General features: G+C 55.0%; 383 protein-coding genes, 1 tRNA gene and 1 other RNA gene (1 of these 385 only partly in view). 212 read left to right on the top strand and 173 right to left on the bottom strand.

Annotation, left to right across the window (positions count from 1 at the left end):
• Positions 1–543: the 5' portion of a 4-hydroxy-3-polyprenylbenzoate decarboxylase gene (gene ubiD / locus HBA55_RS07370; protein WP_166988926.1), read on the bottom strand. It extends 927 nt beyond the left edge of the window; 543 of the gene's 1,470 nt are visible here — the first part of the coding sequence; it begins with the start codon at positions 541–543; the stop codon falls past the left edge of the window.
• A 72-nt stretch (positions 544–615) separates the two neighbouring features.
• Between ubiD and HBA55_RS07365 the strand changes: the two genes are divergently transcribed.
• Positions 616–1,635 carry a mechanosensitive ion channel domain-containing protein gene (locus HBA55_RS07365; RefSeq protein WP_166988925.1) on the top strand — a complete coding sequence of 340 codons (1,020 nt, stop codon included), beginning with the start codon at positions 616–618 and terminating at the stop codon, positions 1,633–1,635.
• A 15-nt stretch (positions 1,636–1,650) separates the two neighbouring features.
• Here HBA55_RS07365 and HBA55_RS07360 read toward each other — a convergent pair whose 3' ends face one another.
• From HBA55_RS07360 to trxA, 4 genes are all read right to left on the bottom strand, one after another.
• Entirely contained in the window at positions 1,651–2,592 is a 942-nt protein-coding gene (locus HBA55_RS07360; RefSeq protein WP_206019659.1) for a sensor domain-containing diguanylate cyclase, read from the bottom strand.
• A gap of 8 nt (positions 2,593–2,600) precedes the next feature.
• The gene (locus tag HBA55_RS07355) at positions 2,601–3,623 is read right to left on the bottom strand and encodes a response regulator (protein WP_166988921.1); all 1,023 of its coding nucleotides are present in this window, start codon (positions 3,621–3,623) and stop codon (positions 2,601–2,603) included.
• Between the two features lie 177 nt (positions 3,624–3,800).
• Complete coding sequence (gene rho, locus HBA55_RS07350; RefSeq protein ID WP_166988919.1) at positions 3,801–5,060, bottom strand: transcription termination factor Rho; 1,260 nt, start codon at positions 5,058–5,060, stop codon at positions 3,801–3,803.
• A 486-nt stretch (positions 5,061–5,546) separates the two neighbouring features.
• Positions 5,547–5,873 carry a thioredoxin TrxA gene (gene trxA, locus HBA55_RS07345; RefSeq protein WP_166988917.1) on the bottom strand — a complete coding sequence of 109 codons (327 nt, stop codon included), beginning with the start codon at positions 5,871–5,873 and terminating at the stop codon, positions 5,547–5,549.
• Positions 5,874–6,169: 296 nt separating this feature from the next.
• On the opposite strand from trxA, the gene HBA55_RS07340 reads away from it, so the two are divergent.
• On the top strand, positions 6,170–7,288 hold the full coding sequence (locus HBA55_RS07340) for a methyltransferase domain-containing protein (RefSeq protein ID WP_166988915.1): 1,119 nt from the start codon (positions 6,170–6,172) through the stop codon (positions 7,286–7,288).
• 16 nt (positions 7,289–7,304) lie between these two features.
• Here the strand turns inward: HBA55_RS07340 and HBA55_RS07335 are convergent, their stop codons facing one another.
• From HBA55_RS07335 to HBA55_RS07295, 9 genes are all read right to left on the bottom strand, one after another.
• Entirely contained in the window at positions 7,305–9,722 is a 2,418-nt protein-coding gene (locus HBA55_RS07335; protein WP_166988913.1) for a hybrid sensor histidine kinase/response regulator, read from the bottom strand.
• Between the two features lie 279 nt (positions 9,723–10,001).
• Complete coding sequence (gene hemW / locus HBA55_RS07330; RefSeq protein WP_166988911.1) at positions 10,002–11,162, bottom strand: radical SAM family heme chaperone HemW; 1,161 nt, start codon at positions 11,160–11,162, stop codon at positions 10,002–10,004.
• Between the two features lie 5 nt (positions 11,163–11,167).
• Complete coding sequence (gene rdgB, locus HBA55_RS07325; protein WP_166988909.1) at positions 11,168–11,800, bottom strand: RdgB/HAM1 family non-canonical purine NTP pyrophosphatase; 633 nt, start codon at positions 11,798–11,800, stop codon at positions 11,168–11,170.
• On the bottom strand, positions 11,790–12,245 hold the full coding sequence (locus HBA55_RS07320) for a DUF4426 domain-containing protein (RefSeq protein ID WP_166988907.1): 456 nt from the start codon (positions 12,243–12,245) through the stop codon (positions 11,790–11,792). The genes rdgB and HBA55_RS07320 overlap by 11 nt, the downstream gene beginning before the upstream one ends.
• 62 nt (positions 12,246–12,307) lie before the next feature.
• On the bottom strand, positions 12,308–12,916 hold the full coding sequence (gene metW / locus HBA55_RS07315) for a methionine biosynthesis protein MetW (protein WP_166988905.1): 609 nt from the start codon (positions 12,914–12,916) through the stop codon (positions 12,308–12,310).
• Entirely contained in the window at positions 12,916–14,079 is a 1,164-nt protein-coding gene (metX, locus tag HBA55_RS07310) for a homoserine O-succinyltransferase MetX (RefSeq protein ID WP_277345534.1), read from the bottom strand. The genes metW and metX overlap by 1 nt, the downstream gene beginning before the upstream one ends.
• A gap of 45 nt (positions 14,080–14,124) precedes the next feature.
• Positions 14,125–14,721, bottom strand: coding sequence for a YggT family protein (locus tag HBA55_RS07305; protein WP_166988903.1), 597 nt, complete (start codon positions 14,719–14,721; stop codon positions 14,125–14,127).
• A gap of 86 nt (positions 14,722–14,807) precedes the next feature.
• On the bottom strand, positions 14,808–15,632 hold the full coding sequence (gene proC / locus HBA55_RS07300; RefSeq protein WP_166988901.1) for a pyrroline-5-carboxylate reductase: 825 nt from the start codon (positions 15,630–15,632) through the stop codon (positions 14,808–14,810).
• Positions 15,633–15,653: 21 nt separating this feature from the next.
• Positions 15,654–16,352, bottom strand: coding sequence for a YggS family pyridoxal phosphate-dependent enzyme (locus tag HBA55_RS07295; protein WP_166988899.1), 699 nt, complete (start codon positions 16,350–16,352; stop codon positions 15,654–15,656).
• Between the two features lie 87 nt (positions 16,353–16,439).
• Between HBA55_RS07295 and HBA55_RS07290 the strand changes: the two genes are divergently transcribed.
• The 7 genes from HBA55_RS07290 (at position 16,440) to HBA55_RS07260 (ending at position 25,446) form a co-directional block, all read left to right on the top strand.
• On the top strand, positions 16,440–17,474 hold the full coding sequence (locus HBA55_RS07290) for a type IV pilus twitching motility protein PilT (protein ID WP_166988897.1): 1,035 nt from the start codon (positions 16,440–16,442) through the stop codon (positions 17,472–17,474).
• A gap of 54 nt (positions 17,475–17,528) precedes the next feature.
• A complete protein-coding gene (locus HBA55_RS07285; protein ID WP_166988895.1) occupies positions 17,529–18,671 on the top strand; it encodes a PilT/PilU family type 4a pilus ATPase in 1,143 nt (380 codons plus the stop codon).
• A 351-nt stretch (positions 18,672–19,022) separates the two neighbouring features.
• The gene (gene tkt / locus HBA55_RS07280) at positions 19,023–21,023 is read left to right on the top strand and encodes a transketolase (RefSeq protein ID WP_166988893.1); all 2,001 of its coding nucleotides are present in this window, start codon (positions 19,023–19,025) and stop codon (positions 21,021–21,023) included.
• Positions 21,024–22,064 carry a type I glyceraldehyde-3-phosphate dehydrogenase gene (gene gap / locus HBA55_RS07275; RefSeq protein WP_338109371.1) on the top strand — a complete coding sequence of 347 codons (1,041 nt, stop codon included), beginning with the start codon at positions 21,024–21,026 and terminating at the stop codon, positions 22,062–22,064.
• A 35-nt stretch (positions 22,065–22,099) separates the two neighbouring features.
• A complete protein-coding gene (locus HBA55_RS07270; RefSeq protein ID WP_166988891.1) occupies positions 22,100–23,263 on the top strand; it encodes a phosphoglycerate kinase in 1,164 nt (387 codons plus the stop codon).
• A 43-nt stretch (positions 23,264–23,306) separates the two neighbouring features.
• A complete protein-coding gene (gene fba, locus HBA55_RS07265; protein WP_166988889.1) occupies positions 23,307–24,371 on the top strand; it encodes a class II fructose-bisphosphate aldolase in 1,065 nt (354 codons plus the stop codon).
• Positions 24,372–24,477: 106 nt separating this feature from the next.
• Positions 24,478–25,446 (top strand): alpha/beta hydrolase, encoded by a 969-nt coding sequence (locus HBA55_RS07260; protein ID WP_166988887.1) that lies wholly within the window; start codon positions 24,478–24,480, stop codon positions 25,444–25,446.
• A 9-nt stretch (positions 25,447–25,455) separates the two neighbouring features.
• Here the strand turns inward: HBA55_RS07260 and HBA55_RS07255 are convergent, their stop codons facing one another.
• Positions 25,456–26,490 (bottom strand): GGDEF domain-containing protein, encoded by a 1,035-nt coding sequence (locus HBA55_RS07255; protein WP_166988885.1) that lies wholly within the window; start codon positions 26,488–26,490, stop codon positions 25,456–25,458.
• A gap of 131 nt (positions 26,491–26,621) precedes the next feature.
• Positions 26,622–27,473, bottom strand: coding sequence for a cyclic di-GMP-binding domain-containing protein, MshE-related (locus HBA55_RS07250; RefSeq protein WP_166988883.1), 852 nt, complete (start codon positions 27,471–27,473; stop codon positions 26,622–26,624).
• Positions 27,474–27,693: 220 nt separating this feature from the next.
• On the opposite strand from HBA55_RS07250, the gene HBA55_RS07245 reads away from it, so the two are divergent.
• From HBA55_RS07245 to HBA55_RS07205, 9 genes are all read left to right on the top strand, one after another.
• The gene (locus HBA55_RS07245; protein WP_166988881.1) at positions 27,694–28,686 is read left to right on the top strand and encodes a response regulator; all 993 of its coding nucleotides are present in this window, start codon (positions 27,694–27,696) and stop codon (positions 28,684–28,686) included.
• Positions 28,687–28,962: 276 nt separating this feature from the next.
• Positions 28,963–30,000 carry a coiled-coil domain-containing protein gene (locus HBA55_RS07240; RefSeq protein ID WP_166988879.1) on the top strand — a complete coding sequence of 346 codons (1,038 nt, stop codon included), beginning with the start codon at positions 28,963–28,965 and terminating at the stop codon, positions 29,998–30,000.
• A 100-nt stretch (positions 30,001–30,100) separates the two neighbouring features.
• Positions 30,101–32,116, top strand: a complete 2,016-nt coding sequence (locus tag HBA55_RS07235; protein WP_166988878.1) for a DNA topoisomerase III — start codon at positions 30,101–30,103, stop codon at positions 32,114–32,116.
• A 161-nt stretch (positions 32,117–32,277) separates the two neighbouring features.
• On the top strand, positions 32,278–33,588 hold the full coding sequence (locus HBA55_RS07230; protein ID WP_166988876.1) for an NAD(P)/FAD-dependent oxidoreductase: 1,311 nt from the start codon (positions 32,278–32,280) through the stop codon (positions 33,586–33,588).
• A gap of 235 nt (positions 33,589–33,823) precedes the next feature.
• Positions 33,824–35,095 carry an O-acetylhomoserine aminocarboxypropyltransferase/cysteine synthase family protein gene (locus HBA55_RS07225; protein ID WP_166988873.1) on the top strand — a complete coding sequence of 424 codons (1,272 nt, stop codon included), beginning with the start codon at positions 33,824–33,826 and terminating at the stop codon, positions 35,093–35,095.
• Between the two features lie 329 nt (positions 35,096–35,424).
• Complete coding sequence (pip, locus tag HBA55_RS07220; RefSeq protein ID WP_166988871.1) at positions 35,425–36,387, top strand: prolyl aminopeptidase; 963 nt, start codon at positions 35,425–35,427, stop codon at positions 36,385–36,387.
• Positions 36,388–36,476: 89 nt separating this feature from the next.
• Positions 36,477–36,914 carry a D-aminoacyl-tRNA deacylase gene (dtd, locus tag HBA55_RS07215; protein ID WP_166989535.1) on the top strand — a complete coding sequence of 146 codons (438 nt, stop codon included), beginning with the start codon at positions 36,477–36,479 and terminating at the stop codon, positions 36,912–36,914.
• 98 nt (positions 36,915–37,012) lie between these two features.
• The gene (locus HBA55_RS07210) at positions 37,013–38,149 is read left to right on the top strand and encodes an HD domain-containing phosphohydrolase (RefSeq protein ID WP_166988869.1); all 1,137 of its coding nucleotides are present in this window, start codon (positions 37,013–37,015) and stop codon (positions 38,147–38,149) included.
• A 10-nt stretch (positions 38,150–38,159) separates the two neighbouring features.
• Positions 38,160–38,387 carry a hypothetical protein gene (locus HBA55_RS07205; RefSeq protein WP_166988867.1) on the top strand — a complete coding sequence of 76 codons (228 nt, stop codon included), beginning with the start codon at positions 38,160–38,162 and terminating at the stop codon, positions 38,385–38,387.
• 13 nt (positions 38,388–38,400) lie between these two features.
• On the opposite strand, the gene tatC is transcribed toward HBA55_RS07205, so the two are convergent.
• From tatC to HBA55_RS07130, 15 genes are all read right to left on the bottom strand, one after another.
• Positions 38,401–39,135, bottom strand: a complete 735-nt coding sequence (gene tatC, locus HBA55_RS07200) for a twin-arginine translocase subunit TatC (protein ID WP_166988865.1) — start codon at positions 39,133–39,135, stop codon at positions 38,401–38,403.
• Between the two features lie 6 nt (positions 39,136–39,141).
• On the bottom strand, positions 39,142–39,495 hold the full coding sequence (gene tatB, locus HBA55_RS07195) for a Sec-independent protein translocase protein TatB (RefSeq protein ID WP_166988863.1): 354 nt from the start codon (positions 39,493–39,495) through the stop codon (positions 39,142–39,144).
• A gap of 6 nt (positions 39,496–39,501) precedes the next feature.
• Positions 39,502–39,747, bottom strand: a complete 246-nt coding sequence (tatA, locus tag HBA55_RS07190; protein ID WP_166988861.1) for a Sec-independent protein translocase subunit TatA — start codon at positions 39,745–39,747, stop codon at positions 39,502–39,504.
• Positions 39,748–39,804: 57 nt separating this feature from the next.
• On the bottom strand, positions 39,805–40,152 hold the full coding sequence (locus HBA55_RS07185; RefSeq protein WP_166988859.1) for a phosphoribosyl-ATP diphosphatase: 348 nt from the start codon (positions 40,150–40,152) through the stop codon (positions 39,805–39,807).
• A complete protein-coding gene (hisI, locus tag HBA55_RS07180; protein WP_166988857.1) occupies positions 40,149–40,538 on the bottom strand; it encodes a phosphoribosyl-AMP cyclohydrolase in 390 nt (129 codons plus the stop codon). Before hisI ends, HBA55_RS07185 begins: the two co-directional genes overlap by 4 nt.
• Before the next feature lie 123 nt (positions 40,539–40,661).
• Entirely contained in the window at positions 40,662–42,302 is a 1,641-nt protein-coding gene (gene ubiB, locus HBA55_RS07175) for a ubiquinone biosynthesis regulatory protein kinase UbiB (RefSeq protein WP_166988855.1), read from the bottom strand.
• Between the two features lie 36 nt (positions 42,303–42,338).
• Complete coding sequence (locus HBA55_RS07170; RefSeq protein WP_166988853.1) at positions 42,339–42,965, bottom strand: ubiquinone biosynthesis accessory factor UbiJ; 627 nt, start codon at positions 42,963–42,965, stop codon at positions 42,339–42,341.
• A 13-nt stretch (positions 42,966–42,978) separates the two neighbouring features.
• Entirely contained in the window at positions 42,979–43,728 is a 750-nt protein-coding gene (ubiE, locus tag HBA55_RS07165; RefSeq protein WP_166988851.1) for a bifunctional demethylmenaquinone methyltransferase/2-methoxy-6-polyprenyl-1,4-benzoquinol methylase UbiE, read from the bottom strand.
• A gap of 93 nt (positions 43,729–43,821) precedes the next feature.
• A complete protein-coding gene (locus HBA55_RS07160) occupies positions 43,822–46,929 on the bottom strand; it encodes an efflux RND transporter permease subunit (RefSeq protein ID WP_166988849.1) in 3,108 nt (1,035 codons plus the stop codon).
• 52 nt (positions 46,930–46,981) lie between these two features.
• Positions 46,982–48,172 (bottom strand): efflux RND transporter periplasmic adaptor subunit, encoded by a 1,191-nt coding sequence (locus HBA55_RS07155; protein ID WP_166988847.1) that lies wholly within the window; start codon positions 48,170–48,172, stop codon positions 46,982–46,984.
• 157 nt (positions 48,173–48,329) lie between these two features.
• Entirely contained in the window at positions 48,330–48,701 is a 372-nt protein-coding gene (locus tag HBA55_RS07150) for a gamma-butyrobetaine hydroxylase family protein (protein WP_166988845.1), read from the bottom strand.
• A gap of 26 nt (positions 48,702–48,727) precedes the next feature.
• A complete protein-coding gene (hslU, locus tag HBA55_RS07145) occupies positions 48,728–50,047 on the bottom strand; it encodes an ATP-dependent protease ATPase subunit HslU (protein ID WP_166988842.1) in 1,320 nt (439 codons plus the stop codon).
• A gap of 11 nt (positions 50,048–50,058) precedes the next feature.
• Positions 50,059–50,601: an ATP-dependent protease subunit HslV gene (gene hslV / locus HBA55_RS07140; protein ID WP_166988840.1), complete on the bottom strand. Its 543-nt coding sequence runs from the start codon at positions 50,599–50,601 to the stop codon at positions 50,059–50,061.
• 71 nt (positions 50,602–50,672) lie between these two features.
• Positions 50,673–51,287: an SPOR domain-containing protein gene (locus HBA55_RS07135; RefSeq protein WP_166988838.1), complete on the bottom strand. Its 615-nt coding sequence runs from the start codon at positions 51,285–51,287 to the stop codon at positions 50,673–50,675.
• 88 nt (positions 51,288–51,375) lie between these two features.
• On the bottom strand, positions 51,376–53,619 hold the full coding sequence (locus HBA55_RS07130) for a primosomal protein N' (protein WP_240945944.1): 2,244 nt from the start codon (positions 53,617–53,619) through the stop codon (positions 51,376–51,378).
• Positions 53,620–53,809: 190 nt separating this feature from the next.
• Between HBA55_RS07130 and rpmE the strand changes: the two genes are divergently transcribed.
• Both rpmE and HBA55_RS07120 read left to right on the top strand, forming a co-directional pair.
• Positions 53,810–54,025, top strand: a complete 216-nt coding sequence (gene rpmE, locus HBA55_RS07125; protein ID WP_166988836.1) for a 50S ribosomal protein L31 — start codon at positions 53,810–53,812, stop codon at positions 54,023–54,025.
• Positions 54,026–54,367: 342 nt separating this feature from the next.
• On the top strand, positions 54,368–55,630 hold the full coding sequence (locus HBA55_RS07120; protein ID WP_166988834.1) for a malic enzyme-like NAD(P)-binding protein: 1,263 nt from the start codon (positions 54,368–54,370) through the stop codon (positions 55,628–55,630).
• Between the two features lie 104 nt (positions 55,631–55,734).
• Here HBA55_RS07120 and HBA55_RS07115 read toward each other — a convergent pair whose 3' ends face one another.
• A complete protein-coding gene (locus tag HBA55_RS07115; protein ID WP_166988832.1) occupies positions 55,735–58,395 on the bottom strand; it encodes a penicillin-binding protein 1A in 2,661 nt (886 codons plus the stop codon).
• Positions 58,396–58,550: 155 nt separating this feature from the next.
• Here HBA55_RS07115 and HBA55_RS07110 point away from each other — a divergent pair, with 155 nt between their 5' ends.
• From HBA55_RS07110 to HBA55_RS07055, 12 genes are all read left to right on the top strand, one after another.
• Complete coding sequence (locus tag HBA55_RS07110; protein WP_166988830.1) at positions 58,551–59,618, top strand: pilus assembly protein PilM; 1,068 nt, start codon at positions 58,551–58,553, stop codon at positions 59,616–59,618.
• On the top strand, positions 59,618–60,208 hold the full coding sequence (locus HBA55_RS07105) for a PilN domain-containing protein (protein WP_166988828.1): 591 nt from the start codon (positions 59,618–59,620) through the stop codon (positions 60,206–60,208). The genes HBA55_RS07110 and HBA55_RS07105 overlap by 1 nt, the downstream gene beginning before the upstream one ends.
• Before the next feature lie 6 nt (positions 60,209–60,214).
• The gene (locus tag HBA55_RS07100; RefSeq protein ID WP_166988826.1) at positions 60,215–60,829 is read left to right on the top strand and encodes a type IV pilus inner membrane component PilO; all 615 of its coding nucleotides are present in this window, start codon (positions 60,215–60,217) and stop codon (positions 60,827–60,829) included.
• The gene (locus HBA55_RS07095) at positions 60,829–61,380 is read left to right on the top strand and encodes a pilus assembly protein PilP (RefSeq protein WP_338109370.1); all 552 of its coding nucleotides are present in this window, start codon (positions 60,829–60,831) and stop codon (positions 61,378–61,380) included. The genes HBA55_RS07100 and HBA55_RS07095 overlap by 1 nt, the downstream gene beginning before the upstream one ends.
• 5 nt (positions 61,381–61,385) lie before the next feature.
• Positions 61,386–63,557 carry a type IV pilus secretin PilQ gene (locus HBA55_RS07090; RefSeq protein ID WP_240945943.1) on the top strand — a complete coding sequence of 724 codons (2,172 nt, stop codon included), beginning with the start codon at positions 61,386–61,388 and terminating at the stop codon, positions 63,555–63,557.
• Between the two features lie 3 nt (positions 63,558–63,560).
• Positions 63,561–64,076: a shikimate kinase AroK gene (gene aroK, locus HBA55_RS07085; protein WP_166988824.1), complete on the top strand. Its 516-nt coding sequence runs from the start codon at positions 63,561–63,563 to the stop codon at positions 64,074–64,076.
• A gap of 61 nt (positions 64,077–64,137) precedes the next feature.
• A complete protein-coding gene (gene aroB / locus HBA55_RS07080) occupies positions 64,138–65,211 on the top strand; it encodes a 3-dehydroquinate synthase (RefSeq protein WP_166988822.1) in 1,074 nt (357 codons plus the stop codon).
• A gap of 30 nt (positions 65,212–65,241) precedes the next feature.
• Positions 65,242–66,948: an AAA family ATPase gene (locus HBA55_RS07075; RefSeq protein ID WP_166988820.1), complete on the top strand. Its 1,707-nt coding sequence runs from the start codon at positions 65,242–65,244 to the stop codon at positions 66,946–66,948.
• Between the two features lie 198 nt (positions 66,949–67,146).
• Positions 67,147–71,598 carry a glutamate synthase large subunit gene (gene gltB / locus HBA55_RS07070; RefSeq protein WP_166988818.1) on the top strand — a complete coding sequence of 1,484 codons (4,452 nt, stop codon included), beginning with the start codon at positions 67,147–67,149 and terminating at the stop codon, positions 71,596–71,598.
• Between the two features lie 64 nt (positions 71,599–71,662).
• Positions 71,663–73,081, top strand: coding sequence for an FAD-dependent oxidoreductase (locus HBA55_RS07065; RefSeq protein WP_166988816.1), 1,419 nt, complete (start codon positions 71,663–71,665; stop codon positions 73,079–73,081).
• 139 nt (positions 73,082–73,220) lie between these two features.
• Positions 73,221–74,291 (top strand): uroporphyrinogen decarboxylase, encoded by a 1,071-nt coding sequence (gene hemE / locus HBA55_RS07060; RefSeq protein WP_166988813.1) that lies wholly within the window; start codon positions 73,221–73,223, stop codon positions 74,289–74,291.
• A 253-nt stretch (positions 74,292–74,544) separates the two neighbouring features.
• Complete coding sequence (locus HBA55_RS07055) at positions 74,545–75,903, top strand: DUF3391 domain-containing protein (protein WP_166988811.1); 1,359 nt, start codon at positions 74,545–74,547, stop codon at positions 75,901–75,903.
• A gap of 19 nt (positions 75,904–75,922) precedes the next feature.
• On the opposite strand, the gene asd is transcribed toward HBA55_RS07055, so the two are convergent.
• The 4 genes from asd to rsgA form a co-directional block, all read right to left on the bottom strand.
• Positions 75,923–76,792 carry an archaetidylserine decarboxylase gene (gene asd / locus HBA55_RS07050; protein WP_166988809.1) on the bottom strand — a complete coding sequence of 290 codons (870 nt, stop codon included), beginning with the start codon at positions 76,790–76,792 and terminating at the stop codon, positions 75,923–75,925.
• 25 nt (positions 76,793–76,817) lie between these two features.
• Complete coding sequence (locus HBA55_RS07045) at positions 76,818–77,627, bottom strand: rhodanese-like domain-containing protein (RefSeq protein ID WP_166988807.1); 810 nt, start codon at positions 77,625–77,627, stop codon at positions 76,818–76,820.
• Between the two features lie 120 nt (positions 77,628–77,747).
• Entirely contained in the window at positions 77,748–79,499 is a 1,752-nt protein-coding gene (locus tag HBA55_RS07040) for an HDOD domain-containing protein (protein ID WP_166988805.1), read from the bottom strand.
• Complete coding sequence (gene rsgA, locus HBA55_RS07035) at positions 79,496–80,521, bottom strand: small ribosomal subunit biogenesis GTPase RsgA (RefSeq protein ID WP_166988803.1); 1,026 nt, start codon at positions 80,519–80,521, stop codon at positions 79,496–79,498. Before rsgA ends, HBA55_RS07040 begins: the two co-directional genes overlap by 4 nt.
• A 112-nt stretch (positions 80,522–80,633) precedes the next feature.
• Here rsgA and orn point away from each other — a divergent pair, with 112 nt between their 5' ends.
• Positions 80,634–81,173 (top strand): oligoribonuclease, encoded by a 540-nt coding sequence (gene orn / locus HBA55_RS07030; protein ID WP_166988801.1) that lies wholly within the window; start codon positions 80,634–80,636, stop codon positions 81,171–81,173.
• A gap of 16 nt (positions 81,174–81,189) precedes the next feature.
• On the opposite strand, the gene HBA55_RS07025 is transcribed toward orn, so the two are convergent.
• The gene (locus HBA55_RS07025; protein ID WP_166988799.1) at positions 81,190–81,804 is read right to left on the bottom strand and encodes a class I SAM-dependent methyltransferase; all 615 of its coding nucleotides are present in this window, start codon (positions 81,802–81,804) and stop codon (positions 81,190–81,192) included.
• Positions 81,805–81,808: 4 nt separating this feature from the next.
• Positions 81,809–82,966, bottom strand: coding sequence for a tRNA epoxyqueuosine(34) reductase QueG (queG, locus tag HBA55_RS07020; protein ID WP_166988797.1), 1,158 nt, complete (start codon positions 82,964–82,966; stop codon positions 81,809–81,811).
• A gap of 82 nt (positions 82,967–83,048) precedes the next feature.
• On the opposite strand from queG, the gene HBA55_RS07015 reads away from it, so the two are divergent.
• From HBA55_RS07015 to mutL, 4 genes are all read left to right on the top strand, one after another.
• A complete protein-coding gene (locus HBA55_RS07015) occupies positions 83,049–84,623 on the top strand; it encodes an NAD(P)H-hydrate dehydratase (RefSeq protein ID WP_166988795.1) in 1,575 nt (524 codons plus the stop codon).
• The gene (tsaE, locus tag HBA55_RS07010; RefSeq protein WP_166988793.1) at positions 84,623–85,078 is read left to right on the top strand and encodes a tRNA (adenosine(37)-N6)-threonylcarbamoyltransferase complex ATPase subunit type 1 TsaE; all 456 of its coding nucleotides are present in this window, start codon (positions 84,623–84,625) and stop codon (positions 85,076–85,078) included. The genes HBA55_RS07015 and tsaE overlap by 1 nt, the downstream gene beginning before the upstream one ends.
• Positions 85,079–85,273: 195 nt before the next feature.
• Positions 85,274–86,584, top strand: coding sequence for an N-acetylmuramoyl-L-alanine amidase (locus HBA55_RS07005; RefSeq protein ID WP_166989527.1), 1,311 nt, complete (start codon positions 85,274–85,276; stop codon positions 86,582–86,584).
• Between the two features lie 37 nt (positions 86,585–86,621).
• On the top strand, positions 86,622–88,502 hold the full coding sequence (gene mutL / locus HBA55_RS07000) for a DNA mismatch repair endonuclease MutL (protein WP_166988791.1): 1,881 nt from the start codon (positions 86,622–86,624) through the stop codon (positions 88,500–88,502).
• Here the strand turns inward: mutL and HBA55_RS06995 are convergent.
• The 3 genes from HBA55_RS06995 to HBA55_RS06985 all read right to left on the bottom strand — a co-directional run bounded on the left by HBA55_RS06995 (position 88,482) and on the right by HBA55_RS06985 (position 92,645).
• A complete protein-coding gene (locus HBA55_RS06995; protein ID WP_166988789.1) occupies positions 88,482–90,851 on the bottom strand; it encodes a putative bifunctional diguanylate cyclase/phosphodiesterase in 2,370 nt (789 codons plus the stop codon). The genes mutL and HBA55_RS06995 overlap by 21 nt on opposite strands.
• A gap of 116 nt (positions 90,852–90,967) precedes the next feature.
• Positions 90,968–92,239 (bottom strand): hypothetical protein, encoded by a 1,272-nt coding sequence (locus tag HBA55_RS06990; RefSeq protein WP_166988787.1) that lies wholly within the window; start codon positions 92,237–92,239, stop codon positions 90,968–90,970.
• Entirely contained in the window at positions 92,208–92,645 is a 438-nt protein-coding gene (locus HBA55_RS06985; RefSeq protein WP_206019596.1) for a substrate-binding domain-containing protein, read from the bottom strand. The genes HBA55_RS06990 and HBA55_RS06985 overlap by 32 nt, the downstream gene beginning before the upstream one ends.
• Positions 92,646–92,960: 315 nt before the next feature.
• Here HBA55_RS06985 and miaA point away from each other — a divergent pair, with 315 nt between their 5' ends.
• From miaA to HBA55_RS06940, 9 genes are all read left to right on the top strand, one after another.
• Entirely contained in the window at positions 92,961–93,902 is a 942-nt protein-coding gene (gene miaA, locus HBA55_RS06980) for a tRNA (adenosine(37)-N6)-dimethylallyltransferase MiaA (protein WP_240945942.1), read from the top strand.
• Between the two features lie 157 nt (positions 93,903–94,059).
• The gene (hfq, locus tag HBA55_RS06975) at positions 94,060–94,317 is read left to right on the top strand and encodes an RNA chaperone Hfq (protein WP_166988785.1); all 258 of its coding nucleotides are present in this window, start codon (positions 94,060–94,062) and stop codon (positions 94,315–94,317) included.
• Positions 94,318–94,334: 17 nt separating this feature from the next.
• On the top strand, positions 94,335–95,627 hold the full coding sequence (gene hflX / locus HBA55_RS06970; RefSeq protein ID WP_166988783.1) for a ribosome rescue GTPase HflX: 1,293 nt from the start codon (positions 94,335–94,337) through the stop codon (positions 95,625–95,627).
• Between the two features lie 182 nt (positions 95,628–95,809).
• Complete coding sequence (gene hflK, locus HBA55_RS06965) at positions 95,810–96,958, top strand: FtsH protease activity modulator HflK (protein ID WP_166988781.1); 1,149 nt, start codon at positions 95,810–95,812, stop codon at positions 96,956–96,958.
• 2 nt (positions 96,959–96,960) lie between these two features.
• Positions 96,961–97,833 (top strand): protease modulator HflC, encoded by an 873-nt coding sequence (hflC, locus tag HBA55_RS06960; RefSeq protein WP_166988779.1) that lies wholly within the window; start codon positions 96,961–96,963, stop codon positions 97,831–97,833.
• Between the two features lie 115 nt (positions 97,834–97,948).
• Entirely contained in the window at positions 97,949–98,194 is a 246-nt protein-coding gene (locus tag HBA55_RS06955; protein ID WP_240945941.1) for a DUF2065 domain-containing protein, read from the top strand.
• Between the two features lie 19 nt (positions 98,195–98,213).
• A complete protein-coding gene (locus tag HBA55_RS06950; RefSeq protein ID WP_166988777.1) occupies positions 98,214–99,395 on the top strand; it encodes an ATP phosphoribosyltransferase regulatory subunit in 1,182 nt (393 codons plus the stop codon).
• Positions 99,396–99,424: 29 nt separating this feature from the next.
• A complete protein-coding gene (locus tag HBA55_RS06945; protein ID WP_166988775.1) occupies positions 99,425–100,717 on the top strand; it encodes an adenylosuccinate synthase in 1,293 nt (430 codons plus the stop codon).
• 455 nt (positions 100,718–101,172) lie between these two features.
• The gene (locus tag HBA55_RS06940; protein ID WP_166988773.1) at positions 101,173–102,159 is read left to right on the top strand and encodes a LysR family transcriptional regulator; all 987 of its coding nucleotides are present in this window, start codon (positions 101,173–101,175) and stop codon (positions 102,157–102,159) included.
• Positions 102,160–102,181: 22 nt separating this feature from the next.
• On the opposite strand, the gene hisA is transcribed toward HBA55_RS06940, so the two are convergent.
• Together hisA and HBA55_RS06930 are read right to left on the bottom strand one after the other, a co-directional pair.
• On the bottom strand, positions 102,182–102,946 hold the full coding sequence (gene hisA, locus HBA55_RS06935; protein WP_166988771.1) for a phosphoribosylformimino-5-aminoimidazole carboxamide ribotide isomerase: 765 nt from the start codon (positions 102,944–102,946) through the stop codon (positions 102,182–102,184).
• Positions 102,947–103,029: 83 nt separating this feature from the next.
• Entirely contained in the window at positions 103,030–103,716 is a 687-nt protein-coding gene (locus tag HBA55_RS06930) for a helix-turn-helix domain-containing protein (RefSeq protein WP_166988769.1), read from the bottom strand.
• Between the two features lie 378 nt (positions 103,717–104,094).
• Between HBA55_RS06930 and HBA55_RS06925 the strand changes: the two genes are divergently transcribed.
• From HBA55_RS06925 to HBA55_RS06910, 4 genes are all read left to right on the top strand, one after another.
• Positions 104,095–105,840, top strand: a complete 1,746-nt coding sequence (locus HBA55_RS06925; RefSeq protein WP_166988767.1) for a methyl-accepting chemotaxis protein — start codon at positions 104,095–104,097, stop codon at positions 105,838–105,840.
• A 23-nt stretch (positions 105,841–105,863) separates the two neighbouring features.
• Complete coding sequence (locus tag HBA55_RS06920) at positions 105,864–107,564, top strand: EAL domain-containing protein (RefSeq protein ID WP_166988765.1); 1,701 nt, start codon at positions 105,864–105,866, stop codon at positions 107,562–107,564.
• A 149-nt stretch (positions 107,565–107,713) separates the two neighbouring features.
• Complete coding sequence (locus HBA55_RS06915) at positions 107,714–110,200, top strand: cation:proton antiporter (protein ID WP_166988763.1); 2,487 nt, start codon at positions 107,714–107,716, stop codon at positions 110,198–110,200.
• A 339-nt stretch (positions 110,201–110,539) separates the two neighbouring features.
• Complete coding sequence (locus HBA55_RS06910; protein WP_166988761.1) at positions 110,540–112,267, top strand: hypothetical protein; 1,728 nt, start codon at positions 110,540–110,542, stop codon at positions 112,265–112,267.
• Between the two features lie 101 nt (positions 112,268–112,368).
• Here the strand turns inward: HBA55_RS06910 and HBA55_RS06905 are convergent, their stop codons facing one another.
• Positions 112,369–112,851 (bottom strand): SixA phosphatase family protein, encoded by a 483-nt coding sequence (locus HBA55_RS06905; protein ID WP_206019595.1) that lies wholly within the window; start codon positions 112,849–112,851, stop codon positions 112,369–112,371.
• A gap of 235 nt (positions 112,852–113,086) precedes the next feature.
• Here HBA55_RS06905 and HBA55_RS06900 point away from each other — a divergent pair, with 235 nt between their 5' ends.
• The 3 genes from HBA55_RS06900 to HBA55_RS06890 are packed head-to-tail and all read left to right on the top strand — an operon-like array spanning position 113,087 to position 116,285.
• A complete protein-coding gene (locus HBA55_RS06900; protein ID WP_166988757.1) occupies positions 113,087–114,286 on the top strand; it encodes an acetyl-CoA C-acyltransferase in 1,200 nt (399 codons plus the stop codon).
• A gap of 10 nt (positions 114,287–114,296) precedes the next feature.
• The gene (locus HBA55_RS06895) at positions 114,297–115,466 is read left to right on the top strand and encodes an acyl-CoA dehydrogenase family protein (RefSeq protein WP_166988754.1); all 1,170 of its coding nucleotides are present in this window, start codon (positions 114,297–114,299) and stop codon (positions 115,464–115,466) included.
• Positions 115,467–115,514: 48 nt separating this feature from the next.
• On the top strand, positions 115,515–116,285 hold the full coding sequence (locus HBA55_RS06890) for a 3-hydroxyacyl-CoA dehydrogenase (RefSeq protein ID WP_166988752.1): 771 nt from the start codon (positions 115,515–115,517) through the stop codon (positions 116,283–116,285).
• Here HBA55_RS06890 and HBA55_RS06885 read toward each other — a convergent pair.
• Entirely contained in the window at positions 116,282–118,654 is a 2,373-nt protein-coding gene (locus tag HBA55_RS06885; protein ID WP_166988750.1) for a Lon protease family protein, read from the bottom strand. The two genes, HBA55_RS06890 and HBA55_RS06885, sit on opposite strands and share 4 nt — an antisense overlap.
• Before the next feature lie 292 nt (positions 118,655–118,946).
• On the opposite strand from HBA55_RS06885, the gene HBA55_RS06880 reads away from it, so the two are divergent.
• Positions 118,947–120,086, top strand: a complete 1,140-nt coding sequence (locus HBA55_RS06880) for a saccharopine dehydrogenase family protein (protein WP_166988748.1) — start codon at positions 118,947–118,949, stop codon at positions 120,084–120,086.
• 17 nt (positions 120,087–120,103) lie between these two features.
• Positions 120,104–120,577, top strand: coding sequence for a DUF2269 family protein (locus tag HBA55_RS06875; RefSeq protein ID WP_166988746.1), 474 nt, complete (start codon positions 120,104–120,106; stop codon positions 120,575–120,577).
• 68 nt (positions 120,578–120,645) lie between these two features.
• On the opposite strand, the gene HBA55_RS06870 is transcribed toward HBA55_RS06875, so the two are convergent.
• Positions 120,646–120,732, bottom strand: a tRNA-Leu gene (locus HBA55_RS06870).
• Between the two features lie 238 nt (positions 120,733–120,970).
• Here HBA55_RS06870 and rnr point away from each other — a divergent pair.
• The 3 genes from rnr to HBA55_RS06855 all read left to right on the top strand — a co-directional run bounded on the left by rnr (position 120,971) and on the right by HBA55_RS06855 (position 124,939).
• Complete coding sequence (gene rnr, locus HBA55_RS06865; RefSeq protein WP_166988745.1) at positions 120,971–123,589, top strand: ribonuclease R; 2,619 nt, start codon at positions 120,971–120,973, stop codon at positions 123,587–123,589.
• A 141-nt stretch (positions 123,590–123,730) separates the two neighbouring features.
• Complete coding sequence (rlmB, locus tag HBA55_RS06860; RefSeq protein ID WP_166988743.1) at positions 123,731–124,471, top strand: 23S rRNA (guanosine(2251)-2'-O)-methyltransferase RlmB; 741 nt, start codon at positions 123,731–123,733, stop codon at positions 124,469–124,471.
• Between the two features lie 63 nt (positions 124,472–124,534).
• Complete coding sequence (locus HBA55_RS06855) at positions 124,535–124,939, top strand: group II truncated hemoglobin (protein WP_338109369.1); 405 nt, start codon at positions 124,535–124,537, stop codon at positions 124,937–124,939.
• Here HBA55_RS06855 and HBA55_RS06850 read toward each other — a convergent pair.
• Positions 124,930–126,462, bottom strand: a complete 1,533-nt coding sequence (locus HBA55_RS06850) for a sigma-54 interaction domain-containing protein (RefSeq protein ID WP_166988739.1) — start codon at positions 126,460–126,462, stop codon at positions 124,930–124,932. The two genes, HBA55_RS06855 and HBA55_RS06850, sit on opposite strands and share 10 nt — an antisense overlap.
• 240 nt (positions 126,463–126,702) lie before the next feature.
• Between HBA55_RS06850 and HBA55_RS06845 the strand changes: the two genes are divergently transcribed.
• Entirely contained in the window at positions 126,703–127,326 is a 624-nt protein-coding gene (locus HBA55_RS06845; protein WP_166988737.1) for a glutathione S-transferase family protein, read from the top strand.
• 57 nt (positions 127,327–127,383) lie between these two features.
• Positions 127,384–128,013: a cupin domain-containing protein gene (locus HBA55_RS06840; RefSeq protein WP_206019593.1), complete on the top strand. Its 630-nt coding sequence runs from the start codon at positions 127,384–127,386 to the stop codon at positions 128,011–128,013.
• 66 nt (positions 128,014–128,079) lie between these two features.
• Here the strand turns inward: HBA55_RS06840 and HBA55_RS06835 are convergent, their stop codons facing one another.
• Both HBA55_RS06835 and HBA55_RS06830 read right to left on the bottom strand, forming a co-directional pair.
• Positions 128,080–129,882: a DEAD/DEAH box helicase gene (locus tag HBA55_RS06835; protein WP_166988732.1), complete on the bottom strand. Its 1,803-nt coding sequence runs from the start codon at positions 129,880–129,882 to the stop codon at positions 128,080–128,082.
• 284 nt (positions 129,883–130,166) lie between these two features.
• On the bottom strand, positions 130,167–131,039 hold the full coding sequence (locus tag HBA55_RS06830; RefSeq protein ID WP_166988730.1) for an RluA family pseudouridine synthase: 873 nt from the start codon (positions 131,037–131,039) through the stop codon (positions 130,167–130,169).
• Positions 131,040–131,095: 56 nt separating this feature from the next.
• Between HBA55_RS06830 and HBA55_RS06825 the strand changes: the two genes are divergently transcribed.
• The 3 genes from HBA55_RS06825 to arsJ all read left to right on the top strand — a co-directional run bounded on the left by HBA55_RS06825 (position 131,096) and on the right by arsJ (position 133,773).
• The gene (locus HBA55_RS06825; RefSeq protein WP_206019591.1) at positions 131,096–131,437 is read left to right on the top strand and encodes an ArsR/SmtB family transcription factor; all 342 of its coding nucleotides are present in this window, start codon (positions 131,096–131,098) and stop codon (positions 131,435–131,437) included.
• 97 nt (positions 131,438–131,534) lie between these two features.
• Positions 131,535–132,533, top strand: a complete 999-nt coding sequence (locus tag HBA55_RS06820) for an ArsJ-associated glyceraldehyde-3-phosphate dehydrogenase (protein ID WP_166988728.1) — start codon at positions 131,535–131,537, stop codon at positions 132,531–132,533.
• Positions 132,534–132,555: 22 nt separating this feature from the next.
• Positions 132,556–133,773 carry an organoarsenical effux MFS transporter ArsJ gene (arsJ, locus tag HBA55_RS06815; RefSeq protein ID WP_166988726.1) on the top strand — a complete coding sequence of 406 codons (1,218 nt, stop codon included), beginning with the start codon at positions 132,556–132,558 and terminating at the stop codon, positions 133,771–133,773.
• A gap of 54 nt (positions 133,774–133,827) precedes the next feature.
• On the opposite strand, the gene HBA55_RS06810 is transcribed toward arsJ, so the two are convergent.
• Both HBA55_RS06810 and HBA55_RS06805 read right to left on the bottom strand, forming a co-directional pair.
• Positions 133,828–134,292: a YaiI/YqxD family protein gene (locus HBA55_RS06810; protein WP_166988724.1), complete on the bottom strand. Its 465-nt coding sequence runs from the start codon at positions 134,290–134,292 to the stop codon at positions 133,828–133,830.
• Positions 134,293–134,341: 49 nt separating this feature from the next.
• Complete coding sequence (locus HBA55_RS06805) at positions 134,342–134,890, bottom strand: Pycsar system effector family protein (RefSeq protein ID WP_166988722.1); 549 nt, start codon at positions 134,888–134,890, stop codon at positions 134,342–134,344.
• Positions 134,891–135,087: 197 nt separating this feature from the next.
• On the opposite strand from HBA55_RS06805, the gene rpsF reads away from it, so the two are divergent.
• From rpsF to HBA55_RS06765, 8 genes are all read left to right on the top strand, one after another.
• Entirely contained in the window at positions 135,088–135,531 is a 444-nt protein-coding gene (rpsF, locus tag HBA55_RS06800; protein ID WP_166988720.1) for a 30S ribosomal protein S6, read from the top strand.
• A gap of 12 nt (positions 135,532–135,543) precedes the next feature.
• A complete protein-coding gene (gene rpsR, locus HBA55_RS06795; protein ID WP_166988718.1) occupies positions 135,544–135,771 on the top strand; it encodes a 30S ribosomal protein S18 in 228 nt (75 codons plus the stop codon).
• 36 nt (positions 135,772–135,807) lie between these two features.
• The gene (locus HBA55_RS06790; protein ID WP_166988716.1) at positions 135,808–136,671 is read left to right on the top strand and encodes a hypothetical protein; all 864 of its coding nucleotides are present in this window, start codon (positions 135,808–135,810) and stop codon (positions 136,669–136,671) included.
• Between the two features lie 44 nt (positions 136,672–136,715).
• Positions 136,716–137,162 carry a 50S ribosomal protein L9 gene (gene rplI / locus HBA55_RS06785; protein ID WP_166988714.1) on the top strand — a complete coding sequence of 149 codons (447 nt, stop codon included), beginning with the start codon at positions 136,716–136,718 and terminating at the stop codon, positions 137,160–137,162.
• A gap of 325 nt (positions 137,163–137,487) precedes the next feature.
• Positions 137,488–138,882, top strand: coding sequence for a replicative DNA helicase (gene dnaB, locus HBA55_RS06780; protein WP_166989519.1), 1,395 nt, complete (start codon positions 137,488–137,490; stop codon positions 138,880–138,882).
• 85 nt (positions 138,883–138,967) lie between these two features.
• A complete protein-coding gene (gene panC, locus HBA55_RS06775; protein WP_166988712.1) occupies positions 138,968–139,819 on the top strand; it encodes a pantoate--beta-alanine ligase in 852 nt (283 codons plus the stop codon).
• 130 nt (positions 139,820–139,949) lie between these two features.
• Positions 139,950–141,887: an acetate--CoA ligase gene (acs, locus tag HBA55_RS06770; RefSeq protein WP_166988710.1), complete on the top strand. Its 1,938-nt coding sequence runs from the start codon at positions 139,950–139,952 to the stop codon at positions 141,885–141,887.
• Between the two features lie 206 nt (positions 141,888–142,093).
• Positions 142,094–142,489, top strand: a complete 396-nt coding sequence (locus HBA55_RS06765) for an acyl-CoA thioesterase (protein ID WP_338109368.1) — start codon at positions 142,094–142,096, stop codon at positions 142,487–142,489.
• Between the two features lie 6 nt (positions 142,490–142,495).
• Here HBA55_RS06765 and HBA55_RS06760 read toward each other — a convergent pair whose 3' ends face one another.
• Positions 142,496–143,119, bottom strand: a complete 624-nt coding sequence (locus HBA55_RS06760; protein ID WP_166988706.1) for a TetR/AcrR family transcriptional regulator — start codon at positions 143,117–143,119, stop codon at positions 142,496–142,498.
• A gap of 158 nt (positions 143,120–143,277) precedes the next feature.
• On the opposite strand from HBA55_RS06760, the gene smrA reads away from it, so the two are divergent.
• Complete coding sequence (smrA, locus tag HBA55_RS06755) at positions 143,278–143,868, top strand: DNA endonuclease SmrA (protein WP_166988704.1); 591 nt, start codon at positions 143,278–143,280, stop codon at positions 143,866–143,868.
• Positions 143,869–144,029: 161 nt separating this feature from the next.
• Complete coding sequence (locus HBA55_RS06750; RefSeq protein ID WP_166988702.1) at positions 144,030–144,839, top strand: mechanosensitive ion channel family protein; 810 nt, start codon at positions 144,030–144,032, stop codon at positions 144,837–144,839.
• A 431-nt stretch (positions 144,840–145,270) separates the two neighbouring features.
• Here the strand turns inward: HBA55_RS06750 and HBA55_RS06745 are convergent, their stop codons facing one another.
• Positions 145,271–145,411: a hypothetical protein gene (locus tag HBA55_RS06745; RefSeq protein ID WP_166988700.1), complete on the bottom strand. Its 141-nt coding sequence runs from the start codon at positions 145,409–145,411 to the stop codon at positions 145,271–145,273.
• Positions 145,412–145,567: 156 nt separating this feature from the next.
• On the opposite strand from HBA55_RS06745, the gene HBA55_RS06740 reads away from it, so the two are divergent.
• Positions 145,568–145,909 (top strand): DUF4124 domain-containing protein, encoded by a 342-nt coding sequence (locus HBA55_RS06740; protein WP_166988698.1) that lies wholly within the window; start codon positions 145,568–145,570, stop codon positions 145,907–145,909.
• A 21-nt stretch (positions 145,910–145,930) separates the two neighbouring features.
• Here the strand turns inward: HBA55_RS06740 and HBA55_RS06735 are convergent, their stop codons facing one another.
• Positions 145,931–146,245 carry a DUF3301 domain-containing protein gene (locus HBA55_RS06735; RefSeq protein ID WP_206019589.1) on the bottom strand — a complete coding sequence of 105 codons (315 nt, stop codon included), beginning with the start codon at positions 146,243–146,245 and terminating at the stop codon, positions 145,931–145,933.
• Positions 146,246–146,357: 112 nt separating this feature from the next.
• On the bottom strand, positions 146,358–147,293 hold the full coding sequence (locus HBA55_RS06730; RefSeq protein ID WP_166988696.1) for a LysR family transcriptional regulator: 936 nt from the start codon (positions 147,291–147,293) through the stop codon (positions 146,358–146,360).
• A gap of 150 nt (positions 147,294–147,443) precedes the next feature.
• Between HBA55_RS06730 and HBA55_RS06725 the strand changes: the two genes are divergently transcribed.
• From HBA55_RS06725 to HBA55_RS06715, 3 genes are all read left to right on the top strand, one after another.
• Positions 147,444–148,145, top strand: a complete 702-nt coding sequence (locus HBA55_RS06725; RefSeq protein ID WP_166988694.1) for a CoA transferase subunit A — start codon at positions 147,444–147,446, stop codon at positions 148,143–148,145.
• 11 nt (positions 148,146–148,156) lie between these two features.
• Complete coding sequence (locus tag HBA55_RS06720; RefSeq protein ID WP_166988692.1) at positions 148,157–148,813, top strand: CoA transferase subunit B; 657 nt, start codon at positions 148,157–148,159, stop codon at positions 148,811–148,813.
• 560 nt (positions 148,814–149,373) lie between these two features.
• Positions 149,374–149,769, top strand: a complete 396-nt coding sequence (locus HBA55_RS06715; RefSeq protein WP_166988690.1) for a DUF1761 family protein — start codon at positions 149,374–149,376, stop codon at positions 149,767–149,769.
• Positions 149,770–149,796: 27 nt separating this feature from the next.
• On the opposite strand, the gene HBA55_RS06710 is transcribed toward HBA55_RS06715, so the two are convergent.
• From HBA55_RS06710 to HBA55_RS06680, 7 genes are all read right to left on the bottom strand, one after another.
• Positions 149,797–151,257, bottom strand: coding sequence for a sensor domain-containing diguanylate cyclase (locus tag HBA55_RS06710; protein ID WP_166988688.1), 1,461 nt, complete (start codon positions 151,255–151,257; stop codon positions 149,797–149,799).
• A 163-nt stretch (positions 151,258–151,420) separates the two neighbouring features.
• A complete protein-coding gene (locus HBA55_RS06705; RefSeq protein WP_166988686.1) occupies positions 151,421–152,329 on the bottom strand; it encodes a hydroxymethylglutaryl-CoA lyase in 909 nt (302 codons plus the stop codon).
• Positions 152,330–152,360: 31 nt separating this feature from the next.
• Complete coding sequence (locus HBA55_RS06700) at positions 152,361–154,379, bottom strand: acetyl-CoA carboxylase biotin carboxylase subunit (RefSeq protein ID WP_166988684.1); 2,019 nt, start codon at positions 154,377–154,379, stop codon at positions 152,361–152,363.
• Between the two features lie 20 nt (positions 154,380–154,399).
• On the bottom strand, positions 154,400–155,185 hold the full coding sequence (locus tag HBA55_RS06695) for an enoyl-CoA hydratase/isomerase family protein (RefSeq protein ID WP_166988682.1): 786 nt from the start codon (positions 155,183–155,185) through the stop codon (positions 154,400–154,402).
• A gap of 13 nt (positions 155,186–155,198) precedes the next feature.
• Positions 155,199–156,806 (bottom strand): carboxyl transferase domain-containing protein, encoded by a 1,608-nt coding sequence (locus tag HBA55_RS06690; protein ID WP_166988680.1) that lies wholly within the window; start codon positions 156,804–156,806, stop codon positions 155,199–155,201.
• 45 nt (positions 156,807–156,851) lie between these two features.
• Positions 156,852–158,021, bottom strand: coding sequence for an isovaleryl-CoA dehydrogenase (locus tag HBA55_RS06685; RefSeq protein WP_166988678.1), 1,170 nt, complete (start codon positions 158,019–158,021; stop codon positions 156,852–156,854).
• A gap of 95 nt (positions 158,022–158,116) precedes the next feature.
• A complete protein-coding gene (locus HBA55_RS06680; RefSeq protein ID WP_166988676.1) occupies positions 158,117–158,557 on the bottom strand; it encodes a MerR family transcriptional regulator in 441 nt (146 codons plus the stop codon).
• A 120-nt stretch (positions 158,558–158,677) separates the two neighbouring features.
• Between HBA55_RS06680 and olsF the strand changes: the two genes are divergently transcribed.
• A complete protein-coding gene (gene olsF, locus HBA55_RS06675) occupies positions 158,678–160,516 on the top strand; it encodes a bifunctional ornithine lipid synthase OlsF (RefSeq protein WP_338109367.1) in 1,839 nt (612 codons plus the stop codon).
• 14 nt (positions 160,517–160,530) lie between these two features.
• On the opposite strand, the gene HBA55_RS06670 is transcribed toward olsF, so the two are convergent.
• Positions 160,531–161,700: a hypothetical protein gene (locus HBA55_RS06670; protein ID WP_166988674.1), complete on the bottom strand. Its 1,170-nt coding sequence runs from the start codon at positions 161,698–161,700 to the stop codon at positions 160,531–160,533.
• Between the two features lie 135 nt (positions 161,701–161,835).
• Between HBA55_RS06670 and serB the strand changes: the two genes are divergently transcribed.
• A complete protein-coding gene (gene serB, locus HBA55_RS06665) occupies positions 161,836–163,047 on the top strand; it encodes a phosphoserine phosphatase SerB (protein ID WP_166988672.1) in 1,212 nt (403 codons plus the stop codon).
• A gap of 10 nt (positions 163,048–163,057) precedes the next feature.
• On the opposite strand, the gene HBA55_RS06660 is transcribed toward serB, so the two are convergent.
• From HBA55_RS06660 to epmB, 3 genes are all read right to left on the bottom strand, one after another.
• Positions 163,058–165,154, bottom strand: coding sequence for an EAL domain-containing response regulator (locus HBA55_RS06660; RefSeq protein WP_166988670.1), 2,097 nt, complete (start codon positions 165,152–165,154; stop codon positions 163,058–163,060).
• A gap of 159 nt (positions 165,155–165,313) precedes the next feature.
• Positions 165,314–167,095: a hypothetical protein gene (locus HBA55_RS06655; RefSeq protein WP_166988668.1), complete on the bottom strand. Its 1,782-nt coding sequence runs from the start codon at positions 167,093–167,095 to the stop codon at positions 165,314–165,316.
• 209 nt (positions 167,096–167,304) lie between these two features.
• Entirely contained in the window at positions 167,305–168,312 is a 1,008-nt protein-coding gene (gene epmB, locus HBA55_RS06650) for an EF-P beta-lysylation protein EpmB (RefSeq protein ID WP_166988666.1), read from the bottom strand.
• A gap of 132 nt (positions 168,313–168,444) precedes the next feature.
• Here epmB and efp point away from each other — a divergent pair, with 132 nt between their 5' ends.
• A complete protein-coding gene (gene efp / locus HBA55_RS06645) occupies positions 168,445–169,014 on the top strand; it encodes an elongation factor P (RefSeq protein WP_166988664.1) in 570 nt (189 codons plus the stop codon).
• A 115-nt stretch (positions 169,015–169,129) separates the two neighbouring features.
• Complete coding sequence (gene epmA / locus HBA55_RS06640) at positions 169,130–170,086, top strand: EF-P lysine aminoacylase EpmA (RefSeq protein ID WP_166988662.1); 957 nt, start codon at positions 169,130–169,132, stop codon at positions 170,084–170,086.
• Between the two features lie 20 nt (positions 170,087–170,106).
• Here epmA and cysE read toward each other — a convergent pair whose 3' ends face one another.
• The 4 genes from cysE to HBA55_RS06620 form a co-directional block, all read right to left on the bottom strand.
• A complete protein-coding gene (gene cysE / locus HBA55_RS06635) occupies positions 170,107–170,895 on the bottom strand; it encodes a serine O-acetyltransferase (RefSeq protein WP_166988660.1) in 789 nt (262 codons plus the stop codon).
• 17 nt (positions 170,896–170,912) lie between these two features.
• Positions 170,913–171,902, bottom strand: coding sequence for a serine/threonine protein kinase (locus HBA55_RS06630; RefSeq protein ID WP_206019588.1), 990 nt, complete (start codon positions 171,900–171,902; stop codon positions 170,913–170,915).
• Positions 171,902–173,029: a beta-ketoacyl-ACP synthase III gene (locus HBA55_RS06625; RefSeq protein ID WP_166988658.1), complete on the bottom strand. Its 1,128-nt coding sequence runs from the start codon at positions 173,027–173,029 to the stop codon at positions 171,902–171,904. The genes HBA55_RS06630 and HBA55_RS06625 overlap by 1 nt, the downstream gene beginning before the upstream one ends.
• A gap of 182 nt (positions 173,030–173,211) precedes the next feature.
• Complete coding sequence (locus HBA55_RS06620) at positions 173,212–173,955, bottom strand: ComF family protein (RefSeq protein WP_166988656.1); 744 nt, start codon at positions 173,953–173,955, stop codon at positions 173,212–173,214.
• A 215-nt stretch (positions 173,956–174,170) separates the two neighbouring features.
• Here HBA55_RS06620 and bioB point away from each other — a divergent pair, with 215 nt between their 5' ends.
• The 4 genes from bioB to bioD are packed head-to-tail and all read left to right on the top strand — an operon-like array spanning position 174,171 to position 178,738.
• Positions 174,171–175,229 carry a biotin synthase BioB gene (bioB, locus tag HBA55_RS06615; RefSeq protein WP_166988654.1) on the top strand — a complete coding sequence of 353 codons (1,059 nt, stop codon included), beginning with the start codon at positions 174,171–174,173 and terminating at the stop codon, positions 175,227–175,229.
• A 16-nt stretch (positions 175,230–175,245) separates the two neighbouring features.
• On the top strand, positions 175,246–176,436 hold the full coding sequence (gene bioF, locus HBA55_RS06610) for an 8-amino-7-oxononanoate synthase (RefSeq protein ID WP_166988652.1): 1,191 nt from the start codon (positions 175,246–175,248) through the stop codon (positions 176,434–176,436).
• A 26-nt stretch (positions 176,437–176,462) separates the two neighbouring features.
• Positions 176,463–178,046: a malonyl-ACP O-methyltransferase BioC gene (bioC, locus tag HBA55_RS37200; RefSeq protein WP_206019582.1), complete on the top strand. Its 1,584-nt coding sequence runs from the start codon at positions 176,463–176,465 to the stop codon at positions 178,044–178,046.
• A gap of 11 nt (positions 178,047–178,057) precedes the next feature.
• The gene (bioD, locus tag HBA55_RS06600) at positions 178,058–178,738 is read left to right on the top strand and encodes a dethiobiotin synthase (protein WP_166988650.1); all 681 of its coding nucleotides are present in this window, start codon (positions 178,058–178,060) and stop codon (positions 178,736–178,738) included.
• Here the strand turns inward: bioD and HBA55_RS06595 are convergent.
• The gene (locus HBA55_RS06595) at positions 178,735–179,757 is read right to left on the bottom strand and encodes an AraC family transcriptional regulator ligand-binding domain-containing protein (RefSeq protein ID WP_166988648.1); all 1,023 of its coding nucleotides are present in this window, start codon (positions 179,755–179,757) and stop codon (positions 178,735–178,737) included. The two genes, bioD and HBA55_RS06595, sit on opposite strands and share 4 nt — an antisense overlap.
• A gap of 117 nt (positions 179,758–179,874) precedes the next feature.
• Between HBA55_RS06595 and HBA55_RS06590 the strand changes: the two genes are divergently transcribed.
• The 7 genes from HBA55_RS06590 (at position 179,875) to HBA55_RS06560 (ending at position 188,338) form a co-directional block, all read left to right on the top strand.
• Positions 179,875–181,416, top strand: a complete 1,542-nt coding sequence (locus HBA55_RS06590) for a DUF1254 domain-containing protein (RefSeq protein ID WP_166988646.1) — start codon at positions 179,875–179,877, stop codon at positions 181,414–181,416.
• Between the two features lie 154 nt (positions 181,417–181,570).
• Positions 181,571–183,949 carry a TonB-dependent receptor gene (locus HBA55_RS06585; RefSeq protein WP_166988644.1) on the top strand — a complete coding sequence of 793 codons (2,379 nt, stop codon included), beginning with the start codon at positions 181,571–181,573 and terminating at the stop codon, positions 183,947–183,949.
• 219 nt (positions 183,950–184,168) lie between these two features.
• Positions 184,169–184,621 (top strand): hypothetical protein, encoded by a 453-nt coding sequence (locus tag HBA55_RS06580; RefSeq protein ID WP_166988642.1) that lies wholly within the window; start codon positions 184,169–184,171, stop codon positions 184,619–184,621.
• 185 nt (positions 184,622–184,806) lie between these two features.
• A complete protein-coding gene (locus HBA55_RS06575) occupies positions 184,807–185,127 on the top strand; it encodes a hypothetical protein (protein WP_166988640.1) in 321 nt (106 codons plus the stop codon).
• A 34-nt stretch (positions 185,128–185,161) separates the two neighbouring features.
• Positions 185,162–186,031, top strand: a complete 870-nt coding sequence (locus HBA55_RS06570; protein ID WP_166988639.1) for a putative metalloprotease CJM1_0395 family protein — start codon at positions 185,162–185,164, stop codon at positions 186,029–186,031.
• A 247-nt stretch (positions 186,032–186,278) separates the two neighbouring features.
• The gene (locus HBA55_RS06565; protein WP_166988637.1) at positions 186,279–188,063 is read left to right on the top strand and encodes an acyl-CoA dehydrogenase C-terminal domain-containing protein; all 1,785 of its coding nucleotides are present in this window, start codon (positions 186,279–186,281) and stop codon (positions 188,061–188,063) included.
• Positions 188,064–188,149: 86 nt separating this feature from the next.
• On the top strand, positions 188,150–188,338 hold the full coding sequence (locus HBA55_RS06560) for a DUF3094 family protein (RefSeq protein WP_166988635.1): 189 nt from the start codon (positions 188,150–188,152) through the stop codon (positions 188,336–188,338).
• Positions 188,339–188,345: 7 nt separating this feature from the next.
• On the opposite strand, the gene HBA55_RS06555 is transcribed toward HBA55_RS06560, so the two are convergent.
• On the bottom strand, positions 188,346–188,660 hold the full coding sequence (locus HBA55_RS06555; RefSeq protein ID WP_166988633.1) for a hypothetical protein: 315 nt from the start codon (positions 188,658–188,660) through the stop codon (positions 188,346–188,348).
• A 173-nt stretch (positions 188,661–188,833) separates the two neighbouring features.
• Here HBA55_RS06555 and HBA55_RS06550 point away from each other — a divergent pair, with 173 nt between their 5' ends.
• On the top strand, positions 188,834–190,531 hold the full coding sequence (locus tag HBA55_RS06550; RefSeq protein ID WP_166988631.1) for an alanine/glycine:cation symporter family protein: 1,698 nt from the start codon (positions 188,834–188,836) through the stop codon (positions 190,529–190,531).
• A 98-nt stretch (positions 190,532–190,629) separates the two neighbouring features.
• Here HBA55_RS06550 and minE read toward each other — a convergent pair whose 3' ends face one another.
• The 10 genes from minE to HBA55_RS06500 form a co-directional block, all read right to left on the bottom strand.
• Positions 190,630–190,884, bottom strand: coding sequence for a cell division topological specificity factor MinE (gene minE / locus HBA55_RS06545; protein WP_166988629.1), 255 nt, complete (start codon positions 190,882–190,884; stop codon positions 190,630–190,632).
• Entirely contained in the window at positions 190,881–191,702 is an 822-nt protein-coding gene (minD, locus tag HBA55_RS06540; RefSeq protein WP_476704289.1) for a septum site-determining protein MinD, read from the bottom strand. The genes minE and minD overlap by 4 nt, the downstream gene beginning before the upstream one ends.
• Positions 191,703–191,752: 50 nt before the next feature.
• The gene (gene minC, locus HBA55_RS06535) at positions 191,753–192,700 is read right to left on the bottom strand and encodes a septum site-determining protein MinC (RefSeq protein WP_166988625.1); all 948 of its coding nucleotides are present in this window, start codon (positions 192,698–192,700) and stop codon (positions 191,753–191,755) included.
• Positions 192,701–192,939: 239 nt separating this feature from the next.
• On the bottom strand, positions 192,940–195,099 hold the full coding sequence (locus tag HBA55_RS06530) for a TonB-dependent receptor plug domain-containing protein (protein ID WP_166988624.1): 2,160 nt from the start codon (positions 195,097–195,099) through the stop codon (positions 192,940–192,942).
• Positions 195,100–195,301: 202 nt separating this feature from the next.
• Positions 195,302–196,321: a 4-hydroxy-2-oxovalerate aldolase gene (dmpG, locus tag HBA55_RS06525; RefSeq protein ID WP_166988622.1), complete on the bottom strand. Its 1,020-nt coding sequence runs from the start codon at positions 196,319–196,321 to the stop codon at positions 195,302–195,304.
• A gap of 16 nt (positions 196,322–196,337) precedes the next feature.
• The gene (locus HBA55_RS06520) at positions 196,338–197,234 is read right to left on the bottom strand and encodes an acetaldehyde dehydrogenase (acetylating) (RefSeq protein WP_166988620.1); all 897 of its coding nucleotides are present in this window, start codon (positions 197,232–197,234) and stop codon (positions 196,338–196,340) included.
• Positions 197,235–197,315: 81 nt separating this feature from the next.
• Complete coding sequence (locus HBA55_RS06515) at positions 197,316–198,110, bottom strand: fumarylacetoacetate hydrolase family protein (protein WP_206019580.1); 795 nt, start codon at positions 198,108–198,110, stop codon at positions 197,316–197,318.
• Positions 198,107–198,937, bottom strand: a complete 831-nt coding sequence (locus HBA55_RS06510; RefSeq protein WP_166988618.1) for an alpha/beta fold hydrolase — start codon at positions 198,935–198,937, stop codon at positions 198,107–198,109. Before HBA55_RS06510 ends, HBA55_RS06515 begins: the two co-directional genes overlap by 4 nt.
• A gap of 33 nt (positions 198,938–198,970) precedes the next feature.
• The gene (locus HBA55_RS06505; protein WP_206019578.1) at positions 198,971–200,206 is read right to left on the bottom strand and encodes a flavin-dependent monooxygenase; all 1,236 of its coding nucleotides are present in this window, start codon (positions 200,204–200,206) and stop codon (positions 198,971–198,973) included.
• Entirely contained in the window at positions 200,203–200,700 is a 498-nt protein-coding gene (locus HBA55_RS06500; protein WP_166988616.1) for a flavin reductase family protein, read from the bottom strand. The genes HBA55_RS06505 and HBA55_RS06500 overlap by 4 nt, the downstream gene beginning before the upstream one ends.
• A gap of 261 nt (positions 200,701–200,961) precedes the next feature.
• Here HBA55_RS06500 and HBA55_RS06495 point away from each other — a divergent pair, with 261 nt between their 5' ends.
• From HBA55_RS06495 to HBA55_RS06430, 14 genes are all read left to right on the top strand, one after another.
• Positions 200,962–201,837, top strand: coding sequence for a CoA transferase subunit A (locus HBA55_RS06495; protein WP_166988614.1), 876 nt, complete (start codon positions 200,962–200,964; stop codon positions 201,835–201,837).
• Positions 201,838–201,869: 32 nt separating this feature from the next.
• Positions 201,870–202,673: a CoA-transferase subunit beta gene (locus tag HBA55_RS06490; protein ID WP_166988612.1), complete on the top strand. Its 804-nt coding sequence runs from the start codon at positions 201,870–201,872 to the stop codon at positions 202,671–202,673.
• A 49-nt stretch (positions 202,674–202,722) separates the two neighbouring features.
• Complete coding sequence (locus tag HBA55_RS06485) at positions 202,723–203,610, top strand: enoyl-CoA hydratase (protein ID WP_166988610.1); 888 nt, start codon at positions 202,723–202,725, stop codon at positions 203,608–203,610.
• 20 nt (positions 203,611–203,630) lie between these two features.
• Positions 203,631–204,764, top strand: a complete 1,134-nt coding sequence (locus tag HBA55_RS06480) for an NAD(P)H-dependent flavin oxidoreductase (protein ID WP_420821493.1) — start codon at positions 203,631–203,633, stop codon at positions 204,762–204,764.
• Between the two features lie 16 nt (positions 204,765–204,780).
• A complete protein-coding gene (locus HBA55_RS06475; protein ID WP_166988607.1) occupies positions 204,781–205,536 on the top strand; it encodes an enoyl-CoA hydratase family protein in 756 nt (251 codons plus the stop codon).
• 12 nt (positions 205,537–205,548) lie between these two features.
• On the top strand, positions 205,549–206,712 hold the full coding sequence (locus HBA55_RS06470) for an acyl-CoA dehydrogenase (RefSeq protein WP_166988605.1): 1,164 nt from the start codon (positions 205,549–205,551) through the stop codon (positions 206,710–206,712).
• A 9-nt stretch (positions 206,713–206,721) separates the two neighbouring features.
• Positions 206,722–207,786, top strand: coding sequence for an acyl-CoA dehydrogenase family protein (locus HBA55_RS06465; protein ID WP_166988603.1), 1,065 nt, complete (start codon positions 206,722–206,724; stop codon positions 207,784–207,786).
• Between the two features lie 149 nt (positions 207,787–207,935).
• Positions 207,936–209,084: an acetyl-CoA C-acetyltransferase gene (locus HBA55_RS06460; RefSeq protein ID WP_166988601.1), complete on the top strand. Its 1,149-nt coding sequence runs from the start codon at positions 207,936–207,938 to the stop codon at positions 209,082–209,084.
• 16 nt (positions 209,085–209,100) lie between these two features.
• Positions 209,101–209,985 carry an SDR family oxidoreductase gene (locus tag HBA55_RS06455; RefSeq protein WP_166988599.1) on the top strand — a complete coding sequence of 295 codons (885 nt, stop codon included), beginning with the start codon at positions 209,101–209,103 and terminating at the stop codon, positions 209,983–209,985.
• A 2-nt stretch (positions 209,986–209,987) separates the two neighbouring features.
• On the top strand, positions 209,988–211,169 hold the full coding sequence (locus HBA55_RS06450; protein WP_166988597.1) for an acyl-CoA dehydrogenase family protein: 1,182 nt from the start codon (positions 209,988–209,990) through the stop codon (positions 211,167–211,169).
• A 17-nt stretch (positions 211,170–211,186) separates the two neighbouring features.
• Complete coding sequence (locus HBA55_RS06445; RefSeq protein WP_166988595.1) at positions 211,187–212,389, top strand: acyl-CoA dehydrogenase family protein; 1,203 nt, start codon at positions 211,187–211,189, stop codon at positions 212,387–212,389.
• Positions 212,390–212,402: 13 nt separating this feature from the next.
• Positions 212,403–213,206 carry an SDR family oxidoreductase gene (locus HBA55_RS06440; RefSeq protein ID WP_206019576.1) on the top strand — a complete coding sequence of 268 codons (804 nt, stop codon included), beginning with the start codon at positions 212,403–212,405 and terminating at the stop codon, positions 213,204–213,206.
• Positions 213,207–213,226: 20 nt separating this feature from the next.
• Complete coding sequence (locus HBA55_RS06435; RefSeq protein ID WP_166988593.1) at positions 213,227–213,679, top strand: MaoC family dehydratase; 453 nt, start codon at positions 213,227–213,229, stop codon at positions 213,677–213,679.
• 30 nt (positions 213,680–213,709) lie between these two features.
• Positions 213,710–214,912: an acetyl-CoA C-acyltransferase gene (locus tag HBA55_RS06430; protein WP_166988591.1), complete on the top strand. Its 1,203-nt coding sequence runs from the start codon at positions 213,710–213,712 to the stop codon at positions 214,910–214,912.
• A gap of 153 nt (positions 214,913–215,065) precedes the next feature.
• On the opposite strand, the gene HBA55_RS06425 is transcribed toward HBA55_RS06430, so the two are convergent.
• From HBA55_RS06425 to HBA55_RS06405, 5 genes are all read right to left on the bottom strand, one after another.
• Positions 215,066–218,344, bottom strand: coding sequence for an acetyl-CoA carboxylase family protein (locus tag HBA55_RS06425; RefSeq protein ID WP_166988589.1), 3,279 nt, complete (start codon positions 218,342–218,344; stop codon positions 215,066–215,068).
• Positions 218,345–218,562: 218 nt separating this feature from the next.
• Positions 218,563–221,721: an efflux RND transporter permease subunit gene (locus HBA55_RS06420; RefSeq protein ID WP_166988587.1), complete on the bottom strand. Its 3,159-nt coding sequence runs from the start codon at positions 221,719–221,721 to the stop codon at positions 218,563–218,565.
• Between the two features lie 10 nt (positions 221,722–221,731).
• Entirely contained in the window at positions 221,732–222,988 is a 1,257-nt protein-coding gene (locus HBA55_RS06415; RefSeq protein WP_166988585.1) for an efflux RND transporter periplasmic adaptor subunit, read from the bottom strand.
• Positions 222,985–224,268, bottom strand: coding sequence for a TolC family protein (locus tag HBA55_RS06410; RefSeq protein WP_166988583.1), 1,284 nt, complete (start codon positions 224,266–224,268; stop codon positions 222,985–222,987). The genes HBA55_RS06415 and HBA55_RS06410 overlap by 4 nt, the downstream gene beginning before the upstream one ends.
• 115 nt (positions 224,269–224,383) lie before the next feature.
• Complete coding sequence (locus HBA55_RS06405) at positions 224,384–224,746, bottom strand: hypothetical protein (RefSeq protein WP_166988581.1); 363 nt, start codon at positions 224,744–224,746, stop codon at positions 224,384–224,386.
• Positions 224,747–224,910: 164 nt separating this feature from the next.
• Between HBA55_RS06405 and HBA55_RS06400 the strand changes: the two genes are divergently transcribed.
• Positions 224,911–225,333: a hypothetical protein gene (locus HBA55_RS06400; RefSeq protein ID WP_166988579.1), complete on the top strand. Its 423-nt coding sequence runs from the start codon at positions 224,911–224,913 to the stop codon at positions 225,331–225,333.
• On the opposite strand, the gene HBA55_RS06395 is transcribed toward HBA55_RS06400, so the two are convergent.
• The 5 genes from HBA55_RS06395 to HBA55_RS06375 form a co-directional block, all read right to left on the bottom strand.
• Positions 225,330–226,481 carry an ABC transporter permease gene (locus HBA55_RS06395; RefSeq protein WP_166988577.1) on the bottom strand — a complete coding sequence of 384 codons (1,152 nt, stop codon included), beginning with the start codon at positions 226,479–226,481 and terminating at the stop codon, positions 225,330–225,332. The two genes, HBA55_RS06400 and HBA55_RS06395, sit on opposite strands and share 4 nt — an antisense overlap.
• A complete protein-coding gene (locus tag HBA55_RS06390; RefSeq protein WP_166988575.1) occupies positions 226,465–227,415 on the bottom strand; it encodes an ABC transporter ATP-binding protein in 951 nt (316 codons plus the stop codon). The genes HBA55_RS06395 and HBA55_RS06390 overlap by 17 nt, the downstream gene beginning before the upstream one ends.
• Positions 227,412–228,338 (bottom strand): HlyD family secretion protein, encoded by a 927-nt coding sequence (locus HBA55_RS06385; RefSeq protein ID WP_240945939.1) that lies wholly within the window; start codon positions 228,336–228,338, stop codon positions 227,412–227,414. The genes HBA55_RS06390 and HBA55_RS06385 overlap by 4 nt, the downstream gene beginning before the upstream one ends.
• Before the next feature lie 35 nt (positions 228,339–228,373).
• Positions 228,374–229,036 carry a TetR/AcrR family transcriptional regulator gene (locus tag HBA55_RS06380; RefSeq protein WP_166988571.1) on the bottom strand — a complete coding sequence of 221 codons (663 nt, stop codon included), beginning with the start codon at positions 229,034–229,036 and terminating at the stop codon, positions 228,374–228,376.
• A gap of 94 nt (positions 229,037–229,130) precedes the next feature.
• Positions 229,131–230,447 carry a DUF2252 family protein gene (locus HBA55_RS06375; RefSeq protein WP_166988569.1) on the bottom strand — a complete coding sequence of 439 codons (1,317 nt, stop codon included), beginning with the start codon at positions 230,445–230,447 and terminating at the stop codon, positions 229,131–229,133.
• 161 nt (positions 230,448–230,608) lie between these two features.
• Between HBA55_RS06375 and HBA55_RS06370 the strand changes: the two genes are divergently transcribed.
• Complete coding sequence (locus HBA55_RS06370; RefSeq protein ID WP_166988567.1) at positions 230,609–231,433, top strand: mechanosensitive ion channel family protein; 825 nt, start codon at positions 230,609–230,611, stop codon at positions 231,431–231,433.
• 10 nt (positions 231,434–231,443) lie between these two features.
• Here HBA55_RS06370 and norR read toward each other — a convergent pair whose 3' ends face one another.
• Entirely contained in the window at positions 231,444–232,988 is a 1,545-nt protein-coding gene (norR, locus tag HBA55_RS06365) for a nitric oxide reductase transcriptional regulator NorR (protein WP_166988565.1), read from the bottom strand.
• Between the two features lie 318 nt (positions 232,989–233,306).
• On the opposite strand from norR, the gene hmpA reads away from it, so the two are divergent.
• The 4 genes from hmpA to HBA55_RS06345 all read left to right on the top strand — a co-directional run bounded on the left by hmpA (position 233,307) and on the right by HBA55_RS06345 (position 241,362).
• Entirely contained in the window at positions 233,307–234,500 is a 1,194-nt protein-coding gene (hmpA, locus tag HBA55_RS06360) for an NO-inducible flavohemoprotein (RefSeq protein WP_166988563.1), read from the top strand.
• Positions 234,501–234,598: 98 nt separating this feature from the next.
• The gene (locus HBA55_RS06355; RefSeq protein WP_166988561.1) at positions 234,599–236,128 is read left to right on the top strand and encodes a YHYH protein; all 1,530 of its coding nucleotides are present in this window, start codon (positions 234,599–234,601) and stop codon (positions 236,126–236,128) included.
• Between the two features lie 284 nt (positions 236,129–236,412).
• Positions 236,413–239,208: a flagellar basal body FlgE domain-containing protein gene (locus HBA55_RS06350; RefSeq protein WP_166988559.1), complete on the top strand. Its 2,796-nt coding sequence runs from the start codon at positions 236,413–236,415 to the stop codon at positions 239,206–239,208.
• Positions 239,209–239,313: 105 nt separating this feature from the next.
• Positions 239,314–241,362: a flagellar basal body FlgE domain-containing protein gene (locus tag HBA55_RS06345; RefSeq protein WP_166988557.1), complete on the top strand. Its 2,049-nt coding sequence runs from the start codon at positions 239,314–239,316 to the stop codon at positions 241,360–241,362.
• Positions 241,363–241,368: 6 nt separating this feature from the next.
• Here HBA55_RS06345 and HBA55_RS06340 read toward each other — a convergent pair whose 3' ends face one another.
• The 4 genes from HBA55_RS06340 to HBA55_RS38000 form a co-directional block, all read right to left on the bottom strand.
• Positions 241,369–242,166, bottom strand: a complete 798-nt coding sequence (locus tag HBA55_RS06340; RefSeq protein WP_166988556.1) for a substrate-binding periplasmic protein — start codon at positions 242,164–242,166, stop codon at positions 241,369–241,371.
• Between the two features lie 266 nt (positions 242,167–242,432).
• The gene (locus tag HBA55_RS06335; protein WP_166988554.1) at positions 242,433–243,485 is read right to left on the bottom strand and encodes a 2-oxoacid:ferredoxin oxidoreductase subunit beta; all 1,053 of its coding nucleotides are present in this window, start codon (positions 243,483–243,485) and stop codon (positions 242,433–242,435) included.
• A gap of 14 nt (positions 243,486–243,499) precedes the next feature.
• Entirely contained in the window at positions 243,500–245,362 is a 1,863-nt protein-coding gene (locus HBA55_RS06330) for a 2-oxoacid:acceptor oxidoreductase subunit alpha (RefSeq protein ID WP_166988552.1), read from the bottom strand.
• 1 nt (position 245,363) lies between these two features.
• Positions 245,364–247,142 carry an FAD-dependent oxidoreductase gene (locus HBA55_RS38000; RefSeq protein ID WP_166988550.1) on the bottom strand — a complete coding sequence of 593 codons (1,779 nt, stop codon included), beginning with the start codon at positions 247,140–247,142 and terminating at the stop codon, positions 245,364–245,366.
• Positions 247,143–247,642: 500 nt separating this feature from the next.
• Here HBA55_RS38000 and HBA55_RS06320 point away from each other — a divergent pair, with 500 nt between their 5' ends.
• Positions 247,643–248,338, top strand: a complete 696-nt coding sequence (locus HBA55_RS06320) for an NAD(P)H-binding protein (RefSeq protein WP_166988548.1) — start codon at positions 247,643–247,645, stop codon at positions 248,336–248,338.
• Here HBA55_RS06320 and HBA55_RS06315 read toward each other — a convergent pair.
• From HBA55_RS06315 to HBA55_RS06285, 7 genes are all read right to left on the bottom strand, one after another.
• A complete protein-coding gene (locus HBA55_RS06315; protein ID WP_166988546.1) occupies positions 248,313–249,152 on the bottom strand; it encodes a trypsin-like serine peptidase in 840 nt (279 codons plus the stop codon). The two genes, HBA55_RS06320 and HBA55_RS06315, sit on opposite strands and share 26 nt — an antisense overlap.
• Positions 249,124–249,930 carry a symmetrical bis(5'-nucleosyl)-tetraphosphatase gene (locus tag HBA55_RS06310; protein WP_166988544.1) on the bottom strand — a complete coding sequence of 269 codons (807 nt, stop codon included), beginning with the start codon at positions 249,928–249,930 and terminating at the stop codon, positions 249,124–249,126. The genes HBA55_RS06315 and HBA55_RS06310 overlap by 29 nt, the downstream gene beginning before the upstream one ends.
• A gap of 14 nt (positions 249,931–249,944) precedes the next feature.
• Positions 249,945–250,340, bottom strand: coding sequence for a Co2+/Mg2+ efflux protein ApaG (gene apaG / locus HBA55_RS06305; RefSeq protein ID WP_166988542.1), 396 nt, complete (start codon positions 250,338–250,340; stop codon positions 249,945–249,947).
• Between the two features lie 4 nt (positions 250,341–250,344).
• Positions 250,345–251,193: a 16S rRNA (adenine(1518)-N(6)/adenine(1519)-N(6))-dimethyltransferase RsmA gene (gene rsmA / locus HBA55_RS06300; protein ID WP_166988540.1), complete on the bottom strand. Its 849-nt coding sequence runs from the start codon at positions 251,191–251,193 to the stop codon at positions 250,345–250,347.
• A gap of 78 nt (positions 251,194–251,271) precedes the next feature.
• Entirely contained in the window at positions 251,272–252,270 is a 999-nt protein-coding gene (pdxA, locus tag HBA55_RS06295; RefSeq protein ID WP_166988538.1) for a 4-hydroxythreonine-4-phosphate dehydrogenase PdxA, read from the bottom strand.
• Entirely contained in the window at positions 252,267–253,562 is a 1,296-nt protein-coding gene (locus HBA55_RS06290) for a peptidylprolyl isomerase (RefSeq protein WP_166988536.1), read from the bottom strand. The genes pdxA and HBA55_RS06290 overlap by 4 nt, the downstream gene beginning before the upstream one ends.
• Before the next feature lie 6 nt (positions 253,563–253,568).
• A complete protein-coding gene (locus tag HBA55_RS06285; protein ID WP_166988534.1) occupies positions 253,569–256,274 on the bottom strand; it encodes an LPS-assembly protein LptD in 2,706 nt (901 codons plus the stop codon).
• Positions 256,275–256,466: 192 nt separating this feature from the next.
• On the opposite strand from HBA55_RS06285, the gene HBA55_RS06280 reads away from it, so the two are divergent.
• Entirely contained in the window at positions 256,467–257,573 is a 1,107-nt protein-coding gene (locus tag HBA55_RS06280; RefSeq protein ID WP_166988532.1) for a phosphotransferase, read from the top strand.
• A complete protein-coding gene (gene murU / locus HBA55_RS06275; protein ID WP_166988530.1) occupies positions 257,573–258,250 on the top strand; it encodes an N-acetylmuramate alpha-1-phosphate uridylyltransferase MurU in 678 nt (225 codons plus the stop codon). Before HBA55_RS06280 ends, murU begins: the two co-directional genes overlap by 1 nt.
• A 12-nt stretch (positions 258,251–258,262) precedes the next feature.
• Here the strand turns inward: murU and HBA55_RS06270 are convergent, their stop codons facing one another.
• Positions 258,263–259,483: a DUF3530 family protein gene (locus HBA55_RS06270; RefSeq protein ID WP_166988528.1), complete on the bottom strand. Its 1,221-nt coding sequence runs from the start codon at positions 259,481–259,483 to the stop codon at positions 258,263–258,265.
• A 41-nt stretch (positions 259,484–259,524) separates the two neighbouring features.
• Between HBA55_RS06270 and rpe the strand changes: the two genes are divergently transcribed.
• Both rpe and HBA55_RS06260 read left to right on the top strand, forming a co-directional pair.
• Entirely contained in the window at positions 259,525–260,196 is a 672-nt protein-coding gene (gene rpe, locus HBA55_RS06265) for a ribulose-phosphate 3-epimerase (RefSeq protein WP_166988526.1), read from the top strand.
• A gap of 25 nt (positions 260,197–260,221) precedes the next feature.
• Positions 260,222–260,950 (top strand): phosphoglycolate phosphatase, encoded by a 729-nt coding sequence (locus HBA55_RS06260; protein WP_240945938.1) that lies wholly within the window; start codon positions 260,222–260,224, stop codon positions 260,948–260,950.
• Positions 260,951–260,955: 5 nt separating this feature from the next.
• On the opposite strand, the gene HBA55_RS06255 is transcribed toward HBA55_RS06260, so the two are convergent.
• Entirely contained in the window at positions 260,956–261,327 is a 372-nt protein-coding gene (locus HBA55_RS06255) for a Dabb family protein (protein ID WP_166988525.1), read from the bottom strand.
• Between the two features lie 381 nt (positions 261,328–261,708).
• Here HBA55_RS06255 and trpE point away from each other — a divergent pair, with 381 nt between their 5' ends.
• From trpE to trpC, 4 genes are all read left to right on the top strand, one after another.
• Positions 261,709–263,175 (top strand): anthranilate synthase component I, encoded by a 1,467-nt coding sequence (gene trpE, locus HBA55_RS06250; RefSeq protein ID WP_166989500.1) that lies wholly within the window; start codon positions 261,709–261,711, stop codon positions 263,173–263,175.
• Between the two features lie 12 nt (positions 263,176–263,187).
• Positions 263,188–263,766, top strand: a complete 579-nt coding sequence (locus HBA55_RS06245) for an anthranilate synthase component II (RefSeq protein WP_166988523.1) — start codon at positions 263,188–263,190, stop codon at positions 263,764–263,766.
• A gap of 59 nt (positions 263,767–263,825) precedes the next feature.
• Positions 263,826–264,866, top strand: a complete 1,041-nt coding sequence (gene trpD, locus HBA55_RS06240) for an anthranilate phosphoribosyltransferase (protein ID WP_166988521.1) — start codon at positions 263,826–263,828, stop codon at positions 264,864–264,866.
• Between the two features lie 84 nt (positions 264,867–264,950).
• Complete coding sequence (gene trpC / locus HBA55_RS06235) at positions 264,951–265,748, top strand: indole-3-glycerol phosphate synthase TrpC (RefSeq protein ID WP_166989498.1); 798 nt, start codon at positions 264,951–264,953, stop codon at positions 265,746–265,748.
• A 201-nt stretch (positions 265,749–265,949) separates the two neighbouring features.
• On the opposite strand, the gene crp is transcribed toward trpC, so the two are convergent.
• Positions 265,950–266,585: a cAMP-activated global transcriptional regulator CRP gene (gene crp, locus HBA55_RS06230; protein ID WP_166988519.1), complete on the bottom strand. Its 636-nt coding sequence runs from the start codon at positions 266,583–266,585 to the stop codon at positions 265,950–265,952.
• A 241-nt stretch (positions 266,586–266,826) separates the two neighbouring features.
• On the opposite strand from crp, the gene HBA55_RS06225 reads away from it, so the two are divergent.
• Together HBA55_RS06225 and HBA55_RS06220 are read left to right on the top strand one after the other, a co-directional pair.
• On the top strand, positions 266,827–267,246 hold the full coding sequence (locus HBA55_RS06225) for an OsmC family protein (RefSeq protein ID WP_166989496.1): 420 nt from the start codon (positions 266,827–266,829) through the stop codon (positions 267,244–267,246).
• Positions 267,247–267,402: 156 nt separating this feature from the next.
• Positions 267,403–268,767, top strand: coding sequence for a DUF3422 family protein (locus tag HBA55_RS06220; RefSeq protein ID WP_166988517.1), 1,365 nt, complete (start codon positions 267,403–267,405; stop codon positions 268,765–268,767).
• Positions 268,768–268,780: 13 nt separating this feature from the next.
• Here the strand turns inward: HBA55_RS06220 and HBA55_RS06215 are convergent, their stop codons facing one another.
• On the bottom strand, positions 268,781–271,186 hold the full coding sequence (locus HBA55_RS06215; protein ID WP_166988515.1) for an ATP-binding protein: 2,406 nt from the start codon (positions 271,184–271,186) through the stop codon (positions 268,781–268,783).
• A 256-nt stretch (positions 271,187–271,442) separates the two neighbouring features.
• Here HBA55_RS06215 and HBA55_RS06210 point away from each other — a divergent pair, with 256 nt between their 5' ends.
• From HBA55_RS06210 to HBA55_RS06175, 8 genes are all read left to right on the top strand, one after another.
• Positions 271,443–273,260, top strand: a complete 1,818-nt coding sequence (locus HBA55_RS06210; protein ID WP_206019574.1) for an LVIVD repeat-containing protein — start codon at positions 271,443–271,445, stop codon at positions 273,258–273,260.
• A gap of 53 nt (positions 273,261–273,313) precedes the next feature.
• Positions 273,314–274,570 carry a kynureninase gene (gene kynU / locus HBA55_RS06205; RefSeq protein WP_166988513.1) on the top strand — a complete coding sequence of 419 codons (1,257 nt, stop codon included), beginning with the start codon at positions 273,314–273,316 and terminating at the stop codon, positions 274,568–274,570.
• Between the two features lie 130 nt (positions 274,571–274,700).
• Positions 274,701–276,065 (top strand): sodium-dependent transporter, encoded by a 1,365-nt coding sequence (locus HBA55_RS06200; protein WP_166988511.1) that lies wholly within the window; start codon positions 274,701–274,703, stop codon positions 276,063–276,065.
• 98 nt (positions 276,066–276,163) lie between these two features.
• Positions 276,164–276,577 carry a hypothetical protein gene (locus HBA55_RS06195; RefSeq protein WP_166988509.1) on the top strand — a complete coding sequence of 138 codons (414 nt, stop codon included), beginning with the start codon at positions 276,164–276,166 and terminating at the stop codon, positions 276,575–276,577.
• A gap of 172 nt (positions 276,578–276,749) precedes the next feature.
• Entirely contained in the window at positions 276,750–279,008 is a 2,259-nt protein-coding gene (locus tag HBA55_RS06190; RefSeq protein WP_166988507.1) for a TonB-dependent receptor, read from the top strand.
• Between the two features lie 266 nt (positions 279,009–279,274).
• Positions 279,275–279,577: a helix-turn-helix domain-containing protein gene (locus HBA55_RS06185; protein ID WP_166988505.1), complete on the top strand. Its 303-nt coding sequence runs from the start codon at positions 279,275–279,277 to the stop codon at positions 279,575–279,577.
• Positions 279,570–280,796 (top strand): type II toxin-antitoxin system HipA family toxin, encoded by a 1,227-nt coding sequence (locus HBA55_RS06180; RefSeq protein WP_166988503.1) that lies wholly within the window; start codon positions 279,570–279,572, stop codon positions 280,794–280,796. Before HBA55_RS06185 ends, HBA55_RS06180 begins: the two co-directional genes overlap by 8 nt.
• A gap of 1,062 nt (positions 280,797–281,858) precedes the next feature.
• The gene (locus tag HBA55_RS06175) at positions 281,859–282,698 is read left to right on the top strand and encodes an SDR family NAD(P)-dependent oxidoreductase (protein ID WP_166988501.1); all 840 of its coding nucleotides are present in this window, start codon (positions 281,859–281,861) and stop codon (positions 282,696–282,698) included.
• A 15-nt stretch (positions 282,699–282,713) separates the two neighbouring features.
• Here HBA55_RS06175 and HBA55_RS06170 read toward each other — a convergent pair whose 3' ends face one another.
• Positions 282,714–283,661 (bottom strand): LysR substrate-binding domain-containing protein, encoded by a 948-nt coding sequence (locus HBA55_RS06170; RefSeq protein WP_166988499.1) that lies wholly within the window; start codon positions 283,659–283,661, stop codon positions 282,714–282,716.
• A 211-nt stretch (positions 283,662–283,872) separates the two neighbouring features.
• On the opposite strand from HBA55_RS06170, the gene HBA55_RS06165 reads away from it, so the two are divergent.
• From HBA55_RS06165 to HBA55_RS06135, 7 genes are all read left to right on the top strand, one after another.
• On the top strand, positions 283,873–285,123 hold the full coding sequence (locus HBA55_RS06165; protein WP_166988497.1) for an alginate export family protein: 1,251 nt from the start codon (positions 283,873–283,875) through the stop codon (positions 285,121–285,123).
• 231 nt (positions 285,124–285,354) lie between these two features.
• Positions 285,355–286,833, top strand: coding sequence for a 2-hydroxymuconic semialdehyde dehydrogenase (locus HBA55_RS06160; protein ID WP_166988495.1), 1,479 nt, complete (start codon positions 285,355–285,357; stop codon positions 286,831–286,833).
• 10 nt (positions 286,834–286,843) lie between these two features.
• Complete coding sequence (mhpD, locus tag HBA55_RS06155) at positions 286,844–287,644, top strand: 2-keto-4-pentenoate hydratase (RefSeq protein ID WP_240945937.1); 801 nt, start codon at positions 286,844–286,846, stop codon at positions 287,642–287,644.
• Positions 287,645–288,436: a 2-keto-4-pentenoate hydratase gene (locus tag HBA55_RS06150; protein WP_338109365.1), complete on the top strand. Its 792-nt coding sequence runs from the start codon at positions 287,645–287,647 to the stop codon at positions 288,434–288,436.
• A complete protein-coding gene (locus HBA55_RS06145; RefSeq protein WP_166988493.1) occupies positions 288,433–288,873 on the top strand; it encodes a RidA family protein in 441 nt (146 codons plus the stop codon). Before HBA55_RS06150 ends, HBA55_RS06145 begins: the two co-directional genes overlap by 4 nt.
• A gap of 10 nt (positions 288,874–288,883) precedes the next feature.
• Positions 288,884–289,420: a 3-hydroxyanthranilate 3,4-dioxygenase gene (locus HBA55_RS06140; RefSeq protein ID WP_166988491.1), complete on the top strand. Its 537-nt coding sequence runs from the start codon at positions 288,884–288,886 to the stop codon at positions 289,418–289,420.
• A 32-nt stretch (positions 289,421–289,452) separates the two neighbouring features.
• The gene (locus HBA55_RS06135) at positions 289,453–290,511 is read left to right on the top strand and encodes an amidohydrolase family protein (protein ID WP_206019573.1); all 1,059 of its coding nucleotides are present in this window, start codon (positions 289,453–289,455) and stop codon (positions 290,509–290,511) included.
• A 148-nt stretch (positions 290,512–290,659) separates the two neighbouring features.
• On the opposite strand, the gene coq7 is transcribed toward HBA55_RS06135, so the two are convergent.
• Complete coding sequence (gene coq7 / locus HBA55_RS06130; RefSeq protein ID WP_166988489.1) at positions 290,660–291,304, bottom strand: 2-polyprenyl-3-methyl-6-methoxy-1,4-benzoquinone monooxygenase; 645 nt, start codon at positions 291,302–291,304, stop codon at positions 290,660–290,662.
• Positions 291,305–291,427: 123 nt separating this feature from the next.
• On the opposite strand from coq7, the gene HBA55_RS06125 reads away from it, so the two are divergent.
• Complete coding sequence (locus HBA55_RS06125) at positions 291,428–292,912, top strand: AAA family ATPase (RefSeq protein WP_166988487.1); 1,485 nt, start codon at positions 291,428–291,430, stop codon at positions 292,910–292,912.
• A gap of 107 nt (positions 292,913–293,019) precedes the next feature.
• Here the strand turns inward: HBA55_RS06125 and HBA55_RS06120 are convergent, their stop codons facing one another.
• The 4 genes from HBA55_RS06120 to gltS are packed head-to-tail and all read right to left on the bottom strand — an operon-like array spanning position 293,020 to position 295,871.
• Complete coding sequence (locus HBA55_RS06120; RefSeq protein ID WP_166988485.1) at positions 293,020–293,229, bottom strand: type II toxin-antitoxin system antitoxin; 210 nt, start codon at positions 293,227–293,229, stop codon at positions 293,020–293,022.
• Positions 293,230–293,245: 16 nt separating this feature from the next.
• Positions 293,246–294,109, bottom strand: a complete 864-nt coding sequence (locus HBA55_RS06115; protein WP_166988483.1) for an SPFH domain-containing protein — start codon at positions 294,107–294,109, stop codon at positions 293,246–293,248.
• A 54-nt stretch (positions 294,110–294,163) separates the two neighbouring features.
• Positions 294,164–294,652 (bottom strand): hypothetical protein, encoded by a 489-nt coding sequence (locus tag HBA55_RS06110; RefSeq protein ID WP_166988481.1) that lies wholly within the window; start codon positions 294,650–294,652, stop codon positions 294,164–294,166.
• 13 nt (positions 294,653–294,665) lie between these two features.
• The gene (gene gltS, locus HBA55_RS06105; protein ID WP_166988479.1) at positions 294,666–295,871 is read right to left on the bottom strand and encodes a sodium/glutamate symporter; all 1,206 of its coding nucleotides are present in this window, start codon (positions 295,869–295,871) and stop codon (positions 294,666–294,668) included.
• A gap of 247 nt (positions 295,872–296,118) precedes the next feature.
• Here gltS and HBA55_RS06100 point away from each other — a divergent pair, with 247 nt between their 5' ends.
• Together HBA55_RS06100 and HBA55_RS06095 are read left to right on the top strand one after the other, a co-directional pair.
• Positions 296,119–296,319: a hypothetical protein gene (locus tag HBA55_RS06100; protein WP_166988476.1), complete on the top strand. Its 201-nt coding sequence runs from the start codon at positions 296,119–296,121 to the stop codon at positions 296,317–296,319.
• Positions 296,319–301,166, top strand: coding sequence for an NAD-glutamate dehydrogenase (locus HBA55_RS06095; RefSeq protein ID WP_166988473.1), 4,848 nt, complete (start codon positions 296,319–296,321; stop codon positions 301,164–301,166). Before HBA55_RS06100 ends, HBA55_RS06095 begins: the two co-directional genes overlap by 1 nt.
• Positions 301,167–301,201: 35 nt before the next feature.
• Here HBA55_RS06095 and HBA55_RS06090 read toward each other — a convergent pair whose 3' ends face one another.
• Positions 301,202–301,936 (bottom strand): response regulator, encoded by a 735-nt coding sequence (locus HBA55_RS06090; protein WP_166988470.1) that lies wholly within the window; start codon positions 301,934–301,936, stop codon positions 301,202–301,204.
• A gap of 270 nt (positions 301,937–302,206) precedes the next feature.
• Here HBA55_RS06090 and ggt (HBA55_RS06085) point away from each other — a divergent pair, with 270 nt between their 5' ends.
• The 4 genes from ggt (HBA55_RS06085) (at position 302,207) to HBA55_RS06070 (ending at position 309,157) form a co-directional block, all read left to right on the top strand.
• Complete coding sequence (gene ggt, locus HBA55_RS06085; protein WP_166988467.1) at positions 302,207–303,991, top strand: gamma-glutamyltransferase; 1,785 nt, start codon at positions 302,207–302,209, stop codon at positions 303,989–303,991.
• 26 nt (positions 303,992–304,017) lie between these two features.
• Positions 304,018–304,206: a hypothetical protein gene (locus HBA55_RS06080; protein ID WP_166988465.1), complete on the top strand. Its 189-nt coding sequence runs from the start codon at positions 304,018–304,020 to the stop codon at positions 304,204–304,206.
• A 412-nt stretch (positions 304,207–304,618) separates the two neighbouring features.
• A complete protein-coding gene (locus HBA55_RS06075; RefSeq protein WP_166988462.1) occupies positions 304,619–307,675 on the top strand; it encodes a TonB-dependent receptor domain-containing protein in 3,057 nt (1,018 codons plus the stop codon).
• A gap of 246 nt (positions 307,676–307,921) precedes the next feature.
• Entirely contained in the window at positions 307,922–309,157 is a 1,236-nt protein-coding gene (locus HBA55_RS06070; protein WP_166988459.1) for a M14-type cytosolic carboxypeptidase, read from the top strand.
• Here HBA55_RS06070 and HBA55_RS06065 read toward each other — a convergent pair.
• On the bottom strand, positions 309,137–309,934 hold the full coding sequence (locus HBA55_RS06065) for a substrate-binding periplasmic protein (RefSeq protein WP_166988457.1): 798 nt from the start codon (positions 309,932–309,934) through the stop codon (positions 309,137–309,139). The genes HBA55_RS06070 and HBA55_RS06065 overlap by 21 nt on opposite strands.
• Positions 309,934–312,264, bottom strand: a complete 2,331-nt coding sequence (locus HBA55_RS37345; RefSeq protein ID WP_166988455.1) for an ATP-binding protein — start codon at positions 312,262–312,264, stop codon at positions 309,934–309,936. Before HBA55_RS37345 ends, HBA55_RS06065 begins: the two co-directional genes overlap by 1 nt.
• A gap of 183 nt (positions 312,265–312,447) precedes the next feature.
• On the opposite strand from HBA55_RS37345, the gene ggt (HBA55_RS06055) reads away from it, so the two are divergent.
• Positions 312,448–314,163 carry a gamma-glutamyltransferase gene (gene ggt, locus HBA55_RS06055; RefSeq protein WP_166988453.1) on the top strand — a complete coding sequence of 572 codons (1,716 nt, stop codon included), beginning with the start codon at positions 312,448–312,450 and terminating at the stop codon, positions 314,161–314,163.
• Here the strand turns inward: ggt (HBA55_RS06055) and HBA55_RS06050 are convergent.
• The 10 genes from HBA55_RS06050 to HBA55_RS06005 all read right to left on the bottom strand — a co-directional run bounded on the left by HBA55_RS06050 (position 314,082) and on the right by HBA55_RS06005 (position 326,709).
• The gene (locus tag HBA55_RS06050; protein WP_166988451.1) at positions 314,082–316,115 is read right to left on the bottom strand and encodes a response regulator; all 2,034 of its coding nucleotides are present in this window, start codon (positions 316,113–316,115) and stop codon (positions 314,082–314,084) included. The two genes, ggt (HBA55_RS06055) and HBA55_RS06050, sit on opposite strands and share 82 nt — an antisense overlap.
• A gap of 157 nt (positions 316,116–316,272) precedes the next feature.
• Positions 316,273–317,562, bottom strand: coding sequence for a phosphoribosylamine--glycine ligase (gene purD / locus HBA55_RS06045; RefSeq protein WP_166988449.1), 1,290 nt, complete (start codon positions 317,560–317,562; stop codon positions 316,273–316,275).
• Positions 317,563–317,590: 28 nt separating this feature from the next.
• Positions 317,591–319,165 (bottom strand): bifunctional phosphoribosylaminoimidazolecarboxamide formyltransferase/IMP cyclohydrolase, encoded by a 1,575-nt coding sequence (gene purH / locus HBA55_RS06040; protein WP_166988447.1) that lies wholly within the window; start codon positions 319,163–319,165, stop codon positions 317,591–317,593.
• Positions 319,166–319,311: 146 nt separating this feature from the next.
• Positions 319,312–319,623: a DNA-binding transcriptional regulator Fis gene (gene fis, locus HBA55_RS06035; protein WP_166988445.1), complete on the bottom strand. Its 312-nt coding sequence runs from the start codon at positions 319,621–319,623 to the stop codon at positions 319,312–319,314.
• Positions 319,620–320,609, bottom strand: a complete 990-nt coding sequence (gene dusB, locus HBA55_RS06030; protein ID WP_166989487.1) for a tRNA dihydrouridine synthase DusB — start codon at positions 320,607–320,609, stop codon at positions 319,620–319,622. Before dusB ends, fis begins: the two co-directional genes overlap by 4 nt.
• A 212-nt stretch (positions 320,610–320,821) precedes the next feature.
• Positions 320,822–322,471 (bottom strand): DUF3426 domain-containing protein, encoded by a 1,650-nt coding sequence (locus tag HBA55_RS06025; RefSeq protein WP_166989485.1) that lies wholly within the window; start codon positions 322,469–322,471, stop codon positions 320,822–320,824.
• A gap of 152 nt (positions 322,472–322,623) precedes the next feature.
• Positions 322,624–323,514 (bottom strand): 50S ribosomal protein L11 methyltransferase, encoded by an 891-nt coding sequence (prmA, locus tag HBA55_RS06020; protein ID WP_166988443.1) that lies wholly within the window; start codon positions 323,512–323,514, stop codon positions 322,624–322,626.
• Positions 323,515–323,552: 38 nt separating this feature from the next.
• On the bottom strand, positions 323,553–325,487 hold the full coding sequence (dxs, locus tag HBA55_RS06015; RefSeq protein WP_166988441.1) for a 1-deoxy-D-xylulose-5-phosphate synthase: 1,935 nt from the start codon (positions 325,485–325,487) through the stop codon (positions 323,553–323,555).
• 58 nt (positions 325,488–325,545) lie between these two features.
• A complete protein-coding gene (locus HBA55_RS06010) occupies positions 325,546–326,442 on the bottom strand; it encodes a polyprenyl synthetase family protein (RefSeq protein WP_166988439.1) in 897 nt (298 codons plus the stop codon).
• Positions 326,443–326,460: 18 nt separating this feature from the next.
• A complete protein-coding gene (locus HBA55_RS06005; protein WP_166988437.1) occupies positions 326,461–326,709 on the bottom strand; it encodes an exodeoxyribonuclease VII small subunit in 249 nt (82 codons plus the stop codon).
• 243 nt (positions 326,710–326,952) lie between these two features.
• Here HBA55_RS06005 and pomA point away from each other — a divergent pair, with 243 nt between their 5' ends.
• From pomA to HBA55_RS05970, 7 genes are all read left to right on the top strand, one after another.
• Positions 326,953–327,714 (top strand): flagellar motor protein PomA, encoded by a 762-nt coding sequence (gene pomA / locus HBA55_RS06000; protein ID WP_166988435.1) that lies wholly within the window; start codon positions 326,953–326,955, stop codon positions 327,712–327,714.
• Positions 327,715–327,719: 5 nt separating this feature from the next.
• The gene (locus HBA55_RS05995) at positions 327,720–328,712 is read left to right on the top strand and encodes a flagellar motor protein MotB (protein WP_166988433.1); all 993 of its coding nucleotides are present in this window, start codon (positions 327,720–327,722) and stop codon (positions 328,710–328,712) included.
• Between the two features lie 15 nt (positions 328,713–328,727).
• Positions 328,728–329,321, top strand: coding sequence for a hypothetical protein (locus HBA55_RS05990; protein ID WP_166988431.1), 594 nt, complete (start codon positions 328,728–328,730; stop codon positions 329,319–329,321).
• An 888-nt stretch (positions 329,322–330,209) separates the two neighbouring features.
• Positions 330,210–330,767 (top strand): HNH endonuclease, encoded by a 558-nt coding sequence (locus HBA55_RS05985; protein ID WP_166988429.1) that lies wholly within the window; start codon positions 330,210–330,212, stop codon positions 330,765–330,767.
• Between the two features lie 77 nt (positions 330,768–330,844).
• Positions 330,845–331,534 carry a TetR/AcrR family transcriptional regulator gene (locus HBA55_RS05980; RefSeq protein WP_166988427.1) on the top strand — a complete coding sequence of 230 codons (690 nt, stop codon included), beginning with the start codon at positions 330,845–330,847 and terminating at the stop codon, positions 331,532–331,534.
• The gene (locus HBA55_RS05975) at positions 331,531–332,370 is read left to right on the top strand and encodes a hypothetical protein (RefSeq protein ID WP_166988425.1); all 840 of its coding nucleotides are present in this window, start codon (positions 331,531–331,533) and stop codon (positions 332,368–332,370) included. Before HBA55_RS05980 ends, HBA55_RS05975 begins: the two co-directional genes overlap by 4 nt.
• A gap of 249 nt (positions 332,371–332,619) precedes the next feature.
• Positions 332,620–332,931, top strand: coding sequence for a c-type cytochrome (locus HBA55_RS05970; protein WP_166988423.1), 312 nt, complete (start codon positions 332,620–332,622; stop codon positions 332,929–332,931).
• Between the two features lie 26 nt (positions 332,932–332,957).
• Here the strand turns inward: HBA55_RS05970 and HBA55_RS05965 are convergent, their stop codons facing one another.
• Complete coding sequence (locus tag HBA55_RS05965; protein ID WP_166988421.1) at positions 332,958–335,186, bottom strand: TonB-dependent receptor; 2,229 nt, start codon at positions 335,184–335,186, stop codon at positions 332,958–332,960.
• Positions 335,187–335,660: 474 nt separating this feature from the next.
• Here HBA55_RS05965 and HBA55_RS05960 point away from each other — a divergent pair, with 474 nt between their 5' ends.
• From HBA55_RS05960 to HBA55_RS05950, 3 genes are read left to right on the top strand one after another with little or no spacing between them, the layout of a single operon-like run.
• The gene (locus tag HBA55_RS05960) at positions 335,661–337,457 is read left to right on the top strand and encodes a thiamine pyrophosphate-binding protein (RefSeq protein WP_206019572.1); all 1,797 of its coding nucleotides are present in this window, start codon (positions 335,661–335,663) and stop codon (positions 337,455–337,457) included.
• A gap of 30 nt (positions 337,458–337,487) precedes the next feature.
• A complete protein-coding gene (locus tag HBA55_RS05955) occupies positions 337,488–338,306 on the top strand; it encodes a citrate synthase family protein (protein WP_166988419.1) in 819 nt (272 codons plus the stop codon).
• Complete coding sequence (locus HBA55_RS05950; RefSeq protein WP_166988417.1) at positions 338,293–339,111, top strand: citrate synthase family protein; 819 nt, start codon at positions 338,293–338,295, stop codon at positions 339,109–339,111. Before HBA55_RS05955 ends, HBA55_RS05950 begins: the two co-directional genes overlap by 14 nt.
• A gap of 12 nt (positions 339,112–339,123) precedes the next feature.
• Here HBA55_RS05950 and HBA55_RS05945 read toward each other — a convergent pair whose 3' ends face one another.
• Positions 339,124–339,882 (bottom strand): transporter substrate-binding domain-containing protein, encoded by a 759-nt coding sequence (locus HBA55_RS05945; protein ID WP_166988415.1) that lies wholly within the window; start codon positions 339,880–339,882, stop codon positions 339,124–339,126.
• Between the two features lie 38 nt (positions 339,883–339,920).
• Positions 339,921–340,703: a type 2 periplasmic-binding domain-containing protein gene (locus HBA55_RS05940; protein WP_166988413.1), complete on the bottom strand. Its 783-nt coding sequence runs from the start codon at positions 340,701–340,703 to the stop codon at positions 339,921–339,923.
• Positions 340,704–341,182: 479 nt separating this feature from the next.
• Between HBA55_RS05940 and HBA55_RS05935 the strand changes: the two genes are divergently transcribed.
• The 3 genes from HBA55_RS05935 (at position 341,183) to HBA55_RS05925 (ending at position 345,564) form a co-directional block, all read left to right on the top strand.
• Positions 341,183–343,615: a putative bifunctional diguanylate cyclase/phosphodiesterase gene (locus tag HBA55_RS05935; protein WP_166988411.1), complete on the top strand. Its 2,433-nt coding sequence runs from the start codon at positions 341,183–341,185 to the stop codon at positions 343,613–343,615.
• An 80-nt stretch (positions 343,616–343,695) separates the two neighbouring features.
• Positions 343,696–344,445 carry a competence/damage-inducible protein A gene (locus HBA55_RS05930; protein ID WP_206019571.1) on the top strand — a complete coding sequence of 250 codons (750 nt, stop codon included), beginning with the start codon at positions 343,696–343,698 and terminating at the stop codon, positions 344,443–344,445.
• 291 nt (positions 344,446–344,736) lie between these two features.
• Positions 344,737–345,564: a ParA family protein gene (locus tag HBA55_RS05925; protein ID WP_166988409.1), complete on the top strand. Its 828-nt coding sequence runs from the start codon at positions 344,737–344,739 to the stop codon at positions 345,562–345,564.
• Here HBA55_RS05925 and HBA55_RS05920 read toward each other — a convergent pair.
• Both HBA55_RS05920 and HBA55_RS05915 read right to left on the bottom strand, forming a co-directional pair.
• On the bottom strand, positions 345,561–345,941 hold the full coding sequence (locus HBA55_RS05920; protein ID WP_166988407.1) for a hypothetical protein: 381 nt from the start codon (positions 345,939–345,941) through the stop codon (positions 345,561–345,563). The two genes, HBA55_RS05925 and HBA55_RS05920, sit on opposite strands and share 4 nt — an antisense overlap.
• Positions 345,942–345,950: 9 nt before the next feature.
• Entirely contained in the window at positions 345,951–346,559 is a 609-nt protein-coding gene (locus HBA55_RS05915; protein ID WP_166988405.1) for a hypothetical protein, read from the bottom strand.
• Between the two features lie 125 nt (positions 346,560–346,684).
• On the opposite strand from HBA55_RS05915, the gene HBA55_RS05910 reads away from it, so the two are divergent.
• The 11 genes from HBA55_RS05910 (at position 346,685) to HBA55_RS05860 (ending at position 363,167) form a co-directional block, all read left to right on the top strand.
• Positions 346,685–348,307, top strand: coding sequence for a Na/Pi cotransporter family protein (locus HBA55_RS05910; RefSeq protein ID WP_166988403.1), 1,623 nt, complete (start codon positions 346,685–346,687; stop codon positions 348,305–348,307).
• A gap of 26 nt (positions 348,308–348,333) precedes the next feature.
• Positions 348,334–349,695: an MBL fold metallo-hydrolase RNA specificity domain-containing protein gene (locus HBA55_RS05905; RefSeq protein WP_166988401.1), complete on the top strand. Its 1,362-nt coding sequence runs from the start codon at positions 348,334–348,336 to the stop codon at positions 349,693–349,695.
• A gap of 21 nt (positions 349,696–349,716) precedes the next feature.
• Complete coding sequence (ftsH, locus tag HBA55_RS05900) at positions 349,717–351,573, top strand: ATP-dependent zinc metalloprotease FtsH (protein WP_166988399.1); 1,857 nt, start codon at positions 349,717–349,719, stop codon at positions 351,571–351,573.
• Between the two features lie 70 nt (positions 351,574–351,643).
• The gene (locus HBA55_RS05895; protein WP_166988397.1) at positions 351,644–351,910 is read left to right on the top strand and encodes a hypothetical protein; all 267 of its coding nucleotides are present in this window, start codon (positions 351,644–351,646) and stop codon (positions 351,908–351,910) included.
• A 133-nt stretch (positions 351,911–352,043) separates the two neighbouring features.
• Positions 352,044–352,673 (top strand): biofilm formation regulator BacA, encoded by a 630-nt coding sequence (bacA, locus tag HBA55_RS05890; RefSeq protein WP_166988395.1) that lies wholly within the window; start codon positions 352,044–352,046, stop codon positions 352,671–352,673.
• A gap of 47 nt (positions 352,674–352,720) precedes the next feature.
• Complete coding sequence (locus HBA55_RS05885) at positions 352,721–353,413, top strand: PspA/IM30 family protein (protein WP_240945935.1); 693 nt, start codon at positions 352,721–352,723, stop codon at positions 353,411–353,413.
• 48 nt (positions 353,414–353,461) lie between these two features.
• Entirely contained in the window at positions 353,462–354,154 is a 693-nt protein-coding gene (locus HBA55_RS05880; RefSeq protein WP_206019570.1) for a DUF1449 domain-containing protein, read from the top strand.
• 89 nt (positions 354,155–354,243) lie between these two features.
• Positions 354,244–356,190: a flotillin family protein gene (locus tag HBA55_RS05875; RefSeq protein ID WP_166988393.1), complete on the top strand. Its 1,947-nt coding sequence runs from the start codon at positions 354,244–354,246 to the stop codon at positions 356,188–356,190.
• Positions 356,191–356,273: 83 nt separating this feature from the next.
• The gene (locus HBA55_RS05870; protein WP_166988391.1) at positions 356,274–361,571 is read left to right on the top strand and encodes a DNA repair ATPase; all 5,298 of its coding nucleotides are present in this window, start codon (positions 356,274–356,276) and stop codon (positions 361,569–361,571) included.
• 73 nt (positions 361,572–361,644) lie between these two features.
• Positions 361,645–362,193 carry a TFIIB-type zinc ribbon-containing protein gene (locus HBA55_RS37195; RefSeq protein ID WP_206019569.1) on the top strand — a complete coding sequence of 183 codons (549 nt, stop codon included), beginning with the start codon at positions 361,645–361,647 and terminating at the stop codon, positions 362,191–362,193.
• Between the two features lie 32 nt (positions 362,194–362,225).
• Complete coding sequence (locus HBA55_RS05860; protein WP_166988389.1) at positions 362,226–363,167, top strand: DUF808 domain-containing protein; 942 nt, start codon at positions 362,226–362,228, stop codon at positions 363,165–363,167.
• A gap of 79 nt (positions 363,168–363,246) precedes the next feature.
• Here HBA55_RS05860 and HBA55_RS05855 read toward each other — a convergent pair whose 3' ends face one another.
• Both HBA55_RS05855 and HBA55_RS05850 read right to left on the bottom strand, forming a co-directional pair.
• Entirely contained in the window at positions 363,247–364,509 is a 1,263-nt protein-coding gene (locus HBA55_RS05855; RefSeq protein WP_166988387.1) for an ABC1 kinase family protein, read from the bottom strand.
• Between the two features lie 15 nt (positions 364,510–364,524).
• Positions 364,525–365,886, bottom strand: a complete 1,362-nt coding sequence (locus HBA55_RS05850; protein ID WP_166988385.1) for an ABC1 kinase family protein — start codon at positions 365,884–365,886, stop codon at positions 364,525–364,527.
• A 247-nt stretch (positions 365,887–366,133) separates the two neighbouring features.
• Between HBA55_RS05850 and HBA55_RS05845 the strand changes: the two genes are divergently transcribed.
• Positions 366,134–366,904 carry an HAD family hydrolase gene (locus HBA55_RS05845; protein WP_240945934.1) on the top strand — a complete coding sequence of 257 codons (771 nt, stop codon included), beginning with the start codon at positions 366,134–366,136 and terminating at the stop codon, positions 366,902–366,904.
• 6 nt (positions 366,905–366,910) lie between these two features.
• On the opposite strand, the gene HBA55_RS05840 is transcribed toward HBA55_RS05845, so the two are convergent.
• A complete protein-coding gene (locus tag HBA55_RS05840) occupies positions 366,911–367,927 on the bottom strand; it encodes a GGDEF domain-containing protein (protein WP_166988383.1) in 1,017 nt (338 codons plus the stop codon).
• A gap of 291 nt (positions 367,928–368,218) precedes the next feature.
• On the opposite strand from HBA55_RS05840, the gene ppdK reads away from it, so the two are divergent.
• Both ppdK and HBA55_RS05830 read left to right on the top strand, forming a co-directional pair.
• On the top strand, positions 368,219–370,822 hold the full coding sequence (gene ppdK / locus HBA55_RS05835) for a pyruvate, phosphate dikinase (RefSeq protein ID WP_166988381.1): 2,604 nt from the start codon (positions 368,219–368,221) through the stop codon (positions 370,820–370,822).
• A 334-nt stretch (positions 370,823–371,156) separates the two neighbouring features.
• A complete protein-coding gene (locus HBA55_RS05830) occupies positions 371,157–372,287 on the top strand; it encodes an NAD(P)H-dependent flavin oxidoreductase (RefSeq protein ID WP_166988379.1) in 1,131 nt (376 codons plus the stop codon).
• A gap of 13 nt (positions 372,288–372,300) precedes the next feature.
• On the opposite strand, the gene HBA55_RS05825 is transcribed toward HBA55_RS05830, so the two are convergent.
• From HBA55_RS05825 to HBA55_RS05780, 10 genes are all read right to left on the bottom strand, one after another.
• Positions 372,301–373,479, bottom strand: coding sequence for a mechanosensitive ion channel family protein (locus HBA55_RS05825; protein WP_166988377.1), 1,179 nt, complete (start codon positions 373,477–373,479; stop codon positions 372,301–372,303).
• 328 nt (positions 373,480–373,807) lie between these two features.
• The gene (locus HBA55_RS05820) at positions 373,808–375,046 is read right to left on the bottom strand and encodes a type II toxin-antitoxin system HipA family toxin (RefSeq protein WP_166988375.1); all 1,239 of its coding nucleotides are present in this window, start codon (positions 375,044–375,046) and stop codon (positions 373,808–373,810) included.
• 16 nt (positions 375,047–375,062) lie between these two features.
• A complete protein-coding gene (locus HBA55_RS05815; RefSeq protein ID WP_338109364.1) occupies positions 375,063–375,356 on the bottom strand; it encodes a helix-turn-helix domain-containing protein in 294 nt (97 codons plus the stop codon).
• A gap of 1,285 nt (positions 375,357–376,641) precedes the next feature.
• Positions 376,642–377,481 (bottom strand): hypothetical protein, encoded by an 840-nt coding sequence (locus HBA55_RS05810; RefSeq protein ID WP_166988373.1) that lies wholly within the window; start codon positions 377,479–377,481, stop codon positions 376,642–376,644.
• Between the two features lie 154 nt (positions 377,482–377,635).
• Complete coding sequence (locus HBA55_RS05805; RefSeq protein ID WP_166988371.1) at positions 377,636–380,785, bottom strand: type I restriction endonuclease subunit R; 3,150 nt, start codon at positions 380,783–380,785, stop codon at positions 377,636–377,638.
• Between the two features lie 121 nt (positions 380,786–380,906).
• Positions 380,907–381,878, bottom strand: a complete 972-nt coding sequence (locus HBA55_RS05800) for an Abi family protein (protein ID WP_166988369.1) — start codon at positions 381,876–381,878, stop codon at positions 380,907–380,909.
• Positions 381,875–383,035: a DUF4268 domain-containing protein gene (locus HBA55_RS05795; RefSeq protein WP_166988367.1), complete on the bottom strand. Its 1,161-nt coding sequence runs from the start codon at positions 383,033–383,035 to the stop codon at positions 381,875–381,877. Before HBA55_RS05795 ends, HBA55_RS05800 begins: the two co-directional genes overlap by 4 nt.
• Positions 383,028–384,428 (bottom strand): restriction endonuclease subunit S, encoded by a 1,401-nt coding sequence (locus HBA55_RS05790; protein WP_166988365.1) that lies wholly within the window; start codon positions 384,426–384,428, stop codon positions 383,028–383,030. The genes HBA55_RS05795 and HBA55_RS05790 overlap by 8 nt, the downstream gene beginning before the upstream one ends.
• Positions 384,418–386,124 carry a class I SAM-dependent DNA methyltransferase gene (locus HBA55_RS05785; RefSeq protein WP_166988363.1) on the bottom strand — a complete coding sequence of 569 codons (1,707 nt, stop codon included), beginning with the start codon at positions 386,122–386,124 and terminating at the stop codon, positions 384,418–384,420. Before HBA55_RS05785 ends, HBA55_RS05790 begins: the two co-directional genes overlap by 11 nt.
• 15 nt (positions 386,125–386,139) lie before the next feature.
• Positions 386,140–387,045: a BrxR family transcriptional regulator gene (locus HBA55_RS05780; RefSeq protein ID WP_166988361.1), complete on the bottom strand. Its 906-nt coding sequence runs from the start codon at positions 387,043–387,045 to the stop codon at positions 386,140–386,142.
• A gap of 275 nt (positions 387,046–387,320) precedes the next feature.
• Here HBA55_RS05780 and HBA55_RS05775 point away from each other — a divergent pair, with 275 nt between their 5' ends.
• Both HBA55_RS05775 and HBA55_RS05770 read left to right on the top strand, forming a co-directional pair.
• Positions 387,321–388,334, top strand: coding sequence for a peptidoglycan DD-metalloendopeptidase family protein (locus HBA55_RS05775; protein ID WP_166988359.1), 1,014 nt, complete (start codon positions 387,321–387,323; stop codon positions 388,332–388,334).
• The gene (locus HBA55_RS05770) at positions 388,327–388,623 is read left to right on the top strand and encodes a hypothetical protein (protein WP_166988357.1); all 297 of its coding nucleotides are present in this window, start codon (positions 388,327–388,329) and stop codon (positions 388,621–388,623) included. The genes HBA55_RS05775 and HBA55_RS05770 overlap by 8 nt, the downstream gene beginning before the upstream one ends.
• A gap of 15 nt (positions 388,624–388,638) precedes the next feature.
• Here HBA55_RS05770 and HBA55_RS05765 read toward each other — a convergent pair whose 3' ends face one another.
• On the bottom strand, positions 388,639–390,357 hold the full coding sequence (locus HBA55_RS05765; protein WP_166988354.1) for a GIY-YIG nuclease family protein: 1,719 nt from the start codon (positions 390,355–390,357) through the stop codon (positions 388,639–388,641).
• A 300-nt stretch (positions 390,358–390,657) separates the two neighbouring features.
• Between HBA55_RS05765 and HBA55_RS05760 the strand changes: the two genes are divergently transcribed.
• Entirely contained in the window at positions 390,658–390,903 is a 246-nt protein-coding gene (locus HBA55_RS05760; protein ID WP_166988352.1) for a hypothetical protein, read from the top strand.
• A 104-nt stretch (positions 390,904–391,007) separates the two neighbouring features.
• Here HBA55_RS05760 and HBA55_RS05755 read toward each other — a convergent pair whose 3' ends face one another.
• The 8 genes from HBA55_RS05755 to HBA55_RS05720 all read right to left on the bottom strand — a co-directional run bounded on the left by HBA55_RS05755 (position 391,008) and on the right by HBA55_RS05720 (position 397,240).
• Entirely contained in the window at positions 391,008–391,823 is an 816-nt protein-coding gene (locus tag HBA55_RS05755; RefSeq protein WP_166988350.1) for a YagK/YfjJ domain-containing protein, read from the bottom strand.
• Between the two features lie 4 nt (positions 391,824–391,827).
• Positions 391,828–392,076, bottom strand: coding sequence for a hypothetical protein (locus tag HBA55_RS05750; protein WP_166988349.1), 249 nt, complete (start codon positions 392,074–392,076; stop codon positions 391,828–391,830).
• A 2-nt stretch (positions 392,077–392,078) separates the two neighbouring features.
• The gene (locus HBA55_RS05745; protein ID WP_166988347.1) at positions 392,079–392,396 is read right to left on the bottom strand and encodes a helix-turn-helix transcriptional regulator; all 318 of its coding nucleotides are present in this window, start codon (positions 392,394–392,396) and stop codon (positions 392,079–392,081) included.
• A gap of 93 nt (positions 392,397–392,489) precedes the next feature.
• Positions 392,490–393,509 carry a hypothetical protein gene (locus HBA55_RS05740; protein ID WP_166988344.1) on the bottom strand — a complete coding sequence of 340 codons (1,020 nt, stop codon included), beginning with the start codon at positions 393,507–393,509 and terminating at the stop codon, positions 392,490–392,492.
• 13 nt (positions 393,510–393,522) lie between these two features.
• Positions 393,523–394,767, bottom strand: coding sequence for an integrase domain-containing protein (locus HBA55_RS05735; protein ID WP_166988342.1), 1,245 nt, complete (start codon positions 394,765–394,767; stop codon positions 393,523–393,525).
• A 189-nt stretch (positions 394,768–394,956) separates the two neighbouring features.
• Positions 394,957–395,345, bottom strand: a transfer-messenger RNA (tmRNA) gene (ssrA, locus tag HBA55_RS05730).
• Between the two features lie 153 nt (positions 395,346–395,498).
• The gene (locus tag HBA55_RS05725; protein WP_166988340.1) at positions 395,499–395,825 is read right to left on the bottom strand and encodes a DUF6482 family protein; all 327 of its coding nucleotides are present in this window, start codon (positions 395,823–395,825) and stop codon (positions 395,499–395,501) included.
• Between the two features lie 68 nt (positions 395,826–395,893).
• On the bottom strand, positions 395,894–397,240 hold the full coding sequence (locus HBA55_RS05720) for a sodium-dependent transporter (RefSeq protein WP_166988338.1): 1,347 nt from the start codon (positions 397,238–397,240) through the stop codon (positions 395,894–395,896).
• A gap of 383 nt (positions 397,241–397,623) precedes the next feature.
• Between HBA55_RS05720 and HBA55_RS05715 the strand changes: the two genes are divergently transcribed.
• Together HBA55_RS05715 and HBA55_RS05710 are read left to right on the top strand one after the other, a co-directional pair.
• A complete protein-coding gene (locus HBA55_RS05715; protein WP_240945933.1) occupies positions 397,624–399,918 on the top strand; it encodes a TonB-dependent receptor in 2,295 nt (764 codons plus the stop codon).
• Between the two features lie 142 nt (positions 399,919–400,060).
• Positions 400,061–400,669, top strand: a complete 609-nt coding sequence (locus HBA55_RS05710; protein ID WP_166988336.1) for a LysE family transporter — start codon at positions 400,061–400,063, stop codon at positions 400,667–400,669.
• A 91-nt stretch (positions 400,670–400,760) separates the two neighbouring features.
• On the opposite strand, the gene smpB is transcribed toward HBA55_RS05710, so the two are convergent.
• Both smpB and HBA55_RS05700 read right to left on the bottom strand, forming a co-directional pair.
• Positions 400,761–401,234, bottom strand: coding sequence for an SsrA-binding protein SmpB (gene smpB / locus HBA55_RS05705; RefSeq protein WP_166988334.1), 474 nt, complete (start codon positions 401,232–401,234; stop codon positions 400,761–400,763).
• 25 nt (positions 401,235–401,259) lie between these two features.
• A complete protein-coding gene (locus tag HBA55_RS05700) occupies positions 401,260–402,417 on the bottom strand; it encodes an aromatic ring-hydroxylating oxygenase subunit alpha (protein WP_166988332.1) in 1,158 nt (385 codons plus the stop codon).
• A gap of 243 nt (positions 402,418–402,660) precedes the next feature.
• On the opposite strand from HBA55_RS05700, the gene glyA reads away from it, so the two are divergent.
• From glyA to HBA55_RS05685, 3 genes are all read left to right on the top strand, one after another.
• Positions 402,661–403,923: a serine hydroxymethyltransferase gene (gene glyA / locus HBA55_RS05695; RefSeq protein WP_166988330.1), complete on the top strand. Its 1,263-nt coding sequence runs from the start codon at positions 402,661–402,663 to the stop codon at positions 403,921–403,923.
• Between the two features lie 269 nt (positions 403,924–404,192).
• Positions 404,193–405,704, top strand: coding sequence for a winged helix-turn-helix domain-containing protein (locus HBA55_RS05690; RefSeq protein WP_166988328.1), 1,512 nt, complete (start codon positions 404,193–404,195; stop codon positions 405,702–405,704).
• Between the two features lie 171 nt (positions 405,705–405,875).
• Positions 405,876–407,501, top strand: a complete 1,626-nt coding sequence (locus HBA55_RS05685) for an electron transfer flavoprotein-ubiquinone oxidoreductase (RefSeq protein ID WP_206019620.1) — start codon at positions 405,876–405,878, stop codon at positions 407,499–407,501.
• A 151-nt stretch (positions 407,502–407,652) separates the two neighbouring features.
• Here the strand turns inward: HBA55_RS05685 and HBA55_RS05680 are convergent, their stop codons facing one another.
• Positions 407,653–408,030, bottom strand: coding sequence for a group II truncated hemoglobin (locus HBA55_RS05680; protein WP_166988324.1), 378 nt, complete (start codon positions 408,028–408,030; stop codon positions 407,653–407,655).
• Positions 408,031–408,189: 159 nt separating this feature from the next.
• On the opposite strand from HBA55_RS05680, the gene HBA55_RS05675 reads away from it, so the two are divergent.
• Positions 408,190–409,158: a D-2-hydroxyacid dehydrogenase gene (locus HBA55_RS05675; protein WP_166988322.1), complete on the top strand. Its 969-nt coding sequence runs from the start codon at positions 408,190–408,192 to the stop codon at positions 409,156–409,158.
• A 19-nt stretch (positions 409,159–409,177) separates the two neighbouring features.
• Here HBA55_RS05675 and HBA55_RS05670 read toward each other — a convergent pair whose 3' ends face one another.
• Positions 409,178–412,345, bottom strand: a complete 3,168-nt coding sequence (locus HBA55_RS05670) for an MFS transporter (RefSeq protein ID WP_166988320.1) — start codon at positions 412,343–412,345, stop codon at positions 409,178–409,180.
• 154 nt (positions 412,346–412,499) lie between these two features.
• Here HBA55_RS05670 and HBA55_RS05665 point away from each other — a divergent pair, with 154 nt between their 5' ends.
• Positions 412,500–413,231, top strand: coding sequence for a helix-turn-helix domain-containing protein (locus HBA55_RS05665; RefSeq protein WP_166988318.1), 732 nt, complete (start codon positions 412,500–412,502; stop codon positions 413,229–413,231).
• Between the two features lie 232 nt (positions 413,232–413,463).
• On the opposite strand, the gene HBA55_RS05660 is transcribed toward HBA55_RS05665, so the two are convergent.
• Positions 413,464–414,966, bottom strand: coding sequence for a response regulator (locus HBA55_RS05660; protein ID WP_166988316.1), 1,503 nt, complete (start codon positions 414,964–414,966; stop codon positions 413,464–413,466).
• A 111-nt stretch (positions 414,967–415,077) separates the two neighbouring features.
• Here HBA55_RS05660 and HBA55_RS05655 point away from each other — a divergent pair, with 111 nt between their 5' ends.
• Entirely contained in the window at positions 415,078–416,061 is a 984-nt protein-coding gene (locus tag HBA55_RS05655; protein WP_166988314.1) for an SGNH/GDSL hydrolase family protein, read from the top strand.
• 16 nt (positions 416,062–416,077) lie between these two features.
• On the opposite strand, the gene HBA55_RS05650 is transcribed toward HBA55_RS05655, so the two are convergent.
• From HBA55_RS05650 to ppk1, 3 genes are all read right to left on the bottom strand, one after another.
• A complete protein-coding gene (locus tag HBA55_RS05650) occupies positions 416,078–417,658 on the bottom strand; it encodes a cation:proton antiporter family protein (RefSeq protein ID WP_166988312.1) in 1,581 nt (526 codons plus the stop codon).
• Between the two features lie 171 nt (positions 417,659–417,829).
• The gene (locus tag HBA55_RS05645; protein WP_166988310.1) at positions 417,830–419,338 is read right to left on the bottom strand and encodes a Ppx/GppA phosphatase family protein; all 1,509 of its coding nucleotides are present in this window, start codon (positions 419,336–419,338) and stop codon (positions 417,830–417,832) included.
• Between the two features lie 63 nt (positions 419,339–419,401).
• Positions 419,402–421,600 (bottom strand): polyphosphate kinase 1, encoded by a 2,199-nt coding sequence (gene ppk1, locus HBA55_RS05640; RefSeq protein ID WP_206019568.1) that lies wholly within the window; start codon positions 421,598–421,600, stop codon positions 419,402–419,404.
• A gap of 149 nt (positions 421,601–421,749) precedes the next feature.
• Between ppk1 and HBA55_RS05635 the strand changes: the two genes are divergently transcribed.
• From HBA55_RS05635 to ribA, 12 genes are all read left to right on the top strand, one after another.
• Positions 421,750–422,649: a Dyp-type peroxidase gene (locus HBA55_RS05635; RefSeq protein ID WP_166988308.1), complete on the top strand. Its 900-nt coding sequence runs from the start codon at positions 421,750–421,752 to the stop codon at positions 422,647–422,649.
• Between the two features lie 12 nt (positions 422,650–422,661).
• The gene (locus HBA55_RS05630) at positions 422,662–423,711 is read left to right on the top strand and encodes a GlxA family transcriptional regulator (RefSeq protein ID WP_166988306.1); all 1,050 of its coding nucleotides are present in this window, start codon (positions 422,662–422,664) and stop codon (positions 423,709–423,711) included.
• An 89-nt stretch (positions 423,712–423,800) separates the two neighbouring features.
• Complete coding sequence (gene nrdR, locus HBA55_RS05625) at positions 423,801–424,262, top strand: transcriptional regulator NrdR (RefSeq protein ID WP_166988304.1); 462 nt, start codon at positions 423,801–423,803, stop codon at positions 424,260–424,262.
• 89 nt (positions 424,263–424,351) lie between these two features.
• On the top strand, positions 424,352–425,467 hold the full coding sequence (gene ribD, locus HBA55_RS05620) for a bifunctional diaminohydroxyphosphoribosylaminopyrimidine deaminase/5-amino-6-(5-phosphoribosylamino)uracil reductase RibD (RefSeq protein ID WP_240945931.1): 1,116 nt from the start codon (positions 424,352–424,354) through the stop codon (positions 425,465–425,467).
• 18 nt (positions 425,468–425,485) lie between these two features.
• Complete coding sequence (locus HBA55_RS05615) at positions 425,486–426,154, top strand: riboflavin synthase (RefSeq protein WP_166988301.1); 669 nt, start codon at positions 425,486–425,488, stop codon at positions 426,152–426,154.
• Positions 426,155–426,183: 29 nt separating this feature from the next.
• Positions 426,184–427,308, top strand: coding sequence for a bifunctional 3,4-dihydroxy-2-butanone-4-phosphate synthase/GTP cyclohydrolase II (gene ribBA, locus HBA55_RS05610; RefSeq protein WP_166988299.1), 1,125 nt, complete (start codon positions 426,184–426,186; stop codon positions 427,306–427,308).
• 57 nt (positions 427,309–427,365) lie between these two features.
• Positions 427,366–427,836, top strand: coding sequence for a 6,7-dimethyl-8-ribityllumazine synthase (gene ribH / locus HBA55_RS05605; RefSeq protein WP_166988297.1), 471 nt, complete (start codon positions 427,366–427,368; stop codon positions 427,834–427,836).
• Between the two features lie 31 nt (positions 427,837–427,867).
• On the top strand, positions 427,868–428,320 hold the full coding sequence (gene nusB / locus HBA55_RS05600) for a transcription antitermination factor NusB (RefSeq protein WP_166988295.1): 453 nt from the start codon (positions 427,868–427,870) through the stop codon (positions 428,318–428,320).
• Positions 428,321–428,341: 21 nt separating this feature from the next.
• A complete protein-coding gene (thiL, locus tag HBA55_RS05595; RefSeq protein ID WP_166988293.1) occupies positions 428,342–429,316 on the top strand; it encodes a thiamine-phosphate kinase in 975 nt (324 codons plus the stop codon).
• Positions 429,313–429,819 carry a phosphatidylglycerophosphatase A family protein gene (locus tag HBA55_RS05590; RefSeq protein WP_166988291.1) on the top strand — a complete coding sequence of 169 codons (507 nt, stop codon included), beginning with the start codon at positions 429,313–429,315 and terminating at the stop codon, positions 429,817–429,819. Before thiL ends, HBA55_RS05590 begins: the two co-directional genes overlap by 4 nt.
• A complete protein-coding gene (locus tag HBA55_RS05585) occupies positions 429,816–430,457 on the top strand; it encodes a retropepsin-like aspartic protease family protein (protein ID WP_338109363.1) in 642 nt (213 codons plus the stop codon). Before HBA55_RS05590 ends, HBA55_RS05585 begins: the two co-directional genes overlap by 4 nt.
• Positions 430,458–430,514: 57 nt before the next feature.
• The gene (gene ribA, locus HBA55_RS05580) at positions 430,515–431,144 is read left to right on the top strand and encodes a GTP cyclohydrolase II (protein WP_166988289.1); all 630 of its coding nucleotides are present in this window, start codon (positions 430,515–430,517) and stop codon (positions 431,142–431,144) included.
• Here the strand turns inward: ribA and HBA55_RS05575 are convergent, their stop codons facing one another.
• The 5 genes from HBA55_RS05575 to HBA55_RS05555 form a co-directional block, all read right to left on the bottom strand.
• Positions 431,145–431,996 (bottom strand): LysR substrate-binding domain-containing protein, encoded by an 852-nt coding sequence (locus tag HBA55_RS05575; RefSeq protein WP_166988287.1) that lies wholly within the window; start codon positions 431,994–431,996, stop codon positions 431,145–431,147.
• 143 nt (positions 431,997–432,139) lie between these two features.
• Positions 432,140–433,480, bottom strand: a complete 1,341-nt coding sequence (gene accC / locus HBA55_RS05570) for an acetyl-CoA carboxylase biotin carboxylase subunit (RefSeq protein ID WP_166988285.1) — start codon at positions 433,478–433,480, stop codon at positions 432,140–432,142.
• A 27-nt stretch (positions 433,481–433,507) separates the two neighbouring features.
• Positions 433,508–433,969 carry an acetyl-CoA carboxylase biotin carboxyl carrier protein gene (gene accB / locus HBA55_RS05565; RefSeq protein ID WP_166988283.1) on the bottom strand — a complete coding sequence of 154 codons (462 nt, stop codon included), beginning with the start codon at positions 433,967–433,969 and terminating at the stop codon, positions 433,508–433,510.
• Positions 433,970–434,039: 70 nt separating this feature from the next.
• Positions 434,040–434,489, bottom strand: a complete 450-nt coding sequence (aroQ, locus tag HBA55_RS05560) for a type II 3-dehydroquinate dehydratase (protein ID WP_166988281.1) — start codon at positions 434,487–434,489, stop codon at positions 434,040–434,042.
• Positions 434,490–434,770: 281 nt separating this feature from the next.
• A complete protein-coding gene (locus tag HBA55_RS05555; RefSeq protein WP_206019566.1) occupies positions 434,771–436,582 on the bottom strand; it encodes a protein-disulfide reductase DsbD family protein in 1,812 nt (603 codons plus the stop codon).
• A gap of 117 nt (positions 436,583–436,699) precedes the next feature.
• Here HBA55_RS05555 and HBA55_RS05550 point away from each other — a divergent pair, with 117 nt between their 5' ends.
• The 9 genes from HBA55_RS05550 (at position 436,700) to HBA55_RS05510 (ending at position 449,005) form a co-directional block, all read left to right on the top strand.
• Positions 436,700–437,413 (top strand): N-acetylglucosaminyltransferase, encoded by a 714-nt coding sequence (locus HBA55_RS05550; RefSeq protein ID WP_166988279.1) that lies wholly within the window; start codon positions 436,700–436,702, stop codon positions 437,411–437,413.
• A 31-nt stretch (positions 437,414–437,444) separates the two neighbouring features.
• Positions 437,445–439,388 carry an EAL domain-containing protein gene (locus HBA55_RS05545; RefSeq protein WP_166988277.1) on the top strand — a complete coding sequence of 648 codons (1,944 nt, stop codon included), beginning with the start codon at positions 437,445–437,447 and terminating at the stop codon, positions 439,386–439,388.
• Positions 439,389–439,392: 4 nt separating this feature from the next.
• The gene (locus tag HBA55_RS05540) at positions 439,393–439,818 is read left to right on the top strand and encodes a copper chaperone PCu(A)C (RefSeq protein WP_166988275.1); all 426 of its coding nucleotides are present in this window, start codon (positions 439,393–439,395) and stop codon (positions 439,816–439,818) included.
• A 41-nt stretch (positions 439,819–439,859) separates the two neighbouring features.
• A complete protein-coding gene (locus tag HBA55_RS05535) occupies positions 439,860–440,933 on the top strand; it encodes a DUF2333 family protein (RefSeq protein WP_166988273.1) in 1,074 nt (357 codons plus the stop codon).
• Positions 440,934–441,010: 77 nt separating this feature from the next.
• Positions 441,011–443,047, top strand: a complete 2,037-nt coding sequence (locus HBA55_RS05530; protein WP_166988271.1) for an EAL domain-containing protein — start codon at positions 441,011–441,013, stop codon at positions 443,045–443,047.
• 60 nt (positions 443,048–443,107) lie between these two features.
• Positions 443,108–445,426 carry a penicillin-binding protein 1B gene (gene mrcB / locus HBA55_RS05525; protein WP_166988269.1) on the top strand — a complete coding sequence of 773 codons (2,319 nt, stop codon included), beginning with the start codon at positions 443,108–443,110 and terminating at the stop codon, positions 445,424–445,426.
• A 39-nt stretch (positions 445,427–445,465) separates the two neighbouring features.
• Positions 445,466–445,888, top strand: coding sequence for a tetratricopeptide repeat protein (locus HBA55_RS05520; RefSeq protein ID WP_166988267.1), 423 nt, complete (start codon positions 445,466–445,468; stop codon positions 445,886–445,888).
• 278 nt (positions 445,889–446,166) lie between these two features.
• Entirely contained in the window at positions 446,167–448,671 is a 2,505-nt protein-coding gene (locus HBA55_RS05515) for a DUF1631 domain-containing protein (protein ID WP_166988265.1), read from the top strand.
• Positions 448,664–449,005, top strand: coding sequence for a PilZ domain-containing protein (locus HBA55_RS05510; RefSeq protein WP_166988263.1), 342 nt, complete (start codon positions 448,664–448,666; stop codon positions 449,003–449,005). Before HBA55_RS05515 ends, HBA55_RS05510 begins: the two co-directional genes overlap by 8 nt.
• A 20-nt stretch (positions 449,006–449,025) precedes the next feature.
• On the opposite strand, the gene hemL is transcribed toward HBA55_RS05510, so the two are convergent.
• The 4 genes from hemL to HBA55_RS05490 all read right to left on the bottom strand — a co-directional run bounded on the left by hemL (position 449,026) and on the right by HBA55_RS05490 (position 453,470).
• Positions 449,026–450,306 (bottom strand): glutamate-1-semialdehyde 2,1-aminomutase, encoded by a 1,281-nt coding sequence (gene hemL / locus HBA55_RS05505; RefSeq protein ID WP_166988261.1) that lies wholly within the window; start codon positions 450,304–450,306, stop codon positions 449,026–449,028.
• Positions 450,307–450,391: 85 nt separating this feature from the next.
• Positions 450,392–451,198, bottom strand: coding sequence for a bifunctional hydroxymethylpyrimidine kinase/phosphomethylpyrimidine kinase (gene thiD / locus HBA55_RS05500; protein WP_166988259.1), 807 nt, complete (start codon positions 451,196–451,198; stop codon positions 450,392–450,394).
• A gap of 70 nt (positions 451,199–451,268) precedes the next feature.
• Entirely contained in the window at positions 451,269–451,688 is a 420-nt protein-coding gene (hemJ, locus tag HBA55_RS05495; protein WP_166988257.1) for a protoporphyrinogen oxidase HemJ, read from the bottom strand.
• Between the two features lie 12 nt (positions 451,689–451,700).
• A complete protein-coding gene (locus tag HBA55_RS05490) occupies positions 451,701–453,470 on the bottom strand; it encodes a chloride channel protein (protein ID WP_166988255.1) in 1,770 nt (589 codons plus the stop codon).
• 116 nt (positions 453,471–453,586) lie between these two features.
• Here HBA55_RS05490 and argC point away from each other — a divergent pair, with 116 nt between their 5' ends.
• From argC to HBA55_RS05465, 5 genes are all read left to right on the top strand, one after another.
• The gene (argC, locus tag HBA55_RS05485; RefSeq protein WP_166988254.1) at positions 453,587–454,627 is read left to right on the top strand and encodes an N-acetyl-gamma-glutamyl-phosphate reductase; all 1,041 of its coding nucleotides are present in this window, start codon (positions 453,587–453,589) and stop codon (positions 454,625–454,627) included.
• A gap of 30 nt (positions 454,628–454,657) precedes the next feature.
• Positions 454,658–455,398: a DUF6776 family protein gene (locus HBA55_RS05480; RefSeq protein ID WP_166988252.1), complete on the top strand. Its 741-nt coding sequence runs from the start codon at positions 454,658–454,660 to the stop codon at positions 455,396–455,398.
• Between the two features lie 5 nt (positions 455,399–455,403).
• Positions 455,404–455,844, top strand: coding sequence for a bactofilin family protein (locus HBA55_RS05475; protein ID WP_338109362.1), 441 nt, complete (start codon positions 455,404–455,406; stop codon positions 455,842–455,844).
• 73 nt (positions 455,845–455,917) lie between these two features.
• A complete protein-coding gene (erpA, locus tag HBA55_RS05470; RefSeq protein ID WP_166988250.1) occupies positions 455,918–456,271 on the top strand; it encodes an iron-sulfur cluster insertion protein ErpA in 354 nt (117 codons plus the stop codon).
• Between the two features lie 75 nt (positions 456,272–456,346).
• Positions 456,347–456,802, top strand: coding sequence for an acyl-CoA transferase (locus tag HBA55_RS05465; RefSeq protein WP_166988248.1), 456 nt, complete (start codon positions 456,347–456,349; stop codon positions 456,800–456,802).
• Between the two features lie 27 nt (positions 456,803–456,829).
• On the opposite strand, the gene HBA55_RS05460 is transcribed toward HBA55_RS05465, so the two are convergent.
• Both HBA55_RS05460 and HBA55_RS05455 read right to left on the bottom strand, forming a co-directional pair.
• Positions 456,830–457,936 carry an anhydro-N-acetylmuramic acid kinase gene (locus HBA55_RS05460; protein ID WP_338109361.1) on the bottom strand — a complete coding sequence of 369 codons (1,107 nt, stop codon included), beginning with the start codon at positions 457,934–457,936 and terminating at the stop codon, positions 456,830–456,832.
• A gap of 7 nt (positions 457,937–457,943) precedes the next feature.
• Complete coding sequence (locus HBA55_RS05455; protein WP_240945930.1) at positions 457,944–459,299, bottom strand: peptidoglycan DD-metalloendopeptidase family protein; 1,356 nt, start codon at positions 459,297–459,299, stop codon at positions 457,944–457,946.
• A gap of 207 nt (positions 459,300–459,506) precedes the next feature.
• On the opposite strand from HBA55_RS05455, the gene tyrS reads away from it, so the two are divergent.
• Positions 459,507–460,814 (top strand): tyrosine--tRNA ligase, encoded by a 1,308-nt coding sequence (gene tyrS, locus HBA55_RS05450; RefSeq protein ID WP_166988246.1) that lies wholly within the window; start codon positions 459,507–459,509, stop codon positions 460,812–460,814.
• Positions 460,815–461,373: the final 559 nt, after the last annotated feature.

The raw sequence follows: 461,373 nt of genomic DNA, 5'->3' as shown, positions 1-461,373 counted from the left end.
GATCAATTGCATGCGATAGATACCCAGGTTTTGCCGCTCTTTATTGGGGCCACGGGTGATCACCAGAGGCCAGGTAACCAGTGGAGCGGCGTCGCCGGGCCAGCAGGTTTGGATCGGGAGGCGGTACAGGTCCACATCGGCGGCGTCAATCTCCACCTGTTGGCACGGGGCCTTGTTCACAACCTTGGGCCCCATGTTCAATACCTGTTTGAAGATGGGCATCTTCTGCCAGGCGTCACGCAAACCTTTTGGCGGTTCCGGTTCCTTGAGGAACGCCAATAGCTGACCCACTTCACGCAGGGCGGCAACCGATTCCTGGCCCATACCCAATGCCACTCGCTCCGGTGTCCCAAACAGGTTGGCGAGCACTGGGGTATCGTGGCCCACCGGATTTTCGAACAGCAGTGCGGGGCCCCCTGCTCGCAGCGTACGATCGCAAATTTCGGTCATTTCCAGATTCGGATCCACCGCCGCTTTGACACGCTTGAGTTGACCGCGTTTTTCCAGCAGCTTGATAAAGTCCCGCAGGTCGGAGTATTTCATAGGGTGTTGCCTTGGTGTTCGAGCCATTAGGCGTTATGGTTGTCAGACAGGCGGTTATTGTAGGGAATCGGCGTGTTGGAATCCATGTGGCAGGGGGTGGTGCAGGTGATGCCGGCACTGGTGCCAAGTCTGGCGCTGTTAACGGCAGCGGTGTTGGCCTTACATTGGTTGGGAAGGCGATCAAAAGCCTCGGTACACGGTCAACGATTTCGGGATCAGTTGGTGGTGGCTGCCGTCATTCTGGCGACTCTGGTGGGGCTTCCCTTAACCCTTCCACTCGAAAATTCCGTGCGCGGGCAATTGCTGACGGTACTGGGTCTGTTGTTGACGGCGATTGTAACGCTGTCTTCTCCCACGATTGCCGCCAATGCCATGGCTGGATTCATGTTGCGTTCCTTGAAGAACTTCTCTCCCGGCGACTTTATACGTGTCGGTGATCACTTTGGGCGTGTTACCGAGCAGGACCTGTTTCACACCGAAATCCAAATGGAAGATCGCAACTTACTGACCCTGCCCAACCTCTATTTGGCGACGAACCCGGTCAAGGTGGTTCACGCCGATGGGACCATTGTTTCGGCTGAGATCAGTCTCGGTTATGACGTCGATCACCAACTGGTGGAGGCGTTATTATTGCAGGCAGCGACAGACGCGGAATTGCAAGAACCGTTTGTACACGTGATGGCATTGGGAGACTTCGCGATCAGCTATCGCGTATCGGGGTTTCTGCAGCAGGTGCGACAGATCCTGTCGAGCCGCTCGCTATTGCACAAAAAGATGATGGACCGACTGCACGAACAAGGGGTGGAAATTGTGTCGCCTTCGTTTATGAACCAACGTCAGGTCAGCACGGCCATGATTCCTGAACGCTCCTTTATGATTGCCGGAAGAAGTTCCGGGGTTGACCCTGAAGAGCTGATCTTTGATAAAGCAGAGAGGGCACAGCAAATACAGGAATTGCAGAGCAACTACGAAGAGCTCAAGCAGGAGGTGGCGGCTCTGGATGAGGAAGACCCGCAGATGGCGCGCAAAAAGCGTCGGTTAAAAGCCATCAAGCGTGCGTTGCAGATGTTGCAAAGTAATGGTGAGCCATGATGATTTGTGTCAGGGCTACCCCTTATGCACCACTACCTGATTGCGACCCTGCTCCTTGGCCTGGTAGAGGGCTTCGTCAGCCGCCTGCAACCACTTGTCTTCGTCCAGCATACTTGAATTGAGCGAGGCGATTCCGAGACTGATTGTCACCGTCAGCTGTTCCCTTTCAAAGGGAATCTGCAGCGTCTCAACCTCCTGGCGCAAACGTTCGCCGAGAACCCGAGCACCTTCGGCATCAGTTTCCGGCAGGATAATGCCAAACTCTTCACCACCGTAGCGACCGACGACATCCATAACCCTTGCGCTTTGGGCCGCGCTGTCAGCTACCTGCCGAATGACCTCGTCGCCGGCCTGGTGCCCATAGCTGTCGTTGACGCGCTTGAAGTGGTCGATATCAAACAAAATCAGGCTGTGAGCGGTTTCATAGCGGGCGTGCAGCTGCACGGCTTCAGAGAGCTTTTCCTGCCAGTACCCGCGATTAAACAATCCAGTGAGCTTGTCGGTGCGACTGCTCAGCTCCAGCTCGCGGTTGATTTTTTCGAGAGCCTGCTTATTGACCGCAACGTCGCTGACATCGTACACCATCATCGAAATATAAGAAGCTTCGCCACTGGCGTCCTTGAGGGCATTGACGGTGATGTTCTGGTACATCTTGGTGGCTGAACCGGTAACGGGGCGATAGGCGGCAAAGTCAAAAAGATGAGGCACCTGTTCCCAGCTGACAAACATCTCGCAGTCCAATAACAAGGCGGAGTCTATCTTGTTCTGCAGCCAGCGCTCCTTAAAGATGGGGTACACATCGAACAGTGATCCCTGTTCCTTGATTTCAGTGGAACTTATGCCGGAGTGGTTTTCCATAAAGTGGTTCCACACTATGACTTGGCCCTGGCGATCGAACACAACAATACCCACATCCATATTGGTGAGCATGTTCATCAGCCAGTGGATTTCGCGCATATCCACGATCAGAATTCCCCCTCAGACAAATAGCTGGCCCGATTCAGCAAGTAATCCCCAGCCTTGCCCGGGAAGAGCAGCAGCAAGTCGCAGACAAAGTCCCCTTCCTCAAAATGGTAGGGGATTTCAATGGTCAGTGTGTCTTCCGTATTGGCTACGCGCTCGCGCCATTCCTGGTTAGAGACATTGGCTGCAGAGAGAATCACGGACTGGCTGCGGCTGAAATCCAGGTCCAGAATTTCACCGATACCCGTCAGGAAGGCGCCTGTCAGCACGGCGGCGGCATCGAGAATTGACCCGACTCCGCTGTCGCCTGTATTGGCATTGTGTTCGGACATCAATTTCTGAAGACCGGCAACCCCTTTAAGATCCGTGCTGAGCAAGGCTTCCGCGGCCAGGCCACGCCCGACAAAACCCTGTGAAACTGCCAAATGCTGGCCGCCTGCCAGTGATTCCAAAGTCATGGCAAGCTCACCGGCACTGAGAATATCTACACGGGGAATTGGCAGGTTGATAAAGGCATTCAGCAGTCTCGCCAATTTGTCGGCTGCCTGTCCCATGGCCACGTTTGACACCTCACGCAGACACTCTTTGGGGCTGATGGTCTGGCTGACTGCTTCTGTAACAGCGGGCGGTGGAGGTTCGATTTCGGCAACTTGTGCTTCAGCGGGCTGCAATAAACCGTAATCGGTCAGCAGTTTTTCCAGCTGGTCGCCGTCCACCGGCTTCTTGTGGAAGGCCAGCGCTCCCAGAGAGAGAACCCGTTGCTGGGCCTCGGGTTGTATGTCTCCCGACACCACAATGGTGATGCATTCGATAGCCCTGTCCCTGATCTGGGCAAGGGTTTCGTAGCCATCCATGACCGGCATGGTCAGGTCCAGCAGCAAGAGATCAATACTGCTGGCTTCCAGAATGTCCAGTGCCTGCTGTCCGTGCTCGGCAAATTGAACGTTGGAGCTCAGTTGGGGTGGCAGCGCCCGCATCATTTGTTTGCGCGCCATCCCGGAGTCATCACAGATCAATATGTTCATGGCAGTTCGGCCGATTTCCGGAATTAGTCGTCGCAATCACTCTCACGTGCCTGCGACGAAAATCGAAACTTTGCACCGCTCCGGTTACAGGTGCGTTTCTGTTATTAGCTTTTTCAGGATAGTCCATCCTGGTCTGATTTACTTGCGCCGCGCTCCCTGCTGTCGTTTTTATTGCCGTTACTTGCGCTTCATCGACAGGAAGAACTCGTCGTTGGTCTTGTGATCTTTGAGTTTGTCTACCAAAAACTCGGTTGCGCCGATATCTTCCATATCGTGCAACAGCTTGCGCAGAATCCAGACGCGTTGCAGCTCGTCTTCACGCATCAACAGATCTTCGCGACGGGTGCCGGAGCGACGGATATTAATGGCCGGGTAGACCCGCTTCTCTGAAATCTTGCGATCCAGGTGCAATTCCTGGTTACCTGTACCTTTAAATTCTTCAAAAATCACCTCGTCCATCTTGGAGCCGGTTTCCACCAGTGCGGTGGCGACGATGGAGAGGCTGCCGCCTTCTTCAATGTTACGGGCGGCACCAAAGAAACGTTTTGGACGCTCGAGGGCGTGAGCGTCCACACCACCGGTCAATACCTTGCCGGAGGACGGTACAATGGTGTTGTAGGCACGGGCAAGACGGTTAATGGAGTCCAGCAGGATAACCACATCTTTCTTGTGCTCCACCAATCGCTTGGCTTTCTCGATCACCATTTCGGCCACCTGTACGTGGCGTGCCGGTGGTTCATCGAAGGTGGAGGCCACAACTTCGCCGCGCACAGAGCGCTGCATTTCCGTCACTTCTTCAGGGCGTTCGTCAATCAACAGTACGATCAGGTGACACTCCGGGTTGTTGCGGGTAATCGCCTGGGCAATGTTCTGCATCATAATGGTCTTACCGGCCTTTGGCGGTGCCACAATCAGACCGCGCTGGCCTTTGCCAATCGGAGCGATCAGGTCGATGATTCGACCCGTCAAGTCCTCAGTGGAACCGTTACCGGCTTCCAACACCAGACGATCATTGGGGAACAGCGGCGTCAGGTTTTCGAACAGAATCTTGTTCTTGGAATTTTCGGGCTTATCAAAGTTGATCTGGTTGACCTTGAGCATAGCGAAGTAGCGTTCGCCATCCTTAGGTGGGCGGATCTTGCCCTCTATGGTGTCGCCGGTGCGAAGGTTGAAGCGGCGAATCTGGCTTGGTGAGACGTAGATGTCATCGGGGCCGGCCAGATAAGAACTGTCCGCCGAACGCAGAAAGCCAAACCCGTCCTGAAGAATTTCCAACACCCCGTCGCCGTAGATATCTTCACCGCTCTTGGCGTGGCGTTTCAGGATGTTAAATATGATGTCCTGTTTGCGTGAACGGGCGAGGTTCTCCATGCCCATTTCTTTGGCAATGGCAATCAGTTCTTCAATGGGTTTGGTTTTCAGATCGGTCAGGTTCATAGGAATTCGTTGCAACTGTGATAGTCAGTTTTGAATTAATGGATCAACCACCGCTAGATGGCTGTGTGATGTTTCGGCATAATCACCCGGGCTTCTGTCGATCAATGTGAAATTATCCATTGAATCCGGCAGGATGAATAAGGGTAATGAGCGCTTGAAAATTGTGGGGGTTGGCTGGTCAGAAGCTTACGTTAGTTAACCGGGGATACTCCACACGGCGTCCTTTTTATCTTGCAAATTCTCGTTCTGGCTTTGCAAATATCTAGCAATCTCGCATTTGTAACGCTTGCTTGTCATTGTAGCGCGAGCCGGTCTGTCCAGGCGACCTGTATAGATGGAGGACAGTATAGCGGCAAAAATTACCCTGTGCAAAATTAAAAGAGCAAAATTTGGCCAGCGGGATGGCGAGAATGGCCGATTTGATGTGTCGGTCAACCGGAACCGGCCGCCTGTACTCGCCATTGAGCACAGGCAGCGTCAATCGAATTACAGACAGCCGTCAATAAATTCGACCAATTGCGCTTTCGACAGGGCACCAACCTTGGTTCCTTCGGCGTTACCGCCCTTGAAGATAATCAGGGTGGGAATACCACGAATATTGAACTTGCCCGGGGTCTCCTGATTGGCATCAACATCCATTTTACAGATCTTGATTTTACCGGCGTACTCGCCAGACAGCTCATCGAGAACGGGGGCAATCATCTTACAGGGACCACACCATTCTGCCCAAAAATCGACCAGTACGGGGCCCTCAGCGTTGAGTACCTCGGTCTCAAAGCTGGCATCGGTTACATGCACGATGCTGTTACTCATAATCTTTCTCCTGCGAGTGACGGTGCGCGACATCAGGTCATTGACCTCTCCGTCGCTCTCTAAAGACCTGGGATGATAATAAGAGCAGGGGCAACACTCAAGGGGAAACCCCTTATCTTATGCCACTTCTACCGCCAGATGCGGGAACCAACGCGGCGGCTTGCTTTCCAAGACGGCGGCTGCCAGCCCCTCCATCATCTGCCATGAACGTAATAAGTGCGATAGATGAGGCTGCGCCAGTGGGCTATTATGCCCCCAAATCCAAAATCTGATTGCCGCCTATAGAAGGATTACCTATGAACGTCGAAACACTTGTGAGTGAGCGCTACGCCGAAGGCGCCAAAGCGGTGCAGGAAGCACTCTGTTGTCCGGTGGACTACGACACCTCGCTGCTGAAGATGCTGCCCACTGAAATCATCGAACGTGACTATGGATGCGGAGACCCCTCCCGCTATGTGCGTGAAGGGGATGTGGTACTCGATCTGGGCAGCGGCGGCGGCAAGATCTGCTACATGGCGGCTCAAATTGTCGGTGAGCAGGGAGCCGTGATTGGTGTTGATATGACCGATGATATGCTCGAGTTGGCGCGGAGCTATCAGGATGAAATGGCCAGCAAACTGGGCTCCGATCGAGTGGATTTCCGCAAAGGCTACATTCAGGACCTGGCACTGGATGTCAGTGCGCTGGAGCAATGGCTGGCACAAAACCCGGTCAAAGATCTGGCCGGTATGCAGGCATTGGAGCAGTGGAAGCAACGTCAAAGGGCGGACAGTCCGTTGGTTGAGGATGACAGCGTCAGCCTGGTGGTATCCAACTGCGTCCTCAATCTCGTGGCCCAGAATGACCGGGCGCAGATGCTGAGAGAGGTGTTTCGTGTTCTCAAGCCCGGTGGTCGTGTGGCGATCTCGGATATTGTCTGTGACGAGCCTGTGCCCCAACACCTGCAGGACGACGCTCAACTCTGGAGTGGTTGTATTTCCGGTGCCTTCCAGGAAAAAGAGTTTGTGCAGGCCTTTCTCGACGCCGGATTTGTCGGGGTGGCCTACGATAAGTGGGAGTCTGAACCCTGGCAGGTGGTTGAAGGTATCGAATTTCGCTCAGTCACCCTGGTAGCGACTAAACCAAGCCGCCAAGATCTTTATGACGGTGGTGACGCGGTCCTGTATCGCGGACCTTTCAGCAAAGTGGAGGACGACCTGGGCAACGTTTATTGCCGCGGTGATCGCACGGCGGTATCCCGGCGTACCTTCGAGCTGCTTACCAGTGGAGATTATCAGGAGCATTTCGTGGGTATGAGCCCGGCTGAAGAGATCAATAATGGCTGCTTCTGCAAACCCGCCGGCACTCTGCGACCGGCGGCAGAAACCAAGGGAGCCAGCCACGCCGGTGGCAACGATTCCGGTGGATGTTGCTAGGCTGAGGGCTGCAGGCTCAAGAAATAACGCTTTCCACGGACTTGGATAAGCCCAATTTGTCGAAGGCGCTGCGCAGTTCCTGCAGGGTAACAGGCTTGCACAGGAAGTGATTCATGCCACAGGCGTACACCATTTCCCGGTGTTCCTGCATGGCATGAGCGGTCAGGGCGACGATTGGGGTCGCCTCCACCTGGTGCTCTTTTTCATATTGGCGGATGCGCCGGGTGGCTTCAAACCCGTCCATTTCAGGCATTTCACAGTCCATCAGAATCAAATCGTAGGGTTTCTCAGCGTGCACGCTCTGTTCCCAGGCCTGGAGTCCATTCTCCACCAGAGTAGGTGTGATCTGCAGCTTTCCCAGCAATCCCTTGATGACCATGCGGTTCACTGAGTTGTCTTCCGCCACCAAAATCCGCAAATTGGCAAAGTTGGACTGGCTTTCGGTGCTCTCCGCAGGCACCACACGAGTATCCAGGGTTTGCCCCTGCAGTTGACCCAGCTCTATTCGTAACTTCTTCGGAGACATTGGCTTGCGCAGCACGGCCAATATCTGTTTCTGCGCCAGGACGTCATGGCTAAAGGGGTCGTCGGAGGCGGTGAGCATAAACATTTTGCTGCTGCACTTGGGGTTATCCTTGAGGATATCGCCAGCCAGGCTGATGCCATCGCCATCGGTCAGGTAGTAGTCCAGAGAGATGAAATCGTACTCGGGCTCCTCCCGTTGGCGTCGCTCTGCGAGCATCGTCAGGCATTGATCGGCACTGCGGACAGAGTCTACCAGCATGCCCCAACTGCGCGCGTGGTGGCAGAGGGTATCGGCCAACTGTCGATTATCTTCCACAATTAACAGGTGTTTTCCGGCCAAGCTGGGAAGAATGCGCCCCAGGGATTCCGGTGGGGCATCGGCGCGGGTGAATTGGGCGGTAAACCAGAAGGTAGAGCCCTGCCCTTCCACACTCTCGCAACCGATACTTCCCCCCATCAGCTCAACCAGGCGTTTGCAGATGGCCAGCCCCAGGCCGGTGCCCCCGTATTTTCGGGTTGTCGAACTGTCCGCCTGGCTGAATGATTGAAACAGTCCGCGCTGGGCGTCATCGGAGATGCCGATTCCGCTGTCGATGACAGCGAATCGCACAGCGGGATTGTCCACATCTGTGTCAGGTTGCCGTTGAGCATTGATAGAGATACAGCCTTCCGAGGTGAACTTAAAAGCATTCCCGATCAGATTAATGAGAATCTGACGCAGACGGGTGGGATCACCGTAGACGTAGATGGGGGTGGTGGGACTGACACTGCCCACCAGCTCAATGTGGCGTTTGTTGGCGGTGGCACCAAATAGCTGGACACAATCCTCAATCAACTCTTCCAGATTGAACACCACCGACTCCAACTCCATTTTGCCGGCTTCGATCTTGGAGTAGTCGAGAATGTCATTGATGATGGTTAACAGGGTCTCACCAGAACGGTGGATGACATCCAGATAATGTTGCTGGTTGTCGTTGAGGGGCGTATCGCGCAGCAGTTCCACCATGCCGATAACGCCATTCATTGGGGTACGGATCTCATGGCTCATGGTGGCGAGGAATTGACTTTTGGCCTTATTGGCTTCCTCGGCGGCTGCTTTCTGACGATGGCTTTCGAGTTTTTCCTCTTTTTCGGCCAGCAGCGCACTTTCCATCGCCTGCCGCTGGTCGATATCCTCGATCAGCGACTCCCTCATTTGATTGATGGCCTCCACCACATTATCCAGCTCATCCGGCGCGCTGTGCGGTGATTTGGAACGGTTCAGACGCAGGCCAATCTTCAGTTTGTCCAGATTCAACTGTCGGGTATAGCGGGCGATGGTGTCCATATGTTTGGTCAGCAGGGAGCGCACCAGCCACAGAATAAACAGGGACACGATCAGGGTTTTTGTGCCCTGCAGGGTACCGATAAACCAGGCCCGCTCCCAGAGCTTCTGGTAAACACTGTCTAGACTCGCGGTCACAATCAGTTTGCCCAGCGTCTGGTCCGGGGCATTTTCCGCGGTATAAACAAGGGGATATTCCTTGATCAGGACCTTTTCTGTGGCTTGTTCGACCTGCTCGAGTCCCAGCCTGGAATCCAGAGAGCTGGCCATCATGGCTTGCTCCTGGTTGTTCCAGTCGCGCCAGACCACGGTTACCTGGACCACGTCTTCCACCTCCAACACCGATCGGATTTGGACGTTCAGCTGCTCCTCGTCAAAGCCCCAAAGGCTCTTGGTAATACTGGGCAGGGTACTGATACGCACCTGGTCGAGGCGCTTTTCCAGTTCAGAAATATCGTCTCGAAAGCTGGTATACAGCTGCAGCAGGATGGCGATCAGGGCGATCATCGAGCTGGTCAGCAGAATCAGCGCCATCAGTTTGGTGGCGATCGGGTTGCGTCGGCGGTATTCGCTGAGGTTGAGCATGCAGGTGGCGGATGGCCAGTTCCTTTTACTGTCGACTGGAGGTAAATACTTTGCCGGATAACCTCTCAGGCAGTCTTACGCTTGTCCCTATTTTATTGAATCTCCGGGATTTCCCAACTATCGCGCAACTCATCCTCCTGAACAAGGCTGGCCCTTCGGAGCAAGGCTGAATGCCTTTTGGTGGCGCGCCATAGCAATTGTAGCAGCCAGCTGTCGCTTTTTCCCCGTTTTAGGGCGTTCTAATTGGCCAGGGGCCTTGATAACTGTGGGTTTCGTTGACTACAGGTTGACAAAGGATTCCAGCACTTGATTCAAATACCGCTGCCCGGTCTCTGTGGTGCGCAGCATGTCACCCTCTGTGCTGATCAATCCCTGATTCTGCAGAATCTTCAGTGGCGACGCTATTCTGGCGAGTTTTAGTCCTGTGCGGGGTTCAAACAGCTTCAGATCCGTACCCTCCACCAAACGCAGGCAATTCATCATATATTCAAGCGGCAGATCGTCCTGTTTGATGGTTTTGGCTCCACCATCAGCGCCGCCATCCTGGGCGGCCATATGCTCCAGATAGTGTCGGGGCAGTCGGGTTTTATTGAATCGCAGGATATGGCCCTGATCGGGCAGTGTAATTTTGCCGTGGGCGCCGGCTCCCAGCCCCAGGTAATCGCCAAACGTCCAGTAGTTGAGGTTATGGCGAGAGCGGCGCTGAGGCCGGCTGGCATAAGCCGACACTTCATACTGGCGATAGCCCCCATTGCGCAGCAAACGTTCGCCATGCTGCTGGATGTCAGCCAGTGCATCGTCCTCGGGCAGAACCGGAGGGCGGCTGTAAAATTCGGTATTGGGCTCAATGGTAAGCTGGTACCAGGAAAGGTGCTCCGGATCCAGGTCCATGGCAGTCATCAGGTCCTGTGAAGCATCCATCGGGGTTTGGCCCGGTAGTCCGTGCATCAGATCGAGATTGATGTTGTCAAAGCCGGCCTGGCGCGCCATGGCTACGGCACACAGGGCTTCCTCACGGCCATGGATCCGGCCCAGCTGTTGCAGATGAAGGTCAGAAAAACTCTGGATACCGATGGACAGGCGATTGATGCCGGCACTGCGATATCCGAGAAAGCGCCTTTGTTCAAAGGTGCCCGGGTTGGCCTCCATGGTGATTTCGATGTCGGGCTCAAAGCCAATCTGTTTTTCGAAAGCTCTGAGAAGGGTGTCAAAGGCGCCGGGCTGGAACAGGCTGGGAGTGCCCCCGCCAATAAAAATACTTTGCAGGCGACGGCCTTGTACCAGGGGCAGGCTGCGGCGCAAGTCTTCCAGGATCGCTTTCACATAGTCAGCCTCTGGAAGCTCAGCGCCTGACTGATGGGAGTTGAAGTCACAATAGGGGCACTTACGCACACACCAGGGGATGTGAAGATAGAGCGACAGCGGCGGTAGTTCCAGCATGGGGGTTACGGAGCCAATATGCCCTGTTGCTGGAGTCTGGCCAGCAGCAGGTCCATAGCTTTACCGCGATGGCTGATGGCGTTTTTCTGTTCCTTGCTCAGTTCGGCGGCGCTGCACTGATGCTGCTCCACGTAAAACAGAGGGTCGTAACCAAAGCCGCCTTCGCCGCTGGGCTGGTGCAGGATCTTGCCCTCCCAGCTGGCCTGGCACACCAGCGGCGTGGGGTCTTCCGCATGGCGCATATAGACCAGCACACATTGGAAGCGCGCCCCGCGCTCTTCCTGGGACAATCCGGCCAGACTGTTCAGTAACTTGGCATTGTTGGCAGCGTCTTTGCCGGCGCCATCCACGCCGGCGAAGCGGGCCGAATGGATGCCGGGTTGCCCTTGCAGGGCATCCACCTCCAGGCCGGAATCGTCGGCGATGGCGGGCAATCCGGTAAACTGGCAGGCGTGGCGGGCTTTCAGAATCGCGTTTTCCACAAAGCTGAGGCCGGTCTCCTCGGCACTGTCCAGATCAAAGTCCGACTGCGGCAGGATATCGAATCCCTGCAACAGGGTTCGGAATTCATTCAGCTTGCCGGCATTTCCACTGGCCAGCACAATTCGGGGGCGTTCGCCCTTAGCATCAGTCGACATAGAGTTTCTTACTGAATTTAACGGTATAGGATTTGCCCTGGCCCTTGGGGGTGACTTCCAGATTAAAGTGCAGCACTTCTTCATTGGTAAAGCGCAGTGGCGCCAGGTAGTACACGGCATTCTGCTCGTGGATTTCAATAAACTCCAGGCTGCGTTGCTGCTGCATCAGATTGGCAACGGTTCCGGTGACCTTGGCGGGCAGGCCATTGCTGTTACCGGATTCTGTACTGCGGATCAGGGCAACATTTATCAGTGCACGATCTTTACCCCGCGTGAGGTTATAGGCGCTGGCAATATTGGGCTGAATAAAGCTGCTGTTAAACACCGTATGCAGCACTTTGTGGTCACCAAAGGTGGTGTATGGCTTGTTGCTTGCCTGCAGCAGGCTGCTCGCCAACAACAGCAACAGGGCCAGCCCTGCTCGGTATATTGTTAGGCTATTCATGTTCTTCTCCTTGAAAAAGCGAAGTGGCTCTCCCTAAGTGTAGTTGCTTTCGAGCAAGCGCTTCACTGGCGTTTTCGCAGGTGATAGATGGCGGTTTCCCCGAACAGGTTGGGTCGCAGATCCTTGAGCAGTTTGCTGATCGGCCGTTCAGCCACCACCTGCCGCTGCAGAATGTTAATGTCCAGAGAGCGACACAGGACCTCAAAATCCTTAAAGGTGCAGAAATGGATATTAGGCGTGTCGTACCACTGATAGGGGAGTAGATCGGACACCGGCATGCGGCCGTTGTAAAGCAGGTGCCAACGGGCTTTCCAGTGCCCGAAATTGGGGAAGGTGACAATACACTCTTTGCCCACCCGCAACATTTCCAGCAGTACTTCGTGTGGGGCGTGCATGGTCTGCAGCGCTTGAGTCATCACCACACTGTCGAAGCTGTTGTCAGCAAAGTTGGCGAGGCCGTCATTAAGGTTTTGATCAATGACATTCAGGCCTTTGCCAATACAGGTAGTGATGTGGTCCGGATCGATTTCCAGCCCGTATCCGGTGACGCGCTTATGATCGCGCAGATTCTGCATCAAAGTGCCGTCACCGCAACCCAGGTCGAGAACCCGACTGCCATCCCGAATCCAGGCCTGGATGACATCCAGATCAGTACGTAGTGAGAGTGACATCAGGTCTCGACCCCTTTCATGTATTCGCTGAACAGGCGGTAATAACGGTCGATGGGAATCAGGAAGGCATCGTGGCCATAGGCGGACTCCACCTCGGCGTAGCTGACGGGTTTGTCGGCACCAACCAGTGCGTCGACGATCTCTCGAGAGCGCTCCGGCGCAAAACGCCAGTCCGTGGTAAACGAAACCACCAGGTAACGGCACTGGGCACGGCTGAATGCCTTTACCGGATCGTCGTCGTACTCGCGCGCCAGATCAAAGTAGTCCAGTGCCCGTGTCATCAGTATGTAGGTATTGGCGTCGAAGCTGTCGGAAAACACATCGCCCTGATACCGCAGATAGCTTTCAATCTGGAACTCAACGGGTTCATCTGAACCCTGTGCAAAGCTTCCTGAGCGGATTTCCCGGCCAAACTTCTGTCCCATGCCATCGTCAGACAAGTAAGTGATGTGGCCGATCATGCGTGCCACCGACAGGCCCCCCTTTGGATAGGTATCGTGGTCCTGATAGTTGCCGTGGTGGTAACTGGGGTCAGAGGTAATAGCCGCACGGGCGGTTTCGTTAAAGGCGATGTTCTGAGCGGTGAGTTTCATGGCCGAGGCGATGACCACACAGTGGCGCAGGCGCTGCGGATACTCCAGGGACCAGCGCATGGCCTGCATACCGCCAAGGCTGCCGCCAATCACAGCGGCCCATTGCTCAATACCCAGGCGATCTGCCAGCCGCGCCTGGGAATGCACCCAGTCGCGAGCCCGCAGATTGGGAAAATCCGCACCCCAGGGCTTGCCGGTTTCCGGATTGATGGAACGCGGTCCGGTGGAACCATGGCAGCCGCCCAGATTATTGAGGGAGACAATAAAAAAGCGGTTGGTATCTATGGGCTTGCCTGGACCGATATAGGCATCCCACCAGCCCGGCTTGCGATCATCCTCGCTGTGATAACCGGCGGCGTGATGGTGCCCGGACAGGGCGTGGCAAATCAGTATGGCGTTGCTGCGTTCGGCATTCAGTTTGCCATAGGTCTCCACCACCAGGTCGTAGGTTTCCAGTGTGCGGCCACAGGCCAGCTTCAACGGCGTGTCGAAGTGGAAAACTTCAGGCATTACCAGGCCTACATTGTCACTGGCGTGGCAAGGGTGTTGGGTAGTGTCGGCTTGGGACAAGGGAGAAAACTCCAGCTAAAAATCGGGTCGCTAGGGGTAATTCGGTTAAATACCGAGAATCATCTGTTGCACGGCCGGTCCCATGCCTGTCGCCGCCGCTAGATGCCGGATCAGAATCTGGACCACATTCAGCGCCAGGAACGCAAAGATCGGCGAAATATCGATGCCGCCCATATCGGGGATCAACTTGCGGAACGGCGCCATCACCGGCTCGACCAGCTGTCGCACCAGCAGCAGTGCCGGGTTTTGGCTGTGAGGGGCCACCCAGCTGGCGATCACCATGATCAACAGCCCCCAAAAGAATATATTGGCCACCAGGGAAAGCAGTCCAACCAGGGACCAGACCAGGACATTGACCGGATTTGCGCCGCCGACCTGAAAAATGAAAGCACTGAGGTAGAACACCAGGATCTGGATGATCAGACCCAGCACCAGCGACGACATGTCGATACCGAAAATGCCCGGAACTACCCTTCGGATGGGTATCAGCAGCGGGTTAGTTGCCTTAACCGCAAACTGGGAAATGGGATTGTAGAAGTCCGCCCGCGCCAGCTGCAGCAAAAATCGCAGCATAACGATCAGCAGATAAAGCGATCCGAGCGTTTGTACGATCAAGTGGCCGATTTCCTGTAATGGCCCCATCTGAAATCTCCTGGTCTTGAATGGTGTTATCCGGCTTCTGCGAGATCCGGTTATTGCCAAATTATCCGAATGTGAAGTTGCCTGAACTACTGAGCGCCTAACTCAGTCGCCATTTCCACGGAGCGCTGGGCGCACTTTTCCATGGCGGTGGCAACAACAGTGCGCAGGTTATCATTTTCGAATGACAGAATCGCCTGTTCTGTGGTGCCATTGGGAGATGTCACCCGACGGCGAAGTTCGGCCACGTCCACATCACTGTCCTGTGCCAGGCGGGCTGCCCCCAGCGCGGTCTGTAAGGTCAGTGCGGTGGCGGTATCTCGCTCAAGCCCCTGGGCGACACCCGCCTCTATCATGGCCTCCATCAACAGGAAAAAGTAGGCCGGACCGCTACCGGACACGGCAGTGACCGGATCAAGCTGTGTTTCAGTCTCAAGCCATTCAACAATGCCCACCGCCTTCAGGATTTCCTCGGCCAGACGACGTTGCTCGTCGTTGGTCTGTGCATTGGCAAAGAGGCCGCTGGCTCCGGTTTGTACCAGGGCCGGGGTATTGGGCATGCAGCGGACAATGGCCAGATCATTGCCGAGCCACTGGTCCAGCGAGCGAATGTCGATCCCGGCGGCGATGGAGATGACCATGGGTTTGTGGTTGAGATGTGGTTGTAAGTCTTCACATACCTGCTGCATCACCTGTGGCTTAACGGCCAACACAATAATGTCTGCAGAAACTGCCGCCGCGGCGTTGTCGGTGTTGGTTTGCACCGGGAAGGTATCGGCGAGCTTTTCCAGACTGGGCGGGTAGGGATCAGTGGCGGTAATACTGTCGGCTGCGAAACCGCGTTTGACCAAGCCACCAATGATGCTGCTGGCCATATTTCCAGCACCGATAAACGTCAAATTTACATCACTCACGGGAAATTCCTTATGGTTTTTTCAAATTGCCTGAGGCTTTTCACGGCTGCCGAAAATGTCGGTTCCGATTCGAACGATGGTGGCGCCGGCGGCAATGGCGGCCTCCAGATCGCCGGACATACCCATCGACAGGGTGTCGAGCTGCGGGTACCGGTCTTGCAGTTCTGTACACTTTTCCGCCAGACGTGCAAATGCCGCCCGCTGGGCATCTTCATCGCTGCGCCGGGCGGGAATGGCCATCAGTCCCCGCACACAAATATTGGGCAGTTTTGCCAGGCTTTCAAGCACATCAGCCACTTCGTCCAGGGTAACACCTGACTTGCTCTGTTCTTCATCCAGATTGACTTGTACGCATATATTCAGCGGAGGTAAACCGCAGGGGCGCTGCTGGCTCAGCCGCTGGCCGATCTTTTCCCGGTCAACGCTGTGAACCCAGTCGAAGTTTTCGGCGATGGCGCGTGTTTTATTAGATTGTATCGGGCCGATAAAATGCCATTGCAGGTCGAGATCCGCCAGCTGTTGCTGTTTCTCCAGCGCTTCCTGCAGGTAGTTCTCGCCAAAGGCGCGCTGACCGGCTGCGTGGGCCTCGCGCAGCATGGCCGCCGGTTTGGTCTTGCTGACGGCGAGCAACTGCACGGTCTCGGGCCGACGCCCAGCTGCTTCAGTGGCGCATTGGATTCGAGTGCGAACTTGGATTAGGTTGTCATCAATGTTGGGCATATACTTGATACATTGGCATGGGCCACTGCTTGTCCGGACGGATGGGCAGCGGCAGCGGTTTCATCAAATCTTCAGTAAGGTCGTACTATGGATATTACGGAACTCTTGGCTTTTAGCGCCAAGCAAGGCGCTTCGGATCTGCACTTGTCGGCGGGATTGCCGCCCATGATCCGGGTGGATGGCGACGTCAGACGCATCAACCTGCCGGCCATGGAGCACAAGCAGGTGCATAGTCTGATCTACGAGATTATGAATGACAAGCAACGCAAGGATTATGAGGAATTCCTGGAGACGGATTTCTCGTTTGAGGTTCCCGGTGTTGCCCGTTTCCGTGTCAACGCTTTTAATCACAACCGCGGTGCCGGCGCCGTATTCCGTACCATTCCCTCCAAGGTGCTGACCATGGAAGAGCTGGGTATGGGACAGGTCTTCCGGGACATCTGCGCGGTGCCCAGGGGGCTGGTATTGGTGACCGGGCCCACTGGTTCCGGTAAGTCCACGACTCTGGCGGCGATGATGGACTTCATCAACGACAACAAATACGAACACATTTTGACCATCGAGGACCCGATCGAATTCGTGCATGAGTCCAAGAAATGCCTGGTGAACCAGCGGGAAGTGCACCGCGATACCCACGGCTTTGCCGAAGCGTTGCGCTCGGCGCTGCGTGAAGACCCCGACATCATTCTGGTGGGTGAGATGCGGGACCTGGAAACCATCCGCCTGGCTCTGACCGCCGCGGAAACCGGCCACTTGGTGTTTGGCACCCTGCACACCACCTCCGCCGCCAAAACCATCGACCGTGTCGTGGATGTATTTCCGGCCAACGAGAAGGCCATGGTCCGCTCGATGTTGTCGGAATCCCTGCAGGCGGTAATTTCCCAAACCCTGATGAAGAAAAACGGCGGTGGCCGGGTAGCAGCCCACGAGATCATGCGTGGAACACCGGCTATCCGTAACCTGATCCGAGAAGACAAGGTGGCTCAGATGTACTCCGCCATCCAGACCGGGGGGGCCGTGGGTATGCAGACCATGGACCAATGCCTCTCTGACCTGGTGGCCAGGCGCATTATCAGCCGTGAGGTGGCTCGCGAAAAAGCGAAAATGCCAGAAAATTTTTAGTGCTTTCAATACCGTTGGTTATAGTTAGTTGTTAGCCGCACAGGAGTTGTAGTCATGGATTTTGAACGTTTACTTACCCTGATGGTGGAAAAAGGAGCCTCCGACCTGTTTATTACGGCGGGCGTCCCGCCGTCAATGAAGCTCCATGGCCGAATCGTGCCGGTCACCACCACCCCGCTGTCACCAGAGAAAGTACGTGAGACCGTACTCAGTGTGATGAACGAGAAGCAGCGGCAGGAATTTCTCGATACCAAGGAACTCAACTTCGCGATAAGCGCCCGTGGTATTGGTCGCTTCCGGGCCAGTGCTTTCTATCAGCGCAACCTGGCAGGTATGGTGCTGCGTCGTATTGAAACCACTATCCCCAAGATTGATGATCTGGGGTTGCCGGAAATTGTGAAAGAACTTGCCATGACCAAGCGTGGGTTGATTATCTTTGCCGGCGCCACCGGCACCGGTAAGTCCACCTCTCTGGCCGCTATGCTGGGGCACCGCAACCGCAACTCCAAAGGCCACATCATATCCATCGAGGATCCGATTGAATTTATCCACCAGCACCAGGGTTGCATCATTACTCAGCGCGAGGTGGGAATTGACACCGACTCCTTCGAAGTCGCCCTCAAGAACACCCTGCGTCAGGCACCGGATGTGATTCTGATTGGTGAGGTTCGCACCCGGGAAACCATGGAGCAGGCCATTGCTTTTGCCGAAACCGGCCACCTGTGTCTGTGCACGCTGCACGCCAACAACGCTAACCAGACGCTGGATCGCATCATTCACTTCTTCCCTGCCGACCGCCATGGTCAGCTATGGATGGACCTGTCGCTCAACCTTAAGGCGATTGTGGCTCAGCAGCTGATTCCCACTCCTGACGGTAATGGTCGCCGGGCGTGTCTGGAAGTGATGCTCAATACGCCCCTGGCGGCGGATATGATCCGCAAGGGCGAAGTGGCGGATCTGAAAGAACTGATGAAGAAGTCCACGGAAGTGGGCATGCAGACTTTCGACCAGGCGCTGTTCGAGCTCTACGACCAGGGAGAGATTACCTACGAGGATGCGCTGGCGCATGCCGATTCGGCCAATGACCTGCGTCTGCTGATCAAGCTGGCCTCCGAAACCGATGCCGAATACCTGTCTCATGCCGCCGATGAGCTGAGCATGCAGGAGGACGAGAACGATCGCAGTCGGTTGTTTTAGTCTTACCCCGTGCTTTTGGATAATTGCGGCGTAGCCCACCGGCGCTGACCCCGGCATGCTGGAGTCCTCGTCATCAGTGGGCTGGGTGTTACCTGCCGGTTTGAGTGACTCCTCAGCCGAAATCGTCCTCCCGACAAGGTCTAGCGTCAGATCGGGTGGGCTAAATCGGCCAAAAGTCTGGCGCGCGTAGGTCAAAATGTCCTGAGCCCCATATTTTTCCGGTTTCCCGCTTTACGCCGGCCCCACTGGTGCGAGAAAATACCGCCCTTTTTTAACGGCGCCCCTGCCTGCCCCTCTTTAACGAACTGAGGCCGCGCGGCGCCAATGCACATCAACAGGAGCCCTGAGCCCATGCCATCTCGTGCCGAATTAGCCAACGCCATCCGCGCCCTCAGTATGGACGCCGTCCAGCAAGCCAATAGTGGTCACCCCGGTGCCCCTATGGGTATGGCAGACATTGCTGAAGTGCTGTGGAACGACTATCTCAAGCACAATCCCAGTAACCCCGACTGGTCAGACCGCGATCGCTTTGTGCTGTCCAATGGTCACGGCTCCATGTTGATCTATTCCCTGTTGCATTTGTCCGGTTATGATCTGCCCATTGAAGAGCTGAAAAACTTCCGCCAGCTGCACTCCAAGACGCCAGGACATCCTGAATACGGCTATGCCCCGGGTATCGAAACCACTACCGGTCCTCTGGGTCAGGGAATTACCAATGCCGTGGGTATGGCACTGGCGGAAAAAGTCCTTGCTGCTCAGTTCAACCGCGATGGCCACGATATTGTCGATCACCACACCTACGCCTTCCTGGGCGATGGTTGTTTGATGGAGGGGATCTCCCACGAGGCGTGCTCCCTGGCCGGTACTCTGGGTTTGGGCAAGTTGATTGCGTTTTACGATGACAACGGTATTTCCATCGATGGAGAAGTCGAAGGCTGGTTTACCGATGATACCCCCAAGCGCTTTGAGTCTTACGGTTGGCATGTGATTCCCGCTGTAGATGGCCACGACAGCGCCGCCATCAAAGCCGCGATTGAAGCCGCCCGCGCTGAGACCGACAAGCCCACCATTATTTGCTGCAAGACCGTTATCGGATTTGGCTCGCCCAACAAGCAGGGTAAGGAAGAGTGCCACGGCGCCCCGCTTGGCGCCGAAGAAATCGCCCTGGTGCGCAAAACCCTCAATTGGGAGCATGGCCCATTCGAGATTCCAGCCGATATCGCCGCCGAGTGGAATGCCAGCGAAGCCGGCGCTGCTGCTGAAAGTGAGTGGCAGGCGCGCTTTGAAGCCTACCAGGCCGCCCATCCTGAGCTGGCCGCCGAGTATGAGCGCCGTGTGATCAAGGGCGAACTGCCCGCTGACTTCTCTGAAAAAGCCGACGCGTACATCCGCGAGTGCCAGGAGAAAGCCGAGAAAGTGGCTTCTCGCAAGGCTTCTCAGAATACCCTCAATGCTTTCGGACCATTGCTGCCCGAACTGCTGGGTGGCTCCGCCGACCTGGCCGGCTCCAATCTGACACTCTGGAAGGGCTGCAAGGGTGTGGAAGCCAAAGATGCCGCCGGCAACTATATCTACTACGGTGTGCGTGAATTCGGCATGAGCGCCATTATGAATGGTATTGCCTTACACGGCGGCTTCGTTACCTATGGCGCCACCTTCCTGATGTTTATGGAATATGCCCGTAACGCCGTGCGCATGGCCGCTCTGATGAAGCAGCAGAGCATCTTCGTGTACACCCATGATTCCATTGGTCTGGGTGAAGACGGTCCGACGCACCAGCCGGTCGAGCAAATTGCCAGCCTGCGCACCACGCCCAACATGCACGCCTGGCGCCCCTGCGACACGGTTGAATCCGCAGTGGCCTGGAAAGCAGCCGTAGAGCGCAAGGACGGCCCCTCCTCGTTGATCTTCTCACGCCAGGGGCTGACGCCTCAGCCTCGTTCTGAGCAGCAGCTGAACGACGTTGCCCGCGGTGGTTATATATTGAAAGACAGTGATGGCACCCCAGAGGCGATCCTGATCGCCACCGGTTCTGAAGTGGAGCTGGCGGTAGCCGCCGCTGACCGCCTCGGCAGCGAAGGTAAAAAGGTTCGCGTTGTCTCCATGCCTTGCGCCGAGATCTTCTGCGCCCAGGATGCCGAGTATCGCCAGCAGGTTCTGCCCATCGAAGTCAGCGCTCGAGTTGCCGTGGAAGCGGCCCATGAAGACTACTGGTATAAATTCGTCGGTCTGGACGGTCGTGTTGTGGGTATGAGCACCTTTGGTGAGTCTGCTCCCGGTGGTCAGTTGATGGAGTACTTTGGTTTCACCGTGGACAATGTTGTTGCCGCGGTAGAAGAAGTTATCGGCTAAGTGATTACCCCTTCTGTCGGCCAACCCTTGCGGTTGGCCATCAACGGTTATGGCCGTATTGGCCGCTGTGTGTTGCGGGCTCTGTTTGAAGCGGGCCTGCAGGACCGGTTGCAGGTAGTGGCCATCAATGAACTGGCCGACTGCAAGACCATTGCTCATCTGACCAAATACGATTCCACCCACGGACGTTTTCCCGGTGAGGTGGGCGTGACCGAAGATGTCCTGAGCATCAACGACACGGACATTCGTGTACTCCATTGTGAAAACATCCGAGAGCTGCCCTGGGCAGAACTCGATGTGGATCTGGTATTGGAATGCACCGGTGCATTCAGTGACAGGGCGACAGCCCAGCTGCATCTCGATCAGGGCGCCAAACGGGTTTTGTTTTCTCAGCCCGGTCAATCGGATGTCGATGCCACCATTGTCTATGGCATCAATGAGCAAGAGCTGTCGCCCGAACATCGCATAGTGTCAAACGCATCCTGCACCACTAACTGCAGCATCCCGGTAATTACCGCGCTTAACGACACCTTTGGTGTGCAGAGCGGCGTGATCACCACCTTGCACTCGGCCATGAATGACCAGCCGGTGATTGATGCCTACCATCATACCGACCTGCGCAAGACCCGCTCCGCGATCAATTCCATGATTCCGGTGGATACGGGTCTGGCAAGGGGCATTGAGCGATTTCTACCGCAGCTGGGAGGGCGTTTTGAGGCCCAGGCCATGCGCGTACCCACGGCCAATGTCTCGGCTATTGACCTGTCGGTAGTCCTTGCCAGAGATGTATCCACCGAAGAAGTGAACAACGCACTTTGTCACGCGGCGGCAACACAATTCCATGGTGTGCTGGGCTACACTGAGGAACTGTTGGCCTCCTGTGATTTTAATCACGACAGTCGCTCGGGCATTGTGGATGCCGGACAGACCCGGGTGGCCGGCAAGCGCCTGGCTAAAATCCTGGTGTGGTTTGACAATGAGTGGGGTTACGCCAACCGCATGCTCGATGTCGTCCGTGTATGGCAACATATTCAAAGCTAACCTTTATTAAGCTACTAAAGTGAGGAATCGCAGCCATGGCTGTAAAACTGATGACGGAACTGGATCTGTCTGGCAAGCGAGTATTGATCCGCGAAGACCTGAACGTGCCGGTAAAAGGTGGTGTGGTTACCAGCGACGCCCGTATTCGTGCTTCGCTGCCCACCATTGAACACGCCCTCAAGGCCGGCGCCAGCGTTATTGTCATGTCTCACCTGGGGCGACCCACTGAAGGCGAGTTCGCTGAGGAGTTTTCCATGCAGCCTGTAGCGGATCATCTCGGCAAGCTGCTGGGGCGTGACGTTGCCGTTGTCAAGGAATGGCAGTCTGGTGTAGAGGTGTCCGAGGGAGAGTTGGTGCTGCTGGAAAACGTTCGCTTTAACCCCGGCGAAAAGAAGGACGACGAGGGTCTGTCCAAGGCCTATGCCGCTCTCTGTGACGTGTTTGTTATGGACGCCTTTGGCACTGCGCACCGTGCCCAGGCTTCCACCCATGGTGTGGCCAGGTTCGCACCGGTAGCTTGCGCCGGCCCATTGCTGGCGGCTGAACTGGATGCGCTGGAACAGGCTCTGGCCAATCCAGCCCGCCCCATGGTAGCCATCGTTGGTGGCTCCAAGGTATCCACCAAACTGACCGTGCTGGAAACCCTCTCCGACAAGGTTGATCAGCTGATCGTCGGTGGCGGCATCGCCAATACCTTCCTGGCTGCCAGCGGCAAGCCAGTGGGCAAGTCTCTGTATGAGCAAGACCTCATCCCCAATGCCAAGGCGCTGATGGACAAGTGCGATATTCCCGTGCCCACTGATGTGGTTACCGGTAAGGAATTCTCCGAGTCCGCTGAGGCAACCTTGAAAGACGCGGCCGAAGTGACTGAAGACGATATGATTTTTGACATTGGTCCGGATTCCTCCGCTCAGCTGGCCGCGATTCTGGCGGAGGCCAAAACCATCATCTGGAACGGACCGGTTGGTGTGTTTGAATTTGATCAGTTTGGCGCTGGCACAGAGGTTTTGTCCCGCGCGATTGCCGATAGCGACGGTTTCTCCATTGCCGGTGGGGGTGACACTCTCGCGGCTGTGGATAAGTACGGTATTGCTGATAAAGTATCTTACATTTCCACCGGTGGTGGCGCCTTCCTCGAATACGTGGAGGGCAAGGTCCTGCCCGCCGTTGCCATGCTAGAAGCACGTGCCGACGGCTGATTACCCGATACCTAAAAACGATAGCTACAGGAAGACAAGAACCATGGCCCTTATTAGTATGCGCCAAATGCTGGACCACGCCGCCGAGCACGGTTACGGTGTGCCGGCGTTTAACGTTAATAACCTGGAACAGATGCGTGCCATTATGGAAGCGGCTGACCAGACCGATTCTCCGGTCATTGTGCAGGCCTCTGCCGGTGCCCGTAAATACGCGGGTGCTCCTTTCCTGCGTCACTTGATCCTCGCAGCCATTGAGGAATTTCCTCATATTCCGGTCTGTATGCATCAGGATCACGGCACCTCACCTTCTGTGTGCCAGCGCTCTATCCAGCTGGGTTTCAGCTCAGTCATGATGGATGGCTCACTGGGTGAAGATGGCAAAACCCCGACTTCTTACGAGTACAATGTGGACGTGACTCGCCGCACGGTAGACATGGCTCATGCCTGCGGTGTTTCTGTGGAAGGCGAGTTGGGTTGCCTGGGCTCTTTGGAAACCGGCGAAGCCGGTGAGGAAGACGGTATTGGCGCTGTGGGCAAACTGTCCCACGACCAGCTACTGACAGATCCTGAAGAAGCCGCTGACTTTGTACAAAAAACCGAGGTTGATGCCCTGGCCATTGCCTGTGGTACATCCCACGGTGCCTACAAATTCACCCGCCCACCCACGGGTGACATCCTGGCGATTGACCGCATTAAGGAAATTCATGCCCGTATCCCCAACACTCATCTGGTGATGCACGGTTCTTCCTCCGTGCCCCAGGAGTGGTTGGCGGTTATCAACCAGTACGGTGGTGAAATTCCGGAAACCTACGGTGTACCTGTTGAGCAGATCGTCGAAGGTATCAAGCACGGTGTTCGCAAGGTGAACATCGACACTGATCTTCGTCTGGCATCTACCGGTGCGGTACGTCGTTTCCTAGATGGCAACAAGTCAGAGTTTGACCCCCGCAAGTTCCTCAAGGAAACCGTGACGGCGATGAAGGACATCTGTGTGGCCCGCTACGAAGCGTTTGGTACTGCGGGCAATGCCAGTAAGATCAGTCCAATCAGCCTGGAGAATATGTTCCAGCGCTATGAGAGCGGTGAACTGAAGGCCAAGGTCAAGTAATCGCTTGATACACTAGCAGGGGGCTGGCCGAAAGGATTGGCCCCCATTTCCCCCCCCTCTCCTTGCTTGCTCTATACTTGAGGCTATCTCCCGTTGAGCAACACGTATGACCCCTACTCTGGAATCGCTGGAGGCACTGGCCGCGAGACTGCCCTCGCTGGAATCGCCCGAGGCGTCTGATAAGCACTGGCTCGGCAGCGAAAGCGTTCAAGCCTACCTCAACCACTACAACATCAACTTTTTGCAGGAAGGCCTCTGCCAGCACCACAGCTTTGGTCGTTTTCGAGCATCGGGATTTGATGTGGCCGCCCATATATGGCGACCAGCGGCACCGGCAGGTACCGTGTTTTTTATTCACGGCTTCACCGACAACGTGGGTCTGATGCAGCACGCCCTGCGTTTTTTGCTGCAACAAAAGTTCGCGGTGGTGGCTTTTGATTTGCCCGGCCACGGGCTCAGCTCCGGCGACCAGGCCAGTATCGATTCCTTCGACCAATATCGCGATGTGTTTATGGTCTGCATGCGAAAGGTGGTGGGCCTGCCCCACCCGTGGCACGCGGTGGGTCAGAGCACTGGTGGTGCCGTATTGTTGAATTTTCTCGGCAGTTTGCCGCAGCAACAATCCATTGAAAAAGTCATGCTGTTGGCCCCCCTGATACGCCCTCAGGGGTGGGCCCTGGCCCGTTGGGTATTTCCCATCTACAAGATGTTGGTGCGGCAGCTGCCGCGTAAATTCAATCAATCCTCTCACGATGCTGACTTTCTGCGGTTTGTGGAGAACGAAGACCCACTACAGACTCGCATCACACCGATGCGCTGGGCGGTGGCCATGGAGGAGTGGATCGACAATTTCTGGGTCTTTGACGTGCAGAAGCGCCCGCTGACGATTATCCAGGGAGACAGCGATCAAACCGTGGATTTTGAGTACAACCTCGAAGCCATCCGGGAAAAATTTCCCCACACACGGGTGGTCAATATCGTCGGCGGTCGCCACCAGCTGGTGAATGAATCCGAACAGTATCGGGAAAAGGTGATGTCGGCATTGAAAGACTGGCTGTGGGCTTCCTCAGCTTGAAGCAGGGCTTCAGGCTGAAGCGGTTTCGAGGTTGCTGACGACGCGATTGCGGCCTTTTGCTTTGGCTTCGTACAAATATTTGTCGACTCGATTGATCAGATCGTTGCGTGTCTCTTCGGTACTCAAATGAGCGACACCGATAGAAAGTGTCACATGTCCCACCGGAGTGCGCTCCTTACCTTTGGTTAAATGAGCACTGCCAATCGTCTGACGAATCTTTTCGGCGATATTGACAGCGTCGTCCAGGGGGCAGTCCTCGAGGATTAACTGAAACTCTTCACCACCAGTCCTGGCAAGAAAATCATCGCCTTTGATGACTTTCTTGATCATTTGGGCAACAAAGCGCAGTACCTTGTCACCCATCAAATGTCCGTGGGTATCATTAAAACGCTTAAAGTGATCGATATCGATCATCAGTAAGCTGGTTTGACTTTGAGGCTTAAGACGCATCAGCACATCGTCCAGCTTCTTGTCATAGGCGCGCCGATTGGCAATACCGGTCAGCTTGTCCGTCAGGGCTTCGGTGCTGGCGCGTTCCAGATTAACTTCCAGGGAAGACATCTTGGATTGCATCGACTTGACGATTTGCCCCATCTGATTGTTTTGTTCCACCACTTTTCGGCTTTCAGCAATCAATTGTTGGGTGATGGTTTTCAGGGCATCCAGCTCACATCCGTCCGCAAGTGCCTTCTCGGCGATGGCCAGAGCGCTTTCACACTCGCCTGAATCAGGGTTTAAACCAGTGAGTTCCAGTCCCAGTTCAGTGGTAATGCTACGCAGCTGAGCCCGAAACTTTTCCAGCTGCTCATTGGGCAGTTCTCCGTAGAAGCGGTTATACAGCTCGTAATTGAGATCAGGGTCGAAGCTGATGCTGGCGCTTCTGAGCTCATCAATGGCGAGGTTCAGATCTTCATTTTCGCCTTCACTGTAGTCATACCAGACTCGGATATTGGCGGGAGAGGTGGGAATCCCCAGGCTTTGCATATGCGCAATGGCGGCGTTAAGGTGAGTTTCGGAAAGGTGAATGTCCTGCTGATTTGCCATGCGCTAACTGTTATCTTAATCGCCGATTTTTTGGGGAACAAATACTAGCATAGTATTGATCCGTTACCGGTAGTTGTTCAGAGCTAAGATTCATTCGGTCTACATCTGTCTTTTTCTTATTCTTAATTGATCTATGCTCCCAATTCGTCAGGCTCACCCTCAACGATAATGATGATCCCGTCGCCAAATTCACAACTAAAGGCGACAAACACCGCCTGCTGTAATTCCTCATGATAGCTCTTGATGGTATTGGGTACTCCGGGAGGGGTCGGTGCGTAATTGAGTTCTTGTGGCAGGGAATCGCTGATAATGTAACCGGCCAGGGTATTAAGAAACTCTCCGCAGGCATCTATAGCCAGTTCCCTATCGCACTCTTCTTCATCAACATCCATAAATCTTGCCGCCAGAGGGCGCAGGCAATCTGAGTCAGCATAGAGGCCGAGGCGTAACTCCCTGTCCGGCGCAGCTTCCGAAAACAGGCGCAACCCCACGCAATGGTTTTGCCATCCCTCAGGCAGCGACGAATCCCCCAGAGGGGTGTGGCGACAGTGACTGTGCAGCAACCGCAGAAACAGGGCTTGCATATGCTGCAGAATGTCACGGCTCAAAGGAGAGAGGTTCTGGAGACTGGGGAGCTGGTTGTTCAGCATGAACGAGTCCAGCTGCTCTTGCGTGAGAGCGTCCTGCTGCACCAGTATTTCGCCGAGCCTGCGGCGCCGACTCTGTTGCTCACAGAGCAGAATGTCTATCTGCAGAGGCGTCAGCAGTTCTCTCTGCAGGGCGATATCACCAAAGCGTCGGTTGATTCGACGTTGGTATCGGTTTATCTCGCTTACCTGCTGCTGGTTGAGATATCCATACTCAATGGCGAGCTGACCCAGCAAGATATTATTCTTGCGCTGGACCTTGAGTGCATTTTGTAACTGCTCGCTGGTGATCAGTCCCGCGTTTAACAGCTGTTGGCCAATCAGGGTTGGCTTCATAAACGTGTTGTCATCTTATTTGCCCTGCTTACCACAGACCTTATAATGGCCTGCTTGTCAGCACCGTTAATCACCGACAGACGCGCTGGCACCCAGTCTCTCGAAAACGCCCTAACGTTTATAGAGGGAAACTGTTTTGATTACAAATCGTCGCAGCGGAAAGCGATGAGCAGTCACGGTAGATCTGTGTCAATTATCAGGGAGCTTGAGGAGCTTGAGCGTGCGTATTTTGATCGTGGATGACAGTCGGGCCATGCAGAGCATTGTCCGTCGGGGCCTGGAAAAAGCCGGATATACCGATCTGCAGACCAGAACGGCAGGCAGCGCCGTGGAAGCGCTTGATATTGCCCGTCATTGGGAGCCGGATCTGATCCTGTCCGACTGGCACATGCCCGAAATGTCAGGCCTGGAATTGCTCAAAGCCCTCAATCGGGAGATGCTGGGTATCAAGGTCGGCTTTGTGACTACTGAAACCTCTGCAGCCAGGATTCAGGAAGCCCGCGAAGCTGGCGCCAAGTTTGTCGTTAATAAACCTTTTGATATGGAAACCCTGCACAGTGCAGTGTTACCGGTGCTCAACAGCTCGGATGACCAAATTTCCAGCTATCGTGAAGGCCTGGATATCATCGAGGCTGAAGCCGATGCAGGCACCGTATCAGCAGTCGTCCCGCCATCAGGGGCGGAAACCAAGTCGACAGATGAACCCAAAGAATTGAATGAGCGAGTGATTCTGCCTCTTGTGAGCGAGGTGGAATACGCTCTAAACAAGGTGGCCAGCGCTGAATTGTTGATGGAGCCCATTGAACCGCTGAGATTTGGGGAGCAGCAATTTCCCTGTGTACTCGGACTGCTCTCTGACAGTGATGATGGTAAGGTGCGAGCGGTTTGTATTCTCGATCTTAAAGCGGCCTGTGTTCTGGGCGGGGCACTTGGTGCACTGAGGGAAGACATTGTTCACCAGGGCATTGCCGACCGTGAGGTCTCCAGCACCTTATTGGAAGATTGTGAACGACTGCTGAAGGTGATCACGGACACTATTAATGGCAAAAAAGGCAATGAACACCGCCAGTTGCAGCTTAATCGAGCCAGCCTGGTACATCAGTCATTTGCCCGCCTGGAAAGCCTGTTGGAAACGCCCGCAGATGAACGGCTGGATGCTGAACTTGCCGTTATTGGGTACGGTCAAGGCACCTTGACAATCGTCGCCTCATAAAAACAGCAAATAAACAAAAACCTTTGCGCTGAATGGGGTTCTTGTGCCAAGGCATGTTGCATGAAGATCTTGTCTGTAGGTATAGGTCCTAATATAAGAAAAATAAAGCAGGCTTTATCCTGGCAAAAATTCTCCAACGGCATCAAAAATGCCGATTCGTTCACAATCAAGTAGTGGTTTTTCTAACCAAAAAGGTCGTAAACTTGTGAGTTGGCGTCTCATTCACCTGAGATGAAACCACTGCCATAAAAACGATAAATAACAATAAATAGTGACATGTCTCTCAACCTAGCAATCGCACTGTTGTTTAACACAGTGCTCATACTGTTGGTGTCCTGGGGTTTCTTTCTCTATGCCCTGAGGCAGCATGGTAAAAACAATCAGCGGCTCGAAAGCCAGGTGCGTGCTTTACAAAAGAAGTTGAAGCAAAGTCGCACCGAGCTGGAACAGGAGCGCCAGATCCCCGCACCCCAATCCTCTGACCAGGCTATTGCCGGATTCGCCCGGGGATTGCAGGCCACGGCATCCACCTTAAATACCATCGAAGGTGTTGCTCGGCAGCAATCCGGAAGTCTGGACTGTATTGAGCAGGCCAGCGCGGCACTGAAACCAGACGACCACAGCCGCGAGTTGATGGTGCAGTTGTCGACACTCAAGGCCCAGTTTGCAGAGAGCGAGCAGTTGATTGCACGAATGAAAACCCAGGCGAGCAATAATCGCCATCAGTTGAAAGTGCTGGAAGAAAAGCTGGAGAGACAGAGTGATCAATCCAGGCGTATCAAAGGGCTGGAGGACCAGGAGCGGCGTCTGAGGCGTGAGATCAAACTGCTGACCCAAGGGGCGGAAGAAAGAGACGAGAAGCTGCGACGAATGGGTAGGACCCAGAAGGAAAACACTCAGTTGCGGGCCAAAATCAGCGAATATTTTGCCAAGAACAAACGCAGCGAAGAACTGGTCAAAGAATTGCAGCAACGTTTGAATGCGGCGCAGCGCACCGCCGAAGAGACCCGTCAGGCGTTGGAGCAGCTACAGACTCAGCCTCCCATCAATCCCAGCGACTTTGAGCTCGGGGAGCTGAAAGAAGCGCTGGAACGGACACTGAGAGAAAAACAGTTTATCGAAGAGCAATACCTGGAGTTGCTCGACCAGGTGGAGACTGCCGACGATGTGGCAGAACAGCTGCAACGCAGCCAGAAAGAATGCGCCATGCTGGAACAGTCCTACCTGCAGCTCATAGAGGAGCTGGAAAAAGACGATCAGGCGCAAGGCTCCAACGAAGACTTTAAACTCGAAGAAATCAGCATGGACGAGTAACCCTTGCAAACGCCATCCATTTGACTGAAACCCCCAGAATGCCTGGCAATTAGCCGCCCACCTGCTTAATATACCTGTACAAAAACACAGGTATCTGCGGATGAAGCTCTACATCGCCGAAAAACCGAGTCTCGGGCGGGCCATCGCCACGGCCTTATCCTCCAGCCCAAAAAAAGAAGAGGGTTGTATCTGGCTTGATAATGGCGACTGCGTCAGCTGGTGCATCGGTCACCTGCTGGAACAGGCCGAGCCGGATGCCTACCAACCGGAGTACAAACGTTGGGCTCTGGAACATCTGCCCATCATTCCTGAAGACTGGCAGCTGTCGGCCAAACCAAAAACCCGAAAACAGCTGAGTTTGTTGCGTAAACTTGTCGCCAAAGCTGACGACTTGGTGCATGCCGGAGATCCGGATCGGGAAGGACAGCTGCTGGTGGATCAACTGCTGCACCACCTGAAGGTCTCCGCAGCCAAATTGAAAGCCACTCAACGACTTCTGGTCAGCGACCTTAACCCGGCAGCGATACGCCAGGCACTGAAGAACCAGCGACCCAACCGGGAATTTCAGGCGCTTTCCGTCTCTGCATTGGCCCGCTCACGCGCGGACTGGCTCTATGGTATCAATCTCACCCGGGCGTACACCCTGCAAGGCCGCAAGGTGGGTTACAACGGTGTCTTGTCGGTGGGAAGAGTGCAAACTCCGGTGCTCGGGCTGGTGGTGCGCCGTGATCGGGAAATTAACCACTTTGTCAGCAAACCCTTTTTCGAAGTATTGGCGAAGCTCACTACAGATATCCATGGTGAGCACAAGCAGCAACCTCAATTGATGGCCAAATGGATTCCAAGCGAGGCTTGCCAACCCTATATGGATGACGAAGGGCGAGTGCTTTCCGAAGCGCTGGCGGACAATGTGGTCAGCCGCGTTAGCGGCCAAACGGGTCAGGTGGAAAAGCGCCAATGCAAGCAGAAGCGACAGAGCCCGCCCCTGCCCTATAGCCTATCAGCCCTACAGATTGATGCCGCCAAACGCTTCGGCATGAGCGCCCAGCAAACATTGGAAACAGCACAGACTCTCTATGAACGACATCAGCTGATTACCTATCCTCGCTCAGATTGCCGTTATCTGCCGATGGATCACCATCAGCAGGCGACCGACGTCCTGCGCGCCATTGCGTCCAGCAGTGGTCCCGATTTGAGCAAGATTGTTGATGGTGCCGATGTAACCCTAAAAACCAAGGCCTGGAACGACAGCCGTGTCGGGGCTCACCATGCTATTGTGCCGACCTCCAGATCTGTGCATGTTGGGCGTTTGTCGGACAGAGAGAAACAGCTCTACCAGTTGATTGCCCGACAGTATCTGCTGCAGTTTTACCCGGACCATCGTTTCGAAGAGATAGACGTGCACCTGCGGCTTGCTGGGGGGCATTTTAAGGCGAAAGCAAAACGTATTCTGGAATCGGGTTGGACGTCTGTTCTGGTCGACTCGAACAACAGCAAAGGCGAAGCTTCGGCGGAGAGCCGAAACGATCCGAAAGTGCTGGCAAACCTGAAGGAAGGGCAATCTGTCCTCTGTCTGGAGGCTGAGAAGCTCCAAAAACAGACCGCGCCTCCGAAGGCATTTACTGATGCCACGCTCCTGGCAGCGATGACTGGCATATCCCGTTATGTGAGTGACTCCGAGGTGCGGCAGATTCTTCGAGAGACGGATGGTCTGGGCACTGAGGCGACCCGCGCAGGCATTATCGAGCTGTTGTTCAAACGAGGTTTCTTAAGACGAGAAGGCAAGACGATTCGGGCCACTGAAGCCGGTGCGGGGTTTGTGGATGCACTGCCGGGCAGTGTGACGCTTCCGGACATGACGGCACGCTGGGAGTCCATGCTCACCGATATTGTCGAGCAGCGCAGTGGTTATCAGGCGTTTATGGAGGTTCTGTTGCCGGGATTACAGGCTCTCGTCCAACAAAGCCAGGCCTCTTTACCGGTTTCACTTCAGGGCGTAAAGGTTGAGAAAACCAAGGGCTCACGGCGAAGAGGGCAAAGCCGGAAAAGAGCGCAACATCAGGGTGGCGCAGGCAAAACCACAGGTAACAGGAAGTCGCGCCGTAACACCGGCTGATGCCCTGCTTTCTCAATGAGAGTATTTAGCTGAAGCGATAAATACTTCTCATCAGTTTTTTGTTTCAAAATCTGCTTAAATGGACTTTCACCACAGGTGATATGCCCCTGTCTCCAATTTCCGGTGCCAGAGGCATATTTCTTGATCTATAGGTGAATGTAATGAAAATCGTCATTATTGGAGGAGGTGCTGGTGGTCTAGAACTGGCAACCAAATTGGGAAAAAAACTGGGGCGTAACGGCCGCGCGGATGTGCTGCTGATTGACCGTAATCCCGTACATATCTGGAAGCCCCTGCTGCACGAGGTTGCGTCAGGCTCACTGAATGCCGACATAGACTCTGTCAGCTATCGCGCGCATGCACATAACTACGGATTTCGCTTTAAGCTAGGCTGCCTGGTCGGTGTTGATCATCAACGCAAGGTTGTCGAGCTGGAAGCTTTGCACGATGAAGACGGTGAGGAAATCCTCCCTCGCCGTAGCGAGTCATACGACCTGCTGGTGTTGGCCATCGGCAGTGTTTCCAACGATTTTGGCGTAGAGGGCGCGGCAGAGAACTGTATCTTCCTCGACAGTCCACAACAGGCTGAGCGCTTTCACAAACGCCTGGTCAATCGCTTTATTCGTCTCAATCGTGATCTGCGGCAAGGTCATTCCGAACGGCGTCTGAGAGTGGCTATCGTTGGCGCCGGTGCAACCGGTGTGGAGCTTTCTGCAGAACTGTTCAAAGCGCGAGAATGGTTTGCCACCTACGGTCTCAATCACATTCGATCCGATCATTTGCAGGTGTCTCTGGTGGAAGCGGGGCCTCGGGTGTTACCGGCCCTTAGTGAGCGTATCTCCAATGCTGCCCGTGAGGAATTGACCAAACTCGGTGTCGAGGTGCGAACCTCCACCGCTGTGGCACGGGTCGAAGCTGACGCCTTGGTGACCAAAGAGGATGAGTCCATTGAGGCGGATCTGATTGTTTGGGCTGCGGGAGTCAAAGCACCTGATTTTCTGGCCAGGCTTGAAGGGTTGGAGGTGAATCGAGCCAACCAGCTGTTGGTTGATGACTGTTTGCGGGTTAAGGGTGCCGAAGGCATCTACGCATTGGGAGATTGCGCAGGTTGTCAAATCACAGGTGACGATGGACAAGAGCGCTGGGTACCGCCCAGGGCGCAGTCGGCCCATCAGATGGCCAGCCGGGTAGCGGATAATATCATTCGCCAACATCAAGGCTTACAGCCTCAGGCGTTTGTCTACCGGGATAGAGGATCGCTGGTATCTCTGAGCCACTACACGGCTTTTGGCCGCTTGATGGGCGGATTAAATCAGGGCAGTCTGAATGTCGAAGGCCGCATAGCACGCATGGCCTATGTATCGCTTTACAGGATGCATCAGCTGGCCTTACACGGCTGGTTGCGCACCTTACTCGTGACGCTTTCAGATCGCATCAACCACTTTATCCGACCGCGCCTCAAACTGCATTGAGAGGTTCTCAGCAACCCTTCTCTCCCAAGAGGGCCTGCCGGCCCTCTTGGGTTCATCTTGGCTGTTTGGTTATTTCGCAAATTTGATGTTTGGAAGGCTATTGACGTCTATCCTCGTCTATCTTGGTGACAACTTCTCAAAACTTGCTTTTCTATACGTCGATTTCTTGCGTTAAAACACCTATGCTGCCAGTCACCAACAAACACAACAAAACGGAACTCAAGAGAACATTCTTATGAAACTGGAATCCATGGCTCTGCATCACGGATACGAATCAGAGGCCACCACCAAGGCGGCCGCCGTTCCCGTTTACCAGACAACCTCTTTCACCTTTGACGACACCCAGCACGGTGCCGACCTGTTTGATCTTAAGGTACCCGGCAACATCTACAGCCGTATTATGAATCCCACCAACGATGTGCTTGAGCAACGTCTGGCAGCTATGGAGGGGGGCGTTGGCGCTTTGGCCGTAGCTTCGGGGATGGCCGCCATTACCTATACCATCCAATGTCTGTGTGAGGTGGGAACCAATATTGTCAGTACCAGTCAGCTTTACGGAGGCACCTATAACCTGTTTGCCCACTCCCTGCCGCGTCAGGGCATTGAGGTCAGAATGGTGTCTCATGACGACTTTAAAGGCTTTGAAGACGCTATCGATGAAAACACTCGGGGTATTTTCTGTGAGTCGATCGGCAATCCCGCAGGCAATGTGGTGGAATTGACCCGTCTCGCCGAAATCGCTGATCGCCATGGTGTACCGTTGATTGTGGATAATACGGTGGCCTCGCCTTTCATCTGCCGGCCATTTGAGCTGGGCGCGCATATTGTTGTGCATTCTCTCACCAAATACATTGGGGGCCACGGTACCTCAATCGGTGGTGTTATCGTGGATTCCGGCAAGTTCGACTGGGCGGCTCATCCAGAGCGTTTCGCCTTTATGAATCAACCGGATCCTTCCTATCATGGAGTGGTATATACCGAAGCTTTTGGAGAAGCAGCCTTTATCGGTCGTTGTCGGGTGGTGCCTTTGCGCAATACCGGGGCGGCACTCTCTCCTACCAACGCTTTTCAGATCATGCAGGGGCTTGAAACACTGGGCTTGAGAATGGAGCGGCATTGTGATAATGCCTTGCAGCTTGCGAAATTCCTGCAGAATCACCCCAAAGTTTCCTGGGTGAATTACGCGGCTTTGTCTAATAGCCCGTACCGGGATAATTGCGAGAAAATCTGTGGGGGTAGGGCCTCAGGTATTCTCAGCTTTGGGATTAACGGGGGCCGGGAGGCCGGAGGCCGGTTTATCGATGCCCTGCAGATGATACTGCGCCTGGTTAATATTGGAGATGCCAAGTCTCTGGCTTGTCACCCTGCCACAACCACGCACCGGCAGCTCAATGATCAGGAACTAAAGGAAGCCGGAGTAAGTGCGGATCTGGTGCGAATTTCGGTTGGCATCGAACATATCGATGACATCATCGCTGACGTCAGCCAGGCTCTGGATCAGGTTTAACCTCAATACACCACAATTCAGGGGGCATAACATGAGTTTTACTGTTGAGTTTCTCTCCCTGTATTGACAGGCGATCAGACTGGCAGGACCGGTGCTGATGTTCTTGAGCTGCATCATTGTTGCCTGTGGCCAGTTGGTGGGACGATTAGAGGGCCGGAACTGATCTGATGCTTTCGGCGCCGTCTATACAGCCTCCCTCGCCCTGACAAACTTTGTCCATACTCAGGGCCTGGAGGCGGAGGTGCAACAGTTCCGGCGCTAAACCAGCTCTCGGTCTACACTGAAGGGTAATCCGAGGGTTCGCCAGAGGCATAGCACGAGGGACGGATATGCATATTCTCTACCCCGATATTAAACCCTATCGCTCACAGATGTTGGCTGTAACCGACAGCCACAGCCTGTATTTGGAAGAATCGGGAAATCCGGAAGGGATTCCCGTGCTGTTTGTGCATGGAGGCCCCGGTGGCGGCTGTGGCAAGCAGGATCGATGTTTCTTCGATCCCGAACGCTATCGCATTATCCTGTTTGATCAACGCGGCGCCGGCCGTTCCACACCCCACGCCAGCCTTGAAGACAATAGTACGGACAAACTGCTCTCAGATATGGAGGCTATTCGCGAAGCCTTGGGTGTGGAGCGTTGGTTGTTGTTTGGTGGATCCTGGGGAGCCACTTTGAGTCTGGCTTACGCCCAGCAACATGCCAAACGCGTTATGGGCATGATATTGCGGGGTATCTTTCTGTGCCGCCAGCAGGACATTGACTGGTTTTACCGGCATGGTGCCAGTCTGGTGTTTCCCGACTATTGGGAGGACTTTATCCACCCGATACCGGAATCCGAGCGCAGCAACTTGGTCGAAGCCTATTATCAGCGGCTGACCGGCTCCAATGAGTTGGCAAAAATGGCCTGTGCCAAAGCCTGGTCTCTGTGGGAGGCCCACTGTGCGACTCTGCGTCCGAGCGTTGACGTTGTTGAATCCTATACGGACCCCCATTCAGCGCTCGCTATGGCCCGAATCGAAGCTCATTACTTCATGCATCGTGGGTTTATCGAGGAAAACCAAATCCTCGCCAATGCCGATGCCTTGGAGGGCATTCCCGGCATTATCGTCCATGGACGCTACGACATGATCTGCCCGCTGGATAATGCCCAGGCACTGCATCAGGTGTGGCATGACTCACAACTGCACATTATCCGTGATGCCGGTCATTCCTCACGGGAACCCAGTATCATCGATGCTTTGGTCAGGGCGACCCGCTCCATGGCCAGACGTTTTGCCGACGACTGCGCCTGAAGGGATTCCACAGGCGCTGGAGTCCGGCGTTCGAAGCCCCTACAATGCCTGGTTTTTTGATGGCGAAGCTTCGCCTGGGAGAGCCGGACTTGAAAGGGTTGATACAGCGCGTGAGTCGCGCCAGTGTCTCTGTCGACGGAAAAGTGGTGGGAGAAATCTCTCGCGGATTACTGCTGTTGCTGGGTATAGAGCGCAACGACGACGACGAGAGCATGGACAAGTTACTGCACAAATTGCTCAATTACCGCATCTTCCCCGACCATGAAGGAAAAATGAACCTGAGTGTGTCCGATGTAGAAGGTGGCATTCTGGCGGTATCTCAGTTCACCCTGGCAGCGGATACCCGCAAGGGTCTCCGCCCGGGATTTTCCAGCGCCGCCGCCCCGGTGGTGGCCGAAGATATGTATAACCGCTTTGTTGCCAAGCTGCGTGCCCGGCACCTGGACGTGGCTACCGGCATTTTCGCTGCCGACATGCAAGTTGAACTGATTAACGATGGCCCCGTCACCTTTATGTTGGAGACCTGATCCCGGGGCTCTCTGTGGCTTTTGGCCGCTCGCAGTAACATTCCGGGCGCTGTAACATTGTCTATACTCATTGTCACAGAATAAGAGAGACAATGCGTATGACTGAGCCCACCAACGTCCATCTGGGCCGCATTCTGGTAGTGGACGACAACCCGGTGAATATCGCTATCGTAGAGAAAATTCTCTGTCACGATGGTTATACGCGGGTTGATTCCACCACCAACCCTCTCGAAGTGACCGAGCGCTACCGCCGTGATGACTATGATCTGATCCTGCTGGACGTTCATATGCCCGAAATGAGTGGGATTGAGGTGCTCGCCGAGTTGCGGCAACAACACCCGGGGGACTATCTGCCGGTGTTGATTCTCACCGCTGATCACACTGAAGAAACTCGCAACCAGTGCCTGGCCGGAGGCGCCAAGGACTTCATCGGAAAACCCTTCGACCGTACCGAAGTGTGTTTGCGAGTGCGTAATATTCTTGAAGTGCGCTTGCTCCACAAGGCGGTATTGCGCCAGAACGAAGAGCTTGAGGACAAAGTTCGCGAGCGAACCCGTCAGTTGCACGAGGCACAGGTCAAATTGATCCAGTGTCTAGGCAAAGCCGCCGAATACCGGGATAACGAAACCGGAATGCATGTCATCAGAATGAGTCAAAGCTGCGCGATTCTGGCAAAGGAAATGGGGCTAAGCGACGAAGAGTGTGAGCTGATTCAGCGGGCCAGCCCCATGCACGATATCGGCAAGATCGCGATACCTGACGATGTGCTGCTCAAACCTGGCGACCTGGAGGGGCGAGAGTGGGAAACCATGAAGACCCACGCGGAGGTGGGCGCTGAAATTCTCGGCGGATACGACACGGAACTGATGCAGGTTGCAGCCAAGATAGCCCTAACTCACCACGAACGCTGGGATGGTCGGGGTTATCCCGACGGGTTGCGGGGCCGGGAAATCCCTCTCTATACCAGAATTGTCAGCGTCTGCGATGTATTTGATGCGCTGACGTCAAAACGCCCCTACAAACCAGCCTGGAGTCACGAAGAGGCGATGGAATATTTGTGGAAGCAAAGCGGTCACTATTTCGATCCCGAGGTCGTCAGTGCCTTCGCTCGGGTTCTGGATAAGGTTGTAGCGTTGCGTCAGAGCTATCCCGATAACCCTGTGGCGCCTTTACCGGATCATCGCAATTACTTCGGCGAGGCTGACCATTCTCTGGGTTCACACCCCAACCTTTAGGAGAAAAATCATGGATCCGATGTCGGCAATGTTTATGGTGGCGGGACTGATTCTGCTGATAGGCAGTTGGTTGATCATGATCAACGTGTCGTTTCAAACTGATTACAGTTGGGGGCTGTGTGCTTTATTTGTGCCGCCGATTGCCTACCTGTATGGACTGTTTCGATGGCCGTTGGCTGGAGAATCGATCCTGATGTCCATTCTGGGTTGGGTGATGTTGTTTTTGGCGTGGGGCTGAATCAATTCCTGTCTCATCTCGTACGTGACAGCAAGCGACCAAAAAACAGCCCGACTTCAAACAGCATCCACATGGGAAGGGCGAGCAGTGACTGGGAGATAACGTCCGGTGGTGTCAGTAGCATGCCCAAGACAAAGCAGCCGACAATTATGTATGGGCGCTTTTTGGCCAGGCCGTCAGGGCTGATGACACCGGCCACAATCAAAATAATCGCAGCGATCGGGATCTCAAAAGCCAGACCGAAAGCAAAAAACAGCTTGAGTACAAAGTCCAGGTAACTGCTGATGTCGGTCATGACGGTGACCTCTGTGGGCCCCACGCTGGTAAAAAAACCAAAAATAATGGGGAATACCACAAAGTAAGCGAACGCCATGCCGGCATAAAACAACAGCACACTGGAAATCAGCAGCGGAATTGCCAGACGCTTTTCCCGCTGATACAGCGCCGGAGAAATAAATGACCAGACCTGGAACAGCACAAAGGGCATCGCCAGGAACAGGGCCAGAAAGAAGGTTAACTTGAAGGGCGTCAGGAACGGTGAGGCCACTTCCGTGGCGATCATGGTGCTGTTTTCGGGCAGAAACTTCTGCAGCGGTGCCGAAACGAACGTGTAAATCTCGTTGGCGAAGTAAAACAGGCCGCAAAATACCACCAACACAAACAGGACCACCCGCAGCAGGCGATCCCGCAGCTCCACCAGATGATGGACCAGGGGCATTTCTTGATCGTCAGGGGCGGAATCGCTCATGGGATATTATTCAGAGGTGGACTTGGTTTCGGTCTGATTGTTCGAAGCAGAGGTTTCTGTTGTCGGTTTCTCGATGTTGACGCTGTTTTCAATGTCGCTGACGTTCTCAGAAACGGTGCGCTCAATTTCTTCGCGGGTGGCATTCAAGCGCTGCATGACTTCTTCATTGTGAAGTTGCCGACGGATGTCGTCCGCCCCGATTTGCTCTTCAAATTCCGCCCGGGTGGACTGGATCCCGCGCTTTAACCTCCCCCACCACAAGGCGAGAGTCCGCAGGGTTTCCGGCAGGCGCTCGGGGCCGATTACCAGCAGCCCAACGACGCCAATCACCAACAGTTCAAAGAATCCGATATCAAACACGGCGGTTTACTTTTTGCTGTCGACTTTTTCGGATTCGCCTTCGATAACCTTCTCAGCGTCTTTAGCGCTCTTGTCTTCTACTTTCTCAGGGCTGCTGTCGGCTGTTTTGTCATCGTCCATGGCTTTCTTGAAGCCCTTGATGGCGCCACCCAAATCTCCGCCCAGGTTACGCAGGCGCTTGGTGCCAAACAACATGACGACAATGGCCAGGATGATCAGCAATTGCCAGATACTAATGCCACCAATACCCATAGTGTTTCTCCATCGATTTCAAAATTCGAGTGATTCTAATGTGTGATTATGAATCTTTTATTTTGGCGCACCTGCCGCCTTTCTTCCCGCCTTTTCTTCCAGGCCAGACATATCAAAACGGCGAGCCAGTTCATTCAGCACCGAGCTGGCATCCTCGCCGAGGTGGGACAGCATAACCAATGAATGGAACCAGAGATCAGCGGTTTCGTAAATGACCTCTTTGTTGTCCCCGCTAACGGCGGCATCTTTGGCTGCGATCACGGTTTCCACCGCCTCTTCGCCGACTTTTTCCAGTATCTTGTTCAGACCCTTTTGATGAAGGCTGGCGACGTAGGATTTTTCGCTGTTGCCGGCCTTTTTGCGTTCCGCCAGGATACGGTCCAGTTCGGTTAATACATCGCTCATGCGTAGATCTCTTTCGGGTCCTTCAGCACCGGGTCCACGGTGACCCACTGCCCGTCTTGCAAGACTCGGTAAAAACAGGATTCACGGCCGGTATGACAGGCCATGCCGCCCAGTTGTTCCACCATTAATACGATCACGTCCTCGTCGCAATCAAGGCGAATTTCCTTCACCTGTTGTACGTGACCTGAGGATTCGCCCTTTCGCCACAGCGATTGGCGGGAACGTGACCAGTAAACGGCACGCCCCTCAGCGGCGGTCAGCTGGAGCGATTCACGATTCATCCAGGCCATCATCAGTATGCGGCCACTCTCAGCGTCCTGGGCGATAGCCGGGACCAGACCGTCGTCGGTCCAGCGGATGGCATCGAGAAAGTCAGTGGATTGCACGTATTACCTCGGTTAAGCAAGCCAAAAAAGTGATTTTAACCCATTGCCGGGGCCATGAATAATAACTGAGGGTTTATTTACGTAAACCAGACGAAAGATGGGTCCTATTTGTCTCTATCCTGATTAACGGGTCAGCCACGCCCATACCGCAATGGCTGCCAGCAACCAGCTCTGAGAAGGAATCTGGTCGAGTTCGATGCCCGCGGCCGGCAAGGCAGTGATCAGTGCTCCGCCGCCGGCCAGCAGCCCCACCAGCCAGCGCCGCCTGGCCCGTCCCGAACGCTGGCGGCTCTCGTTCAGGGTTTCCGCCGCACTGTGCAGGTCCGGTGCCATATCGCTGATCTGCTTGATCTGATCCAGTGCGTCGGAGAGCTTGTGAGGCATTTGAGGGGCCTGTTCCAACAATTCCGGCCCATAGCGGCGCAATTGCTGCATCAGGCTGCGGGGGTGGAAGCGTTCCTTGAGCCAGCGTTCCAGAAACGGGTGTGCGGTTTGCCACAGATCCAGGTCCGGGTACAGCTGCCGTCCCAGGCCTTCGATGTTGAGCAGGGTTTTCTGCAACAGCACCAGCTGGGGTTGCACCTCCATATTGAAGCGCCTGGCGGTCTGAAACAGGGTGATAACGATCTGTCCGAAGGAGATCTCCTTCAAGGGCTTTTCAAAAATGGGCTCACAAACTGTGCGGATCGCTCCTTCAAACTCGCTGACAGGGGTTTCCGGGGCGATCCAGCCGCTTTGAATGTGGAGCTCCGCCACCAGGCGGTAATCGCGGCGGAAGATCGCAATCAGGTTGCGGGCCATATAGTACTGGTCAGCCTGGGTCAGGGAGCCGACGATGGCCATGTCCACGGCGATATACTGAGGTTGTTGGGGATGTTGATGCGAGACAAAGATGTTGCCGGGGTGCATATCGGCATGGAAAAAGTTGTGGTCGAAGACCTGGGTAAAGAAAATCTCCACTCCGCGTTCGGCCAGCGCCTTCATATTGGTGTCCTGGGCTGCCAGGGCCTCCATATCCGTTACCGGCACACCGTAGATGCGTTCCATCACCATAACGTTGCGGCGGGTATAGTCCCAGTACACCTCCGGAACGTACAACAGTGGTGAGCCGGCGAAGTTGCGGCGTAACTGCGAGGCATTGGCCGCTTCGCGCTGCAGGTTCAGCTCGTCAAAGATGGTATGTTCGTATTCCTGTACCACCTCGACCGGTTTCAGACGCTGGCCATCACTGGTAAAGCGTCTAACGAGCCGCGCCAGCAGGTACATCAGGGCAATATCCTGCTCGATTGTGCCTTCAATACCCGGTCTGACCACTTTGACCACCACCTCTTTTTCCCCCTGGGGGAGATTCAAGCGGGCGGCATGAACCTGGGCTACCGAAGCAGAGGCCAGGGGTTCACTTTCAAAGTGAGTAAAGACTTGCTCTATGGATTGTCCCAGAGAACTCTCGATAATCTGACGGCACTCTTGATTGTCAAAGGGGGTGACATTGTCTTGTAAGTGGTCCAGCTCCGAGACAATATCGGCGGGAACCAGATCCGGGCGCGTCGACAGCAGCTGGCCGAATTTCACAAATACCGGCCCCAGCTCTTCCAGGCATCGACGCAGGCGTTCGCCCCGGCTCAATGGGGTGTCCGGCAGCAGGTTCAACAGCCGCAATAACAGACGTGCCCCCCAGGGCAACTGGCGTTCTGGCAGCAAACCATGGAGGCGGTAACGCAGAACGATGGTAATGATTTGAATCAGGCGGAACAGGGCGGTCACGGAGACGGCAATCCTTTAGAGTAGGCCAGGGGTTGGCTAGCGTTGGGTTATTTTCTGTTTGAGCCGCTCGAAGCGGGCTCCCAGGCGATCGGCTGCCAGGCGCAGTTGATCCACCTGTTCGTTGAAGTGCTTGATTTCTGGCCCGCTGGGCACCGCGCGAAACTCTTCCGTAAGGAATTCACTCAACAGTCGGCGTCCGGTTTCGCCCCGCCGGCGCAGCCAGCCCAACTGACCTCGCAGACGCTGGGCCAATGAGTGACCGGCAATGTCACCCAGCCAGTCATTGATGGCCTCTTCCCAGTCCAGCTCGAGCTCCTTGGCGATCGACTTGATGTCGGCCAGCAGTGCGGTATTTCCCCAGGCCTCCACATTGCTGTCGGCGAGATTCACCTTTTCGCTGGTCGCCAGCATCACCAGGCCGGGCAGACTGCCGCACAGCCGGGTACTGGGTTCAAAATCGTCGTCCTCAAGGTGGCTGATGCGCACGCCCTCAGTATCGAAGTGAAAGCACAGGCTCAGGCCCAATTCACGAATATCGACACCCAGGCTCTTACCTGCCAGCGCTCTCAGGCGCGAGCGGGTGGCGGGGTCATACTCCAGCGCTTTGTTAACGACGGTTTCAAGCGAGGCGCCGGCGGCGGCTTTGAGTGTTGGGTCAATCATGGTCGTCCGCCGCTTAAGGTTTAATTCCCTTGTGAAGGGCGACAATGCCGCCGGTCATGTCGTGGTAGTCGACATTGGCAAAGCCGGCATTTTCCATCATCTGCTTGAGCGTGTGCTGGTCGGGATGCATGCGAATGGACTCTGCCAGATAGCTGTAGCTGTCGGCATCGTTGGTGACCAGTTTGCCCATAAAGGGCAGCACCCGGAAGGAATAAGTATCGTAGGCTTTGCTCAACAATTCGTTACGGGGTTTGGAGAACTCCAGCACCAGCAGGCGGCCACCGGGTTTGAGTACCCGCAGCATGGAGCGTAAGGCCAGATCCTTATCGGTAACATTGCGCAAGCCAAAGGCGATGGTAATACAGTCGAAGGTGTTATCCGGGAAGGGCAGATACTGGGCATCCGCCTGGCTCACCACCAGATTGCCACTGACTCCGCGATCGGTCAGGCGATCCCGGCCGACCCGCAGCATGGACTCATTGATATCCGCCAGCACCACCAATCCCTCGGGGCCCACGATGCGGGAAAACTTGTAGCTCAAGTCACCAGTGCCGCCGGCAATATCCAGTACCTTATGCCCACGACGGACTCCCGACAACTCTATGGTAAAGCGCTTCCAGAGGCGGTGAATACCGCCCGACATCAAGTCATTCATGATGTCGTATTTGGCTGCCACGGAGTGAAAGACTTCCGCCACCTTGCCGGCTTTTTCCTCAACAGGCACCTGCTGGTAGCCAAAATGGGTGGTTTTCTTGTCGTTCATAGGAGAATCCGGTTACTGCAGCCAAGGGTGGCGTATTGTACCCGCCGCCTCAGCCCCAGTGCAAAGAAGTGCCCGCTTAAATTGTAGAGACGATCAGCGCTTATCGGGGTTCAGATTTTCACGCAACTGTTGAACGCTCTGGTAAAACAGCGGAACCAGAAGCGTCGCGAGCACCGTGGCTGCAGTCATACCCCCCAGAACGGTAAAACCAATGGAAATCCGGCTGGCGGCACCGGGCCCGGTGGAGAACACCAGCGGCAGTACGCCCAATACAAACGACAGGGCCGTCATCAACACCGCCCGGAAGCGCAGTCGGGCTGCCGTGAAGGCCGCTTCGGTGATGCTGTTGCCTAGCCGGCGTTGTGTCATGGCAAATTCCACAATCAGGATCGCCGTCTTGGTGGATAGGCCAATCAGCAGAATCAGTCCTACCTGGGCATAGAGGTTGTTGTCGAGACCCACCAGATTGAGGCTGAAAAAGGCACCCAGCAAGGCCAGTGGAACGGTCCCCAACACCGCCAGGGGAATACTCCAGCTCTCGTATTGCGCGACCAAAAACAGATAGACAAACACGATGGCAAGACTGAATAGGAGGGGTGCCAGATTGCCGGCTTCCACCTCTTGGGCTGTTTGACCTGCCCATTCAAACACATAGCCTTCCGGCAGACTCTCGGCCAATTCAGTAATCGCTGCAATGGCATCACCAGAGCTGTAGCCTGGGGCTGGCTGTCCGGTGACTGTCGTGGAGCGGTAGAGATTAAAGTGGTTGAGGCTGGTGGCACCCAGGATGGGGCGCAGCTGGCCCAGAGTGGCCAGGGGCACCATTTCATCGCGACTATTGCGCACGTAGAAATGAGCCAGATCGGTGGGTTTGGAGCGAAAATCTCCATCGGCCTGCAAAATCACCTGATAAGTGCGGCCAAAGCGATTGAAATCATTGATATAGAGCGACCCCAACTGGGCCTGCAAGGTCAGGAACACCTCATTGAGGGAGACCCCTATAGCTTTGGCCTTATCGCGATCCACCTCCAGGTAATACTGGGGCACATTGGCCCGGTAGGTACTGAATACTCGGTCCAGACGAGGGTCGTTATTGGCTTCAAAAATCAGACCATTGGTGACCTGAGCCAGTTCCTCCGGAGCGCGTCCCAGGGAATCCTGCACCCGTAAATCGAAACCGGAGCTGGTACCGAGACCCGGAATCGGTGGCATGGGGAAGATCATGGCCTGGGCATCGGGCAGGCTCCATAACTTACCCAGCAGACGATTGTAGATGCGGCGCATGTTGGTTTCGGGTGTGGTGCGCACATCCCAATCCTTGAGTACGACAATGCCCAAGCCTCGATTGGAGCCCGCACCGGCCAACAGAGAAAAGCCGGAAACGCCGACTACGTCGCTGACACCGGGGTCTTCCAGGATAATGTCGGTGATTTTGTTCATGACCTCTTCAGTGCGATTGATCGAGGCGGCATCAGGCAGTTGAACATCCATCATCAGGATGCCCTGGTCCTCATTGGGGATAAAACCGGTGGGTGTGGTGGCTGCAAAGTAGACCGTCGCGCCCACCAGGCCTGCGGTCAATGCCAGCATCAACGCCCCACGCCCAAGAATACGTCGCACCTGGGTGCTGTAGCCATTGGTGAGTCTTTCCAGCCCCGCTTCCAGGGGGCGGAATAGACGGATTTTCTCGGTTTTGTCGGCTCTTAACAGCGTTGCACATAGAGCCGGGCTCAGAGTCAGGGCGTTAAGGGAGGAGATACACACCGCCACGGAGATGGTGACGGCAAACTGTTTATAGATCTCACCGGTAATGCCCGGCATAAAGGCAACCGGCACAAATACCGCCAGCAGTACCAAGGTGGTGGCGACAATCGGAGCGGATACCTCGGCCATGGCACGTTTGGTGGCCTCAATGGATCCAAGTCCTTCCTCTACCATCAGCCGTTCCACATTCTCGATCACCACGATGGCGTCGTCCACGACGATGCCGATCGCCAGCACCAGGGCAAATAAAGTGATGGTGTTAATGGTAAAGCCGAACACCAGGAGAAAGGCAAAAGTCGCCACTAGCGACACTGGAATGGCAATGGCGGGAATGAGCGTGGCCCGAAAGTTTTGCAAAAACACAAAGACCACCAGGATCACCAGTATCACGGCCTGATACAGGGTCACCTTCACTTCGTCGATCGAGCGATTAATAAAGCGGGTGGTGTCGTAGATGATATTAAAGGACATCCCTTCCGGCATGCGCTCACTGAGTTTCTCCATCTCCGCGTAAACATTGCGGGCGACCTCGGTGGCGTTGGCGTCCGAGAGTTGGTAGATAACAATAAAAGCGGTGTCCTGATTATTCAGTTTCGCCACAGATGCGTAGGATTGGGAACCCATTTCCACCCGCGCCACATCTCTCAGACGCACAAACGAGCCGTCCGCCTGGGCACGAATGATGGTATTGCCGAATTCCTGTTCGTCGATCAGACGCCCTCTGGTCTGAATGGTGTATTCGAATTGTTGTGCCTGTGAGGTTGGGGCAGCGCCGATTTTACCGGCTGCGACGATCAGGTTCTGTTCCTGCAGGCTTTGCTGTAAGTCGGATACCGTCACGTTCAGTGCGGACATGCGCACCGGGTCCATCCACACGCGCATGGAGTAACTCATCTCCCCCATCACTGCCACGCTGCCGACGCCTTCGAGTCGGGCCAGAGGTTCGGTGAGGAAATTGGTGGCGTAATTGGACAGATAGATACGGTCCAGGCTGGGGTCATCTGCCACCAGATTAATCCCCATCAGCATATTGCTTGATTGCTTGGAGACCCTGACTCCCTGACGGGTGACTTCACTTGGCAGGCTTGGTTCTGCAATTGCCACTCGGTTCTGGACGTTAATCTGGGCCAGATCGGGATCAGTACCCTGTTTGAAGGTGACAGTAATTTCCGCAGCGCCGTCATTGCTGGCACTGGATTCGATATACAGCATGTCTTCCACCCCATTGATCTGTTCTTCAATGGGGCGCAATAGCGCCTCTTCCACCACCTGCGCGCTGGCCCCCGGATAAACAGCGTTAATCTTGACTTGGGGTGGTGTGATTTCGGGATAGAGGTTAACCGGCAGTTGACCCAGGCCGATCAGTCCGGCCAGCGTCAGAACAATCGAAATGACAAAGGCAAACTTCGGTCGAGAGATGAAAAAGTGGCTGAACATGGCTCTGTCCCTTGAGTGGATGGCGGTTGGTAATTACCGTCGTTGACCTTGCTCAGGCCTCATCATTGGGAGTCTCTGCAGACGCTTTGAGTGTGCCGGTCTTGGGATCCAGTTGCTTCATTACGGGTTGCACGATAACGCCCGAGCGCACTTTCTGCAGGCCGTCCACAATCAGGCGGTCCCCTTCTTTAAGGCCGCTGGTAACGACCCAAAGCGATTCAATACGACGACCCACTTGAATGGCCCGGGACTTGACGCGGTTGGAGTCGTCGACCACCAACACAAACCTGCCCTGCTGGCCTTGTTGCACGGCATACTGGGGGATAACGGGCAAACGGGCGCTTTCGGTGCTTTCAATCACCAGTGTTGCGTAGAGGCCAGGACGTACAATGCGGTCGGGGTTGGGAAATTCCGCGCGCAGTTCAACACTGCCTGTGGTGGGGTTTACCTCAATGCCCGCGTAGTTGATTCTGCCCTTGTGGGTGTGGGAAGTGCCGTTAGGCAGCATCAACGTGATACTGGTCAGATCTTGGGGCGGTGTTGTATCACCATACTCCTTGATAAATTCCTGGATATAGGTGATGTAGGACTTTTCATCAATCTGAAAGTTGGCGTAGATGGGATTATCCTGAATCAATGTCGCCAGCGGATCGCTATTGGGGCCAACCAGGTTACCAACGTTGTAGCGCACGGTGCCAATGGTGCCCTCAAACGGTGCGCGAATGTGGGTGTAATCCAGGTTGACCTGAGCATTATGCAGGGCAGCTTCTGCGGCTTTTTCAGAGGCACTGGCTTTGGCAGCATTGCTGGCCAGGGTGTCGAGATCGGATTGACTGATATAACCCTTGGGCCGAAGATCCTTGCCCCGTTCATAGTCTCGTGCCGTGCGTTTTCTCTCTGCCTGGGCGCTCTTGAGATTGGCTTCGGCTTCCTCCAGCTTGGCTTCGTAATTGGCTCTGTCGATCTCAAACAGCAATTGATCTTTATCGATGTCCTGCCCTTCAATGAACAAGCGTTTGGTAATAACTCCCTCTACCCGAGCTTTAAGGTCTACGGATTTATAAGCTTCGGTTCGGGCGACGGCTTCCCAGTACTCGCCGACTTCCTGACTGCCCACTTCAATGACACTGACGGCTGGTGGAGGCGGTGCTTGCGGAGGCGCCTCCGAAGTGCAGGCATTGAGCAGCAGAAGTGAAACCAATGCAGTGGAAAGCGATGCGAAAGAGCGCAGAGGGGACGGCATACCGGAGTCCTTGTGACAACAGGAGGGGGATAAACAGACTACTTATAACACAATAGCAGGCCCGTCGTGTTTGCGGAGCGCACTAAAAACGGGCGCATAATAGCGACGCGGGCGGTAAAGGCGGGTTAAGCTTTGTTGTGTGGGATTGAAGAATCGTCTACAACAAGCGAACAACCTGAGTATCGGGGTCGCGACTGAGCTGCTTGTCGTGCAATTTTTGCAGATAGTCATCCCAGAGAGTGTCCTTCTCTCTACCCAACTCCAGCAGGTATTCCCAGCTGTAAAAGCCTGAATCATGGCCGTCGTCAAAGACGATCTTAATCGCGTAGTTGCCCGCCGGTTCGATGGCGGAAATGGCCACATTTTTCTTGCCGTGTTGAAGGACTTCTTGCCCGGGGCCATGGCCCCGGACTTCCGCAGAGGGCGACAGTACCCGCAGCAACTCGGCACTGAGTACGAACTGTTCAGTGCCGAAGTGCACTTCCAGGGTGCGGCTCTGTTTATGCAATTTGATTTTGCTGGGTACCATGGCCAATATCGTTTACCGAATCGTGCTTACAGTATAAATCGGCTGAGGTCTTCGTCCTGTGCCAATTCACCGAGGTGACTGTCAACGTAGGCTCCATCGATGGTCAGCTGGTTGGTGCCATCGCCGGCTTCAAAGGAGATATCTTCCAGCAGGCGCTCCATAATAGTGTGCAGGCGGCGGGCGCCTATGTTTTCAGTGCGTTCATTTACCTCGTAGGCGGTTTCCGCGATACGTCGAATACCATCCTCGGTAAATGCCAGCTGTGTCCCCTCGGTCTGCAACAGCGCTACCTGCTGTTCGGTCAAGGAGGCATCGGGTTCGGTCAGAATACGTTCAAAGTCGTCCGGCGTGAGGGCTTCCAGCTCTACGCGAATGGGTAAACGCCCCTGCAGTTCAGGAATCAGGTCAGAGGGTCTGGCCAGGTGGAAAGCGCCGGAGGCAATAAACAGTATGTGATCGGTTTTGATCATGCCGTGCTTGGTACTGACCGTGCAGCCTTCGATTAATGGCAACAGATCCCGTTGCACCCCTTCCCGAGACACATCGGCGCCGGCTCCTTCGCTGCGCTTGGCGACTTTGTCGATCTCATCGATAAAGACAATGCCGTTTTGTTCGGCAGCGCTGATAGCGCGGCTTTTCATTTCTTCCTCGTTGACCAGTTTGGCGGCTTCTTCGTCACGCAGTTGCTTAAACGCCTGCTTTACCGTCAACTTGGTCGCTTTGGTCTTGCCGGAGGACATGGATGAGAACATGTTTTGCAGTTGGCTGGTCATGTCTTCCATGCCTGGGGGCGCCATAATTTCAACGCCGACGGGTGTGGTGGCGACCTCGATTTCAATTTCCTTTTCATCCAGCTCTCCCTCGCGCAGCTTTTTACGGAAAATCTGGCGAGTGGCCGATTCGGTGGTTTCCTTCAGGTCTTCGCCGCGGGCCGGCGGCAACAGAGCGTCGAGAATACGTTCCTCGGCCGCATCGCTGGCACGATGTTCTACCTTCTTCATTTCTTGCTCGCGGTGCAGCTTGATGGAGCGATCCACCAGATCCCGAACGATCGATTCAACATCGCGTCCCACATAGCCCACTTCGGTGAACTTGGTAGCTTCTACCTTGATAAACGGGGCGTTGGCCAGCTTGGCCAGACGACGCGCGATTTCTGTTTTGCCCACGCCGGTGGGACCGATCATGAGGATGTTTTTGGGGGTGATTTCGTTGCGCAGCCCTTCTTCCAGCTGCATCCGGCGCCAGCGGTTGCGCAGTGCGATGGCAACGGCACGCTTGGCATTGGCTTGGCCAACGATGTGTTTGTCCAGTTCGTGAACAATTTCCCGGGGAGTCATGTCAGACATAGTAATTCTTCTTAACCGTAAGCCAGTTCTTCGATCGTGTGGTTGTGATTGGTATAGACGCAAATGTCGCCGGCGATACCGAGCCCTTTGGAGACAATATCGCGCGCCTCCATTTCGGTGTTTTCAAACAGGGCGCGTGCGGCAGATTGGGCAAAAGGACCGCCGGAACCGATGGCAATGATGTCCTGCTCCGGTTGAATCACATCGCCATTGCCGGTGATGATCAATGAGGCGTCCTTATCGGCCACCGCCAGCAGAGCCTCTAACCGCCGCAGAGCCCGGTCTGTGCGCCAGTCTTTAGCCAGTTCAACGGCGGCCCGCACCAGTTGGCCATTGTGGGCCTCAAGCTTGGCCTCGAAGCGTTCAAACAGGGTGAAAGCATCAGCGGTACCCCCTGCAAAGCCGGCCAGTACCTGATCCTTATAAAGTCTGCGAACCTTGCGGGCGTTGCCCTTCATCACGGTATTGCCCATGGAGACCTGCCCGTCGCCGCCGATGACAACTTTGCCGTTGCGGCGCACGGAGAGAATAGTGGTGCCTCGATATTGTTCCACTGGGGATCCTTTGTGTCGATTGCGTTTGATGTCTCTTTATTTGAGGGTGCAGGGCAGAAATTCAAGCCTGTTCAAGACTTCTTGCGCTTCAGCAGCAGTGGATTAATGTCGTTGGACACCAAAGTGCTGCGAGCCTTGGCCAGTCGTGACTGTGACTGGAAGGGACCCACCAGTACCCGGTGCCAGGTCTCGCCGTTGCGGACGGTCACTGTTTCCACCCGGGCCTGGAGGTTCATCAGAATCAGTTCTGCTCGCAGGCGATCAGCGTCTTTACTGCGCTTAAAAGAGCCCACTTGCAAGATGTATTCTTGCTGCTGTTGGTCGGGCTGGGTTTTGGGCTCGGTATTTGGTGTCTGTTGGACAACCACCTCCGACTCTTTGAGCAGCTGGTAAAAGTCAAACCTCGGTTTGGGAACAGCGGTTTGCGGCTGTGTTTGGTCCGCGACCGGATTCTTGATTTCGCTGGTTGAGCTGGGGGCGATACCCGACAGATAGACGAGAAACATGATAAATGCACCCAAAACCGCTCCTGTGAACAGCCATACCCAAGCGGGTACCTGGGAGCGTCTGGGCGCTGGAGGCGCCTCTTGCTGGCGAGCGGTTTTCCGCGCGGGCTTGCGCTCTGGGTTGCGATCGGCTTTGGGGCCTCCGCCGTTGCGGGGTTTCTTGGCAAAATCTCGGGTCATAGTTTCTGGGGTCTTTCTGTCTTGAATTCCGGCCGGGATGCGGTGAATCTGTGGAATTGTACTTGAAGGCGCCGACATTAACACAGAGTCAGGTCATGTCCTGTGGATCAACATCAACAGACCAACGGCATCGTCTCGCCAGCGGCGCCTGGTCCAGTTGCTCCAGAAGCGGTTTGAGCAAGTGGTGCAGCCTGCCTCGCTGATTGGCGCTGATCTGTAGCTGGTAGCGATAGCGCTGATTGCGTTTCTCCATCGGTGCAGGCAGTGGCCCCAGGTACTGAAGCTCCGGACTGGAGGGATGCAGTTGCTCGGCGGCTCTGCGAGCCCAGTCCAAAAACTGAAAGGCGTTCTCCGCGCGTTTCGATTCGGCCCGGAGCAATACCATCGGCCGCAAGGGCGGCAATTGTGCAACTTGCCGCTCCTGCAGTAACAAATTTGCATAGGCGCTGTATCCCTGGCGAAGCAATGTCTGCAGCAGTGGATGGTCACAGAGGTGGCTCTGGATCAGCACCTTGCCCGGCTTATGGGCCCGTCCCGCTCTTCCGGATACCTGCAACAACAACTGCCCCATTTTTTCCGGTCCGCGAAAATCCGTGCTGAATAAGCCGCCATCGGCGTCAAGAATTGCCACCAGAGTCACATTGGGGAAGTGATGCCCCTTGGCCAACATCTGCGTGCCCACCAGGATACAGGGTTCTCCTTCGTTCACCTTATCCACGATGTTCTGCATCGCATCTTTACGGCGGGTGGTATCCCGATCGACCCTTATGACCGCATAGTCCTCAAAAGTCTGCTGCAGAGTCATTTCTGTGCGCTCGGTGCCTTGTCCCACACAGTGCAGTTCCAGACTTTGGCAGTTGGGGCATTGACTGATCAGCGGGCGTTGGTAGTCACAGTGGTGACAGTGCAGGTGGCTGGGTGTCTGGTGCACCGTCAGTCGCGCATCACAAGCAGGGCATTGGCTGATCCAGCCACAATCATGGCACATCAAGGTAGGGGCAAAACCGCGGCGGTTTAGGAATACCAGTACCTGATTGCCGCTTTGCAGGTGCAGTTGCACCTGATCCAGCAATGCTTGGGTCATGCCGTCCTGCAAGGGCTGACGTTTGAGATCAATCAGTTCGATTTCGGGCGCTTTGGCCTCTCCCGCCCGAGTGGTCAGAGTGAGTAAGCGATATCGCTGTTGGTGTGCGTTGTAATAGCTCTCCAGCGATGGAGTGGCACTGCCGAGTACCAACGGGATGCCCAGACGGTGACAGCGTACAGCGGCGAGGTCACGGGCTGAATAGCGAAAACCATCCTGTTGCTTAAACGAACTGTCGTGTTCTTCATCGAGAATGACGATGCCTGCTTTGGGCAAAGGGGTAAAAATCGCAGAGCGGGTACCGATAATGATATCGGCCTGTCCGTTAGCGGCCAGCAACCAGGCTTGTTTTCGTTCGCTGTCGCTCAAACCTGAATGCATGACTGCCATGGGCCTGTGGAAGCGTCGGCGAAATCTCGACAGAGTTTGTGGCGTCAGCCCTATCTCCGGGATTAACACCAGTGCCTGTTTGCCTTGTTCCAGAGCCTTGGCAATCGCCTGCAGATAGACTTCGGTTTTGCCACTGCCGGTGGTTCCATATAGCAGATAGGTTGCAAATTGGGTGGACGCAATATTCTCCAGAGCGTCGGCCTGCTCGCAATTGAGCTGCAGCGGTGGCTCCGCCAGAAGTTTCGGTGATGCCAGTGGCACGGGATCAACCTCTACCGCTTCTGTCAGGCCCTTGTCTTCGAGCCCTTTGAGGGCGCTGCGGCTGATTTCTTGTAGCAACAAGTCTTTGTGCAGCAAATGTTGGTCAGGTCCAAGAACCGATAGCTGGCGCCACAGGGCAAGCTGTTTGGGGGCTCGCTTCAGCTTGTCCGGAGCACATTCACGCCCTTGCGGAGTCAGACGCCAGGCTTTTTCCCGTTGCAGGTGAGCGGCTTCTCCTTGTCGCAACGCCGTGGGTATAGCTGTGGCCAGGACTTCACCCAGGGGATGGTGATAATAGTCCGAAGACCATTTGCACAGTTGAAGTAACTCTTGGGGGAGCAGCGGCGTCTTGTCCAGTACAGAATCCAAAGGCCGCAGTTTCTCTATAGGGAGCTCCGAATCAGAACGGGTTTCGATGACAATACCCAGCAGCTGCTGATTGCCGAATTTGACTGCGACACGGGTGCCGGGTTCCGGGACTGCGACACCATCGGGCAACAGGTAGTCGAAGGTGCGACGCAGGGGAGTGGGCAGTGCCACAGCGACGACCCCCGCTGTACTCATGGGGAAGAACGAATCTGTCAGGGGGGGAGGCATGTTTTTGTGGTAGGTCCTAATGGTGGGTCGACGGTATGACCAGCATGTCGAAAAAGTACACAAAGTGTTGCACTGGCGAATGGTTCTGGTAGTATGCGCCGTCTTATTTTTAGCCCGCTAAGATTAACCGGTGTGCGGTGCTCGGCACAAGATCGAGTGGCGGCACACAAACGACACTAAGGCGAAAACCATGAAAGCTGATATCCATCCTAACTACGGCGAAATGACCGCAACCTGCAGCTGCGGCAATGTCATCAAGACTGGCTCTACAAAGGCCACAGAGATGCACCTGGACGTATGCTCCAACTGCCATCCTTTTTATACCGGTAAGCAGAAGCAAGCGAGCACTGGTGGCCGCGTCGACAAATTCAAGAAGCGTTTTGGCAGCCGTATCGGCGGCAAGTAAAACGCGCTCGGATTCAGCAGTAAAGGCTGATCAACAAAAGCGCCCCCTGGGCGCTTTTGTCGTTTATGCAGATGTAAAAATACCCACACTGGCCTTTGATGACCTAAAACCACTCAAAAATAAGGGCTATTGAGACTGGACATAAAGGCAGGGAAATTGGCCGTATGGTGAAAAATTGTCATCTTTAACTGCTTGAATGGGCCTTAAAGAGGCGGTTTTGAACTGCGAATTGGCCAATTTAAGCACAATGTTGGGCCCGAACGGCACTTGAGTCGCACTGGGCCCTTCGGTATTCTTCACGCCCCCTAAAATTATGACGCCTCAGAGCGGACGGACAAGAACATGTCAGATACATTAAAGAAGGCGGCTTTGGATTATCACGCCTTTCCAAAGCCGGGCAAACTCAGTGTGGAGTTAACCACTCCTGCTGAAACCCAGGAAGACCTTTCGCTGGCTTATAGCCCAGGTGTGGCTGAGCCGGTGCGGGAAATTGCCAAGGACGCCGAGAACGCGTTCAAGTACACCGCGAAAGGTAATCTGGTCGCCGTGATTACCGACGGCAGTGCCATCCTTGGCCTGGGTAACCTGGGTCCGCTCGCCAGTAAGCCGGTCATGGAGGGCAAGAGCCTGCTGTTCAAGCGCTTTGCCGGTATCGACTCCGTGGATGTTGAGGTAGAAAGTGAAAGCCCCGAGGCCTTCATTGAAACTGTTGCGTCAATTGCCAACACCTGGGGTGGTATTAATCTCGAAGATATCAAGGCACCAGAGTGCTTCCAAATTGAAAAGGCACTGATTGAGCGTTGCCAGGTGCCTATCTTCCACGACGATCAACACGGAACTGCCATTGTCACTGTCGCCGGTATGCTCAACGCACTGGAAATTCAGGGCAAGCGTATCGATGAAGCGAAAATTGTCTGTCTTGGCGCGGGCGCTGCTGCCCACGCCTGCTGCACCTTGATGGTCAGTGCGGGCGCCAAACGCGAAAATATCACTATGCTCGATAGCAAGGGGGTCATTTACGCTGGCCGTGACAACCTGAACGAGTACAAATCGCAGTTTGCCAATGAAACCGATGCACGTACTCTGGATGATGCTATTGAGGGGGCGGATGCCTTCCTGGGTGTGTCCGGTCCTGATCTGCTGTCGGCGGAAAATCTGAGCAAAATGGCAGAAAGACCCGTGGTTTTTGCCTGCTCCAATCCCGATCCTGAAATCAGCCCGGCCCTGGCCAACGAGACCCGCGATGATTTGATCATGGCGACTGGCCGCTCTGACTATCCCAATCAGGTTAACAATGTACTGTGCTTCCCATTCCTGTTCCGTGGCACCCTGGATGTACGTGCGACAGCGATCAATGAGCAAATGAAGCTGGCGGCGGTGGAAGCCATCCGCGGATTGGCCAAACAGGACGTACCCGCCGAGGTTGAAGCCGGTTATGGTGGGGTGACTCTGAGTTTTGGCCGCGAATACATTCTTCCTAAGCCAACGGATCCTCGCTTGCTGGGTGAAGTGGCTGCAGCGGTAGCCAAAGCTGCGGTGGATACCGGCGTGGCGCGCCTGCCCTACCCCAGCCATTATCCTCTGGAGTCAGTTGAAGATTGCTAAGCGTTGATGTCCGCCACATAAAAAAACCGCCGTTCGGCGGTTTTTTTATGGATTTTTTCTGTCTCTGGGGCAATGTCACTTCGCTCAGAGCAGCACCTTGTGGTTCAGAACAATTCCTCAGGCAAGGTTTCGCCACGGTGATCACGTCCGCTGGTTTCCAGGTTCGGCGCCGGCTCCTGGCCTAAGGCCGGTACCTGACTGGTTTCAAATGTTTCGAAAATCGCATCCTTCTGATTGGGGCGGGCACGTTTGCCGGTGGCGGGATCGATTCGCACTGACACCAGACCATCGGGTAACGAGCGCGCGGTTTCAGGCACCCCGTCCAACGCCATTCGCATGTAATCTATCCAAATTGGCAGTGCCGAGGTGCCGCCATATTCTCGCTTTCCGAGCGGCAGGTTCTGATCAAATCCAAGCCAGGTCGTCGCCACGATGTGAGAATTGTAGCCGGAGAACCAAGCGTCTTTGGGGCCGTTGGTGGTACCGGTCTTCCCTGCCAGATCGTTTCTTTCCAGTACCTTGGCCCGACGACCAGTTCCTTTTTTGATCACATCCCGCAGCATATCATCGACCAGCCAGGCTACCTGGCGACTCATAACCCGTTCGGCAACCGGGTAAGGCGATTCTTTTTCAGTTAGTTGTGTCCGAGTGCTGCCAGAACTGGCTTGATCCCTGCCCAGTTGTTGCGCCATGGCAGATTCCAGCGCTGCCAAATCCCCGCCATTGAGTTGTTCTTCTGAAAGCTCAATAGCGGGTTCGGTATTGACGGCGACGCCCAATTCCTCACAGCTTTGACAAACGGTATCCGGCTGCGCCTGGTAAACCACCTGGTTATCTACGTTTTCAATCCGTTCGATCAGGAAGGGGGCGACTTTGTAACCACCGTTGGCAAACACTGTGTAACCGGTGGCCACCTGCAGGGGCGTCATCGCATAGCTGCCAAGGGCCAGAGATAAATCCTTGGGCAAAAGTTCGGGATCAAATCCATAGCGATCCATGCCGGCAATGGCGTTTTCCACGCCAATACTTCTCAGTACCCGAATAGATACCAGATTGCGCGATTTGTAGAGGGCACGTCTCAAACGGGTGGGACCAAAAAACTTGCCGCTGGCATTTTCAGGCCGCCAGGTGCCCTCCAGGGAGGCGTCGTCAAACACAATAGGTGCATCGTTGATGACAGTGGCCGGTGTCAGGCCGTTTTCCAATGCTGCCGTGTAGATGAAGGGCTTAAAGTTGGACCCTGGCTGACGCTCAGCTTGTATCGCGCGATTAAAATGACTTTGATAAAAGTCGAATCCACCTACCAGGGAAATGATGGCGCCATTTTGAGGGTTGAGAGCCACCAGTGCTGCTTGCGCCGCTGGAATCTGTGACAGATGCCAGCTCTGGCCCTTTTGACGCACTCTAATCACATCGCCAATGGTAAAAAGATCTGTTGTGCTCTTAGGCTTGGGGCCACGACGATTTTCGCTGATATAGGCCCGCGCGGAAGACAATCCGTTGTCCCACTCTATGACACCTTCGTCTCCATCGGCCAACACAAACTCAACCTGTTTTTCGTGCAAGGCGGTTACCGCAACGGCGTGAAGACCACCGATTTTCCTATAGTCCTTAAGGGCTTTTTGCCATTCGAGTAATGGCAGTGGCAGTATTTCCTTGGCTTCCTGTTCTTCTTCCAGCGGGACATCGGTAAGCTCTTCGCCTTCCGGTACGATGGGCTCTTTGCTCTCATCGGGCTCTTTTACGTGGATATAGTCCTCGGGACTGACCCCTTCCGGCAACGGCAGTCGGGCCTGTGGGCCTCTGTAACCATGCCGTTGGTCGTAGTTGAGCAATCCATCTACTACGGCACTTTGTGCTCTCTCCTGAAGGCGGGAATTCACCGTTGTATAAAGGCGAAAACCATCGGTATAGGCAGAGGGGCCCAACAGATCGAGAGCTTCCTTTCGCGCCATTTCGGCAATATAGGGAGCATGTACTTCGAGTTTAGAGCCGTGGTATACCGCTGTTACCGGTGCCTCAACCGCCTGGTTGTATTGACCTGCATCGATATAGTCGAGCGATAACATGCGACCAAGGATCCAGTTACGTCTCAACAGCGCGCGTTCAGGGTTCACAATCGGGTTGTACGCAGAGGGCGCTTTAGGCAGGCCAGCCACCATAGCCAATTGAGCCAGGTTGAGTTCGCCAATTGACTTGCCATAGTAGACCTGGGCGGCGGCCTCGATTCCGTACGCCCGGTTACCGAGGTAGATTTTGTTGATATAGAGCTCAAGAATCTCTGGTTTGGTGAGCTCTTTTTCTATCTGCAATGCCAGCAAAATCTCATTGAATTTACGGGTAAACGTCTGTTTGCGAGTCAGGAAAAAGTTTCTCGCCACCTGCATGGTGATGGTGCTTCCTCCCGTCTGAATCTGTCCCGATTGCAATAATTGTGAAGCTGCTCGCAAAAGACCTTTAATATCAACACCGGGATGGGAGTAAAATCGGTCATCTTCAGCGGCTAAAATGGCGTCGATAAATTGCTGAGGCGCCTCTTCGATGCTGATAGGAGTGCGACGTTTTTCGCCAAATTCACCGATCAGCTGACCATCGGTGGAAAATACCCGCAAAGGGGTCTGTAATTTAACTTGGCGAAGAGTCTCCACTTCCGGCAATTTGGGACTAAGGTATAGATATATCCCTGAAAACAGGGCGAGTGTGCCGCTGCCGGCAGTAAGAAGCAGCCAAAAAGCCAGTTTTAGGTACTTTTGTTTAACAGTCATTTTTTCTAAGGGAATTAATGGCTTAGCTGGCCGATGAAGTCATGTCCGGCATTATAAGCTGTTTTTAAGGGTTTACATACGGTCTGCATTGTTGCAGGCTTAAGTTAAAGTGCTATAACATAAAGTGCACCTAAGTTACGGAAATTGATAGAAAAATGGGGATTTTGGGTTTCTTGGAGCGGAATACGAAGCCCCTTTTAGGGCTCGATATCAGCTCAACGTCTGTGAAATTACTGGAACTGAGTCGCCAGGGGGACCGTTATCGCGTAGAAAGTTATGCGGTAAAAGCGCTTCCCCCCAACGCCGTGGTGGAAAAAAACATCAACGAAGTAGAGGCGGTTGGTGAAGCACTCAGGAGTGTCGTCAAACAGTCCAGCTCTCGAGCCAAGGACGCCGCTGTGGCAGTGGCCGGCTCAGCTGTGATTACCAAAATGATTGAGATGCCGGGTGGTATGAGCGAAGAGGTACTGGAAACCCAGATTACCCTTGAGGCTGATCAATATATCCCCTACCCCCTCGAAGAGGTGGCTCTTGATTTCGAAGTTCAGGGAATCTCCGAGAGCAATCCCGAGCAGGTTGATGTATTGCTGGCGGCTTGTCGAAGAGAGAACGTCGATCTGCGCGTGACAGCGTTGGAGCTGGCGAATCTCAATCCCAAGGTAGTGGATGTTGAAGCTTATACGATGGAGCGTGCCTTTGGTCTTATCTCCGAGCAGTTCGAAGATCAGGAAGACCAAGTGGTGGCGATTCTCGATATAGGCTCCACAATGACGACCCTCAGTGTGCTGGTAGGAGGCAAAACGGTCTATACCCGCGAGCAGCTGTTTGGTGGCAAGCAGTTAACGGAGGAGATTCAACGTCGTTATGGCCTGTCGGTGGAAGAAGCGGGCCTGGCCAAAAAACAGGGTGGCCTTCCGGATGACTACGAAACCGAGGTGCTCGATCCCTTCAAGGATGCGGTTGTTCAACAAGTAACCCGTTCTCTGCAGTTCTTCTTTTCCTCAAGCCAGTACAACGATGTGGACCATATTGTGCTCGCGGGTGGCGTCGCTTCTCTGGAGGGGCTGGGCGGTTTGATCAGTGAGAAACTGGGCACTCCGGTCAGCGTGGCCAACCCGTTTGCCAACATGAGTGTGTCACCCAAAGTCAATGCGACGGCACTGGCGAGTGACGCCCCGGCTTTGATGATCGCCGCCGGATTGGCGATGAGGAGCTTTGACTGATGGCCAAGATTAATTTACTCCCCTGGCGGGACGAATTCAGGCGGCAAAAACAGCAGGAATTCCTCACTATTCTCGGTTCTGTGGCGGTGGTCGCAGCCGTGGGTTGTTATATCTGGATCAGCATTATTAATGGCGCCATTGATGACCAAAAACAGCGTAACGCCATGTTGGAGACCGAGATTGCTGCGCTCAATGCCAAGGTTGAGGAAATTCGCAAGCTCAAGCAACGCCGTGAGGAGCTGTTGGCCCGAATGAAAGTGATCCAGGGGTTACAAGGTGAGCGCCCCGTTATCGTTCGCTACTTTGATGATCTGGTTAGGGCCGTGCCAGAGGGCATCTTCCTGCACTCGGTGGATCGCAAAGGTAACAACATCAGCATTAAAGGTGTCACCGAGTCCAACGTTCGGGTTTCAGCGTTTATGCGCAACCTGGATGAGTCGGAGTGGTTTAGTGATCCTAACCTGAAATCCGTCAAAGCGGCTCCCAGCTTTGGAGAGCAGGCCAGCGAGTTTATTCTGAGCTTTCAGGCCAGCAAGCCCAAAGAATCCGAGGACGGCTCGGATGCCAAGTCGGCAGCGAAACGGGGGTAGGCAATCATGGCTTTGCAAGACGTAATTGACCAGCTTAATGACTTCGATATCAACGATATCGACTGGACTCGAATGGGGGTTTGGCCCGTTGCAGCCAAGGTTGTCACTTGTGCTCTCGTGGTGATTGCACTGGCGGCAGGTACCTACTTTATGTTCATCAAAGAGCTCAATATGCAGCTCAAGCGAGAGCAGGCTCAGGAAGAGCAACTGCGAACGTCATTCAAGGCGAAAGCCTTTCAGGCGGCTAACCTGGAGGCCTATCGCGAGCAGATGAAGGAAATGGAGAAGTCCTTTGGAGTGCTGGTCGCGCAGCTTCCCAGTGACACAGAGGTACCTGGTCTGCTCGAAGATATCGATGAAAAAGGGGCTGACAGCGGTCTCACGATCAACAGTATTGATCTCAGAGCGGAGCAGACAGCCGAATTCTATATTGAGTTGCCGATTTCGGTGAGAGTGACCGGGCCCTATCACGATTTTGGTACCTTTGTCAGCGGCGTGGCTGGTATGCCCCGTATCGTCACATTGCACGATTATAAAATCACCAAAAGTACCCAAAGGTCGGGGATGCTGGACATGACCATTCTGGCGAAAACGTATCGCTATAAGAGCAAGGATGAGTGATGATGTTGCTGCAGAGACAATTTCGTCGCCTGTTTAAGGGGTTGTTATTACTATCTCCCCTGGTGCTGGTGGCCTGTGGTGGTTCCGGCAAGCACCAGGACCTGCGCGATTTTATTGAGGAGACAAAACGTCGCCCGGCCGGCCAGATTGAGCCTTTGCCGCCGTTTGTGCCCTACGAGAGCTTTTCTTACAGCGCGATGACACTGCGCAGCCCCTTTGATCCGCCTGTGGATGATGTCCAACATATGGTGGTGGGAAAGTCCTCCAATGTTAAACCGGATGTGACTCGGGAGCGTGAGTTCCTGGAAGGCTTTAATATTGCCGGCCTGAAGATGGTCGGAACTCTGCGAGGTTCCGATACCCTCTGGGCTTTAATCGATGATGGCGAAGGTGGGATTCACCGGGTAACTGACGGTAACTACCTGGGTAAAAATCACGGTCGCATCATCAATACAAGTGAACGTCAGATAGACTTGATCGAAATCGTACCAAATGGTGTTGACGGTTGGGTGGAGCGCCCACAAGTCCTACAAATTGAAGAGAAGGAATAGCCACCATGTTGAGACTGCAGCTAAGACAGGGCCAGCGCAGAGGGCTGATGGCCATGGGAATGGTGATGCTTGCCGCACTTCTGATGCCCGGGTTGATCCATGCGGGCACGCTACAGGACATTCGCTTCGCCGAGTTGCCGGGTGATCGCTTCGAGGTGAGGCTTGACTTCGACAGCCTGCCGGGAGAACCGACAGGTTACACCATTGAGCAACCGGCTCGTATTGTGCTCGATTTTGCCGAAGTGGAAAGTGCCTTACAGCAACGCAAGTTCCCGCTGTCGTTTGAAAACGCCAAGTCCGTAGTTGTGCTCAGCAGCAATAATCGAACCCGTCTTATCCTCAATCTAAATGAGCTCACAGCCTATTCCACCCGCTTGGATGGCGAGTCCTTTGTTGTTGAGGTGGGAACTCGTCAGGTGGCGGAGTATCTGCAAAAGTCTCCAAGTTATACGGAATCCATCACCTCCAAGGTCAGTGAGCACAGTCAATCCATCAAATCGATCGATTTTCGTCGCGGCGAGTCTGGTGAGGGTAAAGTCATCGTGGATCTGAGTGATCCCGCGGTGAATATCGATGTAGAGCAGAAAGGCGGCAGTATTTTTGTTTCTTTCCTGCAGACACAGCTGCCACAGGAGTTGCGTCGCAGTCTGGATGTGTTGGACTTTGCCACACCGGTCAGCCATATCATTGCCAATTATGATGGCAGCAGCTCGACATTGGAGGTCAAAGCAGGCGGAGATTACGATTACCTGGCTTACCAGACCGACAATACCTACGTTATCAGCGTTAAGCCTCTTTCTGAAACCGAGCTCGAAGAGAAGAAATCCCGCTTTATGTTTGTTGGCGAAAAACTCTCGCTCAACTTTCAGGATATTCAGGTGCGTTCGGTGCTTCAGTTGATCGCGGACTTCACCGAACTGAACCTGGTTGCCAGTGATACCGTCAGCGGCAGCATCACTCTGCGCCTTGATAATGTGCCCTGGGATCAGGCGCTGGATCTTGTGCTGAAGACCAAAGGCCTGGACAAGCGTCAGGTCGGCAATGTGATGATGGTGGCGCCGGCTGCGGAAATCGCCGAACGCGAACGTCAAGAGCTGGAAACCAAACGCCAGCTGCAGGAGCTCGCGCCCCTTTATACCGAATATATCCGGGTTCGATACGCCAGCGCGGAAGAGCTGTTTAAGCTCTTTACCAGCGATGAAGATGGCGGCGGCGGAGGCGGAGGTGGTGGCCGCGGTGGTTCTGGCGGTGATGGTACCAGTACTGCCAGCATTCTCTCGGAGCGTGGTAGTGCCATTGTAGATGAACGCACCAACTCGATTATCCTGACGGATACCGCCGAAAAGATTGCGGAATTCCGTAAACTGATTGAACAGGTGGATATTCCCATTCGCCAGGTCATGATCGAAGCTCGGATCGTGATTGCCAACTCAGATTTTCGCAAGGAAATGGGTGTCAAGTGGGGGGGCATTGCGGCAGACACCCCAGGCGGTTCTTTCGTCAATGTGGGCGGTTCGCACGAGTCACTGGACAGTGAACCGGGCTCTCCGGGTGAGTTCTTCTTTGATGGAGGGACTACAGACATCGATGAAAACCTTGCCGTTGACCTTGGCGTTGCCAATCCCGCAGGAAGCCTGGCAATGAGCTTTATCAACGACAATGTCTTGTTGACCATGGAGATTTCTGCACTGCAAGATGCCGGTCACGCTGAAATCGTGTCTCAGCCCAAAGTTATCACGGGTGACAAGCAAAAAGCGCATATTGAATCCGGAACGGAAATCCCCTTCCAGGAGGCTTCCTCTAGTGGTGCGACTTCAACTTCTTTTAAAGAGGCTGTACTCAAGTTGGATGTGACCCCTCAGATCACGCCTGATGATCACATTATTATGGATCTGAAGATCAACCAGGATTCCGTGGGTGAAATTGTCCCGGGCAGCAATATCCCTACTATCGACGTTACTGAACTGCAGACGCAGGTACTGGTAGCCAATGGTCAGACGGTTGTACTTGGCGGTATCTTCCAGACCAACGAGGTCGAAAGTGAAGTAAAAGTACCTTTCCTTGGTGATCTGCCTTATATGGGACGGCTGTTTCGCCAGGATATACGCAGCGAAAACAAGCGTGAACTGCTGATCTTTATTACCCCCAAAATCCTAGCAGACGATCTGGTTAAATGATGTATGACTAGACGCAGTCTTGTCCTTGTCGGCCCCATGGGGGCCGGCAAGTCCACCATTGGCAAGCTGGTTGCCGCACAATTAAGTCTCCCTTTCGTTGATACTGACCGAGTGATAGAAGAGCGCACAGGCGCGGATATCCCCTGGATTTTTGATGTTGAAGGTGAAGAGGGATTTCGCCAGCGTGAAACTTCAGTTCTGGGAGATTTACTGGTTGGAGAAGCCATTGTGTTAGCAACGGGTGGCGGTATTGTCACCCGCGAGCAGAACCGCAAGCTGTTGGAAGACGACAGTCTGGTGGTTTATCTCACGGCTTCTATCGATCAGTTGGTAGAGCGGACCTACAAGGATAAAAAGCGCCCCTTGTTACAGGTGGCGGATCCCGAAGCCAAAATCCGGTCTCTGATTGCGGAGCGTCATCCTCTGTATGAGCAGGTCGCCGACGTGGTGGTTCAAACCGACCGGCGCAGCCCCAAGGCTGTTGCCAACGAGATAGCCCAGTTCTACCACCGTTCCTGAATCTGCCTGCGCTCTGTGATAACATCCCGTCATTTAGAAGACGGGCTGGGAATACAACGCCATGGGCACTTTGACGGTCGATCTCGGTGATCGAAGCTATCCAATTTATGTCGGTCAGAACCTGCTGGGTGACGAACAGTGGATACGTCCACACATCAAAGGCAATCAAGTCTGCGTGGTAACCAACGAGACCATAGCGCCGCTGTATCTGGACAAGGTTGTTCAGTCTTTACAGGGGCTGCAGGTCTCTACTGTTGTGCTGCCCGACGGTGAGAGCCACAAAAATCTCGAAGTCCTGTCCCGGATCTTTGACCAGCTGCTCAGTGAGCGCCACAACCGCACCACAACTCTGATTGCGTTGGGTGGAGGCGTTGTGGGCGATATGACGGGTTTTGCCGCCGCCAGTTACCAGCGCGGTGTGGACTTTGTACAAATTCCGACCACGCTGCTGGCGCAAGTGGATTCCTCCGTAGGGGGCAAGACCGGTGTTAATCATCCACTTGGGAAAAACATGATTGGGGCCTTTCACCAGCCCAATGCCGTGATTATCGATACAGACGTACTTGGCAGTCTGCCTCAAAGGGAGTTGTCGGCAGGTATCGCAGAAGTGATCAAATACGGTTTAATTGCGGATGCCCCCTTTTTCGAGTGGCTGGAATCCAATATCGCCCGTTTGATGGCCTGTGATGCCGAGGCCCTAGCCTATTCGATTGAGCGCTCCTGTCAGAATAAAGCCGACGTTGTTGCCAAGGACGAGCGAGAAGGCGGCATTCGCGCCATTCTCAATCTCGGGCATACTTTTGGCCATGCCATTGAAACAGCCCAGGGTTACGGGGAGTGGCTGCATGGAGAGGCAGTGGCGGCTGGCATGGTGATGGCGGTTGACTTGTCGATTCGCGAGGGATGGCTCCCGCAAAGCGTGCAAACGCGTTTGGTTGAACTTCTTAACCTGTCCAAGCTGCCGACCAAATCACCCGATGATATGGACGAGGAACAGTTTCTGTCGCTGATGTCTGTGGATAAAAAAGTGCTTGATGGTCAACTGCGTTTGGTGTTGTTGAAGGCCCTGGGAGAGGCCGTTGTCAGTCAGGACTTTTCAGTGGACAATCTGCGCCAGACATTGCTTCACTGCTGAACTACACCAGTCACATGGAGTTGAGTGTCTATGACCTCAGAGAAAGGTGATCGTGAACCCTTGAGGGAGCTTGCCCAAGCGCCCCATCTGGAACATTTTCATTTATTCGCTGACCCTTTTTCTGAAGGGGCTATCGACACCTATTATGAGGGCGCTGAGCGAGGTGAGTTACTGGACCAGGTGGTCCATCTGTGCCAGTTCAGTAGCAGTGTGGTTGTGGTTGCAGGTGCCAACGGCTGTGGTCGCAGCCGCTTTAGATTGCAATTGGCATCCTCGCTCGAGCCCCACTTTCGTGTTTGTACCCTGGACGCTCAATTGCTCTTTGGGCCGGAGCAGTTTCTGATTCAGTTGGCGACAGCACTGGGGTGTGAAGTCAGTGCTCAAGCCAGCGTGGCTGATATGCAGACAGCCATCCGCGATGCCCTGCAGACTTCCCAGCCCAAATTATTGCTACTCGATGATGCCCACCTGCTGGAAGATGCAGTCTTGAGTGCACTGCTGGGTATTATCGAGCCTGAAGAACAAATCCCACCTCTGCCCATGGTCTTGTTTGGTGACGAGCAACTGGTGGTCAGGTTAGATGCCTGCAACCGACAAGGCACTTTGCTGCACGATCTCTATCTTGCCCCCATGGATCGTGCTCAGCTCGGAGAATACTTGCTGGCGAGGCTGACCGCCTGTGGTTGGAAACGTGAGCTGCCTTTTACCGCTGAACAGCTGACCGCCCTGTGGCAAGCGTCCCGGGGGCTGCCCGGCGCTGTCCATCAATTGGCCGACGAGCAACTCAAAAAACTGGCGCTGTTGCCTGAGCCAACTGGCAACAAAGGACTACCTGTCGGCCATCTGGTGGCGGTAGTGGTCTTGGTAGCTGCTCTCATCATGGCCTTCTTCTATAAGGATGCTTGGCAAGAGGGGGATCCACCTAATCGGCTTATCAGCCACAGCGATTCAGCCAAAGCAGCAGTCTCCTCTGCGGAGAATGCCTCCGATCTGGTTGGGGCTGAGCCCTCAGCGAATAAAGAGCCTTCAGCGGATAAAGAGCCTTCAGTGGATAAAGAGCCTTCAGCGAATAAAGAGCCTTCAGCGGATAAAGGGCCTTCAGCGGATAAAGGGCCTTCAGCGGATAAAGAGCCCTCAGTGGATAAAGAGCCCTCTGCCAATATAGAGCCCTCAACCAGAGCAGTGCCTTCAGCCAGTGAACAGCAGCCATCACGGGATAACGAACCCTCAACCGGCCAATCCGCCAAACCTCTGTTGGCCGACAATAAGCCCGCACAGCCGTTGGAGGCCGCAAGCTCAACCGAGCAAGTTATCACCAACAATCTCAATCCATTCGAAACACCTCAAAAGGTGCCGGTTCGTCCTCCTGGGCCCGCGATCGAGGAAAATCCCCAGCTTTCACCTCCGGAGCAGTCTTCCCTATCCGAATACAGTCCAGATGAGCGCCAATTGCTCTCCTTGCCTGAGGATCACTATCTATTGCAAATCATGGCAGCTTCTTCACGGGATTCTGTGATCGCTTATATGGGTCGACAACCAAACCGTGACCAGTTAAGGATGTTTCGGTCAATTCGCAGTGGTCGTCCCTGGTTTGTGGTGGTGACGGGAAACTTCGCCAATCTGCCTGTGGCCAGACAAGCCATCCAAAATCTGCCCACGCAACAGCAAAATGCCGGTCCCTGGCCCAGAAAAGTCAGTGCTGTGCAGGACAAGATTAGGTCAGTTCGACGCAATTAGCATACTTTTCGCCGCATATCCCCTTTTTGTCTGGGATATGGCAGGCATTCATTCTTGCCAAGTGCCATTCAAGCGGGTAATATTCTGCGCCCATTTGCCAAAGAGCCCCTCACAGACAGGGGCTTTTTTGTCTGAGGCCTGATTATAGAAGGCTTCCGACGGTGATAAAGATTCTTTAGTTATCATGAGAGACAGCGTATGACCACTGGCCTCTACCAGCTTGACGAGTTCAAAGACAACTGCGGATTCGGTCTTATTGCCCACCTTGAAGGCGAGACGAGTCACCGGTTGCTGACAACCGCCATTGAATCACTGACCTGCATGACGCATCGCGGTGGCATTGCCGCCGATGGTAAGACCGGCGACGGCTGTGGCCTGTTGATGCAAAAGCCCGACAGTTTCCTCCGTGGCGTGGCCAAACAGGAGCTGGGCGTGGAGCTGGGCGACGCCTATGGTGTGGGCTCGATCATGCTTTCCCGCGACGAGTCAGTGGCTGCCGCCGCTCGCACTATTGTTGAGGAAGAGCTCCAGGCCCAGGGCCTCAAGGCCATCGGCTGGCGCACGGTGCCGACGGATTCCTCCTGCCTGGGCCCTATTGCCCTGGACAGCCTGCCGCAGTTCAGCCATCTCTTTATCGAGTCGACTGAGTCTGCCACTGAGCAGGAATTGACCGCCAAGCTGTTTATGGCACGCCGCCTGGCAGAGAAAAGACTGCAGGACGACAAGAGTTTCTATATCGCCAGTTTGAGCGCCAGTGTTATCTCCTATAAAGGGTTGATGATGCCGGTGGACATTCCCAAGTTCTTCCTGGATCTGGCCAACCCTGAGCTGGAAACCGCCATTTGTGTGTTCCACCAGCGTTTCTCCACCAACACCATGCCGCAGTGGCCGTTGGCCCAACCGTTTCGTATGTTGGCCCACAACGGTGAAATCAATACCGTTATGGGTAACCGTAACTGGTCTGTCGCCCGTACTCCCAAGTTCACCAGCGAGTTGCTGCCGAACCTGGAACAGGTGACTCCTTTGGTAAACCGCACTGGTTCCGACTCCTCCAGCCTCGACAACATGTTGGAGATTCTGCTGACCGGCGGTATGGAGCTTCACAGAGCCGTACGCATGCTGGTGCCACCCGCCTGGCAGAATGTGGAGCACATGGACCCGGATCTGCGAGCCTTTTACGAATATAATTCAATGCACGTCGAGCCCTGGGATGGCCCGGCGGGTCTGGTGATTACTGATGGCCGTTATGCGGTATGTACCCTCGACCGCAATGGGCTGCGTCCTTCCCGCTGGGTGATTACCAAAGATGGCTTCATTACCGTCGCATCGGAAGTGGGCACCTATGACTACAAGCCGGAAGATGTGGTTGCCAAAGGTCGTCTGGGCCCCGGTCAGATCCTGTCTGTGGACACCCAGACCGGCAAACTCTTCCACACCGAAGATGTGGATAAGCTGCTAAAAGACAGCCAGCCCTACAAAAAGTGGCTTAACGAAAAAGCCACTCGCATCGAATCAACGCTGGAATCGGACGTTGCCGACGAGGCTCTGAGTCGCGAAGAACTCAAGACCTACATGAAAATGTTCCAGGTGTCTTTCGAGGAGCGCGACCAGGTATTGCGTCCGCTGGCCGAAGGTGGTCAGGAAGCTGTGGGTTCAATGGGAGACGATACCCCCATGGCGGTTCTTTCTGCCAAGGAACGCAGCGTTTACGATTACTTCCGACAGCAATTTGCCCAAGTGACCAACCCGCCTATCGATCCGCTGCGTGAAGCGATTGTGATGTCGCTGGAAACCTGTATCGGTCGCGAGTTGTCTGTCTATGAAGAGACACCCAATCACGCCGATCGCATCATTCTGACTTCGCCGGTGCTGTCTCCGGCCAAGTACCAGGCACTGCTGCATGTGGATCGAGAGGGCTATGCGGCACAGCAGTTTGAACTAAGTTACGATCCCGAGCAGCTGAATCTGGAGCAGGCCATCCGCAACCTCACCGACGCCGTTGTCGCCGCTGTGCGTGCCGGTAAGGTGCTGATTGTGCTGTCTGACAAGAAGCTGGAGCAGGGGCTGCTGCCCGTTCACGGCTTGCTGGCCACCGGAGCGGTTCATCACCGTCTGACCGAAGAAGGCCTGCGCTGCGACGCCAATATCATTGTAGAGACCGCCACCGCCCGTGATTCTCACCATGTAGCGACGCTGATTGGCTATGGTGCCACGGCAGTGTACCCGTACCTGAGCTACCAGGTGCTCAACGAGCTGATTGAAACCGGCGAACTGGTGCTGGATACCAATACGGCCTATACCAACTACCGCAAGGGGTTGAACAAAGGTCTGCTGAAGATTCTGTCGAAGATGGGTATCTCCACGATTGCGTCCTATCGTGGTGCCCAGTTGTTCGAGGCCATCGGCCTGGACGAAGACGTTATTGACCTGTGCTTTGCGGGCACTGCCAGTCGCATCAAAGGTGCCGGATTCACTGATCTGGAAGCCGACCAGGCGGCACTGGCCAAGACCGCCTGGGTAGGTCGCAAGCCCATTAATCAGGGTGGCTTGCTGAAGTATGTTCACGGAGAGGAGTATCACGCCTTTAACCCGGACGTTGTCCAGGCGCTGCAGAAGGCAGTAAAGAGTGGCGACTATTCCGCCTGGCGTGATTATTCGGAGCTGGTTAACAACCGTCCGACCGCAACCCTTCGCGATCTGTTGAAAGTGAAAGAAGGTACCGAGGCTATTTCCCTGGACGATGTCGAGCCCATGGAAGCCATTGTGCGTCGCTTCGATTCCGCGGCCATGTCTCTCGGCGCCCTGTCGCCCGAGGCGCATGAGGCTCTGGCTCAGGCCATGAACACGCTTGGCGGTCGCTCCAATTCCGGGGAAGGTGGTGAAGATCCCGCCCGTTTTGGCACCAATAAAGTCTCCAAGATCAAGCAGATTGCCTCTGGCCGCTTCGGTGTGACACCTCACTACCTGGCTAATGCTGAAGTCCTGCAAATCAAGGTGGCTCAAGGGGCCAAGCCTGGTGAAGGCGGGCAGCTGCCCGGCGGCAAGGTCAATAATCTGATTGCACGCTTGCGTTACTCCGTGCCTGGCGTAACCTTGATTTCGCCGCCTCCGCACCACGATATCTACTCGATTGAAGATCTGGCGCAACTGATTTACGACCTCAAGCAGGTCAATCCAAATGCTCTGGTGTCGGTGAAACTGGTGTCCCGTCCGGGTGTTGGCACGATTGCCGCTGGGGTTGCCAAGGCCTATGCCGATCTGATTACCATTTCCGGTTACGACGGTGGTACCGCTGCGAGCCCGCTGACGTCTATCCGTTACGCTGGCTCTCCCTGGGAACTGGGCCTCAGCGAGACTCATCAAACCCTGCGTGCCAATGATCTTCGTGACAAGGTTCGGGTACAGACCGATGGTGGTCTCAAATCTGGCCTGGACGTTATTAAGGCGGCCATACTCGGCGCGGAAAGCTTCGGCTTTGGTACCGCTCCAATGGTGGCGCTGGGTTGTAAGTATCTGCGTATCTGCCACCTTAATAACTGTGCCACCGGTGTCGCCACCCAGAACGACAAGCTGCGTGACGATCACTACATCGGCACCGTTGACATGGCCATGAACTTCTTCAAGTTTGTTGCCGAGGAAGCTCGCGAGTGGATGGCCCGTTTGGGTGTACGCACTCTCGATGAGCTGGTGGGTCGTGTGGATCTGCTGGAAAGCATCGAGGGCGCAACCGACAAACAGTCCAAACTGGACCTCAGCCCCATTGTCTATACCGATGAGCTGCTCGACAGCAAGCCGCAGATCTGTGCGGTGGACAAAAATGAGCCTTACGACAAGGGTGAATGTGCTGAGAGGATGGTGGCCGAAGTATTGCCGGCTATTGAAGCCAAAACCGGCGGCGAGTTCTCATTCAAGATCACTAACTGTGACCGTTCCATCGGAGCTCGCGTCAGCGGCGAGATTGCCAAGCGTTATGGTAATCAGGGCATGAGTGAAGCCCCCATCAAGCTCAATCTCACCGGTATCGCCGGCCAGAGTTTTGGGGTATGGAATGCCGGCGGCCTGGAGTTGTACCTCGAGGGTGATGCCAACGACTACGTCGGTAAAGGCATGGCGGGCGGCAAGATTGTATTGCGCCCACCTCAGGGCTCCGAGTTCAAGACCAACGAAACCAGCATCATGGGTAACACCTGCCTGTACGGTGCAACCGGCGGCAAACTGTTTGCAGCGGGTAGCGCTGGCGAGCGCTGCGGTGTTCGTAATTCTGGCGCCCACGTTGTTGTCGAAGGCGCTGGTGATCACTGCTGTGAATATATGACTGGCGGTGTCGTTACTGTGCTGGGTGATACCGGCGTGAACTTCGGTGCAGGGATGACGGGTGGTTTTGCCTACGTACTTGATCAGAGCAACACCTTTGTCGACAAGTACAACCACGAGTTGATTGAAATTCATCGTATTAACCGTGAAGCACTGGAAGCCCACCGCAATCATCTGCGCGGCATCATTGAAGAGTTTGTGACAGAAACCGGAAGTGCCTGGGGACAGGAGTTGTTGAGTAACTTCGACGACTACATTGGCAAATTCTGGTTGGTTAAACCTAAAGCGGCAGGCCTCGGGCAGCTGCTGGATAACGTCAAGCAGCGTGGCGAGTGATTCGCCACGTCAGATAGAAAAGGCACCGGTTTAACGGCAACAAACGAAACTAGAGATAGAAGCTATGGCTGACCGTTTAAGTAATAACTTTCAGTTTCTGGATGTGGGTCGACAGGACCCCGACAAGAAGGCAATTGAAACCCGCAAAGCTGAATTTGTGGAAATCTACCAGCCTTTTAAAGAAGAGCAGGTTGCCAACCAGGCCCACCGTTGTCTTGAGTGTGGCAACCCCTACTGCGAATGGAAGTGTCCGGTACACAACTTTATTCCCAATTGGCTGAAGCTGATTTCTGAAGGCAACATATTCGAAGCCGCCAACCTCAGCCATCAGACCAACACTCTGCCAGAGGTCTGTGGACGGGTTTGCCCGCAGGATCGTTTGTGCGAGGGTGCCTGTACCTTGAATGATGGCTTTGGCGCAGTGACCATTGGTAACGCAGAAAAGTACATTACCGATACTGCATTTGCCATGGGCTGGAAGCCGGACATGTCCCAGGTGGTATGGACAGACAAGAAAGTCGCCATTATCGGTGCCGGCCCCGCAGGTCTGGGTTGTGCCGATATTCTGGTCCGCAACGGCGTTAAACCGGTTGTGTTTGACCGCTATCCCGAGATCGGTGGTCTGCTGACGTTCGGTATCCCCGAATTCAAACTTGAAAAGTCTGTCATGGTGCGTCGGCGTGAGGTATTTACCGAAATGGGTGTTGAGTTCCGCCTTAACACCGAGATCGGTACGGACGTCACCATGGAAGAATTGCTGCGTGATTACGACGCCGTATTTATGGGCATGGGTACTTATAACTATATGAAGGGTGGCTTCCCGGGCGAAGATCTGCCTGGTGTACACGATGCTCTCCCATTCCTGGTCTCGAACGTCAATCGCAATCTGGGTTTCGAAAAGGATCCGTCCGAGTTCATCAGTGTCGCTGGCCAAAAAGTTGTGGTTCTGGGTGGTGGAGATACCGCAATGGATTGTAACCGCACCTCGATTCGCCAGCAGGCCGAGAGTGTGAAGTGTGCCTACCGTCGTGACGAGGAGAATATGCCGGGCTCCAAGCGAGAGGTGACTAACGCTCGTGAGGAAGGGGTTGAGTTCCTGTTCAATCGCCAACCGATTGCTATAGTTGGTGATGGCAAGGTCGAAGGTGTTAAGGTGGTCACCACTCAGCTGGGCGAACCCGATGAAAACGGTCGTCGCCGCCCCGAACCCATTGAGGGCAGTGAAGAGATTCTGCCCGCTGATGTGGTGCTGATCGCCTTTGGTTTCCGTCCCAGCCCGGAACCCTGGTTTGAAGAACATCAGATCAAGGTCAATGATTGGGGTGGCGTGGAAGCACCAGAGGCTCAGGAATTCAAGTTCCAGACCAGCAACCCGAAAGTCTTTGCTGGTGGTGATATGGTGCGCGGCTCGGATCTGGTGGTTACCGCCATATGGGAAGGCCGAGAGGCCGCCGAGGGTATTCTGGATTATCTTCAAGTCTGATCAGTCTTGAAACCATAGAAAAACCCGCATTAGCGGGTTTTTTCGTTTCTGGGGGAAATATTCCCCTCGGGACTTGATCCCGGGCTTCACGTACAATGTGCGACAGTTGAATGTAGCCAGTTTGAATCCCTGAGGTCCCATGTCAGAACTGAAGAATGATCGATTTCTCCGCGCACTGCTCAAGCAGCCCGTGGATATCACCCCTGTCTGGATGATGCGCCAGGCCGGCCGCTATCTGCCGGAATACCGTGCCACCCGTGCCAAGGCCGGTGATTTTATGAGCCTGTGCATGAATCCGGAAATGGCTTGCGAAGTGACCCTGCAGCCGCTGGATCGTTACCCGCAGCTCGATGCGGCGATTCTGTTTTCAGACATCCTGACGATTCCCGATGCCATGGGGCTGGGGCTTTACTTTGAAACCGGCGAAGGGCCGCGATTCAAAAAGTCTGTCACCACTGCCGCCGATATCGAGGCACTGCCCGTAGTCGATACGCTCAAGGACCTCAGTTATGTGACCGATGCCGTTGCCACTATTCGCCGAGAGTTGAACGGGCGTGTGCCCCTGATTGGCTTTACCGGCAGCCCTTGGACGCTGGCAACCTATATGGTAGAGGGGGGCTCCTCCAAAGATTATCGTCGCACCAAGGCGATGCTGTATGACCAGCCGGCAGTACTGCACCTGTTACTGGATAAACTGGTGTTATCCATCACCGATTACTTGAATGAGCAGATTAGAGCCGGCGCCCAGGCAGTTCAGATTTTCGATTCCTGGGGGGGAGCACTGAGCTATGCGGCGTATCAGGAGTTTTCGCTAAATCCCATGAAACGGATTATCGAAGGGTTGATCAAAGAACATGACGGCCGTCAGATCCCTGTCATTCTGTTTACCAAGGGCGGCGGCCAGTGGTTGGAGCTGATGGTTGATAGCGGTGCCACAGCACTTGGGCTCGACTGGACCTGTGATATCGGTCACGCCCGCCGCCGGGTGGGGGATAAAGTCGCCCTGCAGGGCAATATGGACCCAGCGGTACTCTATGCCAAACCAGAGCGTATACGTGAGGAAGTGGCCAGCATCCTCAAGGCCTATGGCAATGGCAGTGGCCATGTATTCAATCTTGGTCATGGGGTGACCCCGGAAGTGGATCCGGCCCATGCCGGCGCTTTCTTTGAGGCGGTGCATGAACTCTCCGGCGCCTATCACCAGGCCTAATAACTGATCGTCATATGCTCACTTGTAGAACCTCAACCCATCGCACAGAATAGAGAGAGAACGACTCAGACACTGGCTGAAATGTGAACGGCAGCAAAAGGGAATTAACACGCAAAGTTATACTGTGAGTCATCAAAAGGGATCTCCGATCGCCGCAGAGAGTACCCAGAGTACGGATCCGGGCGGAGATTTCAGTGGTCATGACTTAGAATGAGTATAGCGGGGTGTTCCTGTGAATGGTGGAGCGGTTGCAGTGGGCATTAAACAAATCAAGGTGAATGTCAGCGAGCTGACGATCGGGATGTTTGTCTCAAGCCTGGATCGTCCCTGGGCGCAAACGCCCTTCCCTCTCCAGGGCTTTTATATCCGCAACGTGGATGATATCCGCGACCTGAAAGCCCATTGCCAGCATGTTTATATTGACGTGGTTAAAGGTTCAGGGCCAGTTGCCACCAACCTCAAAACTCTGGCGCGGGAGCCCAAAAGTCGTGGTACGCGACCTTTGCGTAGCAGTAAGGTCAGTATGGATGTGGCCCCACTCAAAATAAGGCACAACTCCTATCCGCAGATTAGCGAACCGGTTCAAAAGGAGGCCAGGCAGGCCCGCCAACTGCATCAGTCTGTTTTCAAAAGCCTGGGCGATGTGATGGGTAACCTCGAACAAGGCAATACGGTCCATGTTCAGGAAACGAAACGCGTTGCCAGCGAGATGGTGGACAGCGTACTGCGAAATCCCGATGCATTTAGCTGGTTGTCACGGGTTAAGGAGATAGACGAGCACACCTACAGCCACTCCTTGAGATCGGCAGTCTGGGCGATTATCTTCGGGCGCCATATCGGCATGAGCAAACGGGATCTGGACACACTGGCCATGGGTGTTCTTCTTAAAGATGTGGGTAAGACAAAAATTGATCCACACTTGTTGGAAAACACAGATCGTACCGAGGAAGAAGAGCGTCAATACGAACGTTTTGTTGAATTAGGGGCTGATATCTTGCGAGAAACCCCTAACGTAGAACCCCGCGTGGTGGCGGTGGTAAAAAACCATTGTGAACGGGTAAATGGCAGCGGATTCCCCCAGCAGCTGCGCGGTGACAAGATTCCGTTGTTGGGTAAAGTCGCCGGTATTGTCACCTTTTATGATGAGAATACCAATCCTCGCGGACAGGCCTATCCTCTGTCGCCATCAAAAGCCGTGGCCAAACTCTACGAATGCCGGGATCGGGAGTTTCAGGAAGAACTGGTAGTGGAGTTTATCCGGGCCATTGGTCTCTATCCTACCGGTACACTGGTGGAATTGAATACCGGCGAAGTCGCCGTTGTGGTGGAGCAAAATTTTAAGCGTCGGCTCAAGCCCAAAGTGATGGTGGTGACGGATGCCTGCAAGCGGCCGATTGCCAAACACAGCCTGGTGGATCTGGCGGAAGATGAAAGCAAGAAGCAGGCTTTGGTGGATAGCGGCAAAAAGCGCTTTGACGAGGTCGATAAGGTCGAGATTGTACGGGATCTCGAACCCAGTGCTTTCGACGTTGATATTGCCGCCGTGCGCGATAGTTATCTGTTCAGCCCCGAAAAAAAGAAAGGCCTGTTTTCTTTTCTTCGAGGCAAGTAACGGTCCGTGAGCAGACCGATTAGCTGTTGTCACCGGAAGGCGTCAGGGTGGCCAGCTTTTCACCCATTCTGGTTGGCGTTCCCGCCTCATAGTTTTCGCACCAGTCAATGGCGTTTTCGCCAAAGAGTACGATGGCGGTGGAGCCCAACTTAAAGCGACCAATTTCATCACCAGTGTCGAATTCAAAACTGTCGTGGCCATCGTAACGGGTGGTTTTGATCGTTCGTGGTACCGGGGCAACCTGACCCGCCCAAACGGTTTCGATGCTGGCGACAATCATTGCTCCCACCAAAATCAAGGCCATGGGGCCGGCCTCAGTGTCAAACAGGCACACCACGCGCTCGTTGCGGGCAAACAGACGCGGTACATTTTCCGCAGTAGTGTCATTGACGGAAAACAGATCACCGGGCACGTGAATCATTCGGGTTAATTTACCCGCCAAAGGCAGGTGCACCCGGTGGTAATCTCTGGGTGACAGATAGACCACGGCAAACTTGCCGCCATCAAAACCGTTGGCATCCTCCTGTCGCCCACCGACCAGTTCCAACAAGCTGTAGTCCTGCCCTTTCGCCTGAAAGATACGGCCATGGCGAATATCACCAATCTGGCTAATGGCACCATCGGCAGGACAGACAACGGCATTTTTCTCTGCGCATATCGGACGAGCACCGTCTTTCAGCGCGCGCGTAAAAAAGTCGTTGAAGCTGGCGTAAGCGCAAGGGTCGGTCTGCGCTGCCTCGGCCATGTTAATGTTGTAACGTTTTACAAACCAACGGGTAAACGGGTTCTTGATCCAACTGATCGGGGTGTTGGCCAGCCAACCGGCCGCCCGGGACAGCAAGTGTTGTGGGACCAGATACTGGAAAGTGATAAACAGCTTGTCTTTCATAAATCGTTATTTCTCTGCCGAGGCGTTATTTTTCTACTGGCGTATGGGGGTGATTGCCCCACTCCGACCAGGAGCCGTGATAGCCACGAATATCAAATCCCAGGATTTTACCCAGTAAATAGGTAAAGCCTGAGCGATGATGGCTCTGGCAGTGGGTGACGATATGCTGCTGTTCGTTAAGCCCCAGGGCGTGGAGTCGCTCCAGAGCATCCGTGCGAATACGAAGCTGCCGGCTTGGGTCCATCATACTGGTCCATTCGCAATTGATGGCACCGGGGATATGGCCACCTTTTTGGGCCAGCACTTTTTCGCCACGGTATTCATCCGGGCCGCGTGCGTCCCAAACGGCAAAGTCATCCTGCCCCAATTGAGCCAGAATATCGTCGACCTCAACAACCACGTCCGCATCGATCGTCAGTTGCTGAGGCACGGCCTGGCGTTGGCCGGGGTCTGTACTGAGCGGCAAAGCGTCATGGCGCCAGGCGTGTATTCCGCCGTTGAGGTAGGAATAGTGCTGGTGGCCAATAGCATCCAGAGTCCAGATAAAACGACCTGCCCAACCGCCGCCTTCATCATCGTAGGCTACGACATGGGTGTCTGGTTCAAGTCCCAGTCGCTCGAACAGTTGTTCAAGTTGCGTTGTGTTGGCGATTCGGCCCGGTGCGGGAGGCTGACCACACACCAGTTCCTGGGGGCTGACATGAGCAGCTCCGGGCAGGTGTCCTGCCAGATAGGAATCCATACTGCACAAATCGACCAGCAGAATCTTAGGGTTGTTGAGATGAGGCTGCAGATCTTGCCCCTCGATCAAAAGTGGCAACAGGGAATCGGTCATGGGAAGGTCCTGTCTGACAGAGTTTATGAGACGCCTTGTGGTTGAGACGTGGTAGCACCGGACGGCATTTTACTGGAAAAGCGCCTCGACTGGAAAAGCTCTGCAAGCCGTAGTGGCAGGTTATCCGTTGCGGGGGGCTTTTTGCTGGCGACGCTTTCGTGCAAACGCCGTAATCGCCTGACTGGCAGCCCGACAAACCTGCTTGAATTGGTCCAATTGCCTGGCTTCAACCCCCTTGTGGGTGACCATGACCAGAGCCACGGCCTTGCTCCCATTGAATAAACCCATAACCAGCGTTTGATCAGGACAGATAAATGGCAGCAGTGCCTGCGGTAGCTTCTCCCTGACCGATCCAATGTTTGAGGGGTTGATCTGCAAACTGGCGGGGCGTTGCAGCAATTGACCAATCAGTCCCTGGCGAGTCGTTTCGTTGAGCGGTAACTGCAGGTGTTTAATGGGCGAATCTTCATCAACGCCGTGGCAGTAATGGCTGCGCAGGCAGTTTTGGCGGTCATTTCTGACAAAGATCACCACCTGCTGCCAACCGGCACCCTCACCCAGCGCACTCACAACGGTCAGCAGCAATTGATTAAGGTTATTGAATTGGGCACCTCGTTGTTGCAGTTTAAGCAACAGGCTTTTAAGCAGCGGTTGATTGGCATAAACCAGCGACGTGTTGCCATTTTCTGCTTGATCTGAAGAGGGATCCGGCAAGGACTCCATGGCGGGCATGGGTCTTAACACCGGTAACTCATCCTCTACACCGTCCGGGACTGTTTTCGGGCGTAGATCAGTTTGTGGCGACCCTATCAGGGGAGGCGTGATGTATCGGTAATCCCAATCCTGCAGTAAACGGTGTGCAAGGTGAGGCCAAACCTCGTAAGGCATGCGAGTATTGACAGCAGCCCGACGGCAAGCCAGTAATACGCGATCCTGGTCGATCCGACTGATACGGGAGAGCAATCGCTGGGCGCGAAGGCTATGGCGATGGGACCAGTGTAATGCACCCTGAGCGGCGACTTCATTGGCTGCAATTACCGCGGAGCTGGGGTGATAAAAGCGATGCTCAATTTGAGCAGGCAGGGTGCTGCTTTCGTCAGCGAATACAGTTCCCTGATCAGACAGCCATTGTGAAAAACGTGATCCCAGGGTCAGGCAGCGGCCACAGCTTGTCAGGAACTGTTTGGGCTGGTGTTGCCACGCCTGCTGTGCCAGGGTCGGCAGTGGCCAGTGCGGAAACAACGCGTTGCTCAGTTGCCACAGGGTAACACCGAATACCTTGGTTTCCAGTACACTGCGGAGTTGTCGGCCATTGGCCTGCAAACCCTGCAAAGTCTGCATATGTTCGGGGTAGTGGTGCCATAATGCCCACTCAGGTACCCGCAAAAACAGTGTCGCCAGCACTTGTGCCTCAGTTCCTGAGGCATTGGGTTGGGTCAGCCCTGCCATGATCCCGGCTGCCAGATCGCTTTGAGTTAATACTTCGAGATAGCCGGCGTGGGTCTGTTGCTGCTGTCGCGACAGCCTGGGGGCACTTCGCAGTATTTTTTCGACCTGTGGCAAGCCCATCAGACTGACGGCATGAGCCAGGTGTCGGACTTCATTATTGTTTTTTTTCAGAACCCTGTTGGCCTGAGTAATCAGGCGAAGTTGCAGCACCCCATCAGACTGGCTGGCTGCGGCGACATTGTCAGCTGTTGCGTTGGGGTGATGCAGGGCAGCCAGCACGGTATCAAAGGTCTCGGCCAGAATAGGCAACTGATCCAGATCGGCCAGCTGCTGCTTCAACTTTGCAAGTCCGGGAGGCTCTGGTAAATCAACAACCCTGGGTTCAATACCGCTCAGATTGTTTTGTAATACCGGTTCTCTCACTGCTGGCTATCCAGAGTAGAGAGAATATGCCGGAAGCTGGCCATGCGTACCTCGCTGATATCACCGTCTTCCAGGGCCTGTCGAATGGCGCAGCCAGGTTCTTTTTTATGGGCACAGTCGCGAAATTTGCAATGGCCCAAAAACGGGCGGAATTCTACGAAGCCCTCTAACAGACTCTGTTCATCCATATGCCACAAACCAAACTCGCGAATGCCCGGAGAATCGATCAAATGCCCGCCACGGGGGAAATGAAACAGCTGCGCCGTGGTCGTGGTATGCGTGCCTTTCTGGGTTATTTCTGACAATGCCCCCACCTTGAGGTCTTCGTGTGGCAGCAGCATATTGATCAGGGATGATTTGCCCACCCCGGATTGCCCCACAAAAACGCTGGTGTAATTGGCCAGGTAGTCCGTCAACTGGGCCAGCCCCTCCTGGGTTTTGGTGGACATATCCAGCCACTCGTAGCCTAACTGCGTGTAACGCTGTTTCATTTCCTCCAGGCGTTGGCGGTTGCTGTCATCCAGGCGGTCGATTTTGTTGAGCAGAATAATGGGCTGGATTTCCAGTGTCTCGGCTGCCACCAGGTAGCGATCGATCAAGTTCCCATGAGGCTCTGGATAGGGAGCGATGACAATCACAATACGATCGATATTGGCAGCGACCGTCTTCATATCGCCATAGGGATCGGGTCGGCTCAATTGGGAATGACGAGGCAAGACCGCCACGATCACTCCGAGCGGGTCTCCACTGCGCCAAACCACCCGGTCACCGGTGACAAGAGAACCCAGATTGGCCCTCATGTGGCAGCGATAGACTTCTCCGCAATTGTCCCCGTCTGTGGCTTCCACCGAGACCTGAGTACCGTAATGGGCGATCACAAGGCCGTGCTGTTCAGGGCCAAGGTCTCCTTCCGTCAGTTGCTTTTGAGTCTGGGCTTCTTTTTTCGCCGCCCTGGCGGCCCGCTCTTCCTGGACTTTTTGGATGCGCCAGGCTTGGCGGCGGGAGAGTTTGCGTTTGCTCATGTATCAGCGCCGATAGGTTTCTGTGACGCGGGAGGCTATAGTTACCCACATAACGGCGGTTTTCCGCCCACACGCCCTTCGAAAGAACAGCATTGTAGTGGATTTGAACAACATGAAGAAAGAAGACAATCTCATTTGGATTGATTTGGAAATGACCGGACTGGTGCCAGAGCAAGATGTCATCATCGAGATCGCCACCATTGTGACCGATTCCGAGCTTAATATTCTGGCCGAAGGCCCGGTCTATGCGATTGCCCAAAGTGAAGAGATCATGAATGGCATGGACGAATGGAACACTCGCCAGCATGGCCGCTCGGGCCTGACCAAGCGGGTGTTGGAGAGTGCAATCTCCAGCGCCAAAGCAGAGGACGACACGATTGAGTTCCTGCGGCAGTGGGTTCCCGAAGGAAAGTCGCCTATCTGTGGCAACTCAATCTGCCAGGATAGACGTTTCCTGGCCCGTTATATGCCAAAACTGGAGGCCTACTTCCATTATCGCAATCTGGATGTCAGTACGCTGAAGGAGTTGGCGCGGCGCTGGAACCCGGAAGCTCTGGCCGGGGTTAAAAAGTCCGGTGCGCACCTGGCGCTTGACGATATCAAAGACTCCATCGAAGAGCTGCGTCACTACCGCAAGACATTTATCAGGTAACTATTGATTCAGTGTCCTAGGAATTGTAGAGATCCAGTACCAGTCCCCAGGCATTGTGGGGCTCGGGCACATCCCAGTCGGTGTATACAGCGTCATAATTTTGCTGAAACTCTTCCCCCACTTGTCGAAAAGTGGGGCGGCCGGGGTCTGTGAGCAGGGCTCGCTCGACTCCAGCCTCCATCGCCCGCTCCAGCAGCTCACGGAGTGGATCCACCATACTGTCCCAGAAGCAGATATCGGCGCCGATAATCATGTCGAACTGAGTCAAATCTTCGGTGGTCACCTCTTCAAAACGCATTTGAATGGTGTCGACGTTGACTCCGTTGATTCTTGCATGATGCTCAAGATAGGGAAAAACACTGTCATCGGCGTCCAGCGCGATCACCTCGGCACCAAACTGTCTGGCACAGTAGATTCCTCCGAGGCCCCATCCACAGCCCAGCTCCAGAATGCGGCTGCCTGGGTCTGGTGGGCACTCATTCAAGTAATCCATTAACACAAAGGTGGACTTCCAGAATTTGTTGCCATGAAGTGAGGCTTCACCGCTCTCTTTCTTCAGACGACGGATATCCGGATGGCTGTTTTTCAATATCTCCAGGCCAAAAGCCTGCCGGGAATGCACGGTGCTCATAGAATTAAACTGCTTTATGGGGATTTTTGATCTTGCGCTGGCGTCGCCGTCGCGGTTGTTGGTGTTTTCGCAGTGCCCATTGCACATGTTCGCGCACCAGTGCTGAAGGATAATCGAGTTTCTGTTGCAAACTGTTGACGGCCGATTCACTGTCATCGGCATTACCCAGGCCCACCGCCAGATTGCGCAGCCAGCGCTCATAGCCGATACGGCGGATCGCGGAGCCTTCGGTGTTGGTAAGAAAGGTGGTCTCGTCCCAGTCAAACAGCGTGGTCAATTCCGCCTGATCAAGTTTGTGCCTGGGGGAGAAATCGGACTCAGTGGTAAAGCTCGCGTATTTGTTCCAGGGGCAAATGGCCTGGCAGTCGTCACAGCCGAATACCCGATTGCCCATCGGTTCACGGAATTCCACAGGGATGGCTCCCTTGTGTTCAATGGTCAGATAGGAAATACAGCGACGGGCATCCAGTTCATAAGGGCGTGGAAAAGCATCAGTCGGGCACACTTTCAGGCAGGCCTGGCAATCCCCGCATTGGTCGCGTTCCAGCTCAGTGTCTATTGGCAACGGCAAGTTGGTGTACACCTCTCCGAGGAAAAACCAGCTACCAGCCTGGCTGTTGAGCAGCAGCGTGTGCTTGCCCACCCAACCGAGTCCGGCCTTGGCGGCCAGGGGGCGTTCCAATACCGGGGCGCTGTCGACAAATGCCCTCTGCTGTACAGTTTCGCCAGTGTCATCGGCGCTTTGCTGCTGGAGATAGTCGCCGGCGGCGAGCTCTATTTTTCTGGCCAGTTGACTCAGTCGCTTGCGAATCAACTTATGGTAGTCGCGGCCCAGGGCGTAGCGCGACACATAGGCTTTATCTGGTTGCTTGAGTATACGGATCTGCTCCGTATCGGCGGGCAGGTAGTCCAGGCGTGCACAGATAACTCTCTGGGTTCCGGGCAGTAGCTTTTCCGGTCGGCTGCGCTTGTCGCCGTGTTCACCCAGCCATTGCATATCCCCCTGGTAGCCTTTGTGCAACCACTGGCGCAGCCGTTGTTGCTCCTGACTCAGCTCGATGTCGGCGATTCCCACCTGTTGAAAACCCAGCTCCCTGCCCCAGGTCTTGGTTTGATCCGCCAGTTGTTGCAGAAAGTGCTCTGAATAGGGTGAGGGTGGCATGGACAGTGTTGCTAACTCGATGAGGTTAAAGACAAATTTACGTATAATTGTGCCAGATTTCCTCCAGATTCGAGAGCACTACATGGCTACCAGCCCCTCCGATGAGTTTTCCATCACCCCTTCATCTGCATATTCCAATGGAGTTGCCCGTTACACCACCCGGCTTCCCACCCAGCTGTACCTGGCCGAACAGGTCCGGGAGCTGGATCGGATCGCGATTGAAGAGCACCAGGTTGCCGGTATCCGACTCATGAAACGTGCCGGTCGTGCTGCTTTTGGGGCACTGTTGGATCGCTGGCCGGAGACTGAACAAATCACAGTGTTCTGCGGTGCCGGCAACAATGGCGGTGATGGTTATATTGTGGCAGCCCTGGCGGCTCAACGCCGTATTCCGGTGACAGTTGTGCATGTTGCCGCGCCAGAAAAGCTTAAGGGAGACGCCCTGAGGGCCTATGAATTTGCCCTGCGAGAAGGGGTGTTGATGCAGCCGTTTGACGAACAGCAACCTGTACCCGCCTCCGTGCTGGTGGATGCCCTGCTTGGCACCGGCTTAAAGGGCGACGTCCGTAGCGAGTACCGCCAAGCCATCGAAAAAATCAATGCCAGTGGTCTGCCCGTGTTGTCGGTGGATCTGCCCTCCGGTTTGTGTGCGGATACCGGCGTCGAATTGGGATTGGCCGTAAAGGCCGAGGTCACGATCAGCTTCATCGGACTGAAACAGGGGTTGCTCAGCGGCAGAGGTCCGGCCCTGTGCGGCCAACTGCTCTATTCCGATCTGGAATTGGCTGAGGAAATTACCGCCGCCTTGCCACCGGCCTCCCACAGGCTGGATCTGGCGACTTTGCTGGAGCGGCTGCCTGCCCGCGATGCCGACAGCCACAAGGGACACTTTGGTCATGTGATGGTCGTAGGCGGTGACCATGGATTTGCCGGCGCCGCACTGATGGCGGGTGAAGCCGCCGCCCGGTGCGGATCGGGGCTGACCAGTGTGGTCACCAGAGCTGAACATCTGGCGGCAATCATTGCCAGATGTCCGGAGTTGATGGCAACCGCTGTCGCGAGTGGACAGGAACTCAAACCACTGTTGCAGCGTCCCAGCGTTCTGGTGATTGGCCCCGGGCTGGGGCGCTCGCCCTGGTCCGAGCAATTGCTCCTTCAGGCGGCGCAGAGCGATTTGCCCCAAGTGCTGGATGCCGATGCCCTTAATATTCTGGCAGAAGGGAAGGTTGTTGAATCGACGCCTCGTGCCAACCGAGTGTTGACACCACATCCCGGCGAGGCGGCACGCCTATTGGGCTGCAGTGTTGCTGAAGTGCAGGCGGACCGCTTCAAGGCAGTGCAGACACTGCAGCGCAAATACGGCGGTGTGGTTTTATTGAAGGGAGCCGGGACGCTGATTGCCGATGAGCAACAAGTGTATGTTGCTAATGTGGGCAATCCCGGCATGGCCAGCGGAGGCATGGGCGATGTATTGAGCGGGATGATCGGTGCGCTGCTGGCACAGGGACTGTCGCCACTGGATGCGACTTGCCTGGCGGTGTGTCTGCATGGCAGCGCTGCGGACCTGGCGGCGGAAGAGTCGGGCCAAAGGGGGTTGCTGGCAACCGATCTGTTGCTTTATGCCCGCCAACTGCTCAATAGCGAGGTGGCTGTGTGATGGTCAAGTATCTGACTGATGAGGATGCCACCGTGGCCTGGGGACAGCGTCTTGGCAACAGTCTGGATGCCGGAGCCGTGATTTTTCTGCAAGGAGATCTCGGGGCCGGAAAAACCACCTTTAGTCGCGGTGTGCTGCAATCATTCGGTCATTCAGGAGCGGTTAAGAGCCCCACTTATACCCTCGTGGAACCTTATGAGCTTTCGGATTGCACGCTTTATCACTTTGACCTTTACCGATTGGGGGATCCTGAGGAACTTGAATACATGGGCATTCGGGATTACTTCGAGGATGACAATGTGTGCCTGGTTGAATGGCCCGAACGCGGTGCAGGCATATTGCCCCTGGCGGATATCGAGGTAACACTGGGTTCAAAGCCTCCCGGACGAGAAATGATCTTGCGTGCGGGCACAGCGCGTGGTGAAGACATTCTGGCGCGACTGGTGTCAGAGTAACCAGGGGGGATGTTGGCGTTTTGTGCGGAAGTTTGACATATTATCCTGGCTATCAATTGATCAATCAATGAGAGATCTTTTTTCCTGTGTCTATGTTCCTGCATTTATTTGCCAGAGTTTAGGGCCGCTACATTGAAACTGCCGCTTTGGATTGCCGTTATTCTGGCCCTGTGCACAGTCCCGATTGCCCGGGCGATGACCGATGTGGACAGCGTTCGTATCTGGCGGGCACCGGACCACACGCGTTTGGTATTTGATCTCAGTGCACCGGCACAGCACAAGTTGTTTACGCTCGATAACCCATCCCGGATTGTGATTGATCTCAAAGACACGCGTTTGAAAGCGAGCTTATCGAACCTGCAGATCGATAAAACTCCGATCAAAAAAGTCCGCAGCGCACCTCGCAATGGCAAAGACCTTCGTGTGGTATTGGATCTGACGGCGCAAATCCAGCCCAAGAGCTTTCTGCTGAAAAAACACGGAGACAAGAATGACCGCCTGGTGGTGGACTTGTTTGATCGCAGAAAGGTCAAGGAAAAGACAGTACCCAAGGCGGTTTCCCAGGCACAAAAGCAGCGGGATATCATTATCGCTATTGATGCGGGGCATGGCGGCGAAGACCCGGGGGCCCTGGGGCCCAAAATAGGCAAGCGGCGGCTGCGTGAAAAAGATGTTGTACTCGCCATCAGCAAACAGCTGGCGACGCTGATCAATGCCGAAAAAGGTTATCGGGCGGAGCTGATCCGAACCGGAGACTACTACATTGGCTTGCGCAAGCGCCGCAATCTGGCCAGAGAAAAAAGGGCTGATCTGTTTGTTTCCATTCATGCCGATGCCTTCAAAAATCCCAAAGCTCGTGGAGCCTCGGTTTTCGCGCTTTCCCGTCGGGGGGCGACCAGTGAGACGGCACGCTTTCTGGCACAAAAGGAAAATGAGGCTGATCTGATCGGAGGTGTCGGCAGCGTCAGTCTGGATGACAAGGATGCCGTATTGCGCGGCGTTCTGGTGGACCTTTCGATGACCGCCACTCTGGGTTCCAGTCTGCAGGTGGGCAGCAAGGTACTGTCCAATATGGATTCGGTAGCTCGCCTGCACAAGCAACAGGTGGAGCAGGCCGGCTTTGCGGTACTGAAGTCGCCGGATGTACCCAGTATCTTGGTTGAAACGGGTTTTATTTCCAACCCGGACGAAGCCAAGAAACTGAACAGTCAGTATTACCGCAGAAATCTCTCGAAGGCGATCTTTAAGGGGATCAAGGAGCACTTCAGTGCATTTCCGCCAGCGGGAACCTATGTAGCTGCTGTACAAAACGGTAGCGTTCAGGTCGCCGCTGTGAACGGCGGTAAGACAGGGCGTCAAGCACGAGAGCATATTATTGCCCGCGGTGACACCCTCAGCGCCATCGCCCGCCGCTATGATGTCAGCGTCAGAGACCTGCAGAAGGCCAATCGACTTAACGGCAGTTCCATTAAAGTTGGCCAACGCCTCAAAATACCTGCCTCCTGAACCCAATCGGCAGTCAAACACAATTCACGGTTTATCCATGTCAAAAATACAACTACTCAGTCCCCGTCTTGCCAACCAGATCGCTGCCGGTGAGGTGGTGGAACGCCCGGCTTCGGTGATCAAGGAGGTTCTGGAAAACAGTCTGGACGCAGGCGCGACCCGACTGGATGTTGACATAGAGAATGGTGGCATCAAACTGATGCGGGTGAGGGACAACGGCGGCGGCATTGCCAAAGACGACCTGCCGTTGGCTCTGAGTCGCCATGCCACCAGCAAAATCTATCACCTCGATGACCTGGAGGCGGTCGCCACGTTGGGGTTTCGGGGAGAGGCTCTGGCCAGTATCAGTTCTGTTTCGCGTCTGACCATTACCAGCAATACCGGGGAGGCCAGCAATGGTTGGTGCGCTCAGGCCGAAGGGCGGGATATGCACACTGAAGTATCTCCCGCTGCCCATCCTCAGGGGACCACGGTGGAGGTACGCGATCTGTTTTTTAACACCCCCGCCAGGCGCAAGTTCTTACGCACCGAAAAGACAGAGTACAACCGCATTGAGGATGTGGTAAAACGTCTGGCGCTGTCGCAATTTCAGGTTTCCTTTAACTTACGACACAATGGCCGGGTGATTCACAGTTGGCGGGCGGCTTCGTCGCAACTCGAACGCGAGCGCCGCGTGGCGCAGGTGTGCGGTCCGGCGTTTATGGAAAACGCCGTACATATCGATGTTGAGCGCAGTGGTTTGCGGCTTTGGGGGTGGGTGGCGCTGCCCACGTTTTCCCGCAGCCAGGCAGACCTGCAGCATTTTTACGTCAATGGCCGCGCCATCAGAGACAAACTGGTCACTCATGCCGTCAGGCAGGCCTATCAGGATGTGCTGTTTCATGGTCGTCATCCCGCTTTTGTTTTGTATCTTGAGTTGGACCCGTCGACGGTGGATGTCAACGTACATCCAACCAAGCATGAGGTCCGGTTTCGCGACAGTCGCATGGTGCACGACTTTCTGTTCCGAAGTCTGCATCATGCCCTGGCTGAGGTGAGGCCCCAGGATCAGCTCACTTCACCTACGGAAGACTCACTGGTTCCCTCGCCCAATGCAGCGGCGAGCGGAATTGCGGCCGGAGAGTTCAAACAGCAAGAAGCCATGAGTTTTCGGCCAACGAGTCACTCACCCAATTCCGTGCGTGAGCAAATGCCAGCTTATCAGCAGCTATATTCCGTGGAGCCTCAGGCAGGCCAATACCAGGCGCCCATTAGCAACAGTATACCGACAGCACAACATACATCGACTGCCCCGGTGCCGAGCATGCAGGATATTGAGGCGGCCAATGGTGAAGTGCCACCGCTGGGCTATGCGATTGCTCAACTCAAGGGTATTTATATTCTTGCGGAGAACGCCCAGGGATTGGTGGTTGTCGATATGCATGCGGCCCACGAGCGCATTACCTACGAGCGAATGAAGCAGGCAGTGACCGCCGAAGGGCTTCAGGCGCAACCGCTGCTGGTTCCAGAGACGATCGCCGTCAGTCAGAAGGAGGCCGATCTGGCTGAACAGCACCCGGAAACGTTCCGCTCCTTGGGGTTTGAATTACAGCGGGCGGGACCTGAAAGTTTGCTGATTCGACAGATACCGGTATTGCTCAATCGTGCAAACGTGGAGCAATTGGTGCGAGATGTGTTGTCGGATCTGGTGGAATACGGTTCCAGTAAACGAATCAGTCACCATATCAATGAGATTCTGGCGACCATGGCTTGTCACGGTTCGGTGCGGGCCAATCGCAAGTTGAGCATAGCCGAAATGAATGCACTGCTGAGGGACATGGAGGCCACCGAACGCAGTGGTCAGTGCAACCATGGCCGGCCCACCTGGACGCTGCAGACACTGGACGAATTGGACAAACTATTTCTGCGAGGCCAGTAGTGCCGAGTCCTGCACCACATTGGCGAGTGTCTCGATTTGTGTCTGTTGCATGCAGACGAACTCCAGGGCTTGTTCGGCCGTGAGTGGTTTTGAATACAAGTAGCCCTGGCCAAAATCGCATTGGTGATGGTTCAGAATACTCTGGTGAGCTTCGGTCTCTATGCCCTCCGCGACTACCAGTAAATTCAGTTTGTGGGCCATGGCAATAATGGCACTGACGATTTCTTCATCGTCCTTTTCTTGCGTCAAATCCTTAATAAAAGATCGATCGATTTTAAGGATGTCGAGTGGCAGTGATTTCAGATAGCTTAATGAGGAATGACCGGTGCCAAAATCATCAATGGCCACGGTAACCCCCAATACCTGCAGACTTCTCAACTGGCGGCTGGTCAGTTCAATGTTATCCATCAACATAGATTCTGTGATTTCCAGTTCAAGGCAATCGGGACTGAGCTCGTGACGTCGCAATGCCTGCTCTACCTGATTGGCGAGATCGCAGTTCTGCAGCTGTCGGGGCGAGATGTTTATGGCCAGTCGTATATCTCCGGCCCCTCTCAACTGCCACTCGTGCAATTGCCGACAGGATTCGTCGATAATCCAACTGCCCAGGGGCACAATCAGTCCCGTTTCTTCCAATAGACCGATAAAGCGGTCGGGATACAGCAGCCCCCTGTCGGGATGCTGCCATCGAACCAACGCCTCGAAACCGATAATGGTGCCTTTGGCAAGGTCCACCTGAGGCTGGTAATGCAGAACAAATTCCTGCGCGCGGATAGCCCGCCTCAGCTCACTCTCCATGGCCAGCTGTTCAACGGCTTGATCTGTCATGATGCGATCAAAGCGCTGGAATTTATTGCGACCCAGGGCTTTTGCTTTGTACATCGCCAGATCGGCATTTTGCAAAAGATCTTCACTGGTGCGACCATCCTTGGGAGCGGTGACGATGCCAATACTGGCGGAGATAATCAACTCTGTGGAACGGAGTCTGATGGGTACCCGCAGTCGCTTGAGTAAATGGTCAGCGACAATTTCATGATCACTTTCGTCATTGAGGCCGTTGATAATAATACAGAATTCATCCCCGCCAAGCCGGGCAATAATATCTGTGTTGCGCACACAACTGCGCAGCCGCTGCGCGACGATTTTCAACAGTTCGTCGCCGGCGTTATGACCCATCGAGTCATTAATGCGCTTAAAATTGTCCAAATCAATAAACAACAGTGCAAATGGATGTGATTCAATATCTTCGTTTTGCAAGGCTTCTGAAATGTACTCCATAAAGGCGCGGCGGTTGGCCAGATCCGTCAGGCTGTCGTACATGGCCATGGCGTGCAGCGTGTCGGCTTTGCGGTTGATGTCCTGGCGCATGTCAGTGAGTTTTCGACACACCTCTTCCTCGGTTTCATTGAGGATATCGATTTCGTCTCTAAACCAATGGGTTGTCCGGTTTTTCTTTAGTCGGTCGAGCGCCGTGGAGAATTCTCCGGTTATCAATAATGGCAGTAACTGCGCCTGCTGATGCAACCGGCTGATGGGTTGCCAAAGCAAAGACAGTAACAGGAGACAAGACAGGGTAATGCCGCCTATGGCAACCACGATGTGGAAATTCTGCGCGGACTCCATCCACTGAGAGCGTTTGGAGACGTCCACCACAATAACAAAATGGACGGAATCAGGTACGTTAGGTAGCGATGTCAGCGACACTTCATAGGTGTTTTCATCCACCTGTATGGATTGTATGTTGTTGACAGCATTACTAAAGTTGACAGACCGTTGCAACTTTTGCAGCAGTGGCAGTGACTGACTGGGATTGGTCATTAACTTAATGGTCTGTTGCCAATTCTTCAGATCTTTAACAGATACTCCCCGGTTATCGACCGAGGGGATGAGAATGCCAATGCTGGTGTTGGCGATCAGACTGAAGTCAATGAGCAGATCCGCCAGGGAAACCTCCAGCTGGATGTGATAAGCGTTGCCGTGATCGTCGATGACGGGTGAATTGATGACTTGTCTGCAGGTGGTATGGCAGTCTATTTGCCAGATCGGGGCTGGCGCCATTTCGCCGGACAGGTTGTTACCAAGGTCAGTTTGCCAGATTCGTTTACCATGTTCATCAAAGAGTGTTGCAGATTCAATGCCCCAGTTCAGCTGAAGCGTGGGCCAATTTCGATTCAAATTATCGATCAGAGAATGCGAGTCTCCACGATTTTCTGCATCGCCACTACCCAGAGATGGTATCAGGTCGATCAGTTGCAGACTCTGGCGATAGGATTGCAATAATAATCCGGATAGCTCATTTTGTAAGTCGTGAAAATTGCTTTGTTGTTGCTGGGACGCGAGGGAACTCATCTGGTAGGAATTCAGGAAAACCAAGAAGCCACACAGTGTCAACAGCACGGCTAGTATCAGGCTGATGGCCTTCCATTTGAGGCTGAAAAAAAGATTGGATTTATCTCTTGAAGCATTCAAAACTGATAACTCACTTTGGCCACAAAAAGAGACCAGTTCTTTTCCGATTGCGCCAGGTTATTCTCATTGTGAGACAGCCAGGCGGTTCCCTTGATTCGGTGTGCTTCGACGCCTATATGCCAGCGCTTGCCCGCGTTATAACGTAACCCCAGCGTCGTGTCGTAGGCATATTGTGTGTACGAGGGGATTGCGGTAGCGGATTCGAACTCGCGACCATGCTTGTCGTCCTTGTGCGCGTAATAGATATCCCTGCGGATGAATACCTGCCAGCTGCCGCTTATACGGTAAGCGGCGCTGATGTAAAAGCTGCGTGTCGGTTGATTCACTCGCCCTCTTGGTGAGCTGTCGCGGCGATGAAAGGTGAGGTTTTGGAACTCGGACGTCAATTGCCAGTCTTCGTAGTTCAGTTCGGCGGACCAGAGTTTGACTCTGGTCACTGTGCGCCCGGGATATCCATGGAGAGGTATAGTAACGAAAACCCCAGGTTCCACTTCCACCTGACGGGTCCCGGGATCCGGTTCCAGATCCGACTGAACGCGTACTTGAGTGTAAGCAAATCTGAGTAAACCGCCATAGCTTTCCAACAACACTCTGCCGAGTTCAATCTCCTCGTCCACCAGGTCGCCTTGCATGCCTATAGGGATCAGAAATTCGTTTTCGACCAGATCCGTCATCTGCGGCGTTCCCTTGAGCAAGTCGAGCTGGAAGAGGTGTTCACCCAGATAATAGTTCCCGTAAAAGGAAACCGAGTCCGAGGTGTGATAGACATCTCTGATGGGATCTCGATAGATTGACTCAGCCAAGAGCACCGAGGGGCGATTGGCGGCGACATCCCGGGTGTCGTTGTAAAAGCCATAAGGGTTCTTGATTCTCCCCGCTCTGAAGCCTGCCTGCCCCGACAGTTCCTGCATCAGGGTCAGATCCATCAGTGCATAATCCGTATAGACATCATCACGGGAGGTGTCGCCCGCTCGCCGGTACAGCGCCTGTCCTGCAATCTGAAGTTTTGTGTAGGGGCGCCAAGTGAAACCAACCGCGACATCGGTGAATTCCCAGCTGAGCTCTTCGCTATCGCCAAAGAACCGATTATCACTGGTCAGCGTCAATCCCTGGCTGACGTACCCGTGTAGCTTGGGTTGAGTCAATTCAGTCGCTGCGGTGGCGGCGGCGTAACTGAGGCTGAATAACAATGCCAACAGGTTTAACAAGCGCGAGTTTCGCGCGCCGACCCTGTCACTAACGCAGCGAGACAACAACAAGGCGTCCATGGGCGTTTCCTTTATGTTCATTGGCATCAGTGTTCAAGTAGCCGATGCTTCCCGGGGTTGCAGCGAGACGACGGCGCATTTCCGTTTCGCTGGCAACCTCAACGGGGGCCTGGCCGATACCTGTGTAGACCAAGCGGTTCCAGTTTCGGCGCAATTGATGTGGAAGCAGCGTCAGAACTTGACGGACGAATGTTTGATGCTGAGGGTCGTCATCCGGCAGCACAAACACGGTGATGGGGCTGCCGTCGGGCCAGGCCCTTACCCGCATACTGAAAATAGCCCTCACTTCATTGAGACTCAACGATTCGACGTGGGGAGGCGGATTCAAGGTCAACCTGGCATCCGCCATAGAGGGGCCTGCCAGACACAGCCACAGAATCAGGCAGCGGGACAAATATCTGCGCATCGTGGGCACACCAGAACCGCGTTGTGAGGACCGCGCTACAGATCCTCTTGCAACATCAGGAAGTGCAATGAGTGGTTGAATCACTTGGCCTCCGCATCCTTGTTTGAGGGTTGCCCAAATGCTTGACGCGCCATTCCAGGGAGGTTTCTCCCAGAGTGTAGTTCAGATTCTTGACTTTTGGGTTGCCGCCCAAACTCAAATTTTCGATCCCGGGGCAAAGACTGGTAATATGCACAGGTTTTTCTCAATGCCATGTTGATGATGTCTAACGCACCTTCTCGCTCCCGCACCGGCAAACCCTTGGTGATATTCCTGATGGGCCCAACAGCCTCGGGTAAAACGGATCTGGCTATTGCGCTGCGCCAGCAATTGCCGGTTGAACTGATCAGTGTGGATTCCGCCCTGGTTTATCAGGGCTTGGATGTGGGCTCGGCCAAACCGAGTGAGGAAGAGCAGCGAGCGGCCCCCCATCGGTTACTGGATATCCGGGATCCGGCAGAGCCTTATTCGGCCGCTGATTTTAGAACCGATGCCCTGCGAGAGATCGATGATATCCATCAAAGCGGGCGAATACCCTTGCTGGTCGGTGGCACCATGCTGTATTTCAAGGCCTTGCTGGAAGGGCTTGCCGACATGCCGGCGGCCGCCCCTGAAATCCGGGAGCAGATAGAGAAAGAAGCAGAAGAGAAAGGCTGGCCATTTATTCACCAACAATTGGCAGCGGTGGATCCCCATGCGGCGGCAGAGATTCATCCCAATCACTCACAGCGCTTGAGCCGTGCTCTGGAGGTTTATCGCAGCAGCGGACGCACCATGACTGAGCTGCGCGCGGAGCAAGACCGCCAGGCACAGGATCTGCACCAACGATATGACGTGGCACAGTTTGCCATTGCACCCAGAGACCGCTCTGTCCTGCATCGGCGCATTGAAACCCGATTTGAAAAAATGTTGGAACATGGGCTGCTTGAGGAGGTCAAAGGGCTGATGCAACGGGGGGACTTGCATCCCGATCTGCCGGCTATACGAGCGGTTGGGTATCGTCAGGTATGGGAATACCTGACGGGGGAATCTTCGCAGCAGGAAATGATCGAGCGTGCCACCGCTGCGACCCGCCAGCTGGCGAAAAGACAGCTGACCTGGCTCAGGGGCTGGGAGGGCCTCAATTGGGTCTATACAGACACCCCTGAGGGGCAAAGTCGCAAAAAAAGTGTGCTCGTCAACGAAATTTTAAACTTTTTACCCGAACAGGCCCTATAATAGGGCTGTGTTGAATCCTTTGGATTCAGCTACAGTCAGTTTATTGCAGTTATGTTTCATAACGTTTATTGCCGCCTCCGGTAACCCGTTGATTTACCGGTCTTTTTTGGCGGTGTGCGATTACGCTTTTGTATATTCGAAGAGAAGGAGAATAATTATGTCAAAAGGGCATAGCCTACAAGACCCTTACCTAAACGTCTTGCGCAAAGAGCGCATTCCCGTTTCCATCTATTTGGTGAACGGCATTAAATTACAGGGGCAGGTCGAATCCTTCGACCAATTCGTAGTTCTGCTGAAGAACACAGTCAGTCAAATGGTATATAAACACGCCATCTCCACGGTTGTTCCGTCGCGGGCTGTGCGTGTGCCGATGCTCAACCCTCAAGCCTCAGAAGGCGAAGAGAGTGACAGCTAACACTTTGAGGTACGTCGTTGTTTTTTGAACGTCCCGATTCCGGTGAACTGGCGGTGCTGGTTCACCTGGAATTTCCCCAACACACCGATCCCGATGATCCCCGCGAATTCGAAGAACTGGTCCTTTCTGCTGGTGGCGACCCGGTAGATTTTGTCACCGGTCAACGCTCCACGCCTCACGCCCGCTATTTCGTGGGAACCGGCAAGTTGGAACAGCTCAAGCAGTGCGTGCAATTGCACCAGGCAGAGTTGGTGATCTTCAATCACAATCTGTCTCCCAGTCAGGAGCGGAACCTCGAACATGAGCTGAAATGCCGCGTGTTGGACAGAACCGGATTGATTCTGGACATATTTGCCCAGCGTGCGCGAACCCACGAAGGTAAGCTTCAGGTTGAGTTGGCGCAACTGCGCCACATGTCGACACGCCTGATTCGCGGATGGACCCACCTTGAACGCCAGAAGGGCGGTATCGGTCTGCGAGGCCCGGGTGAAACCCAGCTGGAAACGGACCGCCGCTTGCTCAGGGTGCGCATCAAGTCCATCGAAAAGCGCCTGGAGAAGGTTCGTCGGCAGCGTGACCAGGGCCGGCGCTCACGCCGGCGCGCGGAAGTCCCAACCCTGTCGCTGGTGGGTTACACCAACGCTGGCAAGTCGACGCTGTTCAATTACATTACCGCAGCAAATGTTTACGCCCAGGACCAACTGTTTGCAACCTTGGACCCGACCATGCGTCGAATCCAGCTGCCCAGCATTGGTGCGGCGGTGCTGGCGGATACGGTAGGGTTTATCAGCCATCTGCCTCACCGCTTGGTCGAAGCCTTCCGGGCCACCCTGGAAGAGGCCGCCAGCGCTGACGTTCTGTTACATGTTATCGATGCGGCAGCGGAGGAGCGCAGCCGCAATATTGAACAGGTGGAGCAGGTGCTCAAAGAGATTGGCGCCTCTGAGCTTCCGCAGCTCAGGGTATATAACAAGATAGACCTGCTCGACGAACCCAACCCCCGGATTGACCGGGATGACCAGGGCATGCCGGTCGCGGTCTGGTTGTCCGCCCACAGTGGTGAGGGTGTAGAGCTGCTGTTTGACGCAGTGGCGGAATTGCTGGGGCAGGAGTGGGTCCAAAAGACGTTGTACCTGCAGCCAGATCAGGCGCGGCTGCGCGCCAAGCTCTATGCCAGTAACGCGGTTAACGGTGAACAGTATGCCGACAACGGCACTATCGAGCTGGATATCAACATCCAAAAAACGGATTTGCTGCGTATTCTCAGTCAGGAGCAGCTGGAATTTGATGCTTTGAGCTGGCAGGCCTAGCGAGCGATGTCGGCCGGCATGGCCTCGGAAAAACAAATCGACTATTTATTGATCGATGCCGATAAGATTACTGCACAGAAAGGTAATTTGCGGTTAATAATTCAGTCGGCTTTGCTAGAATCCACCTAATTCCACGTGCCTTCCGTGCCGAATGGAGTGAACAGACATTATGGAGACAAACTATGGCCTGGAATGAACCGGGTGGTAATAATCAGGATCCCTGGGGGGGCAATAACCGCGGTAATGACGGTCCCCCGGATCTGGACGAAGCGTTGAAGAAGTTCCAGGACAAACTCAGCGGAATTCTAGGCAGCGGCTCCGGCGGTGGTGGCACCGGCGGTGGTATGAGCGGGGCATCGATGGGCCTGTTGTTTGTGATAGTGGCCATCCTTTACGGGCTGTTTGGTTTCTATCAGGTTAACGAACAGGAGCGGGCGGTAGTGTTGCGCTTTGGGGTTTACCTGGAGACCAAGGATGCGGGTCTGCGCTGGAATGCGCCACTGGTCGATGACGTCACCCGGCTCAACGTGACCAAAGTTCGAACACACAGTTCCCGTGGTGAGATGTTGACCCAGGATCTCAACATTGTGGAGGTTAATCTCTCCATTCAATACCGCGTTGACGATGCCCAGAGCTTTGTCCTCAATGTCCGCGATCCCGAACGCAGTCTTGCCCAGGCCACAGACAGTGCCCTGCGTCATGTTGTCGGTTCCACTGAGATGCACGAAGTGCTGACCGAAGGGCGTGAAAAAATCGCCATCGATGTGGAAACCCGACTGCAGCAGTACCTGGATTCCTATGAAACCGGGATTCGAGTGGACAAGGTCAACGTTCAGGAAACCAATCCTCCCCGGGAAGTACAGGCTGCATTTGACGACGTGAACAAGGCCCGTGAAGACGAAGAGCGTCTCAAGAATGAAGCCGAAGCCTACGCCAACGGCATCATCCCTGAGGCTCGTGGTAAGGCACAGCGTATGATCGAAGAGGCCACCGCCTACCGTGAGCAGGTGGTTGCGAAGGCCGAAGGTGAAGCCAAGCGCTTTGAACAGCTGCTGGCCGAATATCAAAAGGCGCCCAAGGTGACCCGTGAGCGACTCTATCTGGATGCCGTGCAGGAAGTAATGGCCAACAGCTCTAAAGTGATGATCGACGTCGAAGGGGGCAACAACATGCTCTACCTGCCCTTGGACAAGATCGTCAATTCCTCCGCCTCCGGGACCATACGCAACATGGAAATCTCCCCACAGGTGGTGCGTGAAATCACAGACCGGGTGACCGACCAGCTGCGCCGAGAGGCAATCACCAACACCCGCCGCAGGGAGGTTCGTTAAGCATGAACAACAAAATGATGGTCCTCTTGGCCAGCTTTTTTATCGCTGTCATTGTTGCCTCCAACACCCTCTATATCATCAAAGAGACCGAACGTGGGGTTAAGTTGCGATTTGGCAAGGTGGTGGATAACGATCTGCAGCCGGGTCTGGGGGTTAAATTCCCCATGGCCGATGAGGTGCGCAAGTTTGACAGCCGTGTGCTGACGCTGGACGCCCGTCCCGAGCGTTTCCTGACGGTTGAAAAGAAGGGCATGATTGTTGATTCCTTTGCCAAATGGCGCATCCAGGATGTGGGCAAGTACTACACCGCCACTAACGGTGAAGAGGCCCGCGCCGAACGCCTGCTTGCCCAGCGCATCAATGAAGGCCTTCGTAATGGCTTTGGCGATCGCTCGTTGCAAGAGGTGGTCAGTGGTGAACGTGACCAGTTGATGAACAACCTCACAGACAGTCTCAACAAACTGACCAACGAAGAGTACGGTGTAGAGCTGGTGGATGTGCGTATCAAGCGTATCGACCTGCCCGAGCAGGTCAGTGACTCCGTGTTCAACCGTATGACCACCGAGCGTGAGCGGGAAGCCCGTGAGCACCGCTCCAAGGGTAAAGAGCAGGCTGAAGTCATTCGCGCCGATGCCGATCGCCAGCGTACAATTCTGGAGGCTGAAGCCTACCGGGATTCAGAACTGCTGCGCGGTGAAGGCGACGCTAAGGCGGCGGCTATATACGCCGGCGCCTACAATCGCGATCCCGAATTCTACAGCTTTGTCCGCAGTCTCAACGCCTATAAGGAAACCTTTAGGAACAAAGACGACGTCATGCTGGTTGATCCGGACAGCGACTTCTTCCGGTACCTCAAGAACAGCAAGGGTAAATAACCCCCACGGGCCGTGTGACATTGTTCCCGGCCCACCAACGGTGGTAGAATGCCGCAACCGGGTCCAATGGGCCCGGTTTTTTTGTGCCATTTGCCAGAGCTCCTAGCTGGAATTAATGGGGCAGGTCATTGAAAAACGCCCTGCGGGCGAGCAAATCTGGGCAAATTGGCCAATTATGTGGGAAGAACTGGGCAGAGCGCTGTGTCTGATGCTGGTGCTGGAAGGCATAGTCCCGTTTCTTTATCCCCAGCGTTGGCGTCGACTGGTTACCCAGCTGGCCAATATCAATGACCACCAACTGCGCTATATGGGCCTGTTCAGCATGCTGCTGGGTGCCGGCCTGTTATATCTGATGAATTAAATGAGGCAGACAAGCGACCATGACCTACGCTGACCGTTGGTTATTGCCTGATGGTGTCGAAGATATTCTTCCTGAAAAGGCCGCTCGCATTGAGTCCCTGCGCCGCCGCCTAGTGGACCTCTACCGACGCTGGGGCTACGAGCTGGTGATTCCACCGCTGATCGAGTACACGGAGTCCCTGCTGATTGGCCTGGGCCGAGATATCGATCTGATGACCTTTAAAGTCACTGACCAGCTCTCGGGCCGCTCTATGGGCATCCGGGCTGACATTACGCCCCAGACTGCGAGAATCGACGCGCACAGCCTCAAGCGCACAGGCCCTTCTCGCCTTTGTTATGCCGGTCATGTGTTGCATGCCAAACCCAAATCTCCCCTGGCAACCCGCTTGCCCATTCAAGCGGGTGTTGAACTCTACGGAGAAGCCGGGCTGAGCGCCGATATCGAAGTTATATCACTTTTGCTGGCTTCTCTGCAGGAATGCGGCCTGCAACAACTGAATATGGATCTGGGTCACGTCGGCATTTTCAGAGCCCTGGCGTCAGCGGCCAATCTGGATGCCACTCAGGAGCAGGATCTGTTTGATTTGTTGCAAGGTAAGGCCGTCACCGATATCGATAGCTGGGTCAGTGACAATATCGGGAATCCCGAACTGGCCGCAATGCTGCGTGCTCTGCCTGAATTGGCCGGTGGACGTGAAGTCCTGGCCCGGGCACGCAAGCAACTGGCGGCTGCACCAGAGGCTGTGGCCACAGCTATCGATGCGTTGGAAGCGGTATCCGCCGCTGTGATCGAACGCTACCCCCAGGCAAACCTTTATTTTGATCTTAGCGAGCTACGCGGCTACAACTACCATACGGGTATTGTGTTTGCAGCGTTTGCACCCGGCTATGGTGAAGCTGTGGCGAATGGTGGTCGCTATGATCACGTCGGCGAAGTATTTGGTAATGCCCGGCCGGCAACCGGATTCAATGTGGATATTACGGCCATTGACGGCCTGTTAAAGAACCGTGTCGACAGCCAGGGTGCGATATTTGCGCCGGCTAGCGATGACAACGCCCAGTGGCAAGCCATCAGTGCATTGCGAGCCAAGGGCGAAGTGGTGGTGTGTGGCTTCGAAGGACAGGGAGTCGCTGACATTAATGTGGACTGTGACCGTCAATTGGTATTGGCAGCGGGCGAGTACCGCGTCAAATCCCTGTAATTTTTATCGATCTGAGAGTTATTTGAGCAATGGGTAAGAACGTCGTTGTTTTGGGCACCCAGTGGGGTGATGAGGGTAAAGGCAAGATCGTTGATCTGCTGACCGACCAGGTATCCCTGGTGGCACGCTTCCAGGGCGGCCACAACGCGGGCCACACTCTGGTGATTGACGGTAAAAAAACCGTACTTCACCTGATCCCTTCGGGCATTCTGCGCGAAGGCGTGACCTGCATGATTGGCAACGGTGTGGTGCTGGCCCCTGATGCCCTGATCAAAGAAATGGCCGGCTTGGAGGAGAACGGTGTGCCTGTGCGCGAGCGCCTGCGCCTGTCTCCCGCCTGTCCGTTGATCCTCCCTTACCACGTTGCGCTCGACCAGGCACGCGAAGCCGCTCGCGGCAATGCCAAAATCGGCACAACAGGTCGCGGTATCGGTCCGGCCTATGAAGACAAGGTTGCCCGTCGCGGTCTGCGCCTGGGTGACCTGATGAATCCTGAGCGCTTTGCCACCAAGCTCAAGGAAGTCATGGAATACCACAACTTTGCTCTGACCCAATACTACAAGGCTGATGCCGTTGACTATGATGTGGTGCTGAAGGATGCACTGGCCTGGGGTGAGGAACTGCGTCCGTTGGTAGCCGATGTGACTGACCTGTTGCACAGTGCCCGCGAAAACGACGAAAGCATCCTGTTTGAAGGGGCTCAAGGTTCACTGCTGGATATCGACCATGGTACCTATCCGTTTGTGACCTCCTCAAATACCACGGCGGGAGGCACGGCAACGGGTTCCGGATTTGGGCCCCTGTATCTGGACTATGTTCTGGGAATTACCAAGGCCTATACTACCCGCGTTGGCAGCGGCCCCTTCCCCACCGAATTGTCCTGTGATGTAGGTCAGCATCTGGGTGAAAAGGGTCACGAGTTTGGTGCTACCACAGGTCGTCAGCGCCGCACCGGTTGGTTTGATGCGGTTGCGGTTCGCCATGCCATTCGCATCAACAGTATTTCCGGTCTGTGCCTGACCAAGCTGGACGTACTGGATGGTCTGGAAACGGTTAAAATCTGTATCGGTTATCAGGATGCCGATGGCAACAGCATCAACGTACCTTTCGACGCCGAAGGCTGGGAAGATGTGACGCCTGTATATGAGGAAATGCCCGGCTGGACCGAATCGACCTTTGGTGCCCAGAACTGGGATGACCTGCCGGCTAACGCCCAGGCCTATATCAAACGTCTCGAAGAACTGGTGGGCGCACCTGCGGACATCGTCTCCACAGGCCCAGATCGCGTTGAGACCATCGTATTGCGTCATCCGTTCGAATAATGGATTGATCGCCTGCGAAAAAGCCGCTCTCCGGAGCGGTTTTTTTATGCCCGCCGGAAATACCCTGTCAATAAAAAAGCCCGCAACGCGGGCTAAAGAGAGATTGTACGTAGGAAACCGACTGTCAATAAACGCAACTGGCAGGGCTGCCTAGAGCACGTCCTGCAAGTCCTCGTATGCGACAGCAGCCAGCAAAGACACATAAATTCCAACGGTAATCAACATGACTAATACCTCCGAGAGAAAAGAATTGGGTTAGCCGTTAGGCTTGTTGCACAGTGTAAAAAGTGCACTAATATTCTTCCAATGGTACATTTTCAACTATCTCATGAATTTAAGTCATATTGGGTCTGGGCACTTAAAACATCTGTACATTATCTTATGTATGTTTTTGTATTGAGTGTTATTTCTTGCATGCCAGTGTGAGTCCAGTACGGCTGATAACTGGTGTGTGAATGGATATTAAAAACCTTGACCGAATCGACCTGAACCTGCTGGTCGCGTTGCAGGTCATGCTGGAAGAGCAAAGCGTATCGCGTGCTGCTGAGCGGCTCTACCTAACCCAGTCTGCGATGAGCAAAACCCTGGGCCGTCTGCGCGACCTGTTTGATGACCGCCTGTTTACCCGTACTTCTGCTGGCATGGTACCCACACCGCGTGCGTTGGAACTGTCGGAAAAACTGCCGCGACTGCTTTGCGGTGTTCAGGACCTGGTTTCCAGCAAAGAATTTGAGCCTGAAACCCACAGTGCGGAATTTCAGCTTGTCATCCCGGACTTCGTGGGGTTTTGGGCGATTCCCGATTTAATGAAACGTCTGGCCAGCCAAGCTCCCGGACTACGGTTAAAAACCTTCAGCCGCGCAGATAACCAATTAGATCAATTGGCCGAGGGAAATCTCGATCTGATGATTGAGGTGGAACGTCAGCATTATCCCACGGACTACAAAATCATGACTGTAGGCTTTGCACCTCCAGTCATGCTGGCACGTAAAGGTCACCCCTTGGAAGGCAAGACCCTGACATGGGAGATGATAGCCCGTTACCCGCAAGTCAGGGTCTATATTCCGGATCTGGGAGAAACGCAATTCGTGACCCAAGGCGATAGTCAGTTCGTTCGCTATGAATCACAGGTTCAGCCGCATCTCCAAACCGGGCATCTGTTTACCGCATTGCAAGTGATCAAGAGTACGGATTACCTTTTACCCGGTCCTCCGATTTTTATCGAGGAATCGGATCTCAGCAATAACGTGATTGCACTACCCTTGCCGGACGATGAAGTGGTGATGCTTAAGTACGTGATGGTCTGGCATGAGCGCACGCAACACTCACGGGCGCATCAATTTCTGCGTGCTCGAATGACGGATACCGTTGATTACTATCGACAACAGCGAGGCATGGACAGCCTGGATCAAATGCGGCGTAATCGCAATCTACCCTATTGATCGGGGTTGCCTTCTACCGGGATTATAGACCGACTTGCCGGTTCCATTGAATGCACTCATCCAGGGTGACACCGCGGCCGCCGAAAATGTCCAGGGCACTGCCGATGGTCAAATCCACTTTGCCGGCGGACAGTTTACTGACCAGCTTCAGATCATCCAGATGACGAGCACCGCCAGCATAGGTTACCGGAATGGGGCAGCAATCTCCCAATAATTGCACCAGGTCCTGGTCGATGCCCCCCTGCAAGCCTTCCACATCGGCGGCGTGAATCAGAAATTCGGCGCAATGGTGGCCTAGCTCCCTAAGGGATTCGGTGTTGACCGGCATTGAGGTTATTGTCTGCCAACGGTTGGTGGCGATATTCCAACCGCCGTCTGTGCGACGGCAACTGAGGTCCAGCACCAACCTCTCGGCTCCGGTCTCTGCTTTGACCTTTTCCAGTCGATCCCAGGAGAATTCATTGTCTTCGAACAGGTAGGAGGTAACGATGACGTGAGACGCCCCCGCTTCCAGATAGCCGCTTGCGTTTTCAGCGGTTACGCCTCCGCCAAACTGCAGACCGCCGGGCCAGGCGGACAACGCTTTCAGCGCTTGTTCCTGATTGCCGGGGCCCAGAGCAATGACATGACCGCCGGTCAGTCCGTGTTGATGGTATAGGTCGGCATAGTAACCGGCATCATGAGGGCTGATGTAGTTGGTGTCTGCACCCTGATCGTTCAGGCTGCCTCCCACAATCTGTTTGACCTGGCCTTGGTGCAGATCGATACAGGGGCGGAAAAGGGTCACGGTCTGGCTCCGGTTTACTTCTTAAATCTCAAGCCTGCGATTATACCTGATATCCAGCTCAATTGGACTTGTGTTAGGGAGGCTCAGGCGTCAGCACAGTCACGTTCCAAACGGGGGCTGCGGCGCATTTCCGTGGCGCTGAAGCTGCCGACGATCATCTTGCCGGCACAGTTTGCGTGGAGCGTACAATTCAGCCAGCGAGAAGGGTTTCCGTCACGATCGCAAATGGGCACCAATACGGTGGCCAGTTCTGAAGACAATATGGCCTGGCGTAACGGGCGCAAAAATATATCTCGGTAATCCTCGCCAATCAGGCTGACCAACCTGGCCAAATCTGCAGGTAATGAATCGGCATCAATGCCAAATACGCCGTGGCTGTCGCCATACCAAATCAGCGATTTTCGCTCCAGACACAGCTCCCAGATCAGCTCACTTTGCTGATGTTGCACAATAAAATTCTGCTTGAGTGCACAGTTGCTGAGACAGGCCTCCACGTCACATTGAGAGGTGGCGCGGTAAAGGTCGGCAACGCCGAACTTGATCCATTCTGGAGATACTTCAAAAAAGTCGGCCAGACGATGCAAATTGCTATCGGAAATTGCGCTGTGCCGCAGCCACTTATAGCAGGATTGACGGGAAATATTCAGCTCACGAGCCAAGTCGGTGACGCTCAAGTCACGGCAGTTCAGCAAATGGCGGAGTCGATCTCCCAATGACCCCAATAACTCGATTTCCGATCCCTGCGGAATCGCTTTCTCATCTTTTTGCACTCTGATGACTTCCGGTCCATGCCAGCGTCCTAAGTGCAACAGACGCCAGGCGGTTCGAATTGAGCGGCTTTTCTCTACAACGCCACTTCTGATTTTCTGTGACCGTGAACATTCTATGAGATGCGCTTTGGCAACACAATCAACTGAAAGTTTACAGCTGTCACAGGTAAGGACGTTTCTATTGCTCCGCCCGCACCTATACCTATATAACCTTGCAAGCCGGTTGTCGTTGATGCTCGTCAACGGTTAGCCCGAATCCAGTGGCATATATGACGAGACTGCATTTTTAGGGGTTATGTTTTCAACCGCCAGGTTCTGAACAACAGGGAAAAGCAGAATGCTTCTGTTCGTAGTTTCGATAACAACAAGGGACACATTATGAGAGTGCCGGGTTTCAATTCTCTGGGAGCAAGACTCAGTATCACCATAGCTTTCGTAGTGATTCTCACTCAAACTGCGATTCTCCTTCTGAATGCCGGGCAGCGCCGCCAGGAGTTTATCAACGCCGAGATTCACGCGGCCAGAAATCTGGTGTTAATGGCTGAATCCGTTAGGGAAAATATGGAATCGAAGTGGGAGATGGGGATCTTTTCTCCTCAAGTGTTACGGCAACTCAACTACGCGAGCACCGCCGAGCGTAAGCAAAAAATCCTAGCCACAATTCCCGTAGTGGCTGCCTGGGAATCCGCAAAAGCCAAGGCAAAAGAGGGAGGTTTTGAATTTCGAACGCCGCGTGCAAACGCCCGAGACATACGTAACGAACCGGATGATCTGGAACATATCGCTCTGGAATTCTTCGCCAATAACCCAAGTGCCAATGAACACGTTATTATCGACAAGGAGATGGACGCGGTAAGGTACTTCCGACCGGTCAGATTGGGAAAAAGCTGTATGAATTGTCATGGAGATCCAGCGCAGTCCATACCGCTTTGGGGCACGTTGGATGGTAAGGACATTACCGGATTCAAAATGGATGGCAAACAAGAGGGTGATCTGCATGGGGCTTTCGAAATTATTCGCCCCTTGGCAGTTGCGAACGCCGACATTCAGCAAGGATTGATCCAAGGCATTCAATGGACCCTGATTACGGTTATCAGCACGATTGTTGTGTTAGTTTTCTTGGTCCGTTGGATTGTGACCCGGCCGCTGGCCGCTTCCGTAGCGAGATTGGAACAGGCTCAAAGCGACAACGATCTGACAGTCACGCTAGAGGTACATGGGGCGCAAGAAGTCTCTGCCATTGCGCTGGCGTTTAATCGTTTCAGTGAACAGGTGCGGGATATTGTCAGTAAGGTCAAAGCAGTTTCTGACCAGTTATCCGCAGCGGCCGGAGAAGTTTCGGCGGTTACGACGCAAACCAGCAGCGGCATGCGCCATCAGCATCAACAAACGCGTCGAGCCGCCACCGCGATGAACCAAATGGCGGTGTCGATCCAGGAAGTTGCGGAAAATTGTGCGACAACTGCTGAAGCCGCCAGCGGCAGCCGTGAGCGCAGTCAACAGGGACAAAGCGCTGCGGAGAACGCCCGCGAAAGCATCGATACCTTGAATCGTCGTCTGCACCAAACCAGTGATATTGTGGAACGACTGGCACAAAGCAGTGATCGGATCGGTGTGGTGCTGGAGGTGATTCGCGAAATTGCCGAGCAGACTAATCTGTTGGCTTTAAATGCCGCGATTGAAGCCGCCCGCGCGGGTGACCAGGGCCGCGGCTTTGCCGTTGTGGCTGATGAAGTTCGCAATCTGGCGCAGCGTACCCAAGAGTCCACTTTGGAAATTCATACGATGATCGAGCAGCTGCAAGATGGTACTCGTGAAGCGGTAGAGGCAATGATTGAGGGGCGTGAGGTTGCGGCCCGCAATGAACAGCAAAGCAAACAGCTATCGCTGGCCTTGGGCAGCATTTCAGAGGCCATTCAATCCATCGACCAAATGACGGATCAAATAGCCACCGCCGCGGAACAACAAGGCGTTGTAGCAACAGACATTAACCGCTCTTTCGACGAAATCAGTCAGATAACGGAAGAAACCTCCGCGGCGGCGCAACAGACGGCTAATGCCAGTTCCCAATTAGCAGAGCTGGCCACCAGCCTGCAACTGATGACCAGCAGCTTTAAAGTCTAGAGCGCTCGACAGGGAGAATGACCATGAAGGATCTCAGCATTGATGAATTTCTGCTCAAGCAAGTGATCAATGCCGCGGGTAGCGCCATTATTCTCACTGATGTTCACGGCACAATTAAATACGTCAACCCTCGCTTCTGCGAAATTACCGGTTATCGAGCCAATGAAGTACTGGGAAAGACACCCCGGTTACTTAACTCGGGAAGAATGCCGCCAAAATTTTATCGCGACCTTTGGCACACCATTTCAGGAGGGCGCCGCTGGAGGGGGCGTGTCCTCAACAAGCGTAAGGATGGTTCCGGTTATTGGTCGCAGCAATCCATCGCGCCTATCAGAGATGAAGGCGGAAAGGTGACCCTCTACCTGTCACTCAGTGAGGATGTTACAGAAAATGAATCCTTGAAACAGCAGTATCGGCAGCTGGCTTTTTTTGACGAGCTCACCGGTCTTGGCAATCGTCGAATGTTTCGGCGGGATTTGGACATGCGGATTGATTTTGCCAACCGGGCTGACGACATTCATATGCTGTTATTGGCGAATGTTGATGATTTTAAGTCCGTCAACGAACGAATCGGGCATCAGGGGGCGAACCAACTTCTCAAAAAAATATCTCAAACACTGCGCGCCAACGTTGACAGTCCAGGAGATGTCTATCGTCTCGGCAGCGATGAGTTTGCTTTTCTGGCCGGTCCTTTCCGACAACTGGAGCAAGCTCATGAGGTGGCGGAGAGGCTCTGTCAATCACTACGCTCAATCGAACAACCCGAACCGGGCGCAACTGCTGCCACGCTGAGTCTTGGGGCCGCGCTTTTTCCCGGAGACGCTTTTGACTCTGCGGAACTATTACGTCAGGCGGAAATCGCACTGCGGCAATCCCGATCCAAACGAAAAACCAGCTTGACCTTTTATCGCGACCAGCTCGCTGCCACCAATGAAGTGGAATTCCAGCTTCTGCAGGATCTTATAGCGGCGATTGAAGACAAACAGATATATCTGGTGGGGCAACCCATCATTGCTCTGCAAAGTGGGTGCTGGGAGGTTTTGGAGCTGTTACTGCGCTGGAGGCACCCGAAACTCGGCTTCGTTTCTCCACAGCAGATTATCAGACTGGCGGAGACCTTTGCTTGCCTGCACAAGCTCAGTCTGCTGATCGTGGATCGTTTGATCGAAGCCGTATTGGCCCTGGAAACCCATGACAATAACATCATCTTCTCGCTCAACCTCAATGTGGCTCAAGCGCTGGATGAGGGATTGATAGATTACCTGTGCGAGAGTCTTGATGAGTGTGGCATCGCCAGAAGGCGAATCCTGCTGGAGCTGGTTGAGACAGATCATTTCAACTTCGCGGATGCGCAAGTACGACGACGTATACAATATCTGAAGCAATGCGGTTTTCTGCTTGCCCTCGACGACTTCGGCGCAGGTTATGCCACCTTCGAATTTCTGAACGAAGTGGACCCGGACTACATCAAGATCGATCGTGGCATCACCACAGATATTGAAAATACTGACAAGAAACGCATCACCCTGGAGGCGATTCTTGCCCTCACCAGCAAGCTTGGGGTTGTCACCGTGGTCGAGGGTGTGGAGAACGCCCAACAGGATCGATTGCTACAGAATGTCGGACATCGAGACTTGAAAGTGCAAGGCTATTTCTACGCCAAACCCCAGTCGTTGGATCAGTTGAATTCCTCTCAGCCGCAGGTGCTTCAGACGTTGGCTTGAGGTGTACGGATCAGAGCCCAATTCTTAGGCGTTCCCAAGTCAATGAAATATTGAGACCTATGGTACCCAGGTCAATTTTCGGCGAATCCCTTAAACGCCTGCCATACTCATAACTTGGAACAAGTGGTACTAGCGCGGGAATTGCCCCTATGGACACGGCAACCACAACAGAGGTGTCTGCCCTGCCGGATCTGGTCGCCGGCATTATGCTGCTGATGCTGGCTGCCTCTTTGACGGCCATGATGGGTAACAAGCTGCCCAAGCTGCCCTTTACCATAGCTCTGGTGTTGGCAGGCATGATGATCAGCGCTCTGGCTCCGGTAGCGCCCTTTTTCGATCTGTTGGCCGGGTTTGAATTGACGCCGGAGCTGGTACTTTTTGTATTCTTGCCCACATTGATTTTCGAATCGGCTCACAATCTGCAGGTTCGGCAACTGCAGGCGAATATCCTGCCGGTGCTGACCTTGGCCGTACCGGGGCTGTTAATATCCACATCCATCATTGCCTCGCTCTTTTACGCCCTGTCGGATTTTCCCTTTATCATCTGCATGCTGCTGGGGGCTATTCTCAGCGCCACCGATCCGGTATCCGTCATTGCCCTATTCAAGCAGCTGGGGGTGCCTGAGCGTCTCACGGTCCTGGTTGAGGGGGAAAGCCTGTTTAATGATGCTACCTCTCTAGTGCTGGCAACGCTTCTCACTGGCATCGCTTTAACCGGCGAATTTGATCTCGCTACTGTGGGCAGTGGTCTGATCGAATTTCTCAAGGTGTTTTTTGGTGGCATCCTGGTTGGCTGGTTGCTGGCATTCTTGGTCTGCCAGATTCTCGGTACTATTGACGCGCAGCCCGCAGTAGAGATTAGCTTTACGACGGTTCTGGCCTATCTCGCCTTCTTGATTGCTGAACATGGCCTGCACGTCAGCGGTATTATGGCCGTGGTCGCCGCCGGCCTCATAATGGGCAGCTATGGTCGCAGCAAAATCTCACCCTCTACCGAACACTACCTGCACGACTTTTGGGACTATGCCGCCTGGCTGGCAAACGCCATGATCTTTCTGCTGGTCGGCATGAAAATTGATCTATTGGCCTATTGGGATTCCCTGGGGCTAATTGCGCTGGTGGCTGTGGCCATGTTGCTGTCGCGGGCGCTAGTTATTTTTGGCCTGGTGCCACAGCTGGCTCGATTACCCGACAGCGAGCCGGTTTCTCGCAGCTACCAACTGGTTATGTACTGGGGAGGTCTGCGCGGAGCCATCGCTGTCGCCATTGTGCTCTCGCTGCCGGAGTTCAGTCAGCGAGACACGCTGATTGCGGTGGTCATGGGCGCGGTGTTGTTTTCTCTGTTGGTGCAGGGTTTGTCCATCGAGACACTGGTTCGAAGGTTGGGCCTGGATAAACCCGAGTTTGCCGACCAGCTGGCGGAAAAGGAAGGCGGGTTGCATGCCAAGCAAATGAGCCTGGCCAGCGTAGACCGGCTGGAACAGGGCGGATTTTTTTCCCGGCGGGTTGCGGAGCGGTTACGTTCGGATGGGGAAAAGTCTATTGAGCAACTACAGCGGGAAATTAAAACCCTCAGCGTTGGTATGACCAAGGAGGAAGCGAGACGAATTCTGTCTTTGCGAACGCTGGCCCGAGAAAAAAAACGCTACGAAGAGTTTTTCCGGCGCGGTTTGATAGGAGACTGGGCTTATCGCGAACTCTTCTTCAATGTGGAGCAGCAAAGCGACGACGCCAAACACTATGGCCATCTGCCTGGTTCAGATTACCGGCACTCTCCGACGCACAATGCGTTTGTGGCGTTATTGCGTTCACTGCAGAATTTTCCCCTGGTTTCGACACCGATTCAAAACCGGTTAACCCGACAAATGATGCGAGACTATGATGTCAGTTGGGCCCGTTACCGTACCGCTAACAGTGTACTCAAGAGTTTGGAGGAATTGGCGGAAGAAAGCGGCGTGAGTGGCGACACCGTTGAGCAGCTCAGGCAAATTTACGAAAACGTGCTGACCGATATGGAAACGGAAATTACGCTGGTCAGTGAAAGTTATCCCGAGTTTGTTGAAGCCGCCCAAGAGCGTCTGGGACAGCGCCTGCTGATTATCAGCGAACAGGAGGCGCTGGCGCGCGCAGGCAATATCGGTATCCTGCCGGAAGGGGTGATTGCAGCTCTCAAAAAACAACAGCAGACACAATTGCGCAACATCGCACGTCGGGATCTGACCCGTTACCTGGAGGTCAGCGTGACGGAGTTACTGAACAAGGTGCCTCTGTTTAGCGGCCTGGCTGACGACCAATTCCAGGCGATCATCAAACACCTTAACCGTCGCAGTGTGCCTAAGGGCGAAAAAATTATTCGTCAGGGTGATCGCGGCGACTCGTTGTTTATGATCGCCCGTGGATTAGTAGCCATTGTTGATGAGCGTCAAAACGCGCCAACAGAATTAAAACGACTCTACGCTGGAGACTTCTTCGGCGAGGCGGCGCTGCTGCACGGTACACCTCGCAACGCCACGGTAGAGGCCATCACTCCTTGTACAGTATATGAGTTGCATCGCGAACGCTGGCGGCTGATTTGTAATGATCATCCGGAAATCGAAGAGGCTGTGCAAAGGGTAGATCGGCAGCGTTCACAGTGAACCGAATCACATTTTTCTCAACAGAAACGGCGTTTCCCTTTTTCACAACCCCATTCCTATCCAGACCGTGAAAACCGCCTGTCCCGGGCTGGCAACCGCTTATCCTCTGCCGCCCGATTTGACAGAGGTATTGCTTGAACTCTGTCGCATTTTTCATCTTTCTGCGTTGTTCTCAAAACGCGCATGGCTATTATGAGTGGCGTGTTAATCATCTTTATGGGCGACACACAAAGGCTTCACATCTCACGAAGACAGCAACCTGGGCGCTGTGGACGTGCGTAGAACGAGGGTTGGAGAGCCAACCCAAGAACTATCAATATTCTTATTGGACGGTGTGTTATGAACGCAATCAACGAACAAGTACAAACCTCAGAAAACCCTGACATGGAAGTTATTTATCACGAAGATGGCAGTGTCGAAACCATTAACGCTGACGGCACCAATCACTGGGAATACCCCGATGGCAGTTCGGCAACTTACTATGCCGACGGCTCCGGTCATGCCACTTACGCCGACGGCAGCAGCTACTACTGGGCCGCCGACGGATCCGGTGGCTACCAGGACAGCCTTGGTAACTCCGCGCACTGGAACGCCGACGGCTCCGGTAACTGGAGCAATGGCAATGGTGACTATGGCAGCTACGAGGCAGACGGCTCCTGGACGGCCACCTACGCCGACGGCAGCAGCGAAAGCATGAGTGCCGATGGGATCTATACCTTCACCGACGTCGACGGCAACATCAGTGAAGTCAATGAACACGACCCCTACTACGGCTCTGCCGAGGTCCTGGAGGATGAAGACGGCACTATCACCATTCTCTATGCCGATGGCTCTATCGAAGTCCAGAATCCGGATGGCTCTGGCAGCTACACCGATGCCGAAGGTTACGAATCCACCTGGAATGCAGATGGTTCAGGCAGTTGGAGCAGCCCGGACGGTACAGTAGAGGTGTACAACGCCGATGGTTCCTGGTCTGTCACTTACCCCGACGGTAGCAGTGAATCCATGACCGCAGACGGTCAATACACTTACACCGATGCGGATGGCAACAGCTTTGAGGAAGAACTGCCGGATTCCCCTGAAGACGACCCTGCCATTGGTGAGGCGCCTGACCAGGATGAGGAGGCCAGTGTCGGGGAGGCCCCAGATGAGGAACCTCAGTACAACGAAGTTCCTAACGACGACGCTTCAAACGATGAAGCTCCCGACGATGAAGAGGCGATGGTCTTCGAGGAGGAAGACGGTTCACTGACGACCGTTTATCCGGATGGTTCCATAGAGGTCTATCACCCCGATGGCTGGGGCAGCTACACCTCGGCAACTGGAGAGGTCTCCACTTGGAACGCCGATGGTTCCGGCTCCTGGACCGACGCCGAAGGCAATGTCAGCGAATGGCACGCTGACGGTTCCAGCAGTTGGTCCTATACCGATGGCAGTTACGGCCACAGCGACTCTGAGGGCAATGGCGAAGCTCACTATGCCGATGGCAGTGTGAGTACCTGGAGTGCAGACGGATCAGGTTCCTGGAGTGATGCAGACGGCAATGTCTGTGAATGGCACGCTGATGGTTCCAGCAGCTGGTCATACTCCGATGGCAGCTACGGCTATAGCGACGCCGAAGGCAATGGTGAAGCCCACTATGCCGACGGCAGCATGAGTACCTGGAACTCTGACGGATCCGGTTCCTGGAGTGATGGGCAGGGTAATGGCAGCCAATGGCATGCGGACGGCTCCAGCAGTTGGAGCAGCAGCGATGGCTCCTATGGCGCCACCTTCGCAGATGGTTCCGGCTATCAGGTCGACGCCGATGGCAACCAGTACACCTACGGCCCTGACGGAGAACCAGTGGATGACGCGCTGGCTTTCGAGTTCGAGAACTCCGAGGGAGAAGAGCAGGCCGGTGGTGATGACAGTGCTACGGCAATGGACGACACCGGTGTGCTGATGTTCGCGGAAGAAAATTACGATGAACAGCCTCTGGAGGAATGCACCGGCGAAGAATGCTATGAGGAAATGGGGCTGCTGGGCGGCAGTGCAATGGCCGACAGCACTGACATGTTTGTCTGAGGTCTCTCAAAACCCCAGCGGTGTGGGGATCACCGGAAAACTCCCCACCGCCGACAGAGATCAACTAGGCGATCTCTGTCGGCATCTTCTGTAAACCAGGTTCAGCGCAGCATCTTGGGCGTTAACAGCAACTCCAGGCTTGCCGCGTTATCCTCAAGCTCTGACCAGACACTCTCAATCTGCAGTCTCACATATCCACAGGTGGGAACATTTGCCACAAAATCACCATTTCGGTTGAGCCGATTACAAAAGTCGGTGATGGCGGGATTGTGACCTACCAACATCACCTGATCCAAATCGTCATCCAGCTGGTGGCACCAGTGCAGGAGATCCTGATCACTAAAGGTGTATAGATCCCGGTCGATCTGCCAACGAATATCGCTGCCGGTCAATTGCGCGGCGATGTTCTCAATGGTTGAGCGGGCACGCTTGGCCGGGCTGCAAAAAATATTGTGAAATTCGCAGCCGGACTCCACCATGGCCCCTGCCATGGTACTGCAGGCTTTGAGCCCACGGCCGTTAAGGGGGCGGTCCACATCCGCCAGCGTCGGATCATCCCAGCTGGATTTTGCGTGCCGAAGCATATGCAAAGTCTTCATAGCCTGATTTGAGTGACATTGTTGCACCAGACCTCTTGATTATAGCGAAACTGTGCCAATCCAACTGCCTTTGTGAGCGAAGTGTCACTCTGTCAGAGCGGTGACCTTACGGACGGCAAAAATTGTGAGTTTTTGTGAGGTCCCGCGCCCTGTTGATCAATCGGTGATCGACCTATGATGGTGCGATTGTCTTTCCCATCTTCACAAAGGAGTCGAATCTATGACGAGCGAAACCCAATTGAGCGACCAGGACGTCGTTATCGTCGCTGCGGCGAGAACCCCAATGGGCGGTTTTCAGGGCGCATTCGCCTCTCAATCTGCACCAGAGCTGGGGGCTGCGGCCATCAAAAGCCTGCTTGAGCGGACCGGCCTGCAGCCGGACCAGGTGGAAGAAGTGTTGATGGGCAACGTCCTCAATGCCGGGGTTGGCCAGGCGCCGGCCCGTCAGGCCGCGCTGGGAGCAGGACTGGATCTGCCCACTCGATGCACCACCGTCAGCAAGGTCTGTGGTTCCGGGATGAAGGCGGCAATGCTGGCCCACGATCAAATTCGCGCGGGCAGCTGTGATATCGCCATCGCCGGCGGTATGGAAAGTATGACGAAAGCCCCCTATTTTATCGCTAAGGCGCGCGATGGCTTGCGTCTCGGGCATGGCGAAATCAAGGATCACATGTTTGTTGATGGACTCGAGGATGCCTACACTGGCCGCGCCATGGGCACCTTTGCCCAGGAAAAAGCCGATGCTGAAGGCATCACCCGTGAGCAGATGGATGAATACGCTCTGCAGTCATTGAGCCGCGCTAACCAAGCCATCGAAGAAGGCTGGTTCGAGGAGGAAACGGTCCCGGTCACCTTCAGCAGTCGTCGCGGTGAGGTCACCGTGACTACCGACGAACAACCGGGCAATGCCCGCCCTGACAAGATTCCCGGTTTAAAACCCGCTTTTGCCAAAGACGGCACCATTACCGCCGCCAATTCCAGCTCCATTTCTGATGGGGCCGCGGCACTGTTGTTGATGAGTGCCGCCAGGGCAAGACAGCTGAACCTGCAACCGCTGGCAAAAATCTGCGGTCACACAGGCCACGCCCAGCACCCCAGCGAATTTACCATCACGCCCATCGCTGCCATTCGCAAGCTGTTGAACGAGCTGCATTGGCATAAAGACGATGTGGATCTGTTTGAAATCAATGAGGCGTTTGCCATGGTCGCCATGTTGGCCATTCGCGGGCTGGACCTGGATATCGACAAGGTGAACATTAACGGCGGTGCTTGTGCGCTGGGTCATCCCATCGGCGCTTCGGGTGCTCGTATTCTCGTGACCCTGATCTATGCTCTTAAGCGCCTGGGCAAAAAACGAGGCGTTGCCAGCCTTTGTATTGGTGGCGGCGAAGCCACCGCCATCGCTATTGAAATGTTGTGAGGTAACACCCATGGATATGTCTTTGACCGAAGAACAGGCCCTGATTCAAGACATGGCCCGCAAGTTCGCAGAAGCCGAACTGCAGCCGGTTGCCGCCAAACTGGACCGCGGTGAAGAGCCCGAAGCGGAGCGCCAAATCTTTCTTGCCAACCTGAAAAAACTGGCCGAACTGGGCTTTATGGGGCTTAACATCAGTGCTGAATACGGCGGTAGCGAAGCGGGGGTTGTTTCCTTCAGTGTGGCGATTACTGAAGTCGCCAGAGCTTGTGCCTCCACCGCGGTTACCATGTCGGTTACCAATATGGTGGGCGAAGTCATTCAGACCATTGCCAGCGAAGAGCAAAAACAGAAATACCTGCCCAAGCTGTGTTCGGGCGAGTACCCGGCGGGAGGCTTCTGCCTGTCCGAATCGGGCGCTGGTTCCGACCCTGCCGGTATGAGAACCCGAGCGGTACGCGATGGCGACGACTGGGTGTTGAACGGCACCAAAATGTGGATCAGCAGCGCGGAGTACGCAGGTGTGTTTGTGGTGTGGGCGGTCACAGACTCGGACGCCCCCAAAGGCAAGGGCATTTCCTGCTTTCTGGTGGAAGCGGGTACACCGGGTATGACCATCGGCAAAGCCGAAGAAAAAATGGGACAGCACGCCTCCGCTACCAATATGGTGATCTTTGAAGACTGCCGCATCCCCGGCTCCGCGCTGATGGGCAAGCTGAACGACGGCTTCCGCATCGCCGTGGCCGAATTAGCCGGCGGACGCATAGGCATTGGTTCTCTTGCTCTGGGTGTTGGTCAGGCAGCGATGGATTATGCGCGTCAGTACACCACCGAACGCGAGCAATTCGGTTCCGCCATCGCCAAGATGCAGGGTCCACAATGGATGATGGCGGATGCCTATACCCAACTTGAAGCTGCCCGTTTGTTGGTGATGAATGCCGCCTGGCAAAAACAGCAGGGCAAAGCGTTTGGCAAGGCGGCCTCCATGGCCAAACTGCATGCGACGGAAACCGCCAACCAAGTGTGCTATACCGCTCTGCAATTGATGGGCGGCGTTGGTTACACCCAGGAGGTTCCGCTCGAACGTTTTGCTCGCGATGCACGGGTTACCGCTATTTACGAAGGTACCAGCGAAGTGCAGCGTGTCATTATTGCCCGTGAACTGCTGCGGGAAATACAGTAAACAATACAGAAAAAGCTCAGTAAGTCAGATGATTGTTGGAGATTTATCATGGACATTAACCACAAAGTTGCTGTTATTACCGGCGGTGCATCCGGTCTCGGTGAGGCAACCGTACGCCGCTTCGTCGCCAATGGAGCAAAGGTCGCGATCTTTGATATGAACGAAGAGCGCGGTCAGGCCATCGCCGCCGAGCTGGGTGATGCCGTTATCTATCAGAACGTCAACGTTACCGACGAAGCCTCGGTGAAAGCTGGCATCGATGCGACCCTTGCCGCCTTTGGTGCCATTCACATCTGCTCCAACTACGCCGGTGTTGCCGATGCCGCCAAAACCATTGGCAAAAAAGGGGCGTTTCCCCTCGACCTGTTCAACAAGGTTATTGGTATTAATCTGGTGGGCAGCTTCAACGTATTGCGTCTGGTGGCCGAGGTTATGAGCCAGCAGGAGCCCATCAACGAGGACGGTGGCCGGGGTGTGATCATCAATACTGCTTCAGTTGCTGCGTTTGAGGGGCAAATGGGGCAGGCGGCCTACAGCGCCTCAAAGGGCGGTATTGTCGGCATGACCCTGCCTGTCGCCCGTGACCTCGCCGCTTACGGTATTCGCGTCAATACCATTGCGCCGGGACTGATCCATACACCGATGTGCGACTCGCTGCCCGAAGAAACCGTGGCCGCGCTGTCTGCGAATGTGCCCTACCCGTCGCGTCTGGGTAAGCCGGATGAAATCGCCAAACTGGCTCAGAGCATCGTCGAAAATGACTACCTCAACGGCGAAACCATTCGCTGCGATGGCGCTATTCGGATGCAGCCGCGTTAACCGCCGGTCTCTGACAATGACCGAGTGAGCCGGGCAAAGTGGGCCAGGCGTTTGAGGATGCGATCATTGAGCGTACCCTTGGGAAACTGGCCCTTACTGTTAGCCTTGCCTGGCTCCTTGCCGGTCAGAATGCCGAGCGCTTCGTTGACGGTGGCTACGGCATACACGTTGAACTGTCGTTTCGCCACGGCTTCGATGACCCGATCACTCAGCATCAGATTGAGTTGATTGCTGGCCGGTAAAATGACCCCCTGATTACCGGTAAGCCCGCGGGCCTGGCAGAGATCGTAAAAGCATTCCACCTTCTCATTGACGCCGCCGACGGCCTGAATTTCTCCTCGCTGATTGATAGAACCCGTCACCGCCAAATCCTGCCGTAGAGGCTGGCCTACCAGCGCAGAAAGCAGCGCGCAGAGTTCGGCCAGCGAAGCACTGTCACCGTCGATGTAACTGTAGGATTGTTCCATGGCAATGTGGGCCGATACCCCCAGTGGAAATTCCTGAGCGTAGCAACTGCACAGGTAGCCTGTCAGAATCATCACGCCTTTCGAATGCACCGGTTGCCCGAGTTCCACCTCCCGCTCAATATCCACCACTCCCCGTGAGCCAGGGTGTACGGTTGCGGTAATTCGTGTCGGGCAACCAAACGCCATATCCCCTACCTGCAAAAGAGACAGGCCATTCACCTGACCCTTGGCGTTACCTTCTGTGCTGATCACCACCGTGCCGTCGAGAATGTCTTCCAGTAATCGGTCTCGCAGCCTTGCGTTGCGTCGGCTGCGGGCTTCGATGGCGCGGTTGATGTGTTCAACCTCGATCAAGGACGCACGGTCCTGGCGACAGGCAAAGTCGGCCTCGCTGACAATCTCCACAATGGCATCGATACGGGCGGTGAGTCGCAGTTGGTGTTCGGCCAGCCGGTGAGCGTGTTCCGCCAATCGCGCCACGGCTGCAGCAGATAATTCCGACAGGCCGGACTCCCGGGCCCGGGAATGCACCAGATGAGCAAACTGGTTAAGTGTGGAGCCATTGCTGGCAAACACGCTCTCAAAGTCCACCAGTACCCGAAACAGTTCGTTAAAATCCGGGTCCAACTGGTCCAGAGTGTAATAAATTTCCCGGGGACCAATCAGAATGACTTTGATGTCCAGCGGAATGGGTTCCGGTCTCAATGGAATCACCCCGCCCAGCTGGATTTCGCCGGGAGGCGGTTCCAGATTAATGCAGCCGTCCCGCAGCATACGCTTAAGCGCCGACCAGGTATTGTCGCCGGCAAGTAGCTTCTCCACGTTGAGAATCAGATAGCCGCCGTTGGCGCGGTGCAAGGCGCCCGGAGTGATGTGCTGGCAGGCACCGGCGCTTTCATCATTACTGAAGCTGACCCGGCCAAACAGATTCTGGTAATTGGGGTTGCTTTCCTGAATCACCGGCATACCACTGTCCATGGCTGAGGTCAGCAGATTCGGTCGATAAATCCCTTCCAGCAGCTTTCGCTGCTGCGATGGGGATTCCGCGGGCGCTTTGCCCTGGCCGCCAAAGTGTTCCTCAATCACCCTGGGCAAGTGATTGAGCATTTGCGCCAGGTAGATACTCACAGAAGCGTAACCGGTATAGCGTTGGCGCAATGATTGGAACAGGGGTTTAAGTGCCTGGGCAATGGTGGCCTCACGCAGCTGCCTCATGCCATCGTTAAGATCACGCTGCCACTGCGGCAACTCCAGCAACACCTCGCTCAGCAGCTGTTCCAGTTGGTCCACTTGCTGCTGGAAGTAGTCCATCTCTTTTTCGTCGAGGCTGGCAAACTGAGCATCATCGGCGACCTTGCCGTCAATCAGCGGCGAAAAGCTGACCGATCCCTCCTCGTAGAACATAGCCACCTGGCGACTGACCGCGGCGCGGCGCACTTGAGAAATCGCGTCGTCGTAGGTTTCATCAAAGCGTGCCTGAAGGGCATTGCGACGCTGTATGTAGCTGGGGTTCTCGAAGGCAGCCGGAAAGGTATCCAGCAGGGCGTCAATCAGGTGGTCGATGTCCCGCAGCAGTTGGCTGCCCTGCTTGTTGGGCATACTGATGGCGCGGGGTTCCAGCGGCGTATCGAAGTTGTTGACATAGAGCCAGTCGGAAGGAGTCTGGTGCTGACCGATACGTGGTTGCAGATAACTGAGCAAATAGCGGATGCGTCCGGTACCCGCATCCCCGGCGATATATAGATTGTAGCCGGGCTGTTCCATACCCAGGCCGAACTCCAATGCTTCGGTGGCCCGGGGTTGACCCAGGATACCTTCAAAATCCGCCAGCTCCCTTGTAGTGGCGAAATCCAGGATATCGGGCGGGACGCGCCGCCCCAATTGGTCCTTGGTGAGCTTCAAGAGGCCATCCTTACCAGTGGTTATAAACACAAGCGTTATTTATGAGTATAAGACGTGATTGACCAAGCGCACGTTCAATCTCCGAAGGGGAATCCATATGTGCGGTGCCGAGCGTCGAAGCCCGGCTAAATTTGACTGGTCATGGTCGCTCAGTCAGAAGCTTGGATCCGGGTTTTGGGGAGATACAAGCCACTACAAAACAGCATATGATGGTCCCTCAGATAACGGTCAATATCCTCGCGTTTGGCAATTTCGGAGAATAGGGCATCGACCTCTGAGCAATAGGGATAGCATGGCAGTAAATAGGATTTTGATTCTTGGAGGTTATGGAAATTTCGGCAAACGCATTGCTGAGATCTTGGTGATGATTCCAGGGCTTACCCTTGTCATCGCTGGCCGTGATCACTCCAAAGCCAGCGATCAGTGTCTTCAGCTTGTCTCAATGGGTGCGAAAGCACGAACAGAACCAGCCCTGATCGACACAACATCGCTGTGCTTCCGAGACGAACTGGCGGCATTGAAACCAGATCTGGTGATACATACCGGTGGCCCTTTTCAGGGGCAGGACTATAGGGTTCCCACAGCATGCATAGCTGCTGGCAGTCACTATATTGACCTGGCGGATGATCGAAGGTTTGTTTGTGATATCCGTGCGCTCAATGACGAGGCGATTAAAAATAAGGTTTTGCTGGTCTCGGGTGCCAGTTCTGTTCCGGGCCTTTCCTCGGCGGTTATTGACAGTTTTGTTGAGCAGTTCACACAACTTGAAGCCATCGATTTTGCCATTGCGCCTGGCAATAGAGCGGAGCGTGGTGAGGCCACCGTCAAAGGCATTCTCTCCTACACCGGTCATCCCTTTTCGGTCTTTTCCAGGGGGCAGTGGGTGAATCAATATGGCTGGATGTCTCCCAGAAAGTTGTTCTTTAACAAAGTAATTGGCAAGCGCTGGTTGGCGAATGTTGACGTTCCTGATTTGGAGCTGTTCCCGCAGCGCTACGATTCAGTGCATACGGTTAACTTCCAGGCGGGGCTGGAGTTGCCATTTCTGCATTTCGGTATGGTGTTTATGGCTCTATTGGCGAAAATGGGGTTGGTCAAAAACTGGTCTGTATTGAGCCGATGGATTTTTCAATCCAGCGAAATCTTCAGGGGGCTGGGCACGGACATTGGTGGTATGCAGATAAATCTCACCGGTTTGGGGGCAAACCGTGAGCCCAAGCGCATCAAGTGGACGCTTTGCGCCGAGCGTGGGGTCGGTCCCTATATCCCAACGCTCTCTGCAATTATTCTGGCAAAGAAGTTGATTAATGACAGCCTGGAGGACAGAGGTGCGATGCCGTGTTTAGGGCTGTATTCACTGCGAGAGTTTGACTGTGAAGCTTCAAAATTCGGTATCTATCATCACTCGGAGATATCACCACATGGACAGTAAAGTAACGGAGAGTGGTATTGGATAACTATCTGCTGTTAAAACTGATTCATATTCTGAGCGCGGTGGTTGTGGCCGGTACAGGAGCAGGTATAGCTTTTTTTATGTTGATGGCAAGTCGTTCCAGCAATCCTGCGGCCATTGCGGTGACAGCTCGTCATGTTGTATTGGCCGATTGGATTTTCACAGCCCCCGCTGTATTGCTTCAATTTGTGACGGGCATACTTCTGATGTTGAAGCTCGGATATTCCTTTACCTCCACCTGGTTTTTCTGGGTGATTACGCTGTTCGTTTTTATCGGTGTTTGTTGGGCGCCGGTCATCGTTATTCAGTACAAGCTAAAAGCGCTTGCGGATCGATCGTTGGATGCCGGTGAGCTGGATCCCGACTTTAAAAACATGATGCGGCTATGGGTGGCCTTGGGAGTGCCGGCCTTTGCAGCTATATTGGTGATTTTCTGGTTAATGGTGTTTAAGCCGTTTCCTGTTTTATAGAAGCGGTGTCCACCTTACCGGCTCAGAACGAAAAAAGGCCGACCCTTTCGGATCAGCCTTTTTGAATTTGGTGCCCAGGAGAGGACTTGAACCTCCACGCCCGTAAGAGCACTAGCACCTGAAGCTAGCGTGTCTACCAATTTCACCACCTGGGCTCTAACAGGGCTTGCCCTGTTGAGGTCGCGCATATTAGTGGGCAGCCTGGATCTTGTCAATCACTTCCACACAAATTTCTGTAACTTTTTTACGCCACTCTGTCAGAAGCCCCGAAATCCGGGAACCTGGGCCATAATTCGGGTATAGTCGCCCCAATCCGGGCGCTTCAGCCGCCCCATTGAGGGTGTGAATGCCCTACCGCAGCCACAACGCCGTGGCGCCACACAGGAAATGACTTTGACTAAACGGAAAGCGGTCGACAGCGACCCCCACCAGGCCAGAGAGGCCCAAAAGTACGACAACCCCATTCCCAGTCGGGAATACATTCTTGAGGTACTGGAACAAGCGCCAGGTCCCCTGACCCATGAAGCCCTGTGCGATGTACTGGGACTCGCGGATGAGGACTCCGTTGAGGCCCTGCGCCGGCGCCTGATCGCCATGAGCCGGGATGGGCAGCTGCTCAGCAATCGCAAGCATGGTTATGGCGTGCTGAATAAGATGGACCTGATTCGCGCTCGGGTGCAGGGGCATAAGGATGGCTTTGGTTTTGCCATTCCCGCAGAAGGTGGTGACGACCTGTATCTCTCTTATAAGCAAATGCGGCGGGTGTTTGATGGCGATGAAGTCCTGGTTCGCGAGACCGGATATGACTTTAAGGGTCGCCGCGAGGGCGCCATTGTTGAGGTGATCGCCCACAATACTCATCAGGTGGTGGGGCGATTTTTCAGTGAGAGCGGTATTTTCTTTGTGCGCCCAGACAATCCACGTTTGTCCCATGATGTGCTGATCGCTCCGGAAGATAAGGGCAAGGCCAAGCGTGGTCAGTTTGTGGTGGTGGAGGTGACTCATCAGCCGGGTCGTCGCAATCCGCCCTCTGGCCAGATTCTTGAAGTGCTGGGGGATCATATGGCCCCGGGCATGGAGATTGATGTTGCCATTCGTTCTCACGGCATTCCTCACCTCTGGCCCAGCGATGTCCAGGCAGACGCCGGTCGTTTGCCTGCTGAGGTTGAGGAGAACGACAAACACAACCGCGTGGATCTGCGCAAATTGCCGTTTGTCACCATTGATGGTGAGGATGCGCGGGATTTTGATGATGCCGTGTATTGCGAAACCAAGAAATCCGGCGGTTGGCGGCTGTATGTGGCCATCGCCGATGTCTCTCACTATGTGAGCCTGGGCAGTGCCCTGGATCGTGAAGCCCAGGTGCGGGGCAATTCGGTTTATTTTCCGGATTATGTGGTGCCTATGCTTCCGGAAGCCTTGTCCAATGGCCTGTGTTCCCTGAACCCAAAAGTGGACCGCCTGGCGATGGTGTGCGAAATGACCGTCTCCGCCAGTGGTCGGGTCAGTGGTTATAAGTTCTATGAGGCAGTGATACATTCCCATGCCCGCCTGACCTATACCCAGGTGGGTGAAGCGCTGGATATTTGCCGCTCCGGTGAAAAGCGCAGCCTGGGTCGAAAGATTCTGGATGTGGTCGGCTTTAAGGGCAAAAAAAGTCCACTTCCGGCCGAGCATCCGGTGGCGCCGGTACTGCCGCATATTCTACAGCTTCACAACCTTTACCTGACATTGAGGCAAGCGCGCAGTCAGCGGGGGGCGATTGACTTTGAAACGGTCGAGACGCGAATCCTGTTTGACGAGAACCGCAAGATTGAACAAATCGTGCCTGTGGTGCGCAATGATGCCCACAAGCTGATCGAGGAATGCATGCTGGCGGCCAATGTCTCTGCGGCCCGCTTTTTGGAGAAGCATGAATTACCCGGGCTCTATCGCGTTCACGAAGGACCGCGGGCAGAGAAGCTGGAAAACCTGCGGGAGTTTCTCGGTGAGCTGGGGCTGAGCCTGCCCGGCAAGGGGCAACCCAAACCCGAAAACTACCAATCTCTACTGCAATCCATCGAGGGCCGCAATGATGGCCATTTGATTCAGACGGTGATGCTGCGCAGCCTTAGTCAGGCCATGTACCAGCCGGATAACAAAGGCCACTTTGGTCTGGCTTACACCGCCTATGCTCACTTTACCTCACCCATTCGACGCTATCCGGACCTGCTGGTGCATCGGGCGATTCGCCACATTGTCCGCTCCCCAATGGCCAGTAAGCTGGTGAAGCGGGTGGAAGGTGCACCTCAGCTGCCCAAAGCCAGTATCTACCCTTACGATACCGGCGATATGTTTACCCTGGGGGAGCAGAGTTCGCTGACTGAACGTCGTGCAGACGATGCCACGCGGGACGTGGTCAGCTGGCTTAAGTGTGAATATCTCCAGGACCATGTGGGTGACGTATTTGAGGGCGTGGTCTCCGCCGTTACCAGTTTTGGATTGTTCGTTGAGCTGAGGGATCTGTATGTTGAAGGCTTGATCCACATCACCAATCTTCCCCACGATTATTACCATTTTGAGGCGGCCCAGCATCGACTGATCGGTGAGCGTACCCGCCAGGTGTTCCGGTTGGGGGATGAACTGACCGTGCGAGTGGCACGGGTGAATCTGGATGACCGCAAGGTGGATCTGGATATGGTGGGTTTTAAACGCAGCTCCCGCCGCAAAGGCAAGTCGGGTGATGAGGTTAGCAACTCGCCGCGTAAAGCCGCGGACCCTGCCGCGATCGGTGCCCGTGCCAAACAAATGGCCGATGAGTATAAGCAGGAGCAGGAAAAGAAGAGGGGCAAGAAGACATCGTCTCGCAGATCTTCCGGACGCGCTAAAGTGGGCACCGATGGTGACGGTCGGTCTCGCTCAGAGCCCGGCAAAAAAAGCGCTAAAAAAGCACCCAAAAAAACCAGTAAAGGCAATCAGGTGCGCAAGGCCAAATCCGCCAAAAAAGCGCCCCCGAAACGCAAAAAGAAATAGTGTAATAATGAGTTCAGCTCGGTCACCTTGGGCTTGAGTGGATTCCGTAGCAGCCCGCTGCTACGGAATTGGTAAGATCCGAAGTGGTAATGTAGAACTGGCTAGTTTTACTCCCCGGAAAATAACAGATAGAGAGAATTTGTGGCAAAACTGGAATCCGTATTTGGTCTGCACGCGGTGCAGGCCTTGTTGAAAAGTGCTCCCCATCGCGTTAACGAAGTGCTGGTGTTACAGGGGCGCCAGGATCAACGCCTGCAGAAAATTCTGGCGGCCGCGCAAAAGTCGGACATCAAAGTTCGTCAGGTCAGCCGCAAAGAATTGGACAAAATGGTAGAGGGCAATCACCAGGGTGTGGTTGCCATGAGTTTTCCCGGCGAGCTGCACGATGAAAAGTTTTTGTACCAGTTGATTGAGGGCCTCCGGGACAATCCGTTTTTGCTGGTGCTCGATGGGGTTACCGATCCTCACAACTTGGGGGCCTGCCTGCGTACGGCCGAAGCCGCAGGTGTTCATGCCGTCATTGCTCCAAAAGATAACTCCGCCAGCCTGACGGCCACCGCCCGCAAGGTGTCCTGCGGTGCTGCTGAGGTTTTGCCCTATATTCCGGTGACCAACCTGGCGCGTTGCCTGCGCAAACTGCAGGATTTGGGGGTGTGGATCATCGGTACGGCGGGTGAAGCTCAGCAGTCCGTCTACGAACAGGACCTGAAGGGGCCAATGGCGATTGTGATGGGGGCCGAGGGGCCGGGAATGCGCCGCCTGACCCGTGAGTGCTGCGACGGTCTGATCAATATTCCCATGGCGGGTGAGGTCAGCAGTCTGAATGTCTCCGTTGCCACCGGTGTGTGTCTGTTTGAGGCTGTGCGGCAGCGTCAGAGTTGATGGACATCAAGCCGGCTTACGCAGGCGTTTGGTTGTATTTGAATGTATTACGAGGTAACACCAGTGAGTGAATCAAGAGCTTATGGTGATGGCGACGCTTCCTATCAGGCAGCGGGTCAGTACGAAGGTCTGCAGCGTTTGTCAGAGCGCTTCTATCACTATATGGACACGCTTCCGGAAGCCACCACCATCCGTGCAATGCACAAAGATGACCTGACCGAGTCAAAGGATAAGCTGGCCCGTTTTCTCAGCGGCTGGCTGGGTGGCCCTCGTCTGTATCGTGAAAAATATGGACCCATCGCCATTCCCAAAGCGCACAGCCATTTGCCTATTGGTGTTGCAGAGCGGGACGCCTGGTTACTGTGTATGGAAAAAGCATTGGCAGAGCAGCCCTATGCGGAGGATTTCAAGCGCTACATGATCGAGCAACTTTTTGTTCCTGCAGAGCGCAGTCGCACTCAGGACTGATTGGTTTTTTTCGCGTCGATACCCAGGTTGGATAAGCGGTAACTCAGGGTCGAGGGTTTGATGCCCAATAGCTGTGCCGCGCCCCCTGCGCCTGAGACCTTGCCGCCTGCGGCCCGCAGGACTCGCTCCAGATTGGATTTCTCCAATTGACGAAATTCCGCGTCAGTCAGAAACTCTTCTTCTGAAAGGGCGTCTTGCACCATCGGTGGTGAATGCGCTGATGAGGTTGAATTGGCCAGTTTCAATTCCATAATATCGGGCAGTGCCAGGTCCAGTCTCAGATGTTTGCCAGTGCTGAGAATGACAGCCCGTTCCATCACGTTCTTGAGTTCGCGGATATTACCAGGCCAGGCGTGATCCTGAAGTTGTCGCAGCTGTTGTTGCGTCAACCGCAGTGGAGGACGGCCCAATTGTTCGCAGCTTTGTTGCAAAAAGTGTTGGGCAATGGGGCCGATATCTTCGATTCGTTCTCGCAGCGCGGGTACCTCAATCGGGAATACACTCAGGCGGTAAAAAAGGTCTTCACGAAAGCGCCCGGCTCTGACCTCTTTTAACAGACAGCGGTTGGTCGCCGAGACGATGCGCACGTCTACCCTTTGCGTGCGTTCATCTCCGACTCGCTCAAATTCACCCTCCTGCAATGCCCGCAGCAGTTTGCCTTGCAGGTCCAGTGGAATCTCCCCCACTTCGTCCAGGAAGAGTGTTCCGCCATTTGCCAATTGCATGCGGCCCACCCGGTCGCGATGGGCTCCGGTAAAGGCTCCCTTGAGGTGACCAAAAAACTCGCTTTCGAACAGCTCGGCGGGAATGGAGGCGCAGTTCACTTTGACCAGTGGATGTTCGCTTCGGTTGCTGCTGGCGTGAATCGCTCGTGCGATCATTTCCTTGCCGACTCCGGATTCTCCCAAAATCAGCACGCTGGCGGGAGTCGTGGCGACCGCGCTGATCTGGGCCACTGTGCGTTTGATATTCTGGCTTTTTCCAATAATTTCGCCAAAGCTGACGCTGATATTGAGTTCGTCCCGCAGATAATCCCTCTCCTGTTGCAGCTGGTCTTTCAGTTCGCGGATTTCCTTAAAAGTGCGCTCCTGTTCTTTTTGGTGTTGCAGACGCTCGGAAATGTCCCGGAATACCACCACGGCGCCCACCAGTTTGCCGTTTTCCCGGATGGGGGTGCTGGTGTATTCCACTGGAATGCAGTGACCGTCCTTGTGCCAGAAGACCTCGTTGGAAACCGTGTGTACCTCTCCATCTCTCAGGGCGGCGTAAATTGGGCACTGCTCGCGAGGATAGGGGCTGCCGTCCGCGTGGGAGTGGTGATGGATATCGTGCAGGGGCTTGCCTATCAGCGCCTTGTCACACCAGCCCAGGATGTCCGTTGCCGCTTTGTTGACGAAAGTGGTTCGTCCCTGGCAGTCCAACCCGTAGATGCCTTCCCCGGCGGCGTCCAGGATCCGTTGGTGGCGGTCCTTCAGACTCTGCAGGTTTACGGGAAGTTCATTGGAGTGGGCAGGCTTGTTCATTTTTCGCACTACCTTGGGTCCGGGCCCAGCACGTGGTATCAGTTCCTCAATTTACAAAATTTTGTAAATTGAGTCACAGAAAATTGTGAATTTCAAAATACTGAAAATTCGAAATCTGTTAACTTATTGATTTTTAAGGTGAAAATAATTGGCACGGCTTTTGGAATTAAGCAGAGGTGAACTGAAGATGAGTTAAACAAGATCACAAGTCCAAATTTGTTCAAAAAGGAGAAATCCAATATGTCGACCATTACTTTGTATCGCCACCCTCTGTCCGGCAACGCCCATCGAGTGCAGCTCTTGATATCTCTGCTGGGACTCAATGCGGAGATCGTGGATGTGGACCTTATGCAGGGTGAGCAAAAGTCCGAGGCCTTCCTCAGCAAAAATCCGTTTGGGCAGGTGCCCGTATTGGAAGATGGCGAAGCGACCCTCTACGAGTCCAACGCGATTTTGGTGTATCTCGCCAGCAAGTATGATCCGCTCAGGCAGTGGTTGCCGACGGAGCCGGGCAATGCCGCCGAAGTACAGAGCTGGCTTTCCGTGGCGGCCAGTCGCGTGGCCAATGGACCAGCAGCGGCGCGTTTGATTACATTGTTCGGCGCCGATCTGGATGCCGAGCGCTGTGCCACCATCAGTTTGGATCTATTTACAGTCATGGAGACCCATCTCTCCAGCCGTGATTGGTTGGTAGGCGATCACGCTACCCTGGCGGATGTGTCAAACTACGCTTATATCGCGCACGCGCCGGAGGGTAATGTATCGCTGGCGGACTACCCGAATATTCGCCGCTGGCTGGCTCGGGTTGAGGGGCTGGAGGGCTTTGTGTCCATGCAGAAAAGTGCGGTGGGTCTGGCGGTCTGATCCGCGGAGACCAGAGATTCAGGTGCAACTATTACTTCAGGTGCCAAGATGTTGAATATGGACTTTTCTCAAACGCTGACCATTAACACAGCTGAGCAACCCTGGCAGGCCAGCCCCCGTGAAGGCGTCTGGCGCAAACCGCTGGCTCGAGAAGAACAGGAGCGTGGCCACGCCACTAGTGTGGTCCGCTACGACCCGGGCGCTTCCTTTCACTCCCACAACCATCCCGGGGGTGAAGAGATCCTGGTGCTGGAAGGGACCTTTTCAGACGAAACCGGCGACTTTGGCAAAGGGACTTACTTTCGCAACCCCGCCGGTTTTGTGCACGCGCCGTTTAGTCGGGAAGGTTGTCTGATTCTGGTGAAACTGCACCAGTTTCAGGAGGAGGATTCCGCTCGCATCAGTATCGATCTGAATTCATCCGAGTGGTTGGTTGAAGCTGAAGGGATTCAACGATTGCGCCTGCATCGGGCCGCTTCTGAGTCGGTTGAGATGTTGCGCCTGGAGGAAGGTACGCAGCTGGATCTCAGCGATATCTGCAGTGTGGAGTGGTATCTGTTGGACGGCAGGCTGGAAGCAGCCGGGCAGAGCCATCTGGAAGCCGGCACCTGGCATCGTTCTCCCAGAGGAACCGTACTATGGGTGAGTAAACCCGCAACCCTGTGGCTAAAGAGCGGTCATTTCTGAGTTGATCAGTCCGGGCAAATGGTCGAGCGCCGGGGTCGGCGCTCTTTGTCTGCCGCGACGGATTGATCAGTCGCGCTGGCGACTGCGGTTCCCATTACCCCGGTTGCCGTCCCTGCGGTTGCCATCTCCGCGGTTACCTTCATAGCGCTTGCCACGGTGACCGTGCTTTTTGGGTGGACGTTTTTTGTAGCCACCCTGATCATCTTCGAGCTTGCCTTCAAAGCGCGTCAGCTGCATCTGCTGGCCCCGCACTCGAACTTTCTTCATGTGGGCGAGTAAATCGCTGGGCATGCCCTTGGGCAGATCCACCAGCGAGAAATCCTCGCGAATGCGAATATGGCCAATAAAGCTGCTGTCGATATCGGCTTCGTTGGCAATGGCGCCGACAATGTCACCGGGTTTCACCTGGTGGTTGTGGCCCACCTCCAGACGGAAGGTTTCCAGATCCGCATCATTGGGGCGCTCGCGACGTTTGCGATCGCGACGCTCACCGCGGTGATCGTCGCGATCATAGTCACGCTCACGACGGGGCGGTTTGTCTTCCACAATATCCTTTGGTTGCAGTAGCGGCTTTTCCAGCTGTGCCATATAAGCCAGCGCTGCAGCGATATCCAAAGGTTCGGCCTGGGTTTCTTCAGCGTAGTTCATCAGCACTTCGCGGAAGAAGGTCAGGTCCTGCTCATCGATGGCGGAGCTGATCTGCTGTTTGAACTGAGTAATACGTTTATCAGCCACTTGCGCCTTACTGGGCAGTGTCAGCTCAGTAATAGGTTGTGAGGTGGTGCGTTCGATGGTGCGCAGCATGCGTTTTTCCCGCGGCGCAACAAACAGAATCGCCTTACCGCTGCGGCCGGCGCGGCCGGTACGGCCAATACGGTGGACGTAGGCCTCGGTATCGTAGGGAATGTCGTAGTTGATAACGTGACTGACCCGGGCTACGTCGATACCGCGCGCGGCCACGTCGGTTGCAATGATAATGTCGAGCTTGCCGTTCTTGAGGCGCTCGATAGCGCGCTCACGCAGTTGCTGACTCATGTCGCCGTTGAGGGCTGCTGCGGAATAACCGCGGGCTTCCAGTTTTTCCGCCAGTTCGGCGGTGGCGTTCTTGGTGCGCACAAACATGATGATGGCATCGAATTCTTCCACTTCCAGAATTCGGGTCAGTGCATCGAGTTTGTTGACGCCGCGAACCAGCCAGTAAAGCTGTTCGATGCGCTCAACGGTCTGGGTTTGCGCCTCGATCTTGATAACTTCGGGGTTATCCAGATAGGTGTCGGCGACCTTGCGGATTTCCCGCGGCATGGTGGCGGAAAACAGGGCGACCTGACGCTCGCTGGGGGTTTGGTCCAAAATCCAGGTCACATCGTCGATAAAGCCCATACGCAGCATTTCGTCGGCTTCATCCAGTACCACACTTTGCAGATAGTCCAGCTTGAGGGTACCGCGACGAAGGTGATCCATAACCCGGCCTGGTGTCCCCACCACAACCTGGGCTCCGCGCTGCAGGCCCCGGATCTGGCTGCGGTAGTCAGAGCCACCGTAAATCGGCAGTACGTGAAAGCCCTTGATTTGAGCGGCGTAGCTCTGGAAGGCTTCGGCCACCTGAATGGCCAGTTCGCGGGTTGGTGCCAGTACTAGAACCTGAGTGTTGTTGTTGCGTGCATCGATGCGCGTCAACAGGGGCAGTGCGAAGGCCGCGGTCTTACCGGTACCGGTCTGGGCCATCCCCAGAATGTCTTTGCCATCCAGCAGGTGGGGGATGGATTGCGCCTGAATCGGAGAGGGGGTTTCGTAACCCACTGCTTCGATGGCTTTTAATACGGGTTCCGCCAGGCCGAGATCGGCAAAGCGTACGGAATCATTGGACATGAAGTCGCCTTTTCTATGGGCGTAACAATAGCGGGCAGCCGGAGATTTCGGCAGAGTCTGTTACGCAATTACAGTCACGTGGAGGGGGGCATTGGCGGCTCGCCTCCCCTATTCCATAGTATGGGGCTTATCTGGGGCAAGGTGGTGGCTGCCATCGTGGCAGGGTTCGCGTACCCCCCCTTTTCTATTGATAGAACGCAAGGAAGGTCGTGAACGGCCCGGAGCAAGGCGTCTGGCCAGTGATCCCGAATCACAAGAGGGCGCGGATTATACGCGTGTTTGCCTCAAAATGGCAGCCTCAATTTGGGTTCCAGTACATATGACCTGATCTCACCGCTGCGAGGGCAGGGAAACTCCAGTCGCCAGGCACAGAGTTGCAGGTCTGGGTCCCCCGCCTGTGCACTGCCGTGCAGCCGGTCTCCAACAATGGGGAAGTCCAATGCGGTCAAATGTCGTCGAATCTGGTGTTTGCGGCCGGTCTCAATAATGACATTTAGCAGTGAGCGTTGGGTTTGAGGATCATAGGCGAGGCGCTCGAAATGACTGCAGGCGCTGCGTCCGTCGATTTCTCTTTTACAGCTCAGAGGCTGATCCGGAAATTGACCGACCACAATCGCCTGGTAGTGCTTCCGGGTTTTCCGCTCTTCGAAGGCTAGCGTGAGCGCCCGAGCCGCCTTCTTACTGTGAGCAAGGACCATCAATCCTCTGGTTGCCCGGTCCAGTCGATGTACCAGAAAAACCGCGCGTTCGCTGCTCAGGTGCCGTTGCACCCAGCGGCCGATACTGCCGTGATCGCTCCATTTGGAGCCCTGGGAAAACATGCCGGGCGGTTTATACCAGACGGAGTATTGCTGTTGGTCGTCAATCAGGATGGCAGCAGGAGGTTCGCTGGAGAGTATGTCGGCATCGTAGTACAGATGCAGGGTGTCTCCCTTTTGCAGTGTGCGTTTGGCGCGACGCAAACGCTGGGTGTGGCGATTGTGGCGTCGAGGCTGGTCGATGGCGCCGTCACCAGGCGTCATCCAAAGTGCGCCTTTTTGCATTACCTGCTTTAGCTGCTGGCGAGACAGCCCTGTTTGAGATGGAAGTATATCCAGCGGGGTCAGGCCGGATTCCTCCACGGGCAGGTGCAGTTCAAGGTGCTGAGGTGTTTCCATGGCCGGCAGCTTATCACAGGTGTTGCTATATATGGCTAGGCAAATATAATGGCGCCATGACTGTGAATGAATATGCCAGCCTGTTTAAGGCGTTGTCGGAACCGGTACGGTTGCGGGTGATTTACCTGTTGGCCGAACGCGGCGAGCTTTGCGTATGTGATCTGGTGGAAGCGCTGGAACTGTCCCAGAGTGTTGTTTCCCGCCACCTGGCCTATTTGCGTAATAATGGTTTGGTCACCACCCGCCGTGATGGGGTCTGGGTGCACTACCAGCTCCAGGGTAACCCGGCGTTTATGGGGGAACTGCTGTCTTCGTTCAAACACGAAGCAGCACAGAGCGTCGATTTTAAAGCCGATCTGGAAAAGCTGATCGCCGTCGAAGGTGCTGGCTGCTGCTAGTACGGGTCATATTTTTGCAATCGATTTTATTTAATATATTTGCTTATACGCATATGCATTTTCTTGGTTGAAGCAGTTTGAATAGAGGTGACGAATAATGGCGGTTCGCATAGGAATCAATGGCTTTGGACGCATGGGCAGGCTGGCGCTGCGAGCCGCTTGGGGGTGGGAAGACATCGAAATCGTGCACATCAATGAAAAAGCCGGTGATGCTGCCACCGCGGCACACCTTCTGCAGTTCGATTCCGTCCATGGTCAGTGGAATCGTGAGGTCAGAGCCGACGACGACGCATTGATTATTGATGGCAAGCGGGTGAGTTATTCCAGTCGCACGGCGCTTGAAGACGGACCCTGGCAGCAGGTGGACCTGGTGGTCGAGTGCACTGGTAAGTTCAAGTCCAAGGAAGCTTTGCAGCCCTATCTGGACGCAGGTGTTCGCAAGGTCGTGGTATCAGCACCGGTCAAAGATGGAACACTCAATGTGGTCATGGGCGTGAATGATGATCGTTATGACGGCTCACAGGACATTATCACCGCAGCGTCCTGCACCACCAATTGCCTGGCGCCGGTGGTGGATGTGATTCACAAAGAATTTGGCATTCGCCACGGCTCAATCACCACCATCCACGATATTACCAATACCCAGAGTATTCTCGATGAATACCACAAGGATTTACGTCGGGCCCGCGCCAGCAGCATGTCTCTGATTCCCACCTCCACAGGATCGGCGACAGCCATCACTGAGATTTTTCCGGAACTGAAAGGGCGGTTGAATGGGGTCGCGGTACGGGTGCCCCTGGCCAATGCCTCGCTTACTGATTGCGTGTTCGAGATAGAGCGTAGAGTGACCGTTGAGCAAGTGAATGAGGCGTTGAAGGCGGCTTCACAGGATCGTTTGAGCGGTGTGTTGGGCTATGAGGAGCGCCCGCTGGTATCGGTGGATTATACCAACGACACCCGCTCCAGTGTTGTCGACGCGCCATCAACCATGGTGATCAATGGCACACAGGTAAAGATTCTGGCCTGGTATGACAATGAAGTGGGCTATGTCAATCGCATGATGGAGCTGGCTGCGAAAGTGGCGCGTTCACTTTAACAGCGGTGTCGGTAATCAGAGCATGTTTTCCCAGCTGCCCCGAAGTGTTGCTCAGTATTTGGTTGTGACCGCCAGCTATTGGGCTTTCACCCTGACCGATGGCGCCCTGCGGATGCTGGTGGTGCTCTACTTTCACGGTTTGGGCTACAGCCCGTTGCAAGTGGCAACCCTGTTCCTGTTGTACGAGTTTTTCGGGGTGGTTACCAATCTGGTGGGAGGTTGGCTGGCGGCCAGGATAGGGCTCAACCTCACCATGCATATGGGGTTGGGACTGCAGATCGTCGCGTTGGGGATGCTGGCTGTGGAGCCCTCCCTGCTTGGTGTGGCCTACGTCATGGTGGCTCAGGCGTTGTCGGGTATCGCTAAAGACCTGAACAAAATGAGTGCCAAGAGCAGTATCAAAACGCTGATCCCTGATGATCAGCAAGGTCAGCTGTATCGCTGGGTGGCGCTATTGACCGGGTCCAAAAACACGCTGAAGGGAGTGGGTTTTTTTCTGGGAGCGGTGTTAATGACCTGGCTGGGGTTTCGTGGCGCGGTTGCAGTTATGGCCGCTGCTCTGGCGATTGTCTTGGTTACCAGCTTTCTATTGCTTGATCGCAATTTGGGCAAGACCTCCTTCAAGCCGAAATTCCAGGATCTATTGTCCAAGAGCGGCTCCATCAATCGATTGTCTGCCGCGCGGTTGTTTCTGTTTGGAGCTCGGGATGTATGGTTTGTGGTGGCTTTGCCGGTATTTCTCCAATCCCGGTTGGGATGGAGCCATACAGCGGTTGGCAGTCTGTTGGCAGTTTGGGTGATCGGTTATGGCATAGTGCAGGCCCAGGCGCCGCGCTTGACCGGACAGGCTGCAGGAAGAGTTCCGGACGGCCATGCGGCACTGTGGTGGGCAATGGTGTTAAGTGGGTTGCCGGCTCTGATTGCGGTGGGCTGCTGGCTGGGCTGGCCTGCTGAGTGGGTAGTGGTTTCCGGATTGCTGGCCTTTGGCGGTGTGTTTGCGATTAACTCCGCTGTGCACTCGTATTTAATTGTGTCCTACGCCAAGGCAGATGGCGTGTCGCTGGATGTAGGCTTCTATTATATGGCTAATGCTGCCGGACGCCTGTTGGGTACGGTGTTGTCCGGAAGCATCTACCAGTTCTTTGGTCTTGAGGCTTGCTTGCTGGCCTCTTCGCTGATGGTGTTGCTGGCGGCGTTGGCATCGACCGGCCTGCCGCGAGCTGCCCGGGTGACCCAATAAGGCATTGTCTCCAAGCGCCTGCACCTGCGTTATTAAGATCTGTGTTATTAGGGCCTATGGTTTAAGCTGCATGCGCCTGGCCTGAGCCAGCAGCCGATCCAGGCTGTTGGCAAACGCCTGCCGGTCCTGCTGGTTATAGGCCTTGGGACCACCCGTCACTTCGCCCGCTGAGCGCATCTGTTCCATAAAATCCCGCATGGCCAGACGCTGGCGGATATTCTCACGGGTGTACTTTTCACCTCGAGGGTTGATGGCCAGGGCCCCTTTCTCGACAACCTCTGCGGCCAGTGGGATGTCCGCTGTGATCACGATGTCACCTGCCTCGCACTCTTGCACAATATAGTTGTCGGCCACATCGAAACCACTGCTGACCTGGACCGCCTTCAAATAAGGAGAGTTGGGAGTGCTGAGCCCCTGGTTGGCCACCAGGGTGGTGGTCACTTTCTCACGTTGAGCTGCCCTGAACAGGATTTCCTTGACGGGTTTGGGGGTGGCATCGGCGTCAACCCAGATCTTCATGTGCGCTCCGGACAGTGTGTGCAGGGCCGCCAGTGTACTTGAGGGAGCACTAAATGGGCAGGCTCTGGGACAGTATGGCGCCGAACGACAGAATACCGGCCAGCAGCAGCGCTGCGTAGCTGATTTGCAACATAAGGTACTTACGACCCAAAACGGCTCCGGCAAAGTAAATGTCTGTCACCAGCATACGCCTTGCGGTTTCATTGTTGGTCAGCGTAGTGGTCATATAATCGCGATAGTCGTCCAGGCTGATATTGGCAAAGCTGCCAAAGAACAGTGGGTCAGGCATGTCACGGGCGGCATCCAGGTGCAGGGTCTTTGTCCGTGGCATGACCACCAGAATTGCGGTTACAAAAGCCACGCCGATGGCACAGGAAACCAGCAGCAAGGGTGTGGGCGGCAGGGCGGCGTTAACCAGCAGGCGGCTGTGCATAATGGACATCAGAATCAGGCAAATACCGATAACGATGTTGGCCTTTTGATCCGCCACAATGCTGAGCTGAATCTGGCTTTGCTGGGCGGTGCGCAGTGCGTATATGACGTCTTTATCCGGCTCAGCGACGCCGGCAGGGGGTTTTGTGGTCGTGCTCTGATCCATGTATTGGCTCTATTGTTCCAAACAATCCATGTATAAGAGTAGTCAATATCCGCTGGGATGTTGCACCTGCCTTGCATTTGGTAGGTAAAAGCCCTATTATCCGCGGCCCGAAATATAGCCGGGGGTTTAACTTCCCGGTTCTCCTTGCCTCACTGAGCGATTTTCGCCCGGGAGGCTTTAACCCGTAAGGAGCTAAAATGCGTCATTACGAAATTGTGTTCCTGGTTCACCCGGACCAGAGCGAGCAAGTATCAGGCATGATCGAGCGTTACACTGCGTCCATCAAGGATGCGGGTGGTGCTGTTCACCGTCTGGAAGACTGGGGTCGCCGCCAGTTGGCCTACTCCATCAACAAAATCCACAAGGCTCACTACATTCTGATGAATGTTGAGTGTACTGAAGAAGTACTGGACGAGTTGACTACCAACTTCCGTTACAACGATGCCGTGCTGCGTAATCTGGTGATTCGCACCGACGAGGCTGTAACTGAAGAGTCTCCCATCATGAAAGCGGAAAAAGAGAGCCGCGAGCGCAAGGCGAACCGTCAGGAACGTCAAGAGCGCCGTGAAGAGTCTGCCGAGAAGCCAGCTGCCGCTGCTCCCGCAGAAGCCCCTGCCGCTGACAACGCTGGCGAAGAGTAAGGAGTCAACACCATGGCACGTTTTTTCCGTCGTCGTAAGTTCTGCCGTTTTACCGCCGAAGGCGTTAAGCAGATCGACTACAAAGACCTGGATACTCTGAAAGCCTACGTTTCAGAGACCGGCAAGATTGTACCCAGCCGTATCACCGGTACCAAAGCCAAGTATCAGCGTCAGCTGGCTACCGCTGTCAAGCGCGCTCGCTACCTGGCTCTGCTGCCATACACGGACAGTCACGACTAAGACAAGATTATTGTGCGCGCTCTGGCAGAATTTATTATGCGTGGCCGCGCACAGGCCATTGTGATTGCTCTGATTGGAAGCTGGTTTCCACTCATCAGTCCGGCCACAGCGGCGCTGGTTAGCTTGCGTCGCGGCCCATTGGACGGATCACTGATCCTGCTGTGGGCGCTGTTACCCGCACTGGCCGCGTTCTGGCTCAGTGATATGGGGCCCTTGATGCCCTCGGTAACCCTGCTGGGTTTGTTGCTGACCTTTGTGATGGCGCTGGTTCTGCGGAACAGCTCCAACTGGTCAGTCTGCCTGATGGGGCTGGTCACCCTGAGTTGCCTTGGCAGCCTGGTATTAGCCAGCTCTATCCCTGACCCGGTGGCGGATGTTACCGAAGCGCTGGGCGATATGCTCAAGCAGATGCAAGAGCAAGCCCAGCAGACCGGTGAACCATCACCGTTATCGCTGCCCAGCGAGACATTTGTGGTGGGACTGGTTGGCTATGTGATGGCGGTAAACGCCCTGTTGAGTCTGCTGCTGGCGCGCTGGTGGCAGGCGATGCTCTACAACCCGGGCGGGTTACAGACGGAGTTCCACCAAGTGCGGTTGGGGCCCGTGCCGGCGCTGGTTTGCTTCGCGGCAACCCTGTACTGCTGGCGCCAGGGGCTGGACTATCAGCATTGGGCGAGCTTGTTTGCTCTGCCGCTGATGGTCACCGGGGCAGCCATTGCCCATCGGTTGGTTAAGGCCAGGGGTATGGGTGCACAGTGGCTGATCTTGTTTTATTTGGTACTTCTGTTCGCAGGCCCACTGATTATTGTGCTTGCGTTACTGGATACTTGGACAGACTTTCGTTCGCGTCTGGCGCCGGCGACATCGGAGATCGACAAAACCGATGATCGCGACCAATAAGCGCTGTCGCAGAACACTACAATTTGACTTAGAGGATTAACGAAATGAACGTTATTCTGCTCGAAAAAGTGGGTAAGCTGGGTAACATCGGCGACCAGGTAACTGTTAAGGCCGGTTTCGGTCGTAACTTCCTGATCCCACAGGGGAAGGCTATCCCCGCTACCGCCGCTAATGTGGCTGACTTTGAAGCCCGCCGCGCCGAGCTGGAAGCTGCCGCTGCCGAGAAGAAGGCTTCTGCTGAAGCCCGCGCCGCTCAGCTGGCTGAGCTGGAAGTGACCATCACTGCCAACGCCGGTGATGAAGGCAAGCTGTTCGGCTCCCTGGGTACTCGTGACCTGGCCGCTGCCATCTCCCAGGGCGGTGTTGAGATCAGCAAGTCTGAAGTTAAGCTGCCTGCAGGAACTCTGCGTGAAGTTGGCGAGTACGAGATTGACGTACAGCTGCACGCTGAAGTCATTCAGGCAGTTAAGGTTATCGTTGTTGCTGAGTAAGTAGTTGCTGCCAAGCTGCTACAGAAAAGCCATGCGCTGATCTACAAGCATTGATTCCCTGCCGGGGCTGTCCCCAGTTCCGGCAGAAATCACGCGCGCGGGGCACTATCCTATCCAGCCGATCAACGCTGGAATACGGGTAGTGCCCCGTTTGCGTATAAAGCACTTCTCTTGTGTGCCCGGGTGTTGCAAACTACCCCCTTTGTTTTTCTGCCACTGACACACGGCCCATTCCACTATGACTGATTCACCTGCCTACGAGTCTGACTACGAACCGGACTTTTTCCCAGACGGCGCCGGCCCCGTGGATCAGGTAGAAGACCCTATGCCTCACTCGATTGAGGCCGAACAGGCGGTGTTGGGCGGTCTGATGCTGGACAACCAGCGCTTCGATGCCGTGGCCGAAGTCATGGGCGAGGAGGACTTCTACCGGGAAAGTCACCGCCTGATCTACCAGATGATGGCCAAGCTCAGTGATGCAGGTCAGCCTCTTGATGTGATTACTCTTTCCGAAGAGCTCAATCGACACGACTTGTTAGAGCGTGTCGGTGGTCTGGCTTATCTGTCAGAGATGGCGACTCACACACCCAGTGCCGCCAATATTGCCGCCTATGGACGTATCGTTCGCGAACGGGCCACCCTGCGGCAGCTCATCAATGCGGCCAACGAGATCAGTCGTTCCAGCCTCAATCCTGCGGGCCTCGACTCTGACGATCTGCTGCAAATGGCGGAGAAAAAGGTTGCCGAGATTGCCGAGGATCGCCCCAAGGAGGGCGGCTTTCTCGACGTAAATACCCTGCTCAAGGTATCGGTGGAAAAAATCGATGCCCGCTTTCGCTCCGATTCTGAAATCACCGGATTATCCACTGGACTGACGGATCTCGATCAGCGTACCTCCGGCTGGCAGCCTGGCGAGATGATTATTCTGGCTGCGCGGCCCTCGATGGGGAAGACCGCGTTGGCCCTGAATTTCGTCGAAGCGGCGCTGATGACCCAAAACAAGCCTTCCCTGGTATTCAGCATGGAAATGCCGGCGGACTCTCTGGTGATGCGGATGTTGTCATCCATTGGTCGAATCGATGCGGGTAAATTACGCGACGGCTCGCTGACAGAAGAAGATTGGCCGAAGCTTTCGGCTGCGGTGGCCAAAATGAAGGACAAGCCGCTGTTTATTGACGACACGCCGGGGCTGACGCCTCAGGAAGTGAGAGCGCGTGTCAAACGGGTCACGCGCAGCTATCAGATCGAGCTGCAACAAAAGCACCCGCAGATGCCACTGGAGGAGCTGGAGGAGAACAGCCGCCCCGGGGTGATAATGCTGGATTACCTGCAGCTGATGCAGGTGGCTGGCCGCAGCGAAGGCCGGACCCAGGAAATTTCAGAAATTTCGCGCTCGCTCAAGGCTCTGGCGAAGGAATACAGCTGCCCGGTGATCGCCTTATCACAGTTGAATCGGGGTGTTGAGCAACGACCCAACAAGCGCCCGATGAACTCCGACCTGCGGGAATCGGGAGCCATCGAGCAGGATGCCGATGTCATTCTGTTTATCTATCGCGACGAATATTACAACGAAGACAGCCCGGACAAGGGCATCGCCGAGCTGATTGTGGGTAAACAGCGTAACGGTGAGGTGGGTACCAGTAAAGCGGCCTTTGTCGGCAAGTTCACACGCTTCGAAAATCTTGCTCCCGAATATTTCAATCAGGCGGACGATTTCTGAGTAACAGATCAATACTGAATTAGAGCGATCCATCCAATCCAAGCCGCGCAGACGGTAATCAATGGTTCTTCGAGAGACAAACAGTATGCAAATATTCCATCATATTGCCTCACTGCGTGATGCCCTCAAACAGGAGCGCCTGGCCGGCAAACGCATTGGTTTTGTTCCGACCATGGGCAATCTTCATGACGCTCACATCGAGCTGGTCAAAAAAGCCCAGCAGACCAACGACATTGTGGTCTGTTCGATCTTTGTCAATGGACTCCAGTTTGGTCTGAATGAAGATTGGGATAAGTATCCCCGCACCTTTCAGACCGATTGCCAGCGCCTGCGCGACGCCAATTGTGATTACCTGTTCCATCCCGATGACCGCGAGATGTACCCCAATGGCATGGATACTCAGACGCGGGTGATCTGCCCGACCATGACGGATGTGCTCTGTGGTGCCAGCCGTCCGGGACACTTCGAAGGGGTAACCACCGTTGTCACCAAACTGTTTAACATCGTGCAACCGGATGAAGCCGTATTCGGCCTAAAGGACTACCAGCAGCTGGCTGTGATCCGACGGATGGCAGAAGACCTGTGTATGCCTGTTCAAATTACCGCGGGTGAGATTCACCGGGAAACCGACGGCCTGGCGATGAGTTCCCGCAATGGTTATATCACCGAAGAAGAGCGTCCGCGGGTGAATCAGCTGAACCAAAGCCTCAACTGGGTGGCAGAAGAAATCAAAGGCGGCCGCAAGGATTTTGAGGTGCTGGAGGCCGAGGCCAAACAGCAGATCGAGGAGGCCGGTTTTCGGGTGGATTACTTCACCATTTCAGACAGCAAAACCCTGGACCCCGCCGCTGTGGACGACACGGAAATTACCGTGCTGGGCGCCATGTATACCAGTGCCGCGCGTCTGATAGACAATGTTTCTCTCTCCCTAAGCTAAATTCTTAGACTAAAGTCTAATGTGAAAAAAATGAGTTCTCGCTTCCTACTAAAGTGGGGGTTCAGGATTAACTTTTGCTGGTCTATGATGGATTCAACTAAAAGAATTTTCACATTATTAGGGAGTCAACATGTCCGAAGTTCACGTCTACCCGGTACCCACAGAGGTTGCCAGCAACGCCTGGATCGACAAACAAAAGTACGATGCCATGTACCGCCAATCGGTGGAAAACCCGGACCAGTTCTGGGCCGAACAGGCCAACGAATTCCTGACTTGGAGCAAGCCGTTCGGCAAGGTTCAGGAGTTCGATTTTCACCAGGGTACGGCTAACTGGTTTGATGGCGGTGAGCTCAATGTCAGCGTTAACTGTATCGATCGCCACCTGAGCAGCCGCGCGGACCAGACTGCCATCATCTGGGAGGGCGACGAGCCCACCGACGACAAAAAGATTACCTACCAACAGCTGCACGACGAGGTGTGCAAGCTGGCCAATGTACTGAAAGAACGTGGCGTTAAAAAGGGTGATCGCGTTTGCATCTACATGCCCATGATTGTCGAGGCGGCTTACGCCATGCTGGCTTGTGCCCGCATCGGCGCAGTGCATTCGGTGGTGTTTGGCGGCTTCTCTCCCGACGCTCTGCAGGGCCGTATTCTCGACTCCGATTGCCAGGTAGTGATCACCGCCGACGAAGGTGTTCGCGGTGGCCGTTCCGTCCCGCTCAAGGTCAATGCGGACAAAGCCCTTGAAGGCTGCCCGGATGTTCACACCTGCGTAGTGGTCCAGCGGACCGGCAATGACGTTGCATGGACTGAAGGACGCGACATCTGGTATGGCGAGGCAACCGCCAATGCTTCGGCCGTATGTGAACCTGAAGCCATGGCAGCGGAAGACCCCCTGTTTATCCTCTACACCTCTGGCTCCACCGGCAAGCCCAAGGGTGTTTTGCACACCACAGCCGGCTATCTGCTGCAGTCCGCAATGACTCACAAATACACCTTTGACTACCACGAAGGTGACGTTTACTGGTGCACCGCGGATGTGGGTTGGGTTACCGGCCACAGCTATATCGTCTATGGTCCTCTGGCCAATGGCGCCATTACGCTCATGTTTGAAGGTGTGCCCACATACCCCGACGCTTCGCGCTTCTGGCAGGTAGTGGATAAACACCAAGTTAACATCTTCTACACCGCACCTACCGCCATTCGCGCATTGATGGGCGCCGGTGATGAGTTAGTGACCCAGACCTCCCGCTCCTCGTTGCGTCTATTGGGTACTGTGGGCGAGCCAATCAACCCGGAAGCCTGGGAGTGGTATCACAATGTCGTTGGCGAAACCCGCTGCCCCATCGTTGACACCTGGTGGCAGACCGAAACCGGCGCGCACATGTTAACTCCGCTGCCGGGGGCCACCGATCTTAAGCCAGGTTCTGCAACCTTGCCTTTCTTCGGTGTGCAACCGGTCATTCTGGATGCCGAAGGCAAAGAAATCGAAGGGCCCTGTGAAGGCAGCCTGGCTATCAAAGCCTCTTGGCCCAGCCAAATCCGCAGCGTGTTCGGGGATCACCAGCGCTGTGTGGATACTTATTACAGCACTTACCCCGGTTATTACTTTACCGGTGACGGCGCCCGCCGTGATGAAGATGGCTTTTACTGGATCACCGGCCGTGTCGATGATGTGTTGAATGTCTCCGGCCATCGTATGGGTACTGCGGAAATCGAAAGTGCGCTGGTCCTGCATCCTCAGATTTCTGAAGCCGCTGTCGTGGGTGCACCTCATGACATTAAGGGCCAGGGTATCTATTGCTACGTGACACCCATGGTGGGTGTTGAAGGCACTGATGAGCTGAAGAAAGAGCTGATTAACCTGTGTGTTCAGGAAATCGGCCCCATTGCCAAACCGGACTGGATTCAGTGGGCGCCGGGCCTGCCGAAAACCCGTTCCGGCAAGATCATGCGCCGGATTCTGCGGAAAGTTGCCGCCAATGAGCTGGAGAACCTGGGAGATACCTCCACCCTTGCGGATCCTTCAGTAGTGGATCAGCTGATCGACAATCGTCTGAATCGCTAATTCCAGCGAGCGCTGAGAGGTGGGGCCCACCCTGGTCCCGTCTCTTTCTTGTTCCTTTCTTTGTGCGTGGTTTATCATTGTTAAAGCTGGCAAAATACGCGTTTACCCCGATATGACGTTTTGCCAACTCCATGAGTCACCACGAGTCCTTCAGTAGCCGTCCCGCCTCTTGGGACCATCCCTCTCCTTATCTCCACGAAGTCCGCGTGGGCCCAGACCATATTGACGGCTTGCAGCATGTTAACAACGCCGTGTTTGTCAGCTGGTGCCAGGATGCCGGCTGGGCCCATTCCCAACAGCTGGGTTTGGGTTTGGACGATTATCAGCGACTGGATCGCGCCATGGCCATTCGCCACGGAGAATACGACTATATTCAGTCCGCTTACCTGGATCAGGCGTTGCTGGTGGGGACCTGGCTCACCGCCAATGATGGCCGCTTGTCCATGGAACGGCGTTTTCAGGTAATCCGTGCCTGTGATGGTGTGACGGTTCTCAGGGCGCGCTGGCAGCTGGTCTGTATCGAAATCAGCAGCGGTCGACCGAAGCGCATGCCGGCGGAGTTCAAGGACATCTACGGATCAGCCGTGATGGCGATAGACTGAACTCAATTAAGTCCCGGTCTTAACTGGGCTCTGTTGCACCAACGGTAATGCAAGACGCAGCAGATGCTCACACTCCTGATCGGCGTCTTGCATCTGTAATTCCGTCAACTTGCGCATGATATAACGACTGAATGCCCCCGCCATCAGGTCAACCAGCTCTTTCGCGGAGGCGTCTGCGCGCACGCTGCCCTGGCTCTGCCCGAGCTCCAGTACCTGTTCCAACAGATTCATCATTCCATCCTGGGTAAATTCCGGGTTGGCAACCCACTGCCGGGCAGGGATGGTGAAGTATACGATCTCTGCAATCCGTCGGTTGCGCAGGTAATAACCGACAAAAGCAAACAGAAAAGCTCGAAACTGGTCCAGCGCCTGCGTGCCGGCGTCCTCCACCGCCCTTTGCAGCTCTTCGGTTAACGCCTCAAGATCGGGTTTGATACAGGCAAAAATCAGTTCGTCTTTATTGCCAAAGTACTTGTAGATGGTTTGGGGGCCGACTTCCGCCTGTTTGGCGATATCACGGATGCCCACCTTGTGGAACAGTCCCTGGGAGAACAACTGAATAACCGTCGCTCGCAATTTTTCCAGTGTCTGGGGACTGATATTGCGGCGATCAAGGGCCTGTGCGGACATACTCACTCCTCTGCAGTTACTGTTCACTATAGCTCGTGAGATGACCTGGATACAAACTTCAGTCAGAAACGAATACAACTGCAGAGAGACATTCAGACTCTGGGCAGATGCAGGTTATAATTGGCCGTTTACCGCAGTACTTCAGGAATCAGGGCAGCATGTCCGACGAGCAGTCTTCCGACTTTGATGATTTTCGCCAGGCCATGGGCGATGTTAAGCCTCTCAAGCACAAGGCCCGGGTTGGGCTGAAGTCATCCAAGGAGTCTGAGAGCGCCATTCGGGCTCGTCGCGAGTCGGCAACCGAGGAGCCGGAATCCAATTTCAACGAGCTCTCCGGCGAGTTTATTGACGCTGTAGACCCTCATGCCCTGTTGTCCTTCCAGAGGCCCGGTGTCCAGCACGGTGTGTTTCGCAATCTGCGGCTGGGTAAATACCATATCGACGCTCGACTCGATCTGCACCGTCACAGCGTTGAACAGGCGCGCACCGCTGTGTTTACCTTTATTCGCGATTGTCTGGAATACGATATCCGCTGCGCCCTGATCACCCATGGCAAGGGTGAGGGGCGGCAACAACCCGCATTGATGAAGAGTTGCATCGCTCACTGGCTGCCTCAACTGGATGCGGTTCTGGCTTTCCACTCTGCCCAGAAACAGCACGGTTCTACGGGAGCCACCTACGTGCTGCTGCGCAAGAGTGAGCGCAAACGCCACGAAAACCTGGAGCGACACCAAAAGCGGCGTCCCTGAGTTTTTTACGATTCCTTTACAGGACGATATTTTTTCAGTCCTGTCTTCCATCTATGCTATACAGTAATTACGAAATCACGGCGTTTCGCGGCGCTTTATTCCTTCTTGTTTGATTTTTAAACAATTTCTTTCGAAAAAATAAACCTTTCCTAGGAGATATTATGGATACCAATGTCGATGGAATCATGGATCTGGTGACGTCATACGCCATCAAAATCGCCCTTGCGGTGGTGGTCTACATCGTTGGTAAGTGGTTGGCGAATTTAATCGCCGATACCATGGAAAAGACCATGTCGGCCAAAAATGTTGATGCCACGGTAGCCCGTTTTACACGCAATATCAGTTATTACGCGCTGCTTACCATGGTGATTATTGCAGCGATGGGGCAGTTGGGTGTTCAAACCGCCTCTTTTGTGGCCGTCATTGGTGCTGCAGGCTTGGCAATTGGTTTTGCGCTGCAAGGCTCTCTGGCCAATTTTGCTGCCGGTGTGCTGTTGATCCTATTCCGTCCTTTCAAAGCGGGTGACTTTATTGAGGCCGGTGGGGCATCAGGAGTTGTAAAGGAGATCTCCATTTTCTCCACCATTTTGACCACCGGTGACAACAAGCTCATCGTTATAGCCAACAATGCTGTGATGGGTGGCAATATTGTCAACTATTCTGCGTTGCCAACCCGCCGTGTGGATATGGTCGTGGGTGTGGGCTACAGCGCTGATTTGGCGCTGGTTAAGAAAACCCTTCAGGAGCTGGTGGAGGCGGACGAGCGCATACTCAAGGATCCCGCTGCGACCATCGCGGTGTCCGAGCTGGCGGATTCTTCCGTTAACTTTGTGCTGCGTCCCTGGGTAAATACGCCGGATTATTGGGGTGTTTTCTTTGATCTTAATGAAAAGATCAAGATTCGCTTCGATGAGCTGGGTATTGAAATACCATTCCCGCAAATGGATGTTCACATCGAAAAACAGGCATAAAGGGCACAATCGGCAGGGGCAAAAAATCACTATTGAGAGCTTACCCGGACAGGGAGCAAGTGCGAGAAGTTTAGATTTGTGGGGAGAGTAGTAAAGAGGTTGGGAGAGGGAGGAATTAATTTCCTGAAGGCCTTTTAAGGGGCAGGCCTTCAGGATTTGCTAAGCAGCATCAGGCGGATCACTTCTTCAGCAGCGGACGCAGGTCGTCGGCGGCGATCAGACCCAGCAGAGAAAGGCTGGTGGTGAAGGTCAGTGCAATAATAGCCATGGTCAATTTCCTTTATTAATCAATGAGTTCGGTTGTTAACGGGTCTTAGTGAACTGCAGCTGCCAGGTCGTCAGCGGCGATCAGGCCAAGCAGGGCGAAAGCGGTTACAAAAGTCAGTGCGATAGCAGTCATTTCAATATCTCCTTTGGTCTTCGTTAATGGCTTACTTGATGGCTGCGGCCAGGTCGTCAGCAGCGATCATGCCCAGCAGGGCGAAGGTGGTGGTGTAAGTCAGTGCGATGATAGCCATGTTGTATATCCTCTTTGGTGGTGTGTGTCGGTGATTGCTTAACCGTTGAAACACAGTCTACGGATTTGAATCCTAAGTAGGCTTAGCAACTGTAAAGATCTGTCCAGGTTTGTCGGAGAGGGTTAACTCTGTGCAAGGCGAGTGTTAATTCCGGTTTCAAACCCGCAGGTCCACTGAAACTGGCCGCTTTGGAGGTGTGGGGTTAAACTTATGGAACACCCCACAAGCGAACGGGAGGTAAAGGCGATGCTCAGAGTCTTTACACTACTCTTTACTCTGTTATGGCTTGCAATGGCTTCGGCGAAAACCTCAGTGACCAAAGAGGAGATGGTCTACTACTGGGTTGATGAAAATGGTCAGTTGCATATTTCTGATATGAAGCCCCCGGGGGCAGGAGCAGAGTCAAAATCGGTCAAAGTGCCGCAGAACATCGGCACCGTTAAGCCAAAGGGATCCTGTGATCCCAGTATCGGTTACAAAAGTGAAGCCAAGAGCTGGAACAAGAAGCGCAATCACAGGCGTAACGAGCGCAAGATCTACAGCTGTCGCTGATAGGAAAGAATCGGCCGTGAACTACTGGAGCCGGTGGGGCTCGAGTTCAAATTCCGCCAGGCGCGTGCCCATTAGCAGCAGCTCTCCCCGGTGGCGGCGCTCTCCCGTAGAGGTAAATTCAAATTCGTAGCGTCTGGCCAGGCAGGGGTTGCCGCGGGCATCTCTTCGAACCCGCAGAGCCTTAAGTGATACGGTGTCATCCAGCAATTGCACATCCAGGCGTTCACAATTTTGCCTGGCCAGTCCCATGGCGCGGTCCCTGAAGCCGGCGTTCTGCCAGATAACAATGCCCACCAGGACAACGATACTCGCGATGATTAGGTCATATATGGTCATGGTTAAATCCGGCCAGACTTCAGAGCTGACACTATAAAGTAATTTGCACAGCTAGCTAGTGCCCGTCTGCAAACCAGACCTAAGTGGGTACAGACCTGTGCACAGTCACTGGCTAATCCGAAGCCTGGGTTTCTAGATCGGCAAAGGTTTCCACCAGAATATCAAGCAGTGCGTCTGAAGCGGCGGACAGGGGGTAACGCCTTCTCGACAATACGCCGACCTGACGCCTTAACACATTGTTCTTCAAGGGCCGACAAATGGCCCCGAGTTCACACATTTGTTGTTGGCAGAGTGCCGGTACCAGGCTGATGCCCATACCCTTGGCCACCATACGCCCGATGGTTACCAACTGATGGGCTTCGAGCGCCGGACTGAATCTGAGCTGATTCTGTTGCAGGGTTGTCGCGATCAACTCCCTGACCTGGGAGGGGGCCTGCAGGGTGATCAAATCCCATTCGCCGAGAGCCTGAATATCCACTTCTGCCTTCGGTTCCAGGGGGTGACCGACCGGTAATACCACCACAAAGGCGTCTTCAAACAGTGGCGTGAACAGCAGGTCCTCTTGCTGTCCAGGGTCGAAGCTGATGCCGATCTCCGCACGACCTGTACGCACCATCCGGACCACTTCTTCAGCAATGACATCGTGTAATGCCACCCTGATATTGGGGTGCTGCTGGCGAAACCGGAACAAGGCCTGGGGCATCAGATTGGCTGCAAAAGACGGCATGGCGGCGAGGGTGATACGACCGGTCTTAAGGGCAAAACGGTTGCCCAGATCCACCAGGGCGTGATCCCACTCCAACAACAGGCGTTGGGCGGTGGGGTAAAAGCTCTCGCCCTCGGGCGTCAGGGCAAAGGTACGGGTGGTGCGGGACAGAAGTTTACCGCCTAGCGTGTCCTCAAGGGTCTTGATAGCAATACTCAAGGCCGGCTGCGACAGGTGTATCTGGGCCGCTGCTTCCGCAAAGCTGCGGCTGCGAGCCACGGCGACAAAGGCACGGACCTGCTTCAGTGTAATGTTGTTGGGATTGAAGGAGCCATTGGGCATGGGATAGATCCGATGGATTGGTTGGAGTCTTATTATTTTAAAACATTTATTAATTAATGAAATATTTCGATTTGATAAATATAAGAGGCTGGCTCATTCTAAACATCATTGAACGAACACAAGCCGATTTAATCATTCTGGGAGGACGCCATGTCCGGTTTTGACAAAGTGGTGGGCAGTTACGAAGAGGCGATGGCCGGTCTGGAAGATGGCATGACCATCATTGCCGGCGGATTCGGTCTCTGCGGCATACCTGAGAATCTGATCAATGAAATCAAGCACAAGGGTACCCGTGAGCTGACCATTGTTTCCAACAATTGTGGCGTGGATGGCTTTGGCCTCGGTGTACTGCTGGAAGATCGCCAGATTAAGAAAATGGTGTCTTCCTACGTAGGCGAGAACAAGCTGTTTGAAGAGCAGCTGCTGGCTGGTGACCTCGAAGTGGAGCTGACCCCTCAGGGCACTCTGGCGGAGAAGATGCGTGCCGGCGGCGCGGGCATCCCGGCGTTTTACACCGCTACCGGTTATGGCACCGAAGTGGGTAAAGGCAAGGATGTTAAGGAATTCAATGGTCGCAAGTATATCCTCGAAGAGTCCATTACCGGCGACTTTGCCATTGTCAAAGCCTGGAAGGCCGATCGCTACGGCAACCTGGTTTTCCGTCACACTGCGCAGAACTTCAACCCCATGGCTGCGACTGCTGGCAAGATCACCGTGGTGGAAGTGGAAGAGATCGTCGAGCCCGGCGAACTGGAGCCCACTCAGATCCACACCCCCGGCATCTATGTGAATCGCCTGATCAAGGGCACCTTTGAAAAACGTATTGAACAGCGCACCGTGCGTGAGGCCTGAGGAGAAACGATATGTCTTTATCCCGCGAACAATTGGCCATGCGTGTGGCCCGTGAACTTCAGGACGGATACTACGTTAACCTGGGGATTGGTATCCCCACATTGGTCGCCAACTATGTGCCTGAGGGCATGGAAGTAATGTTGCAGTCCGAGAACGGGCTGTTGGGTATGGGGCCCTTTCCCACCGACGACCAAGTGGATGCCGACATGATCAATGCCGGTAAGCAGACTGTCACAGCGATCACCGGCGCTTCCATATTCTCTTCCGCTGAGTCCTTTGCCATGATCCGTGGTGGTCACGTTGATCTGACCGTGCTCGGTGCGTTTGAAGTGGATGTACAGGGCAATATTGCTTCGTACATGATTCCGGGCAAGCTTATCAAAGGTATGGGCGGCGCGATGGATCTTGTGGCCGGTGCTGACAACATCATCGTTACCATGACCCATGCGTCCAAGCACGGAGAGTCCAAGCTGCTACCCCAGTGTACCCTGCCCCTGACCGGCGCCGGCTGTATCAAAAAGGTGGTAACTGACCTGGCTTACGTCGAGATCGCTGACGGTAAGTTCTGGCTGAAGGAACGTGCACCAGGCATCTCGGTTGACGAAATTGTTCAGAAAACTGCCGGTGAACTGGTGGTACCGGAAGTGGTTCCGGAAATGGAGTTCTAAAAGAATTTGTAACAGTTTGTGGCTCGATTGAGCCGCGAATATCGGAGGCAGTGCCGATACTCATGCTTGTGCACAGGGGGATTTATCCCCCTTTTTTTGTTTGGGGTCGATTTAAGCTACAGGGGCGGGGTTCTCCGATAGACCGCAAAGTGCCATAACCGGTCATAGAAATTCGCAGGATTGGTACTCTGACGGCGTTGTTTATGCGTAGGGCGGATTAGGCGCTTGCGCCGTAATCCGCCGGTTCTGCCGGAGATGTTCGTTGGCTTCGGCCCGGTTTTTAACACCCTTGAATGTGCCTGCAACAGGTGATTTGTACACGGCCGCCGCCAATTTAAACCTTCGGCGGATCGGTGGATTACGAAGCGCAAAGCGCTTCTAATCCACCCTACGTCGTGCGGCCGTTGCGGACATTATCGAACGCCCATGGTGCCCTGAACCAGGATTATGAACTTCCGGTTATGGCACTAAGACGCCCTTTTCCGGAATGACACTTGCCCCATTGACTATTCCCTCTCTGCCCCTAGACTGGGCCAAACTTAGACACAAGGAGAACACACGTGGTCAGCATTTCCGCCATTATCGCGGCAACCGTCAGTGGCATGCTGTTGGGAGCACTCTGGTATTCACCCCTGCTGTTTGGTCGTCAATGGATGGCGGCTATCGGTAAGACAGAGGCCGATATCGGTTCTCCAACAGGACCCATGATCGGCAGTGTGTTGGCCTGCCTGGTCAGCGCCATTGCGGTGGCGTTGGTGGTGGCTATGACCGGAGTCAGTGGTGTCGGGCAGGGATTTGGCCTGGGTTTGATTCTTGGTGTGGGAGTGGTGGCGCCGGCGCTGCTCTCAGATAATTTGTTTTGCGGCTGGGGGTTGCCGCTGTTTTGGATTCAGGCTGGTTACCGAGTCAGCTATATCACCATCATGACAATGCTACAGGCGGCCTGGCCTTGGTAGACAATATCGCCTTGACGGAGTAACCGTTCAGGTCGCCTCCGTCGTGGACGCCAGTGGCCGGGCACAGACGACATTATTGCGACCGGCCTCCTTGGCCCGATAAAGCGCGCTGTCAGCCCGGGCAAACAGGTTGTCAGCCGACTCTTGCAGGTTAAACTGTGCGGCGCCAAAGCTCGCGGTGATATTCAATATCTTTCCATCCACCACCTGCAGCGACTCGGAAATATTGTGCCGCATGCGCTCAGCCAGGGTACTGGCGGACTCGATGTCACATTCCGGCAGTGCAATCAGGAATTCCTCACCTCCCCAACGGCAAATCGCGTCCGAGCGCCGTAATTGCTCGTTAAGTAACCTGGCTACTTCTTTCAGTACTCGATCGCCCATCAGATGCCCGTGAATATCATTGACCTGTTTAAACAGATCCACGTCGACCATCAGTACCGACAATGGCAGGTTGCGCCTCACTGAAAGCTGTAGCATTTGCTCCAGGACAGGATCAAAAGCGTGCCGGCTGGTCGTGCCGGTGAGGGCATCGGTGGTGGCCATGCGCTCCAGCTTTTGCTGGTAGCCACGTATCGAAAAATAGACCAATACAATAACCACAACGGTGATCACAAGACTCAGCCCCAGATTTAACCATAGCGCCTGAATCACATTCGAGTCCCCATGGCGCTCTTCTTCAACTAACAAATACCAATCGAGTTGCGGCACGTAACGGCTCTGCAAAAACACCTCACGTCCTTTGCGACGATACTCAAAGGAGCCACTTGGGTTGGTGAGGATATTGGTGGCCAGATCGCGCAGTCCGGGGATTTGGCGAATGTTGTCGCGGGTGTCGTACTCGGCGCCATGCAGCACAATATTGCCCTGCCGGTCGGCGAAATAGACATCTCGACCATAGCGCATACGATACGCCTCGATGCGGTCACTGATGGCACTGGAGGCCAAGCCGACACCGATCGCCCCCAGGTAGTCGCCTTTATAATCGTAAACTTTGTGGTTAACAAACAGCGTGGTTCGGGAGCTATCGGCCGTGTCGACATCCAGATTGATCTCGAACTCCGATTGCATGGCTGAGACGCGGAAATACCACTGGTCCAGCGGATTATCGCGATCAACCTGTTTCAGTACCCCGCTGGAATGATAATACTGGCGGGTTACATCCGAGATAAAAAAAGCAGTAATGGTATCGTACCGATTCTGAATAGATTGAAGGTAGCGCACCATGGCTTCGGCACCCTGTTCGCCTTCTATTACCCAGTCGCGGACAAAGGTGTCCTGGGCCATCAATGAGGACACCAGAATCGGTTGCAGCAGATCCCGTTGAATCTCTGAATAGATGTTGTCGCTGGTGATGGGCAGGCTATTGGTTTGTATGTGGCGACTCAGGGCGCTATTGGCCACAAAGTAACTTACCAGACTGGTGGTACCAAAACCCACGACCAGAACGGCGCAGACGGCGATGATAAAAAATGTTTTACGGGGCATCACACTACGACTTCCCTATCCGGACCCTGAATGGGCGCTCAAGATTGAAGTCAGCAGGTTACAACGGTGTGAAATGCGGGTAAAGGAAATAAGCCAGGGGCATAAAAAAACCGCCGGCGAGCGGCGGTAAACATTAAAGAAGACGAGGATACAAAAAGTGGGGCTAACCCCTTTTTGCCAACAACGCTCTGGCAACTTTGGAGCCGTTGTCCCGTTGCAGCTGCTGGCAAATTCGGTCGCCGGCATTGATCAGCTTGTCGAGATCAATACCGTGTTCAATACCCAGGCCGTCGAGCATATAGACCACATCTTCGGTGGCGACATTACCCGAGGCGCCTTTGGCGTAGGGGCAGCCACCGAGTCCGGCGACGGAGCTGTCGACAACGTTGATGCCCATTTGCAGGGCAGCCAGAATATTGGCGAGGGCCTGACCGTAGGTATCGTGCAGGTGAACGGCTAGCTTTTCGGCCGGTATATCCACCAGGCAGGCTTCCAGCATTCGCGCTACCGAGCCGGGGGTGCCCACGCCAATGGTGTCGCCCATGGAAACTTCATAGCAGCCCATGTCCAACAGTTGTTTCGCCACATCGGCCGCCTTTTCGGGGCTGACATCACCTTCATAGGGGCAGCCCACTACGCAGGAAACATAGCCGCGTACAGTGACGTTCTGCTCCCTGGCGGCACTCATGATAGGGGCGAAGCGATCCAGACTTTCTTCTATTGAACAATTTATGTTCTTTTGGCTGAAAGCTTCAGAAGCGGCCGCGAATATGGCAACTTCGCCTGCTCCCACGGCAACGGCTCTCTCATAGCCCTTGAGGTTTGGCGTGAGGGCTGCATAGGTGACCCCTTGCCTGCGGGACATCTGCTCAAAAATGGTATCGCTGCCGGCCATCTGAGGCACCCACTTCGGGTTGACGAAGCTGCCGGCTTCAATATAGCTGACACCTGCGTCAGCCAGTTGTTCGATCAATGCAATTTTGGTGGAAGCGTCGATGGGCTGTTTTTCATTCTGCAGCCCGTCTCTGGGACCCACCTCAACGATGCGAACCTTTGCGGGTAAATCTGTCACGGTTGTGTTCCTTCCTGTTCAGTCTGGTAGCTTAGGCCGGTTCAAAGTCTAACAGCTCGGCACCACCATCGACCAAATCGCCCGGGGCGAAATAGAATTCCTTGACCACACCGTCAGCTGGGGCACGTATCGTGTGCTCCATTTTCATGGCTTCCATCACCAGCAAGGCATCGTCTTTGGTCACGGCCGCACCCTTGTCGACCAAAAGTGTCACCATGGTGCCGTTCATCGGCGCGGTCAGCCCACCGGCACTACCATCGGTATCAGCATCGCCCAGGTCGGGTTGTACCAGGCTAAAGCTGAGGGCGCTGTCCTGGGTATAGAGGCTGTAACTGCCATCGTGTTCGGCGACACTGGCTTTGAGTTGATAGCCATCAAGGTCGGCGTGCAGCACATTGCCATCCATGCTGCCTTGCGCCGTGATGGTTTTACCATCGAGGGTGATAGAGTAACGAGTGGCGTTGGCAACATTGTGCTGAGTAACAGCGACCGGGTATTCCTGTTCATGAAACTGCAAACCAAACCGGTGCACATGCGGCTCGTTGAGACGCCAGGCACTGGTGGCGTGCCAGGGTGAGCTGGCATCGCTGGAACGGGCGGCATTGTCATCGGCCTGCTGGGCCTGCTTGAGTACCAGGTACAGAGCCGCCAGAGGCAAGTCTTTTTCCACTTCCTGCTGTGAGTCGTGGAAGATCACCGAGTGGTGTTTTTCAATAAAGCCGGTATCCAGCTGCGCATCGCGGAAGGGTGCGCAGCTGGCCAGATTGTAGAGAAAATCAATATTGGTGGTCATGCCGCTGATGCGGTATTCACTCAGTGCCTTAGTCAGGCGTTGCAGCGCTTTGTCCCGGTTTTCATCCCAGACAATCAGCTTGGCGATCATGGGGTCGTAGTAGACGCTGACCTCATCGCCCTGACGGACGCCCGTATCCACACGGACATTGTCGCTGCTTTCCGGCGGTTGCAGGAACGACAGGGTGCCGGTTACCGGCAGGAAATCATTCTCCGGGTCCTCGGCATAAATTCGGGCTTCAAACGCGTGGCCATTGATCTGCAATTGATCCTGTCGCAGTGGCAGGGGTTCCCCGGCCGCAACGCGCAGCTGCCATTCCACCAGATCCTGACCGGAGATCATTTCTGTCACTGGGTGCTCCACCTGCAGGCGGGTGTTCATTTCCATAAAGTAGAACGAACCATCTTCGTCCAACAGGAATTCAACGGTACCGGCGCCCACATAGTCGATCGCTTGGGCAGCTCGCAAAGCGGCGTCTCCCATCGCTGCCCGCAGTTCTTCGGTCATGCCCGGGGCAGGAGCTTCTTCAATGACTTTCTGGTGGCGGCGCTGAACGGAGCAGTCACGCTCGAACAGATAAACGCCGTTGCCCTGCTGGTCGCAGAAAACCTGGATCTCAACGTGCCGTGGCTGGGTGAGGTATTTCTCCACCAGCATGGTGTCGTCGCCAAAGCCGTTCATGGCTTCGCGTTTGGCGGCGTCCAGAGCCTCGTCAAACTCTTCGGGGCTCCATACCTGACGCATGCCCTTGCCGCCACCGCCAGCAGCGGCTTTCAGCAGAACCGGGTAGCCCATATCGTCAGAAGCCTGTTTAAGCAAATCGCGACTTTGGTCTTCGCCATGGTAGCCGGGAACCAGTGGCACCTGTGCTTTTTCCATAATCTGTTTGGCGGCGGATTTCGAGCCCATGGCCTCAATGGCGCCCACAGGAGGACCGATAAATACAATATCGTTTTGTTCGCAGGCCCGGCAGAAATCGGCATTTTCCGACAGGAAGCCATAGCCCGGATGAATGGCCTGTGCGCCAGTTTTCTTAGCCGCTTCGATTACCCGTTCAAACACCAGATAAGATTCGCGTGAGGGTGCGGAGCCAATGTGGATGGCTTCGTCAGCCATGGCGACATGCAAGGCATCCCGGTCGGCATCACTGTAGACGGCAACGGTGCGCACACCCATTTTGCGAGCGCTTCGTATCACTCGGCAGGCGATTTCGCCGCGGTTGGCGATAAGGATCTTTGTGAACTGTTTAATGCTCATAGTGCGTAACCTTTATTCTCTTAATCCCTTACCCAAGCGGCTTTGCGCTTATCCAGAAAGGCACCCAGGCCCTCCTGCCCTTCTTGTGAAACACGGATGTCGGCGATGCGATGACAGGTGTCCTCAATCAACTCGGCGGTGATTTCCCGTTCAGCGACATCGAACACCAGCTGTTTGGCGGCTGTCAGAGCTGCCGGGCTGTTGCCAAGAAGCTGCTCTACCCACTGGTCGATCACCGCGTCGAGCTCTTCATTGACTTCACTCACCAGACCGTTTTCCAAAGCGCTGATGGCGCTGAAGCGTTCGGCGGTTAGAAAGTAGCGCCGGGCAGCGCGCTGGCCCATCGCAGCAACCACATAGGGACTGATGGTGGCGGGAATCAAACCGATCTTGACTTCACTCAGGCTAAAGCTGGCGCGTGGTGCGGCAACCGCCAGATCGCAACAGCTCACTAACCCCACGGCACCGCCAAAGGCGGCTCCCTGAACTCGGGCGATGGTGGGCTGGGGCATAAAATTCAAAACCCGCAGCATTTCCGCCAATGCCTGGGAGTCGCGCAGGTTTTCCTCGCGGGTGTAGGTGGCCATGCGTTTCATCCAACCGAGATCGGCGCCGGCCGAGAAGCTCTTGCCCTCGGAAGCCAGTACCAGAATGCGTACTTCCGGGTTGTTGGCCACCGACTGAAAGGTCTCGGTCAGTTGCGCGATAATGGCATCATCAAAAGCGTTGTGTTTGTCGGGGTTGTTCATAGTGACGGTAGCGACGCCGCGAGCGTCGATATTGGTCACTACCATTGGTTCAGTCATGATCTCGCCCCCGTCACATACGGAACACGCCAAAGCGCGTTTCCTCGATGTCTTTGTTCAAACTGGCTGACAGAGACAGCCCCAGCACCATGCGGGTTTCGGCGGGATCTATGACACCATCGTCCCAGAGACGGGCGGAGGCGTAATAGGGATGACCCTGCTCTTCATAAGTATCGATAATGGGCTGCTTGAATTCGGTCTCTGCCTGTTCTGACCATTCCTGTCCGGCTTTTGCCAGCTGTTCGCGTTTGACCTGAGCCAGTACGCCGGCAGCCTGCTCGCCGCCCATCACGGAGATACGGGCATTGGGCCACATAAACAGGAAGCGGGGGTCATAGGCGCGGCCACACATACCGTAGTTGCCTGCACCAAACGAACCGCCGATCAGCACGGTAAATTTGGGCACCTGCGCGGTGGCTACTGCCGTTACCATCTTGGCACCGTGCTTGGCGATGCCACCGTGTTCGTACTGCTTGCCCACCATAAAGCCGGTGATGTTCTGCAGGAATACCAGTGGAATCTTGCGCTGTGCACAGAGTTCAATAAAGTGTGCGCCTTTCTGAGCGGACTCACCGAACAGAATGCCGTTGTTGGCGACAATCCCCACGGGGTAGCCAAAGATGCGGGCAAAACCGCAGACCAGGGTATTGCCATAGAGGGCCTTAAATTCATCGAACTCTGAGCCGTCGACAATGCGGGCGATGATCTCGCGAACGTCGTAGGGCTTGCGGGTGTCTTTGGGAATAATGCCGTAAATTTCCCGCGCGTCGTAGAGAGGCTCTTTGGGGTCGGCGACATCCAGTCCCAGTGGTTTGGTGCGATTCAGACGGGACACGGCTTGTCGGGCCAATTGCAGCGCGTGGTGATCATTCTGAGCAAAGTGATCTGCGACGCCGGAGGTGCGGCAGTGCACATCGGCACCGCCCAACTCTTCGGCAGTGACCACCTCACCGGTTGCGGCCTTTACCAGAGGAGGCCCACCCAAAAAGATAGTGCCCTGCTCCTTCACAATAATCGACTCGTCTGCCATCGCCGGCACATAAGCGCCACCGGCCGTACATGAGCCCATGACCACTGCAATCTGCGGAATGTTGCGGGCGGACATATTGGCCTGGTTAAAGAAGATGTGACCGAAGTGATCCCGATCCGGGAAAACATCATCCTGGCGCGGCAGGTTGGCGCCACCGGAATCCACCAGGTAAATACAGGGCAGGTTGTTTTCCTGGGCGATGGTTTGCGCGCGAAGATGTTTTTTGACGGTTAATGGGTAGTAAGTCCCCCCCTTCACCGTGGCATCATTGGCGACAATCATGCACTCCTGGCCGCTGACACGCCCGATGCCGGTGATGATGCCGGCGGCAGCAACATCTTCGCCATACACATCGTGTGCTGCCAGTTGCGACAGCTCCAAAAACGGCGAACCCGGGTCGAGCAGGCCATTGACACGGTCTCTGGGCAGCAATTTGCCGCGGCTGGTGTGGCGGTCCCGGGCACGCTCGCCACCGCCCAGCTTAATGGTTTCCAGTTTGGACTGCAGGTCATCCACCTGCGTCTGCATGTGCTCGGCGTTGTCGGCAAATTCCGCCGAGCGGGTGTTGATTTTGGAATGGATGCTAGCCATCGATAATCCTCAAGATCTCTGCACGGTGGGTCTGGCGGTAATTCGTTACTTGGTTTCGTTAAACAGTTCGCGACCGATCAGCATGCGGCGAACTTCAGAGGTACCGGCACCGATTTCATAGAGCTTGGCATCGCGCAACAGTCGGCCTGTTGGGAATTCATTGATGTAGCCGTTACCGCCCAGTGTCTGAATCGCCTGCAGAGCCATTTGGGTGGCTTTTTCGGCGGTATAGAGAATGACGGCGGCGGCGTCCTTACGGCTTTCCTCGCCACGGTCGCAGCCTTTGGCCACGGCGTAGAGGTAGGCGCGGCAGGCGTTGAGGTCGGCGTACATGTCGGCCACCTTGCCCTGCATCAGCTGGAACTCACCAATTGATTGACCGAACTGCTTGCGATCGTGAATGTAGGGTACAACCACATCCATGCACGCCTGCATGATGCCCACCGGACCGCCGGACAGGACGGTGCGCTCGTAATCGAGGCCGCTCATCAATACGGCGACACCCTTGCCTTCTTCACCCAGAATGTTCTCGGCGGGTACTTCACAATCTTCAAACACCAGCTCACAGGTGTTGGAGCCACGCATACCCAGTTTGTCGAGTTTCTGGTGGCGGGAGAAACCGGGGAAGTCGCGTTCCACGACGAAGGCAGTGATACCGCGAGAGTGAGCCTGTACGTCAGTCTTGGCGTAGATCACATAGGTGTTGGCATCGGGCCCATTGGTAATCCACATCTTGTTGCCATTGAGGATATATTTATCACCCTGCTTTTCTGCACGCAGCTTCATGCTCACTACATCACTACCGGCATTGGGCTCAGACATGGCCAGGGCACCGATATGCTCGCCGGAGCACAGCTTGGGCAGATACTTCAACTTCTGCTCATGGGTGCCGTTCTTGTGAATCTGGTTAACGCACAGATTGGAGTGAGCACCATAGGACAAACCCACAGAGGCGGAGGCACGAGAGATCTCTTCCATGGCGACCACGTGCGCCAGGTATCCCATATTGGTGCCGCCGTACTCTTCTGCAACGGTCATGCCCAGCAGACCCATGTCACCGAACTTGCGCCACATGTCCATGGGGAACTCGTTACTGCGGTCGATCTCTTCCGCGCGCGGTGCCAGTTCGGCCTGAGCAAACTGGTATACGGCGTCGCGCAGCATGTCGATGTCGGTACCCAGGTCAAAGTTGAGGGTGGGGTAGCTGGTGTTCATCGCGGTTCTCTCCTAATAAAGAAGTTGGCCTGTAAATTCAGATAGTCTGAAAAGTGGCTCTTAAAGGGTTTCGTTAATCGGTGCTAGGTGTCTGTTCAGTCTTGGGGTTCGAGCTTGGCTTCGGCTTCGGGTGCCACCTCGCGCAGAGTCTCCAGGCAACGCCGCTCGCTCTCCTGCAAATCCACCATCATGACCTCCAGGTCGTGCATCTGTTGGGTGAGGTAGTCGCGGCGTTCGCGGATTTTGCGGATCAGCTTCAGGAGCTGTTCGGCATTGCTTTCGCCGGGACTGTACATCTCGATAATGTCCCGGCTTTCGTCCAGGGTCAGTCCCAGGCGTTTACCGCGAAGAATCAGCTTTAACTTAGTGCGGTCAGCGGGGGTGTAGATACGGGTCTGGCCGCGGCGTTCGGGCGAGATCATGCCCTTGTCTTCGTAAAAACGGATGGCCCGGGTGGTGACGTCAAATTCCCGCGCCAGATCGGAAATGCTGTAGGTCCTGGATTCAGCGGAGGCCTCGCCGGTGATGTCACTCATGTGCGGTCAGTCCTGTGGATGATCAGTCAACGGTTGTCAGATTAACCCAGGTTTACGTTAACGTAAAGGTAAACTTTGTTCTAAGTCAGCCGCTGGTTATTCCGATTGCGGATTTACGGCTTGCCGACACCGTGTCTGTCACATTTTTGCCACGGCACCATCACCCTTCTGTCACAGGATCGCAGTAATTTGGTCGCATTCAGCGTCTATCCGAATCGTCCACGTCAACGGTTGTATTCCCCCATGATCAATATCGAACAAAGCGTCTGTGACAAGTTTCCCGCATTTGAACAGCAACCGGAGATGATCAAGCGCTCCACATTTTCCTTCTTGCGAAAGCTCACACACGAGCAGGAGATCAACGCCTTTCTGGAAGAAAATCACGGGCTGGACCCGATCGCCTTTATCGAGAGCGTGTTCGACTATTTCAACTTCAGTTACACCGTGCCCAACCGCGATAAGGCCAATATTCCCGCCCAAGGGCGCGTCGTGATTATTGCCAACCATCCCATTGGCTCTCTGGATGGCCTTGCCATCCTGCGATTGGTCTGTGAGGTTCGCCCGGACGTGAAGATTCTGGCCAATGACATGCTGATGAATTTTGAGGCCTTGCACCCGTTGCTGATTCCACTGGACAACATGACCGGCAACAGTGCGCTCAAGAGCTTCCGAGCGGCTCTGGATGAACTGAATAATGACCACGCGGTGATCGTCTTCCCCGCCGGTGAAGTGTCCAGAGCCAGACCATCGGGAGTGCGCGACACCCGCTGGCGTCCCGGATTCCTGAAGTTGGCCCGTCGCAGCGGTGCTTCCATATTGCCGGTTCATATCGGAGCCAAGAATTCGCTACTGTTTTACAGCGCCTCCATGCTGTTCAAACCCCTGGGAACGGCCTTGTTAGCCAAGGAAATGTTCAACAAAAAATCGGCGACCATTCACTTTCGTGTGGGTGAACCTATTACCGCCGATGCCCTGACTAGCGATCAACTCAACGACAAAGCTCTGCTAAAGCGTCTCAAGAAGCATCTGTACAAGGTGGGGCGCAAGAAGAAACATGCTTTGTTTGTGACGGAGAAAACGATCGCCCATCCGGAGGATCGGACATTATTGCTGGAGGAAACCCGCCAAATGACCAGTCTTGGGGAAACTCGGGACGGCAACCGTATTCTGATGACCCGCTATTGCGACAGCCCGGTGATGATGCGCGAAATCGGTCGTCTGCGTGAATTGACCTTTCGCAAGGTGGGTGAAGGCACTGGCGGCAAGCGCGATCTGGACCAGTTTGACCGCAATTATCAACACCTTGTGCTCTGGGACAGGGAAGATATGGTGGTGGCAGGGGCTTACCGCATCGGAGACATGGCAAGGCTGCTTCGCGAAAATGGTGAAAAGGGGCTCTATACCCGCTCGCTGTTCGACTTTCAGCCAGGCTTTCACGCTTATCTAAAACAAGGGCTGGAGCTGGGGCGCAGCTTCGTCAATCCCGCCTACTGGGGTAAAAACAGCCTGGATTATCTGTGGCAGGGAATCGGCGCCTACGTTAATCATCACAGCGATATCCGCTACCTGGTGGGGCCAGTGACCATCAGCGCCCGCTTTTCGAAGACCTTGATTGACCACATGGTGTTTTACTATCAGCGTTACTATGCCTGCCCCAAGGCACTGGCCAGCGCCAGGCATCCGCATTTTATCGATCCGCCGCAACGCTGCGGCCTGGAGCAGGAGTATCGCGATCTTGACCGCGACGCCGGTTTTGCTCATCTGCAGGCGGTTTTTCGGGCGCAGGGCGAGAAGGTTCCTGTGCTCTTCAAGCAGTATGCAGCCCTGTTCGAGGAGGGTGGCTTTCAGTTGCTGGCGTTCAGTGTGGATCCGGACTTTGCCGATTGTATTGACGGCCTGTTCCTTGCTGATTTGTCAAAGCTCAAAGCCGCCAAGCGCAAGCGTTACCTGGGAGACTGATTCTTGCCAAAGGCCTAACTGGCGTCTCTGAGTTTACCCAGCTGCTCGGCCTGCTTGTGCAGCAGGTCCTGATAGCTGGGCTGCAATCCCTCAATCGCAAGCCACTCCTCCTCTTGAGGGTGCTCGTCCAGGTTCAGGCGCTGCAGCAGTGCATCTGCCGCGCAGTTCGAACGGTGTAGCCATAATTGTTCTGCGCGGCCCCGGGCCAGCAAGCGTTGGCAGTTATTGCGAAAACGGCTTTGTTCCAATCGTGCCTGTAGGGTTGAGTCGTTTTCGACCCGATAGACAGCACCGGCGTACTGCAGGCTGATGCCCGCCTCGCCCTTGCCTAACAGCGAGTAGAGCAGTTGGGCGGCGCAAATCGCGCGAAAACCGGTGCTGTCGAGATCATCGCCGTTGAATAGCAGGCGCAGGTAATAGCTGTCGGCATTCTCGATACGGCATTGGTACAGAGCATTAATGCCATCCAGGGTGCGTTCGAGTTCCCGATAGAGTTGTTGGCGCAGGGTGCTGCTGAGTTGCTGTTGCAGCTGCTCCACATTGAGGCATACGAGCTCCAGCGCAATATTGATAGAGCCGCTGTGGGTGGGTGGCCTGGCGGGCAGATTGGGGGGTGACTGCTCGCTCTCCTCCTCCTCATCCGCTGCAGGCGATAGAGTCGCTGGACCGGTCTCTGTATTTCGAAGATTCAGTAAACTCATTACCAGCAGTACCGCGGCCATGGCCACCAACCCCAGCAGCCAGGCATCGTCCTGTTGTTCCAGCAAGCGCTGGGTATCAACGGTTACGGTCACATAACCGGCCACGCTGTCGTGCAGCGTGATGGCCGCCGTATAGGAGCGAGTCTGGCGGTGCAGAAAATCGCCGGTATTCGGTGAGGCCCCGGCCTGCACCAGTAAGCGGTTTTCCACATCGTGAATGGTGGCATTGAGCACGTCGGGGTTATGAGCCACGTCGCTGACGGTCACCTGCAGGCTGACCAAATCATGATTGAGGGTGGCGTCAGTGGCCTGACCGGCAGCCATGCTCGCCAGAGCCTTGCCGTAGTGGTCTGTGCGCTGGTCCAGCAGTGAGCGGTTTTGGTTTCCGAATAAGGTGGCGCTGAGAAGCAGGATCCCCAGGGCGGTGGCGCTCATCATAAACAGGGGGCTTCGCAGCAGGGTTTGCACTGTTTTGGGCAGCATAGGGGTGCCGTTTATCTCTTCTTTTGACGGAGAGAGCCGCCGATGGGCAGAGAGATTATTTTAGTCTGGCGGCAGAGTAAAGTTATAATGCCGCCCCAATGCCATAACCCACCCAGCTGACAGCAGAGCCTCTCCGTGAAAGAAATCCTGTTAATCAATTTGTCCGGCGCCGATCGACCCGGGGTCACCTCGGCCATCACTGCCATTCTGACCCAGTATCATGCCAATGTCCTCGATATTGGCCAAGCGGTCATCCACGATAATCTGACTCTGGGACTGTTGGTGGAGATTCCCACCGAGTTTGAATCCTCACCGGTTCTCAAAGATGTGCTGTTCAAGGCCCATGAGCTGGATATGCAGGTCAAGTTCCAGCCCATCAGTGAGGACAGTTATCACCAGTGGGTCACACAGCAGGGTAAGGACCGCCACATTGTCACTCTGCTGGCCCGGCGCATTACCGCTGAGCAAATTGCCGAGGTGACGGCAATTGCCACCCGCCACGGGCTGAATATCGACAATATCAGCCGCCTCTCGGGGCGGGTGGAGCTGGACAGCCAGGATGATCGCACCAAGGCCTGCGTGGAATTCTCAGTGCGTGGCAGTTCGTCGGATCTGGCCGCACTGCGTTCAGACTTTATGGAGCTGTCGATGCGTCTGGATATCGATATCGCCTTCCAGGAAGATAACGTCTATCGCCGTAACCGCCGCCTGGTGTGCTTTGATATGGACTCCACCCTGATCGAGGCGGAGGTCATTGATGAGCTGGCCAAGGCGGCTGGTGTCGGTGACCAGGTAGCGGCGATTACCGAAGCAGCAATGGCAGGAGAGCTGGATTTCAAAGAGAGCTTTTCCCGCCGTATGGCCCTGTTGAAGGGGCTTGACGAGTCGGTATTGGCTGAGATCGCAGAGAATCTGCCCATTACCGAAGGGGCGGAGCACCTGATCAGCACGTTAAAGAAGCTCGGTTACAAGACCGCGATCTTGTCCGGGGGCTTTAACTATTTCGGGCGCTATCTGCAGCGGCGTCTCGGCATTGACTATGTCTACGCCAATGAGCTGGAGATTGAAGACGGTCAAGTGACCGGCAATGTCTCCGGTGTAGTGGTCGACGGGGCTCGCAAGGCTGAATTGTTACGGGAGCTGGCGGATCGAGAGAACTTGTCTCTGGAGCAGGTAATTGCGGTGGGGGATGGTGCCAATGATCTGCCCATGCTCAGCATTGCCGGCCTCGGTATTGCCTTTAGGGCCAAGCCCTTGGTTAAGGCCTCCGCCAAGCAGTCCATCTCCAATCTGGGGCTCGATGGCATTCTCTATTTGATTGGTTTCCGCGATAGAGACAGCCTCTAGAGGCTGTATTCTACCCCTCCATGGTGAAATCGTAGTCCATGGAGGCGGTAGGGGCCTGGAGATAGTGCCCCTGAATATAGTGCACGCCAGTCTGCCATAGCACAGACAGTACGCTGGCGTTTTCCACGAAGGGCACGATGGAAATCTTATTGGCTTCCAGCAGCTGCTTGATCAGATTGCTAAGGGTTTCGGGGCTCTCGTTGTTGTTCTGGATGTCCAACGTAAAAGAACCATGCACTTTAACGTAATCCGCCGGAGCGTGCTGCAGAGTGTTAAAGGGGTTTAGCGAGCAGCCAAAGTTACTGATGGAGGAGAAGCTGCGGATTTCCTTGAGAGACTCGAAAAAGCTCTTGGCAGAGGTCAAATGGTTGGTGACATCCACCTCGTCCACCTGGAAAACAATGGCGTCGGTGGGTAATTTGGCAGCCTTAAAGGCGACGCTGAGCCAGGGTACCAGGGTCTCATCGCAGAGGGACTGGCGACTCAGGTTGATAATTGCGCGCGTTTTATGGCCATTGCCACGGTGTTCCGCCAGCATCTTGATGGCTTCCAATACCACCCAGCGGTCTATCTTGGTGGTGGCACCGATCTGATTGGCCATATCCATAAATTCAGCCGGTGAGATCAGTTCATTCTCTTCGTCCTGCATCCGCAGGAGAATCTCATAGAGCTCGTCTTCGGCCCCGCGCAAGCTGATTATGGGCTGGAACAGCAGCTGGAAGCGGTTGTTGTCCAGTGCGTGCTGTAACAACCGATGCATTTCGCTTTCGTCAACGGCACCCTCTGGCAGCTCGGGTTCAAACAGTTGAACGCCACTGCCGGCCCCTTCGTTGTTTTCGCGATAAATCTCCACGGCTCGCAGAGCGTGGTCTATGGCGGTTTCTGTGTTACTGGAGGTCTCGTTGATCAGGGCAATACCGATGGTGACCGTCAGCTGTACGGTCTTGCCTTCGACATCAACAATGTGCTGCTCAAGGTCGCCAACCAGCTGTTGAGCCCGTTCCAGGCTATCGTCAGCACTCTGCTGGGGAGCCAATAGCATAAAGGCGTCATCGCCAAAACGGGCCAGGGTTTCGTGGGACTGGGTTCGCTGCTTAACAAAAGCCGCTACATCCCCAAGAACCACATCGGAGCCGGCGATGCCCATTTGCGGCTGAACATTCTCCGCGAAGTTGTCGATTTCAATATAAAGCAGGCAGCTGGTGGTTTCATTGTCGACCGCATTATTGGCCTCGATCTCCAGTTGTTCCACCAGATATTGCCGATTGTAGAGACCGGTGACCAGGTCCTGGTCCTTGATCTTCTGCAGTTCAGCCTGCAGTTCCTCGTTATCGGCCGACTGCGCCGGGATCAGGAACTGGACACAGGATTCTTCGTCGTATATCGCATTAGCTACATCGACGTTGAGTTTGCAGGGGGAACCGTCTTCACGCAAACCGTGGAAGCTGAGCTGGCAACTTTCCGCTTCATCGCCTTTGAGGGTGAAGTCCTTGAGAAACTGTTTGACCTCTTCCTGGCTGTTGTCGGCAATCATGTCGATAACCGGCATGCACTCGATATCGTCGCGTTCCGCATAACCGAATCGTTCGGCAAAGGACTGGTTGGCATAGAGGTACATACCATCCTGCACGTAGGCAATGGCGTCACGGGAGCTGTCGAGCAACTGCTGGTTGCGGCGCTCCACTTCTTTGAGGCGGCGGTCCGCCTGGCGTTTCTGGTGTCTCTGTTCGCGATTGTGTAATTCGCGCTGGATTACCAGTAACAGGTGTTGGTCCTGGTCCAGCTGGACGACATCGGTGGCGCCCATTTTCAGGCCCTCAACCACTTGCTGACGGTCTTCGTCTTCCGTAACCAGAATCAGGGGAACATCTTTATTGAGACGTTTGATCTGGCGCGCGGCGGTACCGGGTGGCGGTTCCGAACTGGCCATATCGGCAATCATGAGCTCCCAGGGTTGCTCCTGCAGCAGCTTGGTGAGCGCCTCTTCGCTTTCGACATGCTGGGCGCGGGTGGGGTGCCCGGCATTGTTGAGCATACTGATCAGGCGCTCGACCTCGGCGCGAGAGTCGTTGAGGATCAGGAGACGAATGGTTTCGTTAGCACTCATACCGCAATTGCTATTCCCTGTTTGCCCTGGTGTCGTTTATGGCCAGGAGATGTTCCGGTTCGATGCACAGGATACGCGAAAAATTAATTGCCACAACCACAAGCATAGGCTATTGGCACGGCCTGTGGCGTGCTTTTCTTCTACTGGTTACAGATTGCCCTACCACTGCGAGTCAAAACCCTGATCCGGTGATGGCTCATCACTCTCTGCGATACTCTGTGGCGACTCCAGGCGGCGGAAGCTGAACAGGCTCATGCATCCTGTGGCGTAGCGCAACTCAGTCAAAAACGCGTTGGAAACGGAACCATATTCGTTCAATTTGACCTTGTTGTTGGCCCGGAAGGGGTGTGCAGCCGTAACAATCCCTGCCAGCTGGTTAGCATCCGTACTGCTTGGGGGAATAAGCAACGCCCGCATGTAGACGTTGTCATTGCCCACCTTCTGCAGTTGCTTGGCCGCCACGGCTCTGGCCTGGGGAGCCAACACCTGTATCCCCAGCTGGGATGCCCCTTTGCTTTGCTTGAGCCAGCGGATGACGCCGATATTCCAATATCGGCGACCAGGCTCGCGAAGGCCGACCAGCTCTCCGGCCTTGGCTTGGGGCGGCACTTCATCGCGCCAGTCCAGGCAATAACCGCCGCTGCTGGCGTCAATAGTATGGACCGGGTAAATCGGCAGAGAAGCGTGTTGTTTGGTGGCGGGGGCTGGCACCCCTTCATAGTTGAGTTCCTTGCCGATACCCGCCTTGGTATTCATACCGGCATCGGTGGCTTCCGACCAGGGATCGTACTCGGAAGACAGTTGCATGCTTTCAAATTGGCTGCCGCTGCCTCTGCGCCCCCCCAATTTCAGAAACTCCTGAAACTCGACCTGCCCCGCCAAATGGTAATGAATGCTGGTCAGGCCCACAGCCACTTCCAGTTGTGCCTGAGCGGCGCGGCGAGGATGTTGACGCTGGTGCAGCTCACCCCAGGAGGTGGTGAGGTGGTTGATCAGGTGATCGGCGATAGCCAAGGGGATAGCGATGATCTGGCTTTGATCTCCGTGCTCCTGCTGCTTGTGAATGGATTCCAGCAGTGGCTGAACATCCATTTCACGCAGGTTTCTGTCGGGATCGGCAGTATTCTTGTAGATCGGTGCACTGGCGCTGTCCAAATCCACAACGAACAGATTGCGTTCGTTGCCATTCAAATCGGTGAAGTGCACCATCCGTGCCCAATCCTCCAGGGTGTCGTACAAAATGCCTACTTCATTCTGGCGCAATTGGTTGGGGCGGGAGCAGGCGAGCAGGAGAATTCTGAAATAGGCCTGTTCGATGGTACAGGCGCGATTGAGTTTCAACAGTGGATCGACGCACGATTTCTTCAACAATTGCAGGTGTTCAGCCAAGCCATAGAGGGCGTGGACTTCCTGCCACAGCTGATTCGATACCGGGGTATAGATCTGGGCGTTACGCAATAACTGCAATCCCATACCTGTAATAGCCCTGTGTATGGCGAGGCTCAATATCTCCAATTGATCCGCCTTGAATTTGCCATCGGTGTGCTGCTGTACCAATGTCTTTGCCACCAGACAGTAGCCATTGCTCATGTGCTTCTGCAGCGCTTGCGCAATCACCGCCGTCTTGCGCGCGGCCTGGGGCAATATCAGCGGTTTATTGAGGAAATTCTTGGCCAGCCCCTGAATGCATTGCTGTACATAGGGCCGCAGGTGCTCCAGCATCTGTAAGCGATTTGACGCGGAGGTGTCCAGACGCGAGATTTCAGGCAGCGCCTGGTAAAGAAGCACACTGGTGTGGCTGATCCGGGTGGCCGGCAGCTGATGCGCCCAATCCGCGACTTTGGCGGCGCGCGCACTGTCGCAAAAAGCGAGTTTGGCTTGGTCTTGTGGCGGTAAGCGCAACCGATTGACCAACGTCAGCAGCGCAGTATCCTGATTCATTGCAGTAATGTAGCTCTATCTTCCATGATCTCAAATATCGAGAACAGTAAAATTAATAGTAACTTTGTACACCTTCCGGGCGCCAGTGGCCAGATATCCTCCTCAATCATTGCGATTGTCGCAAGCAGGTTTGCTCTGATTCTAGGCGGATATTGGTGTCAGATGCTCCCTGGAATGTCGGTATTCCGACTATTACAGGATAAAGGGTATTACAGGATCAAGGTTTTTGCCGCAGCTCCAGGCTCTTCTCTGGCCAGTTTGGGGACTAAGAACCCGGGCAATCGAGTCTGTAGGGTTTGGTAAAGCGCTCTTGCATCGGTGTCATCTACGGCGAAGTGAGCAGCACCCTGAACCCGGTCCAGCAGGTGCAGATAGTAGGGTTGAACGCCACAGTCAAACAGCCGTTCACTGAGTCTTGCCAGTGTTTCAGCGCAATCGTTGACGCCTTTGAGGAGAACCGACTGATTGAGGACCCAAACGCCGGCGTCTCTGAGGCGTTCAATGGTCTGGCGCAGCTGCTCATCGATTTCGTTGGGATGGTTGATGTGCAGGACCATCACCGAGGGCAAAGCGGTGAGCCAGTTCAGGCTGTCGTCAGTTATTCGCTGTGGAATCACCACCGGCAGGCGGGAATGCACCCGCAACCGTTTGATGTGGGGGATATTGGTCAGTTCATTGACCAATTCGGCCAGCTGGCGGTCTCCACACATCAGAGGGTCTCCGCCGCTGAAAATCACTTCGCGGATACTCTTGTCCCTGCGAATGGTATCCAGCACCGTTTGCCATTGGTGTCTGCCGGGGTTGTTGTCTGCGTAGGGGAAATGGCGACGGAAACAATAGCGGCAGTTAACGGCGCAGCTCGGGGCGATAACCAATAGCACCCGGCCATGGTACTTATGGATCAGACCGCTTTGGGGATTACTGTCTTGTTCCGCCAGGGGGTCAGCGCTATAGCCCGGGGTGAGCACATGTTCTTCGGTAACCGGCAGGACCTGCTTTAGCAACGGATCATTGATATTGCCCTTTTCCATCCGTGCCGCGAATGGTCGGGGCACCCGCAGGTCAAACAATTCCGCGGCCGCCTGTGCCCCAGGCAGCCAGCGCTTGGGTAACTCCAGCAGGTGAAGCAATTCGGCAGGGTCGCGAATCATATCGGCAAGCTCTTGTTGCCAGCTGGCGGGCGTATGCACAGCGATGGGTTGCAGGTTCGCGGTCATAGGGGTGGGCTATCCAAAGCGGGGTAAAAAGAGTTTATTGTATCAGTCTCCACAGGCATGGAGTTATCTTCGTGCAATGGCTGCTGTATAATGCCGCGCTTTACGATTACGGTTAAACAAGCGAGAGATACAATGGGTAGCTACTCCACCAATGAATTTCGCAGCGGCATGAAGGTCATGCTCGACGGCGAACCCTGTGCCATTCTGGACAACGAATTTGTAAAGCCAGGCAAGGGCCAGGCCTTCAACCGCGTCAAGCTGCGCAACCTCACCACGGGTCGTGTGTGGGAGCGCACCTTCAAGTCCGGTGAGTCTCTGGAGGCAGCGGATGTCATGGATCATGACATGGAGTACCTCTACACCGACGGTGAATTCTGGCACTTTATGGAGCCCAACACTTTTGAGCAGCACCAGGCAGACGCCAAAGCGGTAGGAGATTCTGCCAAGTGGCTGAAGGAACAGGACACCGTTGTTGTGACTTTGTATAACGGTTCTCCACTGGCGGTGACCCCTCCCAACCACGTGGAGCTGGAGATCGTTCAGACCGATCCGGGTCTCAAAGGTGATACCGCCCAGGGCGGTACCAAGCCGGCGACTCTCTCTACCGGCGCCGTGGTCAAGGTTCCCCTGTTTCTGTCCGAGGGTGAAGTGGTTCGTGTGGACACTCGTACTGGCGAATACCTCGGTCGCGCCAAAGACTGAATTCTGTCGGGGCTGAGCGGCATCCGACCGCCTCGGCCCTGCGGCCACGGCACACAATCGCCACGGCAGTCATTCAAAGTCCTTATCAATACCCCTTTTTACAAAGCTCTCTACCATGATGACTACGCCTGACTGGCAGCCGTCCGCGGATATGCCTCTACTGCGCGCACGTGCGCAGCTATATGCCCAGCTACGCACTTTTTTTGCCGAGCGACGGGTTCTGGAAGTTGAAGTGCCCCTGTTGGCGCGGGCTGCCGCCACCGATCCACATATTGACAGTATCTCTGCCAGTGTTTGCGGTGAGTTGTTGTACCTGCAATCTTCGCCGGAATTTTTCCTCAAGCGGCTACTTGCTGCCGGTAGTGGCGATATATACAGTCTCGGCAAAGCCTTTCGTAATGGGGAGGCGGGGCGACGTCACAACCCCGAATTCACGATGCTGGAGTGGTATCGGCTTGGGTGGGACGATCAACAGCTGATGGATGAGGTGGAAGCGCTTATCGTGCGGTTTTGTGCGCCCTCCGGTATCAGCCGCTGCAGCTATCGGGATCTGTTCGAACGACACCTGGGCATCGATCCTCATAAAGCTGACGCTGAGCAGCTGAGTATGTTAGCCAGGCAACACATCGATGCAGATTGGCAAGATAATGACCGGGATGTATGGCTTGATCTTCTTATGACCCACGTCATCGAACCGGCCATGGGCGAGGGATTGGTTTTCGTCTATGACTTTCCGGAAACCCAGGCCGCTCTGGCTCGGGTGCAGCCCGACGAGCAGGGACAGTCTGTGGCAAAACGGTTTGAGGCCTATGTTCGAGGTGTGGAGTTGGCCAATGGCTACTTTGAGCTCACAGACGCAGAGGAACAGGCGAGCCGCTTCTGCCGCGACATCGAGCAGCGCAAGCGTCTGGGGTTACCGCTTTATCGCAGCGATGAAAAACTGGTGCAGGCCCTCAATTCCGGCCTGCCAGACTGCGCCGGGGTTGCGTTGGGCGTGGATCGATTGCTAATGCTCAGCAGCGACTGCGACGATATTCGTCGCTCGCTGGCGTTTGCTTTCGAGCGGATTTAAGCTCGCTCGGAGAGCTCCGATCAACTGAGCCCCTGATCCATTTCCAGCGCCGGCTGGCCACTGCTGGTATGTCCCAACACCTTGGCCGGAACTCCAGCCACCACGGCATGGGCTGAAACGGGCTTCAGGACCACGCTGCCCGCGCACACCTTGGCCCCCTCGCCGACTTCGATATTGCCGAGGATCTTGGAGCCGGGGCCGATCATAACTCCGGCCCGAATCTTGGGGTGGCGGTCTCCGGATTCCTTGCCCGTGCCGCCCAGTGTAATCGATTGCATCAGAGAAACATTGTCTTCGACCACGGCGGTCTCACCAATCACAATGCCGGTGGCATGGTCAAACATAATCCCCTGACCAATTCGCGCGGCCGGGTGAATATCCACCCCGAATTCCACCGAGATACGATTTTGCAGAAACAGCGCCAGTTCCCGGCGCTGGTGATTCCATAGCCAGTGGGCGACGCGATAGGCCTGCAAGGCGTGAAAGCCCTTGAAGAACAGCAACGGTGTAGAGAGGTTGTCACAGGCAGAATCCCGATCCTTGATGGCCAGCAGGTCCGCGCGCATAGCCGCACCAAGGTCGCAGTCACTGTCGAAGGCCTGCTGTACCACTTCACGGATCTGCATGGCCGAGGCCGCAGGGCTGTCGAGTTTATTGGCCAGATGGAAGCTGAGCGCATCCTCCAGGCGGCTGTGATTCAGCACGGTGGCATGAAAAAAACTGGCCAGAATCGGTTCTTCCGCTGCCTGCTGCCGGGATTCCTCGCGAATGGTCTGCCAGATGGTATCGCTGTCTGGTGCGTAGGACATGAGGCTTTGGCTCCTATCTACATAAACGGCATTTGTAAGGGGGGTTCCTGCAGCGCAGCCAGCTGTTCCCGCAGTGTCAAAATATGATCTGACCAATAGCGCTGGGTATTAAACCACGGGAAATTGTGAGGAAACGCAGGATCCTCCCAGCGCCTGGCCAGCCAGGCGCTGTAGTTCATTATGCGCAGTGTGCGCAAACTTTCCACCAGATTCAGCTCTGCGCCGTTGAAGGGGCAAAACTGACGGTAACCCTTCAGGATCTTGTCCAGCTGCCCCTGTTGCTGATCTCTTTCGCCAGACAACAGCATCCACAGATCCTGTACCGCCGGTCCAGTACGGGTATCGTCAAAGTCTACAAAATTGGGGGCATCATTCCGCCACAGGATATTGCCCGGGTGACAATCGCCGTGCAGACGCAGGCCCTCATACCGCGTTTCGGCGAAACGCTGCTGCAGAATTGCGATTAAATCATCACACAGAGTCCGATAAGGGGTCTCCAGCTCTACAGGAATGAAGTGCTCATCCAGCAGGAAGCGCATACTATCGATGCCATAGCTTTGCACATCAATGGCAGGTCGATGCGTAAACGGGCGTTCGTAGCCCATGTTATGCATACGCCCCAGGAAACGTCCCATTACTTCCAGATTGTGGAGGTTGTCCAGCTCTGGCGCGTGCCCGCCACGCCGCTCAAACAGCGCAAACATAAAGTCCTTGTGGAAACGGATGGTGTTGCCGTCGCTGTCTTCCATCGGCGGAACCACTGGCAGGTCGGCTTCAACCAGTTCCCGGCAAAAGTCGTGCTCCTCCTGGATTTGTTCAAGGCTCCAGCGCTTGGGACGGTAAAATTTGACGATCAGGGGTTGGGCATCCTCTATGCCCACTTGATAGACACGGTTCTCATAGCTGTTCAGGGCCAGAGTACGTCCATCACAGAAGTAGCCTTCGGCCTCGACCGCATCGAGGATGCAGTCGGGGGTTAAATCATCGTAAGGGTGAGTCTCATGCATCAGCGTTTACGTACCACCAGACTGCCGATGGAGTAACCGGCACCAAAGGAACAGATGACGCCCAGATCGCCGCTCACCAAGTCCTCGTGATGGAGGTTGAAGGCAATCAGTGAACCTGCTGATGCGGTATTGGCATAGCGGTCGAGCACAATCGGCGCTTCTTCCGCGGTGGCTTCGCGGCCCAGCAGGCGTTTGCCGATCAACACATTCATGTTGATATTAGCCTGGTGTAACCACCAGCGACGTACATCCGTAACGGCAATACCCAGGGCATCCAGCTGGCTGGAAATATGTTCCGCCGCCATGGGGCACACCTCTTTAAACACCTTGCGTCCATTCTGGATAAAGAACTTATCGAGTCCGTAGGGCTCGCTGTCATCGGCGTAAGAAGAGTAACCATAGTTGGAGCGAATGTTATTGGAAAAGGATGTCACCGCCTTGGTGCTGAGGACATCGTAACAGTGCTCAGAGTTTGCCGTCGCCTCCGTTTCCACGACTGTGGCGGTGGCAACATCGCCAAAAATAAAGTGGCTGTCCCGGTCGCGCCAATTGTTCTGTGGCGAGGTCAACTCGGGGTTGATGGCCAATACGCAGCGTGCGGTGCCTGCCTTGACCATCTCATAGGCCCTCTGCAGGGCAAAAGTTGCCGCTGAACAGGCCACCAGCATATCAAAGCCAAATCCCTGGATTCCCAGTTGGTTCTGCACCTCAATGGCGATGGCCGGGTAGGAGCGCTGGGTATAGGCGCAGGAAACGATAACCGCATCAATATCTTCCGGTTTCTTGTTGGCGGCAGCCAGGGCCTTGCGCGCCGCCAGCAGGGCTACCTCAGCTTGATGTGACAACTCTTCATTGCCCCGCTCTTCCCACTTGGGGCGCATGCGGTCTATATCCAGAATACCGTCTTTCCGATAGACAAATCGGCTGTTGATGCCAGAGGCTTTGTTGATAAATTCGACACTTGATAAGGGCTTGGCGCTGAGATCACCAGCCTCAATAGCGCTGGCATTGTCGGCATTATACTTCTCGGCGTAGCCGTTATAGGCCGTTACCAGTTCTTCGTTGCTGATACTGTGCTCGGGAGTCCACAGACCAACACCACTGATTACTACATTTGTTTCTGTCATGTTCCATCCAGACTGTCGGGCAGGCCTCGACGTCGCTTGAATAATTGCATCAGAGTCGCTTTTTCGGGAAATATCACCTTGAAGGAGTAGTTGAACGTCGCCGAAAGAGGGTGATTTCGTGCACGATTGTGCCGCAAATACGGCGATAGGTCTAATGGCAAACTCCTCCCGGCCGTGACCGGTCAGCCACTTTTCTCTGTGCGCGCTAGGCACCATATCTGGACGGAACGGCAGCCGCCTGACAGCAGCACACTGGAGGCGCTGCGTGCGGTCGCGGTGGTGGTGACGACGTCGTCGATAAGGGCGACATCTGCCCCTGCCAGCAGTGCCACCTTGCCCTGTCTGAGCCGAAATGCAGAGCGCAAAGCAACGAGCCTTTGCTCTCGGTTGAGCTCCTTCTGGCTGTATCTGCCATGACTGCGTCGAAGGCAATCCAGGACCGGTATCTGCAGGCGCTGATGCAGGTGACGGCTGATCCATTGTGATTGATTGAAGCCCCGCTGCAGTAGCTTGCGCCAGTGCAAGGGGACGGGAATCAACCACTGGGGTAGTGTCTCAGCGGTTTGCTCAATGCGGTGCGCCAATTGTTCGCCCAGCAGTTGCCCGTCCCGCAGGTCTCCCCGATATTTGAATTGCCGGAGCCATTGACTAATGGGGGCATGGTAGTGGTGGGCACAAATACAGCGCTTAAAGGGAGGTGGGGCGGCCAGACATTCTGCGCACAAAGGTTGCGCCGACTCGGATTCGGTGCCGGGCAATGGCAAGGCACAGCGATAACAGCGCCGAAGCCGTTGCTCAGACGCCTCCAGCTCTTGGCGGCAGCTTGAACACAGGCAGTGATCTTCAGCGGGGCCGAGGCAATTTCGGCAGTTCTGCGCGGGCAACAAGCCCTTAAAAAGACGGTTTGCTTTCAGTGGCAAATCCATTGCCTTTAATATCCTTGATTGAGTCCTACCTGTTAACCTTGGGGTGGCGCGCAGGTTGACAAGTCGGCGGAAGCGGTTATTATTTGATCTTTCGATTCACAATTCCGCTGGCATTGTTTGAGATCTACATTGCTTGAGATCTAAAAAGACCAAAGTCAGCGGGGGATTGGCCTCACCAGTGGGGCAGACCAAACATTAACAGGGTATTAAAGATTATGGGCGCCACTACAGACACCATCCGCCACGACTGGACCCGCGCAGAAATCGCGGCGTTGTTTGACCTGCCTTTCAACGATCTGATGTTTCAGGCTCAAGTGGTGCATCGCCAGTACTTCAATCCCAATGAAGTCCAGATCAGCACCCTATGTTCCATCAAGACCGGTGCCTGCCCCGAAGACTGCAAATACTGCCCCCAGAGCGCCCGCTACGATACCGGTCTGGAAAAAGAGAAATTGATGAAGGTGGAAAAGGTACTGGAAGAAGCCCGTGCCGCCAAAGCCAGTGGTGCCACCCGCTTTTGCATGGGCGCAGCCTGGCGTTCACCCAAGAAGAAAGACATGCCCTATGTGACCAAAATGGTACAGCAGGTCAAAGCGCTGGGCATGGAAACCTGCATGACCCTGGGTATGGTAAGCGAAGACCAGGCACAGGAACTGGCCGATGCCGGTCTGGATTATTACAACCACAACCTTGACACCTCCCCTGAATTCTACGGTGACATCATTACCACCCGCACTTACCAGGATCGTCTCAATACCCTCGGCAATGTCCGTGCGGCGGGCATGAAAGTGTGTAGCGGTGGCATTGTGGGCATGGGTGAAGGGCAGGAAGATCGCGTAGGCCTGTTACATCAGCTGGCGACCATGCCCCAGCACCCGGAATCCGTACCGGTCAATATGCTGGTGCGGGTTGAAGGTACCCCACTGGCCGATCAGGCTGATCTGGATCCGTTCGACTTTATCCGCACCATTGCGGTGGCCCGTATTGTGATGCCGAAATCTCACGTGCGCTTGTCTGCCGGCCGTGAAGAGATGAATGAGCAAATGCAGTCCATGGCCTTTATGGCCGGCGCCAATTCGATTTTCTACGGCGAAAAACTGTTGACCACGCCGAACCCCGAAGCCAACAAAGACATGCAGCTGCTCAAGCGGCTGGGCATTAACACCGAAAAGTACGAGGTCACTGAGGACGAGTCTGAACAGGAAGCTGCGGTACGTGACTCTCTGCAGGCGGCGCAGAACGACAAATTCTTCTACGACGCAGCGACCAAGTAAGTCCGCTTGATTCGCCATGCCGGATTCTCTCTTAGACAAGGCGTTGGCTCCTGGCCTGCAGGCTCGCCAGCAGCAGCACCTGTACCGACGCCGCCGTACTCTGGCGTCCGCCCAGGGCAGTCAGGTACAGGTCGATGGCCGACAACTGACAGGCTTTTGCAGCAACGACTACCTGGGTCTGGCCAATCACCCTCGCATAGTGGAGGCCATGCGATCGGCTGCCGAACACTACGGTGTCGGCAGCGGAGCCTCTCATCTGGTTTGCGGCCACACTAGCGAACACCACGCTCTGGAAGAAGAACTGGCTGAATTTACCGGTCGCGACAGAGCACTGCTGTTTTCCACCGGTTATATGGCCAATGTTGGCACCATCAACGCTTTGGTGGGAAAAGGTGACGCGGTTTTTGAGGACAAGCTGAACCACGCCTCATTGCTCGACGGAGGCCTGCTATCCGGTGCGCGTTTTCAGCGCTTCCTGCACAACCGGGTCGCGGATCTGGAAAAAAAGCTGCAGCGCAGTGAAGCCGAGCGCAAGCTGATAGTGGTAGATGGCGTGTTCAGCATGGATGGGGATTTGGCACCTATGCCGGAACTGGCCGAGCTGGCCGAGCGACACGGCGCCTGGCTGATGATGGACGATGCTCATGGCTTTGGTTGTCTGGGTGACACCGGTGCGGGCACGGCAGAGCATTTTGGCCTGGACCAAAACAAGCTGCCTGTCTTGATGGGGACGCTGGGCAAAGGCGCGGGCACATACGGCGCTTTTGTAGCCGGCAGCGAAGTTTTGATCGAAACCCTGATTCAACAGGCTCGTCCCTATATCTACACCACTGCCATGCCGGCCGCTGTAGCGGCAGCAACCCGAGCCAGTCTCAAAGTCATTCAGGAAGAAGGCTGGCGACGACAACAACTCAAGGGATTAATCAGACACTTTCGTCAGGGAGCCGGCGAGCTTGGGCTGACACTGATGGACTCCGATACAGCCATTCAGCCCATCGTATTTGGCGACGCTCGAACCACCCTGGAAGTGGCCGAGGGCCTGGAACAAAAAGGCTACTGGGTGGGAGCCATTCGCCCGCCTACGGTTCCGCAGGGCAGTGCCCGGCTTCGCGTGACCTTGTCGGCCGCCCATACGCAAGAGCAGGTCGATGGTTTGTTGCAGGCGCTGGACGACGTTGTCACCGCCCTGCCAAAAACACCGCTGTGAACGAGCAAAACGAGAGAGGTAATCTCATGAGCGCATTGCCCCTGATATCGACGCCCCCGGTTGAGCCTATTGCTGTGCGACACCTGCCCGCACGCCAAGCCTGTCGTTACCCCGAGCCTCTCGTACTGCTACACGGTTGGGGCAGTGACAGCCGCAGTTGGGAAGCACTGCTGCCCCGGTTGCATGAAAACTGCGATTTGCTCTTGGTGGATCTTCCCGGCTTTGGGGATTCGAGTGTATTCGAATCTGTCGACGCCTTTATCGAACAATTGCTGGTGCAACTGCCGCAGCGTTTTATGTTGCTTGGCTGGTCGTTGGGAGGAATGCTTGCCACGCGCCTGGCTGCCTTACAGCCACAGAGGGTCAGTGCGCTGATAACCCTGGCCGCCAACTTGAGTTTTGTGCAGCGGGACAATTGGACGGCTGCCATGGCTGCCGATACCTTCTCTGAGTTCTGTGGCAGTTTTTCTTCCGCACCGGAAATGACGCTCAAGCGCTTTTCCGGTCTGATGAGCCAAGGCGACAAAAATGCGCGGCCACTGCTCAAGTCGCTGCGAGAGGCAACACAAAGCTCCTGGCAACACAGCTCTAACCAGTGGCAACTTCCTCTGCAGTGGTTAGGAGAACTGGATAACATTAAGAGTTTCTCTACCTTGGCAATGGCCGGCCTGCACTTATTGGGACGTGAAGATGCTCTGGTTCCCTGCGGCGCAGCTGAGGGCATGCAATCTCTTAACCTGCGTCAACAGGTGTCGGTGCTTGCTGGGTCAGGGCACGCACCACACTGTTCTGATGCCGAACAAGTTTGGCAGCGCATCGAAGACTTTTTGCAATCCGTTCATTACGCCGTCGATAAACAAAAAGTCGCGGACTCGTTTGGCAAGGCCGCACACAACTACGACAGTGTCGCCGCCGTTCAGCGCCAAATCGGCCATCGTATGATGGAGCAGGTTCAGAGTTGCGATGGTCTGGCCCTGGATCTCGGTTGTGGCACTGGCTATTTCACTCCTCTGTTGGGTGAAAAGTTTTCGTGTGTGGCGGGATTGGATCTTGCGCAGGGCATGTTGTCTTACGCGAGGGAGACGCGCTCCGGAGACTACTTGTGGCTGTGCGGTGATGCGGAAAATCTTCCCCTGGCCGATCATTCGGTATCCGCCGTTTTTTCGTCGCTGGCGATTCAGTGGTGCGCTGATCTGCCCGCCTTGTTCAGCGAACTCAAACGCGTGATCAGACCGGGCGGAAAGCTCTATCTGGCGACTTTGGGTCCCGATACGCTAAAAGAGTTACGTCAGGCATGGAGCAATGTGGACAACTATACCCACGTCAATACTTTTGCCAGTAAAGAGAAGTTGCGTGAGGCGATATCGGCCAGCGGACTCACTTTGGATCGTTTTCATGGCGAAGATATCGTGCTGCAATACGATGAGGTTCGACAGCTCACTTATGAGCTCAAAACTCTCGGCGCTCACAATATGAACCATGGGCAAAGCGCCGGTCTGACCGGTCGCCAGCGTGTGATCAAATTCAAGCAGGCCTATGAACAGTTTCGCAACGAGCGACAAAAACTGCCGGCCACTTACCAGGCTTATTACCTCGAACTCAGCTGTTGATAAATCCTACTATGGCCAAGAAAAAATTTTTTATCGCTGGCACCGACACCGATGCCGGAAAAACCCGGGTCGCCTGTGGCCTTTTGGAAAAAGCACGTCAGTCCGGATTACAGACCGCAGCCATCAAACCTGTAGCGGCTGGCTGTGAAAAAACGGATGCCGGGCTTCGCAACGACGATGCTCTGGCGCTGCAGGATGCTATGACACTTCAGCTTCCCTACGCCCAGGTCAATCCAGTGGCATTGGAAGAAGCCATAGCGCCGCATATTGCCGCCATGCATGAAAACAAATCGCTGTCGGTCAATCGTCTTGCAGGATTCTGCAACGGTATACTGATGCAGTCTTGCGATTGGGTGGTCATCGAGGGCGCTGGTGGCTGGCGAGTGCCGCTAAACCCCCGCGAGACCCTGGCCAACCTCGCCGTGGAACTCAATCTGCCGGTAATTCTGGTGGTGGGTATGAAACTCGGTTGTATTAATCATGCCCTGTTAAGCGTTGAGGCCATCGAGCGTGATGGACTTAAAGTCGCTGGTTGGGTGGCGAATCGGATCGACCCGGCCATGAGTTGTTACGAAGAAAACATCATGACCCTGCGGACACTGATTGGTGCTCCTTGCCTGGGGGAAGTTCCATTTCTTGAAGTGCCCTCCAAGGAAAATATTGCAAAGTATCTCGATCTGGAAAGTCTTTAATCCTCTTTGGTTTGTTCCAGCTGCAGCTGACGCCAATGTAATGGAGCCATGCCCTCGCAACGGCTGAAGAATCGACTGAAAGAACTCTGGTCGTTATAACTGAGTAACTCGGCTATTTCGATCAGGGAGAGGCTGGAGTGCTGCAGGTAATGTTTGGCACGATGCAGACGTACCTGATCCAGCAGTTGCTTAAAATTGAGATCCCACTTTTCCAGTCGTCGTTGCAGCGTGCGTTTATTGCACGCAAGATACGTTGAAACCCGATCGATGGAGGGATCACCAATATCCAATGTACGTCCAATCAGGGTTCTCAAGCGCTGTGCGAAGTCATGTCGTGATTCCGTCAGGCTATCGCTGATTTCCTGTTCGAGCCGTTGGTGCAGTTGCGTATTTGCGCGCGGCAGCGGGCGCGTCAAGTCGGCTGTATTAAACTCCAGACCGTTCCAGCTGGAGTTAAAGAATATGGGTAAACGTATCGCTTTACGCAGCCTGCTGCTGTGTGCGGGCTCTTTGAACATCAGGTGTATGGCAACAGGCTTGATACTGTCTTCACTCAGTACCCGAAGGATATTAATACCCAATCCAATGGCGTGAAGATACACCTGGTAAACCGATTCTTTTCCCGGATACAGAATCGCATTCTGCAAACAGGACTTTCCGGCATCATGCCTTAACTCCACCACCCCGGTCTTGGTATGAATCTTCAGGTAGCGTGCGAAACTGCTGATCGCCTCCGCGCCGGTGGCGGATGTGGCGGTGATCATACTGAGGATACCGTATTGATGGCGTGGGTCTTTTTTCAACGCGACCAAATAGCCGAACTGCGGACAGTCTAAAGTGGCCGCTGCGGCATTCCACAACCGGATCACTATTTCATAGTCGATAAATTCCTTTCGTTGCAATTCAGCAGCGCAGGGTAATTCAAGCTGGTCGTACAAAACACGGGGGTCGCCGCCCAGTTCGACAACTGTTTCCTCAAAGCCATTCAATGCCTGGCTGCGAATCACGAAATCACTCACCGCGCCACCCTTCCCTCTAAACCGGTCTATGGATGATATGTCGTCAAATGCTAAGAAGCAAAGGAGTCAGGAGGTTAATTTGTAATCAACTCAATCACGCAGCTAGGAGGAGAGAATATGTTGAAGTTCAAACGCTGGTCACGGCATCTGTTGGTGATTGCGGTCGGCGCGGCCGTACATACCGGGGTTCACGCAGAACGCAATTCACTGCAGCGCTACACCTCAGAAAACGAAGTGGTAGACCTGAGTCCGGACAAATCCCTGCGTGCCAGTACCGACCCACGGCGCGATGAGCGGGCCAAAGAAGAACTGGGCTACAGCCTGGGTATGCAAGCCTATACCTACGGATTGCCCTCTCTGCGCTTTGAGGAGTTTCGCTATGGTCTCAATCGCATGGCCGATGCCTACGCCAAACGTGGCATGAATTCCTTTAGCGAGTCTTCCCTGGATGGCGCCCAGTTTAATGAAATTGTGCATGTCCGCATGTTGTCCACCCCGAGTCTGAAGCTGGGCATTACGCCCAACAACGACACCATGTACAGCTCCTGCTTTTATCAGCTGAAAGACGAGCCTCTGGTGCTGACGGTACCGGACATCCAGGACCGCTATTATTCCGTGCAGGTGGTGGACGGAAACCTCAGCAACGCCGCCTATATCGGTACTCGCGCCACCCACGCCCGCCCGGGTAAGTACGCCCTGGTAGGACCCGATTGGCAGGGAGAATTGCCGAAGGGCATGACCCGTATTGATGTGCCCACCAATGAAGGTTTTTTTGCGCTGCGTATTTTGGTCGATGGCGCTGAAGATACCGGGACGGTGATGGCCCTTCAGGACCAATTCTACGTCAAACCCCTGTCTGCCGAAGAGGGGCAGAAGGTGGTAACCACCAGAGAGGAGTTTCCCCAACCTGTGACCAGCGGCGAATTGCCAGACTTTGCTCGCATCGTCGACTTCGCCCACAGAAATCCACCCCAGGATGCAGCCGGCAAAGCCATTTGGGACAGTTTCAAGCACATTGGATTGTCACTTGAACAGGAATTTGACCCGGCCAGTCTGGATCCTGCCATCAAACGTGGCATGAAGCGTGCCATCGCGGCCACCAAGGACCTGATTGCCTGGAAGGTCAAATACCGTGGCCACAAATCACAGTCGATGTGGAATGTGGACCTGGTGGGCGGACGCTATGGGCAGGATTATCTGGCCCGGGCAGAAGGTGCTATTCAGGGGCTGGTGGTACACAGCGCCGCTGAAGGCATGTATTTTCACACTTATCATGACGGCGCCGGCGAAACCCTTAACGGAAGCAACAATTACACCTTGACGTTTAGTGCCGATCATCTGCCCCCCGTTAATGCATTTTGGTCACTGACGGGCTATACCGATGACTATAATCTGGTGGAGAACGATTTTCGCCGTTATAGCATTGGCGACCGCACGCAAGGTTTGACTTACAACGCCGACGGTTCACTGACGCTCTATATCCAATCTGCCGAACCGAAACAGGGAACCAGCAATTGGCTGCCGATACCTGAGGGTGAAATGTTCCGCCTCAATTTGCGGATGTATATGCCTAAACCGGGTGTGCTGGATGAAGCATCCATTGAGCATTATGTGCCTCCAGTGATCAGAACCGAAGGTGCGCTGGCCTCAACCCCTTAGTGAATTGACAACCATTAATCAGTGTTCAGACAAGTGTCGTTTAAAGCTAAGTATCCAGGGATGGATTTGAATAAGCTGATCATTCACAAACGATAAAAACACTACGGGTGTTTGAAGTACTGGCAAGCATCCGGAAAATCCGAGAGGAAGAGTTATGATTTTTCATACAAAAAAAGCACCTATTGCAGCCGCAGTTGCATTGACCACCGGTATCTTCGCGACACCGACGCTGGCTCAGGAATATGCACTGGAAGAAATAGTTATTACTGCACAAAAGCGCGTGGAAAGTTTACAGGACGTTCCGATTTCGGTGAGTGCGGTTGGTGGCGAAAAACTGGCGGAAGCGGGTATTGAAAATCTGCAGGATTTATCCGCCTATGTGCCCAATTTGAAGATTGTTGAAGGCGGGCTGGTGCCACAAATGTTTATCCGGGGCATCGGCTCCAGCGCCAACCAGGGATTCGAGCAATCCGTAGGTACCTATTCCGATGGTGTTTATATGGGGCGCAGTCTACAGTCGCGTTCCTCATTTATGGACCTTGAACGGGTCGAAGTGCTGCGTGGTCCGCAGAGTATTCTGTTTGGGCAAAGTTCCATTGCCGGTGCGATCAGCCTTGTCAGCGCAAAGCCGACGCACGAGTTTGAGGCGCTGTTGAGCGCAAGTTATGCGCCGGAACATAATGAACATGAAATCAATGGCGTCATCTCCGGACCGCTGACGGACACCCTTTCCGCTCGACTCGCTCTGCGTAACCGACAGGAAGACGGCTACGTGGAAAACAAATTGCTCGACGAAGATATGCCCGCAGTTGAAGAGCAGGCCGCCAGGGTGACATTGGCATGGGAACCGACAGACAATCTATCCGCTACGCTCAAGCTGGAAGCGTCAGAAATCGATCGACGTGGTCGCCAAACGCAGACCATTGACCTTGGAATCTATCCACTGATTGTCCCCGGACTGCAGGATGATGCTGAACTCGATTACGACACCTACCTTAACGAAGATATCCGCATGTCCTTCGAAAGCGACAACCTGGTGTTAAAGCTGGACTACGCTTTGGGCGAACACACTTTGACATCTGTCACCGGCTATTCGCAATTCGACTATCGCGAAGATAACTACGATGGCGATAATTCGGAAGTGCCGTTGATTTCGATGGATCTGTCAGAGGAGTTTGAACAGTTTAGCCAGGAAATTCGATTAACCTCACCCGGTGGTGAAACGGTTGACTATATCCTGGGGGCATTCTTTCAGTCTTCGGAGCAGCGTTACAACGAAGATGCCAGTCTGCAGGTATCCAGCCTGGGTATGCAACCGGCGCCGGGTTTTCCTGCATTCGATTCGCTGGTGAAGCGACCCTTTTCACAGGACTCTGACACGCTGGCATTATTTGGGCAATTCACCTGGAACATGACGGAGGCATTGCGCCTGACGTTGGGATTACGTTACACAAAGGATGAAAAAGATGGCCTGCGTCAACAGCAAACCTACTCCCTGAACGTAGCACCTGGCGTTCTTCAGAGTGACATTATGGTTCCGGGAACGTCATTTACTGTCGCCGATTTACTGGCCCTGAATAACGATGGCAATGCCACGCCACTACCCGATGGTTTTCAGCTGGTCGATCACGAGTTGAAAGCAACGCTGGAGAAAGAAAACTGGACTCCATCACTCAATCTGCAATATGACCTCAACGCCGACACCATGGTTTATGTGACTTACTCGGAGGGTTATAAAGCCGGCGGTTTCGATGCACGTGGCGTTAACGGGTTAAGTGCAGGAGCAGCGGACGCATTTGGCCGCCCCTACAATATTTTTGCTCTGGGTGCCGACAATTTTGTGTTTGACCAGGAGGAAGCCAGCACGCTGGAGTTGGGCGCAAAGATGACGTTACTTGACGGATCAGCCGAACTGAATATGGCGCTCTACCAGACGGATTACACTGATATGCAAACCAGTGTCTTCGATGGCACATTCGGGTTTACCGTGCTCAACGCCGGTGAGGCGACCGTTCGCGGTCTGGAGCTCGATGGTCGTTGGCGACCCACCGAAAACCTGCTCTTGACTGCCGGGCTTGCGTACCTGGACTTTGAATGGACCGACTATGAGGAGGGGCCGTGTCCCGGGCAGGGGCACAACACCGCGAGTCCCAGCAACAGTGGTAACTGCGTCTATAACGGGCTTGAAAATAATCACACTCCGGAGTGGACACTGAATCTGTCGGCCAATCACGTTTACCCGATCAGTAACAACCTGGAATTACGTTCCACACTGGACACCAATTTTAAAGACAATCACTACGTGGCCAACACCTTGGATGCGCGTTCAGAACAGCCAGGAACCACCATGGTGAACGCCAGGCTGGCGCTGGCCTCCAATGACGACCGTTGGCAGGTGGCACTTACAGGTAAAAACCTGACTGATAGAGAGGTTATTAATTACGCAACGAATCTTTCTCAGAGCCGTGGGGGCCTCACGGCCCAAATTGGGCGGCCTCGCACCATTGGTATCGAGGGAATCTATCGCTTTTAATTCCCCTGCCTGATCTGCTCTCTCGAGTCATTTTTTCGAAATGACTACTCCGGCACCTGCCAGCAATGGAGGTGCCTTTTTTTTCAAATGATTTGGGACTTGTCGAAGCGAGTGATTTTTAGTAATTTCCTGCGTTCAGTTTCTGGGGGGAACTGAACCGTTTAATCTTGTGTTTCATCTCTCACTGTTTGAAGAATTGTGCGTTGAGTATTGCTTTCCGTGGCTAACAAAAAAAATAACAACAAAGTCTCCATGGGTATCACCCTGTTTTATTTTTCCCTGGTCAGTGTCGCTGTTCTTGCAACGCTGCAATTTATGCGACCAGATTGGTTTGCAGTCTCTATGTTTGAAAAGGCCAAGGCTACCGCCAAGAATTCTCGTTCTCCAATGGATATCTGGGATGCCGAGCACCTGTGTCTGACCCGTGTTAAAGCCACCGCCCCCAGATTATCCGTGGTGGCGGTGGATAGTCGCTCCAGCCGGGAGACCTCACCGGCCAATTACCAGATCATGGTGGACGTCGATAAGCCGGGGCATTATTCCAGTGGTGTGACCCGCATGGTCTGCAAAGCTGACATGCGCTCCCGAGAGGTGCTGATTCGTCCCCTTGAGGTAGAACGCAAAGGTCCCAAGCCCAACTTCAAGGGTTTTTCCATCAAAAACCTGTTTTGATGCCCGTCCGCTCTTATTTTGGCAATTCTTAATCGTTATTGATCTTAAAGAACTGCTTTATCCGGCCGAGTCGGTCTGATTTCCAATTTTCGATGGGGTAAAATTTCCCTATCAGCGCTCGTGATTTTCGGGGCGTATTTACGCGCCAAAAAGGTGCAAACAGGAATCAGGATGACAGAGGTAGTATGGCCATTAATTCGGTATTGAATGTCGGTGTGCAGGGATTGGTGCAAAGTCAGTCAAATATCAATCGAGCTGCAGGAGACGTGGCCGATGCGGCCAGGACATTTGTCCAGGACAACTCCCAGGCAACCAAGCCGGTGGAGACCGAGCTGGCGACCGGCACGGTTGAGGAGACGCCGTTTACGGGTGAGGCCAACCTGCCCCAGGATCTGGTAGAACCCCTGGTAGAGATCAAGTCAGAACAGTTGGTATTTGAGGCCTCTGCCAAGCTGGTTGAGGTTGGAGACAAAACACTGGGAAGCCTTTTGGACGTTACGGCCTAAAGGCAGATTACAAGGGTATTTACGGGCAAACATCATGATCACACCCTCATTGCCATCCAATCTGGCAAACGTGATCACCCCCTTCAGTCCGGTGGGTAAGTTGCCCGTGGGCGAAGAAAGCCCGGAATCCCGTGACACGCCTTTCAAGCCGGTCGAGGAAAGCTCAGAAACCTCGCGCCAGGACAATCGCGCATCAACCGCGGAGCGTGCCGCTGAAGCGGATCAGCGAATTGACTTTAATGAGCCGCAACAGCAGGAGCGGGATCAGCAACAGCAAGACCTCGAACGCGAGGAGCTCGAAAACCGGGCGCGGCAAGAGGTTGAGCAGCAGCAACAGCGCCAGGATCAGGACGAAATCCAACGCCTGGCCCAGCGCGATCGCGAGGTGCGGGCCCACGAGCAGGCCCACGCAGCGGTGGGAGGCGCGCTGGCCGGTTCTCCCAGTTATACCTATACCCGGGGCCCCGATGGCGTCAGCTACGCCATTGCCGGTGAAGTTCCCATCAGTACCGGCGCCGTTCCGGGCGACCCCCAGGCCACCCTCGAAAATGCCCGTCGTGTGCAGCAGGCCGCTCTGGCTCCGGCCGAACCTTCGCCCCAGGATCGTCAGGTAGCCGCAGAAGCGGCCCGGTTGCAGCAGCAGGCACTGGCAGAGATTGCTGCCCAGGCCCGGCAGGAGCAGCGTGAGGTCACGGAACAGGCAGAAGCTGACAGGCTGGAAAGGCAAGAGGAAGAGGAACGGCTGGCGGCTCAGGCAGAGCAACAAGAGCAGCGCACTGCCGAGCGGGCTGAGATTGAGGACACTACTGCCCAAACCAATATTGACCTCAACCGCCGCCTGATCGAAATCGGCGTCAGCGAACCCATAGCGCCGATTGGTGGCTTGTTCGACCAAATCGCCTGATCCCTGGGGTTCCTGCCCCCTTCGCAATCTCATATCTACTGATCTCGCTGGCAATCTACCGGTTTACTGGCGTCACTTCCCCAAGGTATTAATGCCCGGCGCAATCGAATCCACGGCATTTCAGTACTAGGCTGTTACATAGAGCTGTTTAACTTTCGATCAAAATAAACTTGTGTTTCAAACACTTGTTTGTTTTAATTTGGGCCTTTCAATAACACTGCCCAACTGACACTCCGAGGTGATGGTAATGGCTGAATACAAGGCTCCCCTGCGCGACATGCGCTTTGTTCTAAATGAAGTATTTGAGGCGGGCAAGCTCTGGGCCTCCCTGCCCGGTGTCAGCGAAGTGGTTGATCCCGAAACCGCCGACGCCATCCTCGAGGAAGCTGCCAAGCTGATTGAGCAGGAAATTGCTCCCCTCAATCGCGAGGCCGACGAGCAGGGTTCCACCTGGGACAACGGCAATGTGACCGCGCCCGAGGGCTTTAAGGCGGCCTACCAGGCCTTTTGTGAAGGCGGCTGGAACGGCCTCGGCGGCAACCCCGAGTACGGCGGTATGGGGATGCCCAAGACCCTGACCGCGCAGGTGGAAGAAATGCTGCAGGCCGGCTCCATGGCCTTTGGCCTGGCGCCGATGTTGACCGCAGGTGCCTGCCTGTCGATCAATGCGCATGGATCAGACGAGCTCAAGCAAAAGTACCTGCCTAACATGTACTCCGGTATCTGGTCGGGGGCTATGGATCTGACCGAACCTCACGCCGGGACGGATCTGGGCATTATTCGCACCAAGGCGATTGACAACGGCGACGGCTCCTACGACATCACCGGGACCAAGATCTTTATCACCTGGGGCGAGCATGACATGGCAGAGAACATCATCCATCTGGTGTTGGCAAAGCTGCCGGACGCTCCCGCGGGGCCCAAGGGGATTTCCCTGTTCCTGGTACCCAAGTTTATGGTCAATGAAGATGGCTCCCTGGGTGAAAGCAATAGCCTCGGTTGCGGCTCCATCGAGAAGAAGATGGGCATCAAGGGATCTGCCACCTGTGTCATGAACTTCGATAACGCCAAAGGCTGGCTGGTGGGTGAACTCAATCAGGGGCTCGCCTGCATGTTTACGATGATGAATTATGAGCGCCTGGTGGTGGGAATCCAGGCCCTGGGTGCCGCGGAGGCCTCTTATCAGAACGCAGTGGAATACGCCCGTGAACGTATTCAGAGCCGCAGCCCCGAAGGCCCCAAGAATCCGGACAAGGCGGCTGACCCGATTATTGTGCACCCGGATGTTCGCCGTATGCTGTTGACGATGCGTGCGCAGACCGAAGGTGCACGCGCCTTCTCAACCTACGTGGCCCAGTGGCTGGACATTGCCAAGTTCAGTGAGGACGAAACCACGCGCAAAGAGGCCAACGCCATGGTGGCCCTGCTTACTCCGGTGGCCAAGGCTTTCGTTTCCGATAAAGCGTTGGAAACCACCATTGCGGGCCAGCAAGTGTTTGGTGGTCATGGTTATATTCGCGAATGGGGCCAGGAGCAGCTGGTGCGCGATGTGCGCATTACCCAGATCTATGAAGGCGCCAACGGTATTCAGGCGATGGATCTGATGGGCCGTAAGGTGGTTGCCAATGGTGGCCAGTTCCTGGAAGTGTTTGCCGCCGACGTGCAGAGCTTTATTAACGGTTGTGGCGATGATATGGCGGAATTTATCGCTCCCCTGCAGACCCAATTGCAGTTGCTGAAAGAGGCCACGGCTGCGGTTATCGAACAATCCAAGACCGATGCCAATGCCATAGGCGCGGCCGCCAATGATTATCTGCACCTGTTTGGGTACACTGCCATGGCCTACATGTGGGCGCGTATGGCCAAGGTGGCTGAGGCTAACAAAGATGGCGGCGAGGCGGACTTCTACCAGTCCAAACTCAAACTGGCGCGTTTCTTTTTCCAGCGCGAGCTGCCCAAAGTCCAGTCCTTCGTGAACTCCATCCAGGCGGGCAGTGAAACGCTTATGGCTCTGGATGCAGACCTGTTCTGATTGCCTTCCCATCCGGCTGTCACCCTGTGGCAGCCGGGCATCAATGTGGTACAGTCAGGCATCCCTTGAAACCAGGATGCCCGTCCATGGATGATCCTCAAAAGCGTCTCTATCCCGAAGATCAAGCCCGGCTTGAGAAAGTCTTGCACTCCGGGGTGAATCAGACCGAACGTAAACCCTTTCGAATCTGGCGTCTGCTGGGTTTTATCTGGCTGGTTTTGGGGGGATTGAGTGCTGCCAGCTATTGGATTGCTCTCCAGCACGGTGTGATTTAAAACACCGTTAATCGTTTATCCAGCGCAGCGGTTCGCCGAAATCGTCGGTTACCAGCTTTTTGCGTTCTTCATAACGTCGGCGTTTTGGCTTGTGCGTTTTGACCGGGTGTCGCCGTGCTTCGATGGCTTTGATCTCGGCCAGTACCGGGGTGCGTGACTGGGCATTACGCTCGATCAGTGGTGCGGAGGGCAATGGCGCATTGAGACTGCGACCGCTTTCACCGGGCTCACGGGTATCCACCCGCCCCCCTTTGGCGAGATAGGAATTCACCTGGGCGTCGATTTCGGCGCGAATCTGCGCTTTGGTCTTTACCGGTTTCATACAGCGATCTGGTTAATTCGGCAGCACAACCCTCCTATTATGTATCATCGATTACGAAATGCCCGCTTTTTTTGGGGATTTTATGTTTTCACACGTCAATTATGTTAATGCGCCCTGCGCAGAGACCGATATAATGGCCTCGGTCACAGAATTACAATAACTGGGGGACATCTTTGGATACTCTTAACTCGTTCTTACTCTGGATCGACGGTTTTCTTGGCTCTGCCGCGTACTTTCCGTTTCTGCTACTGGGTGTTGGTGCGTTCTTCACCATCTATCTCGGTTTTCCCCAAGTGCGCTATTTTGGGCACGCCTGGCGGGTAGTGACCGGCAAATACGACCGCGACTCTGACCCCGGTGATACCACTCACTTTCAGGCGCTTTCCACGGCGCTGTCCGGTACCGTGGGCACGGGCAACATCGGTGGTGTCGCTTTTGCCATATTCCTCGGTGGTCCCGCCGCGCTGTTCTGGATGTGGATGACCGCATTTCTGGGCATGACCACCAAGTTCGTGGAAGTAACCCTGTCTCATAAATATCGCGAAAAAACCGCAGACGGCACCATGGCTGGTGGCCCCATGTATTACATGGACAAACGCCTCAACATGAAATGGTTGGGTATCCTGTTTGCCATTGCGACTGTGATTTCTTCTTTCGGTACCGGAAACCTGCCTCAGATCAACAATATCGCGCAGGGGATGGAGGCGACCTTTGGCATCGATCCCATGGTCACCGGCGGTGTACTCGCCTTTCTGTTGGCCCTGGTGATTCTCGGTGGCATTAAACGTATTGCCGCGGTGACCTCACGAATCGTACCGGTGATGTCGGTGCTCTATGTCGTGGGCGCGCTCGGTGTGATCTTCTACAACGCCGACAATATTTTGCCATCGCTCGGTGCCGTGTTCGCCGATGCTTTTACCGGCTCCGCGGCGGCGGGTGGTTTTCTCGGTGCAACCTTTGCGTACGCGTTCAACCGTGGTGTCAACCGGGGTTTGTTTTCCAACGAAGCCGGTCAGGGTTCAGCCCCCATCGCCCACGCTTCGGCAAAAGCTCATGAGCCGGTGTCAGAAGGTATGGTGTCCATCCTGGAGCCCTTCATTGATACCATTCTGATTTGTACGCTCACAGGCTTGGCTATTCTCTCCTCCGGTGTCTGGACCGAAAAGCATGAGAATCAGTTCCAGCGTACGGATACGGTATTTCTGGCGGGACACTATACGGATACCAATGAAGCTGATCGTCAGCAGCTGTTTGCTTATATCAACAAGACCGGTGAACATCAGCTGAAGTTTTACAGCGGTACTGTCCAGGTTGTCGAAGGCGTTTCCACCTCACCGGGCTACACGGTTCTTAGTGCCCGGTCTGTCGCTGAAGACGTTCGTTTCAGCGTTGGTAGTGAGGAACACCTTTATACGGGCCCTATGCTGGTGAAGGATGGTCGTATTGAGGACGATTCCATCATTGTGACCGGCAAATCCCTGATTCACTCTGCGGAGTTGACGACCCTGGCATTCACCAAGGGCTTTATGGGGGAATTTGGGCAGTACATTGTGTCTATCGGACTGTTACTGTTCGCATTTTCCACGGCGATTGCCTGGTCCTACTACGGCGACCGGGCCATGATTTATCTGGTGGGGTACCGGGCCATAATGCCGTATCGGGTGTGTTACGTGTTTGGCTTCTTTTGGGCGTCGTTTTCCGATACTACGCTGATCTGGAATTTGTCCGCGGTCACCATCGTATTGATGACGATTCCCAACCTTCTGGGTATTCTCATGTTGAGGAAAGAAATGAAGCAGACGGTGAATCAGTACTGGGTGGACTTTGAAAAAGAACAGGCCGGTGAAACTGTAGAGAGTTCTGGCAAGTAATTGCGCAATAACCGGTAGCTGTCAAAAGCAACAATCGTAAAAAAGGGGCCTCGCGCCCCTTTTTGGTTCATTAGCCAATGATCCAGGTGAAATAGGTTTTAACGAGCCTCTGGCAGCGTAATGTTCAGCTCCAAAACAGAACAGTTACCGTTTTGGTCCAGCTGCACTTCCACCTGATCCTGATCCACTTCAACATAGCGCCGAATCACTTCCAGCAATTCCTGTTGCATTTTGGGCAGATAGTCAGGCTTGTTGCGCTGTGAGCGCTCATGAGCCACGATAATCTGCAGTCGCTCTTTGGCAATGGCAGCGCTGTTTTTCTTGTTGTTGCGAAAATAGTCAAAAATACTCATGCACTTCTCCTGAACAGGCGTTGCAGCAAGCCTTTTTGTTCAACAGACAGGAAGCGGTGGTCCACTTCCTCACCGAGCAGGCGGGAGACTGCGTCACCGTACGCCTGGCCGGCGTTGCTGTCGGCGTCGTGAATTACCGGCACACCCTGATTTGACGCTTTCAGCACCGATTCCGATTCGGGAATCACACCCAGCAATTTGGTCGCCAGGATTTCCTCCACATCTTCCACGCCCAGCATTTCACCCTTGGCGACCCGGGCTGGATTGTAGCGGGTCAGCAACAGGCGTTCTTCCACCTGGCCACCGTTCTCGGCGCGGCGTGACTTGCTCTGCAGAATGCCGAGAATACGGTCGGAATCGCGCACCGAGGAGACCTCGGGGTTGGCAACCACAATGGCCATGTCGGCAAAGTAGAGAGCCATAAAGGCGCCGTGCTCGATGCCCGCGGGGGAGTCGCAGATGATAAATTCGAAACCCTCCTCGTCCAGCTCTTTGAGGACCCGCTCAACACCTTCCTGAGAAAGGGCATCTTTGTCGCGGGTCTGGGATGCCGGCAGGATGTAAAGGTTTTCACAGCGCTTGTCTTTGATCAGCGCCTGCCTCAGGTTGGCTTCACCGTTGATCACGTTGACGAAGTCATAGACCACCCGGCGTTCGCAATCCATCACGATGTCGAGATTGCGCAGACCGATGTCAAAGTCGATGACCGCTGTCTTGTGTCCGCGCAGGGCCAGGCCGCTGCTGATGGCTGCACTGGTGGTGGTCTTGCCAACACCGCCCTTTCCTGAGGTCACTACAATTATCTTGGCCAAGGTCATATTCCTTTGGAAGTTTTGTTCGTTAATGTTTCCGTTTTGTGTGAGGCCGGTTACAGGCCGGTAATGTTCAGAGCCTCATCGCTGAGACTGGCCTGTGCCGGTTTTTTCCACAGTTCACCACGCAAATCTTCATCCAGCTTGAAGCTGCCGGCGATGGAAATCAATTCGGCCTCCAGGCTCTGACAAAAAATTCGAGCCTTGCTGTCGCCCCTTACGCCCGCCAGTGCTCTTCCACGAAGTGCACCATAGACGTGAATGTTGCCATCAGCCAAAATCTCCGCGCCCGCCGATACCGACGACATCACGATCAAATCACCTCCGGCGGCATACACCTGCTGCCCAGAGCGCACGGGAGTGGTGATGATCTTGCTCTGCATGGGAGCTGGAGGAGGTGTTTCGATTGCAGTGCTGCCAACGCCGTCGTTGCTCTGATCCACACATTCGTTTGCTTCTCTGTCAGCAGCATCCACTTCTAATTGGGACGCTTCGCTTTCGTCCAGAGGCAACAGCTGTTGTTGTTCAGGAACCGGTGGTTCATCGGTTGGCGCTGAAGGCTCTTGTTGCAGAGCTGAGGGCTCTTGTTGTAGAGCTGAGGGCTCTTGTTGCATAGCTGAGGGCTCCTCACCCCCGGAATTGGTTGCAACGCGGGAGCCGCGCTGGCGGCTTTCCGCCATCTGCGCCAGATTCAACTCGCGTGCGAGGGCCTGCAGAGATTCACTGCCGCCCCGAAGTGCGACAGGAATTAAACCGTATTGCCGACACAGGGACAGGCACGAGTCCAAATCAAAGGATTCTGTTTGCAGTTGCTCGGCGCTGATGACGACTGGGGCCTGTTGAAAGAAGGCGGGTGCTTCAGACACCTTGTTCTGCAGGTCAGCCTCAAAGTCAGCGGCATCGAAATGCTTCAACTCCAGCAGGGTCATAGGGAACAGCCCGCCTTTTAGGCGAAAGCTGGAGGAGGGGGCGACGCTGGCCGCGCTGGCTTGTGTTGAATCCATTAAGAGTGAATATCCACTTACTTCGCACATCAATTATGACGGCGTTTATAGCCCTTTAGAGAGCATTAGGCAAGCAGGGAAAAGCGACAGCTCAAGTGCTGTGCAATTTGTATAAAAACAAGTCTGCGGTAAGCGTGTTGTAGGCAGGTTACGTTGCTTCAGAGGCGTTATTTGAATTGGCGGCAGAGCAAAAGCATTAGGTTTCTGCTCCGCAGCCGATTCAATTTCATCGAGTCAGGTTATAACCAGCTCAGACTAAACGAAATGTAGGCACGACGGCCAAATTCGTTGTGCCTTTGGTATTCGTTGTAGGTATCGTTAAAGATATTTTGGCCAACCAGTGCTACCTTGGCCTGGTAGGCATTGAATTGCCACTCGCGGCTCAGGCTCATGTCCACACGCGAATGTGCCCAAACGCTGGTGCCATTGCGCCAGTCAATCAGTTCCACATACTGAGCGAATCCACTGACGGTCCACTCTGGGGTGAGCTTGTGACTGAATAGCGCACTGAACGTATGCTCTGGCGCTCCATCTCTAAGTTGACTGATGGAGCTGAAACTGCGTACCTTTCTGGTGCGCTGGCCGCCGGCGTTGAGGTAGGCGTAGCTGAGGTTTAGCAAAGTGTCGGCACTGGGCTTCCAGCTCATTTCGGCTTCCAGTCCCTCGACCGTCCAGAGTGCGGTATTGCCAACTACGCGGACCTTGTCATCGAGGACCACGCCACTTTCACCGTCAACGCTAAAGGGCAGGCAGTAGCGTTGGCCCAGCTCTATGACCCAATCAGGCTCTGCTTCGAGATTGCCGCAAATACCCGTGTAGGTGTCAATAAGATCGATAGCGCCTCGAATTTCCTCACGGAACACACGGGCATCGAGGCTCAGAGTTTGATCGAACCAATAGCCCAGGTAACCGATTTCGTAGGTATCCACTTCTTCGGGCTTGATGTTCGGATGGGAACGCTCGATCAGCTGTGCCAGGTCGCCATTGGAAAAACGAATGGCGCGCAGGCGATCGGTCTCCATCAGCGCCGGTTGTCGATATGCCTTCGTGGCCCCGACGCGTAAGTGGTGGTTGCTGTTGAAGTGATAATTCAGTGCAAGCCGGGGGGAGGCTTCTGTATCCAAACTGTCCTTGTCTTCCAGCATCAAGCCCAGGTTAAGGGCCAGCTTGGAGCTAAGCTTCCACTCGACATTCCCAAAGGCATAGTAAACGGGCGTATCCACATATCCATCGCCCGCGAGCCAGTCGCTCTTGGCGCGGTCGACGCGGGCCCCCAGACCCCAGACGGTTTTCCAGTGATTGTTGATGATCCAATGATGCTCCAGTTCGGCCATCCAGACCGACATGTCCCGGGCACCTTCTTCCAATTCCACCAATTCATCCACATGGCCAGGAAACAATTCGCCGACTTCCAGCGGATCAATTCCAGCTTGCTCCGACAAGAGTACCTGGCGACTGATGTCATACTCGTGTTTGGCGTATGACAAATGCGCTTTCCAAAGCTGGTTGTCGACTCGGTAGTCGCCGTTGATGTTGAGCCAGCTGGAATCCCGTTCGTCATCCGTGATCCTGTGCAGGTGGTCAGTGTCACCGATGCCAAAGGAGCCGCGACTGGTGCCCACTTCAAAACTGTAGGAAGTGGCCATGGTCGGAGTGTAAACACCGGACAACACCACATGGCCTACGTGGGATTGGTCGTTAATACCATCAAAGCCTTCGGTCTCTTTGTATGCGGCTCGCAGCGACAGGAACATTTCGTCGGTGGCGAATTGTTGGTTGCTGTTGATCACCCGCTCGGACTGGCTTCCTACCGATACCGAGATATTGCCGCCGGATGCTTCCACCGGGCTTTTGGTCTTGATATTGATCGCGCCCAGAATGGCGTTGGAGCCGTAGGCTGAGACATTGGAGCCTCGAGCCACCTCAATATGGCTAATATCGCTTGGTAGCACGCCCAGAGACTCCCAGGATACGGAGTTCAATTGTGGCATATACACGGAACGACCGTTTACGCGAACTTCCAGTCGGCGCGGGTCTCTATCCGTAAATCCATGGGCAGTAACACCGAAAGTCATGCCATTGGAATAAAAAGATTGGAACCCGGGTACCAATTTGAACACTTCGGCGATGTGCTGCGCGCCCAACGCGTCGATCATTTCGCGGGAAATAATGGTTACCGAAGAGGGGGCTTCAGTAATCGGTTGTTCCATACGTGTAGAAGACGCAACGCTGGGAATTCGGCTCAAAAGGTCTTCTTCGGTCAGCCCCTGTCCTTGTACAGACAGTGAGCACATGGCGGCGGTTACAACCGCCAGGGGTGTAAGTGATGATGGCGTTCCTGCCTTCGAAGTGGTCCGTCCTGATTGCTTGTGACTGCGTGGCAACTGAATGGGACTCATAGTTTTGTATTGCTTGGCTATCATGTGGCGCCCATATTAGCTTAATCGGGAGTTTGAACCCAGTGCCAAATTCCGACAAAACCTCGGGCATATCAGACACTCTAGTTGGTGTCTGATAAGAGTGCCAACTGATCCAGTAGCCTTTGTGCTACAAAACAGTGTGTCCCGTTTGTATCAAATGAGGAAACTTTGCTTCCTGTTCTTATCGGCTGCCCGCCATTTCCATTGCCACATCTTCGATCAGGTCTTCCTGGCCACCAATTGCCTTGCGTTTGGCCATTTCCAACAGAATATCCTGCGAGGGTACACCGTATTTTTCGCCAGCCCGTTTCGCAAACAGCAAGAAGGAGGAATAAACACCGGCATAGCCCAGTGTCAGAGAATCACGATCAACGCGCACCAGTTCGTCCATCAGGGGAACGACTTTTTCCTCGGCTACCGCCATCAGTTTAAATATATCGACGCCGGTATCGGCCTCGAGGCGATCCAGTACGGCAGCGAAGACTTCCAGTGGTGTATTGCCGGCTCCCGCACCCAGGCCGGCGGCGGAACCATCAATACGATTGGCTCCAGCTTCCACCGCAGCCATGGAGTTGGCCACACCCAGCCCCAGGTTGTGATGCCCATGGAAACCCAATTCGGTTTCAGGCTTTAACCGGCTGCGCAGCAGTTGAATGCGCTCGGTCACCTGATGGGGCAACATGTAGCCGGCGGAATCTGTACAGTAGATACAGTTGGCACCGTATGACTCCATTAGCAGCGCCTGCTGCAACAATTGCTCTGCCGAAATCATGTGGGCCATCATCAAGAAGCCGACGGTATCCAGCCCCATGTCGCTGGCCATACCAATGTGCTGTTCGGAGACGTCCGCTTCGGTACAGTGAGTGGCGACACGGATGGTATTGACACCAAGGTCGGCAGCCATTTTTAAATGATCCACGGTACCTATGCCAGGTAACAGCAAAGCCGACACCTTGGCTCGTTTCATTCTTGGGATCACCGTGCTCAGGTATTCCTTATCAGTGTGAGCGGGAAATCCATAGTTAACCGAAGTGCCGCCAAGGCCATCCCCGTGGGTGACCTCGATCAGGGGCACGCCGGCATCATCGAGACCGGTGGCGATGTCGACCATTTCATCCAGAGAAATCTGGTGCCGTTTGGGGTGCATGCCGTCGCGCAGACACATGTCATGCAAGGTGATTTTCTTGCCTTGATAATTCATGTTGTTTCTCCCGGGCTCAGGCGATATCGCCGTTGTGAATCGACTCGGCATACATTTCGGCAGTACGCAGTGCGGCGGCGGTCATAATGTCCAGATTGCCGGAGTATTTCGGCAGAAAATCCCCGAGACCTTCGACTTCCATAAAAATGGTGACTCGATTCCCATCAAAAACCGGCCCGTTCTTAAGGGTATACCCAGGTACGTATTTCTGGACTTGCTTGACCATTTCCAGCACGGATTCTGTGATCCGCTCCTGATTGGGTTCGTCTTTGGTCAGGCAGTGGATGGTGTCACGCATGATCAAAGGTGGCTCAGCAGGGTTAACAATAATGATCGCTTTGCCTTTGTCGGCACCGCCGATCTGCTCGATTGCACCAGCGGTGGTGCGGGTGAATTCATCGATGTTCTTGCGCGTGCCGGGACCGACGGACTTTGAGGAAACGGTCGCGACGATTTCGCCGTATTCCACGGCCTGCACGCGACTAACGGCGTTTACCATCGGAATTGTTGCCTGGCCACCACAGGTCACCATATTGACGTTGGGGGTGCGGCCTTCTTTCAATAAGTCCTGAAGATTTACCGGGGGGATGCAATAGGGGCCGATGGCGGCGGGCGTCAAGTCAATCATGATTGCGCCCTGCTCATTAACTTTGCGGGAATTTTCCGCGTGAACATAGGCAGAGGTGGCATCGAAGACGAAATCAATCTCATCTTCCTTCATGTGAGGCACCATGCCATCCACTCCATTGGTGGACACCTTCATACCGAAGTCACGAGCGCGTTTGATACCCTCGGATTCTTCAATCCCCACCATCCATACGGGTTCAATCCAGTCGGAGCGCATGGCTTTCATCAGCAGGTCAGTGCCGATGTTGCCGGGGCCGATAATGGCGGCCTTGAATTTCTTAGACATTACCTTTGTCCTGTCTTGAGTTCAGTTGTTCAGGGGCTTCTAAAAATTGCCCTTCAATCACAGTCGATCAATCATCGTTGATTAAGCAAAATCAATGCTGGCGCTACCCAGCCCCACCAGCTCCATATGCATGCGGTCTCCCGCAACCACGGGTTCGAGAGGAACCAGCGATCCGGAAAGAATCACCTCTCCGGCATTAAATGGAATGCCAAATTCGCCCAGGGTGTTGGCCAGCCAGGCGACAGCAGTCAACGGGTTACCTTGAACGGCCGAACCTTTTCCGCTGCTGATGTGATTGCCGTTTTTAAAGACTTTGACTTCAAGTTCCGGCAGATTGAGTTGGCGGGGGTTCAGACGTTCTTCTCCGATCACATAGACACCGCAGGAGGCGTTATCGGCAACGGTATCCTGAATGCGGATCTTCCAATCCCGAATACGGGAATCGACAATTTCGAAACAGGGCATAATGCACTCTGTCGCTTCCAGTACATCGGCTTCAGTAACGCCCGGTCCCTGCAAATCCTGCTTTAGTAAAAAGGCGATCTCCGCTTCTGCGCGGGGCGCAATCAGATTGCCGGCAATGGTGACGCTGTCGCGATTGGTCACTTCCATGGCATCAGTCAAAAAGCCAAAGTCAGGTTGAAAAACACCGAGCATTTCCTGTACCGCTGCGGATGTCACGCCAATTTTTTTGCCAACCACCTTCTCTCCGTCCAGTTCCAGGCGAAGTGCCAGCATCTGTTCGGAAATACGGTAAGCATCTTCAATTTCGATGCTCTCAAAGCGATCGCTGAATGGCGTCAGGGTTTCGCCGCCACGCAGGGCGTCGTATAGCTCCCGACCCAGTTGCCGGTGCTGCTGTTCTGTCAGGCTCATGAATTTTCTCTGAGGAAGTTTGTGCACTCGCGATTAAACAGTTCGGCGTATTCAATCATCACCCAGTGACCACACTGGCTCAGTGTGATCATTTTGGCGTTATCGCAACTGCGGACAATTTTCTCCGCGCCACTGATAGGACAGAAGCGATCTTGAGCCCCCCAAAAGCCGAGCACGGGTACTTTGATTTCGTTTAAGCGCGAAGAAATATTGGGAATACGCATGCGCCCGAAGACGCTCGCATTCTGTGTTTTGAGAATTCGGTAACGCTCTTCAATCAATTCGTCGGTAATGTGTTTTGGATCAAACACGATCAGTTTCAGCACTTCCTTCAGGTATTCAGGCGTAAACTCGGGAGATCCGAGCGGAATCTTGGTCATTGCCTGAATACCTTCCATAGTCTGGAAGTAAACCTCCACATCTTCAAGGCCGCCGCAACCCATCAGAATCAATTTTTCCACTCGCTGTGGGTGCGCGAGTGCGACGCCGAGGCTGACCGCGCCGCCCAGAGAGTTGCCCACCAATGAGACGCTGTTGAGATCCAACTGATCGAGAAAACCTACGACCGACTCCACAAAAAAGTCCAGTGTGTAGTCGGTATCGGGTTTGTCGCTGTCGCCGAAGCCCGGCAGATCAGGGATAATGACCTCAAACCCCTGGTCGACAAAATGCTGGGCGTTGTAGCGGAAGTTCATCCAACCGCTGGCGCCGGGACCACTGCCTTGCAGAAAGACGACAGGCTCGCCTTTGCCCATACGCGTAAAGTCGATCTGTAGTCCATCGGCGAGTTCGATTTTTTGGCTTACAGGTTTTGTTGGAACGCTCATAGTTGGCACTCTGCTGTGTTTTGCTGGTTGGCTTTAAAGGAAGGTGTCGGTGCTTTCCAGACCCAGCTGAACACCGCCATAGTTCTGTCCAAACTTATATGGGTTGTTGGCCACATGTGCCCGCCCGGCGAGTATATCCAATACGAAGCGTTGCAGTGGGCTGTCGGTAAAAATGGCACGACCGCCACACATTTTCTGCAGCTCAAGCACTTCGTTCAGACAGGCTTCCGGAACGGCCGCGGATTCGTAACGATACTGAATGCGGGTTTGCATCTCAGTGTCTTTGCCTTCAACGGCATCACTCATCAGCTGGTCCATATTGCTGTACAGCTTCATCTTCAACTGATCCACCAGAGCCTGTGCACGGGCGACGGCCATCTGAGCATAGGGATCCTCTGCTGTTTTGGATCCATCGTTGGTGCCAACGCGCTTGGACGCAACTTTCAGGTAAGCGTTGATTGCTCCCTGAGTGGCGCCAATGGTGGAGCCGGAAACCGCACGAGGGAAAAGCTGACCAAACGGAATCTTGTACAGTGGAATGTTGTGCGAATCGATGCCTGGATTGGTACCGTTAAACCCATCCAGCGAACTGTGGGTCCGATGATCGGGAACAAAAGCGTCTTCTACAACGATGTCGTTACTGCCGGTACCCTGCAGACCAAAGGTATGCCAGGTATCCAATACTTCAAAGTCAGAGCGAGGCACCAGGAAGGTTCGATAGTCAGGATTGGGGTTGTCCGCTGTTGGAGGCACCACGCCACCCAGGAATACCCAATCACAGTGATCACAGCCACTGGAAAAGGCCCAGCGGCCACTGAACTTAAAGCCGCCTTCTACCGGGGTTACTTTGCCCACAGGCATATACGAAGAGGCAATCAAGACACTGGTGTTATCCTTCCAGACGTCTTCCTGCGCCTTCAGGTCAAACAGCGCAATTTGCCAGTTGTGGACAGCGATAACCCCGTAAATCCAGGCGGTGGACATGCAGCCTTCGGCCAGTGTCATTTGAATGTCGAAAAATACCTGCGGGTCCATTTCATAGCCGCCCCAACGCTTGGGTTGCAAGACACGAAAGAAGCCGGCCTCGTGCATTTTGGCCACGGTTTCTTCGGGGACTTTGCGTTCGGCCTGAGCGCGTGGCGCCTGTTCGGCCAGATAGGGGACCATATCGCGAGCACGTTGTACCAGTACTTCACGGTTGATTTCCTGAGGGATACTTGTTTCCTGCACGGTCATGGTGATCTCACTCTTGGTTGTCTGAAAATTCAAGCGGTTTCCAATTTGGCCAGTTCTGCGTATCGACCGGCATGGAATACCAACGGTGCTTTGTCTTGTTGATCGAACGCCTGCACGCGCCCGACCAGGATGATGTGATCGCCGCCTTCGTAGCGGTGTTCAATATCGCATTCAAAGCGGGCACAGTAGTCGTCCAATACGGGAACACCACCATGGCCGAGACTGTGTCCGACTCCTGCAAATCGATCTACGCCTTTGCTGGCAAACTGGCTTGATAGCGCCTGCTGAGATTCGCTGAGGATGTGTATGGCGAAGTGTTCGGCGGAGTTAAAGGCATCGAATGCGTTAGCGCTTTTAGCGACACTCCAAAGCACCAGCATGGGGTCCAGGGAAACGGAGTTAAAACTGTTGGCAGTCATACCCACTTTGTTGCCATCGCGATCCAGGGTGGTCACTACCGTGACACCGGTTGGAAATGCCCCAAGGGCGTTGCGAAACTGTTTCGGGTCGATTACGGGCATGTCCATGGTGTCTCCCACTGTATAAGCCATGCAGGCACTTTCTGAGTGAGGGATATAGTGTCAAAGCCGCCTGCCGCTGACATACTGCAAATGCATTAGTCGTCAAGGGGCTTTTGCAACCGTCTTTTCGCTCCTCATCCTTAGTCCCGATGGACGATTCGCTGTTCTGACCTGCTCGCCATAATAGGCTTCAATCTGACCCAAGCCTGCGCCGGCGCCAGAGCAGCCGTGGCCTGGGTCCAATTTACCGGTTAACAGAGGTATGGCATGAGTAAACTGCAGACGGCCGCCCAGGCTATCGCCCGAATCGAAGATGGCATGACCATCGGTATCGGGGGTTGGGGTCCCCGCCGCAAGCCGATGGCGCTGGTGCGTGAGTTGTTGCGCTCGGATGTTAAAGATCTGACCGTGGTTGCCTACGGTGGTGCGGATGTGGGGATGTTGTGTGCGTCCGGTAAGGTCAAGAAGGTGGTTTTCGCGTTTGTTTCGCTGGACTTTATTCCTTTGGAACCCTATTTCCGCCAGGCCCGTCAAAGCGGCGTCATCGAGACGATGGAGATTGATGAGGGGATGATGCTGTTGGGGTTGCGCGCCGCCGCCTGGCGAATTCCCTATATCCCCACCAGCCTCGGGCTGGGTACGGATGTGGTTAAGGTCAATCCGGGCCTTAAGGTGATCGATAGCCCTTACGATGACAAGGAGTGGGTGGCGATGCCGGCACTGAAGCTGGATGTGGCTTTGATCCATGCCGATCGTGCCGATGAGCGCGGGGTTTGCCAGATCAAAGGCCCGGATTTGTATATGGATGATTGGTTTGCCCGTGCCGCGGAAACCACGATTGTCAGCTGCGATGAATTGGTGGCTACCGAAACCTTTGCCCAGGGCGATGAAGCCCGTTCTGTGCATTGGGAGCGCAGCCAGACTCAGTCGGTGGTGCATGTTCCCGGTGGTGCTCACCCCACTTCTTGTACGCCGCTCTACGGATTTGATGTAGCGCACTTCAAGGCTTACAACGCCTCCGCCAAAGACGGCGGTTTCGAAGGTTATTTTAACCAGTTTATTGCCGGTAAGACGGAAGAGGAATATCAGCAGGCCGTGGGTGGTCTGGACGCTATTCGTCAGCTGTCGCTGCCGGTTTATTGATTCTGCCAACCAAGTTTGAAGGACTGAGAGTTATGACAACGCCTGCAACCGATTACAGCCTGGCAGAATTGATGATTGTCGCCGGAGCCGAAGCGTTCCGAAACGACGGTGAAGTGTTGGCCACGGGTATCGGACTGATTCCCCGCCTGGCCGCCAGCCTGGCCATGAAGACTTTTAATGCCGAGTTGATGATGACGGACTCGGAGGCCTGGATGTTGAGTGAGCCCAACCCCGTTAGTGGCCGCTCCAGCCACGAAGGCCAGAAGCAGGAAACCTGGATGGGTTTCTCGCGCATTTTTGACAATGTGTGGAGTGGCAAGCGCCACGCGATGGTAGGGCCGACCCAGATTGACCGCTACGGTCAGGCCAATATCTCCGCTCTGGGTGGTACTTATGAGCAACCAAAAGTGCAGATGCTTGGTGTTCGCGGTTTTCCTGGCAACTCCATCAACCACGCCAACTCGTTTTTTGTTCCCGCCCACAATATCCGTGTGTTTGTGGATGGCGAGTGCGACATGGTCGGTTCCATTGGCTACAACCCGGAGCGTTTGCCGAAGGGTTATTCGCTGGAGGATATCGATATTCGCCTGGTGGTCACCGATTTGTGCGTGATGGACTGGAACGGTCCCAACCACATGTTGCAACTGCGCAGTCTGCATCCGGGTATCGATGTGGAGCAGGTACTCGCCAATACCGGTTTTGAAATTCATGTACCGAATGAGGTACCTGTGACCCCGGCGCCAACCGCGCAGCAGTTGGAAATTATTCGTCAGCTGGATCCGGAAAACTGGCGAGCGAAACAACTGAAAGATAATCCTCCTGGCGATCGACGCTGATCGCCATTAACAACATACACTTAACAAACACATTTTTAGCGGTGACGACATGAGTGAAGAAACTAACGCGGCAGCTGAAATGGAAAAAGATATTGTTCTCTACTCGGCAGAGAATGGTATCGCGACGATTACCATGAATCGTCCCAAGTACAATAACGCGCAGAACGGTCGCATGACCTATGAGTTGGACGACGCTTTTAAGCGTGCAGTCGCCGACGACGAAGTCAAGGTCATTGTACTCAAGGGAGAAGGCAAGCATTTTTCTGCCGGTCACGATATCGGTACACCCGGGCGCGATATTCACCTAAGCCAGGAACGTACCTCAATGTGGTACGACCACGCCAACAAAGAAGGCGGTGAATTTCTCTACGTGCGCGAGGCGGAGGCGTATCTGGGCATGTGCCGACGCTGGCGGGATATTCCCAAGCCTACCATCGCAGCCGTGCAGGGCGCCTGTATCGCCGGCGGTCTGATGTTGGCGTGGGTGTGCGACCTGATTGTCGCCACTGACGATGCCTTCTTTTCCGATCCCGTGGTGCGCATGGGCATTCCGGGTGTCGAGTACTTTGCTCACCCGTTCGAATTAAATCCTCGCATTGCCAAAGAGTTCCTCTTTACCGGCGACCGCATGTCCGCCGACCGAGCTTATCAAATGGGCATGGTAAATCAGGTGTCCAGTCGTGAAACCCTGGCTGCTGATGTGCAAAAGCTGGCTGAGAAAGTTGCCGCCATGCCTCGCATGGGATTGGCGTTGACCAAGCAGGCAATCAATCATGTTGAAGATCTGCAGGGCAAACGTACCGGTATGGAAGCGGCCTTTGCCTGGCACCACTTTGCTCACACTCACAACGACATTATGTCCGGGGATAAGTTGGGTGGCTACGATGCCAAGGCCATGGCGCGGGAAAACAAGGCGCAGGCCTCCGAAGAAGCGTAACGCTTTTTTCCAACGACCGGATTGTTCCGGTCGCTCTCGTTAACGATTTTCTAATAGAAAGCCGCACCATTGCGGTTGAGATTGAGTGCGCATTGATGTCCGTTTTACAAACACCTTTAACTCAACTATTGGGCTGTGAATACCCGGTTATTCAAACGGCAATGGGCTGGGTGGCTGATCCCAATTTGGTCGCCGCCACCTGTAATGCAGGTGGCTTTGGTTTTCTTGCCGGTGCTGTGATGACTCCGCAGGAAGTCGAGCAGGGTATTATCGCCATTAAGGAAAAGACCAATAAGCCCTTTGGTGTGAACTTTCATATGTATACACCGGGTGCCAACGATATTATCGATACCTGTATCTTTCACGGTGTCAAAGCGGTGAGCTATAGCCGATCGCCATCAAAAGCCATGATTCAGAAGCTCAAAGATGCCGGCATTGTTTGTATCCCCACCGTGGGGGCGCTCAAACATGCCGTCAAGGCCGTCGAAATGGGAGCCGATGCTGTTGTGGTCCAAGGCGGAGAGGGCGGTGGTCACACGGGTTCTGTGTCCAGCAGCATTTTGTTGCCTCAGGTTGTCGATGCCTTGGAGGTACCCGTGGTTGCGGCGGGAGGCTTCAAGGACGGACGCGGTTTGGTGGCGGCCTTGTCCTATGGGGCCGCCGGTATCGCCATGGGCACCCGTTTTCTGATGACCCAGGAAAGCCCCGTGCCGACACAGACCAAACAGCACTATGTCAAGGCTCCGACTGAGCAAATCATTGTCAGCAAAAAACTCGACGGCATGCCCCAGCGAATGATCAATAACCCCTGCCTGCGAGAACTGCAACAGACCTCGGCATTGGGAATGTTGTTGTTGGCTGTCAAAAACGGTTTGGCGTTTACCAAAATCACCGGCGGTTCTCTGGTGGATATGCTGCGTTCCGGATGGCAAATGAAGCAGTCCAATGGCCTCAGCTTCGGGCAAACGCTAATGGCAGCCAACGCACCCATGATGATTCAGGAAGCAATGGTGAAGGGGCACCCTGACAAAGGGATACTGCCAAGCGGACAGGTGGCCGGTGCGATTACCGACCTGCCGACCGGTGCTGAATTGATGCAGTCTATCATCGACGAAGCACAAGCGACTTTAAACAACTTATCCACATTGATGTAAATGCCAGGAGTTTTTCATGGTTTACGAAACAGATATTCAAAATGGCATTGCCGAAGTGGTGTTTAACAATCCACCGGTCAATGCGTTTGACAGTAAGGGTTGGTTCTCTATCGCTGAACATCTTACAACTCTGGGTAAAGACGACAGTGTCAAAGTGATCGTCATCCGTGCAGAGGGAAAAGGCTTCTGCGCCGGCGTGGACATCAAAGAGCTGGCAGCAGACAGTACCAGAATCGTTGCCGTTAACAAGGGCAACTATGACACCTTTGCCGCTATTCACTTAAATCCCAAACCCGTCATTGTTGCCCTGCACGGGTTTGTGCTGGGCGGCGGCATCGGCATTTCCGGTGCGGCGGATATTATCGTCGCCTCCGAATGCGCCCGCTTCGGTGTACCGGAAGTAGACCGCGGTGCTATGGGTGGCGGCGCGCACCTGCAGCGTATGTTCCCGGTACAGAAAGTCCGCTACATGTATTACACCGGCGAATTTATCGATGCTCAGGAAGCTTATCGTCTGGGCGCGGTGGAACGAGTGGTGGCCAAAGATGAACTGCGATCCACAGCATTGGCAATGGCTGCAAAGATTGCCGAAAAAAGCTCGCCAATGATTCAGCTGGCCAAAGAGGCACTGACCGGTATTGAGGATGGCAACCTCGAAGACAAATACCGCTGGGAGCAGGGCTTTACCCTGCAGGCCTACACCGAAGGCGACTCTCAGGAAGCCCGTGATGCGTTTGTCGAAAAACGCGATGCCAACTTCTCCGAACAATAGAGGTGCAGACCCATGGATCTGAACTATACACCTGAACAGCTGGCGTTTCGCCAAGAGGTTCGCCAGTGGTTGGCTGAGCATGTACCTGCGGAACCACTGAAATCGTTTGACACCGCCGAAGGCTTCGAGCAACACCGCCAGTGGGAGAAAACCCTGGCGGAGGGCAACTGGGGTATGGTGACCTGGCCCAAGGAATACGGTGGCCGCGGTTGCAACCTGATCGAATGGTTGATTTTTGAAGAAGAATATTATCGCGCAAAGGCGCCGCTGCGGGTCAATCAGAACGGGATTTTCTTGTTGGGGCCTACCCTGATGGAGTATGGCACTGACGAGCAAAAGCAGCGTTTTATCACCAAGATGGCCAGCGGTGAGGAAATGTGGGCCCAGGGTTGGTCCGAGCCCGGTGCGGGCAGTGATATGGCCGCAATTCGCTCCAAGGCCATTCGCGATGGTGATGAGTACGTGATCAATGGCCAAAAAGTCTGGTCAACCCGAGCGGTGTTTGCCGATTGGGTATTCTGTATTTTCCGTACCGATCCCGAATCCGAAAGACATCACGGCTTGTCCTTTATTTTTGTGCCACTGGATGCACCGGGGGTGACGGTAAGGCCGATTCCGCAACTGGACGGTCTGCCAGGCTTTGCTGAAATCTTTTTCGATGATGTTCGTGTTCCGGTGCAAAACCGCCTTGGCGATGAAGGACAAGGCTGGCACATCGCCATGGCCACGGCGGGTTTCGAGCGCGGTTTGATGCTTCGCAGCCCGGCCCGTTTCCAACAGACGGCAAAGCGACTGGTGGAACTCTATCGCGATCACCAGAACGATATTCTGGATCTGTCCATCGAAGACGCGGTGGTGAAATCATTCCTGGATGCCGAGGCCTACGCGCTGAGCACTTACCAAACCGCCTCCCGCTTGATCAAGGGAGGCAAGATTGGCGCAGAGGCGTCGTTAAACAAAATTTTCTGGTCCGAGCTGGATCAGAAGATGCACGAAACCGCTATGGGTATTCTCGGTGCGAGAGCCGAACTCTTGCCGCATTCCGCTGCCGCCGGTGATGTAGGTAACTGGCTGGATGGTTTCCTGTTCGCTCAGTCCGGTCCCATCTATGCGGGTACCAACGAGATTCAACGCAATATTATCGCCGAGCGTTTGCTGGGCATGCCGCGGAAGTAGGAGATCGCCATGGACTTTACCTTTACCGAAGATCAACTGTTATTCCGTGACAGCGTTAAGGACTTTTTGCAGGGCGAGGTGACGGCAGAGACCGTACGCAACCTGTGGGACACCGAGAGCGGCCGCAGCGACGCCTTGTGGCAGCAGATGGTTGAGCTGGGGCTCACAGCCATGTTGGTGCCTGAAGCCTATGGTGGCCTCGGCATGAACGAATTGGACTTTGTCCTGCTGGCGGTTGAGTCCGGTCGCGTGGCGTTGCCTGAGCCATTGGTGGAAACCGCTATGGTGGCGACACCATTGTTGGCGAGTCTGGCGCAGAAGGACCCACGCTGCGCGAGTCTGCTGGAAAAAATCGCTACCGGTGAGGCCCGGGTGGCGGTACAACACTCGGTGAACGCGCTGGTCGCAGACGCCCATATTGCGGATTGGCTGCTGCTGCCACAGGGAGATCAGATCCATCTGCTGGCGCGAGATCAGGTTAGCCTGATTGCCCAGGACAGTGTTGATCCCTCCCGCAAGCTGTTCGATGTAGAGTGGCAGGGCAGCGACGAAACCTGTCTGGCACGCGGCGCAGAAGGCGTGGCGCTGCTGGCGGCAACGCTGAACCGCGGTGCCCTGGGAGCCGCGGCACAGCTGGTGGGACTGGCAGAGGCAATGGTTCAAATATCCGTGCAATACACCACGGACCGCCAGCAGTTTGGCAAGGCCATCGGTACCAATCAGGCCCTCAAACACCACATGGCTGATTGCGCGGTGAAATCCGAATTCGCCAAAGCGCCTCTCTACCGGGCCGCTTACACCTTGGCCACGCGACCCGAGCATGCCGATTTTGCTGTCTCCCACGCCAAGGTGGTGGCCGGTGAAGCCGCTCTGTTGGCAGCCAAAAACAGTATTCAGTCCCATGGGGCCATGGGCTACACCTGGGAATGTGACCTGCACATCTGGATGAAACGGGCCTGGGCATTGGATAAGTTCTGGGGGCATGCCGGATTCCATAAGAACCGATTGCACCACTGGCTGCTGAAGCCAACCGCCAAGATCGGCGCGGACAAGACATTTGGAGAGCAGGGGTAACACTGCCTGAGCACCCGGTAGCGGTACGGTTATTTTCGCCACCGGGCGCAGCCTTTTGGCTCAGTCACCCTAGTTCAATCGGCCGATGCCGCTGAGCCTCAATTTCTCCATAGTAAATACTATCGAATTCTCTTAGCAGGAGCTCAATCATGGCGGAAGCCTATATTGTTGATGCCATTCGTACCCCCACCGGCCGCCGTAAAGGCGGACTTGCCGGTATCCATGCCGCCGACCTGGGAGGGCATGTCCTCAAGGCACTGGTAGAGCGCAATGGCGTTCCCGATGCGGATTATGACGACGTGATCTTCGGCTGTGTCGACACCATCGGTCCCCTGGCCGGCGATATCGCCCGCACCTGTTGGCTGGCGGCGGGTCTGGATCAGGCGGTGCCCGGCACCACGGTAGACCGCCAGTGTGGCTCTTCCCAGCAGGCAGTGCACTTTGCCGCCCAGGCCATCATGTCGGGTACTCAGGATGTCGTAGTGGCCGGTGGTGTTCAGACCATGACCCAGATCCCGATTTCTTCGGCCATGATCGCCGCCGAACCCATGGGATTCACCAATCCGTTCACCGGTTCTGAGGGTTGGGTCAAACGCTATGGTGACGTACCGCCGACGCAATTTAACTCGGCGCAAATGATTGCCGACAAGTGGGGGCTCGAACGCCAAGAGTTGGAAGTCTACTCCCTGGAGTCACACAACCGCGCCCTCAAGGCCATTGAAGAAGGCCGCTTTGATCGTGAGATTGTGCCGATCGCCGGTGTTTCCATGGATGAAACTCCGCGCCAGTCCAGCCTGGAAAAAATGGCAGAACTGGAAGGTATTTTCGGTTGTGACAAGGTGACCGCAGGGGTGGCTTCGCAAACCTGCGACGCGGCTTCTGCCCTGTTGCTGGTGTCCGAGGCGGCGCTAAAACGCTACCAGCTGACACCGCGTGCGCGCATACATCATATGAGTGTACGCGCAGATGATCCTATCTGGATGCTGACCGCGCCCATCCCCGCTACTGAGCACGCGTTAAAGAAATCCGGTATGAGCCTGGCGGATATCGATTTGGTGGAAATTAACGAGGCCTTTGCCTCGGTCGCCATGGCCTGGCTTAAAGAAACCGGTTATGACCACGCCAAAACCAACGTTAACGGTGGTGCTATTGCCTTGGGTCACCCACTGGGGGCAACCGGCACAAAACTGATGACGACTCTGTTGCACGAGCTTGAAAGAAGCAACGGTCGCTTTGGTTTGCAAACCATGTGCGAAGGTGGTGGTCAGGCCAACGTCACCATTATCGAAAGACTGTAAAAAGGCAGAACATATTATGGGAATTCTGAATAACCGAGTTGTCATCATCACCGGGGCCGGCGGTGGTCTGGGTGCTGCTCATGCGAAAGTTTTTGCTGCCGAAGGTGCTTGCGTTGTTGTCAATGACATCAACGAAGCGGCCGCCAGCGCTGTCGTTGACGAAATCACACAGGCCGGTGGCAAAGCGGTGGTAAATACCTCTGACATCACCAACTACGACGACAGTGCCAATGCCGTCAAGCAGGCTATTGACGCCTTCGGTGATCTGCACGCTGTGTTGAACAACGCAGGCATCAATCGCGATCGCATGTTTGCGTCTATGAGCGAAGCCGATTGGGATGCGATTATGAGTGTGCATCTGAAGGGCCACTTCTGCATCACCTCTCACGCCGTGCATTACTGGCGCGGTTTGTCGAAAGAAGGGCGCGAGGTGGATGCACGAATCATCAATACCACTTCGGGTGCAGGTTTGCAGGGTTCGGTCGGACAGTCTAACTACGCAGCTGCCAAAGCCGGTATTGCTGCCTTGACCTTGAACCAGGCGGTGGAGCTGGCGCGTTACGGTGTTACCGCAAATGCCATCGCTCCCGCTGCTCGTACCGGAATGACCACGGCCGTGGAAGAAATGGCCACCCGCATGGCCAAACCCGAAGACGGCAGTTTTGATTACTGGGCACCGGAAAATGTGTCTTCCCTGTTGGCCTGGTTGGCAGCAGAAGATTCCAAAGCCATCACCGGTCGAATTTTTGAAGCCGAAGGTGGCAGGATTTCCATCGCCGACGGTTGGCGCACCACCGAAGGGGTGGATAAGGGCGCCCGCTGGGAGCCCGCTGAAGTTGGCTCTGCTATTGACCAACTGCTGGCCAAAGAAGTCCCCGCCCAAAAAGTCTACGGTAGCTGACGATGGACTTCGCGTTTACCGATGAGCAGTTGATGATACGCGACACCGCGCAAGCATTTCTGGCCGAAGTATCGGACAGCGCCGCGGTGCGGGCGGCCATGGTCAGTGAACATGGCTTCGATGCGGAGCTGTGGCAACGGATCTGTGCCGACATGTACTGGCAGGCGATTCATATTCCCGAACAATACGGGGGTATGGGATTGGGCTACGTGGAATTGGTCGCCATGGTGGAGCAGATGGGGCGGTTTCTGTTGTGCTCGCCTTTCTTTTCCACCGTGTGTCTGGCAACCAATGCGTTGCTGGTTGCCGGGACTGAAGAACAGAAAACCCGTTACCTGCCCCGTATCTGCGAAGGCATGACGGCAACCCTGGCCCACACGGGTGCAGCCGCCGGTCAGTTTGGTGGGCAGTGGCACGCGGAGGCGGTAGAAGCCACCGTTACCCGTGATGGCGATGACTATATGCTCAGCGGTGAATTGCGCTACGTGGTCGATGGTGGCAGTGCAGAGTTGCTGATTGTTGCTGCGAGGGAACCCGGCAGCTGCGGCACAGATGGTATCAGTTTGTTTGTCGTTCCGGCAGATACTCTCGGAATCAATCGTCAAATTTTGCCGACCATGGACCAAACGCGCAAGCTGGCCAATATTTCTCTGGATCGGGTTCGAGTGCCGCCCACCGCTTTGATGGGTGAGCCGGGACAAGCCTGGCCGCAACTGCAGACCATCATTAACCTGGCCACAGTCGCGTTGGCGGCGGAGCAAATGGGCGGTGCCCAACAGGTGATGGATATCACGGTTGAATATACCAAGGAACGCACCCAGTTTAATCGCCCCATCGCCAGTTTTCAGGCGATCAAACACAAGGCTGCCGACATGATGACCCAGGTCGAAGTGGCTCGCTCCGGTGTCTACTACGCGGCTTGTGTCGCTCAGGAAGCTCTGACTGGCGGTGAACTGGCCGGCGAATTGAACGAGGCCGCCAGCGTCGCCAAGTCCTACTGCTCCGATGTGTATTTCAGCAATGCCGGAGAAGCCATCCAGATGCATGGTGGTGTCGGCTTTACCTGGGAATACGACGTACATCTGTACTTCAAGCGCGCCAAGGCCAGTGAGCATCTGCTGGGTAACGGTGACTATCATCGTGAACGTCTGGCAGCGATGCTGCTCGACGGCGAAGTGGCGTAACGGCAGAGGTAAATGACATGAAACTCAGTTTTAGTGCCGAAGACGAACAGTTTCGCCAGGAAGTTGCCACCTGGTTGCAGCAAAACCTGACCGGGGAATTCGCCAAGCTCAGGTTTCGCGGCGGCCCCGGCGACGAGCACATGTATCCCGAGGAGCGCAAACGCTGGGAGCAAAAGCTGGCTGAAGGTGGCTGGACCTGTATCGGCTGGCCAACCGAATACGGTGGTCGCGGCTGCAGTATTGAGCAGCAGGTGATCTTTAACGAGGAGTATGCACGCGCAGGTGCTCCGGGCCATGTCGGTCATATTGGTGAGGGCCTGGCCGGTCCCACCATTATTGCCTTTGGTTCCGAGGAGCAAAAACAGAAGTACCTGCCCGGCATTGTTGCCGGTACCGAGCTCTGGTGCCAGGGTTACTCCGAACCCGGCGCCGGTTCCGATTTGGCCAACGTGAAAACCCGTGCCCGCTTCGACGAAGAAAAGGGCAAATGGATTATCAATGGCCAGAAAGTGTGGACTTCTTTAGCCCATGAGTCTGACTATATTTTTGTGATTGCTCGTACCGATCCTGATTCGGTGGCACACAAAGGTCTGGGTTTTTTCCTGATGAAAATGGATCAGCCCGGCATTGACGTTCGTGGTATCGAGCAAATCACAGGCACCTGTGAATTCAACGAAGTGTTCTTTGACGATGCCGAGTGCGACGCCGGTGACATCGTTGGGGCACCGGGTGACGGCTGGAAGGTCGCCATGGGGTTGCTGGGCTTTGAGCGTGGTGTGTCGACGCTGGGCCAGCAGATGCAGTTCCAAAATGAGCTCAATCAGGTGATTGAAATCGCCAGGCGTAATGGGGCCGCCAAGAACCCCGCTATTCGCCAACGTCTGGCAAAGGCGCACACGGAACTGAAGATCATGCGCTACAACTCCATGCGCATGTTATCCGGCCAGGGGGGCAGCGATGGCAGCCTGCAGAAAGAAGCGCTGATCTATAAGCTGTTCTGGGCGACCTGGCACCGCACCATGGGCGAGTTGGCGATGGATGTGCTCGGACCGGAAAGTCAGGTTCTTGAGGGTGGCCCCTACGAACTCAGTCGTCTGCAAGCCATGTATCTGTTTGTCAGATCCGACACGATTTACGGCGGCACCAACGAAATACAAAAGAACATTATTGCCGAGCGGGGTTTGGGTATGCCCAAGGAACCTCGCGTAGCAGCAAAATAACGCGGAGTTCCCTATGGATATTCACAATCCCACATACGTGTCCGGTCACGGTTTACTCAAACACCGCTCCGTCCTGATCACTGCGGCAGCAGGTGCGGGCATTGGTTTTGCGGCAGCGAAAAAGTGCGTGGAAGAAGGCTGTCGCGCTATTGTGATCAGCGATATTCACGATGGTCGTCTGCAGGAATCGGTAAAAAAACTGCAGGAAGAAACCGGTCTGGAGCAGGTCTATGGCAAAGTCTGCAATGTGGCGGATGAAGAGCAGGTTCAGGCCTTGATCGCATTTGCCGAAGACAAGCTCGCCGGCACCGATGTACTCATCAACAACGCCGGTTTGGGTACAACCAAAGCTCTGATCGAAATGGAAGATCCGGAGTGGATGAAGGTCATCGACGTAACCCTGAATGGCACCATGCGCATGACCCGTCACATGATGAAAGTGATGAAGACTCGTTATGAATCCGGCAAGGGGGGCGGAGTGATCGTCAACAATGCTTCTGTGCTGGGCTGGCGGGCGCAAAAAGAGCAGTCCCACTACGCTGCGGCAAAAGCCGGTGTCATGGCGCTAACGCGCTGCGCTGCGCTGGAAGCAGCGGAGTTTGGTGTACGTATCAACGCGGTTTCGCCGTCTCTGGCGGTTCATCCCATGTTGAAGAAGTCCGCTCCGCCTGAGCTGTTGGCGGAGCTGGAAGGCAAAGAAGCCTATGGTCGGGGCGCCGAAGTCTGGGAAGTGGCCAATATTATGGTATTCCTCGCTTCCGATTATTCCAGCTACCTCACCGGTGAAATCATTTCCTGTTCCAGTCAGCGCAGCTGAAGTAACGACGGAGAAGTTCTATGACAACGGTTTTTAAAACACCCTCTGAATTAAGCAATGCCGTGGGTAATCGCCTGGGTGAAAGCGACTGGCTTGAGATTGATCAGGAGCGTATCAATTTGTTTGCCGAGGCCACAGGGGATCACCAGTGGATTCATGTGGACCCTGAACGCGCTAAAGACGGCCCTTTCAAGGCGACCATTGCCCACGGCTATTTGACGCTGTCTTTGGTAAATCTGTTCTTGCCACAGATTGTTGATGTGCAGGGAATTTCCATGGGCGTGAACTACGGTTGCGAAAAAATCCGTTTCCCATCGCCGGTTACCGTCAATTCCCGTGTGCGGGGTGTCGGTGAGTTAATCAAGGTGGAAGAGGTCAAGGGGGGCGTGCAGGCCACCATACGGGTAACGGTTGAGATTGAGGGCAATGATCGCCCCGCTTGTGTAGTAGATACCATCTCTCGTTATTACTGATTTTCAGACAGATTTCTTAAGGTAATTATTATGCGCGAAGCCGTAATTGTAGCAACCGCCCGTACAGCACTGGGCAAGTCTTTTCGTGGTGCATTCAATGATACCGAAGCGCCGGCCATGGGTGGACATGCCGTTCGTGCGGCGGTAGCGCGGGCGGGTATCGATCCCAATCTGGTGGATGACTGTGTTATGGGCGCGGCGGCACAGCAGGGCACCCAGGCTTATAATCTGGGCCGCTTGTGTGCGCTGGCGGGTGGATTGCCGGAGTCGACTTCCGGGATGGCGATGGAGCGTCAGTGTTCCTCCGGTCTGATGACCATAGCCACGGCTGCCAAGAGCATCATGTGTAATGAGTATGATGTGGCGGTGGCCGGTGGTGTTGAGTCGATTTCTTTGACTCAGAATAAGCACAAAAATACGTATCGAAATGTGTCCAAAGCCGTGTTGGAGGTGGATCCCACGGCTTATATTCCGATGATTGAAACGGCGGAGATTGTGGCTGAGCGCTACGGTATTTCCCGTGATGCACAGGATGAGTACGCGCTGCAGAGCCAGATGCGTACGGCGGCGGCGCAAGAGGCGGGTCTGTTTGAGAATGAGATTGTGCCGATGTCGACGACCAAGGCCTTGTTCAATCGCGAGACTAAGGAGACCACTTACGAGGAGGTGACCATAGCTCGGGATGAGTGTAATCGTCCGTCAACAACGCTGCAGAGTCTGCAGGGACTTGAGCCGGTCTGGAAGGACGGTAAGTGGGTTCCAGAGGGTAAATTCATTACGGCGGGTAATGCCTCGCAGTTGTCCGATGGTGCGTCCGCTTGCGTGTTAATGGATTCTAAATTGGCGGAGCAACAGGGGCTAAAGCCACTGGGGGCTTATCGTGGTTTGGCGGTTGCCGGCTGTAAGGCCGATGAGATGGGTATTGGGCCGGTGTTCGCCATTCCGAAGTTGCTGGATCGTCATGGGTTGTCGGTTGGGGATATCGGTCTTTGGGAGTTGAATGAGGCGTTTGCGTCTCAGGTGATTTATTGTCGCGACAAGCTCGATATTGATAATGAGCTGATGAATGTTAACGGTGGTGCAATTTCCATTGGTCATCCCTTTGGTATGAGCGGTGCCCGCATGGTGGGCCATGCGTTGCTGGAAGGGCAGCGCCGTGGTGTTAAGTATGTGGTGGTGACTATGTGTATCGGCGGTGGTATGGGTGCTGCCGGATTATTTGAAGTTTATTGATTCCTCAATTTTTTGCTACAAGCGGCAATCAGGCTTTTTGGAACTGTCGGTTGGTCCTACGGACCGCCCTCAGTCCCGAAAAGCCCGGCACAAGCGCCGCTCCCGTGGTGACTGCAGATTCAAACGACTGACAACTCCCGATTCCAAACGCCCTTACCAAGTGTCAACAAATCGCAACTTCTTACCATCACGCTGAGACGCGGGCGCACTCGTTTTTAAACCACGCATTATCCACAGACGTGTATCAGCAGGATCAATCACTTCATCAATTTCCAAGGTGCTGGCCATATTAATAGCCTTGCCACGCTCATAGGACTTCGCCACCAGTTTGTCGAACAGAGCCTGTTTTTCCGCAGGATCTTCAACTGCTTCAAGTTCTTTCCTAAAGCCCAATCGAACAGCACCTTCCAGCCCCATCGCGCCAAATTCACCGGTCGGCCAGGCAACCGTGAATACCCCGCGATGGAAGCTGCCACCCGTCATCGCCATGGCACCCAGTCCGTAACCTTTGCGCAGTACGATACTGAACAGCGGCGTGGTCATGTTGGCCGCCGCGACAAATAAGCGCGAGAAGCGGCGAACCTGCGCCGACTTCTCCGCCTCCGGCCCAACCATAAAACCAGGCGTGTCACACAGACTGATCAATGGCAGATCGAAAGCGTCACATAGCTTGATAAAACGACTGGCTTTGTCCGCCGCCGGAGCGTCAATGGCGCCACCCAAATGCCGGGAATTATTGGCAATCAACCCGAATGGTCGACCTTCGATACGGAGGAAACTGGTGACAATGCCTGTCCCGAAATACGGGCGCAATTCGAGCACTGAGTTTTCGTCTGCCACAGATTCAATGACTTGGTGAATATCGTAACTGCGCAGACGGTTTTCTGGAATAGCGTGCCTTAAGTGCCGCTTATCCGGTGCTTGCCACTGTTCGACTGGGCCCTGAAAATAAGACAGGTATTTTTTTGCTGCGGCAACGGCTTCAGTTTCGTTTTCAACCAGAATATCGATGACTCCATTATGAGATTGAATCTCGCTGGGGCCGACCTCGCTGGCATCAAACACTCCCAGCCCGCCGCCTTCGATCATGGCAGGACCAGCCATGCCAATGTTGGCGTCTCTGGTAGCAATGATAACGTCGCTACAACCCAGCAGAGCGGCGTTGCCTGCAAAACAGCGACCGGCGGTGATGCCCACAATCGGCACTTGACCGGACAGGGTGGCTATGGAAGTCCAGGTATCAATATCCAAGCCAGCAACAACCGGATAGTCCGTGTCCCCGGGACGTCCGCCGCCGCCTTCGGTAAAAAACACCAGCGGTATCTTCTGTTCATTGGCCAGGCGCAACATACGGTCGGTTTTTTTGTGGTTCATGGCCCCCTGGGTTCCGGCAAACACCGTGTAGTCGTATGACATCACCATACAGCGGGATTGTTCCTCGCCAAACAAATGACCGTTGACGCTGCCGGTACCGGCGACCAGGCCGTCGGCGGGGCTGATGTCGATCAGTTCTTCCACGCTGCGGCGACGCCGTTGTGCGGCGATAGTCAGAGAGCCATATTCCTGGAAGCTGCCTTCGTCGAGCAGGTCTGCTATGTTTTCCCGTGCCATGCGCAAGCCATTGGCGTGGCGTTTTGCGACTGCGTCGGGTCGCGCTTGGTCCAGGGTTTTTTGCTGTCGCTGTTGAAGTTCTGTTAAATCGGCGCGAATGCAATCGAGGTCAAAGTGTGCTTCGTCGGTGGCTTGGGCATTAGCACCGACCGCCGGTTCCAAAAAGATCAGAGCGGTATCGGGTGCGACGCCGTCGCCGCTGTTCACCAGCACCTCGCGTACGGTGCCGGCTTTCGGAGCGCAGATCTGGTGTTCCATTTTCATGGCTTCAATGACCACCAGCTCCTGACCCGCAAGCACTTGTTGGCCGACCATAACAGCAATATCAGACACCACCGCTTGCATGGACGCCTTGATACTGATGCAGTCCCGAGGCGCTGCTTTTTTCGTCGAGGAAGCTGCAGTGGGATTGGCGCTATCGCTCGTTGGAGATGCCCATTGCGATGCCGCTTCCAACAGCTCCGGTAAATGATCGTCGATAAACCGGGTATTGATATGGTTGCTCACCAGTTCCTGACGTTGCAGCAAAGCGCAATGTAACCATTGGTTGGTAGCGATGCCTTCTATTCGAAGCTGCTTGATGGTACGAGAGGTTTTTGCCACTGCCTGGGCAAAGGTTGGTTGCGGAGAGTGCACAATTAATTTGGCCAGCAGCGAGTCGTAATAGGGGCTGGATTGAAAGCCCTGGTAGCCACAGCTATCAATCCGTACCCCGGGACCGGTGGGTAAATCATAGCGCTGGATGGTTCCTGCGGCGCTGACAACATCGCCATTTTCGCTCAGGGTTTCGGTATTGATACGTGTCTGAATCGCAAACCCTCTGGGAGAGCCGATGCATTCTTGTTGGAGTCCCAAATCGGCGAGCGAGCAACCCGCCGCCACTTGTATTTGGGCCAGCACCAAGTCGACACCATAGACCATTTCAGTCACCGTATGTTCGACCTGAACTCGCGGATTGGCTTCCATAAAATAAAAACGGTCGCCATCGAGCAAAAACTCAAAAGTGCCCAGACCACGGTAGCGAGTCGCTTCTGCCATGCGCAGGGCGGCGTCGCACATTTGCTGTCGCAGCTCTGCACTGAGTGACGGGCTGGGCGCGATCTCCAACAGCTTCTGATGACGGCGCTGCAAGCTGCAGTCGCGTTCGCCAAAGTGCACTGCGGCTTTGCCGTCGCCCAGTACCTGGATTTCAATATGGCGGGCATTGACGACCTGTTGTTCAACGTAGACGTCTCTGCGCCCAAAGGCCGCTTGCGCCTCTGAGCGGCAACGTTCAAACGCGTCGGCAATATCTTCAGCCTTGTTGACCGCCCGCATTCCGCGTCCACCGCCGCCGGCTATGGCTTTTATCATCATACCGCTGCCTGGTGGCAGGGATGCGAAAAAGGCTTGAGCCTGTTCCAGTGTGGTGGACTCCCGGGTGCCGTCGAGAAGTGGCACCTGTTGTTGCCGGGCCAGCTCACGAGCGGCGGCCTTATCGCCAAAGCGTCTCAGACAGCCGGAGTCAGGCCCGACAAATGCGATTCCCGATGACTCACAGGCGCTGGCGAAGCCGCTGTTCTCGCTGAGGAATCCGTATCCGGGGTGCACAGCATCGCAGTTGTGTTTGCGGGCCAGAGTCAGCAGTTGGTCACCGTCCAGATACGCAGTGGTACCCCGGCCGTCCAGATCAAGACATTGGTCGGCGCGCTGCGTGTGCAGACTGTGGCAGTCATCTTGCGGAGCGACCGCGACGCTGGTGATGCCCAGCTCGGCGGCCGCCTGGGCAATGCGAATGGCGATCTCGCCCCGGTTGGCGATCAGCAGGCGTTTGAAACTCATAATAGGGGTATGTCCTGATGTTTGGCAATGTCAGGCATGGTGGCATGAAGCTTAGATGGGCTCAAGATGAAGGAGGGGTGACCGGTTGGTCTGACCCTGAAGTTGTCGCTTTTGGACTATAACGTTGGGTCTCGCGCGGAATTGACCAGACCAGGTCGACCAGGTATACCGAAAGGCTTGCCCGTGGTGATACCGGGCAAGCCTGGGCTAGAGGTTGGTTACATTGGTGCAGCGGGTGCGGAATCCATGGAGATTGCCCGCCGGCCTCCCAGTCGATACACCAGCTGATACAGGGCGGGCAGCACCACCAGTGTTAACAGCGTCGATGAGACGATACCGCCAATCACGACGGTTGCCAGCGGTCGTTGTACTTCCGCGCCGGTACCGGTATTCAGGGCCATGGGGATAAAGCCCAGGCTCGCCACCAGGGCAGTCATTAACACCGGGCGCAGACGTTGGCTGGCGCCATCACCAATGGCCTCAAGCAAGGGCATACCCCGGTCACGCAACTGTCGAATAAACGACAGCATCACCACGCCGTTTAATACGGCGACTCCAGAGAGCGCAATAAAGCCAACTGCCGCAGAAATGGACAATGGCATATCGCGCACAAGCAGAGCAATCACGCCGCCGCTGAGGGCCAGAGGTACACCGGTGAAAATCACCAGGCTGTCACGCAGGGAGCCGAAGCTGCTGTACAGCAGGCCCAGTATCAGTAATAAGGTGAGCGGTACGACGATCTGCAATCGGGCGCTGGCGGACTGCAATTGTTCGAAGGTGCCGCCATATTCCAGCCAATACCCCGCCGGCAGCACCAGTTGGGTCTGCATCAGGGTTTGGGTTTCGGCAATAAAAGAGCCCAGGTCCCGCCCCTGCACGTTGGCGGTGACCACAGTGTAGCGCTTACCGTCGCGACGATTAATTTGGTTGGGGCCTTCCGCCAGACGGATTGTGGCCACCTCGCCCAGGGGCACGTAATTCAGATCCGGATTGCTGCCGGAGGGCAGGGCAATGGGCAGTCGTGCCAGAGCCTCGGGATCGCGGCGCTGGCTTTCGTCCATACGCACCACCAGGCGGAAGCGTCGGTCACCTTCGTAAATCAATCCCGTGTCGACACCGCTGACCGCGGCTCGCAGGGCCTGTTGCACATCAGCGATGGACAATCCCAACAGTGCCAAGTGATCCCGCTCCGGTTCTACCGACATCATCGGCAGCCCTTTGGCCTGCTCCATACGTACATCCCGGGCGCCTGCCACCTTCGCCAGCAACTCACGGGCACGCTTGCCGGCGGTGGCAAGGCTGTCGAGGTCGTCGCCATAGATGCGCAGGGCTACATCCGAGCGCACACCGGCAATGAGTTCGTTAAAGCGCATCTCAATGGGCTGAGTGACCTCATACTTGTTGCCAGGTACAGCCAACACAGTGCCGCGCAACTCGTTCAGCAATTGCGCTTTGCTCTTGTTGGGATCGGGCCATTGCTCTCGCGGTTTGAGCATCACAAAGGTATCCGCGACATTGGGTGGCATGGGATCGGTGGCGATTTCCGGGGTACCGATTTTGGCGAAAACCTGTCGTACTTCCGCAAGTTCGGCAATACTGGCCTCCAGCTGGCGTTGCATTTGTACCGACTGCTGCAAACCCGTGCCGGGAATGCGCAGCGCGTGCAGGGCAACATCGTGTTCATCCAGTTGTGGCAGGAACTCGCTGCCCAGACGGCTGGCGGTTATGCCACTGATTGCCACGATCAGCAATGCGCCGCTGACCATCAATACGGGGTGTTGCAGCGAAGTTTGAAGCAGCGGCTGGTAACAGCGCCGTGCTGCCAGCATCAGTCGGTTTTCCTTTTCGCTCACATCGCGCAGCAGGATCGCCAGCAACGCGGGCACAAAGGTAACGGAAAATACCAAAGCCCCAACCAGGGCCGCCACCACCGTAAACGCCATCGGGTGGAACATCTTGCCCTCGACGCCACTGAGAGCAAAAATGGGCAGGTATACCAACATAATAACCAGCACACCGAACACGGCGGGTTTGAACACTTCGGCACTGGCGAGTTTCACGGATTCCAAGCGCTCAACCAGGGTCAGCAGACGCTGCTTCTGTTGCTGCGCTATTGCCAATCGCCGCAGGGTGTTTTCCACCACAATTACGGCGCCGTCGACAATCAGACCAAAATCGATGGCGCCCAGGCTCATCAGGTTGCCGGAGACACGACCGGCAGCCATACCGGTCAGAGCGAACAGCATGCTCAATGGGATCACCAGGGCTGCAATAAATGCCGCACGGAGGTTGCCCAGCAAGGCAAACAAAACCGCAATCACCAGTACGGCGCCTTCGAACAGATTGGTTTGCACGGTGCGAATGGTTTTATCCACCAGGGTGGTGCGATCGTAGAGTGGCTCCGCGACCACGCCTCTGGGTAAACTGGCGTTGATGGCGACGAGCTTTTCGGCGACCAGGGAAGAGACTGTGCGACTGTTTTCTCCCAATAACATAAAGGCGGTGCCGAGCACGGTTTCTTCGCCGTTGAGAGTGGCGGCACCGGTACGCAGCTCGCGACCGTATCGCACCTTGGCAATATCGCGAATACGGACGGGAGCATCGTCGCGTTTGGCGACCACCAGCTGTTCTATTTCTTCCAGGCTGGCCACCTGGCCGGGGGAACGAATCAACCACTGCTCGCCATTGCGTTCAATGTAGCCGGCGCCGCTGTTGCGGTTATTGTTTTCCAGTGTGCGCACCACATCGGCCAGTGTCAGCTTGAATGCCAACAGCTTGCCGGGATCCGGTGCCACCTGATATTCACGGGCGAAGCCGCCAACGCTATTGATTTCGGTAACACCGGGCACCTTGACCAATTGCGGCCGAATGATCCAGTCCTGAACGGTGCGCAGGTCTTCGAGACTGTAGGGCAAACCATTGGCGGTTCGAGCATCGGGTTGCGCCTTAACCGCATAGGTAAAGATTTCGCCCAGACCACTGGCGATGGGACCCAGCGTGGGCTCCAAACCATTGGGCAGTTGGCTGCGGATGGTTTGCAGGCGCTCGGTTACCTGCTGGCGCGCCCAATAGATGTCGGTGCCTTCCTCAAAGATCACCGTGACCTGTGAAAGACCATAACGGGACAGCGATCGGGTATAGTCCAGCCGGGGCAGACCGGCCATGGCGTTCTCCACCGCAAAGGTCACCCGTTGTTCAGACTCCAGCGGCGAATAGCCTTCGGCTTCGGTATTGATCTGAACCTGAATGTTGGTGATATCCGGCACGGCATCGATGGGCAGCTTAAGGGCGTTGTACACACCCAGCGCCGCCACCAGCGACACCAACGTCAGCACCAGCCAGCGCCGATCAACGGCAAAGGCAATAATGGTTTTCATGGGATCATCCTCAGTGGTCGTGGCTGGCGCCGTCTTTCAGTACATCGGCCTTGAGTAGAAAGCTGTTTTCGGTCACATATTCGGTGCCCGGTAAGATGCCGCCCAGCACCTCGACTCGGTCACCGGCTTTTGCTCCCAGCTCCAACATGCGTACTTCAAACGTATCGCCGTAGCGGGCAAATACCACGGGCATATCGCGAAAGCTCTGAATGGCAGTAGTTTTTACCGCCATGGGTACTTGGCGTTGTCCCAGCTCGATTTCCGCTCGCACGTGCATGCCCGGACGCCAGTGACCATCGGGGTTATTGATTAATGCGCGGGCGCGGGCGATATGGCCACCGGTCATTTGAGGTGAGATATAGGTTACCTCGCCCCGAGCCAGATCATGACCGTGCATATCGCGAACACTAACCCCCTGGCCCAGCTGAAGTTTTTCGATGCTCTCCGGGAAGGCGGACATTTCCACCCACACCCGGGACAGATCTGTGATTTCCAGCAGCCCATCCTTCTCCGTCCGGTCCCCCTGGTTCACCGCGCGGGCCGTGATTTCACCGTCAGCGGGGCTATTGATGGAATACGTTTGCAAGGTGCGACTGTTGCGAATGGTCAGTAGCTTTTGGCCGCGCTTGACGTGATCGCCGGTGGCCACATGGATGCGCTCGACAATGCCGGGGTAGGGGGCGTTGATGTGAAAGACGCTGTTTTCCGGCGCCGCGATAACGCCAAACAGTTGATCGGTAAACGTCAGGGTTCCGCTACCCAAGGGTTCCACTACGATACCGGCGGCCTGCTGTTGCCGGCGACTGATTTGCGTTCGGCCTTCAAAGTTGTCGTAGTGCCAGCTGGCCTTCCGATTGTTCACGACGGCTTGAACCTCGACTTCATAGGAGTGAGGTTCGCGTACTATTTGTTGACTGACGCGATAATTTTTTTCGGCCCGGAAGCTCAGTTGGTCACGTTCACCACCCAGACGATTGAGCCTGACTGCGGCCTGCCATTGTTCTGGAGCGATCAGCTCACCAGCCAGATAAGCGAAAAGGCGCATTTCCGGGTCAATGCCCTGTTCGAAGATGGTGACCTCGATGGTGAGATCGTCTTTCTTGAGCAGCTTACCGCCGTTAGGCCCTTTGAGCTCTTCCTGCTCGACGGCCTCGCGCGGATGACTATGACCGCCCCCCGCCAGCACTTTGGCTGGCAGTAGGCCCGAAGCGAGTGCGATGTACATCATGGCGGTGATTAATGGATGGGTTGTGCGTAAAAAATTCATGGGTTGTCTCCCTGGCCAGCGGTATTCATCGGCTGGCCCGTCAGGCGTTCAAGTTCGAGAAATTGCTGAAATACGGCGTGCTGGGTGTCGATCTGTTCCCGCTTCAGGCTGAACAGCTGTTGTTGGGCGTCGGCCCATTGCAAGACGCTGTAACGGCCCTGGCGATAGCCCTGTTCCGTTGCGCTCAGGAGCTTGCTTGCAGCGGGCAACAGTCGCCGCTGCAGCACCTGGTTTCTCTGCCAGTGGGCGTCCAGTTGTGCCCTAAGTTCCAGCAAGTTGAGGCGCAGCTGCTGTCGTTGCAGCTGACTGACGGCTTCGGTTTTATCACGTTCCGCGTAGGCGGCTGCGATCCGGCCACGATTGGGGTTGGATAGCGCCAAGGGCATGGAAACATTCACTACCAATGCCTGGTCTTGCGGGCCATTGTGCTGACGCAGGCCGACGCCCAGTCTAATATCGGATTGACCGTTGGCGTTGGCCAGTGCCACCCGAGCGTCCGCCTGTCGCAGATTGGCCGTCAATTGCATCCACATGGGTGCCCGTTCAAGTTTTTCCAGTAGCTGTTGGGCTTTGGGTGGTTGCGGCAAGGCGGTGAGATCGCCCGCAACCCTGGTAAAGTTTGCGGACTGCAACCACATGGCGCTGAGTCTGTTGCGGGCAAGGCCCAGCTCCGCATCAAGCTGTTGATGACGAGCTTCGACCTGTGCCAATCCCAGCTGCAATCTGGCCACGTCGGCTTCTGTGCCGGCACCGGCACGGCTGCGCTGCTCGATAACCACTTGGGCTTGTTGCAGCATTTCGATCCGCTCCTGATTCAGGGTAATCAAGGACTGCAGACGCAGGACCCGATAATAGCGGTCACCCGTTCGGGCAAGTATGTCGAGTCGGACCAACTCATATTCTGCCTGTTGCTGTTGCCAGCGGGCGTCCTGTAGCTGAATCCGACGCCGGCGTTTATCACCCAACTCAATCAACTGGCTTAGAGTCAGTGTGATTTCGGATTGCTCGTTACCCGTGAATTCGCCACTGCCGGCGAGGTTTGCCAGGTTGACACTCACTGTTGGGGTGGGGCGTAAACCGGCCTGCAGGCGCAATGCCTCGGCAGCACGCTGTTGAAAGGGGTAGGCTTGCAACAGCGGGTGGTGCTGCAGCGTCTGCTGGAGGGCACGTTCCAGAGTCAGCGTGCCGGGCTCTTTGCCCGTGGTATCGCTGAATACCGCTCCAAAAGGTGCGCTGCCCAGGGTCACCAGGAGCAGCAATAGTAACTTGTTTGTATGCATAACAACTCCATAGGCATCCGCCGTCGGCTGACGCCACGGTTGTTTTCAATACGGGCGGGCGCAGACGTGCCGACAGGTGATACCGGTCAATCAAAAAAGGGATTGTGAGGAGTGGTCAGGCGGTGGGTGGCGGAACCGGGGGCCGCAGGCGACGGCCCTGGTAGTCTTCACGCAGGGCAGGATGCTGCGGGTTCAGCGGCGCAATCGCATCAAATATACTCAACTGCAGTGGCAGCAAGTGGAAGCACAGGTGCACATGGGTTTCTTCATGTTCCTGTTGGTGCTCGGTATCGAAAGCACCCATGTGCTCCCCATCGTGATCAACCTTATGAACGTGATCCAGGGGCAGATGTACATGAGGGGAATCGTTACCGTGAGAGCCATCCTGCAAATGTGCGTCCGCCACCACAGCGTTACTCAACTGGCACAGCAAAAACAGTGTCAGTATCAGCAGCGGTTTAAGAGCGGTTGTCGGCATGGCCAAAGCAATCAAATCTAACAGGATGCCGGATGATAAGTGTCTGGCAGCTCAATGTGAAGTGATTTAACCCTAATTGACGGCCGGATTGCGCCGGAGGTACTACACTTTCCAATGTCACCCCTCTTAATGTCACTCCGTTTCGCTTTACCGAGGAGGTTTCCATGTTGCAGGTAAAACTCGACGACATTGTGGACGCATTCGACTTTGTCAGTTTTGGCGACGCTTATACCCATGAAGCCTACTTTTGCCGTAAAACCGGCAAATTCTTCCTACATTCCGAGTTTGACGATGATCTGGAGCCTCTGCCAGACGATATCGACGACGCCGATGCCTATGTGTGTATCCCTCATCCCCATGAGCTTGACCTGGGCCAGCGTCTGGCGATCCGATTTGTCCGCTATTATCTGCCCGAAGAGGAGGAGAACGTCGCTCGCATGTTCAGCTGGCGGGGTGGTTACGGGCGCTTCAAACAGCTACTGCAGCAACGCAGGATGATCGATCAGTGGTATAGCTTCGAAAAAGATGCCCAGCTCGAAGCCTTAAAGCACTGGTGTGTGGACAATGAGATCGAGTTGGGGAACTAATCCAGGCGTTTGTTGAATCGCAGCGCTGCCAACAAGAGTCCCAACAGAGCAAAGGCGATTAACCAGCTGATATCCGGCATCAAATCTCCAAGGTCCGCATCTCTCAGCACCACGCCGCGAATGGTGCGGACAAAGTGGGTGGCCGGCAGTACTTCCGCGATCCACTGTGCGGCGACCGGCATGGCCTCGTAGGGAAACATAAAGCCCGATAGCAGGATCGACGGCAGCAAAATAAAGAAGGTCATTTGCATGGCCTGTAGCTGGGTCTGCGCACGAATGCTGATTAACAGCCCCAGTACCAGGCTGGCCATGATAAACAGCAGGGTGGCGATACCAATGGTCAGCAGGCTGCCGTTAATGGGCACGCGAAACACCCAGTGACTCAGCGCCAGGACGATACCCGCCTGAACCAGGCCGACAAACACAAATGGAATGATCTTGCCGATCATCAACTCCAGCGGACGCACCGGGGTGGTGATCAAAAATTCCATATTGCCCTGTTCACGCTCCCGCACCAGGGATGCGGAGGTGAACATAATCATCGTCATCGACAGTATCACCGCCACCAGCCCCGGTGCAATGTTGACCACGTTGCGCTGCTCCGGGTTGAAGTAAGGCACCATCTCGAAGCTCGGCACTGGTTGATAGACTTCGCGATCCACCAGTTCGTCCAGGGGCATATTGCGTAACCCGCGAATTGCCGCTGTAATCATGGTGTCTGACCCATCCACCAGCCATTGCGCTGCCGGGCGCTGTTCCGGCCGATCCATCGCATTAACGGGTGGCTGTTCCCGCCCCAGGGTTTTGCCTTGTGCCAGGCGTTCAGTAAAGTCTTGGGGCAGAATCAAGACGGCGCGTACCTCGCCGCGGGTAATTGCCTGTTCCGCGGCCTTGACCGAGGTATAGTGGTGGTGAAACTGTACCACCTGAGTGGCTTCCACGGAGTTGGCCAGCAGGCGGGCATAGGCACTGTGACTTTGGTTGACCAGTCCTGCGGGCAGGTGTCTTACGTCGGTATTAATGGCGTAACCAAACAGCAGCAACTGCACCAGGGGGATCATGACAATCATGGCAAATGTCATTTGGTCCCGCGCCAGTTGATGCAGCTCCTTGCTGACAATGGCGGCGATTCTATGGTGAAAATTCATTGCGGTTACCGGTGCAGGTGACAAACACATCTTCGAGGCTTGGGCGTACCTGTTGCAGCCGCCGCTGCGCTTTCTGCTCATCCCTTCCCAACTGTTTGGACAAATAGATCAGAGGCTGTGGCACCTCCGAACTTACCAGTACGCGAAGACGCGTGCCCAGCTGTGCGGCGGAGATTATTTCGGGTCGTGCGATCAACTGATTTTTGAGTTGTCTCAACTGGTTGTTGCCGCCATCGATTTCGATAACGTTGGCTCCCATTCGTTGCATCAATGCCTGTGGTGAACCATCTGCGCGTTTAATGCCGTTTTCCAAAATGGCCAACCCGTGGCATCGTTCCGCTTCATCCATGTAATGGGTAGAGACCAGAATGGTTTTGCCCTCGCCACATAAGTCAAATAATCGTTCCCAAAACTCGCGTCGGTTTTCGGGGTCAACCGCAGAGGTGGGCTCGTCGAGAAACAACAGGTCGGGGTCGTGAATGGTGGCTGCGGCCAAGGCCAGGCGTTGTTTCTGACCACCGCTCAGGCTGCCCGCCAGTTGCTTGTCGATGGCTTCAAGATGATAAAGCACCATAAGCTCGTCGACGCGCGCGCGAAGTACCTTGCCGGATAAATTGTAGATGCGGCCGACAAAGTAGAGGTTTTCTCTCACTGTAAGGTCCGCGTAGAGTGAAAATTTCTGGGTCATATAGCCAATGCGAACACGCAGTGCTTCGGCTTGGTGCGGCAATTCATAGCCCAGTACTTTTACACTGCCGCGGGTCGGCGTCAGCAGCCCCGTCAGCATACGAATAGAAGTTGATTTGCCACAGCCGTTGGGGCCCAGAAAACCATAAATGCTGCCGCTGGGAATATTCAGATCCACGCCATCAACGGCTTTGTGGTCGCCGAAATACCGGCTCATACCCTTGGTAACAATCGCAGGCGATGTCATTTCAGGTGCACCTGCGCCGGTACGCCGCTGGGTAGGTGGCGGGCGTCGTCGCCAAGTTGAATTTCGGCCAGGTACATCAATCTTGAGCGGTCTTCCTCCGTCAAGGCGTAGTAGGGTGTGAAGGCCGGTTGCTGATGAATGCGCTTGAGCTGTCCTTGAAACTCCTGATCTATGCCGTCGACGGAAACTCTCAGAGTTTGGCCTGTTTGCAACAGGGCACGTTTGGATTCGGGCACATAGGCTCGTATGTGGGGATTGCCCTCCGCCAGCAGAATCACCAGACTGGCTCCGATGTTGACCCGTTCCCCCAGTTTCCAGGGCAAGCTGTCAATGCGGCCATCACGGGTGGCAGTCAGTGTCAGATCTTGTAGCTGTTCTTGCGCAAGAGCAAGAGTGGCGTTGGCGGCCTGCAATTGGGCGTCAGCCTGGGCGAGCTGTTCCGGTCGTGTGCCTTTGACCAACAGCGTGAGCTGCTCGCGGGCGTCCTCCAGAGTAGCCCGAGCCGCGTCCCTTTGTGCCAGGGCACGGTCAAGATCTGCCTGCCCCAGGACCTTTTTCGCTTCCAGGGTAACGGTGCGACGGTAGGCTTTTTCGCTCTCTTCCAGACGGGCTTCGGCGTTATCCACCCGTGCACGGGCAGAGGCCAGTTCTTCGGCGCGAGCACCATTTTGCAACTGCAGCAGATAGGCCTGGGCTCTGGCCACTTCCGCCTTGGCTTGTTGAACCCTAGCCCGCTGCAGGCGATCATCCAGTTGCAACAGGGGGGTGCCTGCGGAGACCTGCTGGCCCTCGCTGACATGGATGGCGGTGATGACTTCAGCCGCCGTGGCCGACAGGCGAATCCGATCCCGTTCGACCGTGCCAAGGGCTTGCTGTTGTTGATCCTGGTTACAAGCTGCCAGCAACAGCAGACAGATTGCCATCCCTATTAGGACTTTTATCCGAGCTAATGTTGGCATTATTCAGTCGCCTCGTCGGTTGCGTCATCTTTTTTCAACAGGCCGTTTTTCAGCACATCAATATTGTGTTCCACCAATTGCAGGACTTTTTCCGCATTCAACTCTATGCCATGAATCTTCAGAGCTGCTGCCGGCGCAATAAACGGGAACAGCAGCAGGCTGAAGATGGTCAGGCGGGCCATTTGAGGGGAAACACCGGGGCGCATCTGCGCGAGGGTGACCGGGTTGTTGAAAAGCTGATCGCTCAAATTGGTGGCCACTTCCCCCATCACCTTTTCGATGATGGGGCGCTGGTCATCATCCTGTTCCGACATAATCCGCATCGCCAATTTGGGTACATCCGGGTTGGGGGCCATGGTTTGGGCAAAGCTGCGCATAAAGTCTTCAAGGCTCTGGTGGGGCTCGCCGGGCGAACGCTGAAAAAAAGTCGCCACCGGCGCCAGGGTTTCGCGCAGCATATGCTCAAACAAACCGGCTTTGTCACCAAAGTAGTAATGGATCAGCGCCGCATTAACACCAGCGGATTCAGCCACCATACGGGTGGAGACCTTTTTGAACGGCAGTGTGGTAAACAGCCTGCGGGCCGCATCGATCAACTGTTGGCGCGCGCCGGAGTCACCCCTGGGGCGCCCGGCCCGACCGCGCGGATGTTGGCTAGGCATACCGAATTTCCCGATAATTAATCACTTTGATTAAAAAATAGGGTATTGGGGCCGCAGTCGCAAGCTCAACAATTCATCAATATCGCTGCTCTGATTAATCGGCGACCAGCAGCTCCCGCAGCAGACCAGTGTCCGCCTGTACTTGCCGGGCGTAGTCATCACTCAGTTGCCGCAGCGCGTCGAACCCGTCGGGAAGCACCTCTACGACGGCCTGTTCGAACAAGGTCGAACGACGATCACCACGGCAGTGGGCGATGGCCAGAGCCCGACCACAGAGGGCGGCGTAGTCTTCAAAGCCACCCTTGCGGGCTTTTTTGCCGATGGCGATATGCTCCGGATCGATACCCACCTTGGCGTGATGACGGGAGCGCACCAACCAGTGCTTACCCTGCCATTCCACCTCGTCCAGGACGAGATCCGGCCGACGCTGCATTCGCCGCTGACACATGACGGTCAAATGGGCGGGATTGAGTCGGTTGTTAGGCGACAGATCATCAAAGAAGTACAGGGGGGCGGCCGCTCTTTGTTGTTTTACCTCCACAACATGGTAGAGCTGCGGGGAGCGGGGCAGAGGAACCGCAGGCCCAACCAGCAGATAGTAGCGTTCCAGATTTACCGAGCCGGTACCGGCGTTCAGGCGCGCCACCAGATCAAGGATTTGGTCGTCCACATAGGGAGCGAAGGTGCTCCGAAACTGCTCACGCAGTTGCCCGTTGACGGCTTCAAAGCGATCTTTCCGATCTCGAAAACGCAGGGGCAGACTGCTGAGATCCACGGCTTTTGCCAGCGAGCTGCCGGTGTCAAATTCCGCACCACCGGCAGCGCGCCGCAGAGCTTTTTGGTAGCGCTTGGAGACGATATGGGTGTCTGGCAGTGATTGAATCGCCCGCAGGTAAAATTCGTCGGCGGTCAGGCTCTCTGTGCAGGTGGCGAGGTAAGCCTGTAAAAAGGCGGTAATAGCGGTGTCTGCTTGCGCCGTTTCGACCGCAGGCTTACCGGCAACCTCTTTGTCACCGGCGATGCGCCCTTCAACCCGCCCGCGACAGTGGGATACGCACAGGCGCAAACTGGTGCAGTAACGCAGAAGATCCCATACGGCATGACCGATGCAAGCGTCGTCATAGTCATTGGGGCTGAAAATCACAGAGTCGCCGTGGGAGCCTTCTTCGGTCAGGAACCCAAAGTTGGAAGTGTGGCAGTCACCGATGATGGTGGTTTTGGGAATATCACAGAGCGACTGCGGAATATCGATCAGGCCGGAGTGGATGTCCTTGTAAAACAGCTGCGAGGATCCGCGGAAGAACACGAACGGGCTGGTCGCCATTTTGACGTGCTTGGGAAGGCGCTTGGGGGGCGAGACTCCATCCACCCGGGCAAGAAATTCGGCCAGAAACGTTTTGCGCGCTTGCATCGCTGCTCTCACTCCGTGTCTGAGAATGCGGTAAATATGGTATAGCGCCGTCCTGGCGGTTTCAATGTCACGAAAATGAACTTGCCGGGGGACGCTAACTCACTATCATTGATAGTGAATACCTGTGCTGTACAGAACCGGACGCTGTCGAGGAAAACAATATGAACTCACTGGAACAACAATACTTCCAACTCAAGGATCTGATTGCCGTGTACGGTACCCAAGTGCTAGTGGCGCTGGTGGTGCTGATCATCGGCCTGAAACTGATCAAAAAGGTGACCCCGCTGATCAGCGGTTCGCTGCTGAAACATACCCCGGATGAAACCTTGGCGCAGTTTATCGGCGGCGCCATCGATGTTCTGCTCAAGGTGCTGCTGATCATCACCGTTGCCTCAATGGTCGGTATCGAAACCACCTCCTTTGTCGCCGTTTTGGGTGCAGCGAGTTTGGCGGTGGGGCTGGCGCTGCAGGGCAGTTTGTCCAACTTTGCCGGCGGCGTCATGATTCTGATCTTCCGGCCCATCAAAGTCGGCGACTATGTGGAGGCTCAAGGCCTTGAGGGCATCGTCAAGGATATTGGTATTTTTGTGACGACTTTGGAAACCTTCGACAAGCGGACCTTGATTTTGCCCAATGGCCCGCTTGCCAATGGCAGCATCATAAATCACACCCGTAGCGAAATCCGCGCGGTGGAGGTGGCGATTGGCGTTTCCTACAGTGACGATTTGGGCAATGCCAAAGTGGCGATGGAAAAGGTGTTGGCAGACGACCCGCGTATCCTCGATGACCAGGATAATGTGGTGGCGGTTGTGGATCTGGGCTCCAGCTCTGTGGATTTCCTGGTGCGGGGGTTTGTCAAAACTGAAGATTACTGGAGCTTCTTCTTTGATGCCCGCCCCGCGCTTAAGGCGGCGGTGGAAGCCGCCGGCTGCACTATCCCGTTCCCGCAACGGGATGTGCATATGATTGCTGTGGATGCGGACTGAGCTCTAAACTTCAGTCTCTGAGCCCGAGCCGCTTCAACAGACGATAAAAGTTGCTGCGATCAACGCCCAGCGCCCTGGCGGCCTGGGCCTGATTGCCATCGTGCCGCTCCAGAGTCTGGTTGATGATTCGGCGTTGAAAATCATCCGTGGCGGATTTTAAATCCACTTCGACGGTCGATGGGTTGTCACGTTCTGAATCCTGCAATATCACGATGGGCGCCGTTTCTGCAGGTGTAATATCCAGGTGCTGACAGCCAATAGTGGTGATTCTGCCATGGTTGTCGCGACGCGCCTTGAGCAGAGCCCGGTTGATACTGTGTTCCAATTCACGAATGTTGCCCGGCCAGCCGTAGGCCTGCAGAGCTTTTTTCGCGGCCTGGTCCAGGCGCACGCTCTGCAGGCCCAGTCGGCGACGGTTAGCCTCCATAAAGTGGCCCGCCAACAGCAGTACATCCTTGCCTCGCTGGCGCAAAGGCGGCACATCAATGGGGTAAACACTGAGTCGGTGGTAGAGGTCTGCCCGGAATCGGCCGGCCGAGACTTCCTGCTGTAAATCCCGATTGGTGGCGGCGACAATACGTACATCCACCTGAAGGTAGCGGTCGCTGCCCACCCGCTGAATTTCACCACTCTGCAGCGCCCGCAGCAATTTCGCCTGTAACACCAGCGGAATTTCTCCGACTTCGTCCAGAAACAAGGTACCGCCATCGGCCAGTTCGAATTTGCCCGCGCGGGCCTGGTGGGCTCCGGAAAAGGCCCCTTTAACGTGGCCAAACATCTCGCTTTCCACCAGATTTTCCGGCAGTGCAGCGCAATTTACATAGATCAGCGGCGCTTCGTTTCGAGCGGAGAGATGGTGGATCTGCCGCGCCACCAGTTCTTTACCGACACCGGTTTCACCGCAAACCAGTACCGACAAATCCGATTGTGCAACGGTTTCTATCTCCTGCTGCAACTGCCTGAGGCTGGCACTGTTGCCCACCATGGATTGCTGCTGATCACTGAGCACCGCTCTGGTGATCTGGTGTTCCTGTTGAATTCTAGATTCCAGCTGCTCGATCTGGCCGGCGACTTTTACACTCGCCTCCGCGACATGAATAAACGCGCGCAGCTCCAGGGGGTCGATGCGGTCGAAGGTCCCGGGCTCCATAGCGTCCAAGGTGATTACCCCCCAGGGTTGTTCATCGATATATAGCGCCGCACCCATGCAGTCGTGTACAGGCAGAGTGCCGGGGGCATCTTCCACCAGCCCATCATAAGGATCCGGCAAATCGCAATCGGTGGCGAAGCGCACAGGCTCGCGGCTGTGCAGAATTTTGGCCAAACGGGGGTGTTGGGTCACATCGAAGCAGCGCCCGAGGGTATCGTCGCTGAGGCCCTCAACCGCGAGCGGAGTCAGACCCTGACCCTGAAGTTGTAACAGTCCGGTGGCATCGCAGGGAAAAGTGCTTTTAAACGCCTGCAGCAGGCGCTGGTAGCGTTGGCTTGCCGTCAGCGGGCGGGACAGATCGGCCACGATCTCTACCATGGCCCGGGTAAAAGCAGTGGTTGTCATAATAACCTCTTTGTTGTCATTGAGACATTATCACGATTGTTGTTATTAAGACACTTGTGATTTTAACCCTAATAAAATCAATGGGTTACAGGTTGGCATAAGGTTTGATATGAGAGTGGAGCCGGTGTCCTCACCGGACTAACCCACTCGATAAGCCAAAGGGGAAAATGATGAAAAAACTGAGTGTCGGTTTGATGGGAGTTCTTCTGTTGTATGCAATCCCGGTGATCAAGTGAAGGTGGTGGAAGGCTACCTCGTTGCTGCTGATCAGAAATAGCCAACAGACTCATTAAGCACGAAACAAGTAAAGGAAGTTGTATGTTACCCAATGAAGTAAAAGACGTTATCAAGCAAACCCTGCCGGTGGTCAAAGCCAATGCTGAGGACATCACCGCTGTATTTTACCCGCTGATGTTTGAGGCCTATCCGCAAGTCAAAGCCTACTTTAACGAGGCCCACCAACTGGAGGGGACTCAGCGCCGGGCGCTGGCCAATGCCGTGGTCGCCTACGCGGAAAACCTGGACAGGCTTGAAGTGCTGGGGGATGCCCTGGCGGTCATTATCCACAAGCACGCCTCACTCAATATTCTGCCCGAACACTACCCCATTGTCGGGGAATGTCTGCTCAAGGCGATTCGCGAAGTACTCGGCGTGGGAGACGAGGTGATTAATGCCTGGGGGGCAGCCTACCAGCAGTTGGCTGATATCCTTATCGGGGCTGAGGAGGAGGTCTATCGGGCCAACGAGTCCCAGTCCGGTGGCTGGCGCGGAGAGCGGGAATTTGTTTTGGTTAAAAAGGAGCGGGAAAGTGAGGTGATCACCTCGTTTTATTTTGAACCTGCCGACGGAGCACAGTTGCCTCTGTTCAAACCCGGCCAGTACACGGCGATCACGCTGTCGATCGACGGCAAGGAGGTTCGCCGTAACTATTCGCTGTCGAACTCCCCGGGGGAACCTTACTTTCGACTCAGTGTTAAGCGCGAGGCAAATGGCCTGGTGTCCAACCATATGCACGATCAGTTACAGGCCGGCGACCGGGTTCAACTGACCCAGCCTTGTGGTGAGTTTATACTCAACGAGCATCAGCGCCCGTTGGTGTTGCTCACGGGCGGGGTTGGTATCACACCGGCCATCAGCATGTTGCAGCCGGCACTGGACTCCGGTCGACCTGTGCATTTTATCCACGGTGCTCTGAACTCAGCGACCCATGCATTTAGAGGCTGGGTGGATGAGTTGAGTGATCGACACGAGAATCTTCAGGTGACTTACTGCTATAGCGAGCCTGACGATGGCGACGAGAGCCACCTCACCGGATTCTTTGATCAGCACATCTTGGAGCAGTTGTTGCCGGAGCATCGGGATGTGGATCTGTATTTTCTGGGTCCCAAGCCATTTATGCAGTCGATCAACCGCTCCCTGAAAGTACTGAAACTTCCGCCTGAGCAAGTGCGTTATGAGTTCTTCGGGCCATTGCAGGAACTGGAGTCGGCGGAAGACGTCGTGGCGGCCTGATTGCCATTTGTTTGCACATTTTGTGCAAATTGTTTGTCAGGGATCTTGTTAGTATCGACCCTGACAAACCCCAATGGCACCCGCAGGAGCTTTCTACAATGACGTCCAATGTACCCGGTATCTTCAAACGATCAGTCCGTTATATCCTTTTGGGTGCAGTGGCGCTGGCGAGTTCAATGAGCTTTGGCCAAGAGCAAGCCACCCGCGATCAAGTGGAACGGCAGATTCAAGAACTCTATATCGGCATTCTGGGGCGTGCAGCAGCTCAAACGGGATTGGACTATTGGACCGATCAAATCCTTGAGGGCACCTTTACACTGGAAAACACTCGAGCATCCTTCACGGAGCAGGTGGAATACGTCAGCATCTATGGTTCACTCAGCAACACCGAACTGGTTACAACGCTATACCGAAATCTTCTTGAGCGGGAACCGGCAGCTGCCGGTTTGGCCTACTGGGTCCAGGAGCTGGATGAGGGGCGTATCAATGCCGACCAAATGGTTAATGCGATTATCAATGCTGTGCAAGATGAAGATGCGTCAGGATCACAGGTATCGGAAGATCGACTGGTGCTGAGCAACAAGGTGGATGTTGCCGAGTACTTTACGTCTTTGGCTGCGGACTATGTGAGCGAAGGCGATTTTATAAGCGTGGCTCAAACCGTTGTTGCCGATGTAACAGCCAGCGCCGACAGTGTGCTGGCAGCAACTGAGTTTATCGATGAGGTGCTGGCAGAATGGGAATTGCCGGATGGGCCTGTGGACGTCTACGATGTGATACTCACCGATACCAATGCTGATTGTGCCAGCTACAGCAACGACTACCAGGCATCGGTACTCGATATTCAGCGCAGTCTGGGCTTCGAAATGAGTGTCAGTATCAGTGTCGATGATGATAGCTGCGAGTTGCTGTCCAACTCTATTCCCAATCATGACTTTAACGATGCCAGCGCCCGCTTTGCCACCGACGTTGCGGAGATTCAACGCACCTTTCGACTGCCCCGGGATCCGGTCTTTGCCAACACCGCTACTGAAATCAGCCAACAATATTACGATGCCGTGATGCTTAATGGTGTGGTGCTGGATCTGCTTTCAGCCGGTTGTTATAACCCCAATGATCCCATGGCTGATCAGGATGGTAATACCCCCATTGGCTGTAATGCCAATCTTGACGACTGGCTCCTGGATCCATTGGCTGAGGGCAATGGCTTTGGTACTGACAGTCACAACGCGCACACCCAACCGGACGGTACTTATCACTATCACGGAAACCCCATGGCGTTATTTGACGAGCATCCTGGGCCCGAAGGATCGCCCGTGATTGGTTTCGCTGCGGACGGTTTTCCAATCTTTGGCAGTTACTTTCTCGATCCGGATACCGGCATGGTGCGCAAAGCGGAATCCGGTTATACCCTGCGTGCGGGCAGTCGCGGCACCAGAACTAACACTAATCCAGGCGGAGACTTTGACGGTACTTATGTCGACGACTGGATCTTTACTGACGCCGGCGATCTGGACGAGTGCAACGGCATGACGGTTAACGGTCAGTATGGTTACTTCGTAACCGACACCTATCCCTGGGTGCTCAAGTGCCTGAAGGGGGAGGTGGATACGTCTTTCCGCAAGTAAGCATCATTCCGGGGCATGGCAATCCTGCCCCGGACTTGATACAGTGCCGGTTCTACTGACGAATCGGTACTCAACGTTATACACGTGGTATCGCAGGCACAAGGAGTGGCCCGCATGTTTTTTGCGCTTTCCCCATGGACGGTTTCCAGTTTTAACTCAATCCTCCCTTTAATTGTTTCTTTTCGGACTTCAAGTTCCGTGTGCTGTAGCGGATAAACCCTCTGCGGGTGTCCTACTGTCACAAAATGCTCCGTAGCCAATCATCTTTCACAAGGACGTTACCTATGGTTTCTATTTCTGATCAGATCCAGGAAATTTATATCGGACTGCTGGGCCGTGCGGCAGCTATTTCGGGGCTGCAATATTGGGAGGCCGAGATCAATCAAGGGATAATGACGCTGGAGCAACTGCGGGCCAATATTGTTAACGAGCAACCGGAATATATCAATGGTTTGGGGCAGCTGGACCGAGCGCAACTGGTTGAGGCGCTTTATGTTCAGTTGTTTTCCCGGCACCCGGAAGCCAGCGGTCTGGATTATTGGGTGTCGGGCGGTGGTGCCACTGTCAATGCTGATCAACTGGTATTGGCTTTGATTGCCGGAGCTTCACCGGCAGATCGCGAAACGCTGGACGGCAAGGTGGCGGCTGCGCAGGAGTACACCCAGACCAGTGGTGACGGATACCAACCACAGCAAGCTGCAGACGCGGTGGCCAGCATTGGTGCAGCGCCCACGTTGGTATTGGTAGAGGATGAGACTCCCGATGCTTACTTGCTTCTGCACGAAAATCAAATGGGGTCCGTGCTGGGAACCGTATCGGTTCAGGATATTGACAGTTCGGAACATGTTCTTTCCGTCGACGATGAACGTTTTGAAATCGTTGACGGACAACTAAAACTGAAAGACGACCAGTTTATAGACGCCGATCAGGAATACCTTATCGAACTAACGTTGACCGCAATAGACGAGGACGGCTTGAGCGTTGAGACAGAGGTCCCTGTCCTGGTGGAAAATGAGGAAGACCATTTCGACTTTCTGCACGGTGAGCAGGGTAGTGGATTGAGCTTTGAGGTGGAGCATCCCTGGCAGTTGGATTCGCAGCCCGTCAATATTGGGGATATCAATGGTGATGGTAAGACCGATACCGCTGTGGTTGCCAATTTGGATGTGTTGAGGACAACCCAAACCGAGCGGGTTCAGTTGACGGTTAATCTTGATGCGAGTCAGGCGCCGCCCATAAATCTGGTGTTTGCCAACACCTATAGTGTGGATGCCTTAGAAGTGACAGTAGGTACGGTTGCGGCCAGGCCGGCACTGGTGGACCGAATTAACGGGGTAACGGTGCCGGGAGACTTGAATATCGTCTCGGTGATATCGACAGATAGGTTGACCTTCGATGCCAGTTTTAACAATGCGCCAGCGGCCCAAGTCGTAGAGCACATCAATCAGGAATCACAGAACAATAACTACGGGCTGTTAGCGGCTGGCCATACTGCGGTTCGATTAAGCGCTCTCACCACGGCAGATGGAGAAACCTACGATATATCTGTGCGGGAGCAAGCCGCAGCCATTCCAAATAACGTTCAAGTTACGCTGCAATCCCCTGGGGGAAGTGTTCCGAGCCATCTACAGCAAATAGTCGATGCCATCAATTATGCGGGCTTGTCCAATTTATCCGCTGAACTCGATAGTGTAACGAATGAAATCACGATCGTTTCCGATACTGGAGCGGATATTCTTCTCGCGGGTATGGTGGGTGATGTGCAGCCCTTAACCCTGGGAGTCGATTTTCTACTGAGGCCTCTGGCTCCCGCTGCCACGCAAGTTATGGTGAATACAGATTACTATGTGTATTCCGGTGAATTGAGAATAGAAGTAGAGGATGGCGTTACCGTCTCTGATATCGCCGCTGGTGATGACTACTGGGGAGGGCTGACACCGGTAGCTGGCATTGATTTTAATCCAGATGATCCCGATACCTATCATTGGGCAACGTCCACCACAATTTTCGACAGCTTGGGCGAAGCCCATCAGCTGTCATTCTACTTTGCAAAAAATAGAACAGACCCCTTTTCCCCTCAAGCGTCCGCTAATACATGGAACCTCTACGTACTGATCGATGGGGAGGATGTCGGAAACCCCGCGCAAGGCGGTACCCATCCAACACATGCGGTTTTCGAAATTCAATTTGGAAGTGACGGGCATCTACTATCAGCGTCTGATCATGATCTGGCTATCACCAACTGGACTCCACTGGACGAAAACGGCAACTCCAACGGTGCGCTGGGTCCCGACAGCCAGAGCACTCCACCCTTCGGTCCAATACCAACGTCTTCGAATTTCGTGATAGAAATCTCAGACTCCACACAATTCAGCGGTCAGTTTATTGAGTATTCAGTCGAACAGAATGGCTTTCCCGCAGGGGATGCTCTTCAGTCCAACACCAGCGAAGTCTACGTTCTGTTTGGTTCGGAGGGAACTGAAGTCACCAGTCTTTCTCCAGAAGATCTGGACGGAAGCAACGGGTTTACCATCCGACAGTTCGAAGAAGACAGCAACGATACTCCACTTTCCCCAAGCAATTTATTCATCGCCAATGCCGGTGACGTCAATGGAGACGGCTTCAGCGATCTGCTGATCGCTCCCATAGAGAGTTTCAATCCATTTCAACCGTCTGCGACATACGACAACCAGTTCTATCTGATTTACGGGCAGGATGACGGCTGGCATCCCGCCTTGTCGCTAGACGATATTTCAGATTTGGGGACCGAATTTTCATTGAGTTGGTTAAGCGATGAACTCTGGCAGTTAAACGCCATGGGCGATGTCAACGGGGACGGCTACGATGATATTGCGGCGTCGGTGGATCAGCAAAGTTATCTGATCTTCGGACAGGAAAATGGTCTTGGCGAGCATATGGAACTCAGTCAGCTTCATCCCAGCGAAGGAGTTCTGTTCGAACATGTTTCCGAACCCCTGCGCCCAGCAGGTGACATAAATAATGATGGTTATGATGATATTGTAGCCATCGACGTGCTCGGAGTGGCTCATATCATTTATGGGTCAGAACAGTTCTTTTGAAGGTAAATAATCTGTTATCTGGTACTTGATCTGACATAAAGTATCAGAGGGAACCCGCTAAGTTGCGGGGGCTGGTTAGCGACAACAGTAAGGGAGTCATCGATCGTGTCGGACATCAGAAATTCTATCCAGGAAATTTACATCGGCCTTCTCGGCCGCGCAGCGGACTACGAGGGGCTGTCATATTGGGAAAGTGAAATCCAGCAAGGTTTGCTTACGCTCGAACAGCTGCGTGCCAATATTGTCAACCAACAACCCGAATACACCAATGGATTGGGTCAATTGGACCGACTGCATTTAGTAGCGGAGCTCTACGCGCGTCTGTTCTCACGATATCCGCTGAGTGAAGGTTTGGATTATTGGGTATCAGGTGGTGGCTCCGGTGTGAATGCGGATCAGTTGGTGTTGGCGTTAATCGATGGCGCATCCAGCGAGGATCGTGAAGTTCTGGATGCCAAGGTGGCTGCTGCCCAAGACTATACTTACTTGGCTTTCAATGATTACGACCGCGATCAGGCAACCGCAACCGTGGAAACCGTTGGTGGTACCGCGGAGATGATTTTTGTCGAAGATGATACTCCCGATGATGGGCTGAGTATTCCAGAAAATCTGGTGAAGGCGCTGGTTGGTGACGTGACGGTAATAGAGCTGGATAGCAGCGTTCAGGAAATCAACGTTGACGACGAGCGCTTTGAGGTGGTTGAAGGTCAACTTAAGTTAAAAGACGGCCATTTTCTGAATGCCGAGAGCGAAGAATCCGTCAGCCTAAATTTAACGGTTATCTACGAAAATGAGGAAACTGCGCAGCGACAAATCGAGGTGGTTGTAGAGGACTTAGATGATACCGTCGATGTGGGCAATATCTCGTTTAATCCTGATCCACCCTGGCAGGTGGTCACAGCGACATCAGTGGGAGACATAAATGGGGACGGTGTCGATGATACCGGTTTGATTGCCCGTTCCCACTTGAGTCCATATCCGACGACAATTTCCCGAGTGTCCTTAAACCTGGATGCCGGGGAATCTGCACCAACGGATTCCGATGGGTTTAACTTTCAAATTGATCAGAATATCTTCGACAGTCTTGGGAACAAGCACACGATGTCTCTGTACTTTACAAGAGCTCAGGAAGATTCTTCTGCACCCGAGGCCGCACTGAATATCTGGAATCTGGTTGTAAGAATTGACGGCTATGACGTAGGCAATCCGAAGGGGCCTGGTGAGGATGCTTCAGAGGCAAGTTTTACCCTGCAGTTTGATGAGCACGGCGAACTCACCACGGAAACCGATGCCACTTTACTGATTACCAATTGGGCTCCCCGGGATTCATCGGGTCAGTACAATGGCTCCTTGATGGGAGACATCGATGCTACTTCACCTCCGGTGGTGTTCCCCTACCTTACCAGTTCCAACTTCGTGATCGATCTCGCCGGAACGACTCAGTATGATGAGTTCTTTTCGATTAAAGACACTTACCAAAATGGTGGTCTTGGCAGCCTCTCGAACGGTAACCATCTCTATCTGTTGTTTGGTGATGTCGAGATTGAAGATGGGGCCTTCGTACTTCCGCAACTGGATGGCGAACAGGGAACTCTTTTGAAGCAGCATACCCTGGATTCACAGGAAGAGCTGTTTTATGGAGACAGGTTTGAATATGCTCCCTCGGGAGATCCTAACGGGGATGGAATTCAGGATCTGTTTATCGTGCCTGAAACGATACCCTATGATGTTGGGGTTCCAGACCCCAGCGATTATCAGTTTTACCTGATTTACGGCCGTACCGGCACCTGGGAACCGGAAATCGCCCTGGACAGTCTGGGCGAACGAGGCAGTGTCTTTTTCGATAGCGGCAACCCCGATGCCAATTGGTCGGTCACGACGGTCGGCGACGTCAACGGTGACGGCCTTGACGACTTCTCCGCCACTGATCGTGCCGGTGGCAGCAACGCCTACCTGATCTTTGGGAAATCTGACGGCTTTGAGGAGCAGGTCGACCTGGCCTATTTCTCTCAGGAAGAGGCCGTCCAATTCACGGATGTTGAAGCATTGATCCAATCTGCCGGTGATGTCAACAACGACGGCTTTGATGACATGTTGATGATCGATATCACCGGGGCAGCGCATCTGGTGTATGGGGCCGAGGACTTTTTCTAACAGCCACTATCGGCGTAACCAGGGGGAGTGTCTGTGGATAATCCTGTTCACTTCCCCGCGCGCTTTCAGAGCAATGAGAGCCTGATCAAAACGCTTTACCAATGCCTTGGCATCAATATTTGAAGAACGTCTGGAAAATCCCAGATGTGAGTCGACATCGTTGAGAGGGTGTACGGTTTTGGGGCGGGCGGCAATTCCCATGGAAGGAAGCAGGGTTTCAATAATCACAGGATTGATGGTGATTAAGTCAACCCTCTCGCTGTAGAGTGCTTTGATCACCTGCTGAAAATCACTGTAATAGTGCCTGTCGGCCATTTCCAGCCCCATCAGCGCCCATTGCTCGGGACCAAACTGCGGGGTGCGGATAATACCCATACGGTGGTTACCGAGTTGTTGTCGGTTTAGCGAACCTATGTCGCTGTTCGGTCTCGCAAACACCTGCAGCTGGGTGGTGAACAACGGCTCGGAGGAAATTTCAAATGTGTTTACATTACGAGTCAGGGGCTGCCCCTTGATCACATACTGCATCACGCAGTCCAGCTCACCCAGGGTGATGTTCAGGGCGAGCCTTCCGGTGGGAACAAACCGGAAATCGACCTCGTAGCCCAATTCGTCAAAGGCGCTTTTCAGTATATCGACGGTAATGCCAGTGAGTTGGCCATTGCGTTGGTAGAAGTAGGGTGGATAGTGTTCCTGCCAGCCATAGAAGGCGATGCGCTGAGGTTCCTTGGCGATGACGCCAAAGGCAGTACCCAGAAGTCCAAACAGAGCCAGCACTGGCAGCAGGAAAAGTGGCTTCGTCATTGTGCGGGTACCTCAATGCCGAGAGAAGATTGCACAATAGGGATCTTAAACCAAATTGCCGAACAAAGCTCTTGTGTGGGCGCCATCTTGAATGAGAATAATACTGGAAACCGGTCGCCCTCGGAGCGGGCTGCTACAAAGTCAACCCGACCGAGATCACTATAGCAATGCTTGCAGGCCCGGTAGCAGCGGGCTCTGACCGCGACCGATCGGGCACAAAGTGCCGACCGCTGTCGCCCACAGAGCGGGGCGACAATGTTTCTCGATTAACGCAAACTCTCGTTAATATTATCAAGTACCTTGGAGCCGGGGCACAAATCGGATTCGGTCAATCCCCGCAATGGCTTCTTTGCAGAATCAATATTCTCATGTAGCTCCTGAGAATCCGGATCCATATACAACAGCCCGGTCAGGATACGACCATCGTCCTTGTATTCCTGCATCATGTTCAACGCGGACTGGCGGCTGTGCACATTGAGCTTGTCGTCCATCTTGCAAAGGTGAACCACCGAGCCATCGTGCAAGGTCACTTCCTCGCTGGTCTGGTTCGGGTAGCAGGCGGTGATCTCTTCGCGCATGGGCACAAAGTCAACCGTGTTGGTAGCCGCCAGATGGTCGCGCACATACTCGTAACCTTTGGTGGAACCCGGATTATTGTTAAAGGTCACACAAGGTGAAAGCACATCGATAAAGGCAAAACCACGGTGAGCGATAGCGGCTTTGATCAGCGGTACCAGCTGCTTTTTGTCGCCGGAGAAGCTGCGGGCCACAAAGGTGGCGCCAAGTTGCAGGGCCACCGCCGCCAGGTCGATGGCTTCGAACGGGTTGGGGATACCCTTTTTGCTCTTGGAGCCCACATCGGCGGTGGCGGAATCCTGGCCTTTGGTGAGACCATAGCAACCGTTGTTCATAACGATATACATCATGTTGAGGTTGCGACGCACGGCGTGGGCAAACTGCCCCATGCCGATGGAGGCGCTGTCACCGTCGCCGGAAACACCCACGTATATCAGGTCGCGGTTGGCCATATTGGCGCCCGTGGCAACCGATGGCATACGGCCGTGCACGGAGTTAAATCCGTGAGAGTTGCCCAGGAAGTAAGTGGGCGTCTTTGAGGAGCAGCCAATACCGGACATCTTGGCGATATTGTGCGGAGGAATGGACATCTCAAAGATGGCCTGCACAATGGCGCCGCTGATGGAGTCGTGGCCGCAACCGGCGCAGAGGGTGGAAATGGAACCCTCGTAGTTTTGTTTGGTGTAACCCAGATCGTTGGTGGGCAGTTCCGGGTGACGGAATTCAGGGCGTATATAAGTCATCGCGAGAGTCTCCCTTAGTTGCCCGCAGTCTTACGACGCAAAGGTTTAACATTGCTGGTAACAGCGGTTTTTTGTTTGACCTTGTTGACGATAAACTGCGCGGTCAATGGCATACCGTCGTAACCGAGGATTTTATTAAGGCGTTTGGGATCGATTTCACACTCATTGACCAGCAGCGAACGCATCTGCGCATCGCGGTTTTGCTCCACCATAAAGACGGTGTCGTGCTGTTCGATAAATTCCTCGATCTCTTTGGCAAACGGGAAGGCGCGAATACGGCAGGTATCCACCGCCAGGCCTTCGTCGGCGAGTAGATCGGCCGCTTCCAATGTGGCGTGCATGCTGGTGCCGTAATGCAGGATACCGACGCTGCTGCCGTGTTCCGCATTGATAATCTCTGGTGCGGGCACATACTGCTTGGCAGTCTCGAATTTCTTCAGCAGTCGCTCCATATTGTCCACATAGGCGCTGCCGTCCTCGGTGTAAACCGCGTATTCATCGCGAGAGGTGCCACGGGTAAAGAACGAACCCTTGGTCGGATGGGTACCGGGGTAGGTGCGGAATGGAATGCCGTCACCATCCACATCCAGGTAGCGGCCGAAGCGTTCGGTCATATTTTCCAGCGCATCGGCATCCAGTACTTTACCGCGCTGGTATTGGCGCTCATCGTCCCACTCGAAAGGTTCGGACATATTGTCGTTCATGCCCAGATCCAGATCGGTGAGCATGATGATTGGAGTTTGCAACTGTTCCGCCAGATCAAACGATTGCGCGGTCATATCGAAGCATTCCTTCGGTGTGGAAGGAATCACCAATACATGTTTGGTATCACCGTGGGAGGCGTAGGCACAGGCCAGCACGTCGGACTGCTGGGTACGCGTAGGCATCCCGGTGGAGGGGCCGGCGCGTTGCACGTCGATCAGCACCGCGGGAATCTCGGCAAAGTATGCCAGCCCCAAAAATTCGCTCATCAGCGATACGCCGGGACCACTGGTGGCGGTAAAGGCGCGGGCGCCGTTCCAGCTGGCGCCGATGACCATACCTATGGCCGCCAGTTCGTCTTCGGCCTGCACAATGGCAAAGTTCTTCTTGCCGGTGCCGGGATCGATGCGCATGCGGTTACAGTACTTTTCGAAGGCTTCCACCACCGAGGTGGAGGGCGTGATCGGGTACCAGCCCGCCATGGTGGCACCGCCGTAGACCGCCCCCAAACCACAGGCTGCGTTGCCGTCGATCAGAATCTTGTCGCCATTGCTTTCGCGACGCTCGAGGGTCAGATGCAGTGGGCAATTGAAGTTGTTCTTGGCGTACTGGAAACCCAGTTCCAGTGCGTGCACGTTCGGGGCAATCAGTTTTTCCTTGCCCTTGAACTGGTCAGCAACCAACCCGGTCAGCACATCAAACTCGATGTTAATCAATGCCGCCAAAGCGCCCACGTAGATGATGTTCTTAAACAGCTGGCGCTGGCGGGCGTCCTTGTATTCATCGAGGCAGATCTGGGTTAACGGCAGGCCGATAAACTCGATGTCATCACGCATCAGGCGCGGATCCAGAGGCTTGGTGTTGTCATAGACGAAGTAGCCGCCGGGCACCACTTCCTGGATGTCTTTGGCCATACTCTGCGGGTTGACCGACACCATAATGTCGATGCCATCGCGGCGCCCCAGATACCCTTTGTCGTTGACTCTCACCTCATACCAGGTGGGTAGCCCCTGAATGTTGGACGGAAAGATGTTCTTGGGGCTGACGGACAAACCCATCCGGAACAGCGCCTTGGCGAACATATTGTTGGCACTGGCTGAACCGGTGCCGTTGACGTTGGCAAACTTCACCACCAGGTCATTAACCAGGGGCGTGCGATTGAATTTCTTGCTCATGTTACTGCCCCGCTTTGGTTACATGGTAGGTGAACTTCTGCATGTCCCACGCGGCGGTGGGGCAGCGCTCGGCACACAGGCCGCAGTGCAGGCAGACGTTCTCATCTTTTACCATCACCCGCTGGGTGGGCAGTTTGTCGGACACCAAAATGGCCTGGTCAGCGTTGTTGGCCGGGGCGCTGAGGCGCTGGCGCAACTCTTCTTCCTTACCGTTTTCGGTAAAGGTCAGGCAGTCGGTGGGGCAGATATCCACACAGGCATCGCATTCGATGCACTTGACCTCTTCAAATACCGTTTGGGCGTCGCAGTTCAGGCAGCGGCGGGCTTCGTTCAGGGCCGTGGCCACATCAAAACCCAGCTCCACTTCCAGCTTACGGTCCTTGATGGACTTGCCGACGTCTTCGTGGGGTACCACGTAGCGCACATCGTTCACCACGGGACTGTCGTAGCTCCACTCGTGGATGCCCATTTTCTGGCTCACCAGATTGGTACCCGGGGCGGGGCGCTCGGCCACCTTTTTGCCGCGCACAAACAGGTCGATAGAGATGGCGGCCTGGTGGCCGTGGGCAACGGCGGTGATCACGTTTTCCGGGCCAAAGGCGGCGTCACCACCAAAGAAGACTTTCGGCAAAGTGGACTGGAAGGTGACGTCGTCCACCACCGGCATATCCCACTTGCCAAACTCCATACCCAGATCCCGTTCAATCCAGGGGAAGGCGTTGTCCTGACCCACGGCAATGCAGACGTCGTCACAGTCCATGATCACATCGGGCTCACCGGTGGGGATCAGGGAGCGTTTGCCGTTTTCGTCGTACTCGGCGCGTACCAGTTCAAAACGCATGCCCACCAGTTTGCCGTTTTCGACAATAAACTCTTTCGGCGTGTGGTTCTCGTACATCTCCACACCTTCGCGCTCGGAGTCTTCGATCTCCCAGGGCGAGGCTTTCATATCCTTGCGGGGGCTGCGGACAACCACTTTAACGTCATCCGCGCCCAGGCGCAGCGAGGTCCGGCAGCAGTCCATGGCGGTATTACCACCACCCAGGACGATCACTTTCTTACCGATGCGGCTGGTGTGCTCAAACGCCACGGAACTGAGCCAGTTGATGCCGAGATGAATGTTGGCATCAGCCTCTTCACGGCCGGGAATCTTCAAATCCCGACCCCGCGGCGCTCCGGTGCCTACAAACACGGCATCATAACCGTCGTCCAGCACTCGTTTGAGACTGTCCACATAGTGGTTGTAATGGGTGGTGACGCCCATATCGGTGATGTAGTTCACCTCCTGGTCCAGTACCTCGTGGGGCAGGCGGAAGGAGGGAATCTGGCTGCGCATAAAGCCACCGCCGGCGGGCTGATCGTCGTACAGGTCGATCTCATAACCCAGCGGCATCAGGTCGCGGGCCACGGTCAGGGAGGCGGGGCCACCACCGATCAGGGCGATACGTTTGCCGTTTTTCTTTTTGGGTATTTTGGGCATGGCCGCAGCGACAGCGGTGTCATCCTTATTGTCGGCAGCGGCGCGCTTGAGGCGGCAAATGGCAACGGGTTCATCTTCCACACGTCCGCGGCGGCAAGCCGGTTCGCAGGGGCGGTCACAGGTGCGGCCCAGTACCCCCGGGAAGACATTGGACTCCCAGTTGAGCATATAGGCATCGTCGTAACGACCGGCTGCAATTAAACGGATATATTCAGGGACGGGTGTGTGTGCGGGACAGGCATATTGGCAATCCACTACCTTATGGTAGTACTCCGGATTGGCGGTATCAGTGGGTTTCACTGTTCCTCCGAGCTTTCTTCTCTACAGGCTTCACGGCATGAACTCGCAGCTTGTGGCCGCTCGTTCTCTAATCAATTGTTGTAGTTTTGCTACACTTTACGGATTGTCTGATAAAAAACAATAACGAAACTGATAAATCTATGCTCATTCGGCATGTTTCGACGCATTTGCACATAAAGTGTCGCGATTGGCCATGCTCCATCAAGCCTGTCCGATTGCTGCCTCCCAATAGTCAGGGTTGGCCTCAATCAGGAATTCGATCAAGTGTAAGTGCTAACTCTTGCTCGTAGCGGATTTGTGGAAATCTAGGCGTTCAGTTGGAATTGTACGGCTGTGCAGCTTTTGTAGTGCTTTTTCAGAATGACTGCCAGGTCATCAACTGTGTGAGATTGTGTGGATTTGGTGAATATAATTTCCAGCGGATCACGTCGATTCATGGCTGGACTCTCAATCGTTCACCCATGATACTTGGCGCCTCACAACGGTCCTAAAGGTGCCCAATGTCAGAAACCAGCACAGCGCAATCCCCACCCGAGCCTGACAGCGAGTCTGTTCCAGTCACCGCAATCGTGATCGGTGCCACCGGCGTCGTGGGGCGTGCTTTGGTTGATCAGTTGGCTGCCGCTGATCACATCGGCAAGGTTGTTAGCCTGACTCGACGGGCTGTCTCCCACGACAATGTTAAAGTCGACAATCATGTTTTGGACTTTGAACAGCTGCACAAACATCGCGAACTTTTTCAGGGCGACTGCCTTTTCTCCTGCCTGGGTACTACCCGCAAGCAGGCAGGCTCAATAGCTGCCCAGCGGCTAGTGGATCTGGACTACCAGCTAAGCGCGGCACAACTGGCCGCCGAACAAGGTGTGAAACACTACCTGCTGGTTTCTTCCAGCGGCGCCAACGCCCGCAGTTTCAGTCCATACCTGAAGATGAAAGGCGAGCTGGAGCAGGCGGTGTTGGGTTTATCCTTTGAGCGAATCAGCTTGTTCCGTCCCTCTCTGTTGCTAGGCGAACGCAGTGATTCACGTGTTGGAGAAAAGCTGGCCAGTCAGGTCTTGCCGGGCTTGTGCAAGTTGCCCGGATTATCTTCCTATCGTCCCATCCGCGGGGACCAGGTGGCTGCCAAGATGGTGGAAGTCAGTGCCGAAGAAGGGCCCGTGCACCAGTGTTTTAATCTGGACGAGGTGTTTCCGTAAGGCGCTGCAGAGCGTCAGCCAGTATTGCTGCCGGGACCGCCAGTGACAGGGTTTGGTTAGCACCGGTATTTACCCGGCCTACGTGTAATCCCAGTAGCTCGAAGTTTTCTGGCCCGAGCTGGCGCAACAGCGCACCGCCCGAATCGCCGTGAAAACCATCGCAGCTAGAACTGAGTAGACCCTGCAGTTGCAATTCTGACTGGGGGAGCAATCCGCACCTGTTGTCCAGTGTCAGTAATTCGCGGCTGTCGCCTCGGTAACCCGCGAGAAGTATATTGCCTCGATCTGTTTCTGAACGGCGATCGGTTTGTGCAAGCACCAGACTTTCCAATTCCAATGGTTCCCTAAGCTGCACCAGGGCCCAGTCATTGGCCAGGGTTTCCAGGTTTGGATCTTCTCTAAAACGATAACGGGGGTTCGGAATCAATCGCCGGGCGCGGCGGTGGGCAACAAAATCTCCAGCCCGATAGCCTGCGAGAAAGTTCACATACTCTGGCGGGTACCAGTCGTTTGAAATGGGGTTGTGCAGGCAATGGGCGGCAGTAGCGACGACATCATCTGCGATCAATAGAGCGGTACAGAAGCGTCGGCCGTTAATACTGATGTTGCCAATAGATACCCAGGGTGGACGATGATTATTGATGACCTGACGTTGATGGGGTAGCGCCATGCCCTCGGGTAACGGGGTGGTGTCCAGTGCCTGCAACGGCTTGGAGTGGATAAGTGTTGCGGCAAGCAGGTAAATTATTGCCTGCCCTTTTATTCGCAGACCTTCGATCAGGGATTTAGCAATCGCAGTGAAAATAACGTTCATCTTCCAACCGCATCATGGTTAACTTTCCACCCCAAACACAGCCGGAATCGAGCGCGTAGATATTGGGTGTGGCGGTAAAACCTTCGAGTGCGGCCCAGTGACCAAAGATGATTTTATCATTACGGGTCTTGCGGTCCGGGTGGCAAAACCAGGGGGCATATCCCTCTGGGGCCTGGTCGATGCCGCTCTTGGTGCTGAGTTCCAACAGGCCGGCGGCGCTGCAAAAACGCATACGGGTAAAGTAGTTGGTGATGACCCGCCAACGGTCGGTCCCTTCCAGGCGCTTATCCCAAAAGGCCGGTTCATTCCCATACATATTGCCAAGAAATTCGTCGAACAGGTGCCCGCGAATGACTTCTTCCAGTTCGCTTGCACGTTTGCGGGCTTTTTTCAGGCTCCAATTGGGCGGAATACCCGCATGTACCATGGTAAATCCCAGTCGCTCGTCGTGATGCAACAGAGGTTGTTGCCGCAGCCATTGCAGCAGCACTTCGCTATCGTCGGCGATCAGAATCTCGTCGAGAGTATCGCCCTTGGAAGGTTGGCGATGACCATAAGCCACGGCCAGCAAATGCAAATCGTGATTACCCAGAACAGCTACCACGCTGCCACGCATTTCATAGAGAAATCGCAATGTCTCCAGCGACTGCGGGCCTCGATTGATCAGGTCGCCCACCAGCCAGAGTTTGTCCTCGCCAGGGTTAAAGCTAACCTCTTTGAGCAGGCATTTGAGTGGCTTGAGGCAACCCTGCAGGTCGCCGACGGCATAGGTGGCCATAGCGTAGGAATTCTCTAGTGCAATTTGGCGGGAGTTACCAGGGCAAACACCGGGATCTCAACCTGGAAGGAGGCGGCGTCATCGCGCTGCATAATGTAATGGCCTTCCATGGTGCCGGTATCGGTTTCAAGTATGGCGCCGCTGGTGTAGGTGTAGCTTTGGCCCGGTATCAGGTGGGGTTGTTCCCCCACTACGCCCACTCCCTGGACTTCCTGCACCTTGCCGTTGCCGTCAACAATGTGCCAGTAACGGCTGATTAACTTCGCGTTTTCCGAACCCTGATTGGTGATGGTAATCGTATAGCTGAAGACGTAGCGATTGTTTCCCGGGTGCGACTGATCCGCAAGGTAGGCCGGCTTAACACTGATTTCAATGCCGTGGTTTTCTGGGTTGTTGTGAGATTCAGTCATGATGTCAGCTATTCGCTCCACCGTCTTTGCCTAACGTGTCGGCAAGCTTATCGCTAAGGGCAACGTACTCGGCCAGCGTGATATTTTCAGGACGAATGGAGGTGTCGATATTCAGGGACTCAATGGCCTCTGCCGGTAGCAACTGCTTCAGCGAATTGCGCAGTGTCTTACGTCGCTGTTGGAAGGCGGTATTTACCAGCCGTTCCAGTAGCTTTACGTTACGGGCCGGATGCGGCAACTCTGTGTACGGAACCAGGCGAACGATGGCCGAGTCCACCTTGGGTCTGGGGTTAAAGCTCTCGGGTGGTACATCAAACAGGTTTTCCACTTTACAGTAGTACTGCACCATCACGCTTAAACGTCCGTAAGCCTTTGCGCCGGGTTGTGCGGCCATGCGATCCACCACTTCCTTTTGCAGCATAAAGTGCATGTCGGTCACCTGACTGTGGTAACTCAACAAATGAAAAATCAGTGGCGTGGAAATATTGTAGGGCAGGTTGCCGACAATTCTCAGCGGGCCGCGATTGTTGCCGTCACTGTCTTGCAGCAGCGTGGCAAAATCAAACTTCAGGGCATCGGTCTGGTGGATCTTAAAATCGGGATAGCGGGCAATAAACTGCGCCAGTAACACGGGAATCAGGTCGCGATCCAGTTCCACTACGTTTAGGGTTGGGCAGGTGGACAGCAACTGCTCGGTAATGGCGCCTTTGCCCGGGCCAATCTCCACCAGATTGTCTGCTGCCTTCGGGCGGATGGATTTTACGATGCGACGAATGATGTTGTCGTCTTCCAGAAAATTCTGGCCAAAGCGCTTGCGGGCGCGATGTTCCATGCCTGGCTTGGCGTTGTTCATTGGGGTTCCTTCAACAGCTGCTTATCGGATTCACTCAAGGCAGCTTGTGTATAACGTGAAAAGTCTGCGGAGCTAGCCTCAGTCTCTTTTAGCGGCATGGCGGGCTTTGACCATGCCCTGGGCATAACTGATGGCGGTCTGCAGGCTGCCGGGGTTGGCGTTACCGCTACCGGCAAGATCCAGCGCCGTGCCGTGATCAACCGAGGTGCGGATCATGGGCAGCCCCAGCGTGATATTGACCGCCTGGCCAAAGCCCTTGAATTTTAACACGGGCAGCCCCTGATCGTGATACATCGCCAATACGGCGTCGGCGTCGTCCAGCAGCTTTGGAGTAAACAGGGTGTCGGCGGGCAAAGGGCCGACCAGATCCATGCCGCCAGCGCACAGTTGTTTTAGTACGGGCCCTATAACGTCGATTTCTTCGCGGCCCATGTGGCCGCCTTCGCCGGCGTGCGGATTAAGCCCGCATACCAGTATTCGTGGTTGCTTAATACCAAACTGCTGCACAAGATCCTGATGCAACACCTCGATCACTTTGTTCAGACTGGTCTGAGTAATCGCTGAAGGTACCTCTTTGAGAGGCAGGTGGGTGGTGGCAAGAGCAACCCTGAGCCCTTCTGTCGCCAGCATCATAACCACCTGCTCACTGCGAGTGCGTTCGGCGAGAAATTCAGTATGGCCGCTGAACGCAATGCCGGCTTCATTGATGACGCCTTTATGTACGGGGCCCGTCACATAGGCATCGAAGAGACCATCCAGGCAACCATCAATGGCACGGCGCAGGCTCTCCAGCACATAGTCCGCGTTGGCGGGATTCAGCTGGCCGGTCTCGCAGGCAGTGGCCAGAGGCAGTGGATAAACGCACAGTTCACCTTTTGCCAGGGGTTGCGGAGCGGCGCTGATATTCAGCTCTCGCAATTGCAGCGGCTGGCCCAATTGTTGCGCGCGCTGGCGCAACAGGTCCGGGTCGGCAATAACAACAATTTCGTCTTCGCAGCCCTCCTGGGCCAGTGCAATGGCCAGGTCCGGGCCAATGCCGGCGGGTTCGCCGGGAGTCAGTGCGAGGCGTTGCGTCATTTGATCTCTACGTAGGCTTCGTCGCGGATTTCACGCAGCCAGTTAAGGCGTTCTTCGTCAAAGCGGCGGCTGCGCAACAGGCGAGTAGCCTGGTTGGTGCGAACCGTATCACTCATGTCCTGCTGGCGGCGCTCCTGCACCTGCAGAATATGCCAGCCGAACTGGCTGCGGAAAGGTTCGCTGATATCGCCTACAGACGTGCTATTAATGGTCCGTTCGAACTCGGGGACAAACTTGCCGGGCAGAGACCAGCCCAAGTCTCCACCAGAGAGCATGGAACCGACATCCTCAGAGTGTTCCTTGGCCAGGGCTGCAAAGTCACCACCATCGACAATCTGCTGGCGAATGCCGGCCAGCTTTGCCTCGGCCTCTTGATCGGTAAGAATCGTGGAGGGCTTGACCAGGATGTGACGGACCTTGGATTGTTCAATCAGTTGCTCCTGGGCACCGCGTTTGCCATAGAGCTTGAGCAGGTGGAAACCGGCGCCGCTGCGCAGTGGGGGCGTCACATCGCCTTCTGCCAGATTTTCGATAGCGTTGGCAAACAGATCGGGCATTTGTGCGGACTTACGCCAGCCCATGTCGCCACCTTTAAGCGCGTTTTGCCCCTGGGACTCGGCCACGGCCAGTTGACGGAAGTCGGCACCGTCTTTCAGGCGGCGGTGCAGATCTTCGGCCTTGGATTCAGCGGTGCGGGCTTCTTCGGCAGAGGCAGTGGAGGGCAGCGAGACCAGAATATGACCCAGGTTGTAATCCGGTGATGCCCAGAATTTACCCTGCTTGGACTTGAGGAAGTTTTCCACTTCCTGGTCAGTGATCTTGATGCGGCGGTTTACGCTGCCACGCTGGACCTGTTCGATGATCATATCGCGGCGAATCTGCTCACGCAGGCCATTGATGCTGACCCCATCCTGGGCCAATTGCTGCTCGAACTGTTCGTCGGTCAGGTTATTGGCCTGCTTCATGCGACCAATGGCTGCGTCCAGTTCGGCTTCGCTGATATCGATGCCAACGCGGCGGCCTATCTGCAGCTGCAGCGATTCGGTCACCAGCTGCTCCAGAATTTGCGACCGCAGCACTTCCTCCGGAGGCATCTGTGTCTGGTTGGCCTGCAGTTGAGCGGTCACCATGCTCATGCGCTGGGTGAGTTCGCTTGCCATGACCACGTCGTTGTCGACAATGGCGACGACCTTATCCAGCGCCACGGTGCGCGCCATAGTGATGTTGCTGCACACCAGAGCGGCGGCAATGCCCAGGGCCTTGGCGCCCTTGAAGAAAGTTTTTTTATTCATGGGTTATTACTTTATGTTTTGTTCGCGCTCTCGGTACCCGTAGATACTGTCGGCGAGGATACCGGTTACTTTATTGCCGATGCCACCGAGCCCCTTGAGCTGGAATTCAAAGAATATGCCCTGGTCTTTCTCCAGGTCCAGGCTGTCGATGACATCGACCAGATCATTATCCAGCCATTGGCGTGCCACCAGGCGCCAGCGATAACAGCAGCTGTTGTATTCGACGCCAAACAGTGTCTCAAGTTCACGGTTGTGGGTGAAGTCATAATTGGCTCGCGCCACCATGCTCCAGTTGCCCGCGATCGGCCAGGACAGGGACATATCCCCCTGTTCGATATTGCGGTCCAGCAGTTCGCTGATGTTTCCATCGCCGTCGGCATCGCCGCTGTCGATCACAGGGTCTTTGCGCACATAGCGATAGCTCAGGTTAAACAGACGCCATTGGTCGTCCCGGTAACGCAGACTGGCGCTGCCGCGGGTCACCTTGTTGCTGTTGTTCTCGTCCCAGATCACGTCAGAGCTGAGGCGCCAGTTCTGGCCAATACGGGCCGATACCTGGGCGGCAAATTCGGAGCTGTCGAGCTGATCATTGGCCAGCACGTCCTCGCTGCGCAGATGCAGGTCCACGGCACGGTCGTCAAAATAGATAATCTGACCGAGGCTGGCGCTGAACATCTCGCGGCCGCTGGCCGGTTCCAGGAAGCGGGTGGTCAGACCCACGGACAGGCGATCATCATCGTCGATGCGATCGCCGCCGGCGTAGCGGCTGTCGCGGAACAGCTGGCTGTAGGTGAAGGTCAGATCCGAGCTGTCGAAGTTGATGTCGCCGCCGGTGCTGGTGGCGTCGATCAGTTCGTCCTGATTTTCAAACTCGCTGTAGAAGTAGTACAAGCGCGGCTCAAAGGTCTGCACGTAGTGGTCGCCAAAAAGTGCGCCTTCACGTTCAAAGAAGAGGCCCATATCCACACTGGCCTGGGGCACAGTGAAAGAGGGGGAATCGTTGGCTCCTGCAGCGAGGTGCTCATCGTCCAGCTCGTAACTGAGGCTCTTGACCATCACACCCGGTTTGAAGAAGCCCCAGGCCCATTGCTTGTCCCAATGCAGGCCATATTCCAGGCGTGCCCGCTCACCGGTGACAATCTGGTCCGAGTCTTTGTCGCGGTGGTCAAACGAAGTGTATTCGTGACCCAGACTCAACTGCAGGCTGCCGAACTGGTAGAGGCCATCCACATTCACGCGCGGCAGCTGCTTGTAGGGAGTGGACGCGGTGCTGGAGAGCGTCTGGTATTCCTCCGCCCTTAGCTGGCCGTGCCAGTGATCGGAGCGATAACCGAGGGTGCCCTGCTGGCGCAGATGAGTCTGGCTGTTGACCTCCAGGCTGGCGGTATCCAAATCGCGGAAATAGTCCTCGTCGCTGACCCGGGTGTAATCAACACGGGAATACCAGGGCTGGTCCCAGCCACCACGGTGATCAACGGCGACCAGCCAACGGTCTTCATCCAGGTAAGGACGGGCTTCCTCTTCGCTGATCAGGCCTTCGTCGATCAGGTCCTGCAGATCCTCATCGTCACCGCCTTCGTCTTTGGCCAGGTAGGCGCCGCTGAGTTTGGTCTCAAACCAGCGCGACAGATGGCGGGTTTCCACCTCCAGCATTTCGCCGCGGTCACTGATAAAGCGGGGTGTTAACGTCAGGTCGTAGTCAGGAGCCAGGTTGAAATAGTAGGGTGTGGCGATATCGATACCGCCGCTGTCCGAGGAGCTGATGGACGGAAACAGAAATCCGGAGGTACGCCGGTCACCGGTGGCGAAACTGATCCAGGGCGTGTAGAGCACAGGCACCCCTTTAACCTCAAGGCGCACGTGGCGACCGGTGCCCACCTCATTGACCGGGTCGAGCGTCAGCTCGGCACCGCGCAAGTACCAGGTGTCGCTGTCAGGTTCACAGCGGGTAAAGGTTCCGCCTTCCAGTACCAGAGTTTCATCGTTGCGGCGGGACAGGCGGGAGGCATCCCCGCGAATTTCCTGCTCGTGCACCAGGTAGCTGGCGTTGTCGATATGGGCATAGCCCTGGTCCACATTCAGCTCAGCTCGTGAGCCGGTAAGCAACAGGCCGGGTTCACGCAGCCGAATGTCACCCTCCAGCGTGGCAATATCGGTTTCCTGGTTGAGCTCAATGCGGTCGGCCTGGAGTTTCCTGTGCCCCTGGGTCAGGAGCACATCCCCTTCCAGCACGGCAGTGATCTCCTGCAGTAGCTCGGATCGATCTGCTGAGGCTCGCAGCGGCGCCTTGGCCGGGTCCAGCTCGGCGTCTTCGTGGGTCAAAGGCGGTTCAATGTAGCGGCCGCAGCAGCCCGGTGTCATGGATTTGACCTGCTCTTTGCTGAGCTGCTCCTGGGCTACCCAGTCCACCTGCGCTGCCGGCAGATGGCGGGGTTTATTGGTGGCGACGGGGGCGCTGGTGACAGTGGCACTGCGCCCACGGGCGTGTTGCGGGCGTTTGTATGCGGGTCCTTCGACCTGAACAGTGTTACAGCTCCAGGCCTGGCCATCGGCACTGGGCTGGCAGTTCCACTGGGCGTGAGTATCGTTGGCGTGCAGGGGCTGGGCCGATGCCAGGGTGCCGAGCAGGGCAATCCAGGGGGCTCGGGGGGCAAGACCAGACGCCATCACCTGGCGAATTTGCTGCCGCAACAGCGTTTTCCTTGGGGCCATTAAGGGAACATTCCTGTACAGAAAGTTGTTTTTGTAGATAAAGAGGCCGCTGATTCTACTTGGGATGCCGCCATTAGGCTACCGCGCAGGGTATTTCCGGGAGATTGGCAAAATTGATTGCCCTCCCGCAGCGGCGTTCGGGTAGAATCCCCACCTGCAACGACAGGCTTAGCACAAAATAAGGAAACCTGAGTGTCATCGGTACCAGATCCCCGCACGATCCAGGCATTGGCCGCCTGGGTGGAGCAGCAATACCAGGCTCACCAGTGGGCTTGCCCCTCTCCTCTTGAGCTCAACCCCCTCAGTGGTGATGCCGGTTTCCGTCGTTATTTTCGGGTACCAACGGCCCCTTCGCTGATGGCGGTTTACGCCCCGGTGGAGACCGAAGACAGTCGGGCCTTTGTCGCCATTGCACGCTATTTGCGTGATGAGGGGGTGCATACCCCCGATGTGATTGCCGCCGACTTTGAGCGGGGCTTCCTGCTGATTGAAGACTTTGGTGATTGCCTGTACAGCGATGTGCTTAACAATGACAGTGCCGGTGAGCTGTATGGCGAAGCCATGATGACCCTGCTGCGTCTGCAACAGTGCCCGGTGGTGACCATGCCAGCAGCGCAGGGCGATGGCATGCTCACACTGCCTAACTACGACCAACCGCGGCTGCGTGAGGAAATGTCGCTGTTGCATGAGTGGTTCATTCCCAAGCTGCTGGGTTATCAGCTCAGTGACGATGAGTATGGTCTGTTGGACAATGTGTACCTGCAGCTGGAGGCGGCGGCTCTGCAGCAACCCCAGGTCTGGGTGCACCGGGACTACCACAGTCGCAACTTGATTCACCGCGATGGTCAGGCGCCGGGTGTGATTGATTTTCAGGATGCGGTTCGTGGCCCCATTACCTATGACCTGGTGTCGCTGCTTAAGGATTGCTATGTGCGCTGGCCCCGTGAAAAGATCAAGCAGTGGGCACTTACTTACGGTGATATGGCCGTAGAGGTGGGGCTGATGGCACCGGTGACTCAGCGGGGGTTCCTGCGTTGGTTCGACTGGATGGGGCTGCAGCGCCATATCAAGGTGTTGGGGATTTTCGCCCGTTTATGGCTGCGCGACGGTAAACCCGGTTATCTGCGTGACCTGCCCCTGGTGATGCGCTACACGCTGGAAGCCGCCGATGAGTACCCGGAGTTTGCGGATTTCAGCTACTGGTTCAAGGAGCGTTTACTGCCCTTGTGCGAAGAGCAGGACTGGTACAGCGACTACAGCGTTGCCGGTGAAGCGGTAGCCGAAGAGGACGCAGGTTGATGAAAGCGATGATATTGGCGGCGGGCCTGGGCAAACGCATGCGTCCACTCACGGATCGATTGCCAAAGCCGCTGTTAACGGTGGGTGGCAAACCGCTGATTGTTTATCACATTGAGCGACTGGCGCAGCTCGGAGTGACGGAGTTGATCATCAATGTGTCCCATCTTGGACACCTGCTCGAAGAGGCGCTGGGGGATGGCTCCGATTATGACGTCAACATCACCTGGTCTCGGGAAGAAGAGCCTCTGGAAACCGGCGGTGCACTGTTGCAGGCCATGGATTTACTGGGTGCGGAGCCCTTCCTGCTGATCAACGGCGATATCTGGACGGATTATCCGTTGCAGCAATTGCTCGATCGCCAGCTGCCAGAGCAATGTCTTGGGCACCTGGTACTGGTGCCGAACCCCGAACACAATCTCAGTGGTGATTTCACCCTGCATGGTGATCATCTGCTGCTGAATACCGAATTGGATGCGGGATTTACCTTCAGTGGCATCAGCCTGCTGCGCCCGCAGCTGATCAGCACCTATACGGAGCGCAGACAGAGCTTTCCTCTGCGCGAGGCCTTTGAAGAGGCGATCGCTCACGATCAGCTCGCCGGTGAGGTATTTCGCGGTCAATGGTGGGATATCGGTACCCCGGAGCGGCTTGCCGAACTGGACAATTTATTACGCTAGGACGCTAGGACGCTATGGCGGTTGTCGAATAATGGCGTTATCGATCTTGATGCCCTTGGCGTTGTGCTCCAGAAAGCCGCGGACCCGACGCGCCAGGCGGTTCTCTCCCAGCATGGTATTGCTGGCCATTTGCGGCAGTCGCAGCTGCTGGTAGTTTCTCATTTTCAGGCGCCGGCTGTGCTTGAGTCGGCGATTCGCCTCCAGTTGATCGCGCCGGGTATCTCCCAGGTACACATCCAGCACGGGCAATTCCGGGTCCTGCAGGCAATCGGTCAGATTCATGTCCGTGCCCTCAATTTGATTGCGGGCATTGATAAACACCATGGCCCGAATCAAGCGCGGTTGTCCCGCCACGCGCTGGGGCAAATCCCGTGAATAACAGGCGGCTCTAACAGCACCGACACCGGCTCCGATGACGGCAACATTAAACTGACCCCGCTCGTGCAGGTATTCAAAGGCACTGCGAATGCGCAGATGCGCCATCTCCTCCGCGGTAATCTTTGGTGGCTCAGGCGCTTCTGTGTCAGCGGGTGCAGCTGGTGCCACTGCCCCAGCTGCACCCGTATCGGCATCGCTGGCATCCACGCTTTGGGGCTCTTGCTTATCGGCTTCCTGGGCCTTATCTGCTGGATCGGCCTGTTCGTCAGCACCCTCGGTTGTCGTGGCGGGTGACAGAGGGCGCACGGGCAGGGTGCGTTCGGGGATGGACAACCCATCCGGGGCTGGCAACTCACTGGATAGAGTGTTCCAGCCATATTCCGGCAGGCTGGAGCGAATGCGTTCTACTGTGGTTGGCCAGCTGCTGTGCTGGCCCTCAGCATTCAGAATCAGAACCGCCCCCACCGCATCACCGGTGAGCTCTTGTTCGTAGAGGGAAAGAAATTGGCGCCCTTCAACCTCCTGCCAAACCAGGCTGCTGGGATCCAGGCGCTTGGACAACAGGGTCATGTCGCGCTGTTCGCGAGACTGATACAGAGGTGGTTCTTCCGGTTCCTTGGGTTCAGCAACGGCTTCCTTGGCGGATTCTGCCTGCGATGTGTCCTCGGGGGATGGCTCCTGTGCCTGGGCGCCATATCCCAGGGCAAGCACCCACCACAGGGCAACATGGCTGATTCGGGGCAGATTGGCCCACAGACCGCCAAATGCCTGTGGGAGCAGGGCAAATAATTCAGTACAATGCGCCAGCCACCGCCACGGGTGGCTTTCAGTGAGTTCAGATTGAGTTTTTGACATAACCGGTTATTTTCACCGCGTTTCCAGACCACAGGTGTTCTATGCAACAGGATTTTAAAATCGCTCCCTCTATATTAGCGGCAGACTTCGCCAGATTGGGAGAAGAAGTTGAGGCCGTGCTCAATGCCGGCGCTGATATCGTGCACTTCGATGTGATGGACAACCACTATGTCCCCAATCTGACCATTGGTCCCATGGTCTGTAAAGCGCTGCGCAATTACGGTATTACCGCCCCGATTGATGTACACCTGATGGTAGAACCCGTCGACGACCTGATTGGTCAGTTTGCCGACGCCGGCGCCAGCATTATCACCTTTCACCCAGAGGCTTCCCGCCATGTGGATCGCTCCCTGCAGCTGATCAAGCAGGCTGGCTGTGAGGCCGGGCTGGTACTGAATCCGGCCACACCGCTTGAAACCGTCAAACACGTATTGCCGCAACTGGATATGTTGCTGTTGATGTCTGTGAACCCCGGCTTTGGCGGCCAGAAGTTCATTCCCTATACCCTTGAAAAGCTGCGTGAGGCGCGCGCGGCGATTGACGCTTTGGAAAAGCCTATCCGTCTGGAGATTGACGGCGGCGTCACTGCGGACAATATTCTGGAAATTGCGCGTGCGGGGGCTGATACCTTTGTTGCGGGATCAGCTATCTACGGCAAGGAAGACTATGCCGCGGCCGTTGCAGCCATGCGTGAGCAGCTGGCTCTAGTCTGAATTCTCAATACGCGGGGCCGACGATTTGCCGTTGAACAACCCACAGTTACGTCCATTACCCCAGTCTCTGCCTGAGCTGGTGATATTTGATCTCGATGGCACGCTGGTTGACAGTGTGCCTGACCTGGCAGCCGCCATTGATGAGTTACTGACCGAGCTGGATTGTCCACCGGCGGGCATTGAACGGGTCAGGCTCTGGGTGGGTAATGGCGCTTCGGTTTTGGTGCGGCGGGCATTGGCCTGGAGTGGGGGTGCCGATGAGCTTGGTGTGGATGACGTTGAGGTGGATTCAGCGCGGCACCAGACGGCATTGCAAAGCTTTTTGCGTCATTACGGTGCGCTCAGCGGTCAGAAAACGGCACTCTATGCGGGAGTCATAGAGGCTTTACAGCGCCTGACCCGGTCCGGGGTTGCCATGGGCGTTGCCACCAACAAGCCGAGCCAGTTTGTTCCCTACGTGTTGCAGCACTCCGGTATTGGTGAGTTTTTCCACAACTGGCTGGGCGGGGACTGTCTGCCCGAGAAGAAGCCGGATCCGGCGCCACTGCTGAAGTTGATCGAGCAGGCCGGAGTATCGCCTGAGCGCACGCTGATGGTGGGTGACTCCAGCAGTGATATTCGCGCGGCTCGCGCGGCCGGGGTGCCCTGCCTGGCGGTAACCTATGGCTACAACCACGGTCGTCCTGTTGAGGAGGAGCAACCCGACTGGGTCTGCGACAACCTCGATACCTGGTTTGCCCAGCTAAAGTCATAGCCCTGCTAGAAATCGTAAATCAGGATCCTGGCCGCCTTGCCCTTGATGTACTTGTCCAGGTACTCCACGTGGACCGGGTGCTTCAGGTAGTCATCCATCATTTCCGGCCCGGTAAAGTCCATGGTGATGCCAAAGCTGAAGCTGTCGTCCACCACGGCACGTTCACTGGGCACGGCCTTGCCCACCCGCAGACCACTGACCCCGGGGATCTGCCCCAGCATCTTTGTAGCCTCCATGATCTCGCGAGCCTGGGCCTCGGTCACTTCCGGCTTCAACCACACCATCACAATATGAGAAATGGTGCCGGCCTGTAGTCCGAAGCTGGCTATTACGAGGCTCAGGGCCAGCAAATACCGGTTTAAGCGCAAAAGGGACATGGTCGATCTCCTTGTACTAAAATGGCGGTCGGAATGGCGCTACACCACGATTGCCGGGGATTGTGACATGATCTGCCCGGCACTCCCAAGCTCGTTTGATATCTCGTCGCTGTACACTCAACCGGCGAGCGGATAAACTAGCGCCTGTTTTTAATCCTGATTCATAGCGTGAACGGCAACGATTAGGTAATTTCGTGAACATTTGTCTCTCAGTCACCCCGGTGGTGCCCTCAACAATCTCAGGGCGATGGCGTCCTTGAGTTCTCCGTGAGCCCGGCTCACTTATCTGCCAGCCAACGCCTGCACAAAAGCGTTGCACCTAACACTCGGTACAGACTTTAAGACGCAATCACGCAAGGACCTTTCATGTCTTCAGAACAACTGTCGTCAAAGCAATTTGACCAGCTGGCCCGTGAGGGCTATAACCGCATCCCGCTGGTGCGGGAAGTATTGGCGGACCTGGATACGCCACTTTCCAGCTACCTGAAACTGGCCCAGGGCCGCTATTCCTACCTGTTTGAATCCGTCCAGGGTGGCGAGAAGTGGGGGCGTTACTCCATGCTCGGTCTGCCCGCCCGCACCGTACTCAAGGCCAATGGTGATCATGTGGTGATCGAAACCGACGGTGCCATCGTTGAGGAGTTGACCTGCGAGGACCCGCTGACCTTTGTGGAGCAATTCCAGCAGCGCTTCAAGGTGCCAGAGCTGGAGGGTCTGCCCGGCTTTAATGGCGGCCTGGTGGGGTATTTTGGCTACGACTGCGTGCGCTATGTGGAGCCCAAGCTCAAGGCCACTCAAAACCAGGATACCATCGGCACACCGGACATACTGTTAATGGTCTCGGATGAGGTGTTGGTGTTTGACAATCTCGCCGGTCGACTGGTGCTGCTGGTGCACGCTGACCCGACAGAGGAAAACGCCTATCAGGCGGCCTGCGATCGCCTCGATCAGCTGGAAGCGCGCCTGCGGGGGCAAACGCCCGCCACCGCCGAGATGAAGCTCAGTGGCGAAAGCGCCCGTGAGGAGCAGTTCAACTCCAGTTTTGGCGAAGACAACTTTAAAGACACCGTAGACCGTATTAAGGACTATGTACTGGCCGGAGACACCATGCAGGTGGTGATTTCCCAGCGTCTCTCCATTCCCTTTGAAGCCGAACCGCTGAATCTCTACCGTGCACTGCGCAGTCTTAACCCCTCGCCCTATATGTACTTCCTGGATCTCGGCGACCACCATGTGGTGGGTTCCAGCCCCGAGATTCTGGCCCGCCTGGAGGATGGTCAGGTGACGGTCAGGCCGATTGCCGGTACCCGCCGTCGCGGCCACACTGAGGCAGAAGACCTGGCCCTGGAACAGGATCTGGTGAACGATCCGAAAGAAATTGCCGAACACTTGATGCTGATCGATCTGGGTCGTAATGACTGCGGCCGGGTGGCGGAGGTGGGCAGCGTCAGGCTGACGGATAAGATGGTGGTCGAGCGCTATTCCCACGTTATGCATATCACCTCCAATGTCACCGGCCAGGTGCGGCCGGAACTCACTGCCATGGACGTGCTGCGTGCGGCACTGCCTGCCGGCACCTTATCCGGCGCCCCAAAAATCCGGGCCATGGAAATCATTGACGAGCTGGAGAGCGAAAAACGCGGAATCTACGGAGGCGCGGTCGGTTACCTGTCCTGGAACGGCAACATGGATACCGCCATTGCCATTCGCACCGCAGTGATCAAGGACAATCGGCTCTATGTGCAGGCGGGCGCCGGGGTGGTCGCCGACTCGGTGCCGGCGCTGGAGTGGAAAGAAACCATGAACAAAGCCCGCGCGATATTCCGCGCAGTGGATATGGTGTTGTAAGGGGATACGGCAATGATTCTGATGATTGATAACTACGACTCCTTCACTTACAACGTTGTTCAGTATCTGGGCGAACTTAAGGCCGACGTTAAGGTTGTGCGCAATGACCAAATCACCATTGCCGATATTGAAGCCATGGCGCCTGAAAAAATCGTGATTTCCCCTGGCCCCTGTACGCCCAATGAGGCAGGTATTTCGGTCTCTGCCATTGAGACCTTTTCCGGCCGTATCCCGCTGCTGGGTATTTGCCTGGGGCATCAGAGTATCGGTCAGGCTTTTGGTGGCAAGGTGGTGCGTGCCAGGCAGGTAATGCACGGTAAGACCTCTCCGATCTTTCACGCGGATACCGGCGTCTTCAAAGGGTTAACCAATCCCTATCGAGCCACCCGCTACCACTCCTTGGTAATTGAAAAAGAGAGCCTGCCCGACTGCCTGGAGATTACGGCCTGGACTCAGACCGAAGACGGCGAAATGGATGAAATTATGGGTGTGCGTCATCGCGAACTGGCGGTGGAAGGGGTGCAGTTTCACCCGGAGTCGATTTTGACCGAGCATGGTCACGATCTGCTGCGTAACTTCCTGGAAGCCTGAGACAGTTCACTGATCTGAGATAACGGCATAGCTAAGACAACGAGAGCAGAGCAGACACTATGGACATAAAACAAGCACTGGAAACCCTGGTGGAACGCCAGAACCTGACCCAGGAGCAAATGGTAGATGTCATGCGCCAGGTGATGACGGGTGTTGCCAGCCCGGAACAAATCGCCGGTTTCCTGGTGGCCCTGCGAATGAAGGGCGAGACCATCGAAGAAATTGCCGGTGCCGCCCGGGTTATGCGAGAGCTGGCAACGCCGGTGGAGGTTGAGGCGGAGAATCTGATCGATCTGGTGGGTACCGGCGGTGACGGTGCCAACCTTTTCAACGTCTCCACCGCCTCTACCTTTGTGGCCGCCGCTGCCGGGGTAAAAGTGGCGAAGCACGGCAACCGTTCCGTATCGAGCTCAACCGGCGCCGCCGACGTATTGGAAGCCGCTGGTGTGCAGCTGGATATTACGCCCGAGCAAGTCGCCCGCTGCGTCGAGGAGTTGGGGGTGGGCTTTATGTTTGCCCCGGCCCATCACAGCGCTATGAAGCATGCCGTCGGGCCTCGCAAGGCGCTGGCCATGCGTACCATATTTAATGTGCTGGGGCCGTTGACCAATCCCGCGGGAGTTAAGCGCCAGGTGATAGGCGTTTACTCTGCCCACCTTTGTGAACCCCTGGCCAAGGTGTTGGGGTTGCTGGGCAGTGACCATGTACTGGTGGTCAGCTCTGAGGATGGTCTGGATGAGATCAGCCTGGCCGCACCCACCCAGGTGGCGGAGTTGAAAAACGGCTCGGTGAGCGTTTATTCCATTACGCCCGATGACTTTGGTATCGAGACCAGAAGTATTGAAGGCCTGGTTGTTGAGAGTGCCGAGCAATCGCTGCAATTGATTCAAAATGCGCTGGGCAAACGTGACAACGAGGCAGCGGTTAAGGCCGCGGACATTATTGCCATGAATGCTGGCGCGGCGATTTACGTCAGTGGTATTGCCGATGACCTCAAGCAGGGTGTCGATATGGCGCAGGACGCGATTGGCAGCGGTTTGGCCAAAGAAAAAATTACGGAGTTGGCTGCTTTTACCCTGTGCCAGAAAGAGACCGGCTAAGCATCGGCACTCAACACAGGGGTAACCAACTCTCCGAGTTTACAGACAGGTTTAGACATTGAGGCCGGCATGGCCGGTAACATTATGAACAAAATTCCCACGGTCCTGGAAAAAATCATTGATCGCAAGCGCGAGGAAATTGCCGAGCGCAGTGCAGAGCGTTCACTGGAACAGTTGAAAGCACTGGCCGCCGAGCAACCGCCCGCCCGCGGATTCGTGAACTCCCTGGAAAGCAAAATCAAGGCAGGCCAGGCGGCTGTGATTGCCGAAATCAAAAAAGCGTCACCCAGCAAAGGTGTGATTCGCAAGGATTTTTACCCCGCTGAGATTGCCATCAGCTATGAGAAGGGTGGTGCCGCCTGTTTGTCGGTACTGACGGATGTGGACTTTTTCCAAGGCAGCGACAGCTACCTGCAAGAGGCGCGCAGTGCCTCGTCGCTGCCAGTGATTCGTAAGGATTTTATCGTTGATGAGTACCAGATCTATGAGGCCCGCGCCATTGGTGCTGACTGCATTCTGTTGATTGTCGCGGTACTTGAGTTCGAGCAGTTGGAGTCACTGAACAGCCTTGCTCATGAGCTGGGTATGGATGTGCTGGTGGAGGTGCATAACGCCGAAGAGCTGGAAATGGCCCTGCGCTTGCCCAATCGACTGATCGGCATCAATAACCGTAATTTGCACACGTTCGAAGTGTCGCTGGATCACACCTTTGCGCTGCTGGATAAAATTGACGACGATCGTATCGTGGTCACAGAGAGCGGCATACTCACGTTTGACGATGTGCTGGCCATGCGCGGTCATAACGTCAATGCGTTTTTGGTGGGTGAAACCTTTATGCGGGCGGAAGATCCCGGTGTGAAGCTGCTGGAGATGTTTAACTGACAGTGATCGCGGTCGGAGCCCGCTGCTACATTTATCGCGGTCGGAGCCCGCTGCTACGGAATTGTGGTCTGAACTCGCTGCTACGGAATCGCCTTGATTTTGTAGCAGCCCGCTCCGAGGGCGACCGCTCGCGGTACCCGACAAAGCGGGGCAGGCTCTCAGAGCGCGCTGCTACGGTGAACAATTACTCAATGAGCGACCTTAACGGGTCCCGAAGACCACCATGGTCTTGCCCTTGACGGACACCAATCCCTGCTCTTCCAGGGTTTTCAAAACCCGGCCAACCATTTCTCTTGAACAGCCGACAATACGTCCAATCTCCTGACGGGTGATTTTAATCTGCATACCGTCCGGGTGTGTCATGGCATCGGGTTCTTTGCACAGGTCCAGCAAGGTGCGAGCCACACGACCTGTTACGTCCAGGAATGCCAGATCGCCCACCTTGCGAGTAGTGTTGCGCAGGCGCTTGGCCATTTGGCCGCTGAGCGCATGCATAAATTCGGGGTGCTTATCCGCCAGCTCCTGGAACTTGGTGTAGCTGATTTCACCCACCTCACATTCGGTTTTGGCCCGGACCCAGGCGCTGCGGCAATCGCCCTCTTCAAACAATCCCATTTCACCAAAGAAGTCGCCATCGTTCAGGTAGGCCACGATCATTTCCCGGCCTTCGTCGTCTTCGATGATGACGGTCACTGATCCCTTGATGATGTAATACAAAGAGTCGCTCTTGTCTCCGGCGTAAATCAGAGTGCTCTTGGCAGGGTAGCGGCGGCGATGACAATGACTCAAAAATTCGTCAACGTTCTTGATGTGGGGGGTCAAAGACACGGCAACCAATGATCTTTCCTCGTAGTTCTTATTGGATATCCAGGGTTATCCGATGATTATGTCGTCTATTGTTCGTTCTGGCCAGTAATGTGACCGATTCTTCATCCCGCGAGTGAATCGCTCGTCACTGGTGTCGCCTATGATAGTGACTAAGTGGTTGATTTTGGTGACATTCACCCTGACCACACACATTGTGGTAACCTTGGCCCCCCAAAATTTCAGTGACCCAGAGAAAAAACGAGGTTTCAGCATGCAGGCAACAGTGAAATGGGTAGATGGCGCAATGTTCCTGGGCGAGTCCGGCAGTGGCCATTCCGTGGTTATGGACGGTCCTGAAGATCACGGTGGCCGCAACATGGGCGTACGCCCAATGGAAATGCTGCTGCTGGGTCTGGGGGGCTGCTCCACCTTTGATGTCATGAGCATTCTGCAAAAATCCCGTCAGCAGGTCAGTGACTGCAAGGTGGAAATCGAGGCAGAACGAGCCGATGCAGTACCAGCGGTGTATACCAAAATCCACCTAAAGTTTGTTGTTTCAGGTACCGCACTCAAGGAAAATCAGGTCAAACGCGCTGTGGAACTGTCGGCCACCAAATACTGCTCCGCCTCTATCATGATGGAAGCTGCCGGTGTGGAAGTGACCCACAGCTATGAAATTGTTGAAGATTAAGATTGTTGGGGCCTGATGAAGGTTGCTTGTCCAACTGATCAGCTTAATTGATTGGTATTGTTAAGCCCCTTTTCGTATGGTGCCTGATCGCGCCGTACCCTGATTTCCAGGGTGGGTAAATTGTTTTGTGAAGTCACTACGGGAATCGGGGGCGACGTGGAAGATGTTATAGACGCGAAGACCGCGGACGTGGAAGAAGCGGTTACGGCACCGGCGGTGGATACCGGGGTCTCCCTGCGGGTGGACCCGCGCCGGGCGGAGCTCTACGACGAGCTGCACAATCGCCCCTCGCCACTGGTCGACAGCCCCTGCCTGGTGACTCATATGGCGGTGGTGGTCAACGAGAAGGAGCGTGAGCAGGAAGGTCAATTTCTGGCTGAGCTGTGCCAGCGCTTCAGCATCAATCCGCCATCCCCCGGTGTGTCCTGCTTTTATCAGAACTTCGGCGGCTTTGAGCTGCGCTGGGAAAGGCACCTGGAGTTTTCCACTTACACCTTAATCCGCGCCCGCAAGGAAGACTGCCTGTTTGAGGATTCAGCCCTCAAGGTGGTCCCCAGGGACTGGCTGGAGCGTATTCCCGGCCAGCTGATTACCGCCATTCACGTCAGCATGATCGGTGCCCCCCAGGCTCTGAATGAGGAACAACTCTGCGACGCCTTTGAAGGGCAAAGGGTGTGCGGCAGCCAGGTCGCCCACGGTCGCGCCGAGATTCTCACCAGCTTCCGTATTCACAGCGACGGCTTCAGCCGCTGTGTGATTCGCGACCGCGGGCTCAGTGCCTATCAGGCCGGACGCCTGCTGCAGCGGGTACTGGAGATTGAAACCTACCGCCTGATGGCATTATTGGGATTGCCCACAGCTCGCGAGTTGGCACCGCGCCTGCGGCAGTTGGAAGAGTTTCTGGCCAAATTGAACCAGCGTATCGCCGCCAAGGGCTCTGTCAAAGATGATGGCGAAATGTTGTCGGCACTCACCAATCTGGCGGCCCAGGCGGAAAAGATCCGCTCTGATACCAACTATCGCTTTGGCGCCACCAACGCCTACTACGACCTGGTGACCTCGCGGCTGGAGCAACTCAACGAACAGCAATTGCCCGGGCTGCAAACCTGGCAGGAGTTTGTTCAGCGCCGCCTGGGGCCAGGTATCAAAACCTGCAATGCCATTCAGCAACGACTGGAAGATCTGTCCCGCCGGGTAGCGCATACCAGCGGCCTGTTGCGGACCCGTGTTGACCTCAGCATCGCCTCGCAGAACAGCAATCTGTTGTCTTCGCTGGATCGTCGATCCAGCCTGCAGCTGCGTTTACAGCAAACGGTCGAAGGCCTTTCCGTGGCGGCGATAGCCTACTACGTGATGGGATTGCTGAACTACATCTTTGTGGCGGCGATTGACCTGGGCCTGCCCATCAATAAGACCATTGCCATGGGTGCCTCGGTCCCCATAGTGGTGCTTCTGATCTGGGCATCGGTACATGGCTTGGTGCGCACGATTCTCAAGGGCAAAGAAGAGCCGAAAGAATAGCCGCGGCACTGTTCTATACACACCGGCCGGGCAGCCACGCGGTAAAACGGCTGCCCTCTCCGGGTTTGGAAATTACCTCCACGCTGCCGCCGTGCAGCTCGGCCAAATCCTTGATCAAAGCGAGCCCGAGCCCCGTGCCCTGGACGGCATTGGTCTGGGCGTGCTCCAGTCGCGTAAACTTATCGAACAAGGTGGCCAATTGCTCTTTGGGGATACCAATACCCGTATCAATCACATGAAAACCGACGCCCTGTGTATCCCCCTTGCGCATGGGTTCAATACTGAGGGTCACGGAACCCTCGAGGGTGTACTTGATGGCGTTGGACAACATATTCAGCAGTATCTGCACCACCCGCTTTTTGTCGGCTTCCAGGATCAACTGATCGTGTCGAAAGTCCCGGATCAAGTGCAGTTGTTTTTCTTCCGCCAAAGGGGAGACCTGATCCAGGCACTGATCCGCCAGGTGGATACAGTTGAAGCGCTCGCGATAGAGGCTTAGCTTTCCGGTTTCAATCTTGGCGGTGTCCAGCAAATCGTTAATCAGGTTGAGCAGCAACTGGCCATTGGCTTCAACGGTGCGCAACGCGTCGAGGTTGCGGGGCTCCAACTCATCCTCAAGCTTGCGAATGAGGCGGTTGGTAAAGCCGATGATGGAATTCAGAGGCGTGCGCAATTCGTGAGACATATTGGCCAGGAACATGCTCTTGGCTTGATTGGCGGTTTCCGCTTTCTGCTGCAGCGCCAGCGCCTCGGCTCTCGCCGCTTCCAGTTCCCGGGTGCGAACCTTAACCCGACTGTCCAGCTCTTGATTGCTGCGTTCGATACGTTGTTGTTGCAAGTATTGATCGGTGATGTCCACGTGGGTGCCCACCAGGCGACGGGGTTCGCCACTGGTGTCATCGCAAACCAGATAGGCTCGCGAGAGAATGCGCCGATCGCTGCCGTCTTTATGTTGCATCCGGAACTCAACACGGTAGTGAGGTTCACGTTTGCTGATGCATTGGTTGACAGCAGACTGTGCCACCGGAACGTCATCGGGGTGCAGAAGCTGGAAAAAGGTTTCCACACAAAACTCAATCTCCTGTTCTTCATATCCCAGCATTTCATACCAGCGGGGCGAGAAGTAGACCTTATCCGTTGTTAAATCCCAATCCCAGACACCGTCATTGCTGCCGCGCATGGCCAGCGCAAATCGTTCTTCGCTTTTTACCAGCGCTTGCTGTTGTTCTATGGCGCTGCGGGAAAGATGGTTCAGAGCATTGGTAATGCGCAGTAAGGTTGGGTACTCCTCTAACTCGGGCACCTCGGTTTCGTGGCCATCGGCCAACCGTGCAGCGAACTCTGCCGTTTCATCGACCGGCATGGCCAGCTGACGAGCAACCCACAGGGCGAGCATCAGCCCCACCACCAAGGCAAGCCCAAGCTCCGGCAGGCGATTGAGGAGAAGAGACAAAAAGCTGGTTCTGACTTCCCCGGCGGGAAGCATCAGCCCAAGACTCAAGTCACTGCCCTCAACGGGCGCAAACATCACCAGGGTCTCGTCTGTGTCCGCGGATTCGCGCAACAGAAAATGGCCACTGTCGAGCCCCATGATGGAGGCTGCCGCCAATTGCCACTCGGTGGCAGTTTCATCCAAAAGGGAGCGAGTGACGGAAATCGTCTGATGGTCCTGATTGGTGACTGCTTGCCCCCGAGCATCTCGCAGCAGGTTTACGGCTCTCTCCGGGTCCCAGTGATACCAATAGCTACCGCCGCGGGTGGTGACAAAAAAGCGCGGAGGCCAATCGACAAACAGATTTTCACCCACGCGGCCGATTCGGTCTTCAACTCTCTGCCAGTCGACAATGCCGGCAACGAGACCAACGGCCTGATTGTCCGGTGTGACGATCGAGCTCGCGATCGCGAATTGCTTTTGGCCGGTAGTGTAAGAAATGTGGGGATCAGAGATCACCGTTTCGGGGCTCGCCGGGAACAGGTTCTTGCCCAGCGTGGTCTGCCAAAAATCGCGTCGAATCAGTGTTCTTGGTCGGCTGGTGGGCAGATGGTTGTCAAAAGTTTCCAGACCCGCTCGGCTGGGGTTACCGCCCAGAGTGCTGTAATAATGCCCTTCCGGCGTGGCCACCAGAAAGTGATGGATATGGGGCAGGCGTTGCTGTTCCGATTGTAAATACGGCAGAAAGGTTTCCGGATCCATCCGGCGCAGGGCTTCGGTGTGGGCGAATTGCGAGATTTGCTGCCTGACTCGGGTAATGTCCTGTGCCAACAAGGCCGCCGCCTGGTGTAACCGGCCCTGCAGCTGCTCCATGGCCTCCTGATTGCTCCGCTGCAAGGTGCGAGACAAGTCGACCGCCAGCAGGATACACAGGGGCAAAAGAGCAATACCGACCAACAGCTGAGAGAGTTTGGGGTTTATCCGCATGGGGAGGGAGAATGATCCTTTCCTCTGGAGCAATTAGAGTCTTTGCTGATTAGTATAGCCTGCCCCAGTAGGTCCGCGATTCCATTTTAAAATCTGAAGCTATAACAAATAAGTGATAGCTTGGCGCTTTTTGATTATTTTTCAGATATGTCTGGGCGCCATAGAATGCCTTCAAGATGTCCGATAGCCCCTCCGGCCACACAATCCGGAGCCGGCTTTGATCGGGTTGAGGGGTCTACAGTATAGAGGTGACAGCGTGAAAACCAAGGCAATCGAGATGAGACAATCCAATCGGCAGAGCAAGAAACCGCCTGTGCGGGTCAGGCTGGCCGGCGCGATCACGCTGGCTTTGCTGGCCAGTGCCTGCAGCCACACTCCAATGACGTTTGAAAACGCCAAGCAAAGCCTGGTGGCGCACCCTGAGACGGCCGCCGTGATCCAGGACAAATGGGTGGCCCGGTCTGACAGCCTCAGCCCGGATCTGACGCCCCCGGACCCCACACCGGGCAGCTACGGTCTGGACCCCGCCTCCGGCGAATTTACCCACCCGATTGCCACCCGCGACTCCCATGACCGCAAGCCCTTCGACGGCATCCTGGATTACTGGGACACCGAACAGTACATTAAAAATATGAAGGTTGAGGCTTACTACCCCATCACGGTGGAGCCCTTTCACACCTGGCAGAACATTGTTGATTTCGACGGTCGTCGCTACCTCTATCAGTATGTTCGTCGCGACCTGAAAATCTTTGATATCACTGACCCCAAGAATGTCGAGTTGCTGTTAACCCGTGGCCACACCTGGGGTGCCAATGGCCCCGATGAGGTGGACCAAAACCCCATGGAAGACGGAGAGATGTTTGGGGCGGCCTCCATTCAGTGGAATCAGGCGCTGCAAAAATACATCATGGTGCAGGCCTACGAGGTGCGTCGCTTTGGATTGCTAAAAAACAAGCGCACCCAGCCCGACAAGGTGGAGGCCATCCGCAAATCCAAGCACCTCAAAGGCTTCAAGGTCTTTGAAATGAACGGCCCCATGCCAGAGGATTGGAGGCTGCTGGCCGAACGTACCACCGACTACAAAAATCCCGATGCGCCTATTGGCGAGCAACAGGGCTCCGGCGTTCGTGACCTGCCCGCCTACTTTGGGGGCGACACCATGTTTGTGGCCGCTGCGCCCGATGCCAGCTACTCACTGACGGAGTACCCCAACGACCTTTATTCAGCCGGCTACCAGTCCTGGGATATGTCCGACCCGTCAAATCCCACATTCCTGCAACAGCTGACGGTACCGGGGCAAATCGCTTTTGATCCCGATCACGAAGCGGCATTCAAGGCAAACCCGCGGGCGGGCAATCGTACCTCCTGGATGGGCGCGCGCATGTCACTGTTTATCCCCAAACCGGTTGAAGAGGGCGGCAAATACGGTTATGCCGCCATGGGCGGATTGGGCTTCTACGTGGTGGATATTACCGATCCTGCCGATATGAAGGTGGTCAGCCACCTCAACTTTGAACCCAGCGTCGCCGGTACCGAAGGTGACTTTATCGATGTCTCCCAGGTGGAGAAGACCGGCATCGTTTACTTCAGCGGTTATCCGCTCAATGAAGATTGCTGGGAGCCCTACAAAGATGTCCATATGATTGATGTCAGCAATCCCGAGAAGCCATTTAAGATTGGTGTACTCCCTCGGCCCAAGCCTCCGGCCGATGCTGCCTTTAGCGATTTCTGCCAGCGTCGCGGCAGCTTTGGTCCCAAACGCACGGGTTACTATACCCAACCGGGCGAGCCCCGCGATGGCATACTGCCGTTTAACTTTTACAACGCCGGTTTGCAGGTCTTCGACGTTAAGGATGTCAACAACCCGGAAATCGTCGCCTACTTTGTACCGCCGTTTAACACCGAACGAGTGGCCAGTTATGCCCGCGGTAATCTGTCCCACAGTGTCTATGTCGAATACGACCGCAACCTGTTCTGGCTGTTTACCAATCACGGTTTCTATGCGCTGTCGAGCCCGGTGTTGGGTGAGCCCAACTTCGGCATGCCACAGCAACCCTGGCCGCCGCGGCAATAAAGATAGAACCTAGAGTACTAGAGTATTTGCAACCGAATTTCTGGAAGTAACTTATGAATAGCATTACCCGACAAGACTGCGAACGACTGGATCAGGACGACGCCCTGGCCAGCTTTCGCCATGAGTTTGAACTGCCGGCCAATACCATTTACCTCAACGGCAATTCCCTGGGAGCCATGCCCAAAAAAGCCATGGCCCAGGCTCAGCAAACGGTTGTGAATGAATGGGGTTCCGATCTGATCAAAAGCTGGAACAAGCACGACTGGTTTACGTTGGCCCAGCGCCTGGGAGACCGGTTGGCACCACTGATCGGGGCCGGCGAAGGAGAAGTGGTGGTTACCGACTCCACCGGCATTAATCTTTTTAAAGTTTTGGCGGCGGCACTGATGTTGAGCGCTGATTTGCATCAACAAGAGCGCACAAAAATTGTCATGGAAGGCAGTAACTTTCCCACCGACAATTACACCGCTCAGGGGCTGTTAAAACTATTGGGCGATCGGCACGAAATTGTGTTTGCGGAAGAAGAAGGCATTCTCGAAGCCATCGACGAAACCGTAGCGGTAGTCTGCCTGACCCAGGTGCACTACAAAACCGGTCGCGTACTGGATATGCAGGCGATCACCCAAAAGACCCAGGCCTGCGGAGCAGTTTCCGTTTGGGATTTGTGCCACAGTGCTGGTGCCATCCCCGTGGATCTGAATGGCTGCAACGTTGACTTCGCCGTCGGCTGCACCTACAAATATCTTAACGGTGGCCCCGGCAGCCCGGCGTTTATTTTTACCGCCAAACGCCATCAGGGTAAGGCACTGCAGCCATTAACCGGCTGGTGGGGACACGCTGCTCCCTTCGCCTTTGATCGCGATTACACTCCCGCCGGCAATATTAATCAGATGCTCAGCGGCACCCAACCCATCGTCAGTCTGGCGGTTACCGAGGTGGGGTTGGATATTTCATGCCGCGCCGACATAGAACTGGTACGCCGTAAATCCCAGCAGTTGGGCGATCTGTTTATACAACTGTTGGCTCAGGAATGCGGGCAGTGGCAGTTCGATATCGTCAGCCCGCGGGACGCAGAGCGTCGCGGCAGTCAGGTGTCGATTGCCCACGACAACGGTTACGCCATTATGCAAGCGTTGATCGACCGCGGCGTGATTGGGGATTTTCGTGCACCGGACATCATGCGTTTTGGTTTCTCTGCACTCTATGTCAGCTTCGCGGATGTATTCGATACCGTGGCAACCTTGAAGGATATTATGACAACGGGCTGCTGGCAGGACGAACAGTACAATCGTCGCAACGCCGTGACCTGATTCCTCAAACAAACCAAGCCAATTAGGCACCATTCCCGTAGCAGCCCGCTCTGAGGGCGACTGGCATCGGTTGCTTTTTGGGGCTATTTCACTCAAGCCCGTAATTCGACGTACCCCAGAGGTTTAATCAATGCAGCAATCTCACGAACAATGGTCCTCAAGATTGGGGTTTATCCTGGCTGCAGTGGGCTCGGCAGTCGGACTCGCCAATATCTGGCGCTTCCCCTACGCTGCCGGCAGCAATGGCGGCGGTGCCTTTGTGTTTATTTATATCGCTGCGATTCTGGCCGTGGTACTGCCTATTTTGATGGCGGAGTTACTGGTGGGACGCCGTGGCCAACTCAGCCCACCCAACGCCATTGCCAAGGTGGCGAAAGAAGCCGGGGCCAGCGACAACTGGCGCTGGATGGGGCTGGTGGGTGTGGTTGCCGCCGTACTGATTTTCTCGTTCTACTCGGTGGTGGGCGGCTGGACATTGTCTTATGTCGTTAAGGCGGCCTCCGGCGAATTGGCCGGTGCCGATGCCGAGACAATTCAGGCTTCCTTTGATGGTCTTAACGCCAACGCCTTTGAACTGTTTTTGTGGGCCAGCAGCTTTTTATTGCTCACGGTGTTTGTTTCTGCACGCGGCGTAAAGGCCGGCATCGAGAAAGCGGTAAAAGTCATGATGCCACTGCTGTTTATCATGTTGGTGGGCCTCGTCATCTATTCCGCAGTGACGGCGGATTTTGCCGCCGCCTGGCGCTTCCTTTTTACACCGGATTTTTCCAAGGTCGACAGCGGCGTGGTACTGGATGCAATTGGTCAGGCATTCTTTTCGATCGGAGTGGGTATTACCAACCTGATGGCCTATGGCTCCTATTTGGATCGTCAGGCTTCTATTCCTCGTTCATCTCTCACCATTATCGGCGCGGACACCCTGGTGGCGCTGATGGCCGGGCTGGCGATCTTTCCGATTATTTTTGCTTACAACATGGACCCCAGCGGCGGCCCGGGTCTGGTATTTATGGCGCTGCCCTACGCCTTCGGGCAGATGCCCGGTGGCGGTATTATCGGCGCATTGTTTTTTGTCTTGCTGTTTTGTGCAGCGCTCACGTCAGCAATTTCCATGATGGAATGTTCGGTGGCGTGGATTCGCGAAAAGTTCAACCTGACTCGTCGCCGTGCCGCAATTATCTCCGGTGCCATCAGTTGGGCGCTGGGCATTCTGTCGGTGCTGTCCTTCAACTTACTGGCGGACGTACACCCGCTGTCGATGTTCAGCTTGTTTGAAGGTAAAACATTTTTCGACATCTTTGACTACGTCACCTCAACCCTGGTGATGCCCCTGTGCAGTATTTTTGTGGCGGTGTTCGTGGGTTGGGTATTGCCACGCTCGATTACCGTCGACGAGCTGGATGGTGAGTCCGTACTTTATCGAAGTTGGCGATTCCTGGTGCGCTTCGTTGCACCGGTTGGTCTGGCGGCGGTTTTTGTTTCTCTGCTGGCGGGCTAATCAATTCTCTCCAGGCTCTATAGCTTTCGTTTTACATTTTCTTTCTCTCTCCCTTGGCCGCCCTTATGGGCGGCTCCTTTTTTGACGAGCATTTTCCTATGACATTGAAAAAAGCGATGGGCAGCCTCTGCCTCTGCATAGCGTTCTGGTCACCGTCGGTTTTTGCCGGCGTTAAAACCATTGGCATTTACAAAATCGAAGCGGGCAAGCAATTGCAGTTTATGCAGTGGATGGCGGCCTGGGACAAAGTCTACGCCGAAATCGGCCTGGCTCAGCCCCAATGGTACCGCAGCGTACGGGGTGCCGATTGGGACTTTGTGGTGATCTATCCCCCTTTTGATCGCGCCAAGGAGGCGGAGATGGAGCGGGTAGGCAAACGTCACGGTCTCGATATCGGCTTTCGCTGGAAGCTCAAATACTGGGAGTTCGTCAGTTCGCAAAGCGAAAGCCTGGCTCAAGGCCCCACCAGCCCGGCAGTTTTGATCCGGTCTCTGGCGCCCGATAGCCAATAATCGCCACCACTGGACTGCTATCTCCTAAATGTTATAGCAAGGCGCCAAAACATTATTTTTATAGTATAGGGCGGCGGCGTAAGGTGAAGGCTAACAGGAACAATACTGTTGATCAGCCACAGACCAAATGTGAAATAATATAAATACCCCGCGCAGTGGGGAGGAGCATGTTATGAACCTGAACAAGACCCCCATCACCCTGGCGGTCGCCGCCGCTCTGACCGGCGCCCTGCCGGCGATAGCCGACGACTTCGCTATCGAAGAGGTGGTGGTGACCGCACGGCACAAAGCCGAAAGTCTCCAGTCTACCCCCATTGCGGTCTCGGCCTTTGGCGCCGAGCAGATGAAAGAGGCCAAAATTGACGGTTTGGGCGATATCGCCGGTCGGGTACCCGGCTTTCAGATGAACGCCTATAACGCCGCAGAACCAGAACTGTTTATGCGCGGTATCGGCAGCGACATCGAAAGTGCCGGCGCGGCGGCGGCCATCGGCGTCTATATCGACGGTGTTTATATCTCCCGTGGCACAGGCGCCACCGGTGATCTGTTTGATCTCGAACGGGTGGAAGTACTGCGCGGCCCCCAGGGCACCCTGTACGGCAAAAACGTGGTGGGCGGCGCTGTTAACTTTATTACCCGCAAGCCCAACACTGAAGAAGCCGAGGGCAGCCTGGAGCTGACGGTGGGTGACTACAACCTGCTGGAAACCAAGGCCTATTACACCGCGCCGCTGAGCGACACCCTGGCTGGTAAAGTGGCGGTAACCGCCCTCAACCGCGACGGCTATGGCAAGAATACCTACACCGGCAATGACGCCGCCGATGCCGAGCGCTATTCCGCCCGTGGCCAGTTGTTATTCTCCCCATCCTCCGATCTGGAAATTCTGCTCAGTGCCGACACCTCAGTGTCTCACGGCACGCCTCGGGTAAAACACATCGGCTATGCCGAGTGGCGCAACCAGGCCTTTATCAGCAGCAACCCCCGTGAAGATCTCAACAGCGAAGACGGCTTTGAAGACAGCGAAACCGGGGGCATCAGTCTTAAAGTGGACTGGGAATCCGATTTCGGTACCCTGACTTCCATCACGGCTTACCGCAAGAACGATTACTCCATCTACGAAAACGCGGCCGCAGGCCTGGTCGATGCCACCCAGGTATTCGACCCCTGGGGCGACCCGGCCAACAACACCGTAGCCGATCACGATGCCCTGGTAGCGTTGCAACCGGATGACGAGTGGCTGTCACTGAAGGAAGAAGACTCCACCCAATTCTCCCAGGAGTTTCGACTGCAGGGTGGCGAGGGTGACCTGAGCTGGTTGCTGGGCCTCTACTATATGGTCGAGGAGATCGATCGTAATGAGGAAGTGGACTACTGGTTTGATACCCCCTGGGGCACCACCGCCGGTAACCAGGGTAATCAAACCAACAACGAAACCACCAGCACCGCCGTTTTTGCCCAGGCCACCTACGATCTCACAGAAAAACTGGCAGTCACCGCCGGTATTCGCTGGAGCGAAGACAAAAAAGACTTTGGCGGCTTGGCCTATGGTCGTCGCTTTGACAACTGGGACAACCTGCACGAAGACCTCGACGGCAATCGCGTCGAAAGCTACACCTTTGAAACCAGCGATTCCTGGGATGCCGTCACGCCCAGTCTGACCATCGATTATCAGGCCACCGACGATGTGTTCCTCTACTTCTCCATGGCCAAGGGCTACAAGGCCGGTGGTTATAACGGCGAGGGAATGGAGAAAGCGGTGGAAGCCATCACCCCGTTTGAACCGGAGTTTGCGCTCAATCACGAGGTGGGTTTCAAAACTCAGTGGTACGAAAACCGTTTGCGGGTTAACGGCGCGGTGTTCTACACGGAATACACAGATATCCAAAGCCAGGTATGGGTGGAGACCGGCCCCAACACGCCGGACAACCTGCAGGTGCTCAACGGCAGCGGTGAAGCCACCGGCCTGGAGCTGGAAGTCACGGCGCTGGTGACTGAAAACCTGACCATTACCGGCAGCTATGGCCAACTGCGCTCGGTGTTTACCGATGATCTGATCGTCGACGATGAAAACCTCAAAGACAATGAAATGCGTCGCACGCCGGAGAATTCACTCAACCTGGCGGCCACCTACGAGTGGGCACTGGCGGATATCGGTGATGCCTCGCTGCGGTTGGATTACCAGTTCCAGGATAAATATTACTTCGATAACTCCAATGACCCGATCACCGAAGTGGGTACCGAGTTTTCCATTGATGCCAGTTTTACTTTGCGCAGCTTTGATGACGCCTGGTCGCTTAAGTTGTGGGGTAAAAACCTCACTGACGAACTCAACCTTGCTTCCACTACCGTCTATGCAGCCTATGACGACACGGCATTCAATGCGTATCAGCCGCCTCGTACCTTTGGTCTGACGGGTATCTACAACTTCTGATATGGCCTAACGTTTAGAGTCTTGAAAAAAGCACTGCCTGGGCGGTGCTTTTTTTTGGCCTGACTGAACTCTGAGTTCTGAATATCTTAAGGAGAAAGCGCAGATGCAGGTCACTTCCGGCCAGAAAGAGGCATGATGATCTATTAAAGAATATCGACGGCCTTTAGTGATATATAATTATGTATCAAATGTTTGAGGCGTTAGTGTTGATGTGATACGTTAAAGCATATCAAAACACATTTATTGATATGTAATTATAGATCAGCATGAGCTACTTAAACGAGCAAATACTCAATAGCCTAAAAGAGGCTCGTCAAAAAAAAGGGTTTAGCCAAAGAGAGCTAAGCACCAGATCCGGCGTGCCCCAGAGCCATATCTCGAAGATTGAAAGCGGGGCTGTTGATCTCAGGGTTTCCAGTCTAATTGCACTTGCTCGTGTGCTTGATTTGGAGCTGGAGCTCATTCCGAAAAAAACAGTTCCGGCGGTTCAGTCTCTCGTGCGTAGCAGCACCAACACCGTGGCGACCTCAGTACCCGCTTATCGCCTGGATGGAGACGACGATGAGTAGTGTGTCTACCCTTAATGTTTATCTCCATGGCGAGTTGGTGGCAACAATTACCCATGTGGGGAATGACCGTAGCTTGTTCGCGTTTACCGAGCACTATATCCAAGACAGTAAACGCTCGGTGCTGAGTCTTGGTTTTAAAGATGCGATTGGCCAACTGATTGTCGATTTTAAGCCCACGCAAACCAAGCTGACTCCTTTTTTCTCCAACCTCTTACCCGAAGAAACCATGCGCAATTACCTGGCGGCGAGAGCCGGAGTGGACCCCGCTCGCGAGTTCTTTCTACTCTGGGTCTTAGGCCAGGATTTGCCGGGCGCGATCACCGTAAAACCTGCAGAGGATGAAGCGCTTCCTGCCGGCATAAATGACCCATCGGATGACGATGGGCGGAAAAAAGAAGTGCCCATGCGCTTTTCTTTGGCGGGTGTTCAGTTGAAATTCTCCGCCGTTCAACAGGCCAGTGGCGGGTTGACCATACCTGCGAGCGGTACGGGCGGCTCGTGGATTGTAAAACTGCCCTCAAGTCAGTTTGAGGGAGTTCCGGAAAATGAATACTCCATGATGACGCTGGCGCGGGAAATGGGTATGGACGTACCCGAGACGCAATTGCTGAGTATTGACGATATTGACAACATCCCGGCCGGAATTGGGCAATTTGGCCACAGTGCCTTTGCGATAAAACGCTTCGATCGCATCGCAGGTGGTCAAGCAGTACACATAGAAGACTTTGCGCAGGTCTTTGGCGTCTACCCACACGATAAATACAAAAAGGCGAGCATGCGCAATATCGCTGAGGTTATCGGTGTGGAGGGGCAGGAAAAAGACATTACTGAATTTATCCGCAGGCTCGTATTTAACACACTGATCGGCAATGCCGACATGCATCTCAAAAACTGGTCGCTGATTCATGGCGAGCGTCAGGCGGTATCCATTTCACCGGCCTATGACTTTGTCTCGACAATACCCTATATCCCGGATGAAACTGCGGCATTAAAGGTGAGCAGGAGCAAGAAATTCAGAGAGTTCACAATGGATGAGCTGTCACACTTGGCTGCCAAAGCCAGACTGCCAGAAAAACTTGTGCTTGATACGGCAAGGGAGACAGTCGAGCTGTTTCATCAAAAGTGGCAGAGTGAGAATAATCACTTGCCACTTACCCGTCAGGTTATCAAGACAATTGAGCAACATACGAAGGAAATTCCGCTGGCAAACACCGCATAAATGACACCGTCTTCGTCAAAGGGGTAATCCCTTCTTGCTCGGGAAATGGTTTTCTGATCAATAATCTGTCGCCAAAAATCTGATAATAAAACTGGCTTTGTTCTCATACGGATTCATTTCGTTATCCATCGAATGAACAGCGACTCAATCAGTAGAGTTTTAAAAGCAGGTTCCACCGAAGAATTCGTGGGTATAAATTGCCCTGAAAGATGGCCAACTTATTGATAGTCGAGCCTTTCATGTCGAAGATCGAACTTTTCTATTTGAGCATTATTTACAAACAAGTGTTAGGCGGGATTGGATAGACAGCAAAGTGCCAGAAGCTGCCGTTCGAAACGGTAGAATTTTCTTCCCGTGTAGGTTGGATTAGCTCCGCTTCGCGGAGCGTAATCCGACGGTTCCGCAGGAGCTGTTCGTTGACCGGGGCTCGGTTTTTTACTCCCTGGGATGTGGCCGCAACAGGCGGTTTATAGGCGGCCGCTGCCAATTTAAACCTTCGGCGGATCGTCGGATTCCAACAGTAGGCGTTTTAGGCGACGAAGCGCAAAGCACTTCTAATCCAACCTACGTTCGTGCGGCTGTTGCAGACATTATCGAATGCCCATGGTGCCCTGAACCCTGAAAATGAAAGACCGGTTATGGCAGAGGCTGTGTGAAAACTCAATTCGATCAGATCGGATCGTGTGGTGAGAGTCCTTATGGCACAACCGCGCCTCAGGTGTAGATTGGGATGTTTCAAACGGAACGATAAGGTAAGTTGGGAGAAAGGCACTTAATCATGCAGTCGATGGACTACGAACAAGGACCAGACCTGAACCTGAAATGGCCAATATTGTTCATAACCTCAATGGCAATTTTCGGTGGATTATATTTGTGGATCTCGGGTCGGTTGAGTATATAAATGGCAGCTCTTGGCGTATTAAGGAAGTATAAGACTAAAACGCGGTTACCCAATATGAAAATCGTAGGTTTATTCTTGTTACTTAAAGTTGTTTACAGTACTGCTCGTTCGTGCTCAATTGATCCTTGGTGTCGTGTGGCAAACAACTATGGGAAGTCCGAATGAAACCTCTGCAAGGTAAAGTAGCACTTGTTACCGGAGCGAGCCGTGGTATAGGAAAAGGGATTGCGCTCAGTCTGGGTGAAGCAGGTGCTACTGTCTACGTTACAGGCAGAACCGTCAAGGAAGGTAAATCCGCTGCCTGCCTACCAGGAACGATCTATCAAACGGCGCAGGAAGTCACTGAATTGGGTGGTGTGGGTATCGCTATTCAATGCGATCATTGTAACGATTCTGAAGTGGAGACCCTGTTTCAACGAATCAGTACAGGTAGCGAAAAACTGAACATTCTGGTGAACAATGTTTGGGGCGGTTACCAGCATTTTACTGATGGCACTGAGTTCTGGAATGAGCGAGGATTTTGGACGCAGCCAATTTCGAGATGGGATTCCATGTTTCAGGCTGGAGTTAGAGCACACTATGTCTCCAGCCTGTTCGCAGTCCCCCTGTTAAGGCAGGCAGACAACCCCCTGATGATCACTACTTCGTTTTTTGCATCTCAACGCAATGACAAAGGCGTAGCCTACGGAGTTGCCAAAGCAGCCTCTGACCGTATGGTGGCTTGTATGGCAGAAGAGTTGCGAGAACATGGTGTAGCGGTGGTTTCTCTGTATCCCGGTATTGTACGCACTGAATCCGTCATGAAGGCGGCAGAACACTTGGACTTATCCAATTCGGAATCTCCGCAGTTTGTTGGGCGAGCAGTGGTTGCGCTTGCCACGGACGATAAAGTATTGGAGAAAAGCGGGCGTGTTCTTATTGCCGCTGAGCTGGCTCAAGAATATGGCTTCACAGACATAGACGGAAGCCAGCCTCAGGCACTAAAACCAGAAGATATTTAATGGTTTGATACAGGCTCAACCCTGATTAATTTCATCTGCCACCAGTCGAAGTTTTTGCAGCAGATACTGCGCTGCCGGCGACAGCTCACGCCCCTCCCGTAAACTGACACCCACCGGCCCAGGTTCAATACCCGGATCAACCGGCAACCGTGTCAGCGTATCAAGCCGTTCAAACGTACGGGCGACCTGATTGGGCAGTGCCGCGATCATATCCGTTTGTTCCAGCAGCGTTCGGTTGGCGAGCATGGAGACAGATTCCACCGCCTTGGCCGGTGGTTCCAGCCCGGCGTTGCTGAAAGCGCGGTTAATTTCCTGGCGTAGGTTGGTGGTCTGTGGCGGCAGTATCCATTCGCAGTCCATCAAATCTGCCAGGTTCAGGTTTTTCTGATTGGCCAGTGGGTGATGGTGTCTGGCAACCAATACCACCGGTTCGTAGTAGAGCACTTCGCTGGTAATACCATCATCCTGTGGGGACTTTGGCAATCGCCCCAGTACCATGTCGATGTCACCGATACGTAAGCCGCCGAGCAGGGTATCGACGGTACCTTCCACCAGATTGATGGACACATTGGGGCGTTCGTTTTTGAGTTGGGCAATGGCGTTGGGCAGCAGCGCGGCACTGGCGGCGAGCAGGGTTCCTACGGTAACACGCCCGGCAAGGCCGCCCTTAAGTGTGGCCAGCTCCTCACTGGCGTGCTTGACTTGCGACAGGATCAGTTTGGCGTGTTTGATCACGATATCGCCATAGAGGGTGGGAGATACGCCACGGGAGCTGCGCTCGAACAGTTCCACTTCGAGATCGTTTTCCAGGTCGCGAATAATTTTGGTGGCGGCCGGCTGGGCCATATTCAGCAGTTGAGCGGCTTTGAAGATGTTGCGCTGTTCGTTGACGGTGACCAGCAATTTCAGATGTTTGAATTTGAGCCGTGCGATCAGTGTGCGTTCAAACTTGTCTGGGGTCATGACGGTTATTCTCTGTTATAGGCTTTCTTGATAGCTGCCTGGTCTGAGTCATGTATTTCTGTATAGCACAGCTTTGGAGGGTTTGTCATGGTTTGTGATAGCAGTGGATTTTGTTATAGCAAATCTATGATAACAATGCCCCAAACCGTTATTTTTCCCGTTCCAGTCGCTGTTCTAGTCTGGGCCTTTTTCCATCTAAAGAGGCCTCAATATGCTCAGCGTATGGTCCGTTTTTTTGACCCGCTTCGCGCTGCTGTTAACGCTGTTTTCCATTGTCACTCTGGCCGAGGGTGCCTACAATCTACCGTGGGATGCGCCCAATCCGTTAGGTGAGCGATTCAGTTGGGGCGGAGAATCCGTGACTCTGCCCGGCATCAAAACCGGGCCGAGTGGAGTGTCTCACCGTTATCTTGCTCAGGAAATAAAACTGGGGTTGGCCGCCAGGCCTCTGGATCGAATCGCCGCGCTGGCGACTCTGAAGTGGCAGAAGTCCTATACCGTTGGATCTCCCGACGGTGATGACTCCCTGGGGCTCGAAAGCGCCTATATGTCTTGGTTGGGGGAGGACGGCGATCCAAATCTGAGCCTGGGGCGATATTACTATGAAGATCGTCGGGGTTTTCTGTTTCATCAGACGGTAGATGGGTGGCATGGGCAGTGGCAGTGGCAACAGGGTGACTGGCGTTGGCGCGGGCGATTGTTCAGCGGCCATCAGGGCAAGTGGCGCGAAGATCTGCTGGGCGCGGGTCAGAGCGATAGCCGTTTTCACTTTGCTGAGCTTCAGGCACAAAAGCACGACCGATTTTTGTCGGTCTACGCTTTCTCTCGCCGCACGGAGGATGAGGATAATCCAACCCTGTTGGGCGTTCGCAGTCGCGGCCAGTTGCATCAACGGGTCGATCATTGGCTGGAGTTGATCCTGGCCAGGGGAACATCCGGTGAGCAGAAACTCCGTGGCTATGGATTGGATGTGGGCGGTATTTGGCAGTGGCACCCCTCGCTGAGCTTTATTGGTGGTTACGCCTATGGCTCGGGCGGTGAGAGCGGGGCTGTCGACCGGCGTTTTCGACAGACCGGCCTGCATCTCAATAACGGTTGGATTGGTAAAGGTGGCTCCAAACTCAAGTATTACGGTGAGTTGGTGAAACCCGAGTTGAGCAATATCGCTATCTCGACGTTGGGGGTACGTTGGCTGCCCTCCGAGTTTGCCTCCGTGGAGCTGTTGCACCACCACTATCGCCAGCCTTCACCCAGCGATAGGTTTTATGGCTATGGTCTAAAGGTTGCGCCCAATGGCGTCAACGGTGATCTGGGTCAGGAGCTGGATCTGGTGATCGGATATCGACGCATCAAAGGCTTGAAGCTGGAGCTCAATCTGGCCCACTTTCGCCCCGGAGGCGCCTTTAGCGGCCGCCTTAAGCCTCAGAACCTGGTGTACCTGGAGTTTCGCTATCGGCTATAGCCAGTCGCCCTCGGAGATTCCAGGGCAATCTTCAATGGCTCAATGCTCACCGTAGCAGCGCGCTCTGAGCGCGACCAGTCGCCCTAGGGCCGCTACAGGGATGAGCGGCAAATTGGTTTGAACTACAGCTATACATAATTTGATATAGCTGATCCACAAAACATTATTTTTCCATTATGTCTCGCTGGCGTACATTGATTACCTGTAAAGACGCACACAAGGTGGTAACCCATGTACGAATCTGTGCCTCACGCGGGCGGTGTCCTGCACAACTATGTTAACGGACAGTTTGTCTCCAGCGACACAACCTTTGCCAATATCAACCCGGTGGACGGCTCTGAGATTAATCAGGTGGCTGAAGCCAATGCTGACACCGTGGATGCAGCGGTCACGGCCGCTCGCCAGGCGCTTGAGGGCGATTGGGGCAAGATGACGCTGGAAGCCCGTTGCGCGCTGCTGCACCGGGTGGCGGACGGCATTGAGGCGCGCTTTGATGAATTTGTGGCGGCGGAAATGGCCGATACCGGCAAGTCGTTTGAACAGGCGCGCACTATCGATATTCCCCGCGGTGCCGCCAATTTCCGTATATTTGCCGACCTGGTTAAATCCCAGTCCAGCGAGTGCTTTCAAACGCCCACACCCGATGGTCGCGGAGCGCTTAACTACGCGGTGAATAAACCCTTGGGGGTAGTGGCGGTGATCGCGCCCTGGAATCTGCCCCTGTTACTGCTGACCTGGAAGTTGGCTCCAGCCCTGGCGGCGGGCAACACCGTGATTGCCAAACCTTCTGAAGAGACTCCGGCCACGGCCACGCTCCTGGCGGAGGTCATGCATGAGGTGGGTATGCCGGTGGGGGTTTTTAATCTGGTGCACGGTTTTGGGCCCGGCAGCGCCGGTGAGTTTCTGACCGCTCACGCGGGTGTGGATGCCGTGACCTTTACCGGAGAATCCAAAACCGGTTCAGCCATTATGAAGGCGGCGGCTGATGGTGTGAAAGGGCTGTCGTTTGAATTGGGCGGTAAAAACGCCGGTATTATTTTTGACGATTGCGATTTTGATGAAGCGGTAAACGGCACTGCGCGTTCTGTATTTACCAACGGCGGGCAAGTGTGTTTATGCACCGAGCGACTCTATGTTCAGCGCTCTATCTTTGATCGTTTTGTCGAGGCGTTGAAGCAAAAAGCCGAGGCCATCAATATCGGCTGGCCTCTCGACGAAAACACCGACATGGGGCCGCTGATTTCCCACAAGCACCGCGACAAAGTGTTGTCCTACTTTGATGGCGCCAAAGCCGATGGCGCCAAGGTGATTACCGGTGGCGGTGTGCCCGTATTTGGCGATGCACGTGACGGGGGTGCTTTCGTGCAACCCACCATTTTTACCGGCCTTGCAGAAAATGCCCGCATTGTTCGCGAAGAGGTGTTTGGTCCGGTTTGCCACATCACACCGTTTGATACGGAAGAAGAAGCCGTGGCCCTGGCCAACAACAGCAACTACGGTTTGGCCGCCACAGTGTGGACAAGTAATTTACAGCGCGCTCACCGTGTCGCCCAGCAAATGGAAGTGGGTATTGCCTGGGTTAACACCTGGTATCTGCGTGATTTGCGTACCCCCTTTGGCGGTGTAAAGCTTTCCGGCGTGGGCCGCGAAGGCGGTGTCCATTCGCTGAATTTCTATTCCGAACCCACCAATATCTGCATCAAGCTCTAGGCCAAAGACGATGAGTAATATGATCAATGAAACCATTCTGGAAGCAGCGCAGATGCTGCGACAGGCGCACGAGACTGGTATCGCCTGTGAGCCGGTGCGAGACATACTGCCGGCCCTGAGCCTGGAAGCCGCCTACGCGGTGCAGCAGGTCAACACCCGTCACTGGGTGGAGCAGGGGCGCCGGGTCGTGGGCTGCAAAGCCGGATTGACGTCCAAAACTGTGCAGCAGCAACTGGGCGTGGATCAGCCGGACTTTGGTGTACTGTTTGCCGATATGTTTGTGGGTGACGGAGCAGACGTGGCGGTCACCGATGTTATGCAGCCGAAAGTGGAAGCCGAAGTCGCTCTGGTGCTGGAGCGGGATCTGGACATGCCTCAGCCCACCGTGGCGGACGTAATCAGTGCCACCGCTTACGCGTTACCCGCCATCGAAATTGTCGGCAGTCGGATTCACAACTGGGATATCAATATTGTCGATACCATCGCCGACAATGCCTCATCGGGTTTGTACGTGCTTGGTAATAGCCCGCAAAAGCTGGAGCAGCTGGATCTGCGTTTGTGCGGAATGGTGATGGAGTGTCGCGGTGAACAGATTTCCTATGGTGCCGGTCAGGCGTGTCTCGGTCACCCGTTGAATGCCGCCGTGTGGCTGGCACGCACCTTTGCCGAGGGCGGAACGCCCTTGAAGGCCGGCGATACCATTTTGACAGGTGCCCTGGGCCCCATGGCAGCGGTAACACCGGGCGACAGGATCGAGGCTCGCATCAATGGATTGGGTTCTGTCCGTGTCAGTTTTTCGGAGGAGAAGTAAGTGGTGATTTTAAAAAACGGTACGCTGGCGGATCTGGCCGCTATCGTGGACGCTGCCGCTGAAAACGCCAGCGCCATCGAGCAACTCTCCAGCCAGGGACATGAACTGTCTCTGGCCGACGCCTACACGGTACAGCAACAGTCGGTGGCTCGTCGGCTGCAGCGGGGCGAACAACAGGTGGGCATCAAAATGGGTTTTACCTCCCGCGCCAAGATGATTCAAATGGGCGTGAGTGACATGATCTGGGGCCCGTTGACCGATGCCATGGCCATTGAGGATGGCGCTGAATTGGACGCTTCGCGCTTTATCCACCCCAGGGTGGAACCGGAGATCGCCTTTCTGTTGAAAAAGCCCCTCACTGGTAAAGTCAGTCTTGCCGAGGCCATGAGTGCGGTGGAAGCCGTGGCACCGGCGCTGGAGGTGATTGATTCGCGCTACCGCAATTTTAAATTTTCACTGCAGGATGTGATTGCCGACAACTGTTCGTCCTCGGGGTTTACGGTGGGCGCCTGGCAAAAGTCTAACGTTGATATTGGCAACCTCGGCATGGTGATGGAGTTTGACGGCGCACCGGTACAGATTGGCTCCAGTGCGGCCATCCTCGGTAATCCTTGGCGTTCATTGACGGCGGCTGCACGTTTGGCCGCAGAAGCGGAAACTGAACTGCAGGCAGGCTGGATTGTATTGGCCGGTGCCTCCACCGCCGCAGAAGCGCTGTTACCCGGCGTACACGTCAAGCTCCATACCCAACAGCTGGGCAGTGCAGAATTCAATGTGGGAGAACAGGTATGACAGCCTCTGCTAAAGCAACCACTGCTAGAGTCATTGAAGGTAAAGCCAAGCCGCGGGGGACTTTTCCCCACTACAAGCGCGCCGGAGATTTTATTTTTGTATCGGGCACCAGCTCACGTCGTCCGGACAATAGCTTTGTCGGCGTGGAGGTGGATGCGATGGGCGCCACCAATCTCGATATCGCCGCCCAAACCCGCGCGGTGATTGACAATATTGGCGATATTCTTAAAGAGGCGGGTGCCGATCTCAGTGACGTTGTGGAGGTGAGTAGTTATCTGGTCAATATGAATGACTTTGGTGGCTACAACCGGGTCTATAGCGAATACTTCAATGAAGACGGCCCAGCACGTACCACGGTGGCGGTACACCAATTGCCCCACCCGCACCTGTTAATTGAAATCAAAGCCGTGGCTTATAAGCCGCTGGGCGACCACTAGGGAGAAGATCATGAGCACCCCGTTGATCAGCAACATCAGCAAGCTGTCCACTTTTAATTTCCAGCAGTGGATTGCCGAACATGAACACCTGCTCAAGCCCCCGGTTAATAACAAATTGATCTGGGAGGATGCCGACATGATGGTCACCGTCGTGGGCGGCCCCAACGAGCGTTACGACTATCACGACGATCCGGTGGAAGAGTTTTTCTACCAAATGAAAGGCAACTGCTTTCTGCGCATCATGACGGAAAACGGCCCCGAGGAATTTCATATCAAGGAGGGCGAGATATTTCTGCTACCCGCCCATGTGCGTCACTCACCACAGCGCCCGGAAGAGGGCAGCATTTGTCTGGTGATCGAGCCCAAGCGTCAGACGGGCGAGCTGGATGCCTTCGAATGGTATTGCCAATCCTGCAACCACCTGGTGCACCGTGCGGAGATGCAGTTGGTCAATATTTCCACCGACCTGGCTCCAGTGTTTAAAGCGTTTAAGGAAGATATTGAACTGCGTACCTGCGGCAACTGCGGCGACGTTCATCCGGCCTGAAGCGGTCTTGATTGATAGTAGAGAAGTAACTTATGACTGTGATTGAAAAGGCCAGAGAGCAGGCATCAAAGTCGACGCTCGATAACTCCGCCGACACCACCGTCGTGGATATGCACACGCATTTTCTGCCGAGTCAGTGGCCAGATCTGGAGCAACGTTTTGGCACGCCTGACTGGCCCTGGCTGAAGCACACCGAACCCGGCAAGGCCATGATTATGGTGGGGCAAAAGGAATTCCGCCCGGTGTACGAAGCACTTTGGAACCCGGCTCTGCGCATCGAGGAAATGGACCGCGACGGTGTGGATATTCAGGTGATGTGTGCCACCCCGATTCTGTTCAGCTACGAGCGGCCCGCTGCACAGGCAGCCGAAGTGGCGCAAATCATGAACGACCTGGCGCTGGAGATGTGTAGTCACAATGCCGGTCGCCTAAAAGCTCTGTGTCAGGTGCCGCTGCAGGATATCGATGCCTCCTGCCGGGAAGTCAGCCGCGCCAAAGCCAGCGGTCATATCGGAGTCCAGATTGGCAACCATGTGGGTCCGAAGGATATGGACGACGAAGGGCTGATTACTTTTTTGCAGCACTGTGCCAGCGAAAATATTCCGGTGCTGGTGCACCCCTGGGATATGCTCGGTCGTGAGCGCATGTCCAAGTACATGTTGCAGTGGCTGGTGGCCATGCCGGCCGAAACCCAGCTGTCGGTATTGTCGCTGATTCTGTCCGGTGCGTTTGAGCGAGTGTCTCGGGATTTGAAGTTATGTTTTGCCCATGGCGGCGGCAGTTTTGCTTTTACTCTGGGACGTGTGGATAACGCCTGGCACCATCGCGATATTGTGCGTGAGGATTGCCCCCATCCGCCGTCTCACTACACCGACCGTTTTTATGTGGACTCGGCGGTATTCAGTGAGGACGCTCTGGATTTGCTGGTGCGGGTGATGGGCGAAGACAGGGTGTTGTTGGGCTCTGATTCACCTTTCCCTCTGGGCGAGCAGCAGGTGGGCAAGCTGGTGCGGGAACACAGTAGTTTTTCGCCCGGGCGCAAAAGCCGGATTCTCGGTGCCAATGCCCAGGCGTTTTTTGATCTCGAATAACAGCAGTAAGGGCGCTTCTAAAAGGTGAATTTTTTCGTGAGGACAAGGAAGCACCGCGCGGAGGACCGCAGTGTATAGGGCATACATGAGGATCCGAGCACGGAGCTGACGCAGTAATCGCGTAAAAAGTCGCCTTTTAGAAGCGCCCTTAAACTTTATAGCTGCTCTTGGTCATTGCCTTGGAAACCAGCGTCATGGCCGCTTTGATGGGAGTGGGGAAGCGCATACCGCCGGCGTCCAGCGCCGCGTGGGCGTGTTTGGCTTCGTCCTCCAGCATGGTTTCCACCACGGCGCGGCTCTTGGCGTCCTGGGTGGGCAGTTCATGCAGATGATTCTCCAGATGCTTGCAGACCTGGTCTTCGGTGGCGGCCACAAAACCCAGGCTGACCTTATCACTGACAAGACCGGCAGCGGCGCCAATGCCAAAGGACAACCCATACCATAGCGGGTTAAGCACACTGGTGTGACTGCCCAGACTCTCGATACGCTCCTGGCACCAGGCCAGGTGATCCACCTCTTCCTCTGCCGCCTGTTCCATTTCCCGGCGCACGTGCGGCAGCTTGGCCGTCAGGGCCTGCCCTTGATATAGCGCCTGGGCACAGACTTCCCCGGCGTGGTTAACCCGCATCAGGCCGGCGGCGTGGCGGCGTTCGGCATCACTCATCTCCGACTCATTCTCGCTCTGGGCAGGAGAGGGGCGGGTGTGGGTCACCTTGCCTGGCGCCAGGGTGCGAAGGGCGCGGTCCATTTGGGTGAGAAGTTGGTCGGGCAGTGAGAGATGGCGGCTGGACATGGGGTTACCTCGTTGTATTGGCCCCATTTTACGGTACTTTCAGGCTGCATCGCCAGTCGTGGGGTTGGCAGCCATGCTGTGATTGACTGACAATAGGCTCAACACCAGAAGGAATATGGGCCTATGCAAGTTAATGTCAGTGAGGATATTGCCAGTCTTCTGCGCCAGCGGGTGCCTCTTATCGCGCTCGAAACCGAGCAGGAAAACCACGCTCTGGAGTTGCTTAAGCGCCAGTGTCAGCTGTTGGGGCATACCCTCTATCGCTGGAGCCTGACCGATGGGCTGGACACCCTGGGCTATGGGCCCATGGTCGCCAAGCCCGGGGCGGAGCTGGAGCCGGAAGCACTGCTGCAGGCCATTAAAGATCGTAACCATGACGGCATTTATGTGCTATGTGACTTTCATCCCCATTGGGAGGGCGAGCCGAAGATTGTGCGCCTGCTGAAGGACATCGCACTTAACTTTGAAGTGCTGCAAAAGCGCATCGTACTGTTGAGTCATGCCCTGAAGATCCCGCCGGAATTGCAGGTGTTTACCGCTCAGGCAAGCCTATCTTTACCGTCACAGGATGAAATCCTCGCGATTGTCAGGCAGGAGGCCAAACGCTACGCCGAAAGCCGCGGCCAACAGCGCATCCGCACCGACAGCGCCGCTCTTAGGCAACTGGTGTCCAGCCTCGGGGGATTAACCCATAAAGACGTGGCTCGGTTGGCGTGGCACGCCATCGCCGACGATGGCGCCATTACCCGGGAAGACCTGCCGGAGGTGAACAGCGCAAAATTTGCCCTGCTCAACCGCCAGGGGTTGCTGAGCTACGAATACGACACGGAAGAATTTGCCAATGTGGGCGGCCTGCCCAATTTCAAGCACTGGTTGCAGCAGCGCAAAGAGGCATTCAGTGGCGCTGACAAACGTGGCTTGCAGCCCCCTCGGGGTGTTTTGCTGTTAGGTGTGCAAGGGGGTGGCAAGAGTCTGGCGGCCAAGGCCGTTGCCGGTATGTGGCAGCTGCCGTTGTTGCGCCTGGATATGGGCTCGCTCTATAACAAGTTTATCGGTGAGACCGAGAAAAACCTGCGTGAATCATTGCAACAGGCCGAGTCCATGTCTCCCTGTGTATTGTGGTTGGACGAATTGGAAAAAGCCCTGGCCCAGGGTGGCGGCGACGATGGCTTGAACAAGCGTCTGCTGGGGTATTTTTTAACCTGGATGGCCGAGCGCAAGAGTCAGGTGTTTCTGGTGGCCACCAGCAACGACATTCAACAATTACCGGCGGAACTGGTTCGCAAGGGGCGTTTTGACGAGATCTTTTTTGTCGATCTGCCCGATACCGACGTGCGTCGACAAATCTTTGAAATTCATTTGCGCAAGCGCGACGCCTACTCGGAATCGTTGCACCTTGCACGTCTGGCCGAGGCAGCCGAAGGTTTTTCCGGGGCGGAAATCGAGCAGGCGGTGGTGTCTGCGCTCTATATGCTGGCGGAGGGGGAACAGCTGGGTAGCGACCATTTGCTGCGGGCCATCCTGCAGACCACGCCTCTGTCGGTGGTGATGGCGGAGCAGCTACATGCACTCAGAAGCTGGGCGGAAGGGCGTACAGTAGCCGCGTAGGGGGGATTAGCCGAAGGCGTAATCCACCGGTTGCCAGTCCTATTGGCATCCACTAATGTGCCACATCCAAGGTGGATTACGCTCCGCTAATCCCCCCTACGCGGAGTTCAGCTGCCTGAATCTGGTTTGGAGTTGGTCGTGTCTTCAATCTCCGTCATCACCCGCTGCACCAGCTTGATTCGGCCTTCCTTGACCAGGGCATCGCGGAGAACATATTCAATCTGCTGGTTAAGGCTGCGCAGGTCATCATCCGCCCAGCGCTGCAGGGCGGCGAGAATGTCCTTGTTGATTCTGAGCGGGTAGGCTTTTTTCGACATTGTTATTTAGGCATTCTTAATAGAGCGATCCGGTGTTAACAACAGGTTGCGCTTGTTGCTCCGAACAGATCACAACCAGCAGGTTGCTTACCATACTGGCTTTTCGCTCGTCGTCCAGCTCAAAATTGTGTTTGTCGGTGAGGGTTGAGAGCGCATCCGATACCATTTCCACCGCCCCTTGTACGATCAGGCGTCGGGCTGCGAGTACGGCTCCGGCCTGTTGTTTGCGCAGCATGGATTGAGCGATTTCCGGTGAATAAGCCAGGTGGCTGATACGCGCTTCGATGACCAATACGCCCGCTTTCTCCAAACGCTCCTGCACCTCGCGCTTGATCATGTCGGCAATCTGCACGGGATCGGCCCGCAGCGACAGCTCATTGGGTTTGTGGTTCTCATAGGGGATTTTGCTGGCCAGATTACGCAAGGCGGCCTCACTCTGGATGGTGACAAAGCTCTCGTAATCATCCACCTCGAAGAAGGCTTCAGCGGAGTCCACCACCTTCCAGACAATAACCGCGGCGATCTCAATGGGGTTGCCGCGGGCATCATTGACCTTGAGCTTACCGCTCTCAAAGTTGCGCACCCTGAGAGAGATACCGGTTTTCTTGTAAAGCGGATTGGCCCAGCGCAGGCCCGTTTTGTGCTCGGTGCCGACATAGTTGCCGAACAGCTGCAGAATCTTGCCTTCGTTGGGGGCGACCATAAAGAAGCCCACCCACAGGAAGGTGACCAGTAGCGTCAGCAGAACAAAACCGACAATGGCCAGAGAGGGGGTGGTAATGGCATTGATGGTGGCAGCAATGGCGGCAATTTCCAGTATTGCCAGCACTAGCAGCGCCACGTAACCGTCAAAGGTGGCGGCTTCTTTTTCTCTAATCATCGGTGCATCCTCACGTTGATGTTGTGAGGATGTTAATGTGATATCAAAAAGATATCAAGTATTCCCGGTTTGAGAGTCCGATTGGGTCACTTGGGGTACACAGGCCGGATTCACGTTTTCGATGGGTACAGAGCTGAGGGTCTGATCGGTTTCTGCGGTGGGTTCCAGGCTCTGCATCTGCCAGTGGTCACTGTTCCAGACATTCCAGCTTAAACCGTTGGCGATAATATCTTGGCCCTCGATCTCCAGCCCCTCTACGCCGGCACTTAGGATCCGGCTCAGGGTCTGCTGCTCCTGTGGATTCAGGCCGGTGGGGTTGCTGAGACGCAGGGCCGCCTTGAAGTAGACAATGTGGCCGTCCTGGGCGCTGATACTGGCCGGTTGGCTGCCCCGACGCTCCAGCCTTAACAAAGTGATGCGTTCTTTGCCGAACTGTTGCACCAACTGTTGTTGGATATGCTGGCGCAAGGTTTGACTGTCGGGACCGGCGCCACAGGCGCTCAGCAGCAAACAGAAAAACGGGATAAACAGTGTGCGTGACATGACGGTATTCCTTTTACTTGATCAGCGGCAGGGCCAGGTAAGACTGAATAACAATGGCGTTGGTGATATCGATAAAAAACGCACCCACCATAGGTACGACCAAAAACGCCTGCGGTGAGGGCCCAAAACGCGACACCAGGGATTCCATATTGGCAACCGCCGTGGGGGTGGCACCGAGACCAAAACCGCAATGCCCACCGGCCATGATGGCGGCGTCATAGTTCTTGCCCATCAGCCGGAAGGTGACAAAGTAGGCGAAGCCCGCCAGCACCAGCGTCTGTGTGAGGATAATAAACAGCATCGGACCGGCGAGGTTCAGCAATTCCCAGATGCGCAGCGACATTAACGCCAGCGCCAGGAAGATCGACAGCGCCATGGTGCCCCACAGATCCACACAGGCCTTGCTGATGCGGTAGGTGCCGGACAGCTCCAGCACATTGGTAATGATGATGCCGATGATCAGCGGCACAATAAACGAGGGCACGGGGACCGAATGTGCCTTCAGCCATTCAAACACATAACTGCCACTGCCCATGCAAAACGCCAGAATCAACAGGGTCTCCATCATGCGTTTCGGGGTCACCAGATCACGGTCTTCCGGATCATAGGTGATCATATCGTGATGGCGGGTCGGGCGTTCACTGGGTTGCAGCTGATGGCGACTGATCAAGCGACGGGCAACGGGTCCGCCCAGTAAGCCTCCCAGCACCAACCCGAAGGTGGCCGCCGCCATCGCGACTTCCAGCACGCCCTGTAAATTGTGGCTGTCCTGGATCAATTGCGCGTAGGTGGCACCGGTGCCATGGCCTCCGGATAAGGTCACAGAGCCCGCAAACAAACCGAACATGGGGTGCAGATCGGTGGCCAGCGCCAGTGATACACCCACGGCGTTTTGTACCACCAGGTACAGTGACGCCACCCCGAGAAACAACAGCACCTTGGGGCCGCCTTTAACCAGCAGCTTGAGGCTTGCCCCCAAACCGACGGAGGTGAAAAACAGAATCATCAAAGGGGTTTTCATGCTCATGTCAAAGTTGATCGTCAACCCCAGCTGCCCGTAAAGCAGAGCACTGACCAGCGAAAACGCGATCCCGCCCACAACCGGTTCCGGAATATTATTGTTTTTGAGAAAGGTGACTTTGCCATTGATCAGGTACCCACTGAATAAAATCAGCAGCGCCGCCACCAGGGTTTCGAAAAAGCCGATATCGATATTCATAGCGCTCCCCTGCAGAGAAAACGCCAACTTAGCAGACGCCTGTAGCTCAGGTATTGGCGAGATGTGGGGTGAGGTAATCAAGTGTTAACAGGTCGTTAATCGGGTCCCGATGCCGGCTTCGTTAACATCAGGTTAACATCTTGAGCCAACTGGTTAGCTCCGCCAAAAATCGGGTTAAAGCCACGGTGTTACTGTTTGATGCTTTCAACCAACCACCGACAATAAACCGATTTTTGAGAGACAAGACATGAATTACAGCGGCCGCTTTGCACTGATGTTCCTGGATGCGGATATCCAGCAACGGGTTTACGAAATGGAGTTTCACGTAGATCTGCAGGGTTGCGAGTCACCGGGTGGGCGACTACGCCAGATCGCTTATCAACGCTTTCAGCAGGAAAACGCCGATGGTTTGAGCATCGAAGGTTGTCAGCCGGTGGCTGCTGCCTGATGGGCATGTACGAAGATAGCCTGGCCTGTGTCGGTGAAGATCCGCACCAATTCACTGAGCTGGTACGGGCCGGGCAGGCGCTGATTGCGACTAAGTACTCGGGCGACCCGGATTTCTCCGAGTTTTTCCGGGCCTACATCAACAGCTTTGCCTGGGAAGATCTGCAATCGCGAAAAATTGAAGACATCTGTGGGCTGGCGTTCAGCTGGTGGAACTGGATCCAGCGCTACGGGCCCGATGACGTCAAGCTCAAACTGTATAACCCCGAGCTTGACGGCGACGGCTGGCTTAGCCCCCATACCGTGGTGACGGTGTTACAGGCGGATACGCCCTTTTTGGTGGAATCCTTGAGTCTGGAGTTTGAACGACGCGGCATCACCATTCATACGGCCCGCAGTACGTTAATCCGCACCCATCGCAAGCGGGGGCGCCTGCAGCAGTGGCGATTTGACCAGCTGGGGTGTAGCGATGGTACAGAGGTAGAAGCCCTGATTTACTTCGAGATCGATCGCTTGTCGGATACCGAAGAGCTGCGTTCGCTCAACGCTGCTCTGAAAGCGGTGCTGGAGCGGGTTCAGTTGGTTGCTGAAGATCGTCATCAGGGTTTTGCCCGCCTGGCCGAGGTGGCCGCCGAATACCAAATGCTGGCCATCGAGCATAGCGGGGATAATGACAAACAAGATGGTTTGTGCAAGGCACTGGAAGAAAGCGCGGCTTTGCTGCAGTGGCTGGCCGCGGGCAATTTTATCCTGCTGGGCAGTTGCGATTATCGACTGGTCCGCGATGACGGCAATGCCAGCCTGCAGGAACAGGCAGAGCAACGTTTGGGGTTATTGCGCAAGGTCAACCAACAGGCGCCTTACCGTGAACACCATTGGAATGATGGGGTCACGCAATTCTATGGCAGTGAGGCTCCGCTGGCCTTCGCCAAATCCGGTCGTCGGGCCGGTGTCAAGGAGGATCGGTTTTCTCATTACGTGGTGGCCAAGCGTTTTGACGCTCAGGGTGTTGTGGTGGGCGAGAGTCGATTCCTCGGCCTCTACCACTCCAGTGTGAATCACTCCGATCCCGAAGTCATTCCGGTGATTCGTCAAAAGATTCAGGCGGTGATTCAGCATCGCGGGGCACTGCAGGACAGCTACGAACACCGACGCTTTCGCCAGCTGGCCAACACCTTTCCGCGCTCCGAACTGTTCCAGGCATCGGTGGTGGAGCTGTTTCAGGCATTGAACCTGGTGTCCCGTTTAAACGAGCGCCGGCAGGTGCGTTTTCTGCATCGGTTCGATCCGTTTGGAAAATACCTGAGCTGTCTGGTTTACACCCCCCGCGATCTGTATTCGACGGATCTGCGACAAACTATACAGCGCTTTCTACAACGAGATCTGGATCTGCAAGAGTCTGATTTTAATGCCTATTTTTCAGACTCTAACTTTACCCGTTTGCAGTTTATCTTTCCGCTGTCTGGTGGGGTGCGCCCGACGATTGATACCCGCAAACTGGAGCAGAGTCTGACCGAACTCACGCGACGCTGGTCTGATGTGCTTCAGGATTTACTGAGGGAATCGAAAGGGGAAGAGCAGGGCAGTCGTCTGTTTCGCCGCTACGCCGAAGGCTTTTCAGCCAGCTACCGCGATCACTTTCCGCCGCGGGTGGCGGTGGCGGATCTGAATCTTCTGCAAAGCCTTAGCGACGACTGTCCCTTACAGATGCAAGTCTATCGCCCACCGGGTGCGCAGGAGGGGCAGCTTCGATTCAAAGTGTTCAGCCTCGGCGAAGCGCTGGAGCTGTCAGCGGTGGTTCCCATTCTGGAAAATCTGGGCCTGCGGGTGATGGGAGAACACCCCTACTGCATAGGCGCTGAACAAAAGGCGTGGCTACACGATTTCAGCCTGTTGATTAACAATGGGGCGGAGGTGGACATTCCCTCCGTACGGCAACCGTTTCAGGAGGCGTTTAATGCGATTGTCAGTGGCTCCGCCGATAACGACGGTTTCAACCGCCTGGTACTGGGGGCGAGACTGAGTTGGCGGGAGGTCACGCTGCTGCGCGCGTATGCCCGCTACATGAAGCAGCTGCTGATGCCGTTTGGTATCAACTATATTGCGGATACTCTCGTTCGCCACCCCGACATTACGCGGCACCTGGTGGCGTTGTTCAAGGCACGATTGGACCCCAGGGTTAACAAGACCGGGGTGCACGAGCCGGAGCGAGCCCTGCGTATCCGCGAGAACATACTGCAGGCCGTCGAGGCGGTCACCAGTCTCGACCAGGATCGCGTGATTCTCCGTTACCTGGCACTGATCGATGCAACGGTTCGCACCAACTTCTTCCAACGGGACCAACAGGGGGAGGCAAAAGGCTATCTGTCGCTGAAACTCTGTCCCTCAGAGTTGGATGATATCCCCGAACCCAAGCCGCAGTTTGAAATCTTTGTGCATTCCCCCCGGGTGGAAGGGGTTCATATGCGCGGCGGCAAGGTGGCCCGAGGAGGGTTGCGCTGGTCTGATCGATCCCAGGACTATCGCACGGAGTTACTCGGCTTGCTCAAAGCCCAACAGGTGAAAAATGCGGTTATCGTGCCCACGGGTGCCAAGGGTGTCTTTGTAACACGACGGCAGGCTGCTCTGCAGGATAGACACAGCATTCAGGCAGAAGGGGTCGACTGCTACAAACTGTTTATATCGGGTTTGTTGGATGTGACCGACAACTATGAGGGCGGCGAGGTGGTACCTCCCACGGATGTTGTTCGCCGGGATGGAGATGATCCCTACCTGGTGGTAGCGGCGGACAAGGGCACGGCCAGCTTCTCTGATATCGCCAACGACATTGCGGTTGCCCGGGGATTTTGGCTCGGCGACGCCTTCGCTTCCGGCGGCCGTTGGGGGTACGATCACAAAGGCATGGGGATTACCGCTCGCGGCGCCTGGGTGGCTGTGCGCAGGCACTTTCTGGAACTGGGGCAGGATATTCAGCAACAGCCCTTCACGGTGGTTGGTATCGGCGATATGTCCGGTGACGTCTTTGGTAACGGCATGCTGCTGTCACCGTGTATCCGGCTCCAGGCCGCCTTCAATCACCAGCACATATTTATTGATCCCTCACCGGACCCAGCCCGCAGTTTTGCGGAGCGTCGGCGGATGTTTGAATTGCCCCATTCCACCTGGTCCGACTACGACACACAGTTGATCTCGAAGGGGGGCGGGGTATTTTCCCGGCAAAGCAAATCCATTGCGATCACTGCGGAGATGCGTGAGCAGCTTGGCATCAGTGGCGTTCGTCTGAGTCCCCACGAGTTGATTCATCAATTGCTAATGGCTCCTGTGGATTTGATTTGGAACGGCGGTGTGGGCACATACGTAAAAGCCAGTTACCAAAACCATGAGAGCGCGGGTGATAAAGCCAATGATGCCGTGCGAGTCAACGGTGATCAATTGCGCTGTCGGGTGTTCGGGGAGGGGGGTAATTTGGGGCTTACCCAGCTTGGGCGCATCGAATTCAATCGCCAGGGTGGCTTCTGTAATACCGACTTTATCGACAACGCCGCAGGGGTGGATTGTTCCGATCACGAAGTGAATATCAAAATTGTGTTGGACGGACTGGTCGATTCGGGAGATCTTACGCTTAAGCAGCGAAATCAAATGCTGGTGGATATGACCGATTCCGTGAGTGAACTGGTATTGAGAAATAACCATCAGCAGGCACAGGCGATCAGTCTGGAGCGGGCGCGTTGCGAGCGCAACAGTGAGGATTTCTTAACGCTGATTGAAAGTCTTGAACAAAAAGGCGTGCTTAATCGAGTCATCGAACATATCGGTACTGACAATGCACTCAGAGACCGATTCAATAATGGAGAGCCGCTCACCCGCCCGGAGCTCTCCACCTTGATTTCCCTTGCCAAAGTGGATCTCAAGCGTCAATTGATCAGCGCGGATTTTGTCGATCAGGAGTCTCTGTTTCCGATACTGGAATCCGCTTTTCCTCAAAGCCTCGTCGAATCTTTCCCCGGTGCAGTACACCAACATCAGTTACGTCGGGAGATTATCGTTAATCAATTGGTGAACGACATTGTCAATTGCATGGGGGCCACCTTGTTTGAACGTCTGGAGCAAACCAGCCCGGTCCCACTGGGCCGCAAGGTACAAGCCTACCGTGACGCCGAACGGTTATTGGGTTTCAGGCAGGTGTGGGCGAAGACAGAGCGATTGGACAATGGCATCAGCGAAGCCAACCGACTCAATTTGCTGGAAGCTTTATCGCAACGGCAAATGCAGGCAACGCAATGGATATTGGCTAACCCCATGGTCAATCCCGAGGACGGTGGATTTGTTGAGGCGATCGGCAGACTCGAAGCCTTTATCGAACCGGCCGAGCAGGAGCTTCAACGGCTACAAGACAGCGGATGCCCCGCCGAGCTGGTATCGGTCCTGTCTCACTCGATTCCTGTGCCTATGGTTTTAGGTTTGGCTTACTGGACGCGGGACCACCAGGATCAAATCCGACTGCAGCTGGCCTTAACGCTGGGGCGATCACTGGGAATACCAGAGCTGCTGGAGCGGTTGATCAGTATGGAGATCGCCAATCACTGGCAGGCAATGGCAAGAGATACGTTTGTGCATCAACTGGAATCGAATTTCAGACAGCTGCTGAACGTCGTGATCGAGCGGCCGGCAAAAGCGTCTGAGGCACGAAAGTCGCCATTGTTGCAACGGGTGGAATCGATGACCGGGGACTGGCAAGAGATGCTGGAGGATATCGGTAACGCGGCCAGCTTGGATTTTGCGTTATTGAGTGTCGCCTGTCAGCGCTTCGCAGAGCTGGCCCTGCGACTGCAATCGGAAGCCGCCTAGCGGCTTCGCTTTCGGGTTGTTTTCGCGGGTTGTCATCAGCCGTTGCGGGTGATTTCCGCCACAAATACATAACCGGTGCCGTGGGCAGTATTGATATATCGGGGAGAATCCCTGTCATCGCCCAGCTTTTTTCGTATACGGGCAATCAATACGTCAATGGTGCGGTCGGTCGGGAACCAGTCTCGGCGTTCCATACGGTTCATAATCTGATCGCGGCTGAGCACGGTACCGGCGTTGTTAATCAGTGCGGAGAGCAATTTGAATTCACCTTCGGTCAGCTGAATTTTCTCGCCGTCATCCGATGTCAGCAAGCGGCGGCCCAGGTTCAGCGTCCAGCCTTCAAATTGCACTTCCTTGCCGCCTGAGCCGGTGCCTGTACCGGCAATGGCGCTGGTTTTTACCCGGTGCACCAGGTTTTTGACCCGCACAAACAGTTCTCGGGGGTTATAGGGTTTGGTGACATAGTCATCAGCCCCCAGTTCCAGTCCGACAATTCGGTCAATATCGTCTTTTTTCTGGGTGACGAGAATAATGCCGATATCGGACTTGTTGCGAATTTCCCGGGTCAGAGAAAGGCCGTCCTTGCCGGGAATATTGATGTCCAGCAACACCACATCTACGGACTTCTGCTTTAAGACCTGTTCGGCGGTGTCGCTGTTTTCAGCCTTGTAAACCTGGTAATTCTCGGCCTCGAAATAGCTGGCGAGCAGGTTGAGACTGGCCACCTCATCTTCTACGATTAAAACGCTGGGGGTTTGTTTGTCAGCCATAGGCGAGAAGACTCTTTGCTAGTACGTTTGCTAGTGCGGTTTACAGCCTGTTAACAGTTTGCAGCCAAAAATTACAAACAGCGAGCACCCTGTAATAGCCGGTTGGACAACGCTTGTTATAGTGATGTCGTCTTTCATATAGAAAGTGTAAAGGACGTCGGTGGGCTTCACAAGCCGATCTGTAACGGCCAGAGCTTCAGGTCAGTGAAGAGTCGATTGGCACAAATGAGCCTTGGGACGGAATCTTGAGGGCAAACAAAGGGTCACTTAATGCGTACTGATGGCAAAAAAATAATACGGGACTACTCCAAAGATGCTTCCTTGCTTGCTCTTTTACTGAGCCTGTTTACGGCTCTGAGTCTTTCCGTACAGGCTGCCGCACCGACAAAGAACAGCTACATTCTGCGATACGATCAATTGCATCACCCGGTGGTCGCGGACAAAGGCATGGTGGTGAGCCAAAACGAATTATCCTCTGATATTGGAGCCCAGATCCTCGCTCAGGGGGGCAATGCGATTGATGCTGCTGTTGCCGTGGGGTTTTCTCTGGCCGTTACGTTGCCGAGGGCGGGTAACCTGGGCGGTGGTGGCTTTATGCTGGTTCACATCGCAGAAGAGAATAAAACAGTGGCGATCGATTATCGCGGCGAGGCACCTTCGAAGGCGACTGCCGCGCTGTTTCTGAGCGCCGACGGCAAGGTGGATCGCAGCCTGTCCAAGCTTGGTCATACCGCCTCTACGGTGCCGGGTACGGTTGCGGGTCTGTTTGAGGCACACCGCCGCTGGGGGCGTTTACCCTGGAAGAAGCTGATTGCACCGGCCATAGAGCAGGCGAGTAAAGGTATCACGGTTTCCCGCGACCTGGCCTGGGCGATTCAGGCCAAGCGGGAGGTGCTGCAGGCCAATGCAGAGTCGGCTCGCAATTATTTTGCCAAAGGGGGGGAGGCGTTAAAACCCGGTGATCGCTGGCGCCAGCCGGATTTGGCCCAAACGCTTAAACATATCGCCCGCAAGGGAAAAGAGGGCTTTTATCGCGGCAAGGTCGCAGCGGCTATTGTTGATGATATGAAGGCCAACGGCGGGCTGATGACGCTGGCGGATTTGCGGGCCTATGAGGCGGTGGTTCGCGAGCCTCTTCGCACCGGGTATCGGGGCTATGAAGTCGTCACCATGCCACCGCCTGCCGGTGGTGTACACCTGTTGCAGATGCTGCGGATGATGGAAGCGTTTCCGGTGGCTGAGTATGGCCATAACTCTGCCGATGCGATCACGGTGTTATCGGAATCCATGAAACGAGCCTACGCCTACCGCGCGGTTTATCTGGGTGATCCCCGTTTTACCAAGGTACCTGTCAATACATTGCTGAGCGATTCTTTGAATCAAACCTTGGTTGCCGGGATCGTCCTGAAGCGGGCGACACCGGTAAAAGAGATCGCTCCGCAATTGGGGGCCGAACTGGATGAGGGGCCGGATACGACTCACTATTCTGTGATGGACGAGGATGGCAATGCGGTGGCCAATACTTATACGTTGAGTGCCTCGTTTGGGTCCGGTGTGACGATAGCGGGTACGGGTATTCTGATGAATAACCAGATTAATAATTTTGCCTTGCGTTATGGCATCAAGGGCGCCTCGGTTTTCTCTTCGAGTCTGGCGAATTCACTACAGGGCGGCAAACGTCCCAAGAGCACGCAAACGCCGTTAATGGTGTTTGATCAGGGCCGCCCTTACCTGGTTTCCGGTACACCGGGTGGTCGACGCATCATTACCACTATGGTGCAGATGGTATCGAATGTGGTCGATCACAAAATGAGTGTTGCAGAAGCGACTCATGCGCCTCGGATTTATCATGGCTGGCGTGAAGAGGGGTTGGAATTGGAGCCGGGCGTCAGCCGTGATACTGAACGGTTGCTGCAGCAGAGGGGTTATCAGATTAAGCGCGGGGCGAGTATGGGCAGTGTGCAGTCCATACTGTTTGACGGGCAGCAGTTTTTTGGCGCCGCTGACCCACGTCGCCCTGGCGCCAAAGCCACTGGTATTGATCATATAAAGTAAGATTCATCGTAATCGGGAGAGAAGTCATGACACCAGAACTGCAAGGGGTGCAACCTGCCCTCAAATTTAATCCTCAGTTGATCGCCGCCCCCAAGAAGCAGGCGCCAAAACGGGAATCCGAACCGGAAAAGGCGAGCAAAGAGGATTTTTCAGCTATGCGTTATCCACTGGAGAAGGACGCTATCGAGTATTCGGTGGAGTTAGGGTACAACTGACAGCCAGGCTTTCCTCGATCTGTTTCTGCACGGAAGTACCTGCGGTTGCCGGTGCTTTTTTTGAACCCCGCCATATGCGGGGTTTTTTTATGCACAGGATGTGCTGTTAACAACTCATTAACAACCTCGAACAAGCTGCAACGGCTGTCTTGTCACGGGTTAACTTGCCACCAGTAGACTTATTTCCAGGCTCTGATAACAGGCTCTGGTTAAGAGTCACGGGTGCCGCCAAGCTTCTATAATTAATACAGAAGTGAATAAAGGCCTGACCCGCAGTTTTGGAGTATGACAGGTGACCCCGACAGGGGATCAGTGATTAAGCATATCTTGTGCTATCGACTGAGCTGCAAATAAACAAAGCGTATAAGCCATACCAGCGCAGCCCAAGGTCGGCACATTAGAGGAGAGCAGCATGTTTCAACCCAATAAACTCGCTCTGGCCATCTGTGGAGCGCTCGCGTTCAATAGTGGTCTGGTGCAGGCCCAGGCAGAAAAGTCCGGCGAAAATCTGGATGTTCTGCTGGAAGAAATCGTAGTCACAGGTACCCATATTAAAGGCCTGGATATGGGCGGTGCCTTGCCCGTCAGCCAGCTCGATAAAGAGGACATGGCGGTGATCGGTGCGGCCAGTACGGAGGAACTGCTGGCGGCAATTCCTCAAGTGGGCTCGGTACAGTTCAACAGCGATAATGAGGGGACTTCCTCTAACAATGTCCGCGGCGATGTGGCGTCTATGAATCTGCGCGGTCTCGGTGCGGACAGTACGCTGATTCTCGTCAATGGCCGCCGCATGGTACTTAATCCTTCTTCTTCCACCATCAACGGTGTGCCGGTGCAGTTTGTGAATACGGCGATGTTGCCGGCAATGGGTATTGATCGCGTTGAGGTACTGCGCGATGGTGCCGCAGCGATTTACGGTACCGATGCGGTCGCCGGTGTGGCCAACTATGTATTGGATACGGATTACGAAGGTTTTGAGATGCGCGTGCGCCAGGGGGGCGCCGAGGGTGAGAGTCTGGAAGAGACGTCTATCCAGCTTCATGGCGGTTTTGAGTTTAATGATGGCGCCACTAACGCAACCTTTTATCTGAGTGATTTTAATCGCTCCGGTATTACCGCTGCCGAGGTTGATTGGGCGGAGCACAGTGACTACCGCGATACCAGCCGCACGCCCAGCGCATTTATCGGTGATACCTCCCTGCGTAATCTCTCTACCTTCACCCCTTGGGGGCAGTTTAATCTGGGTAATTTCGACAGTGCCACCGGACAGTTCTCCCCCGTGGGTGTTTCCGGCATGGCTCGCTCCAGCGATGGCCGTTTTCATATTCAGCCAGAGAGTTTCAGCGGCGGTCAACCCATTGGCAACGGCTTGGATATTGACGATTCCACCCTCGACAGCAGCCTGCGTTACAACATTAACGATTTGCGCATGCTGACGGGCGATCTGGAACGCCAGCAGTTGTTTACTACGCTGACCCATGAATTGGGCGACGGTTTGGAGTTGTTCGGTGAGGCTTCTTATTACCAGTCCGATTACTCCACTTACTTCGGTCCGAACGTGATTTCCGACGTAAACCAGATGTATATTCCAAAGGATGCCTACTATAACCCCTTTGGGCCTGTGGGTAGCGTTAATCGTCTGGCCGGCCTGCCGGATACCGTGCCCGATGAAGGCTTGAATGTGAAAATTGACCGCCTGCGTCTCTACGACACAGGGCCTCGCGAAATTGAAGTGGAATCGGAATCTTACCGTTTCCTTGGTGGTATTCGTGGCGAGTTCAACGGTTGGGACTGGGAGGCAGCCAGCTTCTATTCCGAGGCGGAAGCCGAAGACAGCCAGCTGAGCGTCAGCCGCAGCCGCTTCTATGAGGCGGTATCGCGCACCACCCCCGATGCATACAATCCTTTTACCGGGGGTAATCTCGCCGATGTTGCCAATGGCGACCCCACCTCTGGTGGCGATGCCTCAGAATTTGTGGTTCACGTAAAGCGCAAAAACGAGACCCGTATCAGCGGTGTGGATTTCAAGTTCTCGCGCCCCGATCTCTTTAGTCTGAAGTCCGGTGATGTGGGTGCCGCCTTTGGTGTTGAGCAGCGTCGTGAAACCTACCTCGACGATCGCGATGATCTGCTGGATGGTACGGTGACCTTTACCAACCCACTGTCTGGCCAGTTCTTTGACAGCGATATTATGGGTGTCAGTGCCACCCCCGATAGCGAAGGCAAGCGCGAGGTTTACTCTGCCTACGGTGAGCTGGCGGTGCCACTGATCGGCGAGCATCAGAATATTCCTCTGGTTCAGCGTTTGGACGCCCAGATTGCTCTGCGCGCAGAGAACTACTCCGATGTGGATGAGGATGTGCTCAAGCCCAAGGTAGCCGTCTCCTGGCGTCCGACCGACTGGTTGCAGGTTCGCAGTGCCTGGTCCAAGGGATTCCGTGCGCCTAACCTGGAAACTCTGAATCTCTCTGTACAAGAACGTTTCAACAATAACCAGGAGGACTTCCTGCGCTGTGCCACTGGCCAGGCTGCAGGCACTTCGGAAGCGGATGTGGATGCCTGTTCCACCTCGATTATTACCCGCCGTCTGGGTAACCCCGATCTGGAGCCGGAAGATTCCGAGAACCTGACCATTGGTGTGGTGATTGAGCCCACCATGATTGAAGGCCTGACGCTGACTCTGGACTGGTGGCAGATCGAGCAGGAAGGTGTGGTCGGTCTGTTCGGCCGCGACAACCACCTGTTGCTCGACCAGGTAATGCGCTTTAACGGCAGCAGCAACCCCGATGTGGTTCGCGCCGACGTGACCGCTCAGGATCAGGCTGAGATGGACGCCTACAACGCCGCCAATGGTACCAACCTGGCCGCCGTGGGTGAGCTGCTGTATATCAACGACACCTTCACCAACTTGCAGCCACGTACCATGCAAGGTGCGGATTTAGGTGTGGTTTACCGCATCCCCGAAAACGATCTGGGTGATTTCACGGTTAAGTTTAACGCCGCCTATTTGATCAAGTGGGATCAGGAGGCCTCCTCCGAGGTTGAGTCTCTGATGCAGGCGCTGGACGCCAATCCTCTGATTACCGGCAGCGTCACCGAAGAAAGCGTTGGCAGCCAACTGCAGGATGAGTCCAAACCCCGCTGGCGCGCCAATGCCAGCCTCAACTGGCGTTTGGATCAGTGGTCCGCCGGTCTGAGCGCCCGTTACGTGGGTAAGGTGTTTGATCCGGATGTGAGAGCCGACGCAGATCCCGATAAGTTCCTGAAAATTCCGGGCTGGTTGACCTTCAATACCTATGCGGACTACAGCTTTGAAGGCGGTGCGTTGGACGAGACCCGGGTGCGTTTCGGTATCAAGAACCTGACCGACGAAGAGCCACCTCTGTTTGATAACTCCAGAGGCTACAGCTCTGAGCTGCACTCCAATCGAGGACGTTACTTCTATCTCGATGTGAAGAAAAAGTTCTAAGAGTGAAAAAAGGCGGGGGGAGACCCCCGCCTTTTTTTCACCGTTCAGGCAGGTCATCAATGCCTCTTTGTCACTCGACAATATGACCTAACGTAGGGTGGATTAGCCGAAGGCGTAATCCACCATTTATTGTATCGTCAAACAAGATTAACGGTGGATTACGCCTTCGGCTAATCCACCCTACGCAGACAACGCAGACAACGCAGACATTACAGGCAACGCCGACTACTGATGAAGGTAATCACAGTGAATCGCTCTATTTTTCTGGTTATGATGTTAACGGGAGCCCTGTTTTCCATGATGGTTCCCATGCCTGTGATCGGCGCAGTATTGCCTCCGGAATACAAAGAGTTCGTGTTTGACGACGGCGCGATAGAATTCAGCAACCGTTTCGAATCCGGTCGCCTGAACCAAGTGACCCAAACCGGGCGCAACCACTTTCTGATCACCATTGAACCGGAAAATCACCCTATCAACGACAGTCCCTGGTACGCGTTTTCAGTGGTGGCCAAAACTGAGCGTGAGATCGTACTGCGATTTCGCTACCGCCATGGCAAACACCGTTACCATCCCAAGATCAGTAACGATGGTATTCGCTGGCAAGCGGCCGATCTGCGCCACTACCAGGTTGATAAAGAGGGCGAAGCCAGACTGGCGTTAACGGTTGGTCCGGACAAACAGTGGGTAGCGGCGCAGGAGTTGACCTACTCAATGTTCGGCCTCAAACAGCTCATTGATGGCTTCAGTCAACATCAGGACATCACTCATGCCGTTTTCGGCGAAAGTGTGGAAGGGCGGCCGCTGTCGATGCTTAAGGTAGGGAGCAATAATGCTCGCCACTTTGTGTTGGTGCTGGGCAGACAACATCCGCCGGAGGTCACCGGCTCCATCGCGCAGATGGCGTTCTTACGAACACTGTCTGGCGATTCACCCCTGGCGAAACGCTTCAGACAGTCATTTACCACCTTGGCGTTTCCTCTTTTAAACCCCGATGGCGTCATGAATGGCCACTGGCGCCATAATGCCAATGGGGTGGACCTCAACCGTGACTGGTATCAGCAGTCGCAGCCGGAAATCCAGGCTGTGGCTGGAATTGTCGATCGTATCGCCGCCAATCCCGCCAACAAGATCTGGTTTGCCCTGGATTTTCACTCCACCCATCATGATATTTTCTATACCGTGGAGCGGGATCTGGCCAATGATCAATACCAAATCGTGGATCGCTGGTTAGCCCGGCTCTGGAATCAGGATATTGCGATCAAAGACCGGCCCGGGAACCTGCGACGCGGTGTTTCCAAGAGTTGGCTGCAAAAGCAATGGGGGATTCCTGCCTTGACCTATGAGGTGGGGGATGAAACCGACAGAACAACCATTGCCACTATTGGCGATCGTGCCGCCGTGGCCATGATGGAGGAATTGTTGAAGTCTATCGGAAGCGAAAAAGAGACCGCCAGGGAATCATCACTGGTGCGTTCGAACTGAGTGTACTTGCGGCCAGGTGCGGTTAAAAAGCTCAATAGAGTTTAGTCGCGATTGGAAGATTTCTCTATGACGACCATTCGCGACCAGAGCCTGATAACTCTCGCGGGCTTTTGACACAATATCGTCGGGGGTATTCAGGCTGAAAGCCATATACAATCCGCCCGATATATCATCCAGTCTCAGTACTGGCTCAATTTGATTGCAGTCGATGCCAGTGCTTTTGCACAGCGCCAATGCACCACCACCGCTGATGGGAAACAGATCGATACGATCAAGCAAGAGTTTCTTCAGATTCTGCGCATTACTGTTAACCGCTTGCAACTGTTCAAAATGGTTGTTGAGAAGAAGTTCATGGTGCGCATGATAGTTGACGACCCCGATCCGGTAGGCTCTGGCGTCTTCCAGTGTGGAAACCTGGATGTCGTCTCGGCTTTTTAATTTGAAAAAGTAGTAATTGATGGGGATCAATTGCCCCACCCAGTGAAAGTCCTTTTCTCTTCCGCGGGTTCGAGCCAGCGGATAAATCATCACGTTCTTGTCTGCACGGGCGTGATGGTAACCTCTTCGCCAGGGCATAAACTCAAGCCTGTACGGCAGTTGTGTGTCGTGCAAAACACGGTCGACAAAGCGTGTCGCCGCACCGCCTCTTGGATCACGTTCCGACTGTTCAGTAATCGGAGACTTCTCTGTGACCGCTCGAATGGTACTGCTGTTGCCAAGAGCTTGAGTCGAACCGAAGGCAATCACCAGTGATAGCAATGTTGCGCGTTTATTCATTAGCCGGATGAGTCGCTGTGACGAGTTGAGATTCTTCTATTTAACTCTGCAAAAGTCTCCTGTGCAAGCTCTACAATAGTGGCAACGTTTTTCTGCAAATGATCCAGTTCACCACGATCACAGGCATTCTCGATAAGTTCTGATCGCTCACCCAGAAGAGGAAAACCAAAGTTTGCACACAATCCCGCCAGCGCGTGAGCGTTATCTCGAATACGATTAACGTCCTTAATATCTGCGGAGGTAATTTGATCCAATCGTTGCTCGGCAGAATTTTGTGCTTCCCGATACAGGTCGGCGACTTTCTCAAGGCCCAAGGCGTCTTCGTGCTGAGACATAAGGTCAAAGTTCAGCAGTTGATTACTCGGCGTTCTTGCGGCCAGCGTCGATTGGTTTTGTTTCAACCCCAGGGTTTGTCTGAGCGCAGCCTGCAAGGTGTTATAGTTAACCGGTTTGGTGACCACCAGGTTCATGCCGGCATCCAGGCACTCTCGAATTTTTTCTTCGGAGACGTTGGCGGTAACGCCGATCACCGGCAATTCAGAGGCAGTTTCATCCCGCTGGGAGCGAAGCCGCCGGGTGGTTTCCAGTCCGTCCATCACCGGCATATGCAGATCCATCAATATGGCATCGAACTGTTGGTTCGACAAAATATCCAGCGCCTGTTGACCATCAGAGGCGAGCGCAACGCGATGACCTTCGCTTTCCAGTTGCCCCTTGGTGAGTTTCTGATTGATAGCAACATCATCGACCACGAGTAGGGACAGGGAGGGAAGTTCCGTTACTATCTCATCGGCTGATTCCTTATCCGCAGAGGATTGCGCAATACCGAAATTGAGCTCAAACCAAAAGTGGGAGCCTTGTTGCTCCTCACTATCAAAGCCGATGGTGCCCTGCTGCTGTTCCACAATCTGTTTGCAGATGGCCAGCCCCATACCGGTGCCGCCATAGCGGCGGCTAATGCTGCCATCCGCCTGGGTGAAGGGCTCGAACAGAGATGACTGAGCCTCGGGAGCCACTCCAATTCCGGTGTCCGCCACATGAAAACGCAATTGAACTGCGTCGGTATCCTGCTGCAGTACCTCCACGCGAACCTGAATTTGTCCCTGATTGGTAAATTTGATGGCATTGGAGATCAGATTCAACAACACCTGTCGAAGTTTGTCCGGATCTCCTTCAAGCAAATTGGGTACATCCGGGGAAATGTCGGCGCTGAGCAGCAGGTGTTTTTTTTCGGCGGATGGGGTCAGCAAAAAAATAATCCCGTTGATCAAGCGAGTGGGATCAAAGGCGATATTCTCGAATTCCAAATGGGTCTGTTCGTACTTGGAGTAATCCAGCACATTGTTCATCAGGGCCAGCAGAGAATTGCCCGAGTCGAGAATGGCGTGCACATATTCCCGCTGATTGGCTTTGTCACAGCTTTTTCCCAACAATTCAGCCATCCCCAAAATGCCGTTCATGGGGGTGCGTATTTCGTGGCTCATCATGGCGAGAAAGTCCGACTTTGCCTGACTGGCTTCAAGGGCCGCCTGGCGCTCCAGTTCCAGCTCTTTGTTTTTCTCGTCCAATTGGTGGGTACGAACCTCCACCAGATTCTCCAGATTGGCATTGGTCTCGACAATCTGCTGGTGCTGATCTTCGATGGTGGCGAGGTGCGAGTTAAATTCGCTGATCAGGACGCCAATTTCATCGTTACTGTGATTGGAGGGCAGGGGAATTCGTTTCTGTGAATCGCCGCTGCGGATGGTGGAGCTGGCTAACAAGATGGAACGGGTAATGGTGAAGTAAAAAACCGTGATGATGGAAATAGCGAGGATGAAGTTGCGGATAATTCCGGATAGAAACACTACCGCAGAGCGCCGGATAAAGGTCTCCGCCGTCAGTGATGGATCGATGGTGACAATCAGTTTGCCAACGCTCTGCTCGTATTCCGCGTTATTGCGGAGATCCTGTTCAATCAACTGTGGCCGACCGAACAACCAGTGGCTATCGAACGGAGTGCTTTGTTCGTCGTGACTTTCTGCACTGCCCAGCGGATTGCCAAAGTTGTCTTCAATGGTGGCTGCGATAATCGGCTGATTGCTGACCAGGCCCTGGGTGATTTGCAGCGCCGCGCTCTCGTCCAGATTGTACGCGGCATGAAACGCGGCTCGGTTGGCGGTGCTCAAAGTGTTGCGGACGGTTTCCCTGACTTCGTTCTGCTGGGAGAAGTAATCCAGATAAATCTGCGCGCTACTGAGGATCAGGCCAATGCAAAAGGCCACAATTACCGTGTTTTTCGCCTGGCGGTAGGACAGACTGTTACGCAGGGGGATTTTGATATTGGGCACGAACTCACTCCGCCGCTATTGTTAACTATAGGATAAGTCATATATGGCAGCTTGCCATCCGTGTCCAACCACTGTTAACAAGCCATTAACAAACTGCCGCAATTCCTGCCGGCTTCTTCAATTTCGATTGACCCCTCATTGCTATAGTGACGACTATCCAATCTTGTCCGAGAGTGTGAGGCCATGAAATTATCCAGCTACTGTTTAGCGCTTGTGTGTTGTCTGGCACAGGTGGTCAGCGCCAACAGCAATCCCATTATTGATCACCAGAGCATTTTTCATCCGGTGGTGGGGCGCCAGGGTATGGTGTCCTCGCAGGAGGCGCTGGCCAGCGAGGTGGGGCTGCAGATGTTGCAACAGGGCGGCAACGCCGTGGACGCAGCGGTGGCAGTGGGCTTCGCTCTGGCGGTCACACTGCCCAAGGCCGGTAATATCGGGGGTGGCGGATTTATGCTGGTGCACCTGGCCAAAGAGAACAAAACGCTGGCCATTGACTACCGTGAAATGGCACCGGCGCGCGCTCACCGCGACATGTTCCTCGATGCCGATGGCAATGTGGATAAGCATCTGGCCCGCAACAGTTTTCTATCAGCCGGTGTGCCCGGCACGGTGGCGGGTTTAATTCATGCCTTGGATAACTACGGCAGTCTGCCCCTGAAAACCGTGATCGCTCCGGCCATCAAGCTGGCGGATGAAGGCTTTGACATCAGTCATGCTCTGGCCGAGGAGCTAAAGTCCCGTCGCAAGCAGCTGTCCCGTTCTGAGGCGGGTAAGGCAATTTTTTACAAGGCCAATGGCGATGCCTATGAGGCGGGTGAGCGGTTTGTACAGAAGGACCTGGCCTGGTCCCTCAAGCAAATTGCCCGTCATGGTCGCGAGGCGTTCTACGAAGGGGAAATTGCCAAACGTTTTGTGGCCGATGCCAAGCGCCACAAGGGGCTGATCGATGCCAAGGACATGAAGGCCTATCGCATCGCGCAACGCAAACCGGTTGTGGGTAACTATCGTGGGTACAAGGTGGTGTCCATGCCTCCGCCCAGTTCCGGCGGAGTGCATGTGCTGCAGATGCTCAATATTCTGGAAGGCTATGATCTCGCCGCCATGGGCCACAACAGCGCGGATTATCTGCACGTGCTCTCTGAGGCGATGAAATACGCTTATGCCGATCGCAGTGAATATCTGGGTGATCCGGACTTTACCCCGGTGCCGGTGAAGCAGCTGTTATCGAAAGGCTATGCCGAACGCCTATTGGGCCACATTGATCTGGCCCAGGCGCGTGCCTCGGACGACATCAAGCCGGGACGGGATCTGCCCTTTGAAAGCCATGACACCACCCACTATTCGGTGGTGGATGACGAGGGCAACCTGGTGTCCAACACCTATACGCTCAATTTCAGTTATGGCTCCGGTATTGTGGTGGCGGGCACTGGTATTCTCTTGAACAACGAAATGAACGACTTTTCGGCCAAGCCGGGAACCCCCAATGCTTTTGGACTCCTCGGGGGCAAGGCCAATGCAATCCACCCGCTCAAGCGTCCCCTGAGTTCCATGACTCCGACCATTGTCTTTAAGGAAGACAAACCCTTCCTGGCCGTAGGCAGCCCGGGCGGCAGCAAGATCATCAATACCGTGTTGCAGGTGATTCTCAACGTGATTGATCACAATATGAATATCGCCGAAGCGTCTTCAGTACCGCGTATCCATCACCAGTGGTATCCCGATGTGCTTAATATCGAGCGGGGGATCAGTGCCGACACCGTCAAGCTGCTGGAGGCCAAGGGTCATAAGACACAGGTCAGCCGGGTTCTGGGCAGCACTCAATCGGTGTTGATTGACTCCGGGTTGATGTACGGTGCCTCCGACCCCAGACGCCCCGGCGCCGCCACGGTGGCCTTCTGAGCAACTCTGTCAACGGCCTCACCCAGCTCCTCGCGCTTGCGTTTGAGGCCACATAACGTCAGTTCTTCGGCGAGGGTAATTTTCAGGGTCTTTGCGCCAATGGGTTTGGTCAGTACCCGGCAGATGCCCACGTCGCGGGCTTGCTCCTGGGAGGGCGGCAGACTGGCGCCGCTTAACATAATCAGTACCGGCGAATGTCTTAACAGAGGGTGGCTGGTAATATGGGTTGCCAGCTCCAACCCGGTCATGCCCGGCATATCATGGTCCAGGATCATGGCGTCAAACTCGCTGCCCAGTTTTACCAGAGTATCGATCATGGCGAGTGCGTCCGCTCCCGAGGGCACGCAACTTACTTTCATGCCCCAGCTTTCGGCGCGCTTGGCCACCAACTTGCGGCTGGAGCTGCTGTCATCCACCACCAGCAGACGTTTATCCGCCAACAGTTGATCGTACTGGTGTTCGTGGTGTTGCAACAGGGAGTGGCGGGGCAGCACCAGATCACAGGCGAACAGCGCTTCTCCGTCGTTGAGGGTAACCGTCAGTGATCCGCCGATGTGTTCCGCCAGGGCCTTGGCAATCAGCCAATTGCGTTGCACCAGGGTGTAACTCTCCGACTCCAGGTTGGCCTGCAAGCTGATTTCGATATCCTCCGAGTGCAGGCCGCTTTGATCGTCGCGAATTTCCAGTCGCCAGCGGTTGCGTTCGCCGAGGGGGCGCAGATCCAGTCGAATGTGCCCCTGCTCGCTGTAAAACAGGGCCATTTCCAGGGTTCCTGAAAGAATCTGTTTGATTCGGGCCGGGTCACCTTTGATCAGCGTAGGCGTATGCTCTCGGGCCACATAGGTCAGGTCCACCTTGCGGTCTTCGGCTTTTACTCGCACATCCTCCAGCAAGGTGTTGAGCACATGGGAGAAATCAAAGGGCACGGTATCGAAGGCCAGACGCCCGATTTGCAGGGCGCGCCAGTCATTGAGTCGGTTGAGCCACTTCAACAGTGATTCTGCCGCCCGTCGCATGGTACGTATCTGGTCCCGTTGGGTGCGGTTAAGCGTAGTGTCCAGCAACAATTCAGCAATGCCGACAATGCCACTCAACGGCGTGCGCAGCTCGTTGTCTACCCGCTTGAGGGTGGCGTTGTACTGGCGCTTGAGCTTGATTTGCTGAGAGCGGTGGTAATGGCGACGCAATCGAACCGAGGCGCTGTCAATGTTATCGATGATTAAGGCGTAGGTGATAATCATGCCTTCGGCGATGAGACTGGCCAGCAATCCCCAGAACAGGGGCGAGGCAGATTTGGAATGACTGGACAGGCTCAACCACATGATCGACACCAATCCCATCACCACCAGCTTGGCCGTCAGCAGGTAACTGGCTTTGGGCACCTGCAGGCGGGTGAGCAATATAAGGTGGGCGATCATTAACAGCGTCCAGCCAAAGAACAGCGTGCGGGTGGCGTCGTAGGTATCGAGGGCAAACTGTTGATGTGCCACGGTAATGCCGACACTGAAACACAGAAACACCAGATTGGTGCCAGTCATCAGCCGACGCCACAACACTATGCCGGCGGGAATTGGGGCAAAGCGGTAAATAAAATAGAACTGGGCGATCAGGCTCAGCATGATCAAGGTGGTGCGGCAGGTGCCGTCAAACAGGGAGGGTGGAGAGGGCAGCGATTCTCCCCAGATCACCAGACAGGCAGCGCTGAACAGCAGCAGGTACAAGCTGTACCAAAGGTGGCGGATGTCTTTGCGAATGGCCAGTTGGCCCACGTTAATCACGATCAACATCAGCGTCGCGCCCGCCAGAGCAGCCGTGGTGACATAATCGGTAGTGGTGCCGGATACCTGATGCAGCCAGTCGTGTTCACCCAAAACACTGGGATGCGCCATAGCCGCCGGCGCCAGGGCCGCCAGCAGGGCAGTGAAAAACAGGGATGTTAACGCACGCTCCATAGTCGTACCGCCTGTTGTTAGATTTATCGGCAGAACATCAGCATTAAAGGGTCAGTGATGCTAACCCGAGCAGGCGAGGTTGTGAAGTGTATCGCGAGAATTAGAGAGGGAGGCAAACGGGACCGATGACTGGCATCGGTCCCTGCGCGATCAGCGTTTACTTTTGCTGCTCGCGAGCAATGGCGCGGAAGGCGATGTCGTTACGGAAGTAGACATCCTGCCACTGGATCTGGCGGGTCAGCTCATAAGCCTTTTGCTGGGCTTCAGTGACACTATTGCCAAGGGCGGTGGCACAGAGCACGCGGCCACCGTTGGTGACGATATTACCATCTTTGAGGGCGGTACCGGCGTGGAAGACCTTTTCGCCTTCGGTTTCCGCCTGAGGCAGACCGGAGATCACGTCACCTTTGTTGTAGCTGGCGGGGTAGCCACCGGCGGCCAGGACCACACCCACAGAGCAACGCTCATCCCATTCAGTGCTCTTGCCGGCCAGCTGGCCGTCCAGGGCCGCTTCGCACAGGTCCACCAGATCGGACTTCATGCGCAGCATAATCGGCTGGGTCTCAGGGTCGCCAAAGCGGCAGTTATACTCGATCACCTTGGGGGTGCCGTCGGCCATGATCATCAGGCCCGCATAGAGGAAGCCGGTGTAGTCATTACCCTCGGAGGCCATACCATCCACGGTGGGGGTAATCACTTCGTCCATAATGCGCTGGTGAATCTCAGCGGTTACCACCGGGGCCGGTGAGTAGGCGCCCATACCACCGGTATTGGGGCCGGAGTCGCCGTCACCCATACGTTTGTGGTCCTGGCTGGTGGCCATGGCGACCACGTTCTTGCCGTCCACCATCACAATAAAACTGGCTTCTTCACCGTCGAGGAATTCCTCGATCACCACGCGGCAACCGGCATCGCCAAAGGCATTGCCAGAGAGCATGTCGGTAACCGCCTCTTCGGCCTGCTCCAGTGTTTCCGCGACAATCACGCCCTTACCTGCAGCCAGACCGTCGGCCTTAACCACGATAGGAGCGCCTTTTTCACGCAGGTAGGCCAGGGCCGGCTCCACCTCGGTGAAGTTCTGGTACTCGGCGGTGGGGATTTTGTGGCGGGCCAGAAAATCCTTGGTGAAGGCCTTGGAGCCTTCCAGCTGGGCGGCTCCCTTGCTGGGACCAAACGCGCGCAGGCCCTGCTCGGCAAAGTAGTCCACAACGCCGTCAACCAGTGGAGCCTCAGGGCCCACAATGGTCAAACCACAGTTGTTGTCTCTTGCAAACGCGGCAAGCTTTTCAAAATCCATCACATCGATGGCAACATTTTCCAGACCCGCTTCGGTGGCGGTGCCGGCATTACCCGGTGCCACATAAACGGTCTCGACGCTGGGGTTCTGGGCAGCCTTCCAGGCCAGGGCGTGCTCGCGCCCGCCGCTGCCAATTACCAATACATTCATTTCTTTTCTCCTTATCCGCACCGACGGATCAGTGGCGGAAATGTCTCATTCCCGTAAACACCATAGTCATACCGTGTTCGTCAGCAGCGGCAATCACTTCGTCATCACGCATGGAGCCACCGGGTTGGATCACAGCGCTGATGCCGACTTTGGCGGCGTTATCGATACCGTCACGGAACGGGAAGAAAGCATCAGAAGCCATCACGGCACCCTTAACTTCCAGACCAGCATGTTCGGCTTTGATGGCGGCAATACGGGCAGAGTTAACGCGGCTCATCTGGCCGGCACCCACACCAATGGTGCGGCCGTCTTTGGCGTAGATGATGGCGTTGGACTTGACCATCTTGGCAACTTTCCAGGCAAACAGCAGTTCGTCCATTTGCTCGTCGGAAGGGGCCACCTTGGTCACCACTTTCAAGTCATCTTTGGCGACCATACCGTTGTCCTTCTCCTGGATCAGCAGGCCACCGTTAACGCGCTTGTAGTCGTAGGCGGCAGGACGCTCAGCACCCCACTCGCCACACTCCAGCAGGCGCACGTTTTTCTTGGCGGACACGGCCTCGGCCGCTTCGGCAGATACCTTGGGAGCGATAATGACTTCGGAGAACTGCTTGTCGACGATCAGCTGCGCGGTTGCGGCGTCCAGCTCACGGTTGAAGGCGATGATGCCCCCAAACGCGGATTCAGGATCGGTGGCAAAGGCCAGCTCGTAGGCGGTTTTGATGTCGGCGGCGACGGCAACACCACAGGGGTTGGCGTGCTTGACGATGACACAGGCGGGCTCGTCAAACAGCTTAACGGTTTCCAAAGCGGCGTCGGTATCGGCAACGTTGTTGAAGGACAGCTCTTTGCCCTGCAGCTGGTTGGCGGTGGAGACAGATGCCTCAGCGGCATCGGCCTCGACATAGAAGGCGGCCTTCTGATGCGGGTTTTCACCGTAGCGCATATCCTGTGCTTTAACGTACTGCACGTTGTAGGTATTGGAGAAGTCGCGGGCCTCGTTGGCGGTGTTACGTTTGCCAAAGTGGTTGGCAATCATGCCGTCGTACTGAGCGGTGTGCTCGAACGCCTGGACCATAAGGTCGTAGCGGGTTTCGTAGCTGGTGGCAGCATCGTTGGCCTGCATCTCGGCAATCACTTGATCGTAGCTGGAGGCGTTGACCACAATCGCCACATCTTTGTGATTCTTGGCCGCTGAGCGCACCATGGTGGGGCCACCGATGTCGATATTCTCGATGGCTGTGGGCAGATCACAGTTGGGATCTGCCACGGTGGCTTTAAAGGGATACAGGTTAACGACAACCATATCGATAGGTGTAATACCGTGTTCCGCCATCACTGCATCGTCGGTACCGCGACGGCCCAGAATGCCGCCGTGCACCTTGGGGTGCAGGGTCTTGACGCGGCCGTCCATCATTTCCGGGAAACCGGTGTAGTCAGAGACTTCAATGGCGGCGATACCGTTTTCCTTAAGCAGGCGGAAGGTGCCGCCTGTGGAAAGAATCTCTACGCCCTGGGCGGCCAGGGCCTGGGCAAATTCAACGATACCGGTCTTGTCAGACACGCTGATGAGTGCGCGCTGAACCTTAACGAGTTGGGTCATTACTGTGTCCGTTTTAGCTGGTTGGCTGGTGGAGGTCTAAACGACAGTGGCAGACACCGGGATTTGAAGCCAATTGCTTCACCGGGGTCTGCCACGGGTCAAAATTTCTATGGGTGCGCGCAGCTGGCGCACGCGCCTGGGTTGCTTTACAGCAGGCCGTACTGCTTGAGCTTCTTGCGTAAAGTACCGCGATTCAGTCCCAATACCTGGGCGGCTTTGGTCTGGTTGTGACGGGTGTACTTCATCACCACCTCCAGCATGGGGGCCTCAACCTCAGCCATGACCAGATCGTAGACGTCGCTTACTGACTGACCGTCCAGGTGCTTAAAGTAGTTGTCCATAGCCTGTTCAACGCAGTCGCGCAGTGACTGGTTCTGAGTTGCCGCCGGTACGGGCTCGGTGACAGGGCTGGTAAGTTCAATTGGCGCGTCGGCCATCAGCGTGTCTGCTGTGTTCATGCCGCTTTTTCCTCTTTCGTTATCAGTCGTTCGAAAAACCCCCGAACGCTGGCATGTTGCTCTGATGCTTCTTCAATCTGGTTAAAGGTCTTGCGAAATGGCTCGCTTCCGGCGAGCGTTTTCATGTACCACCCAACGTGTTTGCGGGCGATACGCACACCCATAAAATCGCCGTAAAAGCGATGCAGCTCCCCTAGGTGAGAGCTGAGGATGTGCAGGATCTCTTGGGGCGAGGGCGCCGGTAGCAGCGTCCCTGTGCGCAGAAAATGGTCAATTTCCCGAAAGATCCAAGGGCGTCCCTGGGCCGCACGACCGATCATGACTGCACTGGCGCCGGTATGCTCCAGTACTGCCCTGGCCTTGTGCGGATTGTCTATATCGCCATTGGCCAGAACCGGTATCGAGACCGCTTCGACAATGGCCGCAATGGTGTCGTATTCCGCCTCGCCCCGATAGCCACAGGCCCGGGTGCGACCGTGTACGGCCAGGGCGGCAATGCCCGCATCCTCGGCCATACGTGCAATAGTTACGCCATTGCGATGATCCGTGCTCCAGCCGGTGCGAATCTTCAGGGTGACGGGGACGTTTACCGCCGCCGTAACCGCTTGCAGAATCTCACCCACCAGAGGTTCATCCTTCAGCAGCGCTGACCCAGCTGCCTTCTTGCAGACCTTTTTCGCCGGGCAACCCATGTTGATGTCGATGATCTGGGCTCCCCTGTCAACGTTCATACGGGCGGCATCGGCCATCATCTGTGGATCGCCCCCAGCGATCTGCACGGACCTCGGCTCGGTTTCACCGGTATGGTTGAGGCGGGTTTGGGATTTGCGGCTGTTCCACAGGCGAGTATCGGACGTGACCATCTCAGAAACTACCAGCCCTGCACCCTGCTGCCGGCAAAGCTGCCGGAAGGGTCGATCAGTAACTCCCGCCATGGGAGCCAACACCACCTGATTCCCCACGTGGTATGGACCGATAGAAAACAATGTTTGCACCCCAAGTATTCGCAAGCAGAGACTGTTGCAGCCCCCGGTCTGTCATCCCTTTCTGACGCTCTGGCTTCCGTCGGAGGCGCCGAAAAAGGGGGGGCTATAATACCTGTGAAAGGCCCCAGAGTAAAAGCACAAATTGCACAGATTGCCGAAAAAATAGGCGTTGACAGCGCCGCCAAAATGGCATTGGGGCCAGGCGATGAAATTTAGCGGACGGGAATCGAGGCCGTGTAGTTCACCGCGTCACTACCCGGGTCGACGATTTCCAGCGAAATATGGATCGGGCTGCCGCTGGGCATAACGCTCGCACCGGCCATCTCTCCACCGAGGTATTCGTTGGGCGAAAAGCGTCGATTGGCAACCAGTTCTCCCTTGATGTCACTGAATTTTAAAAGAAAATCCGGAAATGGTTGCTCAAAGCGAGCGCTGTTGAGCAGGATGCAATCGATCACCAGTGCATTTTGAACTTCGGGATGACTGCGGATGACGAGATTATAGGCTTTAACCAGGTCCGGGCGAGCAACGGAGGGAAGCTTGCAGTCCAGCAGGGAGCATGCGGCGGCGTACCAATCGCGGTAAGGCTGTTGGCGACTGAGGTCGTCAAACTTTAACCACGCCAGCTGTGCTACCAATAATAAGCCCGCAACCAGACTGAGCCCGCCCCAAAGTGCCCTGGCCGGCCAGGGGTTGGGTTGCTGATGCCATTCCATTTCCACAGGAGCCGCTTCGATGGAGTTCAACAGCTCCTTGGCGCTCGGTTCTGTTGTTTCAGTTTCGGGGATTTCTTCTGCCAAATCCTCCGGGTGCGTATCCAGCTCTTCATCAAAATCGTTGGAATCCAGTGCATCCAGATCTTCGAAATCTTCAAGATTATCGAGATCCTCCAGCGGACCAATCTCTTGCGGATGGTCGGATGTTTCCGGGCTTTGCGCAGGTTGATCCGGTGGATTGTCGAGCTCGTCCAGATCCTCAAGTCGGAAGGTCGGCTCCTGACGCTCAAAGGGTTCCGCATCCAGCGATTCAACAATATCCGTATCAGACAGGGTTGAAAAAGTGCCTGTGGTGGCGCGGTTAAACTCGTATTCTTCCTCCTGAGGGGGCTCGTCTTCTTCGAGAACCTCAAGATCGTCGAGCGTAAAGGGCTTCTCGGATTCCTCTAGATCCTCTGGAACGTCTGAATCCTCAGTGATCTCGGCCTCAAACAGATCTTTGGGTTCAAACGTTTCCCCGGATTCAGCGCTGTCCTTAGATTCAACTCTGCCCTCAGATTTAACTTTGTCTTCGGCTTCAAGCGCTTGCCGAATTCTTAAATCATCGGCGGCTTCCAGCTCCTCTTCGTTGCTGAAGTCATCAAGGTTGTTATCGTCGTCACTGAATACATCCCGCTCAAGCTCCCGGATCTCTTCCTCCAGGCTCTTGAGCACCGGCTGGGTCGTATCTTGCTCGGCTTCATCCAGTAAATCCATGGCCCAGGATTCGTCGGCGTCGTCCGGTTCTTCGGGTTCACGCAGTTTCAATTCCCGATCGAACAGGGAGCCGCGCTGCTCTCCCAGAGACGTTCCTTCCTGCAGAAATTCATCGCTCAGATCGCCGAGGCCACGAAACCCCTGGGTGTCTTCGATCTGGTCCATATCGTCGGAGATCATCAGGTCGTCATCATCGTCCTGTTGATCTGCAGCATTGGCCGGGGAATGCTCGGTAAGATGGGAAGAGGGTTCTTCCACCAGGTGGTCAAGCGCCCTGAAGATCTGCAGGCACGAGCCGCACCTGACTGCTCCCTTGGCGGTCTGCAGCTGGGCGTCGGTAATGCGAAATGAAGTGCTGCAATGTGGGCAGCAGGTCACCCGGTCGGCCATGCGCTTCTATCCTTGGCGGTTATGTCGCTGCGAGTTTAGTTCGTCCACGCTTTGCGGACAATAATAGCCCTAAGAGGCAAGAGTCAAATCGTGATCACCGTCACTTGATTTCAGAGCTGTTATTAACCCGCTCAGGGCTGTATTTAACCCGCTCAGGGCTGTCTCTTGGTGGCCGTCAGGCACACCCATTCTTCCTGTTGTCGGATAGGATCAAAATCAAACCAGGCCTGGTAAGCATCCATAACAGCCTGCGCCTGGGTATTAAGGATGCCGGACAGGCACAGGCGCCCACCGGGGCGAGTCAGTCGATTCAGTTCCGGTGCCAGCTCTGCCAAGGGGCCGGCGAGGATATTGGCCAGCGTGACGTCGACGGTTTGTGCCGGGCAATCCTTGGGCAGGTAAACCGGGAAGCGGTCCCTTGCCAGGCCATTGCGCTCGGCGTTATCGGCGGTGGCCGTTAATGCCTGGGGGTCGATGTCGGTGCCCACCACAGTCTGAGCACCAAACAGTAGCGCGGCGATACCGAGGATGCCGGAGCCGCAGCCATAGTCCACCAGAGACAGTCCCTTGAGGTTGTCACCTTGCTCCGCCAGCCATTGCAGGCACATAAAGGTGGTGGGGTGGGTTCCGGTACCGAAGGCGAGACCGGGGTCGAGCATCAGATTGGTCGCCTCCGGGTCCGGGGCCGGCAGCCAGCTGGGGCAAATCCAGAGTTCGCCACCACAGTGAATGGGCTGGTAGTTTTTCATCCACTCCCGTTCCCAGTCTTTATCCTCCAGCAGTTCCCAGCGATGCTGAGGCATAGGCTTGCGGTAGGAGGCGGCAATCTGTGCGGTCTTGGATTCCGTCTCGATGTCAGCATCGAACAGACCGGTCAGCAACGTCTTGTCCCAGAGCGGGGTTTCGCCCAGGGCAGGCTCTAAAATGGGTTGGTCGGCATTGTCCTGCAGCGTCACAGAAACCGCGCCGGATTCCAGCAGCGCGTCTTCCAGGCCGGCAGCCTGGTCTCGATCAGTATGAATACGAAGCTGTAACCAGGGCATCGGTCAACCTTTGGGTGTCTGCAAAATGGGGGTACGGCCTAGCTGGCGGTATTGGCGCTGGCTTCTGGCGGTAGCAGTCGTTCAATGCGCTCGCAGATGCCGTCGGCGTTCAAACCAGCCTGGCTGAGTAGTTCGGAATGATTGCCATGTTCGATATAGTGGTCGGGCAGACCCAGTGGTAATACCGGGACTCGAATACCCTGGTGCGCGAGCCATTCCAATACGGCACTGCCGGCGCCACCGGCAATGGTATTTTCCTCAACGGTCACTAACAGGTCGTGGCACTCTGCCATGGATTCAATCAATTCTGTATCCAGAGGTTTCACAAAACGCATGTCACAGAGGCTGGCATTGAGCCGAGCGGCCGCTTCCCTGGCGGCGGGCAGCAATGTGCCGAAGCTCAAAATGGCGACCCGGCGACCGTTGTTGATGCTGTGGCCCTTCTGCAGTTGAACCCCCTTGCCCAGGGGAACCGGTTGCAACGGTTGCTGGATTTCCGCGCCCGGGCCTTTGCCGCGTGGATAGCGAACGGCTGCAGGGCCGCAGTGCAGGTAGGCCGTGCTCAGCAGTCGGCAGCACTCGTTTTCGTCACTGGGTGCGGCGATCACCATATCGGGTACACAGCGCAGATAACTCAGGTCAAAAGAGCCGGCATGGGTGGGGCCGTCTTCACCGACCAGCCCGGCGCGGTCGATAGCAAAGGTGACATCCAGGTTCTGGATGGCAACATCGTGAATCAGTTGATCGTAGGCGCGCTGCAAAAAGGTGGAATAAATGGCAACGACCGGCTTTTTACCTTCACAGGCGAGACCGGCGGCTAAAGTCACCGCGTGTTGCTCAGCAATGGCAACATCGTGAAAGCGGGATTCAAAGCGGCGCGCAAATTCCACCATGCCCGAACCTTCACACATGGCCGGGGTAATACCGATCAAACGGCTGTCAGTGGCGGCCATGGCACACAGCCAATCGCCAAATACGGCCTGATACTTCTGTTTCTTGCTGGGGGTTTGATCCTGCTCCACCACCATCGGAGCTTTTGGCTTAGGTTCGATCTTATTGAGAGCGTGATAGCCCACAGGATCTTCTTCAGCCGGAGCAAAGCCCTTACCCTTCTGGGTAATGATGTGTAACAGCTTGGGGCCGGGCAGGCTGCGCAGGTTGCGCAGGTCATGAGTGAGGCGCTCCAGATCGTGCCCGTCAATGGGGCCGATATAGTAGAAACCCAACTCCTCAAACAGGGTGCCCGGTGACACCATGCCTTTCATGTGTTCTTCAGTCTTGCGCGCCAGCTCCCAGGCCTGGGGCATGTTGGCAAGCACTTTTTTGCCGCCTTCGCGCAGGTTGGTGTAGAACTTACTTGCCCAGATTTTGGAGAAGTAGTCAGACAGCCCGCCCACATTGCGGGAGATGGACATATTGTTGTCGTTCAGCACAACCAGCATATCGGTGCCGGTATGGGCGCCGTGGTTGAGTGCCTCGAAGGCCATGCCAGCGGTCATGGCGCCATCGCCAATCACGGCAACGGTTTTGCTGTCCCGCTCGTCCATTTCAGCCGCCAGCGCCATACCCAGGGCCGCGCTGATGGAGGTGCTGGAATGACCGACGCCAAAGGTGTCGAACTCGCTTTCACTGCGCTTGGGGAAGCCCGACAACCCACCGGCCTGGCGCATGGTCAGCATTTGCTCGCGGCGACCGGTCAGGATCTTATGGGGGTAGGTCTGGTGGCCCACATCCCATACCAGCTTGTCATCCGGTGTGTTGTAGCAATAGTGGAGGGCGATGGTGAGCTCCACCACCCCCAGCCCCGCGCCAAAGTGACCGCCGGTCTGCCCAACGCTGTAGAGCATAAATTCCCGCAGCTCTTTTGCCAGCTGCGGCAGCTGTTCTTCTTCCAGCTGGCGCAAGTCGGCAGGCGTCACCACCTGATCGAGCAGGGGGGTGACGGGGCGGCTTAGAGGTATTTCTTCAAACATGTACGCGGGCTACGGCCAAAAGGGCAATTTTAGGGGGATGCAGAGGCCTTGCATAGGGCTAATGGCCTCGTTCGATAATATAAGCGGACAATTGCCTTAAGGTATCGGCGTTGGAATCAAAGGATTCCAGTGCTGTCAGGGCCTGCTGGTGCAGCTCGCGGGCTTTGGTGGTGGCGCCTTCCAGCCCCAGCAGGGAAACATAAGTGGGCTTGTTTAAGGCGGCATCGGCGCCCTGGGGTTTGCCCAGCGTTTCGGTGTCTACGGTCACATCCAGAATATCGTCCTGCACCTGGAAGGCCAGGCCAATAGCGGCGGCATAGTCACTGAGGGCCGCCAGCTGCTGCTCGCTGACGCTTTCGGTCGCAGCGGCGCCCATCAAGACGCTGGCGCGAATCAGGGCGCCGGTCTTGAGGCGGTGCATGTGCTGCAATTGCGCCAGATCCAACTGTGTATCCACAGCGCCCAGGTCGATCGCCTGTCCGGCAACCATGCCGCGGTGGCCGGAGGCTTCCGCCAGTAACTGCAGCAGCCGTACCTGGGTATGGGCCTGGAGACCCGGCAAAGTCGCCAGAGTTTCAAAGGCCAGCGCCTGCAGTCCATCTCCCGCCAGGATGGCCGAGGCCTCGTCATAGGCGATATGGCAGGTGGGTTTGCCCCGACGCAGGTCGTCGTCGTCCATGGCGGGCAGGTCATCATGAATAAGGCTGTAGGCGTGAATGCACTCTACCGAGCAAGCCACCCGTTCAATGATTGTTTCATCAACCTGGCTGCCAAGCGCATCCGCGGCGGCAAACACCAGGGTTGGACGCACGCGTTTGCCTCCGTCAAGCAGGCTGTAGCGCATGGCATCAACCAGCCGTCGTTCGGCTTTTTGCGTGGGGGGGAGTAAGTCGTCAAGCGCTCGATTGACGCGCTCCTGAGAGCGTACCAGATAGTGTTTGATGCCCTGGCTCATGGCGGTCTCAGTCCGGGTTCAGGGCTGTTCGGCGTCGCCGTCGTCAAAGTCGACGGCTTGCAATTGGCCTTGTTCTTCCAGCAGCAGTTGTACTTTTTGCTCGGCGTCGGCCAATCGGGTCTGACATTCCCGGGTCAGTTTGATGCCTTGTTCGAAGGCTTTGAGGGCATCCTCCAGACTCAATTCGCCCTTTTCCATCTCGGTTACCAGCGCCTCGAGCTGTTGGAGGGATTGCTCAAAATCGATGGCTTTCTTGCGCGCGGCCACGGCGGAGGATCTCTTGCTGCTTGTCTGGAAGGCGCCACCCTACCTAAGGGGGGCTACAAGGTCAATTACCCATTATTGAGCCCTCGGCGGGAATTGGCGAAGATGGGTGCTGATGGTTTTTGCCAAATGGCCGATAACCTGACAGTCCCTTGATGCGCCTTGCCACGATTAAGGGTGTTTTCAGGCTCGCCTTGCCATTAGACTAGGCCAAAAAGCGTATAGGTATAACTAAGGAGTTAGGGAGTGGATTTAGCAACGGTCGTTGGACTGCTCGGGGCCATGGGTCTCATTGTCGTTACCATGCTGATGAGTGGCGACCTGACGATGTTCATCAACGCACCTTCGCTGGTGATTGTATTCGGGGGCAGCCTGTTTGCGGTCATGGCCAAGTTTGGCCTGGGGCAGTTTCTCGGCGCCGGCAAGGTGGCGGGGAAGAGCTTCATGAACAAAATTGCCGATCCCACTGAGCTGATCGATGAGATTGTGGAACTGGCTGATACTGCCCGTAAAGGCGGCCTGCTGTCATTGGAAGGCAAGGAGGTCGGCCACGAATTTCTGCAAAAGGGCATTCAGCTGTTGGTCGACGGCCACGATCCCGAAGTGGTTAAAACGCTGTTGTCCAAAGATCGAACCCTGGCGGAAGAGCGCCACTCTACCGCTTCCACCATCTTTTCATCCCTGGCCAGTATGGCGCCGGCGATGGGAATGATCGGGACACTGATTGGTCTGGTAGCGATGCTCGCCAACATGGACGATCCCAAATCCATTGGGCCCGCGATGGCGGTGGCATTGTTGACGACACTCTACGGGGCGGTGCTGGCAAACGCCTTCTGTGAGCCTGTTGCGGACAAGCTGAAGCTGAGGGCGGCGGAAGAGGCCATGGTCAAGAATCTGATCATTGACGCGTTGCTGGCCATTCAGGGTGGGCAGAACCCCAGAGTGATCGACACTATGTTGCGCACCTACCTGCCAGAAAGTAAACGCATCGCTGCTGAAGCAGAGTAATCGCCATGAGTGATGAAGAACAGAAGTGTGATTGTCCCCCGGAGGGGTTAGCTCCGTGGATGGGCACATTTGCGGACCTGATGTCGCTTTTGATGTGCTTTTTCGTATTGCTGTTGTCGTTCTCGGAAATGGACGCCATGAAGTTCAAGCGCCTGGCGGGTTCTATGGCGCAGGCTTTCGGTGTTCAAAACAAGCTTAATGTTACGGACGTTCCGAAAGGGACCAGTATCATCGCTCAGGAATTCAGCCCGGCGATTCCGGAGCCCACGCCTATTAACGAAATCTGGCAAAAGACCGAAAATATCACCGAAAGCTCCCTGGATTTTGAATGTGCGCAAGAGTTTGATGTAGAGCAGGGGCAGATCGATCAGGAGGCCGGCGCCAAGCAGCGCATCAAACAAAAGCTGGAAGAAATGATCGCCCAGGCGGAGCAGAGAACCGAGCAGGACGCCTATGATCTTGCCGAAGCGCTTGAGCAGCAAATCAATTCCGGCGAGATCGAGATCGAAACCGAAGGCCTGAAAATCATTATCCGGATTCGGGAGAAGGGCTCGTTTAAGACGGCCTCTGCGGAGTTAAATGACGACTATTTCGATGTGCTGGATGAAATCCGGGAAGTACTGCGCAACAAAGCGGGTCGCATTAACGTGGAGGGACACACCGACAATATACCCATTCGCACGCCGAGATTCCGCTCCAACTGGGACTTGTCTTCAGCGCGGGCGGTGTCAGTGGCCCATGAATTGATGAAGGATGACGTTAATCCCCGTCGTTTTTCAGTGTCGGGCTTTTCAGATACCCGCCCATTGGTAGCCAATGATTCCCGGGAAAATCGTGCCCGCAACCGAAGGGTGGAGATCGTCATCGCGCAGGGGCTGGATGAGACTCTGGACGAAAGCGATAAGCAGCTGTTGCAGGAAGAAGGTCAGGATATTCTCAGGGACCTGGATCTCGATCCTGAATACCTGTTCGATCTCAATCCCGATGAAATCTTCTGACAGCGGAGCCGTTGGATGACCAATACTGCTGATCGCCGCCGCTTTTTCCGTATCCACGATAACGTCGGTGTCACCTTTTCAGTGCTTGAGGCAGATGAAATACCTGCGGCGCAAGAGCCCGAGGCCAAACCGGTGGACGCGCTTATGCAGCTGGCGGATTTCAATAAGAAAATCGACCTGTTGCTGGGACAGTTTAAGGTGCGGGATCCGTTGGCCGCTGAATTATTGGAAGTGTTGGATCAAAAGATCAATTGTGTGGTGTCACAACTGGAACTCGATTCGCAGCTTACCCGAGATCTGGCCCACCGGGTGCAGGAAGTGAACATCAGCGCCTGTGGTATGGGGCTGTATACCGACGAACAGCTGCCGGCAGAGACCTTGCTCAAGCTGGAGTTGCTGTTGTTACCGGGGCGTTTCTTTATCTATGGTTATGGTGTCGTGGTGTCTTCAGAGCCCCAAACGGGTAATGATGAGGCGTCTCAACCCTATTACACGCGGATAGACTTCCGCGGCCTCAGCAGCGCTGATCAGGAAACGCTGATCCAGCATATCGTCAAACGCCAAAGCGCGCAGATCAAAGCCAGCAAGGATCTGGCCTCGCTATCCTGATCGCCCCTGCCCACAGCGCCCTTGGCCAAAGAAAGGTGGCGCCAGATCCTCTCTAGCCATACCGGGCGCAGCTTTCGCGCCACTTTGTGAGATATATCTCACAAGCGATGTGGCAAATGTCCTCTGTAGAAATCTGTGCCAAGGAGTATTATTACTCCTGCAGGACGCAGCGAATGGAACCCGTGCAGGAAGCACGCGAAGGAAACTGTTGAAGGACTCAGCAGAGAGAACGGAAGCGGCTTGGATGCAGACAGGAATCCCCGGCAAGAGGCCAGATGGGGAGCAGGGACCGCTAAAGGACAGGAAGGAAAGGATTCTGGCATAGGAAGTGCCACAGGAACATTCGCATAAGGCTGTGCACGGGACCCCCAAGGACACAAGGGATAGAAAGGACGCCACCAGGGAACAAACGAAAAGAAGAAGCAAGGATTAGGGACATCGCCATACGCCTACGGACTTAGGGTAGGAAAATCCTGTGAAATATACGGCCGTGATAGCGGGAAGCTGTCGCGGTTTTTTCGTTTTAGAGGACAAGGTTTTCTTAGCGACCAAGACTGTCAAAAGGCCTGTGTTATTGAACATCCCCTGTTATTGATTTGCCGCTTGACTTCAGGCCAATTATGACCGGATACTGAACTAAGCGTTTAATTTGTGGTTAGTTCAAAGACCCGATAAAACCAATGGTCGAATAGCAGGAGGTGGCGCCTTCTCTAGTATCCAGTACCAAATTTCTCCGCTCGACCCCGTGAGCGGTCCCGAAAGTTACCGACTGGTGGCTTTGCAGACCGGCTTGCTCTCAAAATCACACCTCTCTCACTTCACTCACAACTCGTTCATAAAAAAGGCCCGCTCTGTACTACCTTTGTCTGTTGCTGGAGGAATACTGCTATGGAAGCTCGTGTCCTGCGTTTGAACCTGGCCGGTCAGCCCCTGGAGTGGATTGATTGGCAATCCGTTGTCTGCCTCTACGCTCGGGAGCTGGTGCGATGGAGTCTGGGAGGAGTGGTTCGAAATATTTACGGCGGTTATTCCCGTCTCAACGGTTGTCGCAGTCACATCAAAGTACCCGCCATTGTCGCTTGTGGAGGTGGTCGGCTGGCGCCGGTACGCAATATTCCCGCGCTTTCCAATACCGCGCTCTTTTGCCGTGACAATTACCAGTGCCTCTACTGTGGTCGTTACTTTTCGCGCCCGGACTTGTCCAGAGATCACGTCATACCTCGCAGTCGCGGCGGCCAAGACCGTTGGGAGAACGTTGTGGCAGCTTGCAAGCGCTGCAATCAGCACAAGGGTAACTGGCTGCTGGAGGAAATTGACATGGAGTTGATTGCTCTGCCTTACCGGCCTAACGCCGCTGAATACCTTGCCATGATTAACGGCAGTCGTATTCGTCCGGATCAGGCTGAGTATCTGAGGCCCTTGTTCGCCAATTTGAATCATATGTGACAGGTTAAATTGCGGTATCATTTATACACAGGGCAAGAGCGATAACAAAACGATAAGAATAAACACAGGGAGGCCCCATGGCGCATGGTCGATTCGATGAGCTTCTTCAGTATCGCGGTCGCGCGGCGAAACGCTCCGACAGTCGGATCCGACGCAAGGCCATCCTGGAAGCGGCGTTAAGGGTCATCGAACGAGAGGGCGTACGTGGCGTCAAACACCGGGCGGTCGCTCAAGAGGCTGAGGTTCCTCTCGCTGCCACGACTTACTATTTTGTCGATATCCAGGCCTTGCTTCACGATGCCTTCGTGCACTATGTCGAAACCCGATTGAGTGCCGACTCCTCTCGCTTACAGGCACAAAGTATGGCGCTGCTTGAGCCAATGACGGATTCGGACTTGCAGCAACCACTGGTCCGCCGCCAGATCGCTGATCGTATCTCGTCAGTGTTACTGCAGCACGTGCGTTCCCAGGTGGAGCGTGCCAACGAGCGTCGGGTGGAGGTGGCTTTCCGGCAGGAAGCCATGCGCAATCCGGATTTAGCGCGAGTGATTGCAGTGCCCCACCAGGCTCAATTGCAAGCCATCGAGGAGTTTTTACAGCGCGTGGGCTCTTCCGATTGCACGGGCGACGCCCAGGTGGTTATGGGCACCTTGCTTTACATGGAATACCAGTTGATTCTCGAAGCTGTTGACTGGCAGGTGGCCGCTCAGACGTTAAAGCGCTTGGCCGAAGGGCTGTTGCGACTGCCCGAGGAGTCCTCCAATTGAAGAGCGCGTTTCTGCTTCCTCTGTTGTTTGTGTTTTGGGCAGTGCCGGCCGTCAGCTGTGAGCCACGTACAGAGATGGAAAAGGTCTATTGCCGCCTGAAGAGTGACGGTGTTCGATTGCCGGCACTGGAGGATTTCCGCAAAAATCCGGCGAAAATTCAGCGCCTGCTGCTTAAACGACCAGCGGCAGCTGCGGGTATTCGGCTTCCGGGTGCCGGTTCAGGGCGCGAGTCCGCCGTGGTTGCAAAGGGAGCATCATCCGACAAAAATACCTTGCTCAGGGCTTCTTCTCCCGCTTCTGTCACGCCTGCTTCCGAGATCAGGTCGGCAACCTCAGCAACACCAAGGCCGTCTGTCAGCAGCAGCTCGTCAGTGGCGCAAGACTGCCGGTTAAATGGTGCCCGTATTGACTGTGGCGGTGATCAATTCCGGCTGGTACTCAACCGAAAAAATCGGGAATTAACCCCTGGCAGTTTGTCGCCGGATAATCGCATGGCATTGCCGGCGTATCAGCAGGGCGGACCGTCCGAGGCTCAGCACCTGGCTGAAAGCTACGAGCAATATATCGAAAAAATGCTGCAGATCGGACTGGGCGGTGTGACCATGAGCTATACCAAGTTTGTGTATACCCGACAAGAAATGTTGCGCCAGGGTCAGGATATTCAAGCCCGTTTCGAGACCATGTACAGCTATCTGAAGCGAGACAAGCAGCAAATGGCCATCAAACCCAGCTATGATGACAGCTTACCTCCGGGGATGGACAGCTGCAGCCGCTTGAATTCTCGTCTTTGGGTGTGCGATGTCGGAAATAGGAATTGGGTCTACGAAAAGCAATGACGATGGATGCGGTATCTCTCTAGAATCAAGAAAAAGCTGCAATGGGCCTGATCAGGGCTTCCCATAGTCCATTCTTGCCGAAACAGCGGATTAGACTTTAGTTTGGTGCTCCCCGCCGGGCTTTTTTGATATGCTGCTCTCCAACTAAATGATGGCCTTTTGGCTCTGGCCGTTCAGGCTGTATTCAAATAGCATTAACCATACTCAAAACAACAGCCCGGATTATTCGACCTGTCTAGGAGAAGCACCATGAAACTGACCACACTGATTTCCATCGCGGCCCTGTCCGCAATGCCCCTGGTTGCCAGCGCCGCTGGCGATGCCGCCGCCGGCAAGGCTAAGGCCGCGGTCTGCACCTCTTGCCACGGCGCCAATGGCAAGGCCATGATTCCCACCTACCCGAATCTCGCCGGCCAGAACGCCCAGTATCTGGTACTGGCCATGAAAGCCTACAAGAATGGCGAGCGCAAAGGTGGCCAGGCCGCGATTATGGCGGGCATGGCGGCGCCGTTGAGCGATGCGGATATTGCCAATCTGGCGGCTTATTACGCTGCTATGTAAGGCTGATCAAGTCCGTGCCTGAGCCATCAGTACTGATAGCTCAGGCGCACGCCCCACTCGCGTCCTCGCGCATAATTGACTTCAGAATACCCCAGTCCTGCCAGTTCAGTTCCACCGCTCACCCAGTAGTCTTTGTCGGTCAAATTGGTGACAAAGGCCTCTGCTTCCCAGTCGTTACTGGTGCTGCTCCAGCTCAGCGATGCATTGGCCAGTGTGAGTCCATCCTGAGCTATGGATTCTACGTTGTGAGGGTCATGGTAGACCTTGCTTTTGTAGCTGACGTCTGTGTTCAGTGTCACTTTTCCGATACCACTGAGCGACCAGCTGCGCGACAGCGACAGGTGTGCATTCCACCGGGGTACACGTACTAGGTCCATATCTTCAGTAATCGTCACCCCCTGATCCAGGGAGTGGTAACGGGCGTCCAGATACCCCAAACCGGCCTGCAGGTTCAGGCCGTAGAGATCCTGGAGTGTCAGCTCCATATCAGCGCCTTTGATGCGCGCCTCCGCCGCGTTGTTGATACGGGGAATCCCACCGGCGTCCAGTTGCGTAAATTGAAGATCTTCATAGGCGGTATGGAAGAGGGCGCCGGTCAGAATTCCGCGCTGTTGCCAGAAGCTGGCTTTAAAACCCACTTCAAAGGTCTCCGCAAACTCCGGGTCGTAGGCCTCTACCGGCCCCGGCATAATTTGTCGACCATCAAAACCACCGCTCTTGAAGCCGCGGCTTGCGCTTAAGTAGGTCATAAACTCAGGTGACCAGCGATAATCCACGCTGGCCATGGGAGAAATATTGGTCCACTGGTCATCGACCTCCGTCGGCCCCACCACTTGAGTGCCGGAAACGGCCCGGCGATTATCCACCAGGAATTCCTTCTCTTCGTGAGTCATGCGTATACCGCCGGTCACGCTCAAAGCATCACTCAGTTGATAAGACGCCTGTGAAAACAGCGCGGTACTGGTGGTGGTCAGGTCATTATTAACATCAAACACCCACTCCAATCCTGGAGCCCCGGTGGCTTCATAGAGGCCTGACCACAGAATTGCATCCGTGTGGTTTTTGCCGTGTTCGCGCAGGTGATAGATTCCTGCCACCCAGTTAAGTTTATCGTTCAAGCTAATGCCCTGAAGGCGCACTTCCTGACTGAACTGGTGATGAGTATCCCGGTTAACACTGTGTGCATAATCCAGAGGGCTGCCGTCGGGGTCGCGGCTATAAACCGCGCTGTAGCGCCGGTAACCGGTAATTGAAATCAGCTCCCCCCAGCCCATGTCATACTCCCCCGACAGTGATACGCCAGTGACATTCAAGTCGTCTCTGCTTGGGCCGGATTGATAGTTTTTACTAACGTCTTGCGATACCCAGCGAGAATCAAACGGGCCGTCTGCCGGCGCAACCAACCCGTTAAACAGATCCATCAAGGGAGTCGAGTCAACCACCTCCACCAAATGTTGGGCGATCGCTTCCTGGCGTTGCTTGGTGTGGTCCAGAGACAGCCGCCATTGGGAATTGTCAGTGGGCTGGTAGGTGATCAACAGCTTGGCCGCCTGTCGATCTATGTCGCCAAGCTCTTTGTTGTCCAGAATCCGGGTTGAATGGCCGTCGCGATGTTCGCTTGCCAGTGTCAGGCGGGCTTGGATATTTGAGGCAAGGCTCCCCTCCAGAGAGGCGCTAAAATCCCGACGATTATCTTCCCCGGCGATCACAGAAATCTTTCCCTGCAGTTCATCGGACGGGGTCTTCGATAACACCTGGATGGCGCCGCCGATACTGTTCTTGCCAAACAGGGTTCCCTGCGGGCCTCTCAAGATCTCCACTCTTTCGATATCCGTCAATTCCAGCACAGAGCCAATTGATCGGGCGATATACACGCCATCCAAGTAGATACCAACACCCGGGTCAGTGGTGAGGATAAAGTCGTTTTGCCCAACGCCTCGAATAAAAACGCTGGCCGCATTGCTCGATCCGGAAAACGGTGACGTCCAGTTGATGTCCACGTTGGGGGTGAAGTCGGCAAGCGACGAAAGGTCCTGAAGTAGAGGCGATGACAGGCGCTGCTGTCCGAATGTGGTCATCGAAATGGGCACTTGCAGCAGGTTCTCTTCCCGCTTTCTCGCGGTAACGACTATTTCCTCGACGTGTGAGTCGGATGAGGTCTCGGCGATGGTCTGCACACTATGGGTGGCAGCAACCAATGGCAGCAGAGCAAATGCACATGATGCGAGAGGTAGGTTCGACGGGAGGAATTTCATGGTTTTGGGCCCCAAGGTCTATTTGTTGTAGCTATCTTCCCTGTAATGATTTTGTTCCTCCCTGTTGCTGCACCGATTAAACCCTGTCGCCTGAATATACACAAGTGAAGATTGGATCGTTATGAAGGAGACAACACGCTGGCCCGATTAAGTGCCAATCTCGGATTATTGGGAAAAATCAAAAGCTATCGGCAGATTTCAGAAGAAATTAACAAATTTTTCATAATTTTTTTGTGTCGCAAATAAGTAAACACTTACAACTGACTGCAGCCCTATCGCAAAGGGATTGAAAGAGTTTAACCCGTTCTGTGGAAGGATCAGCCAAGGGACGTTTTGTTTCGCTATCGACAAAATTGGGCAAAACGGGGGTGGCGCGCAGATCTTCATTTGTATATATTTCGCGCGCTTCAAATGCGGCGGAGGGACCCCCGGCAAATTAATCCGTTCCCTCACAACCTACAGGTAGACGCTGATATGTTGCAGGCCGTCCCCAAACATATGGCTGCCCCGCAGTCTGATATCGCCAGTGAAGTACTCTATTCCACATGCGCTGACATCATTGTCGACTATTTGAAACAACTCGACGTCGATACGGTATTTGGTGTACCCGGCGGAGCCATTGAGCCGTTCTTTAATGCCCTGGCTCGCAGTGAACGCAACGGCGGCCCCAGGCTGGTGGTCGCCCGGCACGAGGCTGGAGCCGCCTTTATGGCCGATGGTTACTACCGCGAAACCGGAAAAATTGGCGTGGTCTGCAGTACAACGGGTCCAGGAGCCACCAACCTGCTCACCGGTGTCAGTTCGGCGCTCGCCGATGAAGTTCCCATGCTGGTGATTACCGCACAAACTCCCCTGCCGAAGTTTGGCAAACGCGCGCTGCAGGAGTCCAGTTGCACGGCGATTGATACCGTGGGCATGTTTCGCCATTGCACTCAGTTCAACACGCTGGTTTCCCATCACGAACAGCTGGAAAGCAAACTGGTATCGGCATTTATGGCGGCGCACCGAGTGCCCAATGGACCTGTTCACATCAGTATCCCGTCCGATATTTTGCGTGCACCGGCGAAGGCGCGCACAAGAATACATGCCGACTTGCTGGTGCATGATTTTTCCATGTCCGACGAGAGCGCCATTCAAAAGCTGAACGAGAAACTTGCCAGAGTTGACACTATTGCCATGTTCATCGGTAACGGCGCTGGCGGCGCCAGTCGACAGATCATGGAATTCGCGGAGTTGACCAACGCTGCATTCGTTACCGGTCCCATGGGCAAAAGCTGGGTAGACGAAACTCACCCACAATATCGCGGAGTCTACGGGTTTGCCGGTCACGACAGTGCCCGCCAACTGTTTCAGTCAGACGATGTGGATCTGATCATTGCTGTGGGTGCCGCTCTCAGTGAACTGGGCACGGGTGGTTGGAAGAATGAGCTGCTGAATACCAAGTTGGTTCATATTGATTCGTCTGTTGAACACTTTACCCGCTCGCCCATGGCAAACCTGCATGTGTTCGGCAATATCGACACCATCTTTGAACGTCTGATTGAAAACGTGAAAACCGCTCGATCCTGGGGACGTAAATGGATGACCATTCCCGGGCGCAATCACGAGAAAAATTTGCTGGGGACCTATGCCACGCTCAACGACCCGAAAAAATGCGTGTCTGATGCCGTACCGGTAAAGCCCCAGCGATTGATGACTTATCTGTCTCAAAACCTGCCAGCAGATACCCGTGTTTTTGTCGATGCGGGTAATGGTTGGGCCTGGGCCACACATTATCTGGCCTTGTCCAATAACACGGGCAATTATCGTCTGGCCATGGGATACGGCTCCATGGCCTGGGCCATAGGAGCTGCTATTGGCTCCGGGTTAGGTAATCGTGAAGCGCCGACCCTCTGTATTGTGGGCGACGGTTCTTACCTGATGAGTGCCCAGGAAATCACGGTGGCGGCGCAGCAGTTGCTACCGGTTGTTTTTCTGGTGTTGAACGATGCCGCTATGGGTATGGTGATGCATGGCCAGAAGCTGGGTGATCAGGAGTCCATTGGCTGGGAATTGAATCAGGTGAATTATGCCGCCATGGCCGAGAGCATGGGAATCGATGGTGTGGTGATTGAGCACCCCCGGCAACTGCACACTCTCGATTTCGAGGAACTGTTTCGCAAGCAGGGGCCGACACTGATTGATGTCAGGATCGATCGCGATGAGGTTCCGCCGATGGCGGACCGGGTTAAAGGGCTCGCAGAGAATGGTTCTGCCACCCCGGGCGGTTGATACAACACCAAGTTTCAGGAGTAAGTGACGATGACGTCTCCTTCAGCAGAAGTACGTAGCCGCGGCGATGAATTTACGCCACGCCTGGCAACCAAAATCACACAGGAAGTTCCGAACCCGGAAAACCCCTACCAGGCACAGAGCGTTCGCATTCATGGTTATGACCACACAGCGCTGATGCAAGGCTGCGAAGTGTCGGATGTAATTTACCTGCTGTTTCGCGGTGAGCTGCCCAACCCGCAAGAGCGGGAGTTGTTCAGGGAACTCTCTATCGCAATGATAAACCCGGGGCCACGGCACCCGGCATCCCAGGCCAGCATTACTGCCGGTGTGGGCAAGACCATAAGTGTCAATGTGCTTCCGATCGCCTTGACGGTTTACGGCGGCGAGTTTGACGGGGTGGCCAATGTCGAGGATGCGATGAGGTTATATCGCAGGAATGCCTGCAAGCCGGCCGCGATCTTTGCCAGCACAATCCCGCAGCCACAGAAGGGTGATCTCGCCGGCTTCGGTACCTTGTACGGTGACCCGGATCTCTACGCCGAGCAGTTGCTTCAGCAGTTGCTCGAACGCCATGGCGGACAGGTACTCACCTGGGTATGGGATCTGCACAGTCGCCTTAAACCTTTAGGTATCGGCATTCAAAAGAGCGGTATCTGCGCGGCCGTGCTTTGTGATCTGGGTTTTCAACCCCGGCAGGGGAGCGGATTGATGCAGCTTTTTGCTGCACCGGGTTTGTTAGCCCAGGGATTGGAGTTTGCCAATAAACCACTGACCAGTATGTTGTTCGAGCCCGACGAAAATTACCACATAGAAAAGATTGAGGAAGATGCCGATGAATCATGCTGAGTGGGATGACTATCATGGCGTCATCCGGAGCCGCAAAGGGGGTTGGCTGATCGGGCGGGGAGTTAACAGCCACGGCCTTGACCTGATGAACGAGGTTGTGGGGCACTGTTCCTATATGCAGGTTGTCATGCTTAACGCAACCGGCAGATTGCCATCACCGCAGTTGGGGCAGTGGATGGATGCCATCCATATTTGTCTCAGCTGGCCGGACCCCCGTATCTGGTGCAACCGTATCGGGGCGCTTGCGGGTGCTGCGAGAACGTCCCCGGTGGCAGCCACCTGTGCGGGTGTTATGGCAGCGGATTCTCGCTCTTATGGTATTCGCCCCTTACAGGAAGGTGTGGAATTCATACAGAGGGCGTTTGCAGAAATCGACACCCGTGGTATAGACGTGACTGAATTTGTTGAGCAGGAGGTGCGCAAGCACGGCGGCAAACCCTATCTAATGGGATATGCGCGACCCATTGCTAAAGGTGACGAACGCATTGGGGCGATGCAACGGGTGGCTCACCAGCTGGGGTTTGAGGACGGTCCCCACCTGCGACTGGCCTACGCAATCGAGAGCTGCCTAAGCAATAGGTTTGATGAAACGATGAATATTAATGGCTATATGTCCGGTTTCTTGTCGGACCAGGGGTACAGCCCTGAAGAAGTCCATCGAATCTTTTCCGCGCTGGTATTCAGTGGTGTCACGGCTTGTTACGTTGACACAGTTGATCGTCCGGAAGGCGCATTTGCGCCATTAAAAGTTGAGGATATTGAATACTCCGGAGCCGACAGCAGGGCGCTGCCGCCTCGGGAGTAGGCAGCATTCTGTTTAGCGAGTGAGCTCCGCATGCTCGCCTAATATCTGTCGCAGTTCACCGCTGGTCTTAAGCTCACTCAATATTTGATTAAACTGATCCAGAAACTGTCGATTTGGCGGAGTGTCGTGACAAACGACTGAAGCACCCTCGTCATGGAAAAGCGCGAGGGTCTCATCATAATGCGGGGGCCGAATTCCAAGCTTTTCTGCGGCGAGGCTGACATCTGGGGTAAACCCCAGAATGGCGTCAATACGGCCCTTATCCAGCATCCTTAAACGAATAAGCTCGTCCGGAGTGGTTTCGATTTTTGCGTCGATATCCCCCAAAAAGATATCTTCGCTGAGGCCACCCCAGAGAGCGATTCTCTTGCCATTTAATTCGGAGAGATCGCTAATCTTTGGGCTGTCTCTGCGGGTGAATACTCGAAGGCTGATATGGTCAACCGGGTCCGAGGCAATCAATGCCAGGTCCCGATAGACGGGTTTGGCGGTCTTAATGGCATTGAGGGAGGCTGGAAAGATGCAGTGCTGATGTGATTGCACGTCGCGGAGAATTCGAGTGAACGGCATAACGGCCAGCTCAAACGTTAAACCTCTCTCGCGCAGGCTCGAAAACAACAGGTTATATTGGGTATTGCCTTCTTTAACCAGCCGGAACTCCAACTCGTAACCAAATATTTTCACCGGTTGTGGAGGCGACACGTTGGCGTACAGCAATGCGGGGAGTAACAGAGGCAACATGAGTGCCAGAGTTGTGCTGCGATACTTCACTGAATTCCTGATTTGATCCTTCAAACATTTATCCATAGTCAGAGTGACACGCTGGCATGGCTGCCAAGTAGCTGGTGCAATTTACCGCTTTTCTTCATTTTGGTAATAAGTCGGTCGAATTCTCTTGTCAGCTTTCGGTTTGCTTCTGTGTCGTGACAAACCAGAGTCGCCCCCTCTCTATCGAGCAAACTGAGCTCTGGACTGTATACCGGCCGGGGTAATTTTAAACTGGTCGCTGCGATGTTCACATCCGGAGCAAACCCGATAATGGCATCCAGTCGGCCCGCATAGAGCATTTGCAGCTGGCTGCTTTCATTGCGGCTTTCATCGGGAGAGAGGTTGTAGTCCCGCGTAAAAGGCTCGGAATCATGACTTTTCCAGGTCGCGACCCTTTTGCCCCGCAATTGATCCATCGTGTTGATGACAGGCCGGTTGGGGGCAGTGAATACTCGCAGGCTGACCCAGTCCACCGGTTGGGAGCTGACCAGACTGATGTCGTTGTAGCTGGCGTCGTAGGTCTGCAGGGCATTGACACTGACGGGAAACAAGCAGCTTTCCCTGTCAGACCTGGTACGGTTGTGCCACCTCTTTAGCGGCAAAATGGACAGATCAAACTGCAACCCCTGCGTACGTAATTCGTCAAGCAGACGATTGTAACCACCTTCGCCCATTTCGTTGAGTCGATAGGGGAGATTGATTCCGTAGATTCGAGAGATGTTCTCTGACAGCGCCTCTGAGCTGATGCAAAGCAGGGCCAACAACCACAGGCTCAATTTTGAAGTCAGCGCTCTGCAGCTAACGATTGTTGCGTTTTTGGCCATGTATGACGTATCCATGGAGGCCCTTAACCATCTGTTTTCGTCCTGAAGTCTACTTCAAGTTCAACCTGTCGCAAAACGATCCTTAAACTCTGGTTCTCAAAGTACGATCCCCTGGGTTGACGCAGACCGATGCTTTTGCGATAACAGCACATTCGACAAAAATAATAGTAAATGGGCACCGCCTCCACCAATGAGAACAAGAATTCTTCGGGGGTAGGGCTCAAGTTTAGATAAAACGTACACTTTCGGAGAGAAGATGTTCACTTCCTGCCGGACTGCTGTGTGCCTATGTCCACGGAAAGCTCCCGGCCGGGACCGTCCGTGATTAAGGTAATTGTAGCAGCAAACCTGTATAGTGCAGCGCTTTCACTTAGGTGAATGATGGGTGGTATCTGGAGCTGCGGAATCGAGCCCCGTAGCGAGAGAGCGATGCAAACGGTGCTTCTTGGAGCACTGGCAAGGATGTGGCATAAGCCAGAATGAGCATAGAGTTTTTCAAACGCCTGGCCTTTAAGCTGATGCGCTCCAGCCTCACTCTGGTGTTGGTGCTGGGTGTGCTGGTGGCCCTGCTACAGGTCTACATGGACTTTCGCCATCAGAAAACGGCGATTGAGACCAATGTCAATGAAATCTTCCGGGTAATGCACAATGCGGCTGGGCGTGCCGTTCATTTGCTGGATAATCGGCTCGCCGACGAGGTGATTCGAGGGCTGGAATATTACGATTTCCTGCACAGTGCAACGATTTTCGATGATGCCGACAATGTCATGGCCGAACTTAATGTCGAGCAGCAGCCCTCCAACACCTATTGGTTGACCAGCATTCTCACTCAGCCCCGTCGCGAGTTCAGCAAGTCTCTCATATACTCCGATGGCACCTATGAGGGCAAGATCACGCTGGTGGTCAACCAGGACCGCGCCCTTTCCCATTTCTACGAACGCGCCATCACCATTTTTGTCTCGGGGATCGCCCGCAACTTCAGTCTCGCTCTGGTACTGATGCTGCTCTACCACTATGTGCTGACCAAACCGCTGGTAAAAATCGCCCACCGTTTTTCCCATATCAACCCCAGCCGTACCCGGGGCGCGCGTATTGAGCATATTGCCGGGCACGAAAACGACGAACTGGGGTTTATCGTTAACTCGGCCAACGAATTTATTGAGGAGCTGGAAACCCAGCGCTTGGGGCTCGAGCAGAGTGAGCAGCAGTTACGCATTATTCTGGACTCCAGCCCCAACCACATCTTTGCCCTGGATGCAGAGGGGCGTTTCGTGTTTGTAAATGCTGTCTTGTTGCAGTTTTACGGCATCGAAAGCCAGGACATGATCGGACAAACGTTTGCAGACGTTCATGCCGATATCTCGCCGTCGGAAACGGACAAGGTCTGGAGCGATATCATTATGGCGGAGCGTTTGCGCGAGCGCCGCCTCAATCACGAGCAACCACTGACCAACATTCATGGAGAAACCCGCCGTCTGGAAATCTCCTATGTACCGTTTGAATTCTTCGAGCAACCCTGTGTGCTGGTGATCGGCAGCGATATTACCGACCGGGTGGTGGCCGAGGAGCGGGTGGAAAATCTGGCCTACTTTGACACGCTGACCGGCCTGCCCAACCGCAATATGCTCTACGATCACCTCAATATGGATATCTCCAGATCCCAGCGCAACAACACCTTCGGCGCGCTGTTCTTTATCGACCTGGACGATTTCAAGCGCATCAACGATACCATGGGGCACTCGACCGGTGACGAAGTGCTGCTTCAGGTTGCCAGGGTGATGCAGGCCCAGATTCGCCAGACCGATACCCTGGCCAGATTGGGTGGCGATGAATTTACGTTGAGCCTGCCGGATCTCTCGGGGGACGTGGATATTGCCCAGTCACAGGCTGCCGACTTTGCTGAGCGGTTGCTGACAAAAATCAGCCAGCCCATCCGGGTTGATAATCAGGAATTTATCGTTGGAGCCAGTATCGGCATTGTGATCTATCCCGATTGTGCAGACGACACCGAAGCGCTGTTGAGGTTTGCCGACACGGCCATGTATCAGGCCAAAAAGTCGGGGCGCAATTGCTACCGGTTGTTTGAAGTGTCTATGGCTGCTGAGGTGGATCGGGCTGTTAAGCTGGAAAACGAGCTGCGCATAGCCGTCAAAGAGCAGCAGTTTACCTTCTTCCTGCAGCCCATCGTCGACAGCGCCACAGGCAACCTGGTTTGTGCAGAGGCATTAATGCGCTGGCAACATCCGGAGCGAGGCATGGTTCCGCCGGTGCAGTTTATCGACTTTCTTGAAAACTCCGGCAATATTCACGGGGTGGACCAGTTTATCCTTGGCCAGGTTTGTTCCTATATCAGCCATCAGCGCCATCTGGGACAGCTACCTGAGGGTTTCCGGATCGCGGTCAATATCAGCGCCAAGGAATTGCACCGTCGGGATTTTGTCGAGCAGGTAGAGGCCATATTGGCGCTTCACGATGTGCCGGGCAGCTGCATTGAGCTGGAGATTACAGAGGGTGCGGCTCTGCGGCGACTCGACGAAGTGGTGCACAAGATGCGCTTACTGCAGGCCAGAGGCATCACTTTTGCGTTGGATGACTTTGGCACGGGATACTCATCGCTCAGCTACCTCAAGCGCTTGCCTGTCGATAAAATCAAGATTGATAAATCATTCATCAAAGATCTGACCATCGATCCGCAGGATGAGGCCCTGGTCGCCTCCGTGATCGCCATTGCCAAGACGATGGGTCTGCGGGTGGTGGCTGAAGGGGTTGAGACATCAGAGCAGGCCGAATGGCTCAAACGCCACGGCGACCTTTGGTATCAGGGGTACTTGTTTGATCGACCCCTGCCCAAAAGCGAATTCCAGGATCAATATCTGGTGCAAGAACAACTTCAGGAAGCCTGTCAGGACTAGACAGGGCACTGTTCTTCCACGAACCACCCCAAAAACTGCCATAATAGCCGCTGGCTTTGATACTGGGACAGCGGAAAAACATGGGAATGGATATTGGGCTGATCATCGTTGGCGATGAAATACTCTCTGGTCGTCGTACGGACCGGCATCTGGGTGAGGTGGCCAAAATGCTGGCTAACCGTGGCCTGAGCCTGAGCTGGGCAAAGGTGCTCGGCGATGAGCCTGCAGCACTGGAGCAGTGCTATCGTGACAGTTTCGCCAGTGGTGATCTGGTGCTCAGTACCGGGGGTATTGGTGCGACTCCCGATGACTTGACCCGCGAAGCGGTCGCGGCGGCACTGGACACCGTCACGGAGCGTCATCCTGAAGGTACAGCGCTATTGGAAAAGTACGCCCGCGAGAAAGGGCGCGAGTTGACACCAGAGCGCTACAGGCTGGTGGAATTTCCCCGTGGCGCAGAGCTGATCCCCAACCCCTACAATGGCATTCCCGGTTTTCGAATCCAGCATCATCACTTCGTACCCGGCTTTCCTCAGATGGCCTGGCCCATGATTGAGTGGGTACTCGATACGCTCTACCCGGATCTGGGTGATAGCAACTACCGCGAATACTCGGTCATGCTCGAAAGCGCCAATGAAAGCCGCATTATTCCGATGATGGAGCAGATACTGAAGGACTTTCCGGATGTAAAAGTATTCAGTCTGCCGATTATCGATGAGCCGCCCCGCATTGAGTTGGGTGTCAAAGGATTGCAAGCCGAGGCCCGCGCCGCCATGGACTCCCTCAAAAGCCAATTGAACGCGGCTCAAGTTTCCTGGAAACGCCACTGACTGGTGCTCCTTCAGGGTGATATTGCCCAATGCAGCGCCAATCCGTCCATCAGTTGGCCTGATTGGCTCTATTATTGCGTCGTCTTTTCCCGTTAAATAGCGCCCCGTTTAGGTTGGGGGCTTGCTCGTCAATTCGTCACGCGGCTGTCACAAAGATGACGCATTTTTGCGGTCGGAGCACCGTTTCGGGGCCAGGAAGCGAGGATATTCCGCAGCCAATTTAGGTCCATGGTCGAATCAGGACAGCCGAGCTAGAAGCGGCAATGAGAAGAAGGGAAAGAGGAGAGAATCATGAAAAGAGTCGTATTTAATCAAAAGGGCGGTGTCGGAAAATCCAGTATCACCTGCAACCTTGCAGCCATCAGTGCCGCCCGTGGGGCGAAAACTCTGGTGGTGGATCTGGATGTTCAAGGCAATAGCAGCCATTATCTGGGCTATGAGCCCGACCAGCCGGGCAATGGCAGCGTCGCAGACTTTCTCGATCAGCGCTCCGGCTTCTTCTCGGTAGAAAAGGCGCCGGCGGAATTTGTGCATGCAACTCCGTTCGAAAACCTGTACCTGCTGCCGGCCAGCCCCAAACTGGCTCATATCGAAAAGGACCTTGAGAGCCGTTATAAAATTTACAAGCTGCGCGACGCACTGGTGGAGCTGGCCAAAGACTACGAAGAAATCTACATCGACACACCCCCCAACCTGAATTTTTACAGCAAATCGGCATTAATCGCGGCTGAAGAGCTGCTGATTCCCTTCGATTGTGACAGCTTCTCGCTACAGGCCTTGCACCTGCTGTTGGAAAACGTGTTTGAGCTTAAATCGGATCACAATCAGGCACTGGAAGTCGGGGGCATTGTGGTGAATCAGTACCAGGGCCAGGCCAGGTTGCCGCGTCAGCTGATTGAGGCGATGCAAGGCGAACAGTTACCCATCTACAATACCTTCCTGCCCGCATCCGTGAAAATGAAGGAGTCCCACAGCCTGCGTAAACCTCTGCCTCATATGGCGGCGCGGCACAAGCTCACTTTGCAATTTGAGCTGCTGCACGACGATGTTATGGAGGGGCGCCATCTGAGGGTGGAAGATGAGCCGGTGGAACAAGAGCCGGCGGAGCAATCAGCTTAATCGATTTTTACCTCCACTGAGACTTCGCCGCCATCGATACTGTCCACGCTCAGGGCCTCGGGGCTGGCATCCAATCCCTTCTTCGGCTTGATGGTCGCGTCAAAGGTGACGCGGCCCTGGTCTTTCGAGTCACCGAACATCGATCGCAGCTTGTCGGGTTCATCCGCAAAGCGAGGGTCGTCCATTTCCTGGTACGCACCCTGCTGGTATAACGCCGGGTCAATGTTCTCTGCAGGTTTCGTTGGAGCCGCCTTTTCGGGGGCTGCCTTTTCAGCAACAGGTGGTGCCGCCACCGTTGGCTCCTCGGTTTCGGAACAGGCGCCCAGCATCACCATCGCGGTCAGCGCAGCCAGCATTCGGCAGTTTGTCAATGTCATAAATAGGCCTCAGTGGCGGTTTTCTTTGTTGTCGTCCAATTCTTGAGCGCGCCCTCGCAGGGCGTGGAACTTCTCACGATAGCTTTCTCCATCACCAAAGTCGACAAATCCCGCGTATCGACTGTGGGGGTCATGCACCCTTTGTGCGTGCTTGATTGGGCACCAGTACTGCTCGGTGCGTGCGGCAACTTCGCGTACATAGGAAATGACCCCATTAAAGTAACCGCAATAAACACAATTCACTTTCTCAATAATATTCAGGTATTGGAGGTAGTGACGGTCGATCACCACATGTTCACTGCGCTTGACCCGTGGGATCCCATAGATAGGAAAACAGGTCCATTGGTAAACACTAACCACGAGGTCCAGCAGCAGGGCAGGGAACAGGTTCATCCAGATAATGGGAGCTGTGATAATATGGCGCCACTTTGCACGCCGCAAGTACTCTCGAACATGAGTCACCTGGCGACGATGCTGTTCTATGACTTCTTCCCGAAAATGCACGCTGCGGGCAATGATCTCATAGGACCACTGTTCGCGCTTTTGCTCCAGTTCTTCGAGCACTTCCTTTTCCAGCTGGCGAATCTCTTCCAGCAGGCTCTCCAGCCGATTATTCATGTGTGATACCCATAGTCAGGCGGCAGCTTAATTGGCGACCATTGGATCGAAGTCAAATCCCATGGCGTCTGTGATGACTATAGTAGAGGAAACACAAGTAGAAGAAACAGAACGGAGTCGCGACTTTGAATGGCTGGAACCTGATATTTGGGCTGGGTATTTTCCTGTACGGCATGGCCGGGCTGGAGTCTGGGTTGCGCCAGCTCGGCAGTCAGCGGCTGCGGCAGTTTTTCCGCCAGAGTACTGGCAACCGCTGGCTGGCGGTGCTGGTAGGCACGCTGGTCACCGCGTTTTTGCAGAGCAGCTCGATGGTCAGCCTGATGATGCAGGCCCTGGCGGCAGCGGGTCTGGTGCCTCTGACCAACGCCATCGGTGTCATTCTCGGTGCCAATCTGGGGACCACGTTCACCGGTTGGCTGGTGACCCTGCTCGGATTCAAACTCGATCTGGATGCCTTGTCTTTACCCCTGATTGGGTTGGGCAGCCTGGGATTGGTGTTCGGCGAGCGGCGTCAATTGCTGCGGGCGTCGTCACAACTCTTGCTGGGTCTGGGGCTGCTGCTATTCGGTCTGAACCTGATGAAGGGTGCGGTAGAACATCTGCCCGAGTTATTGCCCATCGACAGCCTCAGTGGCCATTCTCCCTGGCTGTATTTGCTGCTAGGGGTGCTGATGACGGCGGTAATTCAATCCAGCTCCGCCAGCATGATGATTGCGCTCACCGCACTTAACTCCGGACTGATTGAACTTCAGGCCGCCGCCGCCCTGATTATAGGCGCAGATCTGGGCACCACCAGCACCAGCGCGCTGGGTAGCTTGAGGGGGTCAGTGGTCAAAAAACAGCTGGCCCTGGCGCACTTTACCTTTAATCTCTGTGTGGACTTACTGGCGTTTCTGCTGCTCTTGCCCTTGTTGCCATGGCTGCTCAATTGGATTGGAGTCAGCGATCCTCTCTATAGCCTGGTTACCTTCCACAGCTTGTTTAACCTGATTGGCTTGCTGCTGTTTATGCCGGTTCTGGGCAGCTTCAGTCGCTGGATCGAAAGCTGCCTACAAAGCTCAGAATCGGACGATTACCCCAATCTCAGAGAAGTCGCCGCACTGCCCGATGCCGCTCTAGTGGCCATTGAGCGCAGCGTGGCGCTATTGCTGCGTGATGTGCTCGACCTCAACGGTCGGGCATTGCCGATTCATCATGAACAGAATGAACTCTCAGAAGAGGCCTTCGAGCAGCGTTATGAGGCACTAAAAAACATCGAGGGAGAAGTGCTGTTGCTTTCGCGCAGAATGCAGACACACAGCCTCACACCGGAACAAAGTGAGAGGTTGGGCAATCTGGTCAGCGCGGCCCGAGAGGGCGTCTTTAGCGCCAAGAGCATCAAGGACATTCGGGAAAATCTGCTGCGCCTCACGCCGGGGGAGCTCGGAAACTTCCCTTCGCCGCAAGGGCGCACCCAGGCTGCCATGTATCGTCAGTTTAACCACCTGCTGGGACAGCAGCACTCCTCAAGCTATGCCCGCGAAACTCTGGAGAATATCGCAGCGGAAAATAACCGCTTACATGAAGCGATTCACGAGCAGATTCTGCAGCGCGAAGGCCATCATCTGCTCAACAGTGCCGATCTCTCCACGCTGCTGAATATTAACCGGGAGCTCTGGCAGGCGGCAGATCGATTGCGTTGTGCCCTGGAACAGTTCTATGATCTGGAAGACCGCCAGAGCCTGCTGACCGATCCGGCGCGGGTCTGAAACTTCCAAGGGGTGGAGGGGCGTATATGAGTCACAACCAATTGCAGTTTCTCGGAGCCGCAGGCTGTGTCACAGGATCGCGCACATTGCTCGGATGTAATGGCAGGCGCGTTCTGATTGATGCCGGGCTTTTTCAGGGCTATAAGAACCTGCGCCGTCGCAACTGGGAGCGATTTTCGCCGCCGCCAGATTCTATCGAGGCCGTCTTCCTCACCCACGCCCATCTGGACCACAGTGGTTATCTGCCTGTACTGGCAGCAGCCGGGTTTAAGGGACCCATCTACTGTACGGAGGCAACCCGCGATCTTTGCGAAATACTGCTTTTGGACGCAGCCCATATTCAGGAGGAGGAGGCGGCATTTGCCAACCGCCATAGATTCAGTCGCCATCACCCCGCGCGCCCGTTGTTCGACCAGCACCAGGCCCGCCGCGCCATCAGTCAAATGGAAACGGTAGCCTTTGGGCATACGCTGGCATTGGGGGAAATCAAAGCGCAGTGGTATCCCAACGGTCATATCCTGGGCTCGGGTTCGCTGCTGGTGCAAGCGGCGGGTCAACAGATACTGTTTTCGGGAGATCTGGGCCGACCGGCGGACTCCTTGATGCGGGCACCGGAGCCGCCACCGGGTTGCGATGTCCTGGTGCTCGAATCCACCTATGGCGATAGACGACATCTGACCATTGACGCCAAGCAACAACTGGCTGACGTTGTTAGAGAAACGGTTCACCGCGGTGGCGATTTATTGATACCGGCATTTGCTGTGGGCAGAGCGCAGTTAGTGATGTTGCTGCTGCACCGATTGCAACAGTCCGGCGAGATCCCCTCGCTGCCGGTATATCTTGATAGCCCCATGGCCATCGACACCAGCCAGTTGATGATGCGCTACCCTGATCAGCACCGATTGAATGTCGGGCAATGCCAAACGCTCTTCAGGCATATTCATTACACACGCACACCTGAACAGTCAAAAGCCCTGGCGGCAATCTCCGCCCCCAAAATCATTATCTCGGCCAGCGGCATGGCCACCGGCGGGCGAGTGCTGCATCACCTTAAGCGCATGTTGGGCGACTCGCGCAATACCATCCTGTTCGCCGGCTACCAGGCTGGTGGCACTCGAGGGGCCAGACTGGTAAATGGTGAGGAATCGATCAAAATCCACGGACACTATTATCCTGTTGAGGCCGAGATACAACAGCTGGACAGTTTGTCGGCACATGCGGACAACGATGAAATTCTACAATGGTTGCGCAAGATGCCGGTGGCCCCCAAGCGGATTTTGATTAACCACGGAGAGCCTTCAGCGGCGGACCACCTGCGAGTGCGATTGCAGGAAGAACTGGGTTGGTCGGCCACGGTGCCGGCTTATCGCGACAGTTTTGATCTCTAACCAGGGTGCGATCTGACGACTATGAGCGAGCAAAAAAAACCGGAAGACAATCCTTTGAACAGTGGCCAGTGGCTGAGCTGGCTGGTCATGTTGTTTGCCCTTTACTATCTGTTCTCCGTGCTCAGTGCCGAATCCCCTCGAAGTCTGAGTTATTCTGAATTCCTGGCGCGCATAGAAAGCGGCGACATCAAGCGGGTGCAAATGCAGGGGCACCAGATTAAAGGTTACAGCGACCGTAATCCCAAAGACGCCAAACCCGGCTCCAGTCAATTTCGAGCGGTGATTCCGGTGGTGGAAGATCGTCGTCTGCTGCAACAGTTACTGGAAAAGGATATCGAGGTTCAGGTGCTGGCGGCAGAAGCGCCCGGCTGGATGAAGCTGCTGGCGGGGTTTATTCCCTGGCTGCTGATCTTTGCGCTGCTGGTTTACAGCGCCCGTGCCATGCAGGGGCGACTCGGCGGACGCCTGGATTTTACCCGGGGGACGCTCAAATCCAAGGCTCGACGCCACGACAGTGACCCGGACGGCCCCGGCTTTGATCAGGTGGCGGGTCTGGAGCTGGCCAAGCGAGACCTGCAGGAGGTGATCGAGTATCTGCGGCAACCGCAAAAATTCCAGCGGCTGGGTGCGCATATGCCCAGAGGTATGCTGATGATGGGACCGCCCGGCACCGGTAAAACCCTGCTGGCCAGAGCGGCCGCAAACGAAGCCGGCGTGCCTTTCTTTTCCATTAGTGGTTCGGAATTTATCGAGCTGTTTGTGGGGGTTGGTGCCGCTCGCGTGCGCGAGATGTTCAGCGAAGCGCGAGCCAGCGCTCCATCGCTGATTTTTATCGACGAAATTGACTCTGTCGGCCGAGCCCGCGGTACCGGTCTGGGCGGTGGGCACGACGAGCGGGAACAAACGCTCAATCAAATCCTGGCGGAAATGGATGGTTTCGATGCCCACGAAGCGGTGGTGGTGCTGGCGGCCACCAATCGGCCGGATGTGTTGGATGCGGCGTTGCTCAGGCCGGGGCGATTCGATCGCAAAGTTGTTTTGGAGCTGCCGGAACGACCAGCCCGGCTGAAGATTTTGGAGGTGCACACCCGCAAGACGCCCCTGGCCGGCGATATCGACCTCGAACAGGTTGCTGCGCTGACCACGGGTTTTTCCGGGGCGGATCTTGCCAACCTGGTTAACGAGGCCGCGCTTAGAGCCGCCCGTTATGATCGCGAACAATTGACTATGGAAGATTTTATCAGTGCCCGGGATAAAGTGATGTTGGGCGAGCGCCGTGACGGTATTCTTACCGAAAGCGAACGCCGCCGCGTTGCGGTGCACGAAGCCGGACACGCACTGGTGGCTTACTTTTCCGAGCACAGTGATCCCGTACAGAAAGTCTCCATTATTCCTCGCGGTCGAGCCATGGGGGTGACGGAGCAGAGACCTGAACAAGATCGCCACAGCGCGGAATCCCCTTATCTTCATGATCGCCTGCGTATCCTTATGGCGGGGCGCTGTGCGGAGCATTTGGTGTTCAATGACATAAGCTCGGGGCCGGCCGACGACCTCAAGCAGGCAACCCGTCTCGCCCGACAAATGGTAGGGCAATGGGGCATGAGCCGCGACCTGGGACCCGCCAGTTTTAACGTTGCCGAAGAGCACGCCTTTCTTGGTCGGGAGCTGGCGCAGACCCGGGAGTTCAGCGAAGCCACGGCCGATCGGATGGATCGGGAAGTGATTGCGATCCTGCAACAGGCGGAGCAGGAAAGTACGGCGGTGTTGGAGCAGCACCGATCACAGTTGGACCGCTTGGTGAGTGAATTGCTTCAGCGAGAAAGCTTGGATCGCGACCAACTGGAAAATCTGTTAACAGGGTCTGATTCCGACGATTGAATGTCGTCACCGGCAGTGCTAGATTGAACCGCGTTTAACGGATTAACACGGAATTCACGAAATTAGAGTCATGGAAGAATCCTCTTTGAAGCGGGACAATCTCGCCCGCGTTCCACAACCGCCGAGCACTGGAGTTTTTCAGGGCAAGCGCTGGCTAAAACGAAACCACAAGTCGCTCGCGTTCTCTTCGATCAATCGCTTTGGCACTGCTGACTCGGCTCGCGTCACGGCTCATTCTGGAATTTGCCAGTTCAGTATCTCCGCGGCTTCGGCTTTAGCCGACAGCCTCGGTCATTCGGCCGGTATTGGTCGCATTTGGCCAAGCTCATCACTGTAAATACAGGTTTCCAAAGTTTGGAGCCCTCTATAAGGTATTGTTTTTAAAGGAATTTCTATCTAATTCGAAAACGATATATGCATCACATGTAATTTTGTTTGATTTATTACATGTGAGAGTTTACGGTTATTCCATGAAAGCGAAATCATCAGCACATTATCAACGGGAATACCGGCGCAGGCTTCGCGAACAGGGCTTGGTGAAGAAGGAGGTTTGGATTCTTCCGGATAACGCCAAGCACCTGGCTGAAATGGAAAAGCAGCTGCGGTTGCCGGCCGGAGACATTAACGCAACAGGAGTGATTGCCATGACGGAACCCATGAACGCCTGGACGACCAACAGTTTGTTTGCTGCCCTGAAAGATGTAGAGCTGTTTACCTCCGGGCAGGCCAGTGTCGAGCTTATCGACGGAATCGAGCCGGCGCTGCACGTTGTGATGAAGGAGTTTGGCGACCTGCCGATTTTCCTGACCGTGGCCGGTGAGCAGATTATTGCCGAGGCCGTACTCTGGTCGGTGGACGAAGTCACTGACCAGGCCGGATTCAACGAAGCGGTGCTGCGCACCCACAAGTACTTTCCCCTATCAACCATCAGCCTTGACACCCTTGGCGCGGACGGCGACTACTACCATATGTTCGGCGCGCTCAGCTCGACTTCGATTCTGGCCAATGTGGTTTTTGAGATCGAAGTGCTGGCTAACAATGTGATCCAGGCTACGGAAGCCTACAGCGAATTCCTTGCCATCCCGGTCGCTGCCAGTTGATAAGCATAGGCCACCTGAACCAAGGCTAATTGAATTTTTGGAGTTTGATGATGAATATTTGGGCGAAAATGATGACCGCCTTGCGCGGTGGAGTAAACGAAGCCGGAGAGGCCATTGTTGACAGCCAGGCGCTGCGCATTCTGGACCAGGAGGTGCGCGATGCCTCCGAGGAATTGCAGAAGTCGAAAGACAGCCTGACCGAAATTATGGCCAGGCAAAAGCTGGCCGAAGAGAAGTGCTCGACACTCAAGAAGCAGATCGAAGAACACGAAGGTTATGCCATCAAGGCACTGGAGAAAGGCGACGAAACTCTGGCCCACGAAGTGGCACAGAAAATCGCCGATCTGGAAAACCAGCTGACTCAGGAGCAGGAGTCCGGCACAGGTTATGCGGCCAGCGCCAAGCAGCTGCGCACCGCCATCAAGCAGACGGAAGGCAATTTAAAACGCTTGAAACAACAGGTTGATACCGTGAAGGCCACTGAAAATGTACAGCGCGCTCAGGCCGCTGTGGCGGAGCGACATAGCGGCTCGAACTCGAAGATGCGCACCGCCATGGACAGCCTGGAGCAGATCAAGGAAAAGCAGGCGCTGAGGGCTGCGCAGATGACTGCAGCGAGCGAGGTCGCGGAGGAAAACTCCGATAGCTCCCTGCAAACGAAACTGGAGGAAGCCGGTATTGCGCCTCACGGTAACAGCGCTGATGACATTCTTGAGCGCATTAAAAATAAAAAATCTTAACGGGTGGATTAGGCGAATCCGTAATCCACCCCACGCAGGAGCCCGGGAATGCTTGCCATTTTTCTACACGAGAATATGGATCCGTTCTACCAAAATATCACCTCATTCCCAACCGCCTTTTTTAGTTTTTTTCTGGCGTTATCCGTTCTCTACTGGCTAGTGGCGGTGTTGGGATTTGTTGATCTGGAGGTGTTGGACTTTGATCTGCCCGAAGGCGATAGTGGTCCTGCGGGTCAGGGCAGCGAAGGCGTAAGCAATCCTGATGTGTTGGCGGGTTTGATGTTGCGTTTCGGGTTGGTGGGCGTACCCGTAACGGTCATTATCTCCCTGATCTCCCTGATTGGCTGGGTGATTTGCTATTACAGTGTGCATTTCCTGTTGGCGTGGATGGGCGAAGGATTCTTGAGATTGGTGTTCGGATTGCCCGTTCTTCTGGTATCACTCTACATTGCGGTGATGCTCACGGCACAGGTGATCAAACCGCTGCGGCCCCTGTTCCTGAAAGCGACTCAGGAAACCGAGAAAAAGGTACTCGGCCAAGTAGCGGTTGTCAGAACTTCAAGAGTCGACAAGGATTTTGGGGAGGCGTCATTAGAAGACGGCGGTGCGGGGCTTATTCTCAAGATCAGGGCGACCGGGGAGCAGACGTTCACTCGTGGTGATCGGGTTGTGCTGCTGGAATACCTGAAGGAACAAAATGTCTACCGGGTTGTATCGGAGGCGGAATACAAAGGCGCGTAACAGTCTGTCGCGTGCGTTGGCCCGGCTAGAGCCGGAACCCTCTTAGCTATCCGTTCGCGGATAAAAAGTCTGGAAATGGAGTAACCACTATGGCTGATTTATCGATCCTTATGCCCGGCGTCACAGTCGTCGGAATCGGTTTTCTTATTCTGATGGGGTTGGCAGCCCTGTTTAAATCCTTTTATGTTAAAGTCGAACAGGGCACCGCACTGATCGTGAACGACATGAGTTCCAAACCCAAAGTACATTTTACTGGAGCTCTGGTATACCCGATCATTTACAAAAAGGAACTGATGAAAATCTCCCTGCTGACACTGGAAGTGGACCGCAGGGGCAAGGACGGTCTGATCTGCGCAGACAATATGCGCGCCGACATCACGGTAGCATTTTACCTGCGAGTCAATGAGACGCCGGAAGACGTTCTTAAGGTGGCCAAATCTATTGGCGCCGGTCGTGCATCCGATAAAGAGGCGGTCAACCAGCTGTTTAACGCTAAATTCTCCGAAGCGCTGAAAACGGTGGGTAAACAGATTGACTTTGTCAAATTGTTTGAAAACCGCCAGGAATTCCGAGAAAAAATTATCGAAGTTATCGGCGACGATCTCAACGGTTATGTTCTGGAAGATGTGGCCATTGACTACCTGGAGCAAACGCCCAAAGCTTCCCTCGATCCCAGTAATATCCTCGATGCCGAAGGCATCAAAAAAATCACCGAGCTCACCGCCGAACAAAACGTCCGCACCAATATTCTGGAGCGCGACGAAGAGCTGGCCATCAAAAAGAAAAACGTAGAAACCGTCGAAGCCATGCTGGAGCTGGAGCGACAGCAGGCCGATGCCGAAGCCAAACAGGAGCGCGAGGTTGCCACCATTCGCGCCCGCGAAGAGGCTGAAACCAAAAAGGTTCAAGAAGAAGAGCGTCGCAAAGCCGAGGGCGCGACCATTCAGGTGGAGCAGGATCTGGCCGTTCAGACCGAAAACCAGAAACGCGAAATCGAAGTCGCCGAGCAAAACCGCCAGCGCGCGGTTGCTATCGAAGAAGAGAAGGTCACCCGAGCTCGTGATCTGGAAATTGTGTCTCGCGAACGGGAAGTGGAACTGCAGAAGATCGAAGCGGAAAAAGCCGTCGAAGTCGAGAAAAAAGAGATTGCCAATGTGATTCGCGAACGGGTGGCAGTGGACAAAACCGTTGCCATTGAGGAAGAACGTATCAAGGAAGTTCGCGAAGTGTCCGAGGCGGATCGAGCCAAGCAGACTCAGGTGCTGGCTGCCGAAGCTGTTGCCGAAGAAGAAAAGGTCAAGCAGGTGAAGGCCGCCGAAGCTGAAGAACAGGCCGCGAAATTCAAGGCCGTGGAAATCACCACCCTGGCGCAGGCGGAACTGGAAGCCGCCGCCAAAGAAGCCGATGCCAAGAAAAAACTGGCGGAAGGGGTTCAGGCGGAGCGCGCCGCACCTGGTCTGGCGGATGCCCGTGTTCAGGCTGCTACTGCTGACTCCCTGGAGAAAGAGGGTTTGGCTGAGGCCAGCGTGATTCGCGCCAAAGGCGATGCGGAGGCCGACGCCCTGTTGGGTACCGGTAAAGCCCAGGCGGATGTCACTGCGGCTCAGGGTGATGCTGAAGCCAAGTCTGCCCGGGAAATTGGTCTGGCGGGCGCAGAGGTGACTCGCGAGCAGTTCAAGGCTGAGGCCGACGGTCTTGTCGACAAGTTCGAGGCCATGAACAGCATGAGCGAGCAGGCCCGCTCTCACGAGGAATACCGCATGGGGCTGGAGACTGCGCTCAAAGAAGCCCTGGCCTCCATCGAAGCCGGCAAGGACATCGCCAAGGAAAATGCCGAAGTGCTGGCCACCGCCCTGCAGAAAGCCAAGATCGATATCGTGGGCGGTGAGGATCACTTCTTTGATAACTTTGCCAAGTCTCTGTCTATCGGTAAGGCAGTCGATGGACTGGCCGATAAGAGCGGCACCATCTCCGCATTGCTGAATCGGGTGATTGAAGGCAAGCCCGAGAAGGAATCCGATAAAGCAGACGCCTAACAGGCAGTTGAGAAACGCAGTTTTCTGCAACCCGTATCCGTTACAGGGGACAACCTGTTAAGTACCTATGAAGGGATGAAGTTATGGTGCAGCAAGGTTCCGGTAATCCGGCCGAAGATGCCATTGTAGATGCCGCCGTCGCGGAGGGCGGTGCCTACGAAATCATTCGCAAACGCCTGATCGACCAGGGCAAACGTCTCAGCGACGAGACCGGCGCACTCAATCGCGCCCGCCTGGAAGAGTTCGGCAGTTCGGACATGAGTGTCGCGGGCCGGGTACGGGTGCGCACGGAAAACAATTGCGTCGCCCGCGATGTGGTTCAGGTGGGTGAGCAACTGTTGTTTGGCTACAACGTCTTTATCGGTCTCAAAAAAGAAACCAAAGTTGAAGACGTCTTTGCCCTGTTCGCTATCGTCGACAACGGCGGCACCTTTGACATGCAGCCAGTGGATATGTCCACGAGCTTTCTGGCGCAGTCTGGCTTCGTCAACGATTTTGAAGAGCTTTACCGTTACTACAAGCACACCAAACTGGTTGAGCTGACGATCAAGGACGGCAAGCTGCTGGCGGGTTTTCAGATCGGTGAGCGCCTGGAAGATATCCGCGTGTTTCGCTGGACTGTGTCCGCCGATGGCAGCGACGTCAAGTATATCGATAACCGTGGCGAGCGGGATATCCAATTGCCGCCGGCCTATGACTTTGAATGGATAGATACCAGCCGCGAAGACAGTGTCCAGGGGCGCCACCCGCATATTAATATTCTCGACACCGTATTTGTGGAAACCATTGGTGGCGATCTGACCATCAAAATCGAAAATAACACGGAAGACGGTCTTGGCATTTACAACGAGCCGGTGGAGGACAAGACCCAGTCTCTGGATGATGCGCAGATCGCCTACGCGAAAGTGGGCAGCCTTATCCTGATTCGGATTCGTCCCTACCGTGAAGAGCAGTGGCGATTCTTTATCTATAACTTGCTGACCGAAAGCGTGATCCGCGTGGACGCCATAGGTCAGTCCTGCGTGCAATTGCCCGAAGATCACGGCATTATTTTTCCCGGCGGTTACTACCTGCAAACCGGAGAACACAAATCGTTCGATGAAGAAGTTGCCGGACTGTCGTTTAAGCGTTCTATCCGTTCCCCAAATGGCGAAGACGTTCTTTACGTGTTCTACGAGCCCGCCGAAGGTGTGGTGGGCCTGTTCGCTTACAACCTGATTGAAAAACAACTGCAAAACCCCATCTATAGCCACGGCTACGCCCTGGCGGAAAACGGCCAGCTGGTAATCTTTACCGCCGAGCAGGAACCCACTCGCGTTCACCCCATGCAGATCTGGCAAACGCCCTACGTTTCCACCGAATTTGCCAGCCAGGCACCGGCCAGCCAGACCTTTCTGGGGCGCATTGGCAATGCGGAACTGGTGCGGGGGGTGTCCGATCTCTACAGCATCTGCCGGATGATCGATAACCAGTCGGTGTCCGCCCGTCAGTACGAAGAACTGAGCAAAGCGAGTCGCAAGGTCTTTGACGACCACTACTGGATTGAAGACGAGTCAGCGGGTGCATTTCGAGAGCTGCTCAAGAAGGTCGCCGCCACCTCAGAGCTGGTTATTGACGAGTTCGAAAAAGTTCAGAGCATTCGTCAGGAATCCGCACGCACCATGTCAGAGGCGGAGCAGACTCAGGAGAGCCTATTAAGCTCCATTCGACCCGAAAACTGGCAGAGCGCCGAGGAATACGTCGATGCGCTGGGTCAATTGCGCCGCCAGCGCGGGCATCTGGTGACGGTGCGCGAACTGCGCTACATCGATGCCGAGAGGATCGGGGTGTTGGATGGTCAACTGCAAGAGGCGGAAGCCTCGCTGAGCGAACAGACTGTTGTCTTTCTCTCCGATGAGAAGGCGCTGCAACCCTACGACGAAAAAATTGATCATCTCAACGGTGAGCTGGAGTCAGCGGGAACCATTGCCGAGCTGCAACCCCTGATTGAGCAAATTGAGAAAACCGCTTCTGGCCTGGATCTGCTGTCTGAACTAATGGGCACCCTCAAGGTGCAGGACGCGACCATACGTACCCGTATTATCGATGCTATTTCACAGGTTTATTCACGCCTTAATCAAAGCAAGGCCAATGCCCGGCACAAGCAGAAAAGCCTGGGCTCGGCGGAGGCCATTGCGCAATTTGGAGCTCAATTCAAACTCTTCTCCCAAAGCATTACCAACGCCCTGGGCCTGGCCACGGATCCGGAAAAGTGCGACGAGCAGTTGTCGCGGTTGCTGGTGCAACTGGAAGAGCTGGAAAGCCAGTTCAGCGATCACGACCAATTTCTCGCGGACATTATGGACAAGCGCGAGGAGGTCTACGAATCCTTTGAGAGCCACAAGCAGCAACTGCTGGATGAGCGGCAACGCAAGGCCCAATCCCTGGCGGACGCCGCTGATCGGATTCTGGCCAGTATCGAAAAACGATCGCTCAAATTTACCGAAGCCGACGAACTCAACACCTATTTCGCCTCAGACGCCCTGTCACTGAAAACGCGTGAACTGGTTGAACAGCTGCGCCAACTGGACAGCGCGGTGAAAGCTGACGATATTGAGGCTCGCTACAAAGCCATCAAGGAGCAGGCGCTACGCGCGCTTCGAGACAAGGCAGACATCTATGAAGACGGCGGCAACATCATCAAACTGGGGCCGCGTCACCGTTTTTCGGTCAATACCCAGGAGTTGGACTTAACGATTATTCCTCGCGCGGGCGTGCTCAATGTCCATCTTACGGGAACCGACTATTTCGAGCCCATCGAAAACCCCGAGCTACTCGAGCTCAAAGACTTTTGGGAACTGTCGCTGGAATCCGAATCTCCTCAGGTGTATCGCGCGGAGTACCTGGCGGCACAGATTCTGGAGGCGGCAAAGCGCCAGAGCGATGATTTGTCTATGGATGGCCTCCGGCAGGCACTGTTGGAAGATGCCAGCCTGGACAAGCTGGTCCGTGATTTTGCCGCGCCCCGCTACAAAGAGGGCTACGAAAAAGGTATTCACGATGCAGACGCGGCCAGTCTTCTAAAGGTTCTGGTGCCGGCGCTGGAGCGTGCAGATCTGCTGCGGTTCGATCCATTGAGCCGCGGCTTGGCACAGATATTCTGGGCCAATATTAAGAGCCAGGCCCGCAAAAGCGGCATCTCGACCCAAGAGCGTCAACTTCTGCCCGTAACGACCTGGCCGGAGCGAGCCCGCTCCGCCCTGCAAATGCAGGCGGCATTCGCCAGCGGCGAGGCGGTCGAGCTATTGTCAGTGGAAATCGCCGTCGCCATCGAGCAATTTATTCTGGAGCACCCGATCAAGGTGTCAGCGCTGGATAGGCGCAGAGCGGCGCAATATCTGGTCGCGGAACTGGGCCGCGAGAACATCGAGTTTATCGGCAGCAAGTACGCGGTGGAATTGCAGGAAGAACTGCAGCGCTCCATGGACGACGCCAGTTGGCGCCAATACCAGCAGGCGCTGGATAAAATGATGGGCTGGCCGGCGGAGCGCTGGAATCTTACCGGTGCATGGTTGCAGGCGTTGATTGAAGAAAAAGGCCTGCAGCGCCTTGAGCGATACATTCCGGAAGCCATTGCTTTGATCAACGCCGATGAACGCTTGCAACGGCGCATCAGCGAAGTGGACCTGGAGCTAAAAGTCACCGGCTTGATGGGCGAACACTCGACCATCAGTGATCGTTCCCTGGGGTTTTCCCTCGATGCATTTCTGCAGCGGCTGCAACACCATAGTGAGGTGGTGGTGCCGACTTACCACCGCTACCTGCAAGTACGACAGGAAGTAATCAGTACAGAAAGGAACGCATTGCGTTTGGAAGAGTTTAAGCCACGCCCCTTAAGCTCCTTCGTGCGCAACCGACTGATCAACGAATCCTACCTGCCACTGATCGGCGACAACCTGGCCAAACAGATGGGAACCGTTGGCGAGAACAAGCGTACCGACCTGATGGGGCTGCTGATGATGATCTCGCCTCCCGGCTACGGTAAAACAACATTGATGGAATATGTGGCCAGTCGTCTGGGCCTGATCTTTATGAAGATTAACTGTCCTTCCCTGGGACACGATGTTCTCTCCCTGGACCCGCAACAGGCTCCGAACGCAACCGCCCGACAGGAGCTGGAAAAACTGAATCTGGCGCTGGAAATGGGTAACAATGTGATGCTGTATCTGGATGATATTCAGCATACCGACCCGGAATTTTTGCAGAAATTTATTTCACTCTGTGACGGCACCCGTCGGGTAGAGGGTGTCTGGAAAGGAAAAACCAAAACCTACGACATGCGCGGGCGCAAATTCTGCGTGGTGATGGCAGGTAACCCCTACACGGAATCCGGTGAGGCATTCAAGATTCCGGACATGCTGGCCAACCGTGCCGACATCTACAACCTCGGTGACATTCTCGGTGGCATGGATGAACAGTTTGCACTGAGTTATATCGAAAACGCCTTAACCTCTAACCCCGTCCTGGCGCCATTGGCCCTCAGGGAGATGGATGATGTCTATCGCCTGATCGATATGGCCAAAGGGCGAGAAGTGGCGACCACGGATCTCAAGCACGGCTATAGCGGGGCGGAAATCAACGAGATCACCGATATTTTGAAAAAGATGATGGTGATTCAAGAAGTGGTTCTAAAGATCAATCAGCAATACATCGCTTCCGCTGCACAGGATGACAAGTTCCGCACGGAGCCCTCGTTCAAATTGCAGGGCAGCTACCGCAATATGAACAAGATGACCGAGAAGGTCTCGGCGGTAATGAATCAGGACGAGTTGATGCAGATGATTCAGGATCACTATCTCGGTGAAGCTCAATTGCTGACCACCGGGGCGGAGGATAATTTGCTCAAGCTGGCTGAATTGCGCGGCAATATGACGGACGAGCAAGCGGCGCGCTGGGAAGCTATCAAAAAGGACTTCCTGCGTAACAAAACCATGGGCGGAGACGACGCCGACGTGGGCGGCAAGGTGGTGGCGCAGCTGGCGGATCTGGCCAGCGGTGTTCAGGCCCTGCAGAAAATTGCCCAGCGCTCCCAGGAGCAGCCTGCCCAGCAAACAGCGGCGGATGACGACGACATAAGAACCCTGATGGAAGGGCTGAAAACCGCGATGGCGGAGAGCAGGCCCAATGTGGAAGTGGTTAACCAGCCGGTGCCAGGAATGGACAAGGTACTACGGGTGCTGGCCGATGCCATTGAGCACAGTATCTTTCCGCTGGTGCGCAGTATGGACAAAAAGCTGGACATTGATCTGCGCACCCACGAGCGAATGGGGGATATCTCGCAGCAGCTGCGGGCACTTGAGGCCTTTGTCAAAGGCAAGCCCGATGAAGACCTGACGAACTGACGCCTTGTTGCCAGTTTCTCTGGTACCCTATCAAAGAACGCAGACTAACTGAGTAACGGCGGGGGAGTAGATTATGAATTGCCCACATTGCAAAGACGTTCGCCTGGAACCCAAAGAGCTGGAACTGGGATTAGTGGCCGCCTCCTGCAGCCAATGCGGAGGTGCACTGTTGTCGCTGATGTTCTACCGCTATTGGCTGGAACACTATGCCGCAAAGGAAGCGGCAGAGGAGCAGCCCGACAGCCCCGAGCCGGTAGAAGCCGAAGATACCCAGTCTGCTCTGTGCTGCCCCAAGTGCACCCGCCTGATGACCAAATTTCAAGTGGGCCCCGACACCGATCACCGCCTTGATCTGTGTACCACCTGCGATGAAGCCTGGCTGGACAAGGGCGAATGGCGCCTGCTGAAGCAACTGGATCTGCACGGCAAGCTGCCCAAGATCTTTACGGATGCCTGGCAGCGCAATATTCGTTTGCAACGACAGGAGCAACGCCAGAACGAACGATTTCGGGATCTGCTGGGTGACGAGGATTTTGAACGGGCCGAGGCGTTCAAGCAGTGGCTGAATCAGCACCCGAACAAAATCCAAATCCGTCAATTCCTGAGTATCGAATTCCAATAAACTCTTATCACGCTTATTAAAAGGACAACCCTATGGCAAGCGCGGGCCTGCTGGCACTACTGGACGATATCGCCACCATACTGGATGACATCGCCATCATGACCAAGGTGGCGGCCAAGAAGACCGCTGGTGTATTGGGTGATGATCTGGCCCTGAATGCCGAGCAGGTGTCCGGTGTTCGGGCGGAAAGGGAGCTGCCCGTGGTTTGGGCCGTGGCCAAGGGCTCGGCGCTGAACAAGTGCTTGCTGGTGCCGGGGGCTCTGTTGATCAGCGCCTTTGTGCCCTGGTTGATTACGCCCCTATTGATGTTGGGCGGTGCCTTTCTGTGTTTCGAAGGCTTCGAAAAACTGGTGCACAAATACCTGCATCCCGAAACCGAAGAGGAGCATACTGAGAAGCTTAAGGCCATTGCCGACCCGGAGGTGGATCTGGCGGAATTCGAACAACAGAAAATCAAAGGCGCCATTCGCACGGACTTTATTCTCTCGGCTGAAATTGTGGTGATTGCCCTGGGAACCGTCCAGGATGCGCCTTTTGTTAATCAGTTGGGCGTGGTGGTCGCCATCGCTGTTGCGATGACCGTGGGTGTTTATGGTCTGGTGGCGGCGATTGTAAAACTCGATGATGCCGGACTTTACCTGGCCAACACCGACGACGGCCAACCCATGGCGACAACACTGCAGGCCTTTGGGCGAGGCTTGCTGAGTTGTTGTCCCTACGTTCTTAAAACCCTCACCATTGTTGGTACCGCTGCTATGTTTTTAGTCGGTGGTGGTATTCTGGTGCACGGCATACCCGGCGCCCACGATACGGTTCACCATCTGGCGGAATGGGCGCACACTTTACCGGTGGGCGGATTTATGGCGGCATTGTCGTCGCAGTTGTTTAATGCCGTGGTAGGTCTGGCTGCCGGCGCGGTGCTGGTATTGGCCCTGACCGCCTGGGAGAAAACCAGGGCTGCAACCGCCAGCTGAAATCAACCATTCAGCCGCAGGGAGGGGCTCACGGGCAGCGAATTTGCCGTGATGCTGCCCCCGTCATGGGTGGACAATTTTACTGATCGATCAACATCCCCTGCTGCCACACATCCAGATCAGGTGCCAGCGCTTTGGTGTAGCGATCAAAGTAAAGCAGCTGCTTGGTCAGCAGGGTAAAGCTGCGCGGGAAACGAATGCCATAGCGCTTGCCAATGCCGGTAAGATTCAACATCACTTCCTGCAGAGAGCTGTCCAGGTCACTGAGATCCGCGTTATTGGTGAACATCAACTGTTGGTAGAACTGTCGCAGTTCGTTGGCCAATGCCTCCGTGTCGATATTTTCTTTGGTGGCCCCCAGTTGCATCAGAGCTTCGGCGGCGGTATCAAAATCTTCCACGGGCAACGCAGTGGATAAAGTCATCAACGCCTGCCACACCTGCTCGGAAATGCTGCCCACAATGCCGAAGTCGATAAAACCAATGCGGCCATCGTTCAGCATCATGATATTACCGGAGTGCAGGTCAGCGTGATAAATCCGGCACCGGCGCACGCTCTCGAACCATACATGCAGCGCGTTCATCAACGCCTGGTCCGGGTAAGGGTGGCGAACCCGCACGGCATCGAGGTCTGTCAGCGGCACACCAAAGAAACGCTCCATGGTGAGCACGCGCTTGGTGGAGGCCGCTGCATACACCTTGGGCACCACCACATCGCGATTGCCGATACTTTGCAGAAAGTCGCGGTAGGTGGCGATGTTGCTGGCCTCCTGCTCGAAGTTACATTCCTCCAGCATGCTCACCTTGATCTCTTCGGCCATATCCGCCAGCGACACATGTTTGAGCTTGGGGGCGATAACCTCCAGCACCCGTGTCACTGAATGCAGGGCAGAAAGATCCGCTTTCAGAATGTCCTGAGCATCGGGTCGCTGGATTTTGATGACCACCTCTTCTCCCGTATGCAGACGCGCTGCGTGTACCTGGGCGATAGAGGCGGAGGCCAGCGGCTGTGGGTCAATCCAGCTGAAGTGCAGATCCGGGTCGCCCAGCTCGCGCCGCAGTGTCTTCTCCAGCTGTTCGAAGGGCAATGGGCGGGATTGGTCCAGGCAGCCCTGAAACGCTTGCACATATTCCTCCGGGAACACCGAGGGCATGCTGGCAATCAGCTGGCCGATTTTGACATAGGTGGTGCCCAGATCCTCAAATACCTTGCGCAACAACTCCGGTGCGGGCGGGCGGTCACCCATCATCCATTGCAAGGCGTTCTTCTGCAAAATGAGGTTGGTCTGGGCAACGCGTTTGAGTCGCAGCCACGGTGTGTGGATCACATTGGGCAGGGCCATAAATTCAGACAGTCCTTATGCTGGCGAAAAAGAGGCTTCGGAGGTGTAGGCTTGCAACAGCGGCCAGCCGTTAAACTCCGATCGCAACAGGGTAATAAAGGTAAAAACACCAATCAACTTACGGGAAACCAGCGAGAAGTGCTCGGAGGGCAGCTCAAAACCGGAGTGCGTTGCTGAGCGCCCTACGGTAACGGCGGCCCGTTTCATTAATTTGGATTCCGCCCATCGATAGTGCCCTTGCTCGTTGAGCAGGTGCTCGGGCAGCTGCTCCGGGTGGCGCATGGGTTCCATAATTTCCACACAGAAGTGCACAAACGTATCGCAGGCACATTCGGAGCTCTCCGGGCGCAGGCAATCCAGAGCCATCAAGCCCGAGACCACCCGAGCGGCATCGCGCTGCTGGGCCCCCAAAATGGTTTCTCCCAGGGGCTCAAAAAACGATGGCCCCACATCCAGCATGGAGCCGAAGTCCAGCAGTACCAGCCGGTCCTGATCTTCGCCGATGGCTATGCGGTAGTTACCCATATTGGGGTCGGACTGCAGCAGCTGCCAGTCAAAGATCTCTTTAAACAACAGGTCCAGCATGGCACTGCCCAGGCGGTCTCGGCGGGCCTGGCTCAACTCGGCCACGGCCGCGCTGGTCACCGTCTCGCCCTGCAGGTACTCCATGGCAATCAGGTCCTGACGGCAAAAGCGGCGCACAATGGCGGGTACCAGAAAACGATCATCCCCAGCCAGCAGTGAGGCGACCTTCTCCGTCATCGCCATTTCCCGGTCGTAGTCCACCTCACACAGCAACTGCTGCTTGAACTGGCCGATCCACTCTTCGTAGCTGCGGGAGGTCTTTAGCCATCGGGTCAGTTTGAGCATGCCGGTCACGGCTTCAAAATCGTGGTCGATGGATTCCCGGATGCCGGGGTAGAGAAACTTCAGGCAGATCGATTCGCCGGTTTCGCGAACCCGGGCGCGGTGCACCTGGGCCAGGGAGGCAACGCCGATGGGCTCCGGCTCGATCTCCAACAGGTCGAAGTCCGCCCCCAGGCGTTCGCGCAGGATTGCCTCCACCTGCACCCAGGGCAGGGCTTCGGTGGCGGATTCCAGCTCCCGCAGGGCATCCGTAAGCTCCGCCGGCAGCACATACTCACCCACCAACGCCAGCATCTGCCCGACTTTGACGTAGGTGCCCTTCATCTGGCCCAGCCGGGCAACCAGTTTGCGGGCCTCCTGGGCCAGCAGAGGGTTGTGGTCGCGCCCGGGGACCACCTTGTTCAGAGCCTTGTCCACCAGCAACGCTCCACCGGTGCGGGCTCCGGCCAGGGAGAGATTAAGCCCCTTTAACAGCGACTTCTGCCGCAGGGGGTTAAATTTGGATGCCATCTAAGACGCCTCGGCGGCGGCAACGCCCACCTTTTACTGCATTGGCCGGCATTGTAGCCGGTCCCAGGTATCAAATCCTTGACTTAAAACGACATAAAGCGCCAGAAATCGGCCTTAATCTGTGACTGCCAAGTCAAATTTCCTCCATCCGTCGCCGCAGCCTGCTGAGGGCGACCGGTCGCGCTCAGGACGCGCTGCTACGGTGGGCAACACTGCAAGGTCCTCTCCCGGGCCCGATTGGATTACAATGTCGGCCCCCATCTTTCAGGACCCGATTATGCTCAAAGCGCTGTTTTTCGATATGGATGAAACCCTCTGCGACACCAAGGGGGCTAATCGCAAGGCCACCCAACTGATGGCCGAGGAGGCGCAGCGGCGTTATGAGGTGGACGGTATGGCGTTCGCCCGCGCCTATGTGACCGGCATCTATCGCGAGTGGAGCGAGGCACAGCGGGCGCGCTATATGCCCATTATCGAGCAGCAAAGCGAGGGCGCCTTTCGTATCCAGCTGATTCGCGACCTGTTGGCCGACCAGGGGCTCGAATCGGTAGAGGAGCAAGACGCGCAAGCGCTGCAGGACAAATTCGACCGCGATCGGCTGGACGCCTTCGACTTTTACCCCGGCATCACGGATTTTCTGGCAGAGGCCCGGCAGTACTTCACCCTGGTAGTGATCACCAATGGTCCGGAGTTCTCACAGGTGCCCAAGGTGCAAACCATTAACCTGGCAGAGCATGTGGACCACATCATTATTGGTGGGCAGGAGCCGGAACAGAAACCCGCCCGTTCCATCTTCGAAAAGGCTTTGCGCCTGGCGGAATGCGAAGCCCACGAGGCAATTCACGTGGGCGACAGTCTGGCAGCCGACATTGCCGGCGCTCACAACACCAGCATCACCTCAGTGTGGATTCAACATCAGCAACCACTGGATGCCGAGCTGGGCATCGAGCCCCATCACACCGTCATGCATCCGAGCGAGATACCCGAGCTGATTCGCAGCTTGCATCAGGGGGACTAAACGAACTCAGCCGCCCGCGCATTCCACGCGGTTGCGACCGTTTTCTTTGGCTTGGTACAGCGCCTGGTCGGCGCGCTCTTTGAGGGCGCCGGGGTCTTCCGCCACTCCGGCCTGAGCAATGCCGATAGAAACGGTAACAGCGCCCATTTGTTTGCCAGTGTCGTTCTGTTTGATGGAAATGGTGTTGGCCACCTGCTTGCGCACCGTATCCGCCAGTTCGGCGGCATCCTGCTGCTGCCCGGTAAAGATAATGGCAAACTCCTCACCGCCGTACCGCATCGGTTGCACGCCAGGGCGCTGTTGGGCTTTGAGAATCCTGCCCATACGCTCCAGCACCAGATCACCCATCACATGGCCATAGGTGTCGTTGATATTTTTAAAGTGATCCAGGTCCAATAACAACAGGCAGGTGGGGGTGTCCGTTTGTGTCAGTGCCTGCGACATAGCCTGATCAAAGGCGCGGCGATTACCGATCTTGGTCAGTGAGTCTACCAGGGCATCCTCACGGCTCACCTTGAGCTTTTCCTTCAGTTCCTCGATTTCGGCTTTGGCGGTTTCCAGTTCCCCTTGGAAGGCCTGGCTGGCACTTTGCACGGCACTGGTGTCCTCCAGAATTTGGGACAAAATCGCCTGGATTTCCTGCTGGTCGCTGGTGCCATCGAGCTGGGCCAGAGACGACTGCAGGGCATCGCCGTAGTCGCGGGTGCCGTCTTCAATTTGGTTAACGGCCCCAAACAACTGGCTCAATAAACTGGCCAGCGCATTCTGGGCTTTTTCGCTGCGGGGCAGATGCTGCTTGATAAAGTAGTCGAAAAACAGGGCTTCGCTTTTATCGCCGTTGTACGAGCCTTTTTCGGGAAATTGCTCCAGCAGTCGTTTACTGAGTTCGGGGTGTTTGTTGCCCGCGTGGGCATACCAAAGTGAGTAATTCTGCGGTGTGGGGGGAATGTCCCGCTCAACCATCATGGGGATGGCTTTGCGCAAAATTTGAGCTGAATCCTGAGAGCCTTCTAAAAACTTCATCTGCAACCGCCACATCTGGTAAGGGGAGGATGGCCTTAAAGTCCTTGGCACCGTACTAAAAAACGGCGCCATCATACGGGAATTATAGAAGGCAATGAAGATGGTGGTGCCAATTCTGGCGCGCAGTTCCACCTATGTGTATGGCTCGATGGCTGTGACATGAGCGCTGTGTGGCAAAACTGCCCCCTTGGGCGTCCTTGGTTTCAGGAAGATTGCCAGCCAGTACGCCCGGCGTTAGGCTATGCGTCACCACTGACGAGACATCGCAGTTCATTGTTGTAGGGAGTAATCATGACCAAACGCGTATACCTGTTTAACGAAGGCAGCAAGGACGACCGGGACCTTCTCGGCGGCAAGGGCGCCAACCTTTGCGAGATGACGAACCTGGGCCTGCCCGTCCCCTTCGGATTCATTATTACCACGCCCACTTGTCGGGAGTTCTTCGAGGCGGGTAACAAGTTGCCCGACCAACTGGAACAGGAATACCGCGTCGGCCTGGGTCTGGTTGAACAAAAAATGGGCGCCCGCTTTGGCGACCCTGAAAATCCCCTGCTGTTTTCCGTGCGCTCCGGTGCACCGGTCTCCATGCCGGGCATGATGAATACCATATTGAATCTGGGGTTAAACGACGAAATCGCCGAAGGGCTCGCCAAAAAAACCGGTAACCCCCGCTTTGCCTACGACTCCTACCGCCGCTTTATCCAAATGTTCGGCGATGTAGTGCTGGATGTGGATGGCGAGAAGTTTGAACACGAACTCGACGCCTACAAAAAAGCCAACGGCAAAGCTCTGGACGTCGATATGACAGCCGAGGATTGGCAGGCGATCATCGCCATCTTCAAGACCATTGTGGACTTTCCGCAAGACCCCTACGAGCAGCTGCGCCTGGCCGTTGAGGCCGTATTCCTCTCCTGGCACACGCCGCGCGCCCATGTCTACCGCGAAATGAACAACATCCCGGATTCACTGGGTACCGCCGTTAACGTTCAGGCCATGGTGTTCGGAAACTTCGGCGATGACTCCGGCTCCGGCGTGGCTTTTACCCGTAACCCTTCCACCGGCGAAAAAACCTTCTTTGGTGAATTCCTTTTTAACGCCGCCGGTGAAGACGTGGTGGCCGGCATCCGCACCCCCGAGTCCATCGAGTCCCTGAAAGACCGCTTGCCAGAGGTTTACAACGAACTCTACGAAACCCAGGCGCTGCTGGAGCAGCACTACCGGGACATGCAAGACATCGAGTTCACTGTGCAGGAAGGCCGCTTCTACATGCTGCAAACCCGTGCCGGTAAGCGTACCGGTCGCGCCTCCATCGGCATCGCCGTGGACATGGTTAGCGAAGGCCTGATCTCCGAGAAAGAAGCGCTGCTGCGCGTCTCTCCGGAGCACGTAGAAGCACTGCTCCACCCCATGCTGGACCCGGACGCCAAAACCGAGGCCGTGGCCACCGGTCTGCCGGCAAGCCCCGGTGGCGCTACCGGTAAGGTCGTCTTCTCCGCTGACGAAGCGGTGGAAGCCGCAGACGCGGGCAACCAGGTGATTCTGGTACGCCGCGAAACCACCCCGGAAGATATTCACGGCATGAAAGCGGCCGAGGGCATTCTGACCGAGCTGGGCGGTATGACCTCACACGCCGCGGTTGTGGCCCGGGGTATGGGTGTCTGCGCCATCACCGGTTGTAGCGACCTGAGCATCGACTACGCTGCCGGCACCGCCACCAGCGCCAGCGGCACCGTTATCAAACGCGGCGACCTCATCACCCTCGACGGCTCCACCGGCGAGGTTATGCTCGGCGACATCCCCAAGGTCGAGGCCAGCGCCAGTGACGACTTTCAGACGCTGCTCTCTTGGGCCGATAAATACCGTCGTCTGAAGGTCCGCGCCAACGCCGAAACCCAGGAAGACGCCGCCAAGGCTCGCGAACTGGGTGCCGAAGGTATCGGCCTGTGCCGCACCGAGCACATGTTCTTCGGAGGTGATCGCATCGATCATATGCGCGCGATGGTGCTCTCCGAAACCACCGAAGAGCGCAAAAAGCACCTGGCCAAGCTGCATGAATTCCAAGAGGAAGACATGTTCAACCTGTTCCGCGAAATGGCGGGGCTGCCGGTTACCATCCGCCTGCTGGATCCACCGCTGCACGAATTCCTGCCCCACATTGGAGAAGACCTGAGTGGTCTGGCGCAACGCACCGGCAAAACCGCGGAACAAATCGAGGCCATTTCAGAGAGCCTCAGCGAAGTGAACCCCATGCTGGGCTTCCGTGGTTGCCGCCTCTCTGTGGTCTTCCCCGAGATCACAGAGATGCAGGTGGATGCCATCTTCTCGGCAGCGGTAAGAGCGACCGAAGCCGGCTTTAAACCCCACCCGGAAATCATGATTCCACTGGTCATCAATGTGCGCGAAATCCGATTGATTTCTGACATCATCAGCGGGCGCATTCGCAAGAAGATGGAAGAGCGTGGCGTCTCCATTCCGTACAAAGTGGGCACCATGATGGAAACCCCGCGTGCGTGTCTGGGAGCCGAGCGCCTGGCCAACAACGTGGAGTTTATGAGCTTCGGTACTAACGACCTGACGCAGATGACCTACGGCTTCTCTCGCGATGATGCCGGCACTTTTATCCCCCGTTACCTGGAGAAAAAACTGATCGAGAACGATCCGTTTATCACTCTGGACAAACGTGCGGTGGCGAGACTGATGGAGATGGCGATGAAGGAATCCAAAGCCGTTAAAGGTGGCATCAAGTACGGCATCTGTGGTGAGCACGGTGGTGATCCGCGCTCCATTCAGATTTGCCACGAGCTGGGTCTGGATTACGTGTCTTGCAGCCCATTCCGGGTGCCGGTTGCGCGTATTGCCGCGGCACAGGCGCAGGTTAAGGGGGAGGGGGTTTAAGCGATCTCTACCCGGTAGCGACAGACTCCAGGTCGCTGCCAAATCCTTTCTAAAAACCGGCGCAGGAAACGCTTTCTTGCGCCGGTTTTTTTCGCTCATTCATGATTTCTGGCCAACTGTTCCAGTCCATTGGATCAACCACTCTCCCCGAAATGCCGACTCGATCAGGAATGATTTGGGTAAGCCGAAGTACTGATTTGAACATTCAATAATCAGCGCCATCCCTGCAAATTACACCCTGTAAACAGCTATTTGCATTGGTGGCGCCGATAGTGCCCAACAGAAACAAACTATCGCTCGCCAGTGGTTCACTAAAGAAAGAGTGGTTACACGCATGTATACAGAGCTATGTAAAAAACTGGGTATTGATGTTCCGATTTTTGCATTTACCCATTGCCGTGATGTGGTTGTTGAAGTCAGCAAGGCCGGGGGTATTGGTGTTTTCGGGGCAGCCTTTGTGAACAGTCTCGAAGAATTAAAGGAACAATTGGACTGGATCGATGCCCACATCGGCGACCACATCTACGGTTTTGACATCGTTATTCCCAACAGTGCCGTGGGTCAGGGGAGCGGGATGTCGCCGGAAGAGCAGCAAGACAAACTTTGGGAGATGATTCCAAAAGAGCACACAGACTTTACCAATAAAATTATCGATGAGCACAGTGTGCCCAAGTGGCACGACGACTCGCGTCCTCCCATGGGTGCCTGGACCATGGAACAAGTCATGCCGATGTTAGAGGATGCCCTGAAGCGTCCCAAGTGCAAAGTTATCGTCAATGCATTGGGTACTCCGCCCGATAACGTCATTAAAATGGTACAGGACTGTGGTCGTTTAATTGGAGCACTCACCGGTACCAAGAAACATGCTCAGGCTCACAAAAAAGCCGGACTGGATTTTATTGTTGCCAATGGCGGCGAGGGGGGTGGCCACTGTGGTGAGGTAGGCAGTATCGTCTGCTGGCCAGAACTGATTGATGCGGTTGCGCCCATGCCCGTATTGGCTGCCGGCGGAATCGGCAACGGCAGACAAATGCTGGCTGCCATGGGCATGGGAGCGGCCGGCGTTTGGACGGGCTCTCTATGGTTAACGGTAGAAGAGGCCCATGCTCAAATGGCTCAGAAAGAGTCCTACCTGAAAGCCGAATCAACAGACGCTGTGCGAACCAAATCATGGACAGGAAAAAATTGTCGTTTGCTTCGTAACGACTGGTCAGAAGCCTGGGAAGACTCCGACACACCGGACCCGCTTCCTTTCCCGCTGCAACTGTTGCTTACCTCCGACCTCCGGCGGCGCAGCGCCATGTACGCGTCCTCCGGTGAAACACAAAAAATCGCGGACAACGCGTGCGGCCAGGTGATCGGGCAAATCAATGAGATTGAATCCTGTCGCGGTGTCGTCTCCAGAATCATTGGCGAGTATGTGGATGCATTGGAGGCGCTCAATGCGCTGATGCCGGAAGGATAAACCGACCGGATATTCATTCGCCAGGGGAGCTGGTCCCACCGATTGGGGGCAGCTCCTTGATGTACAGATCCGACTTGGCGTAGGGAATTTCGATGCCCTGGGCTCGAAACTGTTTGTAAATACTCATCAGCAGTTCATGTTTAATCCTGCCTCGGTCCTCAGGCTTGAGAATCCAGCCGAGCAGTTCAAAGTCGAGGCTGGACGCGCCAAACTTCCGCATGCGAACTCGGGGTGCAGGATCAGCGGCGATCTCTGGATGCTGCTCGCCAATCTGCTGCAGAATATCGCAAACCTGATCCACATCCGAGCCATAGGCCGCTCCCACCGCGACGGCGATGCGTATGTGCGGTTTGTTACCGCCACTTTCATTAACGATCTTGGCGTTGGCAATCACCGCATTGGGCAGAGTGATCTCAATGTCCTCGCGACTGAGCAAGCGAGTGCTGCGCAGGCCGATGTGGGTTACACAGCCTCGCTCACCCGTGTCCAGGTTGACGTAGTCTCCGACTTTATAGGGTGCGTCGATCAGGATAAAAAAACCGGAAAACACATTCGACAGAGTGTCTTTTGCGGCAAACCCCACAGCTATACCAACAATGCCCGCGGACGCCAACCAACCGATCGGATTGATGCCCCAGACAACCAGCAGCGCATAGCTCCCCAGCAGCAAGATAACCAGCTTAATAGACAGATCCAGCAGCGGAACCGTGCGCGGTTCCACCACCGGAAATCGATCGTGAACATCGCCCAGTGTCTTCAGAATTCGGGTGCTGGCCAGAAACGTGGATCTCATCCAGCTGGCAATGATGACGGAAATACAGAGATTGACCAGTGCTTCAGTCGCAAAAGGCAGTTGGCTTGCTGTGATTCCCAGGGCCACCCCAAAGTACATAATGGTAGTAAACAGGGGCTTGCGAAGGCAGTCGACTAAAATATTGTCTACTGGAGTTTCCGTTTCTGAGGAGAGGCGCTGCAGAAATCGGATCAGCAGCGATCGAATCACAACCGCTGCCACAAAGAAAAAAACAACAATGGCGAGCCCGGCCAGTATTGGCACCTGATCGAGCAGTTGCCATCCCGGCTTGAGCGATTCAGGCAGCCAATCGATGATGTCGGGCAACCGGTCGGCGATCGGCTCCGTAGGGGTATCGCTAGGGGTGGTCGGTTCTGTCTCCGCGCCGGTGTTATTCATATTTTCTCCGGGTCCTAAAGGGTCAGCCACATTGCCAAATAGTAGTCGCTGGCTTGAGCAGGTGCCAGCGTGCTGCGATGTACAAACTCGCTCAAAGTTAAAACTAAATCAGAGGTGCATCTCACTGTTTTTTAATATCACTAATATTGCTTTCGTTTCAAATGGGTTTCGTCCAAAAAAGTGCTAGAAAAGTCGCCTCCACCGGTCTTTGATTAACAATTGCGGGTATGAAGCGCAGATGCGAGATCTCTCGCCTAAAGCTTTCTTTGCAGATTCTTTTGTCCTTGCCAGGTGCATTATTGAAGTCTCCATGGTCGCACTCTTGGGGTTAAACATTAAATGCGGGCGCCATAAGCTTCTGCTCGCTACGGCTGATACCTACTCTCGTTGCAACTTTCCCCCAGCGGCGAACACTGGCCAAAACCTTATCTTTGATGGTTTGCGCTTCTACTGCGTTCAACTGGAAAAAATCAATCACCTCCATTGCCAGGCCATAGTCCAGGCTGTTGTCATCATCACTAATGCTTAGATGCAAGCCATTGGCGGGTGTCACGGGGTTAATATCATAGGCTGGAGAAAGTACCCAGCCGCCATCCTGATAAATAAAGCCATGGTTTCTCAGGTGATCATCGGTATTCGAAACAGCAATATTGAACACAATGCGCCGCCAAAGCTGAGCGAGGTCTGTCTTGGTGTTGCTGCCATGATCTGTGAGGAATTGCGCAAGCTCCAGGTAGCTGGCATCGTACTCGCCGTCGTAATAACCCAGCTGCGTCATAGCCGAGGTAAAATGCAGTCGACTTTGCTCGGTGCGATCAAAGCGCTTGGTAAGAAAGGTGTGGTGATGGCTATTAAATCTGTCGATACGGCATTCTGACATTTGGACTCCCGCATCCAGCGCCAGTTGATAGACGACGAATTCCCAGGCCGCAATATCGTAGTCATCGTGGCGACTGGGAAATTTGGCAATCCATAAGTGCTCCTGCTCATCGACCACACTGGCCTTGGGGCGGGCACCGCCCAGAGATGATCCGGGTGACATCAGCATGTATAGCCACTTCAGATACACCGGGTCATCGGCATTGCCGTTGTCTTCCACATGTTGAACTGCGTATTCCAGATCTCTTAGCGAAGAGATCGGCGGTGCTGCCAGCTTCTCATCGTCGTCCAGGAAGGGACCATCCATGTCTTGCTTAAATCGCAAGGCTCCCAAACGATAGAGATCATGCACGCCCAACAGGTAGTCGATTTCGTTGAGAACCTTGGGGCGCCGTTCTTCCTGGCGAGCGACAATCGCCTCGCGACGTTTCATCAGCAACCGGCCCCAACGATCTGGGCACGAATCCAGAAAGGTCCTGAAACTCCTGGGGTCTGCATTATGCTGCTCACCACTGTATAGATCCAGGTCCGGGTCGATTTTCTGGGCAAAGGAGGACTGTAACCAAGCCTCGTCATAGCTGAAGCTGAAGTGCTCTTTATTTTTGATGACAGAGGATCGTAGCGTACCGACCAATGTAGGCTTGCCAAAATCTTCCCAATCAGCAAAAACATAGACTTCCGTACTCATGGCTATTCTCCCTGGCTCAAGGCTTTTTTCCTTTCTGTTTGCCCATCAGTTTGATGTCTTGTAGCTTGCGCCCCAGCTCGTCATCGCTGGCGACCTTGGCAAAATCCTCGACCAGCCCCAGTACGCTCAGCACGGCCACATAATGGCCAATCGAGACTTTGGGGTCGCCCTGTTCGATCTTGCGAATGGTCAGACGGCTGAGTCCGGTTCGCTCAGAGATCAGGGTCTGGCTGTAGTTCCGGCGTTTACAGGCGAGCTTAATATTCTCACCCAGTTGCGCCAGTATTCGCTGGTTCTTTGGGAATACCACAGCACTTCGCTTCTGAGGGGGCAATTTTGAGGTCACTATACTTACCAACTTGCTTAAAAATGGTAAGTATAGTGACCATTCTGCTGAAGGTAAAATATTCTGTTGGCACCTATAGTTACCATTTTTATATAAATTGGATGCAGTAGGTGCCAATTCCGTGTAATCCTAAGCGACAACCCAGTTTAAGGAGATCGTAGCTGGAGTTCCGACTAAGGGGATTCTAGATGGGTAGATTATAGGAGTTTTGTTAACCCATTGATAAATATGGATATTTTTAAGATTTGGCTGTTTGTCACCAGTTATCTTAATAAAAGATTCCGCCATTGGCAGGTAGAGTATCTAGCTATCGCGCCGAGAATCGATAAGGCTACGAAGGGTCGGCTTGAGAGTGAAGGAGTGATTGCGCAGAGCCTTGAGGATTTGCTTGCGCCGGGGGGAGTTGAAAGTTGTAGTTAAGCCCAGTAGTGGTGTGTAGGGCGATTGTATTTTGAACTTCGATGTGCCAACCGGTGTGCCATTAAAGAAAAGTCACCCTCCCAGCATCATCTTGGCGCGTAGCCTATCGTTCACCCGATACCAATTCAACGAGATCAGGGATTTGAACCTAACTCCATTTAATTAAATCTAGGTAGCTTCAAGGGTGCGGCATATCCGTTCGGTCTGCTGTCTGCGTTTTAGATGCTCTATGCTTGCCCTACAGACCAAACTTTAGAGGAAAAGTCATGGTGTCTCGTTCCAAATCCTCCCCGCCCTCACCTATACACACCCTTCTATCCATTCGGTTAACCAGTTTCGCTGTCAGCATTAATGCGGGTATAAATCTAGAAATCATCGACCCTCGGGGTGCCGCGGGCCCCGATACGTCTGTATTTTCATTCAGGAGCGATGTCGAAATATTTGGGGAATGCCAACAGCCAGAAGAGCGGGCAGGAGAAAATTATACGATCAAGTTGCGTGATCAAGGGTCACAGGTCGATGTTGCTGGTTCGAGGTTAAAAGACTATCTGGTGCGAAACAGCGATGGCTCCCCCAAATATCGTTGCCGGAAAGGCGGGTGCATACCGGTGTACGATCCACCCAAGTCAATAGGCTATATAGAGCGCAATCGGGGCTCTGGGGGTTGGGATTGCTATGCATGGATGTCTCAGGGAGTGATCAGCGATATGCTTGTGCTCTTGCCTAGCGTCTCGGTGCTGTACATCTCAATTCATGAGGTGAAGGTAGGTCGGCAGCGAGATATACGTAACCTGAATCTTCAAATGACTGATCCAGAAGAGGGTTAGGCCTACCAGCGGCCCCATCCCAATTCAATCATAATTGTGCTGAGACAGGACACCGCCAGCTGTGCATCCTCATCAGTAATGCGGCGGGTTCCTCTACGGCGCTCCTCGGAAGCTTTACGGCGGGGATGGAGCAGTGCGAGAACGTTGGACAGGTCTTTCGCCAGATACCTTGGAGGATTGGTGTTGGCCAGTGCTTTGCTCAAATCTGATAGGTCTTGATCTCTAATTTCCAAGTAGGCGCCTAGGATCGCTGATACAGCCTCCCTACAGCAGTCAACAACGGATTCGGCGCTGGCGACGTACAAGTCGTCAACGACCAAATCTAACTTCCTTCTAATGAGCGGCAGCTCTTCTGTTGGAACTTCAGACTCTATGAGATCTGGCAGCAGACCAAAGGTGTTAACGGCCTTGATTGTGATTAATTCTTCTTTAGTAGCCATCACTTCTAGGTCAATCAACTTCCAGACGGTAAAGCGTACCTTGTCCCCTAGCAGCACGTAGATATGCTGATGGCCATCGCGGATGTACTGTGCCCAGATTGATGTGCGGTTATATCCTTGAGTCTCGATCTTATTTGGCCCTGGCAAATGCCAAAATAGAGGTTGCGATTCCCGAGCACGATAAATTCTTCCTCGGCGAATTCGACTCTTGGGATCAAAGAAGTCCTCTCGAAACATTAGTACTCTGGTTTCCTGGGATGGATCAGGGCCTTCACTGAGTTCCGTCCTGTTGGTGACCAGCTTGCAAGGGGAGAATAGTGGTGTGGGGTTCAGCTCACGCACCACCTGAGGGGCCTGTCCTTCAAAAATCCGGCCTGTTCTGGTGTCTATCCCAATATCCATATTTTAAAGCTCCTGCCTGTATCTATTTTGGCCTTTCGTCGCCGGCCGTCAAGCCAGCGCTACTCCATAAGAGGGCAGTCTGGTGGTGTATAGTTGCCGTTGGGGATGGCTCCAACGTCATTTAAATCCATATTTGATCAGTCGATTCGGATTTCTAGCTGGACCAACCATTGGACAAAGCCTCAGCCTGTTGCAGCACGAGTTCCACCGCCGCAGGAGCCTCGTCAGGGGGATATTTATAGCGCCGAAGGGTACGCCGCACCAGAATACGCAATTTTGCTCTCACGCTTTCCCTTACCTGCCAGTCGACGGTGGTGGATTTCCGAAGCTTGTTCGTAATTTCCACAGCAATCTTCTTTAGAGCATCATCTCCAAGCTCACGAACCGCACTTTCATTGTTGGCTAGAGCATCGTAGAAAGCGATTTCGTCGCTGTTGAGACCGAGAGCTGCCTCACGGGCCATTTCCTCTTGAAATTGCTTGGCCATGTCGATGAGCTCTTCAATGACCTGAGCGGTCTCGATGGCGCGGTTGTTATACTTGCGTAGCGTCTCCTGCAGGCGGTCGGCGTACTTCTTCTCTTGTACAACGTTATTGCGGGTTCTGGCGCGGATGTCATCCTTCAGCAGTTTTTCCAGCAACTCGACGGCGAGGTTCTTGTAGGGCATCTGGCGCACGTCTTCCAAGAACTCATCTGAGAGCAGGCCGATATTGGGCTTATCGAGGCCGCAGAGGGCGAATACGTCGTCGACGCCTTGGGCGATCACCGCGTTATCCAGTATCTGCTTCAGTGCCGAGTTCTTTTCGGCTTCGGTCAGCTTGCGGTCGACGCTGGTGTGTTTGGCGATGGCTGCCTTAACCGCTGTCAGGAAGGCGATCTCCTTTTGCAGGGCGCGGGCCTCGTCCAATGTGCCACATAGGGAGTAGGCCTTGGTAATGGCCAGCACCAGATCGAGAAAGCGCTTCTTGCCATCATCGAGGCCGAAGATGTAGTTGGCCGCTGGTACCAGAAGCTTGTGGGCCTCAGTCTCGAAGGCGCTGTAGTCAAAGCCTTCACTCTTTGGTCCCTTGGCGAACATACCGCGCACGGCATCGAGTTTTTCCACCAGTATCGCAAAGGCTTCTTCGGCGCTATGGGCCGGAGCGCCCTTGCCCTTGGAGTCGGTGTAGGTCTTCAGCGCCTGCTTCAGCTCGTTGGCGATGCCGATATAGTCCACCACCAAGCCGCCGGGCTTGTCCTTGAACACCCGGTTAACGCGGGCGATGGCCTGCATCAGGTTGTGGCCCTTCATCGGCTTGTCGACATACATTGTATGGCAGCACGGGGCGTCAAAACCCGTCAACCACATGTCACGCACGATTACCAGTTTGAGCGGATCGGTGAGGTCCTTAAAGCGTTTCTCCAGCCGTTTCTTGGTCTGCTTGTTGTAGATGTGGGGCTGCAGTAGCGGCTTGTCCGAAGCGGAGCCGGTCATCACGATCTTTATCGCCCCTTTCTCGGGGTCCGGGTCGTGCCACTCTGGCCGCAGAGCCACGATAGCGTTGTACAAGTGAGCGCATATGTCACGGCTCATGGCGACGATCATCGCCTTGCCGTCGATGCTGGCGGTGCGCGACTCGAAGTGAGTAACGAGGTCAGCTGCCACTTGCTCTAGGCGCGGCTCAGCCCCAACCAGTTTCTCCAGTCGACTCCACTCGCCCTTGGTTTTCTCGCGGGCGCTGGCGTCTTCCTCATCCTCGACCACCTCGTCAACCTGATCTGAGAGTTCCTCGATCTCATCGTGGTTGAGGTCGAGCTTGGCCAGACGGGACTCGTAGTAGATCGGCACCGTTGCGCCATCTTCCACCGCGTCCTGTATATCGTAGATAGAGACGTAGTCGCCGAACACGGCGCGGGTGTCCTTGTCTTCACTGGCGATGGGTGTGCCGGTAAAGCCGATGAAGGCTGCGTTGGGCAGCGCGTCACGCATATGCTTGGCATAGCCGAACTTGTAACTGCCGTCCTGCTTGAGAGTAGCCTTGAGGCCGTACTGGCTGCGGTGGGCCTCATCGGAGATCACCACGATGTTGTGCCGATCATTCAGTATCGGGTGGTGACTCTCGTCGTTGAGCAGGGCGAACTTCTGCACCGTGGTGAATATGATGCCGCCGGACTCGCGTTCAGCTAGTAACTGGCGCAGCTTGTCCCGGTCATCGGCCTGTACTGGCGTTTGCTTGAGCAGTTCTTTAGCGGCAGTGAAGGTAGCAAATAGTTGGCCGTCTAGATCGTTGCGGTCGGTGACGACAATCAGCGTCGGATTGTTCATCTGTGGTTGCTGCAGCAATTTGCCAGCATAGCAGCACATCGAGATGCTCTTGCCTGAGCCTTGGGTATGCCAAACCACACCGGCCTTCTTACTGCCGGGTACCACATGCTCGGCGTAGGTGGCTCGTTTTTCAGCGACGCCATCGACCTGCTCGGCGGCAATCACAGTGGCCTTAACAGCTTCACGCACCGCATGAAACTGGTGGTAGCCGGCAATCTTCTTGATCAGCTTGTCGGAGTCGGTCTCGAACAGCACAAAGTAGCGGATGTAGTCGAGCAGCAGTGTTCGGTCGAAGAAGCCGCGCACGAGCGTCTCTAACTGCCACTCCAGCAGTGGCTTGTCGTCCTCGTGCTGGATGGTACGCCATGGCAGGAAGCGCTCCTGATTGGCGGTCAGCGAGCCGAGGCGAGCGGTATAGCCATCGCTGACAATCAGCGCTTCGTTTGTGACGAACAACTCGGCGACCTCATCCTTGTAGGTCTGCAGCTGGTTGAACGCGTCCCAGACGTCGGCGTTTTCCGCGGAGGGGCTTTTCAGCTCCAGCACTGCGATGGGCAATCCATTGATAAAGCACACCACGTCAGGTCGCCTCAGTTGTTTGGTGCCCTCAATAGTAAACTGATTGATCACGCGGAAGCGGTTAGCGTCTACTGAGCCGAAGTCTATCAGTAGGGCGTGGTCGTGTACCGGCTTGTCATCGCGCTTGTACTCGACCGGTACGCCCTCCAGCAACAAACGGTGAAAGGCTCGGTTGCTGACCACCAGGTCGAGGCTCTCGGGCTTGCTGACCTGAGCAACCACCTCCTCGACAGCCGTATCAGGCAGTTGAGGATTGATGCGACGTATAGCCGCCTCCAAATCACCCGCCAGTAGCACCTGCCGGTAGTCCTTGCGTTCTGGGCACGGGCCGTCATGGGCGATGTCTGGCCCGTGGGCGACCTCCCAACCTCCTTCGGCAAACCACTCAAGGCAGAGTTGCTCCAGTTGATCTTCGTTCATCAGTGAATCCTATTCGACATCAATATGCCCTTTCTGCATATTGCTTTCCTTGGGTTGGGCGCTATACTAGCCCTTAATACGCCCGGCGCCTCTTCGCAGTTTACTGTGTACGCGCCGGTTCTCATTTCTGGCTCCATAAATCCCATTCCTGCCAGCCTTCAAGCAGTCCAAAATCAGCCAGTTTGACAGCCCCCGAGCCAGTGGCGGGAAACTCTCCCGTAACACCCTCAAACCGCTCTGCCCAAGTCGAGTTTGGGCAGATAACGCGCATCAGCTTCTGGATTAGGCAAAAGTAGAAGAATGGGCGGGCATTGTTCAGAGCCTGCCAATACTCGTCATCAAACAGCAGGTTGGAGCGCTCCAGAACGTTGATATTCCAAAGGCGGCTGTGATGGGCTGACACATTTCGGATAAAGTTCAGGCTTCTTAGCCATGAGGCGAAGATGCGGCCGTCTGCGGCACCGTATTTGGCGGCGATTCGGTCCTGATCAGGCCATTTCATGCCCGCATAAAGCCGTGACATCATGCCAAAATCCCATACTTCGATGGCGACCCAAACAGGCAACAGTCCGTACTTGCTTTGGTAGTGGGCGACAAAAGGCTCCCTGCGGGCGCGTTTCAGATGGCTGCGGTACTTTTCCAGCCAAGCCTGATGCTCGGTTTTACCCGTAGCAGGGCCCCTTCTCTTGATTTGTTTGCTGAACCTCCCATGGAAACAGTCTGGATTCTCGTGGGCATGTATGTCTTGCTCGCCCAGCAGGTGCGCGATATCGACCCGCAGCGCCATTTCTATGCGCTCCAGCGCATCCAGTGCCAGTAGTCGGAGCTTTTTGTCGAAGACATAGAGCTTGACGACCTCTTCAAAATGACTGTTGGAAATAAAGGCATCCAGCCTCTTCGGTACAGTAGCACCATCTTCTTGAGGTGCGTCATCCAGCTGCCGGAATGGATACCAGTAGCCACTTAAGCGGTAGTAGCCGAGGCGCTCCAGATAGCTCATAGCGGCTTCGGGCTGATCAATCAGCAATCCGCGCTCATGCAGCAGATCTAGCTGCTCCTCGAATGACTTCCACGGCTTGGGGGCTGGTGTCATGCAAAGGCCTCTTGCTTCAGCCGCTGGTTAATCCCCTTTAGTGGTTCTTGCAGAGCGTTTTCCAGCTTGGTCATGTGATCAACCAGCCACTGGATCATCTCCAGCCAGTTGGCCTTGTCATAGCCGTCCACCGCCTTGGCATACTGGATGCGGCAGGCCTTCTTGTTGGGCAGGGGTGACCAAGACAGCGCGTGGCCAAAGGAGGCTTCGATGGCTTCTTTCTGGGCCGACAGTTGATCAAACACGTAGGTGTTCACCTCAGCCTCGCTGCGCTGCAAACTAAACTCCACCCGGACCTCATTCTTACCGAAAATCAGGTTGTAAGGCATCGCACGCATGCCTGACCCGGCGCTCAACCAGTGATCCTTCGAGGGACTGATGTTGTTGTACAACGAACAGGCGCTTTGGCCGAAGGCCTCCAGTGCCTGTTCCCAGAATGCCAGCCGTAGGGTGTGGCGCTGCTTCTGTTCGGTGTCGGCGCTTTTCTCCTCGGCCTCCTTGGCGACCATGCCGATCATGAACTCTGAGGACTCCGGGGTGGGGATGATCTGCTCACAGCTGAGAAACAGTTCATCGCCCGCCTGAAAGGGAGTGACTTTGAAGCACTGACAGGCGATGCCGAACTGGCTCAGCCAGAGCACGGTATTGGTCACCTCCTTGCGGTAGCGGGCGGCGACGAAGATCAGTCGCTGGGTCTTGATGCGGTTGATCTGGGCCGCCTCCAGCCCGTCTACGTCGAGAAACTCGATCAGGTTGTCGACAGCACTGGCGGCGGGTTGGCCGCTCTCCTGCGCCTTCTGGTTGAGGTAGCGCTGGTAGATGTCGACCACCTGCTGCTTGCTGAGGTTGGCGCAGTAGCTGGCGTACTTGAGCGCCTGCCAGACCACATCACGGCCGGTGTCATCGAGCTTGTTCTCGATGATGACCAGATTGCCCTCTTTATCCAGTGCCAGCAGGTCGAGGCGCTCGCGAGTGTCGTCGAAGCCGTCGAACTCCTTCTGGATGATCAACAGCTCCTCACCTTCGCCCTGTGCCAGTGCCTGCGGGCAGTTCTCCAACCACTCCTGCAGGTGCTTACGCTCGGTAAAACCCAGCTCGCCAAAGCGCTTGGCCTCCAGCGGGGCGATACGGTTCTGCTGCGAGTCGATCTTAAACATTGGCTACGTCCTGTAACTGTGGTTTTTCTTCGGGCGAGGTGAGTTCACCGGAGAGGAGTTTGGGTAGCAATGAGTCACGAAGATAGCTAAGAGTGTTTATCTGCTGACTTAGAGTGCGCACTTCCCCATCAAGGTTTCCGGCTATTGCTGAAAACCGCTCGATTAGACTTGAAGGAGGCTTTGGCAGGTCTAGCGCCTTTAGATTCTTCTGGTTTATCGAACCAAATACCGTGCCCTCTGAGTCAAAGGAGGCGAGTTGGTGGCCCAATTCAAGGACGCTGTAATAGGTAAACGACTCGCATCCAGACTTATGACGCAACGCAGCCAATCCTCGGCCAACACAGCAATTGCTGGCCGCGATGTTTACATCGCCAACTGGTGCCCGAACGCTTAGTAAGGTGTCGCCCTCGTTGGCCATTCTTTTGGGCGCGGTACAATAGACCCGATTACTTGGAAACCTGACGCCAAAATCTCTTCGTCCTTGAAAGAATGCAATTCCCTCGCCATCCTCGTTGTACGTATCTCCCGGCGGTGACTGCCCCATTGTGACATCGAATTCCGCTCCTACGGTCGAGGTTTCCCACCTCTCCGGTATCTCCCCCAGCTCACTGGACTGCATCGCGGCAGGGAATAGCGCGGCGGTGGCTTGGAGTTCGGTGTACTGCTCGGACTGTTCGGCGGCCATCTGGGCGAGTTGGTCAGCGCCTCTACCACTGATCACCCGCACAGCGGCCAGTTCGGCATCGGCGGCGCTGCCGCCTGCTTCCAGTGCGGCGATCTTGGCCTTGACCGGCTCGAAGTCAACAAACCAGCTCTTAAAGATCGCCTGTGCCATCTGTTCGAGGGTTTGGTTGATCTGGTGGTTGAGCTGGATTTTGTCGTCTAACCGGCAAAGTACTTCGGCTATGTTTCTTTGCTCTTTGAGACTAGGTATCGGGAACTCGATGCGCTCAAGAGTTTGGAGGTTGATGTTGTCCTGCACACTTCCGGTGGCCTGTGCTTGAATCCGTTTTTTCATCAACCGAAACATGTACTCGATGAAGTGGATGTCGCACTTTTCAGGATCAGGAATGAAGCCAATAACGCTATCAGGGAAGCAGGCTGGGAACTGCAGTATCCCAGTCTCAGCGATGTTTGCAGCGATAGTTATGCACATGGTCCCTTCAGGCCACAATCGGCTCTGAGCTAGACCTGCTTCGCTGTATGTCTGTGTATGGCTAGTTATTCGGCCATTAGATGCTTTCACATCTCCAGTCTGGATGAAGGGGTATGGGCCGCCATATAAGTGCGCCGCATCTCGGGGGCGATGGCGAGAACGACCTCGATTCACTTCTCCAAGTGAGCTGAGCTTTACAAACGTCCATGAATCAGGAGCTGAAAAACTAAAGTTCATACCCCAACCCCCCCAGATTGCTTTTGATCGCCGCTTCCAGTCGGCCGCTCTCGTCAAACTGGGCCTTCAGTTGCGTGCTCAGCCGCGCCATCTTCTCGGCAAAGGGTTCGCCGTCATCCTCCTGATCCGGTGCGCCCACATAACGGCCCGGTGTCAGCACGAAGTCGTGCTTGGCAACGTCCTGAAAATCTACCGAGGCGCAGAAGCCGGGCACGTCTTCGTAACCTTCGCCTTTCTGCCACGCATGGAAGGTATCGGCCACCTTGCGGATGTCGTCGGTGGTGAAATCACGCAGCACCCGATCCTTCATGTAGCCGAGGTTGCGGGCGTCGATAAACAGAATGTCGTCGCGACGATCGTGCTTCTTGCCGTCCTTGCCGCTCTTGTCTTTGGTCAGGAACCAGATACAGGCGGGGATCTGGGTGTTGGTAAACAGCTGTCCCGGCAAGGCCACCATGCACTCGACGAGGTCCTCTTCGATCAGGCGCTTGCGGATCTTGCCCTCGTTGTTGGTATTGGAACTCATGGAGCCGTTGGCCAGCAGTAGCGCCATGCTGCCGGTGGGGGCGAGGTGGTGCAGCATATGCTGTATCCAGCCAAAGTTGGCGTTGCCCTTGGGCGGGGAACCGTACTTCCAGCGCGCATCGTCGGCCAGTGACTCGCTCCACCAGTCTTTGATGTTGAAGGGCGGGTTGGCCATCACGAAGTCGGCGCGCAGGTCCGGGTGTTGATCGTCGAGAAAACTGTCGGCGTTCTTCTTGCCGAAGTTGAAGTCAATGCCCCGGATCGCCATGTTCATCGCCGCCAGTTTCCACGTAGTGGGGTTGGACTCCTGCCCATAGACCGAGATGTGCTTCTTTTGCTCGGCGACGTTGTAGTGCTGCTCGCTGGCGTGCTCCTCAATGAACTTATCGGAGGAGACAAAGAAGCCACCCGATCCCATGGCAGGGTCGTAGACGCGCCCGGCGTAGGGTTCCAGCATCTCGACGATTAGGGTAACGATGCTCTTGGGGGTGTAGTATTGGCCGCCTTGCTTACCCTCCGCCAAGGCGAACTGGCCGAGGAAGTACTCGTAGACGTGGCCGAGAATGTCCTTGCTGTGCAGGTCGAGCTGCGTGCCTTGGTGGACCGGCTTGGTGAAGGAGGTATCGGAGAAGGTGTTGATCAGACCGATCAGCGTATCGTTGTCCAACTGGTACTGGCCGATGCGGTTCAGGATGCCCTTGAGTTTGGCGTTGCTCTTCTCGATCTCGTCCAGCGCGTTGTCGACCAGCCACGACACCGAGCGCAGCTTTGCATCGGTACCGGCAGCGTCCTGCCACAGCACCGTGCCGATGGGCAGCGCGGCTTTCTCCTGCAAGGTTTTCCAGCGGGCCGCCTTGGGTACCCAGAACACATTGGCCTCTCGGTAGTAGTCCAGCACCTCCAGCTCATCCGTCAGCGCCTGCTGGTAGTCCGCGTCGCTGTCGTAGTCCTCACGGGGTAGGAAGTAGATGTTGTCGTCATCATCGTGCTGGAACTGCTCCAGCAGCACCTCCTGCCGCTCCTCAAAGGCGTCGGAAACGTACTTGAGGAAGATTAGCCCCAGCACCACGTGCTTGTAGTTGGCGGCGTCTAGGTTGGCACGCAGCTTGTCGGCCGCCTTCCAGAGTTTGCTGTCGAGGTCGTTGAGGAATTCTTGTTCCGTGGTATTCATAGGGTTCCTTAGTGGTTATCCGTTCGCTTGCATGATCACAGCGGCACTAGAGCCCGGTGCCAGCGCTAATTTGGGGAGTTGTTCGGCCTGCTGCAACGCGCCGCTATTGCGTAGCCAGAGCTGGTACTTGGGACCTTGCAGGTGGTGATCCGTTGTACAATCGACATTCCACCGGCTTAGAAGGTAGCCCGCTAGTGCGGCCTGCAGTTGCACCTGGAGTACGCCATCCTTCATGCCGTACTCCAGCTCAATCACTTCCGGGTGTGTCAGAGATGGGTGTGGCACCAGCTCCAATTCGATTCGTTGATGCCATTCACTGTCTTGCTCTCGCAGTTTCTTTGCATTGGCAATGGTCTTGGCTGGCGAGACGGCTGCGATGCGATTCAATGCCAGATCAATATAGCTATCATTCTCAAAGGCTCTCAGGAGCCATTTAAGGCCGTCGTCGACTAATGTGAGGGGCACTATTGTTCTTTGCTCAAATCCCTTTGAGAGCGAGCCATAGCGAATGTTGATGGCTTTACCACTAAACAGGGCACGGCAGATGGGCATCAACACTTGTATCGAAGGTGCGCGTCTGCGACTGGGTTGCTCAGCAGGTAGCCAGGGGGCGGATTGAGCGACAAAATCGTCCCCAAACCCCTCTGTCAATGCAATGAGTGCTTGTGCTGGGTTGTAGTTAAATAGCGGTTTAGCTCTTGCTCCGAGCCTATATGTGCGATGGACGGTGTCGTAGCCGATATTGGGGCTTGCGATCTGTCTATACAGTGCCAGGTCCCGGGAGGCAGCAGACTCTGTCAAGCCAAAGCGGTGAACTAGGTCGCTGCGGTTAATACACCCGATAAATAACAGGCGAAACTCTATATAGGCGAGTCGCTCTTGCTGAGGTTGTGAGGCTTGATCCAATTGGGCGGTGGGCATTCATCATCCGTTGATATTGGGCTAAGTCCATGTTGTACATTACATTTTCACTAGATGGTTGTCAAAATGATAAGGGCCTGTTGCCCAAAATGTAATCACAAGTGGGGGGCTTTTACCCTGCTTTGAGGTGGCATGATATTCTATATTGATCGGATGCTGTTGGGGTTTGTCATAAAATGTGGTGCTGGGGCGTCTGATCGATTTGACGGTGGCCGGATCAAATGGGGCTAAAATACCTCGCACATGAGACCTTAAACAGGATTGAGATACAGCACATGGATAAGGCTGTTAGTGAGAAGTACCCACGCCCATTGGTTTCAATGATCTTGATGCTGGTCATTATATGGCTGGTGCCGATCGGTGCCGATGGCGCGAAGCTCTATACCTACAAAGACAAAAACGGTCGTACGGTCTTCACTGATCAAAAGCCGCCCGAAGAGATTCAGTACCAGCAGGAACAGCTGTTGGTCACGGAAGGTCGGAGGAAGGTACATGTAGTAAACAGAGGCTCCCGTGAAAAGCCTCGGCTGTACATCGTTAATGACTATAGTGGGCCAGCTCAAGTAAGTCTTTTTTTCAACAAGGCAGACAACATCCAATTCAGCCATCGTGGCCCATTCTCTTGGGTTCTTCCTGCCGGCGCAGATAGGCAGGTTCTGACTCTTCAGCCGAAGGTTCGAAATCGAAAGTGGTCTTATAGCTATCGATCAAAATATGTACCGGGAGCCCCTGTTCGTGGAAAGGTGGTGAATTATGAGTATCAACTGCCATTTCGTGAAGGTAGCTTTCGGATTTCGCAGGGTTTTCGAGGCCCCAGAAGCCACGGTCGATCCAGGCAAAGCTACTATGCTATTGATATTGCGATGCCTGAGCTGACACCTGTCGTGGCCGCTCGTGCTGGGATAATTATGGATTCAGAGGGCGACTTCTCGCGCTCTGGCTGGCATCAGGATTACATGGACGAAGCCAATATAGTTCGGGTGCTGCACAGTGATGGGACTATGGCTGTCTATGCGCATTTGGCCCCAGATGGCATTCTTGTTAAGAAGGGGGCTCGTGTAAACCAGGGAGAGCTGCTGGCCTATTCAGGCAATACAGGGTTTTCTTCCGGGCCACATTTGCACTTCGTCGTCCAGAAGAACAACGGCCGTGAATTGGTGTCTATTCCCTTTAGGTTTCAGGGGGACAATGAACTGAAAAAGGGTGTGTATCTAACCTCTACATTGGCGCCCCCAGAGCTAAGACGGCGCCCATCAGTCGTGATCGGAAAAGGAAGTAATAATGAATGACATAAAAGAAAACTACCTTAATGCGTTAAGTGAGCGTCTTACCCGGTTCTATCAAGACATCCAGGTCAAGGACAAGCTCGATGACATTGAAAAACATCGTATCGAAGCTTTCATCGAGGCAGCCCTGGTTTCTGGGTTGGCTGCCAAGGATGAGCTTCAGGATGTGATCGATGCCGTTCACTTTTCTGTATTCGGACGGACTCTGGAGGAGCAAGCCCAGTACCGTAAGGAAACCATGGCAGCAAGTGGCGATTACTCGATGTTTGATAAACCTGCTTGGGTGCGCTAATGGTAGGGGCTGGCATCAAGCCAACTGCCTTGCACCAGGACCTGTCATTGAGTTCATTGCGTAGGCCAATGTAGGCGTCATGTTTTTGATTGAGCACGCACCATCGTCACCAACCGTTATGGTAGATCTAAGTTCTATGGGTGTTATTCCGGGTTGATCAGATATTCGATCGATCCACTCAGCAAAAATGTCATCGTTCTTGAACCACTCGCTAAACCCGTCAAAACCGCTACATTGTGCCGAGGTCAAAGTCCTTTTAGCTTCGGTTTCCAATAAGCGTGGAATGTTGCCATCAGTACATTCGAGAACGTTCATGATTTCGAAGTCAAAAGGTGTCTTTCGTTTCAGTCGAGCGATTCGAGAATCGAGTTCATTGCTGATCCCAACCTTGATGATGCCCCCTTTTTCGTCAGATCGCAGTACATATAGATATCCTAACTCACAAGGGTTATATCCTGTACCACCGCAGGCCGGGCAGCCTTGTCCGCGCAGCGTGAAGTGATTGATACCACTAGTTCTCCAGATACCGTGTTCGGGGCATTCCAGCAGCAGCCTGGTTTGGCGACAATTATACTCTTCAGCCCATCCATGAAAGAGGTAACCTCTTGAATCTGCAACACGCTGTACTCGGATCTTATTTTGCTCTTCGGTCCAGCTGGGGCTCTCTGAGCAACCACAAGGATAGCTGCCATCACGAACTCGGTAGTAGCGGGACCGCAGCTCCGGAAACAGCTCGCTATCAGACGAGCAGACAGAGCACTCGTAGAAATAGTGTTTCTTAGCACCAGTCTCACCGTTCCAGCCTATGATCTCTAGCGTGCTACCCACAGGTGTATGGAACTTTTCGCCAATGACTCTTTTTGCTTCTATTGCCGCGCTCTTTACATCAACACATTTACGGCAGGTGTCGCTATCGCGTTTAAGTAGCGTTCTGAGGGATACTTCAATTGGACCATGGTCCGGACAACGAAGCCTGGCTATGGCCTTTGTAATCTTGGTGAAGGATTCGTTGACCATGCCGTCAAAAATGAGGCCTCGACGTGCCGCTTCGCGTTTAGCCTGAACAATGTACTGGTCCCGAGTTGGCATCCAGCGGTCATTACAACCGCAGGGGATATATCCGGATTCCAGACGGGTCTTTATACAACTGATTACAGGCCACAGTTCTTTGTCGGCTGAGCAGATGCTGCAGTGTACCTCATAGTTAAGGTAGGACCCGTATTTGCCCACTGGCTCTTTGACCGTCAGGACGCCGCCATTTGGAGTATCAAAGGTAGTTCCGACGAATGCAGACTTCGCACGCTTGCTCCTGCCAGCCGTCTTGCACCGCTTGCAACCGCGTTGCCCCCGCATGAAATCTCCATACCGAATTCCCTCATAGTCTCCATGTTCTGGACAGCTCAACCGCAGATGGGACCGAGTCCCTTCATACGGAGGTTTAAATCCCAAAAAGGTCAATCCACGCTTTTTCGCTTCTCTGGAAACCAGCACGGCCCTCTGTGTCTCAGAGAAGAGCGGCCTTGTTCCGCAGTTGCATGGGAATTGATCGTTATCAAGGTAAGCCTTCTTGGCAAGGAGCTCAGGAAACAGCTCCGTGTCATCTGAGCAGACGGAGCAATGCAATACGAAGCGATGATTCTTCCCTGTTTTTCCGTTCATGCCCACGATGGTGATGGTGGAGCCGGTTGGAGTTGTGTATTTTTTGCCAATTTGTTCGTGGCGTTGATCACGCATTATGAAATTCCGAATTTGGATGGTTGAAATGCCACCATCTGTGGCTGTGTCAAGTTGCCCAGGTGCCTGTGTGGACATAGTGGGCAGCTATTTGAAGTGGCTCGATCCGTACAGACGCTGCTCAAGCTGCCGGTACTTGGCCAGTTGTTGTTTGAATGTGCGCCAGTGCATTCCTCTTTTTTTAAGTCGGCCTTCCCCCCGCTCGTAGTCTTCAAAGATCTGTTCGCCCAGCTTGTGTTTCTGGCTAAATAGGCGGTCGCGCTTCCCCTGGCTACTGGTACGGTGGACCAGGCCAAGACAATGGCGGCAAAGAAAACCTTGACCAGAGTCGCTCAACACAGCTACTCGGCGACTGCATCCAGGGCACAGAAACCAGCAACGGGCTCCGCCAAAGTGGCAAGGTGTGTAATCGAATCGGATTGTCTGTTGGGTGGATTTCCATGCGCCGGCATGGTCCTGGTGCTGAACGTGGATACCATCTCTGCCAACGTGGTAATGCAGCTGGCTCAGCAAATCGTCTTTGCAGCTCCAGCGGAGGGTGCCTGATGTACCTGGTTTCAGGAGGTTGTTCTTCCTTAGAAACCGTACATCCAGGCACCGAGTCCGCTCAATCTCCGGAGCTTTGTCGTTGCGCGGGTACGACCCGCTGCCTATTCCACCCATGTGGTTTTGCCCAAATCATTAGGGAAGTCGTGTAAATCCTTAGCAATTGACAGATCGTTGCCGCTGATGACGGCCCGAGTAGCCGGGACGGCCATAGATGGAGCCTCCCACACCTGTTCGCGGCAAGAGGTTGGTTCTTGCTGGCCTATTGCCGGCTTCACAGCATTTGATTTCAGGCTGGGAACCCGATTCAGTGATGCCTGTTCAATGAGCTGTTCCTTGAGCTGGTTCAGGCTCTCTTTGTTGGGCTTAACTCTGCTGGTAGAGAAGTTGTTCGCCGTCTTGTCTTTTTGGCCTTTGCCACGCTCCTTTGCGAAGTACGACAGACGGTGAAAGGCCTCCTTGTATTCTTCTAGATCACCGCGGTGGATCATCAAATAGCAGTTTTTGGGTGTAAAAGGTTTGGGTTCATCGCGAATTTCAAGGTATTGCTCGATCCAACTAATGATGGAACCGGGGTGGCGGACCTTGTGACCATTCAGAAGCAGCGCCAGGTGGTAATGTTGCTGGGCAGCCTCTTCCTTTTCGCGCACCCACACATACCCATAGGTCTTCATGTCGTACTTTTTCCCGTTCAGGAGCTTTTTGATCCGGTTCATCAGGCGGGATATTTTTTCGTTTTTGCCCGAGTATTCCGCTACACGGATGTCCAAGCGCACCATCAGTACCTTTGCATAATGGGAAAGCATGGCGTCCAGCTGGTTCTTGATCGGCTTCAACATGGCCAGAAAGCATCCAGAATTCTTGGCTATGCAGATATCCAGATTGATACCGTCTTGGTGCCAGACGCGTTCCCGAGTCACAGTGCTATCCAGAACTCTTGGCCGTCGCCTGTTCCTTGGCTCCTGACGGCAGGTAATACGTGCAGGCGGGGATATTATGAAAAACCTGCAGGGATTTACGGGCTTGGAATGACGGCGATCCTTGTGTGCCAAGGGGATCGCTCAATTCCATTAAGAAAAAGTAGGGGGTGAATATCGAGATCAGTACACCGAGGATCGCCAAATAAGCTGGATTTTCCTCGGGGGGCTGCACGACAGCTGAATTGATGGCCATGATTAGCTCGTGCCGCTGATCAGGTTCTTGCGCTGTTCGTGTAGGTGGGTGACTACGGCCTTAATGACGGCATCGGGCTGGTCGGCAATGGTCAGGCCCAGAATGACGTCAATTTCATGGCGGGGCCAGCCTACAGCGCGTGCACCGAGGGAGATGGGCGAAGGCATCAAGCCTTCTTTGATGCGGTTGCGGAAGGTGCTGCGGCTGTAGCCGGCACGGTTGAGGATTTCCGGCTCTCGATCAATATGGAGTGCCGCAAGGGTGATCACCGGGAGTGCCGCGATGATCTGGTTAATGAGGGATGTTACATCTGATTGCATGTCTTTATCGCTCCTAAGACTTTAGGGGCGAATAAGAACATTGAGGTTTATTTCAGATTTAAATTAATAAAACTCGATAAAGACTGCGATAAATTAATTTGAATTTTTTTCGCGTATTTCCTGTCTCCAAATGCTGGTTTTAGATCTAAACGACGAGTACTTTAGTTTTTTTACCTTATCGGAGCCGTGATTCCACCACTTGATAACCTTATCCCTGTCTTCGGGATCGTATGCGACTTCGATAATTACTTCAGAATCTCCATTATTCTCCATGGAGATGGATTCAAGGTGTTCGAGAATGGTAGTGTTATCTGGTACTTTTTTATTTCGATCGAAGTAGCTCTGCATGAAGTCTTTAACAACCTCACCGAGTGCATATCGTTCTTTTTTCGGCGCTGTTTTAATTGGGGAAGAATTTGCTGCTGGACTTGACCTTGATGTCCCGAGGGTTTCGCCTGGATTTGAGGTAATGGCTGCAATCTCCGCTTCTATTCGGCTGAGCTCACGGTGCTTCTGTTGGCGCTCCTTCATACTGACTGGCTCAATATTGACCAGCTCGTCTCTTTCGCGTTCAAGTTCCGGCAGTTTGATCGCTATGTTGTCGAACACGGCCTGGTACTCCTGCTGACAGAGGGTCAATTTTTGAAGGCTGTTGTCGGGCTCCTTGGGAAATATAGCGATGGGCAACGGCCACCCATAATGACGGAGAACGTCTTTAAGGTCGTTTAGGCGAACTTGGAAGGCATCTGTTCCGTGGGCCAGTAGATCTTGCCATCTCCAGGTAACTGGCAAACTATCACGATAGGGCGGCAGCCCAATAGCGCCGCACCACAGGTACACAAGAAGCTTCTGCCGGTTCGCTTTTAATGGTGAAAGTAGAAATTTGTCGGTAATCTTTTCTGCATTAATGGCCAGGCCCGGATCGCTCATGATCTCATCGATTACTTTTTGGCATCCATCGACGCTGCCTTCGGCTTCCACTTCAGGATTATCGCCACTTTCTTCGTGGGCCTTTACGCCATAGTATGGGTCCAGCATGAGCTGAAGTTCCAGCTCGGCCGCAGATACTAGGGCGAGTTTGTTCCATTTGGCTTGCGCTGATTGTACTGACATTGGTAGTTCCGAGTTAACTGATGGGTCGAAGTGTTCTTGTGCCCGCCGCCATGCTCATATTGCCGGTCGCCGCTTGCTCGATGTGCTCGCTCCACCAGTCCATCATCACGCGGCGGCGCTCCAGATAATCTGCCCGGTTGTATGCTGCGCGGACCTCATTGCTATCCACATGGGCGAGAGCGGCCTCGATAACATCGGGATCAAAGCCCTGCTCATTGAGGGTGGTACTGGCCAGGGACCGCAAACCGTGAGCAACTAATAGACCTTTATAACCCATCCTTTTCAGCGCCATATTGGCGGTTTGAGAATTGATGTGCTCAGAGGGCTTCAGGTATGACGGAAATACGTACTCGCGTTCACCACTGATAGGGCGCATGGTTTCAAGCAATGCAAGCGCCTGAGGTGATAGGGGGACGCTGTGTGGGCGTTTTTTCTTCATCCGTTCTGCCGGAATGTTCCATATTTGTTTATCGAAGTCGATTTCGTCCCAGCGTGTGCCGGCGGCTTCACTGGGGCGCGTCATGGTGTTCAATTGCCACTCAATCAGGCAGCGGGTGGCTCGCTTGATGCTGGCATTGGTCAGGTCCCTCATTAGGTCCGGCAGTTGGTCAGGCTTGATGGTGGGTTGGTTCTTTTTCTTGGGGGATTCAAAGGCATGTCGAATACCGCTGAGGGGATTTGCATCCACCAGACCGGTATTCACGGCATAGTTCATGATCTCGTTCAGCCGTTGGGCCAGCCGCTTGAGGGTTTCCAGGCTTCCTGAGGCTTCTACTGGCTTCAGGACTTTGATGGTCGCGGGCGCTTTGATATCCGAGATCGGTACATTGCCGAGTTCAGGAAAAATGTATCGCTCCAGTGAGCGAATAATGTCATCTGCATAGCTGGCTGTGACTTTCGTCTTCTTGACCGAGAACCAGAGTAAAGCAACCCGCTTTAGCGTGTTGTCGTTGAGCTGATACTGCTTTTCGATCTGCACTTCTCGGTGCTGCTGCGGGTCAACGCCCTTGGCACGCACCTTGTCGGCATCTTCTCTGAGCCTGCGCGCATCAGCTAGCGACACGGCGGGGTAGGCCCCAAAGCCCATCTGGGAGCGTTTTCCATTAAGGGGGTTCTTGTAGCGGTAGACCCAGGATTTAGCTCCAGTGGGCTTTACCCGTAGTTGTAGTCCGCCACCGTCTGCCAGCATGTATTCCTTATCCTTGGGCTTGGCATTCTTGACTTCGGTAGGGCTCAGGGGTTTGGTGGTCTTTGGCACGGCGACGATCCTTTTTTGGCACACCGGTATACCGGCGGCAGGTGCGATGTGCCAACCAGTGTACCAAAGAATCTTGTATCTTGTTGATGCTTATTGGACGTTAACGAACGATGATTTTCGCTAAGTTATTGATATTTCGTTGTTTTAATGTGTTCTAAAAGAAGTTTTGAATCTTTTTGAACGTTGATCTGGTGGAGCCGGGGGGAGTTGAACCCCCGTCCGCAAGCACTCCGCCTTAGGGTCTACATGCTTAGATCCGCCATTTGATTTAGCGATTTACAGCCCGGCGGGCAAGACGTAAAACGCGATCCTGATAAGGTTTAGCTGATCCACCCCAGGCAGGCTTCACGGCGATCCAGTTCTATATGACAGTCAGAAGCGCGGTACTGGCACCTTACTTAAGACCGCTAGCGGCGAACCACTAGTGTGGTGTTCTTAAGACTGCTTACGCAGCCAGCTGAGCACCGTAGTTGTCGTCATTGGCAACTAATAAATTGCAGCTTTGGATTAACGTGATTCGCTACCCTCACGACATGCACCTAAGGTTTTGTTACCGACGTCGAATCCAAATCGGCCCCTTAGAAGGCGGGATTGTAAACCAGATGGCGGGACTAAATCCACTGGGGATCTATTCGATTGTGTTGTTGTTTATACCCGTAATTTATAGGCCCGCTGCAGGTCTGAGCGCCGATTGAGCAATCTGCCCCCAAACCATTCTATTCTGTGTGGAATCAGTGGATTTTCGACTGACTCAACTCCCAGGGCAGGGGTGTTGTCAGTGGTATCAACAGTGTATTCGCTGCGGCACTTTGCGGTTGTCCGATCATTTCATCGTAAGCGCTGTTTTGCCGCAGCCACAGGGCGGTCTCGTCCAGGTCGCTCAACAGCTGTCGCATATTGGTGAGGTTTCTGCAGCTCAGGGGGGTGTGTTCGTCCAGCCAGATCAGGTGTTCGGTCTTGCCGTCGCGCCAGTAGGCCTGGTAGATGCCGCCTTCATAGGACTCGATGATGACGTGCTGAGGTGAGTGGTAGCCCAGTTCTTTTAAGAGAACTCTCATAAGTCGTCCCCGTTTCGTTTGTTCGGTTGGTCACTGAACTTACGCGCGGGGACGTGGATTGGATCAGGCTATGATGCGAGGCTTTGGAAAAAGGCAAACAGGATCAGTACCGGGCAGACGAACTGCACGTACTTGGGCCAGATTTTCCAGAAGAAGCTGTTTTCCATTTCCGGCGAGCCTTTCTGCAGTTCCTTGAGTACGCTGTTGCGATTCCAGATCCAACCGGTAAATACACAGAGTGCTACGCCCAGCATGGGCTGGCTGTATTTGGTGGTCAGGTCGACAACAAAGTCAAATAGGGTGCCAAAGTTCAGCAGGATCGCACTGGCACCGCCGAAGATGGCTGCCCCCAGAATGATGGTGGCCTGTTTGCGATCGGCAGGGGTTTCCTCAGACACCAGGGCCACCGGCACCTCCAGCATGGAGATTGAGGAGGTGAGTGCAGCGATACTCATGAGGGTGAAGAAGGCAAATGCCACGAAGGGGCCGACGCCACCCATGGAGTCGAACAGCACCGGCAATACTTGGAAAATGAGGTCGCCACCGGCTATCAGTTTACCGGCATCATCATAAATGGGGACGCCGTAATTCTGTGCAACAAAGAGCGCAGGAATAATCAGCAGGCCGGCGGTAAAGGCAATGCCGATGTCGCAGATGGTTACCCAGGCGCCGAGTTCGGGCAGGCTTTCTTTATCGCTGAGGTAGGAGCCGTAGATCAGCATGGTGCCTACACCCAGTGACATGGAGAAAAAGGCCTGGCCCATGGCGTTGAGGACCAATGGCGGATTGATTTGGCTGATATCTGGTACCAGGTAGACCTTGAGGCCCTCCATCGCGCCGTCCTGGAGCATCACATACACAATCAGCAGAACCAGAATAACCATCAGCATGGGCATCAGTCGGGTAGACCACTTTTCGATGCCGCCTTTAACCCCGCTGGAGATGACGCCCATGGTCAGGGCCATAAACAGCGTCATAAAGATCATATTGCGAGCCAGGCCATCGCTGGTGAGCCATTGGCTGGCGGCATCCCAGCCCATCAGGTCTGTAACGGACTCCCCCAGGTAGCTCAGCATCCAGCCGGCGACAATGGCGTAAAAGCTCAAGATCAGGCTGGCAATAACAATGCCATAGAAGCCGACAAAGGTGCCGAAATTGCGGCTGGCTTTACTATTGCCGAGACCCCGCAGGGCAGATACGGCGTTGGATTTGGCGTGGCGACCGATCACCAGTTCGGCCATCAGGGCAGGGTAGGCCAGGCAAAAGGCCAGAATCAGGTACACCAGAACAAAGGCCGCGCCCCCGTTGCTGGCGGTTTTGGTGGGAAAACCCCAGATATTGCCCAGGCCGATGGCTGACCCGGCGGCAGCCAGGATAAAGCCGGTTTTGGTGGAAAACGTTTCTCTGGATGCCATAGGAGTGCTTTCTTTTAGTTAGATTAATCAGTTGCAATGACAAGCAATAGGGCGGCCATTGTGCTTTGTTCTGTGGGGCGGCATCAAGTTTTAATTCTTTATCAATTAATCGAAATTTTTTTTAGCGGGTTTTGGTGATTGCTTCGTAGGTATCAGATAGCAAGACGAGAAGTAGCCAATTCGAGGTGGCTGGCTGCCACGGTTGTGGCACCAGACTTTGCATGGGGCTGGCCATATTGCGGAAAAATTTGCGTGAAATTTGAGCAATATGGTCTATAACTTACTTCGATAGGAAGCATTTCGTTGCGCTATCAACCATGAGTTTAATAGGGAAAATAATAATATCCCCGATACCTGGGGATTATTCCGAAGAGGAGCACATCATGTCCCAGAGTCACAAGAATATGAAAAATCGATTTTTGCGGTCTGTTCTGCCGGCTTGTATCGGTGCGGTATTGGCATCGGGTGTACAGGCGCAGGACAAGGGCGGCCTTACGCTGGAAGAGGTCGTGGTTACAGCCACCAAGCGTTCTGAGACGTTGCAAGACGTTTCCATGAGTATCTCGGCGATGACTGGCGATAGCCTGGAGCGCGTTGGCGCGACTGATTTCGCTGATATTGCCACCAGTGTACCTTCGCTGTCGCTGCGTTCCTCCGGCCCAGGCCGTACCAAGCTCAACATTCGTGGTGTATCTGCTGCGACTGGCGTTGCGCCAACCGTGAGCTTCTATATTGATGAGATGCCGGTTTCCACTATTTCGTCCGGTTCTTCCACTTCCTTCGCCCAGGCGATCGTTGATCCCAAGATGTACGACCTGGAGCGGGTGGAAGTCCTGCGTGGTCCCCAGGGTACTTTGTACGGGTCCAGCTCCATGGGTGGTACCGTGCGTTTGATTACCCGCCAGCCTGTGATCGGTGAGTTTGAAGGTAAGGTTCAGGCCGAAATGTCCTCCACCAAAGATGGTGATCTGAACCACAAGCTCAATGGTGTCGTAAATGCACCGCTGGGTGAAAAAGCGGCTCTTCGCGTAGTGGGTTCTTACACCGATACTGATGGTTATATCGACCGTATCAACAGCAACACCGGCGAAGAATTTGCCGACAACGTGAACAGTGAAGAAACCACCTCGGTACGAGCGGCGTTGCGAGTTGAGTTAGGTGATAATGCTTACATTCAGCCATATGTCTTTACTCAGAAAACTGAGATGGATGGCAAACCGAATTTCGATGGTCCGCTCCGAGATCTTGAGCAGGGCTCTCCCTTCGATGCCAAGGAGCCATTCGAAGACGAATTCACCATGACCAACCTGACCTATGGTCACGACTTCGATGGATTCTCGCTGTTGGTGAGCTGGTCGAAAGTGGATCGTGAATTCACCAACGCTGAAGACATTTCCGATGGTTACAGCCTGATTGGCATTGATCCTCCAAATGCCGCTTTCTCTGATGAAGACGTTGAACTTGATGATGAGACCATTGAAGCGCGTCTGTCCTCAAACAACGACTCTCCCCTGCAATGGCTAATTGGCGCCTACCAAAAGGAAGCCGAGTCTGATTCCGGCTATCGGATGATGCGTGGTTGGGATGCGTTGAGCGAGTTCGGCCTGGCTAATACGCAAAAGTTGCAGGAATATGAGGAAACTGCATTCTTTGGTGAGGTTACCTACGATATTACTGACCAGCTGGTACTGACGTTGGGTCTCAGATCTCTTGACTATGATTATCACTCCAAGGAGGAAAACTGGGGTTGGGCCTTTACCGGTGGTGATCGCACTACAGCCAACGTTCGCGATGCCAAGCTCAGTGATGATGATCTTAACTCCAAAGTAACCCTGACCTATCACATCAACGAAGATAGCCAGGTTTACGCCACTATGTCCGACGGTACTCGCCCCGGTGGTATCAACCGTGTGATTCCTCGCAGCGAAGATCCCAATGAACCTGTGGGTTTTGCCTGTAATAACGACCTGATTGCTCTGGGTGTTTCTGATCCCGGTGCCTACGAAGGTGATGAGGTTAAAAATGCCGAGGTTGGTTGGAAGTCCATGATTGGTGGTGGTGCAGTCCGCTTCAATGGTGCGATATACCGGGTCAAGTGGGAAGACATCCAGCAGGTCGTTACGACCAGTGGGGTTTGCGGTAATAACTTTACTGCCAATATTGGTGAAGCTGAGAGTACTGGTGTTGAGCTGGAGCTAACTGCTGCACTGAGCGAAAATCTTACCTTGAGTGCCGGTCTGGGTTACATCGACGCTACCTTTAAAGAAGATGTACCTTCAGCGGGTATTGAGGACGGTGACCTGCTTGCCGATGTACCTGAGTGGACCTACAACCTTTCTCTCGATTATGTCATTCCAGCTAAGAACGGTGAGTTCTTCATTGTGGGTACATACAACTACGTTGACGAAACCCTCGAGTTGCCAGGTAAAGCCAGCGACGACGTTTCCGGCTCCGGTATTGACTCCGGTAACGTTCGTCCGGACTACTCTATTCTGGACCTGCGCGCCGGTTACACCAGCGAAGACGGTTGGGAGGCGGTATTGTTCGTAGATAACGCTACGGATGAAGAAGCGATTTACGGCTATAACGATGCGATCGCTTTCGCATTCTCCGGCTCCGACCCCACGGTACGTAATCGTCCAAGAACCATTGGTGCATCCATCAGCTACTCCTTCTAAGTAAGCTGTAGCGACCCTCAGCCATTCCAGCGTATCCTTCGCTGTGATGGCTGAAGTGCCTTAACGTCTTAAGCAAAAAACAGGGCGCCCGAGTGCGCCCTGTTTTCGTTTTTCAACAACCCATATTAAGGAAAGAACACCCGTGTCATTACTGGAGTGGTTTACCCTCGCCGGCTTATGTTGGCTGGGTGCAGCAAGTCCGGGGCCCAGTCTCGCGGTGGTGGTGGAGCAAACCCTGAAAGGCGGGCGACGGCAGGGTGTCATTGCCGCGGTGGCTCACGGCGTTGGTGTTGGCAGTTACGCCCTGCTGGCGGCGGTGGGCCTGGCGATTATTATCCAGCAGACGCCGTGGCTGTTTGACGGGCTGAGGTGGCTGGGTGCGCTGTTTCTGTTGTTTCTGGCTTACAAGGCCTTCACCGCACCGGCAGATTTTTCTGAGGCTGACGGTGAGTCGGAGGTTTCCGGTCGGCAAGGGGCGGTTATCGGTTTTCTCACCGCGTTTCTAAACCCAAAGCTCGCGATCTTTTTTCTGGCGATCTTTTCACAGTTTGTATCGGTGGATTCCAGTATTGGGCAAAAGCTGGGAATGGCGCTGCTCACGTTTGTGATCGATGCCTTATGGTATGTGATGGTCACCCTGCTGGTGTCCCACCCATCCATCATGTCCCGTCTTCGGGCCGGGGCTGCTACGGTGCAAAAGGTGTTTGGAGTGTTGTTGGTATTGGTGGCGTTTCGGGTGATCGTCAGCTAGCGCTTAAGTGGCTACGTTGATGAAACTGAAAGGCGATGCCATTTCGGCGGATTACGGCTTCGCCTAATCCGCCCTACGGTATTTATCGGGATCAGCCTTTTTGGAACAGCCGCTGTTTTTCGCGGTTCCAGTCCCGCTGTTTTTCAGTCTCGCGCTTGTCGTGCAGCTTCTTACCTTTAGCCAGCGAGATTTCGCATTTGACCAGGTGATTCTTCCAATAGAGGGCAGTGGCAACGCAGGTGTAGTCTTTTTGCTCAACCGCCTGTTGCAGTTTGGCAATTTCTTTGCGGTGCAGCAGCAGTTTGCGCTGGCGAGTGGGTTCCACCACAAAGTGAGTGGAGACGGTGTTTAATGGCTGGATCTGCGCATTGAGCAGCCAGGCTTCACCGTTCTTAAAGAACACGTGGCTGTCCACGATCTGGATCTTGCCTTCACGCAGACTTTTCACTTCCCAGCCTTTCAGGGCAATGCCCGCCTCGTATTTATCAGACAGGTGATAATCGAAGCGCGCTTTCTTGTTGAGAACGATGGTATTACTGGAGGGTTTGGGTTTCTTCTTGGCCATGGCGGCGGATTATAGCCGGATGTGGTCAGGGGCGATAGGGGCCCGTTGTTTCTTCCACAATCTCATAAAAATTGCGCAGGCCACCCTCGTGGCCGCCGATCAGTAAGGTATCGTTGGCGCCGCTGTCCATACCGATCTGGGCCTGCTCGCACACATGCAGGTCTTCAGCGTTAAAGACACCGTCTTCGATCATGGCAAAGCCCCGCTCGTAGTGCGCCAGTTCGGCCTCGGACAGGGGTTCGCGGTCGATCACGCAGCTGTGCACCACCACGGTTTCGCTGGGCGATTGGGGGTAAAGGGCCATCTGGCTGATGTAATCGGGGTGGAACACCATAATGGTGTTGGGCCAGATAAAGTGTGCGAAGGAGGCGTGATTGCGAAAGTCCCACTGCTCCGGTGGCAGCTGCAGCGATTCGGCGAATTCTTTGCGGGCCACGATTGAGCGGATATGCTGCTGTTCCCGTTCCTGGGCGGCGACGCAATCGAGAAAGAAACCACCGACGCTGCGCTGGTGCAGTCGTGTCACGTGGTAGCCGTCCTGGAAGGCCTCCACAATCAGCTTCCAGTTGCATTGGCGGGTTTGAACGGTCTGCTTAAAGAAGTGGTCGTCGGCGAGGCCAAAGTTGTCGAGATCCCGGGCGATATTGCCGAGAAAGCCCGGCAGGTTGAGGGTGCCCTCTTTGTTTGGGTTGACCCACACCAGTCCGTGTGCCTCCTCGGTGGGCAGTGCCACCAAGCTGCGGCAGTGCTTGTCGAAATCGGGAAAGCTCTCTTCGACAGGAACATGGGTCAGTTCCCCATCCAGGGCATAAGTCCAGTGGTGGTAGGGGCAGGTAAAGGTCGGCTTGCGTTTGACCTCAGGGGCATCCGCCAGACGCACGCCCCGGTGTCGGCAGACGTTCAAAAACGCTCGCAGTTTCCGGTCCCGCCCCCGCACCAGTAGAATGGGCTTGCCGGTGTGGTCGTGGGTAATATGCTCGCCGGGCTCTTTTAGCATACTGGCCGGCCCCAGTATCAGCGGCACATCGCTGAAGATGGTCTTCATCTCATGGTCAAACCAGGCAGGATCCGTGTAGTAGCGGCAGTCCACCTCGCTGGTGGCCATGGGGTCCTGGGGGCGGTTTTCGCGCACGCATTGCTGCAGGGTTTGAAACAGCCCATAGCGGGGGTCGGAGATGTTCATACTCGGCCTTCTTTAGCTTTTATTGGAGGACTCGAACAGGTTCTGTTTCCACTATAGGCACAGGATGGGTGGGGGAAAAGGCCAGACCGGCAAAGGTCAATAAGATTGAGCGAAATGGCCAATAGCAGGTCAATCCGGATGGCTGTGAAAAATCCTGTTTCATGGGTGCGTCCCGACAGCCGATTAGTGTACAATTCGCGCCCTCTCATAACCGTCCTCACCAGTTAAGCACAGGGTTAACCCATGTTTGATAAATCACAGACCATCGAAGCCTTTGATCCGGAGCTCTGGAGCGCCATCCAGAAGGAAGAAGTCCGTCAGGAAGAGCACATCGAGCTGATCGCCTCTGAAAACTACACCAGCCCCATGGTGATGGTGGCTCAGGGCACCAAGCTGACCAACAAGTACGCCGAAGGTTACCCCAGCAAGCGTTACTACGGTGGCTGTGAGTACGTGGACCAGGCCGAAGCGCTGGCCATCGATCGCGCCAAGCAGCTGTTCGGCGCCGATTACGCCAACGTTCAGCCGCACTCTGGCTCTCAGGCCAACTCTGCGGTATATCAGGCCTTGTGTACGCCTGGCGATACAGTTCTGGGCATGAGCCTGGCCCACGGTGGCCACCTGACCCACGGTGCCTCCGTTAACTTCTCCGGCAAGATGTACAACGCCGTACAATACGGCCTGAATCCCGAAACCGGTGAGGTGGATTACGACGAAGTTGAGCGTCTGGCTGAGGAGCACAAGCCCAAGATGATCGTGGCCGGTTTCTCCGCTTACTCCCAGATCATGGATTGGAACCGCTTCCGCGAGATCGCCGACAAAGTGGGTGCTTACCTGTTTGTGGACATGGCGCATGTGGCCGGTCTGGTCGCTGCGGGTGTCTACCCCAACCCCGTGCCTGTGGCGGACGTTGTCACCTCCACCACTCACAAGACTCTGCGTGGCCCCCGTGGCGGTATCATCCTGGCCCGTGCCAACGAAGAGATCGAGAAGAAGCTGAATTCTGCCGTATTCCCCGGTGGCCAGGGCGGCCCTCTGATGCACGTTATTGCCGCCAAGGCCGTGGCGTTCAAAGAAGCCATGTCTGAGGACTACAAAACCTATCAGCAGCAGGTTGTTAAGAACGCCAAGGCAATGGCCGCCACCTTTATCGAGCGTGGTATCAAGATTGTTTCCGGCGGTACTGAAAACCACCTGATGCTGGTGGACCTGATCGGTAAAGAGTACACCGGTAAAGACGCCGATGCGGCGCTGGGTGAAGCCAACATCACCGTTAACAAGAACTCTGTTCCCAACGACCCCCGCTCTCCGTTTGTAACCTCCGGTCTGCGTGTGGGTACTCCGGCCATTACTACCCGTGGTTTTGGCGAGGAAGAGACGGTTCAGTTGACCAACTGGATGTGCGATGTGCTCGAGAGCCTGGAAAACGGCACTTCTGAGCAGATGATTGCCGAGGTGAAGGCCAAAGTGCTGGACCTGTGCAAGCGCTTCCCCGTTTACGGTTAATTACCGAACGGAAAATAACCAAAAAGCCGGAGAAAACCTCCGGCTTTTTTATGTACAGGATGTACGGTATGTCGCGGGAGGCATGGATGCCGGGAGCGACGTCTTCGAGCAACAGCCGAAGTCTATACTTGAATCCGGACCGTTGAACCTTTTAAGGTATCGACTTAAGTCACAGGTCCCCACATAGGAATTCTCGGGCTGCTTCCGTTGCCCAATATGCCATGCTGCTAAAGACCCGCTTTTATTTGCCACCCTTGCGACCTCAGTGCGTGCCCAGACCCCATCTGGTGCAGCGCCTGCAGCAGTCGGCGGGTGGGCAGCTGGTGCTGGTGTGCGCGCCGGCGGGCTATGGCAAGACCACTTTGATCAGTCAGTGGCTCCATAGCCACCCGCAGTCGTTCTGTTGGCTGACGCTGGATCAGAGCCTGTCCTCACCGCCCTTGTTCTGGAGCCATTTGATCACCGCGTTGCGCGAAATTGAACCCAGTGTGGGTGAAGAGGCTCTGGCTCTGTTGGAGGAGGGGGAGCCCGATCTGCAATCGGTGGTGGTATCCCTACTCAATGATTTGGATCAGTTGAGCGTTGGCAGCAGCGCCGGTCAGGCGCTGACGGTGGTTCTGGATGATGCCCACGAGCTGCAGGACGAGGAGCTGCTGCAACAGCTGGGTTTGTTCCTCGATCATTTGCCGGCGGCTTTGCGTGTGGTGATGACCAGCCGCAGTGAGCCGCCTTTGTCGCTGGCCAGGCGCCGGGTCAATAACCAGCTGCTGGAGCTGGGGGTGTCTGAGCTGGAGTTTGGCGAGGATGAAATCCAGACCTTCTTCCGCGAAACCATGTCGCTGGGGCTCGACGGTGATGCGATCAGCCGCCTCACCTACAAGAGTGAGGGTTGGCCTGCGGGTTTGCAGTTGTTAGCCCTATCCTTGCAGCGCCATCCTGACCAGAATGTCTCTGATGAGCAGCCGGGTACCAGCGGCAAAGAGGCCAAAGCGGGCGGGCGTGGTTCCCGGCCCCTCAATCGGGATGTGGCAGACTATTTGTTGCAAGAAGTATTTGCCATTCAGTCCCCCGAATTACAGCGTTTTCTGACCTTGACCGCTTTGCCACGCCGCTTTTGCGTGGCGCTCGCCAATGCCCTGGCCGAGGCGGATGATAGTCAGGCCCAGCTGCAGACGGTGGATCGCTTGAATCTGTTCCTGGTGCCCCTGGATAACCATGGCACCTGGTTCCGCTACCATGATCTGTTTCGTCAGTTTCTGTTGCAGCACTTTTCCCAGTTGCCGCCGGCGGAGCAGCGCAAAATCCGTTTCCGGGCCGGCCAGTGGCTGGAGCAGGCAGGTTATCTGGAAGAGGCTATGGAGCAGGCCGTTGCCCTCGATGACTGGCCCTGGATAGTTGAGCTGTTGCAACAGTTGCCGCTGGGTGAAAAAGACATGGTGCGGCTGCAACGCTGGATCAACTCGCTATCGCCAGAGCGTCAGCAACAGCTGCCTGAGCCCCTGCAAAAGTTGATCGAGGGTAAGCCGGTGTCAGTGGATGAGAGTGATGCTGGTGACGATTTGCGCCCCACTGAGCTTCAGGAACCCCAGGTAGAGCCCCTGACCCAGCGCGAGCAGCAGGTGATGCATTGGCTGGGCGAAGGCTTGTCCAACAAGCAAATTGCCGATCGGCTCAATATTTCCATCAATACCCTCAAGGTCCATATCCGTAACCTCTACGGCAAAATGGGGGTGGAGAACCGCACCCAGGCGCTGCTCAAGGTTCGTTCCGGTAACCCTTGAGCCTTCCCCGCTCTTTGTTAACCCACGACAGGGCTTCACCCTTATTTCACCCTCCGGGGTGATCCACCTTTCACAAACGGTCTATATTCTGTCTGGTAGATTAGCCAAGCCAGTCATTCGAGCTCAGACAGACAATTAGATTAGAGGAGCAAGACCGTGGAACGTGAATTTATGGAATACGATGTGGTTATCGTCGGTGCCGGCCCGTCCGGACTCGCCGCCGCCTGCCGCATTCGCCAACTGAACGAAGACATCAGTGTCTGTGTGGTTGAGAAGGGTTCCGAGGTGGGTGCACACATCCTCTCTGGCGCCGTGTTCGAACCCACTGCCCTCAATGAGCTCTTCCCCGACTGGAAAGAAAAAGGCGCTCCGCTTAACACCGAAGTGACCGGAGACGATATCTACCTGCTGCAAAGCGCCGAGAAAGGCCAGAAGATCCCTGGTCCGTTTGTGCCTAAAACCATGCACAACGAAGGCAACTACATCATCAGCCTGGGTAACCTGTGCCGCTGGTTGGGCGAGCAGGCCGAAGCCCTGGGCGTCGAGATCTACCCCTGCTTTGCCGCTGCAGAAGTCTTGTACAACGAAGACGGCAGCGTCAAAGGCATTGCCACCGGTGACATGGGCATCGGCATGAATGGCGAGCAGAAAGATTCCTACATGCCTGGCATGGAGCTGCACGGCAAGTACACGCTGTTTGCCGAAGGTTGCCGTGGCCACCTGGGCAAGCAGCTGATCGCCAAGTTCAACCTGGACGCCGGCAAAGAGCCCCAGCATTACGGTATTGGCATCAAAGAGATCTGGAAGGTCAAACCTGAGAACCACAAGCAGGGTCTGGTGGTACACACTGCCGGCTGGCCTCTGGCCGAAAACGGCGCGGCTGGCGGCAGCTTCCTGTATCACATTGAAGACAACCAGGTGGTCTGTGGTCTGATTACTGACCTGTCCTACAGCAATCCGCACATCAGCCCGTTTGACGAGTTCCAGCGCTACAAGCACCACCCGGTGATTAGCCAGTACCTGGAAGGTGGCGAGCGCACCAGCTACGGCGCCCGTGCTATCACCAAGGGCGGCATCCAGAGTCAGCCCAAGATGCACTTCCCCGGTGGCCTGCTGATCGGTGACGACGCCGGTACCCTGAACTTCGCCAAGATCAAGGGCAGCCACACCGCCATGAAGTCCGGTATGGTAGCGGCCGAGTGTGTCGCCGCGGCCATAAAAGCCGAGCGCGGTAATGATGATCTGGTGGAATTCGACAGCGCTTACAAGAATTCCTGGGCTTACCAGGAGCTCTGGGCTCAGCGTAACTTTGGCCCGGCCCAGCACAAGTGGGGCAACTTCCTGGGCTCCGCCTACGCCTTTATCGATATCAACATCTTCAATGGCAAGCTCCCGTGGACCCTGTCCGACCCGGTTGCGGATCACGCCCAGCTTAAGCCCGCGTCTCAGTTCTCACCCATCAGCTATCCCAAGCCCGATGGCAAACTGAGCTTCGATAAGCTGTCCTCCGTGTTCTTGTCGAACACCAACCACGAGGAAGACCAGCCTTGCCACCTGACCCTGAAGGACGCGGATGTGCCCATCAAGGTCAACCTGGCCCAGTACGACGAGCCAGCTCAGCGTTACTGCCCGGCGGGTGTGTACGAGATTATGGAAGAGGAAAGCGGGGACAAGCGCCTGCAAATCAACGCCCAGAACTGCGTGCACTGTAAGACCTGTGATATCAAGGACCCGACCCAGAACATCACCTGGGTGGTACCTGAAGGTGCCGGTGGGCCTAATTATCCCAACATGTAACTGCGGCCTCGGTGGATTCCAAAAGTAGGCGCTCCAGGCGACGCCTTCGGCTAATCCACCCTACCCAGTGGGCAGTATCGACGCACCTTCAAGTTGCGTAGAAGGGTGGATTAGCAAAGCGTAATCCACCATTGACGGCGGCACGCAACTTCTATGTATTGCGAATAAAATCCGCCAGATCATACATAGGGTCCTTAAGCATGGTCTTGACCTGCTCAGGGGCCCCGATCTTTTCCAGAGCCCGATCCATACACAGTAACCACTGGTCGCGGTGCTCTGCCCCAATGGCGTAGGGCTTGTGGGGATCCGTCAGGCAAATGGTGCCGTACTTTTCCATATATTTGGGCGGTCCGCCCATCCAGCCACACAAGTATTCGTATAGCTTTTCCTTGATCTCATCGAGATTGTCGCTGTGCATGCGGCGAATGTCTTCGGCCTCTGTCAGCTCGTCCATGGCGTCGTAGAAGGCGCTCGCCAACTCACGGATTTTGTCGTCGCCCAGCAGTTGGTAGGGGGATTGTTGATTCATGGCTATCTCTGTCTTTCTTGTCGGATTGTGCTCTGGAGTTTGGCACAATGGCGGCGCCGGCATCTTGATCGCCGTCAACAGCAGTTTAGTCCTCCGGGCGCTTTCTGAGCACGTCCGAATGGCTTACCAAACTCCGCAGTAAATCGAGTATAGGAAATCATGTCAGACGCTAAATCCCCAGCAATGGTGGTCCTCGATGGCTATACCCTCAACCCCGGTGATTTGAGCTGGGAGTCACTGAGTCAATTGGGTGAGTTGGCCCACTATGACCACACTCTGCCGGCGGAAGTCGTAGAGCGGTGTGCTGATGCCGAGGTGGTATTTACCAACAAGACGCCCATTGACGATGCCGCTATGGAGCGCCTGCCCAAGCTGCGTTATATCGGTGTGCTGGCTACCGGTTACAACATTGTGGATGTGGAGGCTGCCCGCAGGCGCGGTATTGTGGTAACCAACACACCGGCCTACGGTTCGGATTCCGTGGCTCAGTTTGTGTTTGCCCAATTGCTTAACTGGGCCCAACCCATCGCTTACTACGGCGATACCGTAAAACAGGGGCGCTGGGCGGCCAGTCGGGATTTCTGTTACTACGACCACTCAATGCTGCAGCTGGCTGGCGCCACACTGGGTGTGGTGGGTTACGGTGCGATCGGAAGACAAGTGGCAACGATTGCCCGGGCGTTTGGTATGAAGGTATTGGTCAATACTCGAACCCGCCCGCAATCCCTGCCCGAGGGAGTGGAGTTCGCGGATTTGGAAACATTGGCTTCAAACAGCGATGTGATCAGCCTGCATTGCCCGTTAACAGACGCCAACAAAGCGTTTGTGAATGAAGCCTTTCTGAACCGCATGAAGTCCAGCGCCTATCTGATTAATACTGGTCGTGGGCCGTTGATCGATGAAGCGGCTTTGGAGAAAGCCCTGAATGAGCGCCGAATTGCCGGCGCTGCCCTGGACGTGCTGGCTGTGGAGCCACCCAGTGCGGATCACCCTCTGGTGGCCTTGGAGAACTGCACGGTAACGCCTCATATCGCCTGGGCCACCCTGGCTGCCCGGCAACGGCTGATGGATATTGCCGTTGCCAATCTGCAGGCGTTCCTCGCGGGCGAGGCTCAAAATCAGGTTTGAGCCCATCGAGGCCGATGTGTCAGGCCGATGCGGCGTCGGCATCTGAGGTCTCGGCCAGCGCCTCGATCCAGAGGAATCCGTCGGCATCCATACGGCCCTGCTGATCGGTGGGTTGCCACAAGCCGTCGTCAAGCGACAGGGTGGCACTATTGGATTGATCACCCAATACGCCCTGGGTCAGCTGAACGCCACCCATCAGCACCAGCCCGACGCTGTTGCAGGGCAGCTCTTCGAGGCTCAGGGGATCCACCACCTTGAAGCTGCTGCCCGGCAGCGGCATACCCATAGCGCCAGGCTTGCCACCCAGTTGCACTTTCCAGTCGCCAAAGTCCATGGCGTCCGGCAGGTTGATGCTGGTTACCGGCGCGGTGGCCGACGCGCAGTAAGCATCGAGCACCGGTTTGCCGAAGCGCAGACGGTATTGTTTGTCCAGTTCTTCATGTTCGCGATAGCCCAGCGCAACCACCCGTCGCAAGCTGTCCAGCATCAACGGATGCACCTTGGGTTCGTCCAGAAAACCCTGCAGTTGTGCCCCCTGGCTGCAGAGCAGGGTGATGCGGTAGCGGGCAATAGTTTTGGCCAGATCGAGCGGCTCGGCGTCTGCAACGGGACACACCAGAGGGATGCCTTCCACCAGGGGCATATACAGCTGCAGAGTCAGTCCCGCGCACTCATGCCATGGCTCGGTCGCCAGCATCACATCCTGGTCTTCACTGTTGAGTACATCAGACATCTGCTTCAGGTTCGCCATCAGGTTGGCATGGCTGAATTTGGCGCCGTAAACGCCCTGTTCGTCTGCTCGGAAAAGAATGGCAGCGGTACGTTGGGCGGATTGTTTGCGGCAGCTCAACCACTGAATGGCGGAGCTGGGCAGCAGGCGATTGGTCAGCATTCGGCGACGCAGATCTTTAAGCGGCTGTTGGGCGAGCAGTGAATCAATTTCGATAATCACAGGCGACGGATACCCGGATGATGCTTGCTCAAGGGTTGCCTGTAGCTCCGGTGCTTTAGCGGCGGAGGTGTAGATAGTCTGTACCCGGGCCTTTTCCAGAGCCTGTTGCAGTTGACTAGGGGTAAGAGACGGATCCAGCGTGACCGCCGTCTTGCCGCACATCAGCACGGCCATATGGGTAATCGCCGCACTGGTGCTGGCGGGCATCAATAGCGCGACATTCTTCGCGCTGTTGTTTTGCAGCACCTGTTTGCTTAACCACTGGGCCCGGCTAAGGGCTTCCAACCCCGACTGAGACTGCCCCTTCACATCGGCAACCGCCAACTCCGCGCGCTGTTCTTTGCAGGTGTTGATCCAGGCCTCTGGCAGAGTGGGTAAGGTGGCTACATAGTCCTGCCAGGAGTCGATGGACAACTCAAAGACTTTGCGTTTGAGCACTTCGGCCGGGGTCAGACGGTCAATGGGGCGACCAAAGGACACCACCAGATCGCGGCCACCGGGGGTGGAGCGCAGGTGCTTGAGCTTGTCTGAAGAGCGGGAGAACTGGCTGCCCCAGAGGCCGCGCAGATAAAAAGGCTGGATCACCACATCCGCATTGGCGGCCTCGGCGGCACGCTCGTAGCCGCGACGGAATTCGGCCAGGTGCCCGGTGCGGCTGATGGTGCCCTCAGGGAACAGGCACACCACTTTGCCTTCATTGAGTAAGTCTGCCACCTGCTCCAGCGACTGCTGGGCACTGGCGCCGGATTCGATGGGAACACAGCCAAACAGCTTGAAGAACCACTTCAAATACCAGCGCTCATAAATGCTCTTCAGCATCACGAATTTGACCGGGCGGGGGTAGGCGATCTGAACAATGGCCCAGTCGATCCAGCTGATGTGGTTGCCCAGCAAGAGCACACCGCCGCTTTCAGGGACATGATTCATGCCCTGCACATTGATGCGGTAGTGGCGACTCATCAGGTAAGTCAGCAGGAAGCGCACCAGACTCTGTGGCAGCTTGTAGACCGTATAGCAGCCGCCCAACACCGCGAATACAGCGGTCAATAGCAACAGTTGCTTGCTGCTGATGCCAAACACCGCAAACAGCGCCGTCACTACCAGAAAGCTGAGCATGCCGATATTCTGGATCAGGTTGTTGGCAGCCAGCACCCGGCCCATTTCATTGTCGCCGGCGTGAAACTGGATCAGGGCGTTCAGCGGTACGATAAACAGGCCACCCATGGTGCCGATCAGCAGAAAGTCCAGACCCATGGTCCAGGGGGACTCCAGGGTCGGCAGCAGCCACAGGCCGAGGCCGATACCGGCGGCGCCCAGGGGCACCAGGCCGGTTTCAATGTAATTGCGGGATAAACGGCTGGCTGTCGCCGAGCCCAGGGCAATGCCCAGGCCGGTAGCGGCAATAATGGCCTGGATGACCAGGGTATTGGTTTCGCCCATCTGTTCTTTGGCAAAGGCCGGAAAGCTGGCCAGCATCACCTGCCCAATGGACCAGAACATGGCCAGCCCGATAATTGAGAGGCGAATGGCATCGCGGCTGAGCACCGGCTGCAGGTTGCTTTTGAAGAGGCGACCCTGAACAAACGCTCTGGTGTCGAACTGCTGTGTGGCATCCCCTTCGTCCACCTTTGGCAGCCGGTACATCATCACCACCTCCAGCAGGCTTGCTGCCACCAGCAACATGCCGATGGGTACCAGTTGCTGCAATACGACGCCCTTGTCGGCGTTGCCTTCGGGGTACCAGGCCTCAAACAGTACGGACATCAGCAGGGTGCCCGCCAGAATCGCCACAATGGAAATGGCCTGTACGATACCGTTGGCCTCGGCCAGATGTTGCTTGCCGAAGAAGCCCTTCAGGTAGCCGTATTTGGCAGGAGAGTAGAGGGCTGACTGCACCGCCAGCAGGAAGGTCATGGCAAAAGACAGCCAGAACCAACCGAGGGCGTAACAGGCGGTAATGCCCAGGGTCAGCACCACCGCCGCCCAGGCCGACATACGCATCACCTGGTTTTTGGGGAAACGGTCGGAGACAAAACCCGCGGGGCTGAACAGCAGGATAAAGGGCAGCAAAATCAGGCCATTGACGATGGCCGTCAGGATGATCTGTTCCTGGCCATCGTAGATCTTGAAGATGGTGTTCTGGATGACGATCTTATGGCCGAGATCCACAAACGCGTTGAGAAACACCGCCAGCAAAAAGGGGAGGGCGCCGCTGACCTTGAGAAGCTTGTTCATGAGGGCTGTGTATCCTTGCCTGTGATTAGAGTCCGTTGAGATTGCCGCACGCGCGCACGTGCTACAACTGCATTGGCAATTGTAGTAGTTTAGGGCGCCGTGGGTATTGATATTTGATACTTTTCAGGGAGCATCCGTAAAAGGAAAGGCAGACATGGCTCAGGCGACGGCATTGATTGCCACTCTCAAAAAACAACTCAAGGCGCACGGCAAAACCTATGTGGACGTGGCCAGCGCACTCGATCTGAGCGAAGCCTCGGTCAAGCGGTTGTTCGCCGGTGAGAACCTGACGCTGCAGCGGCTCGAAACCGTTTGTCAGCTGATAGGGTTGGATCTGGCGGAACTGGTGGCGCTGATGAAACAGGAGCAGCCCCAGCTTATGCAGCTGACCTTGCAGCAGGAAAAGGAGGTGGCCGAGGATTTTATCCTGCTGATGGTGGCACTTAGTGTGATCAACGGTTACACCTATGAGGAACTGCTGGAGACCTACAAGCTCTCCGCAACGGACTGTGTCCGCAAGCTGGCGCACCTGGATCGGCTCAAGATAATCGAACTGCTGCCCAATAACCGCATCAAGTTGAAGGTGGCCCCCAATTTTCGCTGGCGGTCCAATGGTCCCATCCAGAAGTTTTTTCACACCACCGTACAACAGGAATTCTTCCGCTCCAGTTTTGATGCGGAGGACGAAAAACTATTGGTGCTCAATGGCCTGCTCAGCCGTGCCGGCAATGCGGAGATGCAGAAAAAAATGCAGAAGCTGGCGCAGGATTTTAACCAGGTCATGCAAGATGATCGGGCTCTGCCCATGGGGGAAAAATTCGGCACCACCATGGTGTTGGCGCTGCGCCATTGGAACTTTGACCACTTCAAGGGCAATATGCGTTGAGGACATGCCATAGCGGGTAGCGGCGTTTAATCCCCCAGGGCTCAACTGGCGAGACTTCCACCAAGCGGGTTTAAAACCCTGCACCACAGGTCCAGACTGGCGTCCGTTGCCTACATCAAAGGATGTCTGATCATGTTTATTGCCGCTTATCGCTCTATAGGCACCTGGTTACAGCGTTGCCTGAACTCATTGAGAATTCTCTGGAATCCGGCCAATCTGTTTCCCTGCTAAATCACCCGAGCTGCATGCCTTCCTGTGGGCTGTGTTCACTGCCCAAGGGGTAACGTTCCCGGATAGGGTTGAGTGCCCCCGAGCGCTGCAGGCGTATAAAGGTCTTCACGATCTTTGGATCCAAATGGCTGCCCGCCAGAGATTCCAGCTCCTTGAGCGCATCTTCGATGTCCCATGCCTGTTTGTAGGTGCGTTCTGAGGTCAGGGCATCAAATACATCAACAACAGCAATCAAACGGGCGGGCAAGGGAATGTCTTCCCCTTTCAGGCGATGGGGGTAACCACTGCCATCGTATTTTTCGTGGTGATAGAGGGCAATTTCCCGCGCCACGCTGAAAAAGGGGTGGTTACCCAGAATCTCGGCGCCTTTGATGGTGTGGGATTGCATGATACGCCATTCATCCCCGTCCAGCTGTCCCGCTTTATTGAGAATGCGGTCGGGAACACCTATCTTGCCGATGTCGTGCATCATGCTGGAGTAACCCATCTCGCGGGCGGGTTCCGCAGCCACTCCGGAGGCCCGTGCCAGGGCTTCCATATAGCAGCGCACACGGCTGATATGAAATGCTGTGCTCTTGTCTTTGTAGTCACAGGCAACAGCCAGTTTGTAAATGGTACTGATGTTGGCTTCCTGCAGTTCTTCGGTGCGCCGACGCACCTGCAGCTCCAGATTGTTGTTGAGCTGCTGCAACTCGTGCTGCAAGAACTGTTGTTCCTTGTGGAGAAGCCGGTTGCGCAGATGCACCCGTACCCGGGCGATAAATTCCTCACACTGAAACGGTTTGGTGAGGTAGTCCGTCACGCCGCGCTGTAACAGCCGCACCAGCAGGGATTCTTCGCTGCGGCTGGTGACGACAATAATGGGAATGTGATCGAAGTTGGCATTGGCTCGCACCAGATGGCAGAGTTCCTCCCCGGTCAGATGGGGCATATGCAGATCCGTTATGATCAGGTCGATGCGATCCCTTTCCTTTAGAATCTGCTCCCAGGCTTCCTCTCCGTCTTCGCATTGAATCAGACGGTACCCCAGCGGTCCAAGCAGCTCTTGGTATAGCTCCCTTTGGACGGCGCTGTCCTCAGCCAGAAGTATGGTGAAGTGACTGTTGCGATGGCGCGAACCGAAGGGGATGGTGCTGTGGTGGAACAGGGCCGATTTGATGCGCTCCACCAGGAAAGTGAGGTTGCCGCTCTTGCTGATAAAATCGGTGGCGCCGGCACTATAGGCGATATCGGCCTTTTCGCTGGAATCCTGGCCCGACATCAATATGACGGGCACCAGCACGGTGCGGGTATTGCGCTTAAGCTGTTCGCACAGCTGCACACCGGTACCGTCCGGCAGCTCCATGGCGCTCAAAACCAAGTCCGGTACACTGCCCTCCAGCAGCAATTGGCAATCGTTAAGGCTGCGGCATACATCCACCCTGAAGCCGGCTTCTTCCAACCTGAGCTGAAATAATGTCGCAATGGATTGGCTGGATTCGGCAATCAATATCCGTTTGTTCATCCCGTTTATCCTTAGCAGGAGAAGCTCGGCTACAAGTATAGTCGCAATTGTGCGCTTGCCGTTACAATGGCGCCAATAGCGCTATTTGCACTGGAGACGTAAGGAGATTCCATGGTGCGCAACCCACAGTGGATCAGTCTGTCTGGCGCCAGCCATCTTTGTAGTGGTCTGTCTCACAGCCTGCACGGATTTTACCGGCTGGCGCCACGGACACTGTCGGCCTTACCCGACGCCGTGGCGGAACAAAGCCGCTTTCCCGCAGGCGTTAAAATCCGCTTTGCCAGCGATACCTCGCGTCTGCATTTACAGGCACTGGGGAGCACTCACAGCAAGGGTTGTGGCATTGATCTATTGGTCGACGGCATCTACTGGAAAACGGTCCATTTACGCCGCGGTGAATTGGTGGATCAGTGCCTGTTTCGGGATTTGCCTCGTCAGTCCCGCCAGTTCGAACTCTATCTGCCCCACCAGCAGGAGGTGGATAGCCTGCAAATCGGGGTGGACGAAGCGGGGACGGTTTCGCCCTTGCAGCACGCAGAGGCAAAACCTCTGCTGCTCTATGGTTCCTCCATTGCTCAGGGAGCCGGCGCGCAATGTTCCTATCTGAGTTATGCCTCGATTATCGGTCGTGAACTCAACAGGGAGCTGTTTAACTTCGGGTTTTATGGTGCCGGGCGGGCAGAACCAGAAGTAGTGGCGTGTTTTGCCGAGTGTTCCGCGGCCGCTGTGATTTTGGATCTCGGCAAATCCTACGGCACTCAGCCGGTCGGCGCCTACCGACAAATGCTGAGTCAAATCAGGGAGGCGCAACCGCAGGTTCCGATACTCTGCGTCACTCCCATCTTTTCCTCCCGGGAATTCTACGACCCACGCTTCGCACAGCTTTCAGACGGCATTCGTTCTGTCGTTGCCGAGGCCGCTTCGGAGATGGGTGACCGCGTATCCGTGGTAGACGGTTTGGCCCTGTTGGGGCGCGACGATTGGCGGGGCTTATGCAACGATGGTCTGCACCCCAATGAGATGGGGTTCAGTCGCATCGCCGAGCGCCTGCTGCCCACACTCCAGCAGGCAATGATCCAGCAGGCGTCGGGGTGATAAGCCCAGAGCTGGTTTACGGCGAGGCGGGGCTGATCATCGCCAGGCTTTCTTCCGCAAAGCCGGTGCCAGCCTCGGTGTAAAAGTTGAACACCCGATCCACACCGGCGTCGAGCAGCTGCTGGCGCTCATCCTCGTAGCGTGCGATAGCGGCAACCTGCCCACAAAAACCGGGGTGACGGTGCAGCTGGCCGGTGATATTGATGTTGTCCTCAATGGAGGGCAGGGCCAGCAGCACAAGGTTAATCTTCGAGGTGTCGATATTTTCCCAAAGGTCGGCGTCTTCACCGTCGCCGCAGAACACCTGCTCGCCCAGTTCCTGCTGCACCTTGCCAACCCGTTCACGGTCGGCATCCATTCCCCAGACCCGATCACCCAGCTGTTGTTTCAGTGCATCGAATGCGCCTTTGCCGACACGCCCCATACCGATAACCAAAATTTCTGCGTTATCGGGTTGGTGAACAAGGTCACGGGGCAGGCGACTATTGTGTTGCCAGCGTTTGATGGACTCTTTGTGGCGACCGTAGAAGTTGTGAGCGGAGCGATAGGCCAGGCTGGTAAAGACAAATGAGATCGAAACCGCCAAGGCCAGTATGACTAACCAGGACTTATCCAACCACCCATTGTCGACGCTAATGGCAGCGACAATCAGCCCAAACTCACTGAAGTTGGTAAGCGCCAATGATGCCAGGTAAGCATTGCGCGCTCGCAGTCGCAGACCACAGAAGAAAGTAAAGAACATCACAAACTTCAGGGGCAGCAGTACCGCGATGATAAGGGCCGCTGCCAGCATGTTCCAGTCCGGCAGCGCGGTAAATCCAATCGAGAGAAAGAAGCCGATCAGGAACAGATCTTTAAAACTGAGCAATGATTTGGTCAGTTCGGTGGCTTTGCCGTGCCCGCTGAGCAACATGCCGGCAATCAGGGCACCCAGGTCGCCTTTCACGTTGACCAGGGTAAACAGCTCGTAGGCACCCAGGGCCAGAAAAAAGCCGGTTAATGGCAACAGCTCACCGTGGCCGGCCCTTTGTAACAGCATGCCCAGCAACGGCCGCGCGGGAATCAATAACAGCAGCAACATCGCCCAGGGGGAGGGGGCCTTGCCGGTCGCCAGGGCCAAAAACAGCACGGCGACAACGTCCTGCATCACCAATATGCCGATCGCCAGGCGGCCATGGCGGGTTTTCATTTCGCCGCTTTCCTCCAGCAGCTTGACCACGCACACGGTACTGGAAAAACTGCAGGCAAACGCCAGTAGAGCGGCGGCCTCCAGGGAAATGGGACCCCAGAGCGCACTCGCCAGGACAGTAAATACCAGCAGCAGGCCGCCAACCAGTAATGTCCACACGCCCATATGCCCCAGGGCTCCCGCCCAGACTTCGGTTTGCCCCAGATCGCGAACGTTGAGTTTCAGTCCGATCGTAAACAGCATTAAGGTGATGCCAAGATCGGCCAGGGTTTGAAGGTCGGCACTGGGTTCAACGCCCAGAAAATGCAGGACGAAGCCGGCAATCAAATAGCCGATCAGGGGAGGCAGTGCCAGCAGGCGAACGCCCAGGCCACAGATAAAGGCAAACAGAATCCAGATAAAGTCCATTTGGGTAAGGGTCGCGGCGAAAAAGCCGATAGCTTACCCATGTGTGGGCGCTTAAACCAGTGTTTGTCTCAAGGGTTGGGGCTCACAAACTACGGCTGCGCGCAGCATCCGAAGAAAGCGATGTTGATAATAATACTCGACTTCCCCTCTGAACTTTCCGGCGTCATTTGTTTAAGTGCCTGGTGGTAGGAAACGATAAGTAAGATTGATACCCAAGGGCGCAAACTGTTCACTCTCCGCCAGCAGGTCTGCACTGAACAATTGTTGTCGTTTCAGCCACAGCGGCTGGAAGACCAGGTTCAGTCCCTTGGCATCGGCGCTGACCTGGAAACTGTGGTGGGTTTCGCTCTGGCGAAACTGATTGAGTCGAATGGATAAGCGCAGGATCAATATCAGCCGAAAGACGGATTGCTGCTGCAGGCAGACCAGTCTTGGTAATTGGTCGATCTTTAACGATTTGCGCTGGTTCAGCAGAATAAACGCCAGGGTGCTTTGCTGTTCGGCAGTAAATCCCGCCAGGGCGGATTGCTGCACGATATAAGCGGCGTGTTTGTGGCTGCCGATATGGTGAATCTGGAAACCCACTTCATGGAGTTGGCAGGCCCAGCTTAAGAGCTTGCGGTAGTCTTCGGAATCGAAGTGCCAGCTTTCGCTGACAGCGTTAAATATTTCCAGCGCTGTATTTTCCACGCGATCGGCCTGCAGGGTGTCGCAGGAAAACCGCCGCGATAACTGCTTGACGCTGTTCTGGCGAATATCCTGTTGCTGCATTCGCTCACGGGATTCACACAGTAGCCCTTCGCGCAGCGCCGCACTGGAAAACAACAGCTGATCAATGTGGAGCAGATCAAAAGCGGCGATCAGCACCGCCAGCCCGCCGCAGATGACAGGGGTGCGGTCTTCGTTGATGCCAGGCAGGGTAATGTCCTGCGCGGTGCCCGCTTTTATCAGCTCCGATTTGATGGTCTTGAGAATGTCCGAATTCAGCTCTCCGTTGGACAGCCCCATCGCCTCGGCGCAGGCAGCCAGGGCCTTGATAGTGCCGGATGAACCGATACAGCCTTGCCAGCCAAGGTTGATATAGCGGACGCGAATGGCTTCCAGTTGCTGTTCGGAAAACAGAATGGCCTGATCAAAGCCGGCCTCGGTAATCACACCGCCGGGGAAAAAGCGCTCGGTCAAACTGACACAGCCCATATTGCAGCTGTGCAGCAGAACCGGGTGGTGGCCCCGACCAATGACCAGCTCGGTACTGCCGCCGCCGATATCGATCACCAGTGTCAGATCTTCCAGGTGCTGATCATGGCTGATGCCCTGGTATATCAGGCGGGCTTCCTCGGTGCCGGAGAGAACTTCAATCTGGTAGGGGAGGTGTTGATAAGCCGCCTGGGTCAACAGGTCGATATTGGAGGCGGTGCGAAAGGTGTAAGTCCCGACTGCCCTGACCTCATCTGGCTCAAAATCTTCCAGAATCTGGCCAAACACGGCCAGCGCCTGCAGCGCCCGTTCTATGGAGGCATGATCCAGCTGCTGTGCCCGGTTAAGGCCGGCGGCGAGGCGCACCTTGCGTTTTTCGCGGTGGTAGGTCTTGCTGCCGTGCTGGTCCACTTCGGCCAACGCCATGTGGAAGCTGTTGGAGCCGAGGTCAATCGCGGCAATACGCCGGGGACGTTCAGTCAATGGCCCTGTCTCTCTTCTTATACCACCCTCTGACTTTAGACCATAAAGAGGGCTCAGAGGCGGTTATTGTTCGCTGTCTTGCTGCTCAATTTTACTGAGATATTGGTGAATGGCAATTTGCGAGCGAATCCGACGGCTGCTTTGGGGCTCCACATAGGGGTTGCTTTGCGTTCGATTGATGCGTCGGGCCTTGGTATTGTCGCTGAGCTGCAGGTTAAGAATATCGATAATCTGCTGTTTGAGAAGAGGGTCGTGAATGGGGACACCCACTTCCACCCGGTGGTCAATATTGCGTGTCATCAGATCGGCCGAGGTGATGTACACCAGGGGATCACCGTCGTTTCCGAACACCAGCACGCGGGCGTGCTCAAGGTAGCGGTCAACCACACTGGTGACGTCGATACCGTCAGAAATGCCTTTGTCCTCCGTGCGCATGGTGCACATACCGCGTATCAGCAACTTGATTTCGACTCCGGCAATGGAGGCCTGGCTCAGCAGTTGCGCCATATGCTGGTCGCAGAGGTTGTTCACCTTAATGTGGATATAGGCGGGTTTGTCTTCCAGTGCCAGCGTCATTTCCCGTTCGATCAGCTCCTGAATGCGGCTGCGGCTGTTGAGCGGGCTTACCATCAGGTGTTTGAAGGTGAACGGCCGGTAACTGTATTCGATAAATTCAAACACCTGAGCGACTTCGCGGGTGATTTCCGGGTGGCAAGTGAAATAGCTGAAGTCGGTATAAATACGGGCATTGCCTTCGTGGAAGTTACCGGTGCCGATATGGGCGTAGAGACGTTCGCGGCCTTTCTCCTGACGCCCGATGAGGCACAGCTTGGAGTGGATCTTGAGTGTCGGAATACCAAACTCAACCCGAATACCGGCATCCTGGAGCAGTTGGGAGAGCTCCATATTGTGCTCTTCGTCAAAGCGCGCCCGCAACTCCACCACCACCGTGACTTTCTTACCGTTGCGGGCAGCGTCGCAGAGCGAATGCAGTACCCTGGAATTCTTGGCCACGCGATAGACGTTAATGGTGATGCTGCGTACCTTGGGGTCGAACGATGACTGGCGCAGCAGCTCCGTAAAGTAGTCGAACGAGTGGTAGGGGTAATACAGCAAGATGTCGCCGGCAGCGATGGCGTCCAGGGCGTTTTCATAGCGATCAAAGGCGCTGCTGGACAGAACCGGCAGCTTCTTGTGCTCCAGTGAAACGCCGCCGACATTGGGAAAGCCGATAAAGTCGCGGAAGTTGCGATAGGGGCCGCTGGGGATCAGGGAGTCGTGGGAGGCGAACTTCAGGCGTTTGGTCAGGAACTTCAGAAGCGGCTCGGTCATGTTCTGGTCGTAGGCCAGTCGCACCGGTTCGGCGCTTAATCGACGTCGCAGTCCTTTGGACATTTTGTCGATCACACTTTGATCGATTTCGTCGCTGAGATCCAGCTCGGCATCGCGGGTCATCTTGAAGGAATAGGCGGTGATTTGATCGTAGGCAAAGGCGCCGCTAAAGATGTCGTCCAGGCAGTGCTTGATCGCATCGTCGAGCAGCAGGAACTGCTGCTGCCGATTGTTATTGGGTTGCAGGCTGTTGGGCAGCAGGATAAACCGTGAGGTTTCCTGGGTCGGCACCTCAAGTACGGCGTGCTCAACACCGTGGCTGCCTTCCATTTCCACCGCCAGATAGAATTCGTTGTCGCTCAGCCGTGAGCCAAGGTCCATGTCGCTGTGAACCATGATGGGGCAGATATAGGCCCGCACCTCTTCCCGAAAGTACTGTTTTAGCCAGGCGGACTGCTCGGCATTGAGGGCTTCATGGCCAGGCAGAATAACAATATTGTTCGCTTTCAGATCGCGGGTGACCTGCCTGTAGAGCTTGTCGAACTGGCGATTGAGCTTAACCACCTTGTCCTGAATTTGCTGCATCAGCTCCTCGTCGGCCTTTACTTCGTCCATGGTCTGGGGGCTGATGCGTGGGAACAGAATACGGCGGCGAACATCCGCCACACGCACACGGAAGAACTCGTCCATGTTGTTGGAAAAGATGCCAAGAAAGCGCATACGCTCAATGACGGGGGTATTCTCGTCGCCTGCTTCTTGCAGCACCCGCTCATTAAAAGACAGCCAACTGAGTTCCCTGGAAAGTAGATGCACCTGCGGCAACGGGGGTGGCGCCGGCGGGTTGGCGTCGTCGGAACTCTGATTTTCCTGGGCTTCGATCAGCATCGTGATTTGCGTGTCCATTTGGGTGGGGCGAGGATGAATCCACATAGTATGACCCATTTATGACAGTTTTGTTGCGTGCTAAGGTTAGTTGAGGGCTGCAATGTCCATGCAAATTTGTTGCCCGGAGGCCATCTCAACAGGCTATGATTGCCCCAGTTCGTGTTGATCTATCGTCCAAGCAAAGGGAGTACGCTATGCCCAGTCCACAGTCCGGAATTCTTGCCGTTGTCCCTCAGCATGCCTGTTATCTGTCGTTTCGACGTCGGCGGGATCAGGATCTGCCGTTGGCACAACTGCGTGACATACTGTCGCGGCTGATTGCAGAAGTGGACGGCAGTGAATTGGTGGTGGGAATCGGCGCGCCACTGGCGACAACGCTGGGCGCCGACGTGCCGGGCCTTAAGAGTTTTCCGTTATTCAGTGCCGCCGGAGAAGCCCTGCCGTCGACACAGCAGGATCTGTGGCTGTGGCTCCGTTGCGGCGGTCCGGGTGATCTGCTGTTGCGCAGTCACCAGCTTGAGGGTGTGCTGGCCGATGGCTTTGAACTGGTCAGTTCTGTGCCCGCCTTTATGCACGGAGACAGCCGCGATCTGAGCGGGTATGTCGATGGAACGGAGAATCCCACGGGCGCTGATGCGCTGGCGGCTGCGATTTTGGATCAGGGGCAAAGCGGCTTGTTGGGCTCCAGCTTTGTGGCCGTCCAAAACTGGCAACACGATTTTGAAACCCTCGCCGGGATGGCACAGAACGCAAAAGACGACATCATCGGCAGAAGGCTTTCCGACAATGTCGAATTTGAAGGATCTCCACCATCGGCCCATGTGAAACGTACGGCTCAGGAAAGCTTTAGCCCCGAGGCATTTGTTCTGCGTCGTTCCATGCCATGGAGCGATGGCGTCGATGGCGGGCTGCATTTTGTGGCATTTGGGCGCTCTTTTGCTCCGTTTGAGGCGCAGATGAACCGCATGGTCGGCGCGGAGGATGGCATTAAGGACGGATTGTTCCAGATCTCCCGCCCCCTGAGCGGAGAATACTATTGGTGCCCGCCGATGCTGTCCGGGCAACTGGATTTGTCGCTGCTGGGCATTGGTTAATGTGTATAATCCATGCATCAAGAGCCACAGGGAGCCCGGCAGCCGTTGTCCTTTTCTGATTCCCCCGTCCAAACCCCAGGAAATTCCGAGGTAAAACGCATTGCTCTGGTCGCCTGTAATGGGGTCTACGGCGGTAATCTGATGACCTGCCGGGATATCCTGTTCGGCACCCGTTGGCGGGCCGAGCGGGTACCGGGTCCGCATCTGGAGTTTGAGGTCATCAGCGCTGATGGCGAAGATGTCATCAGCTATAGCGGGGCCCGCATTAGCTGTGATGGCTCTATGGATGAGCGGGATTGGGACGTGATTATCCTGCCTCACGTGTGGGCCGAACCCGAACAGTTGGCCCAGCATTCTGCTTCCATTACCCCATGGCTAAGACGCTTTCTTGATAACGGCACCTTGATTGTCACTATGGGGTGTGGGGTGTTCTGGGCGGCGGAAGGAGGCTATCTCGACGGTGCGGAAGCGACCACTTACTGGCGTCAGCACGATGCCTTCGTGAAGCGTTTTCCCGAGGTTCACTGGCAGAAAGACAAGGTGATTACCGAGAGTGGGCATATCTGCTGCGTGGCTGGTGGTAATGCCTTTGCGGATGTGATGCTGAATCTGGTTGTGCGCTTGTTCGGCGAGAGTGTTGCCCGGGGTATCGGTCGCGACATCCTTTTCGATATCCGCCGCAGCTACGAATTCACGCCTCTGCGCCTGGGCAGCCGCCATACCCATGGCGACCGCATGATTGAGCAAGTGCAGGCGCTATTGGAAAGCCGCTACAGTGAAGAAATCCGCCTTGCCGATGTTGCCAGGGATCACGGCATGAGCCTGCGCAATTTTGCCCGCCGCTTCTATGCCGCCACTGGTGAAAAACCCCTGGCGTATCTACAGCGGATTCGACTTGAGGCCGCCAGGGATTTGCTGTTGCACAGTGACAAGAGCATCAAGCACATTGCGTTGGATGTGGGATACACCGACAGCAGCTATTTTTGCCGGCTGTTCCGCAGCCAGTTGGGTAATACGCCGGCGGCCTATCGACGCCAGTTTACTGAACAAACTTCTCCCTGACGCTTGCCTGGCCCGCCGTCACTGCCGTGCACGCATTTTGGTCACGGCTGTGATACCATTCGCGCGAAATTTCACCCCGGGGCCCCACTATGCATTGTCCGTTTTGCAGTGCCGAAGACACCAAGGTTATCGACTCCCGTCTGGTCGCAGACGGAGATCAGGTACGCCGCCGTCGGGAGTGTCTGTCCTGCCACGAGCGATTTACCACCTACGAGAGCGCCGAGTTGCTGTTGCCCAAGGTAATTAAGCAGGATGGCTCGAGGGAGCCTTTCGACGAAGAGAAATTGAGGGCCGGGTTTCAGCGGGCGCTGGAAAAACGCCCGGTCAGTGTCGAAAAGATCGAATCCTCTATCAGTCAGATCAAACACGCGTTGCAGGCCACCGGTGAGCGGGAAGTACCGGCACGCATGATTGGCCAAAAGGTAATGGAGCAGCTCCAGGCACTGGACGAAGTGGCCTATATACGCTTTGCTTCTGTATATCGCCGTTTTAAGGACCTCAACGAATTCCGCGAGGAAATCGACCGGCTGGAGAAACAGCCCGGCATCTAAGCTCACGGCTTGACCTCCGTTTGACGCACCAGGTCTCCGGCTGCAGGCCCCTTGCCTCCGGCCGTCTTCAATACTGGATATCGATACCCATGCCTGATTCCCAAGATCGTCTTTACATGGCTCGCGCCATCAACATTGCCAAACAGGGCCTCTACAGCACGATGCCAAACCCCCGCGTCGGCTGCGTATTGGTCAAGGATGGAAAGGTCTTGGCGGAAGGTTGGCACCGAATGGCGGGCGAAGGGCACGCCGAGGTCAACGCGTTGGCTCAAGCCGGTGAGGAGGCCAAGGGGGCGACTGCATACGTGTCTCTGGAGCCCTGCAGCCACAGCGGCCGCACCGGCCCCTGTTGCGAAGCGCTGGTGCAGGCGGGAGTCGCTCGGGTGGTGTACGGGATGGAAGATCCCAACCCTCAGGTGGCGGGTCGCGGTATAGAACGTCTGCAAAACGCTGGTGTCGACGTCAGTGGACCCATCCTCGAAGAGGAAGCCCGGGCTCTGAATCCGGGTTTTATCAAGCGCATGGAAAACGGTCGGCCCTGGGTGCGTTGTAAATTGGCAATGAGTCTCGATGGACGCACGGCAATGGCCAGCGGCGAAAGCAAATGGGTGACCGGCCCTTCCGCTCGCTCCGACGTGCAAAAGCTGCGCGCCCGCAGCTGTGCAATTATCAGCGGTATTGGCTCAATTTTGAGCGATGACTCGGCGCTGACCGTGCGCGAGGATGAGCTAAAATTGCCAAATGCAGGACTAGCGGCCATAAAACAGCCCCTGAGAGTGGTTTTGGACTCCAATCAGCGGCTGCAGGCAGGAGCGAAAGTGATACAATCCCCGGCCGGTTCGCTGGTGGTCCATGCACAATCGGAGGCCAGTCAGGCTCTCTCGGAATTGGGGGTGGAGCAGATCAGCCTGCCGGGATCAGACGGCCGGGTGGATTTGTCGGCTCTGATTCAGGAATTGGGACGACGCGAATGTAATGAGGTGCTGGTGGAGACCGGCGCAAACCTGGCGGGAGCATTCCTGCGCCGGGGGCTGCTGGACGAAGTCATCATCTATATGGCGCCCAAATTGATGGGCAGCCAGGCCAGGCCGCTGTTTGAGTTGCCGATCAACAGCATGGCGGGGCAACTGCCCATGATCATCACCGACGTGCGAGCGGTGGGCAATGACTGGCGTATTACGGCCAAGCCGGACCCGGAAGGTTAGTCCGACTACGGAGGGCGCATGTTTACAGGAATTATTGAGGCGGTGGGCAAAATTGTCGCCGCTGAACCCAACGGCGGTGATTTGCGCCTGCGGGTGCAAAGCAACGATCTGGATCTCGGTGACGTACAGCTGGGTGACTCCATTGCCACCAATGGGGTTTGCCTGACGGTTGTTGAGCTGCCCGGAGATGGGTACTGGGCGGATGTCTCGGTAGAAACCCTGGACTTTACGACCCTGCGGCAGTGGAAGGTGGGGCGTGCGGTGAATCTGGAGAAAGCGCTCACGCCCACTACCCGTCTGGGCGGGCATTTGGTGAGTGGTCATGTGGATGGTGTGGGTGAAGTGATCAGCCGCCACAAAGATGCCCGCTCCGAGCGATTCCGCATCAAGGCGCCAAGCGAGCTGGCCCGCTATATTGCCCACAAGGGCTCGATTACGGTTGATGGCACCAGCCTGACGGTAAACGCGGTAGATGGTGCCGAATTTGAACTGAATATTGTTCCTCACACGATCGAGAAAACCGTGATAGGAACCTATCAGCCAGGAACACAGGTGAATCTGGAGGTGGATGTCATTGCCCGCTATCTGGAGCGACTATTATTAGGCAATGACGCCGCCAGTGCCGACGGTTCCAAAAAAGGCATAGATATCGCGTTTTTGGCCGAAAACGGCTTTTATCGACGCTAAACGATCGAATTAGACAAGCAAGGTTGGTTATGGAACTCAATACAGTAGAAGAGCTGATCGACGATATCCGTCAGGGCAAGATGGTGATCCTGATGGACGATGAGGATCGCGAAAATGAAGGCGATCTGGTGATGGCCGCCGAGCAGATCCGCGCCGAAGACATCAATTTTATGGCGACTCATGCCCGCGGCCTGATCTGCCTGACACTGTCTCCTTCCCGCTGCCAGCAGCTGGATCTGCCACTGATGGTCAGCGATAACCTGGCTCAACACGCCACCAACTTTACGGTTTCCATTGAAGCCGCCGAAGGCGTCACCACCGGCATTTCCGCCGCTGATCGTGCCCGCACCGTCCGCGCTGCAGTCGCCCGCGATGCCAAGCCTTCAGATATTGTGCAGCCCGGCCACATCTTTCCACTGATGGCCCAGCCCGGTGGCGTGCTCAGCCGCGCCGGCCACACTGAAGCCGGTTGCGATCTGTCTCGCCTGGCCGGTTTTGAATCCGCCTCCGTGATTGTGGAAATCATGAACGAAGACGGTACCATGGCCCGTCGCCCGGACCTGGAAGTCTTCGCCAAGACCCACGGCCTCAAGATCGGTACCATTGCCGACCTGATCCAGTACCGCTCCATCAACGAAAAAACCGTTGAATCCATCGGCGAGCGCAACATCCAAACCCAGTACGGCGAGTTTGTACTGCATACCTATCTGGACAAAGCCCGTCAGGAAAAACACTTTGCCCTGACCATGGGTAATCTTCGTGACGGTGAACCCGCGCTGGTACGGGTGCACGTGGGCAGTACTGCCAGAGATGTGTTCAAGGTGGTGCGTGCCAGCGATGGTGAGTATGTACCCTGGACCTTCGATCGCGCGATTCAAATGGTTGCCGAGGAAGAGCGTGGTGCAGTCGTTATGATCTGCCACAACGAAGACGCGTCCGACATTGAAGAGAGCATCGACTGGATGCTGTCCGGCAAGCAGGAGCGCCCGAGCCAGGATCTCGTTTACAAACAGGTTGGCACCGGCTCGCAGATTCTGTGTGATCTGGGTGTGAAGAAAATGCGCCTGATGAGCGCTCCGTTCCGATTCAACGCCATTTCCGGTTTTGATCTGGAAGTGTCGGAATATATTGATAGTCGTGTAAACAAGGACTGATCGCCTCGGCGGTAGACCTCGAGAGTCCCACAGGAATAGTTAAAAAGAGAACAGATTATGAGCCAGATTAAGGTGATCGAAGGAGATTTCATCAACAACCAGGGCAAGTTTGCGCTGATCGTCAGTCGCTGGAACAGCTTTGTTGTGGAGAGCTTGAAAGAGGGAGCGCTGGACACACTGCGTCGTCATGGTATCAGCGATGATCAAATCACCATCTACTACGCCCCGGGAGCCTTTGAATTTCCATTGGTCGCCCAGCGTCTTGCGGCGAAAGGCGAGTTTGATGCAATCATCGCCCTGGGTGCCGTGATTCGCGGTGGCACTCCGCACTTCGAATACGTTGCCGGCGAATGTACTAAAGGCCTGGCCCAGGTTTCTCTGGCCTCCGATACCGTGGTGACCTTCGGTGTTCTGACGGTTGACTCCATTGAGCAAGCCATTGAGCGCTCCGGTACCAAGGCGGGTAACAAAGGTGAAGAAGCCGCGACCACTGCCCTGGAAATGGTATCGCTGCTGGGCAAAGTTTAAACACACCAAACAGTAATTGGGTTAGACCAGAATGACAGTATCCCCGGCGGCGCGCCGTAAAGCGCGCCACTACGCCATGCAGGCACTCTACCAGTGGCAGATGACATCTGCCGCGATTAACGTCATTGAAGCCGAGTTTCATACCGACAACGATATGAGCAAGGTGGATACCGACTACTTCCGTGAGCTCCTGCACAAGATTCCCCAGCAACTCTCTGATCTGGATGGGGCTTACACCGGATTCCTGCAGGAGCGTGATGCCGATGAGCTGGATCCAATCACCCAGGCGTTGTTGCGGCTGGCCACCTATGAATTGAAGGAGCGGATTGACGTTCCCTACAAGGTGGTGATCAACGAAGCGGTGTCGCTGGCGAAAAAGTTTGGTGCTACCGACAGCCATAAATTCATTAATGGCGTGTTGGATAAAGTGGCCGAAAAACATCGAGCGGTAGAAGTTCAGGCCACGCGCAAATCATCCAGCTGAGGCGATGGGACCGGAACAAGTATGTCGATCGGCGAGTTCCAATTAATCGATGAGTTTTTCCGGCAGGAAATGGGTGCAGAGGGCGTCACCCTGGGAATTGGCGACGACTGCGCGCTGTTACAGGTGCCGGAAGGCGAGAGCCTGGCAGTCTCCATGGATACCCTGGTCGGAGATGTTCACTTTCCGGCCAATGCTGATCCGGAGCTGATTGCTGAGCGCGCTTTGAGGGTCAATCTGAGCGATTTGGCAGCCATGGGGGCAAAACCCCTGTGGTTTACCCTGGGGCTGACCATGCCCAAGGCTGAACGACATTGGCTACAGGGGTTCTCCACAGGTCTGCTGCGGGCTGCTCAATCCTATGATATTTCCCTGGTTGGTGGCGACACCACCCGCGGCCCACTGTCAGTCACGATTCAGGTCCATGGCTCCGTAAACCCGTCGCAAGCGTTAATGCGCGGCAACGCGAACCCTGGTGACCGCGTGTTTGTGAGTGGGCCACTGGGTGACGGCGCAGCGGCCCTGGCGGTTATTCGCCAACAGCTCGAGGTCGGTAAGTCGGCATTCGACTATTTTATGGGGCGCTACTATCGCCCCAAGCCGCAAATTGAATTGGGCAAGCTGTTGAGAGGTTATGCCTCGGCGGCTCTGGATATTTCTGACGGTTTGATCTCTGACCTCGGCCATATCTGCAACCAAAGTGTTGTTGGCGCCAAGTTGTATCTGGAACAGTTGCCGCTGTCTGAGCCGGTCAATAAATTGGTGGACAGGGCGAAAGCGCTCGATTGGGCTCTAAGTGGTGGTGACGATTATCAGCTGTGTTTTACGGTGCCACCAGCAAACGTGCAGCCCTTGCAGGACAAGATCAAAAACAAGGGTCTTGTGATGATTGAAGTGGGCGAAATTGTCAGTGGGGGCGAACTCCAGTGTTTTTACCGGGGTAAACAAGTCCGTGTGAATGCCAAGGGCTTCCAGCACTTTGGTCCGGAGGCGACATGAATACCTCGGAGGTCACCAGGACATCGGTGAATCCGTCATTCCAGGAGCTGCTCGCGCGGCCTGTACATTTGCTGGCGTTTGGATTTGGCTCCGGTCTGTCTCCAAAAGCCCCCGGTACTGTGGGTACCCTGGCAGCGGTGCCTCTCTATCTGGCCATAGCACAACTGCCGCTGTCATCCTATCTGCTGGTGCTGGTGCTGACGTTTCTGGCCGGTGTGTATATCTGTGATCGTACGGCCCGGGATTTGGGGGTGCATGATCATGGCGGCATCGTCTGGGACGAATTTGTCGGTTATTGGATTGCAATGTTTGCCGCGCCCAGTGGCTGGTTGTGGCCACTGTTGGGATTTATCTGGTTTCGACTGTTCGATATCTGGAAGCCCTGGCCAATCAGCTGGGCAGATAAACGTGTCGGCGGTGGTCTGGGTATTATGCTCGACGATGTTCTCGCAGGTCTGATGGCATTATTGGCGATGCAGGTCTGCTACGGAGTATTGCAGTGAGAACCTGGCCGAAGTGGGTGCTCGCCTTGGTGTTGTCTTTGCTGGCAACCACGGCGCTGGCCACTGAGGTTGAAGTTAAGGGACTGTTCGGTGGCAGCGCGCTACTTGTGATCGACGGGCAGCAGATACTGCTTAAGCAGGGAATGACTCGAGGCGGTGTCAAGCTGGTCTCCGCCGACAGTAAGAAAGCCATACTGGAATTCGATGGCCGTCGACATGAGCTGGGATTGTCGAAGCGGATCTCTACCAACTACCGCAAGGCGGAAGCCGCGGAAGTCAGGCTGGCGCCATCGCATGGCGGTCATTATGTGACCCCAGCCAGGATCAATGGACGCGCCGTTACTGTCATGGTGGACACCGGTGCGACGGCGGTGGCGATGAGTCTGCCCCAGGCCAAAGCGCTGGGTATTGACTATCGCAATGGTCGCTTGACGCCAATCAGTACCGCCAACGGTTACGTCAATGGCTATCTGGTGAAGCTCAAGAGCGTGACCATCGGTACGGTTAAAGTGGAAAATGTCGAGGCGCTGGTAAACGTCGGTAATTTCCCGGAAGTCATATTATTGGGTAACAGCTACCTTAGCCGGGTAAAACTGTTCCGTGAAAATGGTGTACTGGTCTTGCAAAGCCGTTTCTAAGCAGCATTAGCAGTAATAATGCATCCTGGCCGATGCAGGTAACAAGGGGTTGATACAGTGACAGTACGTTACGTAGAGTCTTCAAAATTGCCCACACCCTGGGGCATTTTTGAAATGCACGGATTTGAAGATTCGGCAAACAACAAAGAGCACGTGGTGCTTTCCATGGGGCAGATTGAAGGCGACGAGCCGATCATGGCCCGTATTCATTCCGAATGCCTGACGGGGGATGCGCTCTTTAGCCTGCGCTGTGATTGTGGTGCCCAGTTGCAAGCGGCTATGCACAAAATCGCCCTGCAGGGGCGCGGGGTGATTTTTTATCTGCGCCAAGAGGGGCGCGGCATCGGTTTGCTAAATAAGATCAAGGCCTATCACCTGCAGGACTGTGGTGCCGATACTGTCGAAGCCAATGAGCGCTTGGGTTTCGGTGCCGATATGCGTGACTACTCCATTCTTAAACCCATGCTTGAGCACCTCAAAATAAAACAGCTCAAGTTAATGACGAACAACCCCCGCAAAGTGAAAGCGCTGCAGGAGCTCGGTGTTAATGTTGTAGAGCGTGTGGCTCATGAACGTGGACGCAATCCTCACAATGCCAAATACCTGGAAACCAAAAAAGGTAAACTGGGCCACCTGCTGGAAGGTGATGAGGGCGAAGGTCAATCTGAGGATCAGGCCAAGGATTAGTCAGGTCAGATTGTTGGCAATGGCCTCGGCCAGCAGGGCAACTGCCTTTGACTGATTCTGCCGAGGCATAAAAATACTAACTCCTATCTCTCCCAGTTCGGGCAGGTTGTCGTTACTGTCGAGAATGCTGAGATTTTCCGGTACGGTGCTGCTGGTTAACACGGTCAGCCCGATTCCTTCATCCACCGCCGATTGAATACCCGTCAAATCCGCTATTGTATACACCACTTGCGCGGCGACACCGCAATTTTCCAAAGCCTGGAGCGCACGTTTGCGATAAATGCAGGGCGCGGGAGCACAAATCAGAGGCAGAGGCTGTCTGGACTCGGTGCTGTGGCGGGCGCTGCCTGCCCACACCAGGCGTTCGGTTTTAATGTATCCCGGTTGGCTGGGATTCGGCCATTCCTGCAGTGCCAGAATCAGGTCAAATCGGTTTTTCTGCTCATCACTGAGCAAGTCCTTACTCAATTCGCAATGAACTTCCAGGGCGACCTTGGGGTAGGCGACGGTAAAACGGCGAATGATTTTAGGCAGTAGTACCACCGCAAACTCACTGGGGATGCCGACGCGCACTCTGCCACTGATTTGCGGGTTGTCGAACTCAGCTATGGCTTCATCGTTTAGCTGCAGCATCTTGACGCCGTAACCGTGCAAACTCCGGCCGGCTGCGGTCAGCGAAAGCTGGTTGCCATGGCGGGCAAACAGCTTTTCCCCCACGATTTCCTCCAGGCGCCGGATCTGCAGACTGATGGCCGGTTGGGTGCGTCCCAACTGCTCAGCACACTGGGTATAGCTCCCACACTGGGCAACGGTGACAAACGAGCGTAGAAAGTCAGTGGGAAGGTTTTTCATGGCGGGCCCAGATAAGGAATTCTAATCCACCTATTCTAGACATAAAATCTGTTTATGTGTATCGGTACCCCGGTTTTGTTGGCGTGCAGAAACCAAAAACCCGCCAAGCGGCGGGTTCAGGTGGAGTTAAAGAGGGCTCTGAATTACAGGCCCAGCTTCTTCTCCAGATAGTGAATGTTGACGCCGCCTTCAGAGAAGCCGGAATCGCGAACCAGATCCTCCTGCAGGGGAATGTTGGTACGAATACCGTCAACCACCAGTTCGTCCAGGGCACTGCGCATGCGGGCCAGGGCTTCTTCGCGGGAGTCGGCGTGGGTGATCACTTTGGCGATCATGGAGTCGTAGTTGGGCGGAACCTTGTAACCGCTGTAGAGGTGGGAATCCACCCGTACGCCCAAGCCTCCTGGTGCATGAAACTGGTTCACGGTGCCGGGGCATGGCATAAAGGTCTTGGGATCTTCCGCATTAATACGGCACTCAAAGGCGTGGCCTTTGATCTTGATCTGGTCCTGGGTCAGGGACAGTTTTTCGCCGGCACAAACACGAATCTGTTCCTTGATCAGATCCACACCGGTGATCATTTCGGTAACCGGGTGCTCCACCTGAATACGGGTGTTCATTTCGATGAAATAGAAGCGACCGTCTTCGTAGAGGAACTCGAAAGTGCCCGCACCGCGGTAACCAATTTCGATACAGGCGTTGACACAGGCCTGGTAGACGTCGCGGCGAGCCGCTTCGTCAATAAACGGCGCAGGTGCTTCTTCCAGTACCTTTTGGTGGCGGCGCTGCAGTGAGCAGTCCCGGTCGCCAAAGTGCACCGCATTACCCTGACCATCGGACATTACCTGGACTTCGACGTGTCTCGGGTTTTGCAGGAATTTCTCCATATACACGGTGTCGTCGCCAAAACCGGCCAGCGCCTCAGCTTTGGTAACACGAATGGAATTCATCAGCGCAGATTCGGTTTGCACCACGCGCATGCCGCGGCCACCACCACCGGCTGCAGCTTTGATAATCACGGGATATCCAATTTCACGGCCGTGTCGAACGCAGGTTTCGGGGTCGTCCGGCAGTGGACCATTGGAGCCCGGTACCGTGGGTACGCCCGCCTTCTGCATGGCTTCAATGGCGGATACCTTGTCGCCCATCAGACGAATTACGTCGGCGCTGGGGCCGATAAAGGTAAAGCCACTTTTCTGCACCTGCTCGGCGAAATCGGCGTTTTCCGCCAGAAATCCATAGCCGGGGTGAACGGCCATGGAGTCAGTAATTTCCATGGCGCTGATGATGCGAGGGATATTGAGATAGCTCTCGGGCGACGGGTTCGGACCAATGCAGACCGACTCGTCGGCCAGGCGCACGTGTTTCAGGTCGCGATCGATCTGCGAGTGCACGGCGACGGTCTTGATTCCCATTTCCTTGCAGGCTCGCAAAACCCGCAGAGCAATCTCGCCGCGGTTGGCGATTAGAATTTTTTCAAACATGCCCAAATCCTCTGTCAGGGGTCGTCGTTAAACGATGGTGATCAGAGGCTGGTCAAATTCAACCGGCTCGCCGTCTTCAACCAGAATGGCTTCTACAACGCCAGCCTTGTCGGCTTCGATCTGGTTCATCATCTTCATGGCTTCAACGATGCAGATAACGTCGCCTGGCTTAACGTGTTGACCCACTTCAACAAATGCAGGGGAACCCGGGCTTGGTGCAGCGTAGTAAGTGCCCACCATGGGTGACTTGATGATGTGGCCGGTCAGCGTGGGGGCCTCTTTTTTCTCTTCGGCGGCCGGAGCGGCTGGGGCTGCCGGTGCGGGGGCTGCAGCGGCGACAGGAGCAGGGGCGGCGTACATCTGAGGGGCAGCGACGACACCGCTGCCGCGGCTGATGCGCACTGACTCTTCACCTTCTTTGATTTCCAGCTCACCGATATCGGACTCTTCCAGAAGTTCGATCAGCTTTTTGATTTTGCGTATATCCATGATGATGGTTTCCCGTAATTTGAGTTGGCCCAGAGGGCAATAATGATTGAGAGTGGGTTAAAAAATGGTTCTACCGTTCCTTTGCGGCCAGTTGCCGAAAGGCGGCTTGCAGCGCCAGCTCGTAGCTTTGCGCACCGAACCCGCAGATAACACCTTGTGCGAGGTCGGAAAAATAGGAGTGTTGGCGAAAGGGCTCGCGGCTGTGCACATTGCTCAGGTGCACCTCGATATAGGGAATGCCCACGCCCGCCAAAGCGTCCCGCAGTGCAACACTGGTATGGGTAAAGGCGGCAGGGTTGATAACAATGAAATTGATTCCCTCACGCGGAGCATCGTGTATGCGATCAATCAGCTCGTACTCGGCATTGCTCTGCAGGGTTTGCAGATGGTGCCCGGCATCAACACACAATTGAGTCAGAGTCTGGTCAATGTCTGCCAGGGTCGTGTGACCGTAAATTTCCGGCTCGCGGGTACCGAGAAGGTTCAAGTTGGGTCCATGAAGAACCAGAATCGATGCCATCAGTGAATTCCTGTCGCTAACTGTCTGCAACGTGCAGTCATCTGGCTGTAATAGGCCGTTACCGCATGGCGCAATCTACTTCGAGCCCTGAGTTTGCCCCAATTAAAGGGGCGCGTCCAGAGGTTTGCGGTTTTTTCTGAAGATGATGAATTTTCGCGACAAGATTGACGAAGTTTTATTGCAGAAAAATGGCGATAAAATTGCGGTCGTTGAAGGTTTGGCGAGGTTCGCAGCAGTTGCCTTTATTTTGGTGGCCAGTTTGCAGAATTTGCGTGATGTTCTTAGCGTGTGCTGGAAACTTGTGAGAACGTGCTGCTATCCTCGTTTTTTATGGCATTGATGGCTTCAATCAGGGTGGATTCGGTCAAAATTTGAGGGAGAATGGCCGGGTCTGACTGATTGCTGGCAGGGTAAAGTAAATACAAAGGGACACCGTTGCGGCCATAGGTAGCCAATAATTCGGTAATGGCCGGATTGTAATGGGTCCAATCCCCTTTTAAGCGTACGACGCCGGCATTGTCAAAGGCCTGCCGTGTGCGTTCTGTTTCCAGGGCCACTCTCTCGTTCAGAAGGCAGGTGATGCACCAATCGGCGGTCAGATTAATGAAAACCGGTGTGTTGGAGCTTCTCAGCTCCTGGAGTCGTTGCACGGAGTAGGGCTGCCATCCTTCTTTAAGAGCTTGCGGGTGCGCTTGCGTGGTTTCCATTGGCGAGGCCAGCGGATACAGGGCGGCGATCGCGGTCAGGGCGGCCAGCGCGCGCGTCCAGCCCGCCCGTTGCTGCCACAGCCAGGCCGCAAGCGTCAGCGCAATTGCGCCGGCCAACAACATAGCCACCTGGTCGACACCCGTCTGGCGCCCCAATACCCAGAGCAGCCATAGGGCAGTGGCGTAGAGCGGGAAGGCCAGGAGTTGCTTCAATTGTTCCATCCAGGCTCCGGGTTTGGGAAGCAAGCGCGATAACTTGGGGTAGTAACTGAGGATCAGCACTGGCAGGGCCATGCCAAATCCAAGGCTGGCGAAGATCAGCAGTGCGATGGGGGCTGGCTGGGTCACGGCTGCGCCCAGGGCACCACCCATAAAGGGCGCGGTACAGGGGCTGGCGACAACCGTAGCAAGGGCTCCAGTGAAAAAGGAGGACTTTAATCCCTGGCCGGTGGTCAGGCTTTGTCCGGTACCTGCGAAAGAACCACCAAGCGCCAGGTGACCAGACAGTACCAGCCCCATTATAAAGAACAGATACGCCAGTGCAGCCACCACGGTGGGAGATTGCAGCTGAAACCCCCAGCCTACCGCTTGGCCAGCCTCGCGCAACGCCAGCATTATGGCGGCCACCAGCACAAAGGTTGCCACAGCACCCAGAGTATAGGCCCAGCCATGCAGGTGCTGCTGGTGCGGGCTGTTATGGCTCTGGGCCAGGCTCAGGGCTTTCAGAGAAAGCACCGGGAAGACACAGGGCATCAGGTTAAGAATGACGCCACCAAGTGCTGCCGCCAGCATGGTCAGAAGTAAGGCGGTAAAACCCAATGCGCCTGTATCCTTTGCAGATGCAGGGGTGCCGGAGGGACCGGGGGGAGCTTGCAGGCTGATGCCGGCAGCGGTGACCTTATAGGTCTGGATCTGGGGGGGGTAACAAAGGCCTGCATCTGCGCAGCCCTGTGAATGTACTCTTAGCTCATAGGGTAGTGACGTCGAAGGCAGCTCAACGTTCAGCTGGTGGTAATAGACTTCCAGCTCCTTCTCGAAGTATTCGTCATACTTGATTTCACCGGCTGGCAGTTGAGGGGTCAGTGTTTCCCCTTCGGCAACAAACTTAAGTCGATGCTGATAGAGGTAATATCCTTCAGCGATATCCCAGTTCAGGGCCAGTTTGCCATCGCCGGTATGGTTTCCGCTCAGCTGATAGGCCTCGTCAACGGGTAGAAACTCGGTAGCGGTGAGAGAATTGCCAATGGCGTTGCTTTGCAGGCTCAGGCCTCCCAGGCTCGAATCCAGCGATGAGCCGCCAAGCTGTTGTCCTAGCGCGCCGCTCGGGAGCATTACCAGGAGCAGGCTGGCAAACAGGACTCTTATTGGGAGGCAAAGTAGCGGCATGTTGGTATCCGTAAGTCTCAGGGCGGCCTAAATCGGTGGAGCGTTGCTTTGACTGTGATTATCAGGCAGAGTTTCCGCCATTGTAACAATCGCCCCCAGGGGTTGGGAAACAAAGCGATGAGCGGGGAGAAAAGGGGAATCGGTGTCCGGTTGGTCAGCCTGGGGTTAGTACTGGCGCTGGCTGGCTGCGTACAGCAGCAGGCCACCAGGGAGCCGGTTTCATCCAAACAAGCGCCGAATGCCAAGTCGCAGAAACAGGTTTCTCCGGTGCGGCGCCTTCTCGCGGAAGCTGAAGCGGCCTTGTCCGATGACCGACTGATGACGCCCGCCAATAATAATGCCTATGATCGCTACCAGGCGGTGCTGCTTCTGCAGCCCAATCACCCTCAGGCACGCTCAGGTCTGCAACAGATCCTGATTCGATACCTGCAGCTGGCGAGAGCCTCTCTGGGGCGCAGCCAGTTAAAGCAGGCAGAGATTTACGCTGACCGAGCCAGAAGGATCGACAGGCACAACCCTCTGTTGCAGGAATTTGACCAGCAGCTGCAGCGTCAGCGCCAGCACCTCGAGGCGGCCGGCGAAGGTGAATTTCCTCTGGATGCAGGTGCGGTCAGCCGTCGCAGCGATGAGTTGTTGCCGGTGCTTGCCGAGATTGTTGGGCGCCTGCGCCGCACCGACGAAACTGTGCTGATTGTCGCTCGCACTGATGCCGATGGGCGCTGGCTCTACAAGCAAATGAAAAAGGCGGCGGCAGGTTATCGCATCCGCGGCGACATCAAGACCGGGCCTCAGCCAAAAATACTGGTGCTGGCGCCGATAAACTCGCTATAGTCTCAAATTCAGAGGCGTTTGGGGGGCATCTGTGACTTTATATCGACAGCTGATTCTGGCGATTACTTTTCTGATTGTGTGTCTGATGGCAGGCAACGTGTTTGTCAGCGTGATCAATGCCCGCGGCTATATGTTCGATCAGATGGATGTTCATGCGCAGGACACAGCCACCTCGCTGGGATTAACCATTTCACACGCCGCTCAGCAGAAAGATGAAGTTCAGATTCGCTCGTTTGTGGACGTCGTGTTTGATCGTGGTTACTACCGTCACATCGTTTACAAAAGCATCAAAGGTGATATCACCGTAGAAAGTCAGCTGCCTATTAATATTGAGGGTGTGCCCGAGTGGTTCGTGCGTCTGATCGATCTGCCCGAGCCTCAGGGGCAGGCAGAAGTGGTGTCCGGCTGGTTTCGTCTCGGCGAGGTGACGGTTGTTACACATCCCGGTTACGCCTACAGAGACTTATGGCGGGTGTTTATAGAACAGCTTTGGCTGTTTTTGTTAACCGCCGTATTGAGCTATGCCCTGGCGGGACTGGGGCTCTACTATTTGCTGCGACCCTTGCGTGAGGTGGAGGAGCAGGCCGAGGCCATTTGCCGGCGGGAGTTTCCCGTGCAAAAAAGCCTGCCTCGGACTCGTGAACTGCGCCGTATGGTCACGGCGATGAATCGCATGGTGCAAAAGCTGCAGTCGGTTTTTCAGGAGCAGGTGGAATTGACGGAAACGCTCCATCGCCAGGCCTATGTAGATTCCGTCACGCAATTGTCCAACCGCCGGGATTTTGATGCTCGTTTTGACGCCTATATCAAGTCCGAGAAGGGCGGCAGCCCGGGCATGATGGTACTGATTAATCTTGGCGGCTTGTCTCAGTTCAATGCGAGCCTGGGGCGTGAAGCTGGGGATCAATGTCTGAGGGATCTGGCCAAGGTGCTGAGCGAATCCCCGGTCGCGGTTGAGGGAGCCATTCTCGGTCGTCGTTCCGGAACGGATCTGGCAGCGTTTGTTCCTGTGGCCGATCCGCAGGAAGGACGCGCGATGACCGAGCAGCTGTTTGGCCAGCTGCAGTCGGTGCAATGGTTTCACGAGAGTGAGGCGTTGACGTTGCACGTTGGTTGCGCCTTTGAGGCCTCGGTAACGCGGGACAACCAGCTGTTGGAACAATCGGATCTGGCGTTGCGACAAGCGCAGACTCAATCCACCAGAGCGCTTGCCTGGCATCAATCAGATCAACAGGACAGCGCTCGGGCGGCGGCCGAGTGGCGAGAAGTTTTGCTCAGTGCCATTAATGATCGTCGTTTTACCTATTTTGTGCAGCCCATCTTTGAGCGCGACGGCCAGACCGTGTCCCAATTGGAAGTTCTGTGCCGTCTTCAAGATGATGGGCAGCTGCTGAATGCCGGTGTTTTCCTGCCGATGGCTGAGCGCTTTGGCATGGCGGCGGCTGTCGATCAATTAATGATCGAAATGCTGGCGGACGACGCTTCCCTGTCGGAAGCTCCCAAGTTATGTGTCAATATTTCTCCAAGTTCTATTGCTGACGACGGCTTCAATAGTTGGCTGCAGGAGTTTCTGGGTGCGCGTCTCGATTTTGCCAGACGCCTGGTGCTTGAACTGCCGGAATACGCTCTGTCGCTGTCTGAAGAAAGTGTGCGAGGCTTTGGGCAGAAAGTGTCTGCCCTGGGAGCCCACCTGTCGCTGGACCACTTTGGGGCCGGAGGTTCTGTCTTTTATTATCTGCAGAGTATTCCGCTGTACGCCCTTAAGGTCGACCGCTGCTTTATCCAGGGTGTGGATGGCAACGCGGACAATCGTTTCTTTGTCAAATCACTGTTACAAATTGCACACAGTTGCGATGTTAATCTTCTCGTTGAAGGGGTCGAAAATGATGCCGAGTGGCAAGCATTGCTGGACCTGGGCATTGATGGCGGGCAGGGCTATTTCCTGGCCAAACCCGCTCAGTCCTGGCAGTCGTGATCGGATGCGTGTTCTCTGGCTTTTTTTTCTGGCAATGGTGCTGACCAGTGAGATGGTTCTGGCCGAGTCTGGCTTGAGTGTCTCAAATGCGCAGCTGCGCCTTCCTCTGCCAGGTCAGACCACCGCCGTGGTGTATCTGCAGTTAACGAATGAGAGCGTTCGTGAGCGTCGACTTGTCGGGGTCAGTGTCGCCGGTGCCAAGGCGGCGGAATTACACCAACATGTGCACGCTGATGGTATGATGCGCATGCGACGACTGCAGCAGCTGAATGTGTCTGCCGGCAAGCAGGTCGATTTTCAGCCCGGTGGCTATCACATTATGGCGTTTCGGATGACTCAGCCACCGACTGCGGGCAGTCAGGTGCCTGTTAAACTCATTTTTGCCGATGGCCAGGTACTGCAAACGCTGGCAACGGCGAAACGAATGTAATCTTGTGCGAGGCTCGGAAGCCCCGCCGGAGTGGTAACGATATGAATATGAAGCAAACCTCAAGCACTGGAGGCTGGGGCCAGAGAATGAAGGACCGGTTCGACGATTGGAAGGAGGACCTGTTCGGTGGAGGGGCGATAGTCCGGGTTTCGGCGCTCGCTGTCGGACTCTACCTGCTGCTGGCATTGGTTGTGGGGTTCTTCTGGAGCAGCGAACCGGAAACCTTTTCTGTGCGTGATATTGTCGCTCAGCATTCAATCAATGAGCAGTCTCGCGCTCCGGTTGGTGTTGCAACCACCGCGTCCATGATCAAAGTCACCACTACGTTGCTCGACAAACCTGGAGGTTTCATCTCCAACGATATTCTGCCCCCCGGTGTGTGGCTGGATAATCTGCCCAATTGGGAATACGGCGCTTTGATCCAAAGTCGGGATCTGGCCAAGGCCATGCGAGAGGCGTTCAGCCGCTCGCAATCACAATCGTTGGAAGATAATGATCTGGCTCGCGCGGAATCGCGATTCAATTTTGATCACAATAGCTGGGCCGTGCCGGCATCAGAGTCTGAATACCGTGAGGGCATTCGAGCGCTCGAAGGTTATCTGGAAAGACTGGCGGACGAAGATCAGCACAATGCACAGTTCTTCGCCAGAGCGGACAACCTGCGCTACTGGTTGAGCACGGTGGAAACCCGTCTGGGCAGTTTGTCCCAGCGCCTCAGTGCCAGTGTCGGTCAGCGGCGTCTGAACACAGACCTGGCCGGCGAAGAGCGTGCCGTTCAATCGACTCCCGCGCCCTCCGAAATGGTGGTGAAGACCCCCTGGACTGAAATTGACGATGTGTTTTACGAGGCCCGCGGCAGTGCCTGGGCGTTGTTGCACTTCCTGAAAGCGGTGGAAGTGGATTTTGCCGATGTATTGATCAAGAAAAACGCTTTGGTGAGTGTGCAGCAAATCATTCGCGAGCTGGAAGCAACCCAAGAACCGATTTACAGCCCGATGATTCTCAACGGCACCGGATTTGGAATGCTGGCTAACCACTCTCTGGTGATGGCTTCTTACATCTCAAGAGCCAATGCAGCGATCATCGATTTACGGGAATTGCTGTCTCAGGGGTAAGTCAGCGCTTGCAAGTCGGCGCGCAAATGATTATGTTGATGTCACCATTGGGGAAGAACTATATAACGGAAGCCTGAATGCCCGTAGAGGCTGCAGACAATATCTCCCTGCCTTTGAGCGCCGATGAAAGTGAACGGTTTCTGGGAGCCATCACAGATGCCTACTTTCTGGTCGATCCGCTGGGCGTTATCCGGCGGGTCAACGGTGCCGCTCAGCTGCTGCTGGATGCCGGCGAAGACCAGCTGATAGGCTATGCCATCACGCGCTTTGTGAGTATTCCCCGTCCCTTTGCCAAACTTCAGGTTGGCGACAGTCTGGCGTTCCGCTCTGAAGCCGCCGCAGCCATCAGTCTGCGTCTGGCCCTGATTCTGCCCGCCGAAGAAGGCTGCCAGCACTGGCTGGTGGTGCCGGAAGACCGGGAACAACGCTTCCGGCAACAGCTGCTGCGCCAGCGCTCCATGACCCAGATGACGCTTTGCTCGGTTGCCGATGCCGTCATCAGCGTGGACTCCAGCGGGTGTATCGAGACCATCAATCCCATGGCTCGGGAGCTGCTGCAACTGACGGACCACAGCGGTGTCGGTATGCCGGTCGATCAGTTGTTTCCGCTCAGCGACCCGACCACATTGCAGCCGCTGGAGCCGATCGTTTCGGCGGCCTTAAAGCGCGGCAAACCGATTCAGACACAGTCCGTTCTGCTCTGCGTTGGAGATAACGACCCGATTACGATTGGCGCCCAGGTGGTGCCGCTGCGAAACCACGTCAACCAAATGGACGGCGCCCTGTTGGTGTTCCGCGATGTTTCGCAAGCCAGCCGTGAAGCCCACCGTCTTAACTGGCAGGCACGTCATGATGCCCTGACCGGGCTGCCCAATCGCCAGACATTCGAAGAAGAAGTGTCCCAGGCCCTGGAAGCCGCCCAGCGGCACAGGGAAACCTATGGCCTGCTGTATATCGATCTGTATCAATTCAAGGTGGTCAACGACAGTTGTGGTCACGCTGCGGGTGATGAACTGCTAAAGCAAGTGGCAGATCTGATGTCCGCCAAGTTACGCAGCCAGGATCTGTTGGCGCGACTCGGCAGTGATGAATTTGGTGTTCTGCTTAAAAATTGTACGATCGCGGGTGCGCAACGGGTTGCCGATGGACTGCTGAGGGCGGTGTCCCAATATCAATTTGTCTGGGATTCTCGCGAGATCAAGGTAGCGATCAGTGTTGGAGCTGTGGTCATCGATGCCGAGGTGGAGTCAGAGGGGCAGATTCTCGCTACCGCCAATGCCGCTTGCTGTACAGCCAAGGAACTTGGGCGCAATCGCATACACATCTACAATCGCGATCGTGAAGTCGAGCAGCGTCGGCGCGAAATCAACTGGGTGGTGGAAATTAATGAGGCCTTGTCGCAGCAGCGCATGGTGCTCTACCGTCAGCCCATTGTGGCTATTGATGGCACCGGCGATAAACACTACGAAGTCCTGATTCGCATGCTCGACCGGGATAATCAGATTGTTGGACCGGCCAATTTTGTGCCGGCGGCAGAGCACTACGGCGTGGTGGACGAGCTGGATCGCTGGGTGGTGGATCAGGTCATCAATTATCTGGGGCGTCGTCACCGCTGGGATCTGCCTGTCGAAAAGTACAGCGTCAATCTGTCCGGATCGACATTGAGCGATCCGCGCTTTACGGAATTTGTCGTTTCTGCCATAGCCCGTGCCGGTATCGATCCCTCTCAGCTTCACTTCGAAATCACAGAGACTGTCGCCATCAAACATCTCGATGCGGCACTGCAGTTTATGCATACCCTCAAGGAGCTGGGCAGCAGCTTCTACCTCGATGATTTCGGCAGTGGACTGTCGTCTTTTGGTTACCTTAAAGATCTGCCGGTGGATTATCTGAAAATCGATGGCGCTTTCGTTGGCGAAATGCTGGATGATTCCACCAGCTTTGCCATGGTCAGTACGATCAATCACCTGGCTCATGTCATGGGGCTGCGAACCGTGGCGGAGTTTGTCGAGAATGATGAACTCAAGGATCACCTGGCCGACATGGGAGTGGACTATGTTCAGGGCTACGGTGTCGCGCGTCCCGAACCGATGGATCTGCTGCTGGAGTACTAACTCTCCTTTTGCGCTATTCCAGCTTGCCTGCGCGGAACCAAACGGTAAACTGCCTGGCCTATGAGCCGTTCCAAATCCCGACGTAAAAACAGCCCTCCCGTGCCTCGCCGGCGTTTTTTTTGGCGGCTGCTGGGTGCGTTGATACTGTTTATTGTTGTTCTTGCGGTCGCCTGGACCGGCTGGCTGGATGTGCGGGTAAGAGATAAGTTTGAAGGCCGCAAGTGGGCCTTGCCGGCACGCGTTTATGCTCAACCCCTGGAGCTTTATCAAGGTCGGCAGGTTCGTTGGAGTGACTTGGAAGCGGAGCTGCAGGCCCTGGAGTACCGTAACGCCGGCAGCGTCAAACAACCTGGCCAATTCCATCGAAGTGGCAACACTCTGGAAATCTATACCCGCGGATTTGAAATCGGTCCAGATCGGGAGGCGTCCCGGCGCGTCCACATTACCTGGAAGCAGGGTTTTATTCAGAGCCTGAAAGTTGCACAGGGAAATGCTGGGGCCGCGGCCGACATTGTTCGCCTGGAACCGCCATTGATTGGTGGTATCTATCCCCGCCGTCAGGAAGATCGTGAACTGCTTCGCCTGGAGGAGATTCCCCCGTTACTGGGAGAGGCGTTGATCGCCGTAGAGGATCGCAATTTCGTTGATCATTTCGGGGTGTCGCCCAAAGGCATCTTGCGGGCTGCCTGGGCAAACCTCAGCGAAGGCCGGGTGGTGCAGGGGGGCAGTACGCTCACTCAGCAGCTGGTCAAGAATTTTTATTTGGACAACGAGCGAAGATGGTCCCGTAAACTGACTGAAGCGGCAATGTCGGTGTTGTTGGAATTCCATTACAGTAAAGCCGAAATCCTCGAAACCTACATGAATGAGGTTTACCTGGGGCAAAGTGGGCCGCGCCAGATACATGGCTTTGGTCTCGCCGCCAAACATTATTTTGGTGTCCCCCTGCAAAAGCTCAATACAGAGCAGCTTGCGCTGTTGGTGGGATTGGTAAAAGGCGCTTCCTATTACAACCCATGGCGCCATCCGCAAAGAGCGCGGGAGAGAAGAAACCTGGTACTGACGCTGTTGCACCAGCAGGGCCTGATTGATGCCAAAACGCTGCAGCGCTCGCAGCAAGCTCCGCTGGGGTTGGTAGCAAAGAGTCGCAGCAAGCTGCAACAGTTTCCCGCCTTTATCGATCTGGTCAAACGCCAGTTGCGAAGAGACTATAGTGATGAGGCACTGAGCAGTGAAGGCCTGAAGATTTATACCACCTTGTCACTGAGTTCACAGCGCAGTGCAGAAAAAGCGCTGTACCGCCGCCTGAGCCACCTTGAAAAACGTTACGGACTTAAAGACGAGCCGCTTCAGGGCGCCGTCATAGTCACGGCAGTTGGCAGCGCCGAAGTCGAGGCCGTGGTTGGGGATCGCAATGTGAAGTTTTCCGGCTTCAATCGGGCGCTGGATGCCCGCCGGCCCATAGGTTCACTGGTCAAACCCGCCATTGTTCTAACAGCGCTGGAGTCCGGTCAGTTTCATCTCGCCTCAAAGGTCAGTGACGGACCGGTCGCGGTTAAGGGCCCTGACGGTGAAATCTGGCGACCGCGCAACTTTGATCGACAATCTCATGGTGACGTGCTGTTGATTGATGCGCTCGCTCACTCCTACAACCAGGCCAGTGCCCGCCTGGGCATGCAATTGGGCTTGAGGCAAGTGGCCGATACGCTGCGGCAGCTGGGAGTGCAGCAACCCATCCCGGAGTTGCCCTCCATGTTATTGGGGGCAGTCGAGTTGTCACCGCTCGATGTCTCGGGGATGTACCATACCCTGGCCAACGATGGCGTTGCCGCCCCGCTCCGCTCTATTAGAACCGTGGTTGACAGCGAGGGACAGATCCTCAATCGCTATCCTCTGCAGTTGCATGCGTCAGTGGGAGCGGAGGCCAATGCTCTGTTGCAGTTCGGGCTGCAGGCCGTGATGCGTGAAGGTAGCGGCAAATCCGCTTATGCAAGATTGCCACAGCAGCTGGGGTTGGCCGGCAAAACGGGAACAACGAACGCGCAGAGGGACAGCTGGTTTGCCGGTTTTGATGCCCGGCAATTGGCAGTGGTCTGGGTGGGCAGGGACGACAACAGAGAGACACCTCTGACTGGCAGCAGCGGTGCCCTGAGGGTCTGGACGGACGTATTCGAGGCGCTGCCCAAGCAGGGGCTGGGCATTTACCAGACTGAGCGTATGCGGTTGCGTTGGATAGACGGGCCCACCGGCTTGCTGAGTGGTGAAAACTGCGAAGAGAGCCGGCTGCTGCCGTTTATCGATGGCTTTGAGCCGCGCTCCAGGGCCAAGTGTCAATGGCGGGAAAATCCCGTTTACCATTGGCTGAAGAAGTGGCTTTGATCATAAAATCCGGTAATCACCGTACAAGAGACATTATCAATGTGTTTGCAAGACACTTCATTCCCTCTGCGAGCCGTTGGGCTTTTGCTGATATTAACACTGGCGGGCTGTGCGGCGCCGGTTAGTAAACCTCCGCAGTCTCCGGCTACGGCAACGCCGACGGTGACTCGCAGTACCGAAAGCCCGGCTCCGCCATCGCCCCCACCGGCCCGGGCAGCTATCGAGGCCGTGACACAGCAGGCCAGGGAGCACCTGATAGATGGTCAATACCAGCGCGCTATCAGCCTGGCGGAGCGCGGATTGCGGATGGATCGCCGTCATTGGGAATCTTATCGAATATTGGCAGAAAGTCATTTAGGTCTTGGAGACCGCCAACAAGCTCTGAAATTTGCCCGCCAGGCGGTTCGATTCTGTCGCTCAGATTGCCATGGCGCCAGGGAGTTGCTCCAAAGTCTGCAATAAGCACCGCCAAGCTATGGAAAACAGGCAATTACCGCGCCAGCGGTCGCTGGCACAGACCGGCGGTGCGTTTCTGAACGGTAGAGTTTTGTGACCTTGTGGGCAGCAGTGCTACTATTAGTTAGTATGCAAGTGGTGAGATTTCGAAGGCCACTGTGGTGTAGCCGTCCGGATTGCGTAGCAAGGGCAGGAGGGGAAACCTGCCGCCAAGGGCTGAGCCGCCCGATGTATCTGGCCCGGATAAGACGATCAAGGAAGTGAAGGATAAAATTCGGAAGCGTATGAGCAAATTGGGTACTCCAGAACCGGAATCACCACCTCTAGTCAGGGGCCTGACCGACGAAGTCATCGTCGAGCATCTGAAGGCTTGCCAGGCCATTGTACTGAGCCAGGTCAAAAATCGTATTGAAAAGTTTGCCAAAGAGCTGGATGAGCAGCTGATTGAGCAGGCCGACCATGCCCGCAGCAATCAGGAGCAGTCCGAGCTGTTTGAACAGCTGAAACTGTTGCAGCAGAACCGTCAGGAAATCCTTCGCTACTTCAATGGCTATCTCGGCGAATGCTTTATCAAATTCAAGAAGCAGGAGCTGGCGACCAGCACGGGAGAAGAGAAGTATCAGGGTGATATGCTCTCCCTTGTGGATAACGAAGACCTGGAAGAGACGATCGCCATCACTTCCATTACCCATCGGGCGGAAAATCATTATTCCGAAAGCCTTTGGGCGCTGAATCAGCGCTTTGCCGTTTTGAACGGCGGCCGCAAAGTCGATGACCGGGGTAATCCGGCGGGCCCGGTCCAGTACTGCGAATCCTTACGCAAGGCCCTGAAGCGAGCGTCGCTGAATACAAAAACCAAAATCATTGCCTATAAAGTTTTTGATCGCGTGGTGGTGTCGCAGTTAGCCGACGTGCTTGAAGAACTTAATGCCTCCCTGAGTAAAAAGGGCATTTTGCCCGATCTGCACTACCGCCCGGCGACCAACGATGCCCCTCCGGTAGCCCATGTGGAGGAAGTCCCGTTTGAGGACTGGAACAGCTCGGCGATGGAGTCTGGCGACCAGCCGCCGCTGCCCCAGCCTGACGTTGATGCGGTCAACGAGGTGGAGCTTCCGGGGATGGTCCCACAAACGCGGCGGGGTTATATGCCCTGCCCCGATAGCAGTCTTCCTTCGGCGCAATATCAAGGGCATCTGCTGGATGCCATTCGAACCTTGCAGTCGCACTTGGGGCGCATGGGCCCTACTGGCTATAGCGGAGCGGGAACGCTGTCCCCGTCCGCGGGGCCGGCCCCGGGCGGTTCAGTGCCTTCTCCGGCGGGAGAGTCAATCCCTATGGACCCCCAGGCGCCGGGACAAGTGGGCATTCCGGGTGCTCCAATCGCTCCCATCGCCGGGGCCACTCCCTTCAGCAATCAACAGCTCGTCGGCGCACTACAAAACATACAGGGCCACGCAGTGGTGCCTGTGCAACAGCTCACGGTAGCCTCGGCGGGTGAAATCCAGCCGCAAAGTGTGTTGGTAGTGGGGAGCCAACTGACCGAAGAATTAAAAGAATCCAGCAGCGAAGCAGAGCCGCATGAAATGGGGCCTAACGACATGCATACCATTGAATTGGTGGGCATGCTGTTTGACTATATGTTGTCCGATGACAATCTGCCCGACTCGGTCAAAGCACTGCTGAGTTATTTGCACACCCCATTCTTGAAAATCGCCTTTATCGACAAGGATTTCTTTGAGCAAACCGAGCACCCGGCCCGTTTGCTCCTCAATAATATGGCTGAAGCCGGCGTCAAATGGGTCAGTAATGACGGTAGCAGCCAATACGACATTTTTGAAAAAATTCAGGCTATGGTCTCCAGGGTGCTGGATGAATTTCGCAACGATGTCCGGCTGTTCGCAGAGCTGCTATTGGAATTCAGTGGCTATACCAAAAAGATCTCCCGCCGCCAGGAGCTGATGGAACGCCGGGCAATGGAAAAAGTCCAGGGAGAGGAAAAACTGCGTGAAGTGAAAGTGCGCGTTAACCAAGTGGTGCGCGAGCGCACTGACGGCCGCGAACTGCCTTCAGCGGTGTTGTTGATGCTCCTGCAACCTTGGTCGGACTACATGGCGTTTCTGCTATTGCGTTACGGTGATGAGTCGGACAGCTGGCAGCGAGCTGTTCAGGTCATTGATGATGTTCTCTGGAGTATCGAGCCGAAAGAGCGGAATAATGACAAAACCCGGCAGCTGGAAATGCTGGATGAATTGCTGGCGGCACTGGAAAGTGGTTTCGAAACCATTGGTTACGACCAGGCGAAGGGTAAAAAGCTGCTTGAGGCGTTGTTCTCATTGCAAAAAATGGCTCTGCAAAGTAAACAGGTTGAGCCTGCCCCGGCCCCCATGCGAGACAAGCTTGAGGCCATGGCTGCCGAAAAGGCGGGACATGCTGTGGCCCCCGAAGATCAGCCCACGCCCGAAGAGCTGCGCATGGTCGAACACTTGAAAATGATTGAGTTTGGGACCTGGTTTGAGTTTGAGGGCGGCAAACGGCTAAAGGTTGCCTGGTATAACTCCAAAACCCTGTATTACATGCTGGTCGACCAGATGGGTAAAAAAGTGGCGATGAAATCCGGGTTGGAGCTGGCACGGGATATGTTGGCACATCGGGTCAAGGTCATCGCCGGCAGCTCCAAACCCTTCTTTGAAAGGGCGTTGGAGAATATTTTTCAAAGCCTGAATGAGCAGGCCGTTGATATGGACAGTGGGCAATCCGCACAAGGTGATGAAGGAGCGCAACATGAATGATACAAGTGCGGAAAATCAGCGACGTCTGAAGCGCCACAGTCTCTCGGCCTCGGTGGAGGTCTTTGACGTCAGCCGGGGACTTTGTCTGGGGCGCCTGGTAAATATCCACGAAGAGGGCTTGATGATGATGGGAGAGGTGTCCATAGACGCCGACCACGTCTATCAGTTTGAGATTCAACCCCCTGATGGAGACCCCATACAGATCGGCGTCGATTGCCTGTGGGCGAGGCAGTCAGAAGAATCGACCATGTGCTGGTCGGGGTACCAGATCATCTCAATCTCAGACATCGCTCGCCAGCAGATTCAGCAGTTAATCAGTCAGTTGGCTGACTGATTAACGCTAACCTTTTGATTTTAAAGGGTTGCCATCACCTTGTCGGCTGCTTCCAGGGTAAAGTCGATATCCTCATCGCTATGAGCGGCTGACATAAATCCGGCTTCATAGGAGGCTGGCGCCAGGTAAACCCCTTGTTCCAGCATACCGTGGAAGAACTGGTTAAAACGCTCGGTATTGCAATCCATCACCTGTTGGTAGTTGGTGATCTGGGCTTCCTCGGTAAAGAAAAAGCCAAACATCGTGCCCACATGGTTACTGGTGAAAGGAATTCCGTGCTTGTTGGCTCTGTCCCGTAAACCCTGGATCAACGCATCTGTGCGGGCAAACAGTGGCTCATAGAAGCCATTCGCAGAGATCAATTCCAGCGTTTTGAGGCCCGCGGCCATGGCCACAGGATTCCCCGACAGTGTTCCTGCCTGGTAAACCGGCCCCAGCGGGGCAATCCTGGACATGATTTCCTTCTTGCCTCCAAATGCCCCAACGGGCATGCCACCACCCATGACTTTGCCCAGGGTTGTCAGGTCAGCTTCGACGCCGTAATGGCCTTGCGCTCCCGTGTGACTGACGCGAAAACCGGTCATTACCTCATCGATGATCAGCACTGCGCCTGATTTGTCGCATTCTTTGCGCAGGCACTCCAGAAATCCAGGGATGGGGGGCACGCAGTTCATATTGCCGGCGACGGGCTCAACAATGACACCTGCGATTTCTTCCCCGAGTTTGGCAAAGGTTTCTTCGACAGAAGCGATATCATTGTAGGTGAGAGTGATGGTGTGGTCCGCCAGAGCCGCGGGTACGCCGGGGGAACTTGGTACTCCCAGGGTCAGTGCGCCGGAGCCGGCCTTCACCAGCAGAGAATCGGAGTGGCCGTGATAGCAGCCTTCAAATTTGATGATCTTGTCGCGGCCGGTATAGCCACGAGCCAGACGAATGGCACTCATCGTGGCTTCTGTACCCGAGTTCACGAAGCGAACCAGATCCATGCCTGGCATGAGTTCACACAAACGGTCAGCCAGCACTGTTTCAATCGCTGTCGGTGCTCCAAAGCTCAGCCCCTGTTGGGCCTTTTCGGTAACCGCCTGGATAACCAGCGGATGGGCGTGACCCAAAATCATCGGTCCCCAGGACAGCACATAATCCACATAGCGGCGGTCGTCTGCATCGTAGAGGTAAGCGCCGGCGGCGCGTTCAAAAAATACCGGCGTGCCGCCCACGGCTTTAAATGCCCGCACCGGCGAGTTGACGCCACCGGGAATGTGCTGTTGGGCTTGTTGAAAAAGTTCTTCTGAGCGGTTCATTGCGGGTCCTTACACTAGCCGTGGCAAAGGGGGCATTATCCCTAAGCCGGGGCGGAATTGTAAGGCTGTCGTGGGCGGCTTGGGGCTAACGCTTGTTCTGGTCTGTCCAGAAAAAACGATTGGGGATGCGTTTGCCCATGCCCAATCGGCGGCTGTGGGCCAGACATTGCCAGGTGAACTTCTGACCCTGTTCCACCGCCTCTTCCGTTCGTAATCCGTGGCCCAGATAGCAGGTGATGCTGGCGGCCAGAGTGGCGCCACAGCCGTGAGAGAACACCTTTAAACGCTCCCAAGGGTAGCTTCTGACCAGCCCCTGTTTGCTGTAGAGGTGATTTTCATAGCTGTCGTGAGTTCGTTTGGCGCCGCTGATCAATAGGTATTCGCAGCCGGTTTCCAGAATTTCCTGGGCACAGGCTTCTATGGTGTCACCCTGCTGAGCCAATTCATGGGCTTCCACCAGGTCTGGTGTGGCCACTAACGCCATGGGGAGCAACAGGTTTTCGGTGGCTCTGACCACGTTGGGAGCATCCATCAACTCGCTGTTGCAGACGCTGGTGACAGGATCCAGAACCACGGGGATGCTGGGATAATCGCGCAAGATAGAATGGACGGCCTCAACATTCTCCACGCTGCCCAAAAAGCCGATCTTGATGGCTTTGATCTGCATGTCCTCCAGTATCGCTCGGGCCTGCTCGATCAGAAGGCCGGCGTCTACTGGAATGATTTCCTTGGTGTCGTTGGTGTCTTTGGCGCAGAGGGTTGAAATGATGGGGGTGCAGTGACAGCCAAGGCTGGCCGCACACTCAATATCGGCCTGTATCCCCGAGCTGCCCGAGGGGTCAAAGCTGGAGAAGCTCATTATTACCGGTGTTGCCGCATCGAATTCCGCCATTGCCCTTCCTTCCTGGTTTCAACCCGCCTACTTGAGTCTAACACAGGCTTGGAATTTGTCTTGCCGAGGGCTAAAAAGGACGCACCACCACCAGAATGACCACCGCGAACAAAATCAATACCGGCAGCTCATTGAACACCCGGTAAAATACGTGACCGCGCTGGTCCTCACCGCTGTCCAGGCGCTCGATACAACGACCGCAATAAAAGTGATAAATCACCAATAGAAAGACCAGGCAGATTTTGGTGATAAACCAGCCTGAATTGAAAAAGTAGCTCCAGTTATAGCTGGCCAGCCACAGCCCCAATCCGATGGTCAGTACCATAAAGGGGGTGATAAATCGGTAGAGTTTTCGCTCCATCAGCGCCAACTGGTCCCGTACTGTGGTGTCTGTCGCCATGGCGTGATTGACGAACAGGCGGGGCAGGTAAAAGATGCCGGCGAACCAGCAAACCATAAAGATAACGTGAAAGGCTTTTATCCAGAGCATAGGTGTCAGTCGTCAGGCGCGGTAATAGTGATCAATGTGTTCCTGGGTCAAGATGCCTACCACAGGTGACAATAGCGGCGATGCCTGGCGCTCAACATAAAGCGCGTCGGCCTTGAGGGTGTTTAGCAATTGTTGCGCTTCGTAGAGGCTGGCCTGTTGGTCGATGGGTAACAGGCTCCACTGACGTCCGGGAATGTCCAAAAGGTTTACTTCGTCCTCTTCACTTAAGGATTCGGTATCGAGAAATGAAGAGACATCCGCCGCCGCCAGCAAAACCTTGTCTTTGCCCTGCTCGTCGATCACCAGCCAGCGGGGGTGTTGTTGCAGGTGCAACTGCAGCTGTTTAACGGTTAAGCGATGAACACATCGGTGAAACTCCGTCTCCATGACGCTGCGCACTCCGACCCTGTCCAGAGCGCGTCGAATGGGGCCGCTGGAAAGGTTAAAACCATTGGCTTCCAGCTGGGCCACAAAGATACCTTCGCAGCGAAACAGTTGCCGGGTCGTCAGCACGGCCACCACAATGATCAACATCGTTGGAAAGACCGTGTGAGGGTTCTGGGTCAACTCGAACACGGTGATCAATGCGGCCAGGGGAGCGTTGATCACCGCGGCCATCATGGCTCCCATACCCAGCAGCACATAAAAGCTGGGGTTGGCCCCACTTTCCGGGAGCAACACACTGGCCGCAATACCGATGCAGGCACCAAGCACTGCTCCAAGGTACAGCATTGGACCGATCAAGCCTCCTGGCATACCCAGTCCGCCACTGACGGAGGTGGCCAGGAGCTTGGCGAAGAGTATGCCGAGCAGCAGGTGAATGCCCAGCTGCCCCTCCATCGTTGCTTCGATGGTGTCGTAGCCGACCCCCAGAATCTGAGGAAACCACCAGGCGAGTGTTCCAGTGACCATGCCCGCCAGTGTCAGACGTAATGCTACGGGCCAGCCTTGGAGCCGATTAAACAGCAACTGCAGGCGAATAAATACTGCCGCGAACAGGGCAATGACAATGCCGCTGAGCGCGATCAACGGCAGCTCCCACAGCGCATTCATCTGAATGGGGATGATGGAAAACGCGGGTTGCTGGCCAAAAACCAACTGGGCTATGACGGCGCCGCTCACAGAAGCCAGCATCACCGGAATAAACCCGATAATGGTGTATTCCATCAACACCACTTCCATGGCAAAAATAACACCCGCCATGGGAGTGTTAAATGAGGCGGCAATGGCGGAGGCAACGCCGCAGCCGATTAGGGTTCTGAGGCAGTTGTTCGGCAATTTTAACCACTGCCCTAACTGGCTGGCAGCACCGGCACCGAGGTGCACCGCAGGCCCCTCGCGCCCAACGGACTGACCGCTCAACAAGGCGATAATGCCGCCGCAAAACTGCAACAGCCAATTGGCGGCCGGCATGCGTCCCTGGTGATTATGGAGCCGTTCGAGTACGTGCCCGACACTGACCTGCCGGTTGGTTGGAGGAACCAATTGCCAGATGATACCCAGCAGCAGAGCACCGATTACGGGCAGCAAAAAGTGCCAGTGACGGGGGAGGGATTCAAAGTCTTCGCTGTGACTGCCAAATATCTGGGCCAGGGGCAGGTCCACCGCGAGCCTGAAGGCCACAATGATGCCCGCCGCCGCAAGACCGCTGATCAGACCCAGCAGTGTCAATTGGGGGAGCGCATCCAGGTGAGCCAGTTGATGGCGCAGGTTGTCCAGCAGCAATTGCCCTTTTTGAGGCAGCTGGCGGGTCGAATTTTCTGTGGGCTTGGATGATGGCATGGGCGAAATCTTAAGAGCGATGCGTTGCTTATGCAATCTGTTGCGCTAAACTAGCGGATTGCCGTGATGACACGGCTATTTTTTGTGTAAATACACTGCTGTTTGGAGATAAGGCCGTGATTCAGGTTGGTATTGTTGGCGGCACCGGTTACACCGGTGTTGAGTTATTGAGGTTGTTGGTCAATCACCCAGAGGCCGAGGTGCGCGTGATTACCTCCCGCGCCGAAAGCGGTGTCCGGGTCGACGAGCTCTACCCCAGCCTGCGCGGTTTTCTGGACCTGGAGTTTACCGTTCCGGATGTCGCTGAGCTGGTGAGCTGCGATGTGGTGTTTTTTGCCACGCCTCATGGTGTCGCTCAGGCCATGATGCCGGAGCTTATCAGTCGGGGTGTGCGGGTTATCGACCTTTCCGCCGATTTCCGCATCCGCAATCAGGGTGTGTGGGAAATGTGGTATGGCCAGGAGCACGGTTGCCCTGAGTTGATCGAACAAGCGGTCTATGGTTTGCCGGAGGTGAATCGTGAGGCGATTCGCAGCGCGCAATTGGTAGCTTGCCCAGGGTGCTATCCCACAGCGACACAACTTGGCTTTATTCCCCTGCTGGAGAAGAACCTGGTTGACCCCGGAGACCTGATAGCCAATGCGGCATCGGGGGTCAGTGGGGCCGGCCGTCAGGGCAAGATCGACAATCTGATGAGCGAGGTTTCTGACAGCTTTAAGGCTTATGCCTGTGGCGGCCACCGTCATCTGCCGGAGATTGAACAGGGCTTGCGCGATGTTCAGTCAACAGAAGCGACTCCCGCCAAGGTGACCTTTGTGCCTCACCTGCTGCCAATGATCCGTGGTATCCATGCCACGCTCTATGCCACATTGACGGATTCGGCCGCTGACCTGCAAGCGCTGTTTGAAGAGCGCTATCGCGATGAGCCTTTTGTGGATGTTTTGCCGGCGGGCAGCCATCCTCAGACGCGCACGGTTAAAAGTGTAAACACCTGCAGGATTTCGGTCTTTGAACCTCAGCAGCGCGGTAAAGTTGTGGTCCTGTCGGTTATTGACAATCTCACCAAGGGTGCGTCCGGGCAGGCGGTGCAGAACATGAATATCATGTTTGGCCTCAACGAAACCACGGGTTTGAATCAGGTGGCCATCCTGCCTTAGGTCGGTTATCAGTTACGAACAGGACATCTTATGACCGCCGTAAAAGGCAGCAAACAATATGAGATGAAGGTTGTCGCCTATCATCCGGGGCGGCGCTATGCACTGGTTTTTGCTATCGCCGCCAGCATTGTGTTTGTCGCCGCATTGAGCTATTGGTACGGGGGCACCAGTGCCCGGCAGGCCTATCTTCAGGCCGTGGAAGAGCGCGATACACTTCGGGTAGAGGTTGTTTCCCGCGGCGAGCAGATTGACGAGCTGCGGCAGCAGGTAGCCAACCTGGAGTTGGGGTCACAGGTTGATCGCAAGGCCAGCGAGGGTGTTCGAACCGAGGTGATGGAGCTTAAGTCTCGTATCGCCCAGTTGCAGGAAGACATCAGTTTCTACCGCAGTCTGATGGCGCCAAGTGACAATCAGCGAGGACTGACGATTGGCTCGCTGGATGTTCTCTCTACGGGTGTACCCCGCCAGTACGAGTACAAGCTTATTGTTCAACAACTGGCCACGCGACATACGTTGTTGAACGGCTCGCTCAAGTTTAATGTCGTGGGGCGACAGCGGGAAAAAATGGTGACGCTGCCACTGAAGGACTTGTCCGACAGTGTTGCACAGGAAAACATCAAGCTCAGATTCAAGTATTTCCAAACATTGGAGGGGCGTCTGCAATTGCCCGAGGAGTTTGAGCCGGTGAGGATCGAGCTGGTCGCGAGATCCACTGGCAAACAGGCTGTGGTCGTTGAAAAGAAATTTGGCTGGTTGGTTCAGGAGGGTTAACGCCAGTGTTGACTAAGAAAGATAAATCACTGTCCTTTGCGTCGGGCAGCACCACATTGATATCAAAATCCACTGAGATGATTGGTGATATCCACTTCAGTGGCAATCTCGAAGTGGAAGGTCGGGTGAGGGGTAATATCCGCGCTGAAGAGGGGGCCGATGCACGTGTGAGAATCATGGAAAAAGGCATGGTTGAGGGCGAGATCTGTGTACCGACCATCGTGATCAATGGCACGGTCAATGGCGATGTCCACTCCAGCAAGCATGTTGAGCTGGCGGCCAAAGCTGCGGTTCAGGGCAATGTGCACTACAACATGATTGAAATGGTAAAAGGCGCGCAGGTGAACGGCAGTCTGGTCTATAGCGGTGAATCACCCAAGGTGGCCAGCCAGAAGCCGCTCGTTGTCGATTCACAGGATGAAGATCTGGCCAAAGGCAATACTTGACTGTTTTACTGGGGTAAAGGGATAATGCGGGCAAGTACTGCACTTTTGTGTTTATTGCAGCTCGGAGCTATAGATGTCGACGCCGGAAACCTTTACCCCTCAAACCCTCCAGATTACTGACAGCGCGGTTGCCAAGGTGAAATCCCTGGTGGAAGAAGAAGCCAATGATGAGCTCAAGCTCAGGGTGTTCGTTACGGGTGGCGGCTGCTCCGGCTTTCAATATGGATTTACTTTCGACGAATTGGTCGCAGAGGACGATGCCTGTATCGAACAGGGAGGCATCACCGTTCTGGTCGATGCCATGAGCTACCCATTCCTCGTCGGGTCAGAGGTGGATTACGAAGAAGGGCTGCAGGGGTCACGGTTTTTGGTTCAAAACCCTAACGCCAGCTCCACCTGCGGCTGCGGTTCCTCTTTTTCGGTCTGATCTTTTCTCGCCTGTCGTCGCTTGGTAGAGTCCGGTTATTATCCGGCGGTGACTGACGCCCCTAAGGAGAGATCATTGCGCCTCATCACACTGTTTACCCTTTGGCTATGCCTGCTGGGCTCCAGCGTCCTGGCGACTGAAGGGGAAGATGCCATTGAGTTGCCGGTAGCCCCCGGCTATCTGGCTCGTATCGAACTCAATACCCCACAGGAATTGCTTCAGGCTCTCAAACGCGCGGAAACTCTCTTTATGGAGGGGCGTTTTCAGGGCATGTTGCCCCCGGCAACCCTGGTGGTGCATGGCCCCGAAGTGGCTGTTTTTTTTCGTCAGAGTTATCTTGAGAATCGGGAGCTGGTGGACCTGGCAGCCAAGCTGAGCGCGTTCAGGGTTGTGGATATCCGTGTTTGTGAAACGCGTATGGGGGTGCTGGGTCGCGATCGCAGTGAACTCTATCCCTTTATCAGCACAGTGCCTTTTGGACCTGATGAGGTAAACAGGCTGATCGACGAGCTTGATTATGTTTATTTCTAAAGCTCCAGCTATGTCGGTTTCTGGCGCTCACGCCGGGTAGATTCCTCCCAATATAACCGCCTTGTCGGCCCCGGTGGTGGAGGGGGAGTTACCGGGCAGTCGCTGTAATGCCTGGTGCGCCAGCCAGGCAAATGCCGCACCTTCCACCTGTTGCGGATCAATACCCAGCTCAGTGGTGGTATAGGTGCCGATGCCACTGTGTTGCTCAATACCCTCCCTCAGTAATGGATTGTTTGCACCTCCACCACACAAGTAGATGGCCTTGCAGTCATGTGCGTGATCTTCGATATCCCGGGACACGCTGATTGCAGTCAGCTCTACCAGGGTTGCCTGAACATCCGCAGGTTTTAAGGGGGGCAGAATTTCCAACTGCTGATCCAGCCAGTCCAAATGGAAATCCTCCCGTCCGGTACTCTTGGGGGGATCTTTGCGGAAGTAGCTATGCTGCAGCAGTATCTCCAGCAGCTCGGACTGGAATATCCCGGTGCTCGCCCAGTGTCCGTCTTTGTCGTAGGGCAGGCTGCGGTGACGCTGAATCCAACTATCCAGAAGCACGTTCGCCGGCCCGGTGTCGAATCCGAGCGTATCATGACCAGGGCGCAGTACGGTGATGTTGGCGATCCCACCCAGGTTTACGATCACACGAACCTCGCTGCTGTTGCCAAAGGCAGCTTGGTGAAATGCCGGGGCGAGGGGAGCGCCCTGCCCGCCAACCGCCATGTCCCTGCGTCGGAAATCACTGACGGTGGTAATGCCCGTGCGTTCAGCAATGATATTAGGGTCGCCAATCTGCAGGGTGAAGGGAAAATCCAGACTGCCCGGGGGCTGGTGTCTCACGGTTTGGCCGTGGCTGCCAATGGCGGTAATTTCACTGGGTTTCAGTCTCAGCTTTTCTATCAATTTCAGCGCCGTATCAGCGAATGCCAGTCCCAAGCGGTGGTCGAGCTGCCCGAGTCGCTGCACTTCATTGGGGCCGGGCTGGCAAAGTTCAACGATGTCTTGTCTCAGTTCGGGAGCGTAACTGTGCTCCAAATGGCCAAGTATCCGTATCTTGCCCTCATTCCACTCAAGGGCAACGGCGTCAATGCCGTCTGCGCTGGTTCCCGACATTAAGCCGATATAGATTTCACTCACAGTCTGTTTACTCCGTTCCGGCGCGGGCCAGCAAGCGTTGCTGATGCTGTTGCTCCATGGCCTCCAGAAGAGGCTGGGTTGCCGCCCTAAAGCGCTCGGTCTCGGCTTTGGCTATTGACTTGGCTTTTGGCAGTTTTTGCAGAATAGTGCGGGGATTGCGGTGCACGCCGTTGAGCAAAAACTCGTAGTGGAGGTGCGGGCCGGTAGAATACCCGGTAGACCCTACAGTGCCGATCAGCTGCTTCTGTCTCACTCTTTGGCCGGTTTTGACCTTGCGCTTGTGAAGGTGAAGGTACTTTGTCTGAACATTATTGCCGTGTTGGATGACGACATAGTTACCATTGGCCTTCGTGTAGGATGACGTAATGACTTTGCCGTCGCCAGATGCCCAAACCGGCGTGCCTCTTGAGGCCGCGTAGTCAGTGCCACGGTGGGGGCGGACTGTTTTGAATTTCGGGTGAATGCGTCGAGGATTAAAATTAGAGCTTATGCGACGAAAATCCAGCGGTGCTCGCAGGAATGCCTTACGCATGCTCTTGCCTTCCGGGGTGTAATAGTGGGTGTTGCCTTTATTATCTTCGTACCTGACCGCACGGAAGGTGGTTTTCTGATTGGTGAACTCCGCGGCAAGGATATTGCCATTGCCAATTTTCTCACCATCCAGGAAGCGCTCTTCAAACAACACCTTAAAGTGATCGCCCTTGCGGATATCCAGACCGAAATCAATATCCCACCCAAAGATGTTGGCCAGCTCCATAATCAGATCGGCGTCCATTTGCACTTTTTGCCCGGCCAGGAAAAGAGAGTCATGTATAACCGCCTCTCTGTAAGCGGACTGCACATCGGGTTGGCGGGTCTCTTTTTCGTATTCGAAAGTGCGTTTGGCAGTGCGGTTAAACAGATGACTGTTCAGGCGGTTTTCGCGATACCTCAGGGCCAGCAGCTGTTTATCTTCGATATGAAACTCCAGCTCATGGCCTGGATGGATGCGTTTGAGCTTTTTGCTCTCATTATGACCCTTCATAAATTCCAGCAGGTCACGGTCGGTGAGTCCGGCCCTTTGGAAAATCAATGACAAGTTATCACCCGAGCGCACCGTTTCACGGTGCCATTCGACCTGGGGTACGATCTCGGCGGTCACAGGTTCAGTTACTTCCGGCATGAGGGCTTTAACATCTTCCTGGATGTCAATGCTGATTGGCCGGGACTGGCGCTGAGGCTCAATATCATCCTTGCCCGGCAGCAAGAGCATACCCACCAGCGCTATCACCAGCACAGCGGTAGTAACCAGGTGCCGTTTGGGGAATCGTTGCAGCAGCTCCATGATTGGGCTTTTCTTTTGTTTTTCAGGGGGTTCCATCATAAAGCTGACGCATTCATCAAATCTTCGGTAGCCGTACTCTTATATCAGAAATGTCGCCTGAAGGCATCTACTGCTACATCCCCGTGGCCTTTCCGGGGCGAGAGGACTATCGTCTATAAGGCAGAGAGCTGTAGAGCTTGTTTTTACGCCTGGATTCGGTATGGTGCAGCCTTTTTCCAGGTGCTAGATAGATAAGGTGTGATTGAGATGTCCAGTGTCGATGGCAATTTAATTCAGGATTTGCAAGCGCGGGGGCTGATTGCCCAAATGACCGGAGATGACGCGTTGGAATCTTACCTGGCTGATGGTTCCCGTACCCTTTATTGCGGGTTTGACCCCACCGCTGACAGCCTCCATATCGGTAGTCTGGTGCCCTTACTGACATTAAAGCGTTTCCAGTTGGCGGGGCATAAGCCAATTGCTCTGGTGGGAGGGGCGACAGGCCTTATTGGCGATCCCAGTTTCAAGGCTCAGGAGCGCAAGCTGAATACTCCGGATGTTGTTGCCAGCTGGGTGGGAAAAATCCGGGATCAGGTATCGCGTTTCATCGATTTTGATCTCCCTGGCAATGGCGCCGAGGTGGTCAATAATCTGGATTGGACTGCCAATTTGAATGTGCTGGATTTCCTCAGGGACGTTGGCAAGCACTTCTCAGTCAACAATATGATCAATAAAGAGTCCGTCAAGCAGCGGATTGATCGTGAAGGAGCGGGCATCTCTTTCACTGAATTTACCTACATGTTGTTGCAGTCGTACGATTTTTCCGAGCTGTATAAGCGCAATGACTGCACACTTCAGATCGGTGGATCGGACCAGTGGGGCAATATCGTCGGTGGTGTCGATCTCACCCGTAAGATGCATGGCGGCCATGTATTTGGACTCACCCTGCCTTTGGTGACCAAGTCTGATGGAACCAAGTTTGGTAAGACGGAGAGCGGTACCATTTGGCTGGATGCTGCCAAGACCTCCCCTTATGCTTTTTATCAGTTCTGGCTGAATACCGCCGATGCGGATGTGTACAAATTCCTCAGATATTTCACTTTCTTAAGTGTTGAGGAAATAGCCTCTATAGAGGCAGAGGATCAGGCGGCTCAGGGGCGTCCTCAGGCTCAGGGTGTTCTGGCCCGGGAAGTCACGCGTCTGATTCACGGTGAAGAGGGGTTGGAGGCTGCTGAGCGTATTACCCATGCTATGTTCAGTGGATCTTTCAGTGATCTCAGTGAGGCAGATCTTGAGCAATTGGCTTTGGATGGTCTGCCCTGTACCGAGTTGCCAGAGGGGCTGGAGCAAATCCCCATGACCTCGCTACTCACGGATGCGGGTATGGTAAAGGCTGGCCGGGAAGTGAAAGATGCGCTGGGTCGCCAGGCGGTTTGGGTGAATGGTGAGGCCAAAGGAGCAGAAGACAATATGAAGGCCCACGAAGTCTTTGCTGCCGACAAGGCGCTCTATGGTCGGTTTTACCTGGTCAAGCTTGGCAAAAAGAAGAACCATCTGCTTAAGAGGTCAGCCTAAAGGCTTCTTTCAGATAGTCTTGACTCATGCAAAAAGCCCGCTTATAGCGGGCTTTTTTGGTTTTCAGTGGGCGGCTACTCAGATTCGGTAATTTTTTTACAAAACAGCTTGCGCCCAACAGGCCCCTCTGTATAATGCGCCGCTCTCAACGCAGAGCCTTGGGATTCAAACAATCATCTAAGTCATTAAAAATTAACGACAAAAAATGGTTGCCAAGCTCTGAAAGATGCGTATAATTCGCATCCCACGGTTGAGGGAGGCCTTCAAAGCAAGGCTGGCGAACTCGCCGAAACAGCGACGGATCGAGCATCCCGCTGGTTGTTTAAAAAGTTAATCAAGCAATGCGTGTGGGTGCTTGCGAGATGATAGTGCGAACACAAAATTATCATTCGTAAGTAACTCATTAATTCATTATGTGAAGTAATTTGTTCAAGCGAATGAGCCAAGTTTAGAAGCCGCTTTCTCTCGATGTATCAGAGATTGAGGTTTCGAAAAATTTAAACTGAAGAGTTTGATCATGGCTCAGATTGAACGCTGGCGGCAGGCCTAACACATGCAA

Origin of the sequence: Pseudomaricurvus alkylphenolicus (genome assembly GCF_011683955.1) — a bacterium.
GTDB classification, from domain to species: domain Bacteria; phylum Pseudomonadota; class Gammaproteobacteria; order Pseudomonadales; family Cellvibrionaceae; genus Pseudomaricurvus; species Pseudomaricurvus alkylphenolicus.
This window is presented reverse-complemented; position numbering and strand designations above follow the sequence as displayed.

What these genes read in the sequence shown, in the direction of transcription:
- HBA55_RS07360 (WP_206019659.1), bottom strand. Translation starts at nt 2,592, where the DNA reads ATGCGCGAAATCCACTGGCTGATGAACATGCTCACCAATATGGATGTG.
- HBA55_RS07355 (WP_166988921.1), bottom strand. Translation starts at nt 3,623, where the DNA reads ATGAACATATTGATCTGTGATGACTCCGGGATGGCGCGCAAACAAATG.
- rho (WP_166988919.1), bottom strand. Translation starts at nt 5,060, where the DNA reads ATGAACCTGACCGATCTGAAAACCAAACCCATTGAAGAACTGATTGCC.
- trxA (WP_166988917.1), bottom strand. Translation starts at nt 5,873, where the DNA reads ATGAGTAACAGCATCGTGCATGTAACCGATGCCAGCTTTGAGACCGAG.
- HBA55_RS07340 (WP_166988915.1), top strand. Translation starts at nt 6,170, where the DNA reads ATGAACGTCGAAACACTTGTGAGTGAGCGCTACGCCGAAGGCGCCAAA.
- HBA55_RS07335 (WP_166988913.1), bottom strand. Translation starts at nt 9,722, where the DNA reads ATGCTCAACCTCAGCGAATACCGCCGACGCAACCCGATCGCCACCAAA.
- hemW (WP_166988911.1), bottom strand. Translation starts at nt 11,162, where the DNA reads ATGCTGGAACTACCGCCGCTGTCGCTCTATCTTCACATCCCCTGGTGT.
- rdgB (WP_166988909.1), bottom strand. Translation starts at nt 11,800, where the DNA reads ATGTCGACTGATGCTAAGGGCGAACGCCCCCGAATTGTGCTGGCCAGT.
- HBA55_RS07320 (WP_166988907.1), bottom strand. Translation starts at nt 12,245, where the DNA reads ATGAATAGCCTAACAATATACCGAGCAGGGCTGGCCCTGTTGCTGTTG.
- metW (WP_166988905.1), bottom strand. Translation starts at nt 12,916, where the DNA reads ATGTCACTCTCACTACGTACTGATCTGGATGTCATCCAGGCCTGGATT.
- HBA55_RS07305 (WP_166988903.1), bottom strand. Translation starts at nt 14,721, where the DNA reads ATGGGGCCATTACAGGAAATCGGCCACTTGATCGTACAAACGCTCGGA.
- HBA55_RS07295 (WP_166988899.1), bottom strand. Translation starts at nt 16,352, where the DNA reads ATGCCCAACATTGATGACAACCTAATCCAAGTTCGCACTCGAATCCAA.
- HBA55_RS07290 (WP_166988897.1), top strand. Translation starts at nt 16,440, where the DNA reads ATGGATATTACGGAACTCTTGGCTTTTAGCGCCAAGCAAGGCGCTTCG.
- HBA55_RS07285 (WP_166988895.1), top strand. Translation starts at nt 17,529, where the DNA reads ATGGATTTTGAACGTTTACTTACCCTGATGGTGGAAAAAGGAGCCTCC.
- tkt (WP_166988893.1), top strand. Translation starts at nt 19,023, where the DNA reads ATGCCATCTCGTGCCGAATTAGCCAACGCCATCCGCGCCCTCAGTATG.
- HBA55_RS07270 (WP_166988891.1), top strand. Translation starts at nt 22,100, where the DNA reads ATGGCTGTAAAACTGATGACGGAACTGGATCTGTCTGGCAAGCGAGTA.
- fba (WP_166988889.1), top strand. Translation starts at nt 23,307, where the DNA reads ATGGCCCTTATTAGTATGCGCCAAATGCTGGACCACGCCGCCGAGCAC.
- HBA55_RS07260 (WP_166988887.1), top strand. Translation starts at nt 24,478, where the DNA reads ATGACCCCTACTCTGGAATCGCTGGAGGCACTGGCCGCGAGACTGCCC.
- HBA55_RS07255 (WP_166988885.1), bottom strand. Translation starts at nt 26,490, where the DNA reads ATGGCAAATCAGCAGGACATTCACCTTTCCGAAACTCACCTTAACGCC.
- HBA55_RS07250 (WP_166988883.1), bottom strand. Translation starts at nt 27,473, where the DNA reads ATGAAGCCAACCCTGATTGGCCAACAGCTGTTAAACGCGGGACTGATC.
- HBA55_RS07240 (WP_166988879.1), top strand. Translation starts at nt 28,963, where the DNA reads ATGTCTCTCAACCTAGCAATCGCACTGTTGTTTAACACAGTGCTCATA.
- HBA55_RS07235 (WP_166988878.1), top strand. Translation starts at nt 30,101, where the DNA reads ATGAAGCTCTACATCGCCGAAAAACCGAGTCTCGGGCGGGCCATCGCC.
- HBA55_RS07230 (WP_166988876.1), top strand. Translation starts at nt 32,278, where the DNA reads ATGAAAATCGTCATTATTGGAGGAGGTGCTGGTGGTCTAGAACTGGCA.
- HBA55_RS07225 (WP_166988873.1), top strand. Translation starts at nt 33,824, where the DNA reads ATGAAACTGGAATCCATGGCTCTGCATCACGGATACGAATCAGAGGCC.
- pip (WP_166988871.1), top strand. Translation starts at nt 35,425, where the DNA reads ATGCATATTCTCTACCCCGATATTAAACCCTATCGCTCACAGATGTTG.
- HBA55_RS07210 (WP_166988869.1), top strand. Translation starts at nt 37,013, where the DNA reads ATGACTGAGCCCACCAACGTCCATCTGGGCCGCATTCTGGTAGTGGAC.
- HBA55_RS07205 (WP_166988867.1), top strand. Translation starts at nt 38,160, where the DNA reads ATGGATCCGATGTCGGCAATGTTTATGGTGGCGGGACTGATTCTGCTG.
- tatC (WP_166988865.1), bottom strand. Translation starts at nt 39,135, where the DNA reads ATGAGCGATTCCGCCCCTGACGATCAAGAAATGCCCCTGGTCCATCAT.
- tatA (WP_166988861.1), bottom strand. Translation starts at nt 39,747, where the DNA reads ATGGGTATTGGTGGCATTAGTATCTGGCAATTGCTGATCATCCTGGCC.
- HBA55_RS07185 (WP_166988859.1), bottom strand. Translation starts at nt 40,152, where the DNA reads ATGAGCGATGTATTAACCGAACTGGACCGTATCCTGGCGGAACGCAAA.
- HBA55_RS07170 (WP_166988853.1), bottom strand. Translation starts at nt 42,965, where the DNA reads ATGATTGACCCAACACTCAAAGCCGCCGCCGGCGCCTCGCTTGAAACC.
- ubiE (WP_166988851.1), bottom strand. Translation starts at nt 43,728, where the DNA reads ATGAACGACAAGAAAACCACCCATTTTGGCTACCAGCAGGTGCCTGTT.
- HBA55_RS07160 (WP_166988849.1), bottom strand. Translation starts at nt 46,929, where the DNA reads ATGTTCAGCCACTTTTTCATCTCTCGACCGAAGTTTGCCTTTGTCATT.
- HBA55_RS07155 (WP_166988847.1), bottom strand. Translation starts at nt 48,172, where the DNA reads ATGCCGTCCCCTCTGCGCTCTTTCGCATCGCTTTCCACTGCATTGGTT.
- HBA55_RS07150 (WP_166988845.1), bottom strand. Translation starts at nt 48,701, where the DNA reads ATGGTACCCAGCAAAATCAAATTGCATAAACAGAGCCGCACCCTGGAA.
- hslU (WP_166988842.1), bottom strand. Translation starts at nt 50,047, where the DNA reads ATGTCTGACATGACTCCCCGGGAAATTGTTCACGAACTGGACAAACAC.
- HBA55_RS07135 (WP_166988838.1), bottom strand. Translation starts at nt 51,287, where the DNA reads ATGACCCGAGATTTTGCCAAGAAACCCCGCAACGGCGGAGGCCCCAAA.
- HBA55_RS07130 (WP_240945944.1), bottom strand. Translation starts at nt 53,619, where the DNA reads ATGCCTCCCCCCCTGACAGATTCGTTCTTCCCCATGAGTACAGCGGGG.
- rpmE (WP_166988836.1), top strand. Translation starts at nt 53,810, where the DNA reads ATGAAAGCTGATATCCATCCTAACTACGGCGAAATGACCGCAACCTGC.
- HBA55_RS07120 (WP_166988834.1), top strand. Translation starts at nt 54,368, where the DNA reads ATGTCAGATACATTAAAGAAGGCGGCTTTGGATTATCACGCCTTTCCA.
- HBA55_RS07115 (WP_166988832.1), bottom strand. Translation starts at nt 58,395, where the DNA reads ATGACTGTTAAACAAAAGTACCTAAAACTGGCTTTTTGGCTGCTTCTT.
- HBA55_RS07110 (WP_166988830.1), top strand. Translation starts at nt 58,551, where the DNA reads ATGGGGATTTTGGGTTTCTTGGAGCGGAATACGAAGCCCCTTTTAGGG.
- HBA55_RS07105 (WP_166988828.1), top strand. Translation starts at nt 59,618, where the DNA reads ATGGCCAAGATTAATTTACTCCCCTGGCGGGACGAATTCAGGCGGCAA.
- HBA55_RS07100 (WP_166988826.1), top strand. Translation starts at nt 60,215, where the DNA reads ATGGCTTTGCAAGACGTAATTGACCAGCTTAATGACTTCGATATCAAC.
- HBA55_RS07095 (WP_338109370.1), top strand. Translation starts at nt 60,829, where the DNA reads ATGATGTTGCTGCAGAGACAATTTCGTCGCCTGTTTAAGGGGTTGTTA.
- HBA55_RS07090 (WP_240945943.1), top strand. Translation starts at nt 61,386, where the DNA reads ATGTTGAGACTGCAGCTAAGACAGGGCCAGCGCAGAGGGCTGATGGCC.
- aroK (WP_166988824.1), top strand. Translation starts at nt 63,561, where the DNA reads ATGACTAGACGCAGTCTTGTCCTTGTCGGCCCCATGGGGGCCGGCAAG.
- aroB (WP_166988822.1), top strand. Translation starts at nt 64,138, where the DNA reads ATGGGCACTTTGACGGTCGATCTCGGTGATCGAAGCTATCCAATTTAT.
- HBA55_RS07075 (WP_166988820.1), top strand. Translation starts at nt 65,242, where the DNA reads ATGACCTCAGAGAAAGGTGATCGTGAACCCTTGAGGGAGCTTGCCCAA.
- gltB (WP_166988818.1), top strand. Translation starts at nt 67,147, where the DNA reads ATGACCACTGGCCTCTACCAGCTTGACGAGTTCAAAGACAACTGCGGA.
- HBA55_RS07065 (WP_166988816.1), top strand. Translation starts at nt 71,663, where the DNA reads ATGGCTGACCGTTTAAGTAATAACTTTCAGTTTCTGGATGTGGGTCGA.
- hemE (WP_166988813.1), top strand. Translation starts at nt 73,221, where the DNA reads ATGTCAGAACTGAAGAATGATCGATTTCTCCGCGCACTGCTCAAGCAG.
- asd (WP_166988809.1), bottom strand. Translation starts at nt 76,792, where the DNA reads ATGAAAGACAAGCTGTTTATCACTTTCCAGTATCTGGTCCCACAACAC.
- HBA55_RS07045 (WP_166988807.1), bottom strand. Translation starts at nt 77,627, where the DNA reads ATGACCGATTCCCTGTTGCCACTTTTGATCGAGGGGCAAGATCTGCAG.
- rsgA (WP_166988803.1), bottom strand. Translation starts at nt 80,521, where the DNA reads ATGAGCAAACGCAAACTCTCCCGCCGCCAAGCCTGGCGCATCCAAAAA.
- orn (WP_166988801.1), top strand. Translation starts at nt 80,634, where the DNA reads ATGAAGAAAGAAGACAATCTCATTTGGATTGATTTGGAAATGACCGGA.
- HBA55_RS07025 (WP_166988799.1), bottom strand. Translation starts at nt 81,804, where the DNA reads ATGAGCACCGTGCATTCCCGGCAGGCTTTTGGCCTGGAGATATTGAAA.
- queG (WP_166988797.1), bottom strand. Translation starts at nt 82,966, where the DNA reads ATGCCACCCTCACCCTATTCAGAGCACTTTCTGCAACAACTGGCGGAT.
- HBA55_RS07015 (WP_166988795.1), top strand. Translation starts at nt 83,049, where the DNA reads ATGGCTACCAGCCCCTCCGATGAGTTTTCCATCACCCCTTCATCTGCA.
- tsaE (WP_166988793.1), top strand. Translation starts at nt 84,623, where the DNA reads ATGGTCAAGTATCTGACTGATGAGGATGCCACCGTGGCCTGGGGACAG.
- HBA55_RS07005 (WP_166989527.1), top strand. Translation starts at nt 85,274, where the DNA reads ATGACCGATGTGGACAGCGTTCGTATCTGGCGGGCACCGGACCACACG.
- mutL (WP_166988791.1), top strand. Translation starts at nt 86,622, where the DNA reads ATGTCAAAAATACAACTACTCAGTCCCCGTCTTGCCAACCAGATCGCT.
- HBA55_RS06995 (WP_166988789.1), bottom strand. Translation starts at nt 90,851, where the DNA reads ATGAGTTCCCTCGCGTCCCAGCAACAACAAAGCAATTTTCACGACTTA.
- HBA55_RS06990 (WP_166988787.1), bottom strand. Translation starts at nt 92,239, where the DNA reads ATGGACGCCTTGTTGTTGTCTCGCTGCGTTAGTGACAGGGTCGGCGCG.
- HBA55_RS06985 (WP_206019596.1), bottom strand. Translation starts at nt 92,645, where the DNA reads ATGCGCAGATATTTGTCCCGCTGCCTGATTCTGTGGCTGTGTCTGGCA.
- miaA (WP_240945942.1), top strand. Translation starts at nt 92,961, where the DNA reads ATGGGCCCAACAGCCTCGGGTAAAACGGATCTGGCTATTGCGCTGCGC.
- hfq (WP_166988785.1), top strand. Translation starts at nt 94,060, where the DNA reads ATGTCAAAAGGGCATAGCCTACAAGACCCTTACCTAAACGTCTTGCGC.
- hflK (WP_166988781.1), top strand. Translation starts at nt 95,810, where the DNA reads ATGGCCTGGAATGAACCGGGTGGTAATAATCAGGATCCCTGGGGGGGC.
- hflC (WP_166988779.1), top strand. Translation starts at nt 96,961, where the DNA reads ATGAACAACAAAATGATGGTCCTCTTGGCCAGCTTTTTTATCGCTGTC.
- HBA55_RS06955 (WP_240945941.1), top strand. Translation starts at nt 97,949, where the DNA reads ATGGGGCAGGTCATTGAAAAACGCCCTGCGGGCGAGCAAATCTGGGCA.
- HBA55_RS06950 (WP_166988777.1), top strand. Translation starts at nt 98,214, where the DNA reads ATGACCTACGCTGACCGTTGGTTATTGCCTGATGGTGTCGAAGATATT.
- HBA55_RS06945 (WP_166988775.1), top strand. Translation starts at nt 99,425, where the DNA reads ATGGGTAAGAACGTCGTTGTTTTGGGCACCCAGTGGGGTGATGAGGGT.
- HBA55_RS06940 (WP_166988773.1), top strand. Translation starts at nt 101,173, where the DNA reads ATGGATATTAAAAACCTTGACCGAATCGACCTGAACCTGCTGGTCGCG.
- HBA55_RS06925 (WP_166988767.1), top strand. Translation starts at nt 104,095, where the DNA reads ATGAGAGTGCCGGGTTTCAATTCTCTGGGAGCAAGACTCAGTATCACC.
- HBA55_RS06920 (WP_166988765.1), top strand. Translation starts at nt 105,864, where the DNA reads ATGAAGGATCTCAGCATTGATGAATTTCTGCTCAAGCAAGTGATCAAT.
- HBA55_RS06915 (WP_166988763.1), top strand. Translation starts at nt 107,714, where the DNA reads ATGGACACGGCAACCACAACAGAGGTGTCTGCCCTGCCGGATCTGGTC.
- HBA55_RS06910 (WP_166988761.1), top strand. Translation starts at nt 110,540, where the DNA reads ATGAACGCAATCAACGAACAAGTACAAACCTCAGAAAACCCTGACATG.
- HBA55_RS06905 (WP_206019595.1), bottom strand. Translation starts at nt 112,851, where the DNA reads ATGCTTCGGCACGCAAAATCCAGCTGGGATGATCCGACGCTGGCGGAT.
- HBA55_RS06900 (WP_166988757.1), top strand. Translation starts at nt 113,087, where the DNA reads ATGACGAGCGAAACCCAATTGAGCGACCAGGACGTCGTTATCGTCGCT.
- HBA55_RS06895 (WP_166988754.1), top strand. Translation starts at nt 114,297, where the DNA reads ATGGATATGTCTTTGACCGAAGAACAGGCCCTGATTCAAGACATGGCC.
- HBA55_RS06890 (WP_166988752.1), top strand. Translation starts at nt 115,515, where the DNA reads ATGGACATTAACCACAAAGTTGCTGTTATTACCGGCGGTGCATCCGGT.
- HBA55_RS06880 (WP_166988748.1), top strand. Translation starts at nt 118,947, where the DNA reads ATGGCAGTAAATAGGATTTTGATTCTTGGAGGTTATGGAAATTTCGGC.
- HBA55_RS06850 (WP_166988739.1), bottom strand. Translation starts at nt 126,462, where the DNA reads ATGAACAAGCCTGCCCACTCCAATGAACTTCCCGTAAACCTGCAGAGT.
- HBA55_RS06845 (WP_166988737.1), top strand. Translation starts at nt 126,703, where the DNA reads ATGTCGACCATTACTTTGTATCGCCACCCTCTGTCCGGCAACGCCCAT.
- HBA55_RS06840 (WP_206019593.1), top strand. Translation starts at nt 127,384, where the DNA reads ATGGACTTTTCTCAAACGCTGACCATTAACACAGCTGAGCAACCCTGG.
- HBA55_RS06835 (WP_166988732.1), bottom strand. Translation starts at nt 129,882, where the DNA reads ATGTCCAATGATTCCGTACGCTTTGCCGATCTCGGCCTGGCGGAACCC.
- HBA55_RS06830 (WP_166988730.1), bottom strand. Translation starts at nt 131,039, where the DNA reads ATGGAAACACCTCAGCACCTTGAACTGCACCTGCCCGTGGAGGAATCC.
- HBA55_RS06825 (WP_206019591.1), top strand. Translation starts at nt 131,096, where the DNA reads ATGACTGTGAATGAATATGCCAGCCTGTTTAAGGCGTTGTCGGAACCG.
- HBA55_RS06820 (WP_166988728.1), top strand. Translation starts at nt 131,535, where the DNA reads ATGGCGGTTCGCATAGGAATCAATGGCTTTGGACGCATGGGCAGGCTG.
- arsJ (WP_166988726.1), top strand. Translation starts at nt 132,556, where the DNA reads ATGTTTTCCCAGCTGCCCCGAAGTGTTGCTCAGTATTTGGTTGTGACC.
- HBA55_RS06810 (WP_166988724.1), bottom strand. Translation starts at nt 134,292, where the DNA reads ATGAAGATCTGGGTTGACGCCGATGCCACCCCCAAACCCGTCAAGGAA.
- HBA55_RS06805 (WP_166988722.1), bottom strand. Translation starts at nt 134,890, where the DNA reads ATGGATCAGAGCACGACCACAAAACCCCCTGCCGGCGTCGCTGAGCCG.
- rpsF (WP_166988720.1), top strand. Translation starts at nt 135,088, where the DNA reads ATGCGTCATTACGAAATTGTGTTCCTGGTTCACCCGGACCAGAGCGAG.
- rpsR (WP_166988718.1), top strand. Translation starts at nt 135,544, where the DNA reads ATGGCACGTTTTTTCCGTCGTCGTAAGTTCTGCCGTTTTACCGCCGAA.
- HBA55_RS06790 (WP_166988716.1), top strand. Translation starts at nt 135,808, where the DNA reads ATGCGTGGCCGCGCACAGGCCATTGTGATTGCTCTGATTGGAAGCTGG.
- rplI (WP_166988714.1), top strand. Translation starts at nt 136,716, where the DNA reads ATGAACGTTATTCTGCTCGAAAAAGTGGGTAAGCTGGGTAACATCGGC.
- dnaB (WP_166989519.1), top strand. Translation starts at nt 137,488, where the DNA reads ATGCCTCACTCGATTGAGGCCGAACAGGCGGTGTTGGGCGGTCTGATG.
- panC (WP_166988712.1), top strand. Translation starts at nt 138,968, where the DNA reads ATGCAAATATTCCATCATATTGCCTCACTGCGTGATGCCCTCAAACAG.
- acs (WP_166988710.1), top strand. Translation starts at nt 139,950, where the DNA reads ATGTCCGAAGTTCACGTCTACCCGGTACCCACAGAGGTTGCCAGCAAC.
- HBA55_RS06760 (WP_166988706.1), bottom strand. Translation starts at nt 143,119, where the DNA reads ATGTCCGCACAGGCCCTTGATCGCCGCAATATCAGTCCCCAGACACTG.
- smrA (WP_166988704.1), top strand. Translation starts at nt 143,278, where the DNA reads ATGTCCGACGAGCAGTCTTCCGACTTTGATGATTTTCGCCAGGCCATG.
- HBA55_RS06750 (WP_166988702.1), top strand. Translation starts at nt 144,030, where the DNA reads ATGGATACCAATGTCGATGGAATCATGGATCTGGTGACGTCATACGCC.
- HBA55_RS06740 (WP_166988698.1), top strand. Translation starts at nt 145,568, where the DNA reads ATGGAACACCCCACAAGCGAACGGGAGGTAAAGGCGATGCTCAGAGTC.
- HBA55_RS06735 (WP_206019589.1), bottom strand. Translation starts at nt 146,245, where the DNA reads ATGACCATATATGACCTAATCATCGCGAGTATCGTTGTCCTGGTGGGC.
- HBA55_RS06730 (WP_166988696.1), bottom strand. Translation starts at nt 147,293, where the DNA reads ATGCCCAATGGCTCCTTCAATCCCAACAACATTACACTGAAGCAGGTC.
- HBA55_RS06725 (WP_166988694.1), top strand. Translation starts at nt 147,444, where the DNA reads ATGTCCGGTTTTGACAAAGTGGTGGGCAGTTACGAAGAGGCGATGGCC.
- HBA55_RS06720 (WP_166988692.1), top strand. Translation starts at nt 148,157, where the DNA reads ATGTCTTTATCCCGCGAACAATTGGCCATGCGTGTGGCCCGTGAACTT.
- HBA55_RS06710 (WP_166988688.1), bottom strand. Translation starts at nt 151,257, where the DNA reads ATGCCCCGTAAAACATTTTTTATCATCGCCGTCTGCGCCGTTCTGGTC.
- HBA55_RS06700 (WP_166988684.1), bottom strand. Translation starts at nt 154,379, where the DNA reads ATGAGCATTAAACAGTTCACAAAGATCCTTATCGCCAACCGCGGCGAA.
- HBA55_RS06695 (WP_166988682.1), bottom strand. Translation starts at nt 155,185, where the DNA reads ATGACTGAACCAATGGTAGTGACCAATATCGACGCTCGCGGCGTCGCT.
- HBA55_RS06690 (WP_166988680.1), bottom strand. Translation starts at nt 156,806, where the DNA reads ATGGCTAGCATCCATTCCAAAATCAACACCCGCTCGGCGGAATTTGCC.
- HBA55_RS06685 (WP_166988678.1), bottom strand. Translation starts at nt 158,021, where the DNA reads ATGAACACCAGCTACCCCACCCTCAACTTTGACCTGGGTACCGACATC.
- HBA55_RS06680 (WP_166988676.1), bottom strand. Translation starts at nt 158,557, where the DNA reads ATGAGTGACATCACCGGCGAGGCCTCCGCTGAATCCAGGACCTACAGC.
- HBA55_RS06670 (WP_166988674.1), bottom strand. Translation starts at nt 161,700, where the DNA reads ATGCTGCCCAAAACAGTGCAAACCCTGCTGCGAAGCCCCCTGTTTATG.
- HBA55_RS06660 (WP_166988670.1), bottom strand. Translation starts at nt 165,154, where the DNA reads ATGAGTGCTAACGAAACCATTCGTCTCCTGATCCTCAACGACTCTCGC.
- HBA55_RS06655 (WP_166988668.1), bottom strand. Translation starts at nt 167,095, where the DNA reads ATGAATCAGGATACTGCGCTGCTGACGTTGGTCAATCGGTTGCGCTTA.
- epmB (WP_166988666.1), bottom strand. Translation starts at nt 168,312, where the DNA reads ATGACCGCGAACCTGCAACCCATCGCTGTGCATACGCCCGCCAGCTGG.
- efp (WP_166988664.1), top strand. Translation starts at nt 168,445, where the DNA reads ATGGGTAGCTACTCCACCAATGAATTTCGCAGCGGCATGAAGGTCATG.
- epmA (WP_166988662.1), top strand. Translation starts at nt 169,130, where the DNA reads ATGATGACTACGCCTGACTGGCAGCCGTCCGCGGATATGCCTCTACTG.
- cysE (WP_166988660.1), bottom strand. Translation starts at nt 170,895, where the DNA reads ATGTCCTACGCACCAGACAGCGATACCATCTGGCAGACCATTCGCGAG.
- HBA55_RS06630 (WP_206019588.1), bottom strand. Translation starts at nt 171,902, where the DNA reads ATGCATGAGACTCACCCTTACGATGATTTAACCCCCGACTGCATCCTC.
- HBA55_RS06625 (WP_166988658.1), bottom strand. Translation starts at nt 173,029, where the DNA reads ATGACAGAAACAAATGTAGTAATCAGTGGTGTTGGTCTGTGGACTCCC.
- HBA55_RS06620 (WP_166988656.1), bottom strand. Translation starts at nt 173,955, where the DNA reads ATGGATTTGCCACTGAAAGCAAACCGTCTTTTTAAGGGCTTGTTGCCC.
- bioB (WP_166988654.1), top strand. Translation starts at nt 174,171, where the DNA reads ATGGGCGCCACTACAGACACCATCCGCCACGACTGGACCCGCGCAGAA.
- bioF (WP_166988652.1), top strand. Translation starts at nt 175,246, where the DNA reads ATGCCGGATTCTCTCTTAGACAAGGCGTTGGCTCCTGGCCTGCAGGCT.
- bioC (WP_206019582.1), top strand. Translation starts at nt 176,463, where the DNA reads ATGAGCGCATTGCCCCTGATATCGACGCCCCCGGTTGAGCCTATTGCT.
- bioD (WP_166988650.1), top strand. Translation starts at nt 178,058, where the DNA reads ATGGCCAAGAAAAAATTTTTTATCGCTGGCACCGACACCGATGCCGGA.
- HBA55_RS06590 (WP_166988646.1), top strand. Translation starts at nt 179,875, where the DNA reads ATGTTGAAGTTCAAACGCTGGTCACGGCATCTGTTGGTGATTGCGGTC.
- HBA55_RS06585 (WP_166988644.1), top strand. Translation starts at nt 181,571, where the DNA reads ATGATTTTTCATACAAAAAAAGCACCTATTGCAGCCGCAGTTGCATTG.
- HBA55_RS06575 (WP_166988640.1), top strand. Translation starts at nt 184,807, where the DNA reads ATGGCCATTAATTCGGTATTGAATGTCGGTGTGCAGGGATTGGTGCAA.
- HBA55_RS06570 (WP_166988639.1), top strand. Translation starts at nt 185,162, where the DNA reads ATGATCACACCCTCATTGCCATCCAATCTGGCAAACGTGATCACCCCC.
- HBA55_RS06565 (WP_166988637.1), top strand. Translation starts at nt 186,279, where the DNA reads ATGGCTGAATACAAGGCTCCCCTGCGCGACATGCGCTTTGTTCTAAAT.
- HBA55_RS06560 (WP_166988635.1), top strand. Translation starts at nt 188,150, where the DNA reads ATGGATGATCCTCAAAAGCGTCTCTATCCCGAAGATCAAGCCCGGCTT.
- HBA55_RS06555 (WP_166988633.1), bottom strand. Translation starts at nt 188,660, where the DNA reads ATGAAACCGGTAAAGACCAAAGCGCAGATTCGCGCCGAAATCGACGCC.
- minE (WP_166988629.1), bottom strand. Translation starts at nt 190,884, where the DNA reads ATGAGTATTTTTGACTATTTTCGCAACAACAAGAAAAACAGCGCTGCC.
- minD (WP_476704289.1), bottom strand. Translation starts at nt 191,702, where the DNA reads ATGACCTTGGCCAAGATAATTGTAGTGACCTCAGGAAAGGGCGGTGTT.
- minC (WP_166988625.1), bottom strand. Translation starts at nt 192,700, where the DNA reads ATGGATTCAACACAAGCCAGCGCGGCCAGCGTCGCCCCCTCCTCCAGC.
- HBA55_RS06530 (WP_166988624.1), bottom strand. Translation starts at nt 195,099, where the DNA reads ATGAGTCCCATTCAGTTGCCACGCAGTCACAAGCAATCAGGACGGACC.
- dmpG (WP_166988622.1), bottom strand. Translation starts at nt 196,321, where the DNA reads ATGAATTATCAAGGCAAGAAAATCACCTTGCATGACATGTGTCTGCGC.
- HBA55_RS06520 (WP_166988620.1), bottom strand. Translation starts at nt 197,234, where the DNA reads ATGTCTAAGAAATTCAAGGCCGCCATTATCGGCCCCGGCAACATCGGC.
- HBA55_RS06515 (WP_206019580.1), bottom strand. Translation starts at nt 198,110, where the DNA reads ATGAGCCTGACAGAACAGCAGCACCGGCAACTGGGTCGGGAGCTATAC.
- HBA55_RS06510 (WP_166988618.1), bottom strand. Translation starts at nt 198,937, where the DNA reads ATGAGCGTTCCAACAAAACCTGTAAGCCAAAAAATCGAACTCGCCGAT.
- HBA55_RS06500 (WP_166988616.1), bottom strand. Translation starts at nt 200,700, where the DNA reads ATGGACATGCCCGTAATCGACCCGAAACAGTTTCGCAACGCCCTTGGG.
- HBA55_RS06495 (WP_166988614.1), top strand. Translation starts at nt 200,962, where the DNA reads ATGAGTAAACTGCAGACGGCCGCCCAGGCTATCGCCCGAATCGAAGAT.
- HBA55_RS06490 (WP_166988612.1), top strand. Translation starts at nt 201,870, where the DNA reads ATGACAACGCCTGCAACCGATTACAGCCTGGCAGAATTGATGATTGTC.
- HBA55_RS06485 (WP_166988610.1), top strand. Translation starts at nt 202,723, where the DNA reads ATGAGTGAAGAAACTAACGCGGCAGCTGAAATGGAAAAAGATATTGTT.
- HBA55_RS06475 (WP_166988607.1), top strand. Translation starts at nt 204,781, where the DNA reads ATGGTTTACGAAACAGATATTCAAAATGGCATTGCCGAAGTGGTGTTT.
- HBA55_RS06470 (WP_166988605.1), top strand. Translation starts at nt 205,549, where the DNA reads ATGGATCTGAACTATACACCTGAACAGCTGGCGTTTCGCCAAGAGGTT.
- HBA55_RS06465 (WP_166988603.1), top strand. Translation starts at nt 206,722, where the DNA reads ATGGACTTTACCTTTACCGAAGATCAACTGTTATTCCGTGACAGCGTT.
- HBA55_RS06460 (WP_166988601.1), top strand. Translation starts at nt 207,936, where the DNA reads ATGGCGGAAGCCTATATTGTTGATGCCATTCGTACCCCCACCGGCCGC.
- HBA55_RS06455 (WP_166988599.1), top strand. Translation starts at nt 209,101, where the DNA reads ATGGGAATTCTGAATAACCGAGTTGTCATCATCACCGGGGCCGGCGGT.
- HBA55_RS06450 (WP_166988597.1), top strand. Translation starts at nt 209,988, where the DNA reads ATGGACTTCGCGTTTACCGATGAGCAGTTGATGATACGCGACACCGCG.
- HBA55_RS06445 (WP_166988595.1), top strand. Translation starts at nt 211,187, where the DNA reads ATGAAACTCAGTTTTAGTGCCGAAGACGAACAGTTTCGCCAGGAAGTT.
- HBA55_RS06440 (WP_206019576.1), top strand. Translation starts at nt 212,403, where the DNA reads ATGGATATTCACAATCCCACATACGTGTCCGGTCACGGTTTACTCAAA.
- HBA55_RS06435 (WP_166988593.1), top strand. Translation starts at nt 213,227, where the DNA reads ATGACAACGGTTTTTAAAACACCCTCTGAATTAAGCAATGCCGTGGGT.
- HBA55_RS06430 (WP_166988591.1), top strand. Translation starts at nt 213,710, where the DNA reads ATGCGCGAAGCCGTAATTGTAGCAACCGCCCGTACAGCACTGGGCAAG.
- HBA55_RS06425 (WP_166988589.1), bottom strand. Translation starts at nt 218,344, where the DNA reads ATGAGTTTCAAACGCCTGCTGATCGCCAACCGGGGCGAGATCGCCATT.
- HBA55_RS06420 (WP_166988587.1), bottom strand. Translation starts at nt 221,721, where the DNA reads ATGAAAACCATTATTGCCTTTGCCGTTGATCGGCGCTGGCTGGTGCTG.
- HBA55_RS06415 (WP_166988585.1), bottom strand. Translation starts at nt 222,988, where the DNA reads ATGAATTTTTTACGCACAACCCATCCATTAATCACCGCCATGATGTAC.
- HBA55_RS06410 (WP_166988583.1), bottom strand. Translation starts at nt 224,268, where the DNA reads ATGCATACAAACAAGTTACTATTGCTGCTCCTGGTGACCCTGGGCAGC.
- HBA55_RS06405 (WP_166988581.1), bottom strand. Translation starts at nt 224,746, where the DNA reads ATGCCGACAACCGCTCTTAAACCGCTGCTGATACTGACACTGTTTTTG.
- HBA55_RS06400 (WP_166988579.1), top strand. Translation starts at nt 224,911, where the DNA reads ATGTTGCAGGTAAAACTCGACGACATTGTGGACGCATTCGACTTTGTC.
- HBA55_RS06395 (WP_166988577.1), bottom strand. Translation starts at nt 226,481, where the DNA reads ATGAATTTTCACCATAGAATCGCCGCCATTGTCAGCAAGGAGCTGCAT.
- HBA55_RS06390 (WP_166988575.1), bottom strand. Translation starts at nt 227,415, where the DNA reads ATGACATCGCCTGCGATTGTTACCAAGGGTATGAGCCGGTATTTCGGC.
- HBA55_RS06385 (WP_240945939.1), bottom strand. Translation starts at nt 228,338, where the DNA reads ATGGCAATCTGTCTGCTGTTGCTGGCAGCTTGTAACCAGGATCAACAA.
- HBA55_RS06380 (WP_166988571.1), bottom strand. Translation starts at nt 229,036, where the DNA reads ATGCCTAGCCAACATCCGCGCGGTCGGGCCGGGCGCCCCAGGGGTGAC.
- HBA55_RS06375 (WP_166988569.1), bottom strand. Translation starts at nt 230,447, where the DNA reads ATGCAAGCGCGCAAAACGTTTCTGGCCGAATTTCTTGCCCGGGTGGAT.
- HBA55_RS06370 (WP_166988567.1), top strand. Translation starts at nt 230,609, where the DNA reads ATGAACTCACTGGAACAACAATACTTCCAACTCAAGGATCTGATTGCC.
- norR (WP_166988565.1), bottom strand. Translation starts at nt 232,988, where the DNA reads ATGACAACCACTGCTTTTACCCGGGCCATGGTAGAGATCGTGGCCGAT.
- hmpA (WP_166988563.1), top strand. Translation starts at nt 233,307, where the DNA reads ATGTTACCCAATGAAGTAAAAGACGTTATCAAGCAAACCCTGCCGGTG.
- HBA55_RS06355 (WP_166988561.1), top strand. Translation starts at nt 234,599, where the DNA reads ATGACGTCCAATGTACCCGGTATCTTCAAACGATCAGTCCGTTATATC.
- HBA55_RS06350 (WP_166988559.1), top strand. Translation starts at nt 236,413, where the DNA reads ATGGTTTCTATTTCTGATCAGATCCAGGAAATTTATATCGGACTGCTG.
- HBA55_RS06340 (WP_166988556.1), bottom strand. Translation starts at nt 242,166, where the DNA reads ATGACGAAGCCACTTTTCCTGCTGCCAGTGCTGGCTCTGTTTGGACTT.
- HBA55_RS06335 (WP_166988554.1), bottom strand. Translation starts at nt 243,485, where the DNA reads ATGACTTATATACGCCCTGAATTCCGTCACCCGGAACTGCCCACCAAC.
- HBA55_RS06330 (WP_166988552.1), bottom strand. Translation starts at nt 245,362, where the DNA reads ATGAGCAAGAAATTCAATCGCACGCCCCTGGTTAATGACCTGGTGGTG.
- HBA55_RS06320 (WP_166988548.1), top strand. Translation starts at nt 247,643, where the DNA reads ATGTCAGAAACCAGCACAGCGCAATCCCCACCCGAGCCTGACAGCGAG.
- HBA55_RS06315 (WP_166988546.1), bottom strand. Translation starts at nt 249,152, where the DNA reads ATGAACGTTATTTTCACTGCGATTGCTAAATCCCTGATCGAAGGTCTG.
- HBA55_RS06310 (WP_166988544.1), bottom strand. Translation starts at nt 249,930, where the DNA reads ATGGCCACCTATGCCGTCGGCGACCTGCAGGGTTGCCTCAAGCCACTC.
- apaG (WP_166988542.1), bottom strand. Translation starts at nt 250,340, where the DNA reads ATGACTGAATCTCACAACAACCCAGAAAACCACGGCATTGAAATCAGT.
- rsmA (WP_166988540.1), bottom strand. Translation starts at nt 251,193, where the DNA reads ATGAACAACGCCAAGCCAGGCATGGAACATCGCGCCCGCAAGCGCTTT.
- pdxA (WP_166988538.1), bottom strand. Translation starts at nt 252,270, where the DNA reads ATGACGCAACGCCTCGCACTGACTCCCGGCGAACCCGCCGGCATTGGC.
- HBA55_RS06290 (WP_166988536.1), bottom strand. Translation starts at nt 253,562, where the DNA reads ATGAATAAAAAAACTTTCTTCAAGGGCGCCAAGGCCCTGGGCATTGCC.
- HBA55_RS06285 (WP_166988534.1), bottom strand. Translation starts at nt 256,274, where the DNA reads ATGGCCCCAAGGAAAACGCTGTTGCGGCAGCAAATTCGCCAGGTGATG.
- murU (WP_166988530.1), top strand. Translation starts at nt 257,573, where the DNA reads ATGAAAGCGATGATATTGGCGGCGGGCCTGGGCAAACGCATGCGTCCA.
- HBA55_RS06270 (WP_166988528.1), bottom strand. Translation starts at nt 259,483, where the DNA reads ATGTCAAAAACTCAATCTGAACTCACTGAAAGCCACCCGTGGCGGTGG.
- rpe (WP_166988526.1), top strand. Translation starts at nt 259,525, where the DNA reads ATGCAACAGGATTTTAAAATCGCTCCCTCTATATTAGCGGCAGACTTC.
- HBA55_RS06255 (WP_166988525.1), bottom strand. Translation starts at nt 261,327, where the DNA reads ATGTCCCTTTTGCGCTTAAACCGGTATTTGCTGGCCCTGAGCCTCGTA.
- HBA55_RS06245 (WP_166988523.1), top strand. Translation starts at nt 263,188, where the DNA reads ATGATTCTGATGATTGATAACTACGACTCCTTCACTTACAACGTTGTT.
- trpD (WP_166988521.1), top strand. Translation starts at nt 263,826, where the DNA reads ATGGACATAAAACAAGCACTGGAAACCCTGGTGGAACGCCAGAACCTG.
- trpC (WP_166989498.1), top strand. Translation starts at nt 264,951, where the DNA reads ATGAACAAAATTCCCACGGTCCTGGAAAAAATCATTGATCGCAAGCGC.
- HBA55_RS06225 (WP_166989496.1), top strand. Translation starts at nt 266,827, where the DNA reads ATGCAGGCAACAGTGAAATGGGTAGATGGCGCAATGTTCCTGGGCGAG.
- HBA55_RS06215 (WP_166988515.1), bottom strand. Translation starts at nt 271,186, where the DNA reads ATGCGGATAAACCCCAAACTCTCTCAGCTGTTGGTCGGTATTGCTCTT.
- kynU (WP_166988513.1), top strand. Translation starts at nt 273,314, where the DNA reads ATGAATAGCATTACCCGACAAGACTGCGAACGACTGGATCAGGACGAC.
- HBA55_RS06200 (WP_166988511.1), top strand. Translation starts at nt 274,701, where the DNA reads ATGCAGCAATCTCACGAACAATGGTCCTCAAGATTGGGGTTTATCCTG.
- HBA55_RS06195 (WP_166988509.1), top strand. Translation starts at nt 276,164, where the DNA reads ATGACATTGAAAAAAGCGATGGGCAGCCTCTGCCTCTGCATAGCGTTC.
- HBA55_RS06190 (WP_166988507.1), top strand. Translation starts at nt 276,750, where the DNA reads ATGAACCTGAACAAGACCCCCATCACCCTGGCGGTCGCCGCCGCTCTG.
- HBA55_RS06185 (WP_166988505.1), top strand. Translation starts at nt 279,275, where the DNA reads ATGAGCTACTTAAACGAGCAAATACTCAATAGCCTAAAAGAGGCTCGT.
- HBA55_RS06180 (WP_166988503.1), top strand. Translation starts at nt 279,570, where the DNA reads ATGAGTAGTGTGTCTACCCTTAATGTTTATCTCCATGGCGAGTTGGTG.
- HBA55_RS06175 (WP_166988501.1), top strand. Translation starts at nt 281,859, where the DNA reads ATGAAACCTCTGCAAGGTAAAGTAGCACTTGTTACCGGAGCGAGCCGT.
- HBA55_RS06170 (WP_166988499.1), bottom strand. Translation starts at nt 283,661, where the DNA reads ATGACCCCAGACAAGTTTGAACGCACACTGATCGCACGGCTCAAATTC.
- HBA55_RS06165 (WP_166988497.1), top strand. Translation starts at nt 283,873, where the DNA reads ATGCTCAGCGTATGGTCCGTTTTTTTGACCCGCTTCGCGCTGCTGTTA.
- HBA55_RS06160 (WP_166988495.1), top strand. Translation starts at nt 285,355, where the DNA reads ATGTACGAATCTGTGCCTCACGCGGGCGGTGTCCTGCACAACTATGTT.
- mhpD (WP_240945937.1), top strand. Translation starts at nt 286,844, where the DNA reads ATGAGTAATATGATCAATGAAACCATTCTGGAAGCAGCGCAGATGCTG.
- HBA55_RS06145 (WP_166988493.1), top strand. Translation starts at nt 288,433, where the DNA reads ATGACAGCCTCTGCTAAAGCAACCACTGCTAGAGTCATTGAAGGTAAA.
- HBA55_RS06140 (WP_166988491.1), top strand. Translation starts at nt 288,884, where the DNA reads ATGAGCACCCCGTTGATCAGCAACATCAGCAAGCTGTCCACTTTTAAT.
- HBA55_RS06135 (WP_206019573.1), top strand. Translation starts at nt 289,453, where the DNA reads ATGACTGTGATTGAAAAGGCCAGAGAGCAGGCATCAAAGTCGACGCTC.
- coq7 (WP_166988489.1), bottom strand. Translation starts at nt 291,304, where the DNA reads ATGTCCAGCCGCCATCTCTCACTGCCCGACCAACTTCTCACCCAAATG.
- HBA55_RS06125 (WP_166988487.1), top strand. Translation starts at nt 291,428, where the DNA reads ATGCAAGTTAATGTCAGTGAGGATATTGCCAGTCTTCTGCGCCAGCGG.
- HBA55_RS06120 (WP_166988485.1), bottom strand. Translation starts at nt 293,229, where the DNA reads ATGTCGAAAAAAGCCTACCCGCTCAGAATCAACAAGGACATTCTCGCC.
- HBA55_RS06115 (WP_166988483.1), bottom strand. Translation starts at nt 294,109, where the DNA reads ATGATTAGAGAAAAAGAAGCCGCCACCTTTGACGGTTACGTGGCGCTG.
- HBA55_RS06110 (WP_166988481.1), bottom strand. Translation starts at nt 294,652, where the DNA reads ATGTCACGCACACTGTTTATCCCGTTTTTCTGTTTGCTGCTGAGCGCC.
- gltS (WP_166988479.1), bottom strand. Translation starts at nt 295,871, where the DNA reads ATGAATATCGATATCGGCTTTTTCGAAACCCTGGTGGCGGCGCTGCTG.
- HBA55_RS06100 (WP_166988476.1), top strand. Translation starts at nt 296,119, where the DNA reads ATGAATTACAGCGGCCGCTTTGCACTGATGTTCCTGGATGCGGATATC.
- HBA55_RS06095 (WP_166988473.1), top strand. Translation starts at nt 296,319, where the DNA reads ATGGGCATGTACGAAGATAGCCTGGCCTGTGTCGGTGAAGATCCGCAC.
- HBA55_RS06090 (WP_166988470.1), bottom strand. Translation starts at nt 301,936, where the DNA reads ATGGCTGACAAACAAACCCCCAGCGTTTTAATCGTAGAAGATGAGGTG.
- ggt (WP_166988467.1), top strand. Translation starts at nt 302,207, where the DNA reads ATGCGTACTGATGGCAAAAAAATAATACGGGACTACTCCAAAGATGCT.
- HBA55_RS06080 (WP_166988465.1), top strand. Translation starts at nt 304,018, where the DNA reads ATGACACCAGAACTGCAAGGGGTGCAACCTGCCCTCAAATTTAATCCT.
- HBA55_RS06075 (WP_166988462.1), top strand. Translation starts at nt 304,619, where the DNA reads ATGTTTCAACCCAATAAACTCGCTCTGGCCATCTGTGGAGCGCTCGCG.
- HBA55_RS06065 (WP_166988457.1), bottom strand. Translation starts at nt 309,934, where the DNA reads ATGAATAAACGCGCAACATTGCTATCACTGGTGATTGCCTTCGGTTCG.
- ggt (WP_166988453.1), top strand. Translation starts at nt 312,448, where the DNA reads ATGAAATTATCCAGCTACTGTTTAGCGCTTGTGTGTTGTCTGGCACAG.
- HBA55_RS06050 (WP_166988451.1), bottom strand. Translation starts at nt 316,115, where the DNA reads ATGGAGCGTGCGTTAACATCCCTGTTTTTCACTGCCCTGCTGGCGGCC.
- purD (WP_166988449.1), bottom strand. Translation starts at nt 317,562, where the DNA reads ATGAATGTATTGGTAATTGGCAGCGGCGGGCGCGAGCACGCCCTGGCC.
- purH (WP_166988447.1), bottom strand. Translation starts at nt 319,165, where the DNA reads ATGACCCAACTCGTTAAGGTTCAGCGCGCACTCATCAGCGTGTCTGAC.
- fis (WP_166988445.1), bottom strand. Translation starts at nt 319,623, where the DNA reads ATGAACACAGCAGACACGCTGATGGCCGACGCGCCAATTGAACTTACC.
- HBA55_RS06025 (WP_166989485.1), bottom strand. Translation starts at nt 322,471, where the DNA reads ATGGCCGACCGGGTGACCTGCTGCCCACATTGCAGCACTTCATTTCGC.
- prmA (WP_166988443.1), bottom strand. Translation starts at nt 323,514, where the DNA reads ATGCCCTGGTTACAGCTTCGTATTCATACTGATCGAGACCAGGCTGCC.
- dxs (WP_166988441.1), bottom strand. Translation starts at nt 325,487, where the DNA reads ATGTTTGAAGAAATACCTCTAAGCCGCCCCGTCACCCCCCTGCTCGAT.
- HBA55_RS06010 (WP_166988439.1), bottom strand. Translation starts at nt 326,442, where the DNA reads ATGAGCCAGGGCATCAAACACTATCTGGTACGCTCTCAGGAGCGCGTC.
- HBA55_RS05995 (WP_166988433.1), top strand. Translation starts at nt 327,720, where the DNA reads ATGAGTGATGAAGAACAGAAGTGTGATTGTCCCCCGGAGGGGTTAGCT.
- HBA55_RS05990 (WP_166988431.1), top strand. Translation starts at nt 328,728, where the DNA reads ATGACCAATACTGCTGATCGCCGCCGCTTTTTCCGTATCCACGATAAC.
- HBA55_RS05985 (WP_166988429.1), top strand. Translation starts at nt 330,210, where the DNA reads ATGGAAGCTCGTGTCCTGCGTTTGAACCTGGCCGGTCAGCCCCTGGAG.
- HBA55_RS05980 (WP_166988427.1), top strand. Translation starts at nt 330,845, where the DNA reads ATGGCGCATGGTCGATTCGATGAGCTTCTTCAGTATCGCGGTCGCGCG.
- HBA55_RS05970 (WP_166988423.1), top strand. Translation starts at nt 332,620, where the DNA reads ATGAAACTGACCACACTGATTTCCATCGCGGCCCTGTCCGCAATGCCC.
- HBA55_RS05965 (WP_166988421.1), bottom strand. Translation starts at nt 335,186, where the DNA reads ATGAAATTCCTCCCGTCGAACCTACCTCTCGCATCATGTGCATTTGCT.
- HBA55_RS05960 (WP_206019572.1), top strand. Translation starts at nt 335,661, where the DNA reads ATGTTGCAGGCCGTCCCCAAACATATGGCTGCCCCGCAGTCTGATATC.
- HBA55_RS05955 (WP_166988419.1), top strand. Translation starts at nt 337,488, where the DNA reads ATGACGTCTCCTTCAGCAGAAGTACGTAGCCGCGGCGATGAATTTACG.
- HBA55_RS05950 (WP_166988417.1), top strand. Translation starts at nt 338,293, where the DNA reads ATGAATCATGCTGAGTGGGATGACTATCATGGCGTCATCCGGAGCCGC.
- HBA55_RS05940 (WP_166988413.1), bottom strand. Translation starts at nt 340,703, where the DNA reads ATGGCCAAAAACGCAACAATCGTTAGCTGCAGAGCGCTGACTTCAAAA.
- HBA55_RS05935 (WP_166988411.1), top strand. Translation starts at nt 341,183, where the DNA reads ATGAGCATAGAGTTTTTCAAACGCCTGGCCTTTAAGCTGATGCGCTCC.
- HBA55_RS05930 (WP_206019571.1), top strand. Translation starts at nt 343,696, where the DNA reads ATGGGAATGGATATTGGGCTGATCATCGTTGGCGATGAAATACTCTCT.
- HBA55_RS05925 (WP_166988409.1), top strand. Translation starts at nt 344,737, where the DNA reads ATGAAAAGAGTCGTATTTAATCAAAAGGGCGGTGTCGGAAAATCCAGT.
- HBA55_RS05920 (WP_166988407.1), bottom strand. Translation starts at nt 345,941, where the DNA reads ATGACATTGACAAACTGCCGAATGCTGGCTGCGCTGACCGCGATGGTG.
- HBA55_RS05915 (WP_166988405.1), bottom strand. Translation starts at nt 346,559, where the DNA reads ATGAATAATCGGCTGGAGAGCCTGCTGGAAGAGATTCGCCAGCTGGAA.
- HBA55_RS05905 (WP_166988401.1), top strand. Translation starts at nt 348,334, where the DNA reads ATGAGTCACAACCAATTGCAGTTTCTCGGAGCCGCAGGCTGTGTCACA.
- ftsH (WP_166988399.1), top strand. Translation starts at nt 349,717, where the DNA reads ATGAGCGAGCAAAAAAAACCGGAAGACAATCCTTTGAACAGTGGCCAG.
- HBA55_RS05895 (WP_166988397.1), top strand. Translation starts at nt 351,644, where the DNA reads ATGGAAGAATCCTCTTTGAAGCGGGACAATCTCGCCCGCGTTCCACAA.
- bacA (WP_166988395.1), top strand. Translation starts at nt 352,044, where the DNA reads ATGAAAGCGAAATCATCAGCACATTATCAACGGGAATACCGGCGCAGG.
- HBA55_RS05885 (WP_240945935.1), top strand. Translation starts at nt 352,721, where the DNA reads ATGATGAATATTTGGGCGAAAATGATGACCGCCTTGCGCGGTGGAGTA.
- HBA55_RS05880 (WP_206019570.1), top strand. Translation starts at nt 353,462, where the DNA reads ATGCTTGCCATTTTTCTACACGAGAATATGGATCCGTTCTACCAAAAT.
- HBA55_RS05875 (WP_166988393.1), top strand. Translation starts at nt 354,244, where the DNA reads ATGGCTGATTTATCGATCCTTATGCCCGGCGTCACAGTCGTCGGAATC.
- HBA55_RS05870 (WP_166988391.1), top strand. Translation starts at nt 356,274, where the DNA reads ATGGTGCAGCAAGGTTCCGGTAATCCGGCCGAAGATGCCATTGTAGAT.
- HBA55_RS37195 (WP_206019569.1), top strand. Translation starts at nt 361,645, where the DNA reads ATGAATTGCCCACATTGCAAAGACGTTCGCCTGGAACCCAAAGAGCTG.
- HBA55_RS05860 (WP_166988389.1), top strand. Translation starts at nt 362,226, where the DNA reads ATGGCAAGCGCGGGCCTGCTGGCACTACTGGACGATATCGCCACCATA.
- HBA55_RS05855 (WP_166988387.1), bottom strand. Translation starts at nt 364,509, where the DNA reads ATGGCCCTGCCCAATGTGATCCACACACCGTGGCTGCGACTCAAACGC.
- HBA55_RS05850 (WP_166988385.1), bottom strand. Translation starts at nt 365,886, where the DNA reads ATGGCATCCAAATTTAACCCCCTGCGGCAGAAGTCGCTGTTAAAGGGG.
- HBA55_RS05845 (WP_240945934.1), top strand. Translation starts at nt 366,134, where the DNA reads ATGTCGGCCCCCATCTTTCAGGACCCGATTATGCTCAAAGCGCTGTTT.
- HBA55_RS05840 (WP_166988383.1), bottom strand. Translation starts at nt 367,927, where the DNA reads ATGAAGTTTTTAGAAGGCTCTCAGGATTCAGCTCAAATTTTGCGCAAA.
- ppdK (WP_166988381.1), top strand. Translation starts at nt 368,219, where the DNA reads ATGACCAAACGCGTATACCTGTTTAACGAAGGCAGCAAGGACGACCGG.
- HBA55_RS05830 (WP_166988379.1), top strand. Translation starts at nt 371,157, where the DNA reads ATGTATACAGAGCTATGTAAAAAACTGGGTATTGATGTTCCGATTTTT.
- HBA55_RS05825 (WP_166988377.1), bottom strand. Translation starts at nt 373,479, where the DNA reads ATGAATAACACCGGCGCGGAGACAGAACCGACCACCCCTAGCGATACC.
- HBA55_RS05820 (WP_166988375.1), bottom strand. Translation starts at nt 375,046, where the DNA reads ATGAGTACGGAAGTCTATGTTTTTGCTGATTGGGAAGATTTTGGCAAG.
- HBA55_RS05810 (WP_166988373.1), bottom strand. Translation starts at nt 377,481, where the DNA reads ATGGATATTGGGATAGACACCAGAACAGGCCGGATTTTTGAAGGACAG.
- HBA55_RS05805 (WP_166988371.1), bottom strand. Translation starts at nt 380,785, where the DNA reads ATGAACGAAGATCAACTGGAGCAACTCTGCCTTGAGTGGTTTGCCGAA.
- HBA55_RS05800 (WP_166988369.1), bottom strand. Translation starts at nt 381,878, where the DNA reads ATGACACCAGCCCCCAAGCCGTGGAAGTCATTCGAGGAGCAGCTAGAT.
- HBA55_RS05795 (WP_166988367.1), bottom strand. Translation starts at nt 383,035, where the DNA reads ATGTTTAAGATCGACTCGCAGCAGAACCGTATCGCCCCGCTGGAGGCC.
- HBA55_RS05790 (WP_166988365.1), bottom strand. Translation starts at nt 384,428, where the DNA reads ATGAACTTTAGTTTTTCAGCTCCTGATTCATGGACGTTTGTAAAGCTC.
- HBA55_RS05785 (WP_166988363.1), bottom strand. Translation starts at nt 386,124, where the DNA reads ATGAATACCACGGAACAAGAATTCCTCAACGACCTCGACAGCAAACTC.
- HBA55_RS05780 (WP_166988361.1), bottom strand. Translation starts at nt 387,045, where the DNA reads ATGCCCACCGCCCAATTGGATCAAGCCTCACAACCTCAGCAAGAGCGA.
- HBA55_RS05775 (WP_166988359.1), top strand. Translation starts at nt 387,321, where the DNA reads ATGGATAAGGCTGTTAGTGAGAAGTACCCACGCCCATTGGTTTCAATG.
- HBA55_RS05770 (WP_166988357.1), top strand. Translation starts at nt 388,327, where the DNA reads ATGAATGACATAAAAGAAAACTACCTTAATGCGTTAAGTGAGCGTCTT.
- HBA55_RS05765 (WP_166988354.1), bottom strand. Translation starts at nt 390,357, where the DNA reads ATGCGTGATCAACGCCACGAACAAATTGGCAAAAAATACACAACTCCA.
- HBA55_RS05760 (WP_166988352.1), top strand. Translation starts at nt 390,658, where the DNA reads ATGGCGGCAAAGAAAACCTTGACCAGAGTCGCTCAACACAGCTACTCG.
- HBA55_RS05750 (WP_166988349.1), bottom strand. Translation starts at nt 392,076, where the DNA reads ATGGCCATCAATTCAGCTGTCGTGCAGCCCCCCGAGGAAAATCCAGCT.
- HBA55_RS05745 (WP_166988347.1), bottom strand. Translation starts at nt 392,396, where the DNA reads ATGCAATCAGATGTAACATCCCTCATTAACCAGATCATCGCGGCACTC.
- HBA55_RS05740 (WP_166988344.1), bottom strand. Translation starts at nt 393,509, where the DNA reads ATGTCAGTACAATCAGCGCAAGCCAAATGGAACAAACTCGCCCTAGTA.
- HBA55_RS05725 (WP_166988340.1), bottom strand. Translation starts at nt 395,825, where the DNA reads ATGAGAGTTCTCTTAAAAGAACTGGGCTACCACTCACCTCAGCACGTC.
- HBA55_RS05720 (WP_166988338.1), bottom strand. Translation starts at nt 397,240, where the DNA reads ATGGCATCCAGAGAAACGTTTTCCACCAAAACCGGCTTTATCCTGGCT.
- HBA55_RS05715 (WP_240945933.1), top strand. Translation starts at nt 397,624, where the DNA reads ATGTCCCAGAGTCACAAGAATATGAAAAATCGATTTTTGCGGTCTGTT.
- smpB (WP_166988334.1), bottom strand. Translation starts at nt 401,234, where the DNA reads ATGGCCAAGAAGAAACCCAAACCCTCCAGTAATACCATCGTTCTCAAC.
- HBA55_RS05700 (WP_166988332.1), bottom strand. Translation starts at nt 402,417, where the DNA reads ATGAACATCTCCGACCCCCGCTATGGGCTGTTTCAAACCCTGCAGCAA.
- glyA (WP_166988330.1), top strand. Translation starts at nt 402,661, where the DNA reads ATGTTTGATAAATCACAGACCATCGAAGCCTTTGATCCGGAGCTCTGG.
- HBA55_RS05685 (WP_206019620.1), top strand. Translation starts at nt 405,876, where the DNA reads ATGGAATACGATGTGGTTATCGTCGGTGCCGGCCCGTCCGGACTCGCC.
- HBA55_RS05680 (WP_166988324.1), bottom strand. Translation starts at nt 408,030, where the DNA reads ATGAATCAACAATCCCCCTACCAACTGCTGGGCGACGACAAAATCCGT.
- HBA55_RS05675 (WP_166988322.1), top strand. Translation starts at nt 408,190, where the DNA reads ATGTCAGACGCTAAATCCCCAGCAATGGTGGTCCTCGATGGCTATACC.
- HBA55_RS05670 (WP_166988320.1), bottom strand. Translation starts at nt 412,345, where the DNA reads ATGAACAAGCTTCTCAAGGTCAGCGGCGCCCTCCCCTTTTTGCTGGCG.
- HBA55_RS05665 (WP_166988318.1), top strand. Translation starts at nt 412,500, where the DNA reads ATGGCTCAGGCGACGGCATTGATTGCCACTCTCAAAAAACAACTCAAG.
- HBA55_RS05660 (WP_166988316.1), bottom strand. Translation starts at nt 414,966, where the DNA reads ATGAACAAACGGATATTGATTGCCGAATCCAGCCAATCCATTGCGACA.
- HBA55_RS05655 (WP_166988314.1), top strand. Translation starts at nt 415,078, where the DNA reads ATGGTGCGCAACCCACAGTGGATCAGTCTGTCTGGCGCCAGCCATCTT.
- HBA55_RS05650 (WP_166988312.1), bottom strand. Translation starts at nt 417,658, where the DNA reads ATGGACTTTATCTGGATTCTGTTTGCCTTTATCTGTGGCCTGGGCGTT.
- ppk1 (WP_206019568.1), bottom strand. Translation starts at nt 421,600, where the DNA reads ATGTGGATTCATCCTCGCCCCACCCAAATGGACACGCAAATCACGATG.
- HBA55_RS05635 (WP_166988308.1), top strand. Translation starts at nt 421,750, where the DNA reads ATGCCCAGTCCACAGTCCGGAATTCTTGCCGTTGTCCCTCAGCATGCC.
- HBA55_RS05630 (WP_166988306.1), top strand. Translation starts at nt 422,662, where the DNA reads ATGCATCAAGAGCCACAGGGAGCCCGGCAGCCGTTGTCCTTTTCTGAT.
- nrdR (WP_166988304.1), top strand. Translation starts at nt 423,801, where the DNA reads ATGCATTGTCCGTTTTGCAGTGCCGAAGACACCAAGGTTATCGACTCC.
- ribD (WP_240945931.1), top strand. Translation starts at nt 424,352, where the DNA reads ATGCCTGATTCCCAAGATCGTCTTTACATGGCTCGCGCCATCAACATT.
- HBA55_RS05615 (WP_166988301.1), top strand. Translation starts at nt 425,486, where the DNA reads ATGTTTACAGGAATTATTGAGGCGGTGGGCAAAATTGTCGCCGCTGAA.
- ribBA (WP_166988299.1), top strand. Translation starts at nt 426,184, where the DNA reads ATGGAACTCAATACAGTAGAAGAGCTGATCGACGATATCCGTCAGGGC.
- ribH (WP_166988297.1), top strand. Translation starts at nt 427,366, where the DNA reads ATGAGCCAGATTAAGGTGATCGAAGGAGATTTCATCAACAACCAGGGC.
- nusB (WP_166988295.1), top strand. Translation starts at nt 427,868, where the DNA reads ATGACAGTATCCCCGGCGGCGCGCCGTAAAGCGCGCCACTACGCCATG.
- thiL (WP_166988293.1), top strand. Translation starts at nt 428,342, where the DNA reads ATGTCGATCGGCGAGTTCCAATTAATCGATGAGTTTTTCCGGCAGGAA.
- HBA55_RS05590 (WP_166988291.1), top strand. Translation starts at nt 429,313, where the DNA reads ATGAATACCTCGGAGGTCACCAGGACATCGGTGAATCCGTCATTCCAG.
- HBA55_RS05575 (WP_166988287.1), bottom strand. Translation starts at nt 431,996, where the DNA reads ATGAAAAACCTTCCCACTGACTTTCTACGCTCGTTTGTCACCGTTGCC.
- accC (WP_166988285.1), bottom strand. Translation starts at nt 433,480, where the DNA reads ATGTTTGAAAAAATTCTAATCGCCAACCGCGGCGAGATTGCTCTGCGG.
- accB (WP_166988283.1), bottom strand. Translation starts at nt 433,969, where the DNA reads ATGGATATACGCAAAATCAAAAAGCTGATCGAACTTCTGGAAGAGTCC.
- aroQ (WP_166988281.1), bottom strand. Translation starts at nt 434,489, where the DNA reads ATGGCATCGATTCTGGTTCTTCATGGACCCAACTTGAACCTTCTCGGT.
- HBA55_RS05555 (WP_206019566.1), bottom strand. Translation starts at nt 436,582, where the DNA reads ATGCCGCTACTTTGCCTCCCAATAAGAGTCCTGTTTGCCAGCCTGCTC.
- HBA55_RS05550 (WP_166988279.1), top strand. Translation starts at nt 436,700, where the DNA reads ATGAGCGGGGAGAAAAGGGGAATCGGTGTCCGGTTGGTCAGCCTGGGG.
- HBA55_RS05540 (WP_166988275.1), top strand. Translation starts at nt 439,393, where the DNA reads ATGCGTGTTCTCTGGCTTTTTTTTCTGGCAATGGTGCTGACCAGTGAG.
- HBA55_RS05535 (WP_166988273.1), top strand. Translation starts at nt 439,860, where the DNA reads ATGAATATGAAGCAAACCTCAAGCACTGGAGGCTGGGGCCAGAGAATG.
- HBA55_RS05530 (WP_166988271.1), top strand. Translation starts at nt 441,011, where the DNA reads ATGCCCGTAGAGGCTGCAGACAATATCTCCCTGCCTTTGAGCGCCGAT.
- mrcB (WP_166988269.1), top strand. Translation starts at nt 443,108, where the DNA reads ATGAGCCGTTCCAAATCCCGACGTAAAAACAGCCCTCCCGTGCCTCGC.
- HBA55_RS05520 (WP_166988267.1), top strand. Translation starts at nt 445,466, where the DNA reads ATGTGTTTGCAAGACACTTCATTCCCTCTGCGAGCCGTTGGGCTTTTG.
- HBA55_RS05515 (WP_166988265.1), top strand. Translation starts at nt 446,167, where the DNA reads ATGAGCAAATTGGGTACTCCAGAACCGGAATCACCACCTCTAGTCAGG.
- HBA55_RS05510 (WP_166988263.1), top strand. Translation starts at nt 448,664, where the DNA reads ATGAATGATACAAGTGCGGAAAATCAGCGACGTCTGAAGCGCCACAGT.
- hemL (WP_166988261.1), bottom strand. Translation starts at nt 450,306, where the DNA reads ATGAACCGCTCAGAAGAACTTTTTCAACAAGCCCAACAGCACATTCCC.
- thiD (WP_166988259.1), bottom strand. Translation starts at nt 451,198, where the DNA reads ATGGCGGAATTCGATGCGGCAACACCGGTAATAATGAGCTTCTCCAGC.
- hemJ (WP_166988257.1), bottom strand. Translation starts at nt 451,688, where the DNA reads ATGCTCTGGATAAAAGCCTTTCACGTTATCTTTATGGTTTGCTGGTTC.
- HBA55_RS05490 (WP_166988255.1), bottom strand. Translation starts at nt 453,470, where the DNA reads ATGCCATCATCCAAGCCCACAGAAAATTCGACCCGCCAGCTGCCTCAA.
- HBA55_RS05480 (WP_166988252.1), top strand. Translation starts at nt 454,658, where the DNA reads ATGACCGCCGTAAAAGGCAGCAAACAATATGAGATGAAGGTTGTCGCC.
- erpA (WP_166988250.1), top strand. Translation starts at nt 455,918, where the DNA reads ATGTCGACGCCGGAAACCTTTACCCCTCAAACCCTCCAGATTACTGAC.
- HBA55_RS05455 (WP_240945930.1), bottom strand. Translation starts at nt 459,299, where the DNA reads ATGATGGAACCCCCTGAAAAACAAAAGAAAAGCCCAATCATGGAGCTG.
- tyrS (WP_166988246.1), top strand. Translation starts at nt 459,507, where the DNA reads ATGTCCAGTGTCGATGGCAATTTAATTCAGGATTTGCAAGCGCGGGGG.